At 61.2% G+C, this 449218-nt stretch carries 417 protein-coding genes, 2 tRNA genes, 2 other RNA genes, 8 pseudogenes and 3 riboswitches (2 of these 432 cut by a window edge); of the genes and pseudogenes, 228 read left to right on the plus strand and 201 right to left on the minus strand.

Features of this window, described 5'->3' with window-relative positions; all coding sequences use genetic code 11:
* Positions 1–261: the 3' portion of an NUDIX domain-containing protein gene (locus ACSQ2Z_RS07620; RefSeq protein WP_436080636.1), read on the plus strand. 228 nt of this gene lie to the left of the window's left edge; 261 of the gene's 489 nt are visible here — the last part of the coding sequence; the start codon falls outside the window, past its left edge; it ends in the stop codon at positions 259–261.
* 2 nt (positions 262–263) lie between these two features.
* Here ACSQ2Z_RS07620 and ACSQ2Z_RS07625 read toward each other — a convergent pair whose 3' ends face one another.
* Positions 264–1247: a glutathione S-transferase family protein gene (locus ACSQ2Z_RS07625; RefSeq protein WP_436080637.1), complete on the minus strand. Its 984-nt coding sequence runs from the start codon at positions 1245–1247 to the stop codon at positions 264–266.
* Positions 1248–1504: 257 nt separating this feature from the next.
* Here ACSQ2Z_RS07625 and ACSQ2Z_RS07630 point away from each other — a divergent pair, with 257 nt between their 5' ends.
* Positions 1505–2026 carry a GNAT family N-acetyltransferase gene (locus tag ACSQ2Z_RS07630; protein ID WP_436083017.1) on the plus strand — a complete coding sequence of 174 codons (522 nt, stop codon included), beginning with the start codon at positions 1505–1507 and terminating at the stop codon, positions 2024–2026.
* 42 nt (positions 2027–2068) lie between these two features.
* Here ACSQ2Z_RS07630 and ACSQ2Z_RS07635 read toward each other — a convergent pair whose 3' ends face one another.
* Entirely contained in the window at positions 2069–3037 is a 969-nt protein-coding gene (locus ACSQ2Z_RS07635) for an MBL fold metallo-hydrolase (protein ID WP_436080638.1), read from the minus strand.
* Positions 3038–3131: 94 nt separating this feature from the next.
* Here ACSQ2Z_RS07635 and ACSQ2Z_RS07640 point away from each other — a divergent pair, with 94 nt between their 5' ends.
* Positions 3132–4088 carry a LysR family transcriptional regulator gene (locus ACSQ2Z_RS07640; RefSeq protein WP_436080639.1) on the plus strand — a complete coding sequence of 319 codons (957 nt, stop codon included), beginning with the start codon at positions 3132–3134 and terminating at the stop codon, positions 4086–4088.
* A gap of 55 nt (positions 4089–4143) precedes the next feature.
* Here the strand turns inward: ACSQ2Z_RS07640 and ACSQ2Z_RS07645 are convergent, their stop codons facing one another.
* From ACSQ2Z_RS07645 to ACSQ2Z_RS07660, 4 genes are read right to left on the minus strand one after another with little or no spacing between them, the layout of a single operon-like run.
* Positions 4144–6213 (minus strand): hypothetical protein, encoded by a 2070-nt coding sequence (locus tag ACSQ2Z_RS07645; protein WP_436080640.1) that lies wholly within the window; start codon positions 6211–6213, stop codon positions 4144–4146.
* Between the two features lie 10 nt (positions 6214–6223).
* Entirely contained in the window at positions 6224–9031 is a 2808-nt protein-coding gene (locus ACSQ2Z_RS07650; RefSeq protein ID WP_436080641.1) for a DUF4159 domain-containing protein, read from the minus strand.
* Positions 9028–9948: a DUF58 domain-containing protein gene (locus tag ACSQ2Z_RS07655; protein WP_436080642.1), complete on the minus strand. Its 921-nt coding sequence runs from the start codon at positions 9946–9948 to the stop codon at positions 9028–9030. Before ACSQ2Z_RS07655 ends, ACSQ2Z_RS07650 begins: the two co-directional genes overlap by 4 nt.
* Before the next feature lie 3 nt (positions 9949–9951).
* Positions 9952–10965 carry an AAA family ATPase gene (locus ACSQ2Z_RS07660; RefSeq protein WP_436080643.1) on the minus strand — a complete coding sequence of 338 codons (1014 nt, stop codon included), beginning with the start codon at positions 10963–10965 and terminating at the stop codon, positions 9952–9954.
* Positions 10966–11133: 168 nt separating this feature from the next.
* On the opposite strand from ACSQ2Z_RS07660, the gene ACSQ2Z_RS07665 reads away from it, so the two are divergent.
* From ACSQ2Z_RS07665 to ACSQ2Z_RS07675, 3 genes are read left to right on the plus strand one after another with little or no spacing between them, the layout of a single operon-like run.
* Complete coding sequence (locus ACSQ2Z_RS07665; protein ID WP_436080644.1) at positions 11134–11757, plus strand: DUF1285 domain-containing protein; 624 nt, start codon at positions 11134–11136, stop codon at positions 11755–11757.
* Positions 11754–12386 (plus strand): CoA pyrophosphatase, encoded by a 633-nt coding sequence (locus ACSQ2Z_RS07670; RefSeq protein ID WP_436080645.1) that lies wholly within the window; start codon positions 11754–11756, stop codon positions 12384–12386. The genes ACSQ2Z_RS07665 and ACSQ2Z_RS07670 overlap by 4 nt, the downstream gene beginning before the upstream one ends.
* Complete coding sequence (locus tag ACSQ2Z_RS07675) at positions 12383–13633, plus strand: CCA tRNA nucleotidyltransferase (RefSeq protein WP_436080646.1); 1251 nt, start codon at positions 12383–12385, stop codon at positions 13631–13633. The genes ACSQ2Z_RS07670 and ACSQ2Z_RS07675 overlap by 4 nt, the downstream gene beginning before the upstream one ends.
* Here ACSQ2Z_RS07675 and ACSQ2Z_RS07680 read toward each other — a convergent pair.
* A complete protein-coding gene (locus ACSQ2Z_RS07680; protein WP_436080647.1) occupies positions 13618–13821 on the minus strand; it encodes a DUF1059 domain-containing protein in 204 nt (67 codons plus the stop codon). The two genes, ACSQ2Z_RS07675 and ACSQ2Z_RS07680, sit on opposite strands and share 16 nt — an antisense overlap.
* 298 nt (positions 13822–14119) lie before the next feature.
* On the opposite strand from ACSQ2Z_RS07680, the gene ACSQ2Z_RS07685 reads away from it, so the two are divergent.
* Together ACSQ2Z_RS07685 and ACSQ2Z_RS07690 are read left to right on the plus strand one after the other, a co-directional pair.
* Positions 14120–14530 carry a DUF4168 domain-containing protein gene (locus tag ACSQ2Z_RS07685; protein ID WP_436080648.1) on the plus strand — a complete coding sequence of 137 codons (411 nt, stop codon included), beginning with the start codon at positions 14120–14122 and terminating at the stop codon, positions 14528–14530.
* Positions 14531–14698: 168 nt separating this feature from the next.
* Positions 14699–15244, plus strand: a complete 546-nt coding sequence (locus tag ACSQ2Z_RS07690; protein WP_436080649.1) for an adenine phosphoribosyltransferase — start codon at positions 14699–14701, stop codon at positions 15242–15244.
* Positions 15245–15253: 9 nt separating this feature from the next.
* Here ACSQ2Z_RS07690 and ACSQ2Z_RS07695 read toward each other — a convergent pair whose 3' ends face one another.
* The 4 genes from ACSQ2Z_RS07695 to ychF form a co-directional block, all read right to left on the minus strand.
* Positions 15254–15721, minus strand: a complete 468-nt coding sequence (locus tag ACSQ2Z_RS07695; protein ID WP_436080650.1) for a MaoC family dehydratase — start codon at positions 15719–15721, stop codon at positions 15254–15256.
* Complete coding sequence (locus ACSQ2Z_RS07700) at positions 15718–16173, minus strand: MaoC family dehydratase (RefSeq protein ID WP_436080651.1); 456 nt, start codon at positions 16171–16173, stop codon at positions 15718–15720. Before ACSQ2Z_RS07700 ends, ACSQ2Z_RS07695 begins: the two co-directional genes overlap by 4 nt.
* A gap of 73 nt (positions 16174–16246) precedes the next feature.
* Positions 16247–17695, minus strand: coding sequence for a hypothetical protein (locus ACSQ2Z_RS07705; RefSeq protein ID WP_436080652.1), 1449 nt, complete (start codon positions 17693–17695; stop codon positions 16247–16249).
* A 96-nt stretch (positions 17696–17791) separates the two neighbouring features.
* Positions 17792–18895 carry a redox-regulated ATPase YchF gene (gene ychF / locus ACSQ2Z_RS07710; RefSeq protein WP_436080653.1) on the minus strand — a complete coding sequence of 368 codons (1104 nt, stop codon included), beginning with the start codon at positions 18893–18895 and terminating at the stop codon, positions 17792–17794.
* Between the two features lie 189 nt (positions 18896–19084).
* Here ychF and clpS point away from each other — a divergent pair, with 189 nt between their 5' ends.
* Positions 19085–19396, plus strand: coding sequence for an ATP-dependent Clp protease adapter ClpS (gene clpS, locus ACSQ2Z_RS07715; RefSeq protein WP_113006398.1), 312 nt, complete (start codon positions 19085–19087; stop codon positions 19394–19396).
* Positions 19397–19408: 12 nt separating this feature from the next.
* Here clpS and ACSQ2Z_RS07720 read toward each other — a convergent pair whose 3' ends face one another.
* From ACSQ2Z_RS07720 to ACSQ2Z_RS07740, 5 genes are all read right to left on the minus strand, one after another.
* Positions 19409–19870 (minus strand): GNAT family N-acetyltransferase, encoded by a 462-nt coding sequence (locus tag ACSQ2Z_RS07720; protein WP_436080654.1) that lies wholly within the window; start codon positions 19868–19870, stop codon positions 19409–19411.
* Between the two features lie 2 nt (positions 19871–19872).
* Positions 19873–20586: an aminoacyl-tRNA hydrolase gene (pth, locus tag ACSQ2Z_RS07725; RefSeq protein WP_436080655.1), complete on the minus strand. Its 714-nt coding sequence runs from the start codon at positions 20584–20586 to the stop codon at positions 19873–19875.
* Between the two features lie 82 nt (positions 20587–20668).
* A complete protein-coding gene (locus tag ACSQ2Z_RS07730) occupies positions 20669–21427 on the minus strand; it encodes a substrate-binding periplasmic protein (RefSeq protein ID WP_436080656.1) in 759 nt (252 codons plus the stop codon).
* Between the two features lie 17 nt (positions 21428–21444).
* Positions 21445–23826, minus strand: a complete 2382-nt coding sequence (locus ACSQ2Z_RS07735) for a putative bifunctional diguanylate cyclase/phosphodiesterase (protein WP_436080657.1) — start codon at positions 23824–23826, stop codon at positions 21445–21447.
* Positions 23827–24058: 232 nt separating this feature from the next.
* Positions 24059–24670, minus strand: coding sequence for a 50S ribosomal protein L25/general stress protein Ctc (locus tag ACSQ2Z_RS07740; protein WP_436080658.1), 612 nt, complete (start codon positions 24668–24670; stop codon positions 24059–24061).
* A 378-nt stretch (positions 24671–25048) separates the two neighbouring features.
* On the opposite strand from ACSQ2Z_RS07740, the gene ACSQ2Z_RS07745 reads away from it, so the two are divergent.
* The 3 genes from ACSQ2Z_RS07745 to ACSQ2Z_RS07755 all read left to right on the plus strand — a co-directional run bounded on the left by ACSQ2Z_RS07745 (position 25049) and on the right by ACSQ2Z_RS07755 (position 28277).
* Positions 25049–25996 carry a helix-turn-helix domain-containing protein gene (locus ACSQ2Z_RS07745; RefSeq protein WP_436080659.1) on the plus strand — a complete coding sequence of 316 codons (948 nt, stop codon included), beginning with the start codon at positions 25049–25051 and terminating at the stop codon, positions 25994–25996.
* A gap of 176 nt (positions 25997–26172) precedes the next feature.
* Positions 26173–27681 (plus strand): aldehyde dehydrogenase, encoded by a 1509-nt coding sequence (gene adh / locus ACSQ2Z_RS07750; RefSeq protein ID WP_436080660.1) that lies wholly within the window; start codon positions 26173–26175, stop codon positions 27679–27681.
* A gap of 215 nt (positions 27682–27896) precedes the next feature.
* Entirely contained in the window at positions 27897–28277 is a 381-nt protein-coding gene (locus ACSQ2Z_RS07755) for a DUF779 domain-containing protein (protein ID WP_436080661.1), read from the plus strand.
* A gap of 25 nt (positions 28278–28302) precedes the next feature.
* Here the strand turns inward: ACSQ2Z_RS07755 and ACSQ2Z_RS07760 are convergent, their stop codons facing one another.
* The 6 genes from ACSQ2Z_RS07760 to lgt form a co-directional block, all read right to left on the minus strand.
* The gene (locus ACSQ2Z_RS07760; protein ID WP_436080662.1) at positions 28303–29235 is read right to left on the minus strand and encodes a ribose-phosphate pyrophosphokinase; all 933 of its coding nucleotides are present in this window, start codon (positions 29233–29235) and stop codon (positions 28303–28305) included.
* A 224-nt stretch (positions 29236–29459) separates the two neighbouring features.
* Positions 29460–30341: a hypothetical protein gene (locus ACSQ2Z_RS07765; RefSeq protein ID WP_436080663.1), complete on the minus strand. Its 882-nt coding sequence runs from the start codon at positions 30339–30341 to the stop codon at positions 29460–29462.
* An 87-nt stretch (positions 30342–30428) separates the two neighbouring features.
* Positions 30429–31580: a M24 family metallopeptidase gene (locus tag ACSQ2Z_RS07770; RefSeq protein ID WP_436080664.1), complete on the minus strand. Its 1152-nt coding sequence runs from the start codon at positions 31578–31580 to the stop codon at positions 30429–30431.
* A gap of 1 nt (position 31581) precedes the next feature.
* Positions 31582–32376, minus strand: coding sequence for a peptidoglycan editing factor PgeF (gene pgeF / locus ACSQ2Z_RS07775; RefSeq protein ID WP_436080665.1), 795 nt, complete (start codon positions 32374–32376; stop codon positions 31582–31584).
* A 158-nt stretch (positions 32377–32534) separates the two neighbouring features.
* Positions 32535–33629: a class I SAM-dependent methyltransferase gene (locus ACSQ2Z_RS07780; RefSeq protein WP_436080666.1), complete on the minus strand. Its 1095-nt coding sequence runs from the start codon at positions 33627–33629 to the stop codon at positions 32535–32537.
* 9 nt (positions 33630–33638) lie between these two features.
* A complete protein-coding gene (gene lgt, locus ACSQ2Z_RS07785) occupies positions 33639–34454 on the minus strand; it encodes a prolipoprotein diacylglyceryl transferase (RefSeq protein ID WP_436083018.1) in 816 nt (271 codons plus the stop codon).
* Between the two features lie 218 nt (positions 34455–34672).
* Here lgt and ACSQ2Z_RS07790 point away from each other — a divergent pair, with 218 nt between their 5' ends.
* The 7 genes from ACSQ2Z_RS07790 (at position 34673) to ACSQ2Z_RS07820 (ending at position 38243) form a co-directional block, all read left to right on the plus strand.
* Positions 34673–34933: an accessory factor UbiK family protein gene (locus ACSQ2Z_RS07790; protein ID WP_349435109.1), complete on the plus strand. Its 261-nt coding sequence runs from the start codon at positions 34673–34675 to the stop codon at positions 34931–34933.
* A gap of 432 nt (positions 34934–35365) precedes the next feature.
* Positions 35366–35866: a YbjN domain-containing protein gene (locus ACSQ2Z_RS07795; RefSeq protein ID WP_436080667.1), complete on the plus strand. Its 501-nt coding sequence runs from the start codon at positions 35366–35368 to the stop codon at positions 35864–35866.
* 2 nt (positions 35867–35868) lie between these two features.
* Positions 35869–36687 (plus strand): pyrroline-5-carboxylate reductase, encoded by an 819-nt coding sequence (gene proC / locus ACSQ2Z_RS07800; RefSeq protein WP_436080668.1) that lies wholly within the window; start codon positions 35869–35871, stop codon positions 36685–36687.
* A gap of 15 nt (positions 36688–36702) precedes the next feature.
* Complete coding sequence (locus ACSQ2Z_RS07805; protein ID WP_436080669.1) at positions 36703–37044, plus strand: tRNA-binding protein; 342 nt, start codon at positions 36703–36705, stop codon at positions 37042–37044.
* A gap of 11 nt (positions 37045–37055) precedes the next feature.
* Positions 37056–37613 (plus strand): protein tyrosine phosphatase, encoded by a 558-nt coding sequence (locus ACSQ2Z_RS07810; RefSeq protein ID WP_436080670.1) that lies wholly within the window; start codon positions 37056–37058, stop codon positions 37611–37613.
* Positions 37614–37675: 62 nt separating this feature from the next.
* A complete protein-coding gene (locus ACSQ2Z_RS07815; RefSeq protein ID WP_436080671.1) occupies positions 37676–37978 on the plus strand; it encodes a hypothetical protein in 303 nt (100 codons plus the stop codon).
* The gene (locus tag ACSQ2Z_RS07820) at positions 37962–38243 is read left to right on the plus strand and encodes a DNA-binding protein (RefSeq protein WP_436080672.1); all 282 of its coding nucleotides are present in this window, start codon (positions 37962–37964) and stop codon (positions 38241–38243) included. Before ACSQ2Z_RS07815 ends, ACSQ2Z_RS07820 begins: the two co-directional genes overlap by 17 nt.
* A gap of 23 nt (positions 38244–38266) precedes the next feature.
* Here ACSQ2Z_RS07820 and ACSQ2Z_RS07825 read toward each other — a convergent pair whose 3' ends face one another.
* The 3 genes from ACSQ2Z_RS07825 to ACSQ2Z_RS07835 are packed head-to-tail and all read right to left on the minus strand — an operon-like array spanning position 38267 to position 40904.
* Positions 38267–39646: an ATP-binding protein gene (locus ACSQ2Z_RS07825; RefSeq protein WP_436080673.1), complete on the minus strand. Its 1380-nt coding sequence runs from the start codon at positions 39644–39646 to the stop codon at positions 38267–38269.
* A gap of 23 nt (positions 39647–39669) precedes the next feature.
* Positions 39670–40371 carry a response regulator gene (locus ACSQ2Z_RS07830; RefSeq protein ID WP_436080674.1) on the minus strand — a complete coding sequence of 234 codons (702 nt, stop codon included), beginning with the start codon at positions 40369–40371 and terminating at the stop codon, positions 39670–39672.
* A 47-nt stretch (positions 40372–40418) separates the two neighbouring features.
* Positions 40419–40904: a MarR family winged helix-turn-helix transcriptional regulator gene (locus tag ACSQ2Z_RS07835; protein ID WP_436080675.1), complete on the minus strand. Its 486-nt coding sequence runs from the start codon at positions 40902–40904 to the stop codon at positions 40419–40421.
* A gap of 272 nt (positions 40905–41176) precedes the next feature.
* On the opposite strand from ACSQ2Z_RS07835, the gene ACSQ2Z_RS07840 reads away from it, so the two are divergent.
* The 3 genes from ACSQ2Z_RS07840 (at position 41177) to ACSQ2Z_RS07850 (ending at position 43332) form a co-directional block, all read left to right on the plus strand.
* The gene (locus ACSQ2Z_RS07840; RefSeq protein WP_436080676.1) at positions 41177–42067 is read left to right on the plus strand and encodes a branched-chain amino acid aminotransferase; all 891 of its coding nucleotides are present in this window, start codon (positions 41177–41179) and stop codon (positions 42065–42067) included.
* A 332-nt stretch (positions 42068–42399) separates the two neighbouring features.
* The gene (locus tag ACSQ2Z_RS07845; RefSeq protein ID WP_436080677.1) at positions 42400–42564 is read left to right on the plus strand and encodes a hypothetical protein; all 165 of its coding nucleotides are present in this window, start codon (positions 42400–42402) and stop codon (positions 42562–42564) included.
* A 126-nt stretch (positions 42565–42690) separates the two neighbouring features.
* Positions 42691–43332: an MBL fold metallo-hydrolase gene (locus tag ACSQ2Z_RS07850; protein ID WP_436080678.1), complete on the plus strand. Its 642-nt coding sequence runs from the start codon at positions 42691–42693 to the stop codon at positions 43330–43332.
* Between the two features lie 145 nt (positions 43333–43477).
* Here the strand turns inward: ACSQ2Z_RS07850 and ACSQ2Z_RS07855 are convergent, their stop codons facing one another.
* The 6 genes from ACSQ2Z_RS07855 to ACSQ2Z_RS07880 form a co-directional block, all read right to left on the minus strand.
* On the minus strand, positions 43478–43885 hold the full coding sequence (locus ACSQ2Z_RS07855) for a BA14K family protein (RefSeq protein WP_436080679.1): 408 nt from the start codon (positions 43883–43885) through the stop codon (positions 43478–43480).
* Positions 43886–44029: 144 nt separating this feature from the next.
* Positions 44030–44245 (minus strand): cold-shock protein, encoded by a 216-nt coding sequence (locus ACSQ2Z_RS07860; RefSeq protein ID WP_037098666.1) that lies wholly within the window; start codon positions 44243–44245, stop codon positions 44030–44032.
* 526 nt (positions 44246–44771) lie between these two features.
* On the minus strand, positions 44772–45668 hold the full coding sequence (locus ACSQ2Z_RS07865; RefSeq protein ID WP_436080680.1) for a DMT family transporter: 897 nt from the start codon (positions 45666–45668) through the stop codon (positions 44772–44774).
* Positions 45669–45814: 146 nt separating this feature from the next.
* On the minus strand, positions 45815–46960 hold the full coding sequence (locus ACSQ2Z_RS07870) for a PQQ-dependent sugar dehydrogenase (RefSeq protein ID WP_436080681.1): 1146 nt from the start codon (positions 46958–46960) through the stop codon (positions 45815–45817).
* Positions 46961–47019: 59 nt separating this feature from the next.
* Positions 47020–47652 carry a class GN sortase gene (locus tag ACSQ2Z_RS07875; protein ID WP_436083019.1) on the minus strand — a complete coding sequence of 211 codons (633 nt, stop codon included), beginning with the start codon at positions 47650–47652 and terminating at the stop codon, positions 47020–47022.
* A 43-nt stretch (positions 47653–47695) separates the two neighbouring features.
* Complete coding sequence (locus ACSQ2Z_RS07880; RefSeq protein WP_436080682.1) at positions 47696–50038, minus strand: marine proteobacterial sortase target protein; 2343 nt, start codon at positions 50036–50038, stop codon at positions 47696–47698.
* A 467-nt stretch (positions 50039–50505) separates the two neighbouring features.
* Between ACSQ2Z_RS07880 and ACSQ2Z_RS07885 the strand changes: the two genes are divergently transcribed.
* The gene (locus ACSQ2Z_RS07885) at positions 50506–51708 is read left to right on the plus strand and encodes a pyridoxal phosphate-dependent aminotransferase (RefSeq protein ID WP_436080683.1); all 1203 of its coding nucleotides are present in this window, start codon (positions 50506–50508) and stop codon (positions 51706–51708) included.
* A gap of 378 nt (positions 51709–52086) precedes the next feature.
* Here the strand turns inward: ACSQ2Z_RS07885 and ACSQ2Z_RS07890 are convergent, their stop codons facing one another.
* Positions 52087–52980 (minus strand): LysR family transcriptional regulator, encoded by an 894-nt coding sequence (locus ACSQ2Z_RS07890; protein WP_436080684.1) that lies wholly within the window; start codon positions 52978–52980, stop codon positions 52087–52089.
* 90 nt (positions 52981–53070) lie between these two features.
* Here ACSQ2Z_RS07890 and ACSQ2Z_RS07895 point away from each other — a divergent pair, with 90 nt between their 5' ends.
* A complete protein-coding gene (locus tag ACSQ2Z_RS07895; RefSeq protein ID WP_436080685.1) occupies positions 53071–54111 on the plus strand; it encodes an NAD(P)H-binding protein in 1041 nt (346 codons plus the stop codon).
* Here ACSQ2Z_RS07895 and ACSQ2Z_RS07900 read toward each other — a convergent pair.
* From ACSQ2Z_RS07900 to ACSQ2Z_RS07915, 4 genes are all read right to left on the minus strand, one after another.
* Positions 54101–55051: a lytic transglycosylase domain-containing protein gene (locus tag ACSQ2Z_RS07900; RefSeq protein WP_436080686.1), complete on the minus strand. Its 951-nt coding sequence runs from the start codon at positions 55049–55051 to the stop codon at positions 54101–54103. The two genes, ACSQ2Z_RS07895 and ACSQ2Z_RS07900, sit on opposite strands and share 11 nt — an antisense overlap.
* A gap of 57 nt (positions 55052–55108) precedes the next feature.
* The gene (locus ACSQ2Z_RS07905) at positions 55109–55612 is read right to left on the minus strand and encodes an N-acetyltransferase family protein (RefSeq protein WP_436080687.1); all 504 of its coding nucleotides are present in this window, start codon (positions 55610–55612) and stop codon (positions 55109–55111) included.
* A 109-nt stretch (positions 55613–55721) separates the two neighbouring features.
* The gene (locus ACSQ2Z_RS07910; RefSeq protein WP_436080688.1) at positions 55722–56846 is read right to left on the minus strand and encodes an alkene reductase; all 1125 of its coding nucleotides are present in this window, start codon (positions 56844–56846) and stop codon (positions 55722–55724) included.
* 90 nt (positions 56847–56936) lie between these two features.
* The gene (locus tag ACSQ2Z_RS07915) at positions 56937–57230 is read right to left on the minus strand and encodes an ArsR/SmtB family transcription factor (protein ID WP_436080689.1); all 294 of its coding nucleotides are present in this window, start codon (positions 57228–57230) and stop codon (positions 56937–56939) included.
* 134 nt (positions 57231–57364) lie between these two features.
* Between ACSQ2Z_RS07915 and ACSQ2Z_RS07920 the strand changes: the two genes are divergently transcribed.
* Positions 57365–57583 carry a hypothetical protein gene (locus ACSQ2Z_RS07920; protein WP_436080690.1) on the plus strand — a complete coding sequence of 73 codons (219 nt, stop codon included), beginning with the start codon at positions 57365–57367 and terminating at the stop codon, positions 57581–57583.
* Between the two features lie 272 nt (positions 57584–57855).
* Here the strand turns inward: ACSQ2Z_RS07920 and ACSQ2Z_RS07925 are convergent, their stop codons facing one another.
* Complete coding sequence (locus ACSQ2Z_RS07925; RefSeq protein WP_436080691.1) at positions 57856–58752, minus strand: LysR family transcriptional regulator VtlR; 897 nt, start codon at positions 58750–58752, stop codon at positions 57856–57858.
* Positions 58753–58865: 113 nt separating this feature from the next.
* Entirely contained in the window at positions 58866–59840 is a 975-nt protein-coding gene (trxB, locus tag ACSQ2Z_RS07930; protein WP_436080692.1) for a thioredoxin-disulfide reductase, read from the minus strand.
* 317 nt (positions 59841–60157) lie between these two features.
* Between trxB and ACSQ2Z_RS07935 the strand changes: the two genes are divergently transcribed.
* The 6 genes from ACSQ2Z_RS07935 to ACSQ2Z_RS07960 are packed head-to-tail and all read left to right on the plus strand — an operon-like array spanning position 60158 to position 64839.
* Complete coding sequence (locus tag ACSQ2Z_RS07935) at positions 60158–61159, plus strand: glycosyltransferase family 2 protein (RefSeq protein WP_436083020.1); 1002 nt, start codon at positions 60158–60160, stop codon at positions 61157–61159.
* 6 nt (positions 61160–61165) lie between these two features.
* On the plus strand, positions 61166–61699 hold the full coding sequence (locus ACSQ2Z_RS07940; RefSeq protein ID WP_436080693.1) for an acyltransferase: 534 nt from the start codon (positions 61166–61168) through the stop codon (positions 61697–61699).
* A 51-nt stretch (positions 61700–61750) separates the two neighbouring features.
* Positions 61751–62221: an Lrp/AsnC family transcriptional regulator gene (locus ACSQ2Z_RS07945; protein WP_436080694.1), complete on the plus strand. Its 471-nt coding sequence runs from the start codon at positions 61751–61753 to the stop codon at positions 62219–62221.
* Between the two features lie 48 nt (positions 62222–62269).
* The gene (locus tag ACSQ2Z_RS07950) at positions 62270–62971 is read left to right on the plus strand and encodes an FkbM family methyltransferase (RefSeq protein ID WP_436080695.1); all 702 of its coding nucleotides are present in this window, start codon (positions 62270–62272) and stop codon (positions 62969–62971) included.
* Between the two features lie 13 nt (positions 62972–62984).
* Positions 62985–63809, plus strand: coding sequence for a glycosyltransferase family 2 protein (locus ACSQ2Z_RS07955; protein ID WP_436080696.1), 825 nt, complete (start codon positions 62985–62987; stop codon positions 63807–63809).
* Between the two features lie 7 nt (positions 63810–63816).
* The gene (locus ACSQ2Z_RS07960) at positions 63817–64839 is read left to right on the plus strand and encodes a glycosyltransferase (RefSeq protein ID WP_436080697.1); all 1023 of its coding nucleotides are present in this window, start codon (positions 63817–63819) and stop codon (positions 64837–64839) included.
* A 170-nt stretch (positions 64840–65009) separates the two neighbouring features.
* Here the strand turns inward: ACSQ2Z_RS07960 and ACSQ2Z_RS07965 are convergent, their stop codons facing one another.
* Together ACSQ2Z_RS07965 and greA are read right to left on the minus strand one after the other, a co-directional pair.
* Positions 65010–66080, minus strand: coding sequence for a glycosyltransferase family 4 protein (locus ACSQ2Z_RS07965; protein ID WP_436080698.1), 1071 nt, complete (start codon positions 66078–66080; stop codon positions 65010–65012).
* Between the two features lie 86 nt (positions 66081–66166).
* Positions 66167–66643, minus strand: coding sequence for a transcription elongation factor GreA (gene greA / locus ACSQ2Z_RS07970; RefSeq protein WP_037127414.1), 477 nt, complete (start codon positions 66641–66643; stop codon positions 66167–66169).
* Positions 66644–66893: 250 nt separating this feature from the next.
* Between greA and ACSQ2Z_RS07975 the strand changes: the two genes are divergently transcribed.
* The 4 genes from ACSQ2Z_RS07975 to ACSQ2Z_RS07990 all read left to right on the plus strand — a co-directional run bounded on the left by ACSQ2Z_RS07975 (position 66894) and on the right by ACSQ2Z_RS07990 (position 70110).
* Positions 66894–67190: a hypothetical protein gene (locus ACSQ2Z_RS07975; RefSeq protein ID WP_436080699.1), complete on the plus strand. Its 297-nt coding sequence runs from the start codon at positions 66894–66896 to the stop codon at positions 67188–67190.
* Positions 67191–67203: 13 nt separating this feature from the next.
* The gene (locus tag ACSQ2Z_RS07980) at positions 67204–67551 is read left to right on the plus strand and encodes a hypothetical protein (protein ID WP_436080700.1); all 348 of its coding nucleotides are present in this window, start codon (positions 67204–67206) and stop codon (positions 67549–67551) included.
* A 17-nt stretch (positions 67552–67568) separates the two neighbouring features.
* Positions 67569–68549, plus strand: a complete 981-nt coding sequence (locus ACSQ2Z_RS07985; protein WP_436080701.1) for an SDR family oxidoreductase — start codon at positions 67569–67571, stop codon at positions 68547–68549.
* Positions 68550–68655: 106 nt separating this feature from the next.
* A complete protein-coding gene (locus tag ACSQ2Z_RS07990; RefSeq protein ID WP_436080702.1) occupies positions 68656–70110 on the plus strand; it encodes an MFS transporter in 1455 nt (484 codons plus the stop codon).
* A gap of 39 nt (positions 70111–70149) precedes the next feature.
* Here ACSQ2Z_RS07990 and carB read toward each other — a convergent pair whose 3' ends face one another.
* Positions 70150–73644: a carbamoyl-phosphate synthase large subunit gene (gene carB / locus ACSQ2Z_RS07995; RefSeq protein WP_436080703.1), complete on the minus strand. Its 3495-nt coding sequence runs from the start codon at positions 73642–73644 to the stop codon at positions 70150–70152.
* 343 nt (positions 73645–73987) lie between these two features.
* Here carB and ACSQ2Z_RS08000 point away from each other — a divergent pair, with 343 nt between their 5' ends.
* The gene (locus tag ACSQ2Z_RS08000; RefSeq protein WP_436080704.1) at positions 73988–74977 is read left to right on the plus strand and encodes a threo-3-hydroxy-L-aspartate ammonia-lyase; all 990 of its coding nucleotides are present in this window, start codon (positions 73988–73990) and stop codon (positions 74975–74977) included.
* An 81-nt stretch (positions 74978–75058) separates the two neighbouring features.
* On the opposite strand, the gene ACSQ2Z_RS08005 is transcribed toward ACSQ2Z_RS08000, so the two are convergent.
* From ACSQ2Z_RS08005 to ACSQ2Z_RS08020, 4 genes are all read right to left on the minus strand, one after another.
* A complete protein-coding gene (locus ACSQ2Z_RS08005) occupies positions 75059–76468 on the minus strand; it encodes an adenylate/guanylate cyclase domain-containing protein (RefSeq protein WP_436080705.1) in 1410 nt (469 codons plus the stop codon).
* A 167-nt stretch (positions 76469–76635) separates the two neighbouring features.
* Positions 76636–76800 (minus strand): hypothetical protein, encoded by a 165-nt coding sequence (locus tag ACSQ2Z_RS08010; RefSeq protein WP_436080706.1) that lies wholly within the window; start codon positions 76798–76800, stop codon positions 76636–76638.
* On the minus strand, positions 76790–76936 hold the full coding sequence (locus ACSQ2Z_RS08015; protein ID WP_436080707.1) for a hypothetical protein: 147 nt from the start codon (positions 76934–76936) through the stop codon (positions 76790–76792). The genes ACSQ2Z_RS08010 and ACSQ2Z_RS08015 overlap by 11 nt, the downstream gene beginning before the upstream one ends.
* 99 nt (positions 76937–77035) lie before the next feature.
* A complete protein-coding gene (locus tag ACSQ2Z_RS08020; protein ID WP_436080708.1) occupies positions 77036–78064 on the minus strand; it encodes a zinc-dependent alcohol dehydrogenase family protein in 1029 nt (342 codons plus the stop codon).
* Positions 78065–78250: 186 nt separating this feature from the next.
* Here ACSQ2Z_RS08020 and ypfJ point away from each other — a divergent pair, with 186 nt between their 5' ends.
* The 7 genes from ypfJ to ACSQ2Z_RS08055 all read left to right on the plus strand — a co-directional run bounded on the left by ypfJ (position 78251) and on the right by ACSQ2Z_RS08055 (position 85218).
* Positions 78251–79180, plus strand: coding sequence for a KPN_02809 family neutral zinc metallopeptidase (gene ypfJ, locus ACSQ2Z_RS08025; protein ID WP_436080709.1), 930 nt, complete (start codon positions 78251–78253; stop codon positions 79178–79180).
* A 184-nt stretch (positions 79181–79364) separates the two neighbouring features.
* Positions 79365–79700 (plus strand): hypothetical protein, encoded by a 336-nt coding sequence (locus ACSQ2Z_RS08030; RefSeq protein WP_436080710.1) that lies wholly within the window; start codon positions 79365–79367, stop codon positions 79698–79700.
* Positions 79701–79787: 87 nt separating this feature from the next.
* A complete protein-coding gene (locus ACSQ2Z_RS08035) occupies positions 79788–80108 on the plus strand; it encodes a hypothetical protein (protein ID WP_436080711.1) in 321 nt (106 codons plus the stop codon).
* A gap of 358 nt (positions 80109–80466) precedes the next feature.
* A complete protein-coding gene (locus tag ACSQ2Z_RS08040) occupies positions 80467–81720 on the plus strand; it encodes a TCR/Tet family MFS transporter (protein WP_436080712.1) in 1254 nt (417 codons plus the stop codon).
* A gap of 95 nt (positions 81721–81815) precedes the next feature.
* Positions 81816–82919, plus strand: a complete 1104-nt coding sequence (locus ACSQ2Z_RS08045) for a flavodoxin family protein (RefSeq protein ID WP_436080713.1) — start codon at positions 81816–81818, stop codon at positions 82917–82919.
* Between the two features lie 2 nt (positions 82920–82921).
* Positions 82922–83614, plus strand: a complete 693-nt coding sequence (locus ACSQ2Z_RS08050; protein ID WP_436080714.1) for a UdgX family uracil-DNA binding protein — start codon at positions 82922–82924, stop codon at positions 83612–83614.
* A gap of 197 nt (positions 83615–83811) precedes the next feature.
* Complete coding sequence (locus ACSQ2Z_RS08055; RefSeq protein ID WP_436080715.1) at positions 83812–85218, plus strand: MATE family efflux transporter; 1407 nt, start codon at positions 83812–83814, stop codon at positions 85216–85218.
* Positions 85219–85270: 52 nt separating this feature from the next.
* Here ACSQ2Z_RS08055 and carA read toward each other — a convergent pair whose 3' ends face one another.
* Complete coding sequence (gene carA / locus ACSQ2Z_RS08060; RefSeq protein ID WP_436080716.1) at positions 85271–86476, minus strand: glutamine-hydrolyzing carbamoyl-phosphate synthase small subunit; 1206 nt, start codon at positions 86474–86476, stop codon at positions 85271–85273.
* A 281-nt stretch (positions 86477–86757) separates the two neighbouring features.
* Here carA and ACSQ2Z_RS08065 point away from each other — a divergent pair, with 281 nt between their 5' ends.
* A complete protein-coding gene (locus ACSQ2Z_RS08065; protein WP_436080717.1) occupies positions 86758–87216 on the plus strand; it encodes a GatB/YqeY domain-containing protein in 459 nt (152 codons plus the stop codon).
* Here ACSQ2Z_RS08065 and ACSQ2Z_RS08070 read toward each other — a convergent pair.
* From ACSQ2Z_RS08070 to ACSQ2Z_RS08080, 3 genes are all read right to left on the minus strand, one after another.
* Positions 87191–88078 (minus strand): hypothetical protein, encoded by an 888-nt coding sequence (locus tag ACSQ2Z_RS08070; protein WP_436080718.1) that lies wholly within the window; start codon positions 88076–88078, stop codon positions 87191–87193. The genes ACSQ2Z_RS08065 and ACSQ2Z_RS08070 overlap by 26 nt on opposite strands.
* Before the next feature lie 127 nt (positions 88079–88205).
* Entirely contained in the window at positions 88206–88538 is a 333-nt protein-coding gene (locus ACSQ2Z_RS08075; protein ID WP_436080719.1) for a BrnA antitoxin family protein, read from the minus strand.
* A complete protein-coding gene (locus ACSQ2Z_RS08080) occupies positions 88492–88794 on the minus strand; it encodes a BrnT family toxin (RefSeq protein ID WP_436080720.1) in 303 nt (100 codons plus the stop codon). The genes ACSQ2Z_RS08075 and ACSQ2Z_RS08080 overlap by 47 nt, the downstream gene beginning before the upstream one ends.
* Before the next feature lie 174 nt (positions 88795–88968).
* On the opposite strand from ACSQ2Z_RS08080, the gene dnaG reads away from it, so the two are divergent.
* Positions 88969–91023: a DNA primase gene (dnaG, locus tag ACSQ2Z_RS08085; protein WP_436080721.1), complete on the plus strand. Its 2055-nt coding sequence runs from the start codon at positions 88969–88971 to the stop codon at positions 91021–91023.
* 11 nt (positions 91024–91034) lie between these two features.
* Here dnaG and ACSQ2Z_RS08090 read toward each other — a convergent pair whose 3' ends face one another.
* Positions 91035–92147: an acyltransferase family protein gene (locus tag ACSQ2Z_RS08090; RefSeq protein ID WP_436080722.1), complete on the minus strand. Its 1113-nt coding sequence runs from the start codon at positions 92145–92147 to the stop codon at positions 91035–91037.
* Positions 92148–92349: 202 nt separating this feature from the next.
* Here ACSQ2Z_RS08090 and ACSQ2Z_RS08095 point away from each other — a divergent pair, with 202 nt between their 5' ends.
* Positions 92350–93039, plus strand: coding sequence for a LysE family translocator (locus ACSQ2Z_RS08095; RefSeq protein WP_436080723.1), 690 nt, complete (start codon positions 92350–92352; stop codon positions 93037–93039).
* A gap of 27 nt (positions 93040–93066) precedes the next feature.
* A complete protein-coding gene (recQ, locus tag ACSQ2Z_RS08100; protein ID WP_436080724.1) occupies positions 93067–94926 on the plus strand; it encodes a DNA helicase RecQ in 1860 nt (619 codons plus the stop codon).
* An 8-nt stretch (positions 94927–94934) separates the two neighbouring features.
* On the opposite strand, the gene ACSQ2Z_RS08105 is transcribed toward recQ, so the two are convergent.
* Positions 94935–95705, minus strand: a complete 771-nt coding sequence (locus ACSQ2Z_RS08105; RefSeq protein ID WP_436080725.1) for an SDR family oxidoreductase — start codon at positions 95703–95705, stop codon at positions 94935–94937.
* Between the two features lie 249 nt (positions 95706–95954).
* Here ACSQ2Z_RS08105 and ACSQ2Z_RS08110 point away from each other — a divergent pair, with 249 nt between their 5' ends.
* The 6 genes from ACSQ2Z_RS08110 to ACSQ2Z_RS08135 all read left to right on the plus strand — a co-directional run bounded on the left by ACSQ2Z_RS08110 (position 95955) and on the right by ACSQ2Z_RS08135 (position 103318).
* On the plus strand, positions 95955–97142 hold the full coding sequence (locus tag ACSQ2Z_RS08110; protein WP_436080726.1) for a glycine C-acetyltransferase: 1188 nt from the start codon (positions 95955–95957) through the stop codon (positions 97140–97142).
* A gap of 188 nt (positions 97143–97330) precedes the next feature.
* Entirely contained in the window at positions 97331–98365 is a 1035-nt protein-coding gene (gene tdh, locus ACSQ2Z_RS08115) for an L-threonine 3-dehydrogenase (RefSeq protein ID WP_436080727.1), read from the plus strand.
* A gap of 520 nt (positions 98366–98885) precedes the next feature.
* A complete protein-coding gene (gene rpoD, locus ACSQ2Z_RS08120) occupies positions 98886–100937 on the plus strand; it encodes an RNA polymerase sigma factor RpoD (protein ID WP_436080728.1) in 2052 nt (683 codons plus the stop codon).
* A gap of 358 nt (positions 100938–101295) precedes the next feature.
* Entirely contained in the window at positions 101296–101589 is a 294-nt protein-coding gene (locus ACSQ2Z_RS08125; RefSeq protein WP_436080729.1) for a GYD domain-containing protein, read from the plus strand.
* Positions 101590–101651: 62 nt separating this feature from the next.
* Positions 101652–102029, plus strand: a complete 378-nt coding sequence (locus ACSQ2Z_RS08130) for a DUF427 domain-containing protein (protein ID WP_436080730.1) — start codon at positions 101652–101654, stop codon at positions 102027–102029.
* Between the two features lie 161 nt (positions 102030–102190).
* A complete protein-coding gene (locus ACSQ2Z_RS08135; RefSeq protein ID WP_436080731.1) occupies positions 102191–103318 on the plus strand; it encodes a DUF930 domain-containing protein in 1128 nt (375 codons plus the stop codon).
* 21 nt (positions 103319–103339) lie between these two features.
* Here the strand turns inward: ACSQ2Z_RS08135 and ACSQ2Z_RS08140 are convergent, their stop codons facing one another.
* Positions 103340–103798, minus strand: a complete 459-nt coding sequence (locus ACSQ2Z_RS08140; RefSeq protein ID WP_436080732.1) for an SRPBCC family protein — start codon at positions 103796–103798, stop codon at positions 103340–103342.
* 64 nt (positions 103799–103862) lie between these two features.
* Between ACSQ2Z_RS08140 and ACSQ2Z_RS08145 the strand changes: the two genes are divergently transcribed.
* Positions 103863–104186, plus strand: coding sequence for an ArsR/SmtB family transcription factor (locus ACSQ2Z_RS08145; protein WP_436080733.1), 324 nt, complete (start codon positions 103863–103865; stop codon positions 104184–104186).
* Between the two features lie 98 nt (positions 104187–104284).
* Here ACSQ2Z_RS08145 and ACSQ2Z_RS08150 read toward each other — a convergent pair whose 3' ends face one another.
* A complete protein-coding gene (locus ACSQ2Z_RS08150; RefSeq protein WP_436080734.1) occupies positions 104285–104737 on the minus strand; it encodes a VOC family protein in 453 nt (150 codons plus the stop codon).
* A 315-nt stretch (positions 104738–105052) separates the two neighbouring features.
* Here ACSQ2Z_RS08150 and ACSQ2Z_RS08155 point away from each other — a divergent pair, with 315 nt between their 5' ends.
* From ACSQ2Z_RS08155 to ACSQ2Z_RS08165, 3 genes are all read left to right on the plus strand, one after another.
* Complete coding sequence (locus ACSQ2Z_RS08155) at positions 105053–105493, plus strand: hypothetical protein (protein WP_436080735.1); 441 nt, start codon at positions 105053–105055, stop codon at positions 105491–105493.
* 3 nt (positions 105494–105496) lie between these two features.
* Positions 105497–106723 (plus strand): HlyD family secretion protein, encoded by a 1227-nt coding sequence (locus ACSQ2Z_RS08160; RefSeq protein ID WP_436080736.1) that lies wholly within the window; start codon positions 105497–105499, stop codon positions 106721–106723.
* A 554-nt stretch (positions 106724–107277) separates the two neighbouring features.
* Positions 107278–107955: a peroxiredoxin-like family protein gene (locus ACSQ2Z_RS08165; protein WP_436083021.1), complete on the plus strand. Its 678-nt coding sequence runs from the start codon at positions 107278–107280 to the stop codon at positions 107953–107955.
* A gap of 271 nt (positions 107956–108226) precedes the next feature.
* On the opposite strand, the gene ACSQ2Z_RS08170 is transcribed toward ACSQ2Z_RS08165, so the two are convergent.
* Both ACSQ2Z_RS08170 and ACSQ2Z_RS08175 read right to left on the minus strand, forming a co-directional pair.
* A complete protein-coding gene (locus ACSQ2Z_RS08170) occupies positions 108227–108892 on the minus strand; it encodes an HAD family hydrolase (RefSeq protein ID WP_436080737.1) in 666 nt (221 codons plus the stop codon).
* 42 nt (positions 108893–108934) lie between these two features.
* Positions 108935–109141, minus strand: a complete 207-nt coding sequence (locus ACSQ2Z_RS08175; protein ID WP_436080738.1) for a hypothetical protein — start codon at positions 109139–109141, stop codon at positions 108935–108937.
* A gap of 504 nt (positions 109142–109645) precedes the next feature.
* Between ACSQ2Z_RS08175 and ACSQ2Z_RS08180 the strand changes: the two genes are divergently transcribed.
* The 5 genes from ACSQ2Z_RS08180 (at position 109646) to ACSQ2Z_RS08200 (ending at position 112126) form a co-directional block, all read left to right on the plus strand.
* Positions 109646–110077 carry a hypothetical protein gene (locus ACSQ2Z_RS08180; RefSeq protein WP_436080739.1) on the plus strand — a complete coding sequence of 144 codons (432 nt, stop codon included), beginning with the start codon at positions 109646–109648 and terminating at the stop codon, positions 110075–110077.
* Between the two features lie 57 nt (positions 110078–110134).
* Positions 110135–110488, plus strand: coding sequence for a DUF1428 domain-containing protein (locus tag ACSQ2Z_RS08185; protein ID WP_436080740.1), 354 nt, complete (start codon positions 110135–110137; stop codon positions 110486–110488).
* A 75-nt stretch (positions 110489–110563) separates the two neighbouring features.
* Positions 110564–110986, plus strand: a complete 423-nt coding sequence (locus tag ACSQ2Z_RS08190; protein ID WP_436080741.1) for a secondary thiamine-phosphate synthase enzyme YjbQ — start codon at positions 110564–110566, stop codon at positions 110984–110986.
* 145 nt (positions 110987–111131) lie between these two features.
* Positions 111132–111536: a ketosteroid isomerase-related protein gene (locus ACSQ2Z_RS08195; RefSeq protein ID WP_436080742.1), complete on the plus strand. Its 405-nt coding sequence runs from the start codon at positions 111132–111134 to the stop codon at positions 111534–111536.
* A gap of 170 nt (positions 111537–111706) precedes the next feature.
* Positions 111707–112126: a hypothetical protein gene (locus tag ACSQ2Z_RS08200; protein ID WP_436080743.1), complete on the plus strand. Its 420-nt coding sequence runs from the start codon at positions 111707–111709 to the stop codon at positions 112124–112126.
* 358 nt (positions 112127–112484) lie between these two features.
* Here ACSQ2Z_RS08200 and ACSQ2Z_RS08205 read toward each other — a convergent pair whose 3' ends face one another.
* Entirely contained in the window at positions 112485–113228 is a 744-nt protein-coding gene (locus ACSQ2Z_RS08205) for an SIMPL domain-containing protein (protein WP_436080744.1), read from the minus strand.
* A gap of 158 nt (positions 113229–113386) precedes the next feature.
* Here ACSQ2Z_RS08205 and ACSQ2Z_RS08210 point away from each other — a divergent pair.
* The 3 genes and pseudogenes from ACSQ2Z_RS08210 (at position 113387) to ACSQ2Z_RS08220 (ending at position 115023) form a co-directional block, all read left to right on the plus strand.
* Positions 113387–113462, plus strand: a tRNA-Ile gene (locus ACSQ2Z_RS08210).
* Positions 113463–113830: 368 nt separating this feature from the next.
* Positions 113831–114076 (plus strand): annotated as a pseudogene (locus ACSQ2Z_RS08215) (SOS response-associated peptidase family protein); the annotation flags it as partial.
* Between the two features lie 110 nt (positions 114077–114186).
* On the plus strand, positions 114187–115023 hold the full coding sequence (locus tag ACSQ2Z_RS08220) for an NYN domain-containing protein (protein WP_436080745.1): 837 nt from the start codon (positions 114187–114189) through the stop codon (positions 115021–115023).
* 132 nt (positions 115024–115155) lie between these two features.
* Here ACSQ2Z_RS08220 and ACSQ2Z_RS08225 read toward each other — a convergent pair whose 3' ends face one another.
* The 4 genes from ACSQ2Z_RS08225 to ACSQ2Z_RS08240 form a co-directional block, all read right to left on the minus strand.
* Positions 115156–115659: a hypothetical protein gene (locus ACSQ2Z_RS08225; RefSeq protein ID WP_436080746.1), complete on the minus strand. Its 504-nt coding sequence runs from the start codon at positions 115657–115659 to the stop codon at positions 115156–115158.
* Between the two features lie 477 nt (positions 115660–116136).
* Entirely contained in the window at positions 116137–116943 is an 807-nt protein-coding gene (locus ACSQ2Z_RS08230) for a DNA adenine methylase (RefSeq protein ID WP_436080747.1), read from the minus strand.
* Positions 116944–117223: 280 nt separating this feature from the next.
* Positions 117224–118126: a hypothetical protein gene (locus ACSQ2Z_RS08235; protein ID WP_436080748.1), complete on the minus strand. Its 903-nt coding sequence runs from the start codon at positions 118124–118126 to the stop codon at positions 117224–117226.
* Positions 118123–118371 (minus strand): hypothetical protein, encoded by a 249-nt coding sequence (locus ACSQ2Z_RS08240; protein ID WP_436080749.1) that lies wholly within the window; start codon positions 118369–118371, stop codon positions 118123–118125. Before ACSQ2Z_RS08240 ends, ACSQ2Z_RS08235 begins: the two co-directional genes overlap by 4 nt.
* A 1686-nt stretch (positions 118372–120057) precedes the next feature.
* Here ACSQ2Z_RS08240 and ACSQ2Z_RS08245 point away from each other — a divergent pair.
* The gene (locus ACSQ2Z_RS08245) at positions 120058–121398 is read left to right on the plus strand and encodes a TadE/TadG family type IV pilus assembly protein (RefSeq protein WP_436083022.1); all 1341 of its coding nucleotides are present in this window, start codon (positions 120058–120060) and stop codon (positions 121396–121398) included.
* Between the two features lie 268 nt (positions 121399–121666).
* A complete protein-coding gene (locus ACSQ2Z_RS08250) occupies positions 121667–123625 on the plus strand; it encodes a DEAD/DEAH box helicase (RefSeq protein WP_436080750.1) in 1959 nt (652 codons plus the stop codon).
* Between the two features lie 281 nt (positions 123626–123906).
* Here ACSQ2Z_RS08250 and ACSQ2Z_RS08255 read toward each other — a convergent pair whose 3' ends face one another.
* The 5 genes from ACSQ2Z_RS08255 to pcaD form a co-directional block, all read right to left on the minus strand.
* A complete protein-coding gene (locus ACSQ2Z_RS08255; RefSeq protein WP_436080751.1) occupies positions 123907–124968 on the minus strand; it encodes a 3-carboxy-cis,cis-muconate cycloisomerase in 1062 nt (353 codons plus the stop codon).
* 106 nt (positions 124969–125074) lie between these two features.
* Positions 125075–125689: a protocatechuate 3,4-dioxygenase subunit alpha gene (gene pcaG, locus ACSQ2Z_RS08260; RefSeq protein WP_436080752.1), complete on the minus strand. Its 615-nt coding sequence runs from the start codon at positions 125687–125689 to the stop codon at positions 125075–125077.
* On the minus strand, positions 125689–126438 hold the full coding sequence (gene pcaH, locus ACSQ2Z_RS08265) for a protocatechuate 3,4-dioxygenase subunit beta (protein WP_436080753.1): 750 nt from the start codon (positions 126436–126438) through the stop codon (positions 125689–125691). Before pcaH ends, pcaG begins: the two co-directional genes overlap by 1 nt.
* A gap of 12 nt (positions 126439–126450) precedes the next feature.
* Positions 126451–126855: a 4-carboxymuconolactone decarboxylase gene (pcaC, locus tag ACSQ2Z_RS08270; protein ID WP_436080754.1), complete on the minus strand. Its 405-nt coding sequence runs from the start codon at positions 126853–126855 to the stop codon at positions 126451–126453.
* Positions 126856–126859: 4 nt separating this feature from the next.
* Positions 126860–127660, minus strand: a complete 801-nt coding sequence (gene pcaD, locus ACSQ2Z_RS08275; protein WP_436080755.1) for a 3-oxoadipate enol-lactonase — start codon at positions 127658–127660, stop codon at positions 126860–126862.
* 95 nt (positions 127661–127755) lie between these two features.
* Here pcaD and pcaQ point away from each other — a divergent pair, with 95 nt between their 5' ends.
* Positions 127756–128703, plus strand: coding sequence for a pca operon transcription factor PcaQ (pcaQ, locus tag ACSQ2Z_RS08280; protein ID WP_436080756.1), 948 nt, complete (start codon positions 127756–127758; stop codon positions 128701–128703).
* Between the two features lie 149 nt (positions 128704–128852).
* On the opposite strand, the gene ACSQ2Z_RS08285 is transcribed toward pcaQ, so the two are convergent.
* The 9 genes from ACSQ2Z_RS08285 to ACSQ2Z_RS08325 form a co-directional block, all read right to left on the minus strand.
* A complete protein-coding gene (locus tag ACSQ2Z_RS08285; RefSeq protein ID WP_436080757.1) occupies positions 128853–129509 on the minus strand; it encodes a sulfite oxidase-like oxidoreductase in 657 nt (218 codons plus the stop codon).
* Between the two features lie 106 nt (positions 129510–129615).
* Positions 129616–131061, minus strand: coding sequence for an aldehyde dehydrogenase (locus ACSQ2Z_RS08290; RefSeq protein WP_436080758.1), 1446 nt, complete (start codon positions 131059–131061; stop codon positions 129616–129618).
* A gap of 23 nt (positions 131062–131084) precedes the next feature.
* Entirely contained in the window at positions 131085–131870 is a 786-nt protein-coding gene (locus ACSQ2Z_RS08295) for a coniferyl-alcohol dehydrogenase (protein ID WP_436080759.1), read from the minus strand.
* Between the two features lie 41 nt (positions 131871–131911).
* Positions 131912–132937, minus strand: coding sequence for a branched-chain amino acid ABC transporter permease (locus tag ACSQ2Z_RS08300; RefSeq protein ID WP_436080760.1), 1026 nt, complete (start codon positions 132935–132937; stop codon positions 131912–131914).
* Entirely contained in the window at positions 132934–133845 is a 912-nt protein-coding gene (locus tag ACSQ2Z_RS08305; RefSeq protein WP_436080761.1) for a branched-chain amino acid ABC transporter permease, read from the minus strand. The genes ACSQ2Z_RS08300 and ACSQ2Z_RS08305 overlap by 4 nt, the downstream gene beginning before the upstream one ends.
* The gene (locus ACSQ2Z_RS08310) at positions 133842–134570 is read right to left on the minus strand and encodes an ABC transporter ATP-binding protein (RefSeq protein WP_436080762.1); all 729 of its coding nucleotides are present in this window, start codon (positions 134568–134570) and stop codon (positions 133842–133844) included. Before ACSQ2Z_RS08310 ends, ACSQ2Z_RS08305 begins: the two co-directional genes overlap by 4 nt.
* Positions 134567–135241, minus strand: a complete 675-nt coding sequence (locus tag ACSQ2Z_RS08315; RefSeq protein WP_436083023.1) for an ABC transporter ATP-binding protein — start codon at positions 135239–135241, stop codon at positions 134567–134569. The genes ACSQ2Z_RS08310 and ACSQ2Z_RS08315 overlap by 4 nt, the downstream gene beginning before the upstream one ends.
* 88 nt (positions 135242–135329) lie before the next feature.
* Positions 135330–136649, minus strand: coding sequence for an ABC transporter substrate-binding protein (locus tag ACSQ2Z_RS08320; RefSeq protein WP_436080763.1), 1320 nt, complete (start codon positions 136647–136649; stop codon positions 135330–135332).
* Between the two features lie 78 nt (positions 136650–136727).
* Positions 136728–138179: an aldehyde dehydrogenase gene (locus ACSQ2Z_RS08325; RefSeq protein WP_436080764.1), complete on the minus strand. Its 1452-nt coding sequence runs from the start codon at positions 138177–138179 to the stop codon at positions 136728–136730.
* A gap of 231 nt (positions 138180–138410) precedes the next feature.
* On the opposite strand from ACSQ2Z_RS08325, the gene ACSQ2Z_RS08330 reads away from it, so the two are divergent.
* On the plus strand, positions 138411–139310 hold the full coding sequence (locus tag ACSQ2Z_RS08330; RefSeq protein WP_436080765.1) for an AraC family transcriptional regulator: 900 nt from the start codon (positions 138411–138413) through the stop codon (positions 139308–139310).
* Positions 139311–139402: 92 nt separating this feature from the next.
* Here ACSQ2Z_RS08330 and ACSQ2Z_RS08335 read toward each other — a convergent pair whose 3' ends face one another.
* On the minus strand, positions 139403–140107 hold the full coding sequence (locus ACSQ2Z_RS08335) for a GntR family transcriptional regulator (RefSeq protein ID WP_436080766.1): 705 nt from the start codon (positions 140105–140107) through the stop codon (positions 139403–139405).
* Between the two features lie 268 nt (positions 140108–140375).
* Between ACSQ2Z_RS08335 and ACSQ2Z_RS08340 the strand changes: the two genes are divergently transcribed.
* From ACSQ2Z_RS08340 to ACSQ2Z_RS08365, 6 genes are all read left to right on the plus strand, one after another.
* On the plus strand, positions 140376–141464 hold the full coding sequence (locus tag ACSQ2Z_RS08340) for an ABC transporter ATP-binding protein (RefSeq protein ID WP_436080767.1): 1089 nt from the start codon (positions 140376–140378) through the stop codon (positions 141462–141464).
* Between the two features lie 32 nt (positions 141465–141496).
* Positions 141497–142786 (plus strand): ABC transporter substrate-binding protein, encoded by a 1290-nt coding sequence (locus ACSQ2Z_RS08345; RefSeq protein ID WP_436080768.1) that lies wholly within the window; start codon positions 141497–141499, stop codon positions 142784–142786.
* A 154-nt stretch (positions 142787–142940) separates the two neighbouring features.
* Positions 142941–143885 carry an ABC transporter permease gene (locus ACSQ2Z_RS08350; protein WP_436080769.1) on the plus strand — a complete coding sequence of 315 codons (945 nt, stop codon included), beginning with the start codon at positions 142941–142943 and terminating at the stop codon, positions 143883–143885.
* Between the two features lie 3 nt (positions 143886–143888).
* On the plus strand, positions 143889–144710 hold the full coding sequence (locus ACSQ2Z_RS08355) for an ABC transporter permease (protein WP_436080770.1): 822 nt from the start codon (positions 143889–143891) through the stop codon (positions 144708–144710).
* Positions 144711–144716: 6 nt separating this feature from the next.
* On the plus strand, positions 144717–145454 hold the full coding sequence (locus ACSQ2Z_RS08360) for an aspartate/glutamate racemase family protein (RefSeq protein ID WP_436080771.1): 738 nt from the start codon (positions 144717–144719) through the stop codon (positions 145452–145454).
* A gap of 131 nt (positions 145455–145585) precedes the next feature.
* A complete protein-coding gene (locus ACSQ2Z_RS08365; protein ID WP_436080772.1) occupies positions 145586–146890 on the plus strand; it encodes a flavin monoamine oxidase family protein in 1305 nt (434 codons plus the stop codon).
* 11 nt (positions 146891–146901) lie between these two features.
* Here the strand turns inward: ACSQ2Z_RS08365 and ACSQ2Z_RS08370 are convergent, their stop codons facing one another.
* Positions 146902–147699: a DUF1194 domain-containing protein gene (locus ACSQ2Z_RS08370; RefSeq protein ID WP_436080773.1), complete on the minus strand. Its 798-nt coding sequence runs from the start codon at positions 147697–147699 to the stop codon at positions 146902–146904.
* Positions 147700–147859: 160 nt separating this feature from the next.
* On the opposite strand from ACSQ2Z_RS08370, the gene ACSQ2Z_RS08375 reads away from it, so the two are divergent.
* Positions 147860–149149 carry a glucoamylase family protein gene (locus ACSQ2Z_RS08375; RefSeq protein ID WP_436080774.1) on the plus strand — a complete coding sequence of 430 codons (1290 nt, stop codon included), beginning with the start codon at positions 147860–147862 and terminating at the stop codon, positions 149147–149149.
* Between the two features lie 36 nt (positions 149150–149185).
* Positions 149186–150043 carry a (2Fe-2S)-binding protein gene (locus tag ACSQ2Z_RS08380; protein WP_436080775.1) on the plus strand — a complete coding sequence of 286 codons (858 nt, stop codon included), beginning with the start codon at positions 149186–149188 and terminating at the stop codon, positions 150041–150043.
* An 18-nt stretch (positions 150044–150061) separates the two neighbouring features.
* On the opposite strand, the gene ACSQ2Z_RS08385 is transcribed toward ACSQ2Z_RS08380, so the two are convergent.
* Positions 150062–150835 (minus strand): CbtA family protein, encoded by a 774-nt coding sequence (locus ACSQ2Z_RS08385; protein WP_436080776.1) that lies wholly within the window; start codon positions 150833–150835, stop codon positions 150062–150064.
* 194 nt (positions 150836–151029) lie between these two features.
* Positions 151030–151206 carry a CbtB domain-containing protein gene (locus tag ACSQ2Z_RS08390; RefSeq protein WP_113005357.1) on the minus strand — a complete coding sequence of 59 codons (177 nt, stop codon included), beginning with the start codon at positions 151204–151206 and terminating at the stop codon, positions 151030–151032.
* Between the two features lie 48 nt (positions 151207–151254).
* Positions 151255–151517: riboswitch (cobalamin riboswitch) on the minus strand.
* Between the two features lie 266 nt (positions 151518–151783).
* Here ACSQ2Z_RS08390 and ACSQ2Z_RS08395 point away from each other — a divergent pair.
* A complete protein-coding gene (locus ACSQ2Z_RS08395) occupies positions 151784–153550 on the plus strand; it encodes a bifunctional diguanylate cyclase/phosphodiesterase (RefSeq protein WP_436080777.1) in 1767 nt (588 codons plus the stop codon).
* 178 nt (positions 153551–153728) lie between these two features.
* Here ACSQ2Z_RS08395 and ACSQ2Z_RS08400 read toward each other — a convergent pair whose 3' ends face one another.
* A complete protein-coding gene (locus ACSQ2Z_RS08400; RefSeq protein ID WP_436080778.1) occupies positions 153729–154253 on the minus strand; it encodes a hypothetical protein in 525 nt (174 codons plus the stop codon).
* Positions 154254–154411: 158 nt separating this feature from the next.
* On the opposite strand from ACSQ2Z_RS08400, the gene ACSQ2Z_RS08405 reads away from it, so the two are divergent.
* Positions 154412–154912 carry a ferritin-like domain-containing protein gene (locus ACSQ2Z_RS08405; RefSeq protein WP_436080779.1) on the plus strand — a complete coding sequence of 167 codons (501 nt, stop codon included), beginning with the start codon at positions 154412–154414 and terminating at the stop codon, positions 154910–154912.
* 44 nt (positions 154913–154956) lie between these two features.
* Here ACSQ2Z_RS08405 and ACSQ2Z_RS08410 read toward each other — a convergent pair.
* The 7 genes and pseudogenes from ACSQ2Z_RS08410 to ACSQ2Z_RS08440 all read right to left on the minus strand — a co-directional run.
* Positions 154957–155918, minus strand: a pseudogene (locus ACSQ2Z_RS08410) (ABC transporter substrate-binding protein); the annotation flags it as partial.
* Between the two features lie 4 nt (positions 155919–155922).
* A complete protein-coding gene (locus tag ACSQ2Z_RS08415) occupies positions 155923–157350 on the minus strand; it encodes a gamma-aminobutyraldehyde dehydrogenase (RefSeq protein ID WP_436080780.1) in 1428 nt (475 codons plus the stop codon).
* Positions 157351–157425: 75 nt separating this feature from the next.
* A complete protein-coding gene (locus ACSQ2Z_RS08420; protein WP_436080781.1) occupies positions 157426–158241 on the minus strand; it encodes an ABC transporter permease in 816 nt (271 codons plus the stop codon).
* Positions 158231–159181 carry an ABC transporter permease gene (locus tag ACSQ2Z_RS08425; protein ID WP_436080782.1) on the minus strand — a complete coding sequence of 317 codons (951 nt, stop codon included), beginning with the start codon at positions 159179–159181 and terminating at the stop codon, positions 158231–158233. The genes ACSQ2Z_RS08420 and ACSQ2Z_RS08425 overlap by 11 nt, the downstream gene beginning before the upstream one ends.
* Entirely contained in the window at positions 159178–160176 is a 999-nt protein-coding gene (locus ACSQ2Z_RS08430; protein WP_436080783.1) for an ABC transporter ATP-binding protein, read from the minus strand. Before ACSQ2Z_RS08430 ends, ACSQ2Z_RS08425 begins: the two co-directional genes overlap by 4 nt.
* A gap of 182 nt (positions 160177–160358) precedes the next feature.
* Positions 160359–161519: an ABC transporter substrate-binding protein gene (locus ACSQ2Z_RS08435; protein WP_436080784.1), complete on the minus strand. Its 1161-nt coding sequence runs from the start codon at positions 161517–161519 to the stop codon at positions 160359–160361.
* A 132-nt stretch (positions 161520–161651) separates the two neighbouring features.
* A complete protein-coding gene (locus tag ACSQ2Z_RS08440; RefSeq protein WP_436080785.1) occupies positions 161652–162563 on the minus strand; it encodes a LysR family transcriptional regulator in 912 nt (303 codons plus the stop codon).
* Positions 162564–162730: 167 nt separating this feature from the next.
* Between ACSQ2Z_RS08440 and ACSQ2Z_RS08445 the strand changes: the two genes are divergently transcribed.
* Positions 162731–163654 carry an alpha/beta hydrolase gene (locus ACSQ2Z_RS08445; protein ID WP_436080786.1) on the plus strand — a complete coding sequence of 308 codons (924 nt, stop codon included), beginning with the start codon at positions 162731–162733 and terminating at the stop codon, positions 163652–163654.
* A gap of 59 nt (positions 163655–163713) precedes the next feature.
* Here the strand turns inward: ACSQ2Z_RS08445 and msrA are convergent, their stop codons facing one another.
* The gene (gene msrA / locus ACSQ2Z_RS08450; RefSeq protein WP_436083024.1) at positions 163714–164358 is read right to left on the minus strand and encodes a peptide-methionine (S)-S-oxide reductase MsrA; all 645 of its coding nucleotides are present in this window, start codon (positions 164356–164358) and stop codon (positions 163714–163716) included.
* Positions 164359–164659: 301 nt separating this feature from the next.
* Between msrA and ACSQ2Z_RS08455 the strand changes: the two genes are divergently transcribed.
* Positions 164660–165061, plus strand: a complete 402-nt coding sequence (locus ACSQ2Z_RS08455) for an ACT domain-containing protein (RefSeq protein ID WP_436080787.1) — start codon at positions 164660–164662, stop codon at positions 165059–165061.
* Positions 165062–165065: 4 nt separating this feature from the next.
* Here the strand turns inward: ACSQ2Z_RS08455 and ACSQ2Z_RS08460 are convergent, their stop codons facing one another.
* Positions 165066–167066, minus strand: a complete 2001-nt coding sequence (locus tag ACSQ2Z_RS08460) for a CocE/NonD family hydrolase (protein WP_436080788.1) — start codon at positions 167064–167066, stop codon at positions 165066–165068.
* Positions 167067–167128: 62 nt separating this feature from the next.
* On the opposite strand from ACSQ2Z_RS08460, the gene ACSQ2Z_RS08465 reads away from it, so the two are divergent.
* Complete coding sequence (locus ACSQ2Z_RS08465; protein ID WP_436080789.1) at positions 167129–167464, plus strand: hypothetical protein; 336 nt, start codon at positions 167129–167131, stop codon at positions 167462–167464.
* A 47-nt stretch (positions 167465–167511) separates the two neighbouring features.
* Here the strand turns inward: ACSQ2Z_RS08465 and ACSQ2Z_RS08470 are convergent, their stop codons facing one another.
* The 11 genes from ACSQ2Z_RS08470 to ACSQ2Z_RS08520 all read right to left on the minus strand — a co-directional run bounded on the left by ACSQ2Z_RS08470 (position 167512) and on the right by ACSQ2Z_RS08520 (position 180743).
* The gene (locus ACSQ2Z_RS08470; RefSeq protein ID WP_436080790.1) at positions 167512–167958 is read right to left on the minus strand and encodes a type II toxin-antitoxin system VapC family toxin; all 447 of its coding nucleotides are present in this window, start codon (positions 167956–167958) and stop codon (positions 167512–167514) included.
* Entirely contained in the window at positions 167958–168203 is a 246-nt protein-coding gene (locus ACSQ2Z_RS08475) for a type II toxin-antitoxin system Phd/YefM family antitoxin (RefSeq protein ID WP_436080791.1), read from the minus strand. Before ACSQ2Z_RS08475 ends, ACSQ2Z_RS08470 begins: the two co-directional genes overlap by 1 nt.
* A gap of 70 nt (positions 168204–168273) precedes the next feature.
* A complete protein-coding gene (locus tag ACSQ2Z_RS08480; protein WP_436080792.1) occupies positions 168274–169905 on the minus strand; it encodes an ABC transporter ATP-binding protein in 1632 nt (543 codons plus the stop codon).
* A complete protein-coding gene (locus tag ACSQ2Z_RS08485; protein WP_436080793.1) occupies positions 169898–170725 on the minus strand; it encodes an ABC transporter permease in 828 nt (275 codons plus the stop codon). Before ACSQ2Z_RS08485 ends, ACSQ2Z_RS08480 begins: the two co-directional genes overlap by 8 nt.
* Positions 170722–171735 (minus strand): ABC transporter permease, encoded by a 1014-nt coding sequence (locus tag ACSQ2Z_RS08490; protein ID WP_436083025.1) that lies wholly within the window; start codon positions 171733–171735, stop codon positions 170722–170724. The genes ACSQ2Z_RS08485 and ACSQ2Z_RS08490 overlap by 4 nt, the downstream gene beginning before the upstream one ends.
* Positions 171736–171830: 95 nt before the next feature.
* Positions 171831–173420 (minus strand): ABC transporter substrate-binding protein, encoded by a 1590-nt coding sequence (locus ACSQ2Z_RS08495; protein WP_436080794.1) that lies wholly within the window; start codon positions 173418–173420, stop codon positions 171831–171833.
* 309 nt (positions 173421–173729) lie between these two features.
* Complete coding sequence (locus ACSQ2Z_RS08500; protein ID WP_436080795.1) at positions 173730–174512, minus strand: carnitinyl-CoA dehydratase; 783 nt, start codon at positions 174510–174512, stop codon at positions 173730–173732.
* 5 nt (positions 174513–174517) lie between these two features.
* Positions 174518–176572, minus strand: coding sequence for an acetate--CoA ligase family protein (locus tag ACSQ2Z_RS08505; protein ID WP_436080796.1), 2055 nt, complete (start codon positions 176570–176572; stop codon positions 174518–174520).
* A 223-nt stretch (positions 176573–176795) separates the two neighbouring features.
* A complete protein-coding gene (locus ACSQ2Z_RS08510; protein WP_436080797.1) occupies positions 176796–177956 on the minus strand; it encodes an acyl-CoA dehydrogenase family protein in 1161 nt (386 codons plus the stop codon).
* A gap of 158 nt (positions 177957–178114) precedes the next feature.
* Positions 178115–179605, minus strand: a complete 1491-nt coding sequence (locus tag ACSQ2Z_RS08515; RefSeq protein WP_436080798.1) for a carnitine 3-dehydrogenase — start codon at positions 179603–179605, stop codon at positions 178115–178117.
* 235 nt (positions 179606–179840) lie between these two features.
* Positions 179841–180743, minus strand: coding sequence for a 3-keto-5-aminohexanoate cleavage protein (locus ACSQ2Z_RS08520; protein ID WP_436080799.1), 903 nt, complete (start codon positions 180741–180743; stop codon positions 179841–179843).
* A 109-nt stretch (positions 180744–180852) separates the two neighbouring features.
* Here ACSQ2Z_RS08520 and ACSQ2Z_RS08525 point away from each other — a divergent pair, with 109 nt between their 5' ends.
* Positions 180853–181824 (plus strand): GlxA family transcriptional regulator, encoded by a 972-nt coding sequence (locus ACSQ2Z_RS08525; RefSeq protein WP_436080800.1) that lies wholly within the window; start codon positions 180853–180855, stop codon positions 181822–181824.
* Positions 181825–181874: 50 nt separating this feature from the next.
* On the opposite strand, the gene ACSQ2Z_RS08530 is transcribed toward ACSQ2Z_RS08525, so the two are convergent.
* Complete coding sequence (locus tag ACSQ2Z_RS08530; RefSeq protein WP_436080801.1) at positions 181875–183104, minus strand: LysR family transcriptional regulator; 1230 nt, start codon at positions 183102–183104, stop codon at positions 181875–181877.
* Positions 183105–183191: 87 nt separating this feature from the next.
* Here ACSQ2Z_RS08530 and ACSQ2Z_RS08535 point away from each other — a divergent pair, with 87 nt between their 5' ends.
* The 7 genes from ACSQ2Z_RS08535 (at position 183192) to ACSQ2Z_RS08565 (ending at position 191497) form a co-directional block, all read left to right on the plus strand.
* Positions 183192–184730 (plus strand): aromatic amino acid lyase, encoded by a 1539-nt coding sequence (locus ACSQ2Z_RS08535; protein ID WP_436080802.1) that lies wholly within the window; start codon positions 183192–183194, stop codon positions 184728–184730.
* Between the two features lie 15 nt (positions 184731–184745).
* Complete coding sequence (locus ACSQ2Z_RS08540) at positions 184746–186125, plus strand: dihydroorotase (RefSeq protein ID WP_436080803.1); 1380 nt, start codon at positions 184746–184748, stop codon at positions 186123–186125.
* A complete protein-coding gene (locus ACSQ2Z_RS08545; protein WP_436080804.1) occupies positions 186125–187393 on the plus strand; it encodes a Zn-dependent hydrolase in 1269 nt (422 codons plus the stop codon). Before ACSQ2Z_RS08540 ends, ACSQ2Z_RS08545 begins: the two co-directional genes overlap by 1 nt.
* Complete coding sequence (locus tag ACSQ2Z_RS08550; RefSeq protein WP_436080805.1) at positions 187393–188490, plus strand: DUF917 domain-containing protein; 1098 nt, start codon at positions 187393–187395, stop codon at positions 188488–188490. The genes ACSQ2Z_RS08545 and ACSQ2Z_RS08550 overlap by 1 nt, the downstream gene beginning before the upstream one ends.
* 12 nt (positions 188491–188502) lie before the next feature.
* Positions 188503–188832, plus strand: coding sequence for a TfoX/Sxy family protein (locus ACSQ2Z_RS08555; RefSeq protein ID WP_436080806.1), 330 nt, complete (start codon positions 188503–188505; stop codon positions 188830–188832).
* 94 nt (positions 188833–188926) lie between these two features.
* Entirely contained in the window at positions 188927–190588 is a 1662-nt protein-coding gene (locus tag ACSQ2Z_RS08560; RefSeq protein WP_436080807.1) for a urocanate hydratase, read from the plus strand.
* Between the two features lie 102 nt (positions 190589–190690).
* Entirely contained in the window at positions 190691–191497 is an 807-nt protein-coding gene (locus ACSQ2Z_RS08565; protein WP_436080808.1) for a class I SAM-dependent methyltransferase, read from the plus strand.
* Positions 191498–191566: 69 nt separating this feature from the next.
* On the opposite strand, the gene ACSQ2Z_RS08570 is transcribed toward ACSQ2Z_RS08565, so the two are convergent.
* The 6 genes from ACSQ2Z_RS08570 to ACSQ2Z_RS08595 all read right to left on the minus strand — a co-directional run bounded on the left by ACSQ2Z_RS08570 (position 191567) and on the right by ACSQ2Z_RS08595 (position 197429).
* The gene (locus ACSQ2Z_RS08570) at positions 191567–192040 is read right to left on the minus strand and encodes a 6,7-dimethyl-8-ribityllumazine synthase (RefSeq protein ID WP_436080809.1); all 474 of its coding nucleotides are present in this window, start codon (positions 192038–192040) and stop codon (positions 191567–191569) included.
* A gap of 96 nt (positions 192041–192136) precedes the next feature.
* Positions 192137–192297: riboswitch (FMN riboswitch) on the minus strand.
* Between the two features lie 125 nt (positions 192298–192422).
* Entirely contained in the window at positions 192423–193484 is a 1062-nt protein-coding gene (locus ACSQ2Z_RS08575; protein ID WP_436080810.1) for an ABC transporter ATP-binding protein, read from the minus strand.
* 14 nt (positions 193485–193498) lie between these two features.
* Complete coding sequence (locus ACSQ2Z_RS08580; protein ID WP_436080811.1) at positions 193499–194287, minus strand: ABC transporter permease; 789 nt, start codon at positions 194285–194287, stop codon at positions 193499–193501.
* Positions 194284–195156, minus strand: a complete 873-nt coding sequence (locus tag ACSQ2Z_RS08585; RefSeq protein ID WP_436080812.1) for an ABC transporter permease — start codon at positions 195154–195156, stop codon at positions 194284–194286. The genes ACSQ2Z_RS08580 and ACSQ2Z_RS08585 overlap by 4 nt, the downstream gene beginning before the upstream one ends.
* A 71-nt stretch (positions 195157–195227) precedes the next feature.
* Complete coding sequence (locus ACSQ2Z_RS08590; protein ID WP_436080813.1) at positions 195228–196331, minus strand: ABC transporter substrate-binding protein; 1104 nt, start codon at positions 196329–196331, stop codon at positions 195228–195230.
* A gap of 240 nt (positions 196332–196571) precedes the next feature.
* Positions 196572–197429 (minus strand): MurR/RpiR family transcriptional regulator, encoded by an 858-nt coding sequence (locus ACSQ2Z_RS08595; RefSeq protein ID WP_436083026.1) that lies wholly within the window; start codon positions 197427–197429, stop codon positions 196572–196574.
* Between the two features lie 235 nt (positions 197430–197664).
* Between ACSQ2Z_RS08595 and ACSQ2Z_RS08600 the strand changes: the two genes are divergently transcribed.
* From ACSQ2Z_RS08600 to ACSQ2Z_RS08640, 9 genes are all read left to right on the plus strand, one after another.
* A complete protein-coding gene (locus ACSQ2Z_RS08600; RefSeq protein WP_436080814.1) occupies positions 197665–198429 on the plus strand; it encodes an N-formylglutamate amidohydrolase in 765 nt (254 codons plus the stop codon).
* 112 nt (positions 198430–198541) lie between these two features.
* Complete coding sequence (locus ACSQ2Z_RS08605; RefSeq protein ID WP_436080815.1) at positions 198542–200107, plus strand: amino acid permease; 1566 nt, start codon at positions 198542–198544, stop codon at positions 200105–200107.
* A 91-nt stretch (positions 200108–200198) separates the two neighbouring features.
* Positions 200199–201569: a glutamine synthetase family protein gene (locus ACSQ2Z_RS08610; RefSeq protein WP_436080816.1), complete on the plus strand. Its 1371-nt coding sequence runs from the start codon at positions 200199–200201 to the stop codon at positions 201567–201569.
* An 89-nt stretch (positions 201570–201658) separates the two neighbouring features.
* Positions 201659–202090, plus strand: coding sequence for a helix-turn-helix domain-containing protein (locus ACSQ2Z_RS08615; RefSeq protein ID WP_436080817.1), 432 nt, complete (start codon positions 201659–201661; stop codon positions 202088–202090).
* A complete protein-coding gene (locus tag ACSQ2Z_RS08620) occupies positions 202083–202499 on the plus strand; it encodes a type II toxin-antitoxin system VapC family toxin (RefSeq protein ID WP_436080818.1) in 417 nt (138 codons plus the stop codon). The genes ACSQ2Z_RS08615 and ACSQ2Z_RS08620 overlap by 8 nt, the downstream gene beginning before the upstream one ends.
* Positions 202500–202516: 17 nt before the next feature.
* Positions 202517–203896 (plus strand): aldehyde dehydrogenase family protein, encoded by a 1380-nt coding sequence (locus tag ACSQ2Z_RS08625; protein ID WP_436080819.1) that lies wholly within the window; start codon positions 202517–202519, stop codon positions 203894–203896.
* A 3-nt stretch (positions 203897–203899) separates the two neighbouring features.
* On the plus strand, positions 203900–205045 hold the full coding sequence (locus ACSQ2Z_RS08630; RefSeq protein ID WP_436080820.1) for an iron-containing alcohol dehydrogenase: 1146 nt from the start codon (positions 203900–203902) through the stop codon (positions 205043–205045).
* A gap of 206 nt (positions 205046–205251) precedes the next feature.
* Positions 205252–206091, plus strand: coding sequence for an AAA family ATPase (locus tag ACSQ2Z_RS08635; protein WP_436080821.1), 840 nt, complete (start codon positions 205252–205254; stop codon positions 206089–206091).
* 108 nt (positions 206092–206199) lie between these two features.
* The gene (locus ACSQ2Z_RS08640) at positions 206200–206892 is read left to right on the plus strand and encodes an AAA family ATPase (RefSeq protein WP_436080822.1); all 693 of its coding nucleotides are present in this window, start codon (positions 206200–206202) and stop codon (positions 206890–206892) included.
* 59 nt (positions 206893–206951) lie between these two features.
* Here the strand turns inward: ACSQ2Z_RS08640 and ACSQ2Z_RS08645 are convergent, their stop codons facing one another.
* Together ACSQ2Z_RS08645 and ACSQ2Z_RS08650 are read right to left on the minus strand one after the other, a co-directional pair.
* Entirely contained in the window at positions 206952–208241 is a 1290-nt protein-coding gene (locus ACSQ2Z_RS08645; RefSeq protein WP_436080823.1) for an NAD(P)/FAD-dependent oxidoreductase, read from the minus strand.
* Positions 208242–208595: 354 nt separating this feature from the next.
* A complete protein-coding gene (locus ACSQ2Z_RS08650) occupies positions 208596–209963 on the minus strand; it encodes a L,D-transpeptidase family protein (RefSeq protein WP_436080824.1) in 1368 nt (455 codons plus the stop codon).
* Between the two features lie 217 nt (positions 209964–210180).
* Between ACSQ2Z_RS08650 and ACSQ2Z_RS08655 the strand changes: the two genes are divergently transcribed.
* Complete coding sequence (locus ACSQ2Z_RS08655) at positions 210181–211035, plus strand: DUF4432 family protein (protein ID WP_436080825.1); 855 nt, start codon at positions 210181–210183, stop codon at positions 211033–211035.
* A 75-nt stretch (positions 211036–211110) separates the two neighbouring features.
* Entirely contained in the window at positions 211111–211449 is a 339-nt protein-coding gene (locus ACSQ2Z_RS08660) for a TIGR01244 family sulfur transferase (RefSeq protein WP_436080826.1), read from the plus strand.
* A gap of 54 nt (positions 211450–211503) precedes the next feature.
* Here ACSQ2Z_RS08660 and ACSQ2Z_RS08665 read toward each other — a convergent pair whose 3' ends face one another.
* Both ACSQ2Z_RS08665 and ACSQ2Z_RS08670 read right to left on the minus strand, forming a co-directional pair.
* Positions 211504–213153, minus strand: coding sequence for a thiamine pyrophosphate-binding protein (locus ACSQ2Z_RS08665; RefSeq protein ID WP_436080827.1), 1650 nt, complete (start codon positions 213151–213153; stop codon positions 211504–211506).
* A 175-nt stretch (positions 213154–213328) separates the two neighbouring features.
* Positions 213329–214264 (minus strand): alpha/beta fold hydrolase, encoded by a 936-nt coding sequence (locus ACSQ2Z_RS08670; RefSeq protein WP_436080828.1) that lies wholly within the window; start codon positions 214262–214264, stop codon positions 213329–213331.
* A gap of 251 nt (positions 214265–214515) precedes the next feature.
* On the opposite strand from ACSQ2Z_RS08670, the gene ACSQ2Z_RS08675 reads away from it, so the two are divergent.
* The 4 genes from ACSQ2Z_RS08675 to metF all read left to right on the plus strand — a co-directional run bounded on the left by ACSQ2Z_RS08675 (position 214516) and on the right by metF (position 219079).
* Positions 214516–215211, plus strand: coding sequence for a ribonuclease T2 (locus ACSQ2Z_RS08675; protein WP_436083027.1), 696 nt, complete (start codon positions 214516–214518; stop codon positions 215209–215211).
* A gap of 95 nt (positions 215212–215306) precedes the next feature.
* Positions 215307–216956 (plus strand): energy-dependent translational throttle protein EttA, encoded by a 1650-nt coding sequence (gene ettA, locus ACSQ2Z_RS08680; RefSeq protein ID WP_436080829.1) that lies wholly within the window; start codon positions 215307–215309, stop codon positions 216954–216956.
* Positions 216957–217125: 169 nt separating this feature from the next.
* Positions 217126–218154, plus strand: coding sequence for an ArsR/SmtB family transcription factor (locus ACSQ2Z_RS08685; protein WP_436080830.1), 1029 nt, complete (start codon positions 217126–217128; stop codon positions 218152–218154).
* Position 218155: 1 nt separating this feature from the next.
* Positions 218156–219079, plus strand: coding sequence for a methylenetetrahydrofolate reductase [NAD(P)H] (metF, locus tag ACSQ2Z_RS08690; protein ID WP_436080831.1), 924 nt, complete (start codon positions 218156–218158; stop codon positions 219077–219079).
* Positions 219080–219659: 580 nt separating this feature from the next.
* On the opposite strand, the gene ACSQ2Z_RS08695 is transcribed toward metF, so the two are convergent.
* Positions 219660–220595 carry a DMT family transporter gene (locus tag ACSQ2Z_RS08695; protein ID WP_436080832.1) on the minus strand — a complete coding sequence of 312 codons (936 nt, stop codon included), beginning with the start codon at positions 220593–220595 and terminating at the stop codon, positions 219660–219662.
* A 96-nt stretch (positions 220596–220691) separates the two neighbouring features.
* Between ACSQ2Z_RS08695 and ACSQ2Z_RS08700 the strand changes: the two genes are divergently transcribed.
* Complete coding sequence (locus ACSQ2Z_RS08700) at positions 220692–222098, plus strand: cation:proton antiporter domain-containing protein (protein WP_436080833.1); 1407 nt, start codon at positions 220692–220694, stop codon at positions 222096–222098.
* Here ACSQ2Z_RS08700 and ACSQ2Z_RS08705 read toward each other — a convergent pair.
* The 4 genes from ACSQ2Z_RS08705 to ACSQ2Z_RS08720 form a co-directional block, all read right to left on the minus strand.
* Complete coding sequence (locus ACSQ2Z_RS08705; protein ID WP_436080834.1) at positions 222085–223293, minus strand: lytic murein transglycosylase; 1209 nt, start codon at positions 223291–223293, stop codon at positions 222085–222087. The two genes, ACSQ2Z_RS08700 and ACSQ2Z_RS08705, sit on opposite strands and share 14 nt — an antisense overlap.
* A 123-nt stretch (positions 223294–223416) precedes the next feature.
* Positions 223417–224220: a glycoside hydrolase family 25 protein gene (locus ACSQ2Z_RS08710; protein WP_436080835.1), complete on the minus strand. Its 804-nt coding sequence runs from the start codon at positions 224218–224220 to the stop codon at positions 223417–223419.
* 218 nt (positions 224221–224438) lie between these two features.
* On the minus strand, positions 224439–225101 hold the full coding sequence (locus ACSQ2Z_RS08715) for a class I SAM-dependent methyltransferase (RefSeq protein ID WP_436080836.1): 663 nt from the start codon (positions 225099–225101) through the stop codon (positions 224439–224441).
* On the minus strand, positions 225098–226348 hold the full coding sequence (locus ACSQ2Z_RS08720; RefSeq protein WP_436080837.1) for a DUF3419 family protein: 1251 nt from the start codon (positions 226346–226348) through the stop codon (positions 225098–225100). The genes ACSQ2Z_RS08715 and ACSQ2Z_RS08720 overlap by 4 nt, the downstream gene beginning before the upstream one ends.
* A 328-nt stretch (positions 226349–226676) precedes the next feature.
* Here ACSQ2Z_RS08720 and ACSQ2Z_RS08725 point away from each other — a divergent pair, with 328 nt between their 5' ends.
* The gene (locus ACSQ2Z_RS08725) at positions 226677–228026 is read left to right on the plus strand and encodes a serine hydrolase domain-containing protein (protein ID WP_436080838.1); all 1350 of its coding nucleotides are present in this window, start codon (positions 226677–226679) and stop codon (positions 228024–228026) included.
* Between the two features lie 41 nt (positions 228027–228067).
* On the opposite strand, the gene ACSQ2Z_RS08730 is transcribed toward ACSQ2Z_RS08725, so the two are convergent.
* The 4 genes from ACSQ2Z_RS08730 to ACSQ2Z_RS08745 all read right to left on the minus strand — a co-directional run bounded on the left by ACSQ2Z_RS08730 (position 228068) and on the right by ACSQ2Z_RS08745 (position 232036).
* Complete coding sequence (locus ACSQ2Z_RS08730; RefSeq protein WP_436080839.1) at positions 228068–229012, minus strand: transglycosylase SLT domain-containing protein; 945 nt, start codon at positions 229010–229012, stop codon at positions 228068–228070.
* Positions 229013–229128: 116 nt separating this feature from the next.
* Positions 229129–229764 carry a LysE family translocator gene (locus ACSQ2Z_RS08735; protein ID WP_436080840.1) on the minus strand — a complete coding sequence of 212 codons (636 nt, stop codon included), beginning with the start codon at positions 229762–229764 and terminating at the stop codon, positions 229129–229131.
* 83 nt (positions 229765–229847) lie between these two features.
* On the minus strand, positions 229848–231062 hold the full coding sequence (locus tag ACSQ2Z_RS08740) for a pyrophosphate--fructose-6-phosphate 1-phosphotransferase (RefSeq protein WP_436080841.1): 1215 nt from the start codon (positions 231060–231062) through the stop codon (positions 229848–229850).
* 98 nt (positions 231063–231160) lie between these two features.
* Positions 231161–232036 (minus strand): DMT family transporter, encoded by an 876-nt coding sequence (locus tag ACSQ2Z_RS08745; protein WP_436080842.1) that lies wholly within the window; start codon positions 232034–232036, stop codon positions 231161–231163.
* Positions 232037–232343: 307 nt separating this feature from the next.
* On the opposite strand from ACSQ2Z_RS08745, the gene ACSQ2Z_RS08750 reads away from it, so the two are divergent.
* The 32 genes and pseudogenes from ACSQ2Z_RS08750 to ACSQ2Z_RS08905 all read left to right on the plus strand — a co-directional run bounded on the left by ACSQ2Z_RS08750 (position 232344) and on the right by ACSQ2Z_RS08905 (position 268255).
* Complete coding sequence (locus ACSQ2Z_RS08750; RefSeq protein ID WP_436083028.1) at positions 232344–233051, plus strand: TerB family tellurite resistance protein; 708 nt, start codon at positions 232344–232346, stop codon at positions 233049–233051.
* Positions 233048–233812 (plus strand): N-acetylmuramoyl-L-alanine amidase, encoded by a 765-nt coding sequence (locus tag ACSQ2Z_RS08755; RefSeq protein WP_436080843.1) that lies wholly within the window; start codon positions 233048–233050, stop codon positions 233810–233812. Before ACSQ2Z_RS08750 ends, ACSQ2Z_RS08755 begins: the two co-directional genes overlap by 4 nt.
* 231 nt (positions 233813–234043) lie before the next feature.
* The gene (locus ACSQ2Z_RS08760; protein WP_436080844.1) at positions 234044–234574 is read left to right on the plus strand and encodes a lytic transglycosylase domain-containing protein; all 531 of its coding nucleotides are present in this window, start codon (positions 234044–234046) and stop codon (positions 234572–234574) included.
* 271 nt (positions 234575–234845) lie between these two features.
* Positions 234846–235243, plus strand: an RNA gene (rnpB, locus tag ACSQ2Z_RS08765) — RNase P RNA component class A.
* A 420-nt stretch (positions 235244–235663) separates the two neighbouring features.
* On the plus strand, positions 235664–236104 hold the full coding sequence (mraZ, locus tag ACSQ2Z_RS08770; protein ID WP_436080845.1) for a division/cell wall cluster transcriptional repressor MraZ: 441 nt from the start codon (positions 235664–235666) through the stop codon (positions 236102–236104).
* 14 nt (positions 236105–236118) lie between these two features.
* Entirely contained in the window at positions 236119–237144 is a 1026-nt protein-coding gene (gene rsmH, locus ACSQ2Z_RS08775) for a 16S rRNA (cytosine(1402)-N(4))-methyltransferase RsmH (RefSeq protein WP_436080846.1), read from the plus strand.
* Between the two features lie 3 nt (positions 237145–237147).
* Positions 237148–237546, plus strand: coding sequence for a cell division protein FtsL (gene ftsL / locus ACSQ2Z_RS08780; protein ID WP_436080847.1), 399 nt, complete (start codon positions 237148–237150; stop codon positions 237544–237546).
* On the plus strand, positions 237546–239291 hold the full coding sequence (locus ACSQ2Z_RS08785) for a peptidoglycan D,D-transpeptidase FtsI family protein (protein ID WP_436080848.1): 1746 nt from the start codon (positions 237546–237548) through the stop codon (positions 239289–239291). Before ftsL ends, ACSQ2Z_RS08785 begins: the two co-directional genes overlap by 1 nt.
* Before the next feature lie 63 nt (positions 239292–239354).
* On the plus strand, positions 239355–240815 hold the full coding sequence (locus ACSQ2Z_RS08790) for a UDP-N-acetylmuramoyl-L-alanyl-D-glutamate--2,6-diaminopimelate ligase (protein ID WP_436080849.1): 1461 nt from the start codon (positions 239355–239357) through the stop codon (positions 240813–240815).
* Between the two features lies 1 nt (position 240816).
* Positions 240817–242250 (plus strand): UDP-N-acetylmuramoylalanyl-D-glutamyl-2,6-diaminopimelate--D-alanyl-D-alanine ligase, encoded by a 1434-nt coding sequence (locus ACSQ2Z_RS08795; protein WP_436080850.1) that lies wholly within the window; start codon positions 240817–240819, stop codon positions 242248–242250.
* Positions 242251–242373: 123 nt separating this feature from the next.
* A complete protein-coding gene (gene mraY / locus ACSQ2Z_RS08800) occupies positions 242374–243474 on the plus strand; it encodes a phospho-N-acetylmuramoyl-pentapeptide-transferase (RefSeq protein WP_436080851.1) in 1101 nt (366 codons plus the stop codon).
* A gap of 7 nt (positions 243475–243481) precedes the next feature.
* Complete coding sequence (murD, locus tag ACSQ2Z_RS08805; protein WP_436080852.1) at positions 243482–244873, plus strand: UDP-N-acetylmuramoyl-L-alanine--D-glutamate ligase; 1392 nt, start codon at positions 243482–243484, stop codon at positions 244871–244873.
* Positions 244874–244933: 60 nt separating this feature from the next.
* The gene (gene ftsW, locus ACSQ2Z_RS08810) at positions 244934–246088 is read left to right on the plus strand and encodes a putative lipid II flippase FtsW (RefSeq protein WP_436080853.1); all 1155 of its coding nucleotides are present in this window, start codon (positions 244934–244936) and stop codon (positions 246086–246088) included.
* A gap of 23 nt (positions 246089–246111) precedes the next feature.
* Positions 246112–247236, plus strand: a complete 1125-nt coding sequence (gene murG / locus ACSQ2Z_RS08815) for an undecaprenyldiphospho-muramoylpentapeptide beta-N-acetylglucosaminyltransferase (RefSeq protein ID WP_436080854.1) — start codon at positions 246112–246114, stop codon at positions 247234–247236.
* The gene (murC, locus tag ACSQ2Z_RS08820) at positions 247233–248651 is read left to right on the plus strand and encodes a UDP-N-acetylmuramate--L-alanine ligase (RefSeq protein ID WP_436080855.1); all 1419 of its coding nucleotides are present in this window, start codon (positions 247233–247235) and stop codon (positions 248649–248651) included. Before murG ends, murC begins: the two co-directional genes overlap by 4 nt.
* Positions 248648–249622, plus strand: a complete 975-nt coding sequence (murB, locus tag ACSQ2Z_RS08825; protein ID WP_436080856.1) for a UDP-N-acetylmuramate dehydrogenase — start codon at positions 248648–248650, stop codon at positions 249620–249622. The genes murC and murB overlap by 4 nt, the downstream gene beginning before the upstream one ends.
* A 334-nt stretch (positions 249623–249956) precedes the next feature.
* A pseudogene (gene aqpZ / locus ACSQ2Z_RS08830) lies at positions 249957–250642 on the plus strand (aquaporin Z).
* A gap of 316 nt (positions 250643–250958) precedes the next feature.
* The gene (locus ACSQ2Z_RS08835) at positions 250959–251885 is read left to right on the plus strand and encodes a D-alanine--D-alanine ligase (RefSeq protein ID WP_436083029.1); all 927 of its coding nucleotides are present in this window, start codon (positions 250959–250961) and stop codon (positions 251883–251885) included.
* Positions 251873–252808 (plus strand): cell division protein FtsQ/DivIB, encoded by a 936-nt coding sequence (locus ACSQ2Z_RS08840; RefSeq protein WP_436080857.1) that lies wholly within the window; start codon positions 251873–251875, stop codon positions 252806–252808. The genes ACSQ2Z_RS08835 and ACSQ2Z_RS08840 overlap by 13 nt, the downstream gene beginning before the upstream one ends.
* Positions 252805–254136, plus strand: a complete 1332-nt coding sequence (gene ftsA, locus ACSQ2Z_RS08845) for a cell division protein FtsA (RefSeq protein WP_436080858.1) — start codon at positions 252805–252807, stop codon at positions 254134–254136. Before ACSQ2Z_RS08840 ends, ftsA begins: the two co-directional genes overlap by 4 nt.
* Positions 254137–254227: 91 nt before the next feature.
* Positions 254228–256024 carry a cell division protein FtsZ gene (gene ftsZ / locus ACSQ2Z_RS08850; protein ID WP_436080859.1) on the plus strand — a complete coding sequence of 599 codons (1797 nt, stop codon included), beginning with the start codon at positions 254228–254230 and terminating at the stop codon, positions 256022–256024.
* 332 nt (positions 256025–256356) lie between these two features.
* Positions 256357–257289, plus strand: a complete 933-nt coding sequence (gene lpxC / locus ACSQ2Z_RS08855) for a UDP-3-O-acyl-N-acetylglucosamine deacetylase (protein ID WP_436083030.1) — start codon at positions 256357–256359, stop codon at positions 257287–257289.
* Positions 257290–257522: 233 nt separating this feature from the next.
* Positions 257523–258356 (plus strand): outer membrane protein assembly factor BamD, encoded by an 834-nt coding sequence (locus tag ACSQ2Z_RS08860; RefSeq protein ID WP_436083031.1) that lies wholly within the window; start codon positions 257523–257525, stop codon positions 258354–258356.
* An 83-nt stretch (positions 258357–258439) separates the two neighbouring features.
* On the plus strand, positions 258440–260113 hold the full coding sequence (gene recN, locus ACSQ2Z_RS08865; RefSeq protein WP_436080860.1) for a DNA repair protein RecN: 1674 nt from the start codon (positions 258440–258442) through the stop codon (positions 260111–260113).
* 188 nt (positions 260114–260301) lie between these two features.
* Positions 260302–262461, plus strand: coding sequence for an NAD-dependent DNA ligase LigA (gene ligA / locus ACSQ2Z_RS08870; protein WP_436080861.1), 2160 nt, complete (start codon positions 260302–260304; stop codon positions 262459–262461).
* A 105-nt stretch (positions 262462–262566) separates the two neighbouring features.
* Positions 262567–263211: a DUF47 family protein gene (locus tag ACSQ2Z_RS08875; protein ID WP_436080862.1), complete on the plus strand. Its 645-nt coding sequence runs from the start codon at positions 262567–262569 to the stop codon at positions 263209–263211.
* Positions 263211–264215 carry an anion permease gene (locus ACSQ2Z_RS08880; RefSeq protein ID WP_436080863.1) on the plus strand — a complete coding sequence of 335 codons (1005 nt, stop codon included), beginning with the start codon at positions 263211–263213 and terminating at the stop codon, positions 264213–264215. The genes ACSQ2Z_RS08875 and ACSQ2Z_RS08880 overlap by 1 nt, the downstream gene beginning before the upstream one ends.
* A 203-nt stretch (positions 264216–264418) precedes the next feature.
* Entirely contained in the window at positions 264419–265174 is a 756-nt protein-coding gene (locus ACSQ2Z_RS08885) for a fumarylacetoacetate hydrolase family protein (protein ID WP_436080864.1), read from the plus strand.
* A gap of 173 nt (positions 265175–265347) precedes the next feature.
* Complete coding sequence (panC, locus tag ACSQ2Z_RS08890) at positions 265348–266223, plus strand: pantoate--beta-alanine ligase (RefSeq protein WP_436080865.1); 876 nt, start codon at positions 265348–265350, stop codon at positions 266221–266223.
* A gap of 2 nt (positions 266224–266225) precedes the next feature.
* Positions 266226–267047, plus strand: a complete 822-nt coding sequence (gene panB, locus ACSQ2Z_RS08895) for a 3-methyl-2-oxobutanoate hydroxymethyltransferase (protein WP_436080866.1) — start codon at positions 266226–266228, stop codon at positions 267045–267047.
* Between the two features lie 177 nt (positions 267048–267224).
* Complete coding sequence (locus ACSQ2Z_RS08900; protein ID WP_436080867.1) at positions 267225–267941, plus strand: AzlC family ABC transporter permease; 717 nt, start codon at positions 267225–267227, stop codon at positions 267939–267941.
* Between the two features lie 2 nt (positions 267942–267943).
* A complete protein-coding gene (locus tag ACSQ2Z_RS08905; RefSeq protein ID WP_436080868.1) occupies positions 267944–268255 on the plus strand; it encodes an AzlD family protein in 312 nt (103 codons plus the stop codon).
* A gap of 203 nt (positions 268256–268458) precedes the next feature.
* Here the strand turns inward: ACSQ2Z_RS08905 and ACSQ2Z_RS08910 are convergent, their stop codons facing one another.
* The 5 genes from ACSQ2Z_RS08910 to ACSQ2Z_RS08930 all read right to left on the minus strand — a co-directional run bounded on the left by ACSQ2Z_RS08910 (position 268459) and on the right by ACSQ2Z_RS08930 (position 273887).
* The gene (locus ACSQ2Z_RS08910) at positions 268459–270294 is read right to left on the minus strand and encodes an aminopeptidase P family protein (protein WP_436080869.1); all 1836 of its coding nucleotides are present in this window, start codon (positions 270292–270294) and stop codon (positions 268459–268461) included.
* Between the two features lie 537 nt (positions 270295–270831).
* A complete protein-coding gene (locus ACSQ2Z_RS08915; RefSeq protein ID WP_436080870.1) occupies positions 270832–271710 on the minus strand; it encodes a 50S ribosomal protein L11 methyltransferase in 879 nt (292 codons plus the stop codon).
* A gap of 73 nt (positions 271711–271783) precedes the next feature.
* On the minus strand, positions 271784–272914 hold the full coding sequence (locus ACSQ2Z_RS08920; protein WP_436080871.1) for an FAD-dependent oxidoreductase: 1131 nt from the start codon (positions 272912–272914) through the stop codon (positions 271784–271786).
* A 19-nt stretch (positions 272915–272933) separates the two neighbouring features.
* Positions 272934–273533, minus strand: coding sequence for an SCO family protein (locus ACSQ2Z_RS08925; RefSeq protein ID WP_436080872.1), 600 nt, complete (start codon positions 273531–273533; stop codon positions 272934–272936).
* A gap of 102 nt (positions 273534–273635) precedes the next feature.
* Complete coding sequence (locus ACSQ2Z_RS08930) at positions 273636–273887, minus strand: hypothetical protein (protein WP_436080873.1); 252 nt, start codon at positions 273885–273887, stop codon at positions 273636–273638.
* A 173-nt stretch (positions 273888–274060) separates the two neighbouring features.
* Here ACSQ2Z_RS08930 and ACSQ2Z_RS08935 point away from each other — a divergent pair, with 173 nt between their 5' ends.
* From ACSQ2Z_RS08935 to pncA, 3 genes are all read left to right on the plus strand, one after another.
* Complete coding sequence (locus ACSQ2Z_RS08935) at positions 274061–276037, plus strand: methyl-accepting chemotaxis protein (protein WP_436080874.1); 1977 nt, start codon at positions 274061–274063, stop codon at positions 276035–276037.
* Between the two features lie 2 nt (positions 276038–276039).
* Positions 276040–276504, plus strand: a complete 465-nt coding sequence (locus tag ACSQ2Z_RS08940; RefSeq protein ID WP_018326507.1) for a chemotaxis protein CheW — start codon at positions 276040–276042, stop codon at positions 276502–276504.
* Positions 276505–276684: 180 nt separating this feature from the next.
* Positions 276685–277314, plus strand: coding sequence for a bifunctional nicotinamidase/pyrazinamidase (gene pncA, locus ACSQ2Z_RS08945; protein ID WP_436080875.1), 630 nt, complete (start codon positions 276685–276687; stop codon positions 277312–277314).
* Positions 277315–277319: 5 nt separating this feature from the next.
* Here pncA and ACSQ2Z_RS08950 read toward each other — a convergent pair whose 3' ends face one another.
* Positions 277320–277823 (minus strand): CreA family protein, encoded by a 504-nt coding sequence (locus tag ACSQ2Z_RS08950; RefSeq protein ID WP_436080876.1) that lies wholly within the window; start codon positions 277821–277823, stop codon positions 277320–277322.
* 89 nt (positions 277824–277912) lie between these two features.
* Positions 277913–279166, minus strand: coding sequence for a diguanylate cyclase (locus ACSQ2Z_RS08955; protein ID WP_436080877.1), 1254 nt, complete (start codon positions 279164–279166; stop codon positions 277913–277915).
* A 680-nt stretch (positions 279167–279846) separates the two neighbouring features.
* Between ACSQ2Z_RS08955 and ACSQ2Z_RS08960 the strand changes: the two genes are divergently transcribed.
* Entirely contained in the window at positions 279847–280995 is a 1149-nt protein-coding gene (locus ACSQ2Z_RS08960; RefSeq protein WP_436080878.1) for a DUF2778 domain-containing protein, read from the plus strand.
* Between the two features lie 92 nt (positions 280996–281087).
* Positions 281088–282032: a FecR family protein gene (locus tag ACSQ2Z_RS08965; RefSeq protein WP_436080879.1), complete on the plus strand. Its 945-nt coding sequence runs from the start codon at positions 281088–281090 to the stop codon at positions 282030–282032.
* 78 nt (positions 282033–282110) lie between these two features.
* Here the strand turns inward: ACSQ2Z_RS08965 and ACSQ2Z_RS08970 are convergent, their stop codons facing one another.
* The 3 genes from ACSQ2Z_RS08970 to ACSQ2Z_RS08980 all read right to left on the minus strand — a co-directional run bounded on the left by ACSQ2Z_RS08970 (position 282111) and on the right by ACSQ2Z_RS08980 (position 288442).
* Entirely contained in the window at positions 282111–284291 is a 2181-nt protein-coding gene (locus tag ACSQ2Z_RS08970; protein ID WP_436080880.1) for a CHASE2 domain-containing protein, read from the minus strand.
* Between the two features lie 1132 nt (positions 284292–285423).
* Complete coding sequence (locus ACSQ2Z_RS08975; RefSeq protein WP_436080881.1) at positions 285424–287928, minus strand: ATP-dependent helicase; 2505 nt, start codon at positions 287926–287928, stop codon at positions 285424–285426.
* Positions 287929–288031: 103 nt separating this feature from the next.
* Positions 288032–288442: a carboxymuconolactone decarboxylase family protein gene (locus tag ACSQ2Z_RS08980; RefSeq protein ID WP_436080882.1), complete on the minus strand. Its 411-nt coding sequence runs from the start codon at positions 288440–288442 to the stop codon at positions 288032–288034.
* Positions 288443–288626: 184 nt separating this feature from the next.
* Between ACSQ2Z_RS08980 and ACSQ2Z_RS08985 the strand changes: the two genes are divergently transcribed.
* Positions 288627–289844, plus strand: coding sequence for an efflux RND transporter periplasmic adaptor subunit (locus tag ACSQ2Z_RS08985; RefSeq protein ID WP_436080883.1), 1218 nt, complete (start codon positions 288627–288629; stop codon positions 289842–289844).
* Positions 289841–292981 carry an efflux RND transporter permease subunit gene (locus ACSQ2Z_RS08990; protein WP_436080884.1) on the plus strand — a complete coding sequence of 1047 codons (3141 nt, stop codon included), beginning with the start codon at positions 289841–289843 and terminating at the stop codon, positions 292979–292981. The genes ACSQ2Z_RS08985 and ACSQ2Z_RS08990 overlap by 4 nt, the downstream gene beginning before the upstream one ends.
* Before the next feature lie 287 nt (positions 292982–293268).
* Here the strand turns inward: ACSQ2Z_RS08990 and ACSQ2Z_RS08995 are convergent, their stop codons facing one another.
* Positions 293269–293700 carry a winged helix-turn-helix transcriptional regulator gene (locus tag ACSQ2Z_RS08995; protein ID WP_436080885.1) on the minus strand — a complete coding sequence of 144 codons (432 nt, stop codon included), beginning with the start codon at positions 293698–293700 and terminating at the stop codon, positions 293269–293271.
* An 88-nt stretch (positions 293701–293788) separates the two neighbouring features.
* On the opposite strand from ACSQ2Z_RS08995, the gene ACSQ2Z_RS09000 reads away from it, so the two are divergent.
* The 5 genes and pseudogenes from ACSQ2Z_RS09000 (at position 293789) to ACSQ2Z_RS09020 (ending at position 301441) form a co-directional block, all read left to right on the plus strand.
* Entirely contained in the window at positions 293789–294604 is an 816-nt protein-coding gene (locus ACSQ2Z_RS09000; RefSeq protein WP_436080886.1) for an oxidoreductase, read from the plus strand.
* 51 nt (positions 294605–294655) lie between these two features.
* Positions 294656–295657: an NADP-dependent oxidoreductase gene (locus ACSQ2Z_RS09005; protein ID WP_436080887.1), complete on the plus strand. Its 1002-nt coding sequence runs from the start codon at positions 294656–294658 to the stop codon at positions 295655–295657.
* A gap of 113 nt (positions 295658–295770) precedes the next feature.
* Positions 295771–295876 (plus strand): annotated as a pseudogene (locus ACSQ2Z_RS09010) (IS5/IS1182 family transposase); the annotation flags it as partial.
* A gap of 229 nt (positions 295877–296105) precedes the next feature.
* On the plus strand, positions 296106–297515 hold the full coding sequence (locus ACSQ2Z_RS09015; RefSeq protein ID WP_436080888.1) for an FAD-binding oxidoreductase: 1410 nt from the start codon (positions 296106–296108) through the stop codon (positions 297513–297515).
* Between the two features lie 95 nt (positions 297516–297610).
* A complete protein-coding gene (locus ACSQ2Z_RS09020; protein ID WP_436080889.1) occupies positions 297611–301441 on the plus strand; it encodes an AsmA family protein in 3831 nt (1276 codons plus the stop codon).
* 169 nt (positions 301442–301610) lie between these two features.
* On the opposite strand, the gene ACSQ2Z_RS09025 is transcribed toward ACSQ2Z_RS09020, so the two are convergent.
* The 4 genes from ACSQ2Z_RS09025 to ssrA form a co-directional block, all read right to left on the minus strand.
* Positions 301611–301832 carry a ribbon-helix-helix domain-containing protein gene (locus tag ACSQ2Z_RS09025; RefSeq protein WP_436080890.1) on the minus strand — a complete coding sequence of 74 codons (222 nt, stop codon included), beginning with the start codon at positions 301830–301832 and terminating at the stop codon, positions 301611–301613.
* Between the two features lie 105 nt (positions 301833–301937).
* Positions 301938–302144: a DUF4169 family protein gene (locus ACSQ2Z_RS09030; RefSeq protein WP_436080891.1), complete on the minus strand. Its 207-nt coding sequence runs from the start codon at positions 302142–302144 to the stop codon at positions 301938–301940.
* Positions 302145–302169: 25 nt separating this feature from the next.
* A complete protein-coding gene (locus tag ACSQ2Z_RS09035; protein ID WP_436080892.1) occupies positions 302170–302688 on the minus strand; it encodes an SspB family protein in 519 nt (172 codons plus the stop codon).
* A 123-nt stretch (positions 302689–302811) separates the two neighbouring features.
* Positions 302812–303175, minus strand: a transfer-messenger RNA (tmRNA) gene (gene ssrA / locus ACSQ2Z_RS09040).
* A gap of 254 nt (positions 303176–303429) precedes the next feature.
* Here ssrA and ACSQ2Z_RS09045 point away from each other — a divergent pair.
* The 8 genes from ACSQ2Z_RS09045 (at position 303430) to ACSQ2Z_RS09080 (ending at position 309899) form a co-directional block, all read left to right on the plus strand.
* Entirely contained in the window at positions 303430–304224 is a 795-nt protein-coding gene (locus ACSQ2Z_RS09045) for a thymidylate synthase (RefSeq protein WP_436080893.1), read from the plus strand.
* A gap of 60 nt (positions 304225–304284) precedes the next feature.
* A complete protein-coding gene (locus tag ACSQ2Z_RS09050; RefSeq protein ID WP_436080894.1) occupies positions 304285–304890 on the plus strand; it encodes a glutathione S-transferase family protein in 606 nt (201 codons plus the stop codon).
* Positions 304883–305398, plus strand: coding sequence for a dihydrofolate reductase (locus tag ACSQ2Z_RS09055; RefSeq protein ID WP_436080895.1), 516 nt, complete (start codon positions 304883–304885; stop codon positions 305396–305398). The genes ACSQ2Z_RS09050 and ACSQ2Z_RS09055 overlap by 8 nt, the downstream gene beginning before the upstream one ends.
* A gap of 150 nt (positions 305399–305548) precedes the next feature.
* On the plus strand, positions 305549–306655 hold the full coding sequence (hflK, locus tag ACSQ2Z_RS09060; RefSeq protein WP_436080896.1) for an FtsH protease activity modulator HflK: 1107 nt from the start codon (positions 305549–305551) through the stop codon (positions 306653–306655).
* Positions 306652–307572, plus strand: coding sequence for a protease modulator HflC (gene hflC / locus ACSQ2Z_RS09065; protein ID WP_436080897.1), 921 nt, complete (start codon positions 306652–306654; stop codon positions 307570–307572). The genes hflK and hflC overlap by 4 nt, the downstream gene beginning before the upstream one ends.
* A gap of 8 nt (positions 307573–307580) precedes the next feature.
* Entirely contained in the window at positions 307581–307766 is a 186-nt protein-coding gene (locus tag ACSQ2Z_RS09070; protein ID WP_436080898.1) for a DUF2065 domain-containing protein, read from the plus strand.
* Positions 307767–307769: 3 nt separating this feature from the next.
* Entirely contained in the window at positions 307770–308156 is a 387-nt protein-coding gene (locus ACSQ2Z_RS09075; RefSeq protein ID WP_436080899.1) for an ACT domain-containing protein, read from the plus strand.
* 216 nt (positions 308157–308372) lie between these two features.
* Complete coding sequence (locus ACSQ2Z_RS09080; protein WP_436083032.1) at positions 308373–309899, plus strand: DegQ family serine endoprotease; 1527 nt, start codon at positions 308373–308375, stop codon at positions 309897–309899.
* A 13-nt stretch (positions 309900–309912) separates the two neighbouring features.
* Here ACSQ2Z_RS09080 and ACSQ2Z_RS09085 read toward each other — a convergent pair whose 3' ends face one another.
* Positions 309913–310497 carry a GNAT family N-acetyltransferase gene (locus ACSQ2Z_RS09085; protein ID WP_436080900.1) on the minus strand — a complete coding sequence of 195 codons (585 nt, stop codon included), beginning with the start codon at positions 310495–310497 and terminating at the stop codon, positions 309913–309915.
* Positions 310494–311381, minus strand: a complete 888-nt coding sequence (gene serB, locus ACSQ2Z_RS09090; protein WP_436080901.1) for a phosphoserine phosphatase SerB — start codon at positions 311379–311381, stop codon at positions 310494–310496. Before serB ends, ACSQ2Z_RS09085 begins: the two co-directional genes overlap by 4 nt.
* On the opposite strand from serB, the gene miaA reads away from it, so the two are divergent.
* The gene (gene miaA, locus ACSQ2Z_RS09095; protein ID WP_436080902.1) at positions 311380–312288 is read left to right on the plus strand and encodes a tRNA (adenosine(37)-N6)-dimethylallyltransferase MiaA; all 909 of its coding nucleotides are present in this window, start codon (positions 311380–311382) and stop codon (positions 312286–312288) included. The two genes, serB and miaA, sit on opposite strands and share 2 nt — an antisense overlap.
* A 40-nt stretch (positions 312289–312328) precedes the next feature.
* Here the strand turns inward: miaA and ACSQ2Z_RS09100 are convergent, their stop codons facing one another.
* Positions 312329–314383 (minus strand): ATP-binding protein, encoded by a 2055-nt coding sequence (locus ACSQ2Z_RS09100; protein ID WP_436083033.1) that lies wholly within the window; start codon positions 314381–314383, stop codon positions 312329–312331.
* A 326-nt stretch (positions 314384–314709) separates the two neighbouring features.
* On the opposite strand from ACSQ2Z_RS09100, the gene ACSQ2Z_RS09105 reads away from it, so the two are divergent.
* Complete coding sequence (locus tag ACSQ2Z_RS09105) at positions 314710–316521, plus strand: acetolactate synthase 3 large subunit (protein ID WP_436080903.1); 1812 nt, start codon at positions 314710–314712, stop codon at positions 316519–316521.
* Positions 316522–316543: 22 nt separating this feature from the next.
* On the plus strand, positions 316544–317116 hold the full coding sequence (gene ilvN, locus ACSQ2Z_RS09110) for an acetolactate synthase small subunit (RefSeq protein WP_436080904.1): 573 nt from the start codon (positions 316544–316546) through the stop codon (positions 317114–317116).
* Between the two features lie 42 nt (positions 317117–317158).
* Here the strand turns inward: ilvN and ACSQ2Z_RS09115 are convergent, their stop codons facing one another.
* A complete protein-coding gene (locus ACSQ2Z_RS09115) occupies positions 317159–318004 on the minus strand; it encodes an aldo/keto reductase (RefSeq protein WP_436080905.1) in 846 nt (281 codons plus the stop codon).
* A 198-nt stretch (positions 318005–318202) separates the two neighbouring features.
* Between ACSQ2Z_RS09115 and ACSQ2Z_RS09120 the strand changes: the two genes are divergently transcribed.
* From ACSQ2Z_RS09120 to ACSQ2Z_RS09135, 4 genes are read left to right on the plus strand one after another with little or no spacing between them, the layout of a single operon-like run.
* Entirely contained in the window at positions 318203–318796 is a 594-nt protein-coding gene (locus tag ACSQ2Z_RS09120) for a LysE family translocator (protein WP_436080906.1), read from the plus strand.
* Positions 318797–318818: 22 nt separating this feature from the next.
* A complete protein-coding gene (nthA, locus tag ACSQ2Z_RS09125; RefSeq protein WP_436080907.1) occupies positions 318819–319454 on the plus strand; it encodes a nitrile hydratase subunit alpha in 636 nt (211 codons plus the stop codon).
* Positions 319451–320110, plus strand: coding sequence for a nitrile hydratase subunit beta (gene nthB, locus ACSQ2Z_RS09130; RefSeq protein WP_436080908.1), 660 nt, complete (start codon positions 319451–319453; stop codon positions 320108–320110). Before nthA ends, nthB begins: the two co-directional genes overlap by 4 nt.
* On the plus strand, positions 320097–320468 hold the full coding sequence (locus ACSQ2Z_RS09135; RefSeq protein ID WP_436080909.1) for a nitrile hydratase accessory protein: 372 nt from the start codon (positions 320097–320099) through the stop codon (positions 320466–320468). Before nthB ends, ACSQ2Z_RS09135 begins: the two co-directional genes overlap by 14 nt.
* A gap of 193 nt (positions 320469–320661) precedes the next feature.
* On the opposite strand, the gene ACSQ2Z_RS09140 is transcribed toward ACSQ2Z_RS09135, so the two are convergent.
* The 4 genes from ACSQ2Z_RS09140 to ACSQ2Z_RS09155 form a co-directional block, all read right to left on the minus strand.
* Complete coding sequence (locus ACSQ2Z_RS09140; RefSeq protein ID WP_436080910.1) at positions 320662–321444, minus strand: anti-sigma factor family protein; 783 nt, start codon at positions 321442–321444, stop codon at positions 320662–320664.
* On the minus strand, positions 321441–321995 hold the full coding sequence (locus ACSQ2Z_RS09145) for an RNA polymerase sigma factor (RefSeq protein ID WP_436080911.1): 555 nt from the start codon (positions 321993–321995) through the stop codon (positions 321441–321443). Before ACSQ2Z_RS09145 ends, ACSQ2Z_RS09140 begins: the two co-directional genes overlap by 4 nt.
* Complete coding sequence (locus ACSQ2Z_RS09150; RefSeq protein WP_436080912.1) at positions 321979–322353, minus strand: COG4315 family predicted lipoprotein; 375 nt, start codon at positions 322351–322353, stop codon at positions 321979–321981. Before ACSQ2Z_RS09150 ends, ACSQ2Z_RS09145 begins: the two co-directional genes overlap by 17 nt.
* A 106-nt stretch (positions 322354–322459) precedes the next feature.
* Positions 322460–323560 (minus strand): AbrB family transcriptional regulator, encoded by a 1101-nt coding sequence (locus ACSQ2Z_RS09155; protein ID WP_436083034.1) that lies wholly within the window; start codon positions 323558–323560, stop codon positions 322460–322462.
* 218 nt (positions 323561–323778) lie between these two features.
* On the opposite strand from ACSQ2Z_RS09155, the gene ACSQ2Z_RS09160 reads away from it, so the two are divergent.
* A complete protein-coding gene (locus ACSQ2Z_RS09160) occupies positions 323779–324909 on the plus strand; it encodes an ATP-dependent DNA helicase (protein WP_436080913.1) in 1131 nt (376 codons plus the stop codon).
* A gap of 4 nt (positions 324910–324913) precedes the next feature.
* On the opposite strand, the gene ACSQ2Z_RS09165 is transcribed toward ACSQ2Z_RS09160, so the two are convergent.
* Both ACSQ2Z_RS09165 and ACSQ2Z_RS09170 read right to left on the minus strand, forming a co-directional pair.
* Positions 324914–325621, minus strand: a complete 708-nt coding sequence (locus ACSQ2Z_RS09165; RefSeq protein ID WP_436080914.1) for a MerR family transcriptional regulator — start codon at positions 325619–325621, stop codon at positions 324914–324916.
* 312 nt (positions 325622–325933) lie between these two features.
* Entirely contained in the window at positions 325934–327049 is a 1116-nt protein-coding gene (locus tag ACSQ2Z_RS09170; protein WP_436080915.1) for a hypothetical protein, read from the minus strand.
* Positions 327050–327418: 369 nt separating this feature from the next.
* On the opposite strand from ACSQ2Z_RS09170, the gene ACSQ2Z_RS09175 reads away from it, so the two are divergent.
* Entirely contained in the window at positions 327419–328171 is a 753-nt protein-coding gene (locus tag ACSQ2Z_RS09175; RefSeq protein ID WP_436080916.1) for a pyridoxine 5'-phosphate synthase, read from the plus strand.
* 58 nt (positions 328172–328229) lie between these two features.
* On the opposite strand, the gene ACSQ2Z_RS09180 is transcribed toward ACSQ2Z_RS09175, so the two are convergent.
* Complete coding sequence (locus tag ACSQ2Z_RS09180; protein WP_436080917.1) at positions 328230–329117, minus strand: SDR family oxidoreductase; 888 nt, start codon at positions 329115–329117, stop codon at positions 328230–328232.
* 157 nt (positions 329118–329274) lie between these two features.
* Here ACSQ2Z_RS09180 and ACSQ2Z_RS09185 point away from each other — a divergent pair, with 157 nt between their 5' ends.
* Entirely contained in the window at positions 329275–329679 is a 405-nt protein-coding gene (locus tag ACSQ2Z_RS09185; RefSeq protein WP_436080918.1) for a winged helix-turn-helix transcriptional regulator, read from the plus strand.
* Between the two features lie 365 nt (positions 329680–330044).
* On the opposite strand, the gene ACSQ2Z_RS09190 is transcribed toward ACSQ2Z_RS09185, so the two are convergent.
* Both ACSQ2Z_RS09190 and ACSQ2Z_RS09195 read right to left on the minus strand, forming a co-directional pair.
* Positions 330045–330983 carry a bifunctional helix-turn-helix transcriptional regulator/GNAT family N-acetyltransferase gene (locus ACSQ2Z_RS09190; protein WP_436080919.1) on the minus strand — a complete coding sequence of 313 codons (939 nt, stop codon included), beginning with the start codon at positions 330981–330983 and terminating at the stop codon, positions 330045–330047.
* 64 nt (positions 330984–331047) lie between these two features.
* Entirely contained in the window at positions 331048–331767 is a 720-nt protein-coding gene (locus ACSQ2Z_RS09195) for an aspartate/glutamate racemase family protein (protein WP_436080920.1), read from the minus strand.
* 172 nt (positions 331768–331939) lie between these two features.
* On the opposite strand from ACSQ2Z_RS09195, the gene ACSQ2Z_RS09200 reads away from it, so the two are divergent.
* Positions 331940–332404: an Lrp/AsnC family transcriptional regulator gene (locus ACSQ2Z_RS09200; RefSeq protein WP_436080921.1), complete on the plus strand. Its 465-nt coding sequence runs from the start codon at positions 331940–331942 to the stop codon at positions 332402–332404.
* Between the two features lie 25 nt (positions 332405–332429).
* On the opposite strand, the gene ACSQ2Z_RS09205 is transcribed toward ACSQ2Z_RS09200, so the two are convergent.
* Positions 332430–333488, minus strand: coding sequence for an SDR family oxidoreductase (locus tag ACSQ2Z_RS09205; RefSeq protein ID WP_436080922.1), 1059 nt, complete (start codon positions 333486–333488; stop codon positions 332430–332432).
* Between the two features lie 96 nt (positions 333489–333584).
* On the opposite strand from ACSQ2Z_RS09205, the gene ACSQ2Z_RS09210 reads away from it, so the two are divergent.
* The gene (locus tag ACSQ2Z_RS09210) at positions 333585–334490 is read left to right on the plus strand and encodes a LysR family transcriptional regulator (RefSeq protein ID WP_436080923.1); all 906 of its coding nucleotides are present in this window, start codon (positions 333585–333587) and stop codon (positions 334488–334490) included.
* Positions 334491–334578: 88 nt separating this feature from the next.
* A complete protein-coding gene (locus ACSQ2Z_RS09215; RefSeq protein ID WP_436080924.1) occupies positions 334579–335871 on the plus strand; it encodes an NAD(P)/FAD-dependent oxidoreductase in 1293 nt (430 codons plus the stop codon).
* 25 nt (positions 335872–335896) lie between these two features.
* Here the strand turns inward: ACSQ2Z_RS09215 and ACSQ2Z_RS09220 are convergent, their stop codons facing one another.
* The 3 genes and pseudogenes from ACSQ2Z_RS09220 to ACSQ2Z_RS09230 form a co-directional block, all read right to left on the minus strand.
* On the minus strand, positions 335897–336346 hold the full coding sequence (locus ACSQ2Z_RS09220; protein WP_436080925.1) for a hypothetical protein: 450 nt from the start codon (positions 336344–336346) through the stop codon (positions 335897–335899).
* A gap of 322 nt (positions 336347–336668) precedes the next feature.
* A pseudogene (cueR, locus tag ACSQ2Z_RS09225) lies at positions 336669–337112 on the minus strand (Cu(I)-responsive transcriptional regulator).
* A gap of 50 nt (positions 337113–337162) precedes the next feature.
* The gene (locus ACSQ2Z_RS09230) at positions 337163–339643 is read right to left on the minus strand and encodes a heavy metal translocating P-type ATPase (RefSeq protein WP_436080926.1); all 2481 of its coding nucleotides are present in this window, start codon (positions 339641–339643) and stop codon (positions 337163–337165) included.
* A gap of 132 nt (positions 339644–339775) precedes the next feature.
* Between ACSQ2Z_RS09230 and ACSQ2Z_RS09235 the strand changes: the two are divergent.
* The 6 genes and pseudogenes from ACSQ2Z_RS09235 to ACSQ2Z_RS09260 all read left to right on the plus strand — a co-directional run.
* Positions 339776–339891: pseudogene (locus tag ACSQ2Z_RS09235) on the plus strand (multicopper oxidase domain-containing protein); the annotation flags it as partial.
* A 46-nt stretch (positions 339892–339937) separates the two neighbouring features.
* Positions 339938–340150, plus strand: a complete 213-nt coding sequence (locus tag ACSQ2Z_RS09240) for a GDCCVxC domain-containing (seleno)protein (RefSeq protein WP_436080927.1) — start codon at positions 339938–339940, stop codon at positions 340148–340150.
* Entirely contained in the window at positions 340138–340308 is a 171-nt protein-coding gene (locus ACSQ2Z_RS09245) for a hypothetical protein (protein WP_436080928.1), read from the plus strand. The genes ACSQ2Z_RS09240 and ACSQ2Z_RS09245 overlap by 13 nt, the downstream gene beginning before the upstream one ends.
* Positions 340309–340407: 99 nt before the next feature.
* Positions 340408–341058: a TetR/AcrR family transcriptional regulator gene (locus ACSQ2Z_RS09250; RefSeq protein ID WP_436080929.1), complete on the plus strand. Its 651-nt coding sequence runs from the start codon at positions 340408–340410 to the stop codon at positions 341056–341058.
* A gap of 48 nt (positions 341059–341106) precedes the next feature.
* Positions 341107–342126 (plus strand): ketol-acid reductoisomerase, encoded by a 1020-nt coding sequence (gene ilvC / locus ACSQ2Z_RS09255; protein WP_113003244.1) that lies wholly within the window; start codon positions 341107–341109, stop codon positions 342124–342126.
* A 529-nt stretch (positions 342127–342655) separates the two neighbouring features.
* A complete protein-coding gene (locus ACSQ2Z_RS09260) occupies positions 342656–343879 on the plus strand; it encodes a PLP-dependent aminotransferase family protein (protein ID WP_436080930.1) in 1224 nt (407 codons plus the stop codon).
* 172 nt (positions 343880–344051) lie between these two features.
* On the opposite strand, the gene ACSQ2Z_RS09265 is transcribed toward ACSQ2Z_RS09260, so the two are convergent.
* The 3 genes from ACSQ2Z_RS09265 to ACSQ2Z_RS09275 form a co-directional block, all read right to left on the minus strand.
* Positions 344052–345101 carry an aldo/keto reductase gene (locus tag ACSQ2Z_RS09265; protein ID WP_436080931.1) on the minus strand — a complete coding sequence of 350 codons (1050 nt, stop codon included), beginning with the start codon at positions 345099–345101 and terminating at the stop codon, positions 344052–344054.
* 113 nt (positions 345102–345214) lie between these two features.
* Positions 345215–347116 (minus strand): CASTOR/POLLUX-related putative ion channel, encoded by a 1902-nt coding sequence (locus ACSQ2Z_RS09270; RefSeq protein ID WP_436080932.1) that lies wholly within the window; start codon positions 347114–347116, stop codon positions 345215–345217.
* A 275-nt stretch (positions 347117–347391) separates the two neighbouring features.
* Positions 347392–347769, minus strand: coding sequence for a DUF4189 domain-containing protein (locus ACSQ2Z_RS09275; protein WP_436080933.1), 378 nt, complete (start codon positions 347767–347769; stop codon positions 347392–347394).
* Positions 347770–347960: 191 nt separating this feature from the next.
* Between ACSQ2Z_RS09275 and ACSQ2Z_RS09280 the strand changes: the two genes are divergently transcribed.
* From ACSQ2Z_RS09280 to ACSQ2Z_RS09295, 4 genes are all read left to right on the plus strand, one after another.
* Positions 347961–349067, plus strand: coding sequence for an endonuclease/exonuclease/phosphatase family protein (locus tag ACSQ2Z_RS09280; protein ID WP_436080934.1), 1107 nt, complete (start codon positions 347961–347963; stop codon positions 349065–349067).
* A gap of 5 nt (positions 349068–349072) precedes the next feature.
* The gene (locus tag ACSQ2Z_RS09285; protein WP_436080935.1) at positions 349073–349810 is read left to right on the plus strand and encodes an NUDIX hydrolase; all 738 of its coding nucleotides are present in this window, start codon (positions 349073–349075) and stop codon (positions 349808–349810) included.
* Positions 349811–349880: 70 nt separating this feature from the next.
* Positions 349881–350798 (plus strand): PhzF family phenazine biosynthesis protein, encoded by a 918-nt coding sequence (locus ACSQ2Z_RS09290; RefSeq protein WP_436080936.1) that lies wholly within the window; start codon positions 349881–349883, stop codon positions 350796–350798.
* A gap of 127 nt (positions 350799–350925) precedes the next feature.
* Positions 350926–351001, plus strand: a tRNA-Lys gene (locus ACSQ2Z_RS09295).
* A 111-nt stretch (positions 351002–351112) separates the two neighbouring features.
* Here ACSQ2Z_RS09295 and ACSQ2Z_RS09300 read toward each other — a convergent pair.
* Positions 351113–351559 carry a group I truncated hemoglobin gene (locus ACSQ2Z_RS09300; protein ID WP_436080937.1) on the minus strand — a complete coding sequence of 149 codons (447 nt, stop codon included), beginning with the start codon at positions 351557–351559 and terminating at the stop codon, positions 351113–351115.
* Between the two features lie 411 nt (positions 351560–351970).
* Here ACSQ2Z_RS09300 and ACSQ2Z_RS09305 point away from each other — a divergent pair, with 411 nt between their 5' ends.
* Positions 351971–352579, plus strand: a complete 609-nt coding sequence (locus ACSQ2Z_RS09305; RefSeq protein WP_436080938.1) for a DUF1236 domain-containing protein — start codon at positions 351971–351973, stop codon at positions 352577–352579.
* 98 nt (positions 352580–352677) lie between these two features.
* A complete protein-coding gene (locus tag ACSQ2Z_RS09310) occupies positions 352678–352842 on the plus strand; it encodes a hypothetical protein (protein ID WP_436080939.1) in 165 nt (54 codons plus the stop codon).
* Positions 352843–352864: 22 nt separating this feature from the next.
* On the opposite strand, the gene ACSQ2Z_RS09315 is transcribed toward ACSQ2Z_RS09310, so the two are convergent.
* From ACSQ2Z_RS09315 to ACSQ2Z_RS09345, 7 genes are all read right to left on the minus strand, one after another.
* Complete coding sequence (locus ACSQ2Z_RS09315) at positions 352865–353095, minus strand: hypothetical protein (RefSeq protein WP_436080940.1); 231 nt, start codon at positions 353093–353095, stop codon at positions 352865–352867.
* Positions 353096–353214: 119 nt separating this feature from the next.
* On the minus strand, positions 353215–355263 hold the full coding sequence (locus tag ACSQ2Z_RS09320) for an acyltransferase family protein (RefSeq protein WP_436080941.1): 2049 nt from the start codon (positions 355261–355263) through the stop codon (positions 353215–353217).
* A gap of 200 nt (positions 355264–355463) precedes the next feature.
* Entirely contained in the window at positions 355464–356498 is a 1035-nt protein-coding gene (locus ACSQ2Z_RS09325) for a sulfate/molybdate ABC transporter ATP-binding protein (RefSeq protein ID WP_436080942.1), read from the minus strand.
* Between the two features lie 14 nt (positions 356499–356512).
* On the minus strand, positions 356513–357403 hold the full coding sequence (gene cysW / locus ACSQ2Z_RS09330) for a sulfate ABC transporter permease subunit CysW (RefSeq protein ID WP_436080943.1): 891 nt from the start codon (positions 357401–357403) through the stop codon (positions 356513–356515).
* Positions 357393–358250 (minus strand): sulfate ABC transporter permease subunit CysT, encoded by an 858-nt coding sequence (gene cysT / locus ACSQ2Z_RS09335; RefSeq protein ID WP_436080944.1) that lies wholly within the window; start codon positions 358248–358250, stop codon positions 357393–357395. The genes cysW and cysT overlap by 11 nt, the downstream gene beginning before the upstream one ends.
* Positions 358251–358256: 6 nt before the next feature.
* On the minus strand, positions 358257–359282 hold the full coding sequence (locus tag ACSQ2Z_RS09340) for a sulfate ABC transporter substrate-binding protein (RefSeq protein WP_436080945.1): 1026 nt from the start codon (positions 359280–359282) through the stop codon (positions 358257–358259).
* Positions 359283–359626: 344 nt separating this feature from the next.
* Positions 359627–359914, minus strand: a complete 288-nt coding sequence (locus ACSQ2Z_RS09345) for a membrane lipoprotein lipid attachment site-containing protein (RefSeq protein ID WP_436080946.1) — start codon at positions 359912–359914, stop codon at positions 359627–359629.
* Between the two features lie 105 nt (positions 359915–360019).
* On the opposite strand from ACSQ2Z_RS09345, the gene ACSQ2Z_RS09350 reads away from it, so the two are divergent.
* The 5 genes from ACSQ2Z_RS09350 (at position 360020) to ACSQ2Z_RS09370 (ending at position 366904) form a co-directional block, all read left to right on the plus strand.
* Positions 360020–360175: a hypothetical protein gene (locus ACSQ2Z_RS09350; protein WP_436080947.1), complete on the plus strand. Its 156-nt coding sequence runs from the start codon at positions 360020–360022 to the stop codon at positions 360173–360175.
* 234 nt (positions 360176–360409) lie between these two features.
* Positions 360410–360970 (plus strand): DUF924 family protein, encoded by a 561-nt coding sequence (locus ACSQ2Z_RS09355; RefSeq protein WP_436080948.1) that lies wholly within the window; start codon positions 360410–360412, stop codon positions 360968–360970.
* Positions 360971–361178: 208 nt separating this feature from the next.
* A complete protein-coding gene (locus ACSQ2Z_RS09360) occupies positions 361179–363653 on the plus strand; it encodes a mechanosensitive ion channel domain-containing protein (RefSeq protein WP_436083035.1) in 2475 nt (824 codons plus the stop codon).
* A 163-nt stretch (positions 363654–363816) separates the two neighbouring features.
* On the plus strand, positions 363817–366378 hold the full coding sequence (locus tag ACSQ2Z_RS09365) for a GcvT family protein (RefSeq protein ID WP_436080949.1): 2562 nt from the start codon (positions 363817–363819) through the stop codon (positions 366376–366378).
* Positions 366379–366640: 262 nt separating this feature from the next.
* Positions 366641–366904: a hypothetical protein gene (locus ACSQ2Z_RS09370; RefSeq protein WP_436080950.1), complete on the plus strand. Its 264-nt coding sequence runs from the start codon at positions 366641–366643 to the stop codon at positions 366902–366904.
* 174 nt (positions 366905–367078) lie between these two features.
* Here ACSQ2Z_RS09370 and ACSQ2Z_RS09375 read toward each other — a convergent pair whose 3' ends face one another.
* From ACSQ2Z_RS09375 to ACSQ2Z_RS09385, 3 genes are all read right to left on the minus strand, one after another.
* Positions 367079–367561: an HlyD family efflux transporter periplasmic adaptor subunit gene (locus ACSQ2Z_RS09375; protein WP_436080951.1), complete on the minus strand. Its 483-nt coding sequence runs from the start codon at positions 367559–367561 to the stop codon at positions 367079–367081.
* Positions 367500–368471, minus strand: a complete 972-nt coding sequence (locus tag ACSQ2Z_RS09380) for an IS5 family transposase (protein WP_436080952.1) — start codon at positions 368469–368471, stop codon at positions 367500–367502. The genes ACSQ2Z_RS09375 and ACSQ2Z_RS09380 overlap by 62 nt, the downstream gene beginning before the upstream one ends.
* 283 nt (positions 368472–368754) lie before the next feature.
* Positions 368755–369600: a hypothetical protein gene (locus ACSQ2Z_RS09385; protein ID WP_436080953.1), complete on the minus strand. Its 846-nt coding sequence runs from the start codon at positions 369598–369600 to the stop codon at positions 368755–368757.
* 290 nt (positions 369601–369890) lie between these two features.
* Between ACSQ2Z_RS09385 and ACSQ2Z_RS09390 the strand changes: the two genes are divergently transcribed.
* Positions 369891–370031, plus strand: coding sequence for a hypothetical protein (locus ACSQ2Z_RS09390; protein WP_436080954.1), 141 nt, complete (start codon positions 369891–369893; stop codon positions 370029–370031).
* A gap of 515 nt (positions 370032–370546) precedes the next feature.
* Here the strand turns inward: ACSQ2Z_RS09390 and ACSQ2Z_RS09395 are convergent.
* Complete coding sequence (locus ACSQ2Z_RS09395) at positions 370547–371746, minus strand: IS256 family transposase (RefSeq protein WP_436080955.1); 1200 nt, start codon at positions 371744–371746, stop codon at positions 370547–370549.
* A 203-nt stretch (positions 371747–371949) separates the two neighbouring features.
* Complete coding sequence (locus ACSQ2Z_RS09400; protein WP_436080270.1) at positions 371950–372783, minus strand: IS5-like element ISRm4-1 family transposase; 834 nt, start codon at positions 372781–372783, stop codon at positions 371950–371952.
* A 66-nt stretch (positions 372784–372849) separates the two neighbouring features.
* Here ACSQ2Z_RS09400 and ACSQ2Z_RS09405 point away from each other — a divergent pair, with 66 nt between their 5' ends.
* The gene (locus ACSQ2Z_RS09405; RefSeq protein ID WP_436080956.1) at positions 372850–373158 is read left to right on the plus strand and encodes a toxin-activating lysine-acyltransferase; all 309 of its coding nucleotides are present in this window, start codon (positions 372850–372852) and stop codon (positions 373156–373158) included.
* 88 nt (positions 373159–373246) lie between these two features.
* Here ACSQ2Z_RS09405 and ACSQ2Z_RS09410 read toward each other — a convergent pair.
* Positions 373247–373360: pseudogene (locus ACSQ2Z_RS09410) on the minus strand (IS5/IS1182 family transposase); the annotation flags it as partial.
* Between the two features lie 276 nt (positions 373361–373636).
* On the opposite strand from ACSQ2Z_RS09410, the gene ACSQ2Z_RS09415 reads away from it, so the two are divergent.
* Complete coding sequence (locus tag ACSQ2Z_RS09415) at positions 373637–374470, plus strand: response regulator (RefSeq protein ID WP_436080957.1); 834 nt, start codon at positions 373637–373639, stop codon at positions 374468–374470.
* A gap of 253 nt (positions 374471–374723) precedes the next feature.
* On the plus strand, positions 374724–376010 hold the full coding sequence (locus ACSQ2Z_RS09420; protein WP_436080958.1) for a GGDEF domain-containing response regulator: 1287 nt from the start codon (positions 374724–374726) through the stop codon (positions 376008–376010).
* Between the two features lie 51 nt (positions 376011–376061).
* Here the strand turns inward: ACSQ2Z_RS09420 and ACSQ2Z_RS09425 are convergent, their stop codons facing one another.
* The 8 genes from ACSQ2Z_RS09425 to ACSQ2Z_RS09460 all read right to left on the minus strand — a co-directional run bounded on the left by ACSQ2Z_RS09425 (position 376062) and on the right by ACSQ2Z_RS09460 (position 385013).
* Complete coding sequence (locus tag ACSQ2Z_RS09425) at positions 376062–377066, minus strand: GlxA family transcriptional regulator (RefSeq protein WP_436080959.1); 1005 nt, start codon at positions 377064–377066, stop codon at positions 376062–376064.
* 459 nt (positions 377067–377525) lie between these two features.
* On the minus strand, positions 377526–377741 hold the full coding sequence (locus ACSQ2Z_RS09430; protein ID WP_436080960.1) for a hypothetical protein: 216 nt from the start codon (positions 377739–377741) through the stop codon (positions 377526–377528).
* 376 nt (positions 377742–378117) lie between these two features.
* Positions 378118–379623 carry a tripartite tricarboxylate transporter permease gene (locus ACSQ2Z_RS09435; protein WP_436080961.1) on the minus strand — a complete coding sequence of 502 codons (1506 nt, stop codon included), beginning with the start codon at positions 379621–379623 and terminating at the stop codon, positions 378118–378120.
* Positions 379624–379632: 9 nt separating this feature from the next.
* A complete protein-coding gene (locus ACSQ2Z_RS09440; RefSeq protein ID WP_436080962.1) occupies positions 379633–380094 on the minus strand; it encodes a tripartite tricarboxylate transporter TctB family protein in 462 nt (153 codons plus the stop codon).
* 145 nt (positions 380095–380239) lie between these two features.
* A complete protein-coding gene (locus ACSQ2Z_RS09445; protein WP_436080963.1) occupies positions 380240–381223 on the minus strand; it encodes a tripartite tricarboxylate transporter substrate binding protein BugD in 984 nt (327 codons plus the stop codon).
* Between the two features lie 203 nt (positions 381224–381426).
* Positions 381427–382782 carry a sigma-54-dependent transcriptional regulator gene (locus ACSQ2Z_RS09450; RefSeq protein WP_436080964.1) on the minus strand — a complete coding sequence of 452 codons (1356 nt, stop codon included), beginning with the start codon at positions 382780–382782 and terminating at the stop codon, positions 381427–381429.
* Positions 382779–384605: a sensor histidine kinase gene (locus ACSQ2Z_RS09455; RefSeq protein WP_436080965.1), complete on the minus strand. Its 1827-nt coding sequence runs from the start codon at positions 384603–384605 to the stop codon at positions 382779–382781. The genes ACSQ2Z_RS09450 and ACSQ2Z_RS09455 overlap by 4 nt, the downstream gene beginning before the upstream one ends.
* Before the next feature lie 162 nt (positions 384606–384767).
* Positions 384768–385013: a hypothetical protein gene (locus tag ACSQ2Z_RS09460; protein ID WP_436080966.1), complete on the minus strand. Its 246-nt coding sequence runs from the start codon at positions 385011–385013 to the stop codon at positions 384768–384770.
* A gap of 120 nt (positions 385014–385133) precedes the next feature.
* On the opposite strand from ACSQ2Z_RS09460, the gene ACSQ2Z_RS09465 reads away from it, so the two are divergent.
* On the plus strand, positions 385134–386018 hold the full coding sequence (locus tag ACSQ2Z_RS09465; RefSeq protein WP_436080967.1) for a LysR substrate-binding domain-containing protein: 885 nt from the start codon (positions 385134–385136) through the stop codon (positions 386016–386018).
* A gap of 80 nt (positions 386019–386098) precedes the next feature.
* Here ACSQ2Z_RS09465 and ACSQ2Z_RS09470 read toward each other — a convergent pair whose 3' ends face one another.
* The 12 genes from ACSQ2Z_RS09470 to ACSQ2Z_RS09525 form a co-directional block, all read right to left on the minus strand.
* A complete protein-coding gene (locus ACSQ2Z_RS09470; protein WP_436080968.1) occupies positions 386099–386758 on the minus strand; it encodes a TetR/AcrR family transcriptional regulator in 660 nt (219 codons plus the stop codon).
* Between the two features lie 145 nt (positions 386759–386903).
* Positions 386904–387245 (minus strand): hypothetical protein, encoded by a 342-nt coding sequence (locus ACSQ2Z_RS09475; RefSeq protein WP_436080969.1) that lies wholly within the window; start codon positions 387243–387245, stop codon positions 386904–386906.
* Positions 387246–387340: 95 nt separating this feature from the next.
* Positions 387341–388444, minus strand: a complete 1104-nt coding sequence (locus tag ACSQ2Z_RS09480; RefSeq protein ID WP_436080970.1) for a DNA topoisomerase IB — start codon at positions 388442–388444, stop codon at positions 387341–387343.
* 57 nt (positions 388445–388501) lie between these two features.
* Positions 388502–390502 (minus strand): ASKHA domain-containing protein, encoded by a 2001-nt coding sequence (locus ACSQ2Z_RS09485; RefSeq protein ID WP_436083036.1) that lies wholly within the window; start codon positions 390500–390502, stop codon positions 388502–388504.
* Positions 390503–390557: 55 nt separating this feature from the next.
* Positions 390558–390884: a hypothetical protein gene (locus tag ACSQ2Z_RS09490; RefSeq protein WP_436080971.1), complete on the minus strand. Its 327-nt coding sequence runs from the start codon at positions 390882–390884 to the stop codon at positions 390558–390560.
* 22 nt (positions 390885–390906) lie between these two features.
* Positions 390907–391872 (minus strand): methyltetrahydrofolate cobalamin methyltransferase, encoded by a 966-nt coding sequence (locus tag ACSQ2Z_RS09495; protein WP_436080972.1) that lies wholly within the window; start codon positions 391870–391872, stop codon positions 390907–390909.
* A 100-nt stretch (positions 391873–391972) separates the two neighbouring features.
* Positions 391973–393067, minus strand: a complete 1095-nt coding sequence (locus tag ACSQ2Z_RS09500) for a methylenetetrahydrofolate reductase (RefSeq protein WP_436080973.1) — start codon at positions 393065–393067, stop codon at positions 391973–391975.
* A gap of 3 nt (positions 393068–393070) precedes the next feature.
* Entirely contained in the window at positions 393071–393658 is a 588-nt protein-coding gene (locus ACSQ2Z_RS09505; protein WP_436080974.1) for a methylenetetrahydrofolate reductase C-terminal domain-containing protein, read from the minus strand.
* Positions 393651–393953: a virulence factor gene (locus tag ACSQ2Z_RS09510; protein WP_112846295.1), complete on the minus strand. Its 303-nt coding sequence runs from the start codon at positions 393951–393953 to the stop codon at positions 393651–393653. The genes ACSQ2Z_RS09505 and ACSQ2Z_RS09510 overlap by 8 nt, the downstream gene beginning before the upstream one ends.
* 112 nt (positions 393954–394065) lie before the next feature.
* Positions 394066–394842 carry a formyl transferase gene (locus ACSQ2Z_RS09515; RefSeq protein WP_436080975.1) on the minus strand — a complete coding sequence of 259 codons (777 nt, stop codon included), beginning with the start codon at positions 394840–394842 and terminating at the stop codon, positions 394066–394068.
* An 11-nt stretch (positions 394843–394853) separates the two neighbouring features.
* Positions 394854–395495: an exopolysaccharide biosynthesis protein gene (locus tag ACSQ2Z_RS09520; RefSeq protein ID WP_436080976.1), complete on the minus strand. Its 642-nt coding sequence runs from the start codon at positions 395493–395495 to the stop codon at positions 394854–394856.
* A 129-nt stretch (positions 395496–395624) separates the two neighbouring features.
* Positions 395625–396245 carry a DUF1638 domain-containing protein gene (locus tag ACSQ2Z_RS09525; RefSeq protein WP_436080977.1) on the minus strand — a complete coding sequence of 207 codons (621 nt, stop codon included), beginning with the start codon at positions 396243–396245 and terminating at the stop codon, positions 395625–395627.
* Between the two features lie 79 nt (positions 396246–396324).
* Between ACSQ2Z_RS09525 and ACSQ2Z_RS09530 the strand changes: the two genes are divergently transcribed.
* On the plus strand, positions 396325–396438 hold the full coding sequence (locus ACSQ2Z_RS09530; protein ID WP_436083037.1) for an entericidin: 114 nt from the start codon (positions 396325–396327) through the stop codon (positions 396436–396438).
* Between the two features lie 82 nt (positions 396439–396520).
* Here the strand turns inward: ACSQ2Z_RS09530 and ACSQ2Z_RS09535 are convergent, their stop codons facing one another.
* Positions 396521–397219 (minus strand): cobalamin B12-binding domain-containing protein, encoded by a 699-nt coding sequence (locus ACSQ2Z_RS09535; protein WP_113003972.1) that lies wholly within the window; start codon positions 397217–397219, stop codon positions 396521–396523.
* A 391-nt stretch (positions 397220–397610) separates the two neighbouring features.
* On the opposite strand from ACSQ2Z_RS09535, the gene ACSQ2Z_RS09540 reads away from it, so the two are divergent.
* The 5 genes from ACSQ2Z_RS09540 to ACSQ2Z_RS09560 all read left to right on the plus strand — a co-directional run bounded on the left by ACSQ2Z_RS09540 (position 397611) and on the right by ACSQ2Z_RS09560 (position 403458).
* Positions 397611–399185: a trimethylamine methyltransferase family protein gene (locus ACSQ2Z_RS09540; RefSeq protein WP_436080978.1), complete on the plus strand. Its 1575-nt coding sequence runs from the start codon at positions 397611–397613 to the stop codon at positions 399183–399185.
* Between the two features lie 107 nt (positions 399186–399292).
* On the plus strand, positions 399293–399997 hold the full coding sequence (locus ACSQ2Z_RS09545; RefSeq protein ID WP_436080979.1) for a ferredoxin: 705 nt from the start codon (positions 399293–399295) through the stop codon (positions 399995–399997).
* A 61-nt stretch (positions 399998–400058) separates the two neighbouring features.
* A complete protein-coding gene (locus ACSQ2Z_RS09550) occupies positions 400059–400811 on the plus strand; it encodes a phosphodiester glycosidase family protein (RefSeq protein WP_436080980.1) in 753 nt (250 codons plus the stop codon).
* A 74-nt stretch (positions 400812–400885) separates the two neighbouring features.
* A complete protein-coding gene (locus tag ACSQ2Z_RS09555; protein ID WP_436080981.1) occupies positions 400886–401407 on the plus strand; it encodes an RNA polymerase sigma factor in 522 nt (173 codons plus the stop codon).
* Positions 401404–403458 (plus strand): vWA domain-containing protein, encoded by a 2055-nt coding sequence (locus tag ACSQ2Z_RS09560; RefSeq protein WP_436080982.1) that lies wholly within the window; start codon positions 401404–401406, stop codon positions 403456–403458. The genes ACSQ2Z_RS09555 and ACSQ2Z_RS09560 overlap by 4 nt, the downstream gene beginning before the upstream one ends.
* A gap of 12 nt (positions 403459–403470) precedes the next feature.
* Here the strand turns inward: ACSQ2Z_RS09560 and ACSQ2Z_RS09565 are convergent, their stop codons facing one another.
* The 6 genes from ACSQ2Z_RS09565 to ACSQ2Z_RS09590 all read right to left on the minus strand — a co-directional run bounded on the left by ACSQ2Z_RS09565 (position 403471) and on the right by ACSQ2Z_RS09590 (position 409866).
* A complete protein-coding gene (locus ACSQ2Z_RS09565; RefSeq protein WP_436083038.1) occupies positions 403471–403815 on the minus strand; it encodes a hypothetical protein in 345 nt (114 codons plus the stop codon).
* Positions 403816–403996: 181 nt separating this feature from the next.
* Complete coding sequence (bmt, locus tag ACSQ2Z_RS09570; protein ID WP_436080983.1) at positions 403997–405013, minus strand: betaine--homocysteine S-methyltransferase; 1017 nt, start codon at positions 405011–405013, stop codon at positions 403997–403999.
* 75 nt (positions 405014–405088) lie between these two features.
* Positions 405089–406360: an O-antigen ligase family protein gene (locus ACSQ2Z_RS09575; protein WP_436080984.1), complete on the minus strand. Its 1272-nt coding sequence runs from the start codon at positions 406358–406360 to the stop codon at positions 405089–405091.
* A gap of 238 nt (positions 406361–406598) precedes the next feature.
* On the minus strand, positions 406599–407651 hold the full coding sequence (locus tag ACSQ2Z_RS09580) for a quaternary amine ABC transporter ATP-binding protein (RefSeq protein WP_436080985.1): 1053 nt from the start codon (positions 407649–407651) through the stop codon (positions 406599–406601).
* On the minus strand, positions 407644–408552 hold the full coding sequence (locus ACSQ2Z_RS09585; protein ID WP_436080986.1) for an ABC transporter permease: 909 nt from the start codon (positions 408550–408552) through the stop codon (positions 407644–407646). The genes ACSQ2Z_RS09580 and ACSQ2Z_RS09585 overlap by 8 nt, the downstream gene beginning before the upstream one ends.
* A 315-nt stretch (positions 408553–408867) precedes the next feature.
* A complete protein-coding gene (locus tag ACSQ2Z_RS09590) occupies positions 408868–409866 on the minus strand; it encodes an ABC transporter substrate-binding protein (protein ID WP_436080987.1) in 999 nt (332 codons plus the stop codon).
* Between the two features lie 691 nt (positions 409867–410557).
* On the opposite strand from ACSQ2Z_RS09590, the gene ACSQ2Z_RS09595 reads away from it, so the two are divergent.
* From ACSQ2Z_RS09595 to cobO, 6 genes are all read left to right on the plus strand, one after another.
* Positions 410558–410782 (plus strand): hypothetical protein, encoded by a 225-nt coding sequence (locus ACSQ2Z_RS09595; RefSeq protein ID WP_436083146.1) that lies wholly within the window; start codon positions 410558–410560, stop codon positions 410780–410782.
* A gap of 236 nt (positions 410783–411018) precedes the next feature.
* Positions 411019–412473 carry a cobyric acid synthase gene (locus ACSQ2Z_RS09600; protein WP_436080988.1) on the plus strand — a complete coding sequence of 485 codons (1455 nt, stop codon included), beginning with the start codon at positions 411019–411021 and terminating at the stop codon, positions 412471–412473.
* A 50-nt stretch (positions 412474–412523) separates the two neighbouring features.
* Positions 412524–412921, plus strand: a riboswitch (cobalamin riboswitch).
* A gap of 142 nt (positions 412922–413063) precedes the next feature.
* Positions 413064–413588: a bifunctional adenosylcobinamide kinase/adenosylcobinamide-phosphate guanylyltransferase gene (gene cobU / locus ACSQ2Z_RS09605; protein WP_436080989.1), complete on the plus strand. Its 525-nt coding sequence runs from the start codon at positions 413064–413066 to the stop codon at positions 413586–413588.
* Between the two features lie 3 nt (positions 413589–413591).
* Entirely contained in the window at positions 413592–414656 is a 1065-nt protein-coding gene (gene cobW / locus ACSQ2Z_RS09610; protein ID WP_436080990.1) for a cobalamin biosynthesis protein CobW, read from the plus strand.
* Positions 414657–414841: 185 nt separating this feature from the next.
* Positions 414842–418942: a cobaltochelatase subunit CobN gene (gene cobN / locus ACSQ2Z_RS09615; protein WP_436080991.1), complete on the plus strand. Its 4101-nt coding sequence runs from the start codon at positions 414842–414844 to the stop codon at positions 418940–418942.
* 45 nt (positions 418943–418987) lie between these two features.
* Positions 418988–419632 carry a cob(I)yrinic acid a,c-diamide adenosyltransferase gene (gene cobO / locus ACSQ2Z_RS09620; RefSeq protein WP_436080992.1) on the plus strand — a complete coding sequence of 215 codons (645 nt, stop codon included), beginning with the start codon at positions 418988–418990 and terminating at the stop codon, positions 419630–419632.
* A gap of 12 nt (positions 419633–419644) precedes the next feature.
* Here the strand turns inward: cobO and ACSQ2Z_RS09625 are convergent, their stop codons facing one another.
* Positions 419645–420430, minus strand: a complete 786-nt coding sequence (locus tag ACSQ2Z_RS09625; protein WP_436080993.1) for a TSUP family transporter — start codon at positions 420428–420430, stop codon at positions 419645–419647.
* A 333-nt stretch (positions 420431–420763) separates the two neighbouring features.
* Here ACSQ2Z_RS09625 and ACSQ2Z_RS09630 point away from each other — a divergent pair.
* From ACSQ2Z_RS09630 to ACSQ2Z_RS09685, 12 genes and pseudogenes are all read left to right on the plus strand, one after another.
* Positions 420764–421174, plus strand: a pseudogene (locus tag ACSQ2Z_RS09630) (cobalamin biosynthesis protein); the annotation flags it as partial.
* Positions 421175–421281: 107 nt separating this feature from the next.
* The gene (cobA, locus tag ACSQ2Z_RS09635) at positions 421282–422124 is read left to right on the plus strand and encodes a uroporphyrinogen-III C-methyltransferase (RefSeq protein WP_436080994.1); all 843 of its coding nucleotides are present in this window, start codon (positions 421282–421284) and stop codon (positions 422122–422124) included.
* Entirely contained in the window at positions 422121–423425 is a 1305-nt protein-coding gene (locus ACSQ2Z_RS09640; RefSeq protein ID WP_436080995.1) for a cobyrinate a,c-diamide synthase, read from the plus strand. Before cobA ends, ACSQ2Z_RS09640 begins: the two co-directional genes overlap by 4 nt.
* Positions 423422–424426 (plus strand): threonine-phosphate decarboxylase CobD, encoded by a 1005-nt coding sequence (gene cobD, locus ACSQ2Z_RS09645; protein ID WP_436080996.1) that lies wholly within the window; start codon positions 423422–423424, stop codon positions 424424–424426. Before ACSQ2Z_RS09640 ends, cobD begins: the two co-directional genes overlap by 4 nt.
* Positions 424427–424438: 12 nt before the next feature.
* A complete protein-coding gene (cbiB, locus tag ACSQ2Z_RS09650; RefSeq protein ID WP_436080997.1) occupies positions 424439–425422 on the plus strand; it encodes an adenosylcobinamide-phosphate synthase CbiB in 984 nt (327 codons plus the stop codon).
* A gap of 145 nt (positions 425423–425567) precedes the next feature.
* A complete protein-coding gene (locus tag ACSQ2Z_RS09655; protein WP_436080998.1) occupies positions 425568–425996 on the plus strand; it encodes a L,D-transpeptidase in 429 nt (142 codons plus the stop codon).
* 176 nt (positions 425997–426172) lie between these two features.
* Positions 426173–426457 (plus strand): acyl carrier protein, encoded by a 285-nt coding sequence (locus ACSQ2Z_RS09660; protein WP_112834592.1) that lies wholly within the window; start codon positions 426173–426175, stop codon positions 426455–426457.
* A gap of 240 nt (positions 426458–426697) precedes the next feature.
* Positions 426698–427183 (plus strand): 3-hydroxyacyl-ACP dehydratase FabZ family protein, encoded by a 486-nt coding sequence (locus ACSQ2Z_RS09665; RefSeq protein ID WP_436080999.1) that lies wholly within the window; start codon positions 426698–426700, stop codon positions 427181–427183.
* Positions 427184–427185: 2 nt separating this feature from the next.
* Positions 427186–428391 (plus strand): beta-ketoacyl-ACP synthase, encoded by a 1206-nt coding sequence (locus ACSQ2Z_RS09670; RefSeq protein ID WP_436081000.1) that lies wholly within the window; start codon positions 427186–427188, stop codon positions 428389–428391.
* A 13-nt stretch (positions 428392–428404) separates the two neighbouring features.
* On the plus strand, positions 428405–429691 hold the full coding sequence (locus tag ACSQ2Z_RS09675) for a beta-ketoacyl-ACP synthase (protein WP_436081001.1): 1287 nt from the start codon (positions 428405–428407) through the stop codon (positions 429689–429691).
* Positions 429692–429747: 56 nt separating this feature from the next.
* A complete protein-coding gene (locus ACSQ2Z_RS09680; protein ID WP_436081002.1) occupies positions 429748–430776 on the plus strand; it encodes a zinc-binding dehydrogenase in 1029 nt (342 codons plus the stop codon).
* An 11-nt stretch (positions 430777–430787) separates the two neighbouring features.
* Positions 430788–431720, plus strand: coding sequence for a lipid A biosynthesis lauroyl acyltransferase (locus ACSQ2Z_RS09685; protein WP_436083039.1), 933 nt, complete (start codon positions 430788–430790; stop codon positions 431718–431720).
* On the opposite strand, the gene ACSQ2Z_RS09690 is transcribed toward ACSQ2Z_RS09685, so the two are convergent.
* From ACSQ2Z_RS09690 to ACSQ2Z_RS09700, 3 genes are all read right to left on the minus strand, one after another.
* Positions 431681–431959: a hypothetical protein gene (locus ACSQ2Z_RS09690; protein WP_436081003.1), complete on the minus strand. Its 279-nt coding sequence runs from the start codon at positions 431957–431959 to the stop codon at positions 431681–431683. The genes ACSQ2Z_RS09685 and ACSQ2Z_RS09690 overlap by 40 nt on opposite strands.
* 100 nt (positions 431960–432059) lie before the next feature.
* Positions 432060–432410, minus strand: coding sequence for a VOC family protein (locus tag ACSQ2Z_RS09695; protein WP_436081004.1), 351 nt, complete (start codon positions 432408–432410; stop codon positions 432060–432062).
* Between the two features lie 14 nt (positions 432411–432424).
* Positions 432425–432823, minus strand: coding sequence for an SRPBCC family protein (locus tag ACSQ2Z_RS09700; RefSeq protein ID WP_436081005.1), 399 nt, complete (start codon positions 432821–432823; stop codon positions 432425–432427).
* Between the two features lie 373 nt (positions 432824–433196).
* On the opposite strand from ACSQ2Z_RS09700, the gene gndA reads away from it, so the two are divergent.
* A complete protein-coding gene (gene gndA / locus ACSQ2Z_RS09705) occupies positions 433197–434627 on the plus strand; it encodes an NADP-dependent phosphogluconate dehydrogenase (RefSeq protein ID WP_436081006.1) in 1431 nt (476 codons plus the stop codon).
* 79 nt (positions 434628–434706) lie between these two features.
* On the opposite strand, the gene ACSQ2Z_RS09710 is transcribed toward gndA, so the two are convergent.
* Positions 434707–435735 (minus strand): LacI family transcriptional regulator, encoded by a 1029-nt coding sequence (locus tag ACSQ2Z_RS09710; RefSeq protein ID WP_436081007.1) that lies wholly within the window; start codon positions 435733–435735, stop codon positions 434707–434709.
* Positions 435736–436220: 485 nt separating this feature from the next.
* Between ACSQ2Z_RS09710 and ACSQ2Z_RS09715 the strand changes: the two genes are divergently transcribed.
* From ACSQ2Z_RS09715 to ACSQ2Z_RS09755, 9 genes are all read left to right on the plus strand, one after another.
* Positions 436221–437456, plus strand: a complete 1236-nt coding sequence (locus ACSQ2Z_RS09715; RefSeq protein ID WP_436081008.1) for an ABC transporter substrate-binding protein — start codon at positions 436221–436223, stop codon at positions 437454–437456.
* A 211-nt stretch (positions 437457–437667) separates the two neighbouring features.
* Positions 437668–438570, plus strand: a complete 903-nt coding sequence (locus ACSQ2Z_RS09720; RefSeq protein ID WP_436081009.1) for a carbohydrate ABC transporter permease — start codon at positions 437668–437670, stop codon at positions 438568–438570.
* A gap of 100 nt (positions 438571–438670) precedes the next feature.
* Complete coding sequence (locus ACSQ2Z_RS09725; protein ID WP_436081010.1) at positions 438671–439498, plus strand: carbohydrate ABC transporter permease; 828 nt, start codon at positions 438671–438673, stop codon at positions 439496–439498.
* A gap of 4 nt (positions 439499–439502) precedes the next feature.
* Positions 439503–440594 carry an ABC transporter ATP-binding protein gene (locus ACSQ2Z_RS09730; protein WP_436081011.1) on the plus strand — a complete coding sequence of 364 codons (1092 nt, stop codon included), beginning with the start codon at positions 439503–439505 and terminating at the stop codon, positions 440592–440594.
* 97 nt (positions 440595–440691) lie between these two features.
* Positions 440692–443166 carry a beta-mannosidase gene (locus ACSQ2Z_RS09735; protein WP_436081012.1) on the plus strand — a complete coding sequence of 825 codons (2475 nt, stop codon included), beginning with the start codon at positions 440692–440694 and terminating at the stop codon, positions 443164–443166.
* Between the two features lie 41 nt (positions 443167–443207).
* Positions 443208–443969, plus strand: a complete 762-nt coding sequence (locus tag ACSQ2Z_RS09740) for a sugar phosphate isomerase/epimerase family protein (protein ID WP_436081013.1) — start codon at positions 443208–443210, stop codon at positions 443967–443969.
* A 15-nt stretch (positions 443970–443984) separates the two neighbouring features.
* Positions 443985–445118, plus strand: a complete 1134-nt coding sequence (locus ACSQ2Z_RS09745) for a Gfo/Idh/MocA family protein (protein ID WP_436081014.1) — start codon at positions 443985–443987, stop codon at positions 445116–445118.
* Positions 445119–445258: 140 nt separating this feature from the next.
* Positions 445259–446290 carry an L-glyceraldehyde 3-phosphate reductase gene (mgrA, locus tag ACSQ2Z_RS09750; RefSeq protein ID WP_436081015.1) on the plus strand — a complete coding sequence of 344 codons (1032 nt, stop codon included), beginning with the start codon at positions 445259–445261 and terminating at the stop codon, positions 446288–446290.
* 440 nt (positions 446291–446730) lie between these two features.
* A complete protein-coding gene (locus ACSQ2Z_RS09755) occupies positions 446731–447837 on the plus strand; it encodes a TRAP transporter substrate-binding protein (protein ID WP_436081016.1) in 1107 nt (368 codons plus the stop codon).
* Between the two features lie 111 nt (positions 447838–447948).
* On the opposite strand, the gene ACSQ2Z_RS09760 is transcribed toward ACSQ2Z_RS09755, so the two are convergent.
* On the minus strand, positions 447949–449218 hold the 3' portion of the coding sequence (locus tag ACSQ2Z_RS09760) for a TRAP transporter large permease (RefSeq protein WP_436081017.1). It continues 527 nt past the right edge of the window; 1270 of the gene's 1797 nt are visible here — the last part of the coding sequence; the start codon falls outside the window, past its right edge; it ends in the stop codon at positions 447949–447951.

Consider the following 449218-nt stretch of genomic DNA (forward strand, 5'->3'; position numbering starts at 1 on the left):
CTGCGCGAGGAAGGCAATCTGCAGTTGACGGATCCGCCGGAGTTGTTTCACGTCTATTTCAACCGGCTGACGAGCAAACGCGATCACGTGCTCTTCTATCGTTGCCGCAATGTCCGCCAGACGGCGCCGCGCAAACCGGACCTGGAGATCGTCGAGGCCGGCTTTTTTCCGCTCGACGATCTGCCCAAGGACACCACGGCTGCCACGCACCGGCGGCTGGCGGAGCTTTCCGGCAAAATGCCGCCAGCTGATTTCTGGTAGAATCAGGCCGCGAGCTTCTCGCGCTCATGCGCCGTATCGAGATCAAGCTCCGGGCCGGCCGGAACGACACCCGTCGGGTTGATCATCGTGTGGCTGCGGTAATAATGCTCCTTGATATGGCGCAGGTTGACGGTCTCAGCGATGCCTGCAACCTGATAGAGGTCCTGCAGATAGCCCTGCAGGTTCTTGTAGTCGCCGATACGGCGGATGTTGCACTTGAAGTGCCCGACATAGACAGGGTCGAAGCGCACCAGCGTCGTGAAAAGCCGCCAGTCGGCCTCGGTGATGCGACTACCGGTCAGATAGCGCCGGGTCGCCAGACGCTCGTCCAGTTCGTCCAGCACCTTGAACAGGATCGTGACGTTTTCGGCATAGGCTTCCTGCGTCGTGGCGAAGCCGGCCTTGTAGACACCGTTGTTGACGGCGTCGTAGATGCGGTCATTCAGGCTGTCGATTTCGCTTCGCAGCGGCTCGGGATAGAAGTCGTTCTTCGAGCCCGTCAGCCCGTCGAAGGCTGAATTGAACATACGAATGATTTCCGAGGATTCATTCGAGACGATCGTGTTTCGCTGCTTGTCCCAGAGGACGGGAACCGTGACCCGGCCGGAATAACGCGGGTCGGCCTTCACGTAGACCTGCCAGAGCGCCTTGGAACCGAACAGATGATCGATGGTGCCGCCGATCTCGTTCTTGAACTCCCAGCCTTTCGACAGCATCAGCGGATCGACGATCGAGACGGAGATCAGATTTTCGAGCTTCTTCAGCTTGCGGAAGATCAACGTGCGGTGTGCCCAGGGGCAGGCAAGCGACACGTAGAGGTGATAGCGCCCGGTCTCCGCCTTGAAGCCGCCTTCGCCGGAGGAACCGGCTGAACCGTCGGCGGTGATCCAGTTGCGGAACTGCGCGGCAGCCCGCTTGAACTGGCCCTTCGTTTCCTTGGTGTCATACCAGACGTCGTGCCAGATACCGTCAACCAGCATGCCCATCGTTGATCTCCTGCGGCGGGAGTGCCGCTGTTCGTGACTTGGTTGCGTTGTAAATACCGCGTCTCGGCCGCGCATATTAGCCTGCAAATGCTGAACAGTGCGTTTTGGGCTTTGACAGAGGCCGTTTTTCTGGTATCGGGCCTCCCAGACTTTTTCATGCAACCGGATTCATATTCAATGTTCTTTCCAGGAAACCCGCGACGACGCTGATGCTGAAAACGCCCTTCGGGCGTAGCCATCATATCTATACGTCTCGCATGCAGGGTTTTCTGATGTTTATGAAAAAGCACGACCTCGTCTATCTGACCGAAGACGCGTCCCATGACGCCGCGATCGAAATCATCAATGAAGAAGCCTTCGGTCCCGGCCGGTTCGCTCGTGCCGCGGCGCGTATCCGCGAGCAGGGGCCGCACGATCTGTCGCTTTCCTTCGTCTGCGCCGACGATGGCGAAATCATCGCCTCGGTGCGGATGACCCCGGTGCTTGCCGGCTCCGTCAAAGGCCATCTGCTCGGTCCGCTTGCCGTTAGGCCCTCCCACAAGAACCGTGGCATCGGCCGGGAACTGGTCCGTATCGCCGTCGAGGCGGCACGGCGGAAGGGCTCGGAAGGCGTCATCCTGGTCGGCGATCCACCGTATTATCAGCCGCTCGGCTTCGAGAAGGTGGCCTATGGGGCGCTGACGTTCCCGGGTCCGGTCGACCCGAACCGGGTGCTCGTCGTGCCGATGGGAGAGGACGTGCACGCCCGGCTGAAGGGTGAGATCCGGTGTCACGGATGATCGCTTGGAAAAGCGAAGGGGCGTTGAAGCCCCTTGCCGGTGTTAAAGGCTGTAATTCAGCGGAACCCAGCCGTAATTCGTATCGTCCCGGCGCAGATGGCCTATGCCGGGAAATGAGATATGGGCCCCAGCAACCAGGTAGGCGCCATCGGCAGCATGCTCGAACGCGATTTTGCGCGCAGCAACTGCCATCTGCTGCTTGACGTCGAAGGCGATCGCCACTTCGGGCTCATCGAACTGCAGAACGTCGCCGTGAGTAATATCTCCCCAGAACATCAGCTTCTGGCCTTCGCTTTCGATCACGATTGCGCTGTGTCCCGGCGTGTGGCCGGCCCTGAGCACGGAGCCGAAGCCGGGCACGACCTCGGCATCATCGCCGAAAACCTCGAATTTTTCCGCCTCGATGTAAGGCGTGAGGCAGGCGCGCGCCTGGGCGAATTGCTCCTTCACGATTGCCGTCGCCTTCTTTTCCTCGTTCGGGTCGAGCCAGAATTCGGCTTCGCGACGGTTGACGCGGACGGTGGCATTGGCAAAGACGCGCTTGCCCTCGGCGACAAGGCCACCGGAATGATCCGTATGGACATGGGTCAGGATGACATCGTCGATCTCTTCCGGCTTGTAGCCCGAGGATTGGATGTTGGCGGCCAACCTGCCAAGCGTCGGGCCGAGAAAGGTGCCCGTACCGGCGTCGATCAGGACCAGTCGCTCGCCGGTATTGACGAGATAGGCGTTGACCGAGGTTTCCGACGAGGCTCCCTGGAAGGCGGCCGCCAGCGCTGCCTCCGCATGGTCGACCGTCGTGTTGGCATAGAGTTTTGCAAGCGGAAGGGTGACGGTTCCGTCCGATAGCGCGGTAACCTCGTAGGCTCCGACCTTCAGGCGGCGATAGCCAGGCGCCTGGCCGCCTTTCAACGGCGCTTTGGAAAAGGCAAGATCGGGAAGCGCCGCGGAAGAGGCGGCGGCGAGAAGGCTGGTGGCTGTCGCCTTGAGGACAGAGCGGCGGGTCGGCATGGTGGAACTCCTTAAGCAAGATATCGAAGGGCCTTGCAAGCACCTTGCTGAAAACGTAACTATGCGCCCATCAGCAATCAAATCGATGCCGGTCATGCAAGCTATCGATCATTTCAATTTAAGGGCGTTCGATCTCAACCTTCTCATCGCCTTCGATGCGATGATGGAGGAGGGGAGCGTCACGCGGGCTGCGCGGCGGCTGAAGATCGGCCAGCCGGCAATGAGCCATAATATCTCGACCTTGCGCATGCTGTTCGAGGACGAGCTTTTCATTCGTGTGGGCCAGACGATGCAGCCAACGGCGCGAGCGCGCGCGTTGGCGGGGCCTATACGCAACGCCTTGAGACAGGCCCAGGCAGCTCTTCTTTCTGCCGATGTCTTTGATCCGACAACAGAAAGCCGGGTATTTCGCTTGGGCATGTCAGCCGAGGTGCAGCTTCTGCTTCTGCCGGATCTCACGGCCCGGCTGCGCAAGCTTGCGCCCGGGGTGCGAATTCTCGCACGTGGTTGCCTGCCGGATCAGGTCGATGCGATGATCGATAGTGGCGCGCTCGATATGGCGATCGGCTGCACCTATTCGCGCGCCACGCGCCAGGTTTCGGAGGTGCTGTACGAGGCGGATGTGCAGTGTTGCTACAATCCGGCTTTGCTTTCGCTCGGCGTTCCCGTCAGTCTGGACAACTACCTCGCTGCCGATCACGCGGTCATCTCGCAGAGCGAGAGCCTGCACGGTTGCGTGGAAGACGCGCTGGAATTTGCAGGAGCGGACCTCAATGTCGTTGCCGCTGGGCCTGATTTCATGTCCGTCCTGTCTACGGCCAAGGCCAGTCCGGTGATCGCGACAATCTCCGCCCGGATCGCCCGCCGATACGCATCTCTCATGGGGCTGGTCATCAGCCCCGTTCCGCTCGACCTGCGCTTCCCGCCCGTGACCCTCGTCTGGCCTGCCCATGCCGGCAAGGATGCGGCGAGCGTCTGGCTGCGTGATCAGATCCGGGAGGTCTTCAGCCAAGCCCAGGAGTGGCCGGCGCCCAGGATAGCGGCGCAGTAAAAGGCCGCATCGCTTGGGCCGCATGGCGTGCCACCCACGTCTGCTTCATTGACGCTCACCGCCCCTCGCGGTGCCAGGTTGCGGAGAGCACGAAGAGCAGGGCGGCAAGGCCGAGGAAGCCGGCAAACAGCGACAGCGAATTGATGCCCTTCAGCACCGTTTCGTCGGTCATCCGCAGCGACATGCGCTGGTCATCGGCGACGCGGACGGTGCCGCGCACCGGCAGGATCGGCGGAAGGTCCACCGGGCCGTCAGCGTCGGCGAGGCGTCGCACCAGCCCCTTGGTCTTCTCCGCCCAGGGTGCAAGCAATTCCGTCGTCGAGATCGTTGCCTTGAACTCCGGCGCATCGACGCTGCCGACATGCACCAGCGTGTTGAGTTCGCCATTGTTCACCTCGAACAGACCGGTTTCCGTCGTAGGGACGCTCGCCTTGTAGAGACCGGGCTCGTCCTCCTTGAGCACGACCTGTTCCGCCTTGCCGGAGGGATAGGTCAGCGTTGCCGGACCCGGATCACCTGCGATCGTCTGCCGGGCGATTTCCAGCGTTCGGCCGCTGGCATGCGCCGTCAGCGCTTCTTCCTCCAGCGCCGGTTCCTGCATCAGCCAGTGGGCGGTGCGGCGATAGAGTGAAACGCTCGGGCCGCCGCCTTCGAAGCCGCGCGCCCAGAGCCAGCCTTGATCGGAGAGCAGCATGGCGACACGGCCCTTGCCGACGCGGTTGAGCACAAGCAACGGCTTGCCGTCGGCAGCTTGCATCACGGTCTGGCCGAGCGGCCGGTCGACATCGACCGTGCGGAACCAGCGGCCCCAGTGCGGCGGCTCGCTGTCGGCGCCTTCGAGCCCACGCGTCACCGGATGTTTCTTTCCCTCATCCGAGAGCCGCGGATAGAAGGCTTTCTCGTTCATGAAGCCGGTCGGATTGGCGGGAAGCACAGCCGAGAGAGGGGTCGTCGCGATCGAATCGTCGCCCGCATGCTCGGGGCCGGCGGCGATCAGCAATGCGCCACCGTTTTCCACATATTGCGCGATGTTGTCATAGTAGAGGATCGGCAGGACGCCGCGATGCTGATAGCGGTCGAAGATGATCAGGTCGAATTCCTTGATCTTTTCGACGAAAAGCTCGCGAGTCGGAAAGGCGATCAGGGAAAGTTCGTTGATCGGCGTACCATCCTGCTTTTCCGGCGGCCTGAGAATGGTGAAATGCACGAGGTCGACGGCCGCATCGGACTTCAAGAGATTGCGCCAGGCGCGCTCGCCGGCATGGGGTTCACCTGAAACCAGAAGCACCCGCAGGTTCTCGCGAATGCCGTCGATGACATGAACAGCGCGGTTGTTGGCTTCCGTCACTTCGCCCGGGACCGCGGCGACGGCAAATTCGAGGATATTGTTGCCGCCGCGCGGGACGGTGAAGGTGAACGGCACATCGGTGCCGGGTTCGGCCATTTCCCTGGCGATTTCGTTGCCATTGAGGCTGATGCTCACTTCCGCCGTACCGGCCGGCGCCGTGCCGTCGTCAGCGATGCGGAACGCCACCTTCTGCTCTTCGCCGACAATGCCGAAGCGCGGGCCACTGACAATCTCGATGCGACGGTCGAATTCGTCCGGCTTGCCGGTGATCAGGCCGTGGACCGGCGCGTCGAAGCCGAGCGGCTGGTTGATATCGGGCACGTCGTGGATCTGGCCGTCGGTGATGAACACCGCGCCGCCGACGCGGGCGGACGGAACATCGGCCAAGGCTGTCTGCAGCGCTGTGAAGAGCTTCGTCGAGGGCGTTTCGGTGCCCTCGTCATCGGCCGCCTCTACGATGCGGGCCTCGATTTGCGGGAATTTGGCAAGCCGCTGCTTCAGCGTCGCCAGCGCCGCATCGGTCATTTCGCGCCGGCCGGCATTGTCCTGGCTCTGGCTGCGGTCGACGACGACGCCGACGATGGTCGATAGCGGTTCGCGCTCTTCCTGAAAGAAAACCGGATTGGCGATTGCAAGCAGCAGTGCCGCAAGCGCCGCCGTGCGGAACGCCGCACCGCGCACGCCGCGCCAGAAGCCGAGCGCCGACAGGAGAACGGCGATCAGCGCGAGGACGGCGATGAAGGGCCAGGGAAGGAGCGGCGAGAAATCGAGTGTCATCGCCACGCCCTCACTGGCCAAGCCGTTCGAGCAGGGCAGGAATGTGCACCTGATCGGCCTTGTAGTTGCCGGTCAGCATATACATCATGATGTTGACCCCGGAGCGATAGGCATATTCGCGCTGCTGCTCGTCCGGCGGCACGGTCGGCAGCAGCGGCGCACCATTGCTGTCGATCGCCCAGGCACCGGCGAAATCATTGCCGGTGATCATGATCGGCGAAACGCCGTCGCCCGAGCGAGCCGGCCTCCCGGTCGGCTGCGAGCCGTTGTCCGGTTGCGCCTCGATCCAGAGCGGGCTGCCGCTGTAGCGGCCCGGGAAGTTCGACAGGAGATAGAAGGATTTGGTCAAGACGTTGTCGGTCGGGACCGGCTCCAGCGGCGGAATGTCGAGATCGCTGAGGATCGCTTGCAGCCGCTCGGAATTCGGGCTCGTGCCGGAGTTCGTTCCAAGCGACGAAAACTGGTCGCGCGTATCGAACAGCACGGTGCCGCCCGCGCGCATATAGGCATCGATCCGGCTGATTGCCTGCGGGCTCGGCATCGGCGCATTTGCGGAAACCGGCCAGTAGATCAGCGAATAGAACGACAGTTCGTCCGTGGCGATGTCGAGGCCGACCGGCGGGGCGGGTTCGAGCGTTGTGCGATAGGTCAGGAATTCGGTGAGGCCGGCCAATCCGCGTTCCGAGAGCCGATCGACTTCGGCCTCGCCGGTGACGACATAGGCAAGGTGCGTCCTGTCGAGCCGCCCGAGGATCGTCTCGTCGCCGGGCCTGCTGTCGTCGGCAAGCGACTGGCCCGGTGCCGCAACAAAGGCGCCGGCAGCAAGAGCGATGACGATGGCGGCCGTGGCCGGCGTTCTCAACCGTGCGAAAGCGCCTCCCATGAAAAGCACGACGGCAGAGTCGATGAGCAGCAGGATAAGCGCCATGGCGAAGAGCGACGGTTTCAAGGACCAGGCCTCGGCTCCGATGAGCGCTTCGGATGTATATGCCATGGGAAGGCCGGTCGCATTGATCGGCTTAAGTTGCGTATCACGGGCCAGAAGATTGAGGGCGGTGAACCCTTCTTCCGAGCCGTAGAGCCCGGGCGGGTTTTCGGCGCTCGAAACAGGCGTCTTGCCCGCGGCGATTTCCAGCGGCCGCGCCCGGCCGGTTTCGCTGATCAGCACGCCGTCGGCATTCAGGAGGCGGTAGGGCGCCAGCGTCTGTCTCGGCGCAGCACCTTCGCTCGCAACGCCGCCGCTGCGCGACAATTGCACGCTGCGCCGCAGCATCTCGACGAAATCGCCGGAGATCGGCAGGTTCGACCAGGTCGCCTCGGCGCTGACATGGAACAGGATGATGCGGCCAGCCCCTTGCGCCTTTGTCGTGACGAGCGGCGTGCCGTCGGCAAGGCTTGCCCAGGTGCGTGATGAGAGATCGGCCGTCGGTTCCGCTAGCACCTGCCGCTTGACGAGGATGTCTTCCGGCCGCGGCATGCCGGCGAACGGGCTGAGCGCCGGATAATCGGCCAGTGGTTGCGGTTCCGACCAGGAGAGCGCGCCACCAAGCGCACGCTCGCCCTGACGGAGCGTCACGGGCACCAGCGGATCGTCGGCGGGAGCGGCGGCAAGGCGAGGTCCGGCGAAACGGATCAGCGTGCCGCCATTTTCAATCCACTTGGTGACCGGCGCATAGGTTTCATCCGGCAGGCGGCCGATGTCGGCCATGATCAGCATCGAAGGCTTCTGTGCCAGGAGCTCGGGGATCGCGACGGCCAGATCGGCTTCGTTGGGCTGCACGAGATCGGCATAGGGCGCCAGCGCCCGGTTGATGTAATAGAGCGGCGACAGAAGCGGCTGCGACTGGTCGCGGGCTTCACCGCTCAAGAGTGCGACGCGACGGCGGCGGAAGCCATCATCGAGCAGGAAGGTGCCGCCGGCGGTTGCGGTGCTGTCGATGGCGATGCGGGCAAAATCGTTGCGCAGCTCGAACGGGGCGGCAAGCGTTCCCTTGGCCGCGCCTTCGCCAGCGGCGAAAGCGACCGATCCGTTGGCGATCGTGCGGCCGCGTGTGTCATAGGCTGTGATCGGTAGCGTCCGCGCACTGGTGGTATCGAGGCGGCTGGCGCTGATCACCATGGAATCGGCGTCATTGGCGGAATTGGTGATGGCCACGGCCTGATCGCCCCTGCCTTCGATCAGCCGGAAATTGGCGGGTGCAAGAGCGGCAAGCTCGGTCATCACCTTGCCGTCACCGGTCTCGATGCCGTCCGAGAGAAAGACCAGCGTGCCGGGCGCCGTTCCGTTGAGAGCGGTTTTCAGCGCATTGATGGCCGCGGGCCGATCAGGCTGTAACGGCTGCGGCTCAGCCGCAGCGAGCCGGTTGCGGGCGGCCGTCGCCGAACCCGGCACGGCATTGTGTTCGCTGTCGGCGGTGAAGACGATCGAAACCGGCAGATCCCTGGCTTCCGCGTCGCCGATCAGCGCTTCGGCGGTTTCGACCCGGCGTTCCCAGTCCGTCGCTGTCGCCCAGGAATTGTCGATCACCAGCGCCAGCGGGCCGTCGGTCGACAGCGTATTGGAGCGCGGATTGAAGACCGGATCGGCTATGGCGAAAATGATGGCGGCTGCCATCAGCATGCGCAGCAGTGTCAGCCACCAGGGGCTTTTCGACGGCGTTTCCTCGCGCTTCAGCACGCCGGCCAGGATTCTCAAGGGCGGAAAGACTTCCGTGACCGGCTTCGGCGGCGTCATCCGCAGCAGCCACCAGATTGCCGGAAGCGCAACCAACGCTGCAAGCATCATCGGGTTGGCGAAGACGAACGGCAGGAAGCTCATAGCTGGCCTCCATGGGTCGCGCGTCCGGGCATGCCGGAGAGATACATGTGCACCGCGACCAGCGCCTCGGAGGCGAGATGGTCGGTGCGGTGCGGTGTGAAGGTCCAGCCGAGATGGCGCAGGGTCTCGCCGAGACTGTCGCGCCGGGCGATATAGGCGCGGCGATAGTCATCGCCGACGATCTCGGCGCGTCCGGCGGTCAGTTTCTCGCCGGTTTCAGGGTCGGTAAATTCGGTGCGCCCGGCATAGGGAAAGCTCTCTTCCGCCGGATCGGCAATCTCGACGATGTGACCGCGCATGCCGCGCCGGGCAAGCGGCGCAAGCCGCGCCATGATCGTATCGACGGGATCGAGAAAATCGCCGATCAGCACGAGGTCGCTCACGGCGCGGATCATGCCGGTCTGTGGCAGGCCGCCGGAGAGGGGCGTATGCATCAGGGCTGCCGCCAGCCGTTCGGCGGCGTTGCGGGCCGAGACGGGCTCCATGACACCGGGACAGCCGATGCGCTCGCCGGAACGGGCAAGAATTTCGGCCAGTGCCAGCATCAGCACCAACGCGCGGCTTTCCTTGGAGACGGCGCCGAATTTGGATTTGTACATCATCGAGGGCGAGAGATCGGCCCAGAGCCAGATCGTGTGGGCCGCTTCCCACTCGCGGTCGCGCACATAGGTATGGTCGTCGCGGGCCGAGCGGCGCCAGTCGATGCGCGACAGGCTTTCGCCGTCGCTATAGGGTCGGAACTGCCAGAAATTCTCGCCGATGCCGCGCTTGCGGCGCCCGTGCCAGCCGGAAATTACCGTGTTGGCGATGCGCTTCGCCTCGACCATGCAGTCCGGAATCAGCCTGGCGCGCATCTGCGCGCGGGAAAGGACCTCTCCGGATGACGTTCGCTCGACGATGTGCCCTATGGCAGCCATTCATTATCCCCTGGCTTGCTTGACCAGGCCGGTGATGACATCTCGCACCGACATACCCTCCGCCCGCGCCGCGAATGTCAGCGCCATGCGGTGTTGCAAGACGGGCTCGGCAAGCGCCATGATATCATCGATCGAGGGCGCAAGCCTCCCGTCATAGAGCGCGCGGGCGCGGGCGCAGAGCATCAGCGACTGGCCTGCGCGCGGACCGGGCCCCCACGCGACGTTCTTGTCTGTCGCGGCATTGCCGTTGCCGGGCCGGGCCGAGCGGACCAGCGCCAGGATGGCATCGACCACCTTCTCGCTGACCGGCATCTGCCGGATCAGGTGCTGGATATCCTGAAGCTGGCCGGCATTGATGACGCCGCGCGCTTCGTTCTCATTCACGCCGGTGGTTTCAAGGAGAATCTGTCGTTCGGCGGCGAGTTCCGGATAGCCGACATCCACCTGCATCAGGAAACGGTCGAGCTGGGCTTCCGGTAGCGGATAGGTGCCTTCCTGCTCCAGGGGGTTCTGCGTCGCCAGCACATGGAAAGGTTGCGGCAGGTCGTTGCGCCGGCCGGCGACGGTGACGTGATATTCCTGCATCGCCTGCAACAGCGCCGACTGTGTGCGGGGGCTCGCGCGATTGATCTCGTCAGCCATCAGCAATTGCGTGAAGATCGGGCCCGGCACGAAGCGGAAGGACCGCCGGCCATTCTCGTCCTGGTCCATCACTTCGGAGCCCAAGATATCGGACGGCATCAGGTCGGGGGTGAACTGGATACGGCTGGAATTCAGGCCCAGCACCGTGCCGAGCGTCGAGACCAGCTTGGTCTTGGCGAGGCCAGGCACGCCGACCAGCAGCGCGTGGCCGCCGGAGAGAACGGCAAGCAGCGTCTGTTCGACAACGCTTTCCTGGCCGAAGATCACCTTGCCGACTTCCTTGCGGATCAAGGCGATTTCGCCGAGTGCCTTTTCCGCGGCGGCGATGATAGCCCTTTCGTCAACCGCGCCGTCTGTGGTTTTCATCACACCCATCATCTGTCTCCAGTGGCCGGCAACGGTGCCGAATCGCGAAAAGCGCTCTTTCCGTCTCTGTTTTTCAATCTAAGCTCCGCACGGTGGCTGACAAGACGCCGCCGAAGCACTATCTCGTGAAAGCAGTGGTCTACAAAACGCAAGAATAGGGCCAAACGGGACGGAACGATGGCGGAAGCGCAAATACATCAGACCGGCGACGCGGCAGGCCTTGCGGCGCTGATAACGCGCGCCGCCGGCCAGGCAGGCGGACAAAGCAAGGGATTGCCGCCCGTCGATCGGTGGAATCCGCCCTTCTGCGGCGATATCGACATGGAAATCCGCGCCGACGGCACGTGGTTCTACATGGGCACGCCGATCGGCCGTCAGCCGCTGGTCCGGCTGTTTTCCACGGTCCTGCGCAAGGATGATGACGGCAGGACCTATCTCGTAACTCCTGTGGAAAAAGTGGGCATCCGCATCGCTGACGCGCCTTTCGTCGCCGTCGAGATGAATAGGATGGAACGAGAGGGTGAGCAGGTGCTGACCTTCCGCACCAATGTCGGTGACGTTGTCGAGGCGGGCCCGGAGCACGCATTGCGCTTCGTCATCCATGGCCAAAACAGCGAATTGAAACCCTATCTGCATGTGCGCGGGCGACTGGAAGCGCTGGTGTCGCGTGCCGTGATGTACGATCTGGTCGAGCTTGGCGAGACGGAGACGATCAATGAGGTCGACATGTTTGTCGTGCGCTCCGGCGGTGCGTTCTTTGCGGTCATGCCTTTCCGGGAACTGGAAGCGTTGTCGGTATGACGGATGTCCTGTTTTCAGCCGGTGATTTTCGCCGCCGGGCGCTCAGCCAATCCGGCAGCCCGGTGGAGGACGCCTGGCGCGAGCATGGCGATTTCCTGCTCAATCCCGATGTCATACCCCATCTCGAAACGCTGAAGCTCAAGGACGCCGCCGTCCTGGTGCCGGTCATCGACGATGGCGATCAGGCCCGCGTCATCTTCACCCAGCGCACGGCGACACTGCGCAAGCATTCCGGACAGGTTGCCTTTCCGGGTGGTGCCATCGACCCGGAAGACGACACGCCGGAACGTGCGGCGTTGCGGGAAACCGAGGAGGAGATCGGCCTCGACCGGCACTTTGTCGAGACGGTTGGCCGGTTGCCCTACTACATGGCGATGTCCGGGTTCCGCATCACGCCGGTCCTCGCCATCGTCCAGCCGGGTTACGATCTCGTGCCCAATCCGGAAGAGGTCGACGCCGTCTTCGAGGTGCCGCTGTCGTTTTTGATGAATCCTGAAAATCACGGTCGTGGCCGCGCGACCTGGCAGGGCGCCGAGCGGCATTTCTACCGCATGCCTTATGGTGACCGAAACATCTGGGGCATTACTGCGGGCATCGTTCGCATGTTGTATGAAAGGCTTTATGCATGACCTCGGTTGCCGCTGAAACCTGGTTTTCGGCGCCCGCGCTGACGCGCGTCTTCAATCTCCTCAATGCCGATGGCGGCGAAGTCCGCGTTGTCGGCGGTGCTGTGCGCAACAGCCTGATGGGGCTCCCCGTTGCCGATATCGACATGGCAACGACGCTTCTGCCGGACGAGGTTGTCGCCCGGGCCAAAAAAGCCGGCATCAAATCGGTGCCGACCGGGATCGATCACGGCACAGTGACGCTGGTGATCGAGGGGGCACCGTTCGAGGTGACGACACTGCGCCGCGACGTCGAGACCGACGGCCGCCGCGCCGAGGTGGCCTTTGGGTCGGACTGGAAAGTCGATGCCGAGCGACGGGATCTGACGATCAATGCGCTCTATGCCAATGCCAAGGGTGACGTGATCGATCTCGTCGGGGGCCTCCCCGACATCGAAAAACGCAACATCCGCTTTATCGGCAACGCCGCCGAGCGTGTCGCGGAAGACTATCTCAGGGTGCTGCGCTTCTTCCGGTTCTTCGCTCATTATGGCGCAGGGCGCCCCGACGCGGATGGTCTTCGCGCCTGTGCGCAGGCACGCTCGAAACTGGCTGCGCTTTCGGCGGAGAGGGTCTGGTCGGAGATGAAGAAGTTGCTGGCAGCCAGAGATCCCGGCCGGGCGCTGTTGTGGATGCGCCAGACGGGTGTGCTCAGCGAAATTCTGCCGGAAAGTGAAAAATGGGGCATCGACGCCATCCCGGCCCTGGTTGTCGCCGAACAGGCGTTCGGCTGGCAGCCCGAACCGCTGCTACGGCTCGCGGCTATCGTGCCGCCGGATGCGGAGCGGCTTGACGCGATGGCGAAACGGCTGCGCCTTTCGAAGGCGGAAGCGGCCTTCCTCTCCGCCTGGGCGAAAGCGCCGCGTCTGCCGGCGGTGATCGCCGATACGGCTTTCGCCCGGCTGCTGTACCGGCATGGTTCAAACGGCCTCGATACCAGCCTGCGGCTCGCTCTCGCCGCCTCGCGACAGAAGTCTGAAAACGATCCGGCGCAACTCCCTGAAACGGCACGCCTTTGGGGATTGTTGGGGCGAACGGAAAACTGGCAGAAGCCGGTGTTTCCTCTTACCGGCGCTGACGCGCTTGCCGTCGGAATCCCCGCCGGACCGCGGATCGGCGAAGTCCTGTCCGCGCTTGAGCATCAGTGGGTCGAGGGCAATTTCAATGCCGACCGGGCAACGCTTGTTGCCCGGCTTCAGTCGATGCTCTGAACGTCAGGCAGCCTTCGTTCGTCGACGATGCGGGCCTTGATATTGTCGACCATGTTTTCACGGATCAGGGTTTCGCCGTGTGCCTGGCGCATGTGCTCGACGGCGCGACGCACGACTTCGGCGTCATCGTCGGCGCGGGTGTGCCAGTCGCAGCCGGGCACGAGGGTCCCGCATTCAAACAATCGCATGATGCTCCTCCTTGCTTTTCGGCTTTTCGCTTGGGCTCGTCCGGCAAGCGAAATGCCATTTACTATAACCGGAAATGGCGTCGAATGGTTCCTGATTGTGCAAGTCGCATCCACGTTTCAGGCGTCCTACCCCATTGCAATAGAGGCGAGCCGCGGGCGGCCCTGTCTCGACATGGTCTTGAAGCTTCCTTTCCGGGGTCACATTGTCGCCCGATCCATCCTTAGGTTGTTACCGGGGTATTCCCCTCCGGACAGGCGGCGAACGCCGCCTTGAGATTGACTAAAGGAAGGAAAGCATATGACCATTCGCCACATGCCCGTGGCAGCACTGACCGCTGCCGCACTGAGCCTGATCGTCATCAACTCGCCGGCTTTTGCGCAAGGGGCCACTGAACCGCAGGCCACGCAGCCGATGCAGGACACTGCGCCCGCCGCCATCAGCGACAAGCAGGTCGAAGCCTTCGCCGTCGCCTATCTGCAGGTCGACAAGGTACGGCAGGACTATGCCGCCAAGATCGGCTCGGAAAAGGACGCGACGGCCAAACAGAAGCTTCAGAACGAGGCCAACAAGCAGATGATCAACGCGGTCGAAAAATCGCCCGACATGTCACTTGAAAAATACAAGACCATCATCACGGCAGCGCAGACCAATCCCGAAGTTGCCAAGAAGGTGCAGGAAAAACTGAAGACAACGGCGCCTTCGCAGTAGATCGGGCGACCATGGGAGCAGGGCGGCAAATTTCGGTCCTGCTCCAGCGCCTGCCGGCTGGAAACGGCCCTCGGCGGATTGTCATCCAACAAAACCACTATAGAAATGTCCGGCTTTGATGCTATGCCTTCGTCTCCCTTAGACGTCCGCAAAGGCATGCCTTCCATCATGAGCTCTTCCCTCCAGCAGGAACTGATCGCCTCCATCCGCAACATCGCGGACTACCCGAAACCCGGCATCATGTTCCGCGACATCACCACGCTTCTCGGCAATCCGCGCACCTTTCGCCGCGCGATCGACGAACTGGTCCATCCCTTTGCCGGCACGAAGATCGACAAGGTTGCCGGTGTCGAAGCGCGCGGTTTCATCCTGGGCGGCGCGATGGCGCACCAGATGTCGTCCGGCTTCGTGCCGATCCGCAAGAAGGGCAAGCTGCCGCATGATACAGTCCGCATCGCCTACAGCCTCGAATACGGCATCGACGAGATGGAGATGCATCGCGACGCCATCAAGCCGGGCGACAAGGTCATCCTGGTCGATGACCTGATTGCCACCGGCGGCACCGCGGAGGGGGCGGCCAAGCTGTTGCAGCGGATGGGCGCCGACATCGTCGCCGCCTGCTTCATCATCGACCTGCCGGAACTCGGCGGCCGCAAGAAACTCGAGGCACTGGGCGTCCCGGTTCTGACGCTGATCGAGTTTGCAGGCCACTGAGCTTACGCGTCAGGGAAACTCGATCACCTTGCTTTCGAACCGGATGACAGCCTCGCCGTTCTGGTTCTCGCCCTCGCACAGGATGGTGTTGATCCGCCATCCTGGCCGGGACTCCAGATCTTTCGCCGCAATGAAGGTGACGAAATAGGTGATCACGTCACCGGCAAAGACCGGTCGCAGCCAGCGCATGTCGCGAAAGCCGGGCGAGGGGCCGAGCTTCGGGGCGGCTATCCCCTGCGCCGCCAGCCGCTTCATTTCGCCCAGCCAATAGGGCACGAAGCATTTCATCCAACCGGCGCAGGTGTGCCAGCCGGAAGCGCAAAGACCGCCGAAGAGCGATTTCTTGGCTGCCTCCATATCGAGATGAAATGGCTGCGGATCGAACTTTTCCGCGAAATGGATGATGTCCTCGGCGGTGAAATTGACCGTGCCGATCATTTCCCGTGTACCTTCGGGGTGAAGATCAGACAGCCTCATGCCGTGGCTCCTGCACGCCGACAGCGGATCATGTTGGCGTAGTCGCAGATTGCCACGGTTTCCCCCCGTTGATTGTTCACAATGGCTCTGAGCCGCACAATGCCGATCTCGGGCCGCGAGCGGGAGACGCGTGCCTCGACGACCGTGCAGGCGCCAGAAAGCATATCGCCGGCCAGTACCGCCTTCTTCCATTCCATGCTGTCGACGCCGGGAGAGCCTTCGGATGCCGTCTGGTGGATGTAGCTGTCGCAGAGCATGCGCATCATCATCGCGCTCGTATGCCAGCCGGAAGCCGCAAGCCCACCGAGGATGCTCGCCTTGCCGGCCTCCTCCGACAGATGCATCGGTTGCGGATCGAACTCGGCGGCAAAGGCGACGATATCCTCGGCCCTGACCGTGACCGGCTTGAACTCGAAACGTTTGCCCGCCGGAAAATCCTCGAAATGAAGCATGGGCAGAAGTCCTCCTGTCGAGCGTCTTAGCATCGGGGTTTGCTGCTGGGAACAGAGGGGGAGGTCACCGATGTCAGTGCGGCATCGCCAGTTCCTGGCCGTTGATCTTCATCTTGCCGCTCTCGTCGACCACGACGTTCCACATCTGCCGTCCGTCAGGTTCCGTCTTGGCGAAACCCTTCACCATCAGGAGCATGAAGGCCGCTTGTCCGAACTGCGGTACAGCCTGGGCATTCTGCTGCAGATAGGAAATCGTCTTGTCGAAATCCCTTACGTAGATCGTGACATCGGTGTTTTGGCGGCCCTTCTGTTCAGGGTAGAGTGTCGTAGTGCCCGAAAGGCTGACATCGTAGACCGACGAGCGGGCAGAGACATCCTCATATCTCATCGTCAGCGCACCGCCCGGAAGGAAAATACCGCCAGCCGCGGCTGCCTGCTCGTCCGTCAGGGGTTTTTCGGCGTTGAAGTCGGCGTGCTCCAGGAAATAGCCGATGCCGCTTGACAGGTTGAGGTTCTCGAAGGAGGCGCGAAAGCTAACCGTCTCCGGCAATGCTGCGACGAACGCCTCCGGCACGACACCGGCTGGAATAGAGGGCTTGTCGACGACGATGCCGAACCCGGCTGTCGCACCGTCTCTCAGGCCGTTCGAATTGACGGTATAGCGCAAGGTCTCCGCGCGGAAGGTGCCGGTGGGAGTAGCGACCTTGAGGTTGGTGACGTCGATCGACTCCAGCAATGCGTCGAACATCGGCAGGTTTGCGCGCAGTAACGTCTTGACCCGGGTCTGCTCTTCGGGCGCCAGCTTATCGGTCTTCACCCTGTCGAGAATAAAAAACATGATGTCATGCAGCGGCCTGTAGGCCATGCCGTTCACGGCGATATCGGCCGTTACGCTATCCGCAGAAAGATCGATCCGCGCTTTAGCGGGGTCTATGACGGTTTCAGCGAAAGCTCCCATCGCCGTATTGGCGCGAATATCGATGGTGTCTGCCGTCGCCCGGGTGCTGTCCATGATCGACTTCATCGTGCCGAAGCGTGCCTCGACAGATTGCTGAGGGGATTTCGACGTCATGAAGATGCCGTCGGCAGTCATTTCCGCAGACTTGAAATAGAGAATATCGGGATCGTAGACGCCGTTCATGCGGAAGGTGTCGATCTTGTAGCTGAAATCCGTCTTCTCTGTTCCGGCGGTGAACTGCCCGTTCACATCTAGGTCGGCAGATTGGGAGAAGTTCCACAATCCGTCCTCCAGCGGCCGGATCAGCGACAGAAAGGGTTTCAGGCCGGAAATGCTGAAGGTTTTCGGATCGACATCCTTCAGAAGCACTGTCGGATCGAAAGTGACTTCGTAATCCGTGGTGCCCGGCCGGACCTTGACCAGGCCGGATTTGGCCAGCTTTTCCGGCAGATAGGAGGTGAATTTCTGTTCGAGCTGCTGGGCGCCTTCATGGGTAATGTCCGCGGCTAGGAGCGGTTGCGTAACAAGCGCGGTTGAGAGCAGAAGTGCGGGAATCAGACGCATCAAAAAAACTCCTCAAAATATGTCTGCGGGCAACATATACCCGGACACGGGGACGGCAAGCGTCCCCAATGGCCGGCGAAGGAGTATTCCGAAGAATCAGGTGTTGAAGCGGAAGTGGATGACGTCGCCGTCCTGGACGATATATTCCTTGCCTTCGTCGCGGGCTTTGCCGGCTTCCTTGGCGCCGGTTTCGCCCCCAAACGCGATGTAGTCTTCATAGCCTATGGTGAAGGCACGGATGAAGCCGCGCTCGAAATCCGTGTGGATGACGCCGGCGGCGGCAGGGGCCTTCGTCCCGCGCTCGATCGTCCAGGCGCGCGTTTCCTTTGGGCCGACGGTGAAATAGGTGATCAGGTCGAGCAGCTTGTAGCCGGCGCGGATCAGCTGGTCGAGACCGGCTTCGTGAAGGCCGAGCGCCTCCAGGAATTCCTTGGCTTCCTCTTCGGGCAACTGGGCAACCTCGGATTCGATGGCCGCCGAAATGACGACGGTTTCGGCGCCCTGGGCCTTTGCCATTTCCTCGACCGCCCTGGTATGGGCGTTGCCGGAGACGGCGTCAGCTTCGGCGACATTGCAGACGTAGAGAACCGGATGCGCGGTCAGGAGATTGAGGCCCTGCAGGATCAGCTTTTCTTCGGCATCCAGCGTCGGCAGCAGCGTGCGCGCCGGCTTGCCGTCCTGAAGCAGCTTCAAGGCTGAGTCCATAACCGGCAGCAGCGTCATGGATTCCTTGTCCTTGGAGGCGGCGCGCTTGCGGGTCTGCTCGGTGCGGCGCTCGAGGCTTTCCAGATCGGCGAGCATCAGCTCGGTCTCGATCGTCTCGGCATCGCCGACCGGATTGATGCGGCCTTCCACATGGGTGACATCGTCGTCCTCGAAGCAGCGCAGCACATGCACCGTCGCATCGACCTCGCGGATATTGGCGAGAAACTTGTTGCCGAGGCCTTCGCCCTTGGAAGCACCGCGCACGAGGCCGGCGATATCGACGAAGGAGATACGGGTCGGGATCAGTTCCTTCGACTTGGCGACATCGGCAAGCGCGCGCATGCGCGGGTCCGGCACCGCCACTTCCCCGGTGTTCGGCTCGATGGTGCAGAACGGATAGTTCGCGGCTTGAGCCTGCGCCGTCTTGGTCAGCGCGTTGAAGAGAGTGGACTTGCCTACATTCGGCAGTCCGACGATACCGCATTTGAAACCCATGGCCTTGAAACCTGTCCGATCGAATTCTGTTGCAGTGCCTTTTGCGGAAACTTAGGCCTAGGTCAAGTCTAAGTCCGATTTTGGCGGCTTTATCGAGCAGGCGGCAACGTGAGGCGCCTTGCTTCCAGGCCCTTGGCGATGCAAAATAGCCTCCTCCTCCATTCCCTGTAGTCAAAGGGCGATTACCCGATGGCGGAAAACGACACCACCCTCAAGCCGAAAACAAAGACCAAGCCGAAGCTCGAAAGGCCGAAGCTCTACAAGGTCATTCTTCTCAACGACGACTATACGCCGCGCGAATTCGTCATCATGGTGCTGAAAGCCGTGTTTCGGATGAGCGAGGAGACCGGCTACCGGATGATGATGACTGCCCATAAGCTCGGCGTCTGTGTCATCGTCGTCTGCGCCCGCGACATCGCCGAGACAAAGGCCAAGGAAGCGACCGATCTCGGCAAGCAAGCGGGCTTTCCGCTGATGTTTACCACCGAGCCGGAGGAATGATCCGCTCGTGCCTCAGATGTTGGCCGACTGTCTGATCTGGAAGCCGGTCTTGTTCTGCACGAAGCCGCAGCCCTCGTAGAATTTCAACGTTGCAGGGTCCTGCGAGCCTGTCAGGAGCATCACCTTGAAGCAACCCTTGTCCCATGCGTGACCGACGGCATGCCGGATCACCGCGCCGGCGTGGCCGCGCTTGCGAAACCGGGTGTCCGTGACGACGTTTTCGATCAGTGCATAGGGTTTGCCGCCGCGGGTGAGGTTGGGAAGGATGCTCAGGGTCGCCGTCGATGTCAGGGTCTCGCCGGAGACCGATGTGAAGACGGTCATGCCGGGGTGAGACATCATCTCGGCAAACCTTTCGGTCGCAAGGCTCAAGGGTAGTCCCGGATCTTCCGGATTAAGTTGCCGGTAAAGGGCGAGCAGCCCGGGCAGGTCGCTCGTTGTCGCTGGCCGAATATCGAAGGCGTCAACGGCCAAGCCTAGTCCCCCTTGTCGCCGAACAGCTTCTTCAGCATGTCGGCCATCGGTCCGGTTGTCGGCAGTTTCTTCGGCTGCGCGCTGTTGCGGGCCTGGTGGATGTGGGATTTTCCAGCCGGCTTGGATGGTGCCGGCGCTGGTTCCGGCTTGCTGCCGGTGGCGAGCGCCAGCTTGTTCAGAAGCTGCGAATCCTCGCCCTTGACCAGCATCGCCGCATTGTCGGCGAGAGCCTCGAGCAACGGTTCCAGCCAGACACGATCGGCTTTGGCGAAATCGCCAAGCACGTGGTTGTGCACCTGTTCCTTCGAGCCTGGATGGCCGATGCCGAGCCGCAGGCGGCGATAGTCCTTGCCGCAATGGGCGTCGAGCGACCTGATGCCGTTGTGGCCGCCGTGACCGCCCGCCGTTTTGATCCGGGCCTTTCCAGGCAGAAGGTCGAGCTCGTCGTAGATAGCCAGAATGTCCTTCGGCTCCAGCTTGTAGAAGCGCATGGCTTCACCGACCGCCTCGCCCGAGAGGTTCATGAAGGTCTGCGGTTTCATCAAAAGTACGCGCTCGCCGCCGATCTCGCCTTCGGAGACCAGCGCCTTGAATTTCTTCGACCACGGCGAAAAACCGTGGCGCCGCTGGATGGCGTCGACGGCCATGAAACCGATATTGTGGCGGTGACCGGCATATTGGGGGCCGGGGTTACCGAGACCTGCGAAAATCAGCATGGATATAATCTCTATCAGTCGGACAGAGCTGTCTTGCACCGCGTCGGAGCCTGCGAGTCAACTGTCCACCGAGGGCGAATTGTCATTTTTTGGTTGGCTCCGCCGGATTTCCGGCGTTCACTTGTCCGGCGCGCAGGCCATATTTGGCGAAGATACGATCCTGCGTGCCGTCGGCGATCAAGGCGTCGAGCCGGGTCTGCATCTTAGCAATGAGTTCGTCCGGCAGGGCGAGATTGCAGGCAAGGCCGTACAGCTTTCCCTCCAGCACGAGCGCCGATTCAAGTGGCTGGCCTTGATCCCGCATGGTCTCGAAGGTCTTTTCGGACGTCATCATCAGGTCGACGCGGCCGCTCACAAGCTTCTTCTGCGTCGTCTCCATGTCGGCGGCGAGATCGATCTTGGGGAAGTTGTGCTTTTTCAAATAGTTGGCGGAAAAATCCTCGCGCTGGGTACCGACAGTGAAGCGCTTGGCTTCCTCGACATTGGCCGGATTGACGCCCGACCCCGCCTTGCGGACCATCACCATGCGATCGGCAAGCAGCGGTTCCACCCACTTGAAGCGCTTGTCGCGCTCGTCGTCGTGGCCGGTGGTGAACAGGCAGGTCCAAGGTTGATTTTCTGTCTGAGACAGCGCGCGCGCCCAGGGAAGAATCTGGAGGGAATATGCGGTATCGAGCGCTTTCATCACCCGTTCGGCCTGTTCGACCGACGCCCCTTTGACTGCGCCGTTTTCGCTGAAATTATAGGGCGGATATTCCTCCGTCAGCAATCTGAGCGTCTCGGCCTGCGCCGTGCCTGACAGGAGACAGACGAGCGCGAAAGCCAGGTGTCTCATACCCATTTTATTCTCCATTTCCGTCATGCGTGGCTGGTGGCCTTGGCCTCTGATTCCATCTCTAACATTAGTAACATATTCTCGATCGGCATCGGCCGGCTGAAAAGATAACCCTGGCCGAAGTCGAGACCGAGCTTGCGCAGTAGCTCCCACTGCTCCTTCGTCTCAATACCCTCGGCAACGACGGTGCAGCCCATCTGGTGGGAAAAGGTGCGGATGCCCTTGATCAACATCCGGCTCTTGCGGCGGATATCGGCCGTTCCCGTCGTCAGCGACCGGGTAAAGGACTGATCGACTTTGACGATATCGACGGGGAATCGGTTGAGGTAACTGAGCGACGAGTAGCCCGTTCCGAAATCGTCAAGCGCGATGCGGCAGCCGAATTCGCTGAGCTGCTTCAACACGGCATGGACGTCCGGATTGTCGAGCATCAGCACGGCTTCGGTGATCTCGACGACAATGCGGGCAGGGGATATGTGATGTTTCAGGAGAAGGGCCGCGAGCTTGTGCGGCAACGTCTGCTCGAACTGAAGCGGTGAGAAGTTGACGGCAAGATAGGTCGTCTCCGTCCCCTCGAGTTGCGTCAGCCGCGCGAGATGGCTGATGGCTTTTTCCAGAACGCGCTCGCCGAGGCGGGCGATCATGCCGGTTTCCTCGGCGATGCTGATGATCTTGGCTGGCGGCAGGATGCCCTTTTCCGGATGGTTCAGGCGCATAAGCGCTTCGAAACCGGCGATGCGGCCATCACAGAGGCTGACGATCGGCTGCAGATAGGCCTCGAACCAGTCCTCCTTCAGCGCTGCCTCGATGTTCTGTTCCATCTCGTGGCGTTCGCGGGCACTGTCGAGCATGCTGGCGTCGAACACGAGCATGCCATTCTTGCCGTCGCGTTTGCGGGCATACATGGCCATGTCGGATTTCAGAAGCAGCTCCGCCGCGTTCGCCGCATGGTCCGGGTACAGCGCTATGCCGACGCTGGCGCTCACCGAAAGCTCCGCCCCGTCAGCGAGGAACGGTTCGCGCAGGCTGGCGCAGATGCGGTCGCCGATCTCGCTTGCCAGGGCCTCGACTTGCTCGGCATTGACGAGGATGGCGAATTCGTCGCCGCCGAGGCGCGACAGGGTGTCATCGGGGCGCAGTGTCGTGCGGATGCGGGTGACGACCTGGCGCAACACCTCATCACCGGCGGCGTGACCGAAATTGTCATTGATCCATTTGAACCGGTCGAGATCGATGAAGATGCAGGCCAATTGCGCCGCAGTCTCGTCGGCGTTGCGAATGGCGTCGTCCAAGGCCGCCTCGAAGCCCTGGCGATTGAGAAGGCCGGTCAGGTAATCGGTGATCGCCTGTGCATGGTTGCGGCTTTCGGCTCGCTTGAGTTCCGTCACATCGGTCATGACGGAGAGCGAAAGACCGCCGCGCTCGTCGCCCGTAGCACTCTTCATCTCGAGGATGAGCACCGTCATCGTTTCGCCGTTTGCCTTGATGAACGGGACGGTGACTTCGCAGATATTCGCATGCGTGGCGCTGCCGTTGCTGCGGCGCGCACGGTAGGTCTCGTGCCAGTGTTCGTCGACGAAATCGGTGAAGGTGCGTCCGATCACCTGATCGCGGTCATAGCCTGTCGCCATCAGCCAATAATCGCTGACGGCGGTGATGCAATTGGCCGGATCCAGTGAAAACAGCATCGAGGGCGTGAGATTATAGATGTCTGTTGCCCGACCATGCGCCAGCTTCAGCTCCGACTCCTCGCGTTCCAGCCTGCTCTGCATCTCGTTGAAGTTATGGGCGAGCGTGCCCATTTCGTCGTCCGATGTCCAGTCTACATGGTGACGCGATCCGAGCCGCCGCGTGGCTTCGATGGCGGCTGTGAGGCGCATCAGCGGCCGCATCACCATGATACGGTTTCCAACGATGGCGGAGGCGAAAACGACGCCGACAGCGACGACCAGAATGACGAAGACAGTTAGTTCGTCCTTACTGAAACGCGACAGCAGGCCGGGTGCAGACACCCAGATTTCCATGGTTCCGACAGATTTTTGACCGTCCTGCGAGTTGTAGAAGATTTCCTTTGAAAGGGTCGTGTGCGGGACGCTCACATCCTGGGGCTCCTCGGGAAGCCGCACGGAAATCGTCGCTGAGCTGTCCTCGACGTGGACGCGCAGGACATCTGCATTGGCGATCAGCGATTTTGCGATCTGCGAGATTCCATCGGTGTCGAAATCCCAAAGGGGCTTTCCAAGCGCCTGAGCGCCGGCCTGCATGAGGATCTGCGTGTTCTGCAGGCTTTCACGCTCGACGCGCTCTGACGACAAGGTCAGAAACAGCAGGATCAGTGGGGCGACGAAGATCAGCATCGCGCCACAGACGATTGCAATAAAGCGGTTTTCGACGGAATGCATCATCAGATGCACCCGGTCGCATTGTTAGTCCCATGTCCCATTAGGATTCTCGTACACTGAAGCCGGAATAATCCCCCGACGACAACACATCACGAAAACCTTAAATGTTACTGAAATCGCAGGATAAAAAGTTTAGCTGCGGTAGCAGTATCAAATGGCGTCGCTTACGGTGAACAATAAAAAACCCGCCCCACGGAAATGGGGCGGGCCGTCAATCGAGCTTTGAAAGCATCGATTATTCGGATGCGGTTTCTGCTTCTTCTGCTTCCGAAACGCCGCCGGCCGGGGTGGCAATGGTGGCGATCGTGAAGTCGCGGTCGGTGATGACCGGGGTCGCGCCCTTCGGCAGCTTGATGTCCGAGATGTGGATGCCGTCGCCGACCTTCAGGCCGGAAAGATCGGCCGTCAGGAATTCCGGAATGTCTTCGGCCGAAACGACCAGCTCGACTGCGTGACGAACGATGTTCAGTACGCCGCCGATCTTGAGGCCCGGGGACTTTTCTTCGTTGACGAAGTGAACCGGAATTTCGACGGTGACGGTCGAGTCCTTGGTGACGCGCAGGAAGTCGACATGCATGGTGAAGTCACGGACCGGATCCAGCTGGTAGTCCTTCGGCAGGACGCGGATCTTTTCGCCGCCGACGTCGATCGTGGCGACCGTGGTCATGAAACCACCGGCGTGAATTTTCTGGGTGACTTCCTTCGTGGAGAGGGCGATGGAAATCGGTGTCTGCTTGTCACCGTAGATGACAGCAGGAATAAGACCGTTGCGGCGAAGTTCACGGGAGGACCCCTTACCAACCCGTTCGCGCGTTTCGGCCTTGAGCTCGTAGGATGCGTGGCTCATGGCAGTACCTTTCTGGTGTTTTTGGAGAGCTCATCCGCTTACTATAAAGACAGGATGAACCGAGGCCTTTGACCGCCTCATCCGCGTTTGCCTCCAAGGGTGTCTGCGCGGACGCGCGTCCATAACCGAGAACGCTGCGAAATGCAAGCAAGGCGGGTTTGCCGGCACGGCTCTGAAGCCGGGTTAACGGTCATGGGTTTATGATCTCGGCCATGTACTGCGGGTTTCTGGCTGCTTTGTTGCGCCTGAGTTTGAGGGTGCGCTGGCGCCATGGCCGAAATGCGACTTGGCCGTTTTGCCTTTGACCTTTGTCGAGGTGGACGTTTTGCCGAATGTGCTTATAGTGATGTCAGCGTCAGCCCTCGGGGAGGAGAGCCGATGAATCATTCGGATCATGTTCATTCTATTGCACAACATGCATCGGCCGCCGCCAGTTCGCCTGTTGCGGCATCCTGGCGCCGGTGCCTGACGGTGCATGGCCTTTCTCCAGAGGAAGCCCGTTCGCCGCTGCGGCTGTCGGAGCGTGAATTTCTTGCGGCGCGGGAAAAGTCCGGGCATCTGATCGAAGAGGCGCAAGGTGAACTCGACCGGCTGTTTTCAACGGTCGGCAGGGCAGGCTGCTGCCTGCTGCTCACGGATGGCAACGGCGTTGCCCTCGAACGGCGCGGCGCTGCCGGCGACGACAAGGATTTTCGCGGATTAGGTCTTTGGTCCGGCACCGTCTGGAGCGAGGCGAGCGTCGGCACCAACGGCATCGGTACGGCGATCGCCGACGAGCGCGCCGTCGTCATCCAGCGCGACCAGCATTTCCTCAGTTGCAACACCGGCCTCATCTGTGCGACCGCGCCGATCCGCGATCACTGCGGCCGGGTTGCCGCCGCGATCGACATCTCCACTTGTCGGGAGGACGCCGGAGAGATGGCGATGCTCCTGATGTCGCAGGCGGTGCGGGACGCGGCCGCCCGGATCGAGGCAAATCTCTTCCGTCGCGCATTCAGTGGTGCCCGCATCCTCCTGGTGCCCGCCGATGGCAAGACCAGCCCGGCGCTGCTTGCTATCGACAGGGACGATCTCGTGCTTGGCGCGACCCGGGCGGCGCGTTTGCGGCTCAATCTGGACGACCGGCGCATCGCCGCCGGCGTTCCCGCCGCCGACCTGCTGGACGAATCGGCTGTGGCACAGGGTGCGGATCTTCTCGATGCAGAGCGTGCGGCGCTTCGGCGTGTCCTGTCGCGCGCCAAAGGCAACGTTTCGCTGGCGGCTGATGCGCTCGGCATCAGCCGGGCGACGCTCTACCGGAAAATGAAAAAGCTCTCGATCCATTGACCGGCCGATGCCGGCGCGGCGTTGTTGCCGCGCTGCAGCATGCTTCGTGCCATTCGGCTGTCGCACATCTGAGACACTTGCCCGCCAAGCGCGCTCCGCCTCCCTATCCGTTCGGACCGTTCTGGCGCACCTTCCAATCAGCAGATTGTTGGAGTCTGTTCAGGAGGAGAAATCACATGTTGCATCAGAAAATCGTCGAAAACCCGTTCAAGGAGAAATACGGCAACTTCATCGGTGGCGAATGGCGTGAACCGGTGAGCGGCCGCTATTTCGACAACACCACCCCGGTGACCGGCGGTGTTCTCTGCCAGATCGCGCGCTCCGAAGCCGCCGATATCGAACTGGCGCTCGATGCTGCCCATGCCGCCAAGGACAAGTGGGGCCGCACCTCGACGACGGAACGCGCCAATATCCTGATGAAGATCGCGAGCCGCATGGAAGACAATATCGAGCTTCTGGCGAAGGCCGAGACTTGGGACAACGGCAAGCCGCTGCGCGAAACCATGGCTGCCGACATGCCGCTTGCCATCGACCATTTCCGCTATTTCGCCTCCTGTGTTCGTGCCCAGGAAGGCTCGATCGGAGAGATCGACCACGACACCATCGCCTATCATTTCCATGAGCCGCTCGGCGTTGTCGGCCAGATCATTCCCTGGAACTTCCCGATCCTGATGGCAGCCTGGAAGCTGGCGCCCGCGCTTGCCGCCGGCAACTGCGTCATCTTGAAGCCCGCCGAGCAGACGCCCGCCTCGATCCTCGTCTGGATCGATCTCGTCGGTGATCTCCTGCCGCCGGGCGTGCTCAATATCGTCAACGGCTTTGGCCTCGAGGCCGGCAAGCCGCTCGCCACCAACCCGCGCATCAACAAGGTGGCCTTCACCGGCGAGACCTCGACCGGCCGGCTGATCATGCAATATGCCAGCCAGAACCTCATTCCGGTGACGCTGGAACTGGGCGGCAAGTCGCCGAACATCTTTTTCGCCGATGTCATGGCCGAGGATGATGACTATCTCGACAAGGCGCTGGAAGGGTTTGCGATGTTTGCGCTCAACCAGGGCGAGGTTTGCACATGCCCGAGCCGCGCGCTGGTGCATGAGAAGATCTACGACCGCTTCATGGAAAAGGCGATTGCCCGGGTCGCCGCCATCAAGCAGGGCAACCCGCTCGACATGTCGACGATGATCGGCGCCCAGGCATCGAGCGAACAACTGGAAAAGATCATGTCCTATATGGACATTGGCCGCCAGGAAGGTGCCGAAGTACTGATCGGCGGCGAGCGCAACACGCTGGAAGGTGAATTGGCCGGTGGCTTCTACGTCAAGCCGACCGTGTTCAAAGGCCACAACAAAATGCGCATCTTCCAGGAGGAAATCTTCGGGCCTGTCGTCTCGGTCACCACCTTCAAGGACGATGCCGAGGCGCTCGAAATCGCCAATGACACGCTGTACGGCCTTGGTGCCGGCGTCTGGAGCCGCGATGCCAATCGCTGCTACAATTTCGGCCGCAACATCCAGGCCGGCCGCGTCTGGACCAATTGCTACCACGCCTATCCAGCCCACGCGGCCTTCGGTGGCTACAAGCAGTCCGGCATCGGCCGCGAAACCCACAAGATGATGCTCGATCACTACCAGCAGACCAAGAACATGCTGGTGAGCTACAGCCCAAAAGCACTGGGTTTCTTCTGAGATAGCTCACCTCCCCCTTGAGGGGGGAGGTCGCAGCGCAGCTGCGGGTGGGGGTGACCTATTGGGTTACGCTGAAAGTTGCCCCCACTCCAAACCTCTTGAAGGAAGAAAACGGGCTGATGATGAAAGCGCCTCTCTGGACGACGGCATTCGCGGTTGGATCAACCCACCCCGGACCTACGGTCCGACCCTCCCCCTCAAGGGGAGGGTAGTCCATGACCGACGCCACCGGCGGCCAGCCCCGCGTTCTCGCCACTGAAGCGGCACTCGCCTTCATCAGGGAAATCCAGCACGACCATCCGCATATCCTGTTTCACCAGTCCGGCGGCTGCTGCGACGGCTCGTCGCCCATGTGTTATCCGGCGGATGAATACATCGTCGGCGACAATGACGTGAAGCTCGGCGAGATCGGCGGCGTGCCTGTCTATATCAGCGCCAGCCAGTTCGAGGTCTGGAAACACACGCAACTGATCATCGATGTCGTTCCGGGCAGGGGCGGCATGTTCTCGCTCGACAATGGCCGCGAGCGGCGCTTCCTCACGCGCTCGCGATTGTTCACCGGTGGCGAGGCCTGCGCCATTCCCCTGTCGCGGTGAGCCTTCGCACCGCCGCGCCGCCTGATCAATCGAACAGGCTGGAGACCGATTCTTCCTGGCTGGTGCGGTTGATCGCTTCGCCCATCAGGCTGGCGGTCGAGATGACGCGGATGTTGTGGGCCGATTGCACCGCCGTCGTCGGCTGGATTGAGTCGGTGATCACCAGCTCCTTCAGCTTCGAGGAGGTGACGCGGGCAACCGCGCCGCCGGAAAGCACGCCGTGGGTGATATAGGCCGTGACGCTGGTCGCGCCGTTCTTCAGAAGCGCCTCGGCGGCATTGCAGAGCGTGCCGCCGGAATCGACGATATCGTCGATCAACAGACAGTCCTTGCCGGTGACGTCGCCGATGACGTTCATGACTTCGGACTCGCCGGCGCGTTCGCGCCGCTTGTCGACGATCGCCAGTTGACAGTCGAGGCGCTTGGCAAGCGCGCGGGCGCGCACCACGCCGCCGACGTCGGGCGATACGACCATGACGTTTTCGAGGTTGTAGTTTTCCTTCACGTCACGCGCCAGGATAGGCACGGCGTAAAGGTTGTCTGTGGGAATGTCGAAGAAGCCCTGAATCTGGCCAGCGTGCAGGTCGAGCGTCAGCACGCGGTCGGCGCCGGCCTCGGTGATGAGGTTGGCGACCAGCTTGGCCGAAATCGGCGTGCGCGGACCGGGTTTGCGGTCCTGGCGGGCATAGCCGAAATAGGGGATGACGGCGGTGATGCGGCGGGCTGACGATCGGCGCATGGCGTCGATCATGATCAGCAGTTCCATCAGGTGGTCGTTGGTCGGAAACGATGTCGACTGGACGACGAAAACGTCTTCGCCGCGCACGTTTTCCTGAATTTCCACGAAGATTTCCTGGTCTGCAAACCGTCTGACGGTCGCTTTGCCCAGGGGCAAGTTGAGATAATTGCAGATCGCTTCGGCGAGCAGCCGGTTCGAGTTGCCTGCGAAAACCTTCATCGATGGTCCGCCTGTGCTGGCGCGGGTCGCTACCCACGCAAATTCCGTAAGCCAGCCGGGTCTCGATCGTCCCTAGCCTATGCGCGCTTCATAACGCCCTTGACTTTGAATGCAAGAGGATTGCCGCGTTGCAGCGCGGTTTATCCTAAAAAGTTTTCCATCACGATGGTCGCGCGAGCGAGATTCGACGCCCACAAGTGCGGTATCGCAGGCGTTCGGCAAGACTATCCAGCGTTTTTCGCGCGCCAGTTCAGATATTCGGCGATCGTCCTGGTGGCGATCGTCTGCATCGTTTGCGGCGGCACGACCGACCAGAGATTGGCGGCTGTGGCATCGACCGTGTCCTGGCCCTGGATGCGGTGCAGCCGATTGCCGGAGCCATCGAGCACGTCCCAGACATAGACAACCGTCGTCTTGTCGCCATCCTTCAGCGCCGAGAAATAGCCCTTCAGGATGTGCTGACTGCTGGTATCGGATGCGCTCTTGATCGACAGGCCATGCGAGCGCGCCTCGTTGCCAAGCTGTTTCGACAGAGGCGTGACGGCCTCGACGGGGGCGCCAATGATCGGCAGGAAGCGGATGGTTCCGGCCGTTGTTGCCGGGGCGATTGCTGCTGCCTCCTGCGGCTTTTGGATCTCAGGTGTGTCTTCCTCGGCACGAAGCGGCTCTGCGGATTGCTGTTGTTCGGCCGGGGCGGTTTCGTCGAGAGACGTCGTCTCGGTCGATTCTGCGATGGCGGCACGACGCGAGACTCTCTGCTGCGTCGGGACCTGCCCCTGCTGCAGGCGTCCTGCCTGTGCGTCCAGCGATCCGGCCGGATCGGTATATTCGACGTCGCCCTGGGCGAGAACCGTGCCGGTTGGCCCTTCGACAAACCCCTCCTGTACGGGTGAAGCGAACTGCGTGCTCTGTACCGGTGTCGTCGACTGCGGAGGGACCTCAACGGTCTGCTGCGACATGGCGTCGAGGTCGGACTGGTTGACGGGCGGGGAGCGAAAGGTACCGCCGCCGACATCGACCTGTGGGGTTAGATCATCCATGCTGTTGCAGCCCGAAAGGGCCGCAGCAATTCCAAGGCCTGCAATGAGCATGATCGATTTGCGCATCGTTCTACCGTCCGGTTTCCTCGGGCGACGGAGTGATCAAGGCCCCCACCTTTCTCCGCCTGTCCCGCGAACGGTAGATCAATTTTCCTAAGCAGTTATGAAGTCCAGTCCATAGCGTGACAGAGCCTTCGGCGCCCCCTCCGTGGTCAGGTAGGTCTGGCCGAGCGTCATGGCCGTGCCGCTGTCGCTGTCCATGATGATCATGTGCACGAAAAGAGACATATTGGGCGCGATCTCCTGCGGATTGCCGATGTGGAACATCTGGTGTTCCATCCAGGATGGCGAGAAGCGGGCGCCGAGCGAATAACCGCAGGCATTGAGCCGGTGGCGCGCAAGGCCGCGTTCGTCCATGATCTTCGAATGCATGTCGAAGACGGTGCCGAAGGTGTTGCCGGGCCTGAGGACCATCTCGATCGCCTGAATCGTCTCGCGGCAGGCGCTGTAGAGCTCGCGGTGGCGATTGGTCGGCTCGCCGATGACGACCGTGCGCATCATCGCGGCGTGATAGTGGGCGCTGACGCCTGCCCATTCCAGCGTCAGCTGGTCCTGCGCGTCCAGTGTCCGGCGCCCGGCCTTGTAGCGGCACAGAAGCGCATCGGCGCCCGACCCGATGATGAATTCATTGGCCGGGTAGTCGCCGCCACCGGCAAAGACCGCGCCCTGCATGGCGGCCAGAATGGCGGCTTCGCTGCCGCCTGCGTGGATCAGCGGAAGGGCGGCGTCGAGCGCGTCGTCGGCAAGGCTTGCCGCCTTCTCGACATGGAGGATTTCCGCCGGGGTCTTGATCAGGCGCAGGCGGCTGACCAGCAGCGAGGCATCGACCAGTTCGCCGAAATTCGTCAACTGATGATCGAGCAGGCGGGCGATGCCGCCGGTCATGCCATGCGTGTCGTATTCGATGCCGATGCGCGTGCCGAGCAGGTCGAGATCGCTCAAGAGGTTCTTCAGGTCCATGGTCGGGTCGGCATTGACGCGGTCGACCCAAATCTCGACGCGTTCGATGTTGGAGGTGTGCTTGGCCTGGCGCAGGTCGGCCGAGCGCGTGAGCAGCACCATCGATCCATCTGCCTTCACCACCAGCGTCTGGAAGAAGCAGTAACCGAAGGTATCGTAGCCGGTCAGCCAGTACATGCTTTCCTGCGCGAACAGCAGCATGGCGGCAAGCTTTTCCTCCTTCATCCTGGTCGTCAGCCGCTCAAGCCGGCTCGCGAATTCGTCCTGCGTGAAATGCAGTGCCATGTCATCTCTCCCGAATGGATATTGCAGAGATTTGCCGGCCGTAGTCCGGCTCGCTGCGATGGGTGGTTCGGCGGTAGGAGTAGAAGCGCTCCTCGTCCGCATAGGTGCAAATATCGAGATTTTCCGCCGTGACGCCCGCCTCGGTCAGCCGCTTGATCGTCAGTCCCGGGAGATCGAACATGGCGCGACCTTTGCGCGGCGAGGGGGCAAAGAAGATCTCGTGGCCAGGATCCTTTTCGAGGAACCGCTCGACGAACTCCGAACCGACCTCGTAGTTTCGGCGGCTGATCGAAGGCCCAAGACTGGCGATGATCCGTTCGCGGCGAGCGCCGAGCGAGATCATTGCGCCGATCGTGCTTTCGAGCACGCCGGTCAATGCGCCCTTCCAGCCGGCATGCGCGGCGCCGACGACGCCCGCATGCGCATCCGCAAAAAGAACGGGGCCGCAATCAGCCGAAAGCACACCGATCACCAGACCTGGTGTCGCCGTTGCAAGCGCGTCCGCTGGGACTCGCGTGCCGTTGTAGCTGCCGTCGACGATAACGGCATCCGGCGAATGGACCTGATGCACCGTTGCCAGCTTGTGCGGCCCTGCGCCGAACCAAGCGCTGACACGGGCGCGATTCTCTTCCACGCGGGAGCGCTCGTCATTCGAGCCAAGCCCGACATTCAGGCCTCGATAGATGCCTTCTGAAACGCCACCTGCACGGGTGAAGTAGCCATGTTTTACAGCGTTTCCCGCCCGTTCGGACAGAAGCGGGCTTTGCACGGGCAGGGGCAGGGCATCATCCTTCATCGGTGGTTTCGCCCTTTCGAAATGCTGCAATGCGGTTGGTTCCGCGGGCATATCGGACCTACCGCCCCCGGCTGATTTGGCCGGATGTTGGCCTCAGGGGCCGCCGCTGTCAATCCGTCGAAACGACAGCCGGTGTCGCCGCCGGCTCTGGCCAGCTGCTATTTCTGGAAGGGCACGAGAGCGACATTCGGGCTGCTGACGACGAGGACCTTGAACAGTTCCCCCATCTTTCCTTCGCCGGCACCAGCCAGCCTTTCTGCGTCCGCGCGAATGTTTCCTTGCGTCTCCGTATCCTTGTCGCGGCCGAGCGCTGCGGCGCGTTCGGCAAGGCCCAGCGCAAGCAGAAAGTCGCCCTGATAGGTCAGCCCGTTGATCTGCAGGCCTTCCGTCGCGGCGCGCCGGGCAAGTTGCTCGAAATCGACATGGCTGGTGATATCCGCTTCACCGGGGTGTTTGAGCGGTGGATCGAATTGATGCTCGCGCACCGCCTGCAACGTATCGCCGAGACCTGTCGCGATATGGCCATAGTCGATGATGACTGCCGTCCCGCCGCTTGTCCTGATGCGTTGGCAAAGCGCCGTCATCACGGCGTCACGGGCAGGGGCGATCTCGAAAATGGCGCCTGGCGGGGCGTTTGCGGCGGCTGGCGGCAGGAGACCCGGATCGATGCCGGCGACGCCGGCGGCAAAAGTCAGTTCACCATCGGCATCGAGGCCGACAAGCCTTTCTCGGAACCCTTGCGCAGTCTTGACGAACTGGCGGATGGGAACGGCATCGAACAACTCGTTGGCCGCCAAAAGCAGAAAACCGTCCGGCAGCGTATCGAAACTGTCGTGCCAGGAAATCTTGAACTTGTGCGCGACCAGCGTCTGGCTCTGGACCTTCTGCAGCCGCTCACTGGTTTCCACCAGATGGACATTGGCGGCCTCGTAGAGTGCCGGCGACAGTTTGGCGATGACGCGCATGATGTCCGCCATCATCGTGCCGCGGCCCGGGCCGATCTCGGCGATGTTGACCGGCGTCGGCTCGCCGTGCCGCTGCCAGGCCTGGACGAGGAAGATGCCCATCATCTCGCCGAACAACTGGCTGATCTCCGGCGCCGTGATGAAGTCTCCCGACCGGCCGAAGGGTTCGCGTGTCTTGTAGTAGCCGTGTTCCGGGTCAGCCAGGCAGAGCGAGAAATAGTCGGTCACGCTGATCGGGCCGTTGGCGAGAATGATGGCCTTGATCTTTTCTGCAAGAAGCGTCGTCATGCGGCCCTCTCACGCGGTTGCAGCACTTGCGCGGCGCGCGCGTGCAATCGCCCAGAGGCCGATGAAGACCATCGGCAGCGACAGAAGCATGCCCATGGTGAGCCAGCCGCCGAGGAGGTAGCCGATCTGCGCATCCGGCTCGCGGAAGAATTCGACGAAGATGCGGGCGAGCCCGTACCCGGCGACAAAGACGCCGCAGACCAGGCCCGGCGTTTTGAGGGCGTGGCGGCGGTAGATCATCACGGCAAGAACGGTCAGGAGGACGAGGCCCTCGAGTGCGGCCTCATAGAGCTGGCTCGGGTGGCGGGCAAAGGGACCGCCGGTCGGGAAGACCACCGCCCAGGCCATGGACGACAGCCGGCCCCAGAGTTCGCCGTTGATGAAATTGGCGATCCGCCCGAAGAAAAGGCCGATCGGCACGACGGCCGAAACGATGTCGAAAAGGCTCCAGACGGCAATTTTGTTGCGGTGGGCAAACAGGATCATCGCGATCATCGTGCCGAGCAAGCCGCCATGAAAGGACATGCCGCCGTTCCAGATTTCCAGCGCCCGGATCGGGTTCTGCAGAACCCTTGCGAGATCATAGAAGAGAATATAGCCGATGCGCCCGCCGCCGACGATGCCGGCAGCGACCCAGAGCAGGAAATCATCGAGCTGGGCTTCGGTGATGGCCGGCGTCTCATTGCGCCACAGGGCCGTATTGCGAGCCAGCCTGCGGGCATATTGCCAGCCGATCAGAATGCCCGCCACATAGGCAAGGCCGTACCAGTGGATCTGCAATGGGCCAATGGAGATCAGTACCGGATCGATATCCGGGAACGGCATGATCGAGAAGAGTGTCGGTATTGTTTCCAAGGTCTTGCTTCAGCCCGGTTCGTTGTTTTGGCGGAACATGGGCTCCCGGGGAGAGGTGGTCAAGCCGCGTTTGGCGAAGGAAAGGCGGTCATCCCGGTATTTTTCCTTGCATCGGCCCGCCCGTCCTCCTACCTCCTCTCTCAAGCCTGCAATGGCAGGTAATGGACGCGAGGACGGAGACCGAGACGATGAGTACAGGCACAAACCGCATTCTGGATGACTTCGCCAAGCTGATGACGGACGCTGCCGGCGCCGCTCAGGGCGTGCGGCGTGAGATGGAAACCGTCTTCCGTGCGCAGGGCGAGCGCCTGCTGAATTCGATGGACATCGTCAAGCGCGAGGAGTTCGAGGCGGTCAGGGAGATGGCCCTGAAAGCGCGCGAGGAGAACGACGCGCTTCTGGCCCGGATCGCGGCGCTCGAAGCGCGCCTGTCCGAGGCCGGAAAATAAAGATTCGAGGGCGGTGCTGGTTGCGCCGCCGCTTTTTTCTCGCCTTTGGCGCGTGCGTCCCGGACCGGCACAATGCGCCTGTCCTCAACTGCGGTCTCAACAGCATTTTTCATAAATTTTTCACCCTGTGGACACTGCCAAAAAATGCTTACGGCAGAGTCGCTTATGAACCGGCGCTGAATCAATTTGAGAGAGCCTATCCACAACCGCCGGCGCTATTTTTCGTGCTGGGGGCTTTCATGCGGACTCCGGCATTATACACTGATTTTAAATGATGATTCGAAACGGATCACGCAAGCTCCAGACAGGGTACATCAGTCAGGATAGTCGTGTTTCCGGCAATCATAAGTGTTCGTTTCTGGTGTTTGAGTTTGCAGCCTTCGTGTGTGAGCGCGACGACGCATGCCTGCACTGGGACTTTTGGGGTGATGCATGAGCCTGATGGAACTGGAACTTGAGCGCCAATCGAACCCGGTCGACATGATCGAGTTCGTCGCAGCCAACAATGATTGGAGTTTCGAACGCTCAGGCGAAGACGAGATCGCCATGTCGGTTGAGGGCAAGTGGACCGACTATCATGTTTCCTTCTCCTGGATGGAGGAATTCGAGGCGCTGCATCTCGCTTGCGCCTTCGACATCAAAGTTCCCGAAAGCCGTGTCAACGAAGTGATCCGGCTGCTTTCCCATATCAATGGCCAGGTGCTGATGGGGCATTTTGATCTCTGGCGCCAGGAAGATGTGGTAATCTTCCGCCAGTCGCTTCTGCTTGCCGGCGGTGCCGAGCCAACCAACCAGCAGGTGGAGGTGCTTTTGTCCAGCGCGCTCGAAGCCTGCGAATCCTATTTCCAGGCCTTCCAGTTCGTCGTCTGGTCCGGCATCGATGCGCAGAGCGCGGTCGAGGCGGTGATGTTCGAAACTGTCGGAGAGGCATGACGATGAGCATGAATGCTTCAGGACCAATCGTCCTTATCGGCGCAGGCAACATGGGCGGCGCCATGCTTGCCGGCTGGCTGAAAAGCGGCATTGCGGGCTCCAATATCCTCGTCATCGATCCCGGCCCTGCGCCGGCCATGGCAAAGCTGATCGCCGACAATGGCGTACGCCACGAAACCACAGCATCTGCAGACCTGAAGGCCGGCGTTCTTTTCCTCGCGGTCAAGCCGCAGATGATGGCAACGGTGCTGCCGCCGCTCAAAGATCTTGTCGGGTCCGAGACGGTGGTCGTTTCGGTTGCCGCGGGTACGACCCTCTCTTTCATGCAGTCTCATCTCGGCGAGGCCGCCATGGTGCGTGCCATGCCGAACACGCCGGCGATGATCGGCCGCGGTGTCACCGGCGCCTTTGCCAACGCAGCCGTATCCGCGACACAACGCGACCTCGTGCACAATCTCTTGAAAGTCAGCGGCCCGGTCGAATGGGTCGAAACCGAAGCCGATATCGATGCCGTCACGGCCGTATCGGGCAGCGGCCCGGCCTATGTCTTTTATCTCGTCGAGTGCATGGCGGAAGCCGGCCGCAAGGCCGGTCTTCAGGCGGACCTCGCCATGCGGCTTGCGCGGGAAACCGTCGCGGGGGCTGGTGAACTTTTACACCAGTCCCCCGATGACGCTTCGAAACTGCGCCAGAACGTGACGTCCCCGGGCGGAACGACGGCCGCGGCCCTCTCCATACTCATGGCCGATGACGGCATGCAGCCGCTGTTCGACAAGGCGATTGCCGCAGCCCGCAAACGGGCGGAAGAACTTGCGGGATAATTCGGGATTTCCCTTATGACCGAGACCATCGCCTATGCCGATTTCGAGCGCGTCGATATTCGCGCCGGCACCATCGTCGAGGCGTCTCCCTTTCCCGAGGCGCGCAAGCCCGCCTTCAAGATCGTCATCGATTTCGGTCCCGAGATAGGGCGCAAGAAATCGTCGGCACAGATCACCGTTCACTATACGCTGGAAAGTCTGATCGGCCGTCAGGTGCTCGGCGTCGTCAACTTTCCGCCGCGCCAGATCGGCCCGTACCGCTCGGAAGTCCTGACGCTTGGCTTCGAGGATGAAAACGGCGACATTGTTCTTACCGCCGTGGACAGACCGGTGCCGAACGGCAAGAAGATGCTGTAGGGATTTTATCCATGGACATGAACGCCGTCCGTGAGTTCGTCCGCGTCACCTGCCTGCGCGACGCCGCCGCAGTTGCGGGCGATTGGTCGGCGACGCACGTTGTCTCGCTTCTCGATCCGGAACTGGCCGATGAGTTCGTCCCGCGTATTTGCGGCGCAACGCACCATGTCGTGCGGCTGCGCGATCAGGAAAACGCGCTGGCCACCGGCCATTTTCCTGAAATGATCACAAGCTTTTTCGACCTAGTGCTTCCCGCCATCGAGCAGCATGACAGCCGCATCCTCGTCCATTGCCATGCGGGCGTCAGCCGTTCCACCGCCTTCGCCTATGGCATCATCGCCCACCGTTTCGGTGCGGGCTGCGAAGTCGAGGCTTTCGAGGCGCTCCTGTCGATCGTCAACAAGCCCTGGCCCAACCGCCGTATCATCGAGATCTTCGATGCGCACTGGCAGCGGCAAGGGCGGCTTCTTGCGCCGCTGGACGCGATGCGGGCGCGCCACCCCAAGCGCATCGACGCCTGGCACCGTTTCAACGCGCGGCGCGGAATGACCGGCGGTTATTCGCGGTGACTGCGAATTCGCACCTTGCAGGAACAGATTTGACAAGCCATACTCTGTCCATACAATAGGGTATGCCGAAATTCCTTTGGAGCATCGAGAAAAATCGCGCCCTGAAGGAGCATTCGGACAGGCATATCTGTTTTGAGGACGTCGTTGCCGCGATCGATGCCGGTGGCCTACTGGATGACATCGAGCATCCAAACCGTGAAAAGTACCCGAACCAGCGGATGCTCGCGGTTCTGTTCTCTGGGTACGTGTATGCCGTTCCTTATGTGCAGGACGCGAACGGCAATCTGTTTTTGAAGACGGCGTTTCCGAGCCGAAGGCTCAGGCAGATTTATATGTCAGGAGAAAGTGATGTCGAAGAAGCCTGAAATCGGCGCTTACATCGATGACGAGGAAGCTGGGCTGATCGAAGCCTTGGAGAATGACAAGGGGCTTCCTGCCAGCGTGCTGACGGCTGATCGCCGGAAGGAACTGGAGGCCATGGCGCGGGCGGCATTCAGTGACGATCGTGAAAAGATTTCCTTGCGCGTCTCAAAAGGCGATCTCGCGCGGCTGAAGTCGCGCGCCCTGCAGGAAGGCATCCCCTATCAAACGCTGATCAACTCCATCATCCACAAATATGTGTCCGAGTAACTGTTTGCTATAGATGTTGCCGATCACGCCGGCACCCGCACGGTCGCCCTCAACCCACCCAATGGGCTATCCGACAATATAACATTGCCGCCGTGGCTGCGGGCGATGTCGCGGGCGATGGCGAGGCCAAGGCCGGTTCCCGAACTGTCGAGATTGCGCGCTTCGTCGAGCCGGAAGAATGGCTTGAAGACGTCGTCGCGCGACGATTCGGGAATGCCGGGGCCATCGTCGTCGACGGTGACGGTGATCCATTTCGTGCTGTGCTTGGCGTCGATATGGACGGTGTCGGCATAGCGATAGGCATTCGAGGCGAGGTTGGCGACCAGCCGGGTGAAGGCATTGGGGCGTACGCGCACATTGTCGTCGCCCTCGACCGCGGTCGTCACGGTCTTGCCCTGCAGTTCGGCTTCCAGCGTCAGCCGGTTCATCAGGTCGTGCAGCTTCAGTTCGCCGACGTCTTCCTCGGCCTCGCCGCGCGCAAAGGCGAGATATCCTTCGAGCATGCTCTGCATGTCCTCGACGTCCTGGTTGAGGTTATCGAGATCGGCGTTATCGCCGGCAAGCGCCAGTTGCAGCTTGAAGCGGGTGAGAATGGTGCGCAGGTCGTGGCTGACGCCGGTCAGCATGGCGGTTCGCTGCTCGATCTGGCGTTCGATGCGCTCGCGCATCTGGATGAAGGCGAGGCCAGCACGGCGGATTTCGTCGGCGCCGCGAGGCGAAAAATCGTCGATCTTCTGGCCCTTGCCGAAACTCTCCGCCGCCTTGGCAAGTGCCAGAATCGGCCGGATCTGGCCGCGCAGGAAGAGGATGGCGATGGTCAAAAGCACCAGCGAGGCGCCGACCATCCAGACGATGAAGATATGCGTATTCGAGGCGTAGGCCTGGCTGCGGCGGGCATAGACGCGAAGGATGCGTTCGCCGTCGAGCTTGATGCGGATTTCGACGAGATCGGAATCGCCGACCGTATCGATCCAGAAAGGACGGTGGATCTGGCGGGAGATCTCCTCGCTGAGAATCTGGTCGAGAATCTCGAAGAAAGGTTTCGGACGCGGCGCGGGCAATTCGCCGTCCGGCTCAATGGAGATGTTGAGGTCCAGCTTTTCCCGGGCGATCCGCACGATCGTCGGATAGTCGCTTTCCGGCATGGCATCGATCAGGTCGATGACCGCGGCGACATCGCTGGTTACGGCTGCCGACAAACGCTGGGTGACAAGCTGCCAGTGACGTTCCATGAACACAAAGGCAACGACCGACTGCAACAGGACCATGGGAATGATGACGATCAGCAGCGAGCGGGCGTAGAGCCCCATCGGCAATTGCCGCCGCAGCCAGCGCACGACACGATTCCAGGTGGTGTCCCCCGTTTTCGTCCGATAGCGCCGCAGGATATCAAAACTTGCCATGAGAACTCAGCCGGGTCATTTCGCTAGTCCACGCTCAGCCGATAGCCGATGCCGCGCACCGTCTGCAGCCAGACGGGGTTTGAGGGGTCGTCCTCGATCTTGCGGCGCAGACGGTTGATCTGCACGTCGATGGTTCGTTCGCCGACCTCGGCGTCGTCGCTCACCAGTTCATGGCGTGGAATGGTTTCGCCGGCACGCTGGGAGAACAGCATCATGATTTCCTGCTCCCGGTCGGTGAGGCGGATATGGTCCGCGCCCCGGCGCAATTCCTTGCGCACGACGGAGAAGGTGAAGGGGCCGAAAATCACCTGTTCGATCTTCGGGGCCTTGGCGGGAGCGTTGCGCCGCAGGATATTGTTGATGCGCAGCACCAGTTCGCGCGGATCAAAGGGCTTGGGCAGATAGTCGTCGGCGCCGGCCTCCAGGCCCTCGATGCGGGCATTTGATTCCGCCAGTGCCGTCAGCATGATAACCGGCACGGTCTTGATCTTGCGCAGGCTCTGGGTCAGCGAAATTCCGGTTTCACCGGGCATCATCACGTCAACGATCAACAGGTCGTAATCGATGCCCTCGAGCTTGCGGCGCGCCTCGCCGGCGTCCGCCGCCGTGGTCACGCGAAATCCCTTTTCCATCAGGTAGCGGTTCAGAAGATCGCGGATGCGGCGGTCGTCATCGACCACCAGAAGATGGGCGGCATCGTCGTCGATCCTCGGCGTCTTTGTCATTTCTCGTATGCCCTGTCCTGTCGCTGCCGGCTCGGCAAGCCGGGATTTCAGTTTTCGTCGGCGGTCTTCATGCCGGCAAGGAAGCGCTTGATCGTGTCGCGGGCGCCGGGGCCGGATTTGGCCAGGGCTTCGGCTATGCGCCGCGACTGTGGCTCGGCCAAGGCCCTTGCCAGCGTCTTGCCTTCCTTTGTTGTATAGAGCTTGCGCTGCCGGCGGTCCTCCGGTCCGGCAACTTGGTGAATATACCCTGAATCGATGAGCTGTTTCAAAACACGGGCAAGACTCTGCTTGGTGATCCTCAACGTGTCGAGCAGATCGGCAACGGTCATGCCGGGTTCGCGGTCGACGAAGTGCAGCACGCGGTGATGCGCCCGCCCGAAGCCGCGTTTTTCGAGAATCACGTCCGGATCAGAGGTGAAATCCCGATAGGCGAAGAAGAAGAGCTCGATGATTTCAAAATCCACTGCGTCCGTCTTGTCTGTCCCGGCCGGAGAGATATCCCCATCGGCCTTCTGGTTCGGCTGTCCTGCCACGCCGTCATTTCCTTTCAATTTCAACGCACTTTGCGAAACTTTCGAAAAAATACGTCAGCAATATTGACATATTTTTTCGCCATTTGTAAGCGTCTTTACCTCAGTAGGGCGAACATTCGACGCTGGCCTGTCCCTGAAGATAGGCCGTGCCGCTCTGATCGCCAATCCAAAATCACCAAAACTGATTTTCCTCGCTTCAGTTTGACGGTAAAACTGAAACAGGAAAGACAATCAACGCAAAGAATGGCGTTTACGCGCCGGAGGATGAGACGATGGCAGCAGTTCCCTTTGATCAGTTGGACGGTCAGATCTGGTTCAACGGTGAATTCGTCAATTGGAAGGACGCAAAGATCCATGTGCTTACGCATGGCTTGCATTATGCCAGCGCTGTCTTCGAAGGCGAGCGCGCCTATGGCGGCCGCGTCTTCAAATTGACCGAGCACAATCAGCGTCTGCACAAGTCGGCCGAAATCCTCGGCTTCACGGTGCCTTATTCGGTCGAGGAACTGGATGCGGCAACGATCGAGCTTCTCAAGCGCCAGGGCTTCGCCGATGCCTATGTCCGGCCGATCGCCTGGCGCGGCTCAGAATCGATGGGGGTCTCGGCCCAGAACAACCGCATCAATGTCGCCATCGCCATCTGGCAGTGGGGCAGCTATTTCGATCCGGCCGAAAAGCTCAAGGGCATTCGCCTCGACATCGCCGAATACCGCCGCCCGGACCCGAGGACCGCACCCTGCGCCTCCAAGGCCGCCGGTCTCTACATGATCTGCACCATCTCCAAACATGCCGCCGAGGCCAAGGGCTATGCGGATGCGATGATGCTCGACTATCGCGACCAGGTCGCAGAAGCGACAGGCGCCAACATCTTCTTCGTCAAGGATGGCGTCATCCACACGCCGACACCAGACTGTTTCCTCAATGGTATCACGCGCCAGACGGTCATCGAACTTGCCCAGCGCCGCGGCTATGAGGTGGTCGAGCGGGCGATCATGCCGGAAGAACTCGCAGGCTTCACCGAGTGCTTCCTGACCGGATCGGCCGCCGAAGTGACGCCGGTCTCGGAGATCGGTCCCTATAGGTTCAGGCCGGCTACGATTTCCGAGACGCTGATGAACGACTACACGAAGGAAGTCTATCCGGTGGCCGCTACCGCCGAGTGAACCCTGGCGGGGCTGCTGCGCGGAATTGAGAAGGGCGGCCTCCGAGCCGCCTTTCTTGTCGGTGCCAGCACGCTGAACACGCCGCTGCTGCGTGTGACGATCACCCGTATTGTCAACCCGGCAGCGGCCGCTTCTTCATACGGCATCCGAACAGAAGATCGCTGGCAGGACCGCCACGCGCGCCGCCCCACGCGTGGCGAAACGGCGCATTCTGCCGGTGTTCCCCATGGAACTGAGAAAATCAGGACAATGCAAAATACTGCAGTTGTTCCGCTTTTGCCGGAACCATTCGCGCAACGGCGGGGTTTAGACGCCAACGGGAGGATATTCAGATGCAAGAGGATATTGCTCAGGATTCGTATTCGACCGCGCGTCAATTGCGCCCGGTCGTCATCACGGTTATCGCCGCCAAGCTTGCGGTCTTCGCTCTGTTGATGACCACGGTCAACTTCCAGCCGCCATTGCCGGCAGCCATTGAAGTTGCCGAAGCGCGCTAAAGCGATTTGTCTGGTCTGGCGGTCGCCGCGCCGCTGATCACGCAAAGCGGTTCCGTGCGATTGGCCGTTTCCATTGCATCGTGTCCGTCCTATATGCTTCGCAACACAGTTTGACAGCGAGGCGGCATGCTACAGGCGGGCATCATTCCGGTTACTCATTTTCAGCAGAATTGCACGGTTCTGTTCGACAGCGAAACCAAGGAGGGCGTGATCGTCGATCCGGGCGGCGACGTTGACGTCATCCTGCAGACTATCAAGGAAAACGGCATCAGTTTGAAAGCGATCTGGTTGACCCACGGCCATATCGATCATGCCGGCGGCGCCAAGGAGCTCAAGAACGCCCTGAACCTCGATATCATCGGACCGCACAAGGACGACAAGCCGCTGCTCGAAAGGCTCGAGGCGCAGGCGGAAAAGTACGGGCTGGCGATGAAGGTCGAGAACGTGCTGCCGGACCGGTGGCTGGAGGAGGGAGATACCGTTTCCTTCGGCGATCACGTCTTCGAGGTGCTGCATTGCCCAGGCCATGCGCCCGGCCATGTCGTCTATTTCAACCGCAAACAGGGTTTCGCCCATGTCGGCGACGTGCTGTTCCATGGCTCGATCGGCCGCACCGATCTGCCAGGCGGCAACCACCAGCAACTCCTTGATTCGATTCGCGACAAGATCCTGCCGCTCGGCGATAACGTCGGCTTCATCTGCGGCCACGGGCCAGGGGGGCAGATCGGCGAGGAGCGCCGCACCAATCCCTACCTTCGCGGCCTGTAGGCGACGCCGGGGACGGCGCCGCAGCGGTTTCAAAGTGCTACAGCGTCCTTTGTGCGCCAGGTTTGACGCGCGGCGTTGTATCGAGACGACAAAAAAGGCACGTGCCGATCGGCACGTGCCTTTTTTGTGAAGTCACATTGCGGTTTTAGCCGGCCCTGCAGAAATACTCCCTGCCGTCATAACCGACGAAGGTGCCGGACTGGGAGTCGAACGAGCGGTAGCGCTGCGAGCAATAGCGGTACCAGCCGGGTGTCCATGGCTCCAGTTCGCCGTACGTTTCGACCACCACGGGGCGGGCGCGGCGATAGACCGGGCGCGGTTCGTAATATTCCGGCTCCGGGTCGACATAGACCCGCTCCTGGTAGCGCGGCTGGCTGGCAATGGCGCCGCCGATGATCACGCCGGTGGCAAGTCCGAGAGCGCCGGCCGCAACGGCATCGCCGCGGTGATGGTGGCGGCGGCCCCAGTCTCCAGCCTGCGCGGACGTGACTGTCGGGATGACAGTCGCCGCGGTGGCAAGGGCAAGAACGGCGGCTTTGATACACTTGTTCATTGTTTCGATCCTGTTTTGGGTCGGATAGTTTTAGTTCCTGATGATGAAAACAGGATATTGTGGCGAAACTGAACGCAGGGTGAATGAAAAAACCCGGCAGCAAGGCCGGGCTTCAACTGAATCTGTTTGCAGCAGCTCGGCAGCTTAGCCCGAGACCTGCAGGTTAACCGCCTTCGGGCCTTTGCCGCGGCGATCCGGTTCCGTGTCGAAGCTGACCTTCTGATTTTCCGACAGTCCATTCAGGCCTGAGGCCTGCACTGCGGAGATATGCACGAAGATGTCGGCGCCCCCGTTATCGGGTTTGATGAAGCCAAAGCCCTTGTCGGTGTTGAAGAATTTAACAATGCCAGTCTCGGCCATGCGTCAGGTCCTTTTTCCTCTGCCCGGATGCGGCGGGCAGCATTACAATGTTTGCCCATGGGGCGTGCGGCAGGCAGTTCTCGACTATGAGGAAAGGGTCCTGTAATTGCAGCCAGCCATCGAACACTGTCTTTGTCCGACTGCCCGGTACATTTTGCGTGCCCGGCGCGCGTTATTTAAAGGTCTTCCCGTGTTCGCAGATTGCCCGAACCCGATAAGCTTGCTGTGTTTATTTTAAATTGGCAAGCAAAAGTTTTTTGGAACAAGTGTGCTGATTTGGTTTGTTCAAAAAGCAATCAACTGCCGAAAAATATGATTTTTCTACGGATATATTGCAAGCTATTGAAAATATTACGATTTATGCTGATCTGCTCGCTTTTTGAGCTGTTTGCGGCATGATATGTCGCAGAATGCCAAGGTCTCACGGTCCACTCGGGAAGTTTCGCCAAATATTAGCCTGCTCGAAAAACCGGACATTTCCCCGAGATGGCACCGCCGTTATTCCGAAAAGGAATGCGCGTAAAAATCACGCTCCGGCGGCAACGGCTTTCGCCTTCATCAGTTCAGGTATGATCTCCACGATCAGCATGGCCGCGAAAATGATCGCGCAGCCGACATAGCCGAGCGGGGTGATCGTTTCTCCGAGCAGCAGGACGCCGAACAGAGCGGCAAACAGTGCTTCGCTCGACAGGAAGATCGCCGCCTGCGGCGCGGTCGTATAGCGCTGGCCGACCACCTGGCAGATGAAGCCGATGCCGCTGGAAAAGAAGCCGGCATAGAGGATCTCCGGCAGCGCGTTCGCCACGGCGGTAAGATCAAGCGGCTCGAAGAGGGCGCCGGCTGTGCAACCGAGCACGGCACAGACTGCGAACTGCGTCATCGACAGGGCCATCGGCCGGCCGGTGCTGCCGGCAAAGATGCCGACGAGCATGAGCTGGATGGCCCAGAACATCGCGCAGACAATCGTCAGGACATCGCCGCTCGTGAGGCGCGCCAGCTCGCCGCCGCTCAGGAGGAAAATTCCAAGTGTCGCCATGAAGGCCGCCGGCCAGATGACCCAGTGGGGCTTCCTACGCAGGAAGATGACGGTCAGCATCGGCACGAAAACGACGTAGAGTCCGGTGAGGAAACCCGAATTGGTGACGCTGGTCGTCAAAAGGCCGACCTGCTGGGTCGTGGCGCCGGCAAAGAGAGCAAGCCCGATCCAGATAAAGTTGCGGATGCTCGATTTCGGCATCGGCCCGCGTGCCTTGCGGGTTTCCCAGAGCGCCAGCGGTGCAGCGACCACCGTGGCGATGACAAAGCGCAGGCCGATGAACCAGAGCGGGCCGATCGCATCCATCGCCGTCGATTGCGCGACGAAGCCCGCGCCCCAGACGGCACCGGAAAACAGCAGGAAGAGATTGGCCTGGATACGGGTCACGATGCGGTTCCTGAAGCCGCGACACGGGAACGCCGCACGTCGGAACGATAGGCAGGCGCGGCAGAGATGCGGATTGGTCCGGCGATCTGGTAGCAGTTGCATCGAATTCGGGCAAGTGCGCCGCTTGAGGCGAAAAGTAGCGCCCTTCAGCTTTTTTTGTCCACCGCGGAGACGCGCAGCAGCGCCCCATCGTCGGTCACCATCAGGACCGCGCCGTCGGGCGCTACCTTGACGTCGCGGATACGGCCGAATTCACCCTCGAACAGGCGTTCCTCCGAGATGATGCTGCCGCTTTCATCCCGTTCCAGCCGCGCCAGCAGCTGGTATTTCAGCGCCGATACCAAGAGATCGCCCTCCCATTGCGGGAACATCGCGCCGTGATAAACGTCGATCGCGCCCGGTGCTATGGACGGATCCCAATAGTAGAGCGGCTGCTCGTAGCCTTCCGCTGCCTGGCCGACGCCAATCTCGGCGCCGGAATAGTCCTTGCCATAGGTGATGACCGGCCACCCGTAGTTCTTGCCCGGCTGCGGCGCGTTGACCTCATCGCCGCCGCGTGCACCATGCTCGACGGTCAGCAACTGGTGATCCTTCGGGTCGATGACGATGCCCTGCGGATTGCGATGTCCCTTCGACCAGACTTCCGGAAGCCCGGCCTTGCCGTCCTTGTAGGGATTGTCCGCGGGGATGCTGCCATCCGGGTTGATGTGCAGGATCGAGCCCGCATGGTCACGCATGTCCTGTGCCCGATCCCGCTCGCCGCGATCGCCGATGCCGAAGAACAGGCTGCCGTCGGAGGCAATCGCGATGCGCGATCCGAAATGCTGGCCCTTGCCGGTGAATTTGTTCATCCGGAAGAGTTCCTTGACGCCGGTCAGGTCCTTTGCGTCCTTTGAAAGCACGCCACGCACGATTGCCGTTCCATAGCGGCCCCCATCCGCAACCGCCATCGACAGGAAGATCGTGCGGTTGGCTGCGAAATCGGGATCAAGCGCGACATCGAGAAGTCCGCCTTGCCCTTGGCGCGCGCTCTTCGGAACGCCACGGATCGGCGCGGATGCTTTGCCGTCGCGAATGATGCGAAGAGTGCCGCCAAGCTCGGTGATGATGAAGCCGCCGTCCGGCATCACTTCGACGGACCAGGGATTGTCGAGGCCGGAGGCAAGCGTTTCGACCTGAACAGATACCTTCTCGGTCGAATACTGCGGCTCGTCGGCGGCGAGAGAAGGGCTTGCGAAAAGGATCACCGCCAGGCCGGCGGACGTAAACAGGTTTTCAAGCATCGTCTTCATCCCGGCCTCCATTCGTTACGCAGAATAGCTGGGGTCGAGCACGAAGGGATCAAGGCCGATCAAAAGGTTTTTACCGGCAGTTGGACGGGGCGACGAAGCGCCGAGAGCTTCGATTGCGGCGCATCGGAAACAAGCTCCGCTTGGACGATGTAGCGCAGGGGACCCTGCTCGGTCGCATCGAACGGCCAGCAGGTGGCAAGCGCCAGATTGCGGCCGGGTGCATCCGCGTTGATGCCGCTCTCGTCCCAGCGGGCGATCCGGCCCGGGCCGGCGCGGAATGTCAGGTTCGTTCCGTCCTTGCGGGTGATCACCAGAAGATCGCCGGGCCTGACGTCCTTCAGCCAGCGGAAATGCGTGTCGCGATGGGCGGCTACTACGGAGGTGCCGAGTTCGCCCGGCGCCGGCGTGTTGGCGAGCCGCGCCGGACCGAAGGCCAGCGCCTCGCCGCTGGCGCCGGACAGCACGATCGCGGTCTTGCCGATGCGGAGCGCGGTGATCTCCGCCTCGGTCGAGAAATCGGCCCAGGGCCAGGGTTTGACGTTGGTCTCGCCATGCAGCTGCGCCTCGAAGCTTCGCTTCAGCAGGACCTGCGACACCTCGGCCTTGGTCTTCATGTAGAACCCCTTGCCGACCAGCATCAGGCCAGCGATCGCGACGAGGGAAATGCCCGCGAGCACCAGTGTTTCCAGCATGTTGAGGCGCGCCAGAAAGCCGCTGCGCCCGTCGAGTGTCTGTTTATTGGACACGGCTGCGTGCCTCCAGGATCAGGCCGCGCATCTGCCAGCGCCACAGGCCGAAGGTTGAGGCCGCCATCACGGCGATGGCCAGCAGCATCAGGCCGATCAGGATATACCGGTCGGCGAGTGTTGCGGTCTGGGGCAGGTTCACCTGATTGCCCGCTTCCGCGATCAGGCTGGCGGCACGCGCCGTCGGCGCGGCGGCCATCCGGTCGGCGACCAGCATCGCCTGTTCTTCGGCCTGTTCAAGCGTGGCTTTGCGTTGACCTTCCAGAAGCGTCTTCTCGCCGAACACCTTCTCGAAATCCCACCCCTGCGGCAAGTTGAGCGGCACGTCGGTGCTGGCAACAGGCTCGCCCGCCGGACGCGACGGCGTCACGTCGATGGCAACCAGGCTGGTGACTCGCGAAACAAGGTGATGGGCAAGCGCTACCGTCTCGATCTGCTTGTCGAGCACAGCTTGGTCGTTCACCGCATAGGCGTTTGCCTCAAGATCGTCGATCTTGCGCCGCGCCCAGAGCTTGGCAATGCCCTTACCTTCGGACGCCTTGGCGATGTCCATCTCGACACGCCAGGGCTGGTCGCCGGTCTTGCCGGTGATCTGCAGCTTGCCCGCGGGTGCCGCACCGTCAAGCTGTGCGGTCAGCACCACCGGCTCGCCGCGATAGAGGTCCGGCATCGGGTTCGGCGTAATATCCAGCGCATTCGCGCCGTCGAAGGTGACGGCGATGTCTGTCATCGCCGGGTTTTCCAGCTTGTCGAACAATTCGCCCATGCGGGCGGCCACCTGGTCTTCCGAGCCGATCAGCGTGAAGGTGCCGCGGCCGCGTTCGGCGGCTTTGGTCATGAAGTGGGTGTTGGGAGCCGAGCCGATCCCGACGGTGAAGACACGGGCGTCGCCGCGGTTCCTCGATATCTCCTCGAACAATTGCGCCTCGTTGCCGATCGCGCCATCGGTCAGAAATACGACCTGCCGCAACGCGCCCGGCTCGATCGGTCCCTGGGTGCGAAGGGCTGCCTCCAGCGCCGGCAGCATCTCCGTACCGCCCTCGGCCGCCAAGCCGCGCACGAACGCGATCGCATCTTCGCGCTTGTCCGGCGTCGCCTGCACGAGGGAGGGAAAATGCACACTCGTCGTGTCATCGAAGCGGATGACGTTGAACCGGTCTTCCGGCCGCAGCTTGGAGATGGCAAGCGCCAGGCTTTCGCGCGCCTGTTCGATCGATTTGCCGGCCATCGAACCGGAATTGTCGATGACGAAGACGACTTCGCGTTTCGGCGTCGTTTCCGTTGCCGCCTCGTCGGCCGGCGGCGTCACGAAGCCGAGCAGATAAGTCTTGCCGTCAATCGTCTGGCGGAAGAGCCCCGCATGCGGCGCCTTGCCGGCTGCTGCCTGCCAGCTCAGCTCGAAATCCCTGTCGGCCGGTACGCCGCCATTCTTTAGGGTGATCTTGCGTGCCATGTCATCGACCGTCTGGACATCGGTCTCGTGGAACGACGTGGTGACGGTGCCAATCGGGAAGCCGGCATTGAGGTTGACTGTCAGCGTTACCGGATTGATCTTTGCATTCTCCGCCGGATCGAGCACGGGGGCCGTGATCTTGTCGCGATCCGGTACAGGATCGCGGACCGCATAGCCGGAATTGGGATCGAGATCGACGGTCTCAACGATCGGATCCGGATTGTAGCGCGGCGCGACAACCATCGGGAACCGCAGCGAGAATTCGCCGCCCGATTGATGCACGCTGCTCTGATATTCGATCTGCACGATGATGGTTTCGCCCGGGCCTATATTGGCGACCTGGTTGGTGAAGATGTTGGGGCGCTGCTGCTCCAGAAGCGCTGTCTTCTTGCCGGCGGCCTTGGCTTCCTCATAGACCTTGCGCGCTTCCTCGCGGGCTTTGATCTCGCCCTCGATGAAGCGGTCGCCGATCTGCATCTTCAACGTATCGACAGCGGCGTTTTCCGGCAGCGGGAAGACGTAGGTGCCCTCGACCCAGCCCTTGCTCGGGTTCTGGAACCGCTGCGTGACGCGGGTGCGCAGGATCGGGCCGTTGACGTCGATCTGAACGTCGGTCGCCAGCCGGGGTGCCTCGACGAAGGAGCCGGGTTCCTTGGATGGGAAGAGCAGGGCACCGGTGCCCATGTCGTTGGGGCGTACATAGCCGGCGAAATGCTGCGGTCGGTCCTGTCCGGTTTCGGCCGAGGCCTCCGAGAAAAAGCCCATCACGAAAAACAGGACGATCGTCACGGCCACAAGGGCTGCGACCAGCAGATATTCGACATATGGCATATGCTGGCGGCGCGGTGTCGTGGCGCCGATTTCCGTATCGACAAACATTGCGTGGCCCCTCGGTGCGGATGGATTCGGTAGATCCTCAGAAAAGGCTCCGAAATCGTCTGCACGAGGACGGAATTGCGGCAGCCCACGGCATTTGTTGTGACCAAATCAAGGCGTTGCGGAAATGTCGCAAAGCTCCTGTTTTTGAAGAATAAATCTCGGCTGTGATGCGTTATTCTCCTTCAGGCCCGAAGGCGCTGCACCTGCCTTTCGTGTTTCTTTCGCGGGCATGAAAAATCGGAGTCGATTCAAGCATCTGCGCCGCGCTGCCGAGAAAGTGATTCATCCCAATCCGTGATGCGACTGATGAAACATTGTCATGGTCACGCATTTTGCCGGCTCTCCGGGCGCTTTGCGCTTGAAACCGGGGCTGTCTTTCGACATACACCTAACCGCTATGGAGCCTGGCAAAGACCGCTCCCGCTGGCTCGCATGCTGTTTTCAACCTGATCAGGATAAACCACATCATGGCCTTTCTTGCCGACGCCCTTTCCCGTGTGAAGCCATCCGCCACCATCGCCGTTTCCCAGAAAGCCCGGGAACTGAAAGCCAAGGGTCGCGATGTGATCGGGCTCGGCGCCGGTGAGCCGGATTTCGATACGCCGGAGAATATCAAGAAAGCGGCCATTGACGCGATCAACCGCGGCGAGACGAAGTACACGCCGGTTTCGGGCATTCCGGAACTGCGCGAGGCGATCGCGAGCAAGTTCAAGCGCGAGAACAACCTCGAGTACACCGCCGCCCAGACGATCGTCGGCACTGGCGGAAAGCAGATTCTTTTCAACGCCTTCATGGCGACGATGAATCCAGGCGATGAAGTCGTTATTCCGGCACCTTACTGGGTGTCCTATCCGGAAATGGTGGCGCTTTGCGGCGGCACGCCGGTGTTCGTCGCCGCGACCCAGGAAAACAATTTCAAGCTGACGCCCGCTGATCTCGACAAGGCGATCACGCCGAAGACCAAGTGGTTCGTCTTCAACTCGCCGTCCAACCCGTCCGGCGCCGCCTATACCCATGCGGAGCTCAAAGGCCTGACCGACGTGCTTCTGAAGCATCCGCATGTCTGGATCCTGACGGACGACATGTACGAGCACCTGACCTATGGCGACTTCAAGTTCGCCACCCCGGTCGAGGTCGAGCCCAAGCTCTACGAACGCACGCTGACGATGAACGGCGTCTCCAAGGCCTATGCCATGACCGGCTGGCGCATCGGCTATGCGGCAGGCCCGCTCGCGCTGATCAAAGCCATGGACATGATCCAGGGCCAGCAGACCTCCGGCGCCTGCTCGATCGCCCAGTGGGCCGCCGTCGAGGCGCTCAATGGCACGCAGGCGTTCATTCCGGAAAACAAGAAGATCTTCGAAGGTCGCCGCGACCTCGTCGTCTCGATGCTCAACCAGGCCAAGGGCATCGAGTGCCCGTCTCCTGAGGGCGCATTCTACGTCTACCCGTCCTGCAAGGGCCTGATCGGCAAGACCGCGCCGTCGGGCAAGGTGATCGAGACGGACGAAGACTTCGTCTCCGAGCTTCTCGAATCCGAAGGCGTCGCCGTCGTCCATGGCTCCGCCTTCGGCCTCGGCCCCAACTTCCGCATCTCCTACGCGACCTCGGAAGAACAGCTCGAGGAAGCCTGCAAGCGCATTCAGCGCTTCTGCGCAGCCTGCAAGTAAGGCAGGGCTGATACGTCACAAGCCCGCCGGAAACGGCGGGTTTTTTGTTGGCCAGATTCCGGGCGAGGCCTACAGGATCCGCTCCGCCGCTCCGGGTTCCCCCGAGGCTTTCCGCCTGCTGGCCGGTGAGGCGGGCCTGATCGACTAACAGTTCAACGCCGGCGTCGCGTATCATCTCCTTTGCCGGCAATGTGCTGTGCGCCCGTTCGAGTGGTGGACGTTCCAAATATAACGGGCGCCAGATATTGCAACGTCAACATGCCTGGACGATCTCAATGTCGACGAATTGCTTGCCGCGCCGGTCCACTATTTCGATGGGCGCAATGACGACTGGCACGCACGACCGGTGAAAACTACCCGGCACCTGTAGCCGGTCTGCTATTTCCCGACATAGGCCAGAAGCCCCTCAACGAGCGCATCGAAGGCGACGCGACAGCGGGGCGTCGTCTTCATCGTCCCGTGCATGACGACGAAGGTTTCCAGTGGCAGTTCGAACTCGGTGGCGAGCAGCCGCATAAGGTTTGGATCGCGTTTGGCAAGCTCCACCTGGCAGACGCCGATGCCGCAGCCGGCGCGGATCATCGCCATCTGGGCAAGGTTGCTGTCCGATTTCAGCGTCGGCCGCATGATGTCGAGGAGCGGCACGCGTTTGCGCATGGCGCGGACGAAGGCGCTTTCGCGGTCGAACCCGATCATTCGATGGTCGCGCAGATCGTCCAGCTTTTCAGGCACGCCGTGCAGGTCGAGATAGCGGCGGTGTGCGTGGAGCCCGAGCGGAATGCCGCCGATCCGCCGGGTGATCAGCGCGTCCTGTGCCGGCGCGACCATGCGCACGGCGATATCGGCCTCCTGGCGCAGGAGATCTTCGACCGCGTCCGACACGGACAACTCGATGGCAAGATCGGGGTGCCGCTCGTTGAGGGCGGCAAGCATGGGCGGCAATACTTCGATGCCGATCACCTCGCTGGCGCTGATGCGCACCGTGCCGCGCACCGTCCTTCCCTGTCCGGTTGCCGCCCGCAGCAGCGCCGCCGCATTGGCCGCCAATTGCTCGGCATGCGGCTTGAGGTCGAGTGCGGATTCCGTCGGGATCAGCCCCTGCGGCGAGCGGATGAACAGCTGGAAGCCGATGATGCCTTCGAGAGCATCGATATGCCGGCCGACGGTCGGCTGCGTCAGCCCCAGTTCGCGCGCGGCGGCCGACAGCGACCCTTCCTTCAGCACGGTCAGGAAAGTACGGTAGAAATCCCAACTGGGCTCGATTTCGCTCATTCGTTTTTGTATATCAGATAAAGAAATTTCGGCAATTCCGTTTAACCGCGTTTGCAATCAGGATCGTCTCATCGAACAAGGAGACGCGACATGACCAGCCAAGCAAGACAGATTGCCCTCATCCTCGGCGCGACTGGCGGCATCGGCGGCGCGGTCGCCCGAACCCTCAAGGCCCGCGGCTGGACGATACGCGCCCTCCATCGCGATGCCGCCAAGGCCGCGGCAGGAAGCCCGGACTTCGAATGGGTGCAGGGCGATGCGATGAGCGCCGTCGACGTGCTTGCGGCTGCGGAAGGTGCAGGCCTGATCGTTCATGCCGTCAATCCGGCGGGTTACCGCAACTGGGGTACGCTGGTGCTGCCGATGATCGACAATACGATCGCCGCCGCCAAGGCGACCAGCGCGACGGTGCTTCTGCCGGGCACCATCTACAATTTCGGTCCCGACGCCTTCCCGCTGCTGCATGAGAAATCGCCGCAGAACCCGGTGACGGCAAAGGGAAAGATCCGCGCCGAGATGGAACGGCGTCTGGCGGCCGCGTCAGCGGAAGGCGTTCGCGTCATTGTGGTTAGGGCAGGGGATTTCTTCGGGCCGGGCGCTGCCAACAACTGGTTCTCGCAGGGGCTCGTCACCCCCGGAAAACCCCTCGCCGCGGTGACTTATCCCGGCAAGAAAGGCATCGGTCACCAATGGGCCTATCTGCCGGATGTCGCCGAAACCATGGCGCGGCTGATCGATCGCCGCGAAACCCTGCCCGCCTTCGCCGTCTATCACATGCAGGGCTTCTGGGACGATGACGGCACGAAGATGGTCGCCGCGATCCGCCGCGCCAATGGCAATCCGCGCCTCAAGGTCAAGGCGTTCCCGTGGTGGATGATGCCGTTCGCAGCACCCTTCGTGCCGTTGTTGAAGGAATTGCGGGAGATGCGTTACATCTGGCAGGAGCCGCTGCGCATGCCGAACGATCGGTTGGTGGCTGTCATCGGCGCCGAACCCTGGACGCCGATCGACGAGGCTGTGCGCACGACGCTTGCCAGCCTCGGCTGCCTGCCACCGGAGAAAGCCTCTTCGCAGCGCGCCTTGCCAGCGCCCCGCGTGTCGGAGGTCGCTCGATCACGCCTCAGTTCCTGAACACGATGCAGGCGCCGCCGCCTTTGCGGATTTCGGTACAGACCGCTTCGGCCTCGCGCCTTGTCTCGCGGCCGATGCGGGCGGTGTAGCGCAGTCTGGTGCCGAAGGCCCGGTTGCGCTCCCGCTGGATCAGCGGCTTTTCCGCATTGAGCGGCGACGGCATGCGCTTGACGGTGGCGAGGAACAGCCGCTGCGCCACCGATTTCTGGAAATGCGCCGAAAGTTGCGCGCCCCAGGGCGCCCAGGTACCTTCCTCGTCGAACACCACGTCCTTGAGGCGGCGCTTGTCGGCAAGGGCGGTACAGGCATCGTAGAAAGGCTTGTCCTTGTCGAGCCTGAGATCGAGCGTCTCCGGCGGATTGTCCTTCCATTCCTCCACCGGATGGGCGGTGATGGCGAGCACATAGGCGCGTGTTTCGTGAGGAAGGTTGCCGGTGCGCAGAAATGTTTCCAGCCCGCTTTCCCCGGCATTGTAGGCGGCGGCCGCAAGGCCGAGATTACCGAAGCGGTTACGCAGGTCATCGAGATATTCGGCCGATTTCCCCAGGGCCTCCAGGGCATCGAAGCTGTTGGAAAGCCCGCGCAGCTTTGCGGTCGCGGGAATGAACTGTGCAATGCCCTCGGCTCCCTTCGGGCTGACGGCATCCGGACGGAACAGGCTTTCCTTCCAGATCAGCCGCGCGAAGAAATCAGGCGGCAAAGCGTTGGCCGCGGCGAAATGGCCAAGGGCTGTGCAGATGTCGCGGCTGTAGCTGTGGGCGCGAACGCAGAGCGTCGTCTCCGCCGTTCTGACCGAGTAGACGCAGGGCGGCGTGCGCCATTCCGGCTGTGCAGCGGCGCGGGGCGCGCTTGAGATCGCGGCGAGGCCGAAGGTTGCGGCAAACAGGACCGCAAGCCGTATCCGCCGCTGTTTCTCGTGCCTCATCCGCACCTGGGCCATCCGCCAAACATCTCGACAGTTCTTGATAGCACCGATGCGCCGGCGCCGGGAGATGGTCTATGCTTGATCCGGCAGGGTCAGTTGCATGAAGGTCAGATCCAGCCAGCGGCCAAACTTGGTGCCGACTTCCTTCATCTGGCCGGTGATGACGAAGCCGAGCTTTTCGTGCAGCCGGATTGATGCCGCGTTGTTGGCCTCGATGCCGGCAACCATCACATGTTTGCCGCAGGCGGCCGCGCGCTCGATCAGGGCCAGCATCAGCATCCTGCCGATGCCGCCGCCGCGCTGGTTCTTCTCGACATAGACCGAATGCTCGACCGTGTGACGATAGCCGTCGAAGGCCCGCCAGTCGCCGAAGGAGGCATAACCGGCGATCGTGCCGTCATCGGTGACGGCCACCAGCACCGGATAGCCGAGGCGCCGGCGCTCCGTGAGCCACGCCGCGCGATTTTCGAGGTCCACCTGCGCGTCGTTCCAGATCGCCGTCGTGTTGAGGACGGCATCGTTGTAGATGTCGCGGATAGCGGGAAGGTCGGCGTCTTCGGCGTTACGCAGCTGCATTGGGTTTCTCCGGAAAACGCCGAAGGTCTACCGCATAATTCCTTAAATCGGAATCGATTTAAGGACAGATCCCGCCCGGTGAGGGGCGGGATCTACATCTCTACGAATCTCACGCGACCTGCTTTTCAAGCAGCGGATAGTCGGTATAGCCCTTGGCGCCGCCGCCGTAGAAGGTGGCCTGGTCCGGTGCGTTGAGCGGCGCGTTGTCCTTCAGGCGCTGCACGAGGTCCGGATTGGCGATGAAGGGCTTGCCGAAGGCGACGAGGTCGGTCTTGCCCTGCGCGACGGACTCGATGGCGAGTTCGCGGTCGTAGCCGTTGTTCGTCATCCATGCGGCTTTGCCGCCGACCTTCTCATAGGCAGTCCGCAACGCCCGGTAATCGAACGGCTTTTCGCCCTGCTGGAAATCGCGCGGGCCGCCGGTCGCGCCTTCGATGACATGGATATAGGCGAGCTTGTACTTCGCCAGGCCTTCGACGACGTAGGTGAAGAGCGCCTGGGCGTCCGGATCGGACGAGTCATTGGCCGGCGTTACCGGCGAAATGCGGATGCCGGTGCGGCCTTCGCCGATTTCCTTCGTGATCGCATCGACGACCTCGAAAAGGAAGCGGGCGCGGTTTTCGATCGGTCCGCCGTATTGGTCGGTGCGGACATTCGAGCCGGAGCGCAGGAACTGGTCGATCAGGTAGCCATTGGCTGCATGGATTTCGATGCCGTCGAAACCGGCATCGATGGCCGCTCGCGCTGCCTTGCGATAATCCTCGAGGATGCCGGGAATTTCAGCGAGTTCGAGGGCGCGGGGCTCGGAGGTCTCGGCGAACGTGCCGGTGCCGTCTTCATTGACAAGATAGGTCTTGGACTTCGCCTGGATGGCTGATGCCGACACGGGCTTGCCGCCGTTCGGCTGCAGGGTCGTGTGAGAGATACGACCCACATGCCACATCTGCACGACGATCTTGCCGCCCGCCTTGTGCACGGCTGAGGTGACCTGTGTCCAACCGTCCAGCGCTTCCTTGCTGTAGAGGCCGGGAACGTCGGCATAACCCTGGCCCTGATGGGTGATCGCGGTCGCTTCGGTGATCAAGAGGCCGGCGCTGGCGCGCTGTTCGTAGTAGGTGACGTTCAGCGTGTTCGGAACGGCGCCCGGGGAGCGGTTGCGCGTCAGCGGCGCCATCACGATGCGGTTGGCAATCTCGATATCGCCGATCTTGATCGGGTCGAAGAGGGAAGTCATGGGAAGTCCTTTTCGTTCGTTGCGGGGATAGTCATTCTGGGAGGATAAAGGGCTGGCTGGGAGGATAAGGCTGGCGGGCGGATCACCCCGTCAGAGTGTGTTGCTGATGTCGTTCAGGAACGCCTGGATCGTCTCCTCGTTCCGTTTGTAGAAGACCCACTGGCCGACGCGTTTGGTGGTGACGAGACCGGCGCGCTGCAGGATCGCCAGATGGCCGGAGACGGTCGATTGCGAAAGACCGCAACGCTCGAACTGGCTGGCGCAGATGCCCATGTCCAGCGGATAATGCTGGTCGGAAAAATGCGCCTCCGGTTCCTTCATCCATCCCAGCATCTCGATGCGCTTCGGATGCGCCAGCGCCTTCAGGATCTCGTCCTTGTCCATCAATCGACCTTGTATCGCCAAATCACGATATACCGATTTATAGATCGGAATTTTCCGATATTCAAATCACGTCTCTGTGAGGGAGGATTCTGGGCAAAAAAAGAGGGCCACTGGAGAACAGGGCCCTTTTAGGTGTGAAGGTTAAAACCTCCAGAGGGGAACAGCTGCTGCGGTGGCACTGGGAGGAAAAAGACCACCATCTGCATCAGCTGAAATCGATATGGGAAAGTGGCGCGACGATTTCAATGCTCGGCGCCAAGAAAAATTGCAACTATAAGGATGTGCTTGAATTCAAGGCAAAAAAAGAGGGCCACAAGAAAACTTGGGCCCTTTATAGTTATGAAGGTATCTAAACCTCCAGAGGGGAACAGCTGCTGCGGTGGCACTGGGAGGAAAAAGCCACCAAACTGCATCAGCTGCAGTCGATATGATGGTTTTTTGGGCGAACTGCAATCATTTAATATGCATGACAGCCATGTGCCGAGCGCAGGCCTGCGCATTTTTCAAGCGATTTAATTCGCTTATTCACCTGAGGTTGTGAAGTCTTTTGGAAAAAATCAGTTAAATCAGCAGTTTGTCTAGCGGGAACGTAGAGAGTGTTTTTTGTGCACCTGCGAAGGCAGCGTCAGAAATTCCAGTTGCGCGCTTTTGCGACGATGAAATCGCGGAAGACTTTCAACTTCGCGGCGTTCTTCATCTCGTCCGGATAGCAGAAATAGGTGTCGAAGGACGGAATGGCGGCGCCGATCGGCAGTTGAATGAGGCCGGGGTCGCGACCGACGATATAGTCCGGCATCATGGCGATGCCGATGCCGAGCAGGCAGGCGCGCTTGATCGAGGTCTGGCTATTGATCTGCAGATGCGAGGGGCGGGGATTGTCCTGGTCGCGCCCGGCAATCTCCAGCCAGTTGACGTCGAGCAGATAGTTGGGCGCCGGCTCGCCGAAGGTGATGATGCGGTGGTTGTCCAGATCCTCGATCGACTGCGGCTCGCCGTGTTTGTTGATGTAGGACGGCGCAGCATAAAGATGCATGTGCACGGTGAAGAGCTTGCGCTGGATGAGGTCTGATTGCTGCGGCTGGCGCAGCCGGATGGCGCAGTCGGCGTGGCGCATGTTGACGTCCAGTTCCTCGTTGTCGAGGATCAGCTGAACCTGCATTTCCGGATAGAGCGCCAGGAATTCCTGGACCTTGTCGGTCAACCAGCCCTGGCCGAGACCAACGGTTGTCGTGATGCGCAGCTTGCCGCTCGGCTTGTCGGTGGTCTCGGTCAGCTGGACCCTGACGCTTTCGAGCTTCATCAGCACTTCGTGGGCGGTACGATAGAGAATTTCACCCTGTTCGGTGAGGATCAGGCCACGGGCATGGCGATGGAACAGCTTTATGCCGACATCCTGCTCGAGCGAACTCACCTGGCGGCTGATGGCCGATTGCGAGAGGTGCAGTTTGTCGGCCGCATGGGTGAACGATCCCGCTTCTGCCGCCGCATGGAAAATGCGCAGTTTGTCCCAGTCTAGCGGCATAAAGCCTCCCATAACGGCTCGTGGCGGAAAACGGCCTCGTTGTTTCCCGCCAGAGAGCTGATTGTCTGTTCCCACTCAGGAGCGAGGATTCCCGCTCCAATTGTTCGCGGCTTCTATTCGGCCGCAATTGCGACGGGCATATGGCCCGCCAGGTATTTTTCCGCTTCGAGCGCAGCCATGCAGCCCATTCCGGCGGCCGTGACCGCCTGGCGATAGATGTCGTCGGTGACGTCGCCGGCCGCGTAGACGCCAGGCACATCCGTGGCGGTCGAATCGGCGGCCGTCCACAGATAGCCGTTGGGCTTCAGGCGCAGCTTGTCCTTGAAAAGCTCGACCGCCGGCGCATGGCCGATGGCGACGAAAACGCCGTCGATCGGCATTTCGCTTACCTCGCCGGTGCGGGTGTTGCGCAGCTTGACGCCGTTGACAGAGGCCGGCATCGGTGGCTTGGCCGGGCTGCCGAGATATTCGACAACCTCGTGATCCCAGATCACCTTGATGTTTTCCTTGGCGAACAGCCGCTCCTGCAGGATTTTTTCCGAGCGGAAGCTGTCGCGGCGGTGAATGATCGTCACGGTCTTGGCAAGGTTCGACAGATAGAGCGCTTCCTCGACGGCCGAGTTGCCGCCGCCGACGACGATCACGTCCTTGTTGCGGTAGAAGAAGCCGTCGCAGGTGGCGCAGGCCGAGACGCCAAAACCCTGGAAGGTCGCCTCGCTCTCGATGCCGAGCCATTTGGCCTTGGCGCCGGTAGCGATGATCAGAACATCGGCCGTCCAGTCGGTGCCGCTGTCGGTCGTGAGCTTGAACGGCCGCACCGAGATATCGACGCTGGTGACGAGATCACTGACGATCTCTGCGCCGACGTGTTGGGCCTGTTTGAGCATCTGCTCCATCATCCAGGGACCCTGGACCGGATCGGCATAACCCGGATAGTTCTCGACATCGGTGGTGATCATCAACTGGCCGCCCTGTTCCATGCCGGCGATGAGCACCGGATTGAGCATTGCGCGCGCCGAATAGATCGCGGCGGTGTAGCCAGCCGGGCCGGAGCCGATGATGAGAACTTTGGTATGTCGGGCAGTCATGAGCCGGGTCCTTCGATCGCCAGAACGGTATAACATCGTCCGGCTTCGTCATATGGTGAGAAATTGTCCCCTAGTCTAGGGATTCCCGCGGCCTTGTTTCAAGGGCGGCCTCGTTGATACGCACAGATGTGTTGCGCAATTGCCCCGGTTTGGCGAGGTTTTTGTGCATGGCGCGCAAAGACGCTCTCGTTTTTTCATCCTAATACGTGTTACCGACAAAACTTGTGACAATCGCCGATCGGACAGACGTGGCAGTGAACAAGCGGCAATCCCCATATCCGTTTCGCAATCCCGGCGATTTCGACTACGGCCGCACGCTGTTTCACCGGTTCCGCACCTGGCTCGACAGCCGCCGCGTTTCTTCCCGCCGCAAGAGCAAGACCGAAGCAGTGACGTTGTCGCTTTTGTCGCCCCCAACCTTCCGGCCGTTGCGGGGTGCGGATGTTCCGCTGCTTTTCCTGGCGCATGATGACCTCAAATTCATGCGGTCGCTGCTAGCGCATTATCGCCGGCTCGGGGTGACCCGCTTCATCTGCGTCGATGATCAATCGACGGATGGCACGCGCGAATTTCTTTGCACGCAGCCCGATGTCGACGTCTGGACCTCCGGTGTGCGCTATCGCGAGGCACGGCGCGGCAAGCTGTGGCGCGAAGCCTTGTTTGCTCGCTATGGCAAGAACCGCTGGTATCTCAACATCGACGCCGATGAGTACCTCGTCTACGATCGTTGTTTCGAACGGCCGCTGCCGCAACTGATCGCCCATCTCGAAAGCCTCGGCGTGCGCCGGTTCGCAGCGCCGATGATCGACATGTACCCGGGGGGCGAGGTCGGCGCCTTTGCCTTCGACGGTTCGACGGAGGCCATGCCCTGGGAGATTGCCGATTGCATCGACGGCAGTGGCTACGTCATCGAGAAGACCAAGCGCTTCCTCAGCCTTGCCGGCGGTCCGCGGCGGCGCAAGTTTGCGGCCGAAGCCGAGATGATGAAATATCCGCTGATGTACTGGGATGACGATTGCAGCTTCGGCGTCAGCATCCATCAGCCGCTGCCCTTCGACCGCAACTTTTCGCCCATCTCCGGCGTACTCTTGCATTTCAAGTTCTTTGCCGACTATCACGAGAAGACCCGTCAGGCGGTGGAAGACAAGCAGTATTTCGGCGGTGCGCGCGAGTATCAGCGCATCCTCGACACGGTTGCCGCCAGCGGCGAACTCGATTTCGTCTATGAAGACACGCTGAAATATTCGTCGCCGGAGCAATTGATCGAGCACGGCTTCATGCGCTCGATCTGGTCTGCCGGCGAGCAGTTGGGGACTTGAGGACCCATGCGGATCGGATCGATTTCCCACTATTTTTGCCTTCTTCGCGGACTTCTTTTGCCGGGCTATCTGCGCCTCGGCCGTAAATCGCAGATCCGGCGGGGCGCGTTCATCGATGCCTACCGGGGGCGAGTTGTGATCGGCGACCGGTTCAAGATTCATCGAGGCGGCCTCATCGACGTGCAGAAAGGCACGATCGAGATCGGTTCGAACGTGTCGATCAATCCCTACAGCATCCTTTACGGTCTGGGCGGCATAAGGATCGGCAATGATGTCCGCATCGCCGCCCATGTCGTCGTTGTTTCGTTCGATCACCGTTATGACGACGTTTCCAAAGCCATTACGATGCAGGGCGTCGTCGCCAAGCCGATCGTGATCGAGGATGATGTCTGGATCGGTGCCGGTGCGAAGATCCTGGGCGGCTCCCATATTGCCAAAGGCTGTGTCATCGGCGCGAACGCCGTCGTTAAAGGCAAGACGGAACCCTACGGAATTTATGTTGGCAGCCCGGCGCGGCTTTTGAAGTATCGCGGGCAATAACAAATACGGTCTGCAAACGCTGGATCGACAGGAAAAACGGGAAGCTCAACCATGGTGATGCGCGTCGACCTTGATGCAATCGATATGAAGATTCTGCGTGAGCTTCAGAACGACGGCCGGATGACCAATGTCGAGCTGGCCGAGCGGGTCGGCATATCGGCGCCGCCCTGTCTCAGGCGCGTGCGCAAGCTGGAGGAGGCGGGCATCATCCGCGGCTATCGCGCGCTGCTGAACGCACCGGCGCTCGGCTATGACCTGGTTGCATTCTGCATGGTCGGTCTCCAGCACCAGTCGGATGCCAATCTCAAGGCCTTTGCCAAGCAGACGGCAAATTGGCCGCTCGTGCGCGAAGCCTGGATGGTCTCGGGCGAATCCGACTTTCTCCTGCAATGCGTGGCCGAAAACCTTGCAGCCTTTCAGGATTTCGTTATTGAGGAGCTTACGGCCACGGAGAACGTGGATACCGTGCGCACGATGCTGACCATCCGGCAGGTCAAGGATGTTGCCCTCATCGAGATCTAGGTCGCTTCCGCGCCGGTGTCTCCGGTTATCACGATAGGATCAGGTGTTTTGAAACGACTGCTGCGATCGCTGCGCAAGAGCTTCCGGTACATGTTCAACGTTCGCACCGTCCGGCTGGGCGGTGTCACGATCGACACGACCGCCGGCCGTATCCCCGAGAACGTCCGGGAACTGATTTTTCGCGAGATCTACGAAGACACCGAACGCGACCTGATCGGCAGGATCCTCAAGCCTGGCATGCGCACGCTTGAAATCGGCACCGGCATCGGCTTCGTCAGCCTGGTTGCCGCCCGCATCTGCGGCGAACGCAACGTTTTCTGCTACGAGGCCAATCCGGAGTTGGAGCCGACGATCAAAAGAAATTTTGCGCTGAACGGTCTGACGCCGAACCTCACCATGCGCGCTGTCACCGTCGACGGTGCGCCGATTGCCTTCTTCAAGAGTGACAACATCATCTCCTCCAGCCTCTACGACCGCAAGCGTGACGACAAGCAGATCGTTGTTGAAAGCGAGGCGCTTTCGGATGTTCTCGCAAAGCATGATCCCTCGGCATTGATCATGGACGTCGAGGGCGCCGAAATCCAGCTGCTCGGTGTCGACCTGAAGAACGTTGCCGACATCATCGTCGAGTTGCATCCGCATATCGTCGGCGAGGATGCCATCGCGGCGCTCATTTCCAATCTGAAGAACCGCGGCTACGTCATGCTGAGCAATAACCGCAAGACCTCCCATTTCGCCCGCGCGGCCTGAAGGGCACTGCTCCATGCCATCGAAGCTCCCGGTTTCCGCTTTCATCATCTGCCTGGACGAGGAAGCCTATCTCGGCAATTGCATCGAGAGCCTGGAGAGCTGCGCGGAAATCGTCATCGTCGATTCCGGCTCGACCGACGGCACGGCGGCGCTGGTGCAGTCCTATATCGACAAGGGCTGGCCGATCCGTTTCCTGTTCGAACCCTGGCGCGGCTATGCCGGCCAGAAGCAGTTCGCGCTGGAACAGTGCAGCGAGCCCTGGTGCCTGAATATCGATGCGGATGAGCGGCTGGATGAACCGCTGCAGGCGCTGCTGCCGTCACTGATTGCGGCGCCGGCTGAAACCGTCGGCTGGCGCGTCGCCCGCCGGCCCTATCTGATCGGCTACGGCTATACGCCGGACAAGGTGCGCGAACGCAAGAACCTGCGGCTGATCCGCAAGGGTGGGGGGGCTTACGACCTTGCGCAAAAGGTGCATGAAGGCATCGTGCCGGACGGCAAGGTCGAGGCGGCGGCGACGGGCAGCCTCTTGCACTACCGGCCGCTGATCCTCGACGAGCAGATCCTCAAGGAAAACAAATATTCGACGCTGAAGGCGGACCAGCAGTTTGCGGCCGGCAAGCCGCCGCGCCCCTACAAGGTGATCTTCAGCCCGCCGCTCTATTTCCTCCGGCTCTATTTCCGCAATGGCCTCTGGCGCTGTGGCCTTCCGGGCTTTATCGAGGCGGCAACCGGCGGCGTCTATGCCTTTCTGACGGCGGCAAAGATCTATCAGCGGCACGCCCTCAAGCGCAGGCCGAATTTCGACGATATGGAGCGCGCGCGGCGCGGCAAATGAGGACGGCATGAAGGTTATGCACTATCACTTCGGCAAGGACGGCGGCGCCGAGCGCTTCTTCGTCCACCTCGTCAATGCGCTTGCCCGCCGCGGCGTCGAGCAGACTGCCGTCATCCGTCCGAACCGCCTGTGGCGCAAGGACGTCGAGCCCCATGCCCGGCTGATCGAAAGCAATTTCCGCAACCTGTCGCCGGATCGCATCCTGCTGCCATTGAAGGTCAAGCACCTGGCGCGCCGCGAAAAGCCGGATGCGCTGTTTTCCTGGGCGACACGGGCAAGCCGCCTGATGCCGAACTACAAGGGCTGCATCAAGATCTCGCGGCTCGGCGACTACCCGACCAATCTCGGCTACTTCAAGAACACCGACGTGCTCGTCTGCAACACGCCGGGCATCGGCGAGCATGTGCGCCGTCTCGGCTGGAAGCGCGGCGTCGAGGTGATATCCAATTTCACCAGCACCGAGCGTGTCACGCCGATCGACCGCAAAAGCGTCGATACGCCGGAAAATGCGCCGGTCGTCATGTCGATGGGCCGCTTCGTGCCGCGCAAGGGTTTTGCGCTGCTGACCGCGGCCGTTGCAAAATTGCCAGGCGTCTATCTCTGGCTTGCCGGCGACGGCGAGGAGATGGAGAACGTCCGCAAGCTCGCCGCCGATCTCGGCGTTGCCGATCGCGTGCGGTTCCTCGGCTGGCAGAAGGACACGCGCCCTTACGTGGCGGCCGCCGATGTCTTCGTCATGCCGTCAAGTCACGAACCGCTCGGCAACGTCATTCTCGAAGCCTGGGCACAGCAGAAGCCGGTGGTCTCCAGCCGGTCCGAAGGGCCGACCTGGTTCATGCGCGACGGCGAAAACGGCCTGCTCGTCGATATCGGCGATACGGAGGGGTTCAGCAGGGCGATCGAACGGCTGATCAACGACAGGCACCTTGCCGATCACGTCGCCCTGGGCGGTCACGAGACCCTGATGGGGCAGTTTTCCGAGGAGGCGGTCGCCAACGCCTATCTCGAACTGTTCAAGCGCAAGCCTTAGATTTAGAAGGCTTTTTCGGTTGAACGGATTGCACGTATTGTCGGCTGGCAGCCCCCGTAAACGGAGAGAGGGGATTTGCCCGGAGTTTACCGCTTGTCCCTTCTCCTCTACGGGGAGAGGTGCCCGACAGGGCGGATGACGGCCGCAACGCACCGATAGGTTTCAGGCGCTTAACCAGCCGCCGTATCAGATAAAAGTTTCTCGTAGACCGCCCCGATCCGCGATGCCTCGCCCTGAATGCTGAAACTGTCGGTCGCACGAGCGAGCCCACGTTCGCCCGCCAGCTTTGCGCGCTCCGGGTCGTCCATGAACGCAGCGGCAGCCTGTGTCATGTCGCCGAGCGAATTTGCCGCAACGAGGATGCCGGTTTCATCCTCGCCGGTCACCAGCAGTTCCGAAAATGCGCCGACATCGGTCGCCACGACCGGCACCTTTGTCGCCATCGCCTCCAGCGGTGTCAGCCCGAAACCCTCCCAGCGTTGCGGCGCGACGAACAGGTCGAGCGCCCGGTACCAGTCCGGGATGTTGGTATGCTCGCCGACGAAGAGGATGCGATCAAAAAGGCCCGCTTGCTTGACCCTGTCCTTCAGTTCGTTTTCGAACGAAACATGCGCCGCCGTCGCACGGCCGGCGACGATTGCGATCCAGTTCGGTCGCATCGGCAGAAGTTCGATCATCGTATCGACGAAAAGGTCCGTGCCCTTCTGATGACGCACCCGGCCGAAACAGCCGGCGATCTTCTTGTCGGGGGCAAGGCCTAGTGCTGCCTTCGCGGCCATCTTGTCATCGGCGGGATAGAATCGCTGCGTGTCGATGCCGTGCATGATCGTCGTGCTCGGCACTTCCAGATAGGCGGCAGTGCGGTTGCTGGTGGCGATCACGGCGTCCATCCGGCGGATCAGGAACTTGCTCCAGCCGGAATGCTTGCGCTGCGAGGCGGAGGTGAAGACGATTCTGAGCTTCATCCGCAGGATGTCCCGAAGAACGATCGCCGGCAGCATCTCGACATTGCGCCGTGCGTGCCAGAGCCGCAGCGCCCGGTTTTTCGGACGCCCCCACAGTCGAAGCAATGCGGAATAGCCGATATGGGGCAAACTAGCGGGCAAGCCGGGGCCCAAGGTCGCGACCTTCTGGCCGAGCGCACGTTGCACCGGAACAAGCTGGATGATGGTGGAGGTGACGCCGGAAAGGCGGCGCTTGAAGTTCGGCGCGATGATCTCGACGTCGCTGATGTCTTCCACGCTTGTTTGCCCCCTGTTCGTGTAACAGAAAAAGCCCGGGGGCAGCTTTGGGGGCCGTCCGGGCTTTCAGTGCAATATGCCGGGGATCAGCCCCAGTTGATCGCGAGGATTTCGTAGGCCTTCGAGCCGCCGGGGGCGACGACCTCGATCGAATCGCCGACTTCCTTGCCGATCAGCGCGCGGGCGATCGGCGAGGAAATTGAGATGCGGCCCTGCTTCACGTCGGCTTCCTGGTCGCCAACGATCTGGTAGGTCTTGTTCTCTTCGGTGTCCTCGTCGACCAGTTTCACGGTGGCGCCGAACTTGATCTTCGAGCCGGACATCTTCGACAGGTCGATCACCTCGGCACGTGCCACGAAATCCTCGAGCTCGCCGATGCGGCCTTCATTGTGGCTCTGGGCTTCCTTGGCAGCGTGATACTCCGCATTTTCCGAAAGGTCGCCATGGGCGCGCGCTTCGGAAATGGCTTCGATGATCCGCGGGCGCTCCTCCTGCTGACGCCAGCGCAACTCTTCCTGCAGCTTGACGAATCCGCTCTGAGTCATCGGCACTTTATCGACCATTTCATTGTCCTTCATAGTCCGCACTGAGCCCGCAAAAGGCGGGCTCGGCACAAAAGAAAACGGTCACCGGAGCGTTAACTCCGGAACCGTCAGAAACATTTGAACAACGCTTATAGCAGAAAGCGGAGTGCAAAAGCCAGATTATTCGGAGGAGGGTGCAAGTCCGGAAGGGCGCGTCTTACGGCGAAACCGCAACGAGGGGAACAATCTCGAGGTATGATCGTTGGTTCTGCAAGACAAGGATCAGATCATGCCGCACTCATCACTGGACCATCTTGAAGGCAGGCTCAACGCGCACCGAAAGCTCTTCATCGCGCTTTCGGCGTTCATCGCCGCAAGCGGCGAGGGGCGCGCGTTTCTCGAGCGTCTCGCGGAAGACAGCGAAACCGTATCCGATCACGAGGAGGATCCTGGCATCGAGCCTGATGACGGCTTTGCGATGCAGCAGATCGCCGATGACGAGATGCAGTCGATCGTGAAAGCGGCGTTATCGCGCGCCACGGCTGCGGAAAGCGAGGAGCAGCGGCGCAGGGATATTGCGCCATGAATGAGGTGAGATCATGCAAGATCGCCCGCAGGACAGGTTGAAGCTCTATCGGCTGGTTCCCGTCGCTGCTGCCAGTGATCCGAACTGGGGTAATGCCGACTATCAGGGTGAGGTGGTCGTTCGCGCCTTCTCGGCCGCGGATGCCCGGGTCGTCGCCGCGCAGGCGGAACTCGATTTTACCGAAATCGATGCATCGCCGGCCGAAGGCAACTCCACCCGCGATGCCAGCGCATTCCGCAACGAGCGACTCTATACGGTAGTTGAAATGTCTGAGCAGCAGGGGATTGCGGCCGACGGGCCGCGCGGCGTTGTCGAGGGCGTGGTGTCCGTCGGCACGATCAAGCCGACGCAGTTACCGTGAGACAAAGGAGAAAGACCATGGCTGCACAGGCAAGCCAAGCTGGCCGCACCGCGGAAAAACAGCGCGATATTCAAAAACAGGTCGCCAGGGCCGACGCCAAGGGCAAGCAGCAGAAGTCCACAAAACCAAAGGCGATGCAGGCTGGCGCGCGGCTCTATCCGGTGCCGCCGTTTCCGAAGCAGCATCAGCTGAAACCCGGTGCAGAATACAAGCTCGATCCCGCTCCCTTGTACGATGCGCCGTTTTACAAGGGCTCCGGCAAACTCGAGGGCAAGGTGGCGATGATTACCGGCGGCGACAGCGGTATCGGCCCCGCGGTCGCCGTGCTCTTTGCCCGCGAGGGCGCCGACGTGGCAATCCTCCATCTTGCCGAGGGCCGCGATGCGGAAGACACCGTGAAGGCGATCGAAGCCGAGGGCCGCAAGGGCATGGCCATTCCCGGCGATGTCAAGGACCGGACCTTTTGCCACAAGGCCGTGGCCGCCGTGGTCGAGGCTTTCGGAAAGCTCGACGTGCTGGTCAACAACGCCGCCTTCCAGGTCCATACCGCCGATGTGCTCGATCTTACGGAAGAACATTTCGATGAAACGCTGAAAACCAATCTCTACGGCTATTTCTTCATGGCGCAGGCCGCCGTGCCGCACATGAAGGAAGGCAGCGCCATCATCAACACCGGCTCGGTCACCGGCCTCGAAGGCAGCAAGCAGCTCCTGGACTATTCGATGACCAAGGGTGGCATCCATGCCTTCACCCGGGCGCTGTCCGGACAGCTCGTCGAAAAGGGCATCCGCGTCAACGCCGTCGCGCCCGGCCCGGTCTGGACGCCGCTCAATCCGTCCGACAAGCAGGCGGAGGACGTGTCCACATTCGGTTCCGACACGCCGATGAAACGCCCGGCCCAACCGGAAGAAATCGCCCCAGCCTACGTCTTCCTCGCCTCGCCGCAATGTTCGAGCTACATCACCGGCGAGATCCTGCCGATCATCGGCGGATATTGATCGGGGCGCCTGCGATCGGAAAAACTGATGCGCTCGCTAAAATAGGACTTTACCTCAACTGCACTTGAGGTTGTAACAGTCACGCTTCTTTGCTGGAGACGGAAGCATGACGACCGACAATATTCCCTGCATCGAAGAACAGATGGCTGCCCGACCTGTTGAATTGTCGGCCGGATGGGCCGAACTTCTGCGACCGCGCCATCTGGCGTCGACGATCACGCTGTGCCTCGGCGTGGCGCTCTTTGCGTTCAACGAATTCTTCATCTCGACGGCGTTGCCGACAGCTGTCGAAGATCTTGGTGGCGCCGCTCTCCTGTCCTGGGCCTTCACTCTCTATCTCGTCTTCGCCATCATCGGCGGCATGGTGGCCGCCAATCTGAAGCAGCGGTTCGGAGCGCGAAACACGCTTCTTGTGTCCGCAATCATCTTCATAGCCGGCACCGTATCTGCAACATTCGCCACGGACATGACGCAGGTTCTTGCCGGCCGCCTGCTGCAAGGGGCGGGCGAGGGCATTGTCGCAGCACTCTGCTATGCGCTCATCCCCGAGCTCTTTCCGCCGCGCCTCGTGCCGAAAGTGTTCGGCGCCGAAGCGATTGTCTGGGCGCTGGCCGCATTCTCCGGACCGCTGGTCGCCGGTGGCCTGACGGAGCATCTCTCCTGGCGCGCCGCCTTTTTCGTCAGCATTCCGGTGGCTGCCCTCTTCATTCTTTTGGTGCTGTGCATCGTTCCGCACGGTGTCTCGGGTCTACAGAAGGCACCTTCCATCCCGTTCGCACGATTGGCTTCGGCAGGTTTCGGCATCCTGATGATCTCGCTTTCCGGCGCGGTTGGCAGCACGGCGCCGATGGCTTTGCTGCTTTCCGGTGCCATGGTCGTGCTCACGGCCGTCGTCTATCTCGACCGCCGCTCGGCGAACCGGGTGCTGCCCAAGGCCGCATTCACCGCGGACAAAGCAGTGGGAACGGGTCTTTGGGTCGTCCTGCTGATGCCGCTTGCCCAGGCCGCCGGCACGGTCTTCCTCGTCTACAGCCTGCAGCATCTGTGGCAGCTCGGACCGACCGCGGCCGGCGCCTTGAGCGCCGTCATGGCGATCTCCTGGAGCCTCACCGCGATTGTCGTCGCCAGCCTGCCATCTCTTGCGCTGCGCAACCGGATCATGCTGGCGGGGCCGGTTCTGCTTCTCGCCGGTCTGGCGGCGGTCATGGCCGCGATCGGCTCGGGCGCGCTCTGGTTGGTCCTGCCGGGACAAGTGATGATCGGTGCCGGGTTCGGCACTTCATGGGGCACGATCAGCCAGTTGATGATGGATGTGTCCACCGATTCCGAACGCGACAGGACCTCGGCGATGCTGCCGACGTTGCAATCGGCCGGTTACGCCATCGGCGCCGCGTTTTTCGGCCTCATCGCCAATGTCATGGGTTTTGGCGAAACTGCATCGGGCGAAACGATCCGCCAGGCGATGTTCGTCGTTTTCGTCACCGGATGTGCGATCGCGGCGGTGTCGGTGTTCTTTGGATTGAGGACGGGCAGCCTGGCGCGCAGGCAAGCCAGGTCATGAAGCGCGGAGAAGCGGCGCCCGCAGGCGCCGCTCAAACCATCAATCCTGGAAATAGCTCTGCAGCGTCCGCACCTCGAGGCTTCCGGCCTTCAGTGCCTTGATCGCACGGGCCGCGGCTTCCGCGCCGGCCATGGTGGTGTAATAGGGCACCTTCTGCATCAGCGTTGCGCGGCGCAGCGATTTTGAATCCGAGATCGCCTTGTTGCCGTCTGTCGTGTTGATGACGAGGTGGACCTGGCGGTTGCGGATGGCGTCCTCGATGTGCGGGCGGCCTTCCTGCACCTTGTTGATCTTGGTGGCGGTGATGCCGTTTTTGCCAAGGAAGCGGGCGGTGCCGCCGGTCGCCATGACCTTGAAGCCGATTTCCGTCAGGATGCGGATGGCCGGCAGGACGCGCTGCTTGTCCTCGTCGCGTACCGAGACGAACACCGTCCCTTCGCGCGGCAGGTCGACGCCGGCGCCGAGCTGTGCCTTGGCAAAGGCGAGCGCGAAGTCGGTATCGAGGCCAATGACTTCGCCGGTCGAGCGCATTTCCGGCCCGAGCAGGATGTCGACGCCGGGGAAGCGGGCAAACGGGAAGACGGCTTCCTTGACGGCGATATGCTTCAGGTTGCGCGGGTCCGGCTTCTTGCCATAGGCGGCGATCGCCTCGTCGAGCTTTTCGCCGGCCATGATCCGGGCGGCGATCTTGGCGATCGGTGCGCCGATGGTCTTTGCCACGAACGGCACGGTGCGCGAGGCGCGCGGGTTGACTTCGAGAACGTAGATCGTGCCGTCCTTGATGGCGTATTGCACGTTCATCAGGCCGCCGACGTTCAGCGCCTTCGCCATCGCCTTGGTCTGGCGTTCCAGTTCGTCGACAATCTCGTCGGACAGCGTGTAGACCGGCAGCGAGCAGGCACTGTCGCCCGAGTGGATGCCGGCTTCCTCGATATGCTCCATGATGCCGGAGACGAAGACCGTCTCGCCGTCTGAGAGCGCATCGACGTCCACCTCGACCGCATTGTTCAGATAGCTGTCGAACAGAAGCGGGTTCTTGCCGAGCAGTGTGTTGATCTGGCCGGTCTTGTCGTTCGGGTAACGCTGCTTGATGTCTTCGGGCACCAGGCCCGGCACGGTGTCGAGCAGGTAGGTCTGCAGCATCGATTCCGAATGGATGATCTGCATGGCGCGGCCACCAAGAACATAGGAAGGACGCACGACCAGCGGGAAGCCGATTTCCGAAGCCACGAGGCGCGCCTGTTCGACCGAATAGGCGATACCGTTGTTCGGTTGGTTGAGGTCGAGCTTCTGCAGGAGCTTCTGGAACCGGTCGCGGTCTTCGGCAAGATCGATCATGTCGGGTGCGGTGCCGAGGATCGGGATGCCGTTCTTTTCCAGCGCTTCTGCGAGCTTCAGCGGCGTCTGGCCGCCGAACTGGACGATGACGCCGACCAGTGTGCCGTTTTCCTGCTCGGCGCGCATGATCTCGATCACGTCTTCGGCCGTCAGCGGCTCGAAATAGAGCCGGTCGGAAGTGTCGTAGTCGGTCGAGACCGTTTCCGGGTTGCAGTTGACCATGATCGCCTCATAGCCGGCATCCTTCAGCGCAAAGGCGGCATGGCAGCAGCAATAGTCGAACTCGATGCCCTGGCCGATGCGGTTCGGACCGCCGCCGAGGATGACCACCTTCTTGCGGTCGGAAATCTGCGCTTCGGAGCGGGCCGCACCGTTGAAGGGCGTCTCGTAGGTCGAATACATATAGGCGGTCGGCGAGGCGAATTCGGCAGCACAGGTGTCGATGCGCTTGTACACCGGGCGCACGTTCAGCCGGTTGCGCAGTTCGGCGACTTCCTTCGGCCGCTTGGCCGAAAGCGTCGCCAGCCGCGCGTCGGAAAAGCCCATGGCCTTGAGCATGCGCAGGTTTTCGGCATCTTGCGGCAGGCCGTGCTCGCGGACACGGGCTTCCATGTCGACGATCGCCTTGAATTGGGCGATGAACCATGGATCGATCTTGGAGCCGTCATGCACATCGGCCTCGCTCATGCCCATGCGCAGGGCCTGGGCAACCATGCGCAGGCGGTCCGGTGTCGGCGTGCCGATCGCGGCCCGGATGGCGTTGTGGTTGTCGCCATTGTCCTCCTCGAGGCCGGGGATCTCGATCTCGTCGAGGCCGGTCAAGCCCGTTTCCAGGCCACGCAGCGCCTTCTGCAGCGATTCGGCAAAGGTGCGGCCGATCGCCATGACCTCGCCGACCGACTTCATCGCCGTCGTCAGCGTCGTGCCGGCGCCCGGGAATTTTTCAAAGGCAAAGCGCGGGATCTTCGTGACGACGTAGTCGATCGACGGTTCGAAGGAAGCGGGCGTCGCGCCGCCGGTAATGTCGTTGTCGAGTTCGTCGAGCGTATAGCCGACAGCGAGCTTGGCAGCGACCTTGGCGATCGGAAAGCCGGTCGCCTTCGAGGCAAGCGCCGACGAGCGCGACACGCGCGGGTTCATCTCGATGACGACGAGGCGGCCGTTCTCGGGATTGACGGCGAACTGCACATTCGAGCCGCCAGTTTCGACGCCGATCTCGCGCAGCACCGCGATCGAGGCGTTGCGCATGATCTGATATTCCTTGTCGGTCAAGGTCAACGCCGGCGCAACCGTGATCGAATCGCCGGTATGGACGCCCATCGGATCGATGTTCTCGATCGAGCAGATGATGATGCAGTTGTCCGCCGTGTCGCGGACCACTTCCATCTCGTATTCCTTCCAGCCGAGCACCGATTCCTCGATCAGAACCTCGGTGGTCGGCGAGGCGTCGAGGCCGGAATTGATGATCTCGAAGAATTCCGAGCGGTTGTAGGCGATGCCGCCGCCGGTGCCGCCCATGGTGAAGGAGGGGCGGATGATCGTCGGCAGGCCGATCTCGTCGAGCGCCTGCGCAGCCACCGCCATCGCATGGCTCATATAGCGCTGCTTGCGGTCGGTCTCGCCGAGGTTCCAGTGATTTTCGAGTTCGTCCAGCGCCTTGTCGAGTTCGGCGCCGGTAAGCTGCGCCTTTACCTGGGCGCGCTCGGCCTCGTGAACCTTGCGATCGTGATCCTTGATCTCGGTCGCATTGGCAAGCATCGACTTCGGGGTTTCGAGCCCGATGCGCTTCATCGCCTCGCGAAACAGCGCCCGGTCCTCGGCCATGTCGATGGCGGCCGGCTTGGCACCGATCATCTCGACATTGTAGCGGTCGAGCACGCCCATGCGCTTCAGGGAAAGGGCGGTGTTCAGCGCCGTCTGGCCGCCCATCGTCGGGAGCAGCGCGTCCGGCCGTTCCTTGGCGATGATCTTGGCGACGACTTCAGGCGTGATCGGCTCGACATAGGTCGCATCGGCCAGGTTCGGATCGGTCATGATCGTCGCCGGGTTGGAGTTGACCAGGATGACCCGGTATCCCTCTTCCTTGAGCGCCTTGCAGGCCTGCGTTCCGGAATAGTCGAATTCGCATGCCTGCCCAATGACGATCGGACCCGCGCCGATGATGAGGATCGATTTGATGTCTTGGCGCTTTGGCATGGTCTCTATCCGCTTTTCAGCTTGCGCGAAAAACCGGCCAGGGTGGGATATCACCGGCCGGGGCGCGCATGCTTGGTCTTTTCAGGCTAGAAGCGGCTTATAGGGAAATGTGCGGGCAAGCGGAACCCCGAAAATGCGTCAATGGACAGGAAAAGTGGCAGGCGCGATTGAGGCGAACGGCTTGCTGTCTGTCGGTCATGTTACGCAGGCCTCATCTGTGCCGGAAAACTCCCAGTCTGGCGGATAACCGGAGGTCGGGTAGCCGTCCGGCCCGGCGCGGTCCTGTTCTCCTTGCGCTGCTCCTCCTCAGCTCGATAGTATCGATGAACTGGAGGAGGCTTGCATGACCAATCCCTCGGCGCCCATTTCGTTGAGCATCCCCACATTCGACGATGTCCGGATCGCGCAGACGCGCATTTCCGGCGCCGCGCACCGCACGCCCGTGCTGACATCGCGAACAGCGGATGGGATAGCGAAGGCTACTCTGTTCTTTAAAGCAGAAAATATGCAGCGGGCCGGCGCCTTCAAATTCCGTGGTGCTTACAACGCCATCGCTGCCTTGGACGCATCGGCACGGCAAAAGGGCGTCGTCGCATATTCGTCCGGCAATCATGCTCAGGCACTCGCCTATGCCGCAAGGCTCCAGGGCGTTTCTGCGACGATCGTGATGCCGCTGGACGCGCCGGACATCAAAGTGGCGGCGACCAAGGGTTATGGCGCCGAGGTGATCTTTTATGACCGGTACACGGAAGATCGCGAGGAAATAAGCCGCCGCCTTGCTGTGGAGCGGGGCGCTACGCTCATTCCACCTTATGACCATCCGGAGGTCATTGCCGGACAGGGCACCGCCGCGCTGGAACTGATCGAGGAGGTCGGAGAGATCGATATGCTCGTCGTGCCCCTGGGCGGCGGCGGCTTGCTTGCCGGCAGCGCACTGAGCGCCGCCGCGTTGTCACCCAACTGCGCGATCGTCGGCGTCGAGCCAGAGGCTGGCAATGACGGGCAGCAATCCTTGCGGAAAGGCGAGATCGTTCATATTCCGGCACCGAAATCCATCGCGGACGGTGCGATAGTCACCCACATCGGTGTCCGCAACTTTGCCATCCTGAAAGGCACGGTTGACGAGATCGTGACGGTTACCGATGCGCAACTGGTCGACACCATGCGGTTCCTTGCCGAGCGCATGAAGATCATTGTCGAGCCGACCGGCTGTCTGGCCGCAGCGGCCGTCATGCACGGAGCCATCGCCTGTGCCGGCAAGCGCGTCGGCGTCTTGTTGAGCGGTGGCAATGTCGATCTGAAAACGTTCAACATGCTCCTGGGCAACAACTGAGTTTTCAGCGTTTTCGAGACCGGCTTACGGCACATGAGAGCCGGAAATCTGTCAAATGCTCTGGCCGATTACCTCGGTCTCTCACGGAATCGTAAAAATGTTGATCTGGTCGGTGATGCCGCGCAGCGCGACATTGTGCGATGTCGGTGTCACGCCGTGCTGCGCCAGGAGGTGGAAGGCACGTGGATCGTCAAGAACGGAGCCGGTGGCGAAAATCTCGCGGGATGTGGCGAGGTGCTGCACGCGCGAGGCAATGTTCACCGTCTGGCCGAAATAATCCTGCCGCTCGTTGAGGCTTACCGCGATGCATGGCCCTTCATGGATGCCGATTTTCAGAAGCAGGTCCTCGCCGCCGCGCTCCTCATTGAGCTTTCGCATCGCGTCGCGCATGCGCATGGCTGCCGCGACCGCCCGGTCGGGCGTCGGAAAGGTGGCCATCACGGCGTCGCCGATCGTCTTTACGACCGCACCGGCCTCGGCGCTGACAATCTCGTGCAAGATGCTGAAATGCGTCTTCACCAGATCGAAGGCCGCGAGGTCGCCGACGCGCTCATAGAGTTCTGTCGAGCCGCGCAAGTCGGTGAAGAGGAAGGTGAGGCTGGTGATCTTCAGCCGCTGGTCCACGTCGATCGTGTCGGTGCGGTAGATGTCGCGGAATGTCTGGTTGGTGAGCAGGCGTTTCGCAGTCAAAAACGGGCGCCGGCGACCGAGCAGATCGTGCAGCGCATCGTTTGCCAGGCACACGGACGGCAGGGTGCGAACCTCGGTGTGATTTTCCACCATGATGCGCACGGGCCCGGGCCGCAGCTCCAGCGTCTCGCGGTGCTGGAAACCGCGGTCGAAGACGAGTGAAAGGCTCGTTCGTTCCTTTGTCGGCTCGCCCTTCACGTCGAGGAATTGTGCTGCATGCGTCACCGGTTCGAAGACCATGACGAAGCCTTCCGGCAACTGCAGTGATATGACCGCCTTTTCTCCCGACGGCAGTTCGAGCGCCTCGAGAATGAACTCGTCGACCTTTGCCTCGTAATCGTCCTCGGGCATGTCGATGCCCGAGCCCCAGTAGATCTGGCGGAAATACTCGAGTGGCGGCAACTCGTGGGGATTATGAGCTTCGATGTGGCGCACGCGCGGATTGACCGTGAAGGTCACCTCGACCATTTCGTCGAGCGTCGGCTCGTAGCCGGCAGCACAGAGCGCACAGGTATATTCGTCGTTCTGCACGGTCTTCAGCGAAGTATTGGCATCGAGTACGCCACCGCATCCCGGACAAAGGACGTTCCACGACATCTCGAACAGGCCGACCCGCGACGCATGCAGGAACGCGTTGATCGTCTGCTCCTCGTCGAGCCCTTCGCTTGCGGCAAACGCCAGCGCGTTCAAGCGGCCGAGTTTGCGGTCCGGCGCGTCACGGACGAGCCGCTCGATGGCGTCAACAATGTCCGGCTTTGCCGATTGGCGCAGCACCGCGAATAAAGAATGGGCCTCACTCATCCGGGCAGTCTACACCAATTCGAGTGCATGGGGCAGCGTGTGGCTTCGAAACGCCGATCTTTTCTGACTGGGGTAGCGGCAGCGAGGGTGCTGTATTTTTCCCGGCACCACCGTGCGATCCAGACCATCAGATCGGCAATGCTCAAATTCGCATTGGTTTTCCAAGACTAGCGCGCAAATAACAGCTCGATAACCGCCTCTCCCGAAACAGCATCGGTCACACCTCGGCCCTCGCCGAGATCTTCCAGCATATGGCGAAAGACATCGAGATTGCTGATCATTTTCGGCCGTGCGGCGACCAAATGATCAAAACTGTCCCATTCACTGACCATAGGCGCTGTCAGCGGTTTTGATCAGCGAGAATTTTCGCAATCCCTCGAAATCGCGGGGGAGGTTGCGGAAGAGAGTTTCGAACTCCTCATGCTGACCAGGTTTCGGGCGAAACCGACCCACACCATATGCCGTCATGTTGCTCCCCTTTAGCCATGAGTTCACCGCACGCGCAGCCGCGCCGCGTAGTCTTATATCATGCAACGGCAGTAAACCGGAGAATGCACTCGGTCGCGTTCACGCGCCACCCGTCACCACCAGCACCTTCACTTCGCCCGCCGCCGGCGGGCTGCCGATCACCGCCGGGGCTTCATCCAGCGTGATCTTTCGCGATATCAGCTTTTCTACATTGATGGTGCCTGCGGCCACGAGGTCGGCGGCGCGGCGGTGAGTAAAGGGGTTGATGAAGGAACCGAGCACCCTGAGCTCCCGGAAGAGGATGTCGAACGGCTCGATCCTCACCTTGTCTCCCTGCGCCATGACGCCGAGAATGACGACGGTGCCGCCCGCCCTGGCAAGCCGGGTCGATTGCTCGACGGTTTCGGCGACGCCGGCGCATTCGATCACCACGTCCACGCCGCCCGGAACGAGGCCGCGAGCGCCAGCGATCTGCTCGACGACATCGCCGGCAGAGGGATCGACGCTCGCGGTAGCGCCGAGTTCCTCGGCCAGCTTTCGTTTCGCTTGCTGCCGGGTGGAGAGAATGACTGTCGTCGCGCCGGCAAGCCGGGCAAGCTGAACCGTCAATAGTCCAATGACGCCGCCGCCGAGCACCACGACGGAAGCCCCCGCCTTGATCTCGGCCAGGTCGACGCCGTGCAGGCAGCAGGCGAGCGGTTCGCAGAAGGCGCCGTGGGTCGCCGGCAGGGCGAGCGGGATTTCGAAGGCCTGTTTCTGCGGCACGATGACGTAGTCGGCGAAGCCGCCATCGCGGCTGATGCCGATGGCTTTCAGGTTACGGCAGAGGTTGACGCGCCCCGCCTGGCATTGCGGGCAGCGGCCGCAGCAAATGTTCGGATCGCCGGTAATGCGGGCGCCGAGCCGGAAGCCCTTCACCTCCGCGCCCATCGCCTCGATGATGCCGCAGAATTCGTGCCCGAGCGTCACCGGCGGCGTCGAGGGAAATTCGCCGTGCAAAAGGTGGCGGTCGGTACCGCAGATGCCGCAGGCCTCGACGCGGACCAGCAGATCGTCCGGGCCGGGAGCGGGTTGCTCTACCTCGCGAACGACCAGGTTGCCGATCGATTCCAGCCGCATAGCCTTCATGTCATCGTTCCTCCCAAAACAATGGGCGCCATACTGGCACGGCAAAGCCGACGCTGCCAACGGCATCGTCATGAAAACGGCGCCGCAACTTTATCGTTTTGATCTTGCACAAAATTGGCTCTCGCGCGTTATATGGTTTCCAACAAAGGCTCGATGGCCGCCAAGCAGAGACTGGGAGATCGCACCATGGAATGGAAAGGCCGCCGCCAATCAGACAATGTCGAGGACGTTCGCGGATCGAGCCCCTCCCGCGGCGGAATGGGCGGCAACCCTTTCGGGCGCGGCGGCGGCTTTCGCATCCCGACCGGCAGTGGCGGCCGCGGCGGCGGCATGAGCATTGGCACGATCATCTTCCTCGTCATCATCTATTTCGTCCTCAGAATGATGGGTATCGACCTCTTGCAGGTGATCGAGAGCGGGCAGGTCGGTTCGCCCGGCGTCGAGCAGACCGAAACGCAGTCACCGCGAGGCTCTGCGCAGGAAGAAACCAAAGCCTTCGTCTCGACTGTGCTGGCCGAGACCGAAGACACCTGGAACGGCATCTTCCAGGCAAACGGCGAAACCTACCAGGAGCCGAAGCTCGTCCTCTTCCGCGACGGCATCAACTCGGCCTGTGGCATGGCCTCCTCGGCCAGCGGCCCGTTCTATTGCCCGGGCGACCAGAAGGTCTATCTCGACATGGCCTTCTTCGACGAACTGGCTGAGCGCTTCGACGCGTCGGGCGATTTCGCCGAGGCCTATGTGATCGCCCACGAAGTCGGCCATCACGTGCAGAACCTGCTTGGCATCCTGCCGAAGGTGAATGCACAGCGCCAGCGCATGAGCGAAGCCGCCTCCAACCAGCTGTCGATCCGTGTCGAACTGCAGGCGGATTGCTTCGCCGGCATCTGGGGCAAATACACCGAGCAGAAGGGGATCCTCGAAAAGGGCGACCTCGAAGAGGCGCTCAACGCCGCCACCCAGATCGGCGACGACACGCTGCAGAAGCGCACCCAGGGCTACGTCGTTCCCGAAAGCTTCAACCACGGCACGTCGGCCCAGCGTTCGACATGGTTCAAGCGCGGCTTCGACAGCGGCAAGCTCTCGTCCTGCGACACGTTCAACAGTGACATCTGAGCGGTGGCGGCAGGATCTCTGTTCAAAAAATAGTGTTCGCGCACGGCGCCTGATCGCAAAAGGAACGGGCGCGACCTACATCTCCTTCTACAGCGCCGCGCGTCAAACATGACGCGCAAAGGACGCTGTAGCGCTTTGAAACTTCTGAACGGCGCGCCAAGCGGGGCCATGAAGGAGAATAGACATGAGGAAATTCGTCTTGACTGTATTTGCCGTCAGCGCTTTGGCCCTGCCGGTCGCGCCTCCCGCCGCCGCCGAATCGCTGGGCACCATTCTTTTCGGCCGCCCCCTGGAGCCCGGATTGCTCGTTATCGTCATGCGGCCAAGCTATCATGGTGACGAAGATCGTATTCCCTCGATCTATCGCTATCCCTCTGCCGAAACCATTGCCCGCGCGCAGAATGAAATCGCATCCAATCCCATTCTCAGGGAGGCACTGGAGCGCCGGAATATCCAGCCGCACAACGTCGTTGCCGTTCAGACCGCTGCAAGCGGCGGCAAGATCGTTTACGCGCGCTGATCGTCAGACTGCATTTACGCCAGCCTGTGGCAATCGCACCGGCGGACGTCGGCCGTTCGCTCGTCCACGTATGGAAAGGAGAAGACAGTGAAAAAGGCCCTGCTGTTGGCGCTTTTCGCCGCATTCGTCATAGCCGCCGCAAGCACCGCGATCGGGCCAGCCCATGCCCAGAGAGCGCCTGCCGGCATCACGATCGTCATGATCCGCGACTATTACGGTCCGGACGATTTCCAGCAGGTGTCGCCGATCTACCGATATCCTTCGCCGCAGACCTTGGCGAAAGCGCAGGAGGAGATCAGGTCGAATCCTTATATCCGTGCCCTCCTGCAAAGGCGGGGCATTTCCTTTCGAAATGTCGTCGGCGTGCAGACCGCCCTTAACGGCGGCAAGGTCGTCTATGTGAGGTGACGTGTCTGGCGCCGCCGATCATACGGCTGGAGCCGATTCATGCCGCCATCATGCCGGCACCGCTCCGGGCCTTCGTATCTCAAGAGGGCTAAAGGAACGTTTGCGGCACGCATCAATGTTCCGGCACCACCCATCACGAACATTGAAATGTTCACGGATTGTTTCGGTCAAAAAATTTCGATAAAGACGATGTGCCGGTTTCCGTTCGCGTTCCGTATTCGTTTTCAGCAGCCCGCCACTACAGTGCCGCGCGTCAAACATGACGCGCAAAGGATGCTGTGGCGCGCTTTAAAGCTGCTGCTAATTTTATCCTTAAATCGATTCCGATTTAAGGAATTGTGCAGGTGAGGTTTGTTCGATGATCGATGCCAAATCTGCGCGGCGCGGCCTGTCCCTCGTCTTTGTCATCCTGTTCCTCGATATCATGGGCATCGCCATCATCGTGCCGGTGCTGCCCGCCTATCTGAAGGAATTGACCGGCGATACGATCAGCGAGGCGGCGGTTGACGGCGGCTGGCTGCTGCTCGTCTATTCCGGCATGCAGTTTCTCTTTGCGCCGCTGATCGGAAACCTGTCCGACCGTTTCGGTCGCCGGCCGATCCTGCTTGCCTCGGTGCTGACCTTCGCGCTCGACAACCTGATCTGTGCCCTGGCGGTGAGCTACTGGATGCTGTTCATCGGCCGGGTGCTTGCCGGCATCAGCGGCGCCAGTGTCTCGACGGCCGCCGCCTATATCGCCGATGTCAGCGACGACACCAACCGGGCGAAGAATTTCGGCCTGATCGGCATTGCCTTCGGCACGGGTTTTGCGCTCGGCCCTGTTCTCGGCGGTCTGCTCGGCGAATTCGGGCCGCGCATTCCTTTCTATGGTGCGGCCGCGCTATCCTTCATCAACTTCCTGATGGCCCTGTTCCTGCTGCCGGAGACGCTGGAAAGCCATAACCGCCGCCGCTTCGAATGGAAGCGCGCCAATCCGCTCGGCACGCTGAAACAGATGCGCAGCTATCCCGGCATAGGCTGGGTGCTGCTCGTCTTCTTTCTCCTTTGGCAGGCGCATGCCGTCTATCCCGCCGTCTGGTCCTTCGTTGCCTCCTATCGCTACGATTGGTGCGAGGGGCAGATCGGCCTGTCGCTCGGCATTTTCGGCATCTGCGGCGCGCTCGTCATGGCCTTCGTCCTGCCCAAGGCGCTCCCGCTCATCGGCGAATGGAAGGCCGGTGCCGTCGGCCTGATCTTCAGCGGGCTCGGCCTCGCCGGCTATGCGCTGTCGGTCGAGGGCTGGATGATCTATGCCGTCATCCTCACCACCTGCCTGGAAGCGCTCGCCGATCCGCCGCTGCGCAGCATCGCCTCGGCCAACGTGCCGCCGTCGGCGCAGGGTGAACTGCAGGGCGCCCTGTCCAGTATTGCCAGCTTCACCACCATCCTCGGCCCGCTGATCTTCGCCCACATCTTCAGTGTCTTCACCGCGCCGCAGGTGCCCGTCACCTTCGCCGGGGCGCCCTATATACTCGCCGCCACCTTCGTCGCCGGTGCGATCGCCGTCTATTTCCTGAAGGTGCGCCCGGCCTCCGCCGCACTTGGCGCGGAGAACGCGACACAGTCCGGCTGAGCGCGCTGCCCGGCGCGTCCGTGCGCGGGCGCCCGTTGGAACATTCGGCAAACCACTCCGTTTGAAGATCATGCGAGCGGAGCGGAGGATCGAACATGAACGGCGGGAACGGCAAGGAACGACGCATTCCGGCGCCCCGCGAGGGGACGCCAAGCCCGCGGCTCGACGAGGGCGAATTCAAGCGTCGCTTTCTCATCCAGTTTAAGGACAAGGCTTTTGATCCGTTGACCGCTGAACTCGACAAGATCGCGTCGGCTGCATGGGATGCCTATGATCATCACCGTAAAAGCCCGAAAACGAAGAAAGCCGGCCCCGGCTATGCCGACCCGGACTATGAGCTTTCGGCCGACTGGATCGCCGCCCATCACGCGGTCGAGGAAGCCCAGCGACGGCACGATGATCCGTTGGCGCCGGCGCGCATCCTGCTGATCAGCGGTTCGGCCCGCAGCGAGCACACCTGTCCGGGGGAAATGTCGAAATCCTATCGGCTGGTCGAGATCGCGCGCGAAGTCATCGCGAGGCGGGGTCCCGTCGAGGTCGAGGTTCTGCAGCTCGATCGCCTTGCCTCCGAATATGGACGGCATATCCATCCCTGCAAGGCGTGCTTTTCGACGTCGCCGGCCCTCTGTCACTGGCCCTGTTCCTGCTATCCCAATCATTCGCTCGGCCAGACGCAGGACTGGATGAACGAGATTTATCCGATGTGGGTCGCCGCCCACGGCGTGATGATCGTCTCGCCGGTCAATTGGTACCAGGTTTCCTCGCCGGTCAAGCTGATGATGGACCGGCTGGTCTGTGCCGATGGCGGCAATCCCGACCCGACCTTGACGCAGGGCAAGGATGCGGCGCTTGCCAAGAAGATCGAAATGGAGGGCTGGCATTATCCGCGGCATCTGGCCGGCCGGCTCTTCTCCGTCATCGTCCATGGCGATGTCGAGGGCGTTGAAAACGTCCGGCGCAGCCTGTCGGACTGGATGAAATACATGCAGATGACGCCGGCAGGGCCGCTCGCCGAACTCGATCGCTATATTGGCTATTGGAAGGAATATGCGGTCTCGCACGAAGAACTCGATGCCGATACCGCCATCCAGGACGAAGTGCGCAACGCCGCGCAGACGCTGCTCGACGCGGTGCTGGCGAAAAAGGCAGGCAGGATGATCTCTGCCGGGGCGGAGCTGCAACAACCGCGGCAGAAATGATGATGAGGCGAGCTGCCGATCCCCAGGAGGAACAAGCCATGCCGGTCAAGACCCTGCGCAAGCCGAAACCGCCCCCCGCCTTCACCGGCGAGCGAGCCGACGGTGCCTCCATCGCTGCCCTGCACCGGCAGGCGGAGGATTGTGAACGGTGCGACCTTTACAAGCACGCGACGCAGGTCGTCTTCGGTGAAGGACCGCCGCATGCGCCGGTCGTTCTCGTCGGCGAACAGCCGGGTGACCGCGAGGACGAGTTGGGCCGGCCCTTTGTCGGCCCCGCCGGCCGGCTGTTGGATGAATGCCTGCGGGAGGCCGGCGTCGATCGATCGCTCTGCTACGTCACCAATGCGGTCAAGCACTTCAAATTCGAGCAACGGGGAAAGCGGCGCTTGCATTCCCGCCCAAATGCCGGCGAAATCCAGCGGTGCGCTTGGTGGCTGGCAGCGGAAATCGAGCTGCTCGAGCCGAAATTGATCGTCGCGCTGGGGGCAACCGCGCTCTACGCGCTGATGGGTCGCTCGATAGGATTGACGAAATATCGGGGTCATCTCCTGAAGACCATGAACGGCACGCCGCTGCTCGTGACGGTCCATCCGTCCTACCTGTTACGGATCCGCGATCGTGACGAGGCCCAAGCGGCAAGGCAAGCCTTCGTCGTGGACCTGGCGCGCATGCAGTCGTTTCTGCCGCCTGAATGACGAAGGGCAAGAAAACAGGCCGTCGCGCTGCCCGCGCGAAAACGCGCCCGCAAAATGATCAATTTTTGTGATGCTTAGATGAAAAAATAAGCGCTTTGGTGTTTGTTGCTGGTGCTTTACCGGTGGTTGCTTTATTTCGGTGTCTTCCGTTATGCGGCCCATTCCGGCTGCGACGAAGCCAAGGGCTCAAATCTCACATGTTGACTTCGACCCAAACGCAGACGGGCGTCCGCACCGACAATTCCTGGCCTTCGCATTACCGGGCGAGCATTGCGCTCGGCGTGCCTTTCGTCGGCGCGCAACTTGCGCAGTTCGCCATCCATGCGACGGACGTGCTGATGGTCGGCCGGCTCGGCACGACGGAGCTTGCGGCGATGGTTCTTGCCGCCCAGACGTTCTTCACCGTCTTCATCTTCGGCTCCGGCTTTGCCAATGCCGTAATCCCCGTGGTTGCACAGGCGCAGGGCCGCGGCGACCGCGTCGCGGTCCGTCGCGCCGTGCGCATGGGCATGTGGGCGGTGCTCGGCTATGGCGTGCTGACCGCACCTGTGTTGTGGCATGCCGAAACGGTGCTGCGCGCCATGGGCCAGCAGCCCGCGGTGGCGGCTCTCGCGGGCAACTATCTGCGGGTCGCGCTGTGGGGCATGTTCCCGGCGCTGTTGTTCATGGTGCTGCGCGGCTTCCTCAGTGCGCTCGAGCGGGCGGGCGTCATCCTTTACGTCACGATTGCCGTCCTCGTCGTCAATGCTGCGCTCTGCTACGTCTTGATCTTCGGCCACTTCGGCGCGCCGGCGCTCGGCATCGTCGGCGCTGCGATCTCGGCGCTGGCTGTCAATACGCTGAGCTTCGTGCTGCTCTTCGCCTATATCCAGATCACGGCGGAAACCCGTGGCTACGAGATATTCGTTCGCTTCTGGCGCTCCGACTGGCCGGTCCTGAAGGAGGTCGTCAAACTTGGGCTGCCGATCGCGATCACCATCCTTGCCGAAGTCAGCCTGTTCACGGTCGCCTCGCTGCTGATGGGCATGATCGGCACCGTCGAGCTTGCCGCCCATGGCATCGCGCTGCAGTTCGCCTCCATCGCCTTCATGGTGCCGCTCGGCCTGGCGCAGGTGGCGACCGTCAGGATCGGCCTCGCTCATGGCCGCCGCGATGCGGAAGGGATCAAGCGGGCGGCGATAGCGGTCCTCGTGCTCGGCTCAGCCTTCGCCCTCATCAGCAGTGCCGTCTTCGCGCTTTTCTCGCATGAGCTAGCCGCGCTCTATCTCGATACCCGCCGGCCGGATGCGGCCGAGGTTCTCGCCTATGCCGGGCCGCTGATCGTAATCGCCGGCGCCTTCCAGCTGGTGGATGGCGTGCAGGCGTTGGCGGCCGGCATGCTGCGCGGTCTGAAGGATACGACGGTGCCGATGATGCTGGCGCTGGTCTCCTATTGGGCAATCGGCTTCGTCGCGGCCTACGTGTTGGCCTTCCATGCCGGTTTCGGCGGCGTCGGCGTCTGGTACGGTTTCGTGCTCGGCCTTGCTGCCGCCAGCATCTCGCTCACCTGGCGCTTCTTTCGCTTCCTGTCGCACGAGAGGAAGACCCTGGCCGTGGTGGCGTGAACGAAAAAGGCCCGCGTGATGCGGGCCCTTGCATGTGTGTCGCTGCGGAAAATTACCGCTCGGCTAGAGCCGGCTCGCCCTTCTTCTCGCGCACCAGATTGATGAAGCGGCGGAAGAGGTAGTGGCTGTCCTGCGGGCCGGGGGAGGCCTCCGGATGGTGCTGGACGGAGAAGACCGGCTTGCCGGTGACGCGCAGGCCGCAATTGGTGCCGTCGAACAGGGAAACGTGAGTCTCCTCAACGCCTTCAGGCAGCGACTTGGAGTCGACTGCGAAGCCGTGGTTCATCGAGACGATCTCGACCTTGCCCGTCGTGTGGTCCTTGACCGGGTGGTTGGCGCCGTGATGGCCCTGATGCATCTTCTCAGTCCTGGCGCCGAGCGCCAGACCCAGCATCTGGTGGCCGAGGCAGATGCCGAACAGCGGGATATCGCTTTTGATGAGGTCCTTGATCACCGGAACCGCATATTCGCCGGTCGCCGCCGGGTCGCCCGGGCCGTTCGACAGGAAGATGCCGTCCGGCTTCTGCGCAAGCACCTCTTCGGCGCTCGCCGTCGCCGGCATGACGGTGACTTTGCAGCCAAGGCCTGCGAACAGGCGCAGGATGTTGCGCTTGACGCCGAAGTCGAGCGCCACGACGTGATGCGTCGTCTCGGTTTCGCCAAGCGTGCCGTAGCCCTCGTTCCACACCCAGGGCTTTTCGCTCCAGCGCGACGACTGGCCGGAGGAGGCAACCTTCGCAAGATCGAGACCTTCGAGACCGCTCCAGGCTTTCGCTTCCGCCTTCAGCTCATCAAGTTTGAAGACGCCGTTCGGATCGTGCGCGATCACCGCGTTCGGCGCGCCGTTCTCGCGGATCCATGCGGTCAGCGCCCGCGTGTCGATGCCGTAGAGGCCGATGATGCCGCGTGCCTTCAGCCAGGCGTCGAGGTGTTTTGCGGCGCGGTAGCTGGAAGGATCGGTGATGTCGGCCTTGAAGATGACGCCGACCGCGCCGTGGCGGGCTGCCGGGGTCAGGTCCTCGATGTCCTCGTCATTGGCGCCGATATTGCCGATATGCGGGAAGGTGAAGGTGACGATCTGGCCGAGATAGGAGGGGTCGGTCATGATCTCTTCATAGCCGGTCAGCGCCGTATTGAAGACCACTTCGGCCTGTACCTTGCCGGTGGCGCCGATGCCCTTGCCTTCGATGACGGTGCCGTCGGCCAGAACGAGCAGGGCGGTTGGTTTTTCGGTGGTCCAGGGCGCGGTGCCGGTCATTGTCTTCATCCCGTTCAGGCGGCGCGTTGCAGGCGTTCCATGGGACGCCTGCCGGCCGTTTTGGTTCGCAGGCGGGCAGAAGCGGGCGTTGGGCGCGCGCTGTCAGGCCTGGTCACGATGTTTGTGCAGGTGACGGTAAATAGCTGCCGCTTCGCACAAGGTCAATCTTGAAGACGGACGGATAGGGTTTTTCCTTCAGCTTTTACCGGAGATTTGCGCAATTCGTTTGCTCGCAGCTGTTCGGCTGGTTTATGAAGCGCCATTCAACAGGAGTAAGCACAATGATGCGCGATCAACTCGCCGCCGCCCTCAAGGATGCGATGAAATCGAAGAATGCCGCGCGGCTTTCCACCATCCGCCTGGTTCAGGCCGAGATCAAGAGCCGCGATATCGCCAATCGCGGAACCGGCAAGGGCGATGCCAGCGACGACGAAATTCTGCAGATTCTCGCCAAGATGGTCAAGCAGCGCGAGGAATCGGCAAAGATCTACGAAGAGAACGCCCGCCCCGAACTCGCCGCCAAGGAACGCGCCGAGATCGCCGTCGTGCAGGAGTTCATGCCCAAGCAACTGTCGGAAGCCGAAGTACGGGCGAACGTCGCCGCCGCGATCGCTGAAGCCGGCGCAGCCGGCCCGAAGGACATGGGCAAGGTCATGGCAGTGCTGAAGGAGCGTTATGCCGGCCAGATGGATTTCGCCAAGGCGTCTTCTGTCCTCAAGGAACTGCTGTCAGCTCTCTGACCGCCGGCGCTGATGCGGACTGGCGGTGGAAGGCCGCATCGATGATCGCGAATTTTTCAGCCTGGTAGGTCAGATACTCCCGCACGAAGCCCTGCGACAGCCAGAGCGCATTCCTGCCGGAGACATTTTCGAAGCCAACGCTGCCCACCGCCGCCGCCTTGTTCAGCAGCCGCTTCAGATGCGTCTTCGAGATCATGTAGCGGTCGCAGATATCCGCCGGCGAAATCGGGCCGACCAGGGTTCGCGCCGCGTCCGGATCGAAATCTTCGATCATGGCGATGAAACAATCCATAACGACGCCGCCGGAATTGGCCCAGGTGAAGAGGTTGAACGTCTCGCCGGGGTTGCGGACCTCAGCGCTTTCCAGGATTCCCCGCGCTATGGCGGGCTGAAGCCGCGCAAAGAGCGCCGGGTCCTCCGCCAGCACCGCCGCTCTTGCCCCGCCGTCCAGATGGTCGAGGATGGAAAGATGTGCATAGAGCCATTTCACCACCGATTGCACAGTCACATCCGTCGGCTCCAGCGGCCGCATGCGATTGTTCGGCGGGTTGTCGCTATGGCGGGCGAAGCGATAGGCGAGCATTTCCTGGATGAAGGCGGCGGCGGTGTTGCGGCTGGCAATGCGGTGTTCCACTGCGGCGGCAACGAAACGTCTGGCATAAAGCCCCTTGGCGGGGTCGCCCGGATCGCGCCGATAGTGCAGCGATAGCCCCAGCTGCGCCATCAGCCAGCGCTGATGCGAGGCAAAGATCGACATCAGCCGCGGATTTTCATCGAACATCGCCGTCAGTTCGGTGGCGAGCAAGCGCATAGCCGCAAAAAATGCGTTGCTGGAAATGAGATCGTGGGCTGCGAGTGGCATCAGGCGGGTTCCGGGAGGGCAGTCGACAGGTGCCGACAATTCATGTCTTGTCATGTCTTGCCTGACGTTTTCTATCACCTTTTTATTCGCGCGGTTGTTGGGTCTTGCAGCCGACAAGTTCGCGTGCCTAACCGTTCTTGGATTTCTTTTGCTCGGTCATGAAATGACGCAGCACCGCGTTCATCCGGGTTTGATAGCCCTTGCCGCTCTTCTTGAAGAAGGCGATGACATCCTCATCCAGCCTGATCGAAACGGCTTTCTTGGGAGTTGGGTAGACGATCGTTGCCTTCGACCAGTCGATATCCATGAACTCCGCCCAGTCGGGATCGTCCCGCATGGCGGACTTTATATCCTCGTCTGTCAGCGCCTCGACGCGTGCCCAGTCGGTGCGATCGTCGCCTTTGGCGACTTTCTCACGGATTTGTTCCAGCGAATATCTGACGATATTTTCTTTGCTCATTTTTGTGTGCCGCACGGGCGGAAATGATCCGGCAGGTTTCGCTTCGCATCGTGTAGACGATTGCGATTAGAATTCCCGACAAAGGACAAATCGCCAATGTGCGGACTTCTCCGTTTTTATCGGACCGACGTTCGATGTGCGGTTCGTTGAGTGCAGTCGCCGCCTTCAGAAAGTCGATGCCATGTTTCTCTACATTTCTTACTCGCTTGTCTTCGTCCCATTCAAAAGACGAAAACTGTAAATCAGAGCGATCCATTGAAGTTCCCAAAGGCATATCCTTCAGGCACGTCATGCGCCTTGCTGATTTTGTAAATATAAATGTACATACATCCGTCGTCCCTCGTCAACCTGTGAATTGCGGGTATGATGCGCAGCCTTGCTGGCGTGGGCCGCGATTGCCGCCTATATGGAAGCCAGCCCAGAGGTATTCATGCGTTTTTCCAATTCCTTCCTTGACGAGATCCGCGACCGCGTCCCGATATCGGACGTGATCGGCAAGCGCGTCACGTGGGATCGAAAGAAGACCAACGCCTCGAAGGGCGACTATTGGGCCTGCTGCCCGTTCCATGGCGAAAAATCGCCGAGCTTTCATTGCGAGGACCGCAAGGGCCGCTACCATTGCTTCGGCTGCGGCGTGTCGGGCGATCATTTCCGTTTTCTCACCGATCTCGACGGCATGGCTTTTCCGGAAGCCGTGCAGCAGATCGCCGACCTTGCCGGCATTGCCATGCCGCAGCCCGATGTCGAGGCCGAGAAGCGCGATCGCCAGCGCACCGGCCTGCAGGACGTCATGGAAATGGCAACGCAGTTCTTCGAGGCGCAGTTGCAGACCGCAAACGGCGCCAAGGCGCGCGCCTATCTGCGCGATCGCGGCCTGACCGGCCGCACGATCGAGACCTTCCGCCTCGGCTATGCGCCCGAAAGCCGCAACGCGCTGAAGGAACATCTGGCCGGCAAGGGTGTGCCGAAGGACCAGATCGAGGCCTGCGGCCTTGTCGTCCACGGCCCGGACATCCCGGTCTCCTACGACCGTTTCCGCGATCGCATCATGTTTCCGATCCTGTCGTCGCGCGAAAAGGTCATCGCCTTTGGCGGCCGCGCCATGTCGCCGGATGCGCCGGCCAAATATCTCAATTCCAATGAGACCGAGCTCTTCCACAAGGGCAACGTGCTCTACAATTTCGCCCGCGCGCGAAGGGCAATGTCGGGGGCCAGCCGCGTCGGCAGCGCCGCGCAAAACGGAAAACCGGTCGGCAACGCCGCGCAAAACGAAAATGGTGCGGGCACGATCATCGCGGTCGAAGGTTATATGGACGTGATCGCGCTGCACCAGGCCGGTATCGAGAATGCCGTAGCACCACTCGGAACGGCGCTCACCGAAAACCAGATGGCACTGCTCTGGAAGCTGACGCAGCAGCCGGTCCTCTGCTTCGACGGCGACGGTGCCGGCATTCGCGCTGCCAACCGCGCGGTCGATCTCGCCTTGCCGCATCTGAAGCCCGGTTTTTCCATGCGCTTCGCCATGCTGCCGGACGGCAAGGACCCGGACGATCTCGTCCGCCATGAGGGGCGCGGCCCCTTCGACAAGGTCATGGCCTCGGCCCGCTCGCTGTCGGAAATGGTCTGGCTGCGCGAGGCGCAGGCTGGAGGCTTCGATACGCCGGAGAGCCGCGCCCAGCTTGAGGCGACGCTGAAACAGGTGGTCTCGGTCATTGCCGATGAAAACGTCCGCCGCCACTACGGCCAGGATATCCGCGACCGGCTCAACCAGTTCTTTCAAGGGACGTCGCGCCGCGAGGGCGGCCAGCGAAATTTCGACCGCAACCAGCGCCAGGGCGGTGCAAACCGAAATGGAGGACAGGGGCGCGGCCAGCAGGGCGGGCGCACCTCCGAGCGCAGCGGCATCTCCGACCGGCTTGCCCGCTCGTCGCTCGTCAGCGGCCATCAGGCCCTGCCGCCGCTCAGAGAAAGCGTGCTGGCGCTGACCATCGTCAATCAACCGCAACTGCTGTTCGAGGAGTATGACGAGATCTCCGCGATCGACTATGACAATCGCGACCTCCAGCGCTTCTGGTCGTCGGTGCTCAATGCCGCCGCTGCCAGGGGGCCGCGCCTGTCGCGGGAAAACCTCGTCGAGCAGCTTGAGGCCGAAGGTTTTGGCGACCTGCTGAAATCGCTCGACCAGCAGATCCGCTTTGCCCGCCTCTGGACGGCAACGACGGCCGCCGCCCCCGAGGATGCGCGCGAAGGCTATATTCAGGCCTTGTCACTGCACAAGCGCACCAAGGCGCTGCTCTGGCAGCGCCGCGAACTCGAAAGCGAACTCGCCTATGCCACCGAAGAGGGCGACGACGACGCCGTCAGCCAGATCCTGCGCAACCTGCAGGAGGTCCAGCTGGAGGTGACGCGGCTGGAAAACCAGGAAGCCATCATCGACGGTTTCGGCGTGTTGTCGGGACGGGTGAAGGGGCCGGCGGGGAAGTAGTCCATTGCCTGTCAGGCGGTTACAGCCTGCCTGCTCCGCCCGATGTTGCGGCCATACCTGTGGAACGGCAATTCAATGAAGACGTATGAGATCCGCGAGATCACGAGGGCGCCGACCAGCGTTGCAGAAACGAGGACGGCGAATTGCGACCAGGGCTCCTTGATGCCAAGTGCCTGGACCGCTTGCAGCATCAGGATCAACACGATCATGTGGGACAGATAGACCGAATAGGCCATGTTGCCGACCCACTGCAGCGGCCGGGCATTCGCCGCTCGGCTGAAAAGTGCGGCCATCCCGCCTTCATTTTCCCGGGCACGGATCACCAGCATGATGACCGTCGCCCAGATCAGATAGGGCAGAACGCTGATGGATCGCTGCAGGAGCAATCCCGCCAGGACGAGCGCCCAGACCTTCACGACCGGTATCAACCGCACCGGGTGACCTTCTTTTTCCCTGTATTTCATGACGTAGAATGTCGCGATCCCGAGGGTGAAATCGACAAGCCATCCGCCAATGAAGCCTTCCGGCATGCGCGGCAGGATAAAAGCAACAATGACGGCGCCGATAAGCAGCAGCCCGATACGGGTGGCATTCATCCTCGTTGTCAGGAGGGCGATGAAAAACGGCGCTATCAGATAATATTGCCATTCCAGCGATATGCTCCAGGCCTGTCCCAGAAAGGCGTAGTCGGTCGAGGGCAGCAGGCGCGGCGGCACCAGTCCATGCAGCGCCGGCAGGTGCGCAGCGAGATGCCAGGGCCAATAGGTGATCGTGTCGGTCGCGATCTTGATTCTCGCCGCCTGCATCGCGCCGACCGGCGCATTTACCCAGGTTTCCAGAGCGAGATTTGCCAGGAGGACTGAGAGCGCCAGGTAAAACAGGTAGACCGGGAAAATCCGGAATGCGCGCCGCGTGATGTAGAGACCATAGCTCTCCGGCTTCTTGTCGATCAACGCTGCGATGGCAAAGCCGCTTAGGAGGATGAACACGGTGACGGCATGGAAATTATAGAGCTTCGCTTCGACCAGCCGTCCGTGCAAGGCCGACGCGGTCGCCACATGCCCCACCACGACCCATATCGCCAAGACCCCGCGCAGGGCTTCAAATTGTTTTACGTAGCGCATCAAACCACCGTTCGTTGGTCCCGTTACGCCAGTCTTATCGTGATGCACTGCAGCAATTTTTAGTCAACGCCAGAGATTTATGTATGATCTGAAATCACGGCTGCCGAACTTGAGGCCCCGACGAGCAAGGTGACCTCTTGCCGACCGGCCAGCGAATTGCAAAAGTCACCTACGAGAGCCGTTTTCATAAGGAGGGGAACTTATGACTGAAATCGCCTTGCTGGCTTTCGCACTCGTCTCGTTCATCGGCATCGCCACGCCCGGCCCGACGGTGCTTCTGGCGCTGACCAACGGTTCGCGCTTCGGCGTCCGGCGCGCTCTCGTCGGCATGATCGGCGCGGTCCTGTCCGATTTCGTCCTGATCGGCGCCGTCGCGCTCGGGCTCGGGGCGCTGCTGGCAGCTTCCGAATTCTGGTTCTCCGTCGTCAAATGGATCGGTGCCGGTTATCTTGCCTTTCTCGGCATCATGCTTTTGCGCTCGAAGGGTTCGTTGAACGAGACGTTGCACGGCACGGCGGAGAACGGCTTGGGATCGCCGCGCTCGATCTTCCTGAAAAGTTTCCTGGTCGCGGTCACCAATCCCAAAGGCTATCTGTTCTTCTCGGCCTTTCTGCCCCAGTTCATCGTGCCGAGCGAACCGCAGGTCCCGCAATATGCCGTTCTCGCCCTCGTTTTCGCCGCGATCGATTTTCTCGTCATGTTCGGTTATGCGGCGCTCGGCTCGCAGGCCGTGCGCGTGCTGAAGACCTCCGGCGCGCTGTGGCTCGACCGCATCTGCGGCGGTGCTCTCCTGGCGCTCGCCGGTTCGTTGGCGTTCTATCGGCGCGCGAACGCAGGATTGCCAATAACCGAGGCACAAAGCCTCGCGCCCACCACCGCACCTGTGCCATAGTCCCGCTCTCCCCACGAAAGCGATTCCATGCCTCCCATCCACGACCGCACCGATCCCCTGTTCGATAACGCAGGCGCGAAAAACCCGCTCGCCGTCCTGAAACGGGTCTACGGCTATTCCGCCTTCCGCGGAAAGCAGGCGGCCGTGGTCGAACGGGTGGTGTCGGGCGGCGATGCGGTCGTGCTCTTTCCGACCGGTGCCGGAAAATCGCTCTGCTTCCAGATCCCGGCGCTTTGCAGAGACGGCGTCGGCATTGTCGTCTCGCCGCTGATCGCCCTGATGCGCGATCAGGTGGAGGCGCTGAAGCAGCTCGGCGTCCGGGCGGCGGCGCTCAACTCGTCGCTGACGCGCGAGGAATTCCTCGATGTCCGCCGGGCGATTGCAAACGGCGATCTCGATCTGCTCTACGTGACGCCCGAACGCATCGTCACGCCGGCCTTCAAGGAGATGATCGGTACTGCGCGGATCGCGCTGTTTGCTATCGACGAAGCGCATTGCGTCTCCCAATGGGGCCATGATTTTCGCCCGGAATACCGGGAGTTGGGTCATCTCGCCGAACATTATCCCGGCGTGCCGCGCATGGCGCTGACGGCAACGGCCGATCCGCATACCCGCGAAGACATCATCGACAGGCTCGGTCTGCACGGGGCTGAAGTCTTCGCCACCTCGTTCGACCGCCCGAACATCGCCTACGAGATCGTCGAGCGCGATCAGCCGCGCCAGCAATTGCTGCGGTTCCTGTCGCGCCACAAGGGCGCGAGCGGCATTGTTTATTGCCTGTCGCGCGCCAAGGTCGAGGACACGGCCGAATGGCTGAACGGGCAGGGCATCCGCTCGCTCGCCTATCATGCCGGCATGGATCGGGCGCTGCGTGATGCCAATCAGGACGCGTTCCTCAAAGAAGAAGACCTCTGCCTCGTCGCCACCGTCGCCTTCGGCATGGGCATCGACAAGCCGGACGTGCGCTATGTCGCCCATCTCGATCTGCCGGGCTCGGTCGAGGCCTATTACCAGGAAACCGGCCGTGCCGGGCGCGACGGGCTGCCGTCCGATGTTTGGATGGCCTATGGCATGGCCGACGTCATCCAGCGCGGCCGGATGATCGACGGGGGCGGCTCGGCTGACGAAATCAAGCGGGTCGAGCGCGCCAAGCTCAATGCCCTGCTTGCCATCTGCGAGACGCCGACCTGCCGGAGACAAGCCATCCTTGCCCATTTCGGCGAAGCTCATGGCGGCAATTGCAGCAATTGCGACACCTGCATCAAACCCGTCGAGACCTGGGACGGCACGGATGCCGCCATCAAGGCGCTGGCCGCCATCTACCGCACCGGCGAGCGCTTCGGTACCGGTCATCTGATCGACGTTCTCCTCGGCAATATCAACGAGAAGACGACGCGCTTCGGCCATGCCGACATGCCGGTGTTCGGGGCCGGCAAGGACATCCCGTCGAAGACCTGGCAGTCCGTCTATCGGCAATTGCTCGCGGCAGGTTTCGTCAGCGTCGACCATGAGGCTTTCGGCGCGCTGAAACTGCAGCCGGAGGCCCGCGCCATCTTCAAGCATGAACGGGAGGTTCGTTTTCGCAAGGACCGCCCGTCGACGGGCAAGGCGCAGCGCAATGCCAAATCTGCTGGCAGCACCGCTGCCCGAACGGACATGTCGGAGCGCGATCATGGCCTCTTCCAGAAACTGCGGGCACTGCGCGCCTCGATCGCCAAGGACATGAACGTCCCGCCTTACGTCATCTTCCCCGATACGACGCTGATGGCGCTCGCCAAGGAACGGCCGACAAGGAGCGACGACCTTCTCGGCATCCCCGGCATCGGCGCAACCAAGCGCGAACGCTATGGCGACATTTTCCTCGAGGCGATCCGCAACGACGGCTGAGGCGAGGTCTACATCCTGACCGTCATCCCACCATCCACCGTCAGCACATGGCCGTTGACGAAGGAGGCAGCGTCGCTCGCCAGAAACAGCGCCGCGCCGGCGATCTCGTCCGGCCGGCCCCAGCGCTCAACCGGTATGCGCTGGCGCACGAAGGGCATCAGATCCTCGTCAGCCGCCAGCGCCGCATTGGTTTCGGTGGCAAACCAGCCCGGTGCGATCGCATTGCTGGTGATGCCGTAAGGTCCGTATTCCACCGCCATCGCCCGCATCAACCCGGTCAGGCCCTGTTTGGCGATGGGATAGATGCCGTCGCCCGGCATTGCCACCTGGCCGTTGATCGAGGTGATCGAAATCAGTCGTCCGTGCTCGTTCCGCTTCATGAGCGCGGCCGCATCGCGCGACAGCGTCGTGGCGGCGATCAGGTCGGTGCGAATGAGGTCGACGATCGCCTCGTCGTCGAACTCTGCCAGCGGCCGCCGGTCGCGGGCGCCGACATTGTTGACGAGGATGTCGAGCCGGTGATGGCTGCGCTCGATAGCGGCAAGCGCGGCGCGCTGTGCCTCCCGCTCAGTGACGTCGAAGGCGACGGCCTCGGCGCTGCCGCCTGTAGCCGCGATCCGGCCTACGGCTTCCTTGAGCGTTTCCGCCGTGCGACCGTTGATAACGACATGCGCTCCCGCCTCGGCAAGCGCGCGGGCGATCTCCAATCCAAGCCCGCGCCCGCCGCCGGTCACCAGGGCCACCCGGCCCTTCAAGGAAAATCTGTCGAAGATGGTCATGGCTCCCTCGTCGCATAAAATACATTGCCTATCGGCGCTGAAATAGTTGACTCAGTCAACTAGCTTTTTTTCGGCTCGCGTGTTTCCGGCCGGTATGCTTCCTTGAAACATTGAGCGCGCGGCCAGACAAGTTCCTTTGGCCGCCGTGTCGCGGCAGCGCCGCGCCCCGCCGCGCGTCTTCTGCTTTCTTCCGCGCGGGAATATGATAGGTCTCCATCGCAACCCGATCTCCGTTTGGAAAGCGCCGTCATGACATCAGCCTTCATCCAGCATCTCTCGTCCGAACTCGAAGGCCTGAAAGCCGCCGGTCTCTACAAATCCGAGCGGGTGATCACCTCTAAACAGGCAGGCGAGATCGAAGTTGCCTCGGGTGCCAGGGTCCTGAATTTCTGCGCCAATAACTATCTTGGTCTCGCCAACAACGAGGAACTCGCCGAGGCCGGCAAGCGGGCGCTCGATCGCTACGGCTACGGCATGGCCTCCGTCCGCTTCATCTGCGGCACGCAGGAGGAGCACAAGCAGCTCGAGGCGCGCATCTCGTCGTTCCTGCGCATGGAAGACACCATCCTCTATTCGTCCTGTTTCGATGCCAATGGCGGCCTGTTCGAAACGCTGCTGAACGAGGAAGACGCGATCATCTCCGACGCGCTCAATCATGCCTCGATCATCGACGGCGTGCGGCTTTCCAAGGCCAAGCGCTTCCGCTACGCCAACAACGACATGGCCGCGCTCGAAGAGGAACTGAAGAAGGCGGAGGGGTCGCGCTTCAAGCTGGTCGCCACCGACGGCGTCTTTTCGATGGACGGCATCATCGCCAATCTGCAAGGCGTCTGCGATCTTGCCGAAAAATACGGCGCCATGGTCATGGTCGATGACAGCCACGCCGTCGGCTTCGTCGGCAAGCACGGCCGCGGCTCGGCCGAATATTGCGGCGTCGAGGGACGGGTGGATATCATCACCGGCACGCTCGGCAAGGCACTCGGCGGCGCATCGGGCGGCTACACCTCGGCGAGACGAGAAGTGGTGGAGTGGCTGCGCCAGCGCTCGCGGCCCTATCTCTTCTCCAACACGCTTGCTCCGGTCATCGCGGCTGCCTCCCTCAAGGTCTTCGACCTGATCGACAATGGCGACGCCCTGCGAGCGCGGCTCGAAGCCAACGCATCCCTATTCCGCGCCGAAATGGGCAAGCTCGGCTTCACGCTTGCCGGCGAGGGCCATCCGATCATCCCGGTCATGCTCGGAGACGCGTCGCTGGCACAGGAAATGGCGGCAAGGATGCTGGAAAAAGGCGTCTACGTCGTCGGCTTCTCCTTTCCCGTCGTCCCCAAGGGCCAGGCCCGCATCCGCACCCAGATGTCGGCCGCCCACAGCGAGGCAGATGTGCGCCGCGCGATCGCGGTGTTCGAGGAAGTTGGCAGGGAACTGGGTGTGATTTGAGGGATTGCCCCTCATCCGGCCTGTCGGCCACCTTCTCCCCGTAAACGGGGAGAAGGGACAAGCCGCGGGTTTCGATGTTCGTATCCGTTGCGGTGCGGCGGCGATCTCGATCATTCCCTCTCCCCGCTTGCGGGGAGAGGGCTAGGGTGAGGGGCAGCGCGCAGCGCATCGATATCTAAGGAATGAAAATGACCAACATGATGAAAGCCCTCGTTAAATCCAAACCGGAAGTCGGCCTCTGGATGGAGCATGTGCCGGTGCCGGAGCCCGGACCGAACGACGTGCTGATCAAGGTGAAGAAATCCGCGATCTGCGGCACCGATGTGCACATCTGGAACTGGGACCAGTGGGCGCAGAAGACCATTCCGGTGCCGATGGTTGTCGGCCACGAATTCGTCGGCGAGATTGCTCAGATCGGCTCTGCGGTCACGAAGTACCATGTCGGCGAACGGGTCTCGGGAGAGGGCCATATCGTTTGCGGCAAGTGCCGCAACTGCCGCGCGGGGAGGGGGCATCTCTGCCGCAACACGCTCGGCGTCGGCGTGCATCGTCCCGGCTCCTTCGGCGAGTTCGTCTGCATCCCGGAATACAATGTCGTGGCGATCCCCGACGAGGTGCCGGACGAGATCGCCGCGATCTTCGATCCCTTCGGCAACGCCGTCCACACCGCGCTCTCCTTCGATCTCGTCGGCGAGGACGTGCTGGTCACCGGCGCCGGCCCGATCGGCATCATGGGCGCCATGGTCGCCAAGCGCTCCGGCGCGCGCAAGGTCGTCATCACCGATATCAACCCGGTGCGCCTGGCGCTCGCCGAAAAGGTCGGCATCGACTATGTCGTCGATGCGTCCAAGGAAAACCTCAGCGACGTGATGACGCGTATCGGCATGACCGAAGGGTTCGATGTCGGGCTCGAAATGTCGGGCGCCGCCCCGGCCTTCCGCGACATGATCGACAAGATGAACAATGGCGGCAAGATCGCCATCCTCGGTATCGCGCCGACCGGCTTCGAGATCGACTGGAACAAGGTCATCTTCAAGATGCTCAACCTCAAAGGCATCTACGGCCGCGAGATGTTCGAAACCTGGTACAAGATGATCGCCTTCGTGCAAGGGGGGCTCGACCTCTCGCCGATCATCACCCACCGCATCGGCATCGACGATTTCCGCGATGGTTTCGAGGCGATGCGTTCGGGCAATTCCGGCAAGGTGGTGATGGACTGGTAGGACTTGAAATCACGTCCGGGTGCGTCATCTCTCAACGGGATGAGGAAAAGTGCGAGGCGGTGACCGCGATGCGAGGCGGTCGTCGCTGGTTCGTTTCCGGTCGGCTATGTCACTGCGGAGATTTTCCGGACCCTTGTCTTTTTATGAACAGTTCCTACATTTCCGCCAGTGAACTGAATCTTTGAAGCGACGAGCTTGATTCAGCCTTTTTTGCCGTTTTAAACGGTTTTTCGCCGGAAATGCTTGACGGGACCGAAAATTGTGGGAATCACCATTTCTAATACAGTAGGTGAAATGGGTACGGCGGATACGATCATCATGCAAATGATGTCTAACCGGCGACGCTGTCGCAGCTGGCCGGTCTAACCTCGGTGTGACTATCGTGGTTAAGCAGGAATTAAAGGTCATCCCGTTACGTCAGGGGTAATGATTCGCGGTGGGAGCGATTGACGCGCCCGAGCCTCGAAAAAGTTTTGCACCGCTCACGCGTTGAATGCTGTCCAAGGAAAGCGACGAATACATGGCAACCAAAGTCAAAGAGAACGAAGAAGCAGAAGCCGAACGCGAAGGCGCACCCGACGGCCCGCTTCTCGATCTCTCGGATGACGCGGTCAAGAAAATGATCAAGGCCGCCAAGAAGCGCGGCTACGTCACCATGGACGAACTGAATGAAGTTCTGCCGTCCGATCAGGTCGATCCTGACCGGATCGAGGACATCATGGCGATGCTCAACGAAATGGGCATCAATGTCGTCGAGGACGAGGAAACCGAAGAGGGCGCTGCGGCGGCCGAGGAGGAAGACGGCGAGGCCGACGCCGACAGCGAGGGCGGCGAACTTGCACCGTCCGGCGGCACTGCCGTTGCGACTGCAAAGAAGAAGGAGCCTACCGATCGCACCGACGATCCGGTCCGCATGTATCTGCGCGAAATGGGCTCGGTCGAGCTTCTGTCGCGCGAGGGCGAAATCGCCATTGCCAAGCGCATCGAGGCTGGCCGCGAAACCATGATCGCCGGTCTCTGTGAGAGCCCGCTGACCTTCCAGGCGATCATTATCTGGCGCGACGAACTCAACGAAGGCAACACGCTGCTGCGCGAGATCATCGATCTCGAAACCACCTATTCCGGTCCGGAGGCAAAGGCCGCCCCGCAGTTCCAGTCGCCTGAAAAGATCGAGGCCGACCGCAAGGCGGCCGAAGAGAAGGAAAGGAACCGCAGGCCGCGTGCTGGCGACGACGACATCACCAATGTCGGCGGCGAGGGCCTGCCGCCGGAGGAAGAGGAAGAGGACGACGACGAATCGAACCTCTCGCTCGCCGCCATGGAAGCGGAACTGCGTCCGCAGGTCATGGAAACGCTCGACACCATCGCCGAGACCTACAAGAAGCTCAGGAAGCTGCAGGATCAGCAGGTGGAAGCCCGCCTCCAGGCGACCGGCACGTTGTCGCCCGCCCAGGAGCGACGCTACAAGGAGCTGAAGGACGAGCTGATCACGGCGGTCAAGTCGCTGTCGCTCAACCAGAACCGCGTCGACAGCCTCGTCGAGCAGCTCTACGACATCAACAAGCGCCTCGTGCAGAACGAGGGTCGCCTGCTGCGTCTGGCTGAATCCTACGGCGTCAAGCGCGACAGTTTCCTCGAGCAGTATTCCGGCGCCGAACTTGATCCGAACTGGATGAAGTCGATCGCCAATCTCGCCGCCAAGGGCTGGAAGGAATTCGCCAGGAACGAAAACACGATGATCCGCAACATCCGCGCCGAGATCCAGAATCTCGCCACGGAAACCGGCATCTCGATCTCCGAATTCCGCCGTATCGTGCATATGGTGCAGAAGGGCGAGCGCGAAGCACGCATCGCCAAGAAGGAAATGGTCGAGGCCAACCTGCGTCTCGTGATCTCCATCGCCAAGAAATACACCAACCGCGGCCTGCAGTTCCTCGATCTGATCCAGGAAGGCAATATCGGGCTGATGAAGGCGGTCGACAAGTTCGAGTACCGTCGTGGCTACAAGTTCTCGACCTATGCGACCTGGTGGATCCGGCAGGCGATCACCCGCTCGATCGCCGACCAGGCCCGCACCATCCGCATTCCGGTGCACATGATCGAGACGATCAACAAGATCGTCCGCACATCGCGCCAGATGCTGCACGAGATCGGCCGCGAACCGACGCCGGAGGAACTGGCCGAAAAGCTCGCCATGCCGCTCGAAAAGGTCCGCAAGGTCCTGAAGATCGCCAAGGAGCCGATCTCGCTCGAAACGCCGGTGGGTGACGAAGAGGATTCGCATCTCGGCGATTTCATCGAGGACAAGAACGCGCTGCTGCCGATCGACGCCGCCATCCAGGCGAACCTGCGCGAAACGACGACCCGCGTTCTCGCTTCGCTTACGCCTCGTGAGGAACGCGTCCTGCGCATGCGCTTCGGCATCGGCATGAACACCGACCATACGCTCGAGGAAGTCGGCCAGCAGTTCTCGGTCACCCGCGAACGCATCCGCCAGATCGAAGCCAAGGCGCTGCGGAAGCTCAAGCACCCGAGCCGCTCGCGCAAGCTGCGGAGCTTCCTCGATAGCTAAACGACGGCGGTGGTCGATTGAAAAAAATGGAACCCGGTCGGTGAAAACTGGCCGGGTTTTTCGTCAAGTCGCAAGATGTTGATATCGGTGCCATTCATCCGTTGAGATCGGTCAATTCCGCCTCCAATCGGCCGCCCCCGCTCGCTCTGCTCACATCTTCCGATGGCTTCGTCTTTCTTGTTCCCTCAAGCCGACAGGACTATACTCCTCTGCTTGCCAATACCTCGAGCTTTCATCGCGTGCGTTCTGTTGAGTGAAATCGGCCGTCCGCTTTGTGGATGGTTTGTCCGATGAGGCGGGAGGCGGAGGCGTCAATCGCGGCACCATCTTCACGGTCGTGCCGCATGGGAGGTGTGCTATGACCATGTATATCATGCTGATCAACTGGACGGACCAAGGTGTGAAGACCGTGCGCGAGTCGCCGAAGCGCCTCGACGCGGCGAAGAAACTGCTGAGTGATATGGGCGGCTCGTTCAAGGATTTCTACCTGACCATGGGCGAATATGACATGGTGGCGGTTTGCGAAGCGCCCGACGACGCTGTTGCCGCGCGGTTCGCCCTTTCTCTCGGTACGGCCGGCAACGTGCGAACCCGCACATTGAAAGCCTTCCCCGAGGCAGCCTACCGCGAGCTGATCAATTCGCTCGGCTAGGGCATGATGCCCGCCTGGACAGGACCATGATGACGAAGCCTTTGCCGGGTTAGGAGAACTATATGTCCGAAAAACCGATCAGGATACCCGGCCCGGACCACCCAATCACCATCACGCGGAACCCAGGTCGCGTGGTGGTGAAGGCGGGCGGAAAGGCCCTTGCCGATAGCCGCAACGCCCTGACGCTGCGGGAATCCTCCTATCCGCCGGTACAGTACATTCCGCGCGCCGATGTCGATATGAGCCTGCTGGAGCGGAGCGATCACGTCACCTATTGCCCCTACAAGGGCGATTGTTCCTATTTCAGCATGCCGTCCGGCGGCGAACGGCTGGCGAACGCCGTCTGGACCTACGAAACGCCCTATGATGCGGTCAGCGCCATCAAGGATCATCTGGCCTTCTATGCGGATCGCGTCGAGATATCCGAACACGAGGACTAAGCGGGCCGGGCGGCGATGTACGTGGGTGGGTTCACGCTCGCTAGGAACGCGTGAAGCCGCGTGCTACTGAACACCACACCGGCTGTCAGGCCGGCTGAACGTCGTCTTTCCATCTTCTGCCGGTCACGCTCCGGCCAGTATCCGGCCGTATCCACCCATTCATGCAGCAAAAACTGGAAAAACGGGGAAGTTTTGGTGCGGGGCTTTTCGCCTCCGTTGCGCTGCATGTCGCGATCGCCGCACTGCTCCTCTTCCGCCTGCCGCCCGCCGCGCCGGAGCCCGAGAAGGAGGAGACCGTCAAGGTCGAGATGGTGCCGGAACCGGAGAAGAAACCCGAGCCTGAGAAGAAACCGCAGCCGAAAAAAAAGCCCGAACCCGAGAAGAAACCAGAGCAGAAGCAGAAGCCGCAGGCCGAACCAAGGCAGCAAGCCGAGAAGAAGCCGGCGGAAAAACCGGTAACCCCAGCCAAGTCCGGGCAGCGCCCGGCGGAGAAGCAGGCAGAGGCGCAGAAGAACCAGCCGCATGCCTTCGAATCTGCCGCGAAAGAGGGCGGCAAGGAAGCGGGCGGCGACAGGCCGTCTGAGCCGTTGCTGCAGCCCGAGGTCGAGCCGCGCGCCGACCGCGCCACGCCGCCGGTCGAGAGCAAGGTGGCGGAGAAAACTGACGAGGCGATTCAAAAACCTGACGACGAGCCCGAGAAGACATCGAAGGTTTCCAAACTGCCCGAACTCGATCTCCCCGAAACCGAAACTGCCAGGGAGATCCTGAACGAAGGCGAGGCGGACATACGGACCGTGCCGACGCCGGTGCTGAAACCCGAACAAAAGCCGAGCGACGTCAGTTTGCTAAAGCGCCAACAATCGACGTCGGCCGACAGCAAATCAGCCGACGCAAGATCGCTGCTGCCGCCGTCCGATCTGCCGAAGGCCAAGGAATTGTTCACCGCCGACGCACTCTCGAACCCACGGGCGCGCCAGGCGCTCGGCAAACTGCCGCCAAACCGGCGGATCGTACAGATGTGTACGTTTGAGACATTGGAGCAAATACGCCACGCGTCGCCGGAAACCCTGCCGGAAGGCATTGTAGCCTTTTCCGACGGCGGCGGGCTGATCTCCGGCCAGGTGTTGCGTGCCACCGGCGGAGCCTTTGTCAGCCGCCGAGTTTGGCGCGATATCGAGTTCGAATGTACCGTCGACGAGGAGTTTGGCAGCGTAACGTCGTTCCGCTTCGCGATCGGCAAGGTCATTTCGGAGAGCGAGAGGAAGGCTCGGCAGTTTCCCGCGGATTGACCCGCCGCGCCGCCCGATCTGCTACTTGTAGAATCCCTCGCGCAGATTGATGCCGTGCTCCAGCCAGACCTTCATGGCGCAGAGAGCCCCTGTCCAGCCCTCGCAATTGCTGTAGGAGCCCTTGAGCCCGCCGGCCGTCTCGCGCCAGCCTTCCTCGGAAATCGTCACCAGCGTTCGGCCGTTATCGACGGGCTCGAAGGTCATGGTGACGGTCGTATCGTAACCTGCGGTTTCGGCCGCGCCTTCATTGGCCGCCCATTGCAGCACGATCTTCCTGTCCTTCACGACATCGATCACTTTCACCGGAAAGGCGCCGGGAAAATCGTGAAAATCCCATGTGACGGTGGCGCCGGTCTCGAGCCGGCCTTTGGCGCCGCCGGTGGTGAAATAACGCGACAACTGGGCGGGATCGACGACCGCCTCGAAAACCTCTGATACCGGCTTGGCGATCCGGCCGGCGACCTTGAATTTCAGTTCCATGACCTTTCCTCCTGTTTTCCTGTTCCGGCTTGTTCTCCGCTCCATTATGTTATAAAAACATAACATGTCAATCGATGAGAAAAACGACAGAATCTTCAAAGCCTTGGCCGCCTCCAGCCGGCGTGCGATGCTCGATATGCTGAAGGATCACCCGCAAACGACGGGCGAACTATGCGCGCGTTTTCCAGGCCTAGACCGCTGCACGGTGATGCAGCATCTCAAGGTCCTGGAGGAGGCGGACCTCGTCATCGTCCGCCGCGAGGGCCGCGAGCGCTGGAACTATCTCAATCCGCTGCCGATCAAACAGATCCACGACCGCTGGATCGGTCCCTATGCCGCCCAGGCGGTGGACCTGCTCGGGCGGCTGAAGGAGGACATGGAGGGCTGAGGCCCCGCTACTGCATGATCGGAATCGATTTAAGGATAAAATTATGCAGCAATTCAAGTGATAAGCGTCCTTCGCGGTCATATTTGACGCGCGGCGCTTTAGCCTGCCGCCGCCTTCTCCAGCCCGGCCACGTCGATCTTCACCATCCGCATCATCGCGTCGGTGGCGCGTCTGGCCCGGGCCGGGTCAGGGTCGTTCAGAAGCTGCATCAGCGCATCGGGAATGACCTGCCAGCTGATGCCGAAACGGTCGGTCAGCCAGCCGCATTTTTGCGGGTGTCCGCCTTCCAGCAGCCGCTCCCAATAATAGTCGACCTCCGCCTGGCCTACACATTTGACGAAGAAGGAGATGGCCGGCGTGAAGTGATAATGCGGCCCGCCGTTCAGCCCCATGAATTCCTGGCCTTCCAGTTCGAAGGCGGCGGTGAAGGTTTTCCCGTCCGGTCCGTGCTTGTGATAGGTCACTTTCGCATTCTTGAAAATCGACGTGTAGAACTCCAGCGCCTCGTCGAGCCGGTCGTCGAACCAGAGAAACGGCGTGATCTTTTGCATGCTCTTCTCCCTCCCTTGAGCTATGCGATTGATCTATGTCCCTTGCGCCCGCAATCAACCCGCACGATCGCCGGCGGATTGAAAATGCCAGTCAAAGTCTGTGCCGATGCTAGTCGTGTCAAAAGTGCCGACAATCGGCGGCGGCCACCGCCTATCGGTCAGGCTCGCCCCCATCGCTAAAAAATCGGAAGCACGCTACACTGGCGGCGGGGGCGTAACGGGACACGGATCGCGCTGAAATCGGCTTGCCGGAGCTGCGGGATCCGTTTCATCCATCTGGGACACTCGGGCGCCTTTTCAGAGGGGGGAAATGCAATGGCGCAAGCGCTTCATCCTGCCGCAACTGACCACTTGCCGGTCTTCATCACCGAGCCTGGGCAAACCGATTACCTCTTCAACGTGGTCGTGATCTTTCTGCTGATCGGCGTCCTCGTCCTTGGCAATTTTTACTTTCAGCTTCATGCCTTTCCGGAGCGCCGGGCGCACCGGACCAGCAAGGTGCAGATGGAAATCGTCGCCATTCTGGCCCTGATCTCGCTTTTCACGCACAACCATATCTACTGGATCGCCGGCCTGCTCCTGGCCTTCATCCAGATTCCCGATTTCTCGTCGCCGCTCCATTCGATTGCCCAGTCGCTGGCGAAACTGTCCGGGCGTGATGCCGAAACGGCAGAGAATCTGGCGCTGGTGGCTGACGAGCCGGTCGAGGCAAGCGATCCGGCGCAAAGGACGGAAGCGCACGGGGGAGGGATCTGAGCCATGTTCGAGTTGATGCTCTGTTCGTTGCTGACGGTCTTCCCCGACTATCTGTTTCGCCGCTATGCCCAGGGAAAGCGGATCGGCCGCGAAATTACCTTCTACACCGTATGGTATGAGCTGCGCTGGGGCATTACCGCCTGTCTGCTCCTGACCATTTCGCTGATCACGCTGATCTTCTACTTCCACCCTTCGACCAAGCACGTCACGGCCGTGTTCCGCACGGTGACGATCCTGCCGGAAACGGTCGGGCGCGTCGATGAGGTCTATGTCGGCAACAACCAGAAGGTCGAAGCGGGGGCACCGCTCTTCCGGCTCGACGGGTCCCAGCAGGAAGCGGCCATCGAGACCGCCCGCCGGCGCATTGCGGAAATCGTTGCCGAGACGCAGGTGGCTGAAACCGAGCTTGCCGGCGCCGATGGCCAGATCACGGAGGCTCAGGGTGCCTATCAGACCGCGGTGGACGAATATGAGATGAAGGCGCAGCTTCTGAAGAGCAACGCCGTGTCCCAGCGCGAGGTCGACCGCCTGCAGACAACCATCGACGGCCGCAAGGGCGCGGTCGATGCAGCGCTTGCCAAGAAAAAGACGCTGGAGACGCAGATCGCCGTCCTGCTGCCGGCGCAAAAGGCAAGTGCCGAAGCCGCCCAGGCACAGGCGCAGGTCGATCTCGACAAGACGTTCGTCAGGGCCGGCGTCGCCGGCTCCGTCCAGCAGTTTACGCTGCGGCCCGGCGATGTTGTTAACTCGATGTTGCGGCCGGCCGGTATCCTCGTGCCGGCGGAGGCGGGTCGGGTAGCCCTCATCGCCGGCTTCGGGCAGATCGAGGCCCAGGTGATGAAACCGGGAATGATCGCCGAGGCGACCTGCGTCGGCAAGCCCTTCACCATCATTCCGATGGTCGTCACCGGTGTCCAGGACGTCATCGCCACCGGACAGTTGCGGCCGACGGATCAACTCGTCGATGTCCAGCAGATGGGCCGGCCGGGAACGCTGACGGTCTTTCTTGAGCCGCTCTATCCCGGGGAACTGGAAGGCATTCCGCCGGGAAGCAGCTGCATTGCCAATGCCTATAGCAACAACCACGATGCCCTCGCAGACGAAAACATCGGCACGCTGCGATGGCTGTTTCTTCATGTCGTCGATGCGGTCGGGCTGGTGCACGCCATGATCCTGCGGATGCAGGCCGTACTGCTCCCGGTGCAAACGCTCGTCCTGTCTGGCCATTGAGCCTGAAGGATGGAAGGGAGGCAATTGCCTCCTCTCCCCAGCGGGGAGGAGGTGGCCCAAAGGGCCGGATGGGGGCGGCTTGGCGACGGCTTGCTCCCTCTTCTCCCCGGCGGGGAGAAGGTGGCGCGAAGCGCCGGATGAGGGGGGGCGGCTGGCGCCGAACTCGCTGAAAACCCCCCTCATCGCCTCGCCTACGCTCGGCACTTCTCCCCGCGGGGGAGAAGAGGTAGCTTGCCGCAATCGCCTTCGCTCCACATGGAATTGCCCTTGAGGGGGCTACGCGGCAGGGTAGAGGGGAGACGACCGATTGTGTGCTGTGGTTCAAGACGTTGAACAGGGGTGCCCGGAAGTTCGGTCAGCCTTGCTGTTTAAGCTTGCTCATGAGCCGATGTGGGGCCATTCTCATGCCGGTAAGGCGAAGCCGTGCAGCGCTTGATGTCGCCCTCGGCGCGGAGCCGAGTGCTCTTTCGTCTTCGAGCAAACGTTTGCGCCAGCGGGCTCGGCCTTGAAGCGTGCGCCTTTTCCCGGCTGGTACCAGGGCGAGGAGGTTGCCCATGTCCACACATTCTGTCGATCATCCGTTACAACCGGGCGACCGGGTCCCGAACATCATGCTGGATGCGATCTCGCGTGAGGGGAAGATCACGCTTGATGATTTTCGCGGCCGCAGCCCGTTGCTGATCGGTCTGTTTCGAGGCCTGCATTGTCCGTTCTGCCGGCGTTATGTCGCGGCGATGGCACAACTCAACCCGGCCCTGCGCGAAAAAGGCATCGAATCTTTGGCGGTGGTCAACACCCCGGTCGAGCGCGCGCGTCTCTATTTTCGTTACCATCCGATACCCGATCTCCTTGCCGCGTCCGACCCCGCGCGAACTTCGCACCGAGCCTTCGGCTTGCCCATCGTCGAGTTCACGCAGAATGAGACCGTCTGGCCAAACAAGGTCGGAATGGACGAGGTCATGACCATGCGGGTCGATCTGCCTGAATTGCCCGAACCGATGGACCCGCCCACGGCAGGCGACCTTCTCAATCAAAAGGATGGCTACGAAATCATGGAAGCCGATCAACAGGTGCGGATAGCCGGCCACATGCAGCTTGTCGGCCACTTCCTGCTCGATCGCGAAGGCGTGGTGCGCTGGAGTTTTACGGAAGTTGAAGACGAAGGCCGAAACGTCTGCCGGGCGCTGAACCCCGAAGAACTGATGTCGGCAGCGTCAGAGGTCGCGCATTGATCGCGAAAATCGCGATCACTATCGCGTGGGGCCGCAGCGGGGCGACGCCTGCTCCTTGCAGCACGTCGTTCCCGCGTACCTCACGGCGGCTTCCCCATTCCGATCTTCCTGATCGTCAAGGCATGGGGGCGGCTTTGGACCATCAACAGGGCGAGAAACCGAAACCTTCACTCCCTACAGCGCCGCGCGTCAAACATGACGCGCAAAGGACGCTGTAGCACTTTGAAACTGCTGCATAATTTTATCCTTAAATCGATCCCGATTTAAGGAATTATGCAGTAGCACTCAAGATAATCCGGCGGACCTCATGCAGATCACGGGCGACGAAGCTGCAGAGAGCTCGAATTTCGTCCGTAGGCTCAAGAAGGTCCGGCACCATCACCGTCATCATTCCGGCAGCGCACGCCGATCGAACGCCGTTGTGAGAATCCTCCAAGGCCAAGCACAGCCGTGGATCGAACCCTAGCCGCCCTGCAGCCACCAGAAACGGATCCGGGGCCGGTTTGCTGGCAGTATAGTCCCCGTGCCCCACAATTGCGTGAAACCGCCCCCCCAGGTTGTGAGCATTCAAGTGATCCTGGACCCTATGATGAGCCGACGACGTGGCGATAGCCCGACGAAGCTGCAAATCGTCTAAGGTGTCAAGCAATTCGACCACGCCCGGCTTTAAGGTAAGGGAGGTCGCCGCTATCAGATCAAAATGCCGGAACATGGCTGCGAAGAACTCATCCACGGGAAAGGCCGAACCGTAGAGGTCCAAGAGCAGGCGTCGGCTCTGGTCCACGGGACGACCGATCATAAGGCTGCTGGCCGAAGTTAAATCATGCCCGCCTTCGGTCGCTGCCGCAGCAATTGCTCTCTGGTAAAGCGCCTCAGTATCAAAAAGCAGACCGTCCATGTCGAAGACAACGGCGGCTGGGGTCCGGGGAAGATGCAAGGAGTTTACCTGAGCTATGCATGAATTTGCGTGATGAGACGATCAGGCCGCGTGGTTTTCCAGCATGTGGATGACCTTGATACCGTCGCGGTATTTGACACATGCGATGAGCGGTTGCAACTGATTGGTGCGGCCAGGATATTTGGGGGCAGCGCCCGGCAATTTTTGCGGCGTCGGACCCGGTGCGATGATGGTGGTCTTGCGACGCTCCCGATAGGCCTTTTGCCCGCCCGTCACCCCAAAAATCATCCCCGCAAATCCCCGCCCTTTGCACCCGTGCCATACTCCTCCCGTCCCGCCATCGGATACACCGGTTTGCGTTGCCGGCGAGGCGGGGCCGGTGCCCGGTGGGTTTGGCGAAACGCGCGCGAAACCCCCGGGGCTGCGTGAAAGGCGGTTCTCCTCCGGTTCGCAAATGAACCGGGCGTGCCGGGCATGTCCCACCACGGGCGGTTCACCCCGCCGGGCGGCTTTGCCGTCCACGGGTCCAGGGCATGCCCCACCGTATTGAAAGGCCTGGCGGATAAGCGGCCGGGCCGGGGCATTGGAGGCTTCTCGTGACAGGAGAAGCGCAGAAGAACCTGAGAAGCGCGGCAAAAGACACCGAAGCGGGGCACATCGCGTGTCACCTACCTATCCTACTTGAGGCACCCGATGTGCCCCTGCCGATCCCGCCGTGCTTCTGGCCGGCAAACTGAAGACGATGTCAAGCCGCGGGCGAAAAACGCCGCGTGAACGAGAAGGTGTGTCCGCATGGAAGAGCAGACAAAAAAGGAAGAGCCGGCTCAGCGTAAAATCCTGTGGGGCAAGCAGATGCCGTTTCTGCAGTTTGTCGTGCTGTCGCGCATGGCCGTGAACAAGATGGAGATATCCCCCTTCTGCGGCTTGCGCCGCTGCGCCCGCAAGGGGCACTGCGCCGGCAAGCTGATACGGTGGAAAATCCCGCCGGTTCTCGGCGATAGCGACGATCTTACCGTCTGGCTGCCGCTCTGCATTGCCGGTGCCGACGATCAGTGGCTGAAGGGCTTCATCACTTATTGGCACGCCTGCCGCGACGCGTATTTCGTGCGTCCCATTCGCCCGCCGGAGGCTGAACCCGAGATCCCGCCGCTGTGCGTGGAGTGGCCGCATGCCGATGCGTGCGATCCGCAGACACTGCCGCCTTTTCTCTATCCCCTCGGTTGACGATCCGGCTTGCCGCTCCATTTCGCTTGGCATGGTTCACAGCGGAGGAAACCTCAAATGCACTATGTCGACGGATTTGTTGTCGCCGTGCCGAAGGGCAATATCGAGGCTTACAAGGACATGGCCCGTACCGCCGGCGAAGTCTGGAAGGAATATGGCGCGCTGTCCTATGTCGAGTGCATCGGCGACGATGTGCCCTATGGCGAACTCACCTCCTTCCCGCGCGCCGTCCAGGCAAAGGACGACGAGGTCGTGGTCTTTTCCTGGATCACCTATCCCTCGCGCGAGGAGCGCGACCAGATCAACGCCAAGGTCATGGCCGACCCGCGGCTTGCGAGCGACAAAAGGACCATGCCCTTCGACGGCAAGCGCATGATCTATGGTGGCTTCAAGAGCTTCCTGGAGCTATGACGGCTGCTCGATGAACGAAAAACGGTGACCCTGCCTGATGAACGAAATGCGGGCAGGGCCGGGAAAAAGGACGCCATGCCCCAGACGATCATCAGCCTGTCGACGCGCGGAGCCGGTCTCTACGAATTCACGCACGAGGCTGAGGCCTTTGTTCATAAGAGCGGTCTGGAGGAAGGGCTGCTCACCGTCTTCGTCCGCCACACCTCCTGTTCGCTCCTCATCCAGGAGAATGCCGACCCCGACGTCAGGCGTGATCTCGACCAGTTCTTCAAGCGCCTGGTGCCGCCGTCGACCGATCCGTCGATGCGCTGGATCATCCACACGGCTGAAGGACCCGACGACATGCCGGCCCATATCAAGGCGGCGCTGACGCAGGTCTCGATCGGCATTCCGCTCAGTGGCGGCCGCCTGATGCTCGGCACCTGGCAGGGGCTTTATCTGTTCGAGCACCGCGACCGGCAGCATAGGCGCGAGATCGTCCTGCATCTCGGGCGGTGATGTCGGTTTTGTGCTGGACAGGCGGCCACCGGCCGGTGCATTCTGGCCCCGATATCTGTTTCCATTCCGGAACAAAATCAGGGCTTTGGCGTTATTCTCAGCCGGTCACCGCAAGGCTCCGGCTCGACAATCAGGGGGACGTTCGTTGACCGACGCGCAGACGATAGCCAGCCGCTTCATGGAGGCCCTGAACGAGCGGGATTTCGACACGCTCGCCACCTTTCTCGATGAGGACGTGGCGCTGGATTCGCTGACCGGACAGCGGACCATAGGCGCCGGCCCGCTGCGCATGGGCGTCATGAGCTATTTCCGCCATTTTGACGAGACCTTCGGTGACATGGTGCTCATGCACGATGCGCTGGGCCAGCGCGTCGCCATCGACGCAACCGCCCGCGGCACCTACCGCGAAACCATGCCAGGCTTCCCCGCCGCCACCGGCCAGTCCTATTCGATCCCGAGCGTCTTCGTCTTCGAATTCGAAAACGGTGCCGTCACCCGGCTCAGCCACTACCGCAACATTCGCGTCTTCGAAAAAGAGCTCGCCCGCTAGCCTCGACGCTTCTCTTCCCGCTGTTCTTTCACGCTCCGGCCACCTGAACCGCCGATGAACGGCGAGTTCCGATTCCGTTCAGCCGTCCCGGCTTACCTTTTCCTCAATGCCCCGAAACAAAAACCCACGGGCGGACGTTTGAATTTTGGACCCAACACGGAGAAACACTCATGAGACAGATATTCACAAGACTGGCACTTGCCGGCTTCATCGGTCTGACGGGTCTCGGCGCAACGGTCGCCCCGGCCGTCGCCGAAACGCTGACATTCGGCATCCATTCCGGCGGCGTCGTTGATGTTCAATACCGCGATCGCGACGGCTATGGCGACGAACGTGACGGCTATGGCGACGAACGTGACTGGGGCCGGGATCGCCGCCATCGCCCGGACAGGGGTGACGGCTGGGGTCGTGAGCGCCGCGGCCGTTGCGCCCCCTGGCTCGCCGTTGACAAGGCACGTGATTACGGCCTGCGCCGGGCCTATGTGGCTGACGTGTCGTGGCGCCGCGTCGTGGTCGAGGGCCGCCGTCACGGCGACTACCGTCGGATCGTCTTCGCCAACGCACGCGGTTGCCCGGTCATCGGCCGCTAAGGGCACGCCGCCCTTGACGCTGGCATCAGTGGCTGGGCGGTAGATCCCATCCTTTCCGCCTCGTCCCCCCGGCCGGCGGAAAGTCTCGCCCTTCGCGGTTCGCCCGCGGGGGGCGTCTTTGTTTTATCGCCGCCGGGCGGTCTGCGGCGCAACGACGTCCCCCTTACCGGCTTGTGCCCGGCCGCGTGAAGCACCCCCGCCACAAGGGCGGGCAGGAGGGGCGGGCATGAGGGGCGGGCATGAGGGGCAGGCATGAGCGGCGGATTGAGACGCGGCTCTGCTCCATGATCACGGGCTCACCAAAACAAAACCCCGCCGAAGCGGGGTCCGATTTTCCACGGTCGTCTGCGACCTGATATTATTGCGCGATCGCGAAGGTGACGTTGACGGTGACGTTGTAGCTGTTTTCGCCCGCCGCAATCGGCACGGCATCGGCGGCATATTCCTTTGCCATAGTGCGCATCATCGGCAGCGGTTCGGGCCGGGATGAGTTCTCTGAAATCTCAATGATGCGGCCGAGAGCGACGCCGGCGGCCTCCGAAAGCACCTTGGCCTTGGCGACGGCATCGGCCACTGCCTGCTTGCGGGCTTCGGTGATCGTCGCTTCCGGCTGGTCGTTGGTGAACTGGATCGAGCCGCCCTGGTTGACACCGAGCGTCACCGACTGGTCGATGATCGCGCCGAGCTTGTCCAGGTCGCGCACCTTGATGGTCAGCGAATTGGCGACCTGGTAGCCGATCAGGACCGGCGGGTGGTTGCCGCCATCGCTGTTGTCCGGATACTGGTACTGCGGATTGACCGCAAAGCCCGAGGTCTGCACGTCGCGCTCGGCGATGCCGCCGCTCTTCAGCGCGTTGAGCACGTCCGCCATCGCCTTGTTGTTGGCGTCGAGCGCCTCGCGGGCGGTTTTTGCATCCTTGACGACGCTGAACGACAGGATCGCCATGTCGGGCGCCACTTCCGAATGGCCCTCGCCGTAAACGGTGATCACCGCTTCGCGCGGCGTGTTATCCTGCGCGAAGGCCGCCGCGCTTGCGATGCCCGCAAAGGCAGTCGCCAGCATGGCGGTCCTGAGGCGGCGGAAAAGATAGGCTGAGGTCATGGATGGGTTCTTTCCGGTTGTGTCTCGTCCCTGCCACCCTTCATGATGATTGATTGTGTAGGGATTGCGGCGACGTCTTGTGGGAAAACCCGTTTTCCGCTAGAGCCAGTCCACCGCCGTCTGCCATTGGCCGGCGGATACCGGCTGCAACCGGGGCAGGGCCTGTAGCTCAATGGTTAGAGCCGGCGGCTCATAACCGCTTGGTTGGGGGTTCGAGTCCCTCCGGGCCCACCATTTCCTCTAGTTCGTCACTGTCGCTCGCTGTTGCGTGACGCCGCTTTCTGCATTTTTGTCAGCGCACTTTGCAGCAACGCCATTTTGATTCGAAGCTTAATAGGCTCAAAGCCAGCTGGGCTTGTGGTAGCGAAAGCCGTCCCTGCTACGGAGCATAGGGAAAGACGGTATCTAGGGTTCGAATCCCTCGTCCCGCTATTCTCCCTCGTGTCGCTGTTGTAGTCGAAGCGCCTGTAGCCGGATGTAGCCGGATGTAGCCGGACGCGCCTTTCCGGAATTTTGACACGGCGAATCGGAATTTCCATTTTTCCAGTACCCCTGTCAGAACTTCACTTTGAGAGCGTCACCCTTAATTGAAGCGTCCGCCCTTCGCCGTCGCCACCTGCGAGCCCAACGAACTGATGGCAACGATCCACGACCGCATGCCAGTCCTGCTGCATCCGGAAGACTACGAACGATGGATTTCCAGCGACGAGGATCCGCGCGATCTGATGAAGCCTTTTCCGTCCGACCTGATGACCATGTGGAAGATCGGCAGGGATGTCGGTTCGCCGAAGAATGACCGCCCGGATATCATCGAAGAGATCGACCCAGAAGAACCGGAGCTGCTCTGATCGGTGGCGGCCGGGCCTGAGCCAGCTCAGCGGTCTCTGCATGCCCGGATATCTATTTTTCGGGCATCTTTCTCGCTATGTTTTTTGCTTCAGTTCAGGAGCCAAGAACGATGCCACTATACTCGCCGTCGACCCCCAACCCTGTCTCGTATCTGTTCGTAGACGCTGGAGCGCTGAGAGGACATCTTGCGACTGTCTCAAGGCGCCATTTTGGCGGCCAGCTATTTAAGGTCGACCTTGCTAAAATGGTCGGGTCTCATACACGGGTATTCTACTACGATGCACTGCCGGTGAGGGAAAGGGACGAGGACGAAGGCACGTACAAAGCTCGCATTCAAACCCAAAGCGAAGAGCTGAACGCGGCGTCTTCGATCGATCGCGTGCATGTCTATGAGGGGGACGCGCATCGGCGAAAGAAACGCGGGCTGGAACAGAAAAAAGTCGATGTGATGATCGCTGTGGACATGCTCACTCACACCTTTAGGGGAAACATGCATACGGCCACCCTTCTGACCGGCGACAACGACTTTAAGCCGCTAATCGACGCACTGGTTAGAGAAGGAATGTTTATCCAGCTGCAATACCCTCCCGGTGAAACAAACGCCGAGCTCGTGAATGCTGCTGATGCGCGAGTACCGCTTACGCTTAGAACTCTGCACAGCTGGCTTACTGAAGATTCACGAGAGCGTTTCGTCCTGCCGGAAGTCCAAAATCGACCGCCTGAGGACGAGCATGGAGTTCGGATTGCTCAATGGAGAGTCGACGGCGTGCAGTTGGTCCTCAACTACTACGAGGGGGCATACTGGGTGCTCCGAGATGGGGACAATTTGAACAGGTTGAATGTATGGCATCCCGACAGCGCCCTAATGCGCGTTTTCTGTGCCGAGCTTGGTTTCCCTATACCCGAATCTATCGATTTGAGGAGCATTGAAAATGTCACCTCGTGAGGCGCAGAAGCGGTTTTAGTACCTCTGCACAGAGATTCTGACGGGTTGAGCGGGGCCCGGCTGCCCAGCCTCACTCCCTTTGAGTTCGGGTCCCTTCTGGCCGACTGCTGTGGGTGGAAAGCTGCCTCCCATTCAGATGATCCACTTGTGCAAATCGGGAAAATCGTCGACGCAGTGCTTCATGATCCGATCATACAGCACTTGGTCCTGGTCGCGAGGGGCGTGAAATCCCAACGAAAGGTAGCGGTTCACCCCTTCACTCTTTGCAAAAATCAGCCATTCACCGGTAAGCTTTCCGCCTGAGCTGCGCTGAGCTAGCGTCTCGAAGACCGCCCGACAAGCCAATTCGTTACACATCTGCTCCGTAATGACAGTGTTCGGCGCTGAATCTATGATTTCGCTTGCGAGTTTTGCTAGGCCATTCTTCCCGAGCCCGTTGATGACGTTTGTTGCTAGTGATTGGGCCGAATAATGGTGTTTGTGCCAGAGTCCCTTGAGAGGTGGCTTCTCAAACTGGGTTGCTGCCCTCACGCCTGAATGCGGCTCATCGGCCTCCAGATCTCGTATCGCCCGCATCACCGCGACGCAGTTAAGATTCTGAACTTTGTATCCCAGATACATATCCAACCAGAACAACTTCGAAATCCGTCTGTCCAGGTCGCTTTCCACAGCAAGCCAGGCGCGAAATTGTGCGAGCTGTTCGCTCGTCGCAGTGACCCTCGTCCCGTCAGTAGTTCGCAATATGGGCAATGTCACACCGCCAAGTTCAATATTTCACCAAGTGAGTCTTCGCCTACGATAGCGGCTTCTTGCTAATCTGACAGGCCTCATTTTTCGACGGAGCCGGTGATATAGTCGGCCAATCCTTAAGGAGACAAAGCCAACCATTCCTCCTCGTGTTAAGCCGCTCCACCAAGCATTGGCGGTTATTACCAAGCCTACCGCCTGGGGACCTCAAGAACTTCAGCTGTGAACCAAAAGTCGGCGTCCGCAGGACTCGTCAGCAATTTCCGCTTGGGGTCGAAAGCAGCCCCGCCGTTCAACCCGTCAAAACCTCTGTGCAAGGGTACTAGTTGTGAAGCGGCGAGGCGACGCCGCTTCACTTTTCCAGTTTCAACGGTCGGCAACGACCAGCTCCCGCGCCGCCACACCTTTGCCGCCGCCGATAGAATAGGTCAGCTCGGCCTCGTGGAACGTAAACCCCTCGAAGGTGTCTCTGATCTCCGGCACGTCATTTATGGACAGTATGAAATGCCCTTGAACGCGCCTCAAACGCTCCGCCAAAGCAGCGAACTGGTCACGGCCGAAGAGGGCTTTTCCATAGTCGCCCTCGCTACCGAAATAAGGCGGATCGAGGTAGAACAGCGTGCCCGGCCGGTCGTATCGATCTATGAAGGCCAGCCAGTCCATATTTTCAATGACGACACCCGAAAGCCGCTCGTGAACGTCTTCGAGCTGGGGGGCCAGTCGGTTGAGATTGAAGCGTGCGCCTCGTTCAAGCGACACTCCGAAACTCTGTCCAGAAACCTTGCCACCAAAGGCCAGCTTCTGGAGATAGAGGAACCGCGCTGCGCGTTCCAGATCAGTCAGCGTTGCGGGGTCGCAGGCCTTGAGGCGATCGAACTCGCGGCGCGAGGTGATCTGAAATTTCAGGGTATCCATGAACTGCGGATAGTGCCGCTGCAGGATGCGAAAAAGATTCACCACCTCGCCATTGCGGTCGTTGATCACCTCAGATCGCGGCGCCTTGGTGCGGCGGAAGAACACGCCGCCCATGCCAACGAAGGGCTCGGCATAGGTAACATGGGGTGTGGCATTGATCATGCCGACCAGGCGGGCGGCGAGCTGGCGTTTGCCACCGATCCAGGCGGCCGGCGGCTGCGTGCTTTCAACGTCTCTGAAATCGTCTTTGAAGGGCATTTGAAACTTTCGGAGAATCAGTCACTAAGGCCCCGCCCTGCAGGGTACGGGTGTGACAGTTATCCAAATTGGCTGTCGACGGGATCGGTCGGCAAACTTGACCCGTCTCCGGAGCGGGTGACCGCTCCGGGCACCTGGTGCATTGGGGCGGGCTATTCAGAAGGGATTGCGGTCTGCGTCGTCCAGACTTCGCCGGTTGCAGAATTTTCCCAACTTTCCGCGAGCCAAAGAACGTCGTCTTCGTCCCGCCAGTAGGCCTCTCCAGTTTTGATCGGGTCCATCATTCCATTCCCTTGATGCAAACGTGAGTGAGAACCGCGCCAACGCCTGCCGTCTGCGTGACTAATCGGACGAACTTCGGCAGTTCGCCACTGTTGGAGGCAACTCGCACCGTGCCAACGATACCAGCGACAACAGCCCCGGCGCTGTACCAATTCGCGTTGTCGTCGGAGAACTGAAACTGGAACGACGGGGCGCCGGTGCCGATCGAGGAAAGGGTGATCGAGGCGTAGAACTTCGAGCAGCCCTCGACGGAATAGGTCGGCGTCGTGGCGTTCAGGGTGTTGACGTTGAGCGCCCGGTCGAAGAACGCACGACGGATCGGCGCAAGCACGTTCTGCTGCGCCATCCGAAGAACTGAGCGCGTGAAGCTCGGCGTAGTGCCACCGACCGTCTGGACATAACGCAAGCGGTTTCCGGACAGCATAAGGACCGGGGTGCGATAAACACCGGTGGCGGTGATGCGCGGAAGATCCCAGATGCGGACCCAGTTGGTGCCACTGTCGTCACTCTCCTCGATGCCGATATCCAGCGTCGGGTTGGTGCCGGAGACTGCCGTGACCGGGACAATGAACGAAGCCGAACCACCGCCGCCGTTTTCAGGCGCGGACGTTGCACCCGTGGTCGCGGAGCTGGTCAGCGCAGCCGAGGCGATTTCGGTGAAGACGTTGTTCACGTCTCGAACCGGGAAGGTGCCCGTAGCGTTGACCGGAACGCCCTTGCCCGAGGATGCGTCACCCCGGCCGGAGGCGACCTCGATAGCGATCTCCTGCACGTCCATAACGAGGACGCGACCGATGGTCACCGTCGTGGCCGAGCTGGGAGCGGATGCGGCGTTCTTGAAGCGAAGCCTAATTTTGTAGAGCTTGTTCGGGTCGCACGCCTGCTGGGACACGCGGTTCATGGCACCACGGCTACCGGTGATAGAAAGGCTTTTGCCGGCGCTTGGCTCTCTGCAATTCGTCCAGAACCATCGAAGCCTGTAAAAGAGGCGCCTCCAAAAGACTTTGGGCCGCTAATTTGAGCGTTGAGATCCAATGGGAATTGATTGGAGCTTATTCCATTGATTAATAACGATGATTTCGTCGCTACTCGGTTGTGGAGATGAAAATTGGCTTCAAACGGCGCAGAGGCACCAATCTTTCCCATTCAGGCGCCTTGCGCGCAAAATCTCAGAACAACGTTTTCATGGGTTTAAAAGGGCCTTAAAGGCCATTGAGCATATTTGAAGTCGCCTCGAAGGCTGCGGAAGTTTTATGCTCTGGCATGCTCTTTAGCCGCGCCCGCGCGAAGTGTGTCGACAAGCATGGCTTGTCTGTCTGGCGCCAGGATCACGCGCAAAACCCTGCACTTTAAGGCTTTCCCGCAAATTCCCGCCTGTTCCCGGAAATTCCCACATACTGCAGTCTGGGATGACCAACAACACTCGCTGCGCCTTTCCGGAATTTTGACACGGCGAATCGGAATTTCGGTTTTTCCAGCACCCTGTCAAAAACCATCCTTTACCGTTGTTTTCAGTTACATGCTGGCGCGATCGGCGTAGAATTCCTCCCCCACGGTCAGCGATGGGGGCAGGTCGATGGTATCTAGGGCACTAGTAACAACTTCCGCAGTCCTCTGTTCGTTTGTTTTCTTGACCCTCTTGGCCAAGAGCCATGCCCATCAAGCGGGCAGCGGCTGGGTGTATCCGCCTGCTTGCTGTCAAGGCAGTCATGTTGGGGGAGATTGCGAGGCGATACCCAGCTCTGACGTTACCAAGGGAGCGCAGGGGTACTCGGTTTTCATTCATCCCGGAGACCATCACCTCGCAACGAGATATCATCGCTTTTTTGTCCCTTATGGCGACGATCTTCCTTCCGGAGACGAAAACTATCACGTCTGTCTCCATCCGACCGAAGACTACCTAAATTGCTTCTTCGCGCCACCTAACGCGGTTTGACGAATCACCCATGGCAAAAAGCTTTCAGCCCAAACTTAAAACCTTTCTCGGAGACCTCTCACATTTTGGGTTGAACACGGACTAGTGAACCCTTCCGTTTGTGGACAAAAATACCGAACGGTACCGTGCATGCGTTTTTCAACCAACGAGGGGTCCCCTATGTTTTTTAGAACTCTTCTTTTAACAACGGTATTTTTCAGCATCACTGCAACTTCCGGGGCGGGCTGGTAGGCAGTGATCTCGAACAAGCCACCGTGTTAGCGGGGAAGTTGATCGAATCCGTATGTCGCGGCGAAAAATATCGTCGCTTCAAACAACGACCTGCTCGAAGGGCTAGTTGCGGCGCGGCTGATTGTTGAGAAGTCTCTCACGGTCGAAAGAGGTGGTCTCGACCTTTCGCCGCGGGCGCCCACTCCTTCTTCGCCTGCTTAGCTGGTCGGCATAGGACCTGCGGCGGACGATCCAAGGCACCGCAGGCCGGCCGCTTGGTTGGCTTCTTAGATGATCCCTTAGCCATGCTTATTAACGCAGGAGAGCCGCGAAAAGACCGATAGCCTCGCCCCTATCGAGATTAGAGTTGTGTTGAATACAATAAAAATAAGGTTTGTTTCATTTTTACGCTGCTGATTCTTGCGTAATGTCATTCATGTTGGCGTACGTTACTCGTTACACCTCTAAAACGTATCGTTTTCGTTCAGAAAAGAGTGCTATTTTGTTTTTGTGTGCAATCATCAATTGCTTAAATTTCAACAACAACTTAGCTTTGTCTAAATTTTATTTCGGTTAACTATTGCCCTTTACCGCCGTTTAGAAATTCACGGCTATTGTCTCGTCCGACGAGTGTAGATGCGTGGCAGTCGGCCGCGCGGCGAGGACGGGGTGTCACAGTGCGTGTATTGAAAAAACTCTTGGCGGACCGGTCTGGCAATTTTGCCCTGATGGGCGCCATCGTCATTGTGCCCATTCTTGGCTGTGCCGGCATGGCCATCGATTTCGCCCGTGCCATGGAACTCAAGGCGCAGCTTCAGAACGCTGCCGACGCTGCCGTGGTTGGATCCATCGCGGAAAAATCCGCCGGCGTTGCGCAGGCGATCAACATGCCGCAGGACGGCCCCGTTCCGCTCAGCGAAGAGGAAGCGGAGGCTCTGTTCGAGGCGCAAATGGACACGGGAAACGTCATGTATGACCCGGAGGCGGCGGCGGATCTGAAGATCGACACCGTGAACGCCTCGGTCAGAAAAAGCGGCAAGGACATCTACGCCGAACTGACCTATCAGGCGACCTTGAAAACATCCTTCCTGCGCGTCATCGGCAAGGAGAGCATCACGGTCTCCGGCAAGGCGACGGCCACCTACCAGTCGCAGTCCTTCATGGATTTCTACATGCTGCTCGACAACACGCCGTCCATGGGGGTCGCCGCGACACCGACTGATGTCGACAACATGATCAAGGCGACGGCGAACGTGTCGGACAAAGGTTCGAGAGACTGCGCCTTTGCCTGCCATATCGTCTCGGAAAAGGGCGTGATCAACACCAACAGCAACTATTTCGTCGCCCGCAACAACGGCATCACCATCCGCATCGACGTGGTGGCAAAGGCTGTGGCGGCGCTGACGCTGGAGGCGGAGCGGACGCAGAGCTATTCCAACCAGTTCCGGATGGCTGCCTATACATTCGGCGAAACGGCGATGGACGTGAAGCTCCTGAAGGTCGCGGCATTAACTGCGGACCTGACGAAGGTGAAAGCCGGTACGTCGAACATCAAGCTGATGAGCATCCCCTACCAGGGCTACAACAGCGACCAGCAGACGAGTTTCGACAACGCGCTGACCAAGATCAACGCCGAGATCGGAACGCCTGGCAATGGCACGAGTTCCGCCAGCCCGGAGAAGATCGTCTTCTTCGTCTCCGATGGGGTCGGCGACAGCTACAAGCCGAAGGGTTGTACGAAGAAGTTGACGGGATCACGCTGCCAGGAGCCGATCGACACGACCTTCTGCAAAACGCTGAAGGATCGCGACATCAAGGTCGCCGTGCTCTACACCACCTATTTGCCGCTGCCGAACAACAACTGGTACAACGGCTGGATCAAGCCCTTTCAGTCGGAAATCGGAACGCGCATGGAGGCCTGCGCTTCGCCTGGCTTCTATTTCGAAGTGAGCCCGACGGAAGGCATCGAGGCTGCCATGAAGACCCTGTTCAACAAGGTAGTGCGGTCACCGCGCCTGACGAGCTAAGTTTCAACCTCAACAGAGGCGGATAAATACAGGCGCCACATACGGCAGCCATGCATCCACACGATGCATGGCTGTTCTCACATTGGGCTTTTCGCCGGATCTTGCCTGGTCGGGTTTTGCCGGGCCGCCGCGTTCCGCTCTGTACAATTCGCGCCGGGCACAGTAAGAGGACGCGCATGTATTGGCTTGCGACGTGCTGGCCGCGGGGACTGCGCTCTTCCTCATCGACCGAGACGCGCACGGCATCCGAATTCCGAAAGACAAACAGATGACAGAGTTCGACAGCATCGCTCCGGCGATCGCTCAGGCGTTGACGAAGCGCGGCTATTCCGAGTTGACTCCGGTCCAGAAGGCGGTTCTGGGCGCCGAACTGGAAGGCCGCGACGCGCTGGTCTCGGCGCAGACCGGATCAGGAAAGACGGTGGCCTTCGGCCTCGCGCTCGCCTCGACCCTGCTCGACGGCAAGGAGCGCTTTGCCCAGGCTGGAGCGCCGCTGGCGCTCGCCGTGGCGCCAACTCGCGAGTTGGCGCTGCAGGTCAAGCGCGAACTGGAATGGCTTTATGAACTCACCGGCGCGACGGTTGCGTCCTGCGTCGGTGGCATGGACATGCGCACGGAACGGCGGTCGCTCGAGCGCGGCGCCCATATCGTCGTTGGTACGCCGGGACGGCTTTGCGACCATATCCGCCGCGGTGCTCTCGACATGTCGGCGCTGAAGGCCGTCGTTCTTGACGAAGCCGACGAGATGCTCGACCTCGGTTTTCGCGAAGACCTTGAATTCATCCTCGAGGAAGCGCCGGCCGAGCGGCGCACCCTGATGTTTTCGGCGACCGTGCCGCGCTCGATCGCCAATCTTGCCAAGAGCTACCAGCGCGACGCCGTCCGCATCTCGACCCAGGCCGAGCAGAAACAGCATCTCGACATCGAATACCGCGCGCTGACCGTGGCGCCGTCCGACCGGGAGAACGCCATCATCAACGTCCTGCGCTTCTACGAGGCGCGCAATGCACTGGTGTTCTGTTCGACCCGCGCGGCCGTCAATCACCTGACGGCCCGCTTCAACAATCGCGGTTTCTCGGTCGTCGCCATGTCGGGCGAGCTTAGCCAGAACGAGCGGACCCATGCGCTGCAGGCGATGCGCGATGGACGCGCCCGGGTCTGCATCGCGACCGATGTCGCGGCGCGTGGCATCGATCTGCCGGGCTGCGAACTCGTCATCCATGCCGACCTGCCGACCAATCCCGAAACGCTGCTGCATCGCAGCGGCCGCACCGGCCGTGCCGGCCGCAAGGGCGTCAGTGCGGTGATTGTGCCGAACAGCGCCCGCCGCAAGGCCGAGCGGCTGTTGCGCGATGCCAATATCACGCCCACCTGGGCAAAGCCGCCGTCGGCCGACGAAGTCACCCGCCGCGACGACGAACGCATCCTTGCCGACCCGGCTTTTGCCGACCCGATCCGCGAGGAAGAGCAGCAGTTCGTTCACGAGCTTCTGGAACAGCACGGTGCCGAACAGGTTGCCGCGGCTTTCGTGCGGCTGTCGCGGGCCGGACGCTCGGCGCCGGAGGATCTGATGGACACGCCATCGTTCACGCCGTCTCAGGATCGCGGTGATCGTGGCGACCGTCCGGAGCGTGGCGAGCCGAGGCCGCCGCGCGGCGATTTCGGTGACAGCGTCTGGTTCTCGCTGTCGGCCGGTCGCAAGCAGAATGTCGAGCCGCGCTGGCTCATCCCGATGCTCTGCCGCATCGGCCGCATCACCAAGCAGGAAATCGGCGCCATCAAGATGCAGGCCGACGAAACCTATGTCGAGATCGCCCGCGACTGGGTGGATCGTTTCGTCGAAGCGGTAGGGCCGAAGCGGGCGCTCGAAAAGGGCATCCAGGTCAGGCAGCTCGACGGTATGCCGGATCTTTCCGGCGGGTCGCGCGGTGCGCCCTATGCGGGCAAGAAGGCTGGCAAGCCGGACTGGAAGAGCGAGGGCAAGCCCGACTGGAAGGGCGAAGGCAAGCCGGCCTGGAAGGGCCCCGATTGGAAGGGGGAGGGCAAGCCAAAGCGCAAGTTCGACGCAAAGCCGGAATCTGCCGGGGCGGATAATAGCTCATCGGAAAAGACCGATACCAAGCCCTGGAGCAAAAAGCCTGGCAAGCCGAAATTCGACAAGCCGAAATTTGACAAGCCGGGTGCCGAGGGTGCCAAGCGCAAGCCCTTCAAGAACAAGGCGAATTGAAGTTTGTTTCCCCCGTGCTCCGGATCTCCCCCGGAGGGCGGGCCTTTGCACAGGGATTTGCGGCTCGCTCCCTCTTCTCCCTGGCGGGGAGAATGTGGCCTCCCCGGGACTTGCCTTCGACAAGCCCGAGGACAGGCTGCGGCCGGATGAGGTGGCGGCTGGCACCGAGATCGCCGAGAAACCCCCTCATTGCCTCGCTATGCTCGGCTCTTCTCCCCGCCGGGGAGAAGAGGGAGCGTGTCGCGACGCCTTCGATCCATATGCGACAGCCCTCGTCGCGATTAACTGCCCCGAGCACCCAGCCGCGTGATCTGGCCAACGAGTGTTGAAGCCAGCCGCAGGCTGGCGCCGCTGGCGATGGCCATTTGCGGCAGGATCATCCATTCGAGCGTCCAGGCAGCACCGGAGCGTTCCTGCTCGTGAACCATCGACTGGTGTATGCCGGAAAGCTGGACGGCATTGAATCGGGCGAGCGCGATGAGCGCTTCGGCGGCCACCGGGTTCTGCTTGTGCGGCATGGCCGACGAGCCGCCGCCGCCCGACAATTCGATCTCATCGCCGGCCTGTGCCAACAGCGCGATGTCCTGGCCGAATTTTCCAAGGCTGCCTGATATCAAGGACAGGATATGGGCTAGGTCGGCGATCGTCGTACGCTGGCTTTGCCATTGCCGATGATCGGCGAGACCGAGATGTTCGGCAAGGGCCGCACGCACTGCGCTGGCCTTGTCGCCCAGCTTTTCGAGCGTGCCTGCGGCGCCGCCGAATTGTAACGGGAAAGACACGACGTCCATTCGCTCCAGACGGTCCTGATAGTTTGCGAGCGGCGCGCGCCACGCGGTAATGCGATCCGAAACACTGATGGGAATAGCCGCCTGCATGCGCGTCTGTGCCATCAACGGGTTGGAACCCCATTGCCGGGTGATCTTTTCGAAAGCGGACAGAAGGTCCGCCAGGCGGCCACATAGCAGCCGGCAAACCGATGTCAGGCGCAGCATCAGGCTGGTGTCGATCACATCCTGGCTGGTGGCGCCGAAATGCAGTTTTTCGGCAGCGTCTCCGCCGATCGCCTTGCGCAACTGGCGGACAAGTTCGGGGATCACCACGCCGTCCCTCGCCGTTGCGCGCCGCAGGGCCAGAACATCAGGGAGGAAGTTGCCGCAGATTTCGGCGATGCGCGCGGCAGCTTCATCAGGTATCAGGCCGTGTTCGGCTTGGGCCGTTGCGAGCGCCGCCTCGAACGATAGCATCGCGCGGATGTCGGCGTCCACCGAGAAGAAGGCGGCAATTTCCTCGTCGCCCAACAGGCCGGAGAGAAACGGATGATCGAAGACGGAGGCGGTCATGTCTTTCCCCAGGCCCAGAGCGTTTGCGTTGAGGCACGAAACGCTCTATCTCTTTGTTTTTACGCATTTCCACACGGAAACGTTTCACGCTTTTGCTGGAAATGTCCTAAATGTCGAGAAAGACGGTTTCCTTCTCGCCCTGCAGATGAATGTCGAATGTATAGATAGAGCCCTTGCGCGGCGCGACCAGTGTTGCGACGCGGTGGCGATGTTCGATGCGGGCAAGCAGCGGGTCTTCGGCATTGGCTTCCGGCTCGTCGGCGAAATACATGCGGGTGTGCAGTCCGATATTGATACCGCGTGCGACGATCCAGAAGGTGATGTGCGGCGCCATTTTCCGCCCGTCCTTGTAGGGCGCGCGTCCAGGCTTGATTGTTTCGAAGGTGAAGACGCCTTCGTCAGCACTGGTCGGGCAGCGGCCCCAGCCGGTGAAATTCCGGTCAGCGGTGCCGCGCAGCTCGGAAGGACTGTTGTAGAGACCGGCCGCGTCCGCCTGCCAGATTTCGACAAGGGCGTCCTTCAGCGGCGTTCCAGCGCCGTCGATCACCTGGCCACGCACGGTGATGCGCTCACCCAGCGTCTTGTCGTTGACCATCGATGATCCGAGATCCGTCTCATAGACGCCGGCGATGCCCGCGAAATTGGGTGTGCAGCCGATATGAACGTAAGGGCCGGCGGTCTGTGACGGCGATTCCTTGAGGTATCCGAGATCCTGCACCATCAGTTGCCCTCCAGCCGGTTTTCAAACAGCGTCGAGCGGCGGCCGCGCAGCACGATGTCGAATTTGTAGGCGCGGGCATCCATCGGAATGGTGTTGGCCCAGTCGAGCGGCGCGATCAGCTGCTCGATGGCGCGGCGGTCCGGAACGGTGGTGACGATCGGACATTTCCAGATCATCGGGTCGCCCTCGAAATACATCTGGGTGATGAGCCGCTGGGCGAAACCGTGGCCGAAGATGGAGAAATGGATATGCGCCGGGCGCCAGTCGTTGGCGCCGTTCGGCCACGGGTAGGGGCCGGGCTTGATGGTGCGGAAGCGATAGACGCCATCCTTGTCGGTGATGGTACGGCCGCAGCCGCCGAAATTCGGGTCGAGCGGCGCGAGATAGGTTTCCTTCTTGTGGCGGTAGCGTCCGCCGGCATTGGCCTGCCAGAATTCGAGCAGCGCGGCGGGGACCGGCTTGCCCCGCTCGTCGAGTACGCGGCCGTGCACGATAATGCGCTCGCCGATGGCGCTCTCGCCGGGCCTGGCGAAATTGTTGATGAGGTCGTTGTCGAGTTCGCCGAGGATTGAGTGGCCGAAGACCGGGCCGGTGATTTCGGAAATCGTGCCGTCGAGCGAGAGCAGCGCCTTTTGCGGCGAGCGCAGCACCGAGGTCTTGTAGCCCGGCGTCAGCGCCGGCGCATGCCAGGCGCGGTCGCGCTGGAAAAAGGCGCCGGTCTCGGGCTTCTTGTTGGGAAGGTCGGACATTTTCGCTTTTCCTCAGGCTGTCTGTTCGGCGTCCATCTGTTCGAAAACCTGCTTGGTGATCTTGATCGCGCGATTGGCAGCGGGCACGCCGGCATAGATTGCCACATGCAACAGCGCTTCGGCGATATCGGCGCGGCTGGCGCCCGTATTGGCCGTTGCGCGCACATGCATCGCCACTTCTTCGTCATGGCCGAGGGCGGCAAGAAGCGCAATCGTCACCATCGAGCGCTCCCGCTTCGTCCAGGTCGGCCGCGACCAGAGGTTGCCCCAGGCGGCTTCGGTGATCAGTTCCTGGAATGGCTGGTCGAAATCGGTGGTGGACGACTGGGCCCGATCGACATGCTTGTCACCAAGCACGGCGCGGCGGGTGATCATGCCCTGACGGTAGCGTTCGGTCGGCGCGGCGGCATCATTCATGGCTTTACTCTCCAGACAGGACGATATCGATGAAGGCGCGCAGCACGGCTGTCAGCGCCTCCGGCTGTTCGACGCAGGGGATGTGGCCCGCATCGCGGATCATTTCGTAGCGGGCGCCGGGAATAAGCTTCGCGGTCGAGAGAACGACATCGGGTGGCGTCGAGCCGTCCTGGTCGCCGACAATGCAAAGGGTGGGCACGGCGATGCGTTTGGCGGCCTCGGTGAAATCGGCATCGCGGATCGCTGCACAAGTGCCGGTATAACCGGTGACCGGCTGGCGGACGAGCATGTTGCTGTAGCCATGATAGGCGTTGTTTTCCGGCCGGCGGAAAGCGGGCGTGAACCAGCGTTCGAGGATGCCGTCGGCAATGCTGGCGATACCGTGTTCCTCGATGGCCGCGATGCGGGCGTTCCACATTTCGGGCGTGCCGATCTTGTGGGCGGTATCGCAGAGAACGAGCGCACGCACGAGATCCGGCCGTATCGCATAGAGACCCTGCGCGATCAGCCCGCCGACCGACAGGCCGCAGACGATGGCTTGCTTCACCGACAAGAGATCGAGCAGGCCGGCGAGATCCGAGACGTGCAGTTCCATCGAATAGGGAACATCGCCGATATCGGAAAGGCCGTGGCCGCGCTTGTCGTAGAGGACGATGGCGAAGTCACCGGCGAAGCGCACGATCACATCTCGCCAGATGCGGAAATCGGTGCCGAGCGAATTAGCAAAGACCAGCACCGGCTTGTCATTGGCAGCACCGATGACCTGATAGTGAAGCGTGATGTCGTTGATATGAGCAAACTGCACTGGAATTCTCCTCCGCCGCCAGATTGGGACTTTAATCTGGTTAGGTAAAATGACATTTTTATCGCTTATCGTTAACTCCTGAGTTATGGGTTCTTATGATCGACGCCCGGGTAAAATTCCGCCATTTGCAGGCCTTTGTCGAGGTCGCCCGCCAGAAGAGCGTGATGAAGGCGGCCGGCCTTCTTCATGTCAGCCAGCCGGCCGTGACGAAGACGATCCGCGAATTGGAAGAGGTGCTGGGCGTTAAGGTATTCGAGCGGGACGGCCGCGGCATCAGGATCACCCGCTACGGCGAGGCCTTCCTGCGGCATGCGGGGGCGGCGCTGACGGCCATCCGGCAGGGGCTGGATTCGGTCTCGCAGGAGCGTGCCGGCGAGGGGCCTCCAGTGCGCGTCGGCGCGCTTCCGACGGTGTCGACGCGGATCATGCCGCGGGCGATGGTGCATTTCCTGAACGAGGAGACCGGCAGCCGCATCAAGATCGTCACCGGCGAGAATGCGGTGTTGCTCTCGCAGTTGCGGATCGGCGACCTCGATCTGGTCGTGGGGCGGTTGGCTGCGCCCGAGCAGATGACGGGATTTTCCTTCGAGCACCTCTATTCCGAGCAGGTCGTCTTCGTCGTGCGCAAGGGGCACCCGCTGCTTTCGGCAAAAAGCTCCGTGTTCGAAACTCTCGGCACCTATCCGGTGCTGATGCCGACGCGCGCCTCGATCATCCGGCCGTTCGTCGAGCGGTTTCTGATCGCCAACGGCGTTGCCAGCCTGCCGAACCAGATCGAGACCGTCTCCGATTCCTTCGGCCGCGCCTTCGTGCGGGCAAGCGACGCGATCTGGATCATCTCGACGGGCGTCGTTGCGGATGACATCGAGGACGGCATGCTGGCGGCGCTGCCGATCGACACGAGCGAGACGAAGGGCCCGGTGGGACTGACGGTGCGGGCCAACGCCATTCCCTCCATGCCGCTTGCCATCCTGATGCAGACGATCCGCGAGGCGGCTGCCGAAGTCTCGGGCAAACCAGTGGAGGCGGCCGGGCGGCGATAGGCAACGCCGGACTATCCGGAATTACAGGCGGCGCGACAGACCTACAGCGCCGCGCGTCAAACATGACGCGCAAAGGACGCTGTAGCACTTTGAAACTGCATATTTTTTTCCTTAAATCGAATTCGATTTAAGGAATTATGCAGTAGCTATCAATCGCCCGAATAGCGCTGTTCACGCCAGGGGTCGCCGAGCATGTGATAGCCGTTCCGTTCCCAGAAGCCTGCCTGGTCGCCGAGGAGGAATTCGATGCGGCGCAGCCACTTGGCGCTTTTCCAGAAATAGAGGTGCGGAATGACGAGACGCATCGGGCCGCCGTGATCGCGCGTCAGCGGTTCGCCTTCCCAGTGCGTCGCCAGGATGCCGTCCTTGGAGGCGAAATCCTCAAGCGGCAGGTTGGTGGTGTAGCCGTCATAGCTGGTCAGCATCACGAACCTCGCTTCCGGCTTCGGCATCACCAGATCGAGCATGTCGTGGGTGGAGACGCCCTGCCAGCGATTGTCGTAGCGCGACCAGGTCGTCACGCAATGGATGTCGGATAGCTTGTTGCTTTGCGGCAGGCGGCGGAAAGCGTCCCGGTCGAGTTTCACCGGATTTTCGACGGCGCCGATGATCTGCAGCGCCCATTCCGCCGTATGGATGCGCGGCTTCTGGCCGAGATCGAGAACCGGCCAGTTGTTGACCAGATGCTGGCCGGGCGGCAGGCGGTCTGTTTCCGCGCGGGTGAATTTCCCTGTCAGGAACCTGCCTTCCTCGGCCCAGCGCCGTTTGGATGCGGTGAGTTTCGTTTCCGGAGTCTCGTCGGTCATAAGTAACTCGTTGCTTACGCCGGGCCGGCGGGGAATGGGCCGCGAAATTACAGGTTGAATCGCCCGCGAAGTCAAGCGCGGGCGCGATGCGCTCCCTTTGCGACGATCAGAAGGGATAATGCTGGGCGGAATCCTCCACTGTGATCCAGCGCAAGTCGGTGAATTCGTTGATCGCCGCCTTGCCGCCGAAGCGGCCGTAGCCGCTGCCCTTGACGCCGCCGAAGGGCATTTGCGCCTCGTCATGCAGCGTCGGGCCATTGATGTGGCAGATGCCGGATTCGATCCGTGCTGCAACCGCCATGGCGCGCTGAACGTCACGGCTGAAGACGGCGGACGACAGGCCGTATTCGGTGTCGTTGGCAACGCGGATCGCCTCTTCCTCGCCGGCGACGCGGACGATCGGCTTGACCGGGCCGAAGGATTCTTCTGAATAGACGCGCATGTCAGGCGTGACGTGATCGAGCAACGTTGCCTCTACGACGGTGCCCGTGCGCTTGCCGCCGGCCACGAGTTTGGCGCCCTTTGCCGTCGCGTCGGCGATCAATTCCTCCATTTTCCTCGCTGAATCGAGGCTGATCAGCGAGCCGAGCACAACGTGGCCACGCGGGTCGCCGGCCGGTAACCGGCTTGCGCGGGCGGCCAATTTGGCGACGAACTGATCGGCGATTTTTTCATCGACGATGATGCGTTCGGTCGACATGCAGATCTGGCCCTGGTTCATGAAGGCGCCGAAGATAGCGGCGTTGACGGCGCCGTCGATATCGGCGTCATCGAGGATGACCAGCGGCGCCTTGCCGCCGAGTTCGAGCAGGGCTGGCTTCAGGTACTTGCCGCAGGTCTCGGCGATGATCTTGCCGACCCTGGTCGAGCCGGTAAAGTTCACGCGCTTGACGGCCGGGTGGGCAATCAGGGCGGCGACGATTTCCGGAGCGTCCTCCGGCGCGTTGGTGACGACATTGATGACGCCGGCGGGCAGGCCCGCCTCGGTCAGTGCGGTGGCGATCAGCCGATGCGTGCCGGGGCATTGTTCGGAGGCCTTGAGGATGACGGTGTTGCCGCAGGCGATCGGCATGGCAAGGGCACGGGTGGCAAGGATGACCGGGGCATTCCAGGGGGCGATGGCAAGGCAGACGCCGGCCGCCTGCCGAACGCCCATCGAGAGTGTACCGGGTTTGTCGGAGGGAATGATCTCGCCGGAAATCTGCGTCGTCATCGAAGCCGCCTCGCGCAGGATATTGGCGGCCAACATGACGTTGAAGCCAGCCCAGGGGGCGGTGGCGCCCGTCTCGTCGATCATCAGTTTGGTGAACTCGCCGACCTTGGCCTCCATGATGTCGGCCGCCTTCATCAGGATCGTGCGGCGCTGGCCGGGGCCGGTCTTCGACCAGGCGGGGAAAGCGGCTGCGGCGGCATCGATGGCTGCGGCAACGTCGTCCAGCCCCGCTGCGGCGGCACGGCTTGCGAGCTTTTCGGTAAAGGGATCGATCCGGTCATAGGTCCGGCCGCTCGAGGCTGCGCGGTCTGCGCCGTTGATGAGAAGGGAAATGTTCATGAGGGACTCCTTGAGGGAATGAATTAGAAGCCGAGGACTTCGGCATTGATCGACGCTTCGAGGCCGCCGTCGGCGGAAAGATTGGCGCCGTTGATCCAGCGGGCGCCATCAGAGCAGAGGAAGAGGATCGCCGGTGCGATATCGGCGGATGTGCCGGCGCGGCCGACGCGGGTGATGTCGCTTTCGACGCGGGCATCCCCGAGCACGGCACGGAACTGTTTGAGGATCGGCGTTTCGACCGGACCGGGGCTCACCGCATTGACCCGGATTCCGCGTTCCTTGAACAGCGGCTGATGGGCGGCACGCATGGTCCAGAGCAAGAGCAATTCCTTGGAGAGCGGATAGCCTTCCTCGTCCCTGAGGTCGTGTTCGGCGGCAATCGTCGACACGTCCGGAAAGCCATTGATTCCGGTCAGCGCCTTTGCCCGCTCGAGATTGGCGCGCCAGGCGTAACCGGCAATCGAGGCGACATTGACGATGGCGCCGCCTTCGCGCAGGCGCGGCACAACGGCTTCGGATAAGGTCCGCAGGCCGTAGAAATTGACTGATAGCGTCGCGACGATGCCGGTATTGCCGGAGAGGCCGGCAACATTGGCGAGCGCGTCGAGGCGCGCCGGAAGCTGCGCGACGATGTCGGCGACGCCGGCTGCGGTCGAAAGGTCGCCTTTGATGAAGGCGGCGCTTCCATTGGCCGGTTCGTGGACGTCGACGCCGATGACCTCGGCGCCCATCTGGCCGGCCAGGTCGGCCGTGCGCGCGCCAATGCCGGAGGCGACGCCGGTTACCAGGATGGTTTTACCGAAAAGCATGAAGTTCACCTTTCGCAAGAGAGTCCGGGCCGCCGGGCATGTCATTGTTTCCATTGAATCTTGGTCGGCCCCGGAAGTTTCAGCCGGTAGCCGACGGGAAGAAGTTGCAGGTCGAAGCGGCGCTCGATTTCGCCCCAGAGACCGCGTGGAAGATAGAGGGAGAAGATCACGGCGGTGGCCCCAAGGCCGATCAGGTACCAAACGCCGAGCGAGCCGAAGAAGGTCTCGATGATGAAGAACAGCATAGCGCCGAGGATCGCGCCCTCGAACTTGCCAATGCCGCCGACCAGCACCATGAAAATCATGTAGGCGGTCCATTGAACACTGAAATAGGTCTTCGGCTGGAAGGTCGTGGCTGATGCCAGCCACAGCCCGCCGGCAACGGCGATGCCGAAGGCGGCAAGCACGAACAGCAGGCGCTTGGTGCCGATGACATGCACGCCGACGGAGGCGGCCGCGTCCTCATTGTCGCGGATCGCCTGGATTGCCGCACCGGCGCGGCTGCGCAGCAGGGCAAAGAGGATGCCGAGAAGGGCTGCCATCGAGGCGAGCGCCAGCCAGTAGATGACCGCACGGCGGGTACCGCTGTCATAGGCGTTCAGCGAGATCAGCGAGGTACCGGTCTCGCCCTGGATCAGCCGGTCGAGATTGACCAGCATATGCGTCAGCGCCGAGATTACCCACATGCCGATGGCGAACTCGCCGCCCTTCAGGCGCAGCATGAAGAGCGAAAGGGGCAGTGAGATTGCGCCGGTGATGAGGGCGGCGGCAAACAGCGAGAGGAAAGGGTTCAGCCCGGCATCGGCAAGGCGGATCGTAAAATAGGCGCCGAGGCCGAAGAACACCTGTTGCCCGACCGAAACAAGGCCGCCGAAGCCGGCAAGCGCATTCCACATCGCGGCGAGGATGACGTAGACGAACAGCGCCGTCATCCGGTCGACCGCACCCGCACCGAGAACGAGCGGCGCAAGGGCGAGGAGGCAGAGCACCGCCGCCATGGTCGACAGGGCAAGACGGGATGACCGGGTCGAGCGTTCGATGGAAATGTCGTTGGCGAGAGCTGTCATGTCTTGCTCCGAAGCGGTAGGCGGATTTTTCCGATGCCGGCCCGGCCGACGATGGGCACGCCGGTCAGGAACAGCCGGGCGAAGAGCGCCAGGAGGAAGGCGATGTGGCCGCCGATCAGGAAGCCCTGCGGGTGGAATTGGGCGCCGAGCGACTGGGCAAGGCCAAGCACGATGCCGCCGATGAGCGTGCCCCACAGCGATCCGGCACCGCCGATGACGGCTGCCTCAAAGGCGAAGAGCAGTTGCGGGCCGCCGGAATAGGGATCGAAGGTCGCCCGCATGCCGAGGAAGGCACCGGCTATGCCGACCGTGACCATGGCGATTGCGGCGGCCAGTGCATTGACCTTGCGGGCGTCGATGCCGACGAGACCGGCCGTGTCCGGGTCCTCCGCCGTTGCGCGGATGGCGCGGCCGAGGGCAAAGCGGCTGAGGAAGAACTGCAGGCCACCAAGCAGGGCAATGGCTGTTACCATCATCAGGACGGCGAGCTTGCCGACATAGATGCCGCCCGGCAATTCCCAGCTGTCATAGGACAGGCTGCCGATGAACGGGGCCAGCGAGCGCGTATCGGCGCCGAACTGCTCGAACAGCAGGTTGTCGATGACAATGGCGAGACCGAAGGTGGTGAGGATCGGCAGAAGCCCACCGCCGCGGGCGCTGCGCTCGAGCAGATAGCGCTGCAGCAGCCAGCCGGCCGCCGCCATGACCGGCAGCACGATCAGCAGCCCGGCAAAGGGCGGGATCCCGAACATGGAGGCGAGCAGCCACAGACCATAGCCCGACGCGACCGCCAGGCTGCCATGGGCGAGATTGATGATCCGCATGACGGAGAACATGAAGGACAGGCCGCAGGCGATAACGGCATAATAGCCGCCGAGCAGGATGCCCTGGATCAGGGTGTCGATCACGATGCCGTCCTCCCGGTGCTTGTCCGATGTAGCCCGAAATAGGCCTCGGTGATCTGGTCGCGGGTGACGCCGCGTATCGGTTTGTCCAGCACAATGCGGCCTTCCAGCATGCAGATGACGCGGTTGGCGACCGCCATGGCACGGCCGAGATCCTGCTCGACCAGCACGATGGTGGTGCCCGAGGTGAGCAGCGACTGGAGTTGAGCATAGACGCGATCAACGACCAGCGGCGAAAGGCCGAGCGAGACTTCGTCGAGCAGAAGAACATCGGGATTGCTCATCAGTGCCCGGCCGATCGCCGTCGCCTGCTGCTCGCCGCCGGAGAGATGGCCGGTCTTGGCATGGCGGCGGGGGACGAGGTTGGGGAAGGCGTCGAATATGCGATCGATGGTCCAGTCGCCCTGGCGGCCGGCGGTTTTCCCGAGCAACAGGTTTTCCTCGACCGTCATCTGCGAAAACAACTTACGGCCTTCCGGCACCAGCGCGATGCCCATGGCGATGCGCTTGTGCGAGGGGACGGCGGCAAGGTCGTCATCGCCGAGCAGGATGCGGCCGGATGCCGGCAGATGGGCGCCGGCGATAGAGCGCAGAAGCGTCGTTTTGCCAGCGCCATTGGCGCCGACCAGCGCCAGCACGTCGCCCTTGGCGAGATCGAAGCTGACGTCGCGTACCGCCTGCAGCAGACCGTGGCGAACCTCGAGATTGCGGATGGAGATGAGGCTCATGCGGGTGCGCCTCCGAGGTAGGCCTTGACCACGGCAGCATCGCCCATGACCGTCTTAGGCTCGCCGTCGGCGATGATGCGGCCGGCATCCATGCAGATCAGCCGTTCGGCGACCTGCAGCAGGATATGGACGATATGCTCGATCCAGACGATGCCGATGCCGCGGCGGCGCAGTTCGAGGATCGTGCCGACCAGCTCTTGAGCCTCGCCATCGGTCAGGCCGCCGCCGATCTCGTCGAGCAGCATCAACTTCGGCTTCGTCGCCAGCGCCCGCGCAAGCTCCAACCGTTTGCGATCGAGCAGGCCGAGCGTATCGGCCTGACGGTTGGCGACGCCGCGCATGCCGCAGAGCGTCAGCGAATCGACCGCGCTCTCATAAGCCTCGTCGCGGCTGGCCGCACCGCCATGGGTCGCGGCAACAAGGACGTTTTCGAAGGCCGTCATGCCGCTGAAGGGTTTTGGAACCTGATGGGTGCGCACGAGGCCGAGGCGGCAGCGGTTCGCCGCCGCTTGCGCGGTGACGTCGCGGCCGTCGAAACGGACCGTTCCGGCGCTTGGCGGGAAGGCGCCTGCGAGCAAGCTCAGGAGCGTCGTCTTGCCGGCACCGTTCGGACCGACAATGCCGACCGCATCCGCCTGGCTCATGGAGAAATGGACATTGTCGAGAACCACGAGCGCCCCAAAGCGCTTGTGGATCCCCTTCGCCGAGAGAAAGGGTTCTCCCGGCGGTGTCTTCCTGACTTGCTGCCGCACGGGACTGTTATCCATTATAGGGAACAGTCTTGACCCCCACCGGCACATTCGGATCGGTGGCATTTTCCGTGACGACGTAATCGAGTGTGAATTTGCTGCCTTCCGGCGCCTTGACCCATTGCGCGCCGATGATCGGGCCGGGCGAGACATTGGCCACTGGTCCGTTGGTGAAATCCACCTTTCCGGCGATCGTGGTCGTCTGCAGGGTGCTCAGCGCCTTGGCGACGGCTTCCTTGTTCTTCGCGTCGGTTGCCGCTTTCAGGGCTTCGAAGCCGGCGTCGAGCAGCGACAGGCTGGCGCCAAGCTGCTGCGTCCATTGCTTGCCGCTCGTCTCCTCATAGCCATCGGCAAGTTCGCTGCCGGAGACACCGGTCAGCGAGGACTTGTAAGGGAACGCCTTGTGCCAATAGGCGGCGCTGCAGATGTTGAAGCCGAGATCGCCGAGTGCCTCGATGTCGGAGGGGAAGAGGCCGGTCTTCGCCACCTGGCAGATCTTGACCTGGCGGGTGAGGCCCTGCTGGGCCGCCTGACGCCAGAAAGCGGCGAAATCCGGAGGGATCGGGAAGGAATTGAAGATTTCGACGCCTTCCTGCTTGAACAGGGCAATCTGGGCGGAAAAGTCCGTGGTGCCGGTCTCATAGGCGCCGGGATCGACGATCGTGAAACCTTCCTTGGCAAGAAGCGGCGCCAGATTGGCGCGGATGGCGTTGCCGTCGGCGTCGTTCGGATACATGACGCCGACCTTCTTATTGGTCTCGATCAGGTTCCATTGCGAGACATAGGTCTTGAAGAACTCGTGGACGCCGAAGCCGAAATGATAGGTCCATTTAAACGGCGAGGGTGCGCCCGGCTTGGCGCCGCGGCCGAAATACCAGGCTTCCCAGGGCATGACGGTGGAGAGGCAGGGGACACCGGCCGCTTCGCAGGCGTCGGCCACCGGGTTGATGGTTTCCGGGGTGGAAACGGCGAGCATGAGGTCGATACCCTGGTTGTTGATCAGGTCCTTCGCCAATTGGCCGGCGCGGGACGGGTCGGACTGGGTATCCTGATCGAGGATCTCCACCTGGAATGTCTTGCCGCCAGCCTGGAAGCCGGATGCCAAAGCCTTGCGGGCAAGGTCGAGCACGTAGCCGTCGGTCTGGCCGAAGCCGGCGAGCGGGCCGGTGCGGGGGCTGATGAAACCGACCTTCAGCGTCTCGCCGCTCTGGGCGAAAGCCGTGCGACCGGAGAGCGCCAGCGCTGCTCCGCCTGCCGCCGTCGCGGCGATGAAAGAGCGGCGCGTCAAGGCTGATGGATCGAATGTTCCGTTGCGGAAAGTGCCGTTCATGAAAATTTCCTCCGAGTTTGCGGGGCTTCCCAGCCCGTTCGCATGTCCATGTCCGCCGATGCTGCGCCACCTCCCGGCTCAGATCGGGTAGTCCCTTTTGCCCGATGCCAGCGCGATCCAGCGCAGTTCGGTGAATTCGTCGATCACCGCCTTGCCGCCGAAGCGGCCATAGCCGCTCGACTTGACGCCGCCGAAGGGCATTTGAGGCTCGTCGAAGACGGTCGCCTCGTTGATGTGGCAGATGCCAGATTCGAGCCGCTTGGCGATGGCCAGCGCCGCGTTGATGTCGCGACTGAAGACGGCCGAGGAGAGGCCGTATTCATTGTCGTTGGCGACCGTCACCGCTTCATCGGCACTGCTGACGCGGATGATGGCAGCGACCGGCCCGAAACTTTCCTCACGATAGATGCGCATGGCCGGTGTCACGTGATCGACGACGGTTGCATCCATCAGCGTGCCGTTGGCAAGGCCGCCGCAGACGAGGACCGCGCCTTTCTGCAATGCGTCGTCGACGAGACCCTTCACGCGCCGCACGGCCTCGGCGTTGATCAGCGAGCCGAGTGGTGTGTTGCCATCCTTCGGGTTGCCGGCAATGAGGGTTTCGGCCTTCGTCCGGAACTTGCCGACGAATTCGTCGGCGATCTCGTCCATGAGGATGATCCGCTCCGTCGACATGCAGATCTGGCCCTGGTTCATGAAGGCGCCGAAGGCGGCGGCGCGGACCGCTTCGTCGATATCGGCGTCGGTAAGCACGATGAACGGCGCCTTGCCGCCGAGTTCGAGCAGGCAGCGCTTCAGATGCCGGGCGCAGGTTTCGGCGATGATGCGGCCGACGCGGGTGGAGCCGGTAAAATTGACACGGCGGACGGCCGGATGGGCGATCAGCGCCTCGACCACGGCGGCCGCATCCTTCGGCGCATTGGTGACGACACTGACGACGCCGCGCGGAAAACCGGCTGCGCGCATGACGTCACCGATCAGGCAATGGGTCTTCGGGCAAAGTTCGGAGGCTTTGAGAACCACGGTGTTGCCGCAGGCGAGCGGCATGGCGATGGCACGGGCGCCAAGGATGATCGGTGCGTTCCAGGGCGCGATGCCGACGCAGACCCCGGCCGGCTGGCGCACGGCCATGGCCAGACTGCCCGGAATACCGGAGGGGATGATTTCGCCGGTGACCTGCGTGGTCATTGCCGCGGCTTCCCGCAGGATATCGGCGCCAAGGCTGCAGTTGATCGCGGCCCATTGGGCGGTGGCACCGGTTTCGCCGGTCATGGCGGCGATGAAATCCGACGTGCGGGCGTTGAGGATATCGGCGGCGGTATTCAGCAGCCTGCGCCGTTCGCCGGGTCTGGTTTCCGACCAGTCCGGGAACGCGGCGGCGGCGGCATTGGCGGCCTTCGCCATGTCGGTGACCGAGCCCGCCGGGGCGATCGTCGCAACATCGCCGGTCAGCGGATCGATACGTTCGAAGGTGGATGCATCGGACGCATCCATCGCCTCGTCGTTAATCATGAGCTTTGCCACAAACATTGTCTTCACCCAATCCGGCAGGCCAGGCCTGCTTCTGCCATGGGAGAACGCGCACGAACGGGACGGGCCAAGCCGGCCGCTTCGTGATGTCCAGGTCTGTCGAGGTGCCTCCTCCCAAAGGCGTGTGAGAAGAGACTACGCTGATCGTCCGTGGATGGAATGAGAATTTTTGGGTTAATATTGTAATTATATGGCGATTGGCGCATGTTTTGGCCTGATAGAGGGACATGTTTGACGATGGACGGAGGCATTCATCATCATGCGCGGGGGGAATGGCGGGAACCGTCGCTTTCGCATCGGCGCATCCGCTTTCAAAAAGGGCTGTATGCCGATTTTCATCATTTCTTCCTTTTGACGGAGGGAGAGGCCGAGCTTGATTTCGACGACGGAGAGCATCGTCGACTTAATGGTCCGGCGTTTGCCTTCCTGCCGCCGCTGGCGCGCTGCGAGGTTTCGATCGCCGCCGGGGCCGAGGCCTATCTGATCGGCGCGTCGCCGCAGATCATCGTCGATGCGATCGGCGACAAGATGGAATCCTATTCACTGCGCATTTTCATCGAACAGCCGAAGTTGCTCGAAGAGCCGGACGCGGTGGCGGTCCATGAGATCACTCCGCTGATTTCAGGCTTCGTGCGGGAACTCAGCGATCCGTCCCGCGCCTCCTGGATGGTCGTGTCCGCCTATATGCGGCTGCTGCTGATGGCTGTGTGGCGCATATCCGGCGGCGAGAAGGCTGAGCAGCGCGGGCGCGGTGAAAGCGGCTCGATCCTGCAGAGATACCGGCAACTGGTGGAGGTGTGGTTTCGCCAGCACCGGCCGATCAGCGACTATGCCGCGGAACTGGGTGTCACGGCCGATCGGCTGCATTCGATCTGCCAGAGGGCGCTCGGCCGCTCGCCGATCCAGCTTCTGCACGAGCGGGTGGTGCAGGAGGCGAAGCTCAGGCTGGAGCGGTCGGCCCGCAATATTCAGGAAATCTCCGACAGTCTCGGTTTTCGCGATCCGACCTATTTCAGCCATTTCTTCAAGCGCAAGACCGGGCATTCTCCGGCCGGTTATCGTGAGATTGCCCGCGCTTCGGCGGGTTCTGAAAACAGTGTCCTGTCTTCCGGTTACGCTGACTGGCCCTGAAATATGGAAAGGGCGATGCGCGGCCCCGCGATGTGTCGCTTCCGAATAGCGTGGATTTGTTGGCACGAAGCCTCACGCCAACGGGCTGAAAATCAGAGTTTGAAGGCTTCCCGGAGATCGCTGCTCTTGTTCTCGCGCATGTCGAGATCGGCCTCGATATGGTCGATGTGGTGGATCATCAGGTGGCAGGCATGGTCGAGATCGCCGCGCTCGATCGCCGTGACGATGTCCTGATGCTCCTGATGGCCACAGCTTGATATGGCCGATTGCCCGTAGAGCGCGATGACGAGCGATGAGCGGGCAACGAGTTCGTCCATGAAACGCTGCATGACGGCGTTGCCGGTCATCGAGGCCAGCATCAGGTGGAAATCGCCGGACGCCTTGATCTCGGCGCGGCGGGCCGTGTGGCCGCGTTCACCCATCAGCCGGCCTTCTTCCATCAGCAATTGCCCCAGGTGCTGCAGATGCGAAGGACCCATATGCTTGGCGGCCTCGCGAAGGATGCCCGGCTCGATCAGCCGGCGCGTGGCAAATATCTGCCTTGCTTCTTCGGGCGACGGGTAGGCAACGAAGGCGCCGCGATTTTTCTCGACATTGACAAGGCCCTCATAGGCGAGCGCCTGCAGCGCGCCGCGCACGAGGGTGCGGCTGACATTGAACAGCGCACCGACATCCGCCTCCGATAGCTTGGTGCCGGGAGCGAGCCTGCGGTCGACGATCGCATCTCGGATGGAATCGCGGATAGATTGTGTGCTGACGTCGATCTGATCGTTGGCGGGAACTGCTGCGGTTTTCATCAAGGCTCATTCCGGGTTCTGCGCCGCATATTATCGTGGTTTTTGTATAAAGTGAATCGGGATTTTGTGCTCATGTGAATGGTGAAATTGTATACGATGTTTTGCGCATATTGCAGACAAACGCATATATTTTAAGCAAGACCCAACGTGCAAAAATTTTGCGGCATTCCGGGCGGTTCGTAATAATAGATACATTTCAATTGCTTATAATTTCATCTCCGGTCTGGCACGCGGGATGCATTGAATACTCCGTCACAGGAGAGACTGGATGTCCAAAGCGGCAGAAATCGATATTGTATCCGTTTCCAAGGTTTATGGCAGCACAACTGCCGTGCATTCCATCAGTCTGAAAATACCCTCCGGCAGTTATTGCTGCTTTCTTGGTCCGTCCGGTTGCGGCAAGACCTCGACGCTCAGGATGATTGCCGGGCACGAGAGCATTTCGTCGGGAGACGTCCGTCTCGGCAGCACCGTCGTTACCGACCTGCCGCCGGCCAAGCGCGGCACGGCGATGATGTTCCAGTCCTATGCGCTGTTTCCGCATCTCGACCTCGTCGACAACGTCGCCTTCAGCCTGAAGATGAAAGGGGTCGAAAAGGAGGAGCGTCGTGCCAAGGCGCTGGAAATGCTGAAGCTGATGCAGATGGTGCCCTATGCCAACCGGCGACCGGCCCAGCTTTCCGGCGGCCAGCAGCAGCGCGTGGCGCTCGCCCGCGCGTTGATCACCGATCCGGAGGCGCTTCTTCTCGATGAGCCGCTGTCGGCGCTCGATCCGTTCCTGAAGATCCGCATGCGGGCGGAACTGAAGAAGCTGCAGAAGAGCCTCGGCATCACCTTCGTGCATGTCACCCATAGCCAGGAAGAGGCGATGGCGCTGGCCGATATCATCGTCATCATGAATGACGGGCGCATCGAGCAGGCGGCGCATCCGCGCGAGGTGTTCGAACGTCCGGCCACCGCCTTCGTCGCCCGCTTTATGGGCGATCACAATGTTCTCACCGGCCGGGTCGTCGAAAGTAGCGATGGGAAGGTGACGCTGGAAGTGGCCGAGGGGCAAAAATTCACCGTCGCAGGTCCGGCCCAGGCGCTGGGATCGCCGATCGATATCGGCGTTCGCACGGACCGCGTCCGCCTCGCGGCGCCATCGGAAAAGACGCTCGGCTTCCACGGCATCGTGTCCAACGTCGAATATCGAGGGGCTTCCGTGAAAATCACCGTTCTCGGCGCCGGCAGCGACGATTTTACCGTTATCGCCACCGACGCGGATTATTTCGAAAAACCCGTATCGGTGGGCGATGCGGTGCCGCTGAGCTGGGGCCTGGATGATGCGGTGCTTCTCGGTCGCGTGGCCGCCTAATCCTTTATCAACATCAAAAAGAGGGAACTGACATGACAACTGAAAGCAAGACTCCAAAGGGAATTTCAAGGCGCGGCCTCTTGAAGTCCGGTGCCGCGGCGACCGGCGCCGTCATCGGTTCCGGCCTGATCACCGGCTTCCCGACCATCTGGGCGCAGAACCCGATCACGCTGCGCCAGTTCGGCACCGGCGTTTCGAACATCAATGCGATCGCCGAGAAGTGCAAGGCCGACCTCGGCATCACGCTGGAGATGACGGCGACCGACTCGGATGCAGCTGCCCAGCGCGCCGTTACCCAGCCGGACTCTTATGACATCGCCGACATCGAATACTGGATCCTCAAGAAGGTGTTTCCGGCCGGCGTCATCCAGCCGATGGATATCAAGAAACTGAAATATTACGACAAGATCGTCCCGCTGTTCAAAACCGGCAAGCTGAAGCCGGACAGCGTCATTGCGCAGGGTACCGCGCCGCATACGGTCGGCTTCGTGGAAGCGCCGGGTGACAAGACTTTTGCCAAGGGCGAAACGCAGTTCTTCACCATGGTCCCGACCATCTACAATGCCGACACGCTCGGCATCCGTCCGGACCTCGTCGGCCGCGACATCACCTCCTGGGCCGATATCATGGACCCGGCTTTCAAGGGCAAGACCTCGATCCTCAACATCCCGTCGATCGGCATCATGGATGCGGCGATGATCATGGAGGCCATGGGCAACATCAAATATGCCGACAAGGGCAACATGACCAAGGAAGAGATCGACGCAACGATCGAATTCCTGATCAAGGCCAAGCAGGACGGCCAGTTCCGAGCCTTCTGGAAGTCGTTCGATGAATCCGTCAACCTGATGGCGTCGGGCGAAGTCGTGATCCAGTCCATGTGGTCGCCGGCCGTCGCCGCCGTCCGCTCAAAGGGCATCGCCTGCAAGTATCAGCCGCTCAAGGAAGGCTACCGCTCGTGGGGCGGTGGTCTCGGACTTGCTGCCCATCTCGAAGGCGCACAGCTCGATGCGGCCTACGAGTACATCAACTGGTATACGTCCGGCTGGGTCGGCGGTTACCTCAACCGGCAGGGCTACTATTCGGCCGCCATGGACACGGCCAAGGAATTCATGAGCGCCGACGAATGGGGCTACTGGATCGAAGGCAAGCCGGCTGAGGGCGATATCATGTCGCCGGAAGGCAAGGTCATGGAGAAGGCAGGCGCGGTGCGCGACGGCGGCTCGTTCGAAGAGCGCATGGGCAAGGTCGCGTGCTGGAACTCGGTGATGGACGAGGACCGCTATATGGTCAAGCGCTGGAACGAGTTCATCGCTGCTTAACGGGAATGCCCCTCACCCTAGCCCTCTCCCCGTAAACGGGGCGAGGGGACGACGGAGGTTGCCGCTTCTTCCTTCTCCCCGCTTGCGGGGAGAAGGTGCCCGACAGGGCGGATGAGGGGCCTGCCTCCTTAAATCAACTCGCCGCCATACGGAAATGAACCGGAGACAAGACGTGACAGCAGCCATCACGGAAGAGCCCCCGCAACTCGCGGCGCCCGCCAAGCCTGCCTTCGCTGCCAGCATCGGCAAGATTGCGGCCGCTGTTGCGTCCTATCTGCAGGCGGCACCGCTTATGCTGATCCTCGGTTTCTTCTTCCTGCTGCCAATCCTGATGATCGCCGTCGTCAGCTTCTGGGATTACGACTTTGCCGGGCTCTACCCGGACTTCCTGACGATGAACTACACCGATACGCTCGGTTCCTGGGTCACCTGGAAAACCTATCTGAACACGTTGAAATATACGGCGCTGGTATGGGGACTGACGCTGGCGATCGGCTTCTGGGTCGCCTATTTCCTTGCCTTCCACGTGCGCACGACCACCATGCAGATGGTGCTTTTTCTCGTCTGTACCGTGCCCTTCCTCACCTCCAACATCATCCGGATGATTTCCTGGATCCCGGTGCTGGGTCGAAACGGTCTCGTCAATTCGACGCTGATCGAAATGGGCCTCATTCCGGCCCCGATCGAATGGCTGCTCTATTCCGATTTCGCCGTGGTGCTCGCCATGGTGCATCTCAACACGCTGTTCATGGTGACGCCGATCTTCAACACGCTGATGCGTATCGACAAGTCGCTGATCGAGGCAGCGCGCGACGCCGGAGCGAACGGCTGGCAGATCCTCTGGAACGTCATCCTGCCGCTGGCAAAGCCCGGCATCGCCATCGGCTCGATCTTCGTCGTGACGCTGGTCATGGCGGATTTTTCGACGGTGCAGGTGATGTCCGGCGGGCAGAGCGCGTCGGTCGCGCTGATGATGAAGAACCAGATGTCGCTCTTGCAGTATCCGGCCGCCGCCGCCAATGCCGTCGTGCTTCTGATCGTCGTGCTTCTCATGGTCGCCGCCATCCTGCGCGTCGTCGATATCCGCAAGGAGCTTTGAGCCATGTCCCATGAAAAGCGCACGCTGGAATTCTACGTGCTGGCGATCTTCTTCGCTCTGTTCGTCTTTTTCCTCTACGGCCCGCTATCGGCCGTTCTCATCCTGTCCTTCCAGGGGCCGGACGGGGGCCTGACCTTTCCGCTCAACGGCGTCTCGGTGCACTGGTTCTACAATCTTTTCGAACAGCAGGCGGTCGGCGATTTCGGGGCATCCTTCAAGCGGTCCTTCTCGCTCGGCGTGATGGTGATGGTGGTGAACGTGCTCGTTTCGCTGCTTGCCGGTCTTGCCTTCCGCCGCAAGTTCAGGGGTTCGACGGTACTGTTCTACCTGACGGTCGCAAGCCTCGTCGTGCCATCGATCATCATCTCGCTCGGCATCGGCGTCGTCTTTCAGCAACTCGGTCTGAAACCCGCCTGGTATTCCTCGGCTTTCGGCGCCCATCTGACCTGGACGCTGCCGTTCGGCGTGCTGATCATGTTTGCCGTGTTCAACCGGTTCTCGCCCTCCTACGAGGAAGCGGCCCGCGATCTCGGCGCGACCTCGTGGCAGACCTTCCGGCATGTGCTCCTGCCGATGATCGCGCCGAGCCTGATCGGCGTCGGCCTGTTCGGCTTCACGCTGTCTTACGATGAATTCGCCCGCACGCTGATGACATCAGGCACCTACAATACGCTGCCGCTTGAAATCTACGGCATGACGACGAACGTAACGACGCCGGTGCTCTATGCGCTCGGCACGGTTACGACGCTCTTTTCCTTCTCCATCATCCTCCTGGCGCTTGCGATCATCCTGGTGATGCGCCGCAGGCAAGCAAAACTGGTCTGATCCCGCATGCGCATTCTTGTCGTCAATCCCAACACCACCCGCTCCATGACGGAAAAGGCGGCAGAGGCCGCCCGCGCCGTCGCCGGTCCCGGAACCGAAATCATCGCGGCCACGGCGCAAATGGGGCCGGTGTCGATCGAAGGGCACTATGACGGTGCGCTTGCGTTGCCCGGCCTGCTTGCCGAGATCAGGCAAGCCGAAGACGCGGGCGTGCAGGCTGCCGTCATCGCCTGTTTTGACGATACCGGGCTCGACGCCGCCCGCTCTTTGGCCGGCTTTCCCGTGCTCGGCCTCTGCGAGTCCGCCCTGGTGACGGCCGGATTTCTCGCCCAGCGCTTTACCGTTGTGACGACGCTGGAGCGCTCGCGCGTGTTGCTTGAGAATCTCTCGCGCCACTATGGGTTCGGCGGCCGGGCAAAGGTCCGTGCGGCGGACATCCCGGTGCTGGAACTGGAGGATCCAATGTCTGGCGCGCTCGGCAAGCTGCGCTTCCAGATCGAATTGGCGCTGGAACAGGATGGCGCCGAAGCGATCGTGCTCGGCTGCGCCGGTATGGCCGATCTCGCCCGCAGCCTGCAGGAGGAATATGGCGTGCCTGTCATCGATGGGGTTTCGGCGGCAGTCAAACAGGCCGAAGCGCTGATTGCCCAGCGGCTGACGACGAGCAAGCGCGGGTCCTATGCGACGCCGCTCGCGAAGGTATATGCGGGGGCGATGGGGGCGTTCGCGCCAGGCGCGGTCTGATCTCTCTTTGAGCGAGATGTCAGGAAGTGATAGAGCAGGTAACATCCTTGCTTGAGGCCCTGCCGCTGCGTCCGGCTAAGGGAGCGGAAGGCGACAAGGCCAAATCCTGAACGCGACCGGCGAGCCCACTTGTGAGTGAATTTGATACAGATGTGATCGTAGTCGGGGCCGGCTTTACCGGCCTTTCGGCCGCGGATGTGCTCGTTTCCGCGGGGCTCGATGTCATCGTGCACGAGGCGAGGGATCGGGTTGGCGGACGCGTGGAATCGGCGGCCTTTTCGGATGGTGTGCGGGTCGACACGGGCGGTCAGTTCATCTGTGACGAGATGCCGGAAATCATCGCGCTGACGCGCCGGTTTGGCAAAGTCCTCGCCGAGACGCCTATGGAGGGCGCCTTCCTGGTACAGCGCGATTCCAAATCCATGGAAACCGGTTACACTTTTGAGGAATCGGGCCGTATCCGGGCGAGGGCAAACAGGATCGACCCCCACGATCCTGCTATCGCCGGGCTGACGGCGGGGGCGTGGCTTGCTCGGCAGAGCGATCGACCGGATGCCAAGGCTGGCTATCAGGCGATGGTCGAGGGGCTCTGGTGCCGCCCGATCGGCGAAATTCCGCTCTGGTACCTGATCGACAATGATCGGCGCACCACAAGCAACGGCAATGAGCTGCAATATTTCGTCGAAGGAACGATACATGCCGTTGCCGAGGCCTTGGCGGCAAGTCTTGGTGCCTGCTTGCAGCTTGATACGGCCGTCATGCATATTGCGAGACGGGATGAATCGGTGACGGTCACCACGGGCAATCGTGACGTGTTCAGGGCACGGCAGGTTATCATTGCGGTGCCGCCGGTAATGGCGTCGCGGATCGCCCACGAGCCAGATCTGCCGAAGCCGCTGATCGATGCATTTGCTGCCTGGAAAAGCGGCACCGTCATCAAGACGTTTGTCCGCTACGAGCGGCCGTTCTGGCGCGATCGTGGATTGAGCGGCATGGTGCTGTGGCGCGATGTCCTCGGTCTTTTCGCCTGCGACGTCAGCAGCGATCAAGCGTCGGCGCTGGTCGTGTTCACGGGAGGGCCGCTGGCTGCCCAATGGAGCGGCAAGGGGGCTGGGTTCGTCCAGGCCGAAATCATCCGCCGGCTCGTCGCGGCGCTGGGCAGCGAGGCCGGAGACTATACGGATTTGCGGATGCGCGACTGGGTCGACGATCGCTGGAGCGGCGGAGGCTATAGCGACGTCATCACCGACCTTTCTGCCTTCGACGCGGAAACGATGCTTCGGGCTGGTGCACCGCCCGTGCATTTTGCCGCCTCGGAACTGGCACCGTCCTTTCCTGCTTACATCGAAGGTGCGATCGTCGCTGGCCGCGCGGTCGCCGAGCGCGTGCTGGCGGCTCTGCAGTCAGAAGATCAGTCAGCAACCGCCACCAACTGATTTGCAATCCTCTACCGGTCCAGTTCGGGATAGACCCGATCGAGGAAACCGGGGCGCAGCTTCTCGCCGATCAGGCAGTCGCTCGAAGGGGTCGCCTGGACAGGAACGACCTGTTCCGCGGGTCGCCGGCGGCTCACCTCCATCACCAGTTTTTGGCGGATCGCCACGCCGAAATCCTCCGATCGGCGAACCGGCAGCACGAAGGAACCGGGGCCGCCGATGACACAGTCAGCATAATACCGGTCCAGTGATCCGGCGCTGCCGGACGGCCGGATGATGATGGCAAGGCCATTGATGATGGTACCGCTCGCGACCGCCGCATCGCGGGCGGGATCGACCGGCGGGCCGAGATTGTTGGGGCCGTCGCCGGACACATCGATCACCCGGCGCATCGCATCATAGGGATTGGCGGCAATAAGTTTCGACGCAAAGGCGAGCGCGTTGGAAATCGATGTACCCCGCCGCGTGTAAACCGGCCGGGCCGCAATACGCTCGGCGAAAGCTGCGGCATCCTTGGCGTCAGCGATCAACTGCCAGCCGACCAGCGAGGTTTCGTTGACGCTGCCTGCCCATTCGAAATAGCTGATGGCGATGCGGCCGTTGAGACCGGCGGTTACCGCATTGATGAAATCCGCATGGCGCAGGGCTTCCACGTAGCCCATGCGCTGCACGCCCGCTTCCTCGATATCCATCGAACCGGACATATCGACGGCGAGCACGAGCGCTACATCTACCTGGGTGTTGCTCGCGGCCGGGGTGACGGCAGCAGCGCCCGAGAGACTAAAAAGTATCGCAAGTGTCGTGAACATCATGTCGTCCAATCACTGCTGCCGCTCGTAGGAAGCAAAAAGTGTAACACAGGTCATCCGTCAGGCGATCCTTTCGTATAATGGCAAGTTCAACAATCGGTGATTTGCCGATGCATCAGACTTGTGGTGAAACTTGTGGTTGACTGGAGTGCTTGATGAAATGCTTTTGAAAAACGACACCGACGCGGTCCTCCTCGACCGGTTCCAGCAAGCGGCGTTCAGTTACTTCCTTGAATACGCCAATCCGGGCAACGGGCTGATCGCCGATACGTCTCTCCCCGGCGCCCCGTCCAGCATCGCAGCGACAGGTTTTGGTCTTTCCGCCTATCCAGTCGGCGTCGAGAGGGGCTGGATGAACCGGCAGGATGCGGCGGCAAGGACACTGGCTACGCTGCGTTTCTTCGCGCAAAGCCCGCAAAGCCGCGATAAAAGCGCGACAGGGTACAAAGGGCTCTACTATCATTTCCTCGACATGAGGAGCGGGCAGCGGACGTGGCGCAGCGAGTTGTCGTTGATCGACAGCGCCCTTCTTATCTCCGGCATGCTGACGGCCGCGGCCTATTTCAACCAGGAAGACGAGGTCGAGGCTGAGATACGCTCCTTTGCGGCGATGCTCTATGCGCGCGCCAACTGGGCCTGGGCGCTCGACGGCAAAGGGGCATTCTGGCTTGGCTGGAAACCGCGGAGCGGCTTTCTACCTCATCGCTGGGAATCCTACAGCGAAGCGCTCATCCTCTATGTTCTGGCGCTTGCCTCTCCTTCCTATCCGATCGGCAGGGAGAGCTACGATGCCTTTGCCGGGAAATTCGACTGGATGGCGGTGGGAGGAAAGCCGTTCCTCTACGCCGGACCGCTGTTCATTCATCTTTTTTCGCATGCCTGGATCGATTTCCGCGGCATTCGCGACGCAGCCGTCGCGGCGAACGACACGGATTACTTCGAAAACACCCGGCGGGCGATTGCCGTGCAGCGCGATTATGCGCTCAGCAATCCTGGCGGCTTTGCCGGCTACGGTGCCGATATGTGGGGGCTGACTTCCTGCGACGGCCCCTTGCGGCCGCGCCGTCTGCAGGATGGCCGCCATCAGCGGTTTTCTGGCTATACGGCGCGCGGTGCGCCGTTCGGACCGGACGACGGCACGATCGCGCCCTGGGCGCCGCTTGCCTGCCTGCCGTTCGAGCCGAAAGCTGCGATCGCGGCTGCCCGCCATATCGTCCTGGCTTATCCAGGCGTGATCGAGGAAGGGCGGTTTCTCGGCAGTTTCAATCCAAGCGTTCCCGGCAAGACGGCCGAAGGATGGCTCAACAATCGCAGCGTTGGACTTGACCAGGGCATCCTGTTGATGATGATCGAAAATCATCGCACCGGCCTCATCTGGAACCTGATGCGGGAATTGCCGATCATTCGGCGTGGCTTGAAACGAGCAGGCTTCTCCGGCGGCTGGCTTTGAGATAAACGGGCAGCCGGCACAGAAAAGGCGGCGCCTTTGGACAAGAACACAGATACCGGCGGTTGGCCGGCCTCTCCGTGGAAAGAGGACGCGCAAGCGGCTATGGCCTGGCAGGCGCAGCGATTTCCGCAGGTTGCGGCCTCCCTTGCCGGTGACGGCGCGGATTTTCCGTTGGTGACCGACGTATGGCGCAATGACAGTGCCGAGATCGCCGATCTCTTGCACTACCAAGGCCGGTTTGCGGCAGGAATGGATGATCGCACCAAGGGCGCCCATCTGGTCGCCTTCTACAGCCACCAACTCAGCATCGCTGCCGGTGCCCTTTATCTGAGGACCGGGCTGGTGCCGGATCTCGATCCGGGAAGCCTCGCTTTCCGTTTTGAACCGTATGCCCCGAAGAACGCGGGCGAGGGCGCGCTGGCCTGCCCATCCGATGCCCGCCGCTTTCATTTTCGCTTCCGCCGTTTTCGCCGTGGCCGTGACAATGCACCCCTGTTTCACGACAGCTTCGTTGCCAGCCTTGCGCCGGTTATCGAAACGGTGAAGGCCCGTACCGGTTTGTCATCGGTTGCACAATGGCGGCTGGCCGCCGACGGCATTGCCGGTGCTTTTCTCGAAATAGGTGCGGCATCGGCGCAAGAGGAACAAGCGATGGTTTCGGCGCTCGCGATCGTCAACACCGAAGGTTCGCCGCTGAAGTCAGACGCACTGCGCTATCAAAAGGTCGCCGCGATCATGGATGGCGTGCCGGTCGAGCGCATTTTTCGGCTCAGAAGCGGTTGCTGCCTGTATTACCGAACGGATGGTGGGACCTTTTGCGATGTCTGCGTGCTTCTCGACGAGGAGACGCAAAGAAGCCGCCTGCGCACCCATCTTGAACGCACAGGCGGCTGAGATGGCAAGCCGGTTTCGTTACGCCGATTTCAGGAAGCGGTCGTTGAAAAAGCCCGAGACAAGGCCGAGCACGATCCACGAGGCGAGCGCGGTTGCCAGCGCGGCGACAGCGAATTCGGCGCCGAGAACGGCCGGAACCGGGCTCGAAATATCCGCAGGCTGCGGTGCGCCGTAAACATGCGGCGCGGCGAGCACCGCCAGACCGGCGATTTTCGCAGCGATTTCGTGGCGCAGTGCAAGGAGATAGAGGCCTGCGCCGGAGAGCAGGACCGTCGCCATCCACCATATCTGCCGGTCATGCAGGTCGGCGGCTGGAAAGCCGGGCAATTCCGGTGGCAGGCCGATGGCGGGCAGCATGTGGACCGCCAGCCAACCGCAAGCGCCCCAGAGGACGCCGTTGCGAAGCGTGATGGGATAGCCGATCAGCAGGCTGATGCCGGTCAGCAACAGGCTGAAACCTGTGCCGGTCACGAGATTGGCGAGCAAGGTTCCTGAAAAGCGGCTCATGCCAAACATGATGCCGCCTTCGTCCTCATGCTCGCCCTCATGGGCGTAGGCCGGCGTGATTGGAGAGAATGCCGCAAGTATTTCGCCGATCGTGGTTGTCTGCTTGAGCGACGAGTGCTGTTGCTGCCCGTCTGTGCCGGCGGGCTGTTCCGTCGCGGGCTCCTTGCCCTCATATTCTTCGGCATGAAGGATGATCGGAACGACCCGCGCAGTCTGCGCCACCGTCGTAAAGACACCCGCAATCAGTCCGGCCACCAACGCGGCCAGAAGCGTTTTGACAATCATTTCGATACCCCCAGGTTCAAGCGGAGCGGATGCTCGTCAACGCTCTCTGGCTTGCTATGTTTGAAAACCCCACGGCAAATGCCGCCCGGTACCGCAGCACGGGCGCATGTACCATCGATGCATGGTTTCCATGGAAACCCGCATTCTGTTGCCGGATTGAATGCGAAAAGCGCGCGGCTTCTCACATCAGCCGATCAATGGCAGGGAAAACCGTAGGAGTGGCGAACGTCGTGTGCGGTGTCGTGCAGCACTGCGGAATTCGCGAGACCGGCGCCGAAAACCAGGAATCCGCCGATCAGAAGGGCGAGGATACCGGCGGTGATGCGGTCGTTGAGGGAGAGCGGGATGCTCGAAACTGTAGACGTAGCCATGACAACCTCCGTGATGGCGCGTGGGAAACTTCCCACCAAATGGGCACAATGCCCCTTTATCAACCGGCAGGTTTCCTGGCTCGCGGCGTCAGGTGCTTGGCACCAGTGAACCTGTCTCGCCTTCCCAAGGTGCGGGCCAGGCCCGCCGCCGCAGTGGCTTTTGCCGGATTAACCGGCATGACAAATTCCGACCGCTCTACAGTCGCGGGGTCGGCCGTGATTGAGATGCCCAGCATGGGTCCATCCGTCACGTTCCCATTTACTCCCCGGAAACGTTCGCTTCCAAGGGAACCAATTGATCCGACGATGATTATGATGTCGCCCTGCTCATGTCAATTCGAGGTTACGACGCGCGATGCCGCTTTGCCGTCCCATTTGCCCAAGTTCGCTTGCACATGTATCTTTCCAGGTTAAGCGCAAATTAGACGGTGTACGGCTATTTGTCATGAAATAGCATTGAATGGTTGATTGTATTGCGGATTACATTTCGCGTTTTTGTGAGGCAATATTTCTTTAGGAACCTTGCGGCAGAATGCCGCGCACGTCCGCATGGAAAGAGTCATTCATAGAGAAAACAATGAAGGCGGCGAGGTCCGAACAGGAATTTCAGAATATTCTTCGGAGACTGGAGCTTGCGCTTGACGCCTCCCGGATCGGCGTATGGGAACACGATACGCAGAAGGATGAAGTCGTCTGGGATAAGCAGATGCACCTGCTCTATGGAACCGGCAGGACAAACAAGCGCGTCAAGGCGGCGTTGTGGATCAAGGCGGTCCATCCGGATGACCGGGAGCAGGCCGAGGCGGATTTCAACTATGCCCTCAAGGGCAAAGGCAACTACTCGTCAGAGTACCGCATTGTTCTACCGGACGGTAAAGTTCGCTATCTCCGCTCCAGGGCGCATTGCTTCGAGCAAGACGGAAATATCACCTTCATCGGCGTGGAATGGGACGTGACGGCGGATGTCCTTCTCAATCGGGAACTGCAGCGGCAGAAGGCCATTGCCGAAAAACGCGCAGTTGAGCTCGAGGCGAGCGCCCGCAGGATCGAATACGCGGCCGAACACGACTACCTGACCGGGCTGCCGAACCGTAGGTTCTTCGATCGCAGATTAGGGGAACTTTCAGAGGATGCCGGGCTGGAAAAGCTCGCCATCCTCCATATCGGCCTCGACCGGTTCAAGCAGATCAACGACACGGCGGGGCATTCGGTGGGCGATGATGTGCTGAAATCGACCGCCGGCCGGATTGTCGCCGCTTTACCGAATAGCGCCTTCGTCGCTCGCATAGGCGGCGACGAATTTGCGGCTCTTGTTGCAAACTTCAACTCCGTGGAAGACTTGAAGACGGTTGCCGAACGGCTGGCGCAGCAATTGAAGCAATCGATATGGCACAATGACGAAGTGCTGCGCACCGGTGCCTCGATCGGCCTGGCTTCCGCCACCGGTAGAAATATCGCCAGCCTGCTCGCGGAAGCCGATGTCGCCCTTCATCGCGCCAAGAGACTTGGCCGGGGCAGGGTGGAGGTATTCTCGGCGCACCTCAAGGCGCAGCTCAACAACGAGCGCCGCGTTGCCAAGCAATTTGCGCGCGGACTGGAGAAGGGAGAGTTTGTTCCCTTTTACCAAGCGCAGGTCGATGCGCGGACACGCCGCATCGTCGGCCTGGAGGCTTTGGCGCGGTGGCGCCACCCGAAACGCGGGGTTCTGTTGCCGGGCGAATTCATCGATGTCACGGGAAATCTCGGCATGCTGGATGATCTGGATGCCGCAATCCTGGAGGCGGCGTTGAAGGATCGCCGCGCCTGGATGCGGCAGGGCGTGCGCGTTCCACGGATCGCGGTAAATGTTTCGGCAGCGCGGTTGTCCGATCCGCTTTTGATCGACGAGTTGCAGCAACTGGATGTCGAGCCGGATACGCTGTCATTCGAACTGCTGGAGACGATCTTTCTCGACGAAAGCGAGGAAGGCGTACTTTCCAATGTTGCCGCGCTGAAGAATATGGGCATTGACATCGAGATCGATGATTTCGGCTCGGGCCACGCCTCGATCATCGGGCTGATGAAGGTGAAGCCGCGGCGGCTGAAGATCGATCGGCGGCTGGTATTTCCGATCACCACCTCGCGCGAACAGAAGCGTCTGTTGCGCTCGATCGTCGATATCGCCAAAGCGCTAGACATCGAAGTGGTGGCCGAAGGGGTCGAGACGCCGGAGCATGCCAAGCTTCTGACGCGCCTGGGCTGCGATGTCCTGCAGGGTTATGCGATCGCCTATCCCGTCTCGGGGGCTGAGATACTGGCGCGGCTCAGGGAAACACAGAACGCCGCACTTGCCGTCCAGTTTTGACGGGTTTTCTGCAAAAGGTATCCAAGAGGCGAGTAGACGCATTGGGCGCGGCGTCCGTTCGCACCATTGCGTTCCCGGGCCGATCGCGCCGATGGAGCAGAACGAGTTGCCTCGTATCAGCTGGTATCTGGATGAGATCAGCCGGGCGAGTTGGCGGCCGGGTTCATGGCAGCGCGGTTCATGGCAGCCGTCCGCGAACCTCGGTGATCTGGTACGACCATTTGGGCGCGGTTGGCTCCACGCCGTAGCGGTTTGGGAAGGTGAAGAAGGTTTCGAAGCTCTGGCTCTGGCCCGCGGGAATGCGCGCCAGAATGAGGGCGGTGTCCTCACCGAGCGTCCTGCACTGGTTATCCGGGCAATCGTCTAGCGTCACAGACAGTTTGAAATAGTCGAGATTGAAGCTACTTTTGTTCACCGCCGTGCCGGTCGCACGATAGCTCGTGTCCGGCTGGTTGCGGGTGAACGCCAGTCCTTCAACGGAGATGTCCTGCGGAGTCAGCGCCGGTTGTGTCTGCTGTCTGTTCGGATTGCTCTCCGTGTTGGGAGAGTTGCCGCCTTCATTGATCCAGATGATGAAGGCGATGATCAACCCGCCCGCAACCATCAAACTCAATACCGGCTCGGCAAATCGCCGGAAGCGCGACGAACGTGTCGCGAAATAGACAATCAAAATGCCTGCGAGCGCAGGAAATATCCAAATCATCAAAGTCCTCCCGCTCTTTATATAGGCGGGGCGTTGACCCGAGGGAAGCGGCGCACGACGTCGGGCGGCGATTGCAATGCGAGGCGGAACAAAGTGCGCGCCAACCCGTTTCCCGTCTGTCGTTCCGACGCTTCAAATCACGGAAAAGGAGGAAACCAATGGCACAGAAAGCCCTGGAAGACCTGTTCTACGACCTGCTCAAGGACGTCTACTATGCCGAACGCAAGATCCTGAAGGCCTTGCCGAAAATGGCCAAGGGCGCCCACGACCCCAAGCTGAAGGCGGCGTTTGAAAAACATCGCGACGAAACCGAAGGCCAGATCGAACGTCTGCAGCAGGTGTTCGAAATTTTTGGCAAGCGCGCAGTCAGCAAGAACTGCCCAGCGATCGACGGCTTGATCGAAGAAGGCGAGGAAGTTCTCGAAGACTTCAGGAATTCACCGGCGCTCGATGCCGGCCTGCTGGCGGCAGCACAGGCCGTCGAACATTATGAAATCGCGCGCTATGGGGCGCTGAGGACGTGGGCAACGATGCTCGGTCTCAAGGATGCGGTCAAGCTGCTCGATGAAACGCTGCAACAGGAAGGCAAGACTGATCACGACCTGACGGCATTGGCGGAAGCCTCGATCAATGCGATGGCTCTCAAGAAGGCCGCATAATAACATTCCATTAAAATGGCCGGAATTTACCCCCGGCCATTTTGCTATATCAGGCTGATCCAATAGGATCCTCTGAAGGGCACCGCGGCAAAGCGCTCGTTGATTTCCGTCAGCGTTCCCTCCGGATCGACATCGGCAAACAGCTCCGGCCGTAGCCACTGGGCAAAGGCTTCGCGGCGAGAATATTCAGCGGCACGGCATTGAAGAAATTCCACAATCCATGCACGCGGCCTTTCTGCACGGCGGAGAGATTGGCGAGCACCGGACTTTTCACCGCCTCTCCAAGCGTCTTTCGGGCCTCCTCGGCCGGGACACCGGGACCGATGGAAAAGGCACTGTAGGTGCCTCCTGGCGATGCGGTGGCGATATAGACATCCGGGTCCGCAGCGATCAGGTATTCACTGCTGACGATGCCGCCCTGGCGCGGCAGGTTCCCATTGGCGATATTGCGGCTGCCGGTGATGCCGATGAACTCGCCGAGGCCTCCGGTGCCGTAAGCGTAGCAGCAGCGATCCGGATTGGGGAACGCATCCATCAAAACGGTCGGGCCGGGTTCGGGATGGGCCGTGACGCGATCGGTTATGCGCTTCAGGTGCTCCCCGTAGAAATCGGCGAAGGCGTTTGCCTGTTCCTCGCGTTCGAGAATCTTGCCGAGCAGGCGCATGTTGCCCGGCGTGTTCTTCAAGGGATCATTGTTGAAGTCGACGACGAAGACTGGCACGCCGGTCGTTTCCAGATAGTCGATCGCCCGTTTTCCGAGTTCGCTATCCGCCTGCCAGTTCGCCATGATGGCGAGGTCCGCCTTCACCGACAGGATGGTCTCGAAGGACAGGCCGCTACCGGTGCCGTCGCCGATGATCGGCACTTCGGCAAGCGCTGGAAATTTTTCGACGAAATCCTTGTAGATTTCCGGATTGTCGCCAGTGCTGGTCAGCGCGCAACTTAAAAGACCGCGTCTTTGAAAGGCGCGGTCTTTGGACGTGACGTCGGCCTGCCAGCCGGCGAGCGTTTTATCCGTGATTGATCATCACATGCCGGACAGCCGTGTAATCCTCCAGCGCATAGATCGACATGTCCTTGCCGTAGCCGGACTGCTTGACGCCGCCATGCGGCATTTCATTGGTCAGCATGAAGTGGGTGTTGATCCAGGTACAGCCATATTGCAGGCGAGATGCCGCCTTCATCGCCTTGGAGATATCCTTGGTCCAGACGGAGGAAGCAAGGCCGTAGTCGCTGTCGTTCGCCCAGGTGACGGCCTGGTCGTTGTCGGTGAAGCGGGTGACAGAGACGACAGGGCCGAAGACCTCCCGCCGGACGATCTCGTCTTCCTGGGTAGCACCGGCAACGACGGTCGGCTGGAAGAAGAAGCCGTCCTTGCTGCCGAGATTGCCGCCCGTGGTAATCTCGATGTGCTTCTGTTCGCTCGCGCGCTCGACGAAGCTTGCCACCCGGTCGCGCTGGCGCTTGGAAATCAGCGGCCCGATCTCGTTTTCGGTGTCGTCGGCGAGATTGTAGCGGATGGTCGAGACGGCGGCGGTGAGGTCGGCGACCAGCTTGTCATAGATGCCGTCCTGGGCGTAGATGCGGCAGGCAGCCGTGCAGTCCTGGCCTGCATTGTAATAGCCGAAGGTGCGGATGCCATTGACGACCGCCTCGAGGTTGGCGTCGTCATAGACGATGACCGGGGCCTTGCCGCCGAGTTCGAGATGGGTGCGCTTGACGGTCTTGGCAGCCGCCTGCAGCACCTTCTTGCCGGTGGCGATATCGCCGGTGATCGACACCATGCCGATCTTCGGATGGTTGATCAGCGTGTTGCCGACCGTTTCGCCGCGACCGAGGATGACGTTGACGACGCCTTGCGGCAGGATATCGGCGAGCAGCCGCGCCATTTTCAGCGCCGTCAGCGGCGTCTGTTCGGAGGGCTTGAAAACCACCGTGTTGCCGCCGGCAATCGCGGGCGCCAGTTTCCAGGCCATCATCATCAGCGGATAGTTCCACGGCGCGATGGAGCCGACGATGCCGATCGGATCGCGGCGGATCATCGAGGTGTGGCCGGGCAGGTATTCGCCGGCGACAGTGGCATGCAGCGAACGGATGGCGCCCGCAAAGAAGCGCCAGCAGTCGATGATGGCCGGCAGCTCGTCATTGCGCACGGCATTGATCGGCTTGCCGCAGTTCAGCGCCTCGAGGGCGGCAAAGGCGTCGGCATCCTTTTCGATGGCATCGGCGATCTTCAGGAGGTAGGCGGAGCGTTCGGCGGGCGTCGTCACCGACCAGCTGGAAAAGGCCTTTTCGGCCGCGTCGACAGCCCTTTCGATCTGCGACTGCGAGGCTTCGGCGAGATCGATGATCTTGGCGCCGGTTCGTGGGTTGAGGATCAGTTCCTCCGCTTCGGTCCCGGCCTCGAATGTCGATCCGATCAGCAATTGCGTATCCATGTCCGTTCTCCCTTGTTTGCTGGCGTCTGTTCCTGTCGGAAAGCCGGTGTCCGCTTTTTCGAAACAGGCGCGTGATTATTTGCCGGCGCCGGCGATCTGGTCGCCGTCACGCGTGAGGTAGTAGGCCGCCAGGATCGGCAGGAAAGTCACCAGCATCACCACCATGGCGACGACATTGGTGACAGGCCTCTGGCGCGGGCGGATGAGTTCTTCGAGCATCCAGATCGGCAGCGTCGATTGTTGGCCGCCGGTAAACGTGGTGACGATGACCTCGTCGAAGGACAGCGCGAAAGCGAGCATGCCGCCGGCGAGAAGCGCCGTGCCGATATTCGGCAGGATGACGTGGCGGAAGGTCTGGAACCCGTCGGCGCCGAGATCCATCGAGGCTTCGATCAGCGAACCGGAGACGCGGCGGAAGCGGGCGACGGCATTGTTGTAGACGACCACGATGCAGAAGGTCGCATGGCCGAGCACGATGGTCCAGAAGGAGAACGGGATATCGGCAAACGAGAAGGCCGAGCGCAGCGCGATGCCGGTAATGATGCCGGGAAGGGCGATCGGCAGGATAACGAGCAGCGATATGGCTTCCCGGCCGAAGAAGCGCGTCTGGCTGACGGCGGCAGCGCAAAGCGTGCCCAGCACGAGGGCGATCGCCGTCGCAATCGTTGCGACCTTGACCGACAGGGTAAGCGCTGCCCAGACGTCCGGCCGGTTCCAGGTGACCGCGAACCATTGCAGCGTCAGGCCCGGCGGCGGAAACTGATAGCTCTTTTCCTCCGTGGTGAAGGCATAGAGGAAGATCAGGAGGATCGGGATGTGCAGGAAGGCGAGCCCGCCAATGGCGGCGGCCTTCACACCGAGCGGCGCAGCGTTGGAGCGGTCAGAGCGCATCGAAGGCCCCCATGCGTTTGGCCATCCAGAGATAGAGGCCCATGATGACGATCGGCACGACGGTGAAGGCGGCGGCGAGCGGGATGTTGCCGGCCGTGCCCTGTTGCGCATAGACGGCCTGGCCGATGAACAGCCGCGACGAGCCGACGATCTGCGGAATGATGTAGTCGCCGAGCGTCAGCGAAAACGTGAAGATCGAACCGGCCACGATGCCGGGCAGAGCGAGTGGGAAGAGTACGTAGCGGAACGTCTGCTGTGGCGTGCCGCCGAGATCGGAGGAGGCCTCGATCAGGTTGGTCGGCACACGCTCAAGGGCTGCCTGGATCGGCAGGATCATGAAGGGCATCCAGACATAGACGAAGACGAGGAAGGTGCCTGTATAGCTGACCGAAAGCGAATTGCCGCCGATGACGGGAAGCGAAAGCCAGCCGTCGAGCAGCCAGAGCAGGTTGAGTTTGGTGAAGGCCCAGGTGAGGATGCCTTCCTTGGCGAGGATGAGCTTCCAGGCGTAGATCTTGACGAGGTAGCTCGACCAGAGCGGCAGCATGACGCCGAGATAGAAGACGGCCTTCCATTTGCCCCTGGCGTAACGGGCAGCGTAATAGGCGATCGGGAAGGCGATCAATGCCGAAAACAACGTGACCGTGGCAGCCATGACGACGGTGCGGACGATGATGTCGAAGTTCGCATCCGAGAGCAGCTGCCTGTAGGTCGCAAGCGTGAACTCGTAATTGATCAGCCCGGAGAAATCATCGATCGAGAAGAAGCTCTGCAGGAGCAGGGCGAACAGCGAGCCGAGATAGATGATGCCGAGCCAGAGAAGCGGCGGGCCGAGCAGGATCGTCAGGAGCACATACGGATGTTTCCAGAGGAAATCCGAGAGGCTTCCCGTCAGGCCGGGCCTGTTCGGCAGGATCGTTTGCGTGGCGACGGCGCTCATGCAGCCTCCATCAGATGAAGGTCGTTGCGCGAGAAAGCGAGCTGAACCTCAGCGCCGATATCAGGCATGGGCATGGCGGCGGGGCTGGCAACGATGATCTTCTCGCCATTGCAATCGACGCTGATGCGATTGACAGCACCGAGGAAACTGCGCGCCGTCACCCTGCCGGGCAAGGTGAGCTGTTCGGCCCAGGAGGTGCCGATGGCGATGGCTTCCGGCCGCAGGCTGGCCGCCGTTGCCGGCACCCCGAGCCTTGCGCAGGTTGCGCTGGAGAGAATATTCGACGAGCCGACGAAATCGGCGACAAAGCGGGTCTGCGGCCGCTTGTAGATATCTTCCGGCGTGCCGAGCTGCTGGATCCTGCCGTCGTTGAAAACGGCGATGCGGTCGGCCATGGATAGTGCCTCGCCCTGGTCATGAGTAACGAAGACGAAGGTGATGCCGAGCGATTTCTGCAGGCTTTTCAGTTCCTCCTGCATCTGCTCGCGCAGCTTGAGGTCAAGCGCGCCGAGGGGTTCGTCGAGCAACAGCACCTGCGGCTTGTTGACGAGCGCGCGGGCGAGCGCGACGCGCTGGCGCTGGCCGCCGGAGAGCTGACCCGGCCTGCGCTGACCGTAACCCGGCAGCTTGACCATGGCGAGCGCGTCTTCGGCTGCCTTGCGGCGTTCCTGCCTGCCGATGCCCTTGACCATCAGGCCATAGGCGACGTTGTCGAGAATGGAGAGGTGCGGAAAGAGGGCATAGTCCTGAAATACGGTATTGACGCTGCGGCGATAGGGCGGCACGCCCTCGGCGGTCTCTCCGAAAATCTCTATATGGCCGCCGGTCGGCTGCTCGAAACCGGCCATCAGCCTGAGGCACGTGGTCTTGCCGGACCCGGACGGGCCGAGCATCGCGAAGAATTCGCCGGCCGCGATCTCAAGGTCGACCGCATCGACGGCCTTGACGGTGCCAAAATGGCGGGAGACGTTTTCGAACAGGACGGCGGCGGTCATGGGTATTCCTTGCTCGGCAAGCTATTGATTGGGCTATCACACAGGTCGCGGTGATCTCCCCCTTGAGGGGGAGATGTCGGCATAGCCGACAGAGGCCCGCCCCGCATATGAGGAGAGTTTACCCCCTCTGTCACTTCGTGACATCTCCCCTCAAGGGGGGAGATCAGATCCGAACTCGCCGTTTACCGGCCGCCGATGACACCGATATAGTCCGACACCCAGCGATGATAGGGCACGCACTCGGTCTGGCTTTGGCATTTGGAAACCGGCGTCTTCCAGAACTTGATCTTCGCAAAGTCGTTGTAGCCGTTAGCCGCGCATCCTTCGTCGGTCAGAAGCTCGTTGCCCTTGCAGGCGGACGGGACCGACGGAACGGTGCCGAACCAGGCCGATACGTCGCCCTGAACCTTGGGCGACAGCGAGTGTTCCATCCACATATAGGCGCAGTTGGGATGCGTGCTTTCGGCGTGCAGCATCGTCGTATCGGCCCATCCGGTCGTACCCTCCTCCGGGAAGACCGAGTTGATCGGCTGTTTTTCGGCCTTCAGGAGGTTGACCTGGAAAGGCCAGGAGCCGGACGCAACGACGCCCTCGTTCTTGAAATCGTCGATCTGGATCATCGCATCATGCCAGTAGCGGTTTGCCAGCGTGCGCTGGACGCGCAGAACGTCGAGGGCCGCCTTGTACTGGTCTTCATTCAGTTCGTATGGGTCCTTGATGCCAAGCTCGGGCTTGTGGAACATCAGGTAGTTGGCGGCGTCGGCGACATGGATCGGTCCGTCATAGGCCTGGATGCGCCCCTTGTTGGACTTGCCGTCCGGCAGGGTCATTTCTTCGAACACGACGTTCCAGCTCTTCGGCGCTTCGCCCTTGAAGGCCTCGGTGTTGTACATCAAGACGTTCGGCCCCCAGACATAGGGTGTGCCATAGTGGGTGCCGTTGACCGTATGCCATGGCGCGTTCTGAAGGCGCTCGTCGATGGTCGACCAGCTCGGGATCAGGGCGGTATTGATCGGCTGGACGCGCTTGCCGGCAACCAGACGTAGCGACGCGTCACCCGAGGCGGTGACGAGGTCGAAGCCGCCTTCGTTCATCAGCGCGACCATTTCGTCCGAGGTTGCCGCCGTCTTGACGCTGACCTTGCAGCCGGTGTCCTTTTCGAAACTGGTGACCCAGTCATAGGCCTTGTCGGTCTCGCCGCGCTCGATATAGCCGGCCCAGGCGACGATCGACAGTTCGCCTTCACCCTTGCCGAGTTCCTTCAGCGGCTCCAGAGCAAAAGCATGGGTGGTAAAAGCGAGCGAAAGGGTGAGCGCGGTGCAGGATTTCAGAATCTGCTTCATCTTCAGTCTCCCGGTTTTGGTATCCGTGTTTTCACGGTCTTTGTTCCCGGAGTAAAAGGTGCCTCTATTTTGCCGCTTTCGCAAATTCATTAATCAGAATGTTGCTATCGGTTTTTCCGATAACGACCGACTTTACCGGGACCTGCCGGTACGAAGCGCTTCTGCAACCCCGATGAAGTCCTTGGCTGATTGCGGCAACCCGGAGCCCTTGCGCCAGACCATGCCGACCTGAACCACGGGCAGGGCGCCGGAGACGTCCCGGCTTTCGATTCGGTCGCCTTCCAACGACCAGGGCCGGTAGACGAGATCCGGTAGCAGTGCGATGCCGGCGCCGGTGGCGACCAGGCTGCGTACCGCCTCGACCGAGCGGGTACGGAAGGCGACATGCGGGCGGGCGCCGAGGGCCGTCAAAAGCTTGCCGGTATTCTCCTCGATTTCGTCGACTGTCAGCATGATCAACGGCTCCTTGGCGATATCGGCAACGGAGATGATATCCGCCGAGACCAGCGGATGGCCGAGCGGCAGCCAAAGACGGTAGGGTGAGGTCTCGATGATTTCCGCCTGCAGCGCCATGCGGTCGCGCAGGTTGGAGATGACCATGACGGCGACATCGAGTTCGCCGCCGACCAAGAGATGTTCGAGATAGGAGCCATTGTCTTCGATGGCACTCACCTCGACCTCCGGGCAGGCGCGGCGATAGCGGGCGAGAAAATCGGAGAGTACATAACCGGCAACGAGCGAGGTGACGCCAAGATTGAGCTTGCCGCCGGTGCGCTCAACCCGCTCCTGCGAAAACGAGCGCCGCGCATCCGAGACGCCGGCGAGGATTTTGGTTGCATGACGCAAGAACTGGTGGCCGTTATGGGTGATATGCAGACCGCGCGGGTGGCGCTCGAACAGTTCGACGCTCAGGTCCGTCTCCAACTCCTTGATGGCTTCGGTGATCGAGGATTGCGAAATCGACAGATTCTGCGCCGCCCGGGTGACAGAGCCCTGTTCGGCGACGGCGACGAAATACTGGAGCTGACGGAGTGTGAAGGCCATGGCCTAGCTAACACGGGCGGAGGGGGGAGTGGCAAGGTGGAATTAGGTGCGATACCAGTCTTTGATGGCAACGTCACTGACATGAGAAGCGATCCAATTTGCCGGTTTTCGGATAGCGCGCCCAATGGCTTTTGATAGGCTTAATACCGAGAGCAGGCGAAAAGATAGTGGATACGATGCAGCCAAAGCCTTTCCCCTCTGAACCCGGCATTCTGGCGTTCCATAAACGCTGCGAGGCGTTTTATCCGGCCGATGCTGTCGATGCGCCGATCGAGCAGCAGCGCAGATGGTATGACGCGCTTTGCGCCGAATTCGATGCGCCGTCGCCGGAAGGGCTCACGCGGCTAGACGAACTGGTCGGCGGCGGCGTTCCCGTGCGCCGCTATCGTCCGGCGGAGATCGCCACGCAAACACGGATTCTCTACATCCATGGAGGCGGTTGCGTGGTCGGATCGCTCGAAAGCCACGACGCCATCTGCGCGGAGATTGCGCATGCGGCGCGAGCCGACCTGGTGTCCGTCGACTACAGGCTGGCGCCAGAGCATGTCTGGCCGGCCGCCTTCGACGACTGTTTCGAGGTGCTGACCTGGCTTCTCGCCGATGGCCGGCCGCTGGTCGTCGCGGGCGACAGCGCCGGTGGCAACCTGGCGGCGGGGATTGCGCTGAAAGCCAAGGTGGAGGCAGTTGGCGGTATCGTCGGGCAGGTGCTGATCTATCCGGGGCTCGGTGGTGACCTGACGTCGGGCTCCTATGCAGAAATGGCCGAGGCGCCGGGCCTGTCGACGGCCGATGTCCTCTACTATCGGGACGTGCTGAAGGCGCCGCCGGAGAATCCCTTTGCTCATCCGCTAAAGGCCGGCGACCTCTCCGGGTTGCCGCCGACCTATATTTCCTCGGCGCATTTTGATCCCTTGCGCGATGACGCCGCGGTCTACGCTGAGCGCCTGATCGCCGCCGGTGTGATTGTGACCTATCGCGACGAACCCCAGATGGTCCATGCGTGGATGCGCGCCCGTTATATGAGTGAGGGCGCGCAGGAAGGTTTCCGTCAAATTTGCCTCGGGGTCAGTGCTCTCGTAGGAACGCTTTAGTTCTTTGTTTCATGCCTGTCGTTGCCCCAAAACCGTTGCACACTTTTGGGCGACATGCATTAGCCCTTGGCCTTCAGGACCAGAACCGGCTCGGGGCTGAATTTCGCCGGGAACAGCGCCCTCAAGTTCTCGATCTTCGGCAGGTCGTTATAAACGATGTAGGGGTAGGTCGGATTGAGCGTCAGGAAGTCCTGGTGGTATTCCTCGGCCGGATAGAAGGCGGTCATGTCCGAGACCTTGGTGACGACCGGTTCGCCGAACACCCCAGCCTGGTCGAGTTGGGCGATATAGCTTTGCGCGATCTTCTGCTGCTCGCCATTGGTGGTGAAGATTTCCGAGCGGTATTGCGTGCCGTGATCCGGGCCCTGATAGTTCAACTGTGTCGGATTGTGTGCCACCGAGAAGAATATCTGCAGCAGTTGACCGTAGGTGACCTCTTTCGGATTGTAGGTGATCTCGACTGTTTCTGCGTGACCCGTCTTGCCGCTGCTGACTGTTTCATAGACAGCTGTCTCCTTGGCGCCGCCGGAATAACCGGAGACGGCGTTTTTCACGCCCTTCACGTGCTGGAAGACACCCTGCACGCCCCAGAAGCAGCCACCGGCGAAGACGGCCTTTTCGGTCATCGCACTTGCCGTTTCGTCGACAGCGGGAGGAGGAATGACGACCGCTTCTTCGGCGGCGTTGCCGAAAGTCGAGGACATCGCGAAGAGTGCGGCAGCGATCACGGTCGCGCCAAGGCCGAGCACGAGGGAGCGTCCGGTCTTTCGCGGGACAGATTGTGTTTTGATGGACGGCATGGCATTCCTCCTGTTCTAACGCGGGCGCAATATGGCTCACGGCCTGAACCCGGCGACATTACGCCTTTGCTTCATGAGCAAACTGTGGCCCGCCGCTTGATCATGGGTCAAATCGCAAATGCGTGCGTAACGCCAAAGTGAAAGGTCGCCTTTGGTGGTACACGCTTGCGTGATGGGCGAGCGGCCCGGAGGCAAGGAAACGGAAATGGCGGCTATTACCGATCTCGACGTGCTCCTGCGCGACATGCGCCCGGACTTGCGCCCCGCAGACTATGTGTATTGCACGGTGGCGGGCGAGGAGGCGGGCGACTGGCCGTCGCTGTCGCCGCTTGGTTTCTTCCGCGAGGACGAAGGCTTGACGCTGATCCTCGAGCGCACAGTGGCAGACAAGGCCGGCCTGCCTTATGGCCCGGTGATGCGCTGCATCACGCTGACGGTGCATTCGGCGCTCGAGGCGGTTGGCCTGACGGCGGCGGTTGCGGCAGCGCTGACGCGGCATGGCATCAGCGCCAATGTCGTTGCAGCCTACTACCACGACCACATCTTCGTGCCGTCGCAAGACGCGGAACGGGCGCTGATCGCCCTGGCAGAGGCAATGCCGGTCTGATTCCTTACATGAAGTCACGCGGTACGCGCTTCTCGAAGGTCTTTTCGAATATCTGCGTTTCGCCTTCGAAGGCCGTGACCGAGGCGGAGGTCAGCCAGTCGGTTGCGGTGCAGGAGATTCGCGAGATCGAAACGGTTTTGACAGACCAGTTTCCGCGTTTGGCAATGCAGGTCCAGGTGGAGAGGCCGGTCATCGACAGCGGATCGTTCGCGACAATCGTCCAGATCTCGTTGCGAATATCCTGCGTGGCAAAGCCGGTATCCGGGTGTTCGAAAAGGCCGGTGTCCTCGAAAATGTAGTAATGCGTCTTGCCCGTCGTCATGTCGCGCTCGACGCGGCGGCTGGTTTTTCCCGTCGCGTGTTCGATATATTTCGGCAGCGGATCGGGGTTTTCCGGCTCCGGCATGGTGATGACCTGGTGGTCGCCGAGTTTTGGCAAGGCAAGCCCGAGCGAGGCGAGGTCGAACGTCAGTCCCGGATCGGACGGGGCGGGCAGAACCATCGGCCAGTAGGATGTCGAGAGCGACAGGCGGATGCGGTGGCCGGCGCCGAAGCGGTAACCGCAGGCATCGAGCACCAGCCGGATCTGCGTTTTCCGTCCCTTCTCCATAGGCTTCGGCTCGGCATAACCGTCGCGGTGCGCCAGATTGAGCACGCCGAAGGTGACACGGGTCGCCGAGCCATCCGGGTGGATATCGACGAGGCGTGCGATGAGGTTTGCCCAATCGCCGTCGCAGGAGAGTTCGACGGTGAGCACCGGCTGGCCGAGATAGTCGACCGCATGGGTCAGCGGCGCGGTCTGGAAGGTGAGCGAGCCGGCATCGTCGATCCGCTGGTCGCCCGCCATTTCGGCGTCCGGCTTGAGCGTGAACCATTCGCCCGCAGCGGTGCCCATATCGAGTGGCGATCTCAGATAGGCGTCGTGGTCGTGGGCGCCGGCGATCGGCATGCCTTCCTGCAGGCTGCCGAATTGGTCGACATAGAAGCACTGCATTTCCGGCGGCTGCCATGTGTCCTTGGCGATCCAGAAACCGGGCTCAATATCGCGTCGCAGCGCCGGCTTCGGGCCATCGAGAATGAAGGCCCGCATCTGCGGCAGGTTTTCGACGCCAGTGTCCTCGTCGCGCAGCCAGCGGTTCCACCAGGCGATGGCCTCGCCGTGGAAATCGGCCCGCGGCTTTGGCCAGGCGAAATGCGGATATTTGTGCACCCAGGGGCCGATGAGGGCTTTCACCCGATCGCCCATCCCTTCGGCCGCCTTCATCGGCGTGTTGCGGTAGCCGTCGGCCCAGCCGGCGATGACCATGGCCGGCACCGGGAAACCGTCGAAGTCCTCGCAGATCGAGCCGTGCTTCCAGAAGGCGTCACGGCGCTGGTGCTCCAGCCATTCCTCGATGAAGAAGGGTTCGAGCGCCAGGCGTTCCAGCCACATCTGCCTCCACATATCGCCGACCAGTGCCGGATCCGGCGAACGGGACTGGTAGGCGAGCATCGTTGCCGCCCAGGAGAGTTGCGCGGAAAGATGCGTGCCGTTCTTGTAGTGGATATCGTCATTGTAGCGATCGACGGTCGAGGCGATCGAGATCACGGCCTTCAGCGCCGGCGGTTTCAGCGCCGCCACCTGCAGGCAGTTGAAGCCGCCCCAGGAAATGCCCATCATGCCGACCTTGCCGTTCGACCAGGGCTGTGCGGCGATCCAGCCGATCAACTCGCAGCCGTCGGCCTGTTCGCGGGGTGTATATTCGCCGTCGATGACGCCATCGGATTCGCCCGAGCCGCGGATGTCGACACGGATGCCGGCGATGCCGGCGGCAGCGAATACCGGATAGGTGGATTCGTCACGCGGGCTGGTGCCGTCACGCTTACGATAGGGCAGGTATTCGAACACCGCCGGCACCGGGTTGCGATCCGCACCCTCCGGCATCCAGATGCGCGCGGCCATCCGCGTCCCATCCTTGAGGACGATCCATTGGTTCTCGATGACGGTGAAATTGCCTGTGGTCATGTCCTGGTCTTTTCTGCATGCTGTCGCGGCCGCATTTCCGGCGGCATCGCGGGAGGACGAGAATGTTGAAGATAAATGTTTTGGCGGGCGTTTTGATCCTTGCCTTTGCGGCTTCCGCCTTGGGTGACGACGCGCCACCGCTCCCGGCTTGCGCGCTGTCGGGCGCGACCAGCGTCATGATCGGCGGGCAGCCGGCGCTCAGGTTGTCCGACGTCGCCAATTGTCCGCCCGATCTCTACGAGGTCGTGCCGAGCATCTTCATCGAAGGGCAGCCCATCGTGCATTTCCGTTCCGGCGCCGGCGCGAAGGGCGACTGCTCGGCAAAGGGCGATCCGTCGGTTATGCTGGACGGCGAGGCTGCGCAGCGCACCGGCGATGTCGCCTGCACAGCGAAATGACGGCGTTCTTTGCCACGCAGAGATCGCGGTTGCCCTGGAGACGGCGTTCATGTCGTTGGCAAACCTTCGTAGGGATTGAGGCAGGGAACCTGCATCGTTTTGAAGTGGCGGGTGTTGCGCGTCAGCACGGTTAGGTCCTGCGTCATCGCCGTCGCCACAATCGCCGCATCCTCATAACCGGGGTCGCCGCCAATTCCATTGGCTTTGTCGAGCAATCGTCCGGTAAGTCGGGCCGTGTTGAGATCGAGCGTCAGGATACGGCTGGCATAGAGATGGACGATGCTGTTCAGCCAGCTGGCCAGGTCGCCGGCCTTTTTCGACGCACCCTGTCGCTCCGCCTTTGCAACGCCCAACTCGACTTCCGAGATGGATATGACCGACAGGAACAGTCTGTCGGAGTTGTCTTCGATCCAGTTGCGCACTGCCGCTTCTTCGGGTGTGTGGAGACGTCTTGGGCCGATCAACGACAGGATGTTCGTATCGAGAAGGTACATCAGAACGACTGATCGCTCAGCGCGCGCGCAGGCTTGCGGTCCGGGATGTCGCCGTCCTCCAGAGGAGAATGGGTGAGCAGCCAGCCGAAACTTGGAACGTCGGCAAGCCGGCGATATTCGTCATAGGACATGATGACGGCCTCCCTGCGACCATGTCTCGTAATGATCGACGCTTCGCCATGCAACGCCTCGTCCACGACGGACGAGAGCGTTGCCTTGGCGTCTCGCAACTGAATTTCCTTCATAGGGCACCTTTTGTGACTACTGTAGTCATTTTAGGCTTTTCCCCTGTGGAGGTCAAACTGATGCGCATGTTCAATTCCCGGCACTCTCCATGCGCCGGGTCGTCAACACCTTCTCCAGCCAGCCGAGTTCCATTTCCGGAACGGATTTAAGAAGCAGATCGGTGTAGTCGTCGAAGGGCGGCGACAGGACCTTCGACTTCGGGCCGAAGCGGACGAGCTTGCCGCGGTGCATGACGGCGACGCTGTCGGCGATGGCGCGGACGATGGCGATGTCGTGGGTGATAAAGACATAGGAAACAGCGGTTTCCTCCTGAAGCTTCAGAAGCAGATTCAGGATGCCTTCGGCCACCAGCGGGTCGAGCGCCGAGGTCGGTTCGTCGCAGAGGATCAGTTCCGGTTTTGCCGCCAATGCCCGGGCGATCGCGACGCGCTGTTTCTGGCCGCCGGAAAGTTCCGCCGGGTAGCGGTCGAGAAAGCGATCGCCCATTTCGATCTGGTCGAGCAGTTGCCTGACTCGTTCCGTCTTCCTGGCGCCGTGCAGGCCATAGTAGAAGGAGATCGGCCGGCCGATGATGTCGCGCACCGTCTGGCGCGGGTTCATCGCCGTATCGGCCATCTGGTAGATCATCTGCACGCGGCGAAGATCGTCCTTGGTGCGCGAACTCAGCGCTTTTGGAAGCTCCCTGCCGTCGAACGTGATCTTGCCTTCCGATGGCGGCAGGAGGCCGGTGATGACGCGGGCCAGCGTTGATTTGCCGGAGCCGCTCTCGCCGACGATCGCCAGCGTCTGGCCCTTGGGCAGATGCATGGAGACATCGTGGAGCACCTTGAAGCCGTTGGCGTAGCCGGCGCTCACATGCTCGATCTTCAAAAGCGTATTGCTCTGGTCGACGGCTTCCTCGCGCTTGGTCTGGCGGACGCTGACCAGCGCCCGGGTATAGTCTTCGCGAGGGGCTTCGATGATCTGCTTGGTGGTTCCGTATTCGATCGTCTTGCCGTGACGCAGCACCATGATGTCGTCGGAGATCTGGGCGACGACGGCAAGGTCATGGGTGATGTAGAGCGCCGCGGTATGCGTCTCCTCGATCGCATGCTTGATGGCGGCCAGCACGTCGATCTGGGTGGTGACGTCGAGCGCCGTCGTCGGTTCGTCGAAGACGATCAACTCCGGGTTCGGGCAGAGCGCCATGGCGGTCATGGCGCGCTGCAGTTGGCCGCCGGAGACTTGATGCGGATAGCGGTCGCCGAAGGTTTCAGGATTCGGCAGGCCAAGAACCCGGAAAAGGTAAAGCGCCCGTTTTTCCGCCTCCGTGCGGCTCATGATCTTGTGGCGCAACGACGCCTCGATCACCTGTTCGCCGAGCCTGTGAGCCGGGTTGAAGGCGGCCGCCGCCGACTGGGCGACATAGCAGACCTTGCAGCCGCGGATGGTGCGAACGCCGTCACGTCCAAGCGTCAGGATATCCTTGCCGTTGAGCAGCACCTGGCCGCCGGTGATCGATGCGCCGCCACGGCCATAGGCGAGCGCTGAAAGCCCGATGGTCGACTTGCCGGCGCCGCTTTCGCCGATCAATCCGAGCACCTTCCCCTTCTGCAGGTCGAACGACACGTTTTCGACCAGGGTCACGGTTTTCGGCGGTTCGCCGGGCGGATAGCTGGTGGCCTCGATTTTTAGGTTCTTGACGGAAAGCAACTCAGGCATCGCCGCGCCCTCCCTTGAGGCTCGAGGTTCGCTTCATCAACCAGTCGACGACGAGATTGACGCAGATGGCAAGGCCGGCAATCGCGCCGCCCGGAACAAGGGCTGCCGAGATGCCGAAGATGATGCCGTCCTTGTTGTCCTTCACCATGCCGCCCCAGTCGGCGGCCGGCGGCTGGATGCCGAGACCGAGAAAGGAGAGGGTGGAGAGGAACAGGATCGAGAAGGCAAACCGCAGGCCGAATTCGGCCAACAGCGGCGACAGCGTGTTGGGCAGGATTTCCCGGAAAATGATCCAGCTCGTGCCCTCGCCGCGAAGGCGCGCCGCCTCGACGAATTCCATCACCGCGACATCGAGCGCAACGGCCCGGCCGATGCGGAAGACGCGGGTACTGTCGAGCACCGCCATGACGAGGATCAGGATCCAGAGCTGTTGCGGCAGGACGGCAAGGACGACGAGGGCGAAGATCAAGGTGGGGATCGCCATCATCAGGTCGTTGAAGCGCGAGAACAGCTGGTCGATGAAACCGCCGGTGACTGCCGCGGTAAAGGACAGAAGCATGCCCAGCGTGAAGGAAATGAAGGTTGCCGCGAGAGCGACGAAGATCGTTGTTCTCGCCCCGAAGATGAGGCGGGAAAGCAGGTCGCGGCCAAGATTGTCGGTGCCGAGCAGGAAGTCGCCGCCCATCGGCAGCCAGATATCGCCGACGACGTCGCGCTCGCCGAACGGGGCAATCCAGGGCGCGAAGATTGCGCAGAACAGGGCGAGCACGATGCCGGCGATGCCGACCCAGGCACTGAGGGGAATGGAGCTCAATCTCATCGTGGGTGCCTCAATCTTGGATTGGCGAGGATGGCGAGAATATCCGCGGCCATGTTGAGGAAAATGTAGAAGGCGGCGAAGATCAGGCCGCAGGCCTGCACCACCGGCATGTCGCGCACCGTGACGGCATCGACCATGTATTGGCCCATGCCCGGATAGACGAATACCACTTCCACCACGACGACGCCGACCACGAGATAGGCGAGGTTGAGGGCGATGACGTTGATGACCGGCGCAACGGCATTGGGAGCAGCATGCCGGGCAATGATGCGGAAGGCGCTGAGGCCCTTCAGTTCCGCCGTCTCGACATAGGCCGACGACATGACGTTGAGGATCGCCGCCCGAGTCATCCGCATCATATGGGCGAGAACAACAAGCACGAGCGTTGCCACCGGCAGGGCTATAGCCGACAGGCGTTCGCCGAAGCCCATGCTGTCGTAGACGGTGGCCGGGAAAGTCGCGACACCGAACTGAACCGCGAAGAACAGGATCAAAAGGTAACCGACGAAGAACTCGGGGAGCGAGATCGCCGCCAGCGACATGACGTTGATGATCTTGTCCGGCAGCCGGTTTCGATATTGCACGGCGAGCATGCCGAGCGCGACGGCAAGCGGCACTGACACCAATGCTGCGAAGAAGGCGAGGAACAGGGAGTTTCCGAGCCGCTTGCCGATCTGTTCGCTGACGGAGTTCTTGCTGGCCCAGGACGTGCCGAAATCACCCTTGACGGCGCCGCCGAGCCAGTTGAGGTAGCGTTCGGTCAGCGGCTTGTCGAGACCGAGATCCTTGCGGATGTTTTCGACCGCCTGCGGCGTCGCCGACTGACCGAGATAGGTTGTGGCGAAATCGCCAGGCAGGGCTTCCACGCCGCCGAAGATCATCAGCGACACGGCAAAGAGGAGGCCAACGCTTAATCCCAGGCGCTGGATGATCAGGGCCGCCAAGGGGCGGCGCAGGGTGAAACGGCGCCAGAAACTGCCGGTCACGATACCCGTCGGGGGCGTGACCATCGTTCCGGAGACGGGTGCGGACTGCGAGAGACTTTCGCCCCCCGCAGCCGGACCCGTTGTCAGCGCCGGACCCGTGTTCGGTCCGCGGCCCGTCATCAGGCGTCGAGCCAGACGCGGGTTGCGACGTAGCCGTTCGACATGTCGTTGCCGATATCGTGGACATAGCCCTTCACCTGCTTAGTAGAGGCGTTCACGAAATCGTTGAACATCGGCAGGATCAGTCCGCCTTCATCGCGCACCATCATCGCCATGGTGCGGTACATTTCCTTGCGCTTGGCTTCGTCCAGTTCGGAGCGGGCTTCGAGCAGGATCTTGTCGAAATCCGGACGCAGGAAGCGCGTGTCGTTCCAGTCGGCAGTCGACAGATAGGCCGTCGAATACATCTGGTCCTGGGTCGGGCGGCCGCCCCAATAGGAGGTCGAGAAGGGCTGGACGTTCCAGACGTTCGACCAGTAGCCGTCACCGGGCTCGCGCTTCACTTCGATCTCGATGCCGGCCTTCTTGGCGCTTTCCTGGTAGAGCACTGCCGCGTCGACGGCACCCGGGAAGGCGACGTCGGACGTGCGCAGGAGAACCGGGCCGCTATGGCCGGACTTCTTGTAGTGGAAGGCGGCCTTGTCCGGATCGTAGGCGCGTTGCTCGATGCCTTCCGGGAAGAGGGCATAGGTGGAGTTGATCGGGAAGTCGTTGCCGACCTTGCCGTAGCCGCCAAGAATGGTCAGCACCATGTTTTCGCGGTCCATCGCGTATTTCAGCGCCATGCGCAGGTCGTTGTTGTCGAACGGTGCGGTGTTGCAGTGCATGATGAAGACATAGTGGCCGCGGCCGGCGGTCGAGAGGATTTCGACTGTCGGCGCGCGCTTGAGGAGCGCAACGGTCTTCGGGTCGATGCGGTTGATATAGTGCACCTGGCCGGAGGAAAGCGCAGCGATACGCGCGGTCGCGTCGTTCATGTTGATGATTTCAACGCTGTCGACATAGCCACGGTTCGGGTTCCAGTCGTTCGGATTCTTCTCGAAGGTGGAGCGCACACCGGCCTCGAAGCTGGTCAGCTTGTAGGGACCGGTGCCGATGGCGGCGTTGGGATTGTCATAGCCGCCGCCCGGCTGGATGATCAGGTGGTAGTCTGACAGAAGCAGCGGCAAGTCGGCATTGCCTTCCGTCAGTGTCAGGACGAGATCACCACCCTTGTCCTCGATCGTCTTGATCGACTTCATCACGCCAAGCGCGCCCGATTCCGACTTCTCGTCGGTATGGCGCTGCAGGGTCTTCACGACGTCTTCGATCGTCAGTTCCTTGCCATCGTGGAACTGCACGCCCTTGCGGATCTTGAAGGTCCATACGGCAGCATCCGGCGAAGGCTGCCAGGATTCGGCCAGGGCCGGAACGGCAGCACCCGTCAGCGGATCGGATTCGACCAAGAGGTCGCCCCAGTTGCGGCCGACGCAGAAGAGCACTTGCGAGAGAGCCTTGGCCGGATCGAGCGCGTCGGTGGCCGAGCCGCCTTCGAGACCGAGCTTCAGATGTCCGCCGCGCTTCGGTTCCTGCGCGGCCGCGCTTGCCGCAAACAATGTGCTGGCGCTCGACAGGGCGATGCCGGCTGCGAGTGCACGGCCCATGAATTCGCGCCGGTTCATCTTGCCGATCTTGACCTGATTGGCGAGGTAATTCTTGTAATCGCTCATTCCCCTGTTCCCTTTGTTTGATGGCTTTTGCCGTTCTGATTATTGTTCGATCATGGTTGATCGGGTTGCTGCTAGAATGCCTGCCTGAAGGCAGGGAGGCCAGTCATTTTTGCGGATTTATCTACCGCCTTTGCACCTTTCCCGAAGTTGGCCTGCCGATGCCGGAAAGCCCTGTTAAAATTGATGGTATCGTTCAAAGGTTGAACTGTATTCACGCAAAAATTCTGCAGTTTTCATAAATATGGCTTATGGTGTCGCGCTAGAGAGATGCATTGCTCGGCTGGTTTGCTGTCATGATTTCGCAGCCCGCTATTTTCCTTTCCAGACCGGATCGCGTTTCTCCGAAAATGCCCGTGCTCCTTCCAGCTGGTCCTCGCTCGAATAGAGGATATCGACCGTCTTGAACTGGCGCCTGGTGATCTTGTTCATCGTTGTCTGGAAGTCCTTGCCTTCGGCGGCGCGGACGACTTCCTTGATCGCGGCGTAGACCAGCGGCGGGCCGCTTTCGAGCAGGCGGGCGAGTTCCCAGGCTCGGTCCATCAGCTTGCCGGCGGGCAGGATCTCGTTGACGAAACCCCAGCGATGCGCCTCGGCGGCATCGAGCCAGCGGCCGGTCAAGAGCATGTCCATGGCGATATGATAGGGGATGCGCTTCGGCAGCTTGATCGAGGCGGCATCGGCCACCGTGCCGGAGCGGATTTCCGGCAGCGCGAAGGTCGCGTGCTCTGCGGCGAGGATGAGATCGGTCGAAAGCGCGATCTCCAGCCCGCCGCCGCAGCAGATGCCGTTGACTGCGGCAATGATCGGCTTGTTGAGGTCACGCAGTTCCTGCATGCCGCCGAAACCACCGACGCCGTAGTCGCCGTCAACCGCATCGCCGGCAGCCGCCGCTTTCAGGTCCCATCCCGGACAGAAGAATTTTTCGCCGGCGCCGGTAATGATCGCCACGCGCAATTGCGGGTCGTCGCGGAAGTCGCGGAAGATTTCGCCCATGATCCGGCTGGTCGCCAGATCAATCGCATTGGCTTTCGGCCGGTCGATGGTGACTTCGAGAATGCCACCTTCGCGGCGGGTTCTGATTGGTCCGGTCATAGGCGTTATTTCCTTCGACGGATCAGGGCGTCGGCGGCAACGGTCCCAGACCCTTGCGGCAGTACCATGATAGGATTGATATCCAGTTCTTCGAGCTTGGAAGCGTTTGCTGCGACATAGGATGCCACGGCAGCGACAGCCGCCGCCAGCGCCTCGACGTCGCCTTTCGGACCGCCACGATAGCCATCGAGCAGCTTTTTTATCTTCAGGCCGGAGATAGCTTCACCGATTGCCTCCGGTGTCGTCGGCAGCGTCAAAATCGCGGAATCGTCCAGCAATTCCACGAGGATTCCACCGGCACCGACGGTGAGCACAAGGCCCGCGACGGGATCGCGCAGTGCACCGATGATGATTTCAACGACGGGTTTGCCGATCATTTTTTCGACGAGATAGCCGGATGCGACGCCCTTCATGGCATTGGCCGCGTCAAACACGGATTGGCGGTCGCCAAGATTGAGCTTGACGGCTCCTGCTTCCGTCTTGTGGGCAACGCCAAGTCCCTTGAGGACAACGGGGAAGCCGAGCGTTTCCGCCGCTTCGGCGGCCTCGTCAGTGGTCATCGCAACCGTGCCCATGGGGACGACGAGGCCGAACGCTGCCAGATCCGCCTTGGCTTCGCTTTCGCTGATCGTGACGATCTCTCCATCGGACGGTGTCGCGGCCAGGAGCGGGGCGGCAGCGGGCTTCGCCCAAACCGCCCCTATGCCGGCCGAGATTTCGGCCGCGGCCAGCGCCTCGTCGATGCCGCAGAAGGCGACGACGCCTGCTGCCATCAGCGACAGCGCTGTTTCCTCCTGCATGTTCTCACCAAGGCTGGCGACGATGCCGGCAACGGCGCCGGTCGCCTTGGCCGAGGCGATGACGGCTTTGCAGGTCGTGTGCCAGTCTGCCGCGTCGCAGCGGTCCTGGCGCGGGAAGTCGAGGACGACGAGGTTGAGGGCATAGTCGCCCTTCATCATCGCGGTAAAGGCGGTCGTCTGCTTCTCCAGATTGCCCCAGACGAAGGTGTGATAGTCGAGCGGGTTGGCGATCGTAACCATTTCGCCGAGGCTTTCGCGCAGCGGCTGGCGCTGTTCGTCTTTCAGGGCGCGAAACACGGTCCTGCGTTTCACGCCGGCATCGGCGATCAGCGATGCCTCGCCGCCGGAGCAACTCATCGACGAGATGTCGAGGCTTTTGAGCGGTGGGTGAAGGTGAAGCAGCTTCAGCGTTTCCAGCAGCTCCGGCAAAGTATCGACTCGGCCGATGCCGAGGCGCTCGAGCAGTGCGCCCGACACGGCATCGTTGCCGGCAAGCGAGGCCGTGTGCGAGACGGTCGCAAGTTGGGCGGCTTCGGACTTGCCGACCTTCAGCGTGACCACCGGCTTCTTCAGTTCCCGCGCCCGCGCGGCCAGCCGCTGCAGGGCCTCGATGCTGTCGAAACCCTCGATGTGCACGCCAACTGCGGTGACGCGGGGGTCTTCCAACACTGCGATCGCGAGCTCGGAAAGCCCTGTCTGTGCCTGGTTTCCGGCCGTCATGATATAGGCGAGCGGCAGGCCACGCCTCTGCATGGAGATGTTGCAGGCGATGTTCGAGGACTGGGTCAAAACGGCGACGCCCCGGTCGATGCGCTGCATGCCGTGCTGGTCGGGCCAGAGCAGGGCGCCGTCGAGCGCGTTGATGAAGCCATAGCAGTTCGGCCCGACGATCGGCATGCTACCTGCAGCGGCGACCAGCGCATCCTGCAGACCGTTGCCGTCGGCAAGCTCGCTGACAGCCTCGCGGAAGCCCGAAGCGTAGCAGATGGCGCCGCCGGCGCCGCGGGCGGCGAGGTCGCGGATAATCCCGATGGTCAGCTGGCGGTTGACACCGACGAAGGACGCATCCGGCGCTGAGGGAAGTTCGGCCACGGAGCGGTAGCACCGGCGACCGAAAATCTCGTCTTCTCTGGGGTGGACGGGCCAGATATCGCCGATGAACCCCATCTTATCGCATTGCTCGATGACCCGGCGCGCCTCCTTGCCACCGAAGACGGCGATGGACTGGGGGCGAATTAATCGGTCGAGAGAGCGCGTCATTCCGTGGCTCCTTCGTTTGGCGCGGATGCCCCTCCCCAACCCCTTCCCACAAGGGGGAGGGGCATGACCTGCCGCAGCGCCATTGCGTCAATTGCCCACCCAACGAAGGCGGGAACTCCCGCACATGACAATCGGGAGGCTCGCGCAAGGGAGCGGCGAATTAAGTCCCTCCCCCTTGTGGGGAGGGGTTGGGGAGGGGTGTCTTGCCAGATCGAAATCATCCTCACGCCCCCAGCGGCCGGAGTAGGTCGCGGCTGATGATGTGCCGCTGGATTTCAGACGTGCCGTCCCAGATGCGCTCGACGCGGGCGTCGCGCCAGAAGCGGGCAAGCGGAAGGTCGTCCATCAGCCCCATGCCGCCATAGATCTGGATCGCCTCATCGGTGACACGGGCGAGCATTTCCGTTGCAAAGACTTTCGCCGAGGCAATTTCGCGGTTCGACGGAAGGCCCTGGTCAAGACGCCAGGCGGCCGACAGCGTGAGCAGATCGGCCGCATCGATATCGGTGATCATGTCTGCGAGCTTGAAGGAGACGCCCTGGTTGGCGCCGATCGGCTTGCCGAACTGCTTGCGTTCGGCTGCATAGGACAGCGCATAGTCGAAGGCTCGCCGGGCTCGGCCGACCGAGGTCGCAGCCACCGTTAGACGCGTGGCATAGAGCCAGTCATTGGCGATGTCGAAGCCCTTGTGGACCTCGCCGAGAATCTGCGACGAGGGCAGGCGGCAATCGTCGAAGGTCAGGATGCAATTCTTGTAGCCACGATGTGACACTGAATTGTAGCCGTCTCGAATTTCGAAGCCCGGTGTGCCGCGATCGACGAGGAAGCAGGTGATCTTCTTCTTCGGACCGCGCGGCGTGTCTTCTTCGCCCGTGGCGATGAACACGATGACGAAATCGGCGATGTCGGCGTGGCTGATGAAGTGCTTGGTGCCGTTGACGATCCAGTCGTCGCCGTCCTGCCTGGCAAAACATTTCATGCCGCGGACGTCGGAGCCCGCGTCCGGTTCGGTCATGGCGAGCGCATCGAATTTGTCACCGGTGACGGCGGGGATCAGGTATTTCTGGCGCTGCTCCGCGTTGCAGGCCATCAGGATACCGGAGGGGCGGCCGAAGAAGACGGTGAGTGCCATCGAGCCGCGGCCGAGCTCGCGTTCGACCAGCGTGAAAGTCTGGTGATCGAGACCGGCGCCGCCGACTTCCTCTGGCATGTTGCAGGCGAAGAAGCCGAGCGCCTTGCACTTGGCCGCGATCTCCTGACCCAATTCCTTCGGCACGACGCCGGTACGCTCCACCTCGTTCTCATGCGGATAGATTTCGGTCTCGACGAAGCCGCGAACGGTGTCGACGATCATCTGCTGTTCTTCGGTCAGTGCGAAATCCATGCTGTGTTCCCTCGTATTTATTATTTCGGGGCTAACCTCCTCTTCTCCCCAGCGGGGAGAAGGTGGCCCGGAGGGCCGGATGAGGGGGCCTTCCGGCCCCACCCCCTCATCGCCTCGCTTTGCTCGGCACTTCTCCCCGCTGGGGAGAAGAGGGAGCCTTACCGCTTCTGCCCGACCGACCTCCCAACCCCCTCTGGCCTCGGCAAGCTCGCATGCGCCTCCGTGATCGCCTTCACCCTGGCGATGACCTGAGGAAGGGCCGGAACCGCCTTGCCCGCCTTACTGTCCACATGCAGCAGCATCTGCTCGGCGGTCGCGACGGGCTCGTTGGATGCGGCGTTGTAGATCGTCGAGAAGATGTGCAGGCGCTTTTCGTCTTGCGACAGGATCTGGCAGGTCGAGTACAGCGCGTCACCGAGCTTGGCCTCGCCGAGGTTCCGGATATGGGTTTCGACCGTGTAGTAGCTGTGGCCGTTCTTTACGTATTCGAGATCGACACCGATCAGGCGCAGCAGGCCGTCGGACGTGTCGCCGAAGACCTGCAGGTAGCGGTGTTCGGTCATGTGGCCGTTGTAATCGACCCAGGCGGCGTTGACCTTGGTGTCGAGAATGCGGATCGGCTCTGCTTCACCGAGATCGGTCTGCGGCTTTTCGGCGTCGGCCCAGAGGCGCTGTTCGAACTCGGCAAGCAGCTTGCCGGCACCCCAGCCCTTGCCGCCGTCGCCACTCTTCAGCGCATGCATAATGCCGACGAGGTTTTCGTCGCGGATGCGCTCCAGTTCGCGGATCGAGCGACCGGCCGCCTGCGCATCCGATTGGGCGCCGATCTTTTCGACCAGCGCATCGTCGAGGTCGACGACATCGGTGAATTTCGTCCATGGCCATTTCAGGCAGGGGCCGAACTGGGCGAGAAAGTGGCGCATGCCGGCCTCGCCGCCGGCGATCCGGTAGGTCTCGAACAGCCCCATCTGCGCCCAGCGCATGCCGAAGGAATAGCGCATGACGTTGTCGAGCGTTTCGGTATCGCAGATATCGTCCCTAATCAGCCAGAGGGCCTCGCGCCACAACGCTTCAAGCAGGCGGTCGCCGACGAAGGCTTCAATCTCCTTGGCGATGACGACGCCCTTCATGCCGATCTGTTCGACGGCAACTCCGGCACGGGCAATGGTTTCCTTCGAAGTCTTCCTCCCGCCGACGAGTTCGACCAGCGGCAGGAGATAGACCGGGTTATAGGGATGCGCCACGAACATGCGCTCAGGGTTCTTCATCTCGACCTGCAAGTCGGACGGCATGAGACCCGATGTGGAGGAACCGATCAGCGCGTCAGGGGAGGCGGCTGCGTCGATCTGGGTGAGAACGCCGCGCTTCAGCTCCAGCCGTTCGGGCACGCTTTCCTGAATCCATTCAGCGCTTTGCACTGCTTCTTCAATGCTCTCGCAAAAGGTGAGCGTGCCTTTCTTTGGCAGCGGTGCCATAGTGAGCATGGCATAGGCCTTCTCGGCATTGGCCATGACTTCGCCGATGATACGTTTTGCTTCCGGATGTGGATCGAACATGTTGACGTCGACGCCGGCCAGGATGAAGCGCGCCGCCCAGGCCCCGCCGATAACGCCGCCGCCGATACAGGCCGCCTTGCTGATTTTGGTCATATTGCGTGCGTTCCCTCATAAATTCGGTATCTGTGGCGTCCCCTCATCCGGCCCTTCGGGCCACCTTCTCCCCGCTGGGGAGAAGAGGGAAATTGCCGATTTCTCTGTCTTCAGATCGAACCACTTGCGCGGCGCGAACCTATTTGCGAAGCCGGCATTCCACGCACCCTCTTCTCCCCGGCGGGGAGAAGGTGGCCCAACGGGCCGGATGAGGGGGCCTTCGCCTCATACGCATTCAACGCTTCGTCAGCTTCAGCTTTTCACGCACCTCGGCCGGGCCGATCACCCGCGCGCCCATGCCTTCGATGACGCTCACGGCCTTTTCGACAAGCTGGCCGTTGGTCGCGAGCTGGCCCTTGCCGACATAGAGATTGTCTTCGAGGCCGACGCGGACATTGCCGCCGGCGAGCACCGCAGCCGCCGGATAGGCGAGCGCATTGCGGCCGATCGAGAAGGCGGAGAAGGTCCAGTTGTTCGGCACATTGTTGACCATCGCCATGTAGGTATTGAGGTCGTCCGGCGCGCCCCACGGAATGCCCATGCAGAGCTGGATAAGCACGGGATCCTCGATCAGGCCCTCCTCGACGAGCTGCTTGGCAAACCACAGGTGGCCTGTGTCGAAGGCTTCGATTTCCGGGCGGACGCCAAGCGCGGTCATCTGGCGGGCCATTTCGCGCAGCATCGACGGCGTGTTGGTCATGACGTAATCGCCGAGCGAGAAGTTCATCGTGCCGCAGTCGAGCGTGCAGATTTCCGGCCGGCATTCGGCGACGTGGGCGACGCGTTCGGTGGCGCCGGCCATGTCGGTGCCCTGCGGATTGAGCGGCAGCGGGCTCTCGACATTGCCGAAGATCAGATCGCCGCCCATGCCGGCGGTGAGGTTCAGCACGACATCGACATCGGCCGAGCGGATGCGATCGGTCACTTCCTTGTAGAGGTCGAGGCGGCGGGCGGCCGCTCCGGTTTCCGGGTCGCGCACATGGCAATGGGCAACGGCAGCACCGGCTTTCGCGGCCTCGATCGCCGCATCGGCGATCTGTTTCGGCGTGATCGGCACATGTGATGATTTGGAAACGGTGTCGCCTGAGCCGGTTACGGCACAGGTGATGAAAACGTCACGGTTCATGCTCAGCGGCATAAAAGGCCTCCCTTGTTCTTGTCGTGCATTACGAGCCAAGAACGAATAGCCTGCTTTCCGTTTTCGGATGCATGTTATACATTTTAAGAATTGACGGTGAGGAAGATGAATGCTTGTTCCGAAGGACGAGACCCAGCATATCGATCTCCTCGTGCTGCCGGAGACCAATCTGATCCTCGTCGCGTCGGTGATCGAACCCTTGCGCGCCGCAAACCGCATCGCCGGAAAAGTCCTCTATGACTGGGAAATCTTCAGTCCGGACGGCAAGGCGATCGAGACCAAGAGCGGCATCCCCATCCCCGTGGCCGGTTCCTTTCGGCCGCAGAAGGAGACCGCGCCGCTTTTTGTTCTCTCGAGCTACAACTGGCAGGCCTACACGACCGCGCATCTGCGCATGCTGCTTTCGCAGACGGCGCGTTATCGCGAGGTGATGGCCGGCATCGAATCGGGGTCCTGGATGCTGGCCGAAACCAGCTTGCTCGACAATTTTTCGGCCACGACCCACTGGGAGGATTTCGAGGATTTCACCGCCGCCTATCCGCAGATCACCATGGTCCGCGAGCGCTTCGTCATCGACGGCAAACGCATCACCACCGGCGGCTCGCTGCCGACGCTCGACCTGATGCTGGAACTGATCCGCCGCCAGCACAGCTATTCGCTGGCGCTCGAAGTCTCCCGCCTGTTCATCTATGAGCAGGAGCGCACGCGCGGCGACCTCCTCCAGGTGCCGGCGATCGGCAATATGCGAATATTGGACGCGCGCGTTGGCGCAGCCGTCAAGCTGATGGAAGAGACGGTGGATGCGCCGCTGACGCTCACCCGTCTCGCCCGCCGGGCCGGGATCAGTGCGCGTCATCTGCAGGACCTTTTCCAGGAGACGATGGGCGTCGCGCCGCATGCCCATTATCTGGCGCTGAGGCTGAATGCGGCACGGCGCAAGGTCATCGAGACGCGAGCCGATTTCGCTGATATCGCAGCTGCTACGGGCTTCAATTCCTCCTCGGCCTTTTCCCGCAGCTATCGCGCCCATTATCGCGAAAGTCCGAGCGAGACGCGCAGGCGCCTGAAGCTCAAGAAGTGATTCAATCCCTTCACGCGCCGATTCAGGTGGCGATCGATTTCGGAGTCGATTCAAGGGATTGCGGCGTGGTCCGGAGATTTCGATTCAATCGAAGTGGCCAGCATCATTGCCAGCATCGCTTCCCCGACCTGGCGCGACAGGGCGTTCTTCTGCCAGGCAAGGCAAAGGCTTTGCATATAGCCAGGCCCCAGCCGGCGCATGGCGGGCGCGTTTCGCACGCGCGCCGCGGAGCTTTCCGGGAGGATCGAGAGATATCCGTGGTTCATCACCAGATTGAGGATGACGGGAATGGAATCGACCTCGGTCACGGTCAGCCGGTTGCGGTCCTGTTCCCCGAGCGTCTCGCTGATGAATTGCTCCGCCTGCTGGCGCAGGCCGCTCTTCAGGCTCGGAACGGCGATCGGCCTGGCCTGAAGCAATCCGCGGATGTCCTCGCCATGGGCCGCAAACAGCGATGCATGCCCGGTCAGCGCCAGCGGTGCGCGCGAGATCAGCCGTCCTTCGAATTCTGCCGGAAAGGTTTCGAGGTCGAGCAGCACCACGTCGAACCGGCGATTTTTCAAACCGGCGATCAACTCGTCTGCGGTGGTGCTGGAGATGAAGAGCGGCTGGCGCGGGCGAGCGCGGTGCCATTCGGCGGTCAGAGCCGCCAGCATGCGGGCGATCTCGCTCTCCGGCCCGAGCGGCATGACCGAGCCGAGCCGCCATGTCGCGGCCGCCCGCCGGAACCGGTCGCCGGACGCGCGCGACAGTCGCTGCCAGATATCGAGCAGGCTTTCTGCGATCGGGATCGCGGCCAGGCCCTCTTGCGTACAGGCGATGCCCGACGGGGAGCGGATCAACAAACCATAGCCGAGGTTTCGTTCGAGATCGGCCATCTGCCGGGTGAGTTGCGGCTGGCCGGTGCCCGCCGTCCTTGCGGCGCCGCGAATGCTGCCGCTGCGCGCGACAGTGACAAAACGGTCGAGCGCAGTCAGGCTAATTGAGGGCACGATGTACAATTGTGTGGCCGACCCTGGTGAGAGGAGCAACTGGATTGCCCGGTTCGCGGCCGCAAGATCGGCCATCCGGCTTTGCGCCTCCAGCGTCGGCACGAAATTGCCGCCTTCGCGCCTGACAAGCGGTACCGCGATGGCAGCTTCGAAGCGCTTCAACGCGGCGCTGACGCTTGCGACCGGCCGGTTTCCGGCTTTGGCGGCCCGGCGAATTCCGCGCTCTTCAAGGATCGCATGGACAATGGAAAGCGTGGCGATATCCATGGTCGGTTTGATGTGTTCCATTCTTCATATCTCGTGTTCCGTTTTTGGGATATATCACAATCGGGGAGATTGGGCATAGCATGTGCGGCATCAAACGTGAGTCAAAGCATGCACGCATCGGTGAAAACCATTACGCTGACTGGCAATCCGCTCGACTTCTCCGCCTTGGAGAAGATCGGGTCCGGCCTCCATGTGCCTATGGTGGCCGAACAGTCTTTCGCGCGGGTTCAATCCGCACATAAGGTCATCGCCGACCGCCTCGCCATGGGCTTGCCGGTCTACGGCGCCAACACCGGCGTCGGCTCGATGAAGGACCGCCTGTGGACGGTCGATGATCTCACGGAGTTCAACGCTGCGCTCGTCAAGGCCCACCATTTCGGCACCGGCGAATTGTTTTCCCAGGCGATCGTCCGCAAGGCCATCGCCATTCGCATCAATACCGCGCTTGGCGGCCATACCGGCTGCAGCGTCGATCTCGTCAAGGCGTTTCTCGGCCTTCTCGAACGCGGCGTCGTGCCCGCCGTCCATCGTCATGGCTCCATCGGCTGCGCCGATATCGGTCTGATGGGGCAGGTGGCTTCCGTTTTGATCGGCACGGGTGAGGCATTTTTCCGTGGTGAGTTGCTGCCCGCCGCCGAAGCCCTGCGTCGCGCCGAGCTTAAGCCGTTCGTCATGCAGCCGCGCGATGCGCTGGCAGCGCTGAGCGTCAACGCGACGGCCTTTGCCGCCGCGGCTGACGTACTGCGCCAAGCAGCCTCCGCGTTCCGTGTCTCGATGGCAACCGGCCTGATGTCGTCCCTCTCCTTGGGCGCTTCCGCCGACCCGTGGCGGGTTGCGGCGGCGCTTGCGACGCGCGGCGAAGCACTGGTCGGGTCCTGGCTTTACGGGCAGTCCAATGTCGTCGATTGGCCGCTGCCGACGGCGATCCATGATCCCTTGAGCCTGCGCATGACCGCGCAGGTGTTCGGAGCTGCCGTGGATACACTTCTCGTTGCGGCCGAGCGGCTGGTCGATGCAACCTATCTGTCCGACGACAATCCGGTAGTGCTCGGCGGCCAGGTGCACGCGTCGGGCGCTTCGCTGCCACTGACGACCACGCTTTATATCGAGACGGCGCAGATCGCCTTTTCCCATGTGGCACGCAATATGCTGAACCGCTGCATTCTCCTCTCGAACGGCGTGCGGCGGAACCTGCCGATCAATCTCGTCGCTCCAGGCGAGGTGGCGAGCGGGCTCGGGCCGCTGATGAAACTGGTCGTCGAGCTCTATATGCGCGTCCAGTCGATGGCTGTGCCGCTGTCGGCGCAGTCGATCGTTGTCGCCGGCGGTCTTGAAGAGGAGGCAACCTTCCTGCCGCTGATCGTCGAGCGAATGGAGATGCAGGTGCGTGATCTGCGCCAGATGGCGGCGATCGAGGCGCTTTTGTCAGCGCAAGCGATCGATCTGCTCGGTGACAAGCCGCAGGGCGTGACGCAGATCGCCTATGATTGCGTCCGTGCGCTGAGCCCGATCTACCTGAAGGACCGGCCGCTCTCAAAGGAGATCGAGGCTCTTCACGAGGTGTTTGCGTCCGAGGGCCTACTGCACGCCCTGGTCGCTGCGGCTCCGATGCCTGAATTCGACGACTTCTTCGCGCTCGGTAAATGACGAAGGGAGGCGCAGATGTCTGATTTCGACCTGGTTCTCAAAGGCACGGTGGTTCTTGCCGACCGTATCGTCGAGGGCGGACATGTGGCGGTGCGTGACGGCAGGATCGCCTTTGTCGGGCAGGGCGCAATGCCCGCTGCGCGCGAGCACCATGATCTGGGACGGGCACTCATCCTGCCGGGCGCCATCGATGCGCAGGTGCATTCCCTGAGCCAGAAGGATCAGGAGGATTTCATCTGGTCGACGCGCTCGGCCGCCGCCGGCGGCGTGACGACGATCGTCGACATGCCCTATGACGAGGGCAATCTCGTCTGCTCGGCCGATGCAGTAAAGCGCAAGATCGTCCACGCCGGAGCGCAAGCACGCGTGGATTTTGCACTCTACGGTACGATCGACCCCGAAGAGGGGCCGGTGCGGATTGCCGAGATGGTCGCGGCGGGTGTTGCCGCCTTCAAGTTCTCCACCTTTGGCACCGATCCGAAGCGTTTTCCGCGCATTCCGGCCGGTCTTCTGGAAGACTGTTTTCGCGCCATCGCGCCGACCGGGCTGGCGGCGGGCGTCCACAACGAAGATGATGAAGCGGTGCGGGCGGCGATCACAAAGGTCAAGGCGGCCGGGATCACCGATTACCGGGCGCATGGCCTTTCGCGCCCGCCGCTGACCGAGCTACTCGCCACCAACCAGATCTACGAGACGGGGGCAGCGACCGGCTGCCCGGCCCATGTGGTGCATTGTTCGGTCGGCCGGGGTTACGAGATCGCCGCCGCCTACCGGGCGCAAGGGTTTAGCGCCACTATCGAATGCTGCATCCACTATCTCGTTCTCGACGAGGAGAACGATGTAAAACGGCTTGGCGGCAAGGCCAAGATCAATCCGCCGATCCGGCCGCGCGCCGAGGTGGAAAAGCTCTGGCGGCATGTGGCTGCCGGTAATGTGACGCTCGTCTCGACCGATCACGTCAGCTGGTCGGAAAACCGCAAGACCAATCCGGACATGCTGGCCAACGCCTCCGGCGTTCCGGGATTGGAAGTGATGCTCCCGCTCTTCGTCAGGGGTGCGCTGGAGCGCGGCATTCCACTGACCCGTGCGGCCGAACTGATGGCGCGCAATCCCGCGCGGCATTTCCGTCTCAATCACCGCAAGGGCGCGCTCGAACTTGGCAAGGATGCCGATATCACCGTTCTCACTCCTGAGCCTTACACTTATGACGCCGCTGAAAGTGGCAACAACGTCGTCGGCTGGTCGCCCTACAATGGCATTCGGCTCCCCTGGCGCGTCGCTGCGGCCTATAATCGCGGCAGGCTCGTCTTCGACGGCAAGACCGTACTGGCCGCGCCTGGCGGCGGCGAATTCATCCGGCCGCTGGCGAGCCTGCCGCTGCGCGAGGCTGTGTGATGACTGCGATCGAAACCAATCTGCCGGTCGATGCCCGGCGCATCGCCGACCTCATCAAGGGGCTGGCCCGCATCACCGAGCCGGACCGGCCCTATACGCGGCGCGCTTTCACGCCGCTGTTTCTGGAGGGGCGCAGCTTTCTCGAACAGCGCTTCAAGGCCGCTGGCCTCGAAACCCGGATCGATGCGTCGGGAAACCTGATCGGCCGCCGCAAGGGCCGCAAGTCCGGCCTCGGCACGATCATGCTCGGCTCGCATTCGGATACGGTGCCGGAAGGCGGGCGGTTCGACGGCATCGCCGGCGTGGCGGCGGCGCTGGAGGTGGCGCAGGCGTTACATGATGCCGGCATCCGGCTCGATCACGATCTTGAGGTCGTCGATTTCCTTGCCGAGGAAGTGTCGGTCTTCGGTGTCTCCTGCATCGGCAGCCGCGGCATGGCGGGGCTGATCCCCGACGGATGGCTGAGCCGGACTCATGGGGAATTGACGCTGCGCCAGGGCGTGGTCGATGCCGGCGGCGACCCCTCGCGATTGGCCCAGCAGAAACGATCGGACATCAAGGCCTTTCTGGAGTTGCACATCGAACAGGGGCCGGTGCTCGAAACTGAGCGCTACGATGTGGGTATCGTCACGGCCATCGCCGGCATTACCCGCATCGAAATCCTGTTCGAGGGGCAGGCCGACCATGCGGGCACGACGCCGATGGGCCGCAGGCGCGACGCGCTTACGGCGGCGGCCCGGCTGGTCGGTGAAGTCGAGCGCCTCGGGACTGAATTTTCCAAGGGTGAGGGGCATTTCACCGCGACGGTCGGCGAATTTTCGATCGAGCCGAACGCGGCCAATGTCGTGCCGTCGCGGGCGCGGCTGCTGATCGATGCACGAGCGGAGCAGCGAGCCGATATGGAGCGCTTCATTGCGGAGATCGACCAGATTGCTGTCGATATCCAGCGCGATACCGGCGTGTTGATCGCCTCGCCGAAACTGATCTCCGACAATTTTCCCACGCCCGCCGACCCGCTGGTGCTGCGCAATCTGGAAGCGGCCTGCGGCCGTGTCGGCGCAAAACATCGCCGCATGGCCTCCGGAGCTGGTCACGACACTGCCTGGATGGCGCGGATTTCGAAAGCGGCGATGATCTTCATCGCCTGCCGCGATGGCCGATCGCACACACCGGACGAATGGGCCGACAATGACGACATCACGCTCGGTGCGGCGGTCCTGTTCGAGGCCGTCAGGAAACTCGACGCGGATCTGCAGGGAGCGGGTTGATGGGGCGGATACTGACAGAAAAGGACGTCGAGGCAGCGGTCAAGGGCGGCTCGGTCTATGCCGCCGGCGGCGGTGGATGGGCTGATCACGGACGCATGCTCGGCTATGCCGCGGTCTCGATCGGCAAGCCGGAGCTCGTGTCCATCGATGAGCTCGATGCCAATGACTGGGTGGCGACGGCTGCTGCGATCGGTGCGCCGGCCTCGACCACGCCTTGGGAAATGCGCGGCGTTGACTACGTCAAGGCGGTGCAGCTGCTGCAGGAGGCGCTCGGCGAAAAGATCGCCGGGCTGATCGTCGGCCAGAACGGCAAGTCGTCGACGCTGAACGGCTGGCTGCCGTCGGCCATTCTCGGAACGAAGGTGATCGATGCCGTCGGTGACATCCGCGCCCATCCGACCGGCGACATGGGTTCGATCGGCCTTGCCGGATCGCCCGAGCCGATGATCCAGACGGCCGCCGGCGGCAACCGTGCGGAAAACCGCTATATCGAGCTCGTCGTGCGCGGCGCGACTGCCAAGGTCTCGCCGATCCTGCGCACGGCCTCCGACATGTCCGGCGGTTTCATCGCGTCGGCCCGAAACCCGGTGCGCGCTTCCTACGTCAAGGCCAATGCGGCACTCGGTGGCATATCTCTCGCCTTGACTCTGGGTGAGGCGATCATCGCTGCGGAAGGCAAGGGCGGAAGTGCCATCATCGACGCGATCGTCAAGACGACCAATGGCGCGATCCTCGCCGAAGGCACGATTACCGACAAGTCGGTCGTCTATACCAAGGAAGCCTTCGATATCGGCACGGTGACTCTGGGGAAGGGCGATGACTCTACGGTGCTTCACATCATGAACGAATACATGGCGGTGGAGAATGGCGCAGGCGCACGGCGCGCGACCTTCCCGGATGTCATCACGACGCTGTCGCCCGAAGGCGAGCCGCTCAGCGTCGGCCAGTTGCAGGTGGGCATGAAGATTTTCGTGCTGCATGTGCCGAAGACGGTGATCCCGCTGGCGTCGAGCGTGCTCGATCCGTCGGTCTATCCGCCGGTCGAAAAGGCCATGGGGATTGAACTGGCGCGCTATGCTTTGTCCGGCCGGGTATAAGGAGAATGTGCCATGTCGCGCGACGCCGGTCTCGAGAAACTGATCAGGCAGGAGCTTGGTGAAAGGCCGGGGCTTTCCGAAAAGCCGATGTTCGGTGGCCTTGCCTTTCTCCTCGACGGCAATCTTCTTTGCGGCGCGCGCAACGACGGCATGCTGGTGCGCCTCGGCAAGGGCAATGACGGCTGGGCACTGGCGCTTGCCGGCATCGAGCTCATGGTGATGGGTGACCGCCGAATGAATGGTTGGGTGCGCGCTGGCGCGAAGGCCTATGGCAACGATGCCCTGCGCAAGCGCCTGCTCGATGCAGCACTCGCCTATGTTCTCCCCCTGCCGCCGAAGTGAACGACAAACGATGCGTACTCCTCTTCGCGCTAGTTCTTCCGCGGGCGGCGCGAGAGGCAGGTACGATCGCAGATAAGACGAAGGAAGAACCGCGATGCCCAAAGCCAATCCCCGTCACCCCAATTTCCCGATCCCCGGCGGCGAGGTGCTGCGTGCAAAGGGCTGGCGGCAGGAGGCGCTGCTGCGGCTACTGGAAAACGTGCTTTCGGTCGGTGAGGACCCGGACAATCTGATCGTCTATGCGGCGCTCGGCAAGGCCGCGCGCAACTGGGCATCCCACAAGGCGATCGTCAAGACGCTTCTGGAGATGGACGAGGACCAGACGCTGGTGATCCAGTCCGGCAAGCCGGTGGGGCTCTTGAAGACCCATGCAAAGGCGCCGCTCGTCATCATGGCCAATTGCAACATCGTTGGCCAGTGGGCGAAGGCCGAGGTGTTCTATGAACTGGAGCGGCAGGGGCTGATCTGCTGGGGCGGCCTGACGGCCGGCGCCTGGCAGTATATCGGCAGCCAGGGCGTCATCCAGGGCACCTATGAAATCTTCATGCGGATCGCCGAAAACCGCTTTGGCGGCGATCTCGCCGGACGCTTCATCCTGACTGCCGGTCTCGGCGGCATGGGTGGGGCACAGCCGCTTGCCGGCCGCATGGCGGGGGCTGCCATCCTCTGCATCGACATCGATCCCGTCCGGGCAGAAAAGCGCAAGGCCATCGGCTATCTCGAACATGTGGCGCCGGACCTCGATACGGCGCTCGCGATGATCGACCAGGCCGTGAAGGAGAAGCGTGCAATCTCGATCGGTCTCGTCGGCAATGCGGCGGCCCTCTATCCGGAAATCGCCAGACGCGGCATCGTGCCTGATATCGTCACCGACCAGACCTCTGCGCACGACCTCGTCTACGGCTACGTGCCGAAGGGCATGAGCCTCGGTGAGGTGAAGCGGCTGCGGGTCGAGGGGCAGGGCCAGTTGATGGCCGCAAGCCGCGCCTCGATCGTCGATCATGTCAAGGCCATGCTGGAGTTTCAGGCGAAGGGCGCCGAGGTTTTCGATAACGGCAACCTGATTCGGACGCAGGCGCGCGAGGGCGGCGTTTCGAACGCATTCGACATCCGCATCTTCACCGAGGCCTATCTCAGGCCGCTGTTTGCCCGTGCCATCGGCCCCTTCCGCTGGATGGCGTTGTCGGGCGAGGAGAGCGACATCGCGCACATCGATGATCTGCTCTTGGAGATGTTCCCCGACAACAAGATCGTCACCAATTGGATCAGGCTGGCACGGGAAAACGTGCCCTTCGAAGGCCTGCCCGCCCGCATCGCCTGGCTCGGACACGGCGAACGCACGGAACTCGCGCTCGCCGTCAACGTGCTGGTCGCCTCCGGCGACCTCAAAGGCCCGATCGCCTTTTCCCGCGACCATCTCGACGCGGGCGCCATGGCGCATCCCAATATAATGACCGAGCGGATGAAGGACGGATCGGATGCCATCGCCGACTGGCCGCTGCTCGACGCGATGCTGCTTTGCTCCTCCATGGCCGATCTCGTCGTCGTCCACTCCGGCGGCGGCGGCTATGCCGGCTACATGACCAGCTGTGGCGTGACCGTCATTGCCGATGGCACGGAGAGCGGGGCGGAACGGCTGAGCCATGCGCTGACGAATGATACGTCGCTGGGTGTCATCCGCTATGCGGATGCGGGGTATGAGGAGGCGCTGGACGAGATCGGGAAGAAGGGCATTGGATATATCGGGTTGGAGTGAAGCGCGGACGGTTCGGGGCCGGCCGCCTTCGGCCATGCGGATTTCTGACGCCTTGGCAACGATTGTGGAACGCGTTAGCATGTCCGCCTAGAGGAGGGGGCCATGACGTCAAGCTTCAATGTGCACAGTGCGGCGGGCTATGAGCAACTCATGGGACGCTGGAGCCGGCAGCTCGCACCTCTTCTGATCGACTTCGCAGGTCTGGCAGATGGCGAGCGTATCCTCGACGTCGGGTGTGGGACTGGCAGCCTGACATTTGCGCTTCCGAAAGCTGCCAATGTCAGCGAGATTGCCGCGATCGACTATTCGCCTGTCTTTGTCGAGGAAGCGACACGGCGCAACGCTGATCGGCGAATCACCATCCGGGAGGCAGATGCGTGCGCCCTTCCGTTTCAGGACGGTTACTTCGATCGAGCGCTATCGCTTCTGGTGCTTCACTTCGTGCCCGAGGCGGACAAGGCGGTCTCCGAAATGCGTCGCGTCGTGCGTCCAGGCGGCGTGGTTGCAGCTGCGGTTTGGGACCATCTTGGCGGCCTGCCGGGCATGCGGATGATGGTGGATACCGTGGCTATGCTGGACGAAAATGCGCGACAGTTGCGAAGCCGGTATTGTTTCCAGCCGATGATGCAGCCCGACGAAATGAAGCAGAGCTTCACGCAGCATGGGCTGACGGACGTGGAGCAGACTTCACTTTTGATCCGAATGGACTATCAGTCTTTCGACGACTACTGGCAGCCCATTGCCGCGGGCGAGGGGCCATTGGGCAAATATGTCGCTACGCTGGAGCCTGCGCAACGGAAAGAGACTGACGCGGCCGTGAGGGCCGCCTACGAGGCGGGCCGACCCGACGGGCCGAGATCCTTTGCAGCCGTAGCCTGGGCATGTCGGGGCATCGTTCCCTTCTCCTGAGGGCCGGCGGCGTGGATCATCGCAATGGTCATGGCGCGGCATCCCTTGCAGATGCCGCGCCGTCCTCAATCAGGCGTCTACGAGCGTAAGCTTGGCGCGAGCCTGCAGGATCTGCGAGCAGGCGTTGGCGGCTTCCACACCCTTGACGACGAAGTGATCGCGGAAGAAGCGGATATGGGCTTCCGATTCCTGGAAATTATGCGGGGTGAGCACGGTCGACAGAACCGGGACGCCGGTGTCGAGCTGCACCCGCATCATCCCGTCGAGCACGGTGCCGGCGACGAAATCGTGGCGGTAGATGCCTCCGTCGACGACGAATGCCGAGCCGACGATGGCCGAGAAGCGGCCGGTTTTCGCGAGCGTCTGCGCATGCAAGGGAATTTCAAGCGCGCCGGGTACGTCGAAGATTTCGACCTCCGATGCCTTGCCGCCGAGCTTTTCCCATTGGGCGACGAAGGCGTTGACGCATTGATCGACGATATCGGCGTGCCAACGCGCGCGGATGACGGCGATTTTCTGGGTGGGGTGGGAAGCGATTGTCATGTCAGTCTGGCCTTTCAAGGGTTGAGCCATTTTTCAATGATCCCCTTGGGCGAACACGCAGGCGCAGTGACCCCTTGGATGGAGGTCGCCTAGTCTGCTTGCTCTCTTTCATCCGGACTTTAACCGTCGGCTCCGGAATTCAACCGAATCTGCTGACCTTCATGCGCATGTGCAAGGGCGTATGAAGCGCTCGCGGGCTCCGGAAATTTCTTCCCGTTACCGCCGGTGGGGAGTTTCACCCCGCCCTGAGAACGTGCAAGGCTGACTATAAGGATTGGCGTGCGGGCGTCAAATGCGGGGTGCGACGCGCGCGACGAAAAAGGCGACAGATTTTTCCAATTACCCTGTCGCCTGAAACATATTTTTGCGGGAACGCCGACTGCTATTCGCGGATGATCAAAAGATCGCTCGCCGTAAAGCGCAACGTGACGACATCGCCGACGGCGGGCGGGCTGAGGCCCGGCGCGTTGAACATGTCGAAGGAAATCACCGCCTCGCCGACCTTCATGCGGGTGCGGATGACGGAGCCGAGGAAGTTGCTGGAAGCGACTTCACCGGTCAGTGCGGTGTCACCCTTTGCGCCCTCGGCGATCGAGCCCGCTTCGGGCCGCAGCGCCAGCGAAACCGTGTCGCCGGCCTTGACCGGGCCGAGAGGCTCGCGCAGCGTGATGCTCTGATCGCCGATCGCGATGCGATTTGCTGCGGGATCGACGACCTTCGCCTCGATCAGATTTAGCGTGCCGACGAAGGAAGCAACGAAGCGCGTTGCCGGCTTGTTGTAGATGTCGAACGGCGTGCCGATCTGGTCGGCGCGGCCGGCGTTCATCACGACGATCCGGTCGGAGATCGACAACGCCTCTTCCTGGTCGTGTGTGACGAAAACGGTGGTAATGCCGAGCTGCTGCTGGATCATCCGGATTTCTTCGCGCAGGGAGACGCGGATCTTGGCGTCGAGGGCCGACAGCGGCTCGTCGAGCAGAAGCACCTGCGGTTTCGGTGCCAGCGCACGGGCGAGCGCCACGCGCTGCTGCTGGCCGCCGGACATCTGATAGGGAAAGCGGTCGGCGAGGTGGCCGAGATGGATGAGCCCCAGCATTTCCTTGACGCGCGCTTCGACGGCCGCCTTGTCCATGCCGGCGACCTTCAGGCCGAAGGCGACGTTGTCGTGTACCGTCATGTTCGGGAACAGCGCATAGGCCTGGAACACCATGCCGATATTGCGCTGGTTCGGCTTCAGTTCGTTCTGGTTGCGGTCGTTGATGACGACCGTTCCGGCCGACGGCGCTTCGAAGCCGGCGATCATTCTCAGAATTGTCGTCTTGCCGCAGCCCGACGGGCCGAGAAAGGAGACGAATTCTCCCTTTTCGATGGCCATGTCGAAATCCTTGACGACCTGGACGGGACCGAAGCTCTTCTGAATGCCGGTGAGTTTGAGAAAGGACATGGACGATCAATACCTCAGGGCTTGGGAGGAGCCGATTTGTTAAAACGGGAGGCGAGCTGCAGCAGCGCCATCGAAAGCCAGGTGATGGCAAAGGCGATGATCGCAAGCGCTGGCGGCTCATAGGCGCGGTTGGCGCCGATCAACTGCAGATAGGGGCCAAAGGCCGGGCGGTTTAGCAGCGACGGCATGGTGAATTCGCCAATGACGATGGCAAAGGTGATGAAGGCGCCGGAGAGAACGCCGCTCATGACGTTCGGAAAAATGCATTTGAACATGATGGTCGGCCAGGATGCGCCCAGGCTCTGCGCCGCTTCCGTCAGGGTGCCGACGTCGATGGTGCGCATCGCGGTATCGACCGAGCGGTACATGTAGGGTAGCGACAGTGTCATGAACGAGAACATCAGAAGCGTGTCGGTGCCGCGCGCCGAGCCCGTGAAGGGGATATAGGACGATGAGTTGTAGAGGCGCAGGTAGCCGAACACGATGACGATCGCCGGGATGACCAGCGGCATCAGCGTGACGAATTCGACTACCGGCCGCATCTGCGGCAGGCGCAGGCGAACCCAGTAGGCGGTCGGCACTACCAGAAGGACGCCGAAGATGATGGTGAGGATCGCCATGACGATCGAGTAGCTGAAGGATTCGCGGAACTGGACGTCGGAGAACACCGAGCGATAGGCGTCGAAGGAATATTCGCCACGGCGCATGCGCAACGAAAATTCGAACGTCGCGATCAGCGGAATGACGAAATAGGAGGCGCCGAAAAGGATCGCGATCCAGGCGCCGATTTTCTGTGTCTTCATTTCTGCCACCGTTCGGCGCGCATGCGGAGCCAGATGTAGATGAGGTTGGAAATGCCGGTGATGACGATCATGCCGAGTGCTAGTGCATAGCCAAGGTTCGGATTGTGCAGCACGTCACCGCGGATCTGTGCATAGAGCTGGATCGGTACGATGTTGAAGGTCGAGCCGGTCAGCGAGTAAGCCGTGGCGATGGCGCCGAAGGCGTTGGCGAAGAGAAGCAGCGTCGTGCCGAGGATACTCGGGAACAGGATCGGCAGCGCCACTTTCATCCAGTATTGAGTGTTGGTCGCGCCGAGGATTTCGGCCGCTTCCCGCCATTCCTTCTTCATGCCATCGAGCGCCGGCGTGATGATCAGCACCATCAGCGGAATCTGGAAATACATGTAGGTTAGCGTCAGGCCGATGAAGCTCAACAGGTTGAAGCCGGTGGCGTAGAGATTGATGCCGAACCAGTCGCGCAGCAAAAGCGTCACGAGGCCGGTGCGGCCAAGCGTGGCGAGAAAGGCAAAGGCCAGCGGCACGCCGGCGAAATTGGAGGCGACACCGGAAAAGGTCAGAAGCGAGGAACGAATCCAGGAGGGCAGGCCACCGAGCACGACGGCCCAGGCGAGAAAGAAGCCAATGAACGCACCGCCCAGCGACGACGCGAGGCTGACCTTTATCGAAATCCAGTAGGAGGCCAGAATCTTGTCGGTGAAGAGACCGGAAATGTTGTCGAAGGTGAACTCGCCGGCCGGGTTCAGGAATGCGCCAGTCACCAGGTAGAGCGTCGGCGCGACCAGGAACATCAGGGCAAATATCATAAATGGCAAGATGCCGAGCCAATCAATCGCCGTCTTCTTTAAATCAATGGCCTGTCGAGCACTCATCCAAAAACCGATTTGCTATATTGAGAAATGGCCTCCCCGCGCGGTCGCGGGAAGGCCTTGATGCGACAGTCTTACTGTACGTTCGCGCCGACGACGGTATCCCAGCCCTTGGTGATGACTTCCTTGTAGGCGCCTTGTTCTTCAAGTGTCGGGAACACGGCCTTTTCATAGGCAGCGGCCGGCGGCAGCTTGGCGAGCAGGTCCTGCGGGATCTTGCCGTTCTTGGCGAGATCGTTGAAGCGGATCGGGTGGCAATAGCCCTTCAGCCAGCCAAGCTGACCTTCGTCGGAATAGAGGTATTCCATCCAGAGCTTGGCGGCGTTCGGATGCGGAGCGTAGGCGGAGATCGCCTGAACGTAGACACCGGCGACAACGCCGGTCGCCGGGACGACGACGTCGACCGGCGGGTTGCCGGCAAGCGTGTCGCGGTCGGCGAGCGCGTTGTAGTCCCAGCGCAGGATGATCGGGGTCGTGCCCTGGGCGAGCGGAGCGGACTTGCCGACGACCGGGACGAAGTTACCCTTCGAGTTCAGTTCCTTGAAGAAGGCAAGGCCCGCTTCGCCGGCCTTGGCGACGTCGCCACCAGCAGCGGAAAGACCGGCTGCGAAAATGCCGGAGATGGCCTGGTTTGCGGTGCGCGGGTCACCGGCAAGGGCAACCATGTTGGCGAATTCAGGCTTCAGGAGGTCGGCCCAGTCCTTCGGGCTTTCCTTGACGAGGTCTTTGTTCACTTCGAAGGCCATGACGCCGTAATAGTCGCCGTACCAGTAGCCTTCAGCGTCCTTGGCCGTGTCCGGGATGGTGTCCCAGGTTTCAACCTTGTAGGGCTGGATCAGCTTGTCAGTCTTTGCGGACGGGCCGAACGAGAGGCCGACGTCGATAACGTCGGGAGCCTGGTCGCCCTTGTTGTCCTTGTTGGCCTTGATGGCTTCGATTTCATCGCCCGAACCAGCGTCCGGGTTGAGTTCGTTGACGGTCAGGCCGTACTTGGCCTTGAAGCCTTCGATGACGCCGCCGTAGCCGCACCAGTCGTGGGGCAGGGCGATGGTGGTCAGGGTGCCTTCAGCCTTGGCGGCGGCAATCAGTTCGGCGCTCGGCTCGGCGGCCGCAATGGCGGTCGATGCCACGACCATGGCGGTTGAAAGCGAAAGCAAGCGGCGCATATGTGAAATCACGGGTCTTCTCCTCTTGTGGTTATATCAGGCAGCTTCGGTGGAAGCTGATACTGGGGTCCGATGAAGCTTATGTGACAGGCAGTGTTCCCTTTGCGACGAGACATTCGCAGCCAGAACACCTTCATTTCATTTCAAAATTTGAATCCGCCTGGATGCAGGCGGCAATTATACCACTGTTGAATTGCGGTTAGCGACATCCTTCGCCGGAATCCGGCGTCACATCGCTGTTTCGTGCTCCTTTTAAAGCGGCTTGCGAAAAAGCCGTGTTGAATCGAACAGGTCCTCGAGCGTTTTCATCCGGTCGCGCGTCTCGTTCCAGATGGAACTCTGCACGGCCTCGATCAGCGCCTCGACGGCAAAAAGAATAACGACCGAGCTGTCCCATGCGGACGGTGCTTCGATCTGGATGCGGAAAACACGCCGGGCCGACTTGGCAATCGGAGAGCTCCACTGGTCGGTGAAGAGAATGATCTCGACGCCGCGCTCGCGGGCGATCCTCGCCAGCGTCTCCATCTCCTGCTCGTAACGGCGGATATCGAACATGATCAGGACGTCGCCCTTCTTCATGTCGAGCACGTAGTGCGGCCAGGAACTGGAATTGGTGGCGATCTGGGTCACGCCGGAGCGGATGACCTGTAGATGCGTAAAGAAATAATCGGCCAGCGCGCCGGTGATGCGGCCGCCAACCAGATAGATATTGCGCTTACGGTCGGCAATCATCGCGGCCGCACCATCGAACTCAGCCGTTTCGAGCTGGGCGAGGGTGGCGCGCATGTTGTTCATCGTCGCGTCGGCGAAACGATTGAGGATATGCGTACCCGGCGCATTGGCCGCCCAGCGGTCGTGCTTGCTGATCGGATTGGAGATTGTCGCCTCCAGCTCCTGGTGAAGGCGGGACTGGAAATCAGGAAAACCGCGGAAGCCGATCTTCTGCACCATGCGGGCGACCGTTGGCGTCGACACGCCTGCATTCTCGGCAACAGTCGTGATGCTGCCGAGTCCGGAAACCGGGTAATTGTCGAGAAGCGTCGCCGCCAACTGCTTTTCCGCGCGCGTCAGCGCGGAGAAATGGGCGTTGATCACATCCGACACCGTCATAGTGCCTTCAGAGCTTGTCAATATCGATCCCCTGAGCCGGTCTTTGCCAGCATTGTGACAGAGTAAACATCGCTGTCACAATTGGAGTCAACGGGTTTTTTGAAGAGATCGTTTCAGATTTCGGTTGACATGGGGAAGACTGTGAAGAATTCTTTTCATTAACGAATGCTGCAGGCCCTTTTTGCCGGGCCTGCTTTCAGTTCTGAGGGGCAACTGAAAAAGGAAATCGCAACTTATGAAGCTTTTGACTGAGGCGGAGGGCTCGCCTGTCGCCGTGGAAAATCCGGAGGCATTGAGCCCGCTTCTGCTGGTATGCGAGCACGCATCGCGCCATCTTCCGGAGAAAATGGGGACGCTCGGTCTTTCGCCCGACGCCCTGTCTAGCCATATCGCCTGGGATCCGGGCGCACTTGCCGTGTCCCAACTCCTGGTAAAAAGCCTCGACGCGGCGCTGGTCTATCAGCGGTTTTCGCGCCTGGTCTATGATTGTAATCGCCCGCCGGAAGCGGAAGCTGCCATGCCGTCCGTCAGCGAAGTCTTCGAAATACCCGGCAATGCTGCGATTTCCGCAGCCGAGCGCGCTGCGCGCACGGATGCGCTCTACGTGCCTTTCCGGGACGAACTCGCGGATTTTATCGCGGCGCGCAAGGCGAGCGGACGGCTACCCGTGCTGGTGACGATGCACAGTTTCACGCCCGTCTATCACGGCAGGCAGCGCGACGTCGAAGTCGGCATTCTGCATGACACGGACAAGCGGCTGGCCGCCTCCATGCTGGAGGTGGCCGAGAGGACGAAGCGCTTCGACGTTCGCCGCAACGAGCCCTATGGGCCAGCCGATGGCGTGACGCATACACTGATCGAGCACGGCGTGAAGAACGGTCTGCTCAACGTAATGATCGAGATCCGCAACGATCTCATACAGGATGAAGCCGGTCAAAAGGTCATGGCCGGCTATCTGACGGGCCTGCTGGGCGAAAGCCTGCAGGCACTGTCGTTATAAAAAGACCTGGGGAGCGGCATGTCCGCGGAGACTGGTCCATGGGCATCCATGGACACCGGCACTTCAGCCGACCGGCAATACCGCCGGAGGCTGGTCGATACAGGGGAAAAAGATGTCAAACTATACTGATACAGACAAGACGCAGGACATCCACGTCCTGCATTCGATGGGCTACGCTCAGGAACTCGAACGGAGCATGAGTTCGTTCTCGAATTTCGCCATTTCATTTTCGATCATCTGCATTCTGTCGGGTGGCATCAACTCACTGGCGCAGGCAACATCCGGCGTGGGTGGTGCTGCAATCGGAATCGGCTGGCCGGTCGGGTGCATTATTTCCGGCTTCTTTGCATTGGGCATGGCCCAGATCGCTTCGGCCTATCCGACAGCCGGCGGTCTGTATCATTGGTCGTCCATTCTGGGGACCCGCTTCACCGGCTGGCTGACGGCATGGCTCAACCTGCTCGGGCTGATCACCGTTTTGGGCGCTATCAACATCGGTACGGCTCTGTTCCTTGGCGGTACGTTCGGCGCGCAACTCGGTCTTCTCGGGGAAGACGGTCTTGTGTCGCCTGCAACCCAAGTCCTGCTTGTCGCGGGCTTTACACTCGTGCAGGTCATGATCAACCATTTTGGTATCAGCCTCACGGCCAAGCTCACCGATTTTTCAGGCTCCTTGATCCTGATAACAGCGGCCGTTCTGACGATCGCCTGCCTGTATTTTGCACCCACCTGGGAAATCAGCCGCCTTTGGACGTTTACCAACAATTCGGGTGAGATCGGCGGTAACGTCTGGCCCCAATCCGAAAGCATGTGGTATATTTTCGGCCTTGGCCTTCTGCTTCCGATCTACACCATTACCGGGTATGACGCGTCCGCGCACACTTCCGAGGAAACCAAAAAGGCGGCTCATTCGGTGCCGCGCGCGATGGTATCTTCTGTGGTCTGGTCGTCGCTGGCGGGCTGGATCATGCTGAGCGCCTTTGTCATCGCCATTCCGGATATGGCGGAGGGTGCAAAGCAGGGCTGGAACGTGTTCTTCTATACGGTCAATACGATCATGCCTTCATGGCTGGTCACGATCCTGTTCATCGCGATCTTCATCGCGCAGTTCCTCTGCGGTCTTGCCACGGTCACGTCGGCATCACGCATGATCTTCGCTTTTTCGCGTGACAAGGGTCTGCCGGTTGGCTCCAAGGCACTGTCCTCGGTTAGCCCGAAGTACCGCACGCCGGTCACGGCGATCTGGACGGCCGGTATTCTCGAGGTGCTTTTCGTCTGGGGTGCGCTGTTCGTCTCGGTCGGTGAGGCAAGCCTCTACGTCACCGTCGTCAACGCCACCCTGATCTTCCTGTTCCTGTCCTTCGTCTTCCCGATCGTGCTCGGTATCTTTGCCTACGGGACGTCGAAATGGCCGGCTGCGGGCCCCTGGGATCTCGGTGCCGGCCTCTACAAGCTGATCGCCACGCTTGCCGCCCTCGGCATGGTCGTCATCACCTACATCGCCATCCAGCCGCCGAATGACAAGGTATTTGCCGTCACGCTCGGCTTTATCGTGCTGGCGGTCGTCATCTGGTTCGCCTTCGAAGCCAAGCGCTTCCAGGGGCCGCCGATCGGCGACATGATCAAAAAACGCAAGGCCGATATCCTCGCTGCCGAAAAGGCCGTGGGCGAAGCCTGATCGTTGACGGATCAAGATCTGGGCCGGCGGCTTGTCCGCCGGTCTATTCTGCCAATCAGACGGCGCCGGGCGCCCAACACTGGATATTGATATGAGCGCGAGCTATTCGTTTGAGGAATTGAAACAGGATGTCGCCGAAGGCCGCATCGATACGGTTCTGGCCTGCCAAGTCGACATGCAGGGACGCTTGATGGGCAAGCGTTTCCATGCGCAGTTCTTCGTTGATAGCGCCTGGGAAGAGACCCATAGCTGCAACTACCTGCTGGCGACCGACATGGAGATGGAAACCGTGTCCGGCTACAAGTCGACCAGTTGGGAAGCGGGCTACGGTGACTATACGATGAAGCCGGACCTTTCGACGCTTCGCCGCATCCCATGGCTTGAAGGCACGGCGCTGGTGCTCTGCGACATGCTCGACCATCACACTCACAAGGAAGTGCCGCATTCGCCGCGCGCCATCCTCAAGCGCCAGATCGCTCGCCTGGAGGCCATGGGCCTCAAAGCCTACATGGCGACCGAACTCGAATTCTTCCTGTTCGACCAAAGCTATGCCGCTGCGCGCGAAAGCGGCTACCGCGATCTGAAGCTGGTCAGCGGTTACAACGAGGACTACCACATCTTCCAGACGACCAAGGAAGAGGATGTGATGCGGGCGATCCGCAACGGCCTGCAGGGTGCCGGCATTCCGGTTGAAAATTCCAAGGGCGAAGCGTCCGCCGGCCAGGAGGAAATCAACGTCCGCTACGCCGATGCGCTGACGATGGCCGACCGCCATGCGATCATCAAGAATGGCTGCAAGGAAATCGCCTGGTCACGCGGCAAGGCGATCACCTTCCTCGCCAAGTGGAACTACCATGCCGCCGGCTCGTCGTCCCACATCCACCAGTCGCTCTGGAGCCTGGACGGCAAGACGTCGCAGTTCTTCGACAAGGAGGCGAAATACGGCATGTCGGCCACGATGCGCCAATACGTCGCCGGCCTTCTGACGCATGCAAGCGAGATCACCTATTTCCTTGCGCCCTACATCAACTCGTACAAGCGCTTCATGGCGGGAACCTTCGCACCGACCAAGGCCGTCTGGAGCAAGGACAACCGCACCGCCGGATACCGGCTCTGCGGCGAGGGCACCAAGGCAATCCGCATCGAATGCCGTGTGGGCGGCTCCGATCTCAATCCCTATCTTGCCATGGCAGCCCTGATCGCCGCCGGCATTGCCGGCATCGAGGGCAAGCTGGAACTGGAAGCCCCGTTCGTCGGCGACGCCTATGGCGGTAAGAATATCCGCGAAATCCCCGGCACGCTGCGCGATGCGACGCGGGCCATGAACTCCTCGAAGATGCTGCTGGACGCCTTCGGCGAGGACGTCATCGAGCATTACACCCGCGCCGCCGAATGGGAGCAGGAGGAATATGATCGCCGCGTGACGGATTGGGAAGTTGCGCGCGGGTTTGAGAGGGCGTGATTCTGTCGCAACAGTTGTGAAAATTGTTGCTTTTTTATGCGTTTTTGCGATTATTGCTGCAGCCTTGTTGCGGTATTCGAAGAGTGCAGATGATCGACAGCGGATGGTTCAATCAGAAGCTCATTGAGAAAGGCGCGTCAGCTAGTGACCTGGCCCGTTTTCTCGGCGTCGACCGGAGCGCTGTATCGCGAATGCTGAAGGGACAACGAAAGATGAGTGCGGAAGAGCAGGACCTGATCGCTGACTATCTTGGCGCCAGCCTCTTGGAGGTCGCGGCCCGCAGGCGTGGCGAGTTGACGGGTTTTGCTGAGAGCAAGCAGGAAGGCTATGTCCATGACCCGGCAAATGGAAGGGGTGCTTTAGCCAAGGCCGGGCGGCGTGATACGGCCAGTGGGGACGCTCGCTCATTGCCCGTGCATCCTGCTTTCGGCTGCATGGCGGGAACAATGACCATACCGGACGATCTGGATTTGACGGCGCCGATTGACGTTGAGTGGAGCGACAAACTTTATAATGAGTGACGGACTTCTGCTCGATACCTGCGCGATCATCTGGATGGCAAATAAGAGATGGATGTCGCAGGCATCAATGGATGCATTTAGGGCGTTGTCGATTAACGGCGGTGCGCTCTGTGTGTCAGCCATGTCTGCCTGGGAAATTGGAATGCTGATATCGCGCGGCAGACTATCGGCCACGAAAGATGCGCTGCCATGGTTTGAGGATTTCGTGACGGCCGGCGATATAGTGGTCCATGCTGCGACACCCGCTGTCCTGATCGGCGCCGCTTACCTTCCCGAGCCGCTGCACCGGGATCCTATGGATCGGATACTCATCGCCACCGCGCGTGAGCACGATCTCACCGTAATCACACGCGACCGGGCCATTCTTGAATACGGCGCGGCCGGACACGTTAGAACGCTCGCTTGCTGAGCCTTTGGAGTCGAATTATGAGTATGATCCAATGTATTTCCCCGGTGAACGGGGAGGTTTATGCGGAACGCCCCGCTGTCGATGCGGCCACCGCTGCGGCTGCGGTAGCCCGCGCGCGGGCGGCTCAGAAGAGCTGGGCGAAACGGCCGATCGAAGATCGGGTCAAGCTCGTGCTGGCCGGTGTTGCGCGGCTGAACGAGATGGTTGACGAGGTCGTGCCTGAACTCGCCTGGCAGATGGGGCGGCCGGTGCGCTACGGCGGCGAGTTCCGCGGCTTCAACGAGCGGTCGAACTATGTTGCCTCGATCGCTGCCGACGCGCTGGCACCGATCGTCGTCGAGAACAGCGCCAGCTTCGAGCGTCGCATCGAGCGTGCCGCCCACGGTGTCGTCTTCGTCATCGCGCCGTGGAACTATCCTTACATGACGGCGATCAACACGGTGGCGCCGGCGCTGATGGCCGGCAATACCGTTATCCTCAAGCATGCGAGCCAGACGATCCTCGTCGGCGAACGCATGGTGCGCGCCTTCGTCGAGGCCGGCGTTCCGGAGGATGTCTTCCAGAACATCTTCCTCGACCATTCCACCACCTCGGCGCTGATTGCGGCCAAGAGCTTCGATTTCATCAATTTCACCGGCTCCGTCGAAGGTGGCCGATCGATCGAGCGGGCCGCTGCCGGTACGTTCACGGGTCTCGGCCTCGAACTTGGCGGCAAGGATCCGGGCTATGTCATGGAGGACGCCGATCTCGACGCTGCTGTCGATACGCTGATGGACGGCGCGATGTTCAATTCCGGGCAATGCTGCTGCGGCATCGAGCGCATCTATGTGAATGAGAACCTTTACGACGATTTCGTCGAAAAGGCCGTCGCCTTTGCCTCCGCCTACACGCTCGGCAACCCGCTCGAACAGGAAACCTCGCTCGGCCCGATGGCGCATAAGCGGTTTGCCGCAGAAGTCCGCGCCCAGACGGCCGAGGCTGTTGCCAAGGGCGCCAAAGCGCTGGTCGATCCGAAGCTGTTCCCGCAGGGCGATGGCGGTGCCTATCTTGCGCCGCAGGTGCTTGTCGATGTCGATCACTCCATGAAGGTGATGACGGAAGAAAGCTTCGGCCCGGTTGTCGGCATCATGAAGGTGAAGAACGACGCAGAAGCGCTGGCTTTGATGAACGACTGCAAATACGGGCTTACCGTGTCGCTGTGGACGAAGGATGCCGAACGCGCGGCCCGGATCGGCAACGATCTCGAAACCGGCACCGTCTTCATGAACCGCGCCGATTATCTCGATCCGGCGCTCTGCTGGACCGGCGTCAAGGAAACGGGCCGCGGCGGCTCGCTTTCCGTCATCGGTTTCCAGAACCTGACCCGTCCGAAATCCTATCATCTGAAGAAAGCCTAAGCGATGTCCATCACAGCCAACTGGAGCTATCCGACCGCCATCAAGTTCGGGGCGGGGCGGATCAAGGAACTTGCCGGTCATTGCAAGGCACTCGGAATCAAGAAGCCTTTGTTGATCACCGATCGCGGCCTCGCGCCGATGCCGATCACCCAGAACGCACTCGATATCCTCGATGCCGCCGGTCTCGGCCGGGCTCTTTTCAGCGACGTCGATTCCAACCCGACCGACAGCAACCTCGCGGCCGGCGTCAAGGCCTTCAAGGACGGCGGCCATGACGGCGTGATCGCCTTCGGCGGCGGCTCCGGCCTCGATCTCGGCAAATGCGTCGCCTTCATGGCCGGGCAGACGCGGCCGGTCTGGGATTTCGAGGATATCGGCGACTGGTGGACGCGCGCCAGCGTCGAGGGCATCGCCCCGATCATCGCCGTGCCGACGACGGCCGGTACCGGCTCCGAAGTCGGCCGCGCTTCGGTTATCACCAATTCAGAGACGCACACGAAGAAGGTCATCTTCCATCCGAAGTTTCTGCCGGCAGTGACCATCTGTGACCCGGAACTGACGGTCGGCATGCCGAAGATCATCACTGCCGGCACCGGAATGGATGCGTTTGCCCATTGCCTGGAAGCCTATTCCTCGCCGTTCTATCATCCGATGTCGGCCGGTATCGCGCTCGAAGGCCTGCGGCTGGTCAAGGAATATTTGCCGCGCGCCTACAAGGACGGGAGGGATATCGAGGCCCGCGCCCACATGATGAGCGCCGCTGCCATGGGTGCCGTCGCCTTTCAGAAGGGGCTCGGCGCCATCCATTCGCTGTCGCATCCGGTTGGCGCGATCTACAACACCCACCACGGCATGACCAATGCCGTCGTCATGCCGCCGGTGCTGCGCTTCAACCGCCCGGCCATTAAGGACAAGATCGGCATGGCTGCCGCCTATCTCGGTATTTCCGGCGGCTTCGACGGTTTCTATGACTACGTCCTGAAGCTGCGCGAAGAACTGGGCGTGCCGGACAAGCTGTCGGCGCTTGGCGTCGGCACGGATCGGATCGACGAAATGGCTGCAATGGCGATCGTCGATCCGACAGCAGGCGGCAATCCGGTCGAGCTAACTCTTGAGGCTGCCAAGCAACTCTTCAAAGAGTGCATCTGACCGGAGGCGCGGCGCCTTTTTTCAAACGGCGTCCTGATCTGCAATCATCATTTGAACGGAGCGATCCCGGCGGTCGCTCCGTTTTTTGTTTCCCGGCTAATGATTGTTTGCCGTTCTTTAACCCTGATTTGCAAGGCTGTAAGGCAATGAACGCCCTTCCATGAAGGGCATGGCGATGGCGGTTTGAGCGTGCCGACGGAAGTGAGATGACAGTAATATCAATCGCGAATGCCAAGGGGGGAACCGGCAAGACGACGGTGGCGTTGCTTCTGGCCATGGAGTTTGCGCAAGCGGGCGGCAAGGTTGTCATTTTCGATTGCGACCCTCTGGCGTTCGCAGCCAAGTGGCACGGGTTGCCCGGCGTGGTAGAGGGAATAGCCGTCGTGACCGGTGTGACCTTCGCCAATCTCGGTGCCAATCTGCGGGCTCAAAGCGGCCAGGCAAGCCACGTCATCATCGACCTGTCCGGAGCGCGCGACGCGCTGATCGCCTTAGCCGCCGGTCTTTCCGACCTCGTGCTCATTCCAGTGCAGGGCTGCGCCATGGATGCGCAGGGCGCCGCGCACGTGCTCGATATCATCGGACAGGTGGCAAACAATGCGCATAGCCGCATCAATCATGCCGTGGTCCTGACCCGCGTCAGCTCTTTCGTCACCACGCGCGCCATCCGAAGCGTCAAGGCGTTGCTCGCCAAGCGCAACGTGGTATTGCTCGACACCCCCATCATCGAGCGTAGCGTTTATCGCGACATGTTTGAACATGGCGGCACGCTCTATACGATCGACGAAACCAAGGTCAGCAATCTCGCCAAGGCTCGGCGAGACATGCAAGGCCTGGCGACGGAGGTCCTGCACCTTGTCTGCGGACGGCCGCATCTGCAATCGAGCGGTTCCCTTGCGCGTATCTGCTACAAGGCGCCAGACCGCATCCCGCAATCAGAAGGCCTTGCCGAGCATTCGCCGGTGGCGCGCGCGGCTCTATCCTTCGAGCGCGACGCGATGCCTGCTTCGGCCGGCATCGTTAATTCTAACGAGGGGCGTGTTTAGATTTTCTTAACCACGATCTGAAAGGTTTGATTAACCGGAGCGCGATGGATCTTGCGCTTTTCGGAGAGCCATGCCGGGGCTCGGACGCTTTTTCAGACAGGGACAGCAATGCCAGTCATCACATTTGCAAATACCAAGGGCGGCGCGGGCAAGACGACTGCCGCGCTTATCCTCGCGACGGAACTTGCACGCAACGGCGCACGCGTCACCATTCTCGATGCCGATCCCCAGCACTGGATTTCCCACTGGCATGAGATTTCGGGAAAGGTCGCGAACATCGAGGTCATTTCGCATGTGACGATGGCGTCGCTGCAGACGCATATTCGCGAAAACAGGGCCAGGACCGACTATTTCGTCATCGACCTCGCCGGCGCCCGCAACACGCTGATGGCCACCGCGATCGGTCTGTCCGACCATGTGATGATCCCGATCCAGGGCTGTGCGATGGACGCCAAAGGCGGCGCCCAGGTGCTTGAACTGCTCTGTCAGCTGCAAGAAAAGGCCGGCATCCGGATCAATCATTCCGTCGTCCTGACGCGCGTCAACTCGCTGGTAACGACACGGGCCCTGCAGGTTGTGAAGCAGCTGCTGGCCGAGCGTTCCGTTCCGGTGCTCAATACGCCGATCATCGAACGCGCTGCCTTCCGCGATATCTTCGACTGTGGCGGCACGCTGCAAGCGATGGACCCGGGCAAGGTCAGCAATCTCGACAAGGCCTGCGAAAACGCCCGCGCCTTCGGCGAGGAAGTGCGCAAGCTCGTTCCACTTCGTTCGTTCAACCCGGTCCGCCGGGCGGCCTGATCGTACCACTGCAAATGAAAAGCCGTGCGGAGCGACCCGAGCGCCTTCACGTTCAGATTTCAAAAGCGGCGGTCGATGAAGTGCTTGGCCTGTGCGCCGGCGTGATAGAACGCCGATTTGATGCCGCGCCATGGATCGGGCGTCAGCGGCGTTTCGGCAAGCGGCAGGGCATTCGCCTCCCCGGTCACGTAATTGGCTAGCGCCCGGCCGAAGACCGTGCCCGGCGCGATGCCGCGACCGTTATAACCGCTGATCGAAAAGACGTTCGGCGCCATCACATGCATCTGCGGCAGGTGGTTGGTGGTCATGCCGATGCGGCCGTCCCACCAGTATTCGAGCCGGACGTCGCCGATCAGCGGGAAAAGCTTGCGCAACGACCGCTTGACGAAAGCCCGGTGCGTTCCCTTCGCAACGGCGTCCAGCCCGCCGATGCTGCCGAAGATCATGCGGTTCTGCTGGTCCATGCGGAACGACGTCATCACCAGGCCGGTGTCCCAGCAGCCCTGGCGCTCCGGCAGGATGCTGCGGGCGATGTTGTCGCTGAGCGGCTGGGTCGCGAACTGGAAAAAGGGCAGGATGGTCAGTTCTTCCGTATGGGCCGACCAGGGCGTGCGCTCGATGAGCTTGCCATAGGCATTGGTGGCAAGGATCACGTTTTTTGCCGTGACCGAGCCGCCCGGCATCGTTAACTTCCAGACATCGCCCTTGCGTTCGGCGGACAGAAGCGGCGTTTCCGTATAGATTTCAGCACCGGCTGCGAGGGCTGCGCGGGCAAGGCCGCGGGCATAGGCGAGCGGCTGGATCGTACCGGCGCGCCGGTCGAGCAGGGCGCCGGCGAACCCTTCAGCGCCGGTCAGCGCCTTGGCGCGCTCGGCGGACAACACCTCGACGGGAGCGCCCAATTTCTTCCATTGTGCTTCCCGATCCCTGAGTTCCGTCAGGCCCTCGGCGCCGACCGCCATATGCAGAGTGCCGTTACGCACGGCCTCGCATTGGATATCGTGCTTGGTGACCAGGTCATAGACCACGGACGGTCCAGCGCCGAGCTCGGTCAGCAGGCGCTTGCCGGCTTCGGCACCAAGCGTCGCGATGAGATCGTCGGGCTTCGTCCACATGCCGGCATTGACGAGGCCGACATTGCGGCCGGAACCGCCGAAGCCAATCATCTTCGCCTCTGCGACGGCAACCGTCACGCCCTTTTCGGCTAGGTGCAGGGCCGCCGAAAGACCCGTGAAGCCGCCGCCGATCACCGCGACATCGACGACGATATCGCTGGCAAGCGGCTGGGTTTCCGGAGCCGCGGGCGCCGTGGCATGCCAGAGGTTGGGAAGGGAGCGTTCGGCGGCCATCACGGCATTCCTCGTCTGTCGGAATTGAACTTATTTTCTTCCGACAGATAGAGCATTGCTGCAATGTTTTTTAATGACAAAACATGATGAGGTCATGAAGCGAAGAGCTGTGGGGGAGAAGCCTTAGACAGTTGGGGCCGCGGTGCTTCCAAGCTATGCACCGCGGCCCCGATTTCCATCTTCCCGAATGTGTCCCAATACTCCCCTGGCCGGGCGCATGACTACGCCCGGTGAATGTCTTGGTGCTGAAAGCGCCAAGCGCGCTGCGGTATGCCCCTCAGCCCGCGGCACCCCTTATTTTTAACAGTTTTTTTGCGTCCTCACTCCCCCAAATGGGGGATGCCGCGCATTTTTTTAGTCGAGGAATTCGACGGTGGTTCCGACACTGACCATCTTGGCGAGTTCGGTTGCGTCCCAGTTGGTCAGGCGTACGCAGCCATGGCTCTGGGTCTTGCCGATCTTTGACGGTTCCGGTGTGCCGTGAATGCCATAGGTCGGTTTCGACAGGGCGATCCAGATCGTGCCGACGGGGCCGTTCGGACCGGGCTGCAAGGTCAATATCTGGTCGTTCTCACCCTGCTTGAAGTTGATCTTCGGATTGTAGGTATAGCCGGGATCGAATGCGATGCGATCGACCTGCACCGTACCCGACGGAGATGGCGTATCGGACGAACCGATCGTTGCGGGGTAGGCGGCGATCAGCGTGCCGCCCTCATCATAGGCGAAGACCTGTTTGCGGTACTTGTCGGCGACGATGCGGGAAACCTTGCCCTTCTTCATGTCACCGGGGTTGATCACCTTGATGATCGTGCCGGGGATAGTGAAATCGGCGCCGGGATTCAACTCCCGCAGATAGGCTTCGTCCATGTGGAACTTTTCGCCGAGCATTTCCGTCGTCGAGGTGAAGGACAGATGCGGCAGAGCAGCCTTGTGGGCGTAGTCTTCCGGAATGGAGGCGACATAGGGGCCGGCGGCATCCGCAGCCGTGATCGTATAGGTGGTGATTGGCAGCCCGCCGGAGAAGCGCAGCCGTTCCATGATGTCATCGGTATTGTTCGGGTCGAGCGTCTCGCCGGTCGCCTGCTGCCAGGCCTCGATGGCCTTGGTAACGTTCGAGCCGCTCCTGCCGTCGATTACGCCCGGAGAAAATCCTTCGCGATCGAGAAACACTTGCAGGGCGGTGATTTCGGCGCTGGATTTCTTGGTGATCTGCGCGGCGGGAGGCAGGGTCTGGCGTTCCTCCCGCGGTAGAGCTTCCATGTCGTTTTCGTCCGGGAGCGCCGAATACTCGTCCGGCAGTTCCTGGCGCTCGACACTTGGCGGCGTCGCATCGCGGTAATCTGGGACGGAGCCGGTCACGGCGCCAGGCTCTGAGAAGCCTTGTTCGGGATATCCCTCTCCGAAAAACCCGAAGCCCTGATCGGCGTAGTCGTCATGGCTCATCTCGCGGCTGCGCATTTCGTTACGCTGTCTGCCACTGCCCATCACGGTCGCCACCACATTGCCCCAGGAATCGACCAGAACGGTGCGGCCGCGGCGGTCACGCATCATCTGCACATCGCCCGATTCGGGCAGGTAATCGAGAATTTCGCCCTGTGGCGTAACCAGAACCGCATCGGCCGGCAAACGGCCGAAGCTGTCCTGCGCCTTTGCCGCAGAGGCAAGTGCGAGCACGTTGGCGGCAGCGAGGAGGGCAATTCCGGCTCTGGAAACGAACGTCACGATGAAACCTTTAATCTGGCGGTTGTGTTCGGGGCCTACAAATCAAATGGGACGGTAATATGAATAAACTGAATTCATCATGAACAGTTCCCTAAAATCCATTTAATTCGGTGGGTTGCGCGTTTCAAGCGGCAGATTTGGCGCTTTCTTTGATTTAGATTTCCCGGGCTGATTGTCGGCGGTTCACACCGACTCACGCTCATGGGGGAGATGTTCGATGCCGCTCACCATGTTTGGCCGGGACGGGGAAGGCGAATTCCAGATCCTGCTCGACCGTCGGTCGGCGCTGGATATCGGTGCCTTCGTCGTCGACGGCGTCGATATTTCGCCGGGCACGGCGATCCCCTCGGACGGCGACCGGCGCATCGACCATGCGCTGCGGGGCTTCCTTTTCACCTGCGGCCCGGACCATATCCGCCATCCGGAACCAGTCGAGGGTTTTAAGGACGGGCGGAGGTTTCCGTTGCATGGTTCGCTTTGCGGCACGCCGGTGCGGCGGACCGAGATGTCCGCACCGGACGAGCCGCTCTGCTGTCTTGCCGAAACCGAGGTTCCGCTTGCCAATGGCGGGACGGCGCTGGTGTCGCGGCGCTGGGCGATCAGCACGGATGAATCACAGGTTCTGCTGTCGGACCGGGTTACCAATACGGGTGCCAAACCATTCGCCCCGATGCTGATGTATCATGTCAACATCGGTGGCCGGATGCTTGGCGACGACACGTATATTGCCGGGACAATGTTCGGCAACGAGCGATGGCCATGGCGGTTCGGCGATGGCGAAAGCGCACACTTCTGTCTGCCGGCCGCGCCAACGGCCATAGACGGTTGGGCGCAGGTGAGCCTTGGTCCATTCGAGGCCTTGTCCGGCCGCACGCTGATCGTCCGGTTTTCGACGGCAACCCTGCCGTTCCTCCAGATGTGGCGATGCCAGCGCGGCCCGGCCGACGTCATCAGCATCGAACCGGTGTCCCACCGGATTGCCAAACGGACCGATCTTGCTGCTGCGGGGGAGATGCCTATGCTCGCACCGGGAGAAACGGTGGATTATACACTGGCGTTCCAGATCCGCTGAAACCGGCTTTCCGATTGACGCCTTGCGCTGCCAGTCTTACATCAGTCCGGACACCATTTTCAGGAAGGTTTTCCCATGGACATTCGCCAGATCAATGATGAATATTCGGTCACCGGACAGATTTCCGTCGAAGACCTCGATGCGATCAAGGCGATGGGATTCAAGTCCATCGTCTGCCACCGCCCGGACTTCGAGCAGCCGGACCAGCCGCAGTTCGATGTCATCGCCGCCCGTGCCAAGGAACTCGGCCTCGACATCACCCATATTCCGGTCGGCCCGATGGGCGTGACGGCAGACGCCGTGCGCGACATGGTCGATGCGCTGGATACGTTCGAACGGCCGATGCTCGGCTATTGCCGCTCCGGCGCCCGCTCGACCAATGTGTATCAGCAGACCCAGCACATTCGCGGCTGAGAGTTTTTACCAACGGCGCGCTTTTTTGAGCGCGCCGTTCGCGCCTCCTGAAGCCTAACCATTCCTGATCTGGCTCAACGTCCGCGTTGGCGTGATAGCCTCGGGATCAAGCCGGATCTCGATGATCGACGGTTTGCCGCTCTGCCGGGCACGCTCGAAAGCGCCGGCAAACTCCTCCGTCTTTTCCACCAGTTCGCCATGGCCGCCATAGGCGCGGGCGAAGGCTCCAAAGTCCGGATTGGTGAGATCGGTTCCGCTCACCCGGCCCGGATAGTCCCGCTCCTGATGCATGCGGATGGTACCGTAGATGCCGTTGTTGATCACCAGCGTAATGATCGGCAGGTTATAGCGCACGGCGGTCGCGAATTCCTGTCCGTGCATCAGGAAGCAGCCGTCACCGGCAAAGCAGATCACCTCGCGTTCAGGAAAGAGATGTTTTGCAGCAACAGCCGCAGGCAGGCCGTAACCCATCGAACCTGATGTTGGAGCCGCCTGGGTGTTGAAGCGGCGGAAGCGGTGGAAGCGGTGCAGCCAGGTCGCATAGTTGCCCGCGCCGTTGGTGAAGATCGTATCCTCGGCCGTATTCGCCTCGATGTACTGCATGATCGGCCCCATCTGCACATCGCCAGGGCCAGTTTCCGGTGGGGTGGACCAGGTCAGATAGGCTTGGTGCATCGCTGTAGTACGATCGCGCCACAGCTGCTGCGCAACGGCGGGCTTCAAGTCGTCCAAGGCAGCCGTTAAATCGGCGGGCGCCGCCGCAATTGCCAGATCCGGGCGGTAGACACGGCCGAGTTCGCCGGGATCGGGATGCACATGCACCAGCGTCTGGCGCGGGTAGGGCACATCAAGCAGCGTGTAGCCCGAGGAGGGCATTTCGGAGAAGCGGCCGCCGATCAGGAGCAAAAGATCCGACTCACGGATTTCCTTGGCGAGTGCCGGATTGATGCCGATGCCGACGTCTCCGGCATAGTTCGGATGCAGATGGTCAAACAGCATCTGGCGGCGGAAGGAGCAGCCGACCGGCAGATCGAACCGCTCCGCGAAGGCCTGGAACTGCCGGATGGCTCGCTCGCTCCAGCGCGTGCCGCCGAGAATGGCGATCGGCCGCTCGGCTTTTGCCAGCAGGCCTTCGAGCGCCTTGATCTGCCCGGGGCCGGGATGGCTTTCAACCGGTTGATAGGGTTTGGCCGCTGGAGCCTCGGTCCTCTCGGTCAGCATGTCCTCCGGCAAGGTCAGCACCACCGGACCGGGGCGGCCGGAGGTTGCGACCGAGAAGGCGCGGGTGACGAATTCCGGAATGCGGGCTGCGTCATCGATCTCGCCGACCCACTTGGCGATTTCGGTAAAGGCGCGGCGGTACTCGATTTCCTGAAAGGCCTCGCGCTCGCGGGCATCGCGCTGCACCTGGCCGATGAACAGGATCATCGGGATCGAATCCTGGCGGGAGATATGCAGGCCGGCCGATGCGTTCATCGCACCCGGACCGCGGGTCACCATGCAGATGCCAGGTTCGCCCGTGAGGCGGCCCCAGGCATCCGCCATCATCGCCGCGCCGCCCTCCTGACGGCAGACCACGACGTCTATTTCGGTGTCATAAAGGGCGTCGAGCACCGCGAGGTAGCTTTCTCCCGGCACGCAGGAGATCCGCTTGACGCCGTTCGCCCTCAACGCCTCTACGATCAACTCCCCGCCTGTCTTCATGTCCGCTCCTCCCAAAGCCTTGTGAAAACTATTTTGTCAGATTGCAGGCGACATCGGCGCCACACTGGCGCTGTTGTTGATCCTGCGTTCGCGCCAGATGATTTAGGGGCCGGACGCGATGATGATCGCGCCGATTGCCGGCTTTGCAAGAAATATTGCTCATGCCATGCCTTCGTTATGTCCGCTGTTCCACAACAGTGAGGCACCAGCTGGCAAAATCCCGCATGGCGCTTTCGCGTTCCGTTTCATTCAGCGTTTCGTGACGCATCGCCGGATAGACGACCGTCGTCACGCGTTTCAGTCCCGCCGCCTGCATGCGCCTGGCCAGCCACTTGATTTCCCGGGCACCGTTGGTGGCCGGATCCTCGCCGCCACCGACGAGATGCATTGGCAGGTTGGGGGGGAGGCGTCGCAATCGATCGCGCCGCGCGCCCAGGAATGTCAGGTCAAACAGGTCGATCCACAGCGAGACGCTGGCATCGAAACCGCAGAGAGGATCGTCCACATATTTCTGAACTTCAAAGGCATCATGCGACAGCCAGTCGAAATCGGTCTTGCGGTCCTTGATGGACCGGCCCCAGGCGTCGAAGGTGAGTTTCGATAGAAGGCGGCTCGGCACGTCCGACCCCTTCAGCATCTTTTCGGCGGCGAGAATGACCTGTGCGGCACGTCCGGCAAGGCCCGGATTGAAGTTCGAGTTCCACACCGCCAACCCATCATAGAGCCCGGGATCGCTCTCTGCCGCGTTGAGCGCGATCAGCCCGCCCATGGAATGACCGAACAGGATAACGGGAAGGCCGGGATGATTGGCGGCTGCCATGTCGCGCATTGCCTTGACGTCGCACAGCACCTTGTCTGCGCCTTGCCGGTGCGCATACCGGCCAAGCGGCGCATCTCCGGCCTTGGTTGCGCCATGTCCGCGATGATCGTGCGCATAGACGTGAAAGCCGTGGCCGGCCATGAACTCGGCGAAACGGGTGTAGCGGGCGGTATGTTCGGCTAGGCCGTGGCTGACGATCAGTATGCCTCTTTCCGGGCGAGCAGCCGGCTGACGCCGCCAGACGAGGGAAGCACCGCTCGGGCTTTGCAACGTTTCGACCTTGGCAAACACGCCAACCCTCCCAGGCGAAGTTCCTGCACGTCCCTGCTATCAACTTGATTTGTCGGCGAAAGGCAATCTCCGCTTGGTGTCCGTTTCGCATCAGGTCAGGAAATATTGGTCGGATAAGGATTATAGGTTGCATTTTTCCCGTTTTAGTCTCTAATTGATCTTGTTTTGTTCTATTTTCAGGAGGGGCTTTCATGCAAGCGAATATCTTTATGCCATTTCTGCGCCGTCTGGCTCTTGCCGTCCTAGCCGCTATGGCCGCGTCCCCGGTATTGGCCGATGAAGAGCCGGCGGCACCGAAAGGAAAGACCGAGTATATTCTCGCCGTCAGCTGGCAGCCGGGATTTTGCGAGACGCGACCAAAGCGGAAGGAATGCGTTGGCCAGACCGCCGAACGCTACGATGCGACGCATTTTTCCCTGCATGGTCTCTGGCCGGTGAAGAAGAGTTACTGTGGCGTCGCGGCGGATGTTCGGGCGCGTGACAAGAAGGGCGACTGGCTGGAACTGCCGCAGCTGGCGATGGCCGAAGAAACGGCGGCGAAGCTGTTGATCGCCATGCCGGGAACCCAGTCGGGTCTCGACCGGCATCAATGGCTGCGCAGCGGCACCTGCCAGGGCGGCACGGCGCAGGACTATTTTGCCATCCAGCTCCATCTTCTCGACGAACTCAACGGCTCGGCGGTGCGAAGCCTGTTCGCCGGTCGCCTCGGACAGGAGATAACGGAGGGCGAGATCAAGCAGGCGTTCGACGCGAGTTTTGGAAAGGGGGCCGGCGGCCGGGTGCGGATGCGTTGCCAGAAGGCGGGTGAGCGTAGCGTCATCACGGGGTTGACGATCGGGCTTTCGGGCGATGTCTCGGCCGGGGCTCGCCTGTCACCGCTGATCCTTGCTGCCGGAGATACCGATTTCAAATGCGGCAGGGGGATTGTCGATGCTGCCGGGCTTTAGTGAATGGCTGAGTTAAAGCCGGTTTCTTCATTGCTCCGTCGGGATAATTCGCCTACATAGCGGGCAAAATCCCATTCCGTCGGAGCAGTCTCTTTATGGCACGTCAATTCATCTATCATATGTCCGGGCTGAACAAGTCCTACGGCACCAAGAAGGTGCTGGAGAATGTCAATCTGTCGTTTTACCCGGACGCCAAGATCGGTATCCTCGGCCCGAACGGCTCCGGCAAGTCGACTGTGCTGCGTATCATGGCCGGGCTCGACAAGGATTTTACCGGGGAAGCCTGGGTCGCCGAGGGTGCGACCGTCGGTTATCTGGCGCAGGAGCCGCAGCTCGACCCGAACAAGACGGCCATGGAAAACGTCATGGAAGGCGTGGCCGACAAGACGGCCATCATCGAGCGCTACAACGAACTGATGATGAACTATTCCGACGAGACGGCGGACGAGGGCGCGCGCCTTCAGGACATCATCGATGGCCAGAACCTGTGGGATCTGGAAAACCAGGTCGAGATGGCGATGGACGCGCTGCGCTGCCCGCCCGGCGATGCCGACGTGACGAGCCTTTCGGGTGGTGAGCGCCGCCGTCTGGCGCTCTGCAAGCTCCTGCTCTCCAAGCCGGATCTGCTTTTGCTCGACGAACCGACCAACCATCTCGACGCCGAAACCATCGGCTGGCTGGAAAACCATCTGCGCCAGTATCCGGGCGCCGTGATGATGATCACCCACGACCGCTACTTCCTCGACAACGTGACGGGCTGGATCCTCGAACTCGATCGCGGTCGCAGCATTCCCTACGAGGGCAACTATTCGGCCTACCTGCTCGCCAAGGCCAAGCGCATGGAGCAGGAAAACCGCGAGGACGCCTCCCGCCGCAAGGCGATCAACCGCGAGCAGGAATGGATCGCTTCCAGCCCGAAGGCCCGTCAGGCCAAGTCGAAGGCGCGTATCAAGGCCTATGACGAACTGGTTGATGCCGCTGATAAAATGCGTCTCGGCGATGCCCAGATCATCATTCCGATCGGCGAACGTCTTGGTCAGGTCGTCATCGAGGCCGAGAACATCACCAAGGGTTACGGCGATCGCATACTGATCGACGACCTGTCGATCAAGTTGCCGCCGGGTGGCATTGTCGGTGTCATCGGACCGAACGGCGCCGGCAAGACGACCCTGTTCCGGATGATCACCGGTCAGGAGAAGCCGGACAGTGGCAGCTTCCGGGTTGGCGATTCGGTGAAGCTTGGCTATGTCGACCAGAGCCGCGATGCGCTGGATGGCAACAAGACCGTCTGGGAAGAGATTTCCGGCGGCGCCGAAGTCATCAGGCTCGGCAAGCTCGAAATGAACTCGCGCGCCTATTGCGGCGCCTTCAACTTCAAGGGCACCGATCAGCAGCAGAAGGTTGGCAACCTCTCCGGCGGTCAGCGCAACCGCGTTCATCTTGCCAAGATGCTGAAGGCCGGCGGCAACGTGCTCCTGCTCGACGAACCGACCAACGACCTCGACACCGAAACGCTGGCGGCGCTGGAAATCGCGCTGGAAAACTTCGCCGGCTGCGCCGTGATCATCAGCCACGACCGCATGTTCCTCGACCGTCTTGCCACGCATATCCTTGCCTTCGAAGGGGACAGCCATGTCGAATGGTTCGAGGGCAACTTCGAGGATTACGAGAAGGACAAGATCCGCCGCCTTGGCCCGGAATCGGTCAATCCCAGCCGTGTCAGCTACAAGCGTCTGACCCGCTGAGTGCCGGCCGCGAGGGACCTCTCGGGCGCCTCGTAGTACCCTGTCGATCGGAAGGCGGCTCTTGTGGCCGCCTTTTCCGTTTGTGGACGTTGCCGCATGGCGTCACATTTCATCTTGCAGCACTCGCGAAAATCACATAAACATATCTTTATGTGTTGATGAGGGTGTGATGGCGAGAGAACAAGGGCTTGGACTGGACGCATTGGTGGACGTCCTGAAGGCGGCGGGAGAGCCGACGCGCATGCGTCTTCTCGCTCTGTTGGCCGCCGGCGACCTGACCGTCACCGATCTTACCGAAATTCTCGGCCAATCGCAGCCGCGAATTTCGCGCCACCTGAAACTGCTCGCCGAAGTCGCGCTGATCGATCGTTACCAGGAGGGCGCCTGGGCCTATTTTCGTCTGAGAGGCGAGGGCGCGGGCGTCGCGCTGGTACGTGATCTGCTCGCCGCTTCCGACGTCTCGGATGCGGTGTTGACGCGCGATGCAGAAAGGCTGATGGCGCTGAAACAGGCGCGCTCGGAGAAGGCGCAGGCCTATTTCAGTCGCAACGCCGCCGAATGGGACGAATTGCGCCGCCTGCATGTCAGTGAGGCGGACGTCGAGGCTGCGCTGAAAAAGGTCGTCGGCACTGAACCGGTCGATGGGCTGCTTGATCTCGGCACAGGCACCGGGCGTATTCTGCAACTGTTCGAGGGGCTCTACCGGCGCGGCGTCGGCGTCGATGCCAGCCGTGACATGTTGGCCGTTGCCCGCGCCAATCTGGATCGGGCCGGCATCACCAAGGCATCGATCCGGCATGGCGATATCTTCAACCTGCCGCTGGACGGGCGCCAGTTCGATCTGGTGACCATTCATCAGGTCCTGCACTTCCTGCAGCAGCCGGAGGCGGCGATTGTGGAGGCTGCCCGCATGCTGTCGCCCGGCGGCCGGCTGGCGATCATCGATCTCGCCCCGCACGCGCTGGAATATCTGCGCGATGATCATGCCCATATGCGTCTCGGCTTTTCACGCCAGACCATGGCGGAATGGCTGGAGAAGGCCGGGCTCAGTGTCGAAGAGGTCGTCGATCTTGCTCCGGAAAAGGACCGAGACCGGCAATTGACGGTGACCATATGGCTTGCCCGAGACCAGCGGCAGGCCGCCGCTGCCGATTTATCCGCGGGCGGCAAGGCCCTAGCCTATGCCGGGAGGACCTGACATGCCGATACACACCCTTTACCCGGCCGAACGCGGCAATCTGAGCCTCTCCTTCGAATATTTCCCGCCGAAGAATGACGAGATGGAAACGCAGCTGTTCCAGACTGTCGAGGATCTCGCCGCCTTCAACCCGGCGTTCGTGACGATGACCTATGGCGCGGGCGGTTCCACCAAGGCGCGCTCCCTGACGGCCGTGCGGCGGATGATCCACGACGGTTTTCCGAACACGGCCGCACATCTGACCTGCGTCGGAGCGGCCAAGGAAGAGGTGGATGCGATTGTCAGCGAGTTCATTGATGGCGGCGTGCGGCATTTCGTGGCGTTGCGTGGCGACCCGCAGGGCGGGATCGGCGCCCGCTACGAGCCCTTTCCGGACGGTTATGAAAACGCGGCTGCTCTGGTCGCGGCGATCAGGGCAAGAGGCGATTTCGAGATTTCCGTTTCCGCCTATCCGGAAAAGCATCCCGAAAGCTCCGACGTCGCCGCCGATATCGATATGCTCAAGCGCAAGGTCGATAACGGCGCAACGCGGGCGCTTACCCAGTTCTTCTTCGACAACAATGATTTCGAGCGCTACCTCGAACGCGTGCGGCGCGCCGGCATCACGATTCCCGTCGTTCCGGGTATCCTGCCGATCAACAACCTGGCGCAGGTCAGCAAATTTGCCGGGCTGTGCGGGGCGCGGGTTCCGGAGGCGATCGTCACCCGACTGATCCATCTCGACGAGAGCCCGTTGGAACGCTTCAAGGAAGCGACCCACATCGCTGCTGAGCAGATCGTCGATCTCGCCCGGCGCGGTATCCGTGATTTCCATGTCTACACGATGAACCGGTCGCCGCTCGTCGCCGCCGTCTGCGATCTCGTCGGATTCCAGCGGGACACGTCCGCGGCCATTCCGTCTCGTGCGGCGGGCGCGGCGGCCTAATCGGCTTCTCGTCGCTGCCGGCGGCGTTGAGGCCACTTCTGGCCGAAACCGAAGATCGTGGGAACCCTATGGGGTGACATGCCAACAGAAAAACCCTTGAGACCGTATGGTCTCAAGGGTTTTGATTGTCCGGCTGCCTCGCTTCGCAGTGCTCGGTAGAGCCACTAACCTGCTCGATCATGCTGCAATTGATTTACGGTATTATAGTCCTTGTTACCGATTGGACTGTTGCCTGACGTTTTCAGATGAAAAGCATGGTTGCTACGAAAACGAACGCTGCACTTATCATGAGGACATTCAACGAATGTGCTATTCCCATAACCGGCCCTCCTTGCGTTAACGCACGAAACATAGGGTGAAAATGTCACGGGTGAAAGGAAAAGTTATGCTGCGCTGCAGTGCCTGAGGCTTAAAAATTGGTTATGCACAGGATTAACATGCTGATTAAAAAACATTTTATCTGCCGCCACATTTTTTTCATAATGTCTTCGATCTGGTTAATGTAACGCACTGAAATGCGCTGTGAGTGACCGAATAGACACATTTGCGTTCCGCGCGGACAGTTCCGATTCCGGTGCCTTCAGGTTAGACGGCCAGGTAGGATACGGCCGTCGAGAACGACCAGTCCGGCGGCAATCAGCAGCATGCCGGCGATGTCTGTCGGTTCAAGCGTTTCCCGGAGGAACAGGAAACCGAGCAGGATTGCGCTTGGCGGTACCAGCAGCGTCACCAGCGAGGTGTTCGTCGCGCCGGCGCGGCTCATGATGTGGAAGAACAGGATATAGGCGTAGGCGGTGGACAGCATCGCCAGGGCCAGGACCGCTAGGACGGAGGTCAGCGGTGGTACCTGCAAGTGCCAGGGCGTGTCGATGACCACCGAGAGCGGCAGCATGATCAGCGTCGATGCGGTCAGTTGCCCGGCCGCGGTCACCGGCGCCGCCACCCCTCTGAAACGCTTGCCGTAGGTTGCGGCAAAACCGTAGCTGATTGCCGCGATGAGCGGAAAGAGCAATGCCCAGAGCGGAATGTTGCTGCCCGACGTCGTCAGCCCGGGTAGGGCGCTTGGGCCGATCAGCGCAGCCGTTCCGGCAAGGCCAAGCAGGCACCCGGTTATCTTGGCAAGGCTCAGCTTCTCGTCATGCGTCAGCGCATTGGCGATCAAGACGGTCCAGACCGGTGTCGTCGCGTTGAGGATGGCGGCGAGGCCCGCGCCGATCTGCGTCTGGCCGAGAAAGATGAAGGTATGCGGAATGGCGTTGTTGATCAGCCCCAGCAGCAAGAATTGCCGCCAGCGGGCCTGGAGTTCGCGGTAGATGCCGTAGCGGCCAAAAACATAGATGTGCAACGCGAGTGCTGCGATCGCCACCCGCAGGAGAACGAGCGTGAGGGCCGGAACATGCTGGATGGCGATGCGCGCGAAGAAGAATGAACCGCCCCAGATCAGCCCGAGCAGTGCAAGAAGCCCCCACGTGGCCAGCGTCATCCGATGCTGCAGACTATCCGTTTTTGCATGCATACGACTTGACCTTCCCCTGCCTCATTCGGAACATAGCGAGGGTTAAGGTTTTGGGCGGGATTTATCCACCCGATTCTTGAACATAGCCTCATCGACATGAAGGACGATCTGCTGGAGCCGCTGACGACACAATCCATGGCCGCTGCCGCGCATGACGGACAGGGGCTTATCTCGATCGCGATCGTCGTGGCGGTCGCAGCGCTGCTTGGGCTGGGCTTCCTCCGTTTGCGCCAGCCGCCGCTGGTCGGCTTCATCCTGGCAGGCGTCGCGCTTGGGCCAACCGGATTTGGCTTCATCTCCTCCAGCGGCAACGTCACGCTGCTAGCGGAGATGGGCGTCGTCGTCCTGTTGTTCTTTATCGGCATGGAACTCTCGATCAGGGCCTTCGTGCTCAGCCTGCGCCAGGCGCTGTTCGTCGCAGGCGGTCAGGTTATCGCCGCCATCGCGGCCGCCGGGCTGATTGCCTTGATGACCGGGGCAAGCCTGGCGGAAGGGCTGATCCTCGGTTTCGTCATCGCCATGTCCTCCACCGTCGTTGCCATGAAGATGCTCGAGGACATGGGCGAACTGCGCAGCGAAACCGGGCGGATTGCCGTCGGCGTGCTGATTGCCCAGGATATCGCGGTCGTGCCCATGCTGATCCTGGTCTCGAGCCTGGGCGGCGAGGAGGTGCGTATCGGCACGATCGCGGTCAAGATGCTGATCGCCATCGCCATCCTCGCCGCCTTGCTTTGGTGGTTCGGCCGGCACGGGAAACTCAGGATTCCGTACAGCGAGGCCGTCGAGGACAAGGTCGAGATACTGGCGCTCGGCGCCCTTGCCGTCTGCTTCGGCACTGCTGCGATTTCCGGTCTTGCCGGCATGTCGCCAGCTTATGGCGCCTTTCTGTCTGGCATCGTCATCGGTAATTCCACCCTGCGCAGCCGCGTCATCCCGGTTATCGAGCCGATCCAGAGCGTGCTGCTGGTGGTCTTCTTCCTGTCGATCGGCCTGCTGATCGACCTGACCTTCATCGGAGAGAATTTCTGGTCGGTGCTGAGTGCTGCGCTGATCGTCATCGCCGCCAAGACGGTGCTCAACATCTTCCTGCTGAGAAAGACCGGATCGTCACCGCAGATCGCGTTGATCGCCGGCCTGTCGATGGCGCAGATCGGTGAATTCTCCTTCGTGTTGGCGGCTGCCGGCTTGAGCGCCGGCGTGCTGCAGTTCGACACCTACAAGGTGGCGATCGCCGTCACCGCCGTCACGCTCTTGGTATCGCCGTTGTGGGTCAGCGTGATGCACCGGTTGGAGAACATCGCTTCCGAACATCTCTCGACCTACCGCGAGGCTTTCGCGGTCGCCTATGCACGCGAACTGAGCGAGGTGTCGAAAGGAGGGGCAGCCCTTGCGGACGCCCGCTGGTCCCTCCGGCTGCGTTACCGCGCGTTCCGGCTCGCCCGCCACCATCGGCGGCAGGCGCGTTTGCACAGCGAGAGGGGAACCGACGTTAAAGAGCGTTGAGAACCGCTTCCGTGGCCCAACCGTCGGCAGGCAGGCCGAGGCGCAACTGTTCCTTTTGCAGCGCCGTGCGCGTACCGGAACCGAGGATGCCATCGATCTTGCCGACATCGTGGCCCATGGTCTGAAGTTTCACCTGCAGGGCCTTCATGCCCTCGTCGCTTAATCCCTGTTCAGGGGTGTGCGTCTCGTAAGGAGGTGCACCGGCGAGCCGGGTGGCGAAATAGGCGGCCGAGGTCGTGTAGATGAACGACTGGTTCCATTCGAGATAGATGTTGAAGTTCGGATAGGTCATGAAGGCGACGCCGTGGCGTCCCTGCGGGATGACGACCGAGGCGGTAAGCTGCGCAAATGTGGTGTTGCCGTCGCGCGGCTCGACGCCGAGTGCAAACCAGTCGCCGGCGGGCATGCCGGTCTGCAAGCCGGTCTTCTCCCAAGGCAGGTTCTCCGGCAGGATAACTTCCTGAATCCATGGCTGGCCGGCGGTAAATCCGAGGCTCTTGATGAATTTCGCGGCCGTCAGGATCGCATCCGGCGCGCTTTGCTTGAGGTCCACATGGCCATCGCCATCGCCATCGACGCCCTGAGCGATGATGTCTTCCGGCAGCATCTGCACCTGTCCGATTTCGCCGGCCCAGGCACCGGTGGTGGTTGCCGGGTCAAGGTCACCGTGCTGGACCATCTCGATCGCCGAAATCAGCTGCGGGCGGAACATTTCCGGGCGGCGGCAATCATGCGCCAGCGTCACGAGCGCATTGCGGGTGTTGAAGTCCCCCTGAACGGCGCCGAAATCCGTCTCCATCGCCCAGAACGCCGTGATCACCGGGGCTGGAACGCCGAATTCCCTTTCCGCCCGCTCGAAGACGGCGGCATATTCGCTCATCTTCTTCGCGCCCACGTCCAGACGCGCTTTACTGACGGTGCGTTGGGAGAATTCGGTGAAGCTCTGCTTGAAGACGCCTTGCGCCCGGTCGCGGCTCAGCACCTTCTCGGAAATCGCAGCGCCAGCCAGCGCGCGGTCGACTGCTTCTGCCGGGATACCTTTGGCAATCGCTTCCGCCTTGACGCCTTGCAGGAAGGAAGCGAGGTCGCCGCCACAAGGGGCTGCGGGCGTGGTCGTTTGCTGCGCAAGGGCAGACGAGGTCAAAAGGGTGAGGAAGCCGATCGAAAGAACGGAGCGCAGTGTGCCGCGTGTCATCGCAAGTCCTTGTTGTCAGGCCGGGACCGGCCGGATGCGGCCCGAAAAAGAGCCGCGGTTGGCGTGAAATTATGAAAGCCGCTGTCGCACGGCAATGGGGCGGAAAGAAGAAACCGCGCCTGGTTACTCACTCGCGACCTGTTCACGCGCTTTCGAAACGGCGGTCACCCAATTCTTCCAGTTCTTGGGCGATCCCGCGAAGACGTTGATGTCGGCATCGCCGTCAATGCCGGGGATGACGCCCGTGCTGGTATATTGCCAGAAGGCCCAGCGGCGCTCCGGGTAGATTTCCGTCGGGTGCTTGGCGACGGAACGAACCCAGAAATGATAGTCCTTGAACTGGCCGACGAGATTGTCGCGGTGGAAGTCGACCGAGGTGTAGATGATCGGGCGCTTGCCGTAATGCTGCTCAAGCCGGTCCATGAAGCGCTTCATTTCGGTCTGCACGGTCAGCGGCGAAGGCCGGTAGCGGCAGGTCTTGGATTCGCCGTTCCATTCGACGTCGACAACCGGCGGCAGATAGACCGCTCTCTTCGGCACATTTGCGATGAACCAGTCGGCCTGCTGGTCCGCCGTCGAGCAAAAATAGTAGAAATGATAGGGCGCATAGGGCAGGCCGGCGGCGCGGGCGCGCTGCCAGTATTCGTTGAACCGCGTGTCGACCCTATCCTTGCCTTCCGTTGCCTTGATGAAGGCGAAGGAGACGCCAGATCCCTTCACCTTGACCCAGTCGATATCGCCCTGCCACTTCGAGACATCGACGCCATGGATATTGTGATTATACGGGGTGCGTGCGCCGAAATCCTGCGGATCCTTGTCCTGGAACCGGGGCGGGATCGATGCGGTGGAAACGAGATCGTAATCTGTCGACGTACAGCCGGAAAGGAGCGTCGCAATAGGCAGTAGAGCCAGGAAAAGCCGGCGCATGAGGTCCCCGTTCTGAAACGATCGACGATGATGCCTCACACGATGATATCCGCTGATGTGAATCCCCCGGGAGGCGTGAACCTCATTTTCACCATATCATCGTAAAAATTGAGTTAGTTTCAAGCAGCAATTGTCAAAGCTGCACCGCAGAGCCGAAATAGGCGCGGGTCTGCGGTCGATCCTATAGAGCTGGATCGCTACGCGGAGCTTGCCCCGGCTTATTTCACTTGGCGGCGGTAAACAAAGAGCCAGGCATAGCCGCGGCCGATCGGGCGATGCTCGACCGTGTCACCAAACTGTTCGCCCTTCTGCCTGAGCACAGTCACCATCGTCTCGCGCGGCGTCACGTGAAAGCGTTTCAACCAGGCCTGGAGCCCGCGCTGGAACAGGCGCGGCAGGCGTTCCTGCTGGCCGAAATCGGCGATATGAAGCGAGCCGCCGGGATTGAGCGCGGCAATCGCGGCGTCGATCGCCTTTTCCCAGTCCGGGATCATCGACAGCGCATAGGAAATGACGATGCGGTCGAAGCCTGTTTCGCCGAATTCAGAAGGCTGGAAATCGGTCGCGTCGGCGACACGCAGAACCGTCCTCGTGCGTCCGGGTTTGCCGAGTTTCGCCTCGGCCGAAACGAGCATTTCAGCCGAGATGTCGAGCCCGAACAGACGCGCCTGCGGAAAGCGCCGTCCGATCAGCGCCAGATTGCGGCCCGTGCCGCAGCCGATTTCAAGCACACTGCCGTCAACCGGAACATCAAGCGCCCGGATCAGCGTGTCGCGGCCGAACAGATAGTATTTGCGGGTCAGGTCGTAGAAATGCCGCTGTGTGCGGTACATCCGGTCCATGCGCTCGGCATGGGTGGCACCGGTATCGATCGCTGTCATGCCGCTTTCCTGTAGATATGGAAGCCGCCATAGATGGCAGAGCGATCCTTGAGGTTCAGAGCCTGCGACTTGTCTGCATCGTAGTGCCACTGGCCAAGCAGGGCCTGCGACACGCGGCCCTCCAGGATGCTGGCTTCGGCGGCGGTGCGGAAGATGACCACGGCGTCCTCCGCTGACGTCCGGGTAATTTCGGTCCACAGATCATTGAGTTGGCGGTCCGTCATCCAATCCTGCGCATCGAGCAGGACGTAACGATCGACGGAGCCGGCCGCCTTCTTCGCCAGTAGCTCGGTGAAATTGGCGTGATGCACATGCACGCGCTCGGCATTGTTGCGGATCGTCTCGTGGCGGCTCGCCTGCAGGTAGACCGGCAGTTCGCCTTCGTGCGGCATCGGATAGCGGCGTGCGAAGGCCTGCCAGGCGAAATAGTTTTCCTTCAGCGGAAAATGGCAGGAGAGCTTTTCGAGGCGCTGGCGCAGCACACCCGCCAGCGATTTTTCGTCGCTGAGGCTCGCAAGTTCGTCGAACTGCTGCGGCGGGATGCCAAGCCCGAACAGCGAGCTCTTGCGGCTCGTAATCCAGCGGATGACCGGCCGATCGAAGAGTGGCGCCAGCCGCTCGTCAAAGAACTGCCGTTGTTCGCGCATCGAGCGCGCATTGGCGAGTTCGGCCGGATCGACGCCGTGCAAGCGCGCCAGAAGGTGACCGAGGCTGATGAAGCGGCCAAGCAGGCCGGTGCGATAGATGTTCTTGCCGAAAACCCGGATGCGGCGCTGACCCGTCAGGCTGCGGCTGTTCCAGTATCTGCGCGTCGCGGTGTCGAGCTTGGCCGCGAGGAACCTATCGAAGGCTTGAACGTTGCTGGCAACATCGTGCCGGGCAAGGAAGCGAACGACGTCCGCGTGGCCGGGCAGGTGCCGGAAAGCCGCAAGTTTCAACCGGTTGAGCGCGATATGATGCGGATTGAGATCGACGACGTCGATGCGCTCGGGGGCGGCGGAGAGATAGGCGAGCATGTTGCAGCCGCCGGAGCCGATGGTGACGATATGGTGCTGCGGCCGGATTTGCATGGCCTCCATATCGACAGCCGGATCCTCCCATATCTGCGGATAGACGAGACCGGTGAAAAGCAGTCCGAAAAGGCGTTCCGATAAACCGTCGACGGTCAGTGCCTTATGCTGGAGCAGAGCGGTCTTGAGCTTGCGGTTCTTTTTGCTATAGCCTGCATCGGGGGCGAGATCGGTCATGTCAGCCTGCCATCTGTTGAAGTTGGAAGGCTTCTAAGACGAGTCCGCTACACTTTGATGACGGGTAGCTGATGCAATTTCTCGTTCACGATAATCGATTGAGTTTGCACATGTTGGATAAGGCCATCTCCCGACGGCCCGAACACGACGTCAAAGGACCTTTTTGATTTCCACCCGGTTTCAGCGGAATTCTTCAGTGTGAACCGGCCAAGGTCGCGGCACGATCAATAGGTTAGAAACATTTATCGCGCCAAAGTGATTGCCATAAACCCTTCCTAAAAACATGGAATCCTGTTTTTGTGGCGGTGGCGAAGCAGGGGCGGTGCGTATGCGCAGAAGATTGTGGTGGCTTGCGGGCGCGATGCCGGTTGCCGTTGCGGCGATTGCCGGCTGGCTGGTGGTCATGCCGCCCGAATTGTTGCGCGTCGGTGACAGTTATGCTGCCAAGATCGTCTGCTCCAATGTTTTCATAGCTGGCCGCGACGCCAATGCGGTGCTCGCCGACGACGTTCAGGCGCCCGGTCATCCTTTTTTGCGCCTAGTGCGCCTATCGGTTGATGAAACCCGCAAGGCGGTCACCGCCCGCATGTTGGGCTTTGCGGCTCCAGGCCATGCCATCTACCGCGAGGGTCTTGGATGCACCAATGTCACCGAAGGCGAGTTTGCGGCGTTTCCGGGCAACCGGCAGCTTCGCCGCAGGCCGCCGCAATCGGATGAGGGGAAACCCTGGCCCGACGGTAGCGGCACGAACGTCAATCCTGCGGTGCAGACACTGCTGGCGGATCCGCAGCTTGCCGGACCCGGCATGCGCGCCATTGTCGTCGTCAAGGACGGCAAGATCGTCGCGGAACGTTATGGCGAAGGTTTCAACAGCGGCACGCCGCTGCTCGGTTGGTCGATGACCAAGTCGGTGACGGCCGCGCTGATCGGCTTGCGCATCAGGGATGGCCGGATGGCGCTCGATCGAACGGAGCTTCTGCCGCAATGGCGAAATGACCCGCGCAACCAGATAACGCTCGGCGATCTTCTGGCCATGCAGAGCGGTCTTCAGTTCAACGAGGATTATGGCGATGTGACCGACGTCACCCGGATGCTGTTCCTCGAGGGGGACATGGCGAATTTCTCGGCCTCGAAACCGCTCGAGGCGCAGCCGGGAGAACGCTTCAGCTATTCCAGCGGCACGTCGACGATTCTTTCGCGGCTCTGGATGGATAGCTTCGGCAGCCTCCGCGAGGCACTCACCTTTCCGCGTGCGGCCCTGTTCCGGCCGCTCGGCATGACAAGCGCGGTGCTGGAGCCGGATGCGCACGGCACTTTCGTCGGCTCCTCCTACATGTATGCGACGGCGCGGGACTGGGCCCGGTTCGGCCTCTTCCTGCTGCGAAACGGCAATTGGAAAGGCGAGCAGATCCTGCCGCCGGACTTTGTTACCTTCATGCGCACGCCGACAAAGATATCAAACGGGCGCTATGGGGCAGGGCATGTCTGGACGAAGCTCGGAAAGGATGGTGGGCCGCGCCTGCCTGCGGATGCCTACTGGCTGCAGGGCCATGACGGGCAGACCGTCATGCTGGCCCCATCCCTTGGGCTTGCCGTCGTTCGCCTGGGCCTCACGCCATCGAGGCTGGGCTATGACGTGCGCATGCTGGAGGCGAAAATAGCTGAGACTGTCAATTGACCGCCGCTGAAGAGATCCGGTGATATGGCCGGCTGAAGGCTTTATTTCATGCCCAGCGTTTCAAGCAGGCCCTTGCGCTTGGCGTGGTAATAATAGCCGCTGGCATAGAGCCTGACGGCGCCGTCGTTCTGGTTGTCGGCCACCATCCAGGCGCCTGCCAGATACTTCGTCGCATATTTCAAGTTTGTCTCGGCATCGAAGAGGCCTTCGGCCGGACCTTGGTAACCAAGACTCTTGGCCGTATTGTAGCGAATCTGCATCAGGCCGTAATTGCCGGCATGATAGGCGCGCGGATTATAGGTGCTTTCGCGCTTCACGACGCGATGCACCAGCTCTTCCGGAATATTGTTGAGTTTGGCGTAGTAGGCGATCAGGCGATCGAGCTCAGGACGCGAGCTGGTCGGCTTTTCCGCGGTCAGTGAAGCAAGCACCGCCTGCGGAGCCGACAGAACTGCCTCGGTCATCGAAGGCTTCTGGACCGGTACGATCATGCGTCTTGCGACGAGGGTTTCCAGTCCGACTGGTTCGCCGGTGTCGAAATCCGATTCCATCGCGGCCATGACCATGCCTTCGGGAATCTGAGGCGCACTCGCCATAGCGGTCTGGTTGGCGGCCGGAGCGACCATGGCGTTTGCGGTCTGAGGCAAGGCGCCTGGCGTTGCCGCCTCACCCATTGTCGATGCCTGCGGCGTGGCAAGCGGGTCGGTGGTCGCGCCGTTCGTCACGATCGGACTCTCGCCGGGCTTCATCATCGCGGTTTCGGCCGCAAGCGCCGCGGCCGTCGCCGTCGCTGCGCCATCTGGGGTTGGCAGAGCGTAAGCCGTCATTTCCGTTCCGGGCTTCGGCAGCGGCGTCACCGTCTGCACTGCCATCAACTGCTCCATCGGCGTTCGCTCAACGCTCGAACAACCGCCCGCAAGCGTCACCGAGACCAGAGCACAAGCCGTAAGCGCCGGTTTCAAAACGGAAAAACGGAAATTAGCCATGCTGTCGCTTTCGTGCTGTCAGGCCCCGCAGCCCTCGCAAATCAGCAGCAAACGGCCGCCATGTGCAAATCCTCATTAACCGATGGGGCAGGGAACCGCAAGCGCGGGACGCCTTTTCAGGCGCCGGCGCGCCGCAGGCCCGCTGTCACAAGGCCTGCGCCGATCAGCAGCGAGCCGCCCGTCCGGTTGACGATGGCCTGAACCTTCGGCTTTCGAATCGTTTTGCGGGCGACTGAGGCCATCAGCGCATAGGCCGTTGCGTTGGCCGCGGCGAGCACCAGAAATGTCGTTTCGAAGATCAGCATCTGGCTAAACAGCGGACGGCTGAGATCGAGGAACTGCGGCAGAAAGGCGACGAAGAAGACGATGCTTTTCGGGTTCAGCGCGGTGACGACATAAGCGTGCAGGAAAATCCGCAAGGGTTGCTCGACCGGAACCGCCATCGTCCCGTCAGTGGCCTCGGCCGCGATCGGTGTGCGCCACAGCTTGATGCCGAGCCAGATGAGATAGGCGGCACCCACCCATTTCAGAACCGTGAAAATTGCAGCCGAAGTGGCGAGCAGTGCACCGAGGCCGAGCATCGAGGCGGTCATCGCCGTGAAATCGCCAAGAGCGACACCGGCAACCGTGGCACCTGCAACAGTGCGTCCATGGCCCAGCGCATAGGAGATGACGAGCAGGATTGTCGGGCCTGGAATCGCAAGCAGGATGGACGAGGCGACGACGAAGGCAAGCCAGTGTTCGATCGACATGAAAAAGGCTCCGTTTGGACGTGGCGTTCCATCGAGGAAGCCATGCGCGAACGGAGCCGTCAATAGGCCTTGTCAGCAGGGAATCAGGATGCCGGCGACCACTTCTGGCCGATTACGTCCATCACGTCCCCGAACCACTTGACCGACGTATCGAAATGCTTGCCACCGCGGATGCGCGGGAATTCGATCGTCCTGAGCCTCCCGCCCTTGTCCTCATCGTGACCGGTGACGCCGGAGACCTTGTTGAGCGCGCTTTCGACGGCCAGATCGACCATGCCCTGGATAAGGCGCAGATCGTCCACGTTGGCAGGTGCGGAGCGGGCGTAGTAGCCCGATTTCTGTACCATCGAGCGTTCCGCGCCGAGGAGGGCCGCGAACTGCTTGGAGAACCAGCCGCCGACATTGATCGTGTCGATCTTCACATGGCCGAACGCATCGCGTTTCACGCTTTCGCCAGCCGCTTCGCGTTCGGCGACGACGGCGTCCAGGCAGGCACCTTCGCTGACGAACAGGGTGACGAAGCCCGCCTTATCCATCGTCGCGCGCAGTCGCTCGGCCTCGGCTTCCACGTCGAATGCTGTTTCGGGAAGATAGAGGCCGTCGATGTTCTTCAGCTTGGAGTCCATCATAAAGCCGTCGACGAATTCCTTGTCGTCGGTCATCTGGATATAGGCGCGCGCAGTCGCGGCCGTCAGCCAGCCGCAGTGGCGGCCCATCACTTCGTGCACGACAAGGGTGCGCGGCGCAGCACTCTGCTCGTTGCTGACGTTGTCAAAGAATTTCGCGCCGTATTCCGCAGCCGTCCAGGCACCGAGCGACTGGCGAATCGGCACCACGTCGTTGTCGACGGTCTTCGGCAGGCCGACGACGGTCAGGTCGTAGCCATTGGCGCCGAGATAGGCGGCGAGATCGGCTGCCGTCGTGTTGGTGTCGTCGCCGCCGATGGTATGCAGAATAGTGATTCCATCGGAAGCGAGCTGCTCGGCAGCGACCCGCAGGGGGTTCTGGCCTTCCTTGACCAGGCCGCGCTTGACGCAGTCTGCGGCGTTGGTCAGCTTGACGCGGCTGTTGCCGATCGGCGAGCCGCCATGGCGGTGCAGGATATGGGCTTTCTCGCGCATGTCGCGGGTGATCTCGATCCGGTCGGCAAGAAGCAGACCCTGATAGCCGGAACGATAGGCGACGAGCTCAATATCAGGCGAGATATCGGTGTAGCGTTCGATCAGGCCACCGACGGCGGAGGACAGGCAGGGGGCGAGGCCGCCTGCGGTCAGCATTGCAACTTTCTGTTTGGGCATGAATTCCTCCTCGGGATTTCGGCAAATCGTCCGAGGTCTCTCTAGCGCAATTCCCGTGGAAGTTAAATGACATCCAGTCAATTCGGCCGCGTGACGCGCTATGCAATGCGCGCCTTGCGGCCGAGCCAGACGATGACGGCGACCGCGACGGCAAAGGCGACCGTCGCCAGGCTGATGACTTCGCCGAGTAGCACCGCCGACACGGCGAGCGTCACGAAGGTCTGCAGCAACTGCACCTGCGCGACGCGGCCGATGCCGCCGAGGGCGAGGCCGGCGTTCCAGAAGACAAAGCCGCCGAACATCGACATCAGGCCGAGATAGGAGAGGGCGCCGAGCTCCACATTGGTCGGTGCATGAATGCCGTTGGTCATCACCACAAGTGTTGCCGCGAGCGATAGTGGCGAGGTGATCACCAGTGCCCAGGAAATCACTTCCCAGCCCGGGATGATGCGTGACACCTTGGCCGACAGCACATAACCGAGCGATGCGGTGACCGCCGCCAAAAAAAGCCAGACATCGCCAGTTTGCAGATGAAAGCCCCTTTCGCGAACAGAGAAAAAGACGACAAGGGCGGCGCCAGCAACACCATAGGCCCAGAAGGCCGGCCCAGGCCGTTCGCCGTCGACAGCCGCTGCAAAGATCGAGGTCAACAAGGGCAGAAGGCCGAGAACCACGCCGCCATGGCTTGCCGGGATCGTCTGCATCGCGATCGAGGAAAAGATCGGAAAACCATAGACCACGCAAATGCCTGCGCCGATCAGCATCGCGCCCTGTCCCTTAGGCCAGCGTTTGCCAAGCAAAAGCACCGTCAGGCCCGCTGCGGTTGAGGCGATGACGGCGCGACCGAAGGTGATGAAAAAGGGAGAAAAGCCGCCGAGCGCGATGTGCGTCATCGGCAAAGTTGCGCCAAAAATCGTGACGCCGATCAGACCTAGGGCCATGCCCACGGCCTGCGGGTGGGTGGAAATGCGCATGGGAACTCCTGATGTACAGCTTTCGCTCGCATCCTGGCAGGACCAAAGTCAAATTCATTTGCATCATCGACGGATCACCCAATCGAATGGAAAATAGTGAGGTGCCATCACAAATTCGTCATTTGGGCCGTTTCGGCGGGTTGTATGCCTTGCAATCCGCATCAACATCTGGTCAAGCTGTTGCATGAGCTGCCCGCCTATTGCGGCCGCACTGCTGTTTCTGACTTTTTGCACTCGTGCGCGGGCGTTGCCCTGCCGCCGCCTCCCGAAGCAATGTGGATCAGCAATCATGGGAAAGAACGTGCCTATGTCATTCTGGGATCGCATCCTCAGCATCGTCACCGCGACGGGCAATGCGCTTGCCGGCGTTGTCGAGGCGATCAGGACGCTGTTTGAAGGTGATCCGGAGACACGCCGCAAGGTGGCTTTCTCCGTCGCCATGATCGCGTTGTCCGCCAAGATGGCAAAAGCTGACGGCCTCGTCACCGAGGCCGAGGTCTCTGCCTTCCGCGATATCTTCAAGTTTCCGGACGATCAGGCCCGCAATGTCGCGCGGCTCTACAATCTCGCCCGTGAGGACGTTGCCGGTTACGAGGCCTATGCCGAGAAGATGGCGTCGCTGTGCGCTTCCTGCGATGAGAACTGCCCGGTGCTGGAAGACATCATCGATGGGCTCTTTCATATCGCCAAGTCGGATGGCGCCCTGCACGACAAGGAGGTCGCGTTCCTCACACGTGTCGCGGAAATCTTCCACATGGGAGAAGAGCGGTTTCAGGAGATCTTGGCACGCCATGTTCACCTGTCCGATGCCAATCCCTACGACGTGCTCGGCGTCTCGCCGAAGGACGACTTCTCGATGATCCGCAAGCGCTACCGCGTCCTCGTGTCGGAAAATCATCCCGATATGCTGGTCGCCCGCGGCGTGCCGGAAGAATTGCACGCGATCGCCAATGATCGCATGGCGGCACTCAACGCCGCCTATGAGGCGATCGAGAAAGAACGCCGCGCCGCATGACGCCCTTCGCCTGCGACTACCCGGCCGCGTGCGCCGTGCCTTCGCCCAACCATGGCGAAAGGGCGGGCGGCCTGAAGCCGGACATGATCGTTCTGCACTATACCGGCATGGAGACGGCGCAAGCCGCGCTCGACTGGCTCTGTCGCGAGGAAAGCCAGGTTTCCAGTCACTACTTCGTCCATGAGGACGGTCGCGTCGATCAGCTCGTGGCCGAGGATCGTCGCGCCTGGCACGCGGGCAAGAGCGTCTGGAAGGGCGAGACAGACATCAATTCCCGCTCGATCGGCATCGAGATTGCCAATGCCGGCCACCTTGGCGGTCTGCCGGATTTCCCCCCGGCGCAGATCGAAGCGGTCGCTGAATTGTGTCGGGACTGTGGCAATCGCTGGTCTATCACCGCGGAAAGGGTGCTTGCGCACAGCGATGTGGCCCCGATTCGCAAGGCGGACCCGGGAGAAAAATTTCCTTGGGATCAGCTCCATTCGAGCGGTGTCGGGCACTGGGTTCCACCGGCTCCGATCGGCGGCGGACGATTTTTCCAGAGGGGCGATCAGGGCCAGCCCGTCGAGGCGGTGCAGACCATGCTGTCGTTCTATGGTTACGGAATTGAAGTGACAGGCGTTTTTTGCGAGAAGACGGAGGGGGTGGTTGCCGCCTTCCAGCGCCATTTCCGCCAGTCCCAGGTCGACGGCATCGCCGATATTTCGACCCTCGATACGCTCCACAGGCTCTTGTCCGCGCTGCCGAATTTCAGCCGCTGAACAGGCTTGCCGGACGGGCTCTCCTGCGCCCTTGCCAGGCCTTCGTCGCTTTAATTTTGTGCACCGCCACATGATCGTCACTATGCCGGGGTCTTTTGCCGGCGTACCGAGCCGTGGGTGATTTCAAGGCGCAAGGCCTTCTCCTGCTGATGACGAAAATCGGGGACGCGTGATGGCAGGGCGGGGTGCGCCCACATGCTGCTGCGCCCGAAAGTGGAGATTTCAAGCTAAATGAGACTACCGCATCTTGCTGCAACTGCGGCATGCTTCTGCATGCTTTTTTCCGGGGTTGAAACGTCGTATGCCGGGGGCATCGACAAGACCATAACATCCTCCATCAAGCCAGCCACGAGAACCACGGGCTATCCGTCGCCAGGCGCCTCCCTCGAGACTTCGACCTACAGTAACCTGATCCAAACCTATGCGAAGCAATACGGCGTTCCTGTCGATCTCGCCCATGCGGTCGTCAAGGTCGAAAGCAATTTCAATCCAAAGGCCCGCGGCGGCGCCGGCGAAATCGGCCTGATGCAGATCAAACCGGCGACGGCCCGGATGATGGGCTATACCGGGGGCAAGGGCGGTCTGTTCGACCCCGAGACCAACATCAAGTTCGGTATGAAATATCTTGCCATGGCGCATGAATTGTCCGGCGGTTTCACCTGCGGCACGATCCTTCGCTACAATGCCGGCCACGGCGCCAAGAAGATGAACCCGGTATCGCGCCGCTATTGCGGCAAGGTCCAGAGCATCATCAACTCATAAAGCCGCGGTCCGGGCGCCGGGTAGGGTTTCGCGTACCGGCGTTTTTCAAGTTCTCACCTGCCGGCCCGGCAGATGCCATGCCATCTCCGCCAGATCGTCTACAAGGACGGCGGGCATGTAGGGAACATTCGATTTCATCATCGTTGGCAGCTCGGATACGCCAGAATACGAGACGGATTTTATCGTCCGCTATGGGTGGAAACACCGGCGGGCACACCTTATTTTCTTTTATCTATGGCAATTGGCGAATGCGTCGGTTATGCACCGCCTGCCAGTTGGCTGGGCAGCCGCTCTCCGCTAGGGCCGAAAGGCTGCGGGGGGAGGAAAGTCCGGGCTCCACGGAAAAACGGTGCCGGATAACGTCCGGCGGGGGTGACCCCAGGGAAAGTGCCACAGAAAGAATACCGCCTGCCTCTGGCAGGTAAGGGTGAAAGGGTGGGGTAAGAGCCCACCGCGCGCATGGCAACATGAGTGGCAGGGCAAACCCCACCGGGAGCAAGACCGAATAGGGATGACGTGGACTGCGCAAGCGGTCCGGCCTTTTCCGGGCCAGTCATCCGGGTGGGTTGCAGGAGGCAGCGCGCAAGCGCTGTCCCAGATGAATGGCTGCCACGTTCCGGCTTTCGGGCCGGAGCCATACAGAACCCGGCTTACAGGCCAACTGGCAAATTCTTCTTCTTTGATCCCGGCCAACGCGATTTCAAAAATCGTGTATCCGCTTGAATGCTTATTATTTTTATACATTGCTAATGTTCAGGGTAATCATTTTACCGAAGAGGATTCGACAGTGAATCCAACGTGTTGATGGCCGTGTCGTAACCATTTGTTAAACTTAACAGACTATCAAGATTTGCTGACGACGCGTGCTGAAATAGAGCAAATCCCATTGACGCCCATATGGTCCCATGGTATCCCAATCACACACAGTACACGGGCTGATTCAGGCCGATTCACCGCAAGTCTCGGGACCCCTCGTCGGGGGATTTTCGAACGGGCATGTCGCCCGTTGGTGGAGTGCTGTGTCTTGTTTTGAGGGTGTGCGCGGGCTATTGGGTTTCGCGCGTTTACCGGAAACGGCCGTATCTCGTCATGAACCGCTTCCTATCGCATGCGACAAACCGGATCGATGCAAAGGGGCGGGTTTCCGTTCCTTCGACGTTTCGTTCTGTTCTGTCGGCGCTCGATATTCGGGAGCTTTATTGCTTTCAGGATTTCGTCTTTCCGGCAATCAGCGCCGGCGGTCCGGAATTGCTGGATCGGTTCGAAAGGCAAATCGGCGGCGAGGATCCGTTTTCGCCGCAGGCCAATCAGATGTCGCTCCTGATTCATGGGGGCGGGGTCTTCATGAAGCTCGACCAGGAAGGCCGATTGATGGTCACGGATTTCATCCGCGACTTCACTGGCATCACCACGGAGGTGACCTTTGTCGGTCGGGCGGATCATTTTCAGTTGTGGGCGCCGCAGGTGTTTCTGGAACGCCAAGCGGCGGCGCGGGAAGAACGCAGGTTGCGAGGTCGGCGTTCGGACTAGAGTGGAGAAGCGGAATGATGGCGGATCAAGGCGAAGGTTTTCCTGATGCCGATGGCGGACCGGTCCGTCACATTCCGGTTCTTCTCCCAGAGGTTCTTGCGAGCCTTAATCTCGCTCCCGGCAAGGTCATTCTCGATGGTACCTTTGGTGCCGGCGGCTATACCTCTGCCATTCTGGCGACCGGCGCCGATGTGATCGCGCTCGATCGTGATCCCGCAGCCATTCAAGCCGGACAGCCACTGGTCGCCGCCAGCAACGGCCACCTCACCCTGGTGCATTCGCGTTTCTCCAACCTTGCGCAATATGCCCCCGAAGGCGGACTCGATGGCGTCGTGCTCGATATCGGCGTTTCCTCCATGCAGATCGACGAGGCCGAGCGTGGCTTCTCCTTCCAGAAGCGCGGGCCGCTCGACATGCGCATGTCGTCGGATGGTGTTTCCGCGGCCGACGTCGTCAACAGGGCCAAGGTTTCCGACCTTACGCGTATCTTCGGCTTTCTCGGTGAAGAGCCGCAGTCGGGCCGCATCGCCCGCGCGATCGAAAAGCGCCGGCTTGAAGAGCCTTTCGTAACGACGCGCGACCTCGCAGGACTGATCGAGATCGTTACGCCGCGCAAGGCCAAGGACAAGATTCATCCCGCCACCCGTGTGTTCCAGGCGCTGCGCATCTTCGTCAACGACGAACTCGGCGAACTTGCCCGGGCGCTGTTTGCCGCCGAGCGCGTGCTGAAGCCCGGCGGGCGTTTGACCGTCGTCACCTTCCATTCGCTGGAAGACCGGATCGTCAAGAAATTCTTCCAGGATCGCGCCGGCAAGGCCTCCGGCTCGCGTCACATGCCGCTGGTGCATGAGCGTGCGGCAACTTTCGCACCAGTTGGGAAATCTATGGTCGCGGCCAGTGAAGAAGAAGCCTTGCGCAACCCGCGCGCCCGGTCTGCCAAGATGCGGGTTGGCGCCCGTACCGATGCGCCGCCTCAGGCAGAGGATCTGTCCATCTTCGATTTGCCGAACCTTGCGAGCCTTGGAAAGATTGGGGGCTGAGACATGCTGCGTACCTTTGACATCGTCCTGATCGTCGTCATGACGGCCGCAGCGACCGTCACCTACACGATCAAGCACCGGGCGGAAAACAAGCTGGAAGACGTGCGCAAGCTGGAGGGGGAGATCAAGCTCGAGGAAGATACGATCGACCTTCTGCGCGCCGATTGGGCGTTGCTCACCCAACCCAATCGCCTTGAGAAGCTCGTAACCGTCTACCAGCAGGACCTGCAGCTTACGGCTACCGCCTCGACCCAGCTTGTGCGCCCAGAAGAGCTGCCGATGCTGAAGGCCGATTTGCCGCCACCGGAGGATGTCCTCGAGGTGATGGGCATGGCCAAGGGCAAGTCGAAAAAACCGCTGGCGAAGACGGATGATATCGCAACAGGTTCGGTGGCACGCTGATGTCTTTTCTGTCCCGTATCATGGTCGTCAAGAGCAAGGCTCATTTCTCCGCCGGCGGCAACAACCATCCCGGTGATCTCGGCATTCCGTTCCAGGGAACGCGTAAGAAGAGCAGCAACCAGGCGAGAAGCCGTGTGGCGATCGTCATCATCAGCTTCGCGGCGGTCTATTGCGTCATCGGCGGCCGTCTCGTGCAGTACGGTCTGGCGAAGCCCGATACGGTTTCCAGCATCGGCCGCGCCGACAATCTGATGGCTTCGCGCCCGGACATTCTCGACCGCAACGGTGAAATCCTGGCGACCGACATCCGCACCGTCTCGCTCTATGCCGAGCCGCACAAGATCGTCGATGCGGATGAGGCGGTCGAGCAATTGTCGACTGTCTTGCCCAATCTCAACGTCGCGGAAATCTACAACAAGCTGAAATCCAAATCGCGGTTTCAGTGGCTGCGTCGCCAGTTGACCCCGAAACAGCAGAGCGAAATCCTGGCGCTCGGCATTCCCGGCATCGGTTTCCGGCCGGAGAAGCGCCGTTTCTACCCCGGCGGCGCCACCGCTTCGCACGTCATCGGTCATGTCAATGTCGATAATCGCGGTATTGCCGGTATGGAGCGCTGGATTGACAACCAGGGGCTGGCCGATCTTGCCGCCATCGGCATGACGAGCGATGCGAAACTAGAGCCGGTCAGGCTTTCGATCGACCTGCGCGTCCAGAACATCCTGCGCGATGTCGTTGTCGATGCCATGGCAAAGTTCAAGTCGCTTGCCGCAGGCGGCGTGGTGATGGACGTGAAGACCGGCGAAATTCTCGCCATGGTGTCCTATCCCGACTATGATCCAAACAAGCCCGCCGATGGCGCCAAGGAAGGCTGGATGAACCGCATGTCGAACGGCACCTTCGAGATGGGGTCGACCTTCAAGTCGTTTACCACTGCGATGGCGCTCGATTCCGGCAAGGTGAAGCTCACCGACAGCTTCGACGCCCGCTTCCCGATTCGCATCGGCGGCTTCACGATCAAGGATTTCCACGGCAAGCATCGTGTTCTGACGGTGCCGGAGATCTTCCAGTATTCATCCAATATCGGAACGGCCAAGATGGCCGATATCGTTGGCATCGCGGGTCACAAGGAATTCCTGACCAGGATAGGCCTGCTTTCCAAGATGCAGACGGAGCTGCCCGAAGTGAAGATGCCGAGCCAGCCGCGCGAATGGAAGAAGATCAACTCGATCACCATCTCCTTCGGTCACGGCGTCTCCACGACGCCTTTGCAGACCGCCGTGGCCGGTGCCGCCCTGTTGAACGGTGGACATCTCATCGAACCGACCTTCCTGCCGCGCACGGCGGAGGAGGCAGAGGCTGCCTCGACGACGGTCATCAAGAAATCGACCAGTGACGATATGCGCTTCCTGTTCCGTTGGAACGCCGTCAATGGCTCTGGCAAGAACGCGCGCGTGCCGGGGTATAATGTGGGTGGCAAGACCGGGACCGCAGATAAGGTCGTGAACGGCCGCTATTCGCATGACGCCAATTTCAATGCCTTTCTGGCCGGCTTTCCGATCGATGATCCGCGCTATGTGGTCCTGACCTTCATCGACGAACCGAAAACCGACAAGGGCAATGGCGCGGCACTTGCAGGCAATACGGCAGCCCCGATGGTTCGCGATATCATAAGCCGATCTGCGCCGCTTCTCGGCGTCGAGCCGAAGTTTGGTGAAGACGGTTCTGCCTTGCTTGTGTCTTATTGACCATGGAATGACAATCTGGAGGATTCGCCGCTCGGCGGGTCGGTATAACTGAAAAGTGCATCCATGAAGATCAAAGACCTGATCGGGAAGGATTTCCCGGAAATTGCCGCGCAGTTGAACGCCGCCGCCGGCGATATCGATATTGCCGCCATCACCGCCGATAGCCGGCAGGTCGTCCCCGGTGCGCTGTTCGTGGCGCTTTCGGGTAGCAAGGCGGACGGCAAGGCCTTCATTGATGACGCAATTGCGCGCGGCGCCGCAGCCGTGGTCGCGGGCGCAAAACCCTCGGAAGATGTTTCAGCACCGGTTTTTGCCGCCTCGGCGCCTCGCCGCGTGCTTGCGCTCGCAGCCGCCAATTTCTACGGGCGCCAGCCACAAACGATGGTGGCTGTGACCGGTACGGCTGGAAAGACTTCGGTCGCCTCGTTTACCCGACAGATCTGGGCGCATTCTGGCCATGCGGCAGCAATGATCGGCACCACGGGTGTCATCGCGCCCGGTCGCAATGATTATGGCTCGCTGACGACACCGGATCCGGTTTCGCTGCACAAACTGCTCGCCGATCTCGCCGACGCCGGCGTCACCCACGCGGCGATGGAGGCTTCCAGCCACGGGCTCGACCAGAGCCGGCTGGATGGAGTGCGCCTTGCCGCCGCCGGTTTCACCAATCTTGGCCGAGACCACATGGACTACCATCCGACCGTCGAGGACTATATGGCCGCCAAGATGCGGCTGTTCGAGGGCGTGTTGCCGAAGGGATCGCCGGCGGTGATCTTTGCCGACGACGCCTGGTCGGGACCGGCGATCGCTGCGGCCAAGGCAACCGGTCAGGAGGTGCTGACCGTCGGCCGCAAGGGTGATTATCTGAGCCTCAAGCGCGTCGAGCATTTCCGCCACAAGCAGATCGCCGAGGTTCACATCGGCGATGAGATTTTCGAGGTGCACGTACCGCTGGCTGGCGACTTCCAGATTTCCAATGCGCTTGTGGCGGCCGGCCTCGCCATCTCCACAGGAGTCAGCGCCAAAGCGGCGATGGCGGCGCTCGAAAAGCTTCAGGGTGCTTCAGGCCGCCTCGAACTGGTCGGCCACACGAAGAACGGCGCGCTCGCCTATGTCGACTACGCCCACAAGCCGGATGCGCTCGAAAACGTCCTGACGTCCGTCCGTCCGTTCACGACCGGCCGGGTCATCGTCGTCTTCGGCTGCGGCGGTGATCGCGACAAGGGCAAGCGTCCGATCATGGGCGAGATCGCCACGCGGCTTGCCGACGTGGTGATCGTCACCGACGACAATCCGCGCTCGGAAGTTCCCGAAACCATCCGCAGCGAGATCATGGTGGCGGCCGAGGGCGCGACTGAAATCGGCGACCGCGCGGAAGCGATCAAGGCTGCTGTCGCCATGTTGAAATCCGGCGATACGCTGATCGTCGCCGGCAAGGGTCATGAGGAGGGGCAGACCATCGGCTCCGTCACTTTGCCTTTCTCCGACCATGCCGAGTTAAGAAAAGCATTGGGAGATCAATGATTTGAGCTTTCTCTGGACAGTTAGCGACCTGATGGCGGCCATGCATGGCCGCCCAATGGGAAACCTGCCTGAAGGCATTACCGGGATCTCGATCGACAGCCGCTCCATCGCCAAGGGCGAAGCTTTCTTCGCGATCAAGGGCGACCGGGTCGACGGCCACGACTATGCCGGCATCGCGATTGCCAATGGCGCGGAACTGCTCGTCGTCAGCGAGGCGAAACTGCCGGCGCTCGGGCGTCTGATCGCGCCGATGATCGTCGTCGATGACGTGCTGGAGGCGATGGTGCGGCTCGGCTGCGCCGCTCGAGACCGCAGCGCCGCGAAGATCATCGCGGTGACTGGTTCTGTCGGCAAGACCACCACCAAGGAAATGTTGCGTCACGTATTGTCGCCGTCCGGCCGGGTGCATGCCTCTGTCGCCTCGTTCAACAATCATTGGGGCGTGCCGCTGACCCTGTCGCGCATGCCGGAAAATACCGATTTCGGTATCTTCGAGATCGGCATGAACCACGCTGACGAAATCCGGCCGCTGGTTACGATGGTTCGTCCGCATGTGGCAATCATTACCACGATCGCCGCTGCGCATCTTGGCAATTTCAAGGATCTCGGCGAGATTGCCGCTGCCAAGGCGGAGATCATGGAAGGGCTCGTCGATGACGGCCATGTGATCCTCAACCGCGATAACGAGCAGTTCGAGACGCTGGAAAAAGCAGCGGCGGTGCTGGGCGTTGCCCATGTGCACAGCTTCGGCAGCAGCGCCAAGGCCGACTTCCGCATGGTGGAATTCGCAGGCGGCTCGGAAGGGGCCGTGCTCTGGGCGGCGATCGGCGGCAGGACGCTGGAAATACAGATGGGCGCGCCGGGCCGGCATGTCGCCGAAAACGCGCTTGCTGCACTCGGTGCCGCCGCTCTGGTCGGGGCGGACGTGGATGCTGCGGTTGCTGCCCTTGCCACCCTGGTGCCGGAAAAGGGGCGGGGCGCAAGGCACCGTCTGCCGATCGGCTCGGGTTCCTTCGTTCTGATCGATGAGAGCTACAACGCCAATCCGGCATCGATGCGGGCGGCGATCGCGCTTCTCAAGGATGCCGAACTGCCCGACGGCGGACGGCGAATCGCCATCTTGGGCGACATGCTGGAGATGGGCGAATTCGCGGGCAAGGTTCATGCCGGGCTTGCTGCGCCGCTCGCCGAAGCCGGTATCGGCGCTGTCTGGCTCGCCGGACCGGAGATGGCGCATCTGCGCGATGCGCTGCCTGAGGATATCCGCGTCGAATATCGCGAAACTGTCGAGGACCTGAAGGAATTCGCCCTCGGATCGATCGCGGCTGGAGATGTGGTGATGGTCAAGTCGTCCAAGGGGACCGGTTGCGGCAGGATCGTTGCGGCCTTGCTTGAGAAATACCCGCCTTCATCCGGGACAGGACGCGCCGAATAAGGCTGGGACAAGGCTTTCATGGCCGAAGTTCCATGCTGACACTTCTGATACCACGCAGTTATTCTTCCATTCGGTGATTCTGATGGATGGCACCTGCAACGAACCTTTGGGGAAAGGTCCCTTATGCTCATCTGGCTTGTCGAACTGGCGGACCATTTTCAATTTTTCAACCTCTTCCGGTACATCACCTTCCGTACCGGCGCCGCCCTGTTCACATCGGCAATCATCGTCTTCCTGTTCGGTCCGCGAATGATCTCGTCGCTGCGTGTCCGGCAGGGCCGTGGCCAGCCGATCCGCGCGGACGGTCCGCAGACCCATTTCAAGAAGGCCGGCACACCGACCATGGGCGGGCTGATGATTCTTGCCGGCATCATCGGCAGTTCGCTGCTCTGGGCCGATCTTTCCAGCGTCTACGTGGTTTCGACGCTGTTGGTGACGCTCGGTTTCGGCGCCATCGGCTTCTATGACGACTACCTGAAGGTGACGAAGCAGTCGGACAAGGGCTTCTCGGGCAAGGCTCGCCTGGGCATCGAGTTCGTTATCGCCGCCATCGCGGTCTTTTTCATGATGCGGACCGCCTTGTTGGCTGGAACGAACGGCTCGACGTTCGGCTCGTCGCTGACATTCCCCTTCCTCAAGGATTTCACTCTCAATCTCGGCTATTTCTTCATCCTGTTCGGTGGATTCGTCATCGTTGGTGCCGGCAATGCAGTCAACCTCACCGATGGTCTCGACGGTCTTGCCATCGTCCCGGTAATGATTGCCGCCGCGTCCTTCGGCGTCATCGCCTACCTCGCCGGTAACGCGGTGTTTGCGAACTACCTGCAGATTCATTTCGTGCCGGGCACCGGCGAGCTCGCGGTCATTCTCGGCGCCGTCATCGGCGCCGGCCTCGGTTTCCTCTGGTTCAACGCACCGCCGGCGGCGATCTTCATGGGCGACACCGGGTCCTTGGCGCTCGGCGGCCTGATCGGGACCGTTGCCGTTGCGACCAAGCATGAGATCGTCATGATCATCATTGGCGGCCTGTTCGTCATCGAAACCCTGTCGGTGATCATCCAGGTCTTCTGGTTCAAGCGCACCGGCAAGCGCGTCTTCCTGATGGCGCCGATCCATCACCATTTCGAAAAGAAGGGCTGGACGGAGAGCCAGGTCGTCATCCGCTTCTGGATCATCGCGGTCATCCTCGCCATGATCGGCCTTTCGACCCTGAAGCTGCGGTAAAGAGCCGATGATCCCGGTCACGACATTAAAGGACAAGCAGGTCGCGCTCTTCGGTCTCGGCGGCTCCGGTCTGGCGACGGCGCAGGCGCTGGTCGCCGGTGGCGCCAAGGTTACGGCCTGGGACGACAATCCCGAGAGCGTCGCCAAGGCGGTTTCCGAGGGTATTGGTACCGGTGATCTGCGACAGGCGGAGTGGAAGGCTTTTTCCGCCTTCGTTTTGTCGCCGGGCGTTCCGCTCACGCATCCGCGGCCACACTGGACCGTCGATCTTGCCCATGAAGCCGGTGTCGAGGTCATCGGCGATGTCGAACTTTTCGTCCGCGAGCGGCGGGCGCATGCACCTGATTGCGCCTTCATCGCCATCACCGGCACCAACGGCAAATCCACGACGACGGCGCTGATCGCCCATATCCTCAAGACCAGCGGCCGCGATACGCAACTCGGGGGCAATATCGGCACGGCGGTACTGACGCTCGATCCGCCGAAGAACGGCCGCTTCTACGTGGTCGAATGCTCGTCCTACCAGATCGACCTGGCGCCGACGATCAATCCGTCCGCCGGCATCCTGCTCAACCTGACGCCTGACCATCTCGATCGGCACGGGTCGATGCAGCACTACGCCGGCATTAAGGAACGTCTTGTCGCCGGAAGCCGCGTTGCCGTCGTCGGGGTCGATGACAGTTTTTCCAGCCTGATCGCCGATCGCGTCGAACGCTCAGGCACCAAGGTCGTGCGGATTTCGCGGCGTCAGGTGCTGGCGGATGGTCTCTATGCCGAGGGCAGCCGCATCGTGCAGGCCCTTTCCGGAGCAACGACCCTGTTTGCCGATCTCGACGGCATCCAGACCCTGCGCGGCGGTCATAATGCCCAGAACGCGGCCGCAGCAATTGCCGCCTGCCTTGCCGTCGGTGTTTCGCAGGCAGACATCGTCAAGGGCCTCTCCTCTTTTCCCGGGCTGAAGCACCGCATGCAGCCGGTCGGCCGGAAAGGGCAGGTGGTTTTCGTCAACGACAGCAAAGCGACCAATGCGGATGCGGCAGCGCCCGCTTTGTCGAGCTACGAGCGGATCTACTGGATCGCCGGCGGCCTGCCGAAGGAGGGCGGCATTGTGACGCTTTCACCGTTCTTTCCGAAAATCGCCAAGGCCTACCTGATCGGCGAGGCTGCGTCCGCTTTCGCCGCGACCCTTGGCGAGGCCGTGCCCTTCGAAATTTCCGGGACTTTGCAGCAGGCCGTCGCCCATGCCGCCGCTGATGCGGCCAAGGACGAGGCGGGGCCATCCGCCGTGATGCTGTCCCCGGCTTGCGCAAGCTTCGACCAGTACAAGAACTTTGAAGTCAGGGGCGATGCCTTCGTCAGCCATGTTGCTGCGATCGAAGGCGTCACGATGCTGATATGAAGGCCGATGGCCTTGCGTTGATTTCCGGGCGCCGGACGCGCCGTTGAAGGGGACGAAGAGATGGTAAGCCGTGCCGAACGTGGCCCCGTGGCCGACTGGTTCTGGACGATCGACAGGTTCTTCCTGGCGACCTTCATTCTGCTGATGGGCATCGGCTTTATGCTATCCTTCGCCGCAAGTCCGGCGGTCGCCGAGCGGCTCAATCTCGACAGCTTCCACTTCGTCAAGCGGCATGCTGCGTTCCTTCTGCCATCGCTCGCGGTGATGGTCGGCATTTCCTTCCTGTCGCCCCGGCAGGTGCGCAGAACTGCGATGATCCTGCTTCTCGCCTCGCTCGGCATGATGGTGCTGGCGCTATTCTTCGGCGCCGAGGTCAAGGGCTCCCGCCGCTGGATTTCGCTTGCCGGCCTGTCGGTGCAGCCGTCCGAATTCATGAAGCCGGCCTTCGTCGTCGTCTGTGCCTGGCTGTTCTCCGAGCATGCGCGCCAGCCGGAAATTCCAGGCAACCTGTTCGCCATCCTGCTTTACGGCATCGTCGTCGCGCTGCTCGTGGCGCAACCCGACCTTGGCCAGACCATCCTGACGACGGCCGTTTGGGGCGGCATGTTCTTCATGGCCGGCATGCCGTGGCTCTGGATCATCGTGCTCGGAGGCTCGGCAGTCGGGGGGCTGGTGGTCGCCTATACGATACTGCCGCACGTAGCCGGCCGTATCGACCGGTTCCTGACCGGCGAGGGCGATACCTTCCAGGTCGATACCGCGCGCGAGGCGATCATTCGCGGTGACTGGCTGGGGCAGGGACCGGGCGAAGGCATCGTCAAGCGGATCATCCCGGACAGCCACACCGACTTCATCTTCTCGGTCGCGGCGGAAGAGTTCGGTATCATCTTCTGCATTGTCATCGTGCTGATCTTCGCCTTCCTCGTCATGCGCGGTCTTTCCCATGCTTTCCGCGAGCGCAATGACTTCACCCGGTTCGCCGTTGCCGGCCTCGTGCTGCAGATCGGCATCCAGTCGATGATCAATATCGGCGTCAATCTCGAACTCCTGCCGGCCAAGGGCATGACCCTGCCGTTGATCTCCTATGGTGGTTCCTCCATGGTGGCGATCTGCGTAACGGCGGGCTTCATCCTGGCGCTGACCCGCCATCGCCCGGAAAAACGCGCTATCGAGCGCAGCCTGTTCCGCTCAGGCATGGGCGTGCCAGCCGAATAGAGCCGGCGTAACAAGGACTGATTATGACCAAAGGCATCATCATGCTCGCCGCCGGCGGGACCGGGGGCCATCTGTTTCCGGCGGAAGCGCTGGCGCATGAGTTGAAGGCGCTCGGCTATGCCGTGCACCTGGTGACGGACAGCCGGGCAGAGCGCTATGCGGGAAAATTTCCAGCGGATGAAATCCATGTCGTGCCTTCCGCCACGATCGGGTCCAAAAACCCTATGAAGGTCGCAGGCTCGCTGTGGACGCTCTGGTCCGGAATGCGTATCGCTCGCCGTTTGATGGTCAAGGTGCGGCCGAAAGTCATCGTCGGCTTCGGTGGTTATCCGACCATTCCGCCACTGCTGGCCGCAACCGGCATGGGCATTCCCTCGATGATCCACGAGCAGAACGCCGTCATGGGCCGGGCGAACAAGGCGCTCGCCAAACGCGTCAAGGCTATCGCCGGCGGTTTTCTTCCGGAAACGAATGGTCCTTATGCCGCGAAGACCGTCACGACGGGCAACCCCGTCCGTCCGGCGGTGTTGGAAGCCGCCAGGGTGCCATATCAGCCGTCTGGTGACGGCGAAGATTTCCGCCTCGTCGTCTTCGGTGGCAGCCAGGGCGCACAGTATTTTTCGAAGAGCGTGCCGACGGCAATCAGCCTGCTCGACGACAGCTTGCGGGCGCGTCTGCGCGTTACCCAGCAGGCCCGCGCCGAAGACCTGCCGATGGTCGAAGGCTGCATTGCCAAGCTTGAGATGAATGCGGACATCGCGCCGTTCTTTACCGATATGGCGGAGCGTATCGCCAAGGCTCATCTGGTCATCTGCCGGTCCGGCGCCTCCACGGTGTCGGAGATCGCGGTAATCGGCCGGCCTGCGATCCTGGTGCCTTATCCTTACGCGCTCGATCATGATCAGGCCGCCAATGCAGCAGCACTTGCGGCGACCGGCGGGGCCAAGGTGATCGCCCAGGCCGAACTTTCCAGCGAAAAACTGAGCCGGATACTGACGGAGGCCATGAATAACCCCGCCAAGCTCAGCGGCATGGCGGCGAGTGCCAAACAGGTGGGCAAACCGGATGCCGCACGCTTGCTTGCCTCCATGGTTGAAGCTATTGCCAGCGGTTCGACGATTGCACAGTTCAAGGAAACACGCTCATGAAAATGCCGCAGACGATCGGCCTGGTTCATTTCATCGGTATCGGCGGTATCGGCATGAGCGGCATTGCCGAAGTGCTGCACAATCTCGGTCACCGGGTGCAGGGCTCCGACCAGTCCGACAGCGCCAACGTCCAGCGGCTACGTGACAAGGGCATCGAGGTTTTCGTCGGCCACAAGGCTGAGAATATTGGCGATGCCGAAGTCGTCGTCGTCTCGACCGCAATCAGGAAGACCAACCCGGAACTGATCGCCGCGCGTGAAAAGCTGCTGCCGGTCGTGCGCCGCGCCGAAATGCTCGCCGAACTCATGCGTTTCCGCAATGCGATCGCCATCGGCGGCACCCATGGCAAGACCACGACGACGTCGATGGTTGCCTCGCTGCTCGAAGCCGGCGGGCTCGATCCGACCGTCATCAATGGCGGCATCATCAATGCCTATGGTACCAATGCCCGCATGGGCGAGGGCGAGTGGATGGTGGTCGAGGCCGACGAATCGGACGGCACCTTCCTGAAATTGCCCGCCGACGTCGCGGTCGTCACCAATATCGATCCGGAACATCTCGATCACTACGGCGATTTCGATGCCGTGCGTGCCGCCTTCCGCCAGTTCGTCGAGAACGTGCCCTTCTACGGCTTCGGCGTCATGTGTCTCGATCATCCCGAAGTGCAGACCATGGTATCGACCATCGAGGACCGAAAGGTTATCACCTATGGCGAAAATCCGCAGGCGGATGTGCGCTTTTCCAATATCCGCATGGACGCCGCGACCTCGGTCTTCGACGTCGAAATCCGCCGTCGCCGTACCGGCCAGATTATCAAATTGCCGGATCTGCGCCTGCCGATGCCGGGTCGTCACAACGTCTCGAACGCGACGGCTGCGATCGCGGTTGCCCAGCGTCTCGGCATCAAACCGGACGCCATCGCCAAGGGGCTGGCGGCGTTCAGTGGCGTCAAGAGACGCTTCACCCTCACCGGTGAGTGGAACGGTGCGCGCATCTATGACGACTACGGTCATCATCCGGTCGAGATCAAGGCCGTGCTGAAGGCTGCGCGCGAAGCTTGCCAGGGCGGCCGCGTCATCGCCGTGCACCAGCCGCACCGTTACTCTCGGCTGCACAGCCTCTTTGAGGACTTTGCCGCCTGCTTCAATGATGCAGATACGGTCCTGCTCGCGCCGGTCTATTCGGCCGGTGAGGATCCGATCGAAGGCGTCAGCTCGCCGGAACTCGTCTCCCGCATCAAGGCGGGGGGGCACCGCGACGCGCGTTTCATCGACGGCCCGGAAGCGATCGCGCCGATCGTCTCCGCCATTGCGCAACCGGGTGACTTTGTGGTTCTCTTGGGGGCTGGCAGCATCACATACTGGGCGGCCGCCCTTCCGAAGGAACTCGCAGGCATTTCAGGAAATTCCGCATGAAACAGGTTGATGGTACCAAGCTTCTGGCCTCTTTTGGGGCAGGCGTGAACGAATTGCGCGGGCGTTTGACGCCGGACGCGCCGATGGATCGCGTCACCTGGTTCCGTGCCGGCGGCCTTGCTGAACTGATGTTCCAGCCGCATGACGCCGATGATCTCGTCGCTTTCCTGAAGCTGCTGCCGGACGAAGTGCCTGTCATGGTCGCAGGCGTCGGCTCGAACCTGCTCGTGCGCGATGGTGGCATTGCGGGTGTCGTCATCCGGCTTTCGGCCAAGGGGTTCGGTGATGTCGAGCTGGTTTCGGAGACCCGCGTTAGAGCGGGAGCGATCTGCCCGGACAAGAACCTTGCTGCCATGACACTCGATCACGGCATAGGCGGATTCCATTTCTACTACGGTATTCCCGGCTCAATCGGCGGCGCACTGCGCATGAACGCCGGCGCCAATGGCGGCGAGACGCGCGAGCGTGTGGTCGAGGTTCACGCGGTCGATCGCAAGGGCAACAAGCACGTGCTCACCAATGCCGACATGGGCTACACCTACCGGCATTCCTCTGCGCCAGACGACCTGATCTTCACCCATGCCGTCTTCGAAGGCTATCCGGAAGACAAGGCGAAGATCCGCGCCGATATGGATGCGGTGCGCCAGCATCGCGAGACGGTGCAGCCGATCCGCGAGAAGACCGGCGGTTCGACCTTCAAGAATCCCGACGGTCATTCCGCCTGGAAACTGATCGACGAGGCGGGCTGCCGCGGCCTGATGATCGGCAGCGCCCAAATGTCGCCGATGCATTGCAATTTCATGATCAACACCGGCCAGGCAAGCGGCTACGAGCTTGAATATCTCGGCGAAACCGTACGCCAGCGGGTGTACGAAACATCCGGCATCAAGCTCGAATGGGAGATCAAGCGCATCGGCAATTTCATGCCCGGCTACGAAGTGAAGGAATTTCTTGGTCAGCTGACGGCCTGAACCAACCCCCGGACGAAAAAAAGCCGCCGCGGAGCGATCCAAGGCGGTCTTTTTGTTTCCTTTGAACGTGGCAGCTGCACGGCTCTTGACGCAGACGGTTCCCCCATAAAACCGTCAGGCCTCCAAAAGAAAGCCAAAAACGCTGCGCGTGCATTTCTCTCAATGCACAATCATTGACCAGAATCGATTTGTTGCAAATCTTGGGTTGTGCGCTCTGCGAATGGGCGAGGCAAACGGCTGGAATGCGCGTGTGGTTTCATTCGGAGGCCGGAGGGAAAACGCGGTAGCGCGCATCAACCCACTGGAGCATTTTGCTCCATTTCAAGGGGAAATCATGTTCAAGAGGCTTTCTGCGGAATTTTTGGGGACATTCTGGCTCGTTTTCGGCGGTGTGGCAGCGCGGTTCTGGCTGCAGCCTTTCCGGACGTCGGCATCGGTCTGCTCGGCGTCTCTTTTGCCTTCGGATTGACCGTGCTGACCATGGCCTATGCGGTCGGCGGAATTTCCGGCGGGCATTTCAACCCGGCGGTGTCGGTGGGCCTGACGGTCGCGGGGAAATTTCCGGCCTCGTCGCTCATCGGTTACATCATCGCACAGGTTGCGGGCGCGATCGTTGCGGCAGCGGCGCTCTATCTGGTCGCCAGCGGCAAGGCCGATTTCCAGCTCGGTGGCTTTGCCGCCAATGGCTATGGCGAACATTCGCCGGGCGGTTATTCCCTGACCTCGGCGCTGGTCATTGAGGTGCTGCTCACGGCCTTCTTCCTTTTCATCATCCTTGGTGCCACGAGCGGCCGCGTGCCGGCGGGCTTTGCCCCGATCGCTATCGGTCTGGCCCTGACGTTGATCCACCTCATCTCTATCCCGGTCACCAGCACATCGGTCAACCCGGCGCGTTCGACCGGGCAAGCGCTCTTTGTCGGCGGCTGGGCGCTGCAGCAGTTGTGGCTGTTCTGGCTTGCTCCGATCATCGGAGCAGCAATTGGCGGCATCGTCTGGAAGGTTGTCGGCGAAGGCGACTGACAGCTCCGCAAATCCCGCAGTCAATCGGCTGTAAAGAGGCTTCGCGCAAACGCGCGGGGCCTTTCCTTTTATCGGCTGCCGTCTTCGAAAATCGGTTGCATCGAATTTAACTCTCTGATTCCAAGCGATGAATCGAGCAGCCTGTTGATTCGATGCCAAATATTTCATCCATCCTCTGGACCGGGTTAACCAAAGTAAACGGTTCATTAACCATAATGCCGTTCTAGTGGGGCTGTGCCTGAGGGTGCGACTCGTCAGCGCGAATAAGCTAGGCGCAAGCGGAATTTGTAAGACTGGCGTAATGTCGGGGGTTTTTATGAGTGGTAAGCACGTCGCTGTCCTGATGGGCGGATTTTCTTCGGAGCGGCCGGTGAGCCTGTCCTCCGGGGCTGCGTGCGCCGATGCCCTGGAGGCCGAGGGCTATCGCGTGACCCGCATCGACGTTGATCGCAACGTCGCCTCCGTGCTTGCTGATCTGCGTCCGGACGTCGCCTTCAATGCGCTGCATGGGCCTTTCGGTGAAGACGGCACAGTCCAGGGCATCCTCGAATATCTCGAAATTCCCTACACTCATTCCGGCGTTCTGGCGTCTGCGCTCGCCATGGACAAGGCGCAGGCCAAACATGTCGCAAGTGCCGCCGGCATTCCGGTTGCCGAGGCGCAGATCATGGATCGCCACGAATTCGGTTCGCAGCATCCGATGAAGCCGCCCTATGTGGTCAAGCCGGTCCGCGAGGGCTCGAGCTTCGGCGTCGTCATCGTGAAGGAAGATCAGTCGCATCCGCCGCAGGTGATCACCTCAAGCGAGTGGCGCTATGGCGACCGCGTCATGGTCGAACGTTATGTTTATGGGCGCGAACTGACCTGCGGCGTCATGGGTGACAAGGCGCTTGGCGTAACCGAAATCATTCCCCAGGGGCATGCCTTCTACGATTACGATTCAAAGTATGTAAAAGGCGGCTCAAAACACGTCATTCCGGCGGATATTTTACCGAATATTTACCAAAAAATACAAACACTCGCAGTCAAGGCGCATCAGGCGATTGGATGCCGCGGCGTAAGCCGCTCCGACTTCCGCTTTGACGACCGTTTCTCTGAAGACGGAGAGCTCATCTGGCTGGAGGTCAACACTCAGCCCGGAATGACTCCAACCTCTCTGGTGCCTGAAATGGCGGCTTATGCCGGCCATACGTTCGGTGAATTCCTCAGGTGGATGGTGGAGGACGCGTCGTGTTTGCGTTGAGAGGCAGGAAGGCAGCAAGGGTCCCTACTTCGCGGGAGATGGCTGATCTCGACGGTCAGCGCGTTCTGCCGCGCCCTTTGCGTCGCGTCGTGCGCTTCCTCGTCAGTCTCGGAACCGGCCGTATCCATTTCACCCCGCACACCGGCACCGTCTCGGCGCTCGCTTTCCTGGCGGCGACCGGCTTCTATGGTATGTCGCTCGGCGGCCACAGTCAGGATTTTGCGCAGACGACCACCTCTGCCGTCGGTTTCGCGATCGAGGATGTCAAGGTCTCCGGCAACGACCAGACCTCGGAAATCGATATCCTGCAGCAGCTTGGCCTCGACGGCGCGACGTCGCTGGTGGCGCTCGACATCAATATCGCCCGCAAGCTGATCAGCGAAATGCCGTGGGTCGAGGACGTTGCCGTCCGCAAGGTCTATCCCGGTACGATCGAAGTCAGCCTCAAGGAGCGCAAGGCCTTCGGCATCTGGCAACATGGCTCCGATCTTTCGCTGATCGAGGCGAGCGGTAGCGTGATTGCGCCGCTGCGTGACAACAAGTTCGCAGACCTGCCGCTGTTCGTGGGCCGCGACGCCGAGACGGCTGCCGCCGAATTCTATGAGCGTTTCTCGCAGTGGCCGGAAATCGCAAAGCGCGTCAAAGCCTATGTTCGCGTTGCCGGTCGCCGCTGGGATTTGATGCTCAACAACGGCATCACCATCAAGCTGCCCGAGCACGATATCGATCGCGCCATGCAGGTTCTCTCGACGATGGAAGAGGGGCAGCAACTGCTGGAGCGCGATATCGCCGCGGTCGATCTGCGGCTGGAGGATCGCACCACGATACAGCTGACGCCCGAAGCTGCCGCCCGCCGGCAGGTGGTTCTGGAAGCGCGCACGAAGATGTTGAAGAAGCAGGAACAACAGGAGAACCGTATATGAGTCTTTTCGGTTCTTCGAATTTTGGCCTTCCCCGCCTGAAGCCGCTTAATTCCAAGCGGTCTCATGTCGTTTCGGTGCTGGATATCGGCTCTACCAAGGTGGTGTGCATGATCGGCCGGCTGACGCCGCGCGCCGAGAGCCAGATCCTGCCGGGCCGCACCCATTCGATCGAGATCATCGGCATTGGCCATCACAAGTCGCGCGGCATGAAGAACGGCGTGATCGCCGATCTCGATGCCGCCGAAAGCGTCGTTCGTCTCGCGGTCGATGCCGCCGAGCGCATGGCGGGCCTGACGATCGACAGTCTGATCGTCAACATCTCCGCCGGCCGCCTGCAGAGCGATATCTACACCGCTTCCATCGATCTCGGTGGTCAGGAAGTCGATGCCGCCGATCTCAAAAAGGTTCTCGCCGCCGCCGGCCAGCAGTCGCTGCGCCAGGACCGCGTCATCCTGCATTCGCTGCCGACTGGCTTCTCGCTCGACGGAGAGCGCGGCGTCCGCGATCCCCTGGCAATGTTCGGCGACCAGCTCGGCGTCGACATGCACGTGCTGACGGCCGAACGCGCTGCGCTCAAGAACCTCGAACTCTGCATCAACCGCGCGCATCTCTCGGTCGAAGGCATTGTTGCAACACCGTACGCAAGCGGTCTCGCAGCGCTGGTGGACGATGAGGTCGAACTCGGCTGCGCCGCCATCGACATGGGCGGCGGCACGACGACGATCTCCGTCTTCGCCGAAGGCAAGCTGGTGCATGCCGACGCCGTTTCGCTTGGCGGCCATCACGTCACGACCGATCTGGCGCGTGGCCTTTCGACCCGCATCGAGGATGCCGAGCGCCTGAAGGTGGTTCATGGTTCGGCTCTGCCCAACAGCGCCGACGAACGCGACATCGTCTCGGTTCCGCCGATTGGCGAGGACGACCGCGACCAGCCAACGCATGTGCCGCGGGCGCTTGTCTCGCGCATCGTGCGTGCTCGCATCGAAGAGACACTAGAACTCATCCGCGACCGGATCCAGCGTTCGGGCTTCTCGCCGATCGTCGGCAAGCGCGTCGTGTTGACGGGCGGCGCCAGCCAGCTGACCGGTTTGCCGGAAGCGGCGCGGCGCATCCTTGCCCGCAACGTTCGCATAGGCCGTCCGCTCGGCGTGTCGGGCCTGCCGGCGGCGGCCAAGGGTCCGGCCTTTTCGACGGCCGTCGGCCTGATGATCTATCCGCAGGTCGCCGACATGGAAACACATATGGCGCAGGGCGGTCTGCTCGCGTCGCTCGCAGGAAACAACAGCCGTATCGCCCGCATGGGCCAATGGCTGAAGGAAAGCTTCTGACCCCTTCGGCTTCGGCTGAACGGATGCAATACGGAATTAGTGATTTGGCCGGCTCGGCAAGGCGGCCAGAAACCAGGAAGGAACGGGTACAATGACGATCAACTTGCAAAAGCCGGATATCACCGAGCTGAAGCCTCGCATCACCGTCTTCGGTGTCGGCGGCGGCGGCGGCAACGCTGTCAACAACATGATCACCGCAGGCCTCGAAGGCGTCGATTTCGTCGTCGCCAACACCGATGCCCAGGCGCTGACCATGACCAAGGCCGAACGCATCATTCAGATGGGTGTCGCGGTTACCGAAGGTCTCGGCGCCGGCTCGCAGCCGGAGGTCGGCCGGGCTGCCGCTGAAGAATGCATCGATGAGATCATCGATCACCTGAACGGCACGCACATGTGCTTCGTCACGGCCGGCATGGGCGGCGGTACTGGCACCGGTGCTGCTCCGGTTGTCGCTCAAGCGGCCCGCAACAAGGGCATCCTGACGGTCGGCGTCGTCACCAAGCCGTTCCATTTCGAAGGTCAGCGCCGCATGCGTCTCGCCGATCAGGGCATCGCCGAGCTGCAGAAGTCGGTGGACACGCTGATCGTCATCCCGAACCAGAACCTGTTCCGGATCGCCAACGACAAGACCACGTTTGCCGACGCCTTCGCGATGGCCGACCAGGTTCTTTATTCGGGCGTCGCCTGCATCACCGACCTGATGGTCAAGGAAGGCCTCATCAACCTCGACTTCGCCGACGTCCGTTCGGTGATGCGCGAGATGGGCCGCGCCATGATGGGTACCGGCGAAGCTTCCGGCGAAGGCCGCGCGATGGCAGCAGCGGAAGCTGCGATCGCCAACCCGCTGCTCGATGAAACCTCGATGAAGGGCGCTCAAGGCCTGCTGATCTCGATCACCGGCGGCCGTGACCTGACGCTGTTCGAAGTCGATGAAGCTGCGACCCGCATCCGCGAGGAAGTGGATCCGGACGCCAACATCATCCTTGGTGCAACGTTCGACGAAGAACTCGAAGGCCTCATCCGCGTTTCGGTCGTTGCAACGGGTATCGATCGCACGGCCGCCGAGGTGGCCGGTCGTTCTGCTGACTTTCGTCCGGTAGCAAGGCCGATCGTCCGTCCGTCCGCTGCCATTCCTGCGGCTCCCGTCCAGCAGGCGCCGGTCGCCGTTCAGCCGCAGCCGGCCCCGGTTGCCGCTCAGCCGGCGCCGGTCGTCCAGCAGACTGTCGCCCAACCGGTTCAGCAGACCTCCGACGACATCGCCCGCGCTATCCGCGAAGCCGAACTGGAACGTGAACTGTTCCTGTCGATGCCGCGCGGCGGAGCAACTGCACCGGTTCAGCAGGCGCAGGAAGAGTTCCGCCCGCAGAGCAAGCTCTTTGCTGGCTCTGCTCCGATCGAACAGCCGGTCGTCCAGGCTGCCGCCCCGGTTCAGCGGACAGTCGAAACGGTGGCTTACCAGCCGCAGCCTGCCGTTCAGGCACCGGTCGCCCAGGTTCGTCAGGAGCCGATCGCTCCGGTGATCCGCCAGCAGGCCGAGCCGGTACGCATGCCGAAGGTGGAAGACTTTCCGCCGATGGTGAAGGCCGAAGCCGAACATCGCGCCCAGCCGGTGCCCCAGGAAGAACGCGGCCCGATGGGCCTGCTGAAGCGAATCACCAGTTCGCTCGGACGCCGCGACGAGGAAGATCACAATGTCACCGCGGACATGACCGCCGGTGCACCGAGCGCCGCTTCGCAGCAGCGCCGTCCGCTGTCTGCGGAGGCAAGCCTCTATGCGCCGCGCCGGGCTGCCCCCTTGGATGACCGTGCCCGCGCTGTCTCGCAGCCGCGCGTGCATGAAGACGATCAGCTCGAAATCCCGGCGTTCCTGCGCCGTCAATCGAACTGATATTTTACCCGCCTTCCACCTTGCCGAAATGCCCGGGTTTGCGCCCGGGCATTTTTTATGGATTATCAATTGGTTTCAGTGGTTACCTTGCGTAACAAAGCGAAAGAAACATTGATTTGGAATGACAGTCCGGCGCCCTTATCTTCACACTCGGGACTGACGGGGCTGAACCGCGATTCGAGACATCGCTGGCTTGCAGGTTGAACCGGTTGGTGGCGCTCGGCGTCGCTAACCGACTGTGTGTCTTGCGGCATTTTGAAAATGCGCAGCGCCGGTCTAGGGAAAAAATTCGGCGGCAACGCCAGAAGTATTTGAAGGCGAGAAGCATGGGATTGGGAATTGGACTGCTTGGGTTTCAGACAACGATTGCAAACTCTGTAACTCTTGGCGGCACGGGCGTTCATTCAGGCGCCGAGGTAGCAATAACGTTCCATCCGGCGGAACCCGATAGTGGTATCGTTTTTCAGCGGGTTGACGGCGAACGGACGATCAGTGAATTCAGGGCCGTGTCCTCGCAGGTTGGCAACACCGATCTCTGCACCGTCCTCGGTTTTTCCTCTTCCACCTCGATCGCGACGATCGAGCATGTGATGGCGGCGATCTACGCACTCGGCCTCGACAATCTTCTCATCGAGGTGCAGGGCGCCGAAATGCCGATCATGGACGGCAGCTCGGCACCGTTCATCGAAGCGATCGAGCAGACGGGCATCAAGGCCCTTGCCGTCAAGCGCCGCTATATCCGTATCCTCAAGCCGGTTCGCATCGAATCTGGCCCGTCCTGGTCGGAATTCACGCCCTATGACGGTATGCGCTTCGAAGTGGAGATCGATTTCGATTGCCCGCTGATCGGTCGGCAGGCCTGGAAGGGCGACATCACGCCGTCGGTTTTCAAGACCGAACTGTCACGCGCCCGCACCTTCGGTTTCATGCGCGATGTCGAGCGCATGTGGGCCGCAGGCCGCGGCCTCGGCTCGTCGCTCGAGAATTCGGTCGTCATTGCCGACGACAACACGGTGATCAACATCGAGGGTCTGCGTTACACGGACGAATTCGTTCGCCACAAGACGCTGGACGCCGTGGGCGATCTGGCTCTGGCCGGCACGCCGTTCATCGGCTGCTACCGTTCCTATCGCGGCGGCCACAAGATGAACGCGAACGCTCTGAAAGCGCTGATGAGCGATCCGACGGCTTATGAAATCGTCGAGACCCCAACGCGGCGTCAGCGGGTTGGCCCGCGCGAAGTGGTGGCCGTCAATGCTCCGTAAGCCGGAATAGGGTCTTTCGGAGCCGGAAAACCAGTTCTGTTCTTTGCCAAAGCCGGTCTTTTGACCGGCTTTTTCATGATCTCGCTGCCACAAAATTGCGTTAATCGATCATCATGACGTTGCGGTCTTGTTGCATCTTGATCTAAAACGCGGTTCATAGGCGGCGGTATTCTTACCGCTGTGCGAGTTGGGATTTACGAATGGTATTTGCAGGCCAGTTTGAATTGAAGAAGATGGCACGTGTTGCCATCATCGCGCTTGCGGCTTCCGCGACCAGTGTGCTGGTGAGCGCCTGCCAGAACGATCCCGACATCGATATCACCAAGCTGACGGTGGAAACGGATCCGCCGGAAGTCCTCTACAATCAGGGGCTTGCCAACCTCAATGCCGGCAAGACGACGGAAGCGGCGCGCAAGTTCGAGGCGATCGACCAGCAGCATCCCTTCTCGGAATATGCCCGCAAGGCACTGGTGATGAAATCTTTCGTCAACTACCGCAATGGCCAGTATCAGGACGCCATCAACGGTGCGAGCCGCTATCTCAATCTTTATCCCGAATCCGAAGATGCGGCCTATGCGCAGTACATCGTCGGCCTTGCTTATTCGAAGCAGATTCCGGCGGTGACGCAGGACCAGAAGCCGGCGATGAGGACGATCGAGGCGATGCAGGCCGTCGTCACCAAATATCCGGATTCGGACTATGTCGAGGATGCCGAGGCCAAGATTCGTTTTGCCAAGGATCAGCTGGCCGGCAAGGAAATGCAGGTCGGCCGCTACTATCTCGAGCGCAAGGAATATCTTGCTGCCGTGACGCGTTTCCGCACCGTGGTCGAACAATATCCGAACACCAACCAGGTGGAAGAAGCCTTGTCGCGGCTGGTGGAAAGCTATTTCGCCATGGGTATCACCGCAGAGGCGCAGACGGCGGCTGCGGTTCTCGGGCACAACTATCCGGATAGCCAGTGGTATGCGGATTCTTACAAGCTGCTGCAGACCGGTGGTCTTGAGCCGCGCGAAAGCGGCAATTCGTGGATTTCGCGCGCAGGCAAGAAGCTTCTGGGCGCTTGATGCGTGTTGCCCGGGAACCTGCAGCGTTTTTGGGCAACGACATGCATAAGAACAAAGACCTAGGCGAAGAGATTTGAAACGGGATGCTTTCACAGATTTCGATCCGCGATATCGTCCTGATCGAACGGCTTGATCTGTCCTTCGATGCCGGCTTGTCCGTGCTGACAGGGGAAACCGGTGCCGGAAAATCCATCCTGCTCGACAGTCTCTCGCTCGCGCTCGGCGGGCGCGGCGATGGTTCGCTGGTCCGTCACGGTAGCGACAAGGGGCAGGTGACGGCGGTCTTCGATGTCGGCATCAGTCATCCGGCCCGCCTCATGATCCGCGAAAACGGCATCGACGACGATGGCGACCTGATTTTTCGCCGGGTGCAATCAGCCGATGGCCGCACCAAGGCCTATGTCAACGATCAACCCGTTTCCGTGCAACTGATGCGCCAGGCGGGGCAGCTGCTCGTCGAAATCCACGGCCAGCACGATGACCGCGCCCTCGTCGATACCCATGCCCACCGCACGTTGCTCGATGCTTTTGGCGGTCTTGCCGACGAGGCGGAGAATGTGGCGGCTCTCTATCGCGTCTGGAAGGATGCCGAGCGCACGCTGAAGAAGCACCGCGACAAGGTCGAGGCCGCCGCCCGCGAAGCCGATTATTTGCGGTCGTCGGTGGATGAGCTGGAGGCACTCTCGCCGCAGGACGGCGAGGAGGACGATCTCGCCGAGCGCCGCTCGCGGATGATGAAGGCCGAGCGCATCGCCGTCGATATCAACGAGGCGAGCGAGTTCCTCAATGGCAACGCGTCGCCGGTTCCGCTGATTGCCTCGCTGGTGCGCCGGCTCGAGCGCAAGAGCCATGAGGCGCCAGGGCTGCTTGAGGAGACGGTCGAGTATCTCGATACCGCACTCAACCATCTCTCCGATGCGCAGATGGCGGTCGAGGCAGCGCTTCGGAAAACCGAATACGACCCGAAGGAACTGGAGCGCGTCGAGGAACGCCTGTTTGCGCTTCGGGCGGCTGCGCGCAAATATTCCGTGCCGGTTACGGCGCTTCCCGCTCTCGCCATCAGGATGACTTCCGATCTTGCCGATCTCGATGCCGGCGAGGAGAAGCTGAAGCAGCTCGACGCGCAACTTGGTATGACGAAGCGCGCCTTTGATGCCGCCGCCGCCGCACTCTCCGCCAAGCGTCACAACACCGCAACGGCTCTTTCCGAGGCAGTCATGGCCGAGCTTCCGGCCTTGAAGCTGGAGCGGGCTCGTTTCATGGTGGAGGTCACATCCGATCCGGGTTTTGCGACAGCAGACGGCATCGACGTGGTCGAGTTCCACGTCCAGACCAACCCGGGGACGCGTCCGGGCCCGATCATGAAAGTCGCCTCGGGCGGCGAGCTTTCGCGTTTCCTGTTGGCGCTGAAGGTGGCGCTTGCCGATCGCGGTTCGGCGCCGACCCTGGTCTTCGACGAAATCGATACCGGCGTCGGCGGTGCTGTGGCGGATGCCATCGGTCAGCGGCTGAAGCGCCTATCGAGGAACGTGCAGGTGCTTTCCGTCACGCACGCCCCGCAGGTGGCTGCCCGCGCCGCGACGCATCTGCTCATCTCCAAGGGGCCATCGGCGGAAAAATCCGAAACCATCGCCACCCGCGTCGCCCGCATGGACGACAGGGCCCGCACCGAGGAAATCGCCCGCATGCTTGCCGGTGCCTCCGTGACCGAGGAAGCGAGGGCGGCGGCAGCGAGGCTGTTGGCCGGGAACGTGTAGTTTTTTACCCTCCCCTTGAGGGGGAGGGTCGGCACGTAGTGCCGGGGTGGGGTGATCCTTTGTGCCCACGTTACAATCACCCCGCCCGCGCGTTCCACGCGACCTCCCCCTCAAGGTGAGGTGGGTTTCAGCATCTTCCCATTCTTCGAAATTTCACTAAAACGACTCCCAAAATATGGAGTCCCAGCATGTCGACCGAATCTGTTGCCGTTGAAGATCTGACGCTCGAAGATGCCGCGGCCGAGCTGGAGCGGCTGGCCAAGGCGCTTGCGCATCACGATGCGCTCTATCACGGCAAGGACGCGCCGGAGATTTCGGATGCGGAGTATGACGCGCTGAAGCGGCGCAACGAGGAGATCGAGGCCCGCTTTCCGGAATTGATCCGCGCCGACAGCCCGTCGCGGAAAGTCGGCGCCGCACCTTCGGCCATCTTCCAGCAGATCACCCATGCGCGGCCGATGCTGTCGCTCGATAACGTGTTTTCCGACGAGGACGTGCGGGATTTCATCTCCAGCGTCTACCGCTTCCTCGGCCTGCTGCCGGATAATTCGATTGCCTTCACCGCCGAGCCGAAGATCGACGGCCTGTCGATGTCCTTGCGCTACGAGAACGGCAAGCTGGTCAGCGCCGCGACGCGCGGCGACGGAACGACCGGCGAGAATGTCACGGCCAACATCCGCACGATCAAGGAAATCCCGCAGACGCTGCCGTCGGATGCTCCCGCTGTCGTCGAAGTGCGCGGCGAGGTCTATATGGCCAAGAGCGATTTCCTGGCGCTCAACGAGCAGATGGCGGCGGAAGGCAAGCAGACTTACGTGAACCCGCGCAATACGGCGGCAGGCTCTCTGCGCCAGCTTGATCCGGCGATCACGGCGAGCCGCAAGTTGAAGTTCTTCGCCTATGCATGGGGCGAGATGTCGGACATGGGGGCCGATACGCAATTGGGCATGGTCGAGGTGTTCAAGCGCTGGGGCTTTCCGGTCAATCCGCTGATGCAGCGCTTGTCGTCGATCGAGGCGATCCTCGAGCATTACAACGACATTGGCCTCAAACGTCCCGATCTCGACTACGATATTGACGGTGTCGTCTACAAGGTCGACCGGCTGGACCTGCAGCAGCGCCTCGGCTTCCGCTCGCGCTCGCCGCGCTGGGCGACGGCCCACAAGTTCCCGGCCGAGCAGGCCTTCACGATCGTCGAGAACATCGACATTCAGGTCGGCCGCACCGGGGCGCTGACGCCGGTTGCGCGGCTGACGCCGGTCACGGTCGGCGGCGTTGTCGTCACCAATGCGACACTGCACAATGCGGACTATATCGAGGGCATCGGCAATAGCGGCGAGCGCATCCGGGAGGAGGGGCACGATATCCGTATCGGCGACACGGTGATCGTCCAGCGTGCCGGCGATGTCATCCCGCAGGTTCTCGATGTCGTCATGGAAAAGCGTCCGGTAACGGCAGAACGCTATCAGTTCCCAAAGACCTGCCCGGTCTGCGGCAGCCATGCAGTGCGGGAAAGGAACGAGAAGACCGGCAAGCTCGATTCGGTGACCCGCTGCACCGGCGGCTTCGTCTGCCGCGCGCAGGCTGTCGAGCATCTGAAGCATTTCGTCTCCCGCAATGCCTTCGATATCGAGGGGTTGGGCTCCAAGCAGATCGATTTCTTCTTCGAGGCGGACGATCCTTCGCTGTCGATCAAGACGGCACCGGACATCTTCACGCTCGAGAAGCGGCAGAGCTATTCACCGCTCGCCAAGCTCGAAAACATCGACGGTTTCGGCAAGGTCAGTGTCCGCAAGCTTTTTGACGCGATCAACGACCGGCGGCAGGTGGCCTTGCATCGGCTGATCTACGCGCTCGGCATCCGCCACGTCGGCGAGACGACAGCAAAGCTCTTGGCGCGCTCCTACGGCAGCTACACCGTGTTCGCGGAGGCGATGAAGGCCGCGGCGGACCCTACCTCGGAGGCCTGGAGCGATTTGAACACCATCGACGGCATCGGCGAAGTAGTCGCCCGGGCGATCGTCGAGTTCTACAAGGAGCCGCGCAACATTGACGTCGTTTCGCGGCTGCTCGAGCAAGTGACCCCGCTGGACGCCGAAGCACCTGTTTCGAGTTCGAGCCCAGTTGCCGGCAAGACCGTCGTCTTCACCGGCTCGCTTGAAAAAATGACGCGCGACGAGGCAAAAGCCATGGCGGAACGGCTGGGAGCCAAGGTTGCCGGTTCCGTGTCGAAGAAAACCGACCTGCTCGTTGCCGGTCCCGGCGCCGGTTCCAAGCTCGAAAAAGCCCGTGAACTCGGTGTCGAAACCACCGATGAAGACGGCTGGTTTACGCTGATCGGTGGGTAATCACGCTTCAACAGCTTCGAAAGCTTCCCTTGCGCCGCTGGCTTCGCTATGAGGCCTGTCAGCTATGACAGTTTCGTGACAGTGGCGAAGACGGGTGATTAAACAATGCTGGGTTGGTTTCGCAAACTCCTGCCGCGCGAAGACAAGTTCTTCGAACTTTTCGATGCGCATTCGCGCGCTGTGGCCGGCGCCGCCGACGCGCTGAAGGCGCTGCTTGCAGGCGAGGGCGATCATGATGCGCATTGCAATCGCATCATCGCCTTGGAGGACGAGGCCGATGGCATCACACGCGAGGTGATGCTGGCCGTCCGTCGCAGCTTCATCACACCGTTCGACCGCGGCGACATCAAGGATCTGATCCAGTCGATGGATGACGCCATCGACATGATGCACAAGACAGTGAAGACGATCCGCCTGTTTGAGCAGAAGAGTTTTGATCCCGGCATGCGCGAGATGGGCGCCCTCGTCGTCGACGCCGCCCGGTTGATCGCCGAGGCAATCCCGCTGCTCGATCGGATCGGCACGAATGCGCCGCGCCTTAGCGCCATCGCCGAAGAAATCACACGCGTCGAGGGCCGTTCCGACGAACTGCATGAAGAAGGCCTGAAGGACCTTTTCCGCCGTTACGGCACGTCGAATCCGATGGCCTACATTATCGGTAGTGAAATCTACGGCGAGCTCGAGAAGGTTGTGGACCGCTTTGAAGACGTCGCCAATGAAATCAGCGGCATCCTGATCGAGAACGTTTGATGGAGGCCACGCTCGCCTTTCCGCTACTCGCGGGTCTGATCGGCATAGCGCTGTTCTTCGACTTCCTCAATGGTCTGCACGATGCGGCGAATTCGATCGCGACGATTGTTTCGACACGCGTGCTAAGGCCGCAATATGCTGTGATGTGGGCGGCGTTCTTCAATTTTATTGCCTTCCTGTTCTTCGGCCTGCATGTCGCCGAAACCCTCGGCAAGGGAATTATCGACCCGGCGATCGTCAATCCGCAGTTGATTTTCGCCGCCTTGATGGGGGCGATCATCTGGAACATCGTCACCTGGATCTTCGGCATCCCGTCGAGTTCATCCCATGCGCTGGTCGGCGGATTGGTCGGTGCGGGCCTTGCGAGGACCGGTGGCGATGCGATCGTGCTCAGCGGCCTGTTGAAGACGGTTAGCGCGATCTTCCTGTCGCCGATGATCGGGTTCTTCCTGGCGCTCATGCTCGTTCTGATCGTCTCGTGGATTTGCTTGCGCCAGACCCCGTTTGCCGTCGATCGCAGCTTTCGCGGCTTGCAGTTCATTTCAGCCTCGCTCTATTCGCTCGGCCATGGCGGCAATGACGCGCAGAAAACCATGGGTATCATCGCGGTCCTGCTGTTCAGCCAGGGCCATCTCGGCCCGACCTTCCACGTGCCGTTCTGGGTGGTGATCTGCTGCCAGTCAGCCATGGCGCTCGGCACGCTCTTCGGTGGCTGGCGGATCGTCCATACGATGGGGTCGAAGATCACCCGGCTCAATCCGATGCAAGGGTTTTGCGCGGAAACAGGCGGCGCTATCACGTTGTTCGGCGCCACCTGGCTCGGCATCCCGGTCTCGACGACGCACACGATCACCGGCGCCATCATCGGCGTTGGCGCTGCAAGACGCGTCTCTGCAGTGCGCTGGGGGCTTGCCGGCAATATCGTGATTGCCTGGATCATCACGCTGCCGTCGGCGGCGTTAATTTCCGCGCTGTTCTATTTTGCAGCAGGCCTGCTGGGCTAAACGAATCGTTTCGCCGCCCTGCGGTCGGCTTTGCATGTCGACGGCTGCACGAGGCCAGTACATTTTCCGAGCGGTAACCGCGAGGGATTTCCTTCTCAGACGATGGCGCAAATTCGACGCGACACCCGCCGTCAAATAGTGTCCTATGGGTGCAGGCGACCGCAGAGCCGCCGCTTTTGAACGGAACCGAGGAACACCAATCCATGAAGCTTGCTACCTTGAAGGATTCGACCCGGGACGGAAAACTCGTCGTGGTATCGAAGGATCTGACGCGCTGCTCGGAAGTCGGCCATATCGCCCGCACGCTGCAGGCGGCGCTGGACGACTGGGCGCACGTCGCGCCCCGGCTGCAACAGGTCGCGGTCGGCATGGAGAGCGGCTCGCAGCCGACCATGCGCTTCCACGAAAATGATGCGGCTTCGCCGTTGCCGCGCGCCTTCTTCTGGGCCGGTGGCTCCGGCGGCTTTTCCGGGCCGCGCAATACCATTCCGCTTGCGGATGATGCATCTGGCATCACTGTCACCGCGCAGGTCGCCGTCATCACCGACGATGTCGAGGCGCAGCCCGCCAGCGCCGATGCGAAGGGCGCTGTTCTTCTTGTCCTCCTCGCCAGCGATATTTCGGTTGGCAATGCGACGGCAGTGTCGACGTTTTCTCCGGTCGCCGTCACGCCTGACGAACTGGGCGAAGGCTGGAATACCGGCGACCTGGCACTGCTCGTCCGCCGCAACGGCAGGGCTCTCGACGGCGGCGAGATCGGCAGGAAGGAGGCGGCGGAGATCGTCGCCAAAACCGCAGCAATCCGCCCGCTGATGGCTGGCAGCATCGTTGGGACGGGTCTGTGCAAGACATCCTGCCCCCTTTCCATCGGTGATACCGTTCGCATCGAGATGAACGATCGGAGCGGACATTCCATCTTTGGCGCCATCGAGCAGATGGTGGAAACGCGCCGCAAATGATTGTCACGGCACGCCGGGACCCTATTTCCGGGTAGGCAATTCTTGAATTGTCTTTTTGCACTGCACACGTTAGGGAAATCGCGCCGGATTTTCACGGGAGCTCTCGTGAATATCCGGCAAGAGCCAGCCGCCATGCCTAAGGCGGCAGCCTTGACGGATTGGAGGATCCCGGGATGGAAACGATTACCACGATTGCAGAGTTGCGCGCGCGCCTTGCGGATCACCGCCGTGCCGGCAAGACCATCGGCCTGGTGCCGACCATGGGTTATCTGCATGTTGGCCATATGGAACTGGTCCGTCGCGCGAGGGCGGAAAACGACATCGTCGTCGTCAGCCTGTTCGTCAATCCGCTGCAGTTCGGCGCCAATGAAGATCTGGCGAAATACCCGCGCGATCTCACGCGCGATGAGGACTTGCTCATCAAAGGCGGCGCCGATTTCCTCTTTGCGCCCGGCGTCTCCGACATGTATCCGCGGCCGATGGAAACGGTGGTCGATGTGCCGGCGCTCGGCGGCGAGCTCGAGGGCTCCGTCCGGCCCGGCCATTTCGCCGGCGTCGCCACCGTCGTCACCAAGCTCTTCAACATCGTCCAGCCGGACCGCGCCTATTTCGGCGAGAAGGATTTCCAGCAGTTGCAGATCATTCGCCGCATGGTCGAGGATCTGGCGCAACCGGTCGAGATCGTCGGCGTTACCACCGTGCGCGAAGCCGACGGGCTCGCCTGCTCGTCGCGCAATGTCTACCTGACACCCGCAGAACGGACCGCAGCGGCGATCGTGCCGAAGGCACTCGACGAGGCCGAACGGCTCATCGCCGGCGGGCTGACGGATGTCGCAGCCCTCGAAAAAGCGGTGACCGATTTCATCGCTTCGGAGCCTCTGGCAAAGCCGGAAGTGGTTGCCATTCGTGATCCGGAAACACTGCACACCGTGACGGAAATCGGCGAAAAACCGGTTCTTCTGTTGCTTTTTGTCCGTTTCGGGAGCACGAAGCTGCTCGATAACCGGGTTTTCACGCCGAAAACCGCAAAATTTGCAAAGGTGGCGTAAGCATGAGTGTACAGGCAATGAAGCGTCGCCTGAGCCCCGGCAATATCGAGGCGCTCAAGGGCGAACGGCCGATCGTCAGCCTGACGGCCTACACCACGCCGATCGCCCGGCTGCTCGATCCGCACGTCGATTTCATGCTGGTCGGCGATTCGCTCGGCATGGTGCTTTACGGTTTGGATTCGACCGTCGGCGTTACCCTCGACATGATGATCGCCCATGGCCAGGCCGTCATGCGCGGCTCGGAAAAGGCTTGCGTCGTCGTCGACCTGCCTTTTGGTTCCTACCAGGAGTCCAAGGAACAGGCCTTCGCCACCGCAGCCCGCGTTCTGAAGGAGACCGGCTGCAGCGCGGTGAAGCTCGAGGGTGGCGCGGAGATGGCCGAGACGGTCGATTTCCTCACCCAGCGCGGCATTCCCGTGCTCGGCCATATCGGCCTGATGCCCCAATTCGTCAACACGATGGGCGGCTACCGGTCAGTTGGCCGCAACGACAAGGAAGCAGCGAAGATCAGGCGCGATGCCAAGGCGATCGACGATGCGGGGGCTTTTGCCATCGTCGTCGAGGGCACGATCGAACCCCTGGCGCGCGAGATTTCGGCGGAACTCAGAGCGCCGACCATCGGCATCGGTGCGTCGCCGGCCTGCGATGGCCAGATCCTCGTGTCGGACGATATGCTCGGCATCTTCAGCGACTTCAAGCCTCGCTTCGTCAAGCATTTCGCCGAGCTGGCACCGCAGATTTCGGCGGCTTTCGAGGCCTATGCCAATGAGGTAAAGGCGCGGACCTTCCCCGGTATCGAGCATACGTTTCAGGTCAAGCGCTGACACGCGTGGCGGATCGGGCGCTGTCCCGGTCCGCTCTGATCAGAAAATTGGATCACTACATCAATCTTATTGAATTGTTCCCTGGCCGGTCACGGCCTATCTGTGCGTTCCATCTCTCACACATCTCGGGAGGCGTCGTTTGGCCTTTGGTCGCCGTCGTTCCGGAAAGTTTCCTTCATGACCAAAGACCGTTTCTGGCAGGGTGTTCGCGGCGGTTTTCCCGTCATGGTGTCGGCGTCCCCGTTCGGCGCGTTGTTCGGCGCGCTTGCGGTCGACAATGGCTTCTCGGTTTTCGATGCGGTGTTGATGAGCGCCACGCTCTATGCTGGCGCTAGCCAGATGGTCGGCATCGAGCTGTTCGGCCACAAGGTCCAGCCATGGCTGATCGTGCTTTCGATCTTCGCGGTCAATTTCCGCCATATCCTCTATTCGGCATCGATCGCCCGGCATATCCGGCATTTTTCCGGCGTGCAGAAGGTTGTCACCTTCTTCCTGCTGGTCGATCCGCAATACGCCGAAACCGAGAAGCGGGCCGAACGCGGCGAGCCGATAACCTTCAACTGGTATCTCGGCTTTGCGATGATCATCTACATACCTTGGCAGATCATGACGCTGCTCGGGGCGATCTTCGGGCAGATGATCGGCGAGCCGCGTGCGGTCGGTCTCGACGTGCTCTTGCCGATCTATTTCATGGGGCTGGTTCTCGGTTTCCGCAAACGGGACAACTGGTTGCCGGTCGTCGCCGCCAGTTCGCTCGCATCCATTGCGGCCATGCATTTCGTTGGCTCGCCGTGGCATGTCAGCATCGGCGCGATCGCCGGCATCCTGCTTGCCTCCTGCCTGCCGCTGCCGAAACGGCATGAAGAGCCGGTCACATTGGAACACGAGGTCTGATCATGGATAGCTCAGACCACATGCAACTGATCTACATCATCCTCGCGGCCGCCTTCGCGACCTTTCTCACCCGCATCGGCGGCTATGTTATGATTACGCAGATGAAGCGCATCCCGCCGCGCATGGAGGCGGCGCTGAATTCGGTGCCCGCCGCCGTGCTCTCGACCCTGGTTGCTCCCGCCTTCGTCCGTGGCGGCTTCGATGTGGCGGCCGCCATGCTCGTTGCCCTCGCCGTCGGTTTGCGCGTTTCGTCGCTCTGGATGCTGGCCGTCGGCTGGCTCGTCGTCATGGCGATCCGCTATTTGACCGTGTAGGAAGCAAATCACTTCAGGCTCGCCCCTCATCCGGCCCTCTCCTTGTTTAGGAAGAAGGTCGCCGCTTGTCCCTTCTCCCCGTTCTGACGGGGAGAAGGGACAAGCGGCGACCTTCGTTATCCCCTCTCCCACTTGCGGGGAGAGGGTTAGGGTGAGGGGCAATCACAAAACTTTCGTGTCGCGTGATCCAGCTTTAGGGATTTTTAACGCTTCAGCGGCGCCGTCGCCTCTTTCAACCACCCCAGCACTTTTTCGTCCGAGATTAGCGGCGACAGCTTTTCGCGCGTCTCGGCGTGATAGGCGTTCAGCCAGGTGAGTTCGTCGTCCGTCAGCAGGCTGGTAACGACAAGACGACGGTCGATCGGGCAGAAGGTGAGGGTCTCGAAGCCGAGCATCGGCAGGTCGCCGCCCTCGATCGGGCTTGGCTCCAGAACATGGACAAGGTTTTCGATGCGGATGCCGAAGGCGCCGGGGCGGTAATAGCCGGGCTCGTTCGACAGGATCATGCCGGGCAGCAGTTCCTGCGTCGAAGCGCGGGAAATACGCTGCGGGCCCTCATGCACCGAGAGATAGGAGCCGACGCCGTGGCCGGTGCCGTGGGCATAGTCGGCGCCCGCCTTCCAGAGCGCGATGCGGGCCAGCGGATCGAGATCGACGCCGCGCGAGCCCTTTGGGAACCGGGCAACGCTGATGGCAATCATGCCCTTCAGCACCAGCGTGAAGAAACGCCGCTGTTCTTCCGGCACTGTGCCGATTGCCACCGTGCGGGTGATGTCGGTGGTGCCGTTGATGTATTGGCCGCCGGAATCGATCAGGAACATCGTGCCGTCGGCAATCGCCAGATCGCTCTCCGTCGTCACCCGGTAGTGCATGATCGCGGCGTGTTCGCCGGCACCGGAGATGGTGTCGAAGGAAATGTCCTTGAGCGGGTTCTGCATTCGCTCGCCGACGGCTGAGCGGCAGGCTTCGAGTTTTTCGACCGCGGCAATTTCGGTGACGGTTCCGGGTCGCATACCGTCAAGCCACGCCAGGAACTCGGCCATGGCTGCGCCGTCCTGCAGATGGGCGCGGGCGGAGCCTTCGAGTTCCGCTGCGTTTTTCCGGGCGCGGCGCAGGCGGGCGGGGTCGATTGCCTCGATCACCGTGCCGCCGCTGATGCGGATGCGCTCGGCGAGCGCAAACGGTGCATGCTCCGGATCGATCATGATCTTTGCGCCGGTCGCAGCGAGCGCTGCGACACGATCGTCGAACGAGGCGGGAGCCTCGAGGCTCGAAAGCTGGGTGAGATAGGCTTCCTCCTCGATTCCTGTCTTGCGCTTGTCGAGGAACAATTCTGCCTTGCCATCGGCGTGAACAATGGCGCGGGCCAGCGGATGTGGCGTGTGCGGCACGTCGCTACCACGGATGTTGAAGGTCCAGGCGATCGACGAGGGGTCGGTCAGCACCACGGCGCTGGCATCTGCCTTGGCTACTTCCTGCGCCATCGTCTCAAGCTTGTCCTTGGCAAGCACCCCGGCGTGATCCAGCGGCTGGATCTTGACCCGGCCGAGCGGCGCTGCGGGCCTGTCAACCCACTGCCGGTCAAGCGGATTGTGATCGAGGAAGATGAGTGTTCCGCCTAGTCCCTCGAGTGCCTTCTGGAGCTTGCGCACCTCGGCGCCGGTGTGCAGCCATGGGTCGATGCCCAGGCGGAAGCCTTTTTTGCCATGGTGTTCAAGCCAGAGATGCGGCGGTTCGCCGACCAGATCGCCGCCTTCGAAAACGGTGCCGTCCACCTGTTCTTTGAGTTGGGTGACGTAGCGGCCATCGACAAAAACAAGCGCCTGCTCCTGTGTAATGAGCGCGATGCCGGCGGACCCGGTGAAGCCGGTCAGCCACGCCAGCCGTTCGGCTGATTTCGGCACATATTCGCCCTGGAATTCGTCGGCGCGCGGCACGAGGAAGCCGTCGATGTTCAGGCCGGCGAAGGCGGCGCGCAGCACATTGACGCGTTCCTTGCCGAATTGCGGGGTGGAGGTGACTTCGAAAGATTGGAACATGGATTTTTCCTGCGAGGATGTCCGAAGAGGGAGCCGGTGGCCGGGATCACGCCGCGCAAAGTGCAGGCTGATTCCTGAAAGGTGCCGGTACTCTAGCGGAAACAAACGGCGCAGCGAAAGCCCGTGTTTTCTTGCTCAGCTTTTTGATGACTTCCAGGTTGCCCGCGGTGGTTTGTCGTAATTATCATACTTATGCGTCGTGCGCATGGCTCCCATGCTGCAATGCACCTAGACCCGTTTCAAAAATAGTCTATAAACCCGCTCAACGAACACGGACGCAAATCTGTTGTTCACGCGAATGCCGAAAGGCAAGAGCTGCATGATCCGAGAATGGTTGGTCATCCTTCTCCTCCTCCCTCCGGGTGGCCAATTTTGGATCATGAAGAGTCCGCTTGAGCGCTCCTCCTCCTTAAGCTCGCGGACATGGCCGGCTTGCCGGTCAGCGGGCGGTGCTTCGGCATCGCCTTTGTTTCGAAAACCCGCTTGTCCCTAACGGACAGGCGGGTTTTTCGTTTTCCGGACGTTGAATGTCAATTCTCAGGGACGGTCGAGATGGATCGTCACCCAGCCGTTGCGCCAGATGGTGCGGACATGGCGCAGATGCTGGCCATTATAAGCGGACAGCACCTTCCAGCGCTGCGATGCCAGAATGCCCGACAGGATGACCGAGCCGCCCGGTGCCAGATGGCCAGCAAGCTGCGGCGCCATTTTGATCAGCGGGCGGGCGAGGATGTTGGCGATGATCAGGTCGAACGGACCATGCGTGGCGAAGGCCGGTGAGTGGAAGCCGGGGGCGGTGACCGTGGTGATGCCGGTGGAGATGCCGTTGCGGCGCACATTCTCGGCGGCGACCCGCGTCGCGATCGGGTCGATGTCGGTTGCGAGAACCGGGATCGGCTTCAGCTTGCGCGCGGCGATCGCCAGGACGCCGCTGCCGGTGCCGAGATCGAGGGCATTGCGAACCTTGCGGGCGCGCATGACTCTTTCGATGACTTCGAGGCAGCCCGCCGTCGTGCCGTGGTGTCCGGTGCCGAACGCCTGGCCGGCATCGATCTCTATGGCGATGTCATTGATGCGAACCTTGTCGCGGTCATGCGAGCCGTGGACGAGGAAGCGGCCGGCGCGCACCGGCGACAGGCCCTCCAGCGATTTGGCGATCCAGTCGACATCGGGAATGACTTCCCGCTTGATCGTCGCATCGGGAAAGTGCGCCACGATGACGTCGCTCAAGCGGGCCCGCATCTCGTCTTCTTCGTCGAAATCGATGTAGAGCGACGCCTCCCAGATGTCCTTCTTTTCGTCCATCTCCATGGTGGCAATGGCGTAGCCGTCATCCTCGAACGCTTCGGTCATCAGGTCCATGATGACTTCTGACTGCTTTTCGGTCGTGGTGATGAACAGGCGAAGGTCGCTCAATGTCTTTATCCTTGGTCGGCTGGACGGCTTGCGCGGCTCTAGCATGCCCGCCGATCAAAGGTAAAGCGCAGGCCTATCTGGCGTCGGGAATCCACGGCGGCGGCGGCGTGTCCTGGCCGGAAACATTGCGCAGCGCTGCCGCCGTGAAACCGGGTATTTGGTTCAACAGCGGCATCAACAGCTTACGCACGCCGGTCAGGAGAGGATTCTTCAGGGTGATGAAGGCGGTGTAGCGCCGCGTGTCCCTGAGCACGGTTTTGACGACGGGCATTCTCAGCTTGGAATAATCCCGTTCCCGTCCTTCGGAAATCAGCCAGGCGAGCCAGCAGGCATCTTCGATGCCGAGGTTCATGCCACGGGCGCCAGCCGGTGAATGCACGTGCGCGGCGTCGCCGGCAAGAAAGACATTGCCGCGGCTCATCGTTTCGACATGGCGGAAGCTGACGGTGAGGTCCGATTTCCACGTCCGCTCCAGCACCGTGGCCGGATGCTCGATGCGGGGTTCGAAATCCTCGATCGTCGACACATAACGCAGCCTGTCTTCGCATACCGGCAAGCGAACGAGCACGCCTGGATTGAGGAGGTTCATTTCGGCGAAGCTGGTATCGACCGGCTGGACATAGCGGTAATCGGCCAGGAAGAAACGGCTTTCGATCGCATAGCCTGGAAAAGCGAAGCCGCAGGCCTTGCGCACGTCGGAATGGGCGCCATCCGCGCCGATCAGCATGTCCGGCAGCACCGTCTCTGTTTGGCCATCCGCGTGCCGCAGCATGACGATCGGGCTCCGGACATCGCCGGAGACAGCCTGAACTTGCGTTGACCGCTCAGGCCTGATGCCGAATACCGACAATCGCTGGAGCAACAACCGTTCCGTTTCGCCCTGTGGCAGGGCATAGATCGGACAATAGGGGCCTCGGAATGTCTCGGTGTCGATCGTCAGCAGCAACTTGCTTGCAGAGCAGATCTTGAATTTGGTCAGGCGCCGGGCCTTGGCGAGGACCAGGGCGCTGGCGCCGGAGGCCTCCAGAAGCGTCATGGTCCTCGCATTGACACCCAGCGCCCGGCTTTCATTGATTGGTGCCGGTCCCGCGGCCCTTGAGACCAGACGTGGGCGGAAGCCACGCCGCGCAAGTTCGAGCGCCAGAGCAAGTCCGGTCGGCCCCGCACCGGCAATCAGAATTGACTTTCCGGTGTGTTCCCCCATCAGCTCCTCGCGGCGATCATTATGTCTTCAGCAGATTTTCCAGCTTCTTGACCGCGGTGTCCGGATTTTCGCCGTAAGCGATCGTGCCGGTGAATTTGCCTTCGGAATCGAGAAGGAAAACGGAGGCGGTGTGGTCCATCGTATAATCGCCGTCCGGCTTCTTCTCGTCCAGCGGGATTTTCTTGGCATAGACCCGGAAACCCTTGACCATCTCCATCACCTTGTCCGGCGGACCGGAAATGCCGATGATACGCTTGGAAACGTTCGAAACATATTGGCCAAGGACTTCAGGCGTGTCGCGTTCCGGATCGACGCTGATGAAATAGGCCTGCAGTCTGGTGCCGTCTGGATCGACCTTTTCCAGCCAGCCGTTCAATTCGAACAGGGTCGTCGGGCAGACTTCCGGGCAGTGCGTGAAGCCGAAGAACAAGGCTGTCGGCTTGCCGGTGAAAGCCTTTTCCGAGATCGGCTGACCGGTCTGCGAGACGAGCTGGAACGGCACGCCGAAGGGTCCGACCGCCAGTTGATCCTTCGACGTGGTCAGCGCGTAGGTCCCATAGCCAAGTATGGCCGCGGCTACCGCAACGACTGCCCAAAGAACAATGCGAAGTGCTTTCATGATGATGTCCGGTCCATTTAACCAATCCTGATGACCAGATAGACCTTCAGGCCGGACGTTGCAAACGTTCGGGTTGCCAGCGTCAATTTGCGGCAGGCAGGATTAGAAACACCAGGAAAGGCCGTTTTCGGCCATGGCCAGGAATATCTCCGGTCCCTGGACGATCCATCCGAGAAAAGCGGCAAGCAATAGAATGAGGCCGCCGCCGGCAAGCGCGGTGACCATCAAGGTTTGCGGGTGCTTTTTCACATCGTGTTGCATGCCGCCATGATACTTGGGCGGGCTGAAGATTGAAAGGCCGGGATGGCGCGTTTCCAGCCTCTTCAGCGTAGTCGAATAACGAGAATTCAGCACTCATTTTAGCAAATGTTTAATTTGTGTTTGCCATGTTCTAAGCGCGTGGAGGGGTGCTAAATCCCCTTGCCGACATGACGTCGCCGGTTTGCCTGAGTCCGGTTTCCCGCATCATCGCTCCCTTTGTCTGCGCGCGATGCTCGCTGCCGCACTCACGAATTGGATACTGCCGTATGACGTCTGCACCACTCGACCGTAAACTTTCCGTCAGCCAGCGGCTCGGCACCCTGGGTTTCGCCGCCTTCATTGGCTTCGGTTCGATGCTGGCTGTCGGCTGGTATCAGAATTCGCATGTCAACCAGGCGCTCGACAAAGCCATTACCGCGCAGGATGCCATCAAGAACACCGCCGTCATGCGGCTTGCCAGTGTCGAACTGACCCTGGTGGCGATGGATACGATCGTCGATCGCGAGGAGCGCCAGGTCGCGCCGGAGCGGTTGAAGGCGGTCGCCGATTTCATCTCGGTGCTGGAGGCGGGAAAGCCGGCGGCAATGGAATTGGCCGCATCTCTCGGCAAGCCGGAGATGATGGCAACGTTTGATGCCGATCTCGCCGAGATAACCAAGGCTATCCAGGTGGACCTGAAGAAAATGGTGGAAGAGGGCGCTGTTGCCGATGCATACGGCGCGATCGACGATACGATTGACGGCGCCGGCGAGCGCATGGCCGTAACGCTTGGGAAATTGTATGAAGAGGCTGGCTTGGCGCTCGGTGCGCGCGTCGCCGACGCAACCGCTCGCTCGCGTGAATCCCTCCAGTTCCAGATCGCCGTTGGGCTCCTTGCCATGGCGTCGCTCATGGGCATGCTCTATTTCCATGGGAACATCCTTCGCCGTGGCATTTTCGCCGTGCGCGACAGCATGCAGCGCATCCTGAAAGGCGACTACGAAACCGCAGTTGATGCGGTCAACCGACGCGACGAGATCGGTGACATGGCCCGTTCCGTCGAGATGTTCCGGGCTGCCGCCGTTGAAAAACGCGATCTTGAAAGGACGGCAGCAACAAGCCGCAGCGAAAATGAAGCTGAGCGCGCGACCAGTGAAGCAGCCCGCGCTGAAGAGGCGCGGCAGGTGCAGTCCGCGGTCACAGCACTTGGACAGGGCCTGAACCGGCTCTCTGAAGGCAATCTGACGGCAACGATCGACCAGCCGTTCCGCGGGGATCTCGAAACTCTGCGCCAGGATTTCAATCACACGGTCGAGAAGCTGCAGAGCGTGCTTGCCAGTTTCCGCGATAACAGCAGCTCGATCCAGTCCAACAGCCAGCAGATGCGCGGCGCCGCCGACGATCTTGCCAAGCGGACGGAACAGCAGGCGGCTTCACTCGAAGAGACCTCGGCGGCGCTGGACCAGATCACCGTCACCGTACGCACGGCTACCCAGCGTGCCGAGGAGGCGAGCCAGATGGTCGGCGAGACGCGCACCAACGCCGAAGAATCCGGCCGTATCGTTCGCGAAGCGGTCGAAGCCATGGCCCGGATCGAAAACGCATCATCCGAAATCGGCAAGATCATCAATGTGATTGACGAGATCGCCTTCCAGACCAACCTGCTTGCGCTGAATGCCGGTGTCGAAGCCGCCCGCGCCGGTGAAGCCGGCAAGGGCTTTGCCGTGGTAGCGCAGGAGGTGCGCGAGCTCGCCCAGCGGGCAGCGGGCGCTGCCAAGGATATCAAGGTTCTGGTTGGGCGCTCCAGCACCGAGGTCGGAACCGGTGTTCGACTGGTGCAGGAAACCGGCCAGGCGCTCGGGCGCATCGGCACGGATGTGGTACGCATCAACGAGCACATGACGTCGATCGTGATGGCCGCCCGCGAGCAGTCGACCGGTCTTCAGGAAATCAATACGGCGATCGGCCAGCTGGATCAGATGACCCAGCAGAATGCGGCGATGGTCGAGGAAACCAATGCCGCCAGCCATACGCTCGCACAGGATGCCGAAGGCCTGACCGCGCTGATCGGCCAGTTCAAGCTCGGCGGCGGCGCGTTCGCTCCGCAAATCCGTCAACCGGTCCGTGTTGCCACATCGGCCACCGCGCGCCCCGCGCCATCTCCCGCCAAGGCCCTGATGGGCAAGCTGGCGGGTGCCTTTAGCAGCCCCGCGTCGTCCGTGCCGAAGGCATCGGGTTCCGCCGAAAACTGGGAAGAGTTCTGATCATGTCAAACGCAATCAAGCAGTCCGGTGCCTATCTCGAAATCGTTTCGTTCCACCTGGGTGATCAGGAATTCTGCATCGACATCATGGCGATCCGCGAAATTCGCGGCTGGGCGCCCGTGACTCCGATGCCGCATACACCGCCCTACGTCCTCGGCCTTATCAACCTGCGTGGCGCCGTCATCCCAGTCATCGACATGGCCTGCCGCCTCGGCATGAAGATGACCGAGCCGTCCGAGCGCTCGGCGATCATCGTCACCGATATCGCCGGCAAGCTGGTCGGTCTCCTGGTCGAGCAGGTCTCCGACATGATGACCATCAAGAGCGAAGACCTGCAGCCGGCGCCGGAGATCATTCCGGAGGCACAGCGTGCCTTCTGCCGCGGCATCGTGGCACTGGAAAAGACCATGGTCTGCTTCCTCAACCTCGATACCGTCATTGCCGACGAACTGGCGCAGGCTGCGTGAGCTGATATCTGCAAATTGGCAGGCACCGCGCGGGAAACTGCGCGGTGTTTTGCTGCGTTCGTGATAGATTGGTCGTTGGCAGAAGCCGGCTGGTTTTTCCCGACACTCCGTTTATTGTGCGATGCGAAATACGGGCGCCGTTCTCTGCCCGAACCTCTGTTGCAATGATGGGAGACTGCCGTGCGATGCCTTCTGCTCGTCGATATCCAGAATGGCTTCTGCTCGGGGGGAAACCTTGCGGTACCGCATGGCGAGGATGTGGTGCCGGTCGCCAACCGGCTGATCGCCGAAGGCAAGTATGATCTCGTCGTCGCCTCGCAGGACTGGCACCCGGCCGATCACGGCAGCTTTGCCTCGCAGCATCCCGGAAAGAAGCCTTTCGAGATGGGTACGCTAAACGGCAAGCCGCAGATGTTGTGGCCGGATCATTGCGTCCAGGGGACCCGCGATGCCCAGTTCCATCCCGGCCTGAATTTCGGCGGCATTGATCACGTGCAGCGCAAGGGGGCGAATCGTGAGGTCGACAGTTACTCCGCCTTTCGCGACAACGATCACGCCGCGCTGACAGGACTTTCGGGCTACCTGACCCGGGCACGCGTCGGCACCCTCGATATTTGCGGCCTTGCGACCGATTATTGCGTCAAGGCCTCGGCGCTTGACGCGAAGGCGATGATGCCCGGCGTTAACGTCCGGTTTATTGCCGATGCAAGCCGCGGCATCGATCTTTCCGGCGTGCAGGCCGCAATTGCCGAAATGGCGGCGGCAGGTGTTCGCATCATGACGTCCAAGGATGTCTTTGCCGAGCGGTAGTGCTGCTACTTCGGCGCACCGTTCGTCCATTTCACCGGCTGACCGAAGAGCGGAACGGTCGAGATCGACATCTTGGCGGAACCGTCGGTCAATTCGCGCGAATGGGCGAGGTAGATCAGGGTATTGTTTTTCTTGTCATAGATCCGGTTGACGACGAGTTTCTTCCAGATCAGCGAAAGTCCCTCGCGAAAGACTTCCTCCCCCTCCAGGCCGAGGTCGATATCGCCGATCGTCACCGGCCCGGTCTGGCGGCAGGCGATCGAGTTGTTGGAGGGGTCCTCGAACCAGTTTCCCTTTCTCAGACGGTCGATGACGCTGCGGTCGAAATAGGTGACGTGGCAGGTGATGCCGGTGACCTTGGGGTCGCTGACTGCGTCGACAACGATGTCGTTGCCGAGCCAGTCGACGCCGACCTCGCCGACGGTTTCGGCCTGTGCGGGCAGGGATGCAAGGCTGGCCGCGAAAAGGGCACAAGCGCTGAGAAGGCAAAGGCGAAGGGGAAGCGGCATTGATTGTTCTCCATAGGCGGTTTCCCTCACATAGGATGGCCGCTTGGCAATGCAAGCCGCAGTGGACAGAACCGCTGGCAACGTCAATCTCAGCCAACGTTTGACAGGGGCTGTGCAGAGGTAACCGTCATGGCTGCTGCCGCGCGCATCTGCGCAGCGGCTCCTGCAAGCGCCCGGGCGCTGGCTGAGGAAGCCGCTCCAAGGCTATCGGCAATACTCAACCGGTCGCGTCCCATCGCCTTGGCTTCGTAGAGCGCCACGTCCGCCTGCATCATCAGATCGGCCAATGCGCCGCCGGACTTGGCGATGGCGATGCCAATGCTGACCGTCAGTGCGATAGTCATGCCTTTGCCGGCGCTGGCCGGCGTTGTCCTGACAGCCGTGCAGATGGCTTCCGCGACCGCGATCACTTCCGTGCGGCCGACGCCAGCCAAAACAATGCCGAATTCTTCGCCACCCAAACGCCCCAACATACCGCGCCCGGCAAGCGTCTGTTGAGCAATCCTGGTAAAGTGCCCAAGCGCCGCGTCGCCGCCGGCGTGGCCGTGCTGATCGTTGATCTGCTTGAACCGGTCGAGGTCGAGCAGCATGAACGCCGTCTGGCGGCCGGAGCCGGAGGCGGCGTGAGATATCCGCTCGCATTCGGCCATGAAGGCCCGCCGCGACAGGGCGCCCGTCAGTTCGTCATGCGCGATCAAATGACGAAGATTGGCGATCATCCAGCCGTGCAACAGCAGAACGACGCCTAGCAAAAACAGCGGCATCATCAGTTGACGGGCAGCCACAAGCGCCGTTACCCACATCTGCGGCTCGACGGCACTGCCGAAATCTGTGGTGGCGGCGATGGCGCGAAAGGCATTCAGGGCAGCCACTGCGAAGGCGGACACGCAGCAGAACAGCACATAAGGTGCGATCGCCCGTTGCCTCGACCAATGGCGCATGATCATGATGCCAGTGAGGAAATAGATCAGCCCCGCCAATCCGGCACTGAAAGCGACGCAGACATCCCGACTTTCGAACAGGTGGCTGAAGAAACCAAGGATGATAGCCATACAGGCAAGGGTTGCAACGAGCAGCGGCAATCTGAGCTGTTTTCGCCCCAGGAAGCCACGAAAACCGTTCAAGGCGGCCAGAGACGCAGCCACCGTCAGCGTTGAATCGGCCATAACATCGAACCAGGGGGGCGCAATCGTCGATGTAAGACCGGCGCCGGCGGAAAGCGTCGAAAGAACGCATGCGAGGTAAAAGCTGCCAACTCCCGGTACACCGCTCTTGCGTAATAGCAGCAGCACGGGAAGCATCACCGCAAGGGCAATGACGGCGATGGCGGAAGGGAAGCTCATAGGCGTGGATTCCTGCCGGGCGGCGCTGAAAATGGTTGGGTCCGTTTGCGCGGATAAGCCCGAATTCGTAGTTGCGGCGCTTTAATTTTTTTGGCTGAAATTCGCTGCAATTTTATTCAAACGGGACAACACCTAGCGATTTCCACCGCCATTCGCGCAACGGCGGACAGGGATGCCGCGCTCTACCGCCGATATAGGTATTGCAAGTTTGCATGTGCATTATCGGCAAGGTGCCGGATGCGCACGCCGCACGAACCGAATACCATTTTGAGTGGCCTGAAACTTTCGGCGGGGCCAGAACGAATACGGTAAGGCCGAGAAAAACCCCGCTATCTCCACAATATCGTCAAAAATAAAGGGTCTGAGACCAAACGCAGGCGACTGCCGAGCCTCGGCTCGGTGCTGGCGTTGATGCAGCCATGTGTCCGTTGGACCGCAATATCCCTGGCGGCGAGGGTACAATCTTCGTCGCCTTTTCTATTCCGCAATGCTGTTCGTCCTCCCGCATCGATATTCGCGGGGTCAGCGTAAAGGAATTGGTTACCATACTTTGTCATTCTTCTGATCGATCGGCATGCCCGGGAAAGCGCAGAGTTTGGCGCCCCTCAAGCATTGGACCGGCCTCCTCGGCAATGCGTTCCGTTGCCTTCGGATTGTGTAATGCGTTTTGGGTAACGAGTATGATGGCGTTCGCGGTCGAAAAGTTCAGTCATGTCGCCTCATCCGGGAAACCGGCAGGCCGCTCGAAAAAGGCGCATTCGCTCGTCTCCGGCGCGGCGTTTATCGGCGTCGGCATCGCCGCTTCGATCTGGGTGATCGCGACGTTCGCGGCTATGCAAACCATGGGGCCATCGCTGTCGTCAGACAAACAATCTCGTCTGGAGGCCTCCCTGGGGCTCAACCCGATCGTGCGCGCTGCCTCACAGCAGCGCGTCGTGCGGCTCAACAAGTTCTCGCGGCTGACAGTCCTGCCGCGTATCCATCTGGCCTCCACGCTTGTGCCACAAAAGAGCATTGCGGCCGTTGCGCTGACGAAGCCCCCTGTCGATTTCATCGAAAAGACGCAGGTTTTGGCGCTGGCGAAGGCGGCTGCGGCGAGGGATGACGGCGTAATCACCGGCTCGACGCCCGTGATGGCCAATGCGCTCATCGAAAACGTTTCGCTCAAGCAAGGCTTGGGCAAGCCGTTCAGCCTCGTGATGCAGGAACCGGCCTCATCGCTGAATGGCATGCTTCCCGACTTGGGGCCGCTGCCGCTCTCCAAGCCGAAGAGCTTCGCCGACAGCGCCCGTAAGCCAGCCGATGACACCAAGCCGGTGACCAAGGAGCTTGCCTACGCCAAGCCGGGTCTTCCTATGGACGAGGAGGACGACGTTCGTCCGACCTTCCGAGGCCGCAAGGGCATTGCCTATTTCGATCTCTCGGCCGGCGTGGTTTACATGCCGAACGGCGAGAAACTCGAGGCGCATTCCGGTATTGGCAAGATGCGCGACAATCCCGCTTATGTGCATGTGAAGATGAAAGGTCCGACGCCGCCCGGTACCTACAAGGTGACAATGCGTGAGTCTCTGTTCCATGGTGTCGAAGCCGTACGCCTGACGCCGGTCGCAGGCACGGCGCAGCATGGCCGCGACGGCTTTCTCGCTCACAGCTATCTGCTCAGAAACCGTGGCGATTCGCACGGCTGCGTCGCCTTCGCCAACTATCCGCGCTTCCTGAAAGCCTTCAAGCGCGGTGAAATCTCGCAGATGGTCATCGTCAACAATATGAAGGGCGGCTTCTCCTCGCCGAAGAAGACGCTAGCCTCGCTGTTTTCCAAGGGTGTATAAGCCGTCGCTTTTTTGCGGCCGGATCACCCCACGCGGATCACGAGACATCTAAATTACATTGTGCTAATGTTGCCCCTCTCGAGGAGGGGGAGATGCTTACTCCAGATCGGGCCGTCGTCGTCGCGTTCAGTCTGTTGCTCTCCGCTGCAACCCCGTCCGTTGCTGCGCAATCGATCGGCAAGGCCATCCACATCAAGACTGCGGTGACGGGCGCGAGCGGTGAGCTCGCGGTCGACGATCCGGTGTTCCAGGACGAACGGATCAGCACGTCCCGATCCGGGCTGGGCCAGTTTGTCTTCCGGGATGGGACCAAGCTTGCCGTGGGGTGGGGCTCATCCGTGGTGATCGACAAGTTCGTCTTCGATGGCTCGCGTTCGGTGAAGAAGTTCACCGTCAAGGCGGCCAAGGGTACGTTTCGCTGGATAAGCGGAAACTCCAGACACGCCGCCTACGAGATTTTGACGCCAGCCGGCACGATCGGCGTTCGCGGGACCGTGTTCGATTTCTATGTCGGTGCGGACGGCACGACCGCGATGGTGCTGTTGGGCGGATCGGCCAGTTTCTGCGGCCCGGGCGGCTGTCGAGAATTGAGGCGGCGTTGCGACTGCGTGGTTGCCACCCGTAACGGAGGTCTGACCGAAACCCGCCCGGTCGACCGCAGCATCTTCAAGACACTCGGCAATACCAAGGCGCTGCCGTTCCTCTCCGGCAGCCAGAGGCTTTCAGCGAGCGGCGGCGGCTGCGGCCTTGCGAATGTTGTTGATATTCGGCCCGACCGCATCCCTGCGACCGTTCGCGAGCAGCGCGACGTGCCGCCGGATATACCCGACAAGGACGATAAGCCCGACACGCCGGATAAGGACAAGCCGGATAAGGACAGGCCGGACAAGCCGCACGACCGCGACAGGCACCACAACCATCATGATCGTGACGGCAACAGCATCGATGACGGCAGCCAGCATCACGGTGATCACGACGACGGCTACCATCGCGGCCAGAACAAGGACCGCGGCGATCACGGCAAGAGCGGGAAATGACAGGAGGTATCGACGCGGTCGTGGCGCCCGCAATTTTGCCGTCGACGTACAGCCGAGGTGCCACTGTAGCATGAGGTGTCACGTTTTCCCATCAGGAAGGACGCGCGGCGCTGCGGCGGGCCGCTGGAGAAAATGGTCGGCTCGGCGCGAGATGCGGCGATAGAATTCCGCCAGCCCCACCGGCAACTCCGCCGCCCCGCGTTTTGCAACGCGCAGCATTTTGCGGGCAGCCGGCGACCGCGATGCCATGGCTTCAATCAGTTGCCCGTGAACATGCTTCAATGTGGCAAAATGGGGGGAGATGGCGAGGCGCTCGTCGCCGATCACCGCGAAGGTGCGGGTTCGCGTACTCTTACCCTTGAGCGCCAACGCACCCGCCTCAAGAAGCGCATACTGCGGCGCCAGGCTCGCAGTGCTCTCGGACACCAGAATGTCGAAACAGACGTCCTTGCAGGCCGCCTCGATGCGTGCTGTGACGTTGACGGTATCGCCCACGGCCGAATAATTGAAATGGGTCTCGGCGCCCATATTTCCGACGCAGGCCAGACCGGTATGGATACCGATGCCGATGCCGACGGACTGTCCATTTCCAAACCCGAAAGCGTCATCGGCATTGAGGCGGGCAAGCGTCTCGCGCATGGCCAATGCGGCACGGACTGCCTTGGCCGCATGGTCGCCGATATCGACGGGCGCATTCCAGAAGGCCATGATCGAATCCCCGATGAACTTGTCGAGGGTGCCTTCGTTCTCGATGACATGGCGGCTCAGCGCATCAAGAAGGGTGTTCAGGAATCCGACGACGGCGGTGGGCGCCAACCGCTCGCTGATCTCGGTGAAGTTGCGGATGTCGACGAACATCACCGTCAATTCCCGGTCGTCGCCGCCGAGACGCAGGGCGCCCTGGGTGTGCTCGATGCGATAGAGCAGCGAGGGGGAAAGGTAGTGGCCAAAGGCGGCGCGGACCTCCCGGCGTTCCCGGTCGATCACCAGGAAACGGAACGCGGTTGCCGCGAAATGCGTCATCGAGCCGCTGATGATCGGCGCCAGGGGATCAAGCAGGAGGCCGCCGTAGAGGAAGGCAAGCCACGAGGCGGCAAGAGCGAGCGCCGTGATCAGCAGCCCGCAGGCCAGCGCCACGGCGGGGCTGACGAATGTGGTCAGGATGACGAGCAGGGTGCCCGCAACCGCGATGGACAGGATTTCGAGGCCGTCGGCCCAGTCGGGCCGCGAGAGGAAGCGCCCGGCCAGGATCTGCTCGACGGTCTGGGCCTGAAGCGAGACGCCCGGCACGTTCTGCCCGAGCGCCGTCGTGCGAATGTCCTGGAGGCCTGCGGCCGAGGTGCCGACGAAGACGATGCTGCCTTGCATTGCCGCGGCTGTTTCGGGCGAAATCCCTTCGGCAGCCAGTATCTGTCGCGCCGAAATATACCTGTCCGCCCTGTCGGGAGTGACATAGAGCCAGAGTTCACCTGCTGCCGTCACCGGGACGACGAAATCTCCGATCTTGATCAGGGTAATGGTGTCCGGCACGTCCGGCGCATCGGCGAGCACGTAGGTGGACGCGCCCTGCGCGACGCGCAGCGCTTCGAGCGCAAGGTTGGGATAGAGCTGCTGCCCATCGCTCAAGAGCAGGGGCACGGTGCGCACCACCGCCGACGGATCGCCGGGGTTGAGGCTGATATGGCCGATGCCGGCGGCATTGGCCTCGAGTTGCGGGCGCAGGGGTGTCGCGCTGGTGATGCGGGGCGGCGCGTGGAAGGGCGGTTCGCCGGTGAAGGCAAAGCCGGCCTTTACCTGAGGCCGGTCGTTGCCCTCGTTGGAGAGTGCAAAGCCGAGCACGACCGGCTTTTCAGCAATCGAACGGGCGAAAATTTCGTCATTGTCCGGCAGCCGTTCAACGAGCGAGGGATCGACCCCGGCGACATCGCGCATGACCGTGCGTGGCGAAAGGCGATCGGGTTCGGAGAAGAGAATGTCGAATGCGATGGCCGCCGCTCCCATCTCCGAAAGCCTGTTCACCAGTTTGGCCATGCGGTCCCTCGGCCATGGCCATTGGCCGAATTCTTTCAGCGACGCTTCGTCTATGTCGACCACGCGGACCGGCAGATCCTGGAATGCCCGCGGCGCGATGCGCTGATACTCGTCGAAGGCCACTGCACGGGCCTGCCGCATGAGTTGAGGGTCACTGGCGCGCAACATCGTCAGGATCGCCACGATCATCAGACCGACGATGACGCCAACTTGCTGTGCACGTGTCATGACTACGCCATCCGCCCCTCTGGCATCGAGCCTAGCACAGCCGGCGCCGATGGGGAAAACAGGCGTTGGCGGCTGTGAGCGGGTGGCTTTCAGAAGGGACTTTTCCCGCTCGCACCGGTGCGGGCAGCAGATTCTTGTCGGGCGCCCTTTGTTGCTGCGGCCTCCTCTTTGGTGTCGTCATCCTCGGGCTTTACCCGAGGATCCAGAACCGGAGCCAACCCACGTCTGCGCGTTGGGTTTGCGTGTGGATCCTCGGGTCAAGCCCGAGGATGACGACCGGGAGGGCACGGTTCCATTCTTCACGCGCGATCGCTCGCCGTGTTTTTGGTTTCTGTTCGGACGGGGCGCTGAAAGCTGCCTCGTATGAATAGAATAGGTGACACCTCTCAGCGCCCCGTTCGGCGGTTTTTGCCCGCAAACTCGTTCCGCTACGGCCTTGTCGGCCCTCTGTGCGATTGCACGCCCGCAGCAGCATCGGCCTGCGGAGGGGAACCTTCTTGCGAGCCCCAGCCTCGGGGACTTCCGTCCTTTCCCCGAACCCGGCGCCGGCCCCGCCTCGCAGCCACGGCTGGCAGCGTATCCGTGGGCGGGACGAGCGGATTATGGCATGGATGTAAGGGGCGGGGAGTTTGCGGGTGATTTTTTTCGCGGCTGCGGGTCGGCATTGGCGCTTGACCGAAGTTTGTGGGCTTGGCTTTGGGCTTTGGAGAGCGCGGCTGTGGATCCTCGGGTCAAGCCCGAGGATGACGGAGGGGAGGTGGGCGTGGAGGACCATCGCTGGCTTTGTGTTTCAATATGCTGTTGTAGGATGACGGTGGGGAGGGAGGACTGTCGATGAACGGTAAGCCTTGATGGGCAGGATGGTTATAGGGAGGCTGCCTAAGAAGGGTTGTCATCCTCAGGCTTGATCCAAGGGACAAGCACGCGCATCGCCCGGATGTAAGCGTTGGTGACTACGGATGGATCCTCGGGTCAAGCCCGAGGATGACGGAGGGGAGGTGGGCGTGGAGGACCATCGCTGGCTTGGTGTTTCAATCTGCTTTTGTAGTTGTCGGTTTTTTTCAATCCGAATCCCCAAAGCCGTCATCCTCGGGCTTTACCCGAGGATTGACCCGAGGATCCAAGCCGAGCGTCACACCCGCTCGACAAACCCGTCCAGCACCCGTTTCTGCCCGGCCCGGTCGAAGTCGATCGTCAGCTTGTTGCCCTCGATCCCGGCAATATTGCCGTTGCCGAACTTGATGTGGAATACGCGGTCGCCGACGTTGAATTTCGAAGGTTCGTCGATCTTCGACTTGGCGACGAGCTCGCCGTCGATGGTGCGGGCGCGGGGGCCGCTCTCACCGTAGCCAATGCGCTCTATGCCGACGCCGGAGCGGCTGCCCCAGTTGTCGCGAGTGGCGTCGGTCTTGTGGGCCTGGGCGCGTTTCCAGCCGGGGGTGGAATAGGAATTGGCAAACGGCTCCTGCTTGTCGAAGCGCGACTGGCCGTAACCGCCGCGGTTGTAGCCGCCATAGGACTGTTCGGTCTCGGCGACGTCGACATGGGTGACGGGCAATTCGTCGAGGAAGCGCGAGGGCAGCGTCGATTGCCACAAGCCGTGGATGCGGCGGTTGGAGACGAACCAGATGTGGCAGCGGCGTTTTGCCCGCGTCAGGCCGACATAGGCGAGGCGGCGTTCTTCCTCAAGGCCCGAGCGGCCGCCTTCGTCGAGCGCACGCTGGTGCGGGAAGAGGCCTTCTTCCCAGCCGGGCAGGAAGACGGTTTCGAACTCGAGGCCCTTGGCTGAATGCAAAGTCATGATCGAGACGGCGTCGAGGTTTTCGTTCTGCTCGGCATCCATGACCAGCGCGATATGTTCGAGGAAGCCGCGCATGCTCTCGAACGCCTCCATCGAGCGGATGAGTTCCTTGAGGTTTTCGAGCCGCCCGGGCGCTTCGGCCGATTTGTCGTTCTTCCACATGTCCGTGTAGCCGGACTCTTCGAGGATGGTTTCGGCAAGCTCCGTATGCGGCGTGGTTTCAAGCAGGCCCTGCCAGCGCTTGAACATGGTGACGACGTCGAACAGCGATTTGCGCGGCTTGGCCTTCATCTCGTCGGTTTCGATGAGATCGGCAGCCGCTGCGAGCATCGGGATATTCCGGCTGCGGGCATAGTCGTGAAGGCTGCGCACCGTCGTATCGCCAAGGCCGCGCTTCGGGGTGTTGACGATGCGTTCGAAGGCGAGGTCGTCGGCGGGCTGGCAGACGAGGCGGAAATAGGCGAGCGCATCGCGGATTTCGAGCCGCTCGTAGAAGCGCGGGCCGCCGATGACACGGTAGTTGAGGCCGAGCGTGACGAAGCGGTCTTCGAACTCGCGCATCTGGAAGGAGGCGCGCACCAGGATCGCCATGTCGTTGAGATTGTGGTTCTGGCGCTGGAGCTGCTCGATCTCCTCGCCGACGGCGCGGGCTTCCTCTTCGGAATCCCAGGCGGCATGCACCTGCACCTTGTCGTCGTCCGGGTTGGTGCGGTCGGTGAACAGCGTCTTGCCGAGGCGGCCTTCATTGTGGGCGATCAGATGGGCGGCGGCGCCGAGGATGTGCTCCGTCGAGCGGTAGTTGCGCTCCAGCTTGATGACCTTGGCGCCGGGAAAATCCTTCTCGAAGCGCAGGATGTTGTCGACCTCGGCACCGCGCCAGCCATAGATCGACTGGTCGTCGTCGCCGACGCAGCAAATGTTGACGGTGCCGCCTCTGATCTCCCCCTCAGGGGGGGAGATTGGGCCGCGTGCGCGCGGCCGTTGGGCAAGCAGCCGCAGCCACATATACTGGGCGGTGTTGGTGTCCTGGTACTCGTCTACGAGGATATAGCGGAACTTGTCGTGATATTCGCGCAAGATATCCGGATGGGCGCGGAACGTGCGGATCGGGTGGAGCAACAGATCGCCGAAATCGCAGGCGTTCAGCGTCATCAGCCGGGCCTGGTAGGCGGCGTAGAGTTCGCGGCCCTTGCCGTTGGCAAAGGCGCGGGCATCGCCTTCGGGGATGTCGGCAGGGCCGAAGCCCTTGTTCTTCCAACCGTCGATCAACTGGGCAAATTGCTTGGCCGGCCAGCGCTTGTCGTCGATGCCCTCGGCCTGGATGATCTGCTTGATCAGCCGCACCACGTCGTCCGTGTCGAGGATGGTGAACGAGGACTTGAGCCCGACAAGTTCGGCATGGCGACGCAACAATTTGACGCCGATCGAGTGGAAGGTGCCCATCCAGGGCATGCCCTCGACGGCTGAGCCGACCAATACGCCGATACGTTCCTTCATTTCGCGTGCCGCCTTGTTGGTGAAGGTGACGGCGAGGATCTGGCTCGGATAAGCGCGGCCGGTCGACAGGATATGGGCGATGCGGGTGGTGAGCACGCGGGTCTTGCCGGTGCCGGCGCCGGCGAGCACGAGAACAGGGCCATCGAGGGTTTCGACGGCGTCGCGCTGTTCCGGGTTCAGGCCGGAGAGATAATCGGGCGCCCGATGCTGGTCACGTGCTGCCATGGCGCGGGCGGCGATGCCGCCTGAGGGCGCTGGCGGCACCGGCCCATGGCCGCGCGCGGGGCGCGGCGCCGGCTCCTCATCGAAGAAGGGAATGTCGTCAAATCCATTGCTCATGCGGCTCAATGTAGTGATTCGGTGCCGAAAGGCCAGAATTCCGTTCTTCTTTTATTCCGTGAAGTCCAGCTTCATTGCGCAAACAACCGCGTTTCCGCCGCGATCAGGGCCGATGATCGGCATCGAAGGCGGGATCGACCGGGACCTGCAGCGCCGTCGCCAGCTGGTTGGTCTTGCCGGCGAGCGAAATGACGCGCAGGAGATCGGCATGCTTTTCGGCGGTCATGCCCTTGGCCCTCGCAGCGGCCGTATGGGAATGGGCGCAGTAGCCGCAGCCATTGGTGACGGAGACGGCGATATAGAGCATCTCCTTGGTCAGCGGATCGAGCGCGGACGGCGTTGCCATCACCGCCTTGACCTCGGCCCAGGTGTCTTCGAGCAGGCCGGGATCGAAGGCGAGGTAGTGCCACATATTATTGATGAAGTCCGACTTGCGGGTGGTGCGGATGTCGTCGAACACCACTTTGACGCGGGGATCGGATTCCGGGCTCTGATTTTTGGCGATGGTGCTCATGGGGTCTCCGGGCTGAATTGACGGGCCAGCGGCCGCGCTGGGCCGAAAATGGCTTTCATTACAATTGCGTAATGATGGTATTGTGGCATTGCCCGCGCCGCGGCAAAAGGGGATAGTTGGCCTTGTTTGATGGACCCCGCGCGCTGTTGCTGCCGGGAGCCGTGGATTTCAATGGAGTTCGTTGATGCGGCTTTGGAAGCAGCTGTTGATCAGCCTGGTCATTCTCGTGGTGGGTCTTGGTATTTGGGTCCGCTTCGTGCCGGGCGCCGGCGCGATGCTTGCCAAGGCGGGCGTACCCGAGCAACTGCTGGTTTTAGCCGCAAAGCCGGCGGATGGTGCCGCGGAAGGACAAGGACAAGGTTCGGGACAAGGGTCGGGCCGGCGCGGGCAGGCTGGCGGTGCGCCGCTCGTCGTCACGCAGCCGGTGGATAGCGCCGTTGTCAATGACAGGCTGAACGCGATCGGCAATGGCGAGGCCATCGTCTCCGTTGCCGTCACGCCGCAGGCGACCGGCAATCTGATCGAGATTCTCGCCAAATCCGGCGATCGGATCAAGAAGGGGCAGGTCATTGCCCGGCTCGACAGCGATGAACAGAAGATCGCGGCGGCCCAGGCCAAAGTCGCCGTCGACAGTGCCCGCGAAAAGGTCGAGCGCAACCGCAAGCTCGGCGATGCCGTCTCCGTTGCCGTATTGCGCGAGGCGGAATTCGCCATGCAGGCCGCCAAACTCGCCCTGCAGACGGCCGAACTCGATCTCAAACGCCGCGACATCGTCGCGCCGTCCGGCGGCATCGTCGGCATCATCACCGTCAATCCGGGCGACTACGTCACGACCTCGACGCCGGTCGCCGTCGTTGACGACCGCTCGCAGATCCTCGTCGATTTCTGGGCGCCGGAGCGGTTCTCAACGAAGATCTCCGTCGGACAGGCGGTCACTGCGTCGGCCATCGCTCTGCCGGGTTCGGAGTTTTCCGGTGCCATTCACGCCATCGACAACCGCATCGACCAGGCAAGCCGGACGCTGAGGGTCAGGGCGCGGATCGATAATCCCAATGATACTTTGCGGGCCGGCATGTCCTTCTCGGTCTCGGTCCGTTTCCCCGGCGACAAGTATCCGACGGTCAATCCGCTGGCGATCCAGTGGAGCGCCGACGGCTCCTATGTCTGGCGCGTCGATGAGGACAAGTCGCAGAAGATTCCGGTCAAGATCATCCAGCGCAATTCCGACAAGGTGCTGGTCGAGGCCAAGCTTGCCAAGGGCGATGCCGTGGTGATGGAAGGCGTGCAGCGCCTGCGTGACGGCGGCACCGTGCGTGTGGCGAGCGACGAGCAGCCGCGGCAACAGAAGCCGCAACAGAGCGGTCAGGAACAGAAGGTCTCCGAAACGGAGGCCACGAAATGAGCGGGGGCGGCGAGCATCACGAGGCAGGGCGCACGGCCGGTTTTACCGCATTGTTCATTCGCCGCCCGATTTTCGCGCTGGTGGTCAACACGCTGATCATCGTTGCCGGCCTCGCGGCCTTGAATGGCATCGAGATTCGCGAGTTGCCCCAGGTGGATCAGCCGGTGGTGTCCGTCAACACGACCTTCGACGGCGCTTCGCCGGAGACGGTCGACCGTGAGCTGACCTCGGTGATCGAGGGCGCCGTGTCGCGCGTGCAGGGCATCAAGGAGATTTCCTCGACTTCGCAATATGCCCAGAGCCGCGTCACGCTGCAATTTTCCGATACGACCGATATCGGCCAGGCCTCCAACGATATCCGCGATGCGCTCGGCCGGGTGGCGAACCAGCTGCCGGAAGATGCCGATGAGCCGCGCATCGTCAAGGCGGACGCCGACAGCCAGCCGATCCTTCGGCTGGCGCTGACGTCCGACACGCTGTCGATGGAAGACCTGACGCTGCTTGCCGAAAACGAGATCACCGACCGGCTTGCCGCCGTCGAGGGCGTTGCCGACGTGCAGATCAACGGCGACCAGGAGAAGATCTTCCGCATCGACGTCAATCAGTCGAAGCTGGCCTCGCGCGGATTGACCGTGGCCAATCTGCGCGACGCGCTGGCAACTGCCTCGCTCGACGTGCCGGCTGGATCACTGACCAGTGCCGACCAGGATATTTCGGTGCGCGCCACCGCGGGCCTGCAGACACCGGAAGAATTCGAAAACCTGATCCTCGGCGAGAATGTGCGGCTTGGTGACGTTGCGACGGTAACGCTCGGCCCTGATATCGGCACCTCGTCGCTGAGGTCCGACGGGCGCCAGGGCATCGGGCTTGGCATCATCCGGCAGGCGCAGTCGAACACGCTCGACATTTCCGAGGGCGTGAAGAAAGCAGTGGCAACGATCGACGAAATATTGCCTGAGGGCACGCAGCTTAAGGTGACCAGCGACGATGCCGTGTTCATCGAGGGCGCCATCCACGAGGTGGAAATTGCGCTCGCTGCTTCCGTGATCATCGTCACCATCGTCATCTATCTTTTCCTGCTCGATTGGCGGGCGACCCTCATCCCAACCCTCACCATGCCGATTGCGCTGGTCGGTACCTGTGCGGCGATCTATATCGCTGGTTTCTCGATCAACATCCTGACGCTGCTGGCGATCGTGCTGGCGACAGGGCTGGTGGTGGATGATGCGATCGTCGTGCTCGAAAACATCGTACGGCGACGTGGCGAGGGCATGGGGCCGCGGGCGGCGGCGGTGCTCGGTACGCTGGAAGTGTTCTTCGCCGTCATCGCTACGACGGCTACCCTTGCGGCGGTCTTCGTGCCGCTGTCGTTCCTGCCGGGACAGACGGGCGGGCTGTTCCGGGAGTTCGGCTTCGTGCTGGCCTTTGCCATCCTGCTCTCGGCTTTCGTGTCCTTGACGCTCTGCCCGATGCTGGCCTCGCGCATGCTGAAACCGCATGGCGAGGAGCATGGTCACACCGGCTTCATGGCCAGGATCGGCATTTTTGCGGCCGGTTTCTACCGGCGAACGCTGCGGGCCTGTCTCAACTCACCGCTGATCGTCTTCATGGTGGCAGTGATGGTGACTGCGGCGGGCGCCGGCGCCTTCACGCTGTTGAAGTCGGAACTGACGCCGACGGAGGACCGCGCCCGCATCATGCTGCGGATGCAGGCGCCGCAGGGCGTTTCGCTCGAATATACGCAGGCGCAAATGCGGCGGGTCGAAGAGGGGCTGAAGCCGCTGGTCGACAGCGGCGAGATCGCCAACATCTTCTCCATTTCCGGCCAGGGCGGATCGGTAAACAGCGGCTTCATGGTGCTGACGCTGGCGCCCTGGAGCGACCGCGAGCGTACCCAGCAGCAGATTTCCGCCGACATCACCAAGATGACGACCAATATCCCGTCGATCCGGGTCTTCCCGATCCAGCCGAACAGCCTCGGCATCCGCGGCGCCGGCAATGGGCTGCAGGTGGCGCTGGTCGGCAACGACTACCGCAAACTCGGCGATGCGGCCGCAAAACTGGTGCGCCAGATGGAAGACACCGGCCGGTTTGAGAATGTCCGCCTGAACTACGAGGAGAACCAGGCGCAGCTTTCGGTGACGATCGATCGCGAACGGGCATCCGATCTCGGCATCGATATCAAGGGCTTGTCGGCGGCGCTGCAGGCGATGCTCGACGGCAACAGCGTGCTTGACGTCTATGTCGAGGGCGAGGCCTATCCGGTCAAGCTCCTGTCGACGACCAACCCGGTCAATGACCCGACCGACCTGCAGAACATCTTCCTGAAGACCGGCGACGGCAAGATCGTGCCGATGTCGTCGATCGCGACCGTCGAGGAAAAGGCGGTTGCGCCGCAGTTGGCGCGGGAATCGCAACTGCGTTCCGTGTCGCTGTCCGCCGGCCTGACATCCGGTCTTGCGCTCGGCGACGCGCTGACGATGGTAGAGCAGATGGCTGAGCCGCTCTTGCCGCCGGGCTCACGCGTCGTGCCGCTTGCGGAGGCCGCGACGCTCGACGAGAACGCCAACGGCATGTTCATCACCTTCGGCTTTGCGCTCGTCATCATCTTCCTGGTGCTGGCCGCACAGTTCGAAAGCCTGGTCAGCGGCCTGATCATCATGTCAACCGTGCCGCTCGGCCTTGCCTGCGCCGTCTTTGCTATGGTGATGACCGGTAACACGCTGAACGTCTACAGCCAGATCGGCCTGGTGCTCCTGGTCGGCATCATGGCGAAGAACGGCATCCTGATCGTCGAGTTCGCCAACCAGCTGCGCGACCGTGGCGAAGACCTGCGCTCGGCGATCGAGAACGCAGCGAATATCCGGCTACGACCGGTGATGATGACGATGATCGCCACCATCGTCGGCGCCCTGCCGCTGGTGCTGGCGAGCGGCGCGGGCGCCGAGGCCCGCATCGCGCTCGGCGGAGTGCTGGTCGGTGGCCTCGGGCTTGCAACGGTCGTCACCCTCTATCTGACGCCGGTCGCCTATCTGGCCATCGCCCGGTTCACCAAGCCGCATGTCGATGAAGAACGGCGGCTGCACCGCGAGCTGGAGCAGGCCGAAGCGCTGCAACTGGCCGAAGCCGCGGAATAAAGGGCTCCTCCGGGCCGCCTTCCAGCCGGGATTTTCTGCACGTTCGGGGGAGGCAATTGCATAGGGATTTGCCGCTTGCTCCCTCTTCTCCGGCGACGAGGGGTTTTCTCGGTGATTTTGGCGCCAACCGCCCCCGCATCCGGCGCTTCGCGCCACCTTCTCCCCGCTGGGGAGAAGAGGGGCTTGCCGCAATCGCCTTCGATCCATATGCGACAGCCCCTCCGGGTCTTCTAGGAGGCAGCTTTCAACAGGAATCGTCAGGCGCCGTTTCAGCTGTGGTGAGCGGCTCATTCGGGGGCTGCGATGCGAATGGGACGTGTTCCGACCGGGGCGCCGGTCGCGCGGTCGATGGTGACGGGATCGATCTCCGTTCCGGTCTCGGCGTCGAAGAACCGGGTCACCTTGCCCCCGCCGCGATGTTTGCGTCCCCACGCGCCAATCGCAAACAGAACCGGCAGAAAGTCGCGGCCGGCTTCCGTCAGCACATATTCGTCCCGTGGCGGACGGTCGGAATAGCGGCGTTTCTCCAGCAGTCCCTCCTCGGTCAGGCCTGAAAGCCGCCCTGTCAGCATCGTCGGCGCGATACCGAGGCTCTTGCGAAAATCATCGAAGCGGGTCAGCCCCGCATGGGCGTCGCGCATGATCAGCATGCTCCATGCGTCCCCCACGAGCGCCAGGCTGCGGGCGATCAGGCAGGGCTGGTTCGAAAGATTCTTCATGTCGATATCTTTTTAGTAGTGACTTGCTATTAAATTGATAGTAACTGATTGTTCATCGATGTTCCACGACAAAATGAAGGCGGAAGAGATGAGCAAGACAGAACGCGGCGTTGCCCTGGTCACGGGGGCTTCCTCCGGTATCGGGCTGGTGACGGCACAAGCGCTGCGGCGCGATGGCTACCGTGTCTTCGGTACCAGCAGAAAGCCGATGCCAGTCACCGCGGATGGGATCACGATGCTGGTCTGCGACGTGATCGATGACGCATCCGTGCAGAGCGTCGTCGACGAGGTTCTAAGCCGCGCGGGGCGGATCGATCTTCTGGTCAACAATGCCGGCCTCGGCCTCTTAGGGGGCGCCGAGGAATCCTCGATCGCACAGGTGCAAGCCCTGTTCGACGTCAATCTGTTCGGCGTCATCCGCATGACCAATGCGGTGTTGCCGTCGATGCGGCGGCGCGGCAAAGGGCGCATCATCAACATCGGCTCGGTCTTGGGCCTCATACCTGCGCCGTATGCAGCTTATTATTCAGCCGCCAAACACGCAATCGAGGGCTATTCGGAATCACTGGATCATGAGGTTCGTGCCTTCAATATTCGCGTCTCGGTTATCGAGCCGGCGTTTGTCCGTACGGTCTTTGACCAGAATGGGATCAAGCCGGATTCCATATTGAATGAATATGATCGCGCTCGAGCTGACGTCGACGCGCTCCTTCGCGATGTGATGCCTAAAGCCGATCTGCCGGATGTGGTGGCCGATGTGGTCGTCAAGGCCGCGGCCGATGCCCGTCCGCGACGGCGCTATACCGCTGGCAAGGCAGCGCAGCAAATCAGCCTACTGCGCCGGTTTGCACCCGCAGAGATATTCGACAAGAGCTTGCGCAAGCAGTTCCGCTTGCCGGCCTGACGGCACTGCTGGCGGCGCTGCCGGCTCACCACAGAAACGAAAGTTAATCTGATGAAATCATTCCTGATCGATCGCTATGCGAAAGGCGGCGCTCTGCGGCTCGGCGAAAGCCCCCTGCCGGAGTTGCGCGAGAACGACGTCATGGTTGAGATTCATGCCGCCGGCGTGAACCCATTGGACAGCAAGATCAGGGACGGAGAGTTCAAGCTTATCCTGCCATACCGCCTTCCACTGGTGCTGGGCAACGATGTCGCGGGCACCGTCGTCCGGGTTGGGGCCAAGGTCCGGCATTTCAAGCCCGGTGACGAGGTCTATGCACGTCCGGCCCAGGATCGCATCGGGACATTTGCCGAGTATATCGCCATGGACGAGGCAGATGTGGCAATGAAACCGAACAATCTCACCATGGAAGAGGCTGCGTCCATCCCGCTTGTCGCCCTGACGGCGTGGCAGGCGCTTGTCGAGCGGGCCAATGTGCAGAAGGGGCAAAAGGTCCTGATCCATGCCGGCTCGGGCGGCGTGGGCACGATCGCGATCCAGCTTGCCAAGCATCTCGGGGCATATGTGGCCACGACCACGAGCACAGCAAATATCGCTCTTATGAAAAGCCTCGGTGCAGACGTCGTGGTCGATTACAAGAAGGACGACTTCGAGAAAGTGCTGCAGGGCTACGATGTCGTGCTGAACAGCCTCGGCAAGGATACGCTGGAGAAATCCCTTGATGTGCTGAAGCCAGGCGGGAAGCTGATCTCGATTTCCGGTCCGCCCGATCCGGACTTCGCGAGGCAGAACGGCTCCGGCTGGCTGCTTCGACAGGTCATGCGCCTGCTGAGCTACGGCATCCGGAGAAAATCGAAACGCGGAGGAATAAGCTATTCGTTTCTCTTCATGACGGCGAATGGCGGGCAACTCGGAAAGATCACTTCCCTGATCGACGCCGGTGACATACGCCCGGTGATGGACCGGGTCTTTCCGTTCGCGAGGACCAACGAGGCACTGGACTATGTCGAAACGGGTCGCGCGAAGGGGAAGGTCGTCGTCGCAGTGAAGTGACGTCTGGGAGGCAATAGGGGCCAAAGGCATTGCCACTTAGAGCGACGGATTGAACCAATTGCAGAGCAAGGAGGCACTGCAATGAGTGATTTAATGCCGTTATCCGCGCGCAAATGCGCCGAATAAAGCCGCACATTTCCAATGTCCCGCGGTATTCCGCGAGTGGATGATCGTAAGGTCACAAGTAGCAGTATATTCGGTCATCGCAGCGGATTGCGAAGGCCGCTGCATATGGACAGCGGTAGCCGTCATCTTCCGGCTCAGATTGACGAGGCCTGGTTCCAGGCTCTTTCTCCCCCTGTGTCCCGACTGTCTCACTTCGGCGCAATTCCATGCTAAACCGGTGCGGTTGAGGACGAGGTTCTGGACAAAATGATTCCGATTTGCACAGTAGCGCATTGAAATCTAAGTATTTCCGCGACGTGCAGCGGCAGTTCGGGAGGAAGGCATGGCGTTGAAGGCGATCAAGGCGGGCAGCCGCAACGAAACCGGCATAGCAACGGCCGTGCGGCTGATGAGCGAACGGTTCGGAGCGCGTTTCCAGACCGGTGAAGCCATCCGGGCGCAGCATGCCCACGCGACGACCTATATCCCGGCGCAATTGCCCGATGGCGTCGTCTTTCCGGAGAGTGCGGCGGAGGTCGAGGCGATCGTTTCGATCGCCAGCGAGCACGGCGTTCCGCTGATCGCCTTCGGCACGGGCTCGTCGCTTGAAGGCCATATCAATGCGCCGCACGGCGGCATCAGCGTCGATATGAGCCGCATGGACAAGGTGCTTGAAGTCAATGCCAGCGATTTCGATTGCACCGTCCAGCCGGGCATCACGCGCGAGGCGCTGAACATCTATCTGCGTGACACCGGCCTATTCTTCCCGATCGATCCGGGCGCCAATGCCTCGATCGGCGGCATGGCCTCGACGCGGGCATCGGGCACCAATGCGGTGCGCTACGGCACGATGAAGGACAATGTGCTCGCCGTGACCGCGGTGACGGCGGGCGGAAAGGAAATCCGCACGGCGCACCGGGCCAGGAAGTCGTCGGCGGGCTACGACCTCACCCGTCTTTTCGTGGGTGCCGAGGGCACGCTTGGCATCCTTACCTCGATCACGCTCAGGCTGCAGGGCATCCCTGAGGTGATCGCCGGCGGCGTCTGCTCGTTTCCTTCTGTCGGCGACGCCTGCAACACAGTGATCCTGACCATTCAGTCGGGCATTCCGGTGGCGCGAATCGAGCTTCTGGACGCCGTGCAGATGCGGGCGAGCAACGCCTATTCCGGATTGTCCTTTGCTGAAATGCCGACGCTGTTCGTCGAGTTTCACGGCGGTGCCGACAGCGTTGCGCTGCAATCGAAGCAATTCGGCGAGATCGCCGCCGAATTCGGCAGTTCCGAATTCCGCTGGACGGCCAATACCGAGGAGCGCAACGCACTGTGGAAAGCGCGGCACAATGCCTATTGGGCGCAGAAGAGCCTGGCGCCCGGGCTGGCTATACTCTCGACCGACGTCTGCGTGCCGATCTCGCGGCTTGCCGATTGCGTCGAGGCGACGCAGGAGGACATTCTCGCCAATGGCCTGATCGCCCCGATCGTCGGGCATGCGGGAGACGGGAACTTTCATGTCGGCCTGCTGTTCGACGACAAGGACGACACCGACATTGCCAAGGCGGAGGCATTCGTCGCCCGCCTCAACGAGCGGGCGCTGGCGATGGATGGCACCTGCACCGGCGAGCACGGCATCGGACAGGGCAAGATGCCGTTCCTCGAGGCTGAGCTTGGCGATGCGCTCGATCTGATGCGGCAGGTGAAGCGGGCGCTCGATCCGGGCAACATCTTCAATCCCGGCAAGATTTTTGCCATGTGAAAAGCCTGAAGCGGTGCTAATACCAATTATCGATGACAGGAGACGCTCCCAAGGGCGCCATCTTCCGCAGCAAACGGGTTTAGGACTTTCAACTGGTGCTTTCGCGAATTCTGGTTTTCGTCGGTGGTCTTCTGGTCGTGGCTTTGTTTGCCGCGCTGATTGCGCCACTGTTCGTTGACTGGACCGATTTTCGCAAGGATTTCGAGCGTGAGGCCAGCCGGATCATGGGCAAGCCAGTGGTCGTGCACGGCAGTGTCGATGCACGGCTGATCCCGTTTCCGTCGGTCACCCTCAATGATGTCCGCGTCGGCCAGTCCGAGCGCGGCGAGCCGCTGATTCAGGTCGCACATTTCTCGATGGATGCAGAGCTCGCGCCTTTCCTTTCCGGCGAAGCGCTGATCTTCGACATGCGGCTGGAACAGCCGAAGGCGAAGATACGGCTGCTGCCGGATGGTACGCTAGACTGGGCGCGCGGACGCAAGGCCTCCATTCCGGCAAAGGTCGTGGTCCTCGAAAACGTTGCCATTACCGGCGGCCAGATCGACTTCATCGACGAGCAGACGGGCCGGACCCGGCGGATCACCGGGCTCGAGGCCGATCTCTCGGCCCGATCGCTTGCCGGGCCGTGGAAGATGGAAGGCCGCGCGGCGCTAGACGGCGAGGCGGGGAGCTTCGCCTTTTCCAGCAGCGAGGCCGACGATGGAGCCGGAACGCTTGGCCTGCGGGCGCGACTGACGCCCGACAAACGCCCGTTTGGCGTGGAACTGGACGGCGACCTGAAGATCGTCGACTTCAAGCCGCTCTACCAGGGCAAGTTCACGCTGACCGAAAACAAGCCCGCCGAGGCGCAGCCGGTGTCCGATCAATCCGGCGCCCTGCGAGTGACGGGCGGTTTCGAGCTCACCAACGAGCGCATCCGCGTGCCCGAATACCGGCTCGAAATCGGCCCGAAGGACGATCCCTATCTGGTAACCGGCGAGGCGACGCTCGATACCGGCAAGGAACAGGAGTTCCTGCTTCTGGCCGATGGCCAGCAGATCGATGTCAGCCGCATCGGCAACACCGGTGAGGCGGGCAAGACCGGCCGCGACCCGGCAATCTCCGTTCGCCAGAGGCTGACTGCGATGATGGCGATCGCGGCGGATATCCCGATCCCCCAGGTGCCCGGCCGGGCGAGCTTGAAGCTGCCGGCGATCGTGATTGGCGATACGACAGTGCGCGATGTCCGCCTTGACCTCAGACCGGACGGGGCCGGCTGGATGGTCGACAACGCGGTGGCGCAACTGCCCGGCCGCACGCAGTTCGAGGCCAAGGGCAGGCTGCAGCTGAGCGGCCAGCGCGCCTTCCGCGGTGAAATGCTCGTCGCTTCCAACCAGCCGTCGGGCCTTGCGGCCTGGGTCGCCGGCTCGGTCGATCCTGCTATCCGCAAGCTGAAGACCGCCGGTTTTTCGGCCACCGTCAACCTTACCGACACGCTGCAACAGTTCGAGCGCCTCGAAGTCGCCGCCGGGCCCGCCGTCCTGCACGGCCGGATCGAGCGTCAGGCTCTCGATGGCGTTCCGCCAAACCTGTCGCTGCAGCTCAAGGGAAACCGCGTCGACCTGGAAGCGCTGCAGGCGCTGGCGGGGCTGGTGGCAGGCGACGCATCGAACGAAACGGTGCTGTCGCACACGATCGCCGCCGATCTTTCGGTCGAGCATTTCTCCGCTTTCGACGAGGATGCGAGCGACGTGCAACTGGTGGCGACCCTGAAAAACGGCCAGCTGCAGGCCGAGCGCGTCTCGATCGGCAATATCGCCGGAACACAACTAGCCTTGTCAGGCCGCATGAGCGGCGATCTGTCGACACCCGTGGTTTCGGCCAAGATGAAGCTTGCCTCGCCCGATCTGACGCCGTTCCTGAAGATGCTCGAGCGTCATGCGGTGGCCCACCCGGCGCTGGAGCGGCTGGTTAAGAGCGGGCCCTATTACACGGACACGGCTCTCGACGTGACCGTGACCTCCGGCGGCCAGGACGGCAAGGCGCCGGTGACCTTCGGCATTATCGGGACGGCGAACGGCACGAAGATCGCCGCCAACTACCAGGCGCCGAATGTGGCGCAGGCGATGACGGGCCAAGGCATCCTCTTGGAGGCGACGATGGAGAACCCTTCGACGCCGGTGCTGCTCGGCCAGATCGGCTTCGATCCGCTGCCGTTCGACGTTGAGAAGAATGCGATTTTCTCGGTCAAGCTGCAGGGCACGGACGGCCAGAAGGCCAACGGCTCGCTGACCTTTACCACCGAGCAGACGTCGTTGGCCGCCAATGGCGATATCGACCTGTCGCGCGAGAATTTCCTGTCCGGCCAGTCGAAGGTTACGCTGGAAAGCCGGGATTTCGAGCCGTTTTTGCTGTTGCAGGGCATTGGTCTGCCGCAGATGGGAACGGGGCTGCCGCTCGCCTTGAAGGCCGATATCGCGACGACGCCTGATGCAGTGACGCTCTCGGCAATCGAGGGCAAGGCCGACAGCAACGCCTTTTCCGGGACCATCGCCATCGACCGCAGGACGCCGGGCAAGGTGGCGGGGCAGATTGCGCTCGACACGCTTGATCTTGCCTGGATCGGCGAGGGCATCATCGGACCCGTCCAGGATACGACGAGCGGCGATCTGTCGACGTCGCCCGTCGTGCATCCGGCATGGAACGGGCTCGACGTCGCTCTCGATTTTTCAGCCAAGCGGTTCTGGCCGGGTATATACGGAGCCGTCTCCGACCTGACCGGCAAGCTCGTCTGGAAGGGCGACCAGATCGCGTTCGACACGCTCTCCGGCAATTGGCTCGGCGGCAAGGTCGAGGGCCGCCTGTTGCTCGGCAATGGCGACGGCTCCGGCTTTTTCCAGACGCGGCTTGACCTCAAGGATGCGGACCTGGCAGCAGCCGCCTGGAAAGCGGGCGGGGCGGCGGTGGCCGAGGGCAAGGCCGACCTGACGATTGCGATGGAGGCCTCCGGCAAGACCGCGCGGGCCATGGCCGAATCGGCCAGCGGATCCGGTACGGCGACGCTTCGCGATGCGGTCGTTCACGGGCTGAACACGGCGGCGCTGGCGGATATCATGGCGGTCGCCGATCGGCTGGAGGGGGAGATCACGGCGGATGTCATCAAGCCCATTGCCGAGAAGAATGTACTGACCGGGCAGGCGGCGCTGGGCGCGGTCACTGTGCCCTTCAACATTGCCGGGGGCACCTTGCGGGCGCAGAACGTGACGGCGGGCGATGCTGCTGCCGGTCTTTCCGCCGATGCGGAAATCAGCTTTCCGGACGAGCGGATGAGGGCGGGCGTGACCGTCGATTTCAATCCGGGCGAGGAGGCGCTGACTGGCGCCGAGGCGCAGGTGACGCTGGACTATGCCGGCCTGCTCAAGTCACCCGGCCTGACGCTCGATGCCACCGGCCTGTCGAATTTCCTGTCGCTCAGGGCCTTCGAGCGGGAACGCCGCCGTGTCGAGATGCTGCAGGCGAACGTCTTGGAAAAACAGCGGCTCAGACGGGAAGTGGCACTCTACAAGGCCAATGCCGCCGAGCGCGAGGCGGCGCGGCTGCGGGCCATGGAAGAAGAGCGGCGGCGCCAACTCGCCGTGGAAGCGGCAGCGCGGCAGAAGACGGAAGCCGAGGCAAGGGCGCTTGCCGAGAGAAAGGCGGCCGAGGAGGCGGCCGAGAAGAAGGCGGCAGAGGAGGCCGCTACGGCCAGGGCGGCGGCAGAGGCTGCGCGCAAGGCCGAGGAACAGAAGAACCTTCTGCCCTTCGATCCGACCGGGGGCGTGTTGCGGGGTGGCGCGCTGGCAGCGCCGCAGGACGGCGGCACGACCGGGCAGCCTGCCGATGAGCAGCCAACGGCTCCGCAGCCGGGACTTGATTTCAATACGCTGCCGGGTGTGACGGCGCAGTAGGACTGCAGCGGTGATCAGCCTGATGCGGCGGCGCGCCTTTGCCGGTCGGCGACGATAGATGACCCGTTGGCGGCGGTCCGCCCATCACCAAGGGCACGACATTGTGCGGTTGAATGGCACGCGGCGTCGAGTTCCGGCCCGGCAGGCCGCACGCCGAGGGTCATCGACCCTAGGTATAGTGTCCGTGGGTCTTGATCCAGTTCAGCACGTAGACCCTGAGCGCCGAGGAGAGGTTGCTGCCGGCGAGGCGTGCGTCGTCGATCTCGGCGATCAGTTGCGCAAACGCGATCTTCCGGCTGTCGGCAATCGTCTTCAATTCCAGCCAGAATGGCTCTTCCAGCGAGAAGCTGGTGCGGTGGCCATGCAGTGTTGCGGAGTGCTTGCGGATCAACGATCGTGCCTTCAGAAAATGATTCAGGTCGTTTGGCTTTTGATTCCGGGAAGCTGTTTAACCCGTTGATCTGGCGTGGAAATGACGATCGGTGCCAAGGGCGGGCTAAGACCGATCGTCGCTCTCGTCCGGCGTCTTTTCGCGTCGGCCCTGTTCGTGGGCCTTGCCGGCCTTGTCGTTCAGCGCCCGGGTCAGATCCTTCTCGACCTTGGTCCGGCCGAAGGAGATGCGGTTCTGCTCAGCGTGCTTGTCCTTTTCCGTCCGCGCCTTCTGCTTGCGGAATTGACGGAGATTGACGACGTCGCCGGTCATGGGGAACCTGTCTTGAAGAATGGGTTCAGTTCTTCTTGCGGAAAGAATCGAGCGAGATCACCGAGCCGCCCTCCCTCTTGCCGTCTTCGCCGGACTTTGCCGCGGCATCGGTCTCGGTCTCGCCCGCCTTGTCCGATTGCGCGATCGGATAGGCAGTGATTTCGGCGCCTTCGTCCTCTTCGGCAGCGGCGACATCGAACTCCAGTTCGAAGTTGACGGAAGGGTCATAGAAGCCGCGGATGGCGTTGAACGGGATGACCAGCTTTTCCGGCGTATCGGAGAAGGAGAGGCCGATCTCGAACTGGGTTTCCGAGACCTTCAAGTCCCAGAACTGATGCTGGACGACGATCGTCATCTGCTCGGCATATTTGGCCTTGAGGTGCTGGGAGATGCGCACGCCCGGAGCACCGGTGAGGAACGTGATGAAGAAGTGGTGATCGCCGGGAAGGTGACCTGTGGCTGCGACTTCGGTCAAGACCTTGCGAATGACGCTGCGAAGCGCGTCCTGCGCGAGAATGTCGTAGCGGATATGGTCTTGGCCCATAAGATCCCCGTCTTTCTTGTAACTCAACTCTGTCACACTCTATGCCGTCTGCTCGCTTAGCAGGAAAGTCCTCGCATACGAGTCAGTTGCATCATCTATAGACCATTTCAAGGCAGGGGAGAAGGTGAAGGCTTCTGTTGCCAGGTGCCTTCGGACCCCGCCTAAGAGTGCGACCCCTTAGGACTTGATTTGAAGTGTCACACCGCGATTAAGCAGCGAGACGAGCTTCCGCATAGTTGTCGTTTGCAACTACAATTTTAGCCCGATAACGGTGGTACAATGCCGAGCGAAAAGTCGATCTTTACACCCTTGTCGATCCTATTTCGCCCCCATCAAAAGCCGGTCCGTTCGTGTCCGACCGGTTTTTGGTGGAGGCGCCGGGTACCGCCCCCGGGTCCAATAGGTTTATTTCACCGCCTGTTTATCGCTATAGCCGCCCGAAGACGGCATGTCACATATAGGTCGTAAAAGGTCCCAAGAAAAGGGGTTTGCGGGAAAATACACTGTATCGCTGCTGCATGGCCTGGCAGTAGGCCTTCGAGGCAGCGTTCGGCGTGAAAAAACGCTTGCTGCAAGTTTTCCATAAAGGAAGATGGTGCGCGACATTTTATTATCTGGCGGCAAAACAACTCGGCGAGTTGGTGGCGCTCCGATCGCACCCTTGGGAAACCCGGGATTTACCGATTGGTTCGCCAGCGACTTGCGCCTATTTTAGCGCTAAACGAATCGGCGGCGGACCCAATGAAACAGTATCTCGATCTTTTGCGTCACGTGATGGACACCGGCTCCGACCGCGGCGACCGGACGGGAACAGGCACACGCTCCGTGTTCGGCTACCAGATGCGCTTTGATCTGGCCGAGGGCTTTCCGGTCCTGACGACCAAGAAGCTGCATCTCAAATCGATCATCCACGAACTGCTCTGGTTCCTTAAGGGCGATACCAACATCGCCTATCTCAAGCAAAACGGCGTCAATATCTGGGACGAGTGGGCCGACGAGAACGGCGACCTCGGCCCCGTCTACGGCTATCAGTGGCGATCCTGGCCGACCCATGACGGCCGCCATCTCGACCAGATCGCTGCCCTTGTCGCGGGCCTGAAAAAGAACGCGAACTCCCGCCGTCACATCGTCTCCGCCTGGAACCCGGCGCTGGTCGACGAAATGGCGCTGCCGCCCTGTCACTGCCTGTTCCAGTTCTACGTTTCGGACGGCAAACTGTCCTGCCAGCTCTATCAACGCTCGGGAGATATCTTCCTCGGCGTGCCCTTCAACATAGCCTCCTATGCGCTGTTGACCCTGATGGTGGCGCAGGTTTGCGACCTTCAACCCGGCGATTTCGTCCATACGCTCGGGGATGCACATATCTACCGAAATCACTTCGACCAGGTTCGCGAGCAGCTGACCCGAACGCCCAAGCCTTTGCCGAAGATGCACTTGAACCCGGATGTGAAGGATCTATTTTCCTTTAAATTCGAAGACTTCGATCTGACCGGCTATGAAGCCGATGCGCATATCAAGGCGCCGGTTGCGGTGTGATGCAGACAAGCGTGGCGCGCTGACAACGTCGCCGGCAGCGGAACGGTCGGGGAGGACCACATGCTGACATTGATCCATGCGCCCATGTCGCGCTCGGGCCGAATTCTATGGCTGCTGGAGGAACTCGGGGCGGAATACGACGTCCGTTACGTCTCGATCCGCCGCTGGGACGGTTCGGGCGGGCCGGACGACAACAATCCGCATCCGCACAAGCAGGTTCCCGCTCTTCTGCATAACGGGTCGCTGGTCACTGAGTCGACGGCGATTGCGCAGTATCTGACCGAACTTTATCCGGATTGCGAGATGGGGCGGCCGCAGGGCCACCCCGAGCGGGGCGCGTATCTGTCCTGGCTTGCCTACTACGCCGGTGTGATCGAACCGGTGGGGAGCGCCTTCATCAGCGGCCTGACGCAGACCAGTCCGGAGCTTGCGAAACGCTACCAGGATATGTGTGCGTACGTGGTCGCGACGCTTGACAAGCAGCCCTATCTGCTTGGCGAGCGGATCAGCGCCGCTGACCTCATGCTGGGTGGCGCGCTCGCCTGGATGCGAACGCTGTTGCCGGAAAGCATATGCGTCGATCGCTACGTGCAGACATTGACATCACGGCCGGCGCTTGTCCGTGCCCGCGAGATCGACAGCAAGCCGGACGGATTTCATGACTGAGGCCAAGGTTACAATCGTCGTTGCCGTTTCGGCGAACGGGGTCATCGGGCGGGATGGCGGACTTCCCTGGCACCTGCCGACCGATCTCAAGCGCTTCAAGGCGCTGACGCTCGGAAAACCGGTGATTATGGGGCGCAAGACCTGGGCATCGATTGGCAGGCCCTTGCCGGGGCGGCCCAACATCGTCATCAGCCGCGATCCGGATTTTCGTGCCGAAGGTGCGACAGCCGTCCGCTCGCTGGACGAAGCCGTCACATTGGCACGGCAGCAGGCAAGCGCACTTGGGGCCGACGAAGTCTGTGTCATCGGAGGTGGCGAAATCTACCGGCAGGCGATGAGTGCCGCCGACATCCTGCATATCACGGAAGTGGCTGCCGAAGTGGATGGCGACACGCGCTTTCCGCCGGTCGATCCCGGCACTTTCGAAAAGATCGTCGATGAGCCGCTGCCGCGGGGCGAAAAGGACAGCCATGCCATGCGGTTCTCGACCTGGCGGCGCAAAAGCTGAGCAAAGATAACTATTTTGCCGGATTTACGGTGAAGTTGGATGCACTGCGTTGAAAGCCGTTCTGGAGATACCTATAACGGGTTCACATCACGGCCAGCGGCGTGTCCGCAGGGTGTCGATCCTGGAATTTTTTTCGTGGAAGAGGTATGAATGCCCTGGAGCAATCAGAACGGCGGCGGCGGCGGTCCTTGGGGCGGCGGCGGCGGAAATAAGGGGCCTTGGGGCCAGGGGCCGAACCGCCCGCGCGGCGGTGGCCGCGGCAATGGCGGCCCACCGGACCTGGAGGAAATCTTCCGCCGGGGACAGGATCAGCTGAAAAATGTTGTTCCGGGCGGTTTCAACGGTGGCGTTGCTGCCATCATCGGCCTTCTCATCGTCGGTTTCGTGCTGATCAATTCGATCTACACCGTCCAGCCTGACGAGCGCGGTGTCGAAATGCGGTTTGGCAAGCCCAAGGACGAAATTTCCATGCCGGGCCTGCACTACCATTTCTGGCCGCTTGAAAAGGTCGAACTGGTCAAGATCACCGAGCAGCAGCAGAATATCGGCAGCAAGTCCAGCCTGGCGAGCCAGTCGTCGGCCGGCCTGATGCTCTCCGGCGACCAGAACATCGTCAATGTGCAGTTTTCCGTGCTCTTTTCCGTGACCGACCCGAAGGCCTATCTCTTCAACGTCGAGAACCCGGCAGAGACGCTGCAGCGGGTTGCTGAAAGCGCCATGCGCGAAGTCGTCGGCCGCCGTCCGGCGCAGGACATCTTCCGCGATAATCGCCAGGCGATCGCGGCGGACGTGAAGACGACCATCCAGGCGACGATGGATGCCTACGCCGCCGGCATTTCCGTCAACACGGTTGCCATCGAAGACGCAGCACCGCCGCGCGAAGTGGCCGATGCCTTCGACGAAGTGCAGCGCGCCGAACAGGACGAAGACCGGTTTGTCGAAGAGGCCAACCAGTATTCCAACCAGGTGCTCGGCAAGGCGCGCGGTCAGGCCGCACAGATCCGGGAAGAGGCGGCGGCCTACAAGGGCCGTGTCGTCAAGGAAGCGCAAGGTGAGGCGCAGCGCTTCATCTCGGTTTACGACGCCTACGCCAAAGCGCCAGACGTGACGCGCAAGCGCCTCTATCTCGAAACCATGCAGAGTGTCCTCGGCAAGTCGAAGAAGGTCATTCTCGACGAGAGGAACGGGCAGGGCGTCTTGCCCTATCTCCCGCTCAATGAAATCGGCAAGCCCGCGCAGTCGGGAGGGGCCCAGTGATGAACAACCGTCTCCCTTATATTCTGATCGCTCTCGCGCTTGTCCTGATGACGGCCTATTCCTCCGTCTTCATCGTCAACCAGCGTCAGCAGGCGATCGTCGTTCGTTTCGGCGAGATCAGGGACGTCAAGAGCGAGCCGGGCCTCTACTTCAAGCTTCCCTTTGGCTTCATGGATGCCGACCGCGTGCAATATGTCGAGAGGCAGGCGCTGCGCTTCGACCTCGACAACATCCGTGTTCAGGTCTCCGGCGGCAAGTTCTATGAAGTCGATGCCTTCGTGGTCTACAAGATCTATGACGCGCAGCGCTTCCGCGAAACGGTTTCCGGCGACCGGGAATCGGCGGAATCGCGGCTGCGCACCCGCCTCGACGCTTCGCTGCGCCGGGTCTACGGTCTTCGCGGCTTTGAATCCGCACTTTCCGAAGAGCGGGCATCGATGATGCGCGAAGTGCGCGCCGACCTGAAGACCGATGCCGAATCGCTCGGTCTCAACATCGAGGATGTCCGTATCCGCCGGACCGATCTGACGCAGGAAGTCTCGCAGCAGACTTTCGAGCGGATGAAGGCCGAGCGTCTGGCGGAAGCCGAGCTGATCCGCGCCCGCGGTATCGAGAAGGGCCAGACGCGCCGCGCGGTCGCCGACCGGCAGGTGGTCGAGTTCGTCGCCGAAGCGCAGCGCGATTCGGAAATCCTTCGCGGTCAGGGCGAGGCCGAGCGGACCGCCGTCTTTGCCGATGCCTTTTCCCGCGATCCGCAGTTCTTCGAGTTCTATCGCTCGATGGCGGCATATGGCACTGCGATCGGCAGCCCGGATACGACGCTCGTGCTGTCGCCAGACTCGGAATTCTTCCGCTATTTCAATAGCTCGGATGGGGCAGCCGTGCCGCCCGCCACTCAGCCCGCGACAGGAAACTGATCAGTGCAATGAGTGATTTTCTGACGGGAATTGCATTTTTCCTGATCATCGAGGGGCTGGTGTACGCACTGGCCCCTTTGGTTTTGGTGGAAATGGCGAAACGCTTGCCCCATATTCCGGAGCAACAGTTGCGGCTGTTCGGACTTGTCTCCATCGCCATCGGCGTGGCACTTGTGTGGATGGTTCGAGGATAGGAAATGACACATAAACTGCTGATCCGTCTGGTGGACGCCGAATATGCGATCACCCGGCTCAACATCGGGACACCATTGCCGGAATGGTTGATGGGGCCGGGGTTCTGGACCGTATCGAGTTCGCGCGAGGAGATGACGCTGGTCTGTCGGGCCGCTCGCATTCCGCCCGGCGTCCAGTCATCCGGCGGCTGGCGCTGTCTGCGCATCGAGCAGCATTTCAGCTTCGATGTCCCGGGCGTGCTCGCCTCCGTGCTCAACCCTCTGTCGGAGGCGGGCGTCGGCATCTTCGCCAATTCGACCTTCAGCACCGACTATGTCTTCATCATGGGTTCGGACCTCGACAAGGCCGTGGCGGCGTTGAAGGCGCATGGCCACGAGATCACGACCTGAGCCGGCGCGCGGCCGATCAGCTTTTCCGCGCTAACGAAAAGATGACTGGACGCGTCCCAAATCGGCCTTATCTTCAGACAGAATTTAGGTCACATTGTGCGGTGGAAGTCTGGCGAGGATGCGATCCCGCAGCTGCCACACGCGCCGGCACGAACAACCTCCTGCCGGTCGGTCTTTCTCCGGCGTGCCACCCCTAATCGAGAGGACCCCATGGGTTTGTCCATCCGCGCTTCCTTCCTCCGCACCGTGACGCTGGCGGCGAGCGCCGCGCTCATGATGAATTCTGTGTCGCTGCCTTCGTTCGCCGAACCACAGACGAAGGCGCCCGTGGCACAGCACGGTCCGGAATCGGTCGCCGACCTCGCTGCCGGGCTACTGGATGCCGTCGTCAACATATCGACTTCGCAGAATGTGAAGACCGACGACCAGGCGCCAATGCCGCAGGTGCCGGAAGGCTCCCCCTTCCAGGATTTCTTCGATGAGTTCTTCAAGGGCCAGGGCGGCGAGGGCGGCAATCGCCAGCGCACCGTCAACTCCCTCGGCTCCGGCTTCGTCATCGATCCCACCGGCTTCATCGTCACCAACAACCATGTGATCGAGGGCGCCGACGACATCGAGGTCAATTTCGCCGATGGCACCAAGCTCAAGGCAAAGCTGATCGGCACCGACACGAAGACCGACCTTGCGCTTTTGAAGGTGGAGCCGAAGAGGCCGCTGGCCGCCGTTCCGTTCGGCGATTCCCGCCAGATGCGCATCGGCGACTGGGTGATGGCGATCGGCAATCCATTCGGGCTTGGCGGGACGGTGACCGTCGGGATCATCTCGGCGCGCGGCCGCAACATCAATGCCGGGCCGTATGACAACTTCATCCAGACGGACGCGGCCATCAACAAGGGCAATTCCGGCGGTCCGCTATTCAACATGAAGGGCGAGGTGATCGGTATCAACACGGCGATCATTTCGCCGAGCGGCGGCTCGATCGGCATCGGGTTTTCCGTGCCGACGGAACTGGCGCAGAACATCATCAACCAACTCAAGGAATTCGGCGAAACCCACCGGGGCTGGCTCGGCGTGCGTATTCAGCCGGTGACGGACGAAATTGCCGAAAGTCTGAAGATGGAGATGCCGAAAGGAGCGCTCATTGCCGGTATCATCAAGGGCGGACCGGTCGATGGCGGCCAGATCAAGACGGGTGACGTGATCGTCAAGTTCGATGGACGCGATGTCGTCGAAATGCGCGACCTGCCGCGTGCTGTCGCCGAAAGCCCGGTCGGCAAGGCCATCGATGTCGTTGTCATTCGCGACGGCAAGGAGATGACCGTCAAGGTGACGCTCGGCCGTCTCGAGGATAGCGAAAACCTCGCAGGGGCGGAGGCGGATAAGAACCCGCAAACCCAGGAAGGAACCGACCAGGCCGAGCCGCCGGCAGCAGACCTGCCGGCATCCGGCATCGTGCTCGGCATGAAGCTCGCCGTGCTCGACGCGGAAAGCCGCAAGACCTACGGCATTTCAGAGGATGTCGAGGGTGTCGTCATTGCCGAGGTCCAGCCGCAGTCGGCGGCGGCCGAGCGGCGGATTACGCCGGGCGACGTGATCGTCGAAATCGGCCAGGAGGCGATGAAGACGCCGGAGGACGTATCGGCGCGGGTCGAGGAACTGAAGGCCGACGGCCGCCGCAATGCGCTGTTGATGATTGCCAACAAGGCGGGCGAGTTACGGTTCGTCACCGTGCGGATGGAGTAGCTGTCTCATTCGTCTATCGCGAATGGAGGTTTGAAGGCGGGCCGCGCGCCAGCCATTCGTTTCGGCTGATGGCATAGAGCACATGTCGCTTGAGCTGCGGCGCCGTGTCCGGCACCCGAGGATGTTCGAAGTCGCGCGCCGGGTCTCGCCGCATGCCGATGCGTTGCATCACCGCCGTCGAGCGCGTGTTGTTTACCACCGCGAAGGAGACGATTTCGGCAAGGCCGTGCTTTTCGAAGCCATGCCTGAGCATCGCTTCCGACGCCTCCGTGACGTAGCCCTGGCGCCAGAAACGAGCGGCCAGCCGCCAGCCGATTTCGACCGTGCCGTCTGGCAGGAACGGCTCAAGATCGGTGCGGGCGAGCCCGAGAAATCCGATCGGCTCATCCGTGTCCCTGAGCGCCAGTGCGAAAAAGCCGAGCCTGGTCTCGCGGATCCGGCGCTGGACTTCGTCCATCAGAGTGTCGGATTCCTGGCGCGAGCGCCGGCGCGGAAAGAACTCCATGACCTTCGGATCGGCATTGATTTCGGCAAAGAGCGGCCGGTCTGTCTCCAGCCAGTTGCGGATGCGCAGCCGCACCGTTTCGAGGACGATCAAAGGATGAAATCCGTTTTCCTGTAGCCCTGGATATAGAGAAGGGCGGTAAGGTCGGCGTGATCGATGCGGATTTTCACCTGCGAGGAGACGACAGGCTTTGCATGCAGGGCAACGCCCGATCCGGCGAGATGCAGCATGCCGAGGTCGTTGGCGCCATCGCCGACGGCAAGTGCGTCAGCCGTCGAAATGCCGAGCCGGGTGGAGATATCAATGAGCGCATCGACCTTGGCCTGCTTGCCGAGGATGGGCTCGGCAACAGTGCCGGTCAGGTAGCCGCCTTCTTCGAGGAGGATGTTGGCGCGGTTTTCGTCGAATCCGAGGATTTCGGCGATCGGGCGGGTGAAGACGGTGAAACCGCCGGAGACGAGGGCGGTGTAGTAGCCCTTGGCCTTCATGGTCGCGATGAGCTCCTTGCCGCCTGATGTTAGCGTGATGCGCCTGGCGATGACATCGGCAATGACGGTGACCGGCAGGCCCTTGAGCAGAGCGACGCGCTCGATCAGCGCCGGTTCGAAGGCGATCTCGCCGTTCATGGCGCGCGCCGTAATGGCGGCGACCCTGTCCTTGAGGCCGACTTCGGCGGCAAGCTCGTCGATGCATTCCTGGCCGATCATGGTCGAATCCATGTCGGCGATCAGAAGCTTCTTGCGGCGTGTCTCGGCCTGCTGGACGATGACGTCGACCGGCGCATCGCCGACGACGCCGCGCAGCAGCGCTTCCTGCCAATCGGGATTGGCGCCATCCTTCAGCGCGATGTCGCAGGCGATACCGTCGGCGAGCCAGTAGAGGCCCGACGCGTCGACGGCGGCCGCTGCCTCTTCGGCGAGTACCGGTGTCAGAACGGGATTTGACGGATTGGCAACAAGCGTGGCAACGAAGGCCATGATGAAAAACCTTGAGATTGGACAGGACGCGATCCTGATAACCGGGCCGACCGCCAGCGGCAAGTCCGCTTTCGCCGTGGAAATGGCGAAGCGGCATAATGGCGTGGTCATCAATGCCGACAGCATGCAGGTTTACGATACACTGCACGTGCTGACGGCACGGCCGTTCGAACAGGATATGCAGGGCATTCCGCACCATCTCTACGGTCATGTTCCGGCGTCGCAGCACTATTCCACCGGCGAATGGTTGCGCGATGCGGTCAAGGCCTTGGAGGCCGTACGCGGCGAGGGGCGCATTCCTGTTTTCGTCGGCGGCACCGGGCTCTATTTCAAGGCTCTGACCGGCGGCCTGTCGGACATGCCTGCGGTTCCGGCCGTCATACGCGACGATGTCCGCAAGCGGCTGCAGGCAGAGGGGGCCGAGGCGCTGCACGCCATCCTCTCGCAAAAGGACCCGCAAACCGCCGAGACCTTGCGGCCGGGTGACGGCCAGCGCATTGCCCGGGCGCTTGAAATCTTCGAAGCGACCGGGCAGTCCATCCGAGTCTTCCAGGCGCAGCAGGGGCCGGTCGCCATCGATCCGGAAAAAGCGCTGAAAATCGTCGTCCTGCCGGAGCGTGACGTGCTGCGCCAGCGGATCAACCGGCGCTTTGCCCAGATGCTGGATGGTGGTGCCGTCGAGGAGGTCGAGGCTTTGCTATCCCTTGATCTGAAGGCCGAAATGCCGGCGATGAAGGCGATCGGTGTGCCCCAGATTGCCGCCATGCTGGCCGGGACGATGACGAAGGCCGAAGTGATCGAAACTGCCTCCGCCGCCACCCGCCAATATGCCAAGCGGCAGATGACATGGTTTCGCAATCAACTGGACGAGACCTGGCTGCGCTGGGATCCGGACGCTGGCTGTTGAGACCGCTTCCACGCGACGGAGCCGCCAAACCGGGAATGATCTATTTGCGAATGATGCTGCTTAGCGGTTTTTTCAGGAGGCTTTCGCGCAGAGATGGGCGGGGCAGGTCCGATCCGGGCTGGGCAAAGCTTGGGGCGACGCGCGGCGGTGGCGCCTGGTAAGGCTCCGGTTTCGGTTGAGCTGGAAGATCTTCCGAAAGCAATTGATTGCGGATCTGGTTGAAGCGCTCAAGTTGTGGATTGACCGGCTCCGTGCGCGGCAGCATGGCGGGGTTGTATGGTTCGATGGCTGGCGTGGACGGCTCGTCCTGGGGCTCTGCAGTCAACCCTGGATGCTTGTTGCTATCGGTGACGGGCTGGGTCGGGCCTCCAAGATCCTCATCGAGCCCGAGGCTGGCCGAATAGGCCTGCTGGAAGCTTGAGATGTCAGGGCCATTCAGGGCGCGCATCCGTGCCACCACCGAACGCAGATCGACAGTGTCGGGGGTTTCGTCCGTTGCCTTGACGGCGGCGCCATGGGCTTTCGGCAGGTTCTTTTCCTCAACACGGGTAAAGCGCATGCGCATCGGTACGGCGACCGCCTCGCCGAAGGCGATCGCTTCGCCGTTGCCGATCGAGGAGATGAAGCTCGTCGAGGAAATTGACGAGTTCGGGATGGCCGAGCGGATGATGTCCTGGTCCCGGTCATTGGAAAGGCGCATGGCAAAGACCGTCGAGCACTGCGACAGGATGGTCGGATCGAGTTCGCCGGGGCGCTGCGTGACGACGCCGAGCGAGACGCCGTATTTGCGGCCTTCCTTGGCGATGCGGGCGATTGCCTGACGGGTCGGAACGAAGCCCAGGCTGGCATCGGCCGGGACATACCGGTGGGCCTCTTCGCAGACGACCAGCATATGGACGCCGCCATTGCTCCAGAGACCGATTTCGAACGCCATCCGGCAGAGTACCGATGCGACGGAATTGACGACTTCCGAGGGGATGCCGGCCAACTGGAACGTCGTCACCGGCCTGCCGTCTCCCGGAATCCGGAAGATCTTGGCGATCGTCTCGAGGATGGTATCGGTGATGGTGTTCGACGAGAACATGAAATTGTAGCGCGGGTCATTGATGGCACCGATCACCTTGACCTTCAGCGAGCGCAGATGTGGTTTGTCACTGCGGCCTTCCAGCCGCCCGATGCGCTCATCGATCAACGCCAGCAGGTCGGCCATACGGTAGGGGACCGGGGTGTCGGCAGTGATCGAGCTTTTTTCGCTGGTCCGGCGGGCAAGGCCGCTCTCCGCCGAGCCCTTGAACGCCTTCTTTGCCTCCGGAATGACGTCGCGCAGGATATCGAGCTCTTCCGGAACGGGTGGCCGGCCGCGGAAGATCACTTCTGCGAATTCCTCAAGCTTCATCAGCCAGAAGGGCAGATCGAGGTTGTCCGTGTCGACGACGACGGCAATATCGGGAAAGGCGGCGGCGAATTCATTATGCGGATCGAGGATCAGCACACGCAGCTTCGGATCCGCCGTGATCGCCTTGCGCAACAGCAGGCTGACGGCCGTCGACTTACCGACGCCGGTGGTGCCAACGATAGCGAAATGCTTGGACAGCATCGAGGGCACATGGATGGCGGCATCGAGGCTTTCATCCTGGGTGAGCTTGCCGATGACGCAGACATCGTTTTTGCCCGTGTCATAGATGCGGGCAAGGTCGGAGGAGCGGATGCGGTGGGCGATGGCGCCGAGATGGGGATATTGACTGATGCCGGCGGAAAATTCCTCGCGCCCGGAAGCGCCGATATGGACTTCGCCCATCAGTTCGACTTCGATGCGGAAGACGTTGTCGAGCTCCTCGCCCCACTCATTGGTGGCGGTCTGCATCGAATAGACGAGGGCGACGACGCGGTTGTTGAGGACACTTATCGAGATCAGCCTGCCGACGGACCACAGTTCGGTCAGGGAGGTCTCACCCTTTTCGGCAATGGCAGCAACCGTTGCCCGCGACCCGCTGCACGCGACAACGCGACCGAGGAAGCGATTGCCCCGTGTCAGAGCATCGCGCCGGTCCTGTTCTCCGGCACTGATCGACGAATGAAGGTCACTGTTCAACAATGCGAAACCTCTGGTCACGAGTTCGCTACATTATCGGACGGGATTTAATAAGTTGTTTCTTGGGCTTGGGCTAATTTGTGCCGTTTTGGACCCGTGCCGGTTGTTTTCGGGAAAGGCGTTGACGGGGTCTGCATTTCTGGTTATCACTGCGCCCCATGAAAAAGATCGTTGCTATTCTTGTGGTGGGACGGCGCATGGGCAGGATGGTGTAACCATCCGGCGATAGCCACCCATGCGCAAACACGAGGCCCTCACCGGGCCTTTTTTTATGCCTTCAAACACGATACTCACAGCCAAAATCGCGAAACATGGACGGAAACAGGCCAATGAGCGGCACAGAAAATCAGATGCATGGCAACCAGATGCAGGATAATCGCATGACTGGGGCGGAAATTGTTCTTCAGGCGCTGAGGGACAATGGCGTGGAGCATATTTTCGGCTATCCAGGCGGTGCCGTCCTGCCGATCTATGACGAGATCTTCCAGCAGGACGATATCCAGCACATCCTCGTGCGCCATGAGCAGGGCGCTGGCCACATGGCCGAAGGCTATGCCCGCTCGACCGGCAAGGTCGGCGTCATGCTGGTAACGTCCGGTCCAGGTGCGACCAATGCCGTCACGCCGCTTCAGGACGCGCTGATGGACAGTATCCCGCTTGTCTGCCTGACCGGCCAGGTGCCGACATCGCTGATCGGCTCGGACGCCTTCCAGGAATGCGATACCGTTGGTATCACGCGGCCCTGCACCAAGCACAACTGGCTGGTCAAGGACGTCAACGAACTGGCCGGCGTCATCCACGAAGCCTTCCGCATCGCCCAGTCCGGCCGCCCGGGCCCGGTCGTCGTCGATATTCCCAAGGACGTCCAGTTCGCCACCGGCACCTATACGCCGCCATCGGCCGTCAAGGTACAGCACAGCTATCAGCCGAAGGTGCAGGGCGACATGCGCCGCATCGAGCAGGCGATCGAGTTGATGAAGGGCGCCCGTCGCCCGGTCATTTATTCCGGCGGCGGCGTCGTCAATTCCGGTCCTGAAGCCTCGCATCTGCTCCGTGAACTGGTAGAGCTGACTGGCTTCCCGATCACCTCGACGCTGATGGGACTGGGCGCCTATCCGGCCTCGGGCAAGAGCTGGCTCGGCATGCTGGGCATGCACGGCACCTACGAGGCCAACATGGCGATGCATGACTGCGACGTCATGGTCTGCATCGGCGCCCGTTTTGACGACCGCATCACCGGCCGTCTCAATGCCTTCTCGCCGAATTCGAAGAAGATCCATATCGACATCGACCCGTCCTCGATCAACAAGAATGTCCGTGTCGACGTACCGATCCTCGGCGATGTCGGCTCCGTTCTGGAGGACATGGTTCGCCTATGGCGCGCGTCCACTGCCAAGGATGCTGACAAGGGCCGCCTCGAAGACTGGTGGGCCAGCATTGCCCGCTGGCGGGCACGCAATTCGCTCGCTTACAAGCCGAGCGACGACGTCATCATGCCGCAATACGCCGTCCAGCGGCTGTATGAACTGACCAAGCACCGCGATACCTACATCACGACCGAAGTCGGCCAGCATCAGATGTGGGCGGCGCAGTTCTACGGTTTCGAACATCCGAACCGCTGGATGACCTCGGGCGGCCTCGGCACGATGGGTTACGGCTTCCCGGCGGCAGTCGGCGTGCAGGTCGCGCATCCGGAAAGCCTCGTCATCGACATTGCCGGTGACGCCTCGATCCAGATGTGCATTCAGGAGATGTCCTGTGCCGTGCAGTATAACCTGCCGGTCAAGATCTTCATCCTGAACAACCAGTATATGGGCATGGTGCGCCAGTGGCAGCAGCTGCTGCACGGCAACCGCCTGTCCAACTCCTACACAGAAGCCATGCCCGATTTCGTCAAGCTGGCGGAAGCCTATGGCGGCGTCGGCATCCGCTGCGAAAAACCGGGTGAACTCGATGCGGCGATCCAGAAAATGATCGATAGTCCCGCGCCGGTGATCTTCGATTGCCGCGTCGCCAATCTCGCCAACTGCTTCCCGATGATCCCCTCGGGCAAGGCGCATAACGAGATGTTGCTGCCGGACGAAGCCACGGACGAGGCGGTCGCTAATGCGATCGACGCCAAGGGCCGCGCGCTGGTTTGATGAATAGGAAAAGGACAAGATCATGAACGCACATCTTCAGCCGACCGGCTCCGCCTATTTCATCGCCAAGGAAACCGAGAAGGCGGAAAACCACACGCTTTCGATCCTCGTCGACAACGAGCCGGGTGTTCTCGCCCGCGTCATCGGCCTGTTTTCCGGCCGGGGCTACAATATCGAGAGCCTGACCGTCTCGGAAACAGAACACCAGACGCACCTGTCTCGCATCACGATCGTCACGCGCGGCACGCCGCATGTGCTGGAGCAGATCAAGGCACAGCTGGAGCGCATCGTGCCGGTTCACCGCGTCGTCGACCTGACCGTTCGGGCCGCCGAGCTTGGCCACGACCGGCCGATCGAGCGCGAAGTGGCGCTGGTGAAGGTTAGCGGCGACGGCGAGAGCCGGGCGGAAACGTTGCGCCTGGCCGACGCCTTCCACGCCAAGGTGATCGACGCGACGCTGGAGCACTTCATCCTCGAAATCACCGGCAAGTCGTCGAAGATCGACCAGTTCATCGCCATCATGAAACCGCTCGGCGTCATCGAGGTCTGCCGCACCGGCATCGCGGCGATGAACCGCGGTCCGCAGGGAATGTAAGACGATGCGGAAGGCCGGCGACCTTGCGCGCCGGCATTTCGTCTAGATCATCTCCAGCGGCATCTTTCCTGCCGGTGGCGGGAAAACCTGGTCGAGTGTCGCAAGATCGTCCACGGTCAGATGCACCTCGACGGCTGCCCGGTTTTCGCGCACCCGCTCCGGCATCCCGGTCTTCGGGATGACGATGACGCCGGGATTTCTGATCAGGAAGGCAAGGGCGATCTGGGCGACGGTTGCCTGATGGGCCTTGGCGATATGAATGAGGTCCGGATGGCGCAGGAGCCGGCCCTCGTCGAGCGGCGAATAGGCCATGACCGGCATGCCGCGAGCCTGGCTGTCCTTCAGAAGATCATATTCGATGCCGCGGCGGTTAAGATTGTAGAGCACCTGATTGGTCGCGACGTTGCCGCCGCCCGGCACGGCGAACAGTTCCTCCATGTCGTCGGAATCGAAATTGGAGACGCCCCAGGCGCTGATCTTGCCGGCCTGCCGCAGCGCCTCGAAGGCTTCCACGGTTTCTGAAAGTGGGTAGCGGCCGCGCCAATGCAGCAGATAGAGGTCGATATGATCGGTGCCGAGCCTTTTCAGGCTCGCCTCGCAGGCTTTGACGGTACCGTCGCGGCTGGCATTGGTGGGCAGGACCTTGCTGACGATGAAGGCGTCGCTGCGCCGGCCCCTGATTGCCTCGGCAACGACCCGTTCGGCGCCGCCCTCCGCATACATTTCCGCCGTGTCGATCAGCACCATGCCGAGGTCGAGCCCATGTCGCAGGGTCCTGGCTTCTTCGGCGGCGCTCGCCTTGCGCTCGCCCATGTGCCAGGTGCCCTGGCCGATGACGGGAACAGTCCGGCCGTTGGGAAAGGTGGTGGTCGGAATGGCGTCGCGCATCTGAATCCTCTTTGACTTGCAGGCTGGCCCAGTCGTATGAACGGTCGATGTCTCATTTAAGGCGTATCGTTGCGGCGCAAAGACCGTGTGTCAAAAACGATGACGCCCGATAGCTCCTGCTTCTTGTCACCGTGACAAGTTTCGGGTGGTCCTTCCTGATAGGTCAGCTAGATTGACCTAAAATTTCGGGAGGATTCCATGCAGGCCGACACACTTGTCGCGTTGTTTCTCTTTGCCTTCACGACATCGATCACGCCGGGGCCGAACAACATGATGCTGTTCGCATCTGGGGTGAATTTCGGCTTTGCCCGCACCATCCCGCATATGTTCGGCATCGGCGCAGGATTCCTGTCACTGCTCGTTGCCGTCGGGCTTGGGCTTGGCGCACTGCTGCATTCCGTGCCGCTCCTTTATACCGCGCTGAAGCTCGCGGGCGGCGCCTATCTCGTCTGGATCGCCTGGAAGATCGGTACGTCGCGAACCTTGTCCGAAGGGAAAACCGGCGCCGTGCCGATGACCTTCCTGCACGCGGCCGCCTTCCAGTGGGTCAATCCGAAGGCCTGGGTGATGGCGGTGACGGCGATGGCGACCTACACCAACGAGCAGAGCTATCTCTTCAGTGTCGCGGTGGTTGGCGTCATCTTCGCAATCGTCAACGTGCCAAGCGTCTCGACATGGGCCGGTTTCGGCTCGGCATTGCGGCAATGGCTGTCCGATCCGGTTCGGCTGAAATGGTTCAATATCACCATGGCGGTCTTGCTCGTCGTTAGCCTTTGGCCGATGCTGAAATGAACAGGGTAGCGGAATCAAAACCATGACCTCTCACTCCCACGACAATCACGACGACGATCATCACGACAACCATTTTTCCGATATGCGGGCGCGGGTGAAAGCGCTGGAGACGGTGCTGACGCAGAAGGGGCTGATCGACCCGGCGGCTATCGACGCGATCGTGGAGACCTACGAAACGAAGGTCGGTCCGCGCAACGGTGCCCGTGTCGTTGCCAAGGCCTGGAGCGAGCCGGATTTTGCCGATTGGCTGGCCCGCGACGCAACGGCGGCGATCGCCAGCCTTGGTTACACCGGGCGGCAGGGAGAGCACATGCGGGCGGTGTTCAACACGCCGGAGACGCACAATCTCGTCGTCTGCACGCTGTGCTCCTGTTACCCCTGGGCGGTGCTTGGGCTGCCGCCGGTCTGGTACAAGGCGCCGCCTTACCGTTCACGCGCGGTGATCGATCCGCGTGGCGTGCTTGAGGAATTCGGGCTAACGCTGCCTGATACCAAGAAAATCCGAGTCTGGGATTCGACGGCGGAGCTGCGCTATATCGTCATTCCGGAGCGGCCGGTGGGATCGGAGGGGCTCGACCAGGAGGCGCTCGCCGATCTGGTGACACGCGATTCGATGATCGGCACGGGGCTGGCGAAACCGGGCGGAGAACGGCCATGAACGGCGCGCAGGATCTTGGCGGCCAGCACGGAATGGGTCCGGTCGCGCCGGAAAAGGACGAGCCCTATTTCCATGCCGAATGGGAAAAACGCGCGCTCGGGCTGACGCTTTCCTGCGGCGCCTTCGGCGCCTGGACGATCGATGAAAGCCGGCATGTCCGCGAAAGCCTGCCGCCCGCGACCTATCTTGCCGCCAGCTACTACGAAATCTGGATACGGGCACTGGAAACGCTGCTAAAACGGCATGGGTTCGTCTCCGCCGCGGAACTAGCCGAGGGCCGCATGCTGGAAAAGGGCAGGGCGCCGAAGCGCATCCTGACGGCCGATATGGTGCCCGGCGTGCTGGCAAAGGGTAGTCCCTGCGACCGGCGCGTGGCCGAGGCTCCGGTCTTTGCCGTGGGTCAACGGGTGCGGACCCGCAATTTCAATCCGGAAACCCATACGCGGTTGCCGCGTTATGCTCGCGCCAAGACCGGTATTGTCGAGGCGGTGCAGGGCTCGTTCGTCTTTCCCGACGACAATGCGCACGGCAAGGGCGAAAACCCGCAATGGGTGTATACGGTCGTCTTCGACGCCGTCGAAATATGGGGCGAGGGTGCCGATCCATCGTTGACGGTTTCGATCGATGCCTGGGAGAGCTATCTTGAACGCGCATGACCCTTCAAACCTTGTGACGGGTTCGCCGGGACTGCCGAAGTCACGGGAGGGCGATCCGGTCTTTGCCGAGCCATGGCAGGCCGAAGCCTTCGCCATGACCGTGCGCCTGCATGAGAAGGGCGTGTTTTCCTGGAGCGAGTGGGCCGAGGCGCTGTCGCGGGAACTTTACAAGCCCGGCCGTTGCGCGGACGGCAGCGATTATTTCGATTGCTGGGTTGCGGCTCTGTCGCGCCTGGTGACGGAGCTGTCGATCGCTTCCGAAGCGCAGCTCGATCATCTCACCCGACGCTGGCAAAGAGCGGCGGAAGCCACGCCGCACGGACAGCCGATCCTGCTGGAAAACGGTCCGGCCACCTGAGGCGCGGGGCGCGGATTATGAAATCAAAGACGCCCTGGCTGGTTTGCCCCTCCCCCTGACCTCTCCCGCAGCGGGGAGAGGGAAAACGGAGTGTGCGCCTGTTCCTTCTCCCGTCCACGACGGTGAGAAGCTGAAGCCAGATGGGACTGGCTGCTCCGGTCATATAGGGTGACGCTCAGGCTCGCGGAATATGTCAGCTTTCGAACTGCCGGTAGCATTCCTCGGCGATTGCTTGCAGTTTTGCGCGGGTGACTTCGCCGGTGACCGCATAACCGATCTCGCCGTCGATCCAGTAGAAGGTCTCAATCGATCCCGAGGTTTCGAATCGGAAGCTGGTCTCCCTGCTTTCCGGGTTCTTGCCGAGGAGAACGGTCAGCCGTTGGCCGCCGGCATCCTGATACATCAGCATTGCGCCGGCCCTGCCATTGACGGGCACGAGCCTGCCGCCCACAAGCGAGAAACCCTCTGAGCGGAGATCAGGCGCGACGAGCTTGTAGTCGAGACGCTTGCCAAGCCATGCGATCAGATGGGCCTCGTCATCGGCGCCAACCTCGACCGGGTGACGTTTTTCGCTGGCATAGACAAGAAAGGCCGTTTTCGATTGGCCGGGCAGACTTTCGAGTGCCGAGGCGGTTTCGACCGGCGGGCTTCCCGCGTAGAATCTGTCGGCATAAATGCCCGCACCTGCACCGGACAGTAAGAGCAGCAGCGATGCGGCAAGCAGGCCAGCTCTGCGCCAGAAGGGGCCCTGCGCCTCGGGATTCAGGAGCGTGCGATCGTTCTCGCTGAAACGGGCATAGTGCGAAAACGCGACCTTCAGATCCTCGGCTTGCTGCTGCCATTGCCGGACCTCGGCGGCTTCGTCCGGATGGTCTTTCAGCCAGAGTTCGACCTGACTCCGGCGGTCATCGTCGAGACGTCCATCGACGAAGGCATGCAGGTCGGCTTCGGTGACCGGGGTGTGTTCGTCTGTCATTTCGGTCTCCGCAGCGTAACAATATTGTCCTCAGCAAGGCGCGCGGCCATCTGCCGGCGTGACCGTGACAGGCGCGACATGACGGTGCCGATCGGGATCGACAGCATGTCGGCGACATCCTGATAGGCATAGCCTTCGACGACCACGAGCATCAGGACGGCGCGATAGTCCGGCGTCAGCGCGTTCAGCGCCTGCTGCAGCCGCGTTTTTTCGAGCGGATCACCCGATACGTCCTCCGCCGTCAGGCCAAGCGCATCGTCGAGTTCAACGGATGGACGCTGATTGAGGCGGCGGTGACGGTCGCGATAGAGATTGGTCATGATCGTAAACGCCCAGGCGCGAAGGTTGATGCCGCGCCACTGGCTGCGGCGGACGAGAACTTTTTCGACGCAATCCTGCAACAGGTCTTCGCCGTCACTATCGGATTTGGCAAGGCTGCGGGAATAGCGGCGCAGAGACGGCACCAGCGAAAGGACCTGATTTTCAAACGTGTCTGCGGAAGGGGGGATACCCCCCTTCGCGCGAGAAGCCTCATCAGGGGCGTGCGACATCCCAGACCTTTCCTACGCCGTCACCGGTGGCGTCGCCCTTTTTCGTGTCCTTGATCCAGAAGTAGAGCGGCATGCCCTTGAGCGCCCATTGCTTCTTGCCATCCTTGCGTTCGATCAGCGTATAGTCGCCTTCGGCCGCTGCGGATGCTTCAGCGAGATAAGGTGGCCAGTTGGTGGCACATTTATCATAGCAATAGGATTCGCCCTTTTCATCCTTCTTGTAGGTGTAGAGCGTCATGCCGTTTTCCGCGGCGATGACCTTTCCCTTGTCGGTTTCGACGGCCTGGACCGGCGGAGCGGCAAAAGCGGAGGTGGCCGCAACGAAGGAAAAGGCTGTAACGAGCGGCAGAAATCTCATTGGATATGTCCTCTCTGAAATATTACCGAACGAACCGCCTTTTTTCAGCCGGTTCGAACGTAAGACACATCCGGAGCTCTTCTTATTCCCACCGCTTTTAAAAAACTTATCGCGGCGGTGCGGCCTTCGAGGCGACAAACCGTGCGAGTGAGGGGCCGACGGCCATGACGAGCAGCAACCGCGCCGTCTGCAAAGCCATGACGAAGGGCACGTCGACCTTGCTGGAAGCGGCGATGATGGCGATCGAATCCATGCCGCCGGGGCTGGTGGCAAGATAGGCGGTCAAAGGATCGATGCCGACTGCTTTGACAAGGATGAAGGCGAGCAGGCCCGAAAAGCTCATCAGCACGAGGATGGAGACGATCGTCGGCAGCAGCGCCCTGCGGGCATGGGCAAGGATCGGGCGGGTAAAGCCAAGGCCGATGTTCCAGCCGAGCATGGCATAGCTGATCGCAAGCAGCCATTCGGGAATTTCGATCGTCAGCATGCCTGTGACGCTGAGCACGGAGCCGAGCAGGAAGGGCAGGAGGAAGACGCCGGCCGGTATGCGCAGCCATTTGCCGAAAAAACCGCCGACGATCGCAACGGCTGCGGTTTCGAGGAAGGGTCTCAGATGGATCGGCCCGAACCAGATGAACGCCGGTCCCGCCCCGTCGACCTCCGCCCAGTAGCGCGCAACAAGCGAGGCCGCGGCGGCGACAAAGACGACGCGCAGATATTGCATGAAGGCGACGAGCCGGATGTCGGCGCCATAGGCATCGGCCATGACCAGCATCGATGTTGCCGCACCCGCCGAGGAGCCCCAGATCGCCGTCGTGCCCGGCAGAATCTTCAGCCGGCTCATCACGAAGCCGCTCAGCGTGCTCATCGCGATGACGGCGGCGACGATGGCGAGAAACAGCGGCAAGTTGGCGAAGAAGGTCACCAGAATGCCGGGGCTCATGGTCTTGGCGATCATCGTGCCGATGAGCGCCTGGCCGCAAAGAAGCGCCGGGCGCGGCAGGCGGATCGAGCCGCCGTTCATCCCGACGACGGCGCCGGCCACCATGGGGCCCATCAGGAGGGCGGCCGGAATGCCGGCAAGCTCGAGGCAGCCGGCAAGAATGGCCGAGAGGATGAGCAGCAGACCCCATTGCAATGCGGCGTTCCAGCGGCCGATCCCCGACGTTACGGGGGCAAACGGGTCTTCGGCAGGATCAGGTCTCACATCGGCACTTTCGGAATCCAGAAAAGTCAGCGCTTGGGAGGCGAGGCGGTTCTGAGGTGGTATTATCACGAGCGGTATCCCGGCGATATAAGGGGCGGTGTGGCAGTTTCTTGCCGTATCCCGCCGGTATGCCGGATTTCGATGTGGCCAATGCGAGGCGTGGGTTCTGCAGGACGTGGAAGGCGACAGGCTCGTGCGAATCGGGCAATAGAACAAACATGGAATTCGCACCGCAACAGGATGAGGCCCTCAAGGCCGTTTCGCGCTGGCTGAAGGAAGGGCGTTCGCCGCTCTTCCGGCTGTTCGGCTATGCCGGAACGGGCAAGACCACGCTTGCGCGCCATTTCGCCGAGCACGTCGATGGCGATGTGCTGTTTGCCGCCTTCACCGGCAAGGCCGCTCAGGTGCTGCGCTCCAAGGGGGCGACCAACGCCAGGACGATCCATTCGCTGATCTACCGGCCGCGCGGCGAGGAGGAGGTCTCCGACGAGGAGACCGGCAAGACCTCGATCGCGCCGATGTTTGCCATCAACCGGCAGTCGCCCGTCGCCAAGGCGGCGCTGATCATCGTCGACGAGTGCTCGATGGTCGACGAGGCACTCGGCAAGGATCTGATGAGCTTTGGGACGCCGATCCTGGTGCTCGGCGATCCCGGCCAGCTGCCGCCCGTGTCCGGCGGCGGCTATTTCACCAATGAGGAGCCGGATTACCTGCTGACGGATATTCATCGGCAGGCGCGCGACAATCCGATCATTCAGCTTGCCATGCATGTGCGCGAGGGCAAGGAGATCATGCATGGCGACTACGGCACCACGGCCAAGGTGATTTCGAAGAACGAGGTGACGCAGAACCTGGTGCTCGATGCCGATCAGGTGCTGGTCGGCACCAACAAGACGCGGCGGCGCTACAATATGCGCCTGCGGGAGCTGAAGGGATTTACGACCGACTATCCGCAATCGGGCGACAAGCTCGTCTGCCTGCGCAACGACCCGGCCAAAGGGCTGCTCAACGGGTCGCTCTGGCAGGTGATGACCTCGTCCAAGGAGACGGTGAAGCCCGGCATCAACCTGATGATCCGCCCGGAAGACGACGACATGGACCGGGGCGCCGCCAAGATCAAGCTTTTGAAAACCGCGTTCGAGGATGTCGAGGGAGAAATTCCGTGGTCGACGCGCAAGCGCTACGATGAATTCGACTACGGCTATGCGCTGACCGTGCACAAGGCTCAAGGCTCGCAATGGAACGACGTCGTGCTGTTCGACGAAAGCTGGGCCTTCCGCGATACACGCGAGCGATGGCTCTATACGGCGATCACGCGGGCTGCCGAAACCCTGACGATCGTGCGCTGACGGTTCACTCGGCGGAAACCAGGCCCATCAGCACCGCCTTGGCGACCGCCTGAAAGCGATGATTGACGTTGAATTTGCGGATGATGTCGGATTCGAGCGTCAGCACGGCGGTCAGGTCCATGTCCATCAGGCCAGCGATCCGGTTTGCCGGATAACCTTCGGCCATGAAGGCAAGGCACTTCGCTTCGATCGGGGACAGATGGATCGGCATCACGGCGGCATGTTCGCCGCCATCGCCGTCCGCAGCCGATTCCAGGAGTTCGCTGACCCGCTGCATCTGGCGCCGCAGGATCGATTGCTGCGCTGCCAGTTCCCGCTTACGGGCATTGAGCGCATTTTCGAATATCTGCGCGGCGTCATCCCGGCTTTCGCAAGCCGTCAGCGCCTGCATCAGGTCCTGAATTTCGGCGATCGGCATGTCGATCTCGCGACAGGCGTTGATGACGGTCATCCGCCGGATGTCGTGCGGACCGTAGACCCGCATCGGCCCCATTCGATCGGCCGTCAGCAGTCCTTTCTCCTCGTAGAAATGCAAGGTACGGTGCGTGACGCCGAAGGCGTCCGCCATGTCGGCGATGGCGAGGTGGTTGTCGGGAATCGCTCCCGGCAAAGGCAGATGCGGCAGGAAACCGGCACCCGTTCGGCTGGCCGGTGCAGAATGGATGGTCTTCGACTGTTCTGGCATCGTGTGAAATCGCCCCTCGCTGGTCATGCACGGCAGAAATTCCTGGAGATTGCAATCTGCCCGTTGGCATCGAAACGACGCGGCAGTTGCCTCCCTCTGTGCCCTCCATGTCATGCACACCACCCGCCCGGGGATGGATACTCGCGACCACTGTGCCTGCTGATGAGCGACCAGGCCTTTATCCGCTTGCCCCGCCAGAATACACGCGGTACGGGAAAATGGATAGCCCGTAACATTAGGGATGAAATCTGGGGTTTTTGATCGAATCCGCGCGTCTCGGATGCATGCAATATTACTGGCAACGTCTCGCAGTTCGCCCTTGGCTAACCCGCTATCAGTCTAGCGAATGAGCGTCGAGGGCAGGGCGCCCGCGCTGATGACGAATTCCAGCTTCCGGCGATGCTCGGCCGACAGCTTCTCCTGGCAGGCTTTGGCCTCGTGAAAGGATTGGCGCGTCTGCAGATGCCGGTAGGTGTCCGTCAGCGCCATGCATTTCATCAGCGGGCTGTCGATTGCAGCACTGTTCGCATAGCGGAAGATGTGGCCGTCGGCGGCCAAGGTCTTTGCCGCAAGGGCAAGGCTTTCGTAAAGAATGTCCGCGTCACCGGCCACATGTGCCTCGTCGAGAAACCCTTTGTGGACCGTTTCGGAGGTCGCGTCGTGGGTGACCAGCACCCGCAAACCGGCCGGCGACGTCTGCTGGGTGATGGAAATCGTGAACCCCAGCCGGTCGGTTGCCGGCGATTGCGGCCGCTGCCAGAGCACCGTGCCGGGCACGGCAGTCATCGTCCGGTAGTGGGACGCGGCGGTGCGAAACGCATCGGCAAAGCGCGCCGCGCTGCTCGTACGCGGCCATTGCGACCGCACTGTTATCTTCGGCAGATCGCTGGCAAATTTGCGCTCCAGGAGCGCGCCGTGCAAACGCGACTGTGCCGGGATATTTACGCTCAAGGCGGGCGAGGACAAGGGCACGAAAATCAGGAGCGGCAGGACGGAAAGCAGAGCCAGCGGCGAGGACAGCGGAGCCGGCAGCCAGGGTACCCGGCGGGACGCGGCGAGGCGCGGCTGTACCGGCAGGCGTTGCGTTGCCGTCTGCGCGGACGGTGCTACACGCTGGCGCAGATACTCAGGCACGTAGGTGCCCTTGGGGATATCGATGCGCCACTCGTCGCCAGCGCCTTCGCCGGCATAATAGGCCGTAAGCAATTTCCTCAGCTTGCCGGCGTGGACGCGCACAAGCGGGTCGCTATCGGCATTGAAGGCCTGCGGCCGGTCGAAGACATCGATGCCGATCGCATAGCCTTTCAACTGGTGGCCATTGCCCTCGATTTCCCTTTCGACGACATATTTCAGGAAGGCGCGCAGCCGCTCGGAGCGCGAAAACAGAGCGCTCGACAGAATACTGTCCAGCGCATCGAGGATGGCATGATCGTTGGGCCTTTCGCGCTCGTCCATCAACGCGTTCTCCGTGAAAAACGCGCAAATATCGGCACTCCATTGTCAGGAGCGATAGTCGATTCGGTGATGTCGCGGCAAAAACGAAGGCTCATTGGTTTCGGTTTGGGTCTTTCCGTGGAATTTTCAGCACAGCTGCTCGCCGACCGGGAGCATATGGCTTGTACTTGAGTCTGCATTTAACCGGACTTTTCCCGGTTTGTCAGGTGCTGCAATCATGAAACTTGAGTTTCATATGAAATAGTCCGGCGAGGCAGGCTTGCGTTTATTGTGACGGGTACACTTTCGCGATTGCCTGTTTGTTGCGAGCCGAACAAGGAACCGCTAGAAAAGACCCACCATGACGCCATTCCCATCGAAAGTGCTGAAATGCCTGCGAAACTCTCGGTAAACCTGAACGCGATCGCCATGCTTCGCAACCGGCGCGATCTTCCCTGGCCATCAGTGACGGGGCTGGGGCAAATTGCGCTCGAGGCGGGCGCCAGCGGCCTGACGGTGCACCCACGACCGGACCAGCGGCATATCCGTTTCTCCGATCTCGCCCCGATCCGCGCCCTGATCGACGATCTTTACCCGCAGGCAGAATTCAACATGGAAGGGTTTCCGAACGAAGAGTTCCTGGAGCTTGTCGAGCGCCACCAACCCGAGCAGGTGACGCTGGTGCCGGACGATCCGGTGCAGGCGACCTCGGACCATGGCTGGGACTTTCGCAAGAGCCACAATCTGCTTGGCAATGTCGTCGGGCGCTTGAAGAAAAAGGGTTTTCGCGTGTCGCTGTTTGCCGATGGCGATCCGGACATCGAGGCGCTGACGATCGCCAAGGAGACTGGCGCCGACCGGATCGAGCTTTACACCGGCCCCTATGGCGGCTGCTACGACGATCCAGAGCGGGGTGCCGTGCTTCTGGAGGAGCTGGGGCGCACGGCCGATGTTGCAGTCGGGCTTGGGCTCGGGGTCAATGCCGGTCACGACCTGACGGTCGCCAACCTGCCGGCGCTGGCGGCGCGGATTTCCAACCTCGCCGAAGTTTCGATCGGCCACGGCTTGACCGCGGATGCGCTGCAATATGGTATGGCGGAAACCGTCCGCCGCTTCTGCCGCGCTTGCGGGCAGGACATCTGAGACAGTTCCATTTCCCCCCAAAAAAGGGGCTCCGTGTGACCGGAGCCCCTTTTCTTTCTTAGCTGAGCAGGACTGACTTGCTGGCGCTCAGGAAGCTTTCGAGCGTCGTCAGCTTCTCGCCGGAGAACTTGCCGGCATCCGCGGTGACCAGATCGATGTGGCCTTCGCGTGTGTTGGTATCGAAGGAGACGATGATGGGGATGAGGAAATCGGGGAGGCCCGCGGCCTTCAGCCCGCCTGCAAGCTGCTCGTCGCTGACATGCACGACGTCAAGCGGCTTGCCAGCGACCTTCGAGACGATGGCGCCGATTTCGTTCACGGTGTACTTGGTCTCGCCGGTCAGCGTGTAGGTCGCGCTTCCGGTCGCGCCGGAGGCGAGGGCGGCGGCCGTTGCCTTGGCGATGTCCTTGCGTGCGATATGGGCGATCTGGCCCTCACCGGATGCACTGTACCACTTGCCCTCGGCGATCGCGTGCGGCAGCGCCAGGAACAGGTTTTCCATGTACCAGCCATTGCGCAGGATCGTGTAGGGAATGCCGGTTGCCTTGATCGCGTTTTCGGTGCCGAGATGGTCGGCCGCGAAGGGGATGACCGAGGTCTCCGGGTTCGGCATCGAGGTGTAGAGAATATGCTTGGCGCCGGCCTTTTGCGCGGCGGCAACGGCCGCCTGGTGCTGGCGCAGGCGCTTGCCGGCTTCGTCCAGTGCGTCGGTGGAGATGATCAGGATGCGGTCGGCGCCCTTGAATGCCGCTTCCAGCGAGGCAGCATCGTCGAAATTCGCCGAACGGGTCTGGACGCCCTTGGCGGCATAATCGGCGAGCTTGGCGGCATCGCGGCTGGTGGCGATGACGTTGGCCGGCGAGACCTTGCCGGAGGCGAGCAGTTCATCGAGGACGAGGCGGCCGAGTTGACCGGCGGCGCCGGTGACGAGAAGGGTTTCGGACATGATGCTTCCTTTGTTTGTCAAACGGCGCCCGGTTTGTTGCCGAAACATCCCGTTTGAGATATGGTTCCAAAATGAGACCTTCTCTTATTTCGTTATCGCCAGGCGGATGTAAAGGAGGCAGTTTTTTATTCGGTGGTTACGTGAAGGGAACCAGCCCATGAACAAAGTAGCCGGCAAGACGCAAGGCGAGCGGGTGATCGTCGTCATGGGCATGGCATTTTCCCGCGAGGAATGCCCCGTCCGCGACGTCATCGACAATATCGGCGGTAAATGGAACACGCTGATGATCCTGGCGCTGGCCGACGGACCGATGCGCTTTTCGGCGTTGCGGAGGCTGATCCCGGATATCTCCCAGCGCATGCTGACCCAAACATTGCGCGACCTGCAGCGCGACGGCTATATCGGCCGCGAGGTCTTTCCGACCCAGCCGCCGAGCGTCGAATACCGGCTGACGCCGCTTGGACAGTCCTTCCTCGTGCTCGTCAAGGGACTGGTCGACTGGTCGACGGCGCATCACGACGCGATCCGGGCGGCGCGAGCGGAATATGACGCAGCCGCATGACGATGTGACTGCGCAGCCGTGCCGGACGGTTCGTGGCGCAGGCTGCTACAGACGTCGATGGGGACGATATCCGGATAGGCATTGATGAAACAGTTCGATATTGGCGTGCCGGGCGCCGGACCGGCAGGTCTTGCCGCGGCCCTTTTCCTGGCACGCGCGGTCACCGCGTCGAAATCCTCGAACGGTTCGAGACGCCGGCACCGCTGGGCTCACGGTTGTCAACGCGCTCGGGCTGTCCGATACCATCTGCGCCGTGTAGCCGGATCGATCAGCTGCACGGCGCCGATGCTGCCGGCCTGACCGAATGCAGGTGGCAAAAGGACCTCAGCCTGCTCGCGGCATGGCGTAGAATCATCGCGGCTCTCTCAGAGCCTGAGCTGCCACGTCTGGCCGTTCAGATCCTTTCCGAAGCTGTGATGCCGTTCCTCGGCAACAAGAACGAAGCCCTCCGCCTCGTAGATCTTGCGGGCGCTGACGAGAACGTCGTTGGTCCATAGCGTCAGCGTTTCGTAGCCGGCCTCTCGGGCAAAGGTGATGCATTGGCGCACCAGCGCGCGGCCGATGCCGAGACCGCGGGCGAAGGGCTCGACATAGAGCAGCCGCAGCTTGGCGGTGCCGCCGCCGGCATCGACCAGAAACACCGAACCGGCGATCTCGCCGCCGAATTCCGCGATCCAGCAGAACTCGCGGCCGGGTTTGAAATTCTGGATGAAATCGGCGGCGATCTGCAGGATTAGTCCTTCATACTCGCCGTTCCAGCCATATCCCTCCATGTAAAGCTTTGTCTGGCGGCCAAGAACCGAGCTGATGTCACCGGGATGGTGCGCGCGAAGCGTGAAGGTCCTGACCAACGGGGCCGAAAGCAGCGTTTCGATCCGCCCCATGGCCGTCGCGATCGTCTCCTGCTGTGCGGCATTCAGCGGCGAAAGCATGGCCGCGATCTCTTCACGGGAGCGGGCGGCAAGCGCGCGGGCCTGCGACACACCCTCTGCGGTCAGTTCAAGCAACTGGCTGCGCTGATCCTGCGGGTCCGGCCTGGTAAGGAGTAGCCCGTCGTTGCGGAATTTTTTCAGGATGCGACTGAGATAAGCGGGATCGAGATGCAATTCCTCGATCAGCTTTTTCGCCGGCAGACCGGGCCGGGACGCCAATTCGTAGATGATGCGCGCTTCGGTCAGCGTGAAGCGGCTGTCGAGAAAGGCGCGGCCGAGCAGGCCGAGTTGATTGGTGTAAAAGCGGTTGAAGGCCCGCACGGTCTCGATGCGGTCGGCTTGCGGACCATGCAAGGTCGCGTGTGTGTTCATGGCAATCTCCCTGCTGGAAGATTGCCATTATTTAGTTGACTGAGTCAAATAAATTGCGACGGCGTCAGGCCGCCTGTTGGCCAGGCTGCGATAAACCTTTCAGCGCGAAATCAACGGCCGCTTCGGCGTGGATCGCGGTGGAATCAAAGCCGGGCAGGGGCAGGTTGTGCGGATCGAGGATCAGGCAGATCTCGGTGCAGCCGAGGATGATGGCGTCAGCGCCCTCACTTTTGGCGTGCTCGGTGACCGTCATGAGCGCCTGGCGGGAGGAGTCGAGGACGGCACCGGCGCAGAGTTCGTTGAAGATGATGTCGTGCACGAGGGTGCGGTCCTCGGCGTTCGGAACCATGACCTCGATGCCACGCGCCGCCATGTGGCCGGTGTAGAAGCCGTGTTCCATCGTGTAGCGCGTGGCCAAAAGCAGCGGGCGCTTGACGCCGGCGGCCTTCATGGATGCGGCGGTCTCGTCGATGATGTTGATCAACGGAACCGAAATGGACGACTGAACCGCGTCGGCGATCAAGTGCATCGTGTTGGTGCAGATCAGCACGCAGGATGCGCCTGCCGCCTCAAGGCCTTGCGCGACCTCGGAGAGGCGCTTGGCGGCATCATCCCAGCGGCCGGCCTTCTGCAGGTCGACGATGCTCTGGAAATCGACGGAATGCAGCATGACTTCAGCCGAATGCAGGCGGCCGAGGCGTTCGCGCACGGCTTCGTTGATCATGCGGTAATAGACTGCCGAGCTTTCGAAGCTCATTCCACCGATGAGGCCGATCTTGCGCATGAGGCTGTTCCTGTCCGTCTTGTTTTCTGATGCAGTGATTGTCGCCGGGAGTGAGCGGAAAGTGTTTGCTTTGTTTAGTGACATCGCGACCATTTGCGCGTATTTTTTGCATTGAAGCTGCCAATGGCGCGAATTTCTCGCGCTTGTGCTACTTTAGTTGGGAGAGAATGGCGTGCTGGACGAAAGAGACCGGAAGATTCTGTCATTGCTGCAGGAGGATGCGAGCCTTTCTGTCGGCGACCTCGCCGAAAGGGTAAGCCTGTCGCTCTCGGCCTGCTCGCGGCGCATCCAGCGGCTGGAGGAGACTGGCTATGTCGCGCGCCGCATCGCGGTGCTCGATCGTGACAGGATGGGTATTCCGACAACCGTCTTCGCCCTGATCAAGACCGCCCATCACTCCGACGACTGGATCGACACCTTCCGTAGGGTGATCGCCGATATTCCCGAAATCGTCGAGGCGCACCGGCTGACCGGCAATTACGACTACATCCTGAAGGTCGTGCTACCGCGCGTCGAGCACTACGACGTGATCTACAAGCAGATTGTCCGCAAGGTGGAACTGTTCGACGTCTCGGCCTCGATCTCGATGGAGGTGCTGAAGAGCGGAATGGCGGTGCCGGTGGAGTATGCGCGGTGAGCCGGCACCGCTTTCGCCTTTGGGCTCACGGAATAATCCGCTGTTCCCGCATCTTACGGAAGACCGACAGGAACATCTCGTCGGTCTGCACATAGTCATGGAATCCCAGTCGGCGCGCCTTGGTGCCGTCGGCGAAGAAGTCGTAATTCCAGCCGAACACCGCGTCGCCGAAGGCCCAGGAGGAGACGGCTTCATAGGGGTGATCGGCAAGGCTGTATTTCTCTTTCATCTGCTGCCAGAGCCCAGCCTTATCCGCCATCACGACACTGAGCGACATCGGGAGAGGAGCGGCGGTTTCCATCTCGAAGAAGCGGCCAATCTTCGGCCACATCTCGTTCCAGCGGAAGAGATCGCCATTGGTGATGTTGAAGGCCTGGTTGGCGCATTGCGGATTGGTGGCGGCCCAGACGGTCGCCCTGGCGAGCAGTCCGGCATCGGTCATTTCGAGCAGCGTGTCGTAGGCGCCTGGTTTGCCGGGAAAGCGCAGGGGCAGGCCGCGTTCCTTCGACATAGAGGCGTAGAGGCCGATTACCATGGCAAGGTTCATCGGATTGCCGGTGGCGGTGCCGATGACAACGGAGGGGCGCAGCGCCGACCAGGTCCATGATTTGCCCTGTTGCCGCGTCTGCAGGAACGCCTGCTGGTCCATGTTGAATTCGGGCGGCATATGGTTGTCTTCGTCTTCGCGGGCCGGTGTCTTGAAGGGCCCGAGATGGGCGCCGTAGACCTTGTAGCCCTGCATCAGGCTGACGTGCTCAAGGCCCGATGCTACGCGCTCGACGGCAGTGACAACGTTGACCAGCATGGCGAGATTGGGCGCGACCAACTCCGCCCAGGTCGGGCGATCCTGATAGGCGGCGTAGAAGATGTGAGTCACTTCAGTGAGATCGCCAAGTGTCTTCGCGCAATCCGCCGGATCGAGCAGATCGACCGAAATGTGCCGCGTTTTCTCCGAGGATGGTCCCCCGCGGCGGGACAGGCCGATGATCGACCAGTGGTCGAGCGTTTCGAGATGGCGGGCGAGGTTGCCTCCGATGACGCCCTGGGCGCCGACGATGAGGGCGGTTTTGTGCTGGTCACGCATGACGATCTCCTGATGTCCTGATGGAGGAGATATGGACGCGGCGCGATTTAGGAACTAGACAGCAGACAAGCACAGGATTTGTGAGGTGAAGTCACAATGGCACGGCTGGACGTCAATCGATCGGGCGAGATGGAGGTGTTCGTGCGGGTCGTCGATCTCGGCGGCTTTTCGGCCGCCGCCCGCCACTTCGCCATGACGCCGTCGGCGGTCAGCAAGCTGGTCTCGCGGCTGGAGGCGCGGCTGAATGCGCGGCTTGTCAACCGCTCGACCCGCAAACTGCAACTGACGCCGGAAGGCTGCCGCTACTATGAACATGGCGTGCGGGCTCTGGCCAATCTCGACGAGGCCGAAAGCGCCGCGGCCTTGGCCGACAGTCCGAGCGGGCGGATTCGTGTCAGCTGCAACATTCCCTTCGGGCGGCATATCCTGTTGCCGGTGCTGGCGAACTTCATGGCACTTTATCCGGATGTGTCACTGGACCTGTCATTAACCGATAGTGTCGTCGATCTCCTGGAAGACCGCGCCGATGTGGCCGTTCGGGCAGGCCCCCTGAAAAGTTCGGCGCTGATGGCGCGCAAGCTTGGAACGGTGAAGATGCACATCGCCGCGGCACCCGACTATATCGCGCGCAGGGGCGTACCGCACCATCCCGACGACCTGCAGAAACACAATCTGCTCGGACCCAGCTACGTCCGCGCTATCGGCGGCTGGCCTTTCGTCGCGGGCGGCGTCAACCTGACGATCAAGTCGGCGGGCAACATCCAAGCCAGCGACGGCGAGGCCCTGCGCGAGCTTGCGCTTGCCGGGGCAGGGCTGGCACGTCTTGCCGACTTTCAGGTGCGGGAGGATTTCGCCCGCGGCGCATTGACGCCGGTGCTAGAGGCCTTCACTGCGACGGACAGCGAAGAGGTGCATGCGGTCTTTCTCGGCCAGGGCGGCAATATGCCGGCGCGGGTGCGAGTGTTCCTTGACTTTCTCGCCGCCCGCTGCCGGGTAGGCTGAGATCTTTCAACAGGGCAGCCATTCCGACAGAGCAGTTGTGTCGGGCCAACGGAGCGTGGACACTGCGGCGCGAAATGGAGGTAGCGTAATGACAGCATCGAGCCGTCATCATCTGGTCGTCGTCGGAGGCGGATTCGGCGGCCTTCAGCTCGTCAACGATCTGAAAGGCGCACCGCTCGACATCACGCTCGTCGACAAAAGGAATCATCATCTTTTCCAGCCGCTTCTCTATCAGGTGGCCACGACCCTTCTGGCGACCTCGGAGATCGCATGGCCGATCCGCCGGCTGTATCGCGACCGGCCGGAGGTGACGACGATGCTGGCCGAGGTCGACGGTGTCGATGCGGGTGCGAAAACGATTCGCCTGTCCAACGGCAAGACCATCCCTTACGACACACTGGTGCTGGCGACCGGTGCCACTCACACATATTTCGGAAAAGACGAGTGGGAAGCGGTGGCTCCGGGTTTGAAAACGCTGGAGGATGCAACGACCATTCGAAGACGCGTGCTGCTCGCCTTCGAGCGGGCGGAAGTCGAGATCGATCCGGCGGTGCGCGAGGCGCTTTTGACGTTTACCATCATTGGCGCCGGCCCCACTGGTGTCGAACTGGCGGGTATGATCTCCGAACTCGCGCAGTTTACCCTGCCGAAGGAGTTTCGCCGCATCGATACGCGCAGAACGCGGGTTATCCTCGTGGAGGCCGGCCCGCGTGTTCTGCCGGGATTTTCCGAAGACCTGTCGGCCTATGCGCATCACGCTCTGGAAAAACGCGGTGTCGAAGTGCGCACCGGGCAGAAGGTAACGTCCTGCACGCAAGCGGGCGTGACGATAGACGATAATTTCATTGCGTGTCGCACCATGGTCTGGGCCGCGGGGGTTCAGGCTTCGCCGGCCGCCCGATGGCTCGGCGTCGCGGCGGATCGTGCCGGCCGTGCCGTCGTCGAGAAGAACCTCACCGCGCCCGGCCATGCGGATGTCTTCATCATCGGCGATACGGCTTCGGTCTTGCGGGAAGACGGCACCGCGGTGCCGGGTATCGCGCCCGCGGCAAAGCAGCAGGGTGCTTTCGTCGCAAAGGTCATCCGAACCCGGCTGAACGGCCAGGCGGAGCCTGCCGGTTTCCGCTATCGCCACCAGGGCAGCCTGGCAACGATCGGCAAGCGCTCGGCGATCATCGATTTCGGACGCGTCAGGATGAAGGGGACACTCGCCTGGTGGATATGGGGGATTGCCCATATCTACTTCCTCATCGGCACGCGAAGTCGCTTCGCCGTTGCCTGGAGTTGGCTGTGGAGCTATCTCAGCGGCCAGCACAGCGCGCGGCTGATTACGCAGAAGGAGACCATGCGCGATAGATCCGCTGACGGGCGCGCCGAGTGATAGGCATGGTTTCCTTGGAGCAGCGTCAGTTGTTGATGCTGGTCACGGCCCAATGCGATGAGCTGCAATCGTCATTGTCGCAGATTCCGCTCATCCAGACCGCGCCGTCCGCCAGCATGACGCCATCGCTGTTGACGAAGAGTTGGTCATATTTCTGGTGTGCAACGGCCTCGCGCGTTTCCGGCGTGACGAGGCTGTCGAAATTTTCAACGAAATCGTCGGCGTTCTGAATGTCATAGCTTTCGCCATTGGCGGCGACCCGCAACGGGTATTCGGCGAGACCGGCGATCGTTGCCGCATCGCCGTTGCCCATGGCTTCCGTCAGGCTCAGCAGCGGCTCGGCAAGATCTCCGGCATTGCCATGCAGGGCTTCGATACGGTTATAGACCTCTTCATCGGATTGCGCCGCCGCCGGCACAGGCATCAGCATCAGGGCGGCGGACAGAAGCATGGCGGCTTTATTCAGGTGAGGCATGAAAACTCCGGGAAGAGGGGCGTGTCGGCAGCCGCACACTACTAGCGGAACCGGTCTTGAAACGGAACCGCGGTGGGCGGATGCCAGGGATCCATTTTGGGGTTTGTGTCTGGCTGTCTCCAATACGTTTGGCGGCGGCGCAATATTCGGCAGGATCGCGCGTGAGAACCGGTCTCAAGTTCCAATACGTGGCGGGTGCCTATATGGCCGTGCTGATGGTGGTTGGATGGGTGCACCAGTTGCCACCCGATCAGACCGATGCGATGTTTCGTCGCCTCGCCACTGATGGCGAACGGCTCCTGAGGGCTACATCGCCAAGCGCTCATTTCAGCGCGGAAACGCCGGAGGGGCATTGATTTCCGGAATTTCTCTGTCGGACTCGTTCGCGATATCGTCGATGATCGGGCACTCCGGGCGGTCATCGCCATGGCAATGGCTCGCGAGATGCCTGAGTGTCCTGATCATTTCCTGGATCGCCGCTGCCTTGCGCTCCAGTTCTGCGACGTGTTCGAGCGCGAAGGTCTTGACGTCGGCACTGGCTCTCTTGCGGTCGCGCCAGAGCGCCAGCAAGGCCTTCATCTGTTCGACCGAAAAACCGAGGTCGCGAGCGCGGCGGATGAAGCGCAGCGTGTGGATGTCGTTGTCAGCGTATGTCCGATAACTGGACTGGGAACGGTGCGCGGGCGCGATCAGCTTGATCTGCTCGTAGTACCTGATCATCTTATGTCGAGACGCCGGACGCCTTCGAGGCTTCGCCGATATTCATTTCCGTTCTCCTTGACTGCAAGAGAGGGTGTCATGCGGTCGCTCCCGGTTTTAGTTCGTCTTGAAGCGCCGTAGACGCAGCGCGTTGGCCAGCACGAACACGCTCGACAGCCCCATCGCGCTGGCGGCGAGGATGGGTGACAGCAGCGTGCCATTCAACGGGTAGAAAACGCCCGCAGCGACCGGGATCAGGCTGACATTGTAGGCGAAGGCCCAGAACAGGTTCTGCCGGATGTTGCGGATCGTTGCCTTGCTGATGGCTATCGCCCGCGGCACGCCGTTGAGATCACCCGACATCAGCACGACGTCGGCGCTCTCGATAGCGATGTCGGTTCCGGTTCCGACCGCAAGACCGATGTCGGCTTCCGACAGAGCGGGCGCGTCGTTGATGCCATCGCCGATGAACGCCACCTTGCGTCCGCCCTCGCGCAGCTTCCCGACGGCTTTGACCTTGCCGTCCGGCAGGACTTCCGCGATCACCTCGTCGATGCCGAGCTGGCGGGCGATCGCTTCGGCTGCGCGCCTGTTGTCGCCCGTGATCATCGCCACCTTGAGGCCGAGCGCATGCAGCGCTTTGATCGCTTCCGGCGTCGTCTCCTTTACCGGATCGGAGATGGCGATAATGGCGGCGAGCCTGCCGTCGATCGCGGCATAGAGCGGCGACTTGCCCGCGTCGCCCAGTGCCGTGGCTTCCTCCGCGAACGATGCCAGCTTGATGCCGTTCTTCGCCAGGGACCGGTCAGCGCCGACAAGCACCTCGTGACCGTCGACCGTGCCGCTGACGCCATATCCCGGAGCTGCGTCGAAGCCGGCGACGTCCGCCAGTGCCAACCCCTCGGTCCTGGCCGCAGCCACGATGGCCTCCGCGATCGGATGCTCGGATCGCGCCTCGAGACTGGCGATCAGCCGTAGAACCTCGGTGCGGTCAAAACCTTCCGCGGTGACGAGGTCGGTCAGTTCAGGCTTGCCCTTGGTGAGCGTGCCCGTCTTGTCCAGTGCGACGACGTCGACATCGCGGAGTGTCTGCAGGGCCTCGCCCTTGCGGAAGAGGATACCCAGTTCCGCGGCTCGGCCCGTGCCGACCATGATGGAGGTCGGGGTCGCAAGGCCCATGGCGCACGGGCAGGCTATGATCAGCACCGCGACGGCGTTGACCAGCGCGAAGGTGAGGGCAGGCGAGGGACCGAGAACAAGCCATGCCACGAAGGTGAGGGTGGCTGCCGCGATCACGGCGGGAACGAACCATCCCGTGACGCGGTCAACCAGCGCCTGGATCGGCAGCTTCGAACCCTGCGCCGCTTCGACCATTTTGATGATCTGGGCAAGCAGGGTGTCCGATCCGATCTTCGTCGCTTCGAACGTGAAGGACCCGGTCTTGTTGATCGTGCCGCCGACGACGTCTGTGCCGGCCGCCTTCTTCACCGGAACGGGTTCGCCGGTAATCATGGACTCGTCGACATAAGATGAGCCATCGACGACGCGGCCATCGACGGGAACCTTCTCGCCTGGGCGGATGCGGACGATATCGCCCAGCGCGACGCCGCCGATCTCGATCTGCACGAACTCTTCGCCACGCTTCACATATGCAGTCTTCGCCTGCAGGCCGATCAGGCGCTTGATCGCCTGGCTTGTCTTGCCCTTGGCGCGGGCTTCAAGATAGCGGCCGAGCAGGATCAGCGTAACGATGATGGCCGCCGCCTCGTAGTAGACGTTCACTGTTCCCGACGGCAAAACGCCCGGCAGGAAGGTCGCCACCACCGAATAGCCCCAGGCGGCCGAGGTGCCGAGCGCGACCAGCGAATTCATGTCCGGCGTCCCGCGCAGCAGATTGGGCACACCTTTGCTGAAGAAGCGCAGGCCGGGGCCGAACAGGACGAGCGTCGCCAGGACGAACTGGATGACCAGATTGTTCTGCATGCCGATGTTGACCATGATCCAGTCATGGATGGCCGGGATGAAATGCGACCCCATTTCCAGAACGAACAGCGGAAGCGTCAGGGCAGCCGAAAGCCCCAATGACAGCTTCAAACGGCTGGTCTCGCGGCTCCGTCGGTCCTCGCTGTCGTTCGCGGAAGTGTCCGGCGTCACTTTAGCAACATCGTATCCCGCGGCACGAACGGCACCTTCCAAAGCGGAGGCAGTCGTGCCGGCGACGATGCGGACTGTCGCCTTCTCCGTGGCGAGGTTGACGGTGGCTTGCCTCACGCCAGGAACGGCTTTCAAAGCTTTTTCCACACGGGAGACGCACGACGCGCAGGTCATGCCTTCGATGCCCAGCTCACGGGTCTCGGTCTTCGCTTCGTAGCCCGCATTCTCGATGGCCTGGAGAACGGCGTCCGTCGGAACGGGTGCGTTGTATGTGACAGTGGCCCGTTCGGTCGCCAGGTTCACCGTGGCTGAGGCAACGCCCGGAACAGCGGCGATGGCCTTCTCGACCCGGACGACGCATGATGCGCAGCTCATGCCTTCGATCCCGAAATCGGTCGGAACGGGCAGGGACTTGGATGGGTCAATCTTGGATATGGCAGTCATTTGGGACGATCCCTCTGTTAACTGCTCATATACCTAATCCTTCCAATGATGGGAAGGTCAAGGGCTGTTTTTGAAAGAACCTGTACCTTGACCAAGGCGGACGAGCTATTATGGTCGCTGCTGTCGGGGTCGCTGCGCCTGCGTCAAGGCGAGCGGCCCGTCTCGTCGCCGAAAACCGGTTTGACCAGGAAACTACCGTCCATTGGCCTGGGATCAGGCTGCCCAACGCCATGGACGGCGTTCCCGGCCCGAGAAAATTCGTTTTCGGCGCGCGCCGCGTAGAAGGTGATGGCAATGAGTGTCGTCGTTCTCGAATCCGTTTTGACTTGCCCGCGTTGCGGCTTCACCAAGCTGGAAACCATGCCCACAGACGCCTGCCAGTTCTTCTACGAGTGTCTCAACTGCAAGACTCTGCTGCGTCCCAATCCGGGGGAATGCTGTGTGTTTTGCTCGTTCGGTTCGGTGAAGTGTCCGCCGGTCCAGCATGAGCTCGGATGCTGCAAGTAGAGGCGGGCGGTTTCTCGTTTTTGAGGCGTCCGTCGTCGGGCAATCCCGCTATTGGGTGGCAACTGCCACCAGGCGTCGACCGCATCGACATTCTGCCCGGTAGTCAAGATTTCCTCGACCAGATGGCGGCGGTGGGGGCGGGAATGTCGGCAGAATGACTTAATTAAGTTCCCTTGTTGGAGAGCCTTGACCGCCTTTCCGATTTGCGGCATAACCGGCGAACCGTACCGTACGGTACTGTCGCTGGAGTCGGATTTTTGCCGCTTGCCACCCACCCGCATCAGCCGGACTATTCGCCGCGCCAGAACGCCGTTCTGGATTGCGCGTTGCGGCTGCTTGTCGATGGCGGCGAGAAGGCCTTGACGACCGCAGGCGTGGCGCGGGCCGCCAACTGTTCGAAGGAAAGCCTCTACAAATGGTTCGGCGATCGCGACGGCTTGCTTTCGGCGATGATCGGCTTCCAGGCAAGCAAGGTCCGCACGTTCGAAGATAACGCCGAGGCATTGACGGAAGTCACGTTACGGGAGCATCTGGTTCTCTTCGCGCGCGACCTCCTGGAGGTTCTGGCCGGCGACGTGTCGCTGGCGCTGAACCGGCTGGCGATCGGGCAGGCGAGCCGGGAAGGCTCCAAGCTTGGATCGATGCTGCAGGAACGCGGCCGGCGGCAAATCGGCAAGCGGGCGGGGGCGCTGTTGGAAGCGGGGCGTTGTGCCGGGTTGCTTGCGTTCGACGATCGTGACGAGGCCTATGACACGCTTTATGGCCTGATTGTTTCCGATCTGCATCTGCGCATGCTGCTCGGCGAGGATGGCGGCCGGATGGCCAAGGATTTCGGACGGAGAGCGGAGCGGGCGGTTTCGGCCTTTCTTCGACTCCACGGCCGCGAAAAGGGTTCGGTCCAGTCCTGAGGGCGGCCGGAAAGACTTAAAGACACAAGCAAAGGGAAGGAAATTACAATGCGCGTCTATTACGATCGTGATGCCGATCTCAACCTCATCAAGTCCAAGAACGTCGTTATCGTCGGTTATGGTTCGCAGGGCCGCGCGCATGCGCTGAACCTGAAGGATAGCGGCGCAAACAACGTCGTCATCGCGCTGAAGGCCGGCTCGGCCACCATCAAGAAGGCCGAAGCCGACGGCTTCAAGGTCATGACCGTTGCCGACGCCGCCAAGTGGGGCGACCTTCTGATGATGGCGACCCCGGACGAACTCCAGGCCGACATCTACAAGGCTGAAATCGCCGGCAACATCCGCGACGGTGCTGCCATCGCTTTCGCGCACGGCCTCAACGTTCATTTCGGCCTGATCGAGCCGAAGGACACGCTCGACGTCGTCATGATCGCGCCGAAGGGCCCGGGCCACACGGTTCGCGGCGAATACCAGAAGGGCGGCGGCGTTCCCTGCCTCGTTGCCGTCGAGAAGAACGCCTCGGGCAACGCGCTTGATCTTGCTCTCTCCTACGCCTGCGGCGTCGGCGGCGGTCGTTCGGGCATCATCGAAACCAACTTCAAGGAAGAGTGCGAAACCGACCTCTTCGGCGAACAGGTCGTTCTTTGCGGCGGTCTGGTCGAACTGATCCGCGCCGGTTTCGAAACCCTGGTCGAAGGCGGTTATGCGCCGGAAATGGCCTATTTCGAATGCCTGCATGAAGTGAAGCTGATCGTCGACCTGATCTATGAAGGCGGCATCGCCAACATGAACTACTCGATCTCCAACACGGCAGAATGGGGCGAATACGTCTCGGGTCCGCGCATCATCACGGCTGAGACAAAGGCTGAAATGAAGCGCGTCCTCACCGACATCCAGACCGGCAAGTTCACCTCCGACTGGATGCAGGAATACCGTTCGGGTGCTGCCCGCTTCAAGGGTATCCGCCGCATGAACGACAACCACCAGATCGAAGAAGTCGGCGCCAAGCTGCGCGGCATGATGCCGTGGATCGGCAAGAACAAGCTGGTCGACAAGGCCAAGAACTAATCTTTGCTGCAAAGCAACATTTGTGTGTTGCGCCTGCTCTATACTCGGCGCCGGAGAGAGATCTCCGGCGTTTCCGTTTTGTCTGCCGCCGACAACTGTAATATTTGAAATATTTAGGCTTTTGCAGTATTCTTTTTGACAGAAGGACACTGCGATGGAGACCTTCTTCTATCACTTCTCCTTGTTCGACGCCTTGATCCTCGGCGCCATCGTGTTGCTGCTGGTCCTCAGCATGTTCGGGCACCACGAGGCCTGATCAATCTTCCGAAACTGAGGCGGATAATGACCGCAAGCGCAGCCGGCGCGATCAAGTCGCGTGCCTGTCCTTGTGAATTTCGCACTCGGCATGCACACCTTTCACACATGACCGTGATCCGCTGGGCAATCCCGTCATCGACTCGTCTGGCCATCGCCATCGGCGCAATAGGGAGAGAAAAGGTGGTTCCATGTCGAAATATAGGTCAGTATTATTGACTTAATAGACCAGCCGTGTTGTGCTCCGGCAAAAGCATAACCTGAGGAAACTTCCATGCTCGATTGGGAAAAGATATTCGCGACGCGGTCTTCACGGATGCGCGCTTCGGAAATCCGTGAACTTCTGAAACTGTTGGACCGGCCGGACATCATCTCCTTTGCAGGTGGCATTCCCGACCCGGCGCTGTTTCCGGATGAGGACTTCAAGGCTGCCTATGCCGATATCTTCGGTGGTCCGGCCGTCAGTGCCGCCCTGCAATATTCGGTGAGCGAGGGCTACCTGCCTCTGCGCCAGTGGCTTGCCGGCCGCATGGCCGCTATCGGCATTCCCTGCGAAGCGGAAAACATCCTGATCACCTCCGGCTCGCAGCAGGCGCTAGACTATCTAGGCAAGCTCTTCCTGTCGCCGAACGATACGGCGCTGGTGACATGGCCCACCTATCTCGGTGCATTGCAGGCCTTCAACGCCTATGAGCCGGCTTACGACCAGCTGTCGCCCTCCGGCAACCGCACGCCGCAGACCTACCGTGATGTTGCGGCGGAAGCCGGTGGACGGGTGAAGTTCGCCTATGTGTCGGCCGAATTCGCCAATCCGACCGGTGAGACGCTCGACCTTGCCGCCCGAAAAAAGGTGCTGGAACTCGCCGAGGAACTCGATATCGCCCTCATCGAGGACGCCGCCTACCAGTCGCTGCGGTACGACGGCGAGACCGTGCCGCCGATTCTTTCGCTCGAGATCGCCCGCAAGGGCTCGATCAACGAAACTCGGACGATCTACTGCGGCAGTTTCTCCAAGACGCTGGCGCCCGGCCTTCGCGTCGGCTGGGTCTGCGCCTCCAACACGGTCATCCGCAAGCTGGTGCTGATGAAGCAGGCGGCCGATCTGCATTCCTCGACCATCAACCAGATGGCGATCTGCCATGTTGCCGAACGTGGCTTCGACAAGCAGGTCGCCAAGCTCAAGGCCGTCTACAGTAAGCGGCGTGACGCCATGCTGGCCGCCCTCGCTAAATACATGCCGGCGGATGTGAGCTGGACGGTGCCGGAAGGGGGCATGTTCGTCTGGCTGACCTTGCCGGCCGGCATGGATGGTGCCGAGCTGCTCGCCAAATCGCTGGCGACGGCAAAGGTCGCCTTTGTGCCAGGCAAAGCCTTCTTCGCGGATGGTTCCGGCGCGAATACCTGCCGTGTCAGCTTCTCCTGCGCCGACGAAGCAATGATCGAGGAGGGGATTTCCCGCCTCGGCGGGCTTATCGGCGAGGAGGCTCTGGCGGCCTAACTCTTGTCTTCGAGGCAGGCGACCGCCGCCTCGAAGGTCACATCCGGGAGCACGTCGAACGCATAGGGCATGTGGACGCGCTCCCCTGTTGGATGGCGCTCCACGCATTTCCCGGCGGTCCATATTTTCGAAATCGGAGACGAGCCTGCTGCTGGCGACGATTTGATCCGGTTCAGATATGCGGACCGAGCAGCGACAGGTCCGCTTCCCCCAGCCGGTCCTTTGCCGTACGCAACTGGTGCCAGTATGGATAGAGTACCGGCGGGGCGCTGACGGCGTCGAGGCGCTGGCGTTCTTCAGCAGACAAAACGAGGTCGGCGCTTGCGAGGTTGTCCTTGAACTGGGCTTCGGTGCGGCCGCCGATGATGACGGAGGTGATGGCCTTGCGGCCGATCAGCCAGGCGAGGGCGATTTGCGCGGCGGAGACGCTGCGGTTTTCAGCAATGTCGACAAGGGTATCGACGATGGCCCAGAGGCGGTCCTCGTCGCGGATCGGCGGCTCGTCCCAGCCGGCGAGCTGGCGTGACCCTTCCGCCGTCCTGTTGCGCCGGTGTTTGCCGGAAAGAAGGCCGCCGGCCAGCGGGCTCCAGACGAGCACGCCGAGGCCCTGGTCGATCGAGACCGGCAGGAGTTCATATTCGGCGTCGCGCGATTCGAGCGTGTAGTGGATCTGCTGGCTGACGAAGCGCGGGCGCCGGTCGGCAGCGCTGACGCCAAGCGCCTTCATGATGTGCCAGCCGGAGAAATTCGAGCAACCGATATAGCGGACCTTGCCTTGGCGCACGAGCATGTCGAGCGCTTCCATGGTTTCCTCAAGCGGCGTCTGGCCGTCCCATTCGTGCAACTGATACAGATCGATAACGTCGGTTTTCAGCCGCTTCAAGCTCGCTTCGCAGGCGCGGATCAGATGGTGCCGGGAGGAGCCCGCGTCGTTCGGGCCGTCGCCCATCGGGAACCGGGCCTTGGTTGCGATCAGCACGCCGTTCTTGCGTCGGCCGCCGGTGATTTCACCGATGATTTCTTCTGACACGCCTTGCGAATAGACATCGGCCGTGTCGATCAGGTTGACGCCGGCATCGAGGCAGAGATCGACAAGCCTGCGCGCCTCGTTGACGCCGAGGTCGCCGACGGTCCTGGCCCAGCCTTTGCCGCCGAAGGTCATCGTGCCGATGGTCAGTGTCGAAACCTTGAGGCCGGAGCGGCCGAGAAGACGATAGTCCATGGTGATACCCCAATCGATTTGAGAATGCGAAGACGCGGCGAAGCTAGGGCAGTTCGGCGAAAAGGAAAGGGGCGGCGACTGGAAAAGCCGTCGCCTTGTTCTGTCGTTGTTGCCTAGTTCCTGGCGAGGACGATGAGGCGGTCGGTCTCGCTGTAGAGCAGCTTTTCCGACTTCGGAGGATTGACCGTAACGCCGCCGAGCTTGCGCAGATCCGGATTGCCGTCGCGCTGGCGGCGATAGCCGATGGCCACTTCACCGCGACGCAGGGCCGCCAGGCAAATCGTGTAGAAGGTGACCGGTTCACCGATCGCCACATAGTCGCTGACCGGGCGCATGTAGATTTCCGATCCATCCTCGTCGAGCAGCTCGCCGAAGATAGCCGCCATCGATTCGTTCTCGGAAGCCTGCGCCAGCATCAGGCTGACCAGCTTGTTGCTGACGACGAAATCGTCGGCGCGGGTCACTTCCGCCAGCTCCCGATTGCGCACGTCGGTCATCTCGCTGACGACGCTGATGTGCCGGCCAGCCTGTTCGGCGATCTTGCGCAGTTGCAGCAGCGTTACCAGCGTGCGGGTATCGGCAGGCTGGGGCGCCATGTGGTCGCTGTAGCCGAGAACGAGAACATGATCGTAACTCGGAATATCGAGCGCATCGAGTTCGGCACGGTTGCTCGTATCGATGATGCGGTAGTCGACGGCCATATTGTCGTTTGCAACCTTGAGGGCTTTGATGTCGTCCTCCAGTTCCGGCGTGTCGGCTGCGATCGTGAGGAGCGAGCCGGGGGCGACATAGCGCGACAGCTCGAAGGTGATGACCGATCCGCGACGGTTCCAGCCGAGCAGCAGTGTCCGCTCCGGTCTCGGGTCGCGTGCTTCTGCGGGCAGGATGGCATCCTTCTCGATACGGATTTCGTTGTTCCCGGATTTGATTGCGGCATCATCCTCGGCGATGATGACGGCGCGTTCGCCCTGCTTGAAGATGCGGCCGGGTGCCGGATTGAGATGCACCTTGCCCTCTTCGTCACAAAGGCCGATCAGCGTCGAGGTTTCGTAGGCCATCACGGCGGCAGCGAAGCTCTTGCCGGTGATGCCGGGCTGCTCCAGCGTGTAGATCTCGCAGCCGTCGAAATCGAGCAGTTCGGAATAGACCGCGCTCAAGCCCGACTGTCGGCTGGAATGGACCACGATGCGGGCAATCAGGTCGTCGGCCAGAATGAGCTGCAACTCGTTGCCGCCGACGATGCGGGCAACATCGGCGTTCCTGCTGTCGCGGATCTCCGCGGCGATCTGGTAGGGCTCTGGCCGGCGGTGAGGGTCGTTGACGAGCGCGAGCACGCTCTTGACGACCTGTGAATCCGGATCGTCGCCATCCGGCGAAAGCACGATGACGGAGCGGGATGTCTGCGGATTGACGATGCTGAGGTCGTAGAGATCGGTCGGGTCGCCGCTGCGGCAGATGATTCGGGTGTTCTTCAGGTCAGGCACCTTGGTGGCGATCTCGTCCTCCATCTCCACCTTGTCCTTGTTGGCCATGATGACGATGCGCGGCTTGCGGCGGCTGCTATTGGCGATGACCAGTTCGGAGATGACGTCGAAGATCGACGGCGACCAGTTGAGGATGATGGTATGATCATTTTCCAGAACCTGGGAGCGCCCCTTGCGCAGGTCCTCAAGCTTGTTTTCGAGACCGGAGCTCAGCACGCCGATCAAGGCCGAGAAGACGAAGATGCCGGCGATGGTGACGAGGAGCGAGACGCCGCGGAAACTCCAGCCGACATCGCCGCCCATGGTTCCGGCATCCATCGTGCGCATCAGCGATTCCCAGGCGCCTTCAACGAAGCTCACCGGCCGACCGCCTTCCGGCGCAATCCGCGTGAGGGCGAGAAAAGCGCCTGCGACGATAATGACGATGAGCGAAATGACCGCCAGCCAACCGATCAGCGCGATCGGTCCTGCGGCCATGCTCTTGTCGAACTCATAGCGCAGCCGCGCGCCCCATGGCGTACCCTGTTTCATCGATTTCTCCTGGCCCCGCATGCTGCGTCCCGCCCTCGAATCGCAGGTATTTCTAATATAATCAACAGGTTTAGGCCGCCGCGGGTCAATCCCCCCAGATATGTTTAACTGCCCGGAATATGTCGACGCCGATCAGCAACACCGTTTCAGATGGAATGCTGCGCCTTTGAGAGGAAGCGCCGGCCCTGGTGTTGTGCAGAGCCCCGCGACAGAGGTTTCTCCGGGTCACAGCCCTTCGTTATCCGGCAGGGACGGTGTGCGTACCCCGCTTGCGGTCAGTGTCCGCCGGAACACTGCCAGCGGATCACCTCGCAGCCATAGGAATGGTTGGAACATGAGGCCACGGCCGCTCTTTGGGCCTGCCTGCGTCCGGGCGCCCAGTCTGCGCCCCAGCCGTCCGGTCCGCGTGCCACCGCGCCACAGGCGTTCTTGAACCAGATCGCCACGCGACAATCGCCGGCATACTTGTAGCAATGGGATTGCGCCACTTCCTCGGCCTCCCACCGCGACGCGTAGTCGTGTGACCAGCCCGTTGCCCCCGTTGCCGGCGACAGCGAGATTGCGCCGAAACTGTCGGCATGAGCCGCGGTGGCGCCTGTGAGAAGGGCGATCGTGATGAGCGCGGCTTTCAGTGTCGGTTTCCAATTTCGCATTATGTTCCCCTAACAGTAGATCAATCTTGCGTATGAGGAACGGCTCATCAAGCCTGATTATTCGCCGGCAACCGATCGCCACAATTTTGATCCTTTGTCGTCCGGTGGAGTGGTGAACTGGCCCGGAGAAAGGCGTTCGACTTTTGCCGGTGATTGTCTAAAGTCGCGGCGATCGCATACGGAATCGTCTGATGTCCCTTCGCCTTGCCACGTTCAATATCGAGAACCTGATGAGCAGGTTCGATTTCTCCGGCTTTCGCAATAACCTCAAGCAGGACCGTGTCCTCAGGCTTTTTGACGTGAAGAGCGAGGCGGAATATCAGCGGCTGGAGGAAGCCCGCACTATCGCCCACACGGATGATACGCGGCAGATGTCGGCGCTGGCGATCGCTGATTGCGATGCCGATATTCTCTGTCTGCAGGAAGCCGACAACATGGCGGCGCTGCAGGCCTTCGAATACGGCTATCTGTTCAAGATGGTCGGCAGCGGCTACCGGCAGAAATATCTGCTCGAGGGCAATGACAGCCGCGGCATCGACGTCGCCGTGCTGGTGCGCGAGGAAACCCGCAACGGCCAGAAGATTGAATGTGTCAATGTCAAATCCCACGCCGCCGTCACCTATGCCGACTTCGGTCTCTTCAACGATGCGCTAGCCGCGACCAACGTGCCCGGTGACCGCGTCTTCAAACGGGACTGCCTCGAACTGGATTTCCGCATCGGTGGGCGGCCGCTGACGTTGTTCGTTGTGCATTTCAAATCGATGGGGCCGGCGCGCGAAGGGCTGGATGGGCGCACCGCGACGATGGCAGTCAGACGGGCAGAGGCAGCGGCCGTCCGCTGCATCATCGAGACACGCTTTGGCGCTGACAATACGGCGGGCAAGATGTTCGCCATCTGCGGCGACATGAACGACTATCAGGAGCGGATCGACGTGCTTGGCGACCGGCGCAACGGCTACCGTTTCGTGCCACGGCAGGAAACGCAGAGCGCGCTGGACATTCTCAGCCATGACGGCTTTGTTGAAAACACCATGCGGCGGCGGCCCGAACTCGATCGATGGACGCTGTTTCACAGCCGTGGACCGGAGGAACGGCACCTCTGTCAGCTCGACTATATCTGGCTTTCACCGGCCCTTGCCAAGCGCAACCCGGCAAGCGTGCCGGAAATCATCCGTGCCGGCCAGCCCTACCGGACGATCTTTCCGCGGGGGCAGGAGGTCGAGCGCTATCCGCGAACCGGATGGGACCGGCCGAAGGCCTCCGATCATTGCCCCGTTGTCATTTCCCTCGACGTCTGATCCCCATGCAACGACTGACCAGCAATATATCCGAGTGGCCCGATGAACGCCTGGTTTTTCCCGTCAGCTACGTCGACTTGCGTGTAGCGGAGGGACCGCATCCCTACTTTCTCGCCGAGCAGGACAAGATCGCGGAAAACTGGGCGCAGGAGATTTCAGCCAATCCCGCCCTTTATGACGGCCGCATGATGCTGTCCCGCGCGGTGCAAATTCGCGACGGCGTGATTTCCGGAGAAACGCATATCGTGCCGTTCTCGACATTCCTGTGGTGGAGAAGGACACGGCCGGTGACTTCGGCAATCCACCTGTTCGCTCTCCCGGTTATTGTTTCGTCAGATGGTGCGGTGATCGCAGTTCGCATGGGCAAACACACAGCCAATCCAGGGCGCGTCTACTGCGCGGCCGGGTCGCTGGATCCCGAGGATATCCGCGATGGCATCTGCGACCTGGACGGAAACATGGCACGCGAGGTGCTGGAAGAGACCGGGCTTGCGTTGTCCGATGCCGACAGCGTGTCTGGATTTCATGCGCTCCACGACAGGGGCGTCATCACGGTTTTCCGTTCCTACGGGTTTTCCGCGACGGCCGAGGAACTGATCGGACGCATCGCCGGTCATATCGCTCAGGATCCGCAGCCGGAAATCGACGAGGCCTTGGCCATCCGCAGCCCCGATCCGGGGTTGCATCTCTATCAACCTTTCATGTCACCGATCCTGGAATGGGTTTTCAAGAACAGGTGGTGACGCTTTTTACGCTTGCCGCAGGGTGTCTGCCGTGCAAGGTCTGGAATTAAAAACATACAGGGAGCTTACCGTGGCGCGGCGCTATGCAATCTACGACGTCTTCACCGCCAACAGGCTGGAAGGAAATCCGCTGGCTGTCGTTTTCGACAGCGACGGCCTGAGCGACGCGGCGATGCAGGCGATCGCCATCGAGTTCAACCTGTCGGAGACTGTGTTCGTCAAGCCTGCCGAGAACCCTGCACATACCGCCCGGCTGCGGATTTTTACGCCTGGCTACGAACTGCCCTTCGCGGGCCACCCCACGGTCGGCGCGGCGGTCGCCCTGGCGGAGGCCGCGCGTGATGCCGACGGCGAGGACTATGATCTTGTCCAGATGCTTGAGGAAAATGTCGGTCCCGTGCGTTGTGCCGTGCGGCGCCGGTCCCCATCGGCATCCTTCGCGGAATTCGACATGCCGAGGAAGTCGGTGCAACTCAACGCGAAGTTCGACCGGCAGGAGATTGCCAATGCCTTCAGCCTGAAGGCGACGCAGATCGGTTTCGAGAACCACGTGCCGACCTTCTGGAGTGCCGGCGTTCCGTTCGTCATGATCCCGGTGCATGACGTGGCGGTGGCCGGCGCCGTCGAATTCGACGCAGCAATCTGGGAGCAGATCACGCCGATGGCCGAGGGACGGCTCGCCAGCGCCTATCTCTACTGTCGTGGCGGGATCAATCATATAGCCCGCTTCCACACCCGCATGTTCGCGCCCGCCATGGGCATCGTCGAAGACCCGGCGACAGGCGCGGCGGTTGCCGCCTTTTCCGGGGCGATCCACCATTTCGACCAGTTGATCGATGGGCATCATCCGTTCCTGATCGAACAGGGCGTCGAAATGGGCCGGCCATCGCTGTTGCACCTTCATCTCGACGTTTCCGGTGGTGAAATCGTAACCGCGCGGATAGGCGGGCAGGCGGTGAAGGTCGCAGCCGGCGAACTTTATCTTTGAAAAACAGGCCCTAAAGGGCCAATACAGATTTTTTTGAGAAATCCGGAAAGAAAATCGCTGTGGGGGTAGACAAGGCCGGCGAAGGCCATTATACGCCCCATCAGACCGCAGCAACGCGGTTCTGGACGGGTGATTAGCTCAGTTGGTAGAGCAGCTGACTCTTAATCAGCGGGTCCACGGTTCGAGCCCGTGATCACCCACCAAATCTTTCAAAGGCACCCCCACAATTGCGGGGCAGCGGTTTTTTCGCACGGCAACATCTTATCGATGGACGCTTTAGAAAACGCCAACATCCTCGGGCGTGTGGGATCCTGTCACAAGGCGCCTTCAACAATGTCCTTTTCGAGCGGCGCGATAATCTCTCCCAGTTCCTTCTGTTCCTCATCTGGAACTTTGAACTTCACCAACGTCTCGCCGAACATTTTGGTTGAGCGATCCCAATCCTCTTTGGTGATTCCAGCCCCTGCATGGGCGGTTTTCATGTCGCGCCCGGTATAAACACAAGGGCCACCGGCCTTGTTGCAGATCAGGTCAACGATGTTCTGGCGAATCCTCTGCTTGCTGTCCGTCGAGAACCCGACGAAAAAGCGGCCCAGCTTGTCGTCGCCCGCAAGGCGGCCAATGAAATCGTCGGTCACGGCTGCGATGGCGTCATAACCCCCAAGGCGCTGGTACAGGGTCAAGTCAGCGCCTGCGGAGGCACCACCAAGGAACCCCATGGCAAAGGCTGTGGCAGCAATTATGCGTGAAAGCGTTTTCATGGCACTCCTCCCTCTTTAACCACCCAATGAAAGATAAACCTGCCTGGGCCGGGTAGGTAGTCCTCCCTTGGATGAGGACCAGTCTCCGTTCGTTTAGCTGACCATTCTCGCCTCCGATACTCGCTCATACTCACCCCAGCTATTGCAGCCGTAGCCATCGTGATCGCTTTTCTGTAATGGCGCACTGCTCACCAGAAGGTCATTCTGAACCGTCAACCAGGCCGCCATTGACTACCTGACAGAGCAAGGAAACCTCGTCTCCCATAACGCCAAGGTTCGCCTTCACGAAGCTTGGTCAGAGCCCCGGTTTATATTCGGACAGGACGTTTCTCTCGATGAGGAAAAACGCCATCCACGGAACCTTGCGTGCGGGTCAGGCGTTTGGGATTCACCGTTCAAAGGAGAAAGACCATGCGGTGGATTTCAAAGCCCTTGCTCGTTGGGGCCATACTGCTTTCAGGTGCAGGGCTCGCGCAAGCGGCCATGATGGCGACGACGGCGACGGACCTGACGGTCTATTCCGGGCCTGGTACGGAATATCCTTCCATCGGTGTCGCGACGCGCGGCAGTTCGGCGGTGCTTGACGGCTGCCTGGACGGCGAGAATTGGTGCCGCATCGACGTCAATGGCATGCGTGGCTGGGTTTTCGCAGAGGAACTGACCGTGGACTACAATGGCACGCCGGTCATCGTTCAGGAACGCCGCGTCGATCTCGGTGTGCCGATCGTCAGTTACGAGCGGACGGGCAGCATTGCCGGCCCTGCCGATCCGGCGCCGGGTGATGAATTGATCGGCAAGGTCGGCGAAACCATCGTGCCGCCACCCGAAGTGATCACCTATATCGAGCGTACGCCCATGGAGACGGTTCCCTATGACGGGGAAGTCGTTGTTGGCGCCACCTTGCCGAGCGACGTGGTGATCTCTGCGGTTCCCAACTACCGATACAGCTATGTCCGCGTCAATGACCGGCCAATCCTGGTCGATCCGCAGAGCCGCCGGATCGTCTATGTTTATGAATAGACGCTGATTTTGCAAAATCTGGCCCGCGCCGCGCAAGGCGCGGCCCGGGCAGGGGCGTATCGTCCCGATTCGACGAGAGTTCGTCTGGAGGAACGGACATGACCTCTCGCACAGTCATGATCGCCGTGATCGGCTTCGTGGTCGGTTCGATCCTCAGCGTCCTTGTCGTTCAGCATTTTGCTCCGGACGAGAACATCAAAAGCACCACGCCCCCGGACCCGCTTGTCGTTGATCCGGAAAATGCCGCTGAGGAAACCAGATAGCGGAGTTGCTACCTTTTGCCCATCACTCCCCCACGGCGATATCCCGCCGCAAGGCCTCTTCGCAGGCTCTCGTCAAAACAGCGAGGTCCCGTTCACCACCCTGGTAGAGCCGGACCATGATGTTGGCACAGATTTCCATGTCATTGTCCGATCGTGCCCTGTGATGTGCCTCGCAAAACTGATCGAAAACGAGCCGTAGTGTATCGATATCCTCGGCACAGAGAACGTCCATAGGCATATCGGCGAGCGCCATGGCGATTCCTCCTTTGCGTGGGGCGGCTGCAACCCGTTTTTTCTTTGCCCCGACTACGTGATGATGATCGCAGTTTAGCGCGAATTTAAGACGGGGAATTGTATAAGCTCGATTGCGGGCTATTGCTTGGCCAGCGCCGGTCCCGCGTCCCGCTCCCCGATCGCTCGCACCGCGTCGAGCAGAGCCGGAACGACCAGCGCGGCGCCCGCGTCTGAGAGATGATCGTCGTCGAAGTAGAAAACCCTGTCGGCGTTGACGCTGTTGATGCATCGCTCCTTGATGAAAGTGCTGCAGAGGAAATCTGCGGGCTTCACACGGAAGAGATTGGGATGGGCGATCGCGTCGAAGGCGGCGATGACCGCCTGGTTTCGCTGCCTATAGCGTTCAAAGCTGGTGCTGAACTCCAGGTTTTTGCGTCCGGTCATCGCGCTTTTCGCCACAAGCTCGGGCACGTTCCACCCGGCTTCGGGTATTGGATAGACGAGCACCACATTGCGGCCCGCATCGAGATAGGTTTGGATATCAGCCACATACTGATTCAGCACGCGGGCCTTGCGCGCCGGATCATCCTCGCTCGTGGCCTCGCCCAGACGATCGAAGAGATCGACATAGGTCGGCTTCAGAAGCTCGATGCCGCCCTCGCCATTGTCGAATGGCGTACCGTCGAGATACAGGCTCCAGCGACTTGCCAGGACAATGGTCGTAGTGCCGCTCTTGCGGATGTAGTCTTCGATGCCGGTGAAAAAGGAGTTGCAGCGCAGGCGGTATTTTGGACTGGAAACATAGAATCCGGAAAAGCCGACGCAGGCGGAATGGGTCATCACGTAGAGATCGGCGTCATTTGCATCGAAGACGCGGAGTGCTTCTCCGGCGAGTGCGGCGGCGTGAGAATCGCCGATCAGAATCGTCTTGCTGCCGGCTGAATGTTTGGTCAGGCAGTCCCGAACAGGATGGGGCAGGGATGCCTCGCCCTTGTCGAACAGACAGGTGTCCATGATCGGGTCATGACGCTCCTGGGCAAGGGCAGCCTGCGCCTCCAACGGCAGGCGGAATAGCAGGCCGCCATCGGAAAGACCGTAAAAGCCTGTTCCGATGAACAGTAAGGCTGTCACCGCAGCAGCACTCAGAATCTCGACCGGCCGTGGCAGAAGTGTTGTTTTGGCGCCCTTGCGGAACGGTGTCTCGACGAATCGCCAGGAGAGGTAGGCAAGGGGAAAACAGCCGAGCACCAGCAGGCCCATCGCCAGCGCGGAAGGCTCGGTCAAGCTGCGGATGCGCGCGAAAGCGAACACCGGCTGATGCCAGAGATAGAGGCTGTAGCTGATCAGGCCGACTCCGACCATGGGACGTATGGAGAGCAAGCGTGCCGTTACCGTTTCCGTGGAGCCGAACAGGATGACCAGAGCGGCGCCGAGAATGGGGGCGAGCGCATAGAGAGACGGAAAGGGTGTCGCCTGATCATAGGCGAAAATCGCGAAGACAATGATCGCCAGGCCGGTCAGGGACAGGACGTTGCTTTTGCATTGCCGCCCGCCCGCCAGCACAAAGGCGCAGAGCGAGCCGGCCAGCAGTTCCCATGCACGTGTGTTTGGCAGGTAGAAATTGGCCGTCGCAAAGTTCTGCGAGCCGTATTGGGCAAGCAGCAGACTGGCGATCGCGATCGCCGCGACGGCACCGATCAGCGCCCGGCGGCCGAAGCGCCAGACTAGTATCACGAACAATGGAAACAGCAGGTAATACTGCTCCTCCACCGCCAGGCTCCAGGTGTGCAACAGTGGCTGCTCTTCCGACACTGCGGCGAAGTAGCCGCCGCTGTCACCCCAGAAAAAGAAGTTGGAAGCGAACAGGCAGACGGAGATGACGCTTGTGGCGAAGCTAGTCATCTGGTCAGGCAGCATCCAGGCCCAGGCAAACGGCAGTGAGCACAACAGCACGAAGAAGAGCACGGGAAGAATGCGGCGGGCTCGGCGCCCGTAGAATTTGAGCAGCGAAAAAGTGTCCTTTTCCCGTTCCGCGATGATGATCGAGGTGATCAGATAACCGCTGATGACGAAGAAGATATCGACACCGATAAAGCCGCCGCTGAAGTGCTGGAAACCGGCGTGGAACAGCAGCACCGGAACGACCGCTACCGATCTCAACCCATCGATTTCGCGTCTGTAGTTCATTCGACCCTGTAGCGATCAAAACAGGCGTTATAGCCCGGCAGGATGCGACGGCTTGATACCGCGGATCAAGCTGTTCCTGCGAAATCAGTTGTCCAAGCAACAGCATATTTGTGGCGAAACAGGAAATGCCGTGCCTCGCGGTAAGCGGCGTCGTCACCGGGGGCGCGCCCCCGGTGTGTTTTCAGTTTATCGCGGTATGGTCAGTCGCGGAACAGTTTCCAGCGGGTCGGCCTGAAGGCGAGGCGAGACCGATCGGATGTTCCCTTTTCCGGGGGCAGTTCGATTTCGGCCTTCGTTTTGGCTGCGCCGATATCGAGCTCGACGTGGCGGGTGCCGGCGACGCGGCGGGTCTGGACGACAATACCGGCAATGCAGCCGCCGCCGTCGAGCAGTTCCACGTCGTGCGGGCGAAAATAGAGCTGCGCAGGGCCATCCGCTTCGCCCGGTGCGCTGACGCCGATCGAGCGGTCTTCGAGCCAAAGCTGGCCGTTTTCGACACGCACCGGAAGAATGTTCGACTGGCCAATGAAACCGAAGACGAACGGCGAGTTCGGCGTGTCGTAGATCTCGTCCGGCGTGCCGATCTGCTCGATCTTGCCCTTGCTCATGACAACGACGCGGTCGGCGAGTTCCAACGCCTCGTCCTGGTCGTGCGTCACAAAGACGGTGGTATGACCAGTGCGGTCGTGGATTTCGCGCAACCAGCGGCGCAGCTCCTTGCGCACCTGCGCGTCGAGCGCGCCGAAGGGCTCGTCGAGCAGCAGCACGTTCGGCTCCACCGCCATGGCGCGGGCGAGCGCCACACGCTGGCGCTGGCCGCCGGACAGTTGCGCCGGGTAGCGCTTTTCAAGGCCGCTCAGTTGCACGAGGTCGAGCAGTTCCAGCGCGCGCTTGCGGATATCGGCTTTCGGCGGACGGCGTCCCGCAGGGCGGATCGTCAGGCCGAAGGAGACGTTGTCGAGCACGGTCATGTGGCGAAACAGGGCGTAATGCTGGAAGACGAAGCCGATGTTGCGCTCCTGCACCGTCTTGCGCGAGGCGTCTTCGTTGCCGAAATAAACGGTACCTTCCGTCGGGCTCTCAAGGCCTGCGATCAACCGCAGCAGCGTCGTTTTGCCGGAGCCGGAGGGGCCCAATAATGCGATCAACTCGCCAGAGCGAATGTCGAGGGACACGTCGTTGAGCGCCGGAAAGCGACCGAATTCCTTGCGTATGTTTTGAACGCGAACTTCCATGTAAACTTGACCTTTCAGTGCCGGCGGCTGGCAGCGATCTGGGCACTGTATTTCATTTCGAGCAGCGACTTCAGAACGAGGGTGACGAGAGCTAGCAGGGCGAGAAGCGTTGCGACCGCGAAGGCGGCAACGAAATTATATTCATTGTAGAGGATTTCCACCTGGAGCGGCATGGTGTTCGTCAGGCCGCGGATATGACCGGAGACGACGGAGACCGCGCCGAACTCGCCCATGGCGCGGGCGTTGCACAACAGGACGCCGTAGAGCAGGCCCCATTTGATGTTGGGCAATGTCACGTGCCAGAAGGTCTGCCAGCCGCTAGCGCCCAGGGACAGTGCCGCTTCCTCGTCGCTCGTTCCCTGTTCCTGCATGAGCGGGATGAGTTCGCGCGCGACGAAGGGGAAAGTGACGAAGACGGTGGCGAGAACGATGCCGGGCACGGCAAACAGGATCCGGATGCCATGGGCCTGCAGCCAGGGGCCGAGCAGGCTGTGGGAGCCGAACAGGAGCACGAAGACCAGACCGGATATCACCGGCGAAACCGAGAAAGGCAGGTCTATCAGCGTGGTGAGGAACGCCTTGCCCTTGAATTCGAACTTGGCGATTGCCCAGGCGGCGGCGATGCCGAAAACCAGATTGAGCGGCACGGCGATGCCAGCGACGAGCAGTGTCAGCTTGATCGCCGCAAAGGTTTCCGGATCTGACAAAACGGTGAGGAACTCGCCAGGACCGTTGCGCATGGCTTCGGTGAATACCGCCGCCAGCGGCAGGACGAGGAAGAGGGCGACGAAGGTGAGCGCCGCAGCGATCAGTCCGTAGCGCGCCATCCTGTGTTCGGATGTGGCGATCCGCACCAGCTCGGTGTTTCCGGTACCACCGCCGGGCGTAACTACATCATGCGCCATAGCCGTACCTCCTTCTGCTCCAGGCCTGAATCGTGTTGATGATCAACAGCATGGCGAAGGAAATGGCAAGCATGACGGCCGCAATGGCGGTCGCTGCCGGATAGTTGAACTCTTCCAGACGGATGACGATCAAAAGGGGCGCGATTTCCGACACGTATGGAAGGTTGCCGGCGATGAAGATGACGGAGCCATATTCGCCCACACCGCGGGCGAAGGCCAGCGCGAAACCGGTGAGAACCGCGGGAGAGAGCCCCGGCAACAGCACGCGTCGAATCGTCTGGAGACGGTTGGCACCGAGCGTTGCCGCCGCTTCCTCCACTTCCTTGTCGATTTCCTCCATGATCGGCTGCACGGTCCTGACGACGAAAGGCAGGCCGACGAAGACGAGCGCGAAGACGATGCCGAGCGGGGTGAAGGCGACCTTGATGCCGATCGGCGTCAAGAGGCTGCCGATCCAGCCGTTCGGTGCGTAGAGCGTCGTCAGCGCGATACCGGCGACGGCCGTCGGCAGCGCGAACGGAAGGTCGACCATGGCATCGATGACGCGCTTGCCGGGGAACCGGTAGCGCACGAGGACCCAGGCGAGGATGACGCCGAAGACGACATTGATCAGCGCGGCAAGAAAGGCCGTACCGAAGCTGATGCGAAGCGCGTTGACCGTGCGCTGGTCGGTGGCCAGTTCCCAGAAGGTTGCCCACCCCAAGGCGCTGGAGCGCCAAACGAGGCCGGAAAGAGGAATGAGAATGATGAGAGTGAGCCATGACAAAGTAACGCCGAGCGCCAATCCGAATCCCGGAATGACGCTCGGCTGCCTGATTTGCCACAGCGAAGCTGTGCGTACGGTCATAAAGTCTTATTGTCCTGGCTTGTAGATCTGGTCAAAGAGCCCACCGTCCCCAAAATATTTTGGCTGAGCTTCCTTCCATCCGCCGAATTCGTCAATAGTCACGAGCTTAACATCGGCAAAACGTTTGATGTCCTCCGGGTCGGCAGCCTCCGGTTTGAAGGGGCGATAGTAGTGTTTTGCCGCGATCTTCTGGCCGACGTCCGAATAGAGATACTGCAGATAGGCCTCCGCCGCCTTGCGGGTTCCCTTGGCATCGACGTTACCATCGACCAGCGCGACCGGCGGTTCAGCCTTGATCGAGATGGACGGCGTGACGATGTCGAAATTGTCCGGGCCTAGTTCCTCGAGCGAGAGATACGCTTCGTTTTCCCAGGCGAGCAGAACGTCTCCGAGACCGCGCTGCACGAAGGTGGTCGTCGCACCGCGGGCACCGGTGTCGAGCACGGGAACATGCTTGAAGAGCTGGCTGACATATTCCTGCGCCTTGGCATCGTCGCCGCCATTGGCCGCGCGCGCCCATGCCCAGGCGGCCAGGAAGTTCCAGCGGGCGCCGCCCGAGGTCTTCGGGTTCGGCGTGATCACCTGGATGTCATCCTTCACCAGGTCGCCCCAGTCCTTGATGCCCTTGGGATTGCCCTTGCGCACCAGGAACACGATGGTTGAGGTATAAGGAGCGCTGTTGTTTTCGAGCTTCGTCTTCCAGTCCGCCGGAATCTTGCCGGTTCCCTTGGCGATGGCGTCGATGTCGGCCTCGAGCGCCAATGTCACGACGTCCGCTTCCAGCCCATCGATGACGGCGCGCGCCTGTTTGCCGGAGCCGCCGTGCGACGCCTGGATCGTCACCGTTTCTCCCGTATCCGCCTTCCATTCTTCAGCGAAGGCTGCGTTGAAATCCTTGTAAAACTCGCGCGTCGGATCGTAGGAGACATTGAGAAGCGTCGTATCGGCAAATGCGAAACCAAGCCCGCCGATCTGGATGCTGCTGGCGAGAAGCGCCATCGTAAAAAAATTCGTGAGTCGTTTCGCTCGCATGTCTACCTCCGTTGTTAGCAGGCATACTCTATTCATTAAGTGGGATATTATAACGCAGAACTTTTCCTTTCCCGGATCACAGGGAGAAAGTCCTGCCCCTGGCATGGGCCAATGCCGAAATCATTTGCTTCACAGCCACCTCAGGCTCCTTGGCCGTTGCGGGGAGGCTACCACATCGTGATGCCATCCGGAACGTCAATCCTCGGCAAAGCCCGCTAACACCATGTTTGCCGGCGACATGCTTGAGCGACGCGGTCGACTATAACCCCATAGATCGCCTCGATCCGTTCACCCGGGGCAGGGCGCGCAAAGCGGCGATTTGGGCATCCCGCGCGCGGAACGTCCTACAATCGGCCGCCCGGGTTCAGCGTGAACTCCAGGGATCTGCGTCTTGCAATGAGCTTGAGCGAGCGATCGGGTTGTATCTGATAGGTCTCGCTCCAGCCGTTTCCGTCAGGGTCGAGGAAGGTGTGACTGAACGTGCTGCCGATCGGCGATTTGGTCAGCTTGGTTCGGGGCTGGCCGCCATAGGTGATGCTGCCCGCTATCGGCTGAAGTTCGCTGTTGGATTGAGTTTGTGCGCAGGAAGTCACCAGCAGAGCGGCAAAGGCCGCAATGATTATCTTTTTCATCGCAGAATACCCCCTGGGGATATTTTGATCCCCTGCTTCTGCGGACATAGTGTCTGCGCGGATATATTCCAACCTCTGAGGAGGGCTTGGAGGCGCGAAGACGTGATGGAAAAGATCGCCGACGTCGTCTCCTTCGCCCGTATATGTCCAGCGCTGGAGATGGATACGGTGTCGGTAACCGCGATCGCCGTCAGCCAGAAAATCGAAAAATCCAACCGCGATTACGCGAGATCGACGCGATGGCCAATGCGCGGAACGTGAGATGCGCCGCGGTAACGCTGAAGTTGCATGCGAAACCGGCAGGCAGCAGTATGGGCCGGGCGGCAATGCCTTGCCGGGCCTGCTGCGCGAGAGATAAGCTTTCCAAAGCCGCGCGGACTTCCAGGCGCGGAATCCTGACGAAGCGCGCCATGGAAAGCGAAAAAGCGGTTCTATATCCGTCCAGCGGCGATAACGGCGCTTTGCGGTTCCGAACGGATGACGAAGGAGGCGATCATGGCGCGTGCCGCCGGCATATGTTCACCGGGCGAAATTCTGTCGTTCTGGTTCGATGAATTGCGTCCGGAACATTGGTTCGATCCCCCTCCGGGGCTGGACCAGCAATGCGACCGGCGGTTCCGCACAACGCATCTGGCGCTTTCGAGGAACGTTGACGCCGGATGGCGGGAGACGCCCGAGAACCGGCTTGCTGCCGTGATCGTCCTCGACCAGATGCCGCGCAACATGTACCGGGCCTCGCCGTTGGCTTTTGCGACAGACGGTCTGGCGCTGAGGGAAGCAAGCCTTGCGCTCGATGCGGCTGTCGATCAGGAGATGTCGGTCGATCAGCGCGCCTTCCTCTACCTACCGTTCATGCATTCGGAAAATCTCGTCGATCAGGCACGCGGCGTGAAGCTCTTTACCGAGCTTGGCGATGCCGAATACCTCAATTTTGCCATCCGCCATTGCGAGATCATCCGGAAATTCGGCCGGTTCCCGCATCGCAATGCGATTCTGGGTCGCGTTTCGACGGCAGCGGAGATCGACTTCCTGTCGCAACCGGGTTCTCGGTTCTGATGCGCGCGAAGGATCAAATGCCGCGGTGCCAAAATCGGATTTTGCATCTGGCGGCGCCCCGGCCTATGCAACGCCGAGCCGTCCGAGCCGCGCTTCGATTCTGTTTTGCAGTGCCGGCCGCCGGAAAAGGATAATGTGATTGCCGATGATGTCGAAACTCTTTGCCACCCTTCTGTCCTTGTGGGTGGTTGCAGCCCCCGCGCTCGTCATGGCGCAGCAACCGCCAGCAAATGTCATTCCGCAGCAGACTGAGGAGGCAGCGAGCCCGCAGGCGCAGCCTGGCGAGCAACTTGAGACTGCCCGCAGAAACCTGGCGCGGCTGGCAAAGCTTGTGTCACAGGAGAAAGTTAACGATAGCCGCCTTGCCGAGCTCAAGGTCGAGGTCGATGCGACGGCCAAGCAGATTATCGCGACCTCGGTCGCCACCCGGCCGCGTTTGGATGAAATCAAGGCGCGATTGACGGAACTGGGGGATCCGCCCGGGGAGGGCGCGCCGCCGGAGGCCGAAGTCGTGGCGCAGGAACGCAAGCGCCTTCTCGCCGAGCGGGGCGAGATCAACGCGCTGACGGGCACCGCTGAAGATCTGTCGATCCAGGCAACGAAACTGTCGAACGGCATCACCGCGACGCGGCGTGCTCTGTTCAGCAATACGCTGCTCAAGCACACCGATATCAACCGGACCATGGTGATGGATGCGATCGCCGCCATCAACCTGGAACGCCAGACATTCATGCGCACGGTCGGCAGCTGGCTGACCTTCGCGTGGAACTTCAAGCGTTTGCAATTGCTTTCGGCTCTGTTCCTGTCGCTCTGCGCGGCACTCGTCCTGCTTGCAGGCACGCGCCGGCTGTTTTCTCCGTTCATTCACCGCGAGGTCCGGAGCGAAGAGCCGGGCTACATCACCCGCCTGTCGGTGGCGTTCTGGTCAACGATGATACCGACTATGGCGATGGCGGCCTTCGCCACGACGAGTTACTTTTTCCTGCAGAATTTCAATGTGCTGCGGCCCGACATTGCGCCGATCGTTTCGACCACCTTGGCGGTTTGTGTCGCCTTGCTGTTTGTCTCGACCTTGTCGAACGCCGTTCTTGCGCCCCGGCAGAGCGGCTGGCGCCTTGTGCGCGTTTCCGATCGCGGTGCCCGTTTGCTGGTGTGGTCGATCTTCGCCATGACGGTCGTCAATGGTCTCGATTATCTGGCCGGCACGATTAGCGAGGTGATGGGCTCGCCGATCGTTCTCACCGTCGTCAAAAGCCTGATCGCCTCGATCATCATCGGCCTGATCCTGATGGCCATGTCGTTGATCAAGCCGATCGTTGCGGCCAGCGAAACGCTGGATAGTCAAGGCACTCCCTGGCCGCGCGCCGTTTGGTTGCTGTTCGTTTTGACCGGCGCTGCGCTGATCATTGCCGCGCTGTCGGGGTACGTTGGTCTTGCCCGGTTCGTTGCTACGCAGATCGTCATGACCGGTGCGATCCTGGTGACGATGTATATCGGCATCCTGACGGGCAAGGCCGTCGCCAAGCAGAATGCGCTCGCCGATACGATCGTTGGCCGCTATCTCGAAAAGCGTTTCCGGATGGAGCAGATCGCTCTCGACCAGGCGGGACTGGTTGCCGGTCTCGGCATCTATGCGCTGGTTATTCTGTTCTTCATCCCGCTCTTCCTTTTGCAGTGGGGCTTCCAGATCGCCGACATCCAGGCATGGGCGTACCGTATTTTCACGGAAATCAAGATCGGAGGCATCACCATTTCCATTACCGGCATTCTTGCCGGAATATTGCTTTTTGCCGCGGTTTATGTCGTCACCCGCTGGTTCCAGCGCTGGCTCGACGGCAGTGTCATGGCCCGCAGCCGCGTCGATCCCGGCGTGCGCAATTCGGTGAAGACCGGGGTCGGCTATCTCGGCTTGGGGCTCGCCGGCCTGATCGGTATTTCTGCGGCAGGGCTCGACCTTTCGAACCTGGCGCTGGTTGCCGGTGCGCTTTCTCTCGGCGTCGGTTTCGGTCTGCAGAACATCGTTTCCAACTTCGTTTCCGGGCTCATTCTGCTGGTCGAACGGCCGTTCAAGGTCGGGGACTGGGTGGTGACGGGCACGACGGAAGGGTTCGTGCGGCGCATCTCCGTTCGCGCGACCGAGATCGAGACGTTCCAGCGCCAGACGATCATGGTGCCGAACTCCCTGTTCATCAACGCTTCCGTCGGTAACTGGACGCATCGCAACAGGCTCGGCCGTTCGGATATTCCGGTGACGGTCAGCTACGATGCTGTGCCCCGACAGGTGATGGATACGCTGCTGCAGATTGCAGGCGGCCATCCGCTGGTGTTGAAGAATCCCGAGCCGCAGGCCGTATTCACGACCTTCGGCGAAACGACTATGACCTTCGAATTGCGCGTCTATCTGGCCGATATCGTCAATGGCAACACCGTGCGCAACGATCTCAGGCTGGCGATTTACGAGCGTTTCCGGGAAGAGGGGCTTGGCGCCCCCTTTTCCAAGGAGGACTTGCTGGAACCTGTGCCGCCGGCACCCGAGTCGGAACCGGGTGCGCCGGCGCAGCAATCGGCACCGAGGCCGGTTGATGCCGATGGGCAAGCGGTCGTGGGCGAACCGCTCAAGCGCAGCGGCACCCAGCGGCGCCCCCGCAGGGTCAGCATCGAAGCCGTGAGCGACAGGGATTGAGGGTCCGGCGATCGAACATCGAGGGTCATCGGCTAAGCATCGCCCAATCCGTGGACTGCACAGCTCTGGTCGTGCAGCATGATGATTATGTCGTAGACAGGCTCTACTCATGACGGAGCAAGTCCTAAAGTCCGCTTCCAGTATTCAATCAGGGTCGTACGCAATGGCAGAATTTCCTCAAAAGGCGAAGGTCGTTATTATCGGGCTGGGCGGTATCGTCGGCGCATCGATCGCTCATCATCTGATCGAGCGGGGATGGGACGACATCGTCGGCATCGACAAGTCCGGCATCCCGACCGACATCGGCTCGACGGCGCATGCCTCCGACTTCTGTTATACGACGAGCCACGATTATCTCTCGGTCTGGACGACGCAGTACTCGATCGATTTCTACGAGAAGATGGGCCATTACGCCCGCATCGGCGGCCTTGAAGTCGCGCGCACCGGCGATGAAACCTGGATGGAAGAGATCAAGCGCAAGCTGTCTTCCGCCAAGGCGTTCGGCACCCGCGCCCATTATGTTTCGCCTTCCGAGATCAAGGAAATGTTCCCGCTGATCGAGGAAGAGCAGGTCATGGGCGGCCTGTTCGATCCCGACGCCGGCCTCGTCGTTCCGCGCTCGCAGACGGTTGCCGGCAAGCTGGTCGATGCCGCCGAGAAGTCGGGCAAGCTTCAGATGTTCGGCAATACGCCGGCCCAGTCGCTGATCGTCGAAAACGGCCGCATCAAGGGCGTCGTCACCCATCGCGGTACGATCATGGCCGATCACGTTATCGTCTGCGCCGGTCTTTGGGGTCGCCTGATCGCTGAGATGGTTGGCGAAGACCTGCCGGTCATGCCGGTCGATCATCCGCTGACCTTCTTCGGTCCGTATAACGAGTTCGAAGGCACCGGCAAGGAAATCGGCTATCCGCTGCTGCGTGACCAGGGCAATTCCGCCTATATGCGCGACACCGGCGACCCGAAGACCACGGAAGGCGGCCAGATCGAATGGGGTTACTACGAGAAGGACAATCCGCGCATGTGCCATCCGCGCGAATTGCTCGAGAAGCACGAGGCGCGCCTGTCACCCTCGCAGCGCGACCTCGACATGGAGCAGATCATCGAGCCGCTCGAGCGCGCCATGGAACTCACTCCGATCCTCGGCGAAATCGGCTATAACGAAGGTCACTCCTTCAACGGCCTGCTGCAGGTATCTGCCGCCGGCGGCCCGTCCTGCGGCGAGAGCCAGAAGGTGCGCGGCCTGTGGTACTGCGTCGCCATCTGGGTCAAGGACGGCCCGGGCTACGGCAAGCTGATCGCCGACTGGATGACGGACGGTCGTACCGAGATCGACCACAACAGCATCGACTATGCGCGCTTTTATCCGCACCAGCTGACGGAAGAGTTCATCGCCAACCGCTGCTACGAGGCCGCCCAGAAGATCTACTTCCCGGCCGTGCATACCCGCGAACCCTATGCCTCCAGCCGTGGCGTCAAGCGCTCGCCCTTCCACGAGCGCGAGAAGGAACTCGGCGGCTACTTCATGGAGCTCGGCGGCTGGGAGCGTGCGCATGGCTATGCCGCCAACGAGCATCTGCTCGAAAAGTATGGCGACCGCGTGCCGGTTCGCGAGAACGAGTGGGACAACCGGCATTTCTGGCGCGTCTCCAATGCCGAGCATCTGGCGATGAGCGAGGATTGCGGCATCGTCAACCTCTCGCATTTCCATATGGTGGACATCGAGGGACCCGATCATGTCGAGCTTCTGGAATGGCTGTGCGCCGCCAAGATCGGCGGCGACAACAATATCGGCAAGGGTATCTACACCCACTTCCTCGACGACGAGGGCATGGTGCGGGCCGACTTCACCGTCATCCGCATGGCCGACCGCTGCCGCCTGATCAACGGCGCCGATGCCGGCCCGCGCGACTTCCATTATATGCGCCGCGTCGCCGAAGACCGGGGCCTCGACGTCACAATTACCGATGTGACCGAGAAGTTCATCACCATCGGCATCTGGGGCCCGAACGCCCGCGAGACGCTGAGACAAGTCGTCGCCAATCCGGCCGGTCTTAATCCGGAAAACTTCGCCTTTGCCGCGATCAAGCAGATCGAGATCGGCGGCAGACAAGTCACTGCTTTCCGCATCTCCTATGTCGGCGAGCAGGGCTGGGAACTGCATATGAAATACGAGGACGGCCTCGCCGTATGGGACGCGCTGCGCTCCACCGGCGTCATGGCCTTCGGCGTCGAAACCTATGCCAATTCGCGCCGCATGGAAAAGAGCCTGCGCCTGCAGAACGCCGACCTCATCACCCAGTATAACCTCATCGAGTGCGACCTTGCGCGTCCGAAGGTCAAGGAAGCCGATTTCCGCGGCAAGACCAAGCATCTGGAATACAAGGCCCGCGACCACCAGCCGGCCATGCTCTGCACGCTGGTGATGAGCGACAATGTCGACGCCAAGGGCGTGGCCCGCTATCCGGTTGGCTCGATGCCGGTGATGGACCCTGCGTCCGGCGAGACGCTGATCGACGAACTCGGCCGCCGCTCCTACACGACCTCGGTCGCCTATGGCCCGACCATCGGCAAGAACATCGCGCTTGCCTATCTGCCTTGGGCCTATTGCCAGGAGGGGCGCAAGCTCAACGTCGAGTATTTCGGTGAGATTTTCCCGGTTGAGGTGGCAGGTGTCGGCTACAAGCCGCTTTACGATCCGCAGAACCTGAAGCCCCGGAGCTGATCCTCCCAGACGGTACGATAGACCATCTGCCAACGATCTTGGCGCGCCTGCCCGAAACCGAGCAGGCGCGCTTTTTCATGGCTGCGTAGCCCAAGCCGCGCGGCCATTCAGCCTCTATTCAGCCGGCCCGCAATATTTATCATGCAATTCTTCCGGCGTGAGTTACGTTGAAGTCGGGCTGAAGGGGTGTCTCGTCTCGTCCGGGTACGTCGCCTGGAACCGCGAGACGCCAAGAGGGGCGGCGCTGGGGCGCTGATGGGCAATGAAAACATTCGTAAGTGCATGTGTTCTGACTGTACTCACGGCTCCGCCTGCGTGGTCAGCCACCGTGACCAACACGGATGGTGAGGCTGCCGTGCTTGTTGTCGTTGAAGGCGAAAGCCGTATGGAAGTGGCAATCAGTGCCGGCGGCACGGAATCGATCTGCCCCAGCGGCTGTTTCATCACGACGCCGAGCGGCGACCGCATTGGCCTGCAGGGCGATGAAACCATCGAGATCGTCAACGGTTCGGCGGTCGTGAAATAATTAGTCAATGAGGGTTGGTATGACCGGACGAATTCGTCTGCCCCTACAGCAATGAATGGCCGCTGGTATCTCGATGGCTTCAACATTTGTTATTGACAAGGATTTTGAATGGTCGGCACAATGCTCGCGAATTATTTGATTAACGATACAAAATGAAGTCCCAGGGGATGGGCGCTACCGCTCACCTAAACTACCCTGGATCGTCTCAACAATCGGTGCAAAGAAATAGCTGATTAAGCGCCGCTCTCCGGTGATGACGTCAACCGACGCCGTCATTCCGGGGCGCAGGGCTTGGCGGGTCAAGGGAGCGTCGAGATATGGGGTTTCAAGAGCAATTCGAACCACAAATCCCCACTTGGATGGAACAAGCTCCGTTGCGTCGGCAGAAACGTCGATGACGTGGCCTTTTACAAAGCCAAACCTTGCCGCCGGAAAGGCATCCAGGTTGACGTTGGCGGGCTGTCTTCGGGCGAGGAATCCTATGTCGTTGTTGGTGAAGATTGCTTCCACTTCAATACCACTATTCGCAGGCACAATGCGCATAAGTTCGTCTCCCGCCTGAGCAACGCCGCCGACCGTATGAATCTTTAGACCATCAACGATACCTCCAACGGGCGCGGACAGTTTCGTGCCAGAAAAGCGGCGTTCGGCTACCATTGGCCCGCGACATCGCTTCCGGCATCGGTTTGCCCTTCGGCTTCCTTTGATGGATATCCGACTTCAGGCCATTGTCCTTCAGCCATTCCTCATTGGTCTTCGAACGATAGGCGCTGTCGGCCCAGACCGTCGATGCCGTGTTGTCCTTGGTCACAACGTTTCTGAGTTGAGCGCCGTCATGAGCAGACGCACTCGTCACCGTCCATCCGCGGATGAAGCCGTGCGCCCGGTCGATGCCCGCATGGTTCTTGTAGCCGAACATCGGAATGGCGATGTCGTGCTGCCGGGTCGCTGTTGATGTCGGCGTTTCTGTCGGTTGCTTCGCCTTGGAATACTTCATCGTCCAACGGGCGTCACGATCCTTCTGTGCGAGCTTGGCGGGCTTGTCCTTCCAGCCCTCGGGGATCTCGCCCGCCTTGATCGCCGCTTTCTCGTCCTGGCTATTGTGCTGCTTGGGAGCCTGAATGATCGTCGCGTCAACGATCTGACCGCCCTTGGCCAGATAGCCGGACCGCGACAGATGTTTGTCGAAACGGGCGAACAGATTATCGATGGCACCGGCCCGCACCAGGCTTTCCCGAAACAGCCAGATCGTCTTGGCGTCGGGCACCTTCTCGGACAAGGACAGGCCCAGGAACCGCATGAATGACAACCGGTCCTGGATGACGAACTCTGCCTGGTCGTCGGAGAGATTGTAGAGCGCCTGCAGCACCAGGATCTTGAACATCAAAACCGACGGGAAAGCAGGTCGACCGCCCTTCGATCCGTCGGATCGCTTCAGTGCCTTCGCCAAACGCTTCTCGAACACAGCCCAGGGGATAATCGCGTTGAGCTTCTCAAGCGGATCTCCTACCGCACTCAAGCGCTCGTAACGCTCGTCCAGATCCCAAAAGCCAGGCTGTCCCCGCATCATCCGCTCCCTGCAAATCACACTGCCGGAGTGAATCACGAATTCCGCAAAAAGGGGAGGTTTTAAGAGGTGTCCATCTCCATTGATCATATAGCGTTTGGATCCAAACCGGACATCTACTTAAAGTATTGTTAAACCAACTTCCCCAATAAGGCAGTTTATCCCACACCAAAATGTACAAAGACAACGCAATTAATGCGGATTCTATATTAATCATTCCAACTTACCTGTGCGACTTATTGTCGATTATCATTTTCAGATGCTCATCCACCAGGCCAACGATTTACCAGCACCGGCTATCAAACAAATCGGCAGACGAAGTCAGGCGATACCAATAGGCCTCCATGTACATTTTCAGATAAGATAAAGCTCCGATCGGTTTGAGCCCACTTCCCTCGTTGTACAGTTGAGACGTCAGCATCACATCATACAGGCAAAGTCCAGCTGCTGCATTCCTGTGCAACTCCGCCAAGCGAAGCGCCCCAGTGGAATCTTTTAGCACTACGTCATGATCGTATAGTATCGTTTTCAGCTTCAAGGCCTCATCCGCGATATCTGATGCCAAGTTATACTCCTGAAATATCTCCTGAATGGAGATATACTTTGTGAATGCGTCAATCTCCGTTGTGTTTAAGCCGTCTAATTTAGGGATATTTACATAAACTGCTGTTTTTTCAATGCGTTTGTTGTCCAGCAGGTGTTTAGCACCTCGCAGAATGACGGCGTCATAGTCAATCGACGAAAATTCAGCATTGAAGAACAGAGGCGTTCCAAAAAAAATTCCCAATCGCGCATTAAGATCTTCCCAAAATATCCTATCCTTACCGTTTGGAAATTCTCGATTAATTGAAGACTTCAACTTACTGACAAATGGATTTTGTTTAATATTATGATTATAGTAATAATCTTCTCTTCCAATATATATGTAGCGATCGTTTCGGCTGAAAACGTCACCGGCGGTTGATACAATATCGAATACAACGGCGCGACCGCTCACCCGAGCAAGAAATTCATACGCCGACTGTATGTACTGGGAATAAACCCCTGGGATGCTGGCATCTATCGCCACTTTGAACTCAGATGCGCTATCATCTCTAGAAAATTTGCTGGTGGCGATGTAGTTAATCATGACGCCATTCTCGTAGAGAGCTTTGTCGACGAGCGAGTTGTATTCATTGCGCTTGCTGCTGACCAAGTTCGCGGTAGCGTTAACGACCGTGACGACTGCAACCACCAAGGTGAAAAGATAGAATATTCGGATAATTGTTCGGTCCTCGCACACAGACACGCCCCTAGATGTCAGGTCTAGGGGCGTGAGCCTCCTAATTCACAAGAGTCTTATCTACCGCCTTGTGAGAAGCGCCCTGGATCGCTCGTGTGGCAACTGCCGCAACTTTGCCGGTTTAAGCTGCTCCAAGCATGATCATTGAAGCCGTAGTTACCATCCGGATCACGATCTCTTGCCGTTCGCCCGGCATCGCTCAAACCATCGCGATGGTTGCCAACCCTGCTGGTCTTGTCCCTCCGGTTTACCCGTTCTTCACCGCCACCATGACCTGAGTTACCGCTTCCCATTTTTTTTCCTGGTTTCAATCATGTAACAGAATGTTATGTCGATTGTGCCGCTCGCACGGCTGCAACTCTACATGTGCCCTGATGCACGTCAAGGGGGTGTTTGTGGATAATTGAAACTTCTATGACTAGTGCGCTAAACGGATAAAATTGCCCTGATGAGGCCTTGACCTTGGCCACTTAATTCGAAATCTCTAGTCAGTCTGGCCAATGACATATGGTCAGATTCCGTTATCCCGTTGAAGCCACGGTAGGTTCAATAGATTGTAACATAATGAAAATACAGTGTTCTACTGGCGATTTGAAAGTGAGCACCGGTGCGTATTCAAGAGAAAGTGGAGAGACGAGTGTTCAATCATGTGGAGGGTGCGCCCGAAGGTAGGCGATATGGCTTCTTCGAGGTATTCGGCATGATGACTGCTATCGCAATTGAGATCGTGTCCCTGGAGGTGGTGTAGGTCGCGGCTGAAGGCCGTGCTTTCCGACATAGGGCCGGAGGGATATCAGCGGGCCACAGCGGGCAGACTGATTTGCGGATCATCGCTCATTTGCGCCATGGTCTCAAGTGTCAGGTACCGGGCGCGTTGGACGGCCCATTCGTCATTCTGTTCGAGCAGCAATGCGCCGACGAGGCGGACGATGGCTTCGTCATTCGGAAAGATGCCAACGACCTCGGTGCGGCGCTTGATTTCGCCGTTGAGACGCTCGATTGGATTCGTCGAATGCAGCTTTGCCCGGTGCTCTTTCGGGAAGGTCATGTAGGCGAGCACATCCTCTTCGGCATTGTCCATGATGGTGGCGAGCTTTGGAACTTTCGGCCTGATCTGATCGGCGACGCTGCGCCATTGAGCGCTGGCTGCCTCCGAGGTCTCCTGGGCGAAGGCCGTTGCGATGAAGGCGGATACGACGCGCCTGCCGCTCTTTCCGGCATGTGCCAGGACGTTCCTCATGAAGTGGACCCGGCATCTTTGCCAGGTGGCATTGAGAACCTTGGTGACAGCCGCCTTGAGGCCTTCATGCGCATCGGAGACGACAAGCTTCACGCCACGCAATCCTCGGCGGGTCAGCCGGCGCAGGAACTCTGTCCAGATCGGCTCGGCTTCGGACGTGCCGACTTCCATACCAAGGACCTCACGCCGCCCGTCGCTGTTGACGCCGACGGCGATGATGACGGCGACGGAAACGATGCGCCCGCCGCGGCGGACCTTCAGATAGGTGGCATCGATCCAGATGTATGGCCAGTCACCTTCAATCGGCCTGTCGAGGAACGCCTTCACCTTGACGTCGATCTCCTCGCATAGCCGCGATACCTGGCTCTTGGAGATGCCGCTCATGCCCATGGCTTTGACCAGATCATCAACCGAGCGCGTCGAGATGCCTTGAATATAGGCTTCCTGAATGACGGCCGTCAGAGCCTTCTCCGCCATTCGACGCGGCTCTAGAAAGCTTGGGAAGTAGCTGCCCTTGCGCAACTTAGGAATGCGCAGCTCGACGGTTCCGGCCCGCGTCTCCCAGTCCCGGTCACGGTAGCCGTTGCGCTGGGCGAGCCGCATCGGGCTCTTCTCACCGAAACCAGCACCGGTCGCGCCGCCAACCTCCAGCTCCATCAACCGCTCGGCCGCAAAGCCAATCATCTCGCGTAACAAATCCGCATCGGCGCTCTTTTCAACAAGCGAACGCACGTTCATCATGTCATTGGTCATCGGTGATCTTTCCATCAGGTTGGTCTTGAACAACCCGACCCTAAATGGAAAACACTGATGGCCGCCTAAACCTCAGGACCTACACCACCTGATGGGACACGATCGTTTACCAGTTTACGGTGGAGGAGTTGGGATTGTACCTGGTCCCAGCGCTTGATGCAGGACAATTTAAGGTTTATCTAAGAGTCGGACTCGAAAAGGCTTCAACGATATCCATATCTTGCAAGGCGTCTTGTGAGCATGCGGATGTGGGCGATGGTTATCCACGCTTCTGCTGAAGCGACGGATTTTTCGAAGTCCTTGGCCAGCCTGCGGCATCGCCCCAGCCAGGCGAAGGTCCGCTCGACGACCCAGCGGCGCGGCAGGATTTCAAAACCCTTGGCCTTGTCGGAACGTTTGATGATTTCGAGTGTCCATTTCCCGATTTTCTGTAGCCGCTTTTTGAGCTTGTCGCCCGCATAGCCGCCATCAGCGAAGACATGAAGCAACCACGGCCACCGGTTTTTGACGGATTTCAGGAGATCGGGAGCGCCGTCGCGATCCTGGATATCGGCGCTGTGCACCATGAGGCCGACCATCAGCCCGAGCGTGTCTACAATGATGTGGCGCTTGCGGCCCTTGATCTTCTTCCCAGCATCAAAGCCACGGATACCACCGCTTTCAGTCGTTTTAACGCTTTGGCTGTCGATCACGCCTGCTGTCGGCGAGGCTTCTTTCCCCTCCAGTTCCCGCGCCTCCATGACGAGGTGATGGTTGATCCGTGGCCAAAGACCCATTGCCCGCCATTCATAGAAATACCGCTGCACCGTCGAACAGGGCGGAAAGTCCTTCGGCAGCATCCGCCACTGGCAGCCTGTCGAAGCGATATAGAGAAGGGCGTTTAAAACATCGCGCAAATCAGTCTTGCGCGGACGGCCCAGACGCCGTGGCGCAGGCATGAACGGCGCAACAAAATCCCATTCCCGATCCGTGACATCGCTTGCATATCCGCTCGTCCGCCGGACATAATTGCGCCGGGTGGTTTCAGTCCAGGCCATCGTGATCTCCATCGAATCTTTGCAAATCCGACGGAATCACAACTGACTGAAATCACTCAAATCTTTTTGAGGCAGCCTCTAAATGATCTTGGACGTCCGTCGGCATTTGTGACCTGGGCTCTGGTCGATGACGAATGTCATCAGATTCTGTCGGAACGCGGTATCAATCCTCCGCCGAATAAATGGCGCTCTGGCCCTAATCTTTGGTTTATGGACATTGTTGCTCCTTTCGGAGATGCGCGAGCGATCGTACGTGATCTTCAATGCAACCATTTTCCAGATATGCGAGCACATTCAATCAAACGGAATGCAGACGGCAGCATAAAGCGGGTCAAAGTTTGGAAAAATCTACTCGCAACGCAATTCTCCTCATGAGCGAAAGTGTTCAAAAAGGTTCTCTCGCCGCAGTGGCGCGGCGGTAGGGCGGCACATGCCGGTCGTCTCTCCGAGAGAGTCCGGAAAGTTATTCGTTTGAACAGAGCCTTCGCAGCATGAGGCGGATAGACGCCAGTTTGAGGGAGGCGAACGCGTTGCGCGACAGATTTTCGGAATCCTTGGCCGGCCTGCCGCATCGACCCGGCAAGGCGCGTTGCGAAGGGCGATCTGAAGCCCGGATATGCCGAAATCGGCGCAAAGCCGAAGATCGAAGATCCTTCGAACTCTCCTCGGCAACAGGTCATCGAAGAGAGTGCGTTTGGATCCGAACAGCGACGCTCAGATGATTGAAAGACGGCTTCAGGCTTGCCATCTTTTTGCCTGAGGTTGGTCGCGTATTTCAGCAAGCGATTAACGACTGCGAAAACCTTTCTGCGTAGCTTGGGCCTCGGGGACAATCTTTTCAGATAGGCGATCTATGTCATTTTTCGGCGTGTCCGGAATGTACTATTCCGGTGAATCCTTGCAGCAGCATCGCATTGTGCTTGCAGAGGACTCCAATCTCTTCTCCGCCATGGTTTCCAAACGGCTGAAGGAACTTCTCGACATCGACGTGATCGTCTGCCGTGACTATGAGGAACTGCAGTTTTCCGTTGAAAACGCCTCCTTTGCGGCAACGCTTGCCATTTCCAATATCAATCTCCCTGGTGCCGAGAACGGCGAGGCATTGTCCTATCTCATCGAGATGAGCGTGCCGACGGTCGTCTTCACCGGCACCTTCAAGGAAAGCACGCGCGAGACGATCCTCGCCCAGGACATTGTCGACTACGTCATCAAGGACAGCGTTTTTGCCGTCGACATGCTGGCCGAATCCGTCTGCCGGTTCCTGACGAACCACCAGCATCACGTGCTGATCGTCGACGACAGCCCGACGGCGCGCGCGCTGCTGACGACGCAGCTGAAGCGCTACAATTTCCGCACGAGCTCCGCCGAAAGTGGCGCTGCGGCACTGGAACTGCTGAAGAAGCATTCCGACATCGGCCTGGTCATCACCGATTACAACATGCCCGATATCGACGGTTTCGAGCTGACGCGCCGCATCCGCGCGGCATATGGGCCACATCAATTGCGGATCATCGGCGTTTCGTCCTCCGACAACCGGCTCCTGTCGGCACGGTTTCTGAAGGCGGGCGGCAACGATTTCATGCTGCGCCCGTTCGTCAACGAAGAGTTCTACTGCCGCGTCAACCAGAATCTCGACACCTTGACGAAAATCCAGACTTTGGGTGCAAAAATTGCCCGTAAGGCCTGAGATCAGGCACCGAGCGGCAACATTTTCCGTGCGCGGGTGGTGATTTTTGCCGTAAGGCATGAGCAATTAACGAATTTGCAATCACAAGTGGATTTGATGGCGTGGGGACGAGGATGGGGAGCGGCGTCATTCCGCTCACAAATCCATTATCGTAAAAATGTTAGAGCCAGCGTTCAGCGATAGCGGCGCCTGCCGCTCATATGGGACTGGCAGGAACGTGGGCTTTCGCAAAGTGTCGGGGCTGGGAAACAGCGTGCAGAAGCATTCGGGCCGGCGAATGCTTCTCGTCGAGGATTCCCGCATGTTCTCGACGGTGCTCAAATACGCACTGGAAACCATCCACGGTCTCTCCGTCACCCATTGCTCGTCGCTTTCGGCTCTTCGCAGTGCTGTGGACGATGGTTATGGCGAATTTTCTCTCGCGGTCCTCGATCTCAATCTTCCCGACGCGCCGAATTGCGAGGCGTTGGACTATGTGATCTCCAGGAGCATCGCCGCGATCGTGTTTACCGGTTCGTTCAATGATGGCACTCGGAATACCGTCCTTAATCGAAATGTCGTGGATTGCGTCATCAAGAACCAGCCGGATTCCATCGGTCACCTCATTTCGGTCGTTGATCGGGCGCTGACCAATGGGCGCACCCATGTTCTTTTGGCCGATTCCGAGGAGGCCTCGCGCGCCGAGCTTCTGGCGCTTCTGCGGCAGCAGCAATTCAACGTGACCGAGGCCGGCAGCGGCGCCGAGGCTCTGCGCTTGCTCGACGCCCGCGACGACATCGACATGGTGCTGTGCGATATCGCGCTCTGCGACATGACGGCCTACGGCCTGCTCGCTGAAATTCGTCAGCGACATGGCGAGGATGCCGTCAGCGTCGTCGCTGCCTCCGACGATCGGGCCCATGCCGCCAAGTTCCTGCAAAGCGGCGGCACGGAGTTCATTCAGAAGCCGCTTTTCGTTGAGGAGTTCAACGGCCGCCTGTTTCAGGTCGCAAACATCCAGAAGCGCATTCAGGCCCTGCACCGCCTTGCCGCTCGCGACTATCTGACCGACATCTACAACCGCCGCTACTTTTTCCAATACGGTCCAAGAATGGTCGATCAATGCCTGCGGCATGGCAGGACGACCTCGATCGCCATCCTCGACATCGACCATTTCAAGCGGTTGAACGACACCTATGGCCACGAGGTCGGTGATCTTGTGCTCAAGACGGTGGCAAGACGCCTTCGCGCGCTGATTGGAGACGAACACATGCTCGCCCGCCTCGGCGGCGAGGAGTTCGGCATCCTTTTCAACGAACTCGACGTCTCCGCGGCCCATGATTTCTGCGAGACTGTGCGCCTTGATATCGCGGGAGCCAAGGTGATAGCCGACGACGAGGAACTATCGATCACGATATCGATCGGGCTTGCCACGATCGAGGGACCGGAAACCTTCGACAACTACCTGCACGCCGCCGACCAGTTCCTTTACATGGCTAAATATGACGGCCGTAACCGGATCGTTTCCGAACGGACCGTTCTCAAGGCCATGGTGTCCTGAACCGCGGCGGGTTTCGCCGTCATGTCTGATCCGAAGATCGAACCATGTGTTTTATCGCGCTGCCTGCAGCGTGAGTTTGCGCTCGGCGCGCTCCTGCTGAGGGGAACGGTTGTAGAGTTCGCGATAACACTTCGAGAAGTGCGAGGCGGAAACGAAGCCGCAGGCGACCGCCACCTCGACCACCGGCATGGCTGATTGCACCAGCAGGTGGCGGGCGCGATCGAGCCGGATTTCCAGGTAGTAGCGGGCCGGGGAGCGCCCCATTTCCTGCCGGAACAGCCGCTCGATCTGGCGCCGCGACAGACCGGCGCCGTCGGCGATTTCGAGAAGCGACAGCGGCTCGGAGAGATTGCCTTCCATCAGTTCGATGATCGACAGAACCTTCGCGTTCTGGACGCCGAGGCGGGCACGCAGCGGCAGCCGCTGGCGGTCGTGCGGGCCGCGCACCCGGTCGGTCAGCGCCTGTTCGCAGACGCGGTTGACGAGGTTCTCGCCGAAATCCTGGTCGATCAGGTTCAGCATCATGTCGAGCGAGGCGGTGCCGCCGGCGCAGGTGTAAATGTTGCTGTCGATTTCATAGAGGTCGGCATAGACATCCACCTGCGGGAAGCTTTCGGCAAAGCCGGGCAGGTTTTCCCAGTGGATCGCACAGCGCTTGCCCGTCAGCAGACCCGCTGACGCCAGCACATGCGCGCCAGTACAGAGGCTGCCGACCGAGACGCCGCGATTGTAGACTTCACGCAGCCAGGCATTGACGGACTTGTTGTTGAAGTCCTCGACATAGATGCCGGAACAGACAAGAACCATCGAGGGCCGGTTCTCGCCGCCGAGGAACTTGCGTTCATCGGCAAGCGAGGTATTGACCTCAAGCCCGATGCCGCTCGACGACAGGACCTGGGTGCCGTCGGTGGAGGCGAGCCGCCAGGTATAGGCCTCATAGCCCAGCATGCGATTGGCGATCCGAAGTGTTTCGATTGCCGCGGAAAACGGCAACATGGAAAAGTTCGGGACCAGGAAGAAGACGAGCGAACGTTTTTTGGTCAATGGCTTGTTCATTGAGAGGGTTCCATGCGCCGCAGATGTTGCATTTGTCACGCGGAAAAGCGGCATCTGGCTTTTCTGAAAACGACATTGGCATGGACGCGAGCGACTGCAAAGAAATAAATGTTTGCGACATCGAACAATCTGCTGCGAAAATCGGCATGAGCCCTAAAAAGCACCCAGTTTTTTCACTCTCGGCGACAAAAATGTCGCATTCAAATCTTGCGTCTAGAGGAGCAAGGAATGCCACCAATGCGCATTGTCATGTTCAGTTTGCAATTTGCGACATACTTTGCTGCGGCGAACGTGTCGGAAACAGACTACGCGGAACGGGGTGGCACCGGCCCGTCGTGATGAGTAGCCGGAAAATGAAAAAGGGCATTTCGCCATCATGGTCGAAATGCCCTTTTCATGCGTCATTCACATTTGTTCGACACGGAGGATTGCCCTCGGTCGCTACGGGTGTCCGATCCGTCATTTGGCCGGCGTATCCTTGTCGGCCATGTCTTCGGCCATGTCGATGGTCGGAAAGCCGATGTCCTTGAGCGTATCATAGGAAAGGCTTTCGAGAACGCGCTCGGCGCGGTGACGCTGCCAGGATGCGACGGCGCGAGCGCGCAGGCCCGCAAGGCCAGCCACAAAGGACGAATGCCTTGGATCGGGTGTATGTTCTAGACTGAAGAATGCCATGTTCTGGTTTCCTTTTGATTGGGAGGCTTCAAAAGGTCGCGACCATGAAAGAGTAATGCCGCACGGCCATTCATCATTCAAGCGAATATAATTGATCTCATGCATCAAATATCATGATGCTTCGTGAGGCTCGAAACATCTTTGTCAGGTCCTCGAAAGTAGAGAAACAGCTTGGCTCCCCACCCGTTTTCCTTAGAATTTTTTGGTTGTTTTTAAGGCTAAGCCGGTGGCGGGGTGCTCCGCATCGTTTGAGCATCCTGGTTGAAATTCGCAGTTAAGGCTCGGAAAACCGGCCTTTGTTTTTGGATAAACCGCGATGTTGAACGCATGACCGGTATGCCCGGCAAGCCGGTCATGCGTGTCGGCGACGGGTAGATCAATCCTCTTCCTGGAAAACCGCTTCGCGTTTGGCTTTGACGGCCGGCAGGAACACGACGACCAGGACTGCGAGCGCCATCAACAGCAGGAAGGCGCTGATCGGTCGTGTGACGAACGTCATCGGATCGCCGCGCGACAGGATCATCGCCCGGCGCAGGTTTTCCTCCAAAAGCGGCCCGAGAACGAAGCCGAGCAGCAGCGGCGCCGGCTCGCAGCGCAGCTTGACCAGCAGGTAGCCTGCGATGCCGAAGAAGGCCACGGCGTAGAGGTCGTAGACGTTGGAATTGACGCTGTAGACCCCGATCGAGCAGAAGGCCATGATGATCGGGAAAAGAACGTAGTAGGGGATGGTGAGCAGCTTCACCCAAAGCCCGATAAGGGGCAGGTTGAGCACGACCAGCATCAGGTTGCCGATCCACATCGAGGCGATGATGCCCCAGAACAGCGCCGGCTGCTCGATAGCCACATTCGGGCCGGGCACGATCCCTTGAATGATCATCGCGCCGACCATCAGCGCCATGACCGGATTGGCCGGGATGCCAAGGGTCAGAAGCGGAATGAACGATGTCTGCGCACCGGCATTGTTGGCCGATTCCGGTCCGGCGACGCCGGCGATCGCGCCGCGGCCGAATTCCTCCGGCGTCGCCGAAAGCCGCTTCTCGACGGTATAGGAGGCAAAGGCTGCAAGGATGGCGCCGCCGCCCGGCAGGATGCCAAGCGCCGAACCGATGAGGGTACCGCGTAGGACCGGTGCGAACATCTGCCTGAAATCGTCGCGCGTCGGCAAAAGGCCGCTGACCTTGGCCATCAGCACCGTGCGGGTCTTCTCGCCCTCGAGATTGCGCAGGATTTCGGCGACGCCGAAGACGCCGACGGCGACTGCGACGAAGTTCAATCCGTCGGCATATTCGCGGATGCCGAGGGTGAAGCGCGGCGTGCCGGTATAGATGTCCGTGCCGACGAGGCCGAGCAGCAGGCCGAGCGCCACCATGGCCAGCGCCTTGACGATGGAGCCATGCGCGAGCGCGATCGACGAGACCAGGCCGACGACCATCAGCGAGAAATATTCGGCGGCCCCGAATTGAAGCGCGATGCCGGTGAGTGGAATGGCGAAGATCGCCACCAGGAAAGTCGAGACGGTCCCGGCGAAGAACGAGCCGAGGGCGGCGATCGACAATGCTGCGCCGGCCCGACCCTTGCGGGCCATCTGGTAGCCGTCGATGGCGGTGACGGCGGAGGAGGATTCACCCGGCATATTGATCAGGATCGCCGTGGTCGAGCCGCCGTATTGGGCGCCGTAGTAGATGCCGGCAAGCATGATCAGCGAGGAGACGGGCTCCAGTTGGAAGGTGATCGGCAAAAGCATGGCGATCGTCGCCGTGGCGCCGATGCCGGGCAGAACGCCGATCAGCGTACCGAGCAGCACGCCAATCAGGCAGAACAGGAGGTTTTCGGGCGAACCTGCGGTGGAGAAGCCGAGTGCGAGATTACTGAAAAGGTCCATGACGATGTCCTAGAATCTGACCCAGGGGCCGAAGCGCTGGAAGGGCAGGCCGAGCGCGTAACTGAACACGCCGACCGAAAAGAAGGTCAGCGCGATCGAGAGCACGATCGCGGTCAGCGGCTTCATGCGGTGGGAGGCGAAGCAGGCGATCAGCGTGGTGAAGAACAACGAGGGCACGAAGCCGAGGCCGCGCACTGTCAGCCCGAAAAAGATCGGTGCGGGCAGGATGAACATCATGCCGCGCCAGGCGATCGGACCGAATGGTTCGCCGTGCACGCGCGCCGCCTGGATCAGGATGACGAAACCAAGAAGGGTCAGGATAACGGCGAGGATCAGCGGAAAATAGCCGGGCCCCATTCTCAGCCCCGTGCCGAGCTCAAGACCGAGGCATTGATAGGCGAAGAAGCCGCCGGTGCCGATAAAGAGCGCGCCGCACAGCGTATTGGTCGTGTCGAAGGATAAGGGTTTCATAGTGCCTCCGTGAAATCGGCCCAGTCGTCAACGTTCATCATCTCTTGAAAGGATAGCGAAGGGAAGAGAGGTGAACGGGCGCCTTCCCCCGAGAGAGGAGAAAGGCGCAGGACGTGCCAAGCCCTTGTCATGACGGGAACAAGGATCAGTCGGCGTATTGGCCGGCTGCTTCGATGACCGGCTTCCAGCGGGCGATCTCGCCTTCGAGCTTGGCCTTCAGGGCTGCCGGCGTCGCGTCGGCTTCCGAGGACGGGACGGTACCGAGCTCGGCGAAGCGGGCAACGACGTTCGGATCCTTCAACGCGACCTGTAGCGCCTTCGACAGACGTTCGACCACTTCCGCCGGCGTGCCCTTCGGCGCATAGACGCCATGCCAGATGCCGACCTGGAATTCCGGCAGGCCGCCTTCGGCTGCTGTCGGGACGTCCGGGAGGACGGGCAGGCGCGCCGGCGAGGTGACGGCATAGGCCTTGATCGTACCGCCGAGGATCTGCTTGGTCGTGTTGGTGGTCTGGTCGCACATGATATCGACCTGGCCGCCGAGCAGATCGGTCATCGCCGGGCCGGTGCCCTTGTAGGGGACGGTAACGAGCGGCGTTTCAATGGCGCTCATGAACATCATGCCGCAGAGATGCGAGGCGGCACCGATGCCGGCATTGGCGACGGTCACCTTGTCCTTGTTGGCCTTGACGTAGTCGATCAGGCCCTTGAGATCGGTCGGCTCGAAATCCTTGCGAGCGACGATGGTCATCGGCACCTCGGTGACGAGGCCGACATATTCGAACGCGTTCAGCGTGTCATAGGCGAGCTTGCGATAAAGCGTGGCGCTGGTCGCCATGCCGATATGGTGCAGGAGCAGGGTGTAGCCGTCCGGATCGGACTGTGCCACCCGGCCGGCACCGAGCGTTCCGCCAGCGCCGCCGACGTTTTCGACGATGATCTGCTGACCGAGATCCCTCGACATGGATTCGGCGACGAGACGGGCGACCGTATCTGTCGGTCCGCCAGCCGAGAAAGGGACGACCATGGTGATCGTGCGCTCGGGATAGGTCTGGGCATGTGCAGAAACGGAAATGAGCGAGACGGCAGCAAGAGCCGTCATGCCAAGCATGGCTTTGAAGATTTTCATCGAAGTCCTCCCGGATGAATATGTGGCCAGTTGGCGCAGCTCCTCCCGCGCCGATCCTGGATGCATCATTTGCGACCGATATCAAAAAGAGAGCAACGGTTTTGCCGATGCGTTCGTTCCTTTTTCTCAATGTGTGCGGTGCATCATGGGTGAGATCAGAAACAACTGGCGTTTTGGATGGGTGGATTTCCACCCAATTGCGCTCAGGCGACGTAATCGTCATCCGTGATCGGTATCTTCTTGTCGAGACCGTATCGCTGCATCTTCTCGTAAAGCGTCTTTCGCGAGATGCCGAGCTGCTCATATACCGGCCGCAAGCTGCCGCCGTTGGCCGCAAGCGCGCCAGCGATGATGCTGCGTTCGTATGCAGCCACCTTGTCGGCCAATTTTAGCCGCACCGCAGGAACCGACGTCTCGTCCGGTTTCGGGTCGAGCCCCAGTACGAGCCGATCGGCGGCATTTCGCAGCTCGCGGACATTGCCCGGCCATGAGCGCTCGGCGATCTCGGTCATCATTTCAGGCAGTACGTCGACGTCGCTGCGCATATAGCGTGCCGCCGCCTCGCGCACGAGTTGGAGAAAGAGGAGCGGGATGTCGGCCTTACGCTGCGTGAGCGACGGCACGTGCAGCGTCGCGACGTTTAGCCGGTAGAGCAGGTCGGCGCGAAAGCGACCGGCGGCAACCTCCGCCTCGAGATCGACCTTGCTGGTGGCGATGAAGCGAACGTCGAGCGGCACAGGCTCGTTCGACCCGAGGCGGGTGATGACCCGCTCTTGCAGCACCCGCAGAAACTTCGCCTGCAGGTCGAACGGCATGGAGCCGATCTCATCGAGCAGGATGGTGCCGCCGCGGCCATGTTCGAACTTGCCGTAACGCGGGCGAAGCGCGCCGGGAAAGGCGCCGGCCTCATGGCCGAAGAGTTCGCTTTCGATCAGGTTTTCCGGCAAGGCCGCGCAGTTTATTGCGATCAGCGGCCGGTCGGCGCGGGCGCTGATATCGTGCAAAGCGCGCGCGACCACCTCCTTGCCGACTCCGGTCTCGCCGATGATCAGCGTATCGGCGTCGGTGGCGCCGATGGCACGCAGCCGGTAACGCAGATCGACCATCGCCTGGGTCCGGCCAGGAAGTCTTGCCTCGATGTCATCGCGCTTGCCAGCTACCGCCCGCAGGCGGCGGTTTTCCAGAACGAGGCTGCGCCGGTCCATGGCACGGCGGGCGATGGCTGCCAGATGCTGGGCGGTAAAGGGCTTTTCGATGAAATCGTAGACGCCTTCGCGCATCGCCTTGACGGCCAGCTGCACATCGCCATGGCCGGTGACCAGGATCACCGGGATTTCCGCATCCACCTCGCGGACGCGCTGCAAAAGGGTCATGCCGTCCATGCCCTGCATGCGGATGTCACTGACGACCACACCGGAAAAACTGTAGCCGATCAGCTCCAACACATCCTCGGCGCTGGAAAATGTGTCGACGTCAAGCCCGAACAGACCAAGCGCCTGCGCGGTGGAATGGCGCATTTCCTCTTCGTCGTCGACCAGAAGGACGCGTGTTTCACTCATTCGGCCGCCTCCTGCGCCACCGTGGCGGCTTCCAGTTCGATGCGAAACAGGGCGCCACCCTCGGTATGGTTCGAGACGGACAGGCTGCCGCCGAAATCCTTGATAATGTTGTAGGAGATGGAGAGGCCAAGGCCGAGCCCCCTGCCGACGCCCTTGGTGGTGAAGAAAGGGTCGAAGATGCGCTCGGCGATCGCTGCTGGCACACCGGGGCCGTGATCCCTGATCGTCAGGATGACCTTGCCGTCGAGATGTTCCGCTGAAACGTGAATGCGTCGGTCGGACAAGCCTTCTACTGCATCCGCTGCGTTGGTGACGATATTGACGAGGACCTGCTGCAGTCGCACGAAGCCCGCCTTCACTAGCGGCGCATCACTGAGATCGATCTGCAGATCGGCATCGGCTGTTTTCAAGCGCGCGGCGACGATTTCGAACGTGTCGGCCATGACGGCATCCAATGCCACCCGCCCGAGTTTCTCATTCGGCTTACGGGCGAAATTGCGCAAGTGGCGGCTGATCGAGGCCATGCGGTCGATCAAGCCGGAAATGCGCCGGACATTGTCGCGGGCTTCGTCCACACGCGCGAGGTCGATCAGCATTGCGGCGCTGTCGGCGTAGGTCTTGGCAGCAGCCAGCGGCTGATTGAGTTCATGGCTCAGTGCTGCCGACATCTGGCCCAATCCGGCGAGCTTGCCCGCCTGGATGAGATCGGCTTGCGTCTTGCGCAGTTCCTGCTCGGTCAGTCGCCGCTCGGCAATCTCCTCCTCGATGCGCCGGTTGACGAGGGCGAGATCGGCAGTGCGCTCTTCGACCCGGTGCTCCAACTCGTTGTGCGCTTCAAGTTGCATGCGCATGCGCTCCTCCAGCCGGGCTCGCCGCTGAAGGAAAATGGCGAGCGCCAGGCCTGCAAGGCAGAGGAACAGCACGATGGCGACGATGGTGGTGCGCGCCTGGGCGCGCGCGGAGGCCGTGTCCATCAGGACGTTCACCGTCCAGTCAGCTTCCGGCATATATTGCGACAGCACCAGATATTCCCGCCCGCCGGGGTCGTTCGTGGTCATCAGCTGGTGGCCTTCCAGGCCGCTGCGCTTGATCGGAAGTGGCTTGAGCTCAGCCTCGGCATAGCGCCGCGACGCCTGCGTCCTTTGCAGGCGTTCGGCGTTCAGAGGCAGGATGCTGGAATAGAGCCATTCCGGGCTGCCGGTCATGAAGATGATGCCTTCGGGGTCGGAGACGAAGATCTTGTATTCGCCGTCGCGCCAGGAGGTCTCGATGGAATCGATATCGACCTTGAAGACGATGACGCCGCTGATTCGGCCGTCGACGTTTATCGGCGAGGCGAAGTAATAGCCGCGTTTCAGGGAGGTCGTTCCGAGCGCGTAAAACCGCGACTGGTCTCCCTTGGCTGCTTCCTGGAAATAAGGCCGGTAGCTGAAATTCTGGCCAACGAAGCTTGTCGGCTGCTCGTAGTTGCTGGCGGCAATGGTGCTGCCATCCATCGTCATGACGTAGATGTCGGAGGATTCGAGCAACGTGTTGATCTCTCTCAGGTAGAGGTTCGCCGCCTCTCGCAGGGAGTTGTCGTTCGGATGCGCAACCAGGTCCTTGATGCCGTCATGATCGGCGATCAGCGCCGGCAGCGGTTCGTAGCGGCTGAGATGTCCGCTCAATGCCGAGACCGCCAGACGCAAGGCCGAGCCAGCCTGAAGCGATGCTTCATTCATATAGCTTCGTGTCGCCAGCGCTCCGCCCTGGAAAATCACGGCGTAGAGAAGGGCGGGAATCAGGCAAATCGCCAGGACAAGGCGGTATCTAACGGACTGCAAGGCTCCTCCCTCATTCCCCCGGCGGCCTTCGCGCAGCCAAGAGGAAGAGTTTAGAGGTCAATGCCATTGTTTCCAAGAGCCGTCGTGGCGGGGCTCCGCTTGTGCGTCATCGGGCTCGACCTGGCGAGCCCGATGCGAATGCGTGCTGTTCACCGCTTTTTATCAGGGCCGCTCACGCTCGATAACGGTGCCGTGGGCGAAGCCGAGATCCTGCCGCAGGCTGGCTGGCAAGGTGGCGATCTCGCGCTCAGCGGTTCTGCGCGTTTCTTCGATCTTGCGAGCGTGGTGCCTCTCGCTGACCTGACGAATAAGGGGCGCAAACATTTGGCGCATTGCGAATGTAAAACTGCCGGCGCGTAGGCTGACGGCATTCTTCCGGCTTGTCGTCGTGTCGTGTTGCAGGGACATGGGAAGCTCCTTTCATCACGTCTTCGATGTTTGCAACTTGACTATCGCGCTCCGATGAGGTTCAATCAAACGAAATGAAGTGATGGTATCATTCAGAATATCTGATCTACGAGGTTTACCATGAACATGATGCTGCGGCATGTCCTTCCGCTTCTCGAATTGGACATCCTGAAAACCTTCGTCGCCATTGCCGAGACCGGGAACTTCACCACGGCTGCCGAGACTGTCTACCGGACGCCGTCGGCCGTCTCGATGCAGATCAAGAAACTCGAGGAAATGCTTGGCTGCGTTCTGTTTTTGCGCGACGCCCGGTCCGTATCGCTGACGCCGAAGGGCGAGGTGCTGCTCGGCTTTGCCCGGCGCATGCTGGCGCTCAACAACGAGACGGTCTCGCGCTTCCTGCTGCCGGACATGAACGGCGTCGTGAGGGTCGGCGCGCCCGAAGATATCGGCGAGCGTATCCTGCCGGAAGTACTGAAGCGCTTTGCCGAATCCTATCCGAACGTCACCGTCGACGTGACCATCGGCAACAGCAGCGCCCTACGCAAGCGTGTCGACGAACATCGGATGGATGTCGCCCTCTTCAACAGCATGGCCGGTGAAAATACCGGCGGCGGTGAAATCCTCGTGTCCGAGAAGCTCGTCTGGGCCGGAACGAAATGCGGTACCGCACATACGCGCGAACCGTTGCCGATCTCCATGTGGGAGGACGGTTGCGTCTGGCGAGCCGATGCAGTGGAACAACTCTCAAGAGCCGGACGCAAGTTCCGTGTCGCCTTCCTGAGCGCCCATACGACCGGCCAGCGCGCCGCAATCCAGGCGGATCTCGCGATTGCGCCGCTGCCGCGTTATCTGGTGCAGGGCGATCTAGTCGCGCTCGGCGATGCGGAGGGCCTTCCGGAATTGGGCCATTACAATATCGGCCTGCAGGTGATCGACAACGCGTCGGCACCGGTCTTGGCTGTCGCCGAGCACGTTCGCACCGCCTTCATCGGTCTGCAATAGTTCAGACAAGGGCGGCGCTCGCAGGATCTCATGCGTACAGGCTTGTCCGCACGCGTTGAGAGGGGTCTTTTGGGCGCTCCCTAACGCGCCATGTCCGACGAGATGGTCATCTGGCTCATGAAAAGACTGAGGGCCTTTTGTGCTGCACGGGATGGCGGTTCGGATCGATGCCACTCCGGGAAATGACCGTCTATCGCCATACGTGCCAAACCGTATACGAGCGCGCGGGCGGCAAGCACCAGATGATCAAAGTCGATATTGCGGGCAAGCTTCCCGTGTTGCTGCGCTTGGGCAAGGAGATCGACCATGCTCCGGCGAATGGCTTCGTTCTGATTGCGAAGGCTGTCCGATGCCTCGAAATCGATTAGGCTGCGGGAGCTGATGATTTGGAAATGTGTGGGATTAGCGATCGCCCATTGCAAATAGCCGTGTCCGATTGCCTCGAAGGCCGCGAGCGGATCCGCGCTATCGACGGTTGACCGGGCCTTCCCGACAGCCTCTGTCAACCGATCCATCGCCTGTTCAGCGACTGCGGTCAACAATGCCGTTTTCGACCGAAAATGCCGGAACGGGGCGCCTGGCGAAACGCCGGCCCGTTTCGCTGCCTCACGTACAGACACATGCTCGACGCCACGTTCCTGGATGATCTCCACGGTTGCGATGATGAGCGCCTCGACCAGATTGCCGTGGTGGTAACGCTTGGAATGGTCGGGACCATTGCTGCTTGAACTCTTGGCCATGCGGGAGCGATATCACAATATCGTTATGTAATCACCGATTATTTTCTTGCTTGCACAGGTCCGTCATGTAATCGTCGATTACATACCAACGGAGGTTCCCATGTTTCGTTCAGTCGCACTTACCACCTTTGCCCTCATCGCAGCATCATTCACGCCGATCCAGGCTCAGGATCGGCCCACGCTCGAAATCGTCTGGCCCAACAAGGGCTCCGTCATTGAGCTCGCAGGCGATCCGGAGAGGGCCATAGGGGTCGTCGTAAGGAGCAACTTCACATTGCTTCCCGCGGGGCAGTGCGGCAAAAACAGACAATGCGGTCATGTGCATATGAAGATCGATCCCGATGGCGACACCTGCAATATTCCCGGGAAGCCATACAACAGCATGAACAGCGATTTCGGCGGTAGTCTCATCATGGCTCACTTTGGCCATTGCCCAAACGCCGCGGGCACGCACGTCATCGGGATACTCCTCGCCGACGATCATCATCGCCCCGTTCTCGTGGACGGAAAACCGGTGAGCGCTTTGGTGACCGTGACAACGAAGGAGAGGTGACTAGACGCTGTGCGAGCGGACGACGGCGTCTATGCAGTTGGACTCGTCCGTTGCCCGGCAAAACCTGTCTTCAGCCAGCGCTGCACCCTGATCTCGTCGTCATCCATCCAGCGCGTCAGCGTTTCGCTCCTGCTCGGCCGCATTTGCAGGAGGCCGGCGAGTTCACCACTCTCGAAATCCTCGAAAACCTGCGGATGAATATAGGATGACCGACAGACCGCGCGGGTATTGACTAAGCGTGCCGCGATAGCGTCGATAACATCGTTGATCTGCCGCTTTTGCTGCCGCTGGCTCGGGCCAGGTTCAATGGCCGCCAATGCCGTCGCTGCCATACAGGTCGCGCCCCACGTGCGGAACTGGCGTGAGGAGAAGTCGGCGTCACAGGCCTCACGGATATAGGCATTGACGTCCTGGGAGCGGATCGGACGGCGATTGCCGTCCTCGTCGAGATACTGGAACAACTGTTGGCCCGGCAATTCCTGCAGCATGCGGATCGCCTTGGTGATCCGCCGGTCGTTGTAGCTGAGGCGCCACTCCTTGCCCGACTTGCCCTTGAAATTGAAATGAACGCTGGAGCCTTCAGTCTTCACATGACGGTTGCGCAGTGTCGTCAGTCCGTAGGAACCGTTTTCTTCGGCATAACTGGTATTGCCGACACGGATATAAAGATTGTCCAGGAGCCAGACGACCGTCGCCAGGGCCTTGTCCATACCCGGTTTTCTAAGGCGCAGGTCGGTGTCGACCTTTTCGCGGATGTTCGGCAGCCTGGCGGCGAAGTCCGGCAGCAGGGCGAATTTGGCCTTGTCGCGCTCGGCCGACCATTCGGGATGATAGCGATACTGCTTGCGGCCCTTGGCGTCGCGTCCGGTTGCCTGCAGATGCGAGTTCGGATCGGGAGAGATCAGCACATCGGTATAGGCGGGCGGGATGGCAAGGGCGGCGATCCGGTCGAGCTCCGCCCGGTCGGTAATCCGCCGGCCGCCGGCATCGAAGTACAGGAAAGCGCGTTTGCCCGGTCTGCGGGTTATGCCGCCGTCGAGATCGGCGCGATAGACGAGATCCGTCGATCGCGGTGCTAACGCATCGGCTTCTTGCGCGCTTGGTTTTCCGGTGTGACAGGGTGTCTGATCCACAGTGACGCCAGAACGCCGCCGTGATCATTTGGTTCCAGTCGTGAACCTGGTCCCGCGTTATTCGCGGCTGCGGCGCCGGCGTCTGCCACCGTCACCGCCGCCATCGTCGGCAAGCATCTTGCGCTCCGGCAGTGTGACCACCTGAGCCAGTTTCGGGAAGGAATCGACCTTGTTCGGTAGCGCCATCGCGTAGACGAAATGCTCCTGAAATTTCGATTCAAGCGCCGTCTCTATCTTCTCGATTTTCTTGATGGTTTCCTCGATCTCGCGGCGATGATCGCGGTTGAGCAGCGCCATCAGTGCACCAGTGCCGGCCGCGTTGCCGACGGGCTTGACCTCGGAAAGATCGCAGTCGGGAATGAGGCCGAGAACCATTGCATATTTGGGATCGATGAAGGAGCCGAAGGCGCCGGCAAAGCGGATCGTGTCGACATGGTCGATTTCAAGCTTTTCCATCAAAAGCTTGATGCCGGCGTAGAGCGCTGCCTTGGCAAGCTGGATGGCGCGCACGTCGTTCTGCGTCACCGTGATGCGCTGGTCGCCCTCATGGAGCAGATAGGAGAACGTGCGGCCGTTCTGGATGATGCGCGGGCTTTTTTCCGCCATCGCGCCATCGACCACGCCGTCCTCCGAAATGATCCCCGAGAGATACATCTCCGCAACGACCTCGATGATTGCCGAACCGCAAATGCCGGTGACGCCGACTGAGGCGGCCGCTTCCGCAAAACCCTCCTCGTCGGACCATTTGTCGACGCCGATAACGCGGAATTTCGGCTCCAGCGTTTGCGGATCGATGCGCACGCGCTCGATCGCTCCCGGTGCCGCGCGCTGGCCTGAGGAAATCTCAGCGCCCTCGAAGGCCGGACCGGTGGGCGAGGAGGCAGCAACGACGCGGTCTTTGTTGCCCAGCACGATTTCGGCATTGGTGCCGACATCGACCAAAAGCATCATCCGCTCCTGGCGATAAGGCCCTTCGGCAAGCGTGGCACCGGCTGCGTCGGCGCCGACATGGCCTGCGATGCAGGGCAGCATATAGAGACGGGCGCCGCGGTTGACGTCGATGTCGATCTCATGCGCCCAATATTGCAGCGCGCCTGACACGGCGAGCGCGAACGGCGCCTGACCGAGTTCCGTCGGATCGATGCCGAGGAACAGATGGTGCATAATCGGGTTGCCGACAAAGACCATGTCGAGAACGTCGTGGCGGTCGACTTCACCCTCCTCGCAGACTTTGCCGATCAGCGAATTGACGGCGCCGCGCACCGCCTTGGTCATCGCCTCGCGCCCATCCGGGTTCATCATCACATAGGAGACGCGGCTCATCAGGTCTTCGCCGAAGCGAATCTGCGGGTTAGACGTGCCGGACGAGGCGACGATGCGGCCGGAGAGCAGCGAGACCAGATGCATGGCAATCGTCGTCGAGCCTATATCGCAGGCAATGCCGTAGGCCTCGTTCTTCAGGCCGGGCCAGAGGCCGACGATGAAGGGGCGCGAGGAATCCATGTCGCGATGGATCGCAGCGGTGACGCCCCAATTGCCCTTGCGAAGAACCCCTTGAACCTGCGGAATCAAATGTGGTGCGATCAACAGGTCCTTCCAGCCCCAGTCTCTTTCCAGCATGACTTTCAGGCGATCGAGATCGCCGAGCGGCTTGTGCATGTCGGGCTCGTCCACCTCGACATAGCAGAGCTGGACCGCGGCATTGCGCTCAATCACCCGGTCGGTCGCAGCCTTGCGCACCACCTGCGCATTGATGACCGTGTCCTGCGGCACGTCGATGACGAGATCGCCGAGGACCTGCGAGGAGCAGGAGAGGCGGCGACCATCCGGCAGGCCGCGAATGCTCTCGTAGCGCTCTTCCTTTGGCCCCTTGACGGAAATGTTTTCGAGCGAGGAGACGATCTTGTGCTTTGCGAAACTGCCTTCCTGAACCGACACCTGACAGCGCCCGCAGGTGGCACGACCGCCGCAGACGCTTTCGACGTAGACCCCGAGAGAACGCGCCGCATCGAGGATCGGCGTGCCGACGGGAAAACGGCCGCGTTTGCCGGAGGGCATGAACAGGACGAGGGGATCGCTTTTGTTTTCCTGGGCCGACACGGTCAAATCATTCCTATTTGCTCAAGCGCAGCACGTTGGCGCGGACCCGCTCGCCATATGGTTTCATCGCCGCCACTGCAACGCGGTCGGAAGCGCCGGCCAGGCCGGCGCTGGTTCCCATCGCAAAGCCCGCAGCCGCATCGATGCCTTCCTTGACGAGCGCCACATTCACAGCAGAGACGCTTTCCATAGCGGCCGCCAGTTTCTCGGTCACCATTCGCCCCATCTCGCTCGAACCGCCGAACGCGCCGGAGAAAGCAAAATCCTGCACGCGGCTGGACATTACGAGGGGTGCCAGGAACCACAGGACGGCGAATTCTTCGATGAGGTCGGCATTCACGGGCTTGTCTCTTTCCGGACGGTCATTCCGCCCTTGCGTTTCCGCCGGCGCGCCCGGCGCGTCCGCCACGGCGGCCGCCGCCGGCACCTGCCGGGGATGCTGCGGCGGCAACAGCGCCACCTTCAGCCGGCTTGTGATCACGATAGGTCATGATCCAGTTGCCGCAGTTCGGATCGGTGCCGTTCAGGACGTTGGCCGCGCGAACGGCTTCCATCTCCTGCGGACGGCACGGGTTCATGATCGCCGACGTCATGCCCGCACCGATAACCATGGGGATGAAGCCGGCATTGATGCCATGGCGATGCGGCAGGCCGAACGAGATATTCGACAGGCCGCAGGTGGTGTTGACCTTCAATTCGTTGCGCAGGCGGTGCAGCAGCGCGAAGACTTGGCGACCGGCATCGCCGAGAGCGCCGATCGGCATGACGAGAGGATCGACTACGATGTCGTGCGGCTTGATACCATAGTCCATGGCCCGTTCGACAATTTTCTTCGCAACTGCGAAGCGAACGTCCGGATCCATGGAAATACCGGTCTCGTCGTTCGAGATCGCAACGACCGGAACATCGTATTTCTTGACGAGCGGCAGGATGGCTTCGAGCTTTTCCTCTTCGCCGGTGACGGAGTTGACCAGTGGCCGGCCCTTGGCGACACGCAGGCCGGCTTCAATTGCGGCGGTGACGGAGCTGTCGATCGACAGCGGCACGTCGACGAGCCCCTGCACGATTTCCAGCGTCTTGACGAGCAAGCCCGGTTCGGTCTCGTTCGGATTGACGGAGGTGACGCCGGCATTGACGTCGAGCATCGTGGCGCCCGCGGCCACCTGTTCCAGCGCGTCCCTGATGACGGTCTCGAAATTGCCGACGATCATCTCGGCGGCGAGCTTCTTGCGACCGGTGGGGTTGATGCGTTCGCCGATGACGCAGAATGGCTGGTCGAAGCCGATGATGATTTCGCGGGTGGCGGAGGCAACGATGGTGCGGGTCATACTGGTCCTCTGGGTCGGTAGGCGCGTCCTCTAGTACAGCGCCGGAATGGATTGCGATAGGCGCGGATGTCGCGACGCCTTGGGTTGTTCACTGGCATTGTCAATGCGGATGATGTGCGGCGATGTCGGCCATCTCTTCCTGATTTTCCGTCTTGCCGTCCTTCAGTTGCTCCAACCGCTGGGCGACCATGCTGTCACCCGGATTTTCCTCGCGCTTCCACGGCGTGCGGCCCTTCAGCACGCCCGACTCATGGACGATCTCGGCGACATATTCCTCCTGCCGGTAGGCCATCACATGCACTCCGGAGACGCCCTTGATCTCCTTCACCTCGTTGATGATGTCGATGCAGAGCTGCTTGCCTTCCTTCTTCTGGTCCTGCGCGCCTTCCAGCCGCTTGATCACGGCGTCGGGAATATGGATGCCCGGCACGTTGTTGCGGATCCAGTTGGCGGTCTTTGCCGAGGCAAGCGGGCCGACGCCGACGAGGATGAAGCATTTCTCATCGAAGCCGAGGTCGCGCACCTTGTTCATGTAGTCGCGGAACATCGGCACGTCGAAGCAGTATTGGCTCTGGACGAACTGGGCGCCGGCCTCGATCTTCTTGCCAAGACGGTAAGGACGGAAATCATATGGCGGTGCGAACGGATTGATTGCCGCGCCGAGGAAAACCTGCGGCGGGGTTGTCAGCTTGCGGCCGGAAAGGAATTTGCCATTGTCGCGCATGACGCGTACGGTTTCGAGCAGCGACATGCAGTCGAGGTCAAAAACGGGTTTCGCGCCCGGCTGGTCGCCGGCCTGCACGCCGTCGCCTGTCAGGCACATGATGTTGGTGACGCCCATGGCGGCTGCGCCGAGAACGTCGCCTTGGATGGCGATGCGGTTCTTGTCGCGGCAGGCGATCTGCATGATCGGTGCATAGCCCATGCGGGTCAGAAGCGCGCAGATGCCGACCGACGACATATGGCAGTTGGCACCGGAGGCATCGACCGCGTTGATGCCGTCGACCCAGCCTTCGAAGATCGCGGCGCGTTCGTAGACGTCTTCCGGATTGGCGCTGTCGGGCGGGTTCAGTTCGGCCGTGACGGCGAATTCGCCGCGGCGCAGAACACGCTCCAGGCGCCCGCGCGAGGAGTGGCCGGGCAGGGGATCGAGCGGCAGGTGGCGGCCGAGCGGGTTTTCATCGATATGGGCCATGCGTCATGCGTCCTTGCTTGCGGCGGCAGCCGCGGCTGCTTCACGCGCTTCGGCGGCCTGGGCGGTGACACGCAGCCAGGAGGAGGTTTCCCTGAGCGACTGGTTGACGGGTTTCTGCACGTTCATGATCGCGTCGCCCCTCACCATGTTGCGCGAGCCTTCCCAGGCCTTCACCCAGACACAGGGCATGTCCGGCTCCACTTCGCAGTTGCCATTGGCGCGGACGCCGCCGCAGGGGCCGTTGCGCAACTGTTTCGGGCAGTTCATCGGGCAGGACATGCCGGTCGACGACAAAACGCACTGGCCGCACATGCGACAGTCGAAGAGCAGGCCCTTGACGTTGCGCTCGACGAAGGTGATCGGGGTTTCTACCCGGTCATAGCCGAGCGCCTTCCACAGAGGGTGGAGAAGCAGGAACATGTCGGCGAAACGGCTGTAGAACCATTCGAGGAAACGCGAATGGCGCACCGCCCAGAGGCGGATCGTGTAGCTGCGGCGAGCGCGACGATTGGGCGAGACGCCGGAGGGGGTATAAGCGCCGGTCGCGGCCTTCTTGGCGGGAGCGGCATTGCCGGGTTTTGGATCAGCCATTGTCTTTACCACCGGATTTGACGAGAGCGACGAGACGCTCCTTGTCGTAGGCTGCTTCGAGCTCTGCGGCCGCCTTGTCGGCTTCCGCTTCCAGATCGTCGGAGACCGGGACCGGATCGGCCTTGCGCCATTCGGCGAGATAATCGCCGCTGTCGGCAGCACCGGTGCGCATGGCGCACATGTCGATCGCTTCGGTAAAGCGCAGGGTGAGTTCGCGTTTGGCGCTCTTGCGTCCCTGCTTGATGATGACCTGTGCGGGAATGTCACGCCAGTAAACGATAATGCGATCTGCCATATGCCCGAAATCTCCTCTTGGCCGACAATGCGCATCTCTGCGCCTCATGGCTCACCTTGGCACGACGCGCGTCATGCTTAAAAGCGACCCCGTGCTCCTGCCGAAGATATAACTACCAGATGCCGCGCGTGAACCCATTCCAGAGCCATGTCCAGACCGGCGGATGGTACCATTGGCGGGAAGTGCCGTTTGCGGGCAAGGGCTTGAGCGTGCCGGAGAGGGCGTCTTCGATCGCACGGATCACGATATCCGTGGAGGCTGCAGTCTGCAGCAGCGGGTAGGTGTGCAACGTGTCGCTTTTCGACGGCTTCACGCGCGACTGATAGAGAATGTCGCCGGTATCGACGCCTGTATCAACCAGATGCACGGTCGCACCGAAATTCTCCTCGTCGTTCTCGACTAGCGCCCAGTATCCACCCATCAGGCCGCGATATTGCGGGTTGATGCCGGCATGGAAATTGATAACGGGGCAGGGCATGGCCGCCAGCGTCGAAGCCGAGAGCATGCGGCAGCTGACGAGGAAAACGACAGCGGGACCGATTCGCCGGATGTGGTCGATCGCCGCCGTGCTGTTGATCGATTCGATCTCGGCGACCGGGACCGTTGGATCGACCGCGTCGCTGGCGCCAAAATCGCGCACGATGTCTTCGGCGCGTTGCTCGGTAAACCGTTTTCCAAATTTCGACACCACCATCGTCGCGAACTGGCCAGCAGCGGTCACCCAGCCAAGTTTGCGGGCGCGGCGCTTCAGGAACAGTGCCTTTGATTCGGGCTGTTCGATGAGAACCGTGACATTGGCAAAGCGGGCGTTGAGCGCATTGATCAGGACCTGCGGGTTTCGTCCACCCGCCGTCACGATCGCAATCGTTTTGTCTGGTACCGTTTCCATCGTCGCAATTGTCAGACGATGAACGTCAGAACCGCGCCGGCAGCGGCGACGACGGCGCCGGCCACCACCAGCGACGCGACGCCGATCAGGGCGCCGGCAACGAGCCCGAGGCCATCCCGCTCCATGTGGGCGAAGCCGATGACGGCCAGCGCGAAGGCGGGAAGCCAGTTGCCGAAGGGAATGGGCAGGAAGATCACGACAGCGAGGATCAAGGCCAGCAGGCCGATCACCCGCTCGGCCAGCCTGCCGCCGAGAAACCAGCCGCGCGGCTTGATCAACGTCTCGGCGCGCTGAAGCCAGGGAGAAACGCGGTTGACGAAGACGAAGAAGGTCGCGTTTTCGAAAGCGTAGTCGCCCATCCGCTTCGGAAGCCAGATGCGGGTGTGCCGCGATGCCAGCATCTGCCAGGCGACGAAGATCAGCGGCAGGCCAAGAATGAAGGTCGCACCAGGCGGCAGCGGGATGAGATTGGGCAGGGCGAAAACGACGAGAAAGGCACCGAAGGACCGGTCTTCCATGGCAACCGCGAGATCACGCAGCGTGATCCTCGGTCCGGCGGTGAGCGACAGGTTGCGCAGAAGCTGGGAAAGATGTTGCGAATGGCTTTGCGCCGCATTTCGAGGCAGTGCCACCGTCGCCAAAGTGTCCGTCATCCCCGTCCCCTTTTGTTGTGTTTGTTCGGGGAGTGTGGCGGGCAGCCGTTACGATGCACTTAAATCAAATACGATCATCGCCGCAAAATTCAGCGCAGGGCTAACAGATGGTTTCCGCGCCGAGAAACGTCAGGCGTGAAGCAGCGCCGGCGTCAGGTCGCCATAACCGGTAAAGCGGTATTCATAGGCGAGGCCGAGCGTCTCTGCGGCCGCTCTTGCTTTCTGCTGCAGCTTTTCATCTTCGACCTGCGACAGGTAGACGAGTTTCTTGTAGTGCCCGAAATACATGTCGCGCAGCTCCGGGTGGCGGTCCAACCCAAGGGGCTCGATGACGAAGGCTTCGAACTGGCGGGCGAGGAAATCCGTGAGGAAAAAAGAGGTGAAATCGTCGTCCCAACGAGATTCGAAGGCTGCGTTACCGGCGAAGAAGGAAAAACAGTGCGGTCCGGCAATGCGCTCGACGTTTTCCTCTTCGCAGAGCCTGTCCAGCAGTCCGCCGGTGCCGCAATCGGCATAGGCGATGAAGATGCGGCCAAACCCTTCGGCGCGCGCCTTGTGGATAGCGGCCTTGATGCCGGGCGTGATTTTTTCCGGAGTGTTGTGCCAGATCGCCGGCAAGCATATGAGGTCGATGTGGTCGAGCCCGTTTGCTTCGCATACCGCTAGGATTTCGCGGGCAATTGCGCCACAACCGATGACGTGAACTTTTTCCGCTTTCGCGCGTTGCATTGCCGAAAAGGATTCTGCCATCTCGCCCACCTGTTCAGTTCAAGGAACCCAAGCCATGACAGCAAAGACAATCGCCACCATCGGTATCGTCCTGTTTTCCATGACCACACTCGCCTCCTGCGGCAACACGATCCGCGGCATGGGCGCCGACACGGCAAATGCGGTCAATGCGACGCAGGATGCGGGCCGTAAGGTCGAACGAGCCGCTAATTAAAACCTTGGCTCCTTGAGCTAAGATATAAGAAACCGGCCGCGCTTTTCATCAGCGCGGCCGGTTTCACATGGTCAAATTGTGATCACGCGCCGGACAGCTGGTTGTGCTTGCGCTTCATGAAGTCCTTGGCGGTTTCGACCGCGACCGCGGCATCGCGGCAATAGGCGTCGGCGCCGACGGCCTTGCCGAATTCCTCGTTGAGCGGCGCACCACCGACCAGAACGACATAGTCGTCTCGCATGCCCTTTTCCTTCATCGTGTCGATCACCACCTTCATATAGGGCATGGTTGTCGTCAGAAGCGCCGACATGCCGAGAATGTCCGGCTTTTCGCGCTCGATGGCGTCGAGGTAGTTTTCGACGGGGTTGTTGATGCCGAGGTCGACGACGTCGAAACCGGCGCCTTCCATCATCATGCCGACGAGGTTCTTGCCGATGTCGTGGATGTCGCCCTTGACGGTGCCGATGACGACCTTGCCTTGCTTCGGTGCGCCGGTGGCGGCAAGCAGCGGGCGGAGAATGAACATACCGGCCTTCATCGCGTTGGCGGATAGGAGAACTTCGGGAACGAACAGAATGCCGTCGCGGAAGTCGATGCCGACGATGCGCATGCCTTCGACGAGAGCCTGGGTCAGGATGTCGTAGGGCGCCCAGCCGCGCTTCAGAAGGATGTTGGTGCCATCCTCGATCTCTTCCTTCAACCCGTCATAGAGGTCGTCATGCATCTGCTGCACGAGTTCGTCGTCGGAGAGATCCTCGAGAATGATTTCGTCGTCTGCCATGATAGGTTTCCTCGGTTCCTGGCGCTGCCCGGCTCAACCTCCCGGACGGACGCACTATACTTAGCTTTGTTGGTTCCAAAAGCTCTTTTCGAATGCGACGTCGCAAGCGATGAAAAACGACGGCACTCGGATGATCGGTCCTCGCCGCCATCTGTACCTAACAAAAACAAGGTTTTATATGACAGCTCGGCAGCGATTCTGCCAGATATTGACTCTTTTGTTCATGAGGATAGGCGAAAATGCGGCACGCCCTGTCTTCGGGCGGGGAGCTCTGTTAAGGCCCGTGTCCGAGTTGCGCCACTTGTTGGCGCATAGAGAACCGTTCCGGTGCCGAGGCTTGGTAGCATAGGTTCGACAAGTGCGCAGGATAGGCGCGGGAAGAGGATATCAAATGACCGAAGTAACGGAACACACGGAAGAAAGTGGTGGCGGCCGCCGGACGCGCGGCGAGGGCCGGGGTGCCGCGGCAAGGCGCGCCTCGCGCACCGGCGGTGGCGCGGGTCCGTCGCTTCCCTATATCACCCGCAAGATCCGCGAATACGAGGTCCTTGATGAGGAAGGCCTGCAACTGATCGAGCGCAATGCCGACACGGTGCTCGAGGAAATCGGCATCGAATTCCGTGAAGACGCCGAAGCCTTGGCGCTGTGGAAGGAAGCCGGCGCCGACGTCAAGGGTGAGCGGGTGCATTTCCCGAAGGGCCTGTGCCGCGAACTCCTTAAGTCCGCGCCGCCGGTCTTCACCTGGCACGCACGCAATCCTGAGCGCAGCGTGCAGATCGGTGGCAAGGCCACCGTATTCGCGCCGGTCTACGGCCCTCCCTTCGTGCGCGATCTCGAAGGCGTCCGGCGCTATGCGACGATCGAAGACTTCCGCAATTTCGTGAAGCTCGCCTATATGGCGCCGTCCATGCATTCCTCGGGTGGCACGGTCTGCGAACCGGTCGATATTCCGGTCAATAAGCGCCATCTCGACATGGTCTACAGCCATATCAAATATTCCGACAAGCCGTTCATGGGCTCGGTAACCGCGCCTGAGCGCGCCGAGGACACGATCGCGATGGCCAAGCTCGTTTTCGGCGATGATTTCGTCGAGAACAATTGCGTCACGCTGAACCTGATCAACGCCAACTCGCCGATGGTATTCGACGAAACCATGGTCGGCGCCTTGAAGGTCTACGCGCGCCACAACCAGGCCTGCGTCATCTCTCCCTTCATCCTCTCCGGCGCGATGAGCCCGGTGACGGTCGCGGGTACGCTGACGCAGATTCTGGCGGAAGTGCTGGCCGGCGCCTCGTTCACGCAGCTGATCCGCAAGGGTGCGCCGGTACTGTTCGGCACGTTCGCAGCCTCAATTTCGATGCAGTCCGGTGCGCCGACCTTCGGTACGCCGGAGCCGTCGCTGGTCTCCTATGGTGCGGCCCAGCTTGCGCGACGCCTGGGTCTGCCGTTCCGTACCGGCGGTTCGCTCTGCGGCTCCAAGGTTCCGGATGCGCAGGCGGCGCACGAATCGGCCAATACGCTCAACATGACGCTGCTTGCCGGCACCAACTTCTCGCTGCATGCCGCCGGCTGGCTCGAAGGCGGTCTGGTGTCGTCCTACGAGAAGTTCATGATCGATCAGGACCAACTCGGCATGATGCAGAAGATGGCCGAAGGTGTCGATCTCTCCGAAAACGCGCAGGCGCTCGACGCCATCCGCGAAGTCGGCCCCGGTAGCCACTATCTCGGCTGCGCGCATACGCAGGCCAACTTCCAGACGGCCTTCTATCGCTCGGCGCTGGCCGATAACAATTCCTTCGAGCAGTGGGAAATCGAGGGCGAGAAGCGGATCGAACAGCGCGCCAATGCGTTGGCCCGCAACTGGCTGGAACATTACGAGGCACCGTATCTCGATCCGGCGATCGACGACGCGCTCAAGGACTATATCGCTCGCAAGAAGGACTCCATGCCGGACGCCTTCACCTGAAGCGAGCCCGAGAACGCCAGGGAGCAAGGCGGCGCGGCGCAGGTCGCTGACCTCATCCAGAAGGAGGTCTGGCGTCCGCACTACGACAGGCGGGGGCCCAAGCCAAAATGAGCGGCCCGCTGAAATCATCGGATGATGTTTTGAAGAAACTCCGTGCGGTCCTTGAACCGCACGGATTTTTTTTGCGCGGGGTCGTCAATTTCGCCGAGGGAGACAAGGCGCCAGTCCTCAACGACGGACAGGCGGCTGCAAGTATCGTCCTGCTCGGGAATATCGGCAGTTCCATCTGGCCGGCGTTCGAACGCTGGCGCGACGTGCCTGCGAACAAGGACGCGCAGAACCCGCTCGATACCTGGTCGAAAGCCGTGATCGAGCCGGTCGCGCGAGACGTTGGCGCAACTGCGTATTTCCCGTCCGATCCGCCGTGGCAGCCCTTCCAGCAATGGGCGATGCGCGCCGAGGATCTACGGCCGTCGCCTCTCGGCATCCTCATTCATCCGGAATACGGCCTGTGGCACGGTTACCGCGGTGCGCTCGGCTTTGGCCGCGTTCTTCCTGCCATGCCGCCAGCGCCCCATGCGCATCCCTGCGACACTTGTTCCGGCAAGCCCTGTCTGTCGGTCTGTCCCGTGGCTGCCGTGCTGGCTTCCGGATTTCAGATTTCGCCCTGTCGCGCACATCTGGGAACAGCGGACGGGCAGGCCGGGTGCATGGCAAGCGGATGTCTCGCCCGCAATGCCTGCCCGGTCGGGATGCAATACCGCTATCGGCCGGAACAGCTGTGCTTTCATATGGCCGCCCTGAGTGTGTAGCATTTCCACCGTCAGTTTTTGTCGCCGGGCAGACTCGCATGCTGCGTGAAAAGGGATTTAGATGTTCCGCAATTTGCGTATCGGACTGGCCATGACTGCTTATGCTTCGTTCGCTGACGATGCGGCCGCCTGCCGTAAGGTGATGCATTTGACCCAGGCGTACGCGGTTTGCAGCTTTTCCCCTGCCGCGAGCGAAATCCGCATTTTCCATCGCGGCCGTGACGGTCTGCCCTATGCCGGTTTCGAAAACCTCTCCCGCGACCTGAGACAGGAGGGCGAATATCTCGAATTTGCGATGAACGGCGGCATGTACGAATCGGATCTCAGCTCCGTCGGATTGCTGGTCACTGATGGCGTCGAGCGCAAGCCGATCGATCGCGGCAAAAGCTGGGGCAATTTCTATCTGAAGCCGAACGGCGTTTTTTTCCTGCAGGATGACCGGTCAGGCGTGATGGAAACCGAGGCTTATGTCGCGGCGGGGGTAAAACCGGATTTTGCGACGCAATCCGGCCCGATGCTCGTCATTGAGGGGGCGCTGCATCCCGCCTTCCTGCCGCAAAGCGACAGCCTGCAGATCCGCAACGGCGTCGGGGTCGCCCGTGACGGAAAGGCGGTTTTCGCCGTTTCGCTGGAACCGGTGCGCTTTCATGATTTCGCGACGCTGTTTCGCGATGAGCTTGATTGCGCCAACGCGCTTTTTCTTGACGGATCGATCTCCAGCTTGTTCGCGCCCACTCTGAACCGCTACGACAATACCTATCCGATGGGGCCGATCATCGCCGTGACAAAAAAAGAGCCCGGCGCGCAAAAATAATTTGCGCGTCGCCCCAAAGGATCGGGCCACGCGGAACGTCTCAATAGCAGTTGCAACAAATCCGGGCCGATGACTTGGACGAAGAGCTGATCGAAAAGGCGCAGAGAGGCGATCGGAATGCCTTCGGCCTGCTCGTCGAAAGACACTATGATTTTGTGCATTCCGTTGCCTGGCGCTGGTCCGGCAATGTCAGCGATGCCGAGGATATCACGCAGACGGTTTGCGTGAAGCTCGCTAATACGATCCGGACCTTCCGTGGGGCCAGCCGGTTTCGAACCTGGCTCTATGCGCTGACGCTGAACACGGCGCGCGACCATCAGCGCCGCCAGGCGCGAGAGCGGCGCAATGCGGCGGGTTTTTTCGCCGATCCGACCAGCACTGCAGCCTATGACAATCACGATCAGGTCGAGGCGCTCTGGGAGGCGGTGCGGCAATTGCCCGACAAACAGGGTGACGCGGTCCTCCTCGTCTATGGCGAGGGGCTCAGCCATTCCGCCGCGGCCGATGTGATGGGATGCTCCGAGGCGACGGTATCATGGCACGTGCATGAGGCTCGTAAACGCCTGAAGATCCTGCTCGGCAGGGAGATGGTATGATGAACGATGAACTGAAGAATCTTGGCCACATGACGCCGCCGGCGCCGTCTTCCGAAGCGCGGGGCCGGGCGCTGTCGCGTGCGATGCAGGCGTTCGACGCGGCGGAAAATAATTCGATTATCACCCAAGGAACCGCCGAGCATCGGCGTCAAAGCTCCATATTCAACAGGCTATGGAGCCCCGTCATGAACAGGAAATTTCTCGCAGGTTCGGCGCTTGCCACATTGCTCGTCGTGCCTGCTGCTGCTTTTCTTACGCTAGAACTGACGCGCAACGGGTTACCGGTGGAGACGGGCGAGCAGCAGATCGACGTGGTCGGCAAAGATGCATTGAAGGATTCAGAGACGAAGGGCGCTATTGCCGTGAAGCCCGCGACGGATGTCGCAGCGGACAAACAGTTGACGCCGGAAGCCTCAAGCGCGGTGGCAGAAACTCAGGCGGAAATCGTCGCGAAAAGAGAAACCGGCATTGTGGCTGACGACGCTTATGGAATTGCGGGCAAACGGCATGCTGCTCCATCTCCGGCGGGTGGGATTGAAATGTTGGCTGGCGGCTCTGCCATGCGCACCATGCCCGCACCGTCCATCGTCCCAAGTGACATCGTGCTTCCTCAGGAAGAAAATCGCGATCGCTTTACGTCGGGCGATACCAATCCCGTCAAGAGCGTCGCGACCGATCCGGTTTCGACCTTCTCCGCGGACGTCGATACCGCCTCCTATTCCTTCGTGCGCAAGGCGCTGATGGCCGGAGAGATTCCGGACCCTGACAGCGTGCGCGTAGAGGAGATGATCAATTATTTCCCCTATGACTGGCCGGGTCCGGAAAGCGAAGCCGAGCCATTCAAGGCGACCGTCACCGTTGTGCCAACGCCGTGGAATGCCAATACGCGGCTGATGCATGTGGGGATCAAAGGCTATGATGTCGCTCCGGCAACGGCGCCGCGCGCGAACCTGGTGTTCCTGATCGATGTTTCCGGCTCCATGGACGAGCCCTACAAGCTGCCGCTCCTGAAAAGTGCCTTCCGCCTTCTGGTCGACAAGCTGAAGCCGGAGGATACGGTCGCGATCGTCACCTATGCCGGCAATGCCGGCACGGTGCTCGAGCCGACCGCCATCAAGGACAAGGCAAAAATCCTTGCGGCGATCGACACGCTCCAGCCGGGCGGTTCGACTGCGGGTGCGCAGGGGCTGGAGGCGGCCTACGATCTGGCAGAGCGGGCCTTTATCAAGGGCGGCGTCAACCGGATCATGCTGGCGACCGACGGCGATTTCAATGTCGGGCCCTCCAGCGACGCGGAACTGAAAGCGGCGATCGAACAGAAGCGCAAGAGCGGCATCTTCCTTTCCGTCCTCGGCTTCGGTCGCGGTAACTACAATGACGCGTTGATGCAGACGCTGGCGCAGAACGGCAATGGCACGGCAAGCTATGTCGATACGTTGGCCGAAGCGCAGAAGTCACTGGTGGAGGAGGCGGGGTCTTCGCTCTTCCCGATCGCCAAGGACGTGAAGTTCCAGGTCGAGTTCAATCCGCGTGAGATCGCCGAATACCGGCTGATCGGCTACGAGACCCGCGCCCTGAAGCGCGATGACTTCAACAACGACAAGGTGGATGCCGGCGATATCGGCTCCGGCCACCGCGTGACCGCGATCTACGAGATCACGCCGAAGGGCAGCCCTGCGGTCTTGAACGACGACCTGCGCTATGGTGCTTCGCCGGCGGCGCAGCAAGCCGAACCGGCGGAGAAATCCGGCGAACTGGCCTTCCTGAAAATCCGCTACAAGAAGCCGGACAGCGACACAAGCAACCTGATCACCACGCCGGTCACTGAAAAAAATGCCGTGCCGTCACTGCAGCAGGCCGGGCAGGACGTCCGATTCTCGGTCGCGGTCGCGGCCTTCGGCCAGAAGCTACGGGGAACGGACGCCATATCCGCCTATCCCTACGGTTCGATCCTTGATCTGGCCGCGGGGGCCAAAGGTGAAGACACCTACGGTTACCGCGCCGAGTTCCTCAATCTGGTTCGCCTGGCAAAGAGCCTTGGCGGCGAATGAGGCAGCGAAAGGTCAGGCTTTCGGGTAGGCTCTTTCAAGGCCACCCGACCTGACCAGCCCGGCCCTGAAAGCCTGGTAAGCGGCGTGCTGACTGGAGCGCGCCGTTTCCATTAGGCGGATCTGCAGCCGGGCAGGGGCGTTCGCACCCAGCCATTCGCCCAGTTTTTCGAGCTTGAGCGAATTCAGCAGACGTGCTTCCGCGGCAAGGCTTAAGTGCCGGTACAGTCCCTCGATCAGATTTTCATCCTGTGCGGCATTTTCCATCAGGAGCTTCAGGTAGGATTGGTCGCTCTCGCCGAGGGCTGCGAATTTTTCTGCAACGGAATCGCGGTCCGGAAAAGTTGCTGCTGCCTGCATCTGGTCGTCTCTCGTCATATTCGTCTTGTGATGGGACCAGCGTCTAGCGGATCAGGCTGGGGCAAAACTGGATTCGACGGGATCGCGGGATGCAACTGTTGTGTTGCGGGTTGGGCTGATATGCAAAAGGGCTCGGGAACCGTCCGGTCCCAAGCCCTTCCATCGCATTTCGTTTTGGCGCTTATCCCCGGCGGCGGCCGCGTTCGCGCACTGGCGCCGAAGGCACTTCATTGGCGGTTTTGTTGCGCATCGGGCCGATGCGTTCGATGATGGTTTCGACCGTCGGCCGCTCGCCCGGTATATAGGTGTCGAGCGCCACGCGCATCGCCGCCAGATGTTCGCAGGAAGTCCCGCAGCAGCCGCCGATGATCCGGGCGCCGGCGTCGCGGGCAAGGCGCGCATAGTCGGCCATCAGCGGCGGTGTGCCGGAATAGTAGATTTCCGACCCGCGGAATTCCGGGATGCCGCAATTGCCCTTGACGATGATCGCTGCAGCCGGGTTGGCCTCCGTCATGTCCAGCAGCGAGGACAGGATGTCCGAGGCGCCGACGCCGCAATTGGCACCGGTGGCGACCGGGCCATCGCCGATATCCCTGGCAACGCCGTGAATATCCTTCGGATGGAGGCCCATCATCGTCTTGCCTGCTGTATCGAACGATCCGGTGTAGACATAGGGAAGCCCAACCTTGACAGCAGCTTCTGCCGCCGCGCGAATTTCGTCGGGTGAGGACATCGTCTCGATCCAGGCGACTTCCGCGCCGCCGGCCTTCAGGCCTTCGATCTGCTCGACGAAGGCCGCGACGGCATCGTCGTAAGTCATGGCACCGAGCGGTACCAGCAATTCCCCGGTCGGGCCGACGGAGCCGGCGGTGATCACCTTGCGTGGCGCCTTGTCGGCAACAGCGCGAGCGATTTCCGCAGCCCGTTTGTTGAGGTCGTGGACGCGGTCCTGTGCCTGGTGCAGCTTGAGCCGGTGGCGCGTGCCGCCAAACGAATTGGTCAGGATGATATCGGCGCCGGCATCGACGAAGTCCTGATGCAGCTTGGTGATGTTTTCAGGCTTGGCCTCATTCCACAGTTCCGGTGCTTCGCCAGCCTCGAGACCCATCGCAAACAGCGAAGTGCCGGTCGCGCCATCGGCGAGCAGCACGCCCTTGGCGTTGAGAAGGTCGGAAAGCGGATTGGCTTGCGCGGTCATGGTGGATTCCTGATTTAATCGTGTGGTACAAGCATATAAAGATATCTTTATGTGATTGCAATGGGCTCGCTTTGATCAGTGCGGCATCCGCACGCCCATTCGCGCCGCAATTCCCAAGCCGAAAACGGCCAATGCCGTCATGAGCCACATCGGATCGGCGCGGTTGAGCAGGAAACTTTCCATCATGCCGTTATAGGTCATGAAGATGATGACCATGATGCAGAAGTCCGCGAAATGACGGCTCGCTGCCTGTCGGGTCGCGCGCATATAGTCGTAGAGCGGCTTGGCGAAAAGCAGGACGATCATCGACAGCCCGCCCGGCAAGCCGAAGGTGAGAACAGCATCGAGATAGCTGTTGTGGCCTGAGACGATGCCGCGCACGTCCCAATTCGCCTCGAAATTTGCTTCCAGGCCGCGAATGATCGGCGACAGCCAGAAACTTGCGTAACCGTGGCCGCCCCACAGGTGATCGGCAATACTTGCGCTTGCAAACTTCCAGATGTCATCGCGTCCGGTGAAGGTCGGATCTTCGAGCAGCGCAGTGGTGATCGACAGGAACAGGTTCGAATAGATGGTGCCGAGCGTCAGGCAGAAAATCAGAATCGAGAAGAGAAAGTGGGCAAAGACCGTCAGGCCTGGCTTGCCGACCGCACGTCCGCCGAGCACCAGCATGATTGCCAGCGGCAGGAACCCGATCGTGGTCTTCGAGCCGGTGTGAAGCACGAAGTTGGCGGCAAGAAGGGCGATCAGCAGGCCCCGCACGGTGGCGCCCGCCCGTAGGCAGTAGATGCCGAACATGCACAGTACGGAAAACACCGGAGCAGTGACGTTCTTATGGATCAAGTGTCCCTTCCAGAAGCCTGCATGCCACGGTTCAGAACCGGTGGCGGTGTGAATAGCGATGCCGGGTGCGAGGACGAGTGCCGCGTAGTCGACGAGGATCAGAAAGAGGATGGCGTTTGCGCCGGCATTGACGAAATCCTTCTCGCTGCGCGGCAGGACCAGCACGCCAGCCACCAGGATCATCGCCACCAAACTCAACATCAGGCCGCGGGCTGATGCCGTCGGATCGTAGGATTGCAGGCAAGACAGGAAGGCGATGGCGAAGACGGCAACCCATGTCGGCGACACGATCCGCTTCAACACGCGCCTGTCGACGATCAAAAGCATGGCGAAAAGATACAAGCCGCCGAGGCCGAGGTAGCCGAGCTGATTGACGATATTGCCTTCGTTGGCTTTAGTGGGGTCGAGGTCGTAGGTGCCCTGAAACGGAATGAGCGTGAAGGCGATCAGGAACAGGCCGGCACCGGACAGGAAGGCGGCCACTTTTCGCGTGATCCGGGCCATGAAAAAGCCCGCGCTCCCCATGGGAGGAATGGCAAGGCGGTGAAAATCCCGCGACGCTGTCGAAGCATGATCCTGCATCTCATCGGCCGGATTGAGGAAGGCGCCGCGGCGCGACCGCCCGACGGATGGGCGTTTCTGATACCATGACGGTTTATGGTTAAATCGAGGTGAATGGCAGGCCCAACAAAAAAAAGCGCCCGTTTCCAGGCGCTTTGCGGTGCTCCACGGCGGTTTGTGATCATTCCGCCGCCTGGGGCACCTTTTCGTGGCTGATCGGCGTCACCATGGCGGAAATGATCGTGCCGAGGTCGATCGATCCGACCGCTTTGCCGTTGGCATCGACGACATGCGCGATGTTCTGGTTGGCGACGGTCATCATCCGCGCAGCACTTTCGAGCACGGTCCCGACCACGACAGGCACGCCTTCCGGAATGCCAGACAGCGGCCTCATGATCGTTTCGACATTGATCACGCGGCCACGGTTCACTTCCTTGACGAAGGCGGTGATATATTCGTCGGCCGGCTTCAGCACGATGTCCTGGCCCGTGCCCTGCTGGATCACCTTGCCGTCGCGCAGGATGGCGATCTTGTCGCCGAGTCTCAGCGCTTCGTCGAGATCGTGCGTGATGAAAACGACTGTCTTCTTCAATTCCTTCTGCAGGTCGAGCAGGACGGTCTGCATGTCGACGCGGATCAGTGGATCGAGCGCTGAATAGGCCTCGTCCATCAGCAGGATGTCGGCATCGTTGGTTAGCGCCCGGGCCAGGCCGACGCGCTGCTGCATGCCGCCGGAAAGCTGGTTCGGGTAGTGGTTCTCGAAGCCATTGAGGCCGACCCTTTCGATCCAGCCCTGTGCCCGCTTGCGGCTTTCCGCATCCGGCACACCTTGGATTTCCAACCCGTAGATGGTGTTCTCGATGACTGTGCGGTGCGGCAAGAGTGCGAACTTCTGGAACACCATCGCCGTCTTGTGGCGGCGGAATTCGCGCAGGTCGTTTTCGTTCATCTTGCAGACGTCGACGCCGTCATAGAGCACTTCGCCTGCCGTCGGATCGATCAGGCGGTTTATATGCCGGATCAGGGTCGACTTACCGGAGCCGGACAGGCCCATGACCACCATGACGCAGCCGGCAGGCATGGAGATGTTGATGTCCTGAAGTCCGAGCACATGGCCGTGCTTCTCGTTCAGTTCGCCCTTGGTCATTCCGGCCTTCACCCGGTCGATGAAGGCGCTGCCGCGGGGCCCGAAGATCTTGTAGAGGTTCTTGACCTCGATTGCATGACTAGCCATGGACTACCTCCGAGTGCTTCTGCAGCCGCTTGCCGTAAGCTTGGCTGGTGCGGTCAAAAATGATGGCAATCGCGACGAGCGCGAAACCATTGAAGAAGCCGACGGTGAAGAACTGATTGTTGATCGCCTGCAGCACGTTGCGGCCGAGACCGCCGACACCGACCATCGATGCGACCACGACCATGGCCAGCGACATCATGATGGTCTGGTTGATGCCGGCCATGATGGTTGGCAGAGCGAGCGGCATCTGGACGTTCTTCAGCCGCTGCCAGGGCGACGAGCCGAAGGCGTCCGCGGCTTCGAGCACCTCCTTGTCGACGAGGCGAATGCCGAGGTTGGTCAGACGGATCATCGGCGGGACGGCATAGATGACGACGGCGATCAGGCCGGGAACCTTGCCGATACCGAAGATCATGACGACCGGGATCAGGTAGACGAAGCTCGGCATCGTCTGCATGACGTCGAGAATCGGGTTGATGATCGACTGCACTTTTTCGGAGCGGGCCATGACGATCCCGATCGGAATGCCGACGAGGATGGCAATCAGCGTACAGACCGTGACCATGGCCAGCGTGATCATGGTATCGTTCCACAGGCCGACAAAACCGATCGCGAGCATGGATACGACGGTGCCGATGGTGATGCGCATATTGCGGCTGCCGTAATACACAATCACGACCATCAGGGCGATGATAACGATCCATGGAGAACTGACGAACAGCCTTTCAAGATAGTTTAGAAACCATTGAAGCGGCTGGACAAGCACGTCGATGGCGGTGCCGTAGCTGCGGACAAGGCCTTTGAAGCCTTCGTCCACGCTCTTGCGTGCCATGCGAATTGTCGTGTCGTCGATCGCCGGAAATTTACAAAGCAGATCTGGCAAGTAACTGCATATTGCCATGTCGTTCCCCTTTTAACCGGAAGTTTTATCGTGCCGGCCACGTCATCGAACCTGTTCAAGGCTCGCGCGCGGACTTGGGTGGTCTCTGCGGACCCCGGCATTTTGAGAATATGACAAGTTTCGCCGCAAGCGACTATGCCGTTTGCGACGATCTTCGTTTTCACATTCGCATTTGGTGAAACACCAGCGGCATCTTCACGCCGCCGGATATTGGCCGTCTTTCCTCCGGTCGCCGCTCTGCTGCGTTGGCGGATCATTCAGGTGCGTCGTGAGTGAGACAGCGAAGCTTGACGCTCCACTGCCCATCGGCATGGCCTAGAGGGCGGCCTTGACTTTCTCCGCGACGTCAGGCGCGACCCACTTGGTCCACATGTCCGGATAGTTTTCCAGGAAGTACTTGGCCGCGTCTTCGTTCGTGCCCTGGTTTTGATCCATCCAGGCAAGGACCTTGTTGACGGTGCCGTTGTCCCATTGGCGGGTCTTCACATAATCCATCGCGACGCCTGCCTTCTCCGAGAAAGCCTTGGTCACGACCGTAAACACGTCGGAGCGCGGATAGGAATTGACCTTCGGATCCGGGCAATCCGGAACCGCGGTGCAGGCATCCCAGTTGGCCTTGTCGTGGTCGACGCCGAAGCTCAGGCGCGTCATCTCGTATTTGCCGAGGATGGCGGTGGGTGCCCAGTAGTAGCCAAGCCAGCCGCTTTTCTTTTCGAAGGCGTTGGAGATAGAGCCGTCAAGGCCTGCAGCCGAACCCGTGTCAACCAACTCGAAGCCGAGCTTTTCCGCGCCAAGCGCCTTGTAGAGGTTCGCCGTGGAAACTTGGCAGTTCCAACCCGACGGGCAGTTGAAGACCGCGCCCTTGGACGGATCTTCCGGCGCCGGGAACAGCTCCGGATGCTTCAGGGCGTCCTGGACTGTCTTGATGTCGGGATTTGCGTCGGCGATGAACTTCGGAATCCACCAGCCTTCGACGCCACCTTCGCTAAGCAGCGGTGCGGCTTCGATCAGGCGGCCTTCCTTGATGGCTGCGTCGAGAGATGTACGCACGGCATTGACCCACAGTTCGGGCGCCATGTCGGGCTGGGCCTTCTCGTTCATGGACGTAAATGTCGGCATGGTGTCGCCGGTGACGAGCGTTACCGTGCAGCCGTAGCCGCTTTCAAGGATGAACTTGTCGACATGCGCGGCAACGCCGGCCGATGCCCAGTTCATTTCTGCGATGCTGACTTCGCCGCATTCTGCGGCCTGCGCCGATCCGGCCATAGCGTAGAGGCCGGCGGCGAGAATGGTGGAAGCGAGGAGCTTCTTCATGTTTTAAGACCTCCCAGTCTTAGATGCAGCCAAAAATGTTTGGGGCGGACCAGAATACTGCAGTCCTGGGCGCCCAATCGTTAAGGTCGAAGCAGGCAGGGGCTTTTTTGAGATAAAGGCCAGTCTTTTATCCCCGCTGCAACGGTGTTCGAGTTTCTCGCCTGACCGTAGACCGTAGTCTCCAGTCATCTCTCTTTTTACCGTTGCGGGCAGCGTAAGTATTCCTCCGGAGAAATCAACCTCCGCGATCGCCCGGCAATGTTTTTGACGTGCGAGAACGCAGGCCCAAGCTGTTGAAGTTTAACCAGATGGGCAAGATTTTTGTGCAAATTCCGCCGTCCTTGGTGGAAAATTAGCACTGCTTCACAAAGCGTCCCTAGGGCGCGTTTTATCACAGACAAATTGTGTTCCGTATGCGCCTCTGAAATGTTTTTTTGAGAGCACGAAAAAAATCTCAAAAAATACAGAATTCACCTTTGGTTAAGGTCTCACTAACCATCCGGTAACACTGTCAGGCTAATTGTCTCCGTGCGGCGAGGGAGACTTGCCGCCCGGCCGGATCAGGTATTGCGTCCCGGGCCGGAGCGTTCTGCGGGTGTAGGCCGCAGAAGCCATGCGTATATTGGCAGGCCGCACAGTTCCGAGAGGGGCGGGTGCGGTTTTCGCGTTTTGGGCCAGGAAAATTTCGAGCGTGCATTCCGGCAAAAGAAAAACCGCGCCGGTGGTGCGGCGCGGTTTAAGTCGTCGTCCGGGAGGAATGGATCAGCCGACGCTGCGCGTCCGGATGAAACCGAGCGGGCCGAACGGTGCGGGCATTACGGTATTGCGAATGCGCGACTGGCTTTCCGGTGCCTTGGAATTCCAGGCGATCTGCACGAAATTGGGCTTGCTGAAGATGAACAACATCTGGGAGTGACCTCGGGTGTAGAGCGCTTGCGCTCCGTGATCTGATTGACGCTCATATACGCCTGTTCTTGCGCGCCGCAACAATCGTTTTCGCCGTGTGATGTCGTTTTCCGGATAGTCCGGCGGTGAAGTTGTACAAGGCTTGATGCGTTCTGCAATACGGCGTGAAAGGGTGGCGGAAAAGGCGGCAAAAATGCGGCAAAACATGGCTTTGCTTGTGGCGGCTGCAATGCTAGACGAGACGTCATGACAAAGACGATCATGCTTCAGGGAACCGGCTCCGATGTCGGAAAAACGGTACTCGTGGCCGGCCTTTGCCGCCTCATGGCCAATCGCGGGGTAAAGGTTGCCCCCTTCAAGCCGCAGAACATGTCCAACAATGCTGCCGTTTCGGATGACGGCGGCGAGATCGGTCGTGCCCAGTGGCTGCAGTCGATGGCCGCGCGAATACCATCTTCGGTTCACATGAACCCGGTTCTCCTAAAACCCCAGTCTGAAACCGGCAGCCAGATCATCGTGCAGGGCAAGGTGGCAGGGCAAGCGAGAGGACGGGACTATCAGGCCCTGAAGCCGAGGCTGATGGCCGCCGTCATGGAAAGCTTCGAAACGGTCGGCGCCGGGCGTGATCTTGTTGTCGTTGAGGGGGCAGGATCGCCCGCCGAGATCAATCTTCGTGCCGGCGACATCGCCAATATGGGCTTCGCCACCCGCGCCAACGTTCCCGTTGTGCTTGTCGGCGATATCGACCGCGGTGGTGTCATTGCATCGCTGGTCGGCACCCACACGATCCTGTCAGATGAAGACCGGCGGATGATCAGTGGCTATATCATCAACAAGTTCCGAGGCGACGTTTCGCTTTTCGACGATGGGATCAAAGCTGTCCAGGGCTTCACCGGTTGGCCGTGTTTCGGCGTCGTGCCGTGGCTGAAAAGTGCAGGCCGGCTGCCTGCCGAGGATTCCGTCGTCCTGGAAAGGCTGGCGCGAGGTGGCGGCAAGGCGCTGAAGGTTGCCGTCCCCGTGCTCTCGCGCATCGCTAATTTCGACGATCTCGACCCACTGGCCGCTGAACCGGAGGTCGATCTGGTCTTCGTCCGCGCTGGAGAACGCATTCCGGCCGATGCCGGTTTGGTGGTCATCCCGGGCTCGAAGGCGACGATCGCCGATCTCTCCGATTTTCGCGCTCAAGGATGGGACCGTGACCTTCAGGCGCATGTGCGGCGCGGCGGCCGCGTCATCGGCATCTGCGGCGGCTACCAGATGCTCGGCGACCGCGTGACCGACCCGCACGGCATCGAGGGAAATGTGGGCGAGATCGAGGGCCTGGGCCTTCTTTCCGTCGAAACAGAAATGGCGCCGGAAAAGACGGTGCGCAACAGCCAGGCCCGTTCGGCCATCTATGATGTGGCTCTGGGGGGCTACGAAATCCATTTGGGCCGGACGACCGGATCGGACTGCGCTCGTCCTGCCGTGATCATCGACGGCCGGGCGGACGGTGCCGTCTCGGCGGACGGCCAGGTCAGCGGCACCTATCTGCATGGGCTCTTCACCAGCGACGCCTATCGCGCTGCGCTTCTCAAAAGTTTCGGCATCGAAGGCGGCGGCGAAAACTATCGTCAGTCCGTTGATCGGGCGCTCGATGATGTCGCAATCGAACTGGAAGCCGTTCTCGACCCGCGATGGCTCGATTCTCTGATGCCGTGACGTTTTCGTGGCGGCCGGTGTTTCAATTGACAGGGTTCAACCGAGCGCCTAATCATCAGCCATTGGATGGTTCCCGGAGCGGCGTTCCGGTTCGGGAGTAAATGGGAATGTGAAGGAATGGACCCAAGCCGGGCATTCTTATCGCAGCCGACCCCGCGACTGTAGAACGGTCAGGGTTCGCCATCCGGGAAAGCCGGTATTCGGACAGGCCGCGCGGTGCGTCCTGCGGAATGGCCGGTCCAACCGGAGAAGCCACTGGAGTGGCATCATGATCAGCCGGGGCCGGACGCCTCTATTTCTACGAATCGTCCACCTCTTCGTGATGCCCGTCGATTGCGGTCACGCAATCTGGCGCGAAAACTTCGGGAAGGCGAGGCGGACCCGTTCGGGCCTTGAAAAGGTCCGTGACGCCGTGAGCCAGGAGACCTGCCATCCTTAAGGGCATCGTGCCCGATCCAGGGAGAGACGCTCCCGATGCCAGCACGGAGGTTGTCATGGCTTTTTCGTTCCGTTTCCCCAGCGGCCATTCTTGCGTTTCTCGCCTCAGCGCCTGCGTATTTCCCGGCGAACATTAAGGCTGGGATCGTTCCATGACATCGACGACAGCGGGACCTGTGCTGGTCCTTGGCGGCGCCCGTTCAGGAAAATCCTCCTTCGCCGAAAAAATCGCGATAGCGTCGGGTCTCGGCATGCATTACGTCGCGACCGGAAGGGCCTGGGACGGCGAGATGCAGGCAAGGATTGACGAGCATCGCGACCGGCGGGGGCCGGATTGGCAGACGCATGAGGAGCCTCTTGAACTCGCCGCCTGTCTAAAAGCGATCGACGCGCCCGACCGTGTCATCCTGATCGATTGCCTGACCCTCTGGGTCACCAATCTCATGATGGAAGACCGCAATATGGCGGCGGAATTTCAGAACCTGGGCGCATGGCTGCCGCAGGCGCGGGCGCGGCTGGTGTTCGTTTCGAACGAGGTCGGGCTCGGCATCGTGCCGGAAAACCGCATGGCGCGCGACTTTCGCGATCATGCCGGCCGGTTGCACCAGTTCATTGCGGAGAAATCCGCGGAAGTCTATTTTATCGCGGCCGGATTGCCGCTGAAAATGAAGGGTTAATCCATGACTACAGCGAAAGCCGCCCACGGCAAGATCCCGGCAACCGTCATCACCGGCTTCCTTGGCGCCGGCAAGACGACGATGATCCGCAACATTCTGGAGAATGCCAACGGCCGGCGTATCGCGCTGATCATCAACGAGTTCGGCGACCTCGGTGTCGATGGCGACGTGCTGAAGGGCTGCGGCGCCGAAGCTTGCAGCGAGGACGACATCATCGAACTGACCAATGGCTGCATCTGCTGCACCGTCGCCGACGATTTTATTCCGACCATGACGAAGCTGCTCGACCGGGAAAACCGCCCGGATCATATCGTCATCGAGACGTCCGGTCTTGCGCTGCCGCAGCCGCTGATCGCCGCCTTCAACTGGCCGGATATCCGCAGCGAAGTCACCGTCGATGGCGTCATTACCGTCGTCGACAGTGCTGCGGTTGCCGCCGGCCGGTTTGCCGATGACCACGACAAGGTCGATGCCCTGCGCGTCGAGGACGACAATCTCGATCACGAAAGCCCGATCGAGGAGCTGTTCGAAGACCAACTCACAGCCGCCGACCTCATCGTTCTCAACAAGACCGATCTGCTCGATTCGACCGGCCTCGCCTTCGTCCGCAACGAGGTTGCCGCCCGCACCAGCCGTAAGCCGACCATGATCGAGGCGAAGAACGGCGAGGTCCCGGCCGCCGTGCTCCTTGGTCTCGGCGTCGGCACCGAAAGCGACATCGCCAACCGCAAGTCCCATCATGAGATGGAGCATGAGGCGGGCGAGGAGCACGATCACGACGAGTTCGACAGCTTCGTCGTCGAACTCGGTCAGATCGCCAATCCGGCCGGCTTCGTCGAAAAACTGAAGACCGTCATCGCGGAACACGACGTCCTGCGCGTCAAGGGCTTCGCCGACGTGCCCGGCAAGCCGATGCGCCTCCTGATCCAGGCCGTCGGCGCTCGCATCGACCAGTATTTCGACCGCGCCTGGGCGCCGGGCGAGACCCGTGGCACCCGCCTCGTCGTCATCGGCCTGCACGATATGGATGAGACGGCCATGCGCGCCGCGATTGCAGCGGCGGTTTAGAGAATGGTGATTGCGGCATACCCCCCTCTGTCCTGTCGGACATCTCCCCCTCAAGGGGGGAGATTGGCTGGGGCAACCTCGCGTTCAAAAAAGTTGCGTGGTTATAGGTTCCGCTTGCTCCCGATCTCCCCCCTTGAGGGGGAGATGTCACGCAGTGACAGAGGCTTCGGCCCCCGGAGAATGTCATGCATCTTCTCCTAGCCCAAAAAGGCACCATCTCGGATGGTGAGGAAGCGATCGACCTCGGCCAGTCGCCTGCCGATATCCTGTTCCTGTCCGCCGCCGACACCGAGCTTTCGGCGGTCGCCGCCGCGCACCGGACGCGGCAGGGCAAATCCAGCCTGCGGGTCGCAAGCCTTTTGACCCTGAAGCACCCGATGTCGGTCGATACCTATGTCGAGCGCACGGCACGGCACGCCAGGTTGATCATCGTCCGCCCGCTCGGCGGCGCCAGCTACTTCCAGTATGTGCTGGAAGCGCTGCATGCCGCTGCCGTCACGCACAAATTCCAGATCGCCGTCCTGCCTGGCCATGACAAGCCGGATCCCGGCCTGGAACCGTTTTCGACGGTTTCCGCCGAGGACCGCACCCGGATGTGGACCTATTTCACCGAGGGCGGTGCCGACAACATGGCGCGGCTGCTCGCTTATGCCGAGGCGCTGATCGGCGGTTCGGAGAAACCGGAGCCTGCCGCGCCGTTGCTCAAGGCCGGTATCTGGTGGCCGGGCGAAGGTGTTATCGGCGTCGAGGGATGGAAGAAGGCGGTTGGGTTCGTCACGAGTGGAGAGCTACCCCCCTCTGTCAGCCTTGTTGACATCTCCCCCACCAGGGAGGAGATTGACCCGTGGCAACTGGGGCAGCCTGAAGCAAATTTCGAGATTGTTGCAAGTCCATTGGAAGGGGGAGCTCGCGCTCCAGCAATCTCCCCCATTGAGGGGGAGATGCCCGACAGGGCAGAGGGGGATAAAGCCTCCACCCATCCGAAAGCGCGAAACGGTACGCCCATCGTCGCCCTCTGCTTTTACCGAGCCCTCGTCCAGAGCGGCGAAACCAAACCCGTCGAGGCCCTGATCGAAGCGCTCTCCGTCGAGGGAATGATCGTCCTGCCGGTCTTCGTCTCGAGCCTCAAGGACGCCGTGTCGATCGGCACGCTGGAGGCGATCTTTGGCGAGGCGCCGCCGGACGTGGTCATGAACGCCACCGGCTTTGCGGTATCGGCGCCGGGTGCCGACCGCCAGCCGACGGTGCTGGAATTCACCGACGCGCCTGTCCTGCAGGTCATCTTCTCGGGCTCGACCCGGAAGGCATGGGAAGCCTCGCCCCAGGGTCTCATGGCGCGCGACCTGGCGATGAACGTGGCGTTGCCCGAGGTGGATGGCCGCATCCTGTCGCGCGCGGTCTCGTTCAAGGCGGCCGCTGTCTACGATCCGGATGTCGAGGCCAATATCATTGGCCACGAGCCTCTCGAAGACCGGATCGCTTTCACTGCGAAACTGGCGGCCAACTGGGCGAAACTGCGCAAGACCGCGCCGCGCGATCGGCGGGTGGCGATCGTCATGGCGAATTATCCGAACCGTGACGGACGGCTCGGCAACGGTGTTGGATTGGATACGCCGGCCGGGACGATCGAAGTGATGAAGGCCATGGCCGCCGGTGGCTACGAGATCGACAATATCCCGGACGACGGTGATGCGTTGATCCGCCACCTGATGGCGGGGCCAACCAACGCAGCGCGCTCGGATTGCGAAATCCGTGAGACAATTTCGCTCCATCAATACAATGCCTTCTTCTCGTCTCTTCCAGTTCCGATTCAGAATCAGGTCGTTGAAAGATGGGGCAAGCCGGACGCCGACCCGTTCTTCGGCGACGGCCGGTTCGCCCTGCCGCTCGCCCGGTTCGGCGAGACCCTGGTTGGCATCCAGCCAGCACGCGGCTACAATATCGATCCGAAGGAAACCTACCATTCGCCGGACCTCGTGCCGCCGCATGGCTATCTTGCCTTGTATGCCTTCCTGCGGCAGGAATTCGGCGCCCATGCCATCATCCATATGGGCAAGCACGGCAATCTCGAATGGCTGCCGGGCAAGGCGCTGGCGTTGTCCGAAACCTGTTATCCGGAAGCCGTCTTCGGGCCGATGCCGCATCTCTATCCGTTCATCGTCAATGATCCCGGCGAGGGCACCCAGGCCAAGCGCCGCACCAGCGCCGTGATCATCGACCATCTGACGCCGCCGCTGACCCGCGCAGAATCCTACGGACCGCTGAAAGACCTTGAGGCGCTGGTCGACGAATATTACGACGCGGCCGGCGGCGACCCCCGACGCCTGCGGCTCTTGAGCAAGCAGATCCTCGACCTCGTGCGCGACATCGGGCTCGATCAGGACGCCGGCATCGCGCGCGCGGACGCCGAGGACAAGGCGCTCGAAAAACTCGATGCCTATCTCTGCGACCTCAAGGAGTTGCAGATCCGCGACGGCCTGCATGTCTTTGGCGTTGCGCCCGAAGGCCGGCTTCTCACCGACCTGACAGTTGCGCTGGCCCGCGTACCGCGCGGGCAGGGTGAGGGCGGTGATCAGAGTTTGCAGCGGGCGATTGCGGCGGATGCCGGGTTGGCGCGCGCAGCATCGATCTCCCCCCTTGAGGGGGAGATGTCCGACAGGACAGAGGGGGGTAAAGCCTCCGCAAACTCAGACGCCGCGGTACCCCCCTCTGTCGGCCGGGCCGACATCTCCCCCTCAAGGGGGGAGATCAACCCGGGGCGAGCTTTCGACCCGCTCGACTGTGTCCTCTCCGATCCCTGGACCGGTCCGAAGCCTGCGATCCTGGCCGAGCTCAGCGATACCCCTTGGCGCACCTCGGGTGACGCCGTCGAGCGCATCGAGCTTCTGGCAGCAAAATTGGTCGCCGGCGATCTGCCGTGCCCTGAAAGCTGGACGGCAACCCAAGCGGTCCTGCAGGACGTCGAAGCCCGCCTGAAACCGTCGATCGTCCAATCCGGTCCCGCCGAGATCGCGGCACTGATGACCGGCCTCGACGGTCGCTTCGTTGCTCCGGGCCCCTCCGGCGCGCCGACACGCGGACGGCCGGATGTCTTGCCGACCGGCCGCAATTTCTATTCGGTCGACTGCCGCGCCGTGCCGACGCCGGCGGCCTTCGAACTCGGCAAGAAGTCTGCCGAGCTCTTGATCCGCCGCTACCTCCAGGACCACGGCGAATGGCCGACCTCCTTCGGCTTGACGGCCTGGGGCACCTCGAACATGCGCACGGGCGGCGACGATATTGCGCAAGGCTTGGCGCTGATCGGTGCCAGGCCGACCTGGGACATGATGTCCCGGAGGGTGACGGGCTACGAGATCGTGCCGCTTGCTGTGCTCGGTCGTCCGCGCGTGGACGTGACCCTGCGCATCTCCGGCTTCTTCCGCGATGCGTTCCCGGATCAGATCGCCCTGTTCGATAACGCGATCCGAGCCATCGGCGCGCTTGAGGAAGACGATGCCGACAATATGATCGCGGCCCGGATGCGGTCGGAAACCGTGCGGCTTGAGGCGGCGGGCGTTGCGCCGAAGGAAGCCGCGCGGCGCGCCTCCTACCGTATCTTCGGCGCCAAGCCCGGCGCCTATGGCGCAGGATTGCAGGCCTTGATGGATGAAAAGGGTTGGGAAAACCGCGCCGATCTGGCCGACGCCTATCTCACCTGGGGAAGCTATGCCTATGGCGCCGGCGAGGACGGCAAGGCAGAGCGCGGGTTGCTGGAAGCAAGGCTGAAGACGGTCGAGGCGGTGGTGCAGAACCAGGACAACCGCGAGCATGACCTGCTCGACAACGACGATTACTATCAGTTCGAAGGCGGCATGAGCCTTGCTGTCGAACAGACGAGCGGAACCCGTCCGTCGATTTACCACAACGATCATTCCCGCCCGGAAAAGCCGGTGATCCGCTCGCTGGAGGAAGAGATCGGCCGGGTGGTGCGCGGCCGCGTCGTCAATCCGAAATGGATCGCGGGCGTCATGCGCCACGGCTACAAGGGGGCGTTCGAGATTGCCGCGACGGTCGACTACATGTTCGCCTTCGCGGCGACGACCGGGGCCGTGCGCAGCCACCATTTCGAGGCGGTCTACCAGGCCTATGTCATGGACGAACGCGTCCGCCAGTTCATGGAAGACAAGAACCCGGCGGCGTTTCGCGAGATGACCGACAAAATGCTGGAAGCGATCGACCGCGGCCTGTGGTCGCCGCGTTCCAATTCGGCGCGTTTCGAACTGCAGGGCCGGGCGGCCGCGGAATAAGTCAATGCCCGTCCCCAAGACAATCAAATTCGGAGAGGACACACCATGAGCGAAGACGATCTGCCAACGACCGAGACGGGCCCCGTCCATGACGAGGCGCGCCATGCCATGAAAATGGCGAAGAAGAAGACCGCGCGCGAAAAGATCATGGCGACCAAGACCGATCAGAAGGGCCTGATCATCGTCAATACCGGCAAGGGCAAGGGCAAGTCGACGGCCGGTTTCGGCATGATCTTCCGCCACATCGCCCATGGCATGCCCTGCGCTGTCGTCCAATTCATCAAGGGAGCGATGGTGACGGGCGAGCGCGATCTGATCGAAAAGCATTTTGGCGATCTCTGCCAGTTCTACACGCTTGGCGAGGGCTTTACCTGGGAAACCCAGGACCGCGCCCGCGATGTTGCCATGGCTGAGAAGGCCTGGGAAAAGGCCAAGGAACTGATCCGCGACGAGCGCAATTCCATGGTCCTGCTCGACGAGATCAACATCGCCCTTCGCTACGACTACATCGATGTCGCCGAGGTCGTGCGTTTCCTGAAAGAAGAAAAGCCGCACATGACCCATGTCGTTCTGACCGGCCGCAATGCCAAGGAAGAACTAATCGAGGCGGCCGATCTCGTTACCGAAATGGAATTGATCAAGCACCCCTTCCGCTCCGGCATCAAGGCGCAGATCGGCGTCGAATACTGAGCCTTTCCGCTCTCACCATCCAAGCCAGATCCGGAGCGGATGGGCCGGATCTGCCAGCAGCCTGATCGCCAGCGCGATGCAGGTGACGACCAGGAGCGGTTTGATGATGTTCGCGCCATTCTTCATGGCGAAACGCGAGCCGACCTGCGCGCCGGCGAACTGGCCGGCGCCCATCAGGAGGCCGACTTTCCAGAGGACTGCGCCATAGAACAGGAAGACGACCAAGGCACCGATATTGGAGCCGAAGTTGAGGAATTTCGTGTGCGCGGTTGCCTTCAATACGCCGAATCCGGCAAGCGCGATGAAGGAAAGCATGAAGAACGAACCCGTACCCGGGCCGAAGACGCCATCGTAGAAGCCGATCGCGGGTACCAGCGTCAGCGAAAACAGGAAGGGTGTCATCCGCTGCGCCTTGTCGGCATCGCTGAGGCTCGGCTTGACGGCGAAATAGAGCGCGATCGCCACCAGCAGGAAGGGCAGAACCGCCTTCAGGACGTCGCCCGGCACCACCGTTGCCAGAATGGCGCCGAGCGCCGCTCCCAGCGCCGATATTACTGCCATCGGCAGCTGTTTGCGAAGATTGACATGACCGTGCCGGGCATAGGCAAGGCTTGCCGAGCCCGAGCCGAACAGCGACTGCAGCTTGTTGGTGCCGAGCGTTTCGAGCGGCGGGATTCCGGCGATCAGCATCGCCGGAATGGTGATCATGCCGCCGCCACCGGCGATCGAATCGATAAATCCGGCGAGAAAGGCGGCGGCAAACAGCAAGGCGAAGAGTTGGGGGGCAAGATCGTGCAAGAGAGACTCGCGAGAGGTGGGAATTCAGCCCTGTTTGTCAGACGTCGAACGGAAATGCAAAGGTCGCCGCACAGTGGTTCGGGGCCAAGCAGTCGCTTTCTACGCCATGGCGTTGGCCGCATGCCGTATGACGCAATCCGGTTTGACCGGCCGGATGCCGTTCGGTAAAAAGAATGGACGTGCGACGGCGCCCATCATGGTGGGCTGAAAGAGCGTCCGGTGCGGCCGACCCATCCAGGGGGCTTCATCCGGTGCTGTCCAGACCGCTTCGAAGCTCTGTGGCGTCGAAGGCCCGCGTATCGTGACCATACGGCGTGGGAGGCCTTTTTTCTGATGCATGTGAATACCGGCAATCCGGCGGGTGTTGCGCCGTTTTTTCTCGGCCTTGGCTGCGAGCGCGGCACACCGTCTGAAGAGGTGATCCGGCTTGCCGAAGAGGCGATGGCGGCCGCCGGGATCGATCGCCATGCGCTTGCCTGTGTCGCGTCTCTCGATGCGCGCGCAGAGGAGCCGGCGATGATTGCCGCGGCCGCCCATTTCTCCGTTCCCTTCCGGGTCTTCGATGTTCAGACGCTGGAGGCCGAAGCCACGCGGCTGAAGAATCCCTCGGAAATCGTTTTTGCGCTGACTGGCTGCCACGGTGTGGCTGAGGCTGCGGCGCTGGCGGCGGCGGGCAAGGCGAGTTCGTTGATCGTGCCGAAGATCAAATCCGCCATGGCAACCGCTGCCGTTGCCGGCGGCGCGTTTATCGAAAAAATTGAGGATGTTGCCGCAGAATGTGAACAAAACGATTCTACATCTTCACAGTCTGATTCATCTCGGATGCCGCGGGCCGTGTCGAGGATGAAGCCATGACGGATGCACTGTTTTCCGGTCTGCCCGAACTTGAGCCTGGCTCCGTCTGGCTCGTTGGCGCGGGTCCCGGCGATCCCGGCCTGCTGACGCTGCATGCCGTCAATGCGCTTCGCCAGGCCGATGTCATCGTCCACGACGCGCTGGTCAATTCCGATTGCCTGGCAATGGCAAAGACCGGCGCGGTGCTGGAGTTTGCCGGCAAGCGCGGCGGCAAGCCGTCGCCGAAGCAGCGGGACATTTCCCTGCGCCTGGTCGAACTGGCGCGCCAGGGCAAGCGCGTGCTGCGGCTGAAGGGCGGCGATCCCTTCGTCTTCGGAAGGGGCGGGGAGGAGGCCCTGACGCTGGTCGAACACGGCATCCCGTTTCGCATCGTCCCGGGCATCACCGCCGGTATCGGCGGGCTTGCCTATGCAGGCATTCCGGTCACGCATCGTGAGGTCAATCACGCCGTGACCTTCCTCACTGGCCACGATTCGTCCGGCGTCGTTCCCGACCGCATCAACTGGGAGGGCATCGCCAAGGGCTCACCGGTCATCGTCATGTACATGGCGATGAAGCATATCAGCCAGATTACGGCCAATCTGATCGCCGCCGGCCGCTCGCCGGAGGAGCCGGTTGCCTTCGTCTGCAACGCCGCGACGCCGCAACAGACGGTGTTGGAAACGACGCTGGCGCGCGCCGAGGCGGACGTTGTCGCTTCCGGGCTGGAGCCGCCAGCCATCGTCGTTGTCGGCGAAGTCGTTCGCCTGCGCTCCGCCCTCGACTGGCTGGGTGCCCTTGAGGGGCGCGTGCTCGATGCCGATCCACTGTCGAGCCGCGCCTTCAGGGACCCCGCATGAACGGTCTCCTGATCGCGGCGCCGTCATCGGGTTCCGGAAAGACGACGGTAACGCTCGGACTGATGCGTGCGCTGCGCAATCGCGGCATCGCATCGGCGCCGGGCAAGGCGGGGCCGGACTATATAGATCCGGCTTTTCACACGGCCGCCAGCGGTAAGCCCTGCTTGAACTACGACCCCTGGGCGATGCGGCCGGACCTGCTTCGCGCCAATGCTGGCACGACGACCGCCAACGGCGAAACACTCGTCATCGAGGCCATGATGGGGCTTTACGATGCGGCGGCCGACGGAACGGGGTCGCCGGCCGATCTTGCTGCCTTGCTCGGCCTGCCGGTCATCCTTGTCATCGATTGCGCCCGCATGGCTCACTCGGTTGCTGCCCTGGTGCGCGGCTATGCCGACCATCGCGACGACGTTCATATTGCTGGCATCATCCTCAACAAGGTCGGTAGCGATCGCCACGAAAGGATGTTGCAAGACGCGTTGGACGCGATCAGCACGCCGGTGTTGGGCGTGCTTCGCCATAACGCTGCCCTCAATCTTCCGGAGCGCCACCTCGGTCTCGTGCAGGCCGGCGAACATGGCGAGTTGAATGCGTTTATCGAGCGGGCGGCAATGCATGTTGAACAAGGCTGCAATCTGGATGCGATTCTGTCTGCGGCGCGCTCCGTGTCGCCGCGCCGATTGAAGACGGATGTCTTGCCGCTGAAGCCGCTCGGCCAGAAAATCGCGATCGCCCGCGATATCGCCTTCGCCTTCTGCTACGAGCACCTCATGTCCGGCTGGCAGCACGCCGGTGCCGAATTGTCGTTCTTTTCACCGCTCGCGAATGAGGCGCCTTCCGAAGACGCCGACGCGGTCTATCTTCCGGGCGGTTATCCGGAGCTTCACGCCGGGATATTGGCGAATGCCGCGCGGTTCAAATCGGGCATGGCACGGGCGCGCGATCGTGGCGCCTTAATTTTCGGCGAGTGCGGCGGTTACATGGTGCTCGGCGACACTCTTGTCGCAGCGGATGGCGTACGGTTCGAGATGCTGGGCTTCCTGCCGCTCTCGACCAGCTTTGCCGAGCGCAAGCGGCATCTCGGCTATCGGCGGATCAGGCCGCTCGACACCACGTTTTTTGACGGTCCGTTGATGGCGCACGAATTTCACTATGCTTCGATCCTGTCCGAGGGCGACGCCGATCGGCTGTTCGACGCCACCGATGCCGTCGGCACGCCGCTTGGGCCTGCCGGGTTGCGGCGGGGACGGGTCGCCGGCTCGTTCATGCACATTATCGATTCGGCCGGGGTCCCATGAGTGCTCCGATCATCCATGGCGGCGGGATAACCGAGGCGGCAGCCGCGTTCGGCGGAGAGCCAAGGGACTGGCTCGATCTGTCGACCGGCGTCAATCCCAATCCCGTGTCGCTGCCGGATATTCCGGTCAATGCCTGGCATCGCCTGCCGGACCGTCACCTGGTTGATGGCGCGCGAACTGCCGCCGCCCGCTACTATCGCAGCGGCGATGTCCTACCGCTTCCGGTTCCGGGCACGCAGTCGGTGATCCAGTTGCTGCCGCGTCTTATTAAAGCTGGCCGTCGCGTCGCCATTTTCGCGCCGACCTATGGCGAATATGCGCGTGTTTTACTGGCCGCCGGTTTTGCCGTCGATGAGATAACGGCGCCTGACGACCTGACGGGCGAGCACGGGCTGGCGATCCTGGTCAATCCCAACAATCCGACGGGACGGGCCTATTTTCCGGGCGAAATCATTGCCATGGCGCGGCGGATGAAGGCGAATGACGGCACGCTGCTGGTCGACGAAGCCTTTGGCGACACGCAGCCTGATCTGAGTGTCGTGTTCTCGGTGGCCGAGCACGACAACCTGATCGCCTTTCGGTCGTTCGGCAAGTTTTTCGGCCTGGCCGGCCTGCGGCTCGGTTTCGTCATTGCGGGCGAGCCGGTGCTGTCGGCCTTTCGCGAATGGCTTGGACCATGGTCGGTTTCCGGTCCGGCACTGGTGATCGCCGCGGCACTCATGAACGCTGACACGAACGTCGTTCAATCTGCCATCACGGAGCGGAAGACCGCGCTTGAAGATATTCTCCTCAGGGCCGGGCTGAAGATCGTCGGCGGTACGCCGCTTTTCACGCTGGTGGAACTTGAGCAGGCTGCGCATCTCCACACACATCTATGCCGGGCTCACATCCTGACGAGAAAATTCGACTATGCGCCGTCGTGGCTGAGGATTGGGCTTGCGCCGGATGTTGCAGGCGATACACGTCTGGCGCAGGCCTTGCGCCGCGCGGACCTCGCCTGAACGGACCCTTGCATGTCGACCGAAATCCTCGTTGTCCTCGTTGCCGCTTTGGTGCTCGACCGCATTGTCGGCGATCCCGACGGGCTCTGGCGCCATCTGCCGCATCCGGTTGTGCTGTTCGGCGCCATGATCGGCTGGTGCGACCGGACCTTCAATCGCAAGCATCTGGGCGACGATGCGGTGAAAATCAGCGGAGTTCTCGTCATCGCCGCACTGTTGGCGTGGAGCCTTGTCTGCGGCTGGCTGCTGCATCGGCTGTTTGCTTACCTGGGGCTATTCGGAATGGCCCTTGAAACTGTCCTCGTCGCGGTCTTCCTGGCCCAGAAAAGCCTTGCCGATCACGTGTCCCGCGTCGCCTCGGGGCTGCGCTTCGGCGGACTGGCGGGCGGGCGCAAGGCGGTGTCGATGATCGTCGGGCGGGATCCGGAAACCCTGGATGAGCCGGCGGTCTGCCGTGCCGCGATCGAAAGCCTGGCCGAAAATTTCTCCGACGGCGTCGTCGCGCCCGCCTTCTGGTATGCTGTTCTCGGCCTGCCGGGGCTCCTTGCCTACAAGATGCTGAACACCGCCGATTCGATGATCGGGCACAAGAGCCCGAAATATCTGCAATTCGGCTGGGCTTCCGCCCGCCTCGATGATCTCGCTAATATTCCAGCAGCACGCCTGTCGATCCTGTTGATCGCAGCCGGTGCCCTTTTCACAACCGGCCGCCGCGCCGGCGGCAACGCCATTGGCACGGCGCTGCGGGATCATGGCCTGCATCGTTCGCCGAATTCGGGGTGGCCGGAGGCAGCGATGGCGGGCGCGCTCGACGTTCAACTGGCAGGCCCGCGGATCTATTCCGGTTCTCTTGTCAATGAACCGATGATCAATGGCTCCGGTCGGGCAGTTGCAACCGTCGAGGATGTCGAAACGGGTGTTTCCATATTCTACGGCGCCTGCACGGCGCTCGTCCTGTTGAGTGCGTCTGTCGCTCTCTTTGTCAGTATAGCTTAGCGTCTTTACCGAGAACGAGAAGACTGATCCGGACTCGTTAATCCGGCATTTTCCATTTGTCTTAAGCGAATATCATTCGAATATTGTTAGGTCTGCGTCCGTTGGAACACCAGTAATAAGGTGCTTGTATCCGGAGAGGACTTTAATGCGTAGAATTGTCGTGGCCCTTTTGGCCCTCTTGTTCATGCAAATTCATTTGCCGTCCGCCTTTGCCGCTAATCTTATTGCCAATATCAGCCTTTCTTCTCAGACGATGACAGTCTCGCAGAACGGCATCGTCCGCTATCGCTGGAAGGTCTCGACTGCGCGCAAAGGCTATGTCACGCCGCAGGGAAGCTGGAGCGCCAAGTGGCTGTCGAAGAACCATCGTTCGCGCAAATATGACGACGCTCCGATGCCCTATGCCGTGTTCTTCAACGGCGGTTACGCCGTTCACGCGACCTTCGATCTCAAGCGCCTCGGCCGTCCGGCCTCGCATGGTTGCATCCGCCTGCATCCGGAAAATGCCGCGGAGTTCTTCTCGCTTGCAAGCGAGTACGGTCTGAAGAACACGAAGATCGTCGTGACCCGCTGAACCGTTGCGGCGGTTACGCGGAAGGAGAGCGCATGCGCGGCCGGATTGGCGGCGCAGGCCGCTCATCTGATGTTTGCGCAACACCATTGCCATAAATGCAACTCTTGGGCTCAAGGCCATTGGCTTTTCAGCGGCATTTACCTATAGGTTCGCCAAAACATGAATTCTAAAGAGGTATGCGCGTGACAGCTACATTCGACAAGGTTGCCGACATTATCGCGGAGACGAGCGAAATCGACCGCGAGACGATTACACCGGAAAGCCACACCATCGACGATCTTGGCATCGACAGCCTGGATTTCCTCGACATCGTCTTTGCGATCGACAAGGAATTCGGCATCAAGATCCCGCTCGAGCAGTGGACCCAGGAAGTCAACGAAGGCAAGGTTTCGACTGAGGAATATTTCGTCCTCAAGAACCTCTGCGCCAAGATTGACGAACTGAAGGCCGCCAAGGGCTGACGAATGTCCCGCGTTCAACACGCGGGAACACCGTGCATGAACGATCTCAATGCCGCCTGTCGCGTGGACTGCGCTTGACAGGCGGCATTTGCGTTTTTACTTGACGATCGCATGATCGCGCCGCCGCACCGGTTTCGGGCGGGCCAAACTGGGCGGGATCATGCGCGGATTTGAAATCCGGAGCAGTCCAGGCGCCGTCTCTGGTGCGCCGCGCTCCGGGCCAAGCTGGATTTGCTCCTGATGCTCCTTGAATATTTTCAGATGATCGACCGGGTCGAGACCCTCGATCTCACCGCCAAGACGCTTAAGGCGCGCTCGGTTGTTCCCGCCAAGAGCCCTGTGTTCGAGGGTCACTTTCCCGGCTATCCGCTGGTGCCAGGCGTTCTTCTGATCGAGACGATGGCGCAGGCCTCGGGTTTCCTCGTGCTTGCCGCGACCGATTTCGCGGCCATGCCGTTCCTGATGTCGGTTGATGGTGCCAAGATGCGCACCTTCGTCGAGCCGGAAGCCGTGCTCGACATCGAGGCCTTCCTGGAACATGACGGCTCCGGCTTTGCCGTCACCAAGGCGAAAATCACCTCGCAGGGCAAGAAGGTCTGCGACGCGCAATTAAAACTGCGGACCATGCCGTTCGATCAGGTGCCGCTTGGCCCGATCGTCAAGAAGCGTGCCGAAGAAGTGGGGCTGATGGCGGCGATGGCAGCTATAGCCACGACAGGAGAGTGACGATGAGCAAGTCTGCCAATGACGTAGTCATCACCGGTGTCGGCATCGTCACCAGCCAGGGGGTGGGCACCGAGGTGCACACTGCGCTTCTGACCGCCGCCCAGCCGCCAGCCGTGCGCATCGAGACCGAGCGCTTCTCGCCTTATCCCGTGCATCCGCTGCCGGAAATCGACTGGTCGCAGCAGATTCCGAAACGCGGCGACCAGCGGCAGATGGAAAACTGGCAGCGCCTCGGCGTCTTCGCCGCTGGTCTGGCGCTGGATGATGCGGGTTTCAAGGATGACCTCGAAGCCTGCGGCTCGATGGACATGATCGTGGCAGCCGGCGGCGGCGAGCGCGACATCACCGTCGATTCGCTGATCGTCGACGAGGGGCTGAAGCGCAACGACCGCGAGCGGCTGCTCAACGAGAAGCTGACGACGGAACTGCGCCCGACCTTGTTCCTTGCCCAGCTTTCAAACCTGATGGCCGGCAATATCTCCATCGTTCACAAGGTTACCGGTTCATCCCGCACTTTCATGGGCGAGGAGGGAGCCGGTATTTCAGCCGTGGAAACCGCCTTCGCTCGCATCAAGGCGGGCCAATCCACCCATACGCTCGTCGGCGGCGCCTTCGTGGCCGAACGGCAGGACGTGCTGCTTCTGGTTGAGGCCATCCAGGGCCACACCCGTGGCGACTGGCAGCCGCTGTGGGCGCGCAAGGCCGAAGATGGCGGCGGCATGATCCTCGGTTCGGTCGGCGCCTTCCTCGTTCTGGAATCGCGCGCTCATGCGGAGGCTCGTGGCGCCCACATCTATGCGACGATCGACGCGATCGAGGGCGATCGCGGCAGCCGCGATGCCGGCCGGCTGGAAGCGCGGCTTGAACGGCTGCTGGAGCCGGCAAAAGCCCTAGCGGGCGAGGGGACCGTTGTTTTCTGCGGCACGACCGGCTTTCAAGATTTGGCCGCGCGCGAGCAGGCCGTGCTAGAGGCCACGGTTCGCGGTGCAGCACTTCGCGCCTATGGTGGCCTGACTGGTCATGCGCTCGAAGCCCAGTTTCCGCTTGGCTTGGCGCTCGCTGCGCTAACGCTCGACGGCCGGGCGAAGGTCCCGCCGTTCGACATCGGCCACGAACGAGCGATGACGGCCGGGGCAACGGCGGCCGTCGTCACAACAGTCGGCCATGTTCGCGGTGAGGGCGTTGCCTTCCTGTCGGCCAATGCGTGAGGAGTGAACCATCATGACCCAATCGAAATTCACCGATCATCTCGGCCGTCCGATCATCGCGGTGACCGGCATGGGTGTCATCACCTCGCTCGGCCAGGGGCTGAAGGATAATTGGGCGGCGCTGACCGCCGGCGTCTCCGGCATCCACGCGATCAAGCGCTTTCCGACGGACGGATTGTCGACCCGCATTTCCGGCACGGTCGATTTCATCGATGTGCCGGCGGAAAATTCCGTCGAGCGTTCCTATGCCTTCGCCCGCGCAACGACGGAGGAAGCACTGGCGCAGGCCGGGCTTTCCGGCGATTTCAACGGGCCGCTATTCCTCGCTGCCCCGCCGATCGAGCCGGAATGGAGCGACCGTTTCGCGCTCGCCGACCGGGCACCGGCCTCCGAACGTCCCGGCGATGCCTATGACCGCTTCATGGCGGTGCTGCGCAACAAGGCCGATCCGGTCTTTCACGAAGCCATGCTGTTCGGCGCCATTTCCGAACGCCTGGCCGATCGTTTCGGCACGCGCGGCCTGCCGGTGACGCTTTCGACCGCCTGCGCTTCCGGCGCGACGGCGATCCAGCTCGGCGTCGAGGCGATCCGCCAGGGCCGGACCACCCGCGCGCTGACGGTTGCTACCGACGGTTCGGTCAGCGCTGAAGCGCTGATCCGCTTCTCGCTGCTGTCGGCGCTTTCGACGCAGAACGATCCACCGGAAAAGGCCTCCAAGCCCTTCAGCAAGGATCGCGACGGTTTCGTCATCGCTGAAGGTGCAGCGACCCTGGTGCTCGAAAGCCTGGAATCAGCGATTGCCCGCGGCGCCCGCGTTCTCGGCATCATGAAGGGCTGCGGCGAGAAGGCTGATCTCTTCCACCGCACCCGCTCCTCTCCGGACGGCGGCCCGGCGATCGCGACGATCCGCGCGGCGCTTTCCGATGCCGGCCTCGCCGAAAGCGGCATCGGCTATATCAATGCCCATGGCACCTCGACGCCGGAAAACGACAAGATGGAATACGGCGCCATGTCGGCGGTCTTTGGCGAGGCGCTTGCCAGCATTCCGGTGTCATCGAACAAGTCGATGATCGGCCACACGCTGACAGCGGCCGGCGCTGTCGAGGCGGTTTTCTCGTTGCAGACCATACTGACCGGTACCCTGCCGCCGACGATCAACTACACCAACGCCGATCCCGCCATCGTGCTCGATGTCGTGCCGAATGTGAAGCGGGATGCAAAGGTGACGGCCGTCCTGTCGAACTCCTTCGGCTTCGGTGGCCAGAACGCCAGCCTTGTCATGACTGCGGAACCCGCCTAATCCGACAGGCGACACTTTATCGATGAAGACGCCTTTGGGCGAAGGACTAAAATATCATGCGCGCTTTGCAACTGATCGACGACCGCAAGCTGGAAATCACCGACCTTCCCGAACCGGAAGCGCCGGGTCCCGGCGAAGTCACGCTCCGGATCAAGGCCGTTGCGCTCAACCATATCGACGTCTGGGGCTGGCGCGGCATGGCCTTTGCCAAGCGCAAGATGCCGCTGGTGATCGGCGCGGAAGCGTCTGGTGTGGTCGATCAGATCGGCCCGGGCGTCGCCAATGTGCTGCCAGGACAGCTCGTTTCGATCTACGGCGCGCGCACCTGCGGCCTCTGCCGAGCGTGCCGCGAAGGCCGCGACAATCTTTGCGAACATGTCGGCGGTGTGCACGGTTTCCATCTTGACGGCTTCGCCCAGGAGAAGGTCAATCTGCCGGCACGCCTGCTCGTTCCCGCACCTCCAGGCGTCGATGCGGTGGCCGCGGCTGTCGCTCCGGTGACCTTCGGTACCGTCGAGCACATGCTGTTCGACAATGCCAAGCTGGAACCGGGCGAAACCATCCTCATCCATGCCGGCGGCTCGGGGATCGGCTCGGCGGCGATCCAGCTTGCCAAGAAGATCGGCTGCACCGTCATCACCACCGTTGGTTCCGACGACAAGATCGAGAAGGCGAAGGCACTCGGCGCCGACCATGTCATCAACTATCGCACCGACCGCTTCGAGGGCGTCGTTCGCAAGCTGACCAAGAAGAAGGGCGTGGACGTCGTCTTCGAACATGTCGGCAAGGACACCTGGGCGGCCTCCATGTTCAGCCTGAAACGCGGCGGGCGTCTGGTGACGTGCGGCTCGACCTCCGGCGTCTCGACGGACATGAACCTGATGATGCTCTTTCAGCAGCAGTTGAAGCTGCTCGGATCCTTCGGCTGCCGCATGGAGAACATGGCGAACGCCATGCAGAAGATGGCGCGTGGCCTCGTTCATCCGGTCATCGACACCGAAGTCGGCTTCCATGAAATCGACCGGGCGCTGGAGCGGATGGAGACGCGCCAAGTCTTCGGCAAAATCATCCTGCGGATGGACTGAACATCGTGCGCATGCTGATCACACGGCTGGTTCTTGCGGTGGAGCACTTTCGCCAGTGGTCGATCGCGCAGTTCGTCTTCCTGTTGCTCGGCACGCTGAAACTGTTTCCAGCCAATGGCGCCATCGAGTTTGCCGATCGTTTCACCCGTTGGCTCGGGCCGAAGCTGAAGCGTCGGCACAAGCTGACCATGACCAATCTGCGCAATGCCTTTCCCGAAAAAAGCGAGGCGGAGATCGAGGCGATCGCGCTCGAAAGCTGGGGCAGCATCGGAAGGCTGGCGGCCGAATACGTCTTTCTCGACGAACTCTTCGATTTCGATCCAGCAAACCCGGAGCCGGGCCGCATCGAAGTCTCGGGTGTTCCTCTGTTTATCGAGTTGCGCGACAATCCGCGTCCGTTCATCGTCTTTACCGCCCATAGCGGCAATTTCGAACTGCTGCCCGTCGCCGGTGCAGCCTTCGGGCTGGATGTGACAGTACTTTTCCGCCCACCGAATAATCCTTACGTAGCCGACAAGGTGTTCAATTTCCGCAAGCAGCGCATGGGCAATCTCGTGCCGTCGCATGCCGGCTCGTCGTTCACGCTCGCGCGCAAGCTGGAGGCGGGCGGCGCCGTCGGCGTGCTCGTCGACCAGAAGTTCCGCAAGGGTCTGACGACGAAATTCTTCGGTCGGGATGTCCGTACCAACCCGTTGCTTGCCAAGCTGGTGCGGCAGTTCAACTGCGAGGTCTATCCGGCCCGCTCGATCCGGCTGCCGAACGGGCGTTTCCGGCTCGAGCTCGAACCGGCCATCACCATCCCGCGCCGGGCCGACGGCAGCGTCGATGTCACCGCGACGGCACAACTTCTCAATGACAAGGTCGAGAGCTGGGTCCGGGAATATCCCGGTCAGTGGCTCTGGTATCATGACCGCTGGAACATCAAGCGCAGTCTGAAGGATTGATCGGAAGCCAGCGTGCACGTGTTTCCCAGCCGCATTATCACGGCATCTCTGCTTTCGTGCATGAGTGGCGAAAATAAAATCAAACGGTAACGTCTCAGCTTGGTGGCCGGCATGAATGCCGTCTCTTTGATTGTAGACTGTGTTGCACCAGCACCGCGAAGCGCTTCGTCGATTGAACAGGTGCGATCCAATCGATGCAGATCGGGATTGCGACGCTCTCCAAGCACCGGCAAGATCATCGGCGCAATCCTGATCTTTCAGGAGGTCGCCGGCCGCCGCAATCGCCGCGTGAGGCCGAATGGCGAGGGCGGGCCGCCCTCGCGCCTCATTTCATCTCGGCTATTTGTCCGACCAGACCGCCAGTTCGTAGCCATCCGGATCCTGAAAATGGAAGCGCCTGCCGCCCGGAAAGGAAAAGGTGTCCTTGACGATATGTGCACCGGCCGCCTCCAGCCGCGCTTGCGTGGCCGCGAGATCGTCCGCATATAGGATCACCAGTGGTCCGCCCGGCCTTACCGTTCCCGTCGTCAAGCCGCCGGTCAGCCGGCCATCGCTGAATTCGCAATATTGCGGGCCGTAGTCGGTGAACGACCAGCCGAAGGCCGCGCCATAAAATGCCCTCGACCGAGCGATGTCGGCAACGGCGAATTCGATATTGTCGATCTGGCGATCGGTGCCTTTCTGTCCCATGTTCGTCTCCCTTGTTATGTTTCCAGCAGTTTTTTCAAGGTGTTGAGGTCGTTCAGAACCCACTTGAAATCGGCTTCGAACTGTTCCTCGCTTATCCCGGGCAGTTTCAGCAGCGTGAACATCACCTCCGAGCCGTCGCCATTGGGCACGGCGCGCAGTGCATTGTGGACGTCGAGTCCCGATTCCATCGTCACGACATGGTCCATCACGCCGAAATCGTTCTTCGGTGTGAATGTGACGCGGACGCTGCCGAGCGGGCCACGCGCCACCCAGGCCTCGCCGTCGGCCTCAAGGCCGCTGCTGAGGCCGGAAGCCCAGAGTGGCATGTTTTCCGGCTTGGCCGCGAAGTCGTAAACATCGCGCCAGTTCCTCTCGATGCTGATATGGACGATCCTGGCTTCCATCACGCTCATTTTAATTCCCTCCAACTTAACCCGAGAGTCTGGGTGACTGGATCGCGAAGTCTTGAACGGAACGGCCAGCGGATGGTGCCAGACGAAAGGCCAACATTCGCATCTTCCCTGACATATGCGCCCGATCACCTCATCCGTTCGATCGGCCGGGACCGTCCGCTTGAGCTTACCCGGCCTGCCCGGAAAAGTCTCGCTTTCGACAACAATCACTTGTCGTTAATCGATTTGAATGCCAAAACTCCGTCAGCATTTCGCAAGGCGCTTTCAGGCTTCCCTGCCGCACGGAACCGCCCTGCTCAAGTCAATCTGGTGGAGTTCTCGCGCATGTCCAGCCGGGCATTGGCCACTTCACTGTCTAACGGAGGCGCATACGGTGGCACAGGCGGAAATCGGCCTTATCGGTCTTGGCGTTATGGGATCGAATCTGGCACTCAACATTGCCGAGAAGGGCAACAAGATCGCAGTCTTCAACCGCACGGTCGAGGCGACGCGAAAGTTTTATGCCGACGCCGGTGAGCTGCAGAGCCAGATCGTGCCGTGCGAGACCATCGAGGACTTCGTTGCCGCCATCCGCCCGCCTCGGCCGATCATCATCATGATCAAGGCCGGCGAAGCTGTCGATCAGCAGATGGAACTGCTCAAGCCCTATCTTGAGACGAACGACATCATGATCGATGCCGGCAATGCCAATTTCCGCGATACGATGCGCCGCTTCGACACTCTCAAGGACAGCGGCCTGACCTTTATCGGCATGGGCGTTTCCGGCGGCGAGGAGGGCGCACGCCATGGCCCGTCGATCATGGTCGGCGGCAAGGAGGAATCCTGGAAGCGCGTCGAGAAGGTGCTGACCTCGATCGCCGCGAAATATGCCGGTGTTCCCTGCGTCGATTGGCTGGGCGAAAATGGTGCCGGTCACTTCGTCAAGACCATCCACAACGGCATCGAATATGCCGATATGCAGATGATCGCCGAAATTTACGGCATCCTGCGCGACGGCCTGAAAATGAGCGCCACCGAAATCGGCGAAGTCTTCGGCGAGTGGAACAAGGGCCGGCTGAATTCTTACCTGATCGAGATCACCGAGAAGGTGCTGAAGGCGGCTGACCCCATCACGGGCAAGCCGATCGTCGATCTGATCCTCGACAAGGCCGGCCAGAAGGGCACTGGCAAGTGGTCCGTCATCGAGGCGCAGAACATGGGCGTTCCGGCGACCGGCATCGAAGCCGCCGTCGCCGCGCGTAGCATCTCGTCGATGAAGGATGAGCGCGAGGCGGCCGAAAAGGTGCTGGGCTTGCCCAATGTTGGCGAGTTCAGGGTTGCTGACAGGGCCGCCTTCCTCAAGGATCTCGAGAGTGCGCTGCTCGCATCGAAGATCGGTGCCTATGCGCAAGGCTTTGCCGTCATGTCCGCCGCGTCCAAGGAATTCAACTGGAACCTGCCGATGCCGAGCATTGCCAAGATCTGGCGCGCTGGCTGCATCATCCGCTCGCAGTTCCTCGATGAGATCACTACGGCCTTCACCAAGGATCCTGATGTCACCAATCTGATCGTTACGCCCGCCTTTGCAAGAATGGTCAAGGAGAGCGACGGCGCGCTTCGCCGTGTTGTTTCAGCGGCGGCTCTCGGCGGTCTGCCGGTGCCGGCACTCGCATCCGCGCTCGCTTATTTCGACAGCTACCGCCGCGGCCGCGGCACCGCAAACGTCATCCAGGCGCAGCGCGACTTCTTCGGCGCCCATGGCTTCGATCGCGTCGATGGCGCAGACTCGCATCACGGCCCTTGGGGCAGCGGCCTGAGCGCCTGATCTCAGCGCTCTGCCGGTCGTTGGACAGAAAAGCCGCGCGGATCGAATCGCGCGGCTTTTCAATGCCTGGATGTTCAGGTCACCGCGCCTGGCTCAGGCTCTGCAGCTCTTCCGCCGGCAAACCGGCAATACGACCGATAACGGCCCTGGCCAACTCTCGGCCGGCGTGGCGGATGTCCTCGTTCATGGTGATGACTTCGGGACGCAGCCAGCTCAGGAAATCGCTGGGCACCTTCGAGACCATGTCGACATCCTGGCTGAGCTTCTTGCCGACGGCTTCGAGCCCGGCGATCAGCGCGATCGAACCGGCGCCGGAACCCGAAACGATGCCGTCGGGCGCGTCGTCGGACCGCATCAGCGTCTCGAAGGACGCGCGGATCTCCACCAGACTATTGTCAAGGTCCACAGAGTTGAAGGCAACAGCTTCGACGCCGAAATCGCGAATGCCTGCATCGAAGCCCTTTCGCATGTGCCTGTGGAAGGTCAGGTTCGGCGGCGGCTGCAGGAGCACGATGCGCTTGCGCCCCAGTTTCGCCAGCCGCCTCACGGCCTCATAGGCAAATCCTTCATTGTCGAAATCGTGATACGGATGAACGAGCCCCATATCCGTGCGGCCGTGGGTGGCGAAGGGGAAATTCCGCTCCATCATCAGTTCGACGCGCGGGTCCTTCGGTTCCGTGCGCGAGATGATTACGCCGTCAGCGGCGCCTGTGTCGAGCACGTAGCGGACCGGGGCGAGAGCGTCCTTCGAAAACCTATAGGGTGTGATGACCAGATGATAGGGGGTCGAGGCCAACACCTCCGAAATGCCGACGACGATCGGGCTCGTCAGGCCCATCACCTCTTCTTCGAGCGATAGCACAAGGCTGATGACATTGGTCTTGCCGGTGCGAAGGCGGACGCCGGCACGGTTCGGCTGGTAGCCTACCTGTTTGGCGACGAGCCGTACGCGTTCCTTGGTTTCAGCGCCGATATCGGGGGCATCCTTCAAGGCACGAGAGACCGTCGTGATGCCAAGGCCCGTCATGAAGGCGATTGTCTTCAGGGTCGGACGTTCCTGCAATGAGGAGGGCGCCGGGGCCTGTCTGCTCTTGGTCTTCTCGTCCATTCCCCGCCTATAGCCTTCCATGTTCAGTTCGCATCGTCGCGATTGCCTGCTTCTGACCCTCCGGTCTTCATTGCCTTATATACGATTTATGACATATGGGTATCGTTGCCCGCTCATTCCTCACTCGGCAAAAATCTGTAACGATACAGTTCGCTTGTCGAGAGCTTTTTTCCTGATGCGGCAATGGTCTCACCGAAAAGTTGAATTCTGCAACGCATCATCCAAGCTTTGCATTTGCGAGAAAGCGAAAGTGGCTTGAAGCGTCGATCCTATTAGAAAATCTCTTGAAATAACTGGAGAAAAACGACTTTCCGAAAGGATATCGCGCTGCAACATGCATGCGGGCCCTGCTCGGAGCTATCCTCTGAATGGCACTTTATAAGTGTGGAAAATATTTTCTTCAGAATTTTGCGTTGTGGCTGTTGCGCAGGCAAATCGATTGAACTAAGTTTTTCCGGTAACGTTACAGTGAGGGAGGAAAACTCATGAAATTGCGTTTGTTGGCAGCTGCTTTGGCGGTGAGTGTCGTGCTTCCATTCAGCGCAGCCAGCGCTGCCGATCTGGAAGTCACCCATTGGTGGACGTCGGGCGGCGAAGCCGCGGCGGTCGCTGAACTGGCGAAGGCATTCGATGCGACCGGCAACCACTGGGTCGATGGCGCGATTGCCGGCTCCGGCGGTACCGCGCGGCCGATCATGATCAGCCGCATCACCGGTGGTGATCCGATGGGTGCCACGCAGTTCAACCACGGCCGTCAGGCCGAGGAGCTGGTCGAGGCCGGACTGATGCGCGACCTGACCGATGTTGCGACGAGGGAGCATTGGAAGGATATCGTCAAGCCGTCGAGCCTGCTCGACAGCTGCACCATCGAGGGCAAGATCTATTGCGCGCCGGTCAATATCCACTCCTGGCAGTGGCTGTGGCTGTCGAATGCGGCCTTCAAGAAAGCCGGCGTCGAAGTGCCGAAGAATTGGGACGAATTCGTCGCTGCGGCTCCGGCTCTGGAGAAGGCCGGCATCATACCGCTCGCCGTGGGTGGCCAGCCCTGGCAATCGGCCGGCGCCTTCGACGTGCTGATGGTCGCTATCGCCGGCAAGGATGTCTTTGAGAAGGTGTTCGGCAACAAGGATGCGGAAGTTGCCGCGGGTCCGGAAATCGCCAAGGTCTTCAAGGCCGCTGATGATGCCCGCAAGATGTCCAAGGGCAGCAACGTGCAGGATTGGAACCAGGCTACCAATCTGGTCATCACCGGAAAAGCGGGCGGCCAGATCATGGGCGACTGGGCTCAAGGCGAATTCCAGGTCGCCGGGCAGAAAGCAGGCACGGATTATACCTGCCTTCCGGGGCTGGGTGTCAACGAGATCATCTCGACGGGGGGCGATGCTTTCTACTTCCCGCTCCTGAAGGACGAGGAAAAATCGAAGGCCCAGGAAGTGCTCGCCTCGACGCTGCTCGATCCCAAGACGCAGGTCGCCTTCAACCTGAAGAAGGGATCGCTGCCTGTGCGGGGTGACGTCGACCTCGCCACGGCAAACGACTGCATGAAGAAGGGTCTAGAGATCCTTGCCAAGGGAAATGTGATCCAGGGCACAGACCAGCTTCTGTCTGCAGACAGCCAGAAGCAGAAGGAAGACCTCTTCTCCGAGTTCTTCGCCAACCCCTCGATGACGCCGGAAGATGCGCAGAAGCGCTTCGCCGACATTATCGCGTCGGCCGATTGATCAACGGCTACTCTGTCGAAGCCGGTTCCGCCTTGTGCGGGGCCGGTTCGAAACTCAAGTTCAGACGGCCGGCGCCAGCTTATGCCGCAGGCTCTTCGTGCGGATGCTGCATCACGGCCGGCGATCCTTTGGACTTGAGGATGGAGCAAAGAGCTACGGCGTGCGCCGCCGCGTTCAACCGGATGAACCTGATTCAGGGGAGGAGTGAGACATGACGGGCCAAGCATATGCCGGCCGGCCAAACCAGTTGTTGCGTAATCTGCATTCAAAGATTGCCTCAATTCCGATGATACTGACCGCCGTTGTCATCTTTCTCGGCGGCACGCTTTGGACGGTATTCTATTCCTTCACCAATTCGAAGCTCCTGCCGCGCCTGACTTTCGTCGGCTTGGATCAGTATGAACGACTGTGGGCCGCTCCGCGTTGGCTCGTGTCCATCCAGAACCTTGCCATCTACGGCGTGTTTTCGCTGATTTTCAGTCTGGTGATCGGTTTCGTGCTTGCCGCACTGATGGACCAGAAGATCCGTTTCGAGAATACGTTCCGGACGATCTTCCTCTATCCGTTCGCGCTCTCCTTCATCGTCACTGGCCTGGTCTGGCAATGGGTGCTCAACCCGGAGTTCGGCGTGCAGTCGGTGGTCCGGTCGCTCGGCTGGACGAGCTTCACCTTCGATCCGCTCTACAATCAAAGCATCGTCATCTATGGCATCCTGATCGCTGCCCTCTGGCAGGGAACGGGCCTCGTCATGTGCCTGATGCTGGCAGGCCTGCGCGGCATTGACGAAGACATCTGGAAGGCCTCGCGTGTCGATGGCATTCCGATGTGGAAGACCTATCTTTTCATCATCATCCCGATGATGCGCGCCGTCTTCATCACCACGCTGGTGATCATCGCAAGCGGCATCGTCCGGGTCTACGACCTCGTCGTGGCGCAGACGAGCGGCGGTCCCGGCATCGCCTCCGAGGTGCCCGCCAAATATGTCTACGACTACATGTTCCTGGCGCAGAACCTCGGTCAGGGCTTTGCCGCTTCGACCATGATGCTGATCACCGTCGCCATCATCATCGTGCCCTGGGCCTATCTGGAATTCGGAGGACGCAAGCGTGGCTGACACAATACCTCGCAAAGGGCAGGCCGCCCATGACGCCTCAAGACTGGCTCCCGGCCCCCAGGGCAAAAAGCCGCGCCCGATATTTTCGTCCAGAAACATCATGATCTATGGTGCCCTGATCGTCGCTGCGGCTTACTACCTGCTGCCGCTCTACGTCATGATGGTCACGTCGCTGAAGGGCATGCCGGAAATCCGGCTGGGCAACATCTTCTCGCCGCCGGTCGAGATCACCTTCGAGCCCTGGGTCAAAGCCTGGGCCACCGCCTGCACTGGCCTGAACTGTGACGGCCTGTCCCGCGGTTTCTGGAATTCGGTGCGTATCACCATTCCCTCGACGATCGTTTCGATCGCGATCGCCTCGGTCAACGGCTACGCGTTGGCGAACTGGCGCTTCAAGGGGGCCGATCTGTTCTTCACGATCCTGATCGTCGGAGCCTTCATCCCCTACCAGGTGATGATCTATCCGATCGTCATCGTGCTGCGTGAAATGGGCCTCTACGGTTCGCTGACCGGCCTCATCATCGTCCACACCATCTTCGGCATGCCGATCCTGACGCTCTTGTTCCGCAACTATTTCTCGTCGCTGCCGGAAGAGCTGTTCAAGGCGGCGCGTATCGACGGTGCCGGGTTCTGGACGATCTATTTCAAGATCATGCTGCCGATGTCGCTGCCGATCTTCGTCGTTGCGATGATCCTGCAAGTCACCGGCATCTGGAACGACTTCCTGTTCGGCGTGGTGTTCGCCCGGCCGGAATATTATCCGATGACCGTCCAGCTCAACAACATCGTCAATTCGGTCCAGGGCGTGAAGGAATACAACGTCAACATGGCGGCGACCATCCTCACGGGTGCCGTTCCATTGATCGTCTACTTCGTTTCCGGACGGCTTTTCGTCCGCGGTATTGCCGCCGGCGCAGTGAAAGGGTGAGTGCATGAACAACGTCAGCGTATCGGTCAAGGATCTGTCGTTGAGCTTCGGTGCCGTCACCGTGCTCGACACGCTGAACCTCGACATCAAGAACGGCGAATTCCTCGTGCTTCTCGGCTCGTCCGGTTGCGGCAAGTCCACGCTGTTGAACTGCATCGCCGGTCTTCTCGACGTCACCGGCGGCCAGATCTTCATCAAGGACAAGAACGTCACCTGGGAGGAGCCGAAGGACCGCGGCATCGGCATGGTGTTCCAGTCCTATGCGCTCTATCCGCAGATGACGGTCGAGCGGAACCTATCCTTCGGCCTGCGCGTCGCCAAGCTGCCGGCCGCCGAAATCGACAAGCGCGTCACGCGCGCCGCCGAGATCCTGCAGATCCAGCAGTTGCTCAAGCGCAAGCCCTCGGAATTGTCCGGCGGCCAGCGTCAGCGTGTCGCGATCGGCCGGGCATTGGTGCGCGACGTCGACGTCTTTCTGTTCGACGAGCCGCTTTCCAATCTCGACGCCAAGCTGCGCTCGGAACTGCGCGTCGAAATCAAGCGGCTTCACCAGTCGCTGAACAATACGATGATCTACGTCACCCACGATCAGATCGAGGCCCTGACGCTGGCCGACCGCATCGCCGTCATGAAGAGCGGAGTCATCCAGCAGCTTGCCGATCCGATGACGATCTACAATTTTCCGGAAAACCTCTTCGTCGCCGGCTTTATCGGCTCGCCGTCGATGAATTTCTTCCGCGGCGAGATCAAGGAGCGGGGAGGGCGCAAGGTGGTGGAAGTCAACGGCGTTGATTTCGGCATGGGGGCTTACCCGGCGCGCGGACCGCTGGAGGCCGCCCGCAATGTCGTACTCGGCGTGCGGCCGGAACACGTCAAGGTCGATGAAAATGTGCCTGGAACGGAAGTTCATGATGCGGTCGTCGATATCGAGGAGCCGATGGGCGCCGACAACCTCCTTTGGCTGAAGCACGCCGGGCAGACCATGTCAGTGCGCATCGCCGGTTCGCGGCGCTACAAGCCTGGAACGGCGCTCAAACTCAGCTTCGACATGTCGATGGCCTCGGTCTTCGACGCCGCTACCGAAAACAGGATCTGATCAACCCGTAGCATCCGGCGGCCGCACTTTCCGTGGCCGCCGAACGACGATGACGCCTGTCCCTGAGCGGCGCGGGCAGCCAATGGAATTTTTGACAATGTCTGTTGACACCTTCACGTCCGAACCCGTAGCGCTCGACCTTTGCGGCGACTGGCTGCTTGCCTCGTTGGACAACAGTCATGCGCTGACGATCGTCATTCCGGGCGACGTCCACAGCGCCCTGCAGGCTGTCGGCATGATCACCGATCCCTATGTCGGCCGCAACGAGGACGACGTTCAATGGGTGGCGCACAAGGACTGGGTGCTTGAGCGTACATTCGAGATCGATGCGACCGATCTCGCCGGTTTCTGGTATCTCGATATCGAAAGCCTGGACACGATCGCTTCGGTATATATTAACGATGAACTGGTTCTTCAGGCGGAGAATTGCTTTCGCCGCTACCGGCCAGCGGTCGGTCCGGCCTTGAAAACGGGCCAGAACCGGCTGCGCGTCGTCATCCACTCGTCGATCGCTGCCGGCGCCGAACGGCAAGCGGCCCAGCCCTTCTATATTCCGTATTCGACCGGAAACTGCCCGATCCCCAACGGCAATATGCTGCGCAAACCGCAATGCCATTTCGGCTGGGACTGGAACATCGCCATTGCGCCGCTCGGCATCTACGGTTCGGTCGCACTCAAGAAGCTTGCGGTCGCCCGCATCGAACATGTCACAACCCGGCAGGTGCCGCAGGCCGGCGGTGCAATCGATCTTCAGGTGACGGTGACGCTCTTTGCCGAGGAACCCGGCGTCATCGGTATCGAATTCTCGCTTGATGGCCAAAGGGAACACCTGGACTGTGCCGTCAATGCCGGCGAAACACAGGTTACGCATGTCTTTACCGTCGAAGATCCGAAGCTCTGGTGGCCGGCTGGCAGCGGCGCGCAGGCGTTGTGCGAACTCACCGTCTCGTTTCCCGGCGAAACGGTCACCCGCCAGATCGGTTTCCGCACCATCGAGCTCTTGACGGACAAGGACGACGCCGGCGGCCGCTTTGCCTTCCGGGTCAACGGCCGTGAGATTTTCTGCCGCGGCGCCAACTGGATCCCGGCCGATGCGCTCGCTTCGCGGGTTACGGCCGAGGGCGTCGAGGATCTGCTGCGCTCGGCGGTCGACGCCAACATGAACATGATCCGTGTCTGGGGTGGCGGCTTTTACGAGACGGACTGGTTTTACGATCTCTGCGACCGGCTGGGCCTGATGGTCTGGCAGGATTTCATGTTCGCCTGCAACCTCTACCCCTCGACCCCGGATTTCCTTGAAAACGTCGCGGCGGAGGTGGACTATCAGGTCAAGCGGCTATCGTCGCATCCATCGACCGCGCTCTGGTGCGGCGACAACGAACTGGTCGGAGCGCTCACCTGGTTCGAAGAGAGCCGCAGGGATCGTGACCGCTATCTCGTCTCCTACGACCGCCTCAACCGCACGATCGAGGCGGGCATCAAGGCGGCGGCGCCGGACGCGATCTGGTGGCCCTCCAGCCCCTCCATCGGCCCGCTCAACTTCGGCGATGCCTGGCATGCGGACGGTTCAGGCGACATGCACTATTGGTCCGTCTGGCACGAGAACAAGTCGTTCGACAATTACCGCACCGTCCGGCCGCGCTTCTGCTCGGAATTCGGTTTCCAGTCCTATACCTCGATGCCGGTCGTCCGACAGTTTGCGGAACAGAAGGACCTGAACATCGCCTCGCCGGTGATGGAATCGCACCAGAAGAATGCCGGCGGCAACGAACGCATCGCCGCGACGATGTTCCGCTATTTCCGCTTCCCCAAGGATTTTTCAAATTTCGTCTATCTGAGCCAGATCCAGCAGGGACTGGCGATCCGTGCCGCGGTCGATTTCTGGCGGTCGCTCAAACCGCATTGCATGGGTACGCTCTACTGGCAACTCAACGACACGTGGCCGGTCGCATCTTGGGCAAGCCTGGACTATGGCGGCAACTGGAAGGCCATGCACTACATGGTGCGCCGGTTCTTCCAGCCGGTGGCTGTCGCAGCCATCCCCTCCGACGATGGAAAGACCATTGCTTTCTCGATGGTCAACGACACCGCCGCGCCGGTCACCGTCGAGCTGCAGACCTTCCTTGTTTCGCTGTCGGGCGAGAAGCAGCCCCTGACGGCCGCCGCCGGCACCTGCAGCCCGGATCGCGCCGCAACACTTCTGACGATCGCTGCTGCGGATATCCCGGAGAACATGCTGCTGTTCTGGTCCTTCGAAGCATCAAATGGCATGCGCGGCGAGGGGCATCATGTGCAAGGCACCTACAAGGCGCTCGATCTAGTTCCGTCCGATCTCTTGATTTCGACGAGCGAGGCCGCTGACAACACCTACGAGGTCACGGTCACGGCGACCGGCCTTGCCCTGCATGTCGTTGTCGAGGCCGATGTCGAAGGCCGCTATTCCGACAATGCCTTCGACCTGACGGCCGGCGAGAGCCGCCTGATCCGCTTCACACCGAAACAACAGGCTGCTTCCGGCATCGCCCCGAGTTTCACTGCCTTCGATCTTCAATCCTGCCAGGGCAATGGTTGAGGCCCGCTCTGGCACATCCCCGCCCACCGAGGAGAATTCCGATGAAAGATATCAGCTTCCAGCTTTACAGCGCCCGCAATTTCCCGCCGTTCTCCGATGTCCTGAAGACAGTCGGGGCCGTCGGCTACAAACAGGTCGAAGGTTACGGCGCGCTGTACGCCGCGCTCGACGACGATGCCCTTGCTGCGCTGAAGGCCGACATGGACAAAAGCGGCGTCACGATGCCGACGGCCCATTTCGGTCTGGACATGCTCGAATCCGATCCGGCCGGCGTCCTCAAAATCGTCAATGCCCTCGGAATCAGGGCGATCTATTGCCCCTATCTGCTTCCCGAACAGCGTCCGACGGATGCCGCTGGCTGGAAAGCATTCGGGGAACGCCTGGAAAAGGCGGGAAAACCCTTCCGTGACGCCGGCCTCGACTTTGGCTGGCACAATCATGATTTCGAATTCGCCACGCTGCCGGACGGCTCGATTCCGCAGGATCACATCTTTGCCGGCGGACCGAACCTCTCCTGGGAAGCCGACATTGCCTGGGTCATCCGCGGCGGTGCCGATCCGTTTGCCTGGATCGAAAAATATGGCCGCCGCATTACGGCCGTCCACGTGAAGGACATCGCTGCAGCCGGCGAAAACGCGGATGAGGACGGCTGGGCCGACGTCGGCCACGGCACCGTCGATTGGAAAAGGCTATTCAAGGCGCTGACCGCGACACCTGCCCGATACTACATCGTCGAGCACGACAACCCCAAGGATTTCAAGGCGACGGCCGAGCGCTCGATCGCATCGATCAAGACCTACTGATAGAAAGACCAGATCATGACACGAGAACTCGGCGTCGGCATCATCGGATGCGGCAACATCTCCACCACCTATTTCAAGCTTTCGCCGCTCTTCAAGGGCATCAGGGTCATTGCCTGCGCCGACATCAATCCGGCCGCCGCCGAAACGCGCGCGTCCGAATATGATGTCAAGCCGCAGACCATCGAGGAACTGCTTGCCAATCCGGAGATCGATATCGTCGTCAACCTGACGATCCCGGAAGCGCATTTCCCCGTTTCCAAGATGATCCTCGAGGCCGGCAAGCACGGTTATTCGGAAAAACCGCTGGTGCTTTCCTTGGAGCAGGGCGAGCAGCTGCGCGGTATCGCCACGGCGAGCAACCTGAAGGTCGGCTGCGCGCCGGATACCTTCCTTGGCGGCGCGCATCAGCTGGCGCGAGACTATATCGACCAGGGCAAGATCGGCCGTGTCACTTCGGGTACCTGCCACGTGATGGGCCCGGGCATGGAGATGTGGCATCCGAACCCGGACTTCTTCTTCCTGCCCGGCGGTGGGCCGGTCCTTGATATGGGGCCATACTACATCGCCAACCTTGTCAACCTGATCGGCCCGGTCAAGCGGGTCGCAGCTCTGACCTCTATGGCCAATCCGACCCGCACCATCACTAGCGAGCCGCGCAAGGGCGAGGTCATCCCGGTAAAGACCCCGACCAACATCCATGCGCTGCTCGAATTCCAGAACGGTGCGACGATCACGCTGTCGGCAAGCTGGGACGTCTGGTCGCACCGCCACGGCAACATGGAGCTCTATGGCACGGAAGGCTCTCTCTTCCTGCCCGATCCGAACTTCTTCGGCGGCACTGTCTCTGCCAGCGGTCGCGACAAGGATATCCAGCCCGTCGAGATGTGGGATCATCCCTTCGCCGTCACCAATCAGGAGCATCCGCAGGGACCGATGGCCAATTACCGTACGGCCGGCCTTGCCGACATGGCGCTTGCCATCCTCGAAGATCGCGACGCCCGCTGCTCGCTGGAGCGCGCGCTGCACGGCGTCGAGGTCATGGTGTCGATTCTGCAGTCGGGCGAGACGGGCCAGTTCGTCGAACTGACGACGACCTGCATGCAGCCGGCGGCGCTCGGCATCGAGGAGGCCAAGGCGCTGTTGCGATAGGCCAAATTTGGGGGTGCAGGGGCAGTATCGCTTTGCACCGTCATCGCAGTAAAATATACCGATCCAAATCATTCCCGGAGCCGCGCTGCTTCGGGAATTCCGTTTTCAAGTACATTTCAGGCACAGGGCAGGATGAAACGATGAGCTGGCAACCCGCTGACAATCGCTATGAGATGATGACGTACAATCGCTGCGGCAAGAGCGGGCTGAAGCTGCCGGCGGTGTCGCTTGGCCTGTGGCACAATTTCGGCCATGACACGCCGCACGAGCGCAAGCTCGATATGTGCCGCACGGCCTTCGATCTCGGCATCACCCATTTCGACCTCGCCAACAATTACGGTCCGCCTCCGGGCTCGGCCGAAACCGCTTTCGGCGAAATCATGCGCACGGATTTTTCCGGCTTGCGCGACGAGCTGATCATTTCCTCCAAGGCCGGCTATGACATGTGGCCGGGTCCCTATGGCGAGTGGGGCAGCCGCAAGTATCTGATCGCCTCCTGCGACCAGAGCCTGAAGCGCATGGGCCTCGACTATGTCGATGTCTTCTATTCGCACCGCTTCGACCCCCAAACGCCGCTCGAGGAAACCTGCCGGGCGCTTGACCATATCGTCCGTTCGGGCAGGGCGCTCTACGTCGGCATCTCCTCCTACAACTCGCAGCGCACTCGCGAGGCAGCTGCAATTCTCAAGGATCTCGGGACGCCGCTGCTCATCCACCAGCCGAGCTATTCAATGCTCAACCGCTGGGTGGAGGATGACGGGCTCGTTGACACGCTCGAAGGCCTCGGCGTCGGCTCGATTGTGTTCTCGCCGCTGGCGCAGGGCATGCTGACGACGAAATATCTGGGCGGCATCCCGGCCGACAGCCGTGCGGCGCAGAATCATTTCCTCAAAAAGGACTTCATCCGCCCGTCGATCATCGACAATATCCGCAAGCTCAATGAGATCGCCGAGAAACGCGGCCAGACGCTGGCGCAGATGGCGATCGCCTGGGTGCTGCGCGGTGGCAGGATCACCTCGGCGCTGATCGGCGCTAGCCGCTCGTCGCAGATCGTCGATTGCGTCGCTGCGCTGAGGAACGACACGTTCACGGCCGAGGAACTGGCAGAGATCGACGTCTACGCCAAGGAAGCTGACATTAATCTCTGGGCTTCGTCGGCGGAACGCGTGTAAAGCCAGCATTCGGGTGGCAAATAGGAAGCATCGGATCGCGGGGTCCGGTGCCTTTGGGTCCGGTGCCTTTTTCCGTACGAAAGCCTGGCATATGCGCGGCACGCTTTTCCGGCGCTCCGGCTCTTTGACGATCTTGCCTGCCCGGTAACGGTGACATGCAGCTGTGTCCGAAGCGTTCCGTAAGTCGCTGCAAACATTGAAAGTTGTTATTAGACAAAAGTCGAAGAAGGGCTTTTCTTGGCATGGCTGGACATGAGGGGGCGAGCGTGTAATCTGCCCGCGGAGCCGGGTGGTTTCATTGGAATTATCTGCCCGAATCTCGTGAATTCGAAAACGCGTATGTCCGTTTGAGCCAGTCGAAACCGAGTGGTGCGGTCTGCGCCCCGCGGGGAGGAACAGTATCGGCAAGGCCGGCTGTCCGCGAAAACAGAGGAGAGAACATGGATCGCCGTTCATTCATCAAGCGTGCAGGTCTCGGCGGCGTCGGCGCCGCCGCGGCAACGACGCTCGCAGCGCCCGCCATCGCCCAGAGCAGCCCTAAGATCAACTGGCGTCTCGCATCGTCCTTCCCGAAGTCGCTCGATACGATCTATGGCGGTGCCGAGGTGCTGTCGAAATATGTCTCCGAGGCGACCGACGGCAATTTCCAGATCCAGGTCTTCGCCGCCGGCGAAATTGTCCCGGGCCTGCAGGCAGCCGACGCCGCCGCGGCCGGCACGGTGGAAGCATGCCACACGGTTTCCTATTATTATTGGGGCAAGGATCCTGTCTGGGCGCTCGGCGCAGCAGTCCCGTTCGCGCTCAATGCCCGCGGCATGAATGCCTGGCATTATCATGGCGGTGGCATCGACATGTTCAACGAGTTCCTGGCGACGCAAGGCCTCGTTGGATATCCCGGTGGCAATACCGGCGTGCAGATGGGCGGCTGGTTCCGCAAGGAGATCAAGACCGTCGCCGACATGCAGGGCCTCAAGATGCGCATTGGGGGCTTTGCCGGCAAGGTCGTCGAGAAGCTCGGCGTGGTGCCGCAGCAGATTGCCGGTGGCGACATCTATCCGTCGCTCGAAAAAGGCACCATCGACGCCGCCGAATGGGTCGGCCCCTATGATGACGAGAAGCTCGGCTTCTACAAGGTTGCGCCGTACTACTACTATCCCGGCTGGTGGGAAGGCGGACCGACCGTGCACGCCATGTTCAACAAGGCGGCTTTCGACGGCCTGCCGAAAAACTATCAGTCGCTGCTGCGCACCGCCTGCCAGGCAACCGATGCGAACATGCTGCAGAAGTACGACTACCTCAATCCCGCGGCGATCAAGCGTCTCGTCGGCGCCGGCGCGAAGCTCAGCCCCTACAGCCCGGAAATCCTGTCGGCCTGCTTCGACGCGGCCAATGAGGTTTACGCTGGCATGGAAGCCTCGAACCCGACCTTCAAGAAGATCTGGGATTCGATCAAGGCGTTCCGCGGCGAGTACTACCTCAATGCCCAGATCGCCGAATACAACTACGACACCTTCATGATGATCCAGCAGCGCGGCGGCAAGCTCTAAGCGCTGATTTCATCGCCAAAACGAAAAACAACCCCGGAGCGCCGCTCCGGGGTTTTTCATTGTCGCAATCGACAAAAGACAGGGCCGGCGCAAAGGCCGGCCCTGTGATGATCAATTGAACGATGGCGGGGCGCTCAGATCGTTGGCGGGTTTCTGCTGGTTCCCCGAACCGTTTTGATCCGTTGGTTGCTGGCCGCTGCCGTCGAGCGGATTGCCGCCTGGCAATTGCAGGCCGCCCGGCAGGCCGAGGCCGCCGCCATTGTCCGGCAGCGTCAGGCCGCCTCCGCCGGTGCCGAACCCCGGGACCTCGATCTTGATTGTGGCCGGATCCACGACGGCGGCGTCGCCCTTGTAGTGCATGACCATCTGCGGGAACATGATCGTCAACGCCACCATCAGGATCTGGATGCCGACGAACGGCACCGCCCCCCAATAGATCTGCCCCGTGGTCACCGGTTTCGTCAGCTTACCTGTGACCCGATCGAGATAGGGCACCCTGGCGGCGACCGAACGCAGGTAGAACAGCGCAAACCCAAAGGGCGGATGCATGAAGCTCGTCTGCATGTTGATGCCGAGCAGGACGCCGAACCAGATAAGGTCGATGCCGAGCGCGTTGGCCGCCGGTGCGAGCAGCGGCACGATGATGAAGGCGAGTTCAAAGAAATCCAGGAAGAACGCCAGGAAGAACACGAGCAGGTTGACGGTGATCAGGAAGCCGGTTTCACCGCCGGGCATCCCCACCAGCAGATGTTCCACCCAGACATGGCCGTTGACTCCGTAGAAAGTCAGCGAGAACACCCGTGCGCCGATCAGGATGAACAGCACGAAGGCCGACAGACGGGTCGTGGCGGCCAGCGCGGAGCGGACCACATCCAAGGTCAGTCGTCCCTTGGCTGCCGCCATGATCAGGGCGCCGACAGCCCCCATGGCGCCGCCTTCCGTCGGCGTTGCAATGCCGAGGAAGATCGTGCCGAGCACGAGGAAGATCAGTGCCAGTGGCGGGATCAGGACGATGATGACCTGCTGGGCAAGCCTGGACATTGCATTGATCTTCAATTCCCTGTCGACGAGCGCAATCACGTAGATGAAGGCCACACCGACACTGGCGCCGAGAATATCGGCGTTTTCGCCCTGCGTCGACGAGAGGTAGACATGCGCCGCATAGGCGATACCCGCCGCAACGGCGAGCGCGACAAAGAGCGAGGCAACGCCCGAGCCGAGCGTGCGTGCTTCGAGCGGCAGCGCCGGCATCGAGTCACGCCGGACGAAGGTCATGATCAGGACATAAAGCATGTAGAGGCCGGTCAGCACCAGGCCGGGGATCAGGGCGCCGGCATACATGTCGCCGACCGAACGGCCGAGCTGGTCGGCAAGAACGATC

It is taken from the genome of Pararhizobium sp. LjRoot235 (genome assembly GCF_964254145.1).
GTDB lineage: Bacteria > Pseudomonadota > Alphaproteobacteria > Rhizobiales > Rhizobiaceae > Pararhizobium.

Excerpts from the sequence above, each read along its gene's own strand:
- ACSQ2Z_RS07745 (WP_436080659.1), top strand. The coding sequence starts at position 25,049 with ATGAATCATTCGGATCATGTTCATTCTATTGCACAACATGCATCGGCC.
- ACSQ2Z_RS08835 (WP_436083029.1), top strand. The coding sequence starts at position 250,959 with ATGAGTGGTAAGCACGTCGCTGTCCTGATGGGCGGATTTTCTTCGGAG.
- ACSQ2Z_RS08885 (WP_436080864.1), top strand. The coding sequence starts at position 264,419 with ATGAAGCTTGCTACCTTGAAGGATTCGACCCGGGACGGAAAACTCGTC.
- ACSQ2Z_RS08420 (WP_436080781.1), bottom strand. The coding sequence starts at position 158,241 with ATGCGCTCTGACCGCTCCAACGCTGCGCCGCTCGGTGTGAAGGCCGCC.
- ACSQ2Z_RS08555 (WP_436080806.1), top strand. The coding sequence starts at position 188,503 with ATGTCGCGCGACGCCGGTCTCGAGAAACTGATCAGGCAGGAGCTTGGT.
- ACSQ2Z_RS09015 (WP_436080888.1), top strand. The coding sequence starts at position 296,106 with ATGGCGTTGAAGGCGATCAAGGCGGGCAGCCGCAACGAAACCGGCATA.
- ACSQ2Z_RS08125 (WP_436080729.1), top strand. The coding sequence starts at position 101,296 with ATGACCATGTATATCATGCTGATCAACTGGACGGACCAAGGTGTGAAG.
- ACSQ2Z_RS08755 (WP_436080843.1), top strand. The coding sequence starts at position 233,048 with ATGACGCCCTTCGCCTGCGACTACCCGGCCGCGTGCGCCGTGCCTTCG.
- ACSQ2Z_RS08390 (WP_113005357.1), bottom strand. The coding sequence starts at position 151,206 with ATGGCTACGTCTACAGTTTCGAGCATCCCGCTCTCCCTCAACGACCGC.
- ACSQ2Z_RS08880 (WP_436080863.1), top strand. The coding sequence starts at position 263,211 with ATGGAGGCCACGCTCGCCTTTCCGCTACTCGCGGGTCTGATCGGCATA.
- ACSQ2Z_RS09140 (WP_436080910.1), bottom strand. The coding sequence starts at position 321,444 with ATGACAGACGAACACACCCCGGTCACCGAAGCCGACCTGCATGCCTTC.
- ACSQ2Z_RS09120 (WP_436080906.1), top strand. The coding sequence starts at position 318,203 with ATGCAGGCCGACACACTTGTCGCGTTGTTTCTCTTTGCCTTCACGACA.
- ACSQ2Z_RS09105 (WP_436080903.1), top strand. The coding sequence starts at position 314,710 with ATGAGCGGCACAGAAAATCAGATGCATGGCAACCAGATGCAGGATAAT.
- ACSQ2Z_RS08625 (WP_436080819.1), top strand. The coding sequence starts at position 202,517 with ATGAGTATGATCCAATGTATTTCCCCGGTGAACGGGGAGGTTTATGCG.
- ychF (WP_436080653.1), bottom strand. The coding sequence starts at position 18,895 with ATGGGTTTCAAATGCGGTATCGTCGGACTGCCGAATGTAGGCAAGTCC.
- ACSQ2Z_RS09475 (WP_436080969.1), bottom strand. The coding sequence starts at position 387,245 with ATGATGATCGTCGGCGAGGAGTATCCCGATGACGTGCGTGCCCGCGGC.
- ACSQ2Z_RS09545 (WP_436080979.1), top strand. The coding sequence starts at position 399,293 with ATGAGCGGCCCGCTGAAATCATCGGATGATGTTTTGAAGAAACTCCGT.
- ACSQ2Z_RS08935 (WP_436080874.1), top strand. The coding sequence starts at position 274,061 with ATGACGTCTGCACCACTCGACCGTAAACTTTCCGTCAGCCAGCGGCTC.
- ACSQ2Z_RS09150 (WP_436080912.1), bottom strand. The coding sequence starts at position 322,353 with ATGAGATTTCTGCCGCTCGTTACAGCCTTTTCCTTCGTTGCGGCCACC.
- trxB (WP_436080692.1), bottom strand. The coding sequence starts at position 59,840 with ATGACTGCCCGACATACCAAAGTTCTCATCATCGGCTCCGGCCCGGCT.
- ACSQ2Z_RS09325 (WP_436080942.1), bottom strand. The coding sequence starts at position 356,498 with ATGGAAGTTCGCGTTCAAAACATACGCAAGGAATTCGGTCGCTTTCCG.
- ACSQ2Z_RS08320 (WP_436080763.1), bottom strand. The coding sequence starts at position 136,649 with ATGAACGGCACTTTCCGCAACGGAACATTCGATCCATCAGCCTTGACG.
- ACSQ2Z_RS09380 (WP_436080952.1), bottom strand. The coding sequence starts at position 368,471 with ATGCGGGGACAGCCTGGCTTTTGGGATCTGGACGAGCGTTACGAGCGC.
- ACSQ2Z_RS09505 (WP_436080974.1), bottom strand. The coding sequence starts at position 393,658 with ATGGCTGATCCAAAACCCGGCAATGCCGCTCCCGCCAAGAAGGCCGCG.
- ACSQ2Z_RS08630 (WP_436080820.1), top strand. The coding sequence starts at position 203,900 with ATGTCCATCACAGCCAACTGGAGCTATCCGACCGCCATCAAGTTCGGG.
- ACSQ2Z_RS07780 (WP_436080666.1), bottom strand. The coding sequence starts at position 33,629 with ATGACGACGCTTCTTGCAGAAAAGATCAAGGCCATCATTCTCGCCAAC.
- ACSQ2Z_RS08545 (WP_436080804.1), top strand. The coding sequence starts at position 186,125 with ATGACTGCGATCGAAACCAATCTGCCGGTCGATGCCCGGCGCATCGCC.
- ACSQ2Z_RS08255 (WP_436080751.1), bottom strand. The coding sequence starts at position 124,968 with ATGACCGCCTCCGTCTTCGATCATCCGTTTCTCTCCGGCCTGTTGGGC.
- ACSQ2Z_RS07670 (WP_436080645.1), top strand. The coding sequence starts at position 11,754 with ATGACGGATGTCCTGTTTTCAGCCGGTGATTTTCGCCGCCGGGCGCTC.
- ACSQ2Z_RS09265 (WP_436080931.1), bottom strand. The coding sequence starts at position 345,101 with ATGGACTATCGTCTTCTCGGCCGCTCCGGCCTCAAGGTTTCGACACTG.
- ACSQ2Z_RS09240 (WP_436080927.1), top strand. The coding sequence starts at position 339,938 with ATGAGTGTCGTCGTTCTCGAATCCGTTTTGACTTGCCCGCGTTGCGGC.
- lgt (WP_436083018.1), bottom strand. The coding sequence starts at position 34,454 with ATGCCGTTCCCGGATATCGATCCGGTACTGATCTCCATTGGCCCATTG.
- ACSQ2Z_RS09660 (WP_112834592.1), top strand. The coding sequence starts at position 426,173 with ATGCGCGTGACAGCTACATTCGACAAGGTTGCCGACATTATCGCGGAG.
- ACSQ2Z_RS08345 (WP_436080768.1), top strand. The coding sequence starts at position 141,497 with ATGACAACTGAAAGCAAGACTCCAAAGGGAATTTCAAGGCGCGGCCTC.
- ACSQ2Z_RS08480 (WP_436080792.1), bottom strand. The coding sequence starts at position 169,905 with ATGCCTGAGTTGCTTTCCGTCAAGAACCTAAAAATCGAGGCCACCAGC.
- ACSQ2Z_RS08240 (WP_436080749.1), bottom strand. The coding sequence starts at position 118,371 with ATGGGAAAGATTGGTGCCTCTGCGCCGTTTGAAGCCAATTTTCATCTC.
- ACSQ2Z_RS08605 (WP_436080815.1), top strand. The coding sequence starts at position 198,542 with ATGTCAAACTATACTGATACAGACAAGACGCAGGACATCCACGTCCTG.
- ACSQ2Z_RS08110 (WP_436080726.1), top strand. The coding sequence starts at position 95,955 with ATGACATCAGCCTTCATCCAGCATCTCTCGTCCGAACTCGAAGGCCTG.
- ACSQ2Z_RS08370 (WP_436080773.1), bottom strand. The coding sequence starts at position 147,699 with ATGTTCACGACACTTGCGATACTTTTTAGTCTCTCGGGCGCTGCTGCC.
- ACSQ2Z_RS08130 (WP_436080730.1), top strand. The coding sequence starts at position 101,652 with ATGTCCGAAAAACCGATCAGGATACCCGGCCCGGACCACCCAATCACC.
- ACSQ2Z_RS08155 (WP_436080735.1), top strand. The coding sequence starts at position 105,053 with ATGGCGCAAGCGCTTCATCCTGCCGCAACTGACCACTTGCCGGTCTTC.
- ACSQ2Z_RS09510 (WP_112846295.1), bottom strand. The coding sequence starts at position 393,953 with ATGGCAGATCGCATTATCGTTTACTGGCGTGACATTCCCGCACAGGTC.
- metF (WP_436080831.1), top strand. The coding sequence starts at position 218,156 with ATGCCGATACACACCCTTTACCCGGCCGAACGCGGCAATCTGAGCCTC.
- ACSQ2Z_RS09450 (WP_436080964.1), bottom strand. The coding sequence starts at position 382,782 with ATGAGTGAAACACGCGTCCTTCTGGTCGACGACGAAGAGGAAATGCGC.
- ACSQ2Z_RS07805 (WP_436080669.1), top strand. The coding sequence starts at position 36,703 with ATGACCGAGACCATCGCCTATGCCGATTTCGAGCGCGTCGATATTCGC.
- ACSQ2Z_RS08595 (WP_436083026.1), bottom strand. The coding sequence starts at position 197,429 with ATGACGGTGTCGGATGTGATCAACGCCCATTTCTCCGCGCTGACGCGC.
- ACSQ2Z_RS09175 (WP_436080916.1), top strand. The coding sequence starts at position 327,419 with ATGCCTGCGAAACTCTCGGTAAACCTGAACGCGATCGCCATGCTTCGC.
- ACSQ2Z_RS08335 (WP_436080766.1), bottom strand. The coding sequence starts at position 140,107 with ATGAAAACCGCAGCAGTTCCCGCCAACGATCAGATCGACGTCAGCACA.
- ACSQ2Z_RS08580 (WP_436080811.1), bottom strand. The coding sequence starts at position 194,287 with ATGAAGACACAGAAAATCGGCGCCTGGATCGCGATCCTTTTCGGCGCC.
- ypfJ (WP_436080709.1), top strand. The coding sequence starts at position 78,251 with ATGGAATGGAAAGGCCGCCGCCAATCAGACAATGTCGAGGACGTTCGC.
- ACSQ2Z_RS09715 (WP_436081008.1), top strand. The coding sequence starts at position 436,221 with ATGAAATTGCGTTTGTTGGCAGCTGCTTTGGCGGTGAGTGTCGTGCTT.
- ACSQ2Z_RS08725 (WP_436080838.1), top strand. The coding sequence starts at position 226,677 with ATGCGCAGAAGATTGTGGTGGCTTGCGGGCGCGATGCCGGTTGCCGTT.
- ACSQ2Z_RS08080 (WP_436080720.1), bottom strand. The coding sequence starts at position 88,794 with ATGGATCGCTCTGATTTACAGTTTTCGTCTTTTGAATGGGACGAAGAC.
- ACSQ2Z_RS08510 (WP_436080797.1), bottom strand. The coding sequence starts at position 177,956 with ATGGATTTCGCACTGACCGAAGAACAGCAGATGATCGTCGACACCGTT.
- ACSQ2Z_RS08250 (WP_436080750.1), top strand. The coding sequence starts at position 121,667 with ATGACAGAGTTCGACAGCATCGCTCCGGCGATCGCTCAGGCGTTGACG.
- ACSQ2Z_RS08145 (WP_436080733.1), top strand. The coding sequence starts at position 103,863 with ATGTCAATCGATGAGAAAAACGACAGAATCTTCAAAGCCTTGGCCGCC.
- proC (WP_436080668.1), top strand. The coding sequence starts at position 35,869 with ATGAGCATGAATGCTTCAGGACCAATCGTCCTTATCGGCGCAGGCAAC.
- ACSQ2Z_RS07940 (WP_436080693.1), top strand. The coding sequence starts at position 61,166 with ATGCGGATCGGATCGATTTCCCACTATTTTTGCCTTCTTCGCGGACTT.
- nthB (WP_436080908.1), top strand. The coding sequence starts at position 319,451 with ATGAACGGCGCGCAGGATCTTGGCGGCCAGCACGGAATGGGTCCGGTC.
- ACSQ2Z_RS09345 (WP_436080946.1), bottom strand. The coding sequence starts at position 359,914 with ATGAAAAAGATAATCATTGCGGCCTTTGCCGCTCTGCTGGTGACTTCC.
- rpoD (WP_436080728.1), top strand. The coding sequence starts at position 98,886 with ATGGCAACCAAAGTCAAAGAGAACGAAGAAGCAGAAGCCGAACGCGAA.
- ACSQ2Z_RS09515 (WP_436080975.1), bottom strand. The coding sequence starts at position 394,842 with ATGGAAACGGTACCAGACAAAACGATTGCGATCGTGACGGCGGGTGGA.
- ACSQ2Z_RS09230 (WP_436080926.1), bottom strand. The coding sequence starts at position 339,643 with ATGACTGCCATATCCAAGATTGACCCATCCAAGTCCCTGCCCGTTCCG.
- ACSQ2Z_RS09180 (WP_436080917.1), bottom strand. The coding sequence starts at position 329,117 with ATGTCCGAAACCCTTCTCGTCACCGGCGCCGCCGGTCAACTCGGCCGC.
- ACSQ2Z_RS07975 (WP_436080699.1), top strand. The coding sequence starts at position 66,894 with ATGCCGCACTCATCACTGGACCATCTTGAAGGCAGGCTCAACGCGCAC.
- ACSQ2Z_RS08075 (WP_436080719.1), bottom strand. The coding sequence starts at position 88,538 with ATGAGCAAAGAAAATATCGTCAGATATTCGCTGGAACAAATCCGTGAG.
- ACSQ2Z_RS09430 (WP_436080960.1), bottom strand. The coding sequence starts at position 377,741 with ATGGCATTCTTCAGTCTAGAACATACACCCGATCCAAGGCATTCGTCC.
- ACSQ2Z_RS07685 (WP_436080648.1), top strand. The coding sequence starts at position 14,120 with ATGACCATTCGCCACATGCCCGTGGCAGCACTGACCGCTGCCGCACTG.
- ACSQ2Z_RS08955 (WP_436080877.1), bottom strand. The coding sequence starts at position 279,166 with ATGAGCTTCCCTTCCGCCATCGCCGTCATTGCCCTTGCGGTGATGCTT.
- cysW (WP_436080943.1), bottom strand. The coding sequence starts at position 357,403 with ATGGCGCATGATGTAGTTACGCCCGGCGGTGGTACCGGAAACACCGAG.
- ACSQ2Z_RS09540 (WP_436080978.1), top strand. The coding sequence starts at position 397,611 with ATGACCGAAGTAACGGAACACACGGAAGAAAGTGGTGGCGGCCGCCGG.
- cobO (WP_436080992.1), top strand. The coding sequence starts at position 418,988 with ATGAGCGAAGACGATCTGCCAACGACCGAGACGGGCCCCGTCCATGAC.
- ACSQ2Z_RS09460 (WP_436080966.1), bottom strand. The coding sequence starts at position 385,013 with ATGTCCCTGCAACACGACACGACGACAAGCCGGAAGAATGCCGTCAGC.
- ACSQ2Z_RS08160 (WP_436080736.1), top strand. The coding sequence starts at position 105,497 with ATGTTCGAGTTGATGCTCTGTTCGTTGCTGACGGTCTTCCCCGACTAT.
- ACSQ2Z_RS08150 (WP_436080734.1), bottom strand. The coding sequence starts at position 104,737 with ATGCAAAAGATCACGCCGTTTCTCTGGTTCGACGACCGGCTCGACGAG.
- ACSQ2Z_RS09470 (WP_436080968.1), bottom strand. The coding sequence starts at position 386,758 with ATGGCCAAGAGTTCAAGCAGCAATGGTCCCGACCATTCCAAGCGTTAC.
- ACSQ2Z_RS08575 (WP_436080810.1), bottom strand. The coding sequence starts at position 193,484 with ATGTCCTTTCTCAAACTCACCGGCATTCAGAAGAGCTTCGGTCCCGTC.
- ACSQ2Z_RS08045 (WP_436080713.1), top strand. The coding sequence starts at position 81,816 with ATGAACGGCGGGAACGGCAAGGAACGACGCATTCCGGCGCCCCGCGAG.
- ACSQ2Z_RS08550 (WP_436080805.1), top strand. The coding sequence starts at position 187,393 with ATGGGGCGGATACTGACAGAAAAGGACGTCGAGGCAGCGGTCAAGGGC.
- ACSQ2Z_RS08570 (WP_436080809.1), bottom strand. The coding sequence starts at position 192,040 with ATGACAATCGCTTCCCACCCCACCCAGAAAATCGCCGTCATCCGCGCG.
- ACSQ2Z_RS08340 (WP_436080767.1), top strand. The coding sequence starts at position 140,376 with ATGTCCAAAGCGGCAGAAATCGATATTGTATCCGTTTCCAAGGTTTAT.
- ACSQ2Z_RS08455 (WP_436080787.1), top strand. The coding sequence starts at position 164,660 with ATGGCGGCTATTACCGATCTCGACGTGCTCCTGCGCGACATGCGCCCG.
- ACSQ2Z_RS08710 (WP_436080835.1), bottom strand. The coding sequence starts at position 224,220 with ATGCGCCGGCTTTTCCTGGCTCTACTGCCTATTGCGACGCTCCTTTCC.
- nthA (WP_436080907.1), top strand. The coding sequence starts at position 318,819 with ATGACCTCTCACTCCCACGACAATCACGACGACGATCATCACGACAAC.
- ACSQ2Z_RS08940 (WP_018326507.1), top strand. The coding sequence starts at position 276,040 with ATGTCAAACGCAATCAAGCAGTCCGGTGCCTATCTCGAAATCGTTTCG.
- ACSQ2Z_RS09585 (WP_436080986.1), bottom strand. The coding sequence starts at position 408,552 with ATGGCAATATGCAGTTACTTGCCAGATCTGCTTTGTAAATTTCCGGCG.
- ACSQ2Z_RS09390 (WP_436080954.1), top strand. The coding sequence starts at position 369,891 with ATGATCATTGAAGCCGTAGTTACCATCCGGATCACGATCTCTTGCCGT.
- ACSQ2Z_RS09745 (WP_436081014.1), top strand. The coding sequence starts at position 443,985 with ATGACACGAGAACTCGGCGTCGGCATCATCGGATGCGGCAACATCTCC.
- ACSQ2Z_RS09050 (WP_436080894.1), top strand. The coding sequence starts at position 304,285 with ATGCTGACATTGATCCATGCGCCCATGTCGCGCTCGGGCCGAATTCTA.
- ACSQ2Z_RS09385 (WP_436080953.1), bottom strand. The coding sequence starts at position 369,600 with ATGATTAACTACATCGCCACCAGCAAATTTTCTAGAGATGATAGCGCA.
- ACSQ2Z_RS08525 (WP_436080800.1), top strand. The coding sequence starts at position 180,853 with ATGCTTGTTCCGAAGGACGAGACCCAGCATATCGATCTCCTCGTGCTG.
- ACSQ2Z_RS07945 (WP_436080694.1), top strand. The coding sequence starts at position 61,751 with ATGGTGATGCGCGTCGACCTTGATGCAATCGATATGAAGATTCTGCGT.
- ACSQ2Z_RS08585 (WP_436080812.1), bottom strand. The coding sequence starts at position 195,156 with ATGAGTGCTCGACAGGCCATTGATTTAAAGAAGACGGCGATTGATTGG.
- ACSQ2Z_RS08900 (WP_436080867.1), top strand. The coding sequence starts at position 267,225 with ATGACCAAAGACCGTTTCTGGCAGGGTGTTCGCGGCGGTTTTCCCGTC.
- ACSQ2Z_RS09685 (WP_436083039.1), top strand. The coding sequence starts at position 430,788 with ATGCTGATCACACGGCTGGTTCTTGCGGTGGAGCACTTTCGCCAGTGG.
- ACSQ2Z_RS09640 (WP_436080995.1), top strand. The coding sequence starts at position 422,121 with ATGAACGGTCTCCTGATCGCGGCGCCGTCATCGGGTTCCGGAAAGACG.
- cobA (WP_436080994.1), top strand. The coding sequence starts at position 421,282 with ATGACGGATGCACTGTTTTCCGGTCTGCCCGAACTTGAGCCTGGCTCC.
- hflK (WP_436080896.1), top strand. The coding sequence starts at position 305,549 with ATGCCCTGGAGCAATCAGAACGGCGGCGGCGGCGGTCCTTGGGGCGGC.
- ACSQ2Z_RS08350 (WP_436080769.1), top strand. The coding sequence starts at position 142,941 with ATGAACCGGAGACAAGACGTGACAGCAGCCATCACGGAAGAGCCCCCG.
- ACSQ2Z_RS08615 (WP_436080817.1), top strand. The coding sequence starts at position 201,659 with ATGATCGACAGCGGATGGTTCAATCAGAAGCTCATTGAGAAAGGCGCG.
- ACSQ2Z_RS08560 (WP_436080807.1), top strand. The coding sequence starts at position 188,927 with ATGCCCAAAGCCAATCCCCGTCACCCCAATTTCCCGATCCCCGGCGGC.
- ACSQ2Z_RS09370 (WP_436080950.1), top strand. The coding sequence starts at position 366,641 with ATGAAAACATTCGTAAGTGCATGTGTTCTGACTGTACTCACGGCTCCG.
- ACSQ2Z_RS08295 (WP_436080759.1), bottom strand. The coding sequence starts at position 131,870 with ATGCTTTTCGGTAAAACCATCCTGGTAACCGGCGTCGCCTCCGGCATT.
- ACSQ2Z_RS08385 (WP_436080776.1), bottom strand. The coding sequence starts at position 150,835 with ATGATTGTCAAAACGCTTCTGGCCGCGTTGGTGGCCGGACTGATTGCG.
- ACSQ2Z_RS08050 (WP_436080714.1), top strand. The coding sequence starts at position 82,922 with ATGAGGCGAGCTGCCGATCCCCAGGAGGAACAAGCCATGCCGGTCAAG.
- ACSQ2Z_RS09575 (WP_436080984.1), bottom strand. The coding sequence starts at position 406,360 with ATGGCCCGGATCACGCGAAAAGTGGCCGCCTTCCTGTCCGGTGCCGGC.
- ACSQ2Z_RS08600 (WP_436080814.1), top strand. The coding sequence starts at position 197,665 with ATGAAGCTTTTGACTGAGGCGGAGGGCTCGCCTGTCGCCGTGGAAAAT.
- ACSQ2Z_RS07625 (WP_436080637.1), bottom strand. The coding sequence starts at position 1,247 with ATGGGCATGCTGGTTGACGGTATCTGGCACGACGTCTGGTATGACACC.
- ACSQ2Z_RS09360 (WP_436083035.1), top strand. The coding sequence starts at position 361,179 with ATGGCGCAGCAACCGCCAGCAAATGTCATTCCGCAGCAGACTGAGGAG.
- ACSQ2Z_RS08165 (WP_436083021.1), top strand. The coding sequence starts at position 107,278 with ATGTCCACACATTCTGTCGATCATCCGTTACAACCGGGCGACCGGGTC.
- panB (WP_436080866.1), top strand. The coding sequence starts at position 266,226 with ATGAGTGTACAGGCAATGAAGCGTCGCCTGAGCCCCGGCAATATCGAG.
- ACSQ2Z_RS09725 (WP_436081010.1), top strand. The coding sequence starts at position 438,671 with ATGATCTATGGTGCCCTGATCGTCGCTGCGGCTTACTACCTGCTGCCG.
- ACSQ2Z_RS09485 (WP_436083036.1), bottom strand. The coding sequence starts at position 390,502 with ATGCCCTCCGGCAAACGCGGCCGTTTTCCCGTCGGCACGCCGATCCTC.
- ACSQ2Z_RS09495 (WP_436080972.1), bottom strand. The coding sequence starts at position 391,872 with ATGACCCGCACCATCGTTGCCTCCGCCACCCGCGAAATCATCATCGGC.
- carB (WP_436080703.1), bottom strand. The coding sequence starts at position 73,644 with ATGCCAAAGCGCCAAGACATCAAATCGATCCTCATCATCGGCGCGGGT.
- pcaQ (WP_436080756.1), top strand. The coding sequence starts at position 127,756 with ATGATCGACGCCCGGGTAAAATTCCGCCATTTGCAGGCCTTTGTCGAG.
- ACSQ2Z_RS08495 (WP_436080794.1), bottom strand. The coding sequence starts at position 173,420 with ATGAGCGATTACAAGAATTACCTCGCCAATCAGGTCAAGATCGGCAAG.
- ACSQ2Z_RS07645 (WP_436080640.1), bottom strand. The coding sequence starts at position 6,213 with ATGACACTCGATTTCTCGCCGCTCCTTCCCTGGCCCTTCATCGCCGTC.
- ACSQ2Z_RS07640 (WP_436080639.1), top strand. The coding sequence starts at position 3,132 with ATGCAAGCTATCGATCATTTCAATTTAAGGGCGTTCGATCTCAACCTT.
- ACSQ2Z_RS08745 (WP_436080842.1), bottom strand. The coding sequence starts at position 232,036 with ATGCGCATTTCCACCCACCCGCAGGCCGTGGGCATGGCCCTAGGTCTG.
- ACSQ2Z_RS07840 (WP_436080676.1), top strand. The coding sequence starts at position 41,177 with ATGGCAGCAGTTCCCTTTGATCAGTTGGACGGTCAGATCTGGTTCAAC.
- ACSQ2Z_RS07635 (WP_436080638.1), bottom strand. The coding sequence starts at position 3,037 with ATGCCGACCCGCCGCTCTGTCCTCAAGGCGACAGCCACCAGCCTTCTC.
- ACSQ2Z_RS07855 (WP_436080679.1), bottom strand. The coding sequence starts at position 43,885 with ATGAACAAGTGTATCAAAGCCGCCGTTCTTGCCCTTGCCACCGCGGCG.
- ACSQ2Z_RS09285 (WP_436080935.1), top strand. The coding sequence starts at position 349,073 with ATGCAACGACTGACCAGCAATATATCCGAGTGGCCCGATGAACGCCTG.
- ACSQ2Z_RS08140 (WP_436080732.1), bottom strand. The coding sequence starts at position 103,798 with ATGGAACTGAAATTCAAGGTCGCCGGCCGGATCGCCAAGCCGGTATCA.
- ACSQ2Z_RS09070 (WP_436080898.1), top strand. The coding sequence starts at position 307,581 with ATGAGTGATTTTCTGACGGGAATTGCATTTTTCCTGATCATCGAGGGG.
- ACSQ2Z_RS08535 (WP_436080802.1), top strand. The coding sequence starts at position 183,192 with ATGCACGCATCGGTGAAAACCATTACGCTGACTGGCAATCCGCTCGAC.
- ACSQ2Z_RS08285 (WP_436080757.1), bottom strand. The coding sequence starts at position 129,509 with ATGACCGACGAGACTCCGGAAACGAAACTCACCGCATCCAAACGGCGC.
- ACSQ2Z_RS08695 (WP_436080832.1), bottom strand. The coding sequence starts at position 220,595 with ATGCATGCAAAAACGGATAGTCTGCAGCATCGGATGACGCTGGCCACG.
- ACSQ2Z_RS07870 (WP_436080681.1), bottom strand. The coding sequence starts at position 46,960 with ATGAAGACGATGCTTGAAAACCTGTTTACGTCCGCCGGCCTGGCGGTG.
- ACSQ2Z_RS07845 (WP_436080677.1), top strand. The coding sequence starts at position 42,400 with ATGCAAGAGGATATTGCTCAGGATTCGTATTCGACCGCGCGTCAATTG.
- ACSQ2Z_RS08300 (WP_436080760.1), bottom strand. The coding sequence starts at position 132,937 with ATGACAGCTCTCGCCAACGACATTTCCATCGAACGCTCGACCCGGTCA.
- ACSQ2Z_RS07790 (WP_349435109.1), top strand. The coding sequence starts at position 34,673 with ATGAGTACAGGCACAAACCGCATTCTGGATGACTTCGCCAAGCTGATG.
- ACSQ2Z_RS09580 (WP_436080985.1), bottom strand. The coding sequence starts at position 407,651 with ATGGCTAGTCATGCAATCGAGGTCAAGAACCTCTACAAGATCTTCGGG.
- ACSQ2Z_RS08720 (WP_436080837.1), bottom strand. The coding sequence starts at position 226,348 with ATGACCGATCTCGCCCCCGATGCAGGCTATAGCAAAAAGAACCGCAAG.
- mgrA (WP_436081015.1), top strand. The coding sequence starts at position 445,259 with ATGAGCTGGCAACCCGCTGACAATCGCTATGAGATGATGACGTACAAT.
- ACSQ2Z_RS09340 (WP_436080945.1), bottom strand. The coding sequence starts at position 359,282 with ATGCGAGCGAAACGACTCACGAATTTTTTTACGATGGCGCTTCTCGCC.
- murB (WP_436080856.1), top strand. The coding sequence starts at position 248,648 with ATGAAACAGGTTGATGGTACCAAGCTTCTGGCCTCTTTTGGGGCAGGC.
- cbiB (WP_436080997.1), top strand. The coding sequence starts at position 424,439 with ATGTCGACCGAAATCCTCGTTGTCCTCGTTGCCGCTTTGGTGCTCGAC.
- ilvC (WP_113003244.1), top strand. The coding sequence starts at position 341,107 with ATGCGCGTCTATTACGATCGTGATGCCGATCTCAACCTCATCAAGTCC.
- ACSQ2Z_RS08375 (WP_436080774.1), top strand. The coding sequence starts at position 147,860 with ATGCTTTTGAAAAACGACACCGACGCGGTCCTCCTCGACCGGTTCCAG.
- ACSQ2Z_RS09560 (WP_436080982.1), top strand. The coding sequence starts at position 401,404 with ATGATGAACGATGAACTGAAGAATCTTGGCCACATGACGCCGCCGGCG.
- ACSQ2Z_RS07915 (WP_436080689.1), bottom strand. The coding sequence starts at position 57,230 with ATGGACAAGGACGAGATCCTGAAGGCGCTGGCGCATCCGAAGCGCATC.
- ACSQ2Z_RS08965 (WP_436080879.1), top strand. The coding sequence starts at position 281,088 with ATGCTTACTCCAGATCGGGCCGTCGTCGTCGCGTTCAGTCTGTTGCTC.
- ACSQ2Z_RS08540 (WP_436080803.1), top strand. The coding sequence starts at position 184,746 with ATGTCTGATTTCGACCTGGTTCTCAAAGGCACGGTGGTTCTTGCCGAC.
- ACSQ2Z_RS09300 (WP_436080937.1), bottom strand. The coding sequence starts at position 351,559 with ATGAAAACGCTTTCACGCATAATTGCTGCCACAGCCTTTGCCATGGGG.
- ACSQ2Z_RS08675 (WP_436083027.1), top strand. The coding sequence starts at position 214,516 with ATGGCCGCGTCCCCGGTATTGGCCGATGAAGAGCCGGCGGCACCGAAA.
- ACSQ2Z_RS09755 (WP_436081016.1), top strand. The coding sequence starts at position 446,731 with ATGGATCGCCGTTCATTCATCAAGCGTGCAGGTCTCGGCGGCGTCGGC.
- ACSQ2Z_RS08395 (WP_436080777.1), top strand. The coding sequence starts at position 151,784 with ATGAAGGCGGCGAGGTCCGAACAGGAATTTCAGAATATTCTTCGGAGA.
- ACSQ2Z_RS07675 (WP_436080646.1), top strand. The coding sequence starts at position 12,383 with ATGACCTCGGTTGCCGCTGAAACCTGGTTTTCGGCGCCCGCGCTGACG.
- ACSQ2Z_RS09365 (WP_436080949.1), top strand. The coding sequence starts at position 363,817 with ATGGCAGAATTTCCTCAAAAGGCGAAGGTCGTTATTATCGGGCTGGGC.
- ACSQ2Z_RS08515 (WP_436080798.1), bottom strand. The coding sequence starts at position 179,605 with ATGACCAAAATCAGCAAGGCGGCCTGTATCGGCGGCGGCGTTATCGGC.
- msrA (WP_436083024.1), bottom strand. The coding sequence starts at position 164,358 with ATGTCCTCGACTTTCGGCAACGCCGCCGAAGAAGCGGTCGTCATTCCT.
- ACSQ2Z_RS09695 (WP_436081004.1), bottom strand. The coding sequence starts at position 432,410 with ATGGGACAGAAAGGCACCGATCGCCAGATCGACAATATCGAATTCGCC.
- ACSQ2Z_RS08995 (WP_436080885.1), bottom strand. The coding sequence starts at position 293,700 with ATGAAGAATCTTTCGAACCAGCCCTGCCTGATCGCCCGCAGCCTGGCG.
- ACSQ2Z_RS09465 (WP_436080967.1), top strand. The coding sequence starts at position 385,134 with ATGAACATGATGCTGCGGCATGTCCTTCCGCTTCTCGAATTGGACATC.
- ftsW (WP_436080853.1), top strand. The coding sequence starts at position 244,934 with ATGGTAAGCCGTGCCGAACGTGGCCCCGTGGCCGACTGGTTCTGGACG.
- ACSQ2Z_RS09665 (WP_436080999.1), top strand. The coding sequence starts at position 426,698 with ATGCTCCTTGAATATTTTCAGATGATCGACCGGGTCGAGACCCTCGAT.
- ACSQ2Z_RS08220 (WP_436080745.1), top strand. The coding sequence starts at position 114,187 with ATGCCACTATACTCGCCGTCGACCCCCAACCCTGTCTCGTATCTGTTC.
- cobD (WP_436080996.1), top strand. The coding sequence starts at position 423,422 with ATGAGTGCTCCGATCATCCATGGCGGCGGGATAACCGAGGCGGCAGCC.
- ACSQ2Z_RS08790 (WP_436080849.1), top strand. The coding sequence starts at position 239,355 with ATGAAGATCAAAGACCTGATCGGGAAGGATTTCCCGGAAATTGCCGCG.
- ACSQ2Z_RS07985 (WP_436080701.1), top strand. The coding sequence starts at position 67,569 with ATGGCTGCACAGGCAAGCCAAGCTGGCCGCACCGCGGAAAAACAGCGC.
- ACSQ2Z_RS08750 (WP_436083028.1), top strand. The coding sequence starts at position 232,344 with ATGTCATTCTGGGATCGCATCCTCAGCATCGTCACCGCGACGGGCAAT.
- pcaG (WP_436080752.1), bottom strand. The coding sequence starts at position 125,689 with ATGGTGCAGGATCTCGGATACCTCAAGGAATCGCCGTCACAGACCGCC.
- ACSQ2Z_RS08960 (WP_436080878.1), top strand. The coding sequence starts at position 279,847 with ATGATGGCGTTCGCGGTCGAAAAGTTCAGTCATGTCGCCTCATCCGGG.
- ACSQ2Z_RS08635 (WP_436080821.1), top strand. The coding sequence starts at position 205,252 with ATGACAGTAATATCAATCGCGAATGCCAAGGGGGGAACCGGCAAGACG.
- ACSQ2Z_RS09425 (WP_436080959.1), bottom strand. The coding sequence starts at position 377,066 with ATGAACAAGCCATTGACCAAAAAACGTTCGCTCGTCTTCTTCCTGGTC.
- ACSQ2Z_RS09185 (WP_436080918.1), top strand. The coding sequence starts at position 329,275 with ATGAACAAAGTAGCCGGCAAGACGCAAGGCGAGCGGGTGATCGTCGTC.
- ACSQ2Z_RS07690 (WP_436080649.1), top strand. The coding sequence starts at position 14,699 with ATGAGCTCTTCCCTCCAGCAGGAACTGATCGCCTCCATCCGCAACATC.
- ACSQ2Z_RS09305 (WP_436080938.1), top strand. The coding sequence starts at position 351,971 with ATGCGGTGGATTTCAAAGCCCTTGCTCGTTGGGGCCATACTGCTTTCA.
- ACSQ2Z_RS08190 (WP_436080741.1), top strand. The coding sequence starts at position 110,564 with ATGCCCCAGACGATCATCAGCCTGTCGACGCGCGGAGCCGGTCTCTAC.
- ACSQ2Z_RS08785 (WP_436080848.1), top strand. The coding sequence starts at position 237,546 with ATGTCTTTTCTGTCCCGTATCATGGTCGTCAAGAGCAAGGCTCATTTC.
- ACSQ2Z_RS07705 (WP_436080652.1), bottom strand. The coding sequence starts at position 17,695 with ATGCGTCTGATTCCCGCACTTCTGCTCTCAACCGCGCTTGTTACGCAA.
- ACSQ2Z_RS08910 (WP_436080869.1), bottom strand. The coding sequence starts at position 270,294 with ATGTTCCAATCTTTCGAAGTCACCTCCACCCCGCAATTCGGCAAGGAA.
- ACSQ2Z_RS07630 (WP_436083017.1), top strand. The coding sequence starts at position 1,505 with ATGCAGGGTTTTCTGATGTTTATGAAAAAGCACGACCTCGTCTATCTG.
- ACSQ2Z_RS09220 (WP_436080925.1), bottom strand. The coding sequence starts at position 336,346 with ATGCCTCACCTGAATAAAGCCGCCATGCTTCTGTCCGCCGCCCTGATG.
- ACSQ2Z_RS09190 (WP_436080919.1), bottom strand. The coding sequence starts at position 330,983 with ATGAACACACACGCGACCTTGCATGGTCCGCAAGCCGACCGCATCGAG.
- ACSQ2Z_RS08360 (WP_436080771.1), top strand. The coding sequence starts at position 144,717 with ATGCGCATTCTTGTCGTCAATCCCAACACCACCCGCTCCATGACGGAA.
- ACSQ2Z_RS09310 (WP_436080939.1), top strand. The coding sequence starts at position 352,678 with ATGACCTCTCGCACAGTCATGATCGCCGTGATCGGCTTCGTGGTCGGT.
- ACSQ2Z_RS09530 (WP_436083037.1), top strand. The coding sequence starts at position 396,325 with ATGACCACACTCGCCTCCTGCGGCAACACGATCCGCGGCATGGGCGCC.
- ACSQ2Z_RS07880 (WP_436080682.1), bottom strand. The coding sequence starts at position 50,038 with ATGTTTGTCGATACGGAAATCGGCGCCACGACACCGCGCCGCCAGCAT.
- ACSQ2Z_RS09500 (WP_436080973.1), bottom strand. The coding sequence starts at position 393,067 with ATGGCCCATATCGATGAAAACCCGCTCGGCCGCCACCTGCCGCTCGAT.
- ACSQ2Z_RS07700 (WP_436080651.1), bottom strand. The coding sequence starts at position 16,173 with ATGCTTCATTTCGAGGATTTTCCGGCGGGCAAACGTTTCGAGTTCAAG.
- ACSQ2Z_RS07860 (WP_037098666.1), bottom strand. The coding sequence starts at position 44,245 with ATGGCCGAGACTGGCATTGTTAAATTCTTCAACACCGACAAGGGCTTT.
- ACSQ2Z_RS07770 (WP_436080664.1), bottom strand. The coding sequence starts at position 31,580 with ATGGCACTGCATTTCACGCAGGACGAATTCGCGAGCCGGCTTGAGCGG.
- ACSQ2Z_RS09280 (WP_436080934.1), top strand. The coding sequence starts at position 347,961 with ATGTCCCTTCGCCTTGCCACGTTCAATATCGAGAACCTGATGAGCAGG.
- ACSQ2Z_RS09115 (WP_436080905.1), bottom strand. The coding sequence starts at position 318,004 with ATGCGCGACGCCATTCCGACCACCACCTTTCCCAACGGCCGGACTGTT.
- ACSQ2Z_RS07820 (WP_436080672.1), top strand. The coding sequence starts at position 37,962 with ATGTCGAAGAAGCCTGAAATCGGCGCTTACATCGATGACGAGGAAGCT.
- ACSQ2Z_RS09215 (WP_436080924.1), top strand. The coding sequence starts at position 334,579 with ATGACAGCATCGAGCCGTCATCATCTGGTCGTCGTCGGAGGCGGATTC.
- ACSQ2Z_RS09355 (WP_436080948.1), top strand. The coding sequence starts at position 360,410 with ATGGCGCGTGCCGCCGGCATATGTTCACCGGGCGAAATTCTGTCGTTC.
- ACSQ2Z_RS07680 (WP_436080647.1), bottom strand. The coding sequence starts at position 13,821 with ATGCGATTGTTTGAATGCGGGACCCTCGTGCCCGGCTGCGACTGGCAC.
- ACSQ2Z_RS08435 (WP_436080784.1), bottom strand. The coding sequence starts at position 161,519 with ATGAAGCAGATTCTGAAATCCTGCACCGCGCTCACCCTTTCGCTCGCT.
- ACSQ2Z_RS09210 (WP_436080923.1), top strand. The coding sequence starts at position 333,585 with ATGGCACGGCTGGACGTCAATCGATCGGGCGAGATGGAGGTGTTCGTG.
- ACSQ2Z_RS08640 (WP_436080822.1), top strand. The coding sequence starts at position 206,200 with ATGCCAGTCATCACATTTGCAAATACCAAGGGCGGCGCGGGCAAGACG.
- ACSQ2Z_RS07960 (WP_436080697.1), top strand. The coding sequence starts at position 63,817 with ATGAAGGTTATGCACTATCACTTCGGCAAGGACGGCGGCGCCGAGCGC.
- ACSQ2Z_RS07795 (WP_436080667.1), top strand. The coding sequence starts at position 35,366 with ATGAGCCTGATGGAACTGGAACTTGAGCGCCAATCGAACCCGGTCGAC.
- ACSQ2Z_RS08180 (WP_436080739.1), top strand. The coding sequence starts at position 109,646 with ATGGAAGAGCAGACAAAAAAGGAAGAGCCGGCTCAGCGTAAAATCCTG.
- ACSQ2Z_RS09675 (WP_436081001.1), top strand. The coding sequence starts at position 428,405 with ATGACCCAATCGAAATTCACCGATCATCTCGGCCGTCCGATCATCGCG.
- ACSQ2Z_RS09720 (WP_436081009.1), top strand. The coding sequence starts at position 437,668 with ATGACGGGCCAAGCATATGCCGGCCGGCCAAACCAGTTGTTGCGTAAT.
- ACSQ2Z_RS08500 (WP_436080795.1), bottom strand. The coding sequence starts at position 174,512 with ATGACCGGACCAATCAGAACCCGCCGCGAAGGTGGCATTCTCGAAGTC.
- ACSQ2Z_RS08905 (WP_436080868.1), top strand. The coding sequence starts at position 267,944 with ATGGATAGCTCAGACCACATGCAACTGATCTACATCATCCTCGCGGCC.
- ACSQ2Z_RS08660 (WP_436080826.1), top strand. The coding sequence starts at position 211,111 with ATGGACATTCGCCAGATCAATGATGAATATTCGGTCACCGGACAGATT.
- cobU (WP_436080989.1), top strand. The coding sequence starts at position 413,064 with ATGACATCGACGACAGCGGGACCTGTGCTGGTCCTTGGCGGCGCCCGT.
- ACSQ2Z_RS08460 (WP_436080788.1), bottom strand. The coding sequence starts at position 167,066 with ATGACCACAGGCAATTTCACCGTCATCGAGAACCAATGGATCGTCCTC.
- murD (WP_436080852.1), top strand. The coding sequence starts at position 243,482 with ATGATCCCGGTCACGACATTAAAGGACAAGCAGGTCGCGCTCTTCGGT.
- ACSQ2Z_RS08230 (WP_436080747.1), bottom strand. The coding sequence starts at position 116,943 with ATGCCCTTCAAAGACGATTTCAGAGACGTTGAAAGCACGCAGCCGCCG.
- ACSQ2Z_RS07650 (WP_436080641.1), bottom strand. The coding sequence starts at position 9,031 with ATGAGCTTCCTGCCGTTCGTCTTCGCCAACCCGATGATGCTTGCAGCG.
- ACSQ2Z_RS09655 (WP_436080998.1), top strand. The coding sequence starts at position 425,568 with ATGCGTAGAATTGTCGTGGCCCTTTTGGCCCTCTTGTTCATGCAAATT.
- ACSQ2Z_RS09055 (WP_436080895.1), top strand. The coding sequence starts at position 304,883 with ATGACTGAGGCCAAGGTTACAATCGTCGTTGCCGTTTCGGCGAACGGG.
- ilvN (WP_436080904.1), top strand. The coding sequence starts at position 316,544 with ATGAACGCACATCTTCAGCCGACCGGCTCCGCCTATTTCATCGCCAAG.
- ftsZ (WP_436080859.1), top strand. The coding sequence starts at position 254,228 with ATGACGATCAACTTGCAAAAGCCGGATATCACCGAGCTGAAGCCTCGC.
- ACSQ2Z_RS08530 (WP_436080801.1), bottom strand. The coding sequence starts at position 183,104 with ATGGAACACATCAAACCGACCATGGATATCGCCACGCTTTCCATTGTC.
- ACSQ2Z_RS07735 (WP_436080657.1), bottom strand. The coding sequence starts at position 23,826 with ATGATGCATTCCGTCGAAAACCGCTTTATTGCAATCGTCTGTGGCGCG.
- ACSQ2Z_RS09690 (WP_436081003.1), bottom strand. The coding sequence starts at position 431,959 with ATGATCTTGCCGGTGCTTGGAGAGCGTCGCAATCCCGATCTGCATCGA.
- ACSQ2Z_RS09270 (WP_436080932.1), bottom strand. The coding sequence starts at position 347,116 with ATGAAACAGGGTACGCCATGGGGCGCGCGGCTGCGCTATGAGTTCGAC.
- ACSQ2Z_RS07905 (WP_436080687.1), bottom strand. The coding sequence starts at position 55,612 with ATGCAGCTGCGTAACGCCGAAGACGCCGACCTTCCCGCTATCCGCGAC.
- ACSQ2Z_RS09315 (WP_436080940.1), bottom strand. The coding sequence starts at position 353,095 with ATGGCGCTCGCCGATATGCCTATGGACGTTCTCTGTGCCGAGGATATC.
- ACSQ2Z_RS09670 (WP_436081000.1), top strand. The coding sequence starts at position 427,186 with ATGAGCAAGTCTGCCAATGACGTAGTCATCACCGGTGTCGGCATCGTC.
- ACSQ2Z_RS07955 (WP_436080696.1), top strand. The coding sequence starts at position 62,985 with ATGCCATCGAAGCTCCCGGTTTCCGCTTTCATCATCTGCCTGGACGAG.
- ACSQ2Z_RS08200 (WP_436080743.1), top strand. The coding sequence starts at position 111,707 with ATGAGACAGATATTCACAAGACTGGCACTTGCCGGCTTCATCGGTCTG.
- ACSQ2Z_RS09735 (WP_436081012.1), top strand. The coding sequence starts at position 440,692 with ATGTCTGTTGACACCTTCACGTCCGAACCCGTAGCGCTCGACCTTTGC.
- ACSQ2Z_RS09600 (WP_436080988.1), top strand. The coding sequence starts at position 411,019 with ATGACAAAGACGATCATGCTTCAGGGAACCGGCTCCGATGTCGGAAAA.
- ACSQ2Z_RS08440 (WP_436080785.1), bottom strand. The coding sequence starts at position 162,563 with ATGGCCTTCACACTCCGTCAGCTCCAGTATTTCGTCGCCGTCGCCGAA.
- ACSQ2Z_RS08685 (WP_436080830.1), top strand. The coding sequence starts at position 217,126 with ATGGCGAGAGAACAAGGGCTTGGACTGGACGCATTGGTGGACGTCCTG.
- ACSQ2Z_RS09205 (WP_436080922.1), bottom strand. The coding sequence starts at position 333,488 with ATGCGTGACCAGCACAAAACCGCCCTCATCGTCGGCGCCCAGGGCGTC.
- ACSQ2Z_RS09275 (WP_436080933.1), bottom strand. The coding sequence starts at position 347,769 with ATGCGAAATTGGAAACCGACACTGAAAGCCGCGCTCATCACGATCGCC.
- ACSQ2Z_RS09400 (WP_436080270.1), bottom strand. The coding sequence starts at position 372,783 with ATGGCCTGGACTGAAACCACCCGGCGCAATTATGTCCGGCGGACGAGC.
- ACSQ2Z_RS08490 (WP_436083025.1), bottom strand. The coding sequence starts at position 171,735 with ATGGTCACGCCCCCGACGGGTATCGTGACCGGCAGTTTCTGGCGCCGT.
- ACSQ2Z_RS09440 (WP_436080962.1), bottom strand. The coding sequence starts at position 380,094 with ATGAAACCCTTATCCTTCGACACGACCAATACGCTGTGCGGCGCGCTC.
- ACSQ2Z_RS08980 (WP_436080882.1), bottom strand. The coding sequence starts at position 288,442 with ATGAGCACCATCGCCAAAAATCAGAGCCCGGAATCCGATCCCCGCGTC.
- ACSQ2Z_RS08325 (WP_436080764.1), bottom strand. The coding sequence starts at position 138,179 with ATGTTTGTGGCAAAGCTCATGATTAACGACGAGGCGATGGATGCGTCC.
- ACSQ2Z_RS07825 (WP_436080673.1), bottom strand. The coding sequence starts at position 39,646 with ATGGCAAGTTTTGATATCCTGCGGCGCTATCGGACGAAAACGGGGGAC.
- ACSQ2Z_RS08235 (WP_436080748.1), bottom strand. The coding sequence starts at position 118,126 with ATGAACCGCGTGTCCCAGCAGGCGTGCGACCCGAACAAGCTCTACAAA.
- murC (WP_436080855.1), top strand. The coding sequence starts at position 247,233 with ATGAAAATGCCGCAGACGATCGGCCTGGTTCATTTCATCGGTATCGGC.
- ACSQ2Z_RS09550 (WP_436080980.1), top strand. The coding sequence starts at position 400,059 with ATGTTCCGCAATTTGCGTATCGGACTGGCCATGACTGCTTATGCTTCG.
- recQ (WP_436080724.1), top strand. The coding sequence starts at position 93,067 with ATGCCTCCCATCCACGACCGCACCGATCCCCTGTTCGATAACGCAGGC.
- ACSQ2Z_RS07980 (WP_436080700.1), top strand. The coding sequence starts at position 67,204 with ATGCAAGATCGCCCGCAGGACAGGTTGAAGCTCTATCGGCTGGTTCCC.
- ACSQ2Z_RS08055 (WP_436080715.1), top strand. The coding sequence starts at position 83,812 with ATGTTGACTTCGACCCAAACGCAGACGGGCGTCCGCACCGACAATTCC.
- ACSQ2Z_RS08400 (WP_436080778.1), bottom strand. The coding sequence starts at position 154,253 with ATGATTTGGATATTTCCTGCGCTCGCAGGCATTTTGATTGTCTATTTC.
- pcaC (WP_436080754.1), bottom strand. The coding sequence starts at position 126,855 with ATGAATGATGCCGCCGCGCCGACCGAACGCTACCGTCAGGGCATGATC.
- murG (WP_436080854.1), top strand. The coding sequence starts at position 246,112 with ATGACCAAAGGCATCATCATGCTCGCCGCCGGCGGGACCGGGGGCCAT.
- ACSQ2Z_RS08665 (WP_436080827.1), bottom strand. The coding sequence starts at position 213,153 with ATGAAGACAGGCGGGGAGTTGATCGTAGAGGCGTTGAGGGCGAACGGC.
- ACSQ2Z_RS08975 (WP_436080881.1), bottom strand. The coding sequence starts at position 287,928 with ATGAGCAATGGATTTGACGACATTCCCTTCTTCGATGAGGAGCCGGCG.
- ACSQ2Z_RS09005 (WP_436080887.1), top strand. The coding sequence starts at position 294,656 with ATGAAATCATTCCTGATCGATCGCTATGCGAAAGGCGGCGCTCTGCGG.
- ACSQ2Z_RS07925 (WP_436080691.1), bottom strand. The coding sequence starts at position 58,752 with ATGCCGCTAGACTGGGACAAACTGCGCATTTTCCATGCGGCGGCAGAA.
- ACSQ2Z_RS08430 (WP_436080783.1), bottom strand. The coding sequence starts at position 160,176 with ATGACCGCCGCCGTCCTGTTCGAAAACGTCTCCCGCCATTTTGGCACC.
- ACSQ2Z_RS09700 (WP_436081005.1), bottom strand. The coding sequence starts at position 432,823 with ATGAGCGTGATGGAAGCCAGGATCGTCCATATCAGCATCGAGAGGAAC.
- ACSQ2Z_RS08095 (WP_436080723.1), top strand. The coding sequence starts at position 92,350 with ATGACTGAAATCGCCTTGCTGGCTTTCGCACTCGTCTCGTTCATCGGC.
- ftsL (WP_436080847.1), top strand. The coding sequence starts at position 237,148 with ATGCTGCGTACCTTTGACATCGTCCTGATCGTCGTCATGACGGCCGCA.
- ACSQ2Z_RS07760 (WP_436080662.1), bottom strand. The coding sequence starts at position 29,235 with ATGAAGGTTTTCGCAGGCAACTCGAACCGGCTGCTCGCCGAAGCGATC.
- ACSQ2Z_RS09045 (WP_436080893.1), top strand. The coding sequence starts at position 303,430 with ATGAAACAGTATCTCGATCTTTTGCGTCACGTGATGGACACCGGCTCC.
- ACSQ2Z_RS08030 (WP_436080710.1), top strand. The coding sequence starts at position 79,365 with ATGAGGAAATTCGTCTTGACTGTATTTGCCGTCAGCGCTTTGGCCCTG.
- ACSQ2Z_RS08310 (WP_436080762.1), bottom strand. The coding sequence starts at position 134,570 with ATGAGCCTCATCTCCATCCGCAATCTCGAGGTTCGCCACGGTCTGCTG.
- recN (WP_436080860.1), top strand. The coding sequence starts at position 258,440 with ATGCTTTCACAGATTTCGATCCGCGATATCGTCCTGATCGAACGGCTT.
- serB (WP_436080901.1), bottom strand. The coding sequence starts at position 311,381 with ATGGCCTTCGTTGCCACGCTTGTTGCCAATCCGTCAAATCCCGTTCTG.
- ACSQ2Z_RS08505 (WP_436080796.1), bottom strand. The coding sequence starts at position 176,572 with ATGACGCGCTCTCTCGACCGATTAATTCGCCCCCAGTCCATCGCCGTC.
- ACSQ2Z_RS08520 (WP_436080799.1), bottom strand. The coding sequence starts at position 180,743 with ATGCCGCTGAGCATGAACCGTGACGTTTTCATCACCTGTGCCGTAACC.
- bmt (WP_436080983.1), bottom strand. The coding sequence starts at position 405,013 with ATGACCGCGCAAGCCAATCCGCTTTCCGACCTTCTCAACGCCAAGGGC.
- ACSQ2Z_RS09730 (WP_436081011.1), top strand. The coding sequence starts at position 439,503 with ATGAACAACGTCAGCGTATCGGTCAAGGATCTGTCGTTGAGCTTCGGT.
- ACSQ2Z_RS08015 (WP_436080707.1), bottom strand. The coding sequence starts at position 76,936 with ATGACGGCATATGGTGTGGGTCGGTTTCGCCCGAAACCTGGTCAGCAT.
- ACSQ2Z_RS08010 (WP_436080706.1), bottom strand. The coding sequence starts at position 76,800 with ATGGTCAGTGAATGGGACAGTTTTGATCATTTGGTCGCCGCACGGCCG.
- ACSQ2Z_RS09000 (WP_436080886.1), top strand. The coding sequence starts at position 293,789 with ATGAGCAAGACAGAACGCGGCGTTGCCCTGGTCACGGGGGCTTCCTCC.
- ACSQ2Z_RS07815 (WP_436080671.1), top strand. The coding sequence starts at position 37,676 with ATGCCGAAATTCCTTTGGAGCATCGAGAAAAATCGCGCCCTGAAGGAG.
- cysT (WP_436080944.1), bottom strand. The coding sequence starts at position 358,250 with ATGACCGTACGCACAGCTTCGCTGTGGCAAATCAGGCAGCCGAGCGTC.
- ACSQ2Z_RS08470 (WP_436080790.1), bottom strand. The coding sequence starts at position 167,958 with ATGTACCTTCTCGATACGAACATCCTGTCGTTGATCGGCCCAAGACGT.
- ACSQ2Z_RS08425 (WP_436080782.1), bottom strand. The coding sequence starts at position 159,181 with ATGAGCGCCGTCGCCACGCAAACGATCCTGCCGAACAGGCCCGGCCTG.
- ACSQ2Z_RS07850 (WP_436080678.1), top strand. The coding sequence starts at position 42,691 with ATGCTACAGGCGGGCATCATTCCGGTTACTCATTTTCAGCAGAATTGC.
- cobW (WP_436080990.1), top strand. The coding sequence starts at position 413,592 with ATGACTACAGCGAAAGCCGCCCACGGCAAGATCCCGGCAACCGTCATC.
- ACSQ2Z_RS09590 (WP_436080987.1), bottom strand. The coding sequence starts at position 409,866 with ATGAAGAAGCTCCTCGCTTCCACCATTCTCGCCGCCGGCCTCTACGCT.
- ettA (WP_436080829.1), top strand. The coding sequence starts at position 215,307 with ATGGCACGTCAATTCATCTATCATATGTCCGGGCTGAACAAGTCCTAC.
- mraZ (WP_436080845.1), top strand. The coding sequence starts at position 235,664 with ATGAACCGCTTCCTATCGCATGCGACAAACCGGATCGATGCAAAGGGG.
- ACSQ2Z_RS09165 (WP_436080914.1), bottom strand. The coding sequence starts at position 325,621 with ATGACCAGCGAGGGGCGATTTCACACGATGCCAGAACAGTCGAAGACC.
- ACSQ2Z_RS08920 (WP_436080871.1), bottom strand. The coding sequence starts at position 272,914 with ATGGGGGAACACACCGGAAAGTCAATTCTGATTGCCGGTGCGGGGCCG.
- ACSQ2Z_RS08000 (WP_436080704.1), top strand. The coding sequence starts at position 73,988 with ATGACCAATCCCTCGGCGCCCATTTCGTTGAGCATCCCCACATTCGAC.
- ACSQ2Z_RS07695 (WP_436080650.1), bottom strand. The coding sequence starts at position 15,721 with ATGAGGCTGTCTGATCTTCACCCCGAAGGTACACGGGAAATGATCGGC.
- ACSQ2Z_RS08175 (WP_436080738.1), bottom strand. The coding sequence starts at position 109,141 with ATGATTTTTGGGGTGACGGGCGGGCAAAAGGCCTATCGGGAGCGTCGC.
- ACSQ2Z_RS07755 (WP_436080661.1), top strand. The coding sequence starts at position 27,897 with ATGACCGACGCCACCGGCGGCCAGCCCCGCGTTCTCGCCACTGAAGCG.
- ACSQ2Z_RS08070 (WP_436080718.1), bottom strand. The coding sequence starts at position 88,078 with ATGCCACTCGCAGCCCACGATCTCATTTCCAGCAACGCATTTTTTGCG.
- ACSQ2Z_RS08760 (WP_436080844.1), top strand. The coding sequence starts at position 234,044 with ATGAGACTACCGCATCTTGCTGCAACTGCGGCATGCTTCTGCATGCTT.
- ACSQ2Z_RS08475 (WP_436080791.1), bottom strand. The coding sequence starts at position 168,203 with ATGAAGGAAATTCAGTTGCGAGACGCCAAGGCAACGCTCTCGTCCGTC.
- pcaH (WP_436080753.1), bottom strand. The coding sequence starts at position 126,438 with ATGTCCGACCTTCCCAACAAGAAGCCCGAGACCGGCGCCTTTTTCCAG.
- ACSQ2Z_RS08950 (WP_436080876.1), bottom strand. The coding sequence starts at position 277,823 with ATGCCGCTTCCCCTTCGCCTTTGCCTTCTCAGCGCTTGTGCCCTTTTC.
- ACSQ2Z_RS07740 (WP_436080658.1), bottom strand. The coding sequence starts at position 24,670 with ATGAGCCACGCATCCTACGAGCTCAAGGCCGAAACGCGCGAACGGGTT.
- ACSQ2Z_RS08185 (WP_436080740.1), top strand. The coding sequence starts at position 110,135 with ATGCACTATGTCGACGGATTTGTTGTCGCCGTGCCGAAGGGCAATATC.
- ACSQ2Z_RS07665 (WP_436080644.1), top strand. The coding sequence starts at position 11,134 with ATGGCGGAAGCGCAAATACATCAGACCGGCGACGCGGCAGGCCTTGCG.
- ACSQ2Z_RS08730 (WP_436080839.1), bottom strand. The coding sequence starts at position 229,012 with ATGGCTAATTTCCGTTTTTCCGTTTTGAAACCGGCGCTTACGGCTTGT.
- ACSQ2Z_RS07900 (WP_436080686.1), bottom strand. The coding sequence starts at position 55,051 with ATGGCCCAGGTGCGGATGAGGCACGAGAAACAGCGGCGGATACGGCTT.
- ACSQ2Z_RS08705 (WP_436080834.1), bottom strand. The coding sequence starts at position 223,293 with ATGACACGCGGCACACTGCGCTCCGTTCTTTCGATCGGCTTCCTCACC.
- ACSQ2Z_RS09170 (WP_436080915.1), bottom strand. The coding sequence starts at position 327,049 with ATGGACGAGCGCGAAAGGCCCAACGATCATGCCATCCTCGATGCGCTG.
- pgeF (WP_436080665.1), bottom strand. The coding sequence starts at position 32,376 with ATGAAGGATGATGCCCTGCCCCTGCCCGTGCAAAGCCCGCTTCTGTCC.
- ACSQ2Z_RS08065 (WP_436080717.1), top strand. The coding sequence starts at position 86,758 with ATGATGCGCGATCAACTCGCCGCCGCCCTCAAGGATGCGATGAAATCG.
- rsmH (WP_436080846.1), top strand. The coding sequence starts at position 236,119 with ATGATGGCGGATCAAGGCGAAGGTTTTCCTGATGCCGATGGCGGACCG.
- ACSQ2Z_RS08875 (WP_436080862.1), top strand. The coding sequence starts at position 262,567 with ATGCTGGGTTGGTTTCGCAAACTCCTGCCGCGCGAAGACAAGTTCTTC.
- ACSQ2Z_RS09415 (WP_436080957.1), top strand. The coding sequence starts at position 373,637 with ATGTCATTTTTCGGCGTGTCCGGAATGTACTATTCCGGTGAATCCTTG.
- ACSQ2Z_RS09535 (WP_113003972.1), bottom strand. The coding sequence starts at position 397,219 with ATGGCAGACGACGAAATCATTCTCGAGGATCTCTCCGACGACGAACTC.
- ACSQ2Z_RS07910 (WP_436080688.1), bottom strand. The coding sequence starts at position 56,846 with ATGACTTCCCTCTTCGACCCGATCAAGATCGGCGATATCGAGATTGCC.
- ACSQ2Z_RS09245 (WP_436080928.1), top strand. The coding sequence starts at position 340,138 with ATGCTGCAAGTAGAGGCGGGCGGTTTCTCGTTTTTGAGGCGTCCGTCG.
- ACSQ2Z_RS09680 (WP_436081002.1), top strand. The coding sequence starts at position 429,748 with ATGCGCGCTTTGCAACTGATCGACGACCGCAAGCTGGAAATCACCGAC.
- ACSQ2Z_RS09710 (WP_436081007.1), bottom strand. The coding sequence starts at position 435,735 with ATGGACGAGAAGACCAAGAGCAGACAGGCCCCGGCGCCCTCCTCATTG.
- ACSQ2Z_RS08925 (WP_436080872.1), bottom strand. The coding sequence starts at position 273,533 with ATGAAAGCACTTCGCATTGTTCTTTGGGCAGTCGTTGCGGTAGCCGCG.
- ACSQ2Z_RS08405 (WP_436080779.1), top strand. The coding sequence starts at position 154,412 with ATGGCACAGAAAGCCCTGGAAGACCTGTTCTACGACCTGCTCAAGGAC.
- ACSQ2Z_RS09435 (WP_436080961.1), bottom strand. The coding sequence starts at position 379,623 with ATGGACCTTTTCAGTAATCTCGCACTCGGCTTCTCCACCGCAGGTTCG.
- ACSQ2Z_RS09350 (WP_436080947.1), top strand. The coding sequence starts at position 360,020 with ATGGAAAAGATCGCCGACGTCGTCTCCTTCGCCCGTATATGTCCAGCG.
- clpS (WP_113006398.1), top strand. The coding sequence starts at position 19,085 with ATGGCGGAAAACGACACCACCCTCAAGCCGAAAACAAAGACCAAGCCG.
- miaA (WP_436080902.1), top strand. The coding sequence starts at position 311,380 with ATGATGAAAAACCTTGAGATTGGACAGGACGCGATCCTGATAACCGGG.
- ACSQ2Z_RS08735 (WP_436080840.1), bottom strand. The coding sequence starts at position 229,764 with ATGTCGATCGAACACTGGCTTGCCTTCGTCGTCGCCTCGTCCATCCTG.
- ACSQ2Z_RS08655 (WP_436080825.1), top strand. The coding sequence starts at position 210,181 with ATGCCGCTCACCATGTTTGGCCGGGACGGGGAAGGCGAATTCCAGATC.
- ACSQ2Z_RS08090 (WP_436080722.1), bottom strand. The coding sequence starts at position 92,147 with ATGCGCTACGTAAAACAATTTGAAGCCCTGCGCGGGGTCTTGGCGATA.
- adh (WP_436080660.1), top strand. The coding sequence starts at position 26,173 with ATGTTGCATCAGAAAATCGTCGAAAACCCGTTCAAGGAGAAATACGGC.
- ligA (WP_436080861.1), top strand. The coding sequence starts at position 260,302 with ATGTCGACCGAATCTGTTGCCGTTGAAGATCTGACGCTCGAAGATGCC.
- ACSQ2Z_RS09375 (WP_436080951.1), bottom strand. The coding sequence starts at position 367,561 with ATGGTAGCCGAACGCCGCTTTTCTGGCACGAAACTGTCCGCGCCCGTT.
- mraY (WP_436080851.1), top strand. The coding sequence starts at position 242,374 with ATGCTCATCTGGCTTGTCGAACTGGCGGACCATTTTCAATTTTTCAAC.
- ACSQ2Z_RS09740 (WP_436081013.1), top strand. The coding sequence starts at position 443,208 with ATGAAAGATATCAGCTTCCAGCTTTACAGCGCCCGCAATTTCCCGCCG.
- ACSQ2Z_RS09195 (WP_436080920.1), bottom strand. The coding sequence starts at position 331,767 with ATGCGCAAGATCGGCCTCATCGGTGGAATGAGCTTCGAAAGCTCGGCA.
- pth (WP_436080655.1), bottom strand. The coding sequence starts at position 20,586 with ATGCTGATTTTCGCAGGTCTCGGTAACCCCGGCCCCCAATATGCCGGT.
- ACSQ2Z_RS07885 (WP_436080683.1), top strand. The coding sequence starts at position 50,506 with ATGGCCTTTCTTGCCGACGCCCTTTCCCGTGTGAAGCCATCCGCCACC.
- ACSQ2Z_RS07810 (WP_436080670.1), top strand. The coding sequence starts at position 37,056 with ATGGACATGAACGCCGTCCGTGAGTTCGTCCGCGTCACCTGCCTGCGC.
- ACSQ2Z_RS08985 (WP_436080883.1), top strand. The coding sequence starts at position 288,627 with ATGCGGCTTTGGAAGCAGCTGTTGATCAGCCTGGTCATTCTCGTGGTG.
- ACSQ2Z_RS08135 (WP_436080731.1), top strand. The coding sequence starts at position 102,191 with ATGCAGCAAAAACTGGAAAAACGGGGAAGTTTTGGTGCGGGGCTTTTC.
- ACSQ2Z_RS08620 (WP_436080818.1), top strand. The coding sequence starts at position 202,083 with ATGAGTGACGGACTTCTGCTCGATACCTGCGCGATCATCTGGATGGCA.
- panC (WP_436080865.1), top strand. The coding sequence starts at position 265,348 with ATGGAAACGATTACCACGATTGCAGAGTTGCGCGCGCGCCTTGCGGAT.
- ACSQ2Z_RS08355 (WP_436080770.1), top strand. The coding sequence starts at position 143,889 with ATGTCCCATGAAAAGCGCACGCTGGAATTCTACGTGCTGGCGATCTTC.
- ACSQ2Z_RS08740 (WP_436080841.1), bottom strand. The coding sequence starts at position 231,062 with ATGCCCAAACAGAAAGTTGCAATGCTGACCGCAGGCGGCCTCGCCCCC.
- ACSQ2Z_RS07875 (WP_436083019.1), bottom strand. The coding sequence starts at position 47,652 with ATGCTGGAAACACTGGTGCTCGCGGGCATTTCCCTCGTCGCGATCGCT.
- ACSQ2Z_RS08715 (WP_436080836.1), bottom strand. The coding sequence starts at position 225,101 with ATGACAGCGATCGATACCGGTGCCACCCATGCCGAGCGCATGGACCGG.
- ACSQ2Z_RS08990 (WP_436080884.1), top strand. The coding sequence starts at position 289,841 with ATGAGCGGGGGCGGCGAGCATCACGAGGCAGGGCGCACGGCCGGTTTT.
- ACSQ2Z_RS08105 (WP_436080725.1), bottom strand. The coding sequence starts at position 95,705 with ATGACCATCTTCGACAGATTTTCCTTGAAGGGCCGGGTGGCCCTGGTG.
- ACSQ2Z_RS09445 (WP_436080963.1), bottom strand. The coding sequence starts at position 381,223 with ATGAAAATCTTCAAAGCCATGCTTGGCATGACGGCTCTTGCTGCCGTC.
- ACSQ2Z_RS08645 (WP_436080823.1), bottom strand. The coding sequence starts at position 208,241 with ATGGCCGCCGAACGCTCCCTTCCCAACCTCTGGCATGCCACGGCGCCC.
- ACSQ2Z_RS09160 (WP_436080913.1), top strand. The coding sequence starts at position 323,779 with ATGGAATTCGCACCGCAACAGGATGAGGCCCTCAAGGCCGTTTCGCGC.
- ACSQ2Z_RS08205 (WP_436080744.1), bottom strand. The coding sequence starts at position 113,228 with ATGACCTCAGCCTATCTTTTCCGCCGCCTCAGGACCGCCATGCTGGCG.
- ACSQ2Z_RS08860 (WP_436083031.1), top strand. The coding sequence starts at position 257,523 with ATGGCACGTGTTGCCATCATCGCGCTTGCGGCTTCCGCGACCAGTGTG.
- greA (WP_037127414.1), bottom strand. The coding sequence starts at position 66,643 with ATGGTCGATAAAGTGCCGATGACTCAGAGCGGATTCGTCAAGCTGCAG.
- ACSQ2Z_RS09565 (WP_436083038.1), bottom strand. The coding sequence starts at position 403,815 with ATGCAGGCAGCAGCAACTTTTCCGGACCGCGATTCCGTTGCAGAAAAA.
- ACSQ2Z_RS07730 (WP_436080656.1), bottom strand. The coding sequence starts at position 21,427 with ATGGGTATGAGACACCTGGCTTTCGCGCTCGTCTGTCTCCTGTCAGGC.
- ACSQ2Z_RS07895 (WP_436080685.1), top strand. The coding sequence starts at position 53,071 with ATGACCAGCCAAGCAAGACAGATTGCCCTCATCCTCGGCGCGACTGGC.
- ACSQ2Z_RS07655 (WP_436080642.1), bottom strand. The coding sequence starts at position 9,948 with ATGGCTGCCATAGGGCACATCGTCGAGCGAACGTCATCCGGAGAGGTC.
- ACSQ2Z_RS09030 (WP_436080891.1), bottom strand. The coding sequence starts at position 302,144 with ATGACCGGCGACGTCGTCAATCTCCGTCAATTCCGCAAGCAGAAGGCG.
- ACSQ2Z_RS08290 (WP_436080758.1), bottom strand. The coding sequence starts at position 131,061 with ATGAACATTTCCCTTCTCATCAACGGCGCAGACCGCGCAGCCTCGAGC.
- ACSQ2Z_RS08005 (WP_436080705.1), bottom strand. The coding sequence starts at position 76,468 with ATGAGTGAGGCCCATTCTTTATTCGCGGTGCTGCGCCAATCGGCAAAG.
- ACSQ2Z_RS09520 (WP_436080976.1), bottom strand. The coding sequence starts at position 395,495 with ATGACGGACACTTTGGCGACGGTGGCACTGCCTCGAAATGCGGCGCAA.
- ACSQ2Z_RS08565 (WP_436080808.1), top strand. The coding sequence starts at position 190,691 with ATGACGTCAAGCTTCAATGTGCACAGTGCGGCGGGCTATGAGCAACTC.
- ACSQ2Z_RS07765 (WP_436080663.1), bottom strand. The coding sequence starts at position 30,341 with ATGCGCAAATCGATCATGCTCATTGCAGGCCTTGGAATTGCTGCGGCC.
- ACSQ2Z_RS09260 (WP_436080930.1), top strand. The coding sequence starts at position 342,656 with ATGCTCGATTGGGAAAAGATATTCGCGACGCGGTCTTCACGGATGCGC.
- ACSQ2Z_RS08465 (WP_436080789.1), top strand. The coding sequence starts at position 167,129 with ATGTTGAAGATAAATGTTTTGGCGGGCGTTTTGATCCTTGCCTTTGCG.
- cobN (WP_436080991.1), top strand. The coding sequence starts at position 414,842 with ATGCATCTTCTCCTAGCCCAAAAAGGCACCATCTCGGATGGTGAGGAA.
- ACSQ2Z_RS08415 (WP_436080780.1), bottom strand. The coding sequence starts at position 157,350 with ATGGATACGCAATTGCTGATCGGATCGACATTCGAGGCCGGGACCGAA.
- ACSQ2Z_RS09525 (WP_436080977.1), bottom strand. The coding sequence starts at position 396,245 with ATGGCAGAATCCTTTTCGGCAATGCAACGCGCGAAAGCGGAAAAAGTT.
- ACSQ2Z_RS07890 (WP_436080684.1), bottom strand. The coding sequence starts at position 52,980 with ATGAGCGAAATCGAGCCCAGTTGGGATTTCTACCGTACTTTCCTGACC.
- ACSQ2Z_RS08700 (WP_436080833.1), top strand. The coding sequence starts at position 220,692 with ATGAAGGACGATCTGCTGGAGCCGCTGACGACACAATCCATGGCCGCT.
- ACSQ2Z_RS08970 (WP_436080880.1), bottom strand. The coding sequence starts at position 284,291 with ATGACACGTGCACAGCAAGTTGGCGTCATCGTCGGTCTGATGATCGTG.
- ACSQ2Z_RS07660 (WP_436080643.1), bottom strand. The coding sequence starts at position 10,965 with ATGGGTGTGATGAAAACCACAGACGGCGCGGTTGACGAAAGGGCTATC.
- ftsA (WP_436080858.1), top strand. The coding sequence starts at position 252,805 with ATGAGTCTTTTCGGTTCTTCGAATTTTGGCCTTCCCCGCCTGAAGCCG.
- ACSQ2Z_RS08040 (WP_436080712.1), top strand. The coding sequence starts at position 80,467 with ATGATCGATGCCAAATCTGCGCGGCGCGGCCTGTCCCTCGTCTTTGTC.
- tdh (WP_436080727.1), top strand. The coding sequence starts at position 97,331 with ATGACCAACATGATGAAAGCCCTCGTTAAATCCAAACCGGAAGTCGGC.
- dnaG (WP_436080721.1), top strand. The coding sequence starts at position 88,969 with ATGCGTTTTTCCAATTCCTTCCTTGACGAGATCCGCGACCGCGTCCCG.
- ACSQ2Z_RS09075 (WP_436080899.1), top strand. The coding sequence starts at position 307,770 with ATGACACATAAACTGCTGATCCGTCTGGTGGACGCCGAATATGCGATC.
- ACSQ2Z_RS08610 (WP_436080816.1), top strand. The coding sequence starts at position 200,199 with ATGAGCGCGAGCTATTCGTTTGAGGAATTGAAACAGGATGTCGCCGAA.
- ACSQ2Z_RS07830 (WP_436080674.1), bottom strand. The coding sequence starts at position 40,371 with ATGACAAAGACGCCGAGGATCGACGACGATGCCGCCCATCTTCTGGTG.
- ACSQ2Z_RS08485 (WP_436080793.1), bottom strand. The coding sequence starts at position 170,725 with ATGAGATTGAGCTCCATTCCCCTCAGTGCCTGGGTCGGCATCGCCGGC.
- carA (WP_436080716.1), bottom strand. The coding sequence starts at position 86,476 with ATGACCGGCACCGCGCCCTGGACCACCGAAAAACCAACCGCCCTGCTC.
- ACSQ2Z_RS07990 (WP_436080702.1), top strand. The coding sequence starts at position 68,656 with ATGACGACCGACAATATTCCCTGCATCGAAGAACAGATGGCTGCCCGA.
- ACSQ2Z_RS09395 (WP_436080955.1), bottom strand. The coding sequence starts at position 371,746 with ATGACCAATGACATGATGAACGTGCGTTCGCTTGTTGAAAAGAGCGCC.
- ACSQ2Z_RS09145 (WP_436080911.1), bottom strand. The coding sequence starts at position 321,995 with ATGTCGCACGCCCCTGATGAGGCTTCTCGCGCGAAGGGGGGTATCCCC.
- ACSQ2Z_RS08020 (WP_436080708.1), bottom strand. The coding sequence starts at position 78,064 with ATGAAGGCTATGCGGCTGGAATCGATCGGCAACCTGGTCGTTCGCGAG.
- ACSQ2Z_RS09035 (WP_436080892.1), bottom strand. The coding sequence starts at position 302,688 with ATGGGCCAAGACCATATCCGCTACGACATTCTCGCGCAGGACGCGCTT.
- ACSQ2Z_RS09320 (WP_436080941.1), bottom strand. The coding sequence starts at position 355,263 with ATGAACTACAGACGCGAAATCGATGGGTTGAGATCGGTAGCGGTCGTT.